The 457,720-nt window shown below is 65.2% G+C and carries 404 protein-coding genes, 11 tRNA genes, 3 rRNA genes, 1 other RNA gene, 15 pseudogenes and 5 riboswitches (2 of these 439 cut by a window edge); of the genes and pseudogenes, 227 read left to right on the top strand and 207 right to left on the bottom strand.

Features of this window, described 5'->3' with window-relative positions; all coding sequences use genetic code 11:
• Positions 1-115, bottom strand: partial view of a hypothetical protein gene (locus tag QF047_RS18170; protein WP_307279913.1) — the beginning only. The gene continues 149 nt to the left of window position 1, outside the view; 115 of the gene's 264 nt are visible here — the first part of the coding sequence; its start codon is at positions 113-115; its stop codon lies off the left edge, out of view.
• A 217-nt stretch (positions 116-332) separates the two neighbouring features.
• Entirely contained in the window at positions 333-722 is a 390-nt protein-coding gene (locus QF047_RS18165) for a helix-turn-helix domain-containing protein (RefSeq protein ID WP_306637817.1), read from the bottom strand.
• Positions 723-819: 97 nt separating this feature from the next.
• On the opposite strand from QF047_RS18165, the gene QF047_RS18160 reads away from it, so the two are divergent.
• Positions 820-1,683 carry an SDR family oxidoreductase gene (locus QF047_RS18160; protein WP_307279910.1) on the top strand — a complete coding sequence of 288 codons (864 nt, stop codon included), beginning with the start codon at positions 820-822 and terminating at the stop codon, positions 1,681-1,683.
• A gap of 81 nt (positions 1,684-1,764) precedes the next feature.
• Here QF047_RS18160 and QF047_RS18155 read toward each other — a convergent pair whose 3' ends face one another.
• Together QF047_RS18155 and QF047_RS18150 are read right to left on the bottom strand one after the other, a co-directional pair.
• Positions 1,765-2,400 (bottom strand): LysE family translocator, encoded by a 636-nt coding sequence (locus tag QF047_RS18155; protein ID WP_307279907.1) that lies wholly within the window; start codon positions 2,398-2,400, stop codon positions 1,765-1,767.
• Positions 2,401-2,426: 26 nt separating this feature from the next.
• Positions 2,427-3,932: an amino acid permease gene (locus tag QF047_RS18150; RefSeq protein WP_307279905.1), complete on the bottom strand. Its 1,506-nt coding sequence runs from the start codon at positions 3,930-3,932 to the stop codon at positions 2,427-2,429.
• 247 nt (positions 3,933-4,179) lie between these two features.
• Here QF047_RS18150 and QF047_RS18145 point away from each other — a divergent pair, with 247 nt between their 5' ends.
• Entirely contained in the window at positions 4,180-5,154 is a 975-nt protein-coding gene (locus QF047_RS18145) for an NAD(P)-dependent alcohol dehydrogenase (protein WP_307279902.1), read from the top strand.
• A 252-nt stretch (positions 5,155-5,406) separates the two neighbouring features.
• On the opposite strand, the gene QF047_RS18140 is transcribed toward QF047_RS18145, so the two are convergent.
• Together QF047_RS18140 and QF047_RS18135 are read right to left on the bottom strand one after the other, a co-directional pair.
• A complete protein-coding gene (locus tag QF047_RS18140; protein WP_306637822.1) occupies positions 5,407-5,721 on the bottom strand; it encodes a transcriptional regulator in 315 nt (104 codons plus the stop codon).
• A complete protein-coding gene (locus QF047_RS18135; protein WP_307279897.1) occupies positions 5,718-6,173 on the bottom strand; it encodes a hypothetical protein in 456 nt (151 codons plus the stop codon). The genes QF047_RS18140 and QF047_RS18135 overlap by 4 nt, the downstream gene beginning before the upstream one ends.
• A 289-nt stretch (positions 6,174-6,462) precedes the next feature.
• Between QF047_RS18135 and QF047_RS18130 the strand changes: the two genes are divergently transcribed.
• The 4 genes from QF047_RS18130 (at position 6,463) to QF047_RS18115 (ending at position 11,179) form a co-directional block, all read left to right on the top strand.
• Positions 6,463-7,296, top strand: a complete 834-nt coding sequence (locus tag QF047_RS18130) for an IclR family transcriptional regulator (protein ID WP_373427048.1) — start codon at positions 6,463-6,465, stop codon at positions 7,294-7,296.
• Positions 7,297-7,432: 136 nt separating this feature from the next.
• A complete protein-coding gene (locus QF047_RS18125; protein ID WP_307279894.1) occupies positions 7,433-9,184 on the top strand; it encodes a urocanate hydratase in 1,752 nt (583 codons plus the stop codon).
• 2 nt (positions 9,185-9,186) lie between these two features.
• Positions 9,187-10,779: a histidine ammonia-lyase gene (gene hutH / locus QF047_RS18120; protein ID WP_307279892.1), complete on the top strand. Its 1,593-nt coding sequence runs from the start codon at positions 9,187-9,189 to the stop codon at positions 10,777-10,779.
• 163 nt (positions 10,780-10,942) lie between these two features.
• Positions 10,943-11,179, top strand: coding sequence for a hypothetical protein (locus QF047_RS18115; RefSeq protein WP_306637826.1), 237 nt, complete (start codon positions 10,943-10,945; stop codon positions 11,177-11,179).
• Positions 11,180-11,270: 91 nt separating this feature from the next.
• Here the strand turns inward: QF047_RS18115 and QF047_RS18110 are convergent, their stop codons facing one another.
• Positions 11,271-11,531 (bottom strand): hypothetical protein, encoded by a 261-nt coding sequence (locus tag QF047_RS18110; RefSeq protein WP_307279889.1) that lies wholly within the window; start codon positions 11,529-11,531, stop codon positions 11,271-11,273.
• 226 nt (positions 11,532-11,757) lie between these two features.
• Between QF047_RS18110 and QF047_RS18105 the strand changes: the two genes are divergently transcribed.
• On the top strand, positions 11,758-12,672 hold the full coding sequence (locus QF047_RS18105; protein ID WP_307279886.1) for a fumarylacetoacetate hydrolase family protein: 915 nt from the start codon (positions 11,758-11,760) through the stop codon (positions 12,670-12,672).
• Here the strand turns inward: QF047_RS18105 and QF047_RS18100 are convergent.
• From QF047_RS18100 to QF047_RS18085, 4 genes are all read right to left on the bottom strand, one after another.
• Positions 12,669-13,061, bottom strand: coding sequence for a universal stress protein (locus QF047_RS18100; protein ID WP_306637829.1), 393 nt, complete (start codon positions 13,059-13,061; stop codon positions 12,669-12,671). The genes QF047_RS18105 and QF047_RS18100 overlap by 4 nt on opposite strands.
• 78 nt (positions 13,062-13,139) lie before the next feature.
• The gene (locus QF047_RS18095; RefSeq protein ID WP_306637830.1) at positions 13,140-14,684 is read right to left on the bottom strand and encodes a tripartite tricarboxylate transporter permease; all 1,545 of its coding nucleotides are present in this window, start codon (positions 14,682-14,684) and stop codon (positions 13,140-13,142) included.
• On the bottom strand, positions 14,684-15,187 hold the full coding sequence (locus tag QF047_RS18090; RefSeq protein WP_306637831.1) for a tripartite tricarboxylate transporter TctB family protein: 504 nt from the start codon (positions 15,185-15,187) through the stop codon (positions 14,684-14,686). Before QF047_RS18090 ends, QF047_RS18095 begins: the two co-directional genes overlap by 1 nt.
• Positions 15,184-16,194, bottom strand: a complete 1,011-nt coding sequence (locus QF047_RS18085) for a tripartite tricarboxylate transporter substrate binding protein (RefSeq protein WP_307279882.1) — start codon at positions 16,192-16,194, stop codon at positions 15,184-15,186. The genes QF047_RS18090 and QF047_RS18085 overlap by 4 nt, the downstream gene beginning before the upstream one ends.
• Positions 16,195-16,493: 299 nt before the next feature.
• On the opposite strand from QF047_RS18085, the gene QF047_RS18080 reads away from it, so the two are divergent.
• Positions 16,494-18,110, top strand: a complete 1,617-nt coding sequence (locus QF047_RS18080) for a sensor histidine kinase (protein WP_306639242.1) — start codon at positions 16,494-16,496, stop codon at positions 18,108-18,110.
• Entirely contained in the window at positions 18,107-18,775 is a 669-nt protein-coding gene (locus tag QF047_RS18075) for a response regulator (protein WP_306637833.1), read from the top strand. The genes QF047_RS18080 and QF047_RS18075 overlap by 4 nt, the downstream gene beginning before the upstream one ends.
• 42 nt (positions 18,776-18,817) lie before the next feature.
• On the opposite strand, the gene hutG is transcribed toward QF047_RS18075, so the two are convergent.
• On the bottom strand, positions 18,818-19,771 hold the full coding sequence (gene hutG, locus QF047_RS18070; RefSeq protein ID WP_307279878.1) for a formimidoylglutamase: 954 nt from the start codon (positions 19,769-19,771) through the stop codon (positions 18,818-18,820).
• Positions 19,772-19,949: 178 nt separating this feature from the next.
• On the opposite strand from hutG, the gene QF047_RS18065 reads away from it, so the two are divergent.
• Complete coding sequence (locus QF047_RS18065; RefSeq protein ID WP_307279875.1) at positions 19,950-21,254, top strand: sodium:proton antiporter; 1,305 nt, start codon at positions 19,950-19,952, stop codon at positions 21,252-21,254.
• Between the two features lie 6 nt (positions 21,255-21,260).
• Here QF047_RS18065 and QF047_RS18060 read toward each other — a convergent pair whose 3' ends face one another.
• On the bottom strand, positions 21,261-22,703 hold the full coding sequence (locus QF047_RS18060; protein WP_306637836.1) for an NCS2 family permease: 1,443 nt from the start codon (positions 22,701-22,703) through the stop codon (positions 21,261-21,263).
• A 113-nt stretch (positions 22,704-22,816) separates the two neighbouring features.
• On the opposite strand from QF047_RS18060, the gene QF047_RS18055 reads away from it, so the two are divergent.
• Entirely contained in the window at positions 22,817-23,440 is a 624-nt protein-coding gene (locus QF047_RS18055; RefSeq protein WP_307279870.1) for a copper resistance CopC family protein, read from the top strand.
• Between the two features lie 6 nt (positions 23,441-23,446).
• Here QF047_RS18055 and QF047_RS18050 read toward each other — a convergent pair whose 3' ends face one another.
• Complete coding sequence (locus QF047_RS18050; protein WP_307282044.1) at positions 23,447-24,073, bottom strand: FAD-dependent monooxygenase; 627 nt, start codon at positions 24,071-24,073, stop codon at positions 23,447-23,449.
• A gap of 491 nt (positions 24,074-24,564) precedes the next feature.
• Here QF047_RS18050 and QF047_RS18045 point away from each other — a divergent pair, with 491 nt between their 5' ends.
• The 6 genes from QF047_RS18045 to QF047_RS18020 all read left to right on the top strand — a co-directional run bounded on the left by QF047_RS18045 (position 24,565) and on the right by QF047_RS18020 (position 31,708).
• Positions 24,565-25,602, top strand: a complete 1,038-nt coding sequence (locus QF047_RS18045; RefSeq protein ID WP_307279867.1) for a universal stress protein — start codon at positions 24,565-24,567, stop codon at positions 25,600-25,602.
• Positions 25,603-25,629: 27 nt separating this feature from the next.
• Positions 25,630-26,625, top strand: coding sequence for a PEP/pyruvate-binding domain-containing protein (locus tag QF047_RS18040; protein ID WP_307279864.1), 996 nt, complete (start codon positions 25,630-25,632; stop codon positions 26,623-26,625).
• Positions 26,529-28,406 (top strand): PEP-utilizing enzyme, encoded by a 1,878-nt coding sequence (locus tag QF047_RS18035; RefSeq protein ID WP_307282042.1) that lies wholly within the window; start codon positions 26,529-26,531, stop codon positions 28,404-28,406. Before QF047_RS18040 ends, QF047_RS18035 begins: the two co-directional genes overlap by 97 nt.
• Before the next feature lie 86 nt (positions 28,407-28,492).
• Positions 28,493-29,794 (top strand): hypothetical protein, encoded by a 1,302-nt coding sequence (locus QF047_RS18030; RefSeq protein WP_307279862.1) that lies wholly within the window; start codon positions 28,493-28,495, stop codon positions 29,792-29,794.
• Positions 29,791-30,834 (top strand): ABC transporter ATP-binding protein, encoded by a 1,044-nt coding sequence (locus QF047_RS18025; protein WP_307279859.1) that lies wholly within the window; start codon positions 29,791-29,793, stop codon positions 30,832-30,834. The genes QF047_RS18030 and QF047_RS18025 overlap by 4 nt, the downstream gene beginning before the upstream one ends.
• A gap of 40 nt (positions 30,835-30,874) precedes the next feature.
• The gene (locus QF047_RS18020; RefSeq protein WP_307279857.1) at positions 30,875-31,708 is read left to right on the top strand and encodes an ABC transporter permease; all 834 of its coding nucleotides are present in this window, start codon (positions 30,875-30,877) and stop codon (positions 31,706-31,708) included.
• Between the two features lie 57 nt (positions 31,709-31,765).
• Here the strand turns inward: QF047_RS18020 and QF047_RS18015 are convergent, their stop codons facing one another.
• The 5 genes from QF047_RS18015 to QF047_RS17995 all read right to left on the bottom strand — a co-directional run bounded on the left by QF047_RS18015 (position 31,766) and on the right by QF047_RS17995 (position 37,162).
• A complete protein-coding gene (locus QF047_RS18015; protein WP_307279854.1) occupies positions 31,766-33,271 on the bottom strand; it encodes a C40 family peptidase in 1,506 nt (501 codons plus the stop codon).
• Between the two features lie 271 nt (positions 33,272-33,542).
• Positions 33,543-34,463 carry a cation diffusion facilitator family transporter gene (locus QF047_RS18010; RefSeq protein WP_307279851.1) on the bottom strand — a complete coding sequence of 307 codons (921 nt, stop codon included), beginning with the start codon at positions 34,461-34,463 and terminating at the stop codon, positions 33,543-33,545.
• Between the two features lie 10 nt (positions 34,464-34,473).
• Positions 34,474-34,938: a metallopeptidase family protein gene (locus QF047_RS18005; protein WP_307279849.1), complete on the bottom strand. Its 465-nt coding sequence runs from the start codon at positions 34,936-34,938 to the stop codon at positions 34,474-34,476.
• A gap of 9 nt (positions 34,939-34,947) precedes the next feature.
• The gene (locus QF047_RS18000; protein ID WP_307279846.1) at positions 34,948-36,027 is read right to left on the bottom strand and encodes a DMT family transporter; all 1,080 of its coding nucleotides are present in this window, start codon (positions 36,025-36,027) and stop codon (positions 34,948-34,950) included.
• Between the two features lie 76 nt (positions 36,028-36,103).
• Positions 36,104-37,162: a PHP domain-containing protein gene (locus QF047_RS17995; RefSeq protein ID WP_307279844.1), complete on the bottom strand. Its 1,059-nt coding sequence runs from the start codon at positions 37,160-37,162 to the stop codon at positions 36,104-36,106.
• A 164-nt stretch (positions 37,163-37,326) separates the two neighbouring features.
• On the opposite strand from QF047_RS17995, the gene QF047_RS17990 reads away from it, so the two are divergent.
• The 8 genes from QF047_RS17990 (at position 37,327) to QF047_RS17955 (ending at position 40,453) form a co-directional block, all read left to right on the top strand.
• Positions 37,327-37,399 (top strand) — tRNA-Glu (locus QF047_RS17990).
• A 91-nt stretch (positions 37,400-37,490) separates the two neighbouring features.
• Positions 37,491-37,564: transfer RNA gene (locus QF047_RS17985), tRNA-Asp, on the top strand.
• Between the two features lie 48 nt (positions 37,565-37,612).
• Positions 37,613-37,688 (top strand) — tRNA-Phe (locus QF047_RS17980).
• 525 nt (positions 37,689-38,213) lie between these two features.
• Positions 38,214-38,675, top strand: a complete 462-nt coding sequence (locus tag QF047_RS17975; RefSeq protein ID WP_307279842.1) for an Asp23/Gls24 family envelope stress response protein — start codon at positions 38,214-38,216, stop codon at positions 38,673-38,675.
• Entirely contained in the window at positions 38,672-38,863 is a 192-nt protein-coding gene (locus tag QF047_RS17970) for a hypothetical protein (protein ID WP_306637848.1), read from the top strand. Before QF047_RS17975 ends, QF047_RS17970 begins: the two co-directional genes overlap by 4 nt.
• Positions 38,860-39,240 carry a hypothetical protein gene (locus tag QF047_RS17965; protein ID WP_307279840.1) on the top strand — a complete coding sequence of 127 codons (381 nt, stop codon included), beginning with the start codon at positions 38,860-38,862 and terminating at the stop codon, positions 39,238-39,240. The genes QF047_RS17970 and QF047_RS17965 overlap by 4 nt, the downstream gene beginning before the upstream one ends.
• Positions 39,237-39,845, top strand: a complete 609-nt coding sequence (locus QF047_RS17960; protein WP_307279838.1) for a DUF6286 domain-containing protein — start codon at positions 39,237-39,239, stop codon at positions 39,843-39,845. The genes QF047_RS17965 and QF047_RS17960 overlap by 4 nt, the downstream gene beginning before the upstream one ends.
• Positions 39,842-40,453 (top strand): hypothetical protein, encoded by a 612-nt coding sequence (locus QF047_RS17955; protein WP_307279837.1) that lies wholly within the window; start codon positions 39,842-39,844, stop codon positions 40,451-40,453. Before QF047_RS17960 ends, QF047_RS17955 begins: the two co-directional genes overlap by 4 nt.
• A gap of 12 nt (positions 40,454-40,465) precedes the next feature.
• Here the strand turns inward: QF047_RS17955 and QF047_RS17950 are convergent, their stop codons facing one another.
• Positions 40,466-42,268 carry a glycoside hydrolase family 13 protein gene (locus QF047_RS17950; protein WP_307279835.1) on the bottom strand — a complete coding sequence of 601 codons (1,803 nt, stop codon included), beginning with the start codon at positions 42,266-42,268 and terminating at the stop codon, positions 40,466-40,468.
• A gap of 140 nt (positions 42,269-42,408) precedes the next feature.
• On the opposite strand from QF047_RS17950, the gene QF047_RS17945 reads away from it, so the two are divergent.
• The 5 genes from QF047_RS17945 to QF047_RS17925 all read left to right on the top strand — a co-directional run bounded on the left by QF047_RS17945 (position 42,409) and on the right by QF047_RS17925 (position 47,073).
• Positions 42,409-43,698: an ABC transporter substrate-binding protein gene (locus QF047_RS17945; RefSeq protein ID WP_306637853.1), complete on the top strand. Its 1,290-nt coding sequence runs from the start codon at positions 42,409-42,411 to the stop codon at positions 43,696-43,698.
• 7 nt (positions 43,699-43,705) lie between these two features.
• Positions 43,706-44,743, top strand: a complete 1,038-nt coding sequence (locus tag QF047_RS17940) for a carbohydrate ABC transporter permease (protein ID WP_091420997.1) — start codon at positions 43,706-43,708, stop codon at positions 44,741-44,743.
• Positions 44,740-45,636 carry a carbohydrate ABC transporter permease gene (locus tag QF047_RS17935; protein ID WP_306637854.1) on the top strand — a complete coding sequence of 299 codons (897 nt, stop codon included), beginning with the start codon at positions 44,740-44,742 and terminating at the stop codon, positions 45,634-45,636. The genes QF047_RS17940 and QF047_RS17935 overlap by 4 nt, the downstream gene beginning before the upstream one ends.
• Positions 45,633-45,881, top strand: a complete 249-nt coding sequence (locus QF047_RS17930; protein WP_307279830.1) for a hypothetical protein — start codon at positions 45,633-45,635, stop codon at positions 45,879-45,881. The genes QF047_RS17935 and QF047_RS17930 overlap by 4 nt, the downstream gene beginning before the upstream one ends.
• Positions 45,882-46,020: 139 nt before the next feature.
• Positions 46,021-47,073, top strand: coding sequence for a LacI family DNA-binding transcriptional regulator (locus QF047_RS17925; RefSeq protein ID WP_306637856.1), 1,053 nt, complete (start codon positions 46,021-46,023; stop codon positions 47,071-47,073).
• 40 nt (positions 47,074-47,113) lie between these two features.
• Here the strand turns inward: QF047_RS17925 and QF047_RS17920 are convergent, their stop codons facing one another.
• Both QF047_RS17920 and QF047_RS17915 read right to left on the bottom strand, forming a co-directional pair.
• Entirely contained in the window at positions 47,114-48,001 is an 888-nt protein-coding gene (locus QF047_RS17920) for a hypothetical protein (RefSeq protein WP_306637857.1), read from the bottom strand.
• A 34-nt stretch (positions 48,002-48,035) separates the two neighbouring features.
• Positions 48,036-48,842 (bottom strand): exodeoxyribonuclease III, encoded by an 807-nt coding sequence (locus QF047_RS17915; RefSeq protein WP_306637858.1) that lies wholly within the window; start codon positions 48,840-48,842, stop codon positions 48,036-48,038.
• A 160-nt stretch (positions 48,843-49,002) separates the two neighbouring features.
• Between QF047_RS17915 and QF047_RS17910 the strand changes: the two genes are divergently transcribed.
• From QF047_RS17910 to QF047_RS17890, 5 genes and pseudogenes are all read left to right on the top strand, one after another.
• Positions 49,003-50,502, top strand: a complete 1,500-nt coding sequence (locus QF047_RS17910) for a CoA-acylating methylmalonate-semialdehyde dehydrogenase (RefSeq protein ID WP_307279825.1) — start codon at positions 49,003-49,005, stop codon at positions 50,500-50,502.
• On the top strand, positions 50,502-51,587 hold the full coding sequence (locus QF047_RS17905) for an enoyl-CoA hydratase/isomerase family protein (RefSeq protein ID WP_307279822.1): 1,086 nt from the start codon (positions 50,502-50,504) through the stop codon (positions 51,585-51,587). Before QF047_RS17910 ends, QF047_RS17905 begins: the two co-directional genes overlap by 1 nt.
• Before the next feature lie 12 nt (positions 51,588-51,599).
• Positions 51,600-52,621 (top strand): annotated as a pseudogene (gene mmsB, locus QF047_RS17900) (3-hydroxyisobutyrate dehydrogenase).
• Positions 52,618-53,394, top strand: coding sequence for an enoyl-CoA hydratase (locus QF047_RS17895; RefSeq protein WP_307279820.1), 777 nt, complete (start codon positions 52,618-52,620; stop codon positions 53,392-53,394). Before mmsB ends, QF047_RS17895 begins: the two are co-directional and overlap by 4 nt.
• A gap of 74 nt (positions 53,395-53,468) precedes the next feature.
• Positions 53,469-54,122 (top strand): DedA family protein, encoded by a 654-nt coding sequence (locus QF047_RS17890; RefSeq protein ID WP_307279818.1) that lies wholly within the window; start codon positions 53,469-53,471, stop codon positions 54,120-54,122.
• A 50-nt stretch (positions 54,123-54,172) separates the two neighbouring features.
• Here the strand turns inward: QF047_RS17890 and QF047_RS17885 are convergent, their stop codons facing one another.
• Positions 54,173-54,682 carry a MarR family winged helix-turn-helix transcriptional regulator gene (locus tag QF047_RS17885; RefSeq protein ID WP_307279816.1) on the bottom strand — a complete coding sequence of 170 codons (510 nt, stop codon included), beginning with the start codon at positions 54,680-54,682 and terminating at the stop codon, positions 54,173-54,175.
• A 106-nt stretch (positions 54,683-54,788) separates the two neighbouring features.
• Between QF047_RS17885 and QF047_RS17880 the strand changes: the two genes are divergently transcribed.
• A complete protein-coding gene (locus tag QF047_RS17880; protein WP_307279814.1) occupies positions 54,789-55,979 on the top strand; it encodes an acyl-CoA dehydrogenase family protein in 1,191 nt (396 codons plus the stop codon).
• Positions 55,980-56,095: 116 nt separating this feature from the next.
• Positions 56,096-57,073, top strand: coding sequence for an SDR family oxidoreductase (locus QF047_RS17875; RefSeq protein WP_307279811.1), 978 nt, complete (start codon positions 56,096-56,098; stop codon positions 57,071-57,073).
• Positions 57,074-57,149: 76 nt separating this feature from the next.
• Here QF047_RS17875 and QF047_RS17870 read toward each other — a convergent pair whose 3' ends face one another.
• From QF047_RS17870 to QF047_RS17850, 5 genes and pseudogenes are all read right to left on the bottom strand, one after another.
• Complete coding sequence (locus QF047_RS17870) at positions 57,150-57,935, bottom strand: TipAS antibiotic-recognition domain-containing protein (protein ID WP_307279808.1); 786 nt, start codon at positions 57,933-57,935, stop codon at positions 57,150-57,152.
• 33 nt (positions 57,936-57,968) lie between these two features.
• Positions 57,969-58,352 carry a hypothetical protein gene (locus QF047_RS17865; RefSeq protein ID WP_307279805.1) on the bottom strand — a complete coding sequence of 128 codons (384 nt, stop codon included), beginning with the start codon at positions 58,350-58,352 and terminating at the stop codon, positions 57,969-57,971.
• Positions 58,353-58,541: 189 nt separating this feature from the next.
• Positions 58,542-58,745: a cold-shock protein gene (locus QF047_RS17860; RefSeq protein WP_013599688.1), complete on the bottom strand. Its 204-nt coding sequence runs from the start codon at positions 58,743-58,745 to the stop codon at positions 58,542-58,544.
• A 130-nt stretch (positions 58,746-58,875) separates the two neighbouring features.
• Entirely contained in the window at positions 58,876-59,502 is a 627-nt protein-coding gene (locus QF047_RS17855; RefSeq protein ID WP_307279803.1) for a response regulator transcription factor, read from the bottom strand.
• A pseudogene (locus QF047_RS17850) lies at positions 59,499-60,619 on the bottom strand (sensor histidine kinase). Before QF047_RS17850 ends, QF047_RS17855 begins: the two are co-directional and overlap by 4 nt.
• A gap of 208 nt (positions 60,620-60,827) precedes the next feature.
• On the opposite strand from QF047_RS17850, the pseudogene QF047_RS17845 reads away from it, so the two are divergent.
• Positions 60,828-61,397 (top strand): annotated as a pseudogene (locus QF047_RS17845) (heme-binding protein).
• 45 nt (positions 61,398-61,442) lie between these two features.
• The gene (locus tag QF047_RS17840) at positions 61,443-62,159 is read left to right on the top strand and encodes an ankyrin repeat domain-containing protein (protein ID WP_307279800.1); all 717 of its coding nucleotides are present in this window, start codon (positions 61,443-61,445) and stop codon (positions 62,157-62,159) included.
• 119 nt (positions 62,160-62,278) lie between these two features.
• Here QF047_RS17840 and QF047_RS17835 read toward each other — a convergent pair whose 3' ends face one another.
• The 3 genes from QF047_RS17835 to QF047_RS17825 are packed head-to-tail and all read right to left on the bottom strand — an operon-like array spanning position 62,279 to position 64,919.
• On the bottom strand, positions 62,279-63,463 hold the full coding sequence (locus QF047_RS17835; RefSeq protein ID WP_307279798.1) for an acetyl-CoA acetyltransferase: 1,185 nt from the start codon (positions 63,461-63,463) through the stop codon (positions 62,279-62,281).
• On the bottom strand, positions 63,460-64,155 hold the full coding sequence (locus QF047_RS17830) for a CoA transferase subunit B (protein ID WP_307279795.1): 696 nt from the start codon (positions 64,153-64,155) through the stop codon (positions 63,460-63,462). Before QF047_RS17830 ends, QF047_RS17835 begins: the two co-directional genes overlap by 4 nt.
• Before the next feature lie 32 nt (positions 64,156-64,187).
• A complete protein-coding gene (locus QF047_RS17825) occupies positions 64,188-64,919 on the bottom strand; it encodes a CoA transferase subunit A (RefSeq protein WP_307279792.1) in 732 nt (243 codons plus the stop codon).
• A gap of 196 nt (positions 64,920-65,115) precedes the next feature.
• On the opposite strand from QF047_RS17825, the gene QF047_RS17820 reads away from it, so the two are divergent.
• Positions 65,116-65,895, top strand: coding sequence for an IclR family transcriptional regulator (locus tag QF047_RS17820; protein ID WP_373427821.1), 780 nt, complete (start codon positions 65,116-65,118; stop codon positions 65,893-65,895).
• 131 nt (positions 65,896-66,026) lie between these two features.
• Here QF047_RS17820 and nadE read toward each other — a convergent pair whose 3' ends face one another.
• Positions 66,027-66,881: an ammonia-dependent NAD(+) synthetase gene (gene nadE, locus QF047_RS17815; protein ID WP_307279787.1), complete on the bottom strand. Its 855-nt coding sequence runs from the start codon at positions 66,879-66,881 to the stop codon at positions 66,027-66,029.
• A 74-nt stretch (positions 66,882-66,955) separates the two neighbouring features.
• On the opposite strand from nadE, the gene pyrE reads away from it, so the two are divergent.
• From pyrE to QF047_RS17795, 4 genes are all read left to right on the top strand, one after another.
• Positions 66,956-67,540, top strand: a complete 585-nt coding sequence (pyrE, locus tag QF047_RS17810; protein ID WP_307279784.1) for an orotate phosphoribosyltransferase — start codon at positions 66,956-66,958, stop codon at positions 67,538-67,540.
• Between the two features lie 131 nt (positions 67,541-67,671).
• A complete protein-coding gene (locus tag QF047_RS17805; RefSeq protein WP_306637879.1) occupies positions 67,672-68,439 on the top strand; it encodes a GAF and ANTAR domain-containing protein in 768 nt (255 codons plus the stop codon).
• Between the two features lie 84 nt (positions 68,440-68,523).
• The gene (locus QF047_RS17800) at positions 68,524-69,177 is read left to right on the top strand and encodes a hypothetical protein (RefSeq protein ID WP_307279779.1); all 654 of its coding nucleotides are present in this window, start codon (positions 68,524-68,526) and stop codon (positions 69,175-69,177) included.
• Between the two features lie 83 nt (positions 69,178-69,260).
• Positions 69,261-70,301: an alpha/beta fold hydrolase gene (locus tag QF047_RS17795; RefSeq protein ID WP_306637881.1), complete on the top strand. Its 1,041-nt coding sequence runs from the start codon at positions 69,261-69,263 to the stop codon at positions 70,299-70,301.
• Between the two features lies 1 nt (position 70,302).
• Here QF047_RS17795 and QF047_RS17790 read toward each other — a convergent pair whose 3' ends face one another.
• Complete coding sequence (locus QF047_RS17790; RefSeq protein ID WP_307279775.1) at positions 70,303-71,133, bottom strand: HAD-IIA family hydrolase; 831 nt, start codon at positions 71,131-71,133, stop codon at positions 70,303-70,305.
• 70 nt (positions 71,134-71,203) lie between these two features.
• Between QF047_RS17790 and QF047_RS17785 the strand changes: the two genes are divergently transcribed.
• The 3 genes from QF047_RS17785 to QF047_RS17775 all read left to right on the top strand — a co-directional run bounded on the left by QF047_RS17785 (position 71,204) and on the right by QF047_RS17775 (position 73,503).
• The gene (locus QF047_RS17785; protein ID WP_306637883.1) at positions 71,204-71,875 is read left to right on the top strand and encodes a TrmH family RNA methyltransferase; all 672 of its coding nucleotides are present in this window, start codon (positions 71,204-71,206) and stop codon (positions 71,873-71,875) included.
• A 183-nt stretch (positions 71,876-72,058) separates the two neighbouring features.
• Positions 72,059-73,078 (top strand): class II fructose-bisphosphate aldolase, encoded by a 1,020-nt coding sequence (gene fbaA, locus QF047_RS17780; protein WP_306637884.1) that lies wholly within the window; start codon positions 72,059-72,061, stop codon positions 73,076-73,078.
• 2 nt (positions 73,079-73,080) lie between these two features.
• The gene (locus tag QF047_RS17775; RefSeq protein ID WP_306637885.1) at positions 73,081-73,503 is read left to right on the top strand and encodes a DUF3151 domain-containing protein; all 423 of its coding nucleotides are present in this window, start codon (positions 73,081-73,083) and stop codon (positions 73,501-73,503) included.
• Positions 73,504-73,660: 157 nt separating this feature from the next.
• Here the strand turns inward: QF047_RS17775 and QF047_RS17770 are convergent, their stop codons facing one another.
• Both QF047_RS17770 and QF047_RS17765 read right to left on the bottom strand, forming a co-directional pair.
• The gene (locus QF047_RS17770; protein ID WP_306637886.1) at positions 73,661-74,290 is read right to left on the bottom strand and encodes a uracil-DNA glycosylase; all 630 of its coding nucleotides are present in this window, start codon (positions 74,288-74,290) and stop codon (positions 73,661-73,663) included.
• Between the two features lie 212 nt (positions 74,291-74,502).
• Positions 74,503-75,711 (bottom strand): annotated as a pseudogene (locus tag QF047_RS17765) (cobalamin-independent methionine synthase II family protein).
• A 9-nt stretch (positions 75,712-75,720) separates the two neighbouring features.
• Positions 75,721-75,826: riboswitch (SAM riboswitch) on the bottom strand.
• A 223-nt stretch (positions 75,827-76,049) separates the two neighbouring features.
• Between QF047_RS17765 and QF047_RS17760 the strand changes: the two are divergent.
• The 5 genes from QF047_RS17760 to QF047_RS17740 all read left to right on the top strand — a co-directional run bounded on the left by QF047_RS17760 (position 76,050) and on the right by QF047_RS17740 (position 80,857).
• Positions 76,050-77,111, top strand: coding sequence for a M14 family zinc carboxypeptidase (locus QF047_RS17760; protein ID WP_307279770.1), 1,062 nt, complete (start codon positions 76,050-76,052; stop codon positions 77,109-77,111).
• 256 nt (positions 77,112-77,367) lie between these two features.
• The gene (locus QF047_RS17755; protein ID WP_307279767.1) at positions 77,368-78,657 is read left to right on the top strand and encodes an adenylosuccinate synthase; all 1,290 of its coding nucleotides are present in this window, start codon (positions 77,368-77,370) and stop codon (positions 78,655-78,657) included.
• A 372-nt stretch (positions 78,658-79,029) separates the two neighbouring features.
• Positions 79,030-79,383 carry a DUF1508 domain-containing protein gene (locus tag QF047_RS17750; protein WP_307279765.1) on the top strand — a complete coding sequence of 118 codons (354 nt, stop codon included), beginning with the start codon at positions 79,030-79,032 and terminating at the stop codon, positions 79,381-79,383.
• A 284-nt stretch (positions 79,384-79,667) separates the two neighbouring features.
• The gene (locus QF047_RS17745) at positions 79,668-80,219 is read left to right on the top strand and encodes an RNA polymerase sigma factor (protein WP_307279763.1); all 552 of its coding nucleotides are present in this window, start codon (positions 79,668-79,670) and stop codon (positions 80,217-80,219) included.
• A complete protein-coding gene (locus tag QF047_RS17740) occupies positions 80,216-80,857 on the top strand; it encodes a hypothetical protein (RefSeq protein ID WP_307279761.1) in 642 nt (213 codons plus the stop codon). Before QF047_RS17745 ends, QF047_RS17740 begins: the two co-directional genes overlap by 4 nt.
• A 13-nt stretch (positions 80,858-80,870) precedes the next feature.
• Here QF047_RS17740 and QF047_RS17735 read toward each other — a convergent pair whose 3' ends face one another.
• The 7 genes from QF047_RS17735 to QF047_RS17705 all read right to left on the bottom strand — a co-directional run bounded on the left by QF047_RS17735 (position 80,871) and on the right by QF047_RS17705 (position 88,819).
• The gene (locus tag QF047_RS17735; RefSeq protein WP_307279757.1) at positions 80,871-81,365 is read right to left on the bottom strand and encodes a CoA-binding protein; all 495 of its coding nucleotides are present in this window, start codon (positions 81,363-81,365) and stop codon (positions 80,871-80,873) included.
• Entirely contained in the window at positions 81,362-82,717 is a 1,356-nt protein-coding gene (locus QF047_RS17730; protein ID WP_307279756.1) for an O-acetylhomoserine aminocarboxypropyltransferase/cysteine synthase family protein, read from the bottom strand. Before QF047_RS17730 ends, QF047_RS17735 begins: the two co-directional genes overlap by 4 nt.
• Positions 82,717-83,925: a dimethylsulfone monooxygenase SfnG gene (gene sfnG / locus QF047_RS17725; RefSeq protein WP_307279754.1), complete on the bottom strand. Its 1,209-nt coding sequence runs from the start codon at positions 83,923-83,925 to the stop codon at positions 82,717-82,719. Before sfnG ends, QF047_RS17730 begins: the two co-directional genes overlap by 1 nt.
• A 10-nt stretch (positions 83,926-83,935) precedes the next feature.
• Positions 83,936-85,930, bottom strand: coding sequence for an acetate--CoA ligase (acs, locus tag QF047_RS17720; protein ID WP_373427820.1), 1,995 nt, complete (start codon positions 85,928-85,930; stop codon positions 83,936-83,938).
• A complete protein-coding gene (locus tag QF047_RS17715; RefSeq protein ID WP_307279750.1) occupies positions 85,921-86,823 on the bottom strand; it encodes an ABC transporter permease in 903 nt (300 codons plus the stop codon). The genes acs and QF047_RS17715 overlap by 10 nt, the downstream gene beginning before the upstream one ends.
• Positions 86,823-87,872 carry an aliphatic sulfonate ABC transporter substrate-binding protein gene (locus tag QF047_RS17710; RefSeq protein ID WP_306637900.1) on the bottom strand — a complete coding sequence of 350 codons (1,050 nt, stop codon included), beginning with the start codon at positions 87,870-87,872 and terminating at the stop codon, positions 86,823-86,825. The genes QF047_RS17715 and QF047_RS17710 overlap by 1 nt, the downstream gene beginning before the upstream one ends.
• Before the next feature lie 131 nt (positions 87,873-88,003).
• A complete protein-coding gene (locus tag QF047_RS17705) occupies positions 88,004-88,819 on the bottom strand; it encodes an ABC transporter ATP-binding protein (RefSeq protein ID WP_306637901.1) in 816 nt (271 codons plus the stop codon).
• Positions 88,820-89,139: 320 nt separating this feature from the next.
• Here QF047_RS17705 and QF047_RS17700 point away from each other — a divergent pair, with 320 nt between their 5' ends.
• A complete protein-coding gene (locus QF047_RS17700; protein ID WP_307279741.1) occupies positions 89,140-89,565 on the top strand; it encodes a CoA-binding protein in 426 nt (141 codons plus the stop codon).
• A gap of 14 nt (positions 89,566-89,579) precedes the next feature.
• Here QF047_RS17700 and QF047_RS17695 read toward each other — a convergent pair whose 3' ends face one another.
• Positions 89,580-90,608 carry an isopenicillin N synthase family oxygenase gene (locus QF047_RS17695; RefSeq protein ID WP_307279739.1) on the bottom strand — a complete coding sequence of 343 codons (1,029 nt, stop codon included), beginning with the start codon at positions 90,606-90,608 and terminating at the stop codon, positions 89,580-89,582.
• Positions 90,609-90,653: 45 nt separating this feature from the next.
• On the opposite strand from QF047_RS17695, the gene QF047_RS17690 reads away from it, so the two are divergent.
• Genes QF047_RS17690 through QF047_RS17675 form a run of 4 tightly spaced genes read left to right on the top strand, consistent with a single transcriptional unit; the run spans position 90,654 to position 92,231 of the window.
• Positions 90,654-91,070 (top strand): MmcQ/YjbR family DNA-binding protein, encoded by a 417-nt coding sequence (locus tag QF047_RS17690; RefSeq protein WP_307279737.1) that lies wholly within the window; start codon positions 90,654-90,656, stop codon positions 91,068-91,070.
• Positions 91,067-91,624: a DUF1990 family protein gene (locus tag QF047_RS17685; RefSeq protein WP_307279735.1), complete on the top strand. Its 558-nt coding sequence runs from the start codon at positions 91,067-91,069 to the stop codon at positions 91,622-91,624. The genes QF047_RS17690 and QF047_RS17685 overlap by 4 nt, the downstream gene beginning before the upstream one ends.
• The gene (locus QF047_RS17680) at positions 91,621-91,938 is read left to right on the top strand and encodes a putative quinol monooxygenase (RefSeq protein ID WP_307279732.1); all 318 of its coding nucleotides are present in this window, start codon (positions 91,621-91,623) and stop codon (positions 91,936-91,938) included. Before QF047_RS17685 ends, QF047_RS17680 begins: the two co-directional genes overlap by 4 nt.
• Positions 91,938-92,231, top strand: coding sequence for a DUF503 domain-containing protein (locus QF047_RS17675; RefSeq protein WP_306637908.1), 294 nt, complete (start codon positions 91,938-91,940; stop codon positions 92,229-92,231). The genes QF047_RS17680 and QF047_RS17675 overlap by 1 nt, the downstream gene beginning before the upstream one ends.
• A gap of 85 nt (positions 92,232-92,316) precedes the next feature.
• On the opposite strand, the pseudogene purL reads toward QF047_RS17675, so the two are convergent.
• The 3 genes and pseudogenes from purL to purS all read right to left on the bottom strand — a co-directional run bounded on the left by purL (position 92,317) and on the right by purS (position 95,725).
• Positions 92,317-94,702: pseudogene (purL, locus tag QF047_RS17670) on the bottom strand (phosphoribosylformylglycinamidine synthase subunit PurL).
• Entirely contained in the window at positions 94,702-95,472 is a 771-nt protein-coding gene (purQ, locus tag QF047_RS17665) for a phosphoribosylformylglycinamidine synthase subunit PurQ (protein WP_306637911.1), read from the bottom strand. Before purQ ends, purL begins: the two are co-directional and overlap by 1 nt.
• A gap of 1 nt (position 95,473) precedes the next feature.
• A complete protein-coding gene (gene purS / locus QF047_RS17660; RefSeq protein WP_003798434.1) occupies positions 95,474-95,725 on the bottom strand; it encodes a phosphoribosylformylglycinamidine synthase subunit PurS in 252 nt (83 codons plus the stop codon).
• A gap of 257 nt (positions 95,726-95,982) precedes the next feature.
• On the opposite strand from purS, the gene QF047_RS17655 reads away from it, so the two are divergent.
• A complete protein-coding gene (locus QF047_RS17655) occupies positions 95,983-96,165 on the top strand; it encodes a hypothetical protein (RefSeq protein ID WP_306637913.1) in 183 nt (60 codons plus the stop codon).
• Positions 96,166-96,448: 283 nt separating this feature from the next.
• Positions 96,449-99,553 carry a S8 family serine peptidase gene (locus tag QF047_RS17650; RefSeq protein WP_307282039.1) on the top strand — a complete coding sequence of 1,035 codons (3,105 nt, stop codon included), beginning with the start codon at positions 96,449-96,451 and terminating at the stop codon, positions 99,551-99,553.
• A 71-nt stretch (positions 99,554-99,624) separates the two neighbouring features.
• Here the strand turns inward: QF047_RS17650 and QF047_RS17645 are convergent, their stop codons facing one another.
• The 4 genes from QF047_RS17645 to QF047_RS17630 are packed head-to-tail and all read right to left on the bottom strand — an operon-like array spanning position 99,625 to position 102,031.
• On the bottom strand, positions 99,625-99,972 hold the full coding sequence (locus QF047_RS17645; protein ID WP_306637916.1) for a serine protease inhibitor: 348 nt from the start codon (positions 99,970-99,972) through the stop codon (positions 99,625-99,627).
• Positions 99,969-100,922: a 3-methyladenine DNA glycosylase gene (locus tag QF047_RS17640; protein WP_373427778.1), complete on the bottom strand. Its 954-nt coding sequence runs from the start codon at positions 100,920-100,922 to the stop codon at positions 99,969-99,971. The genes QF047_RS17645 and QF047_RS17640 overlap by 4 nt, the downstream gene beginning before the upstream one ends.
• A complete protein-coding gene (locus tag QF047_RS17635; protein ID WP_307279724.1) occupies positions 100,879-101,490 on the bottom strand; it encodes an SSI family serine proteinase inhibitor in 612 nt (203 codons plus the stop codon). The genes QF047_RS17640 and QF047_RS17635 overlap by 44 nt, the downstream gene beginning before the upstream one ends.
• A gap of 34 nt (positions 101,491-101,524) precedes the next feature.
• Complete coding sequence (locus tag QF047_RS17630; RefSeq protein ID WP_307279721.1) at positions 101,525-102,031, bottom strand: MarR family winged helix-turn-helix transcriptional regulator; 507 nt, start codon at positions 102,029-102,031, stop codon at positions 101,525-101,527.
• Positions 102,032-102,108: 77 nt separating this feature from the next.
• Between QF047_RS17630 and QF047_RS17625 the strand changes: the two genes are divergently transcribed.
• Entirely contained in the window at positions 102,109-102,351 is a 243-nt protein-coding gene (locus QF047_RS17625; RefSeq protein ID WP_307279717.1) for a hypothetical protein, read from the top strand.
• 175 nt (positions 102,352-102,526) lie between these two features.
• A complete protein-coding gene (locus tag QF047_RS17620) occupies positions 102,527-102,742 on the top strand; it encodes a hypothetical protein (protein ID WP_306637924.1) in 216 nt (71 codons plus the stop codon).
• Between the two features lie 131 nt (positions 102,743-102,873).
• On the opposite strand, the gene QF047_RS17615 is transcribed toward QF047_RS17620, so the two are convergent.
• Positions 102,874-104,232, bottom strand: coding sequence for an aspartate kinase (locus tag QF047_RS17615; protein ID WP_306637927.1), 1,359 nt, complete (start codon positions 104,230-104,232; stop codon positions 102,874-102,876).
• Between the two features lie 244 nt (positions 104,233-104,476).
• Here QF047_RS17615 and QF047_RS17610 point away from each other — a divergent pair, with 244 nt between their 5' ends.
• The 3 genes from QF047_RS17610 (at position 104,477) to QF047_RS17600 (ending at position 107,736) form a co-directional block, all read left to right on the top strand.
• Entirely contained in the window at positions 104,477-105,442 is a 966-nt protein-coding gene (locus QF047_RS17610; RefSeq protein WP_307279710.1) for an ABC transporter ATP-binding protein, read from the top strand.
• The gene (locus QF047_RS17605; protein WP_307279707.1) at positions 105,439-106,569 is read left to right on the top strand and encodes an ABC transporter permease; all 1,131 of its coding nucleotides are present in this window, start codon (positions 105,439-105,441) and stop codon (positions 106,567-106,569) included. Before QF047_RS17610 ends, QF047_RS17605 begins: the two co-directional genes overlap by 4 nt.
• 87 nt (positions 106,570-106,656) lie before the next feature.
• The gene (locus QF047_RS17600) at positions 106,657-107,736 is read left to right on the top strand and encodes a hypothetical protein (protein WP_307279705.1); all 1,080 of its coding nucleotides are present in this window, start codon (positions 106,657-106,659) and stop codon (positions 107,734-107,736) included.
• Here the strand turns inward: QF047_RS17600 and QF047_RS17595 are convergent.
• The 5 genes from QF047_RS17595 to QF047_RS17575 form a co-directional block, all read right to left on the bottom strand.
• The gene (locus tag QF047_RS17595; protein ID WP_306637934.1) at positions 107,725-108,321 is read right to left on the bottom strand and encodes a GNAT family N-acetyltransferase; all 597 of its coding nucleotides are present in this window, start codon (positions 108,319-108,321) and stop codon (positions 107,725-107,727) included. The two genes, QF047_RS17600 and QF047_RS17595, sit on opposite strands and share 12 nt — an antisense overlap.
• A 14-nt stretch (positions 108,322-108,335) precedes the next feature.
• The gene (recR, locus tag QF047_RS17590; protein WP_091421154.1) at positions 108,336-108,935 is read right to left on the bottom strand and encodes a recombination mediator RecR; all 600 of its coding nucleotides are present in this window, start codon (positions 108,933-108,935) and stop codon (positions 108,336-108,338) included.
• 144 nt (positions 108,936-109,079) lie between these two features.
• On the bottom strand, positions 109,080-112,628 hold the full coding sequence (locus QF047_RS17585; RefSeq protein ID WP_307279702.1) for a DNA polymerase III subunit gamma and tau: 3,549 nt from the start codon (positions 112,626-112,628) through the stop codon (positions 109,080-109,082).
• Between the two features lie 51 nt (positions 112,629-112,679).
• Positions 112,680-112,776: signal recognition particle sRNA small type (gene ffs, locus QF047_RS17580), an RNA gene on the bottom strand.
• Positions 112,777-112,794: 18 nt separating this feature from the next.
• Positions 112,795-113,145, bottom strand: a complete 351-nt coding sequence (locus QF047_RS17575; RefSeq protein ID WP_307279700.1) for a hypothetical protein — start codon at positions 113,143-113,145, stop codon at positions 112,795-112,797.
• A 324-nt stretch (positions 113,146-113,469) separates the two neighbouring features.
• On the opposite strand from QF047_RS17575, the gene QF047_RS17570 reads away from it, so the two are divergent.
• Positions 113,470-113,554: transfer RNA gene (locus QF047_RS17570), tRNA-Ser, on the top strand.
• 72 nt (positions 113,555-113,626) lie between these two features.
• Here QF047_RS17570 and QF047_RS17565 read toward each other — a convergent pair.
• Positions 113,627-114,553 (bottom strand): oxygenase MpaB family protein, encoded by a 927-nt coding sequence (locus tag QF047_RS17565; RefSeq protein WP_307279698.1) that lies wholly within the window; start codon positions 114,551-114,553, stop codon positions 113,627-113,629.
• A gap of 397 nt (positions 114,554-114,950) precedes the next feature.
• Here QF047_RS17565 and QF047_RS17560 point away from each other — a divergent pair.
• A pseudogene (locus tag QF047_RS17560) lies at positions 114,951-115,472 on the top strand (M23 family metallopeptidase); the annotation flags it as partial.
• A 110-nt stretch (positions 115,473-115,582) separates the two neighbouring features.
• Here QF047_RS17560 and QF047_RS17555 read toward each other — a convergent pair.
• A complete protein-coding gene (locus QF047_RS17555; RefSeq protein WP_307282142.1) occupies positions 115,583-115,924 on the bottom strand; it encodes a hypothetical protein in 342 nt (113 codons plus the stop codon).
• A gap of 543 nt (positions 115,925-116,467) precedes the next feature.
• Here QF047_RS17555 and QF047_RS17550 point away from each other — a divergent pair.
• Both QF047_RS17550 and QF047_RS17545 read left to right on the top strand, forming a co-directional pair.
• Entirely contained in the window at positions 116,468-116,980 is a 513-nt protein-coding gene (locus QF047_RS17550) for a glutathione peroxidase (RefSeq protein WP_307279696.1), read from the top strand.
• Between the two features lie 160 nt (positions 116,981-117,140).
• Positions 117,141-118,070, top strand: coding sequence for a phosphodiesterase (locus QF047_RS17545; RefSeq protein WP_307279694.1), 930 nt, complete (start codon positions 117,141-117,143; stop codon positions 118,068-118,070).
• 80 nt (positions 118,071-118,150) lie between these two features.
• Here the strand turns inward: QF047_RS17545 and QF047_RS17540 are convergent, their stop codons facing one another.
• Both QF047_RS17540 and QF047_RS17535 read right to left on the bottom strand, forming a co-directional pair.
• The gene (locus QF047_RS17540) at positions 118,151-119,566 is read right to left on the bottom strand and encodes a stealth family protein (protein ID WP_373427819.1); all 1,416 of its coding nucleotides are present in this window, start codon (positions 119,564-119,566) and stop codon (positions 118,151-118,153) included.
• Positions 119,567-119,853: 287 nt separating this feature from the next.
• Complete coding sequence (locus QF047_RS17535) at positions 119,854-120,783, bottom strand: hypothetical protein (RefSeq protein ID WP_307279690.1); 930 nt, start codon at positions 120,781-120,783, stop codon at positions 119,854-119,856.
• A 147-nt stretch (positions 120,784-120,930) separates the two neighbouring features.
• Here QF047_RS17535 and QF047_RS17530 point away from each other — a divergent pair, with 147 nt between their 5' ends.
• Positions 120,931-121,230: a type II toxin-antitoxin system VapB family antitoxin gene (locus QF047_RS17530; protein ID WP_306639248.1), complete on the top strand. Its 300-nt coding sequence runs from the start codon at positions 120,931-120,933 to the stop codon at positions 121,228-121,230.
• On the top strand, positions 121,223-121,897 hold the full coding sequence (locus QF047_RS17525) for a LytR C-terminal domain-containing protein (RefSeq protein ID WP_307279687.1): 675 nt from the start codon (positions 121,223-121,225) through the stop codon (positions 121,895-121,897). The genes QF047_RS17530 and QF047_RS17525 overlap by 8 nt, the downstream gene beginning before the upstream one ends.
• Positions 121,898-121,904: 7 nt before the next feature.
• On the opposite strand, the gene QF047_RS17520 is transcribed toward QF047_RS17525, so the two are convergent.
• Positions 121,905-122,555: a TetR/AcrR family transcriptional regulator gene (locus tag QF047_RS17520; RefSeq protein ID WP_306637944.1), complete on the bottom strand. Its 651-nt coding sequence runs from the start codon at positions 122,553-122,555 to the stop codon at positions 121,905-121,907.
• A gap of 55 nt (positions 122,556-122,610) precedes the next feature.
• The gene (locus QF047_RS17515) at positions 122,611-123,309 is read right to left on the bottom strand and encodes a DsbA family oxidoreductase (RefSeq protein WP_307279683.1); all 699 of its coding nucleotides are present in this window, start codon (positions 123,307-123,309) and stop codon (positions 122,611-122,613) included.
• A 224-nt stretch (positions 123,310-123,533) separates the two neighbouring features.
• Between QF047_RS17515 and QF047_RS17510 the strand changes: the two genes are divergently transcribed.
• Together QF047_RS17510 and QF047_RS17505 are read left to right on the top strand one after the other, a co-directional pair.
• Positions 123,534-124,595 carry a glycosyltransferase family 4 protein gene (locus QF047_RS17510; protein WP_307279680.1) on the top strand — a complete coding sequence of 354 codons (1,062 nt, stop codon included), beginning with the start codon at positions 123,534-123,536 and terminating at the stop codon, positions 124,593-124,595.
• 54 nt (positions 124,596-124,649) lie between these two features.
• Positions 124,650-126,797 carry a glycogen debranching N-terminal domain-containing protein gene (locus QF047_RS17505; RefSeq protein ID WP_307279679.1) on the top strand — a complete coding sequence of 716 codons (2,148 nt, stop codon included), beginning with the start codon at positions 124,650-124,652 and terminating at the stop codon, positions 126,795-126,797.
• A 51-nt stretch (positions 126,798-126,848) separates the two neighbouring features.
• Here the strand turns inward: QF047_RS17505 and QF047_RS17500 are convergent, their stop codons facing one another.
• Genes QF047_RS17500 through QF047_RS17480 form a run of 5 tightly spaced genes read right to left on the bottom strand, consistent with a single transcriptional unit; the run spans position 126,849 to position 131,499 of the window.
• Positions 126,849-127,382, bottom strand: coding sequence for a GNAT family N-acetyltransferase (locus QF047_RS17500; RefSeq protein WP_307279678.1), 534 nt, complete (start codon positions 127,380-127,382; stop codon positions 126,849-126,851).
• A gap of 29 nt (positions 127,383-127,411) precedes the next feature.
• Positions 127,412-128,407, bottom strand: a complete 996-nt coding sequence (locus QF047_RS17495) for a sugar phosphate isomerase/epimerase (RefSeq protein WP_307279676.1) — start codon at positions 128,405-128,407, stop codon at positions 127,412-127,414.
• A gap of 1 nt (position 128,408) precedes the next feature.
• On the bottom strand, positions 128,409-129,584 hold the full coding sequence (locus QF047_RS17490; protein ID WP_307279674.1) for a Gfo/Idh/MocA family protein: 1,176 nt from the start codon (positions 129,582-129,584) through the stop codon (positions 128,409-128,411).
• Positions 129,581-130,756 carry a Gfo/Idh/MocA family protein gene (locus tag QF047_RS17485; protein ID WP_307279670.1) on the bottom strand — a complete coding sequence of 392 codons (1,176 nt, stop codon included), beginning with the start codon at positions 130,754-130,756 and terminating at the stop codon, positions 129,581-129,583. Before QF047_RS17485 ends, QF047_RS17490 begins: the two co-directional genes overlap by 4 nt.
• Positions 130,753-131,499 (bottom strand): sugar phosphate isomerase/epimerase, encoded by a 747-nt coding sequence (locus tag QF047_RS17480; protein WP_307279668.1) that lies wholly within the window; start codon positions 131,497-131,499, stop codon positions 130,753-130,755. Before QF047_RS17480 ends, QF047_RS17485 begins: the two co-directional genes overlap by 4 nt.
• 175 nt (positions 131,500-131,674) lie before the next feature.
• Between QF047_RS17480 and QF047_RS17475 the strand changes: the two genes are divergently transcribed.
• Positions 131,675-132,883 (top strand): ROK family transcriptional regulator, encoded by a 1,209-nt coding sequence (locus QF047_RS17475; RefSeq protein WP_307279666.1) that lies wholly within the window; start codon positions 131,675-131,677, stop codon positions 132,881-132,883.
• Positions 132,884-132,919: 36 nt separating this feature from the next.
• On the opposite strand, the gene QF047_RS17470 is transcribed toward QF047_RS17475, so the two are convergent.
• Entirely contained in the window at positions 132,920-133,879 is a 960-nt protein-coding gene (locus QF047_RS17470; RefSeq protein ID WP_306637962.1) for a D-2-hydroxyacid dehydrogenase family protein, read from the bottom strand.
• A gap of 75 nt (positions 133,880-133,954) precedes the next feature.
• Here QF047_RS17470 and QF047_RS17465 point away from each other — a divergent pair, with 75 nt between their 5' ends.
• The gene (locus QF047_RS17465; protein WP_373427777.1) at positions 133,955-135,214 is read left to right on the top strand and encodes a CynX/NimT family MFS transporter; all 1,260 of its coding nucleotides are present in this window, start codon (positions 133,955-133,957) and stop codon (positions 135,212-135,214) included.
• 252 nt (positions 135,215-135,466) lie between these two features.
• Here QF047_RS17465 and aceB read toward each other — a convergent pair whose 3' ends face one another.
• A complete protein-coding gene (gene aceB / locus QF047_RS17460; protein ID WP_307279662.1) occupies positions 135,467-137,119 on the bottom strand; it encodes a malate synthase A in 1,653 nt (550 codons plus the stop codon).
• A gap of 204 nt (positions 137,120-137,323) precedes the next feature.
• A complete protein-coding gene (gene aceA / locus QF047_RS17455; protein WP_307279660.1) occupies positions 137,324-138,667 on the bottom strand; it encodes an isocitrate lyase in 1,344 nt (447 codons plus the stop codon).
• A gap of 149 nt (positions 138,668-138,816) precedes the next feature.
• Between aceA and QF047_RS17450 the strand changes: the two genes are divergently transcribed.
• The gene (locus QF047_RS17450) at positions 138,817-140,331 is read left to right on the top strand and encodes an XRE family transcriptional regulator (protein WP_307279658.1); all 1,515 of its coding nucleotides are present in this window, start codon (positions 138,817-138,819) and stop codon (positions 140,329-140,331) included.
• Between the two features lies 1 nt (position 140,332).
• On the opposite strand, the gene QF047_RS17445 is transcribed toward QF047_RS17450, so the two are convergent.
• From QF047_RS17445 to QF047_RS17430, 4 genes are all read right to left on the bottom strand, one after another.
• On the bottom strand, positions 140,333-140,839 hold the full coding sequence (locus tag QF047_RS17445; RefSeq protein WP_306637969.1) for a hypothetical protein: 507 nt from the start codon (positions 140,837-140,839) through the stop codon (positions 140,333-140,335).
• 105 nt (positions 140,840-140,944) lie between these two features.
• Positions 140,945-141,973 carry a TAXI family TRAP transporter solute-binding subunit gene (locus QF047_RS17440; RefSeq protein ID WP_307279656.1) on the bottom strand — a complete coding sequence of 343 codons (1,029 nt, stop codon included), beginning with the start codon at positions 141,971-141,973 and terminating at the stop codon, positions 140,945-140,947.
• Positions 141,966-143,420: a HAMP domain-containing sensor histidine kinase gene (locus tag QF047_RS17435; protein ID WP_307279655.1), complete on the bottom strand. Its 1,455-nt coding sequence runs from the start codon at positions 143,418-143,420 to the stop codon at positions 141,966-141,968. Before QF047_RS17435 ends, QF047_RS17440 begins: the two co-directional genes overlap by 8 nt.
• Positions 143,417-144,085, bottom strand: a complete 669-nt coding sequence (locus QF047_RS17430) for a response regulator transcription factor (RefSeq protein ID WP_307279653.1) — start codon at positions 144,083-144,085, stop codon at positions 143,417-143,419. Before QF047_RS17430 ends, QF047_RS17435 begins: the two co-directional genes overlap by 4 nt.
• A 328-nt stretch (positions 144,086-144,413) precedes the next feature.
• Between QF047_RS17430 and QF047_RS17425 the strand changes: the two genes are divergently transcribed.
• Positions 144,414-145,808: an MFS transporter gene (locus QF047_RS17425; RefSeq protein WP_307279651.1), complete on the top strand. Its 1,395-nt coding sequence runs from the start codon at positions 144,414-144,416 to the stop codon at positions 145,806-145,808.
• A gap of 236 nt (positions 145,809-146,044) precedes the next feature.
• On the top strand, positions 146,045-147,286 hold the full coding sequence (locus QF047_RS17420) for a serpin family protein (protein ID WP_307282032.1): 1,242 nt from the start codon (positions 146,045-146,047) through the stop codon (positions 147,284-147,286).
• A gap of 33 nt (positions 147,287-147,319) precedes the next feature.
• Here the strand turns inward: QF047_RS17420 and QF047_RS17415 are convergent, their stop codons facing one another.
• Entirely contained in the window at positions 147,320-147,631 is a 312-nt protein-coding gene (locus QF047_RS17415) for a hypothetical protein (RefSeq protein ID WP_307279649.1), read from the bottom strand.
• A gap of 97 nt (positions 147,632-147,728) precedes the next feature.
• On the opposite strand from QF047_RS17415, the gene QF047_RS17410 reads away from it, so the two are divergent.
• Positions 147,729-148,337, top strand: a complete 609-nt coding sequence (locus QF047_RS17410) for a TetR/AcrR family transcriptional regulator (protein WP_306637977.1) — start codon at positions 147,729-147,731, stop codon at positions 148,335-148,337.
• Positions 148,338-148,355: 18 nt separating this feature from the next.
• Here the strand turns inward: QF047_RS17410 and QF047_RS17405 are convergent, their stop codons facing one another.
• The 7 genes and pseudogenes from QF047_RS17405 to QF047_RS17375 all read right to left on the bottom strand — a co-directional run bounded on the left by QF047_RS17405 (position 148,356) and on the right by QF047_RS17375 (position 154,658).
• The gene (locus QF047_RS17405; RefSeq protein WP_307279645.1) at positions 148,356-149,213 is read right to left on the bottom strand and encodes a hydroxymethylpyrimidine/phosphomethylpyrimidine kinase; all 858 of its coding nucleotides are present in this window, start codon (positions 149,211-149,213) and stop codon (positions 148,356-148,358) included.
• A 111-nt stretch (positions 149,214-149,324) separates the two neighbouring features.
• Positions 149,325-150,074, bottom strand: a complete 750-nt coding sequence (locus tag QF047_RS17400) for a dienelactone hydrolase family protein (RefSeq protein WP_306637980.1) — start codon at positions 150,072-150,074, stop codon at positions 149,325-149,327.
• A 35-nt stretch (positions 150,075-150,109) separates the two neighbouring features.
• A complete protein-coding gene (gene tgt / locus QF047_RS17395) occupies positions 150,110-151,450 on the bottom strand; it encodes a tRNA guanosine(34) transglycosylase Tgt (protein WP_307279641.1) in 1,341 nt (446 codons plus the stop codon).
• 32 nt (positions 151,451-151,482) lie between these two features.
• Positions 151,483-152,208 (bottom strand): SRPBCC domain-containing protein, encoded by a 726-nt coding sequence (locus tag QF047_RS17390; RefSeq protein WP_307279639.1) that lies wholly within the window; start codon positions 152,206-152,208, stop codon positions 151,483-151,485.
• A gap of 60 nt (positions 152,209-152,268) precedes the next feature.
• A pseudogene (locus QF047_RS17385) lies at positions 152,269-153,287 on the bottom strand (DUF6707 family protein).
• Positions 153,288-153,374: 87 nt separating this feature from the next.
• Positions 153,375-153,914, bottom strand: coding sequence for an NUDIX hydrolase family protein (locus tag QF047_RS17380; protein ID WP_306637984.1), 540 nt, complete (start codon positions 153,912-153,914; stop codon positions 153,375-153,377).
• Positions 153,915-153,923: 9 nt separating this feature from the next.
• Positions 153,924-154,658: a VOC family protein gene (locus tag QF047_RS17375; protein ID WP_307279636.1), complete on the bottom strand. Its 735-nt coding sequence runs from the start codon at positions 154,656-154,658 to the stop codon at positions 153,924-153,926.
• A 71-nt stretch (positions 154,659-154,729) separates the two neighbouring features.
• Between QF047_RS17375 and QF047_RS17370 the strand changes: the two genes are divergently transcribed.
• Together QF047_RS17370 and QF047_RS17365 are read left to right on the top strand one after the other, a co-directional pair.
• Positions 154,730-155,329, top strand: coding sequence for a YdeI family protein (locus tag QF047_RS17370; protein WP_307279634.1), 600 nt, complete (start codon positions 154,730-154,732; stop codon positions 155,327-155,329).
• Positions 155,330-155,439: 110 nt separating this feature from the next.
• Positions 155,440-155,709, top strand: coding sequence for a hypothetical protein (locus QF047_RS17365; protein WP_307279631.1), 270 nt, complete (start codon positions 155,440-155,442; stop codon positions 155,707-155,709).
• 15 nt (positions 155,710-155,724) lie between these two features.
• Here QF047_RS17365 and QF047_RS17360 read toward each other — a convergent pair whose 3' ends face one another.
• From QF047_RS17360 to QF047_RS17345, 4 genes are all read right to left on the bottom strand, one after another.
• Positions 155,725-156,831, bottom strand: coding sequence for an ABC transporter ATP-binding protein (locus QF047_RS17360; protein WP_306637989.1), 1,107 nt, complete (start codon positions 156,829-156,831; stop codon positions 155,725-155,727).
• A gap of 152 nt (positions 156,832-156,983) precedes the next feature.
• On the bottom strand, positions 156,984-158,573 hold the full coding sequence (locus QF047_RS17355; RefSeq protein ID WP_307279627.1) for an iron ABC transporter permease: 1,590 nt from the start codon (positions 158,571-158,573) through the stop codon (positions 156,984-156,986).
• A 4-nt stretch (positions 158,574-158,577) separates the two neighbouring features.
• Entirely contained in the window at positions 158,578-159,642 is a 1,065-nt protein-coding gene (locus QF047_RS17350; RefSeq protein ID WP_307279625.1) for an iron ABC transporter substrate-binding protein, read from the bottom strand.
• Positions 159,643-159,807: 165 nt separating this feature from the next.
• Positions 159,808-161,010: a glycoside hydrolase family 76 protein gene (locus tag QF047_RS17345; RefSeq protein ID WP_307279622.1), complete on the bottom strand. Its 1,203-nt coding sequence runs from the start codon at positions 161,008-161,010 to the stop codon at positions 159,808-159,810.
• A gap of 134 nt (positions 161,011-161,144) precedes the next feature.
• On the opposite strand from QF047_RS17345, the gene QF047_RS17340 reads away from it, so the two are divergent.
• Both QF047_RS17340 and QF047_RS17335 read left to right on the top strand, forming a co-directional pair.
• Positions 161,145-161,954 carry a 3-hydroxyacyl-CoA dehydrogenase gene (locus QF047_RS17340; protein WP_307279620.1) on the top strand — a complete coding sequence of 270 codons (810 nt, stop codon included), beginning with the start codon at positions 161,145-161,147 and terminating at the stop codon, positions 161,952-161,954.
• Complete coding sequence (locus tag QF047_RS17335) at positions 161,951-163,156, top strand: acyl-CoA dehydrogenase family protein (RefSeq protein ID WP_307279617.1); 1,206 nt, start codon at positions 161,951-161,953, stop codon at positions 163,154-163,156. Before QF047_RS17340 ends, QF047_RS17335 begins: the two co-directional genes overlap by 4 nt.
• On the opposite strand, the gene QF047_RS17330 is transcribed toward QF047_RS17335, so the two are convergent.
• A complete protein-coding gene (locus QF047_RS17330; protein ID WP_306637999.1) occupies positions 163,153-163,998 on the bottom strand; it encodes a DUF1684 domain-containing protein in 846 nt (281 codons plus the stop codon). The genes QF047_RS17335 and QF047_RS17330 overlap by 4 nt on opposite strands.
• A gap of 113 nt (positions 163,999-164,111) precedes the next feature.
• Here QF047_RS17330 and QF047_RS17325 point away from each other — a divergent pair, with 113 nt between their 5' ends.
• The 3 genes from QF047_RS17325 (at position 164,112) to QF047_RS17315 (ending at position 168,019) form a co-directional block, all read left to right on the top strand.
• Entirely contained in the window at positions 164,112-164,663 is a 552-nt protein-coding gene (locus tag QF047_RS17325) for a hypothetical protein (RefSeq protein WP_307279610.1), read from the top strand.
• 113 nt (positions 164,664-164,776) lie between these two features.
• Positions 164,777-167,599, top strand: a complete 2,823-nt coding sequence (gene ppc / locus QF047_RS17320; protein WP_307279607.1) for a phosphoenolpyruvate carboxylase — start codon at positions 164,777-164,779, stop codon at positions 167,597-167,599.
• A gap of 114 nt (positions 167,600-167,713) precedes the next feature.
• Positions 167,714-168,019 (top strand): hypothetical protein, encoded by a 306-nt coding sequence (locus tag QF047_RS17315; RefSeq protein ID WP_306638005.1) that lies wholly within the window; start codon positions 167,714-167,716, stop codon positions 168,017-168,019.
• 5 nt (positions 168,020-168,024) lie between these two features.
• On the opposite strand, the gene QF047_RS17310 is transcribed toward QF047_RS17315, so the two are convergent.
• Together QF047_RS17310 and QF047_RS17305 are read right to left on the bottom strand one after the other, a co-directional pair.
• A complete protein-coding gene (locus QF047_RS17310) occupies positions 168,025-168,645 on the bottom strand; it encodes a DedA family protein (RefSeq protein ID WP_306638006.1) in 621 nt (206 codons plus the stop codon).
• Between the two features lie 40 nt (positions 168,646-168,685).
• On the bottom strand, positions 168,686-169,663 hold the full coding sequence (locus QF047_RS17305; protein ID WP_307282030.1) for an RluA family pseudouridine synthase: 978 nt from the start codon (positions 169,661-169,663) through the stop codon (positions 168,686-168,688).
• Positions 169,664-169,769: 106 nt separating this feature from the next.
• Between QF047_RS17305 and QF047_RS17300 the strand changes: the two genes are divergently transcribed.
• Both QF047_RS17300 and QF047_RS17295 read left to right on the top strand, forming a co-directional pair.
• Positions 169,770-170,441 carry a helix-turn-helix domain-containing protein gene (locus tag QF047_RS17300; protein WP_307279602.1) on the top strand — a complete coding sequence of 224 codons (672 nt, stop codon included), beginning with the start codon at positions 169,770-169,772 and terminating at the stop codon, positions 170,439-170,441.
• Positions 170,434-171,126 (top strand): SRPBCC domain-containing protein, encoded by a 693-nt coding sequence (locus QF047_RS17295; RefSeq protein WP_307279600.1) that lies wholly within the window; start codon positions 170,434-170,436, stop codon positions 171,124-171,126. Before QF047_RS17300 ends, QF047_RS17295 begins: the two co-directional genes overlap by 8 nt.
• A 127-nt stretch (positions 171,127-171,253) precedes the next feature.
• On the opposite strand, the gene QF047_RS17290 is transcribed toward QF047_RS17295, so the two are convergent.
• Positions 171,254-171,829 carry a TetR/AcrR family transcriptional regulator gene (locus tag QF047_RS17290; protein WP_306638011.1) on the bottom strand — a complete coding sequence of 192 codons (576 nt, stop codon included), beginning with the start codon at positions 171,827-171,829 and terminating at the stop codon, positions 171,254-171,256.
• A gap of 74 nt (positions 171,830-171,903) precedes the next feature.
• On the opposite strand from QF047_RS17290, the gene QF047_RS17285 reads away from it, so the two are divergent.
• On the top strand, positions 171,904-172,464 hold the full coding sequence (locus QF047_RS17285) for a monooxygenase family protein (RefSeq protein ID WP_307279593.1): 561 nt from the start codon (positions 171,904-171,906) through the stop codon (positions 172,462-172,464).
• A 48-nt stretch (positions 172,465-172,512) separates the two neighbouring features.
• Positions 172,513-172,662, top strand: coding sequence for a hypothetical protein (locus QF047_RS17280; protein WP_307282141.1), 150 nt, complete (start codon positions 172,513-172,515; stop codon positions 172,660-172,662).
• A 51-nt stretch (positions 172,663-172,713) separates the two neighbouring features.
• Here QF047_RS17280 and QF047_RS17275 read toward each other — a convergent pair whose 3' ends face one another.
• From QF047_RS17275 to QF047_RS17260, 4 genes are all read right to left on the bottom strand, one after another.
• The gene (locus tag QF047_RS17275) at positions 172,714-173,637 is read right to left on the bottom strand and encodes a hypothetical protein (protein WP_307279591.1); all 924 of its coding nucleotides are present in this window, start codon (positions 173,635-173,637) and stop codon (positions 172,714-172,716) included.
• A 100-nt stretch (positions 173,638-173,737) separates the two neighbouring features.
• Positions 173,738-174,538, bottom strand: a complete 801-nt coding sequence (locus tag QF047_RS17270; protein WP_307279588.1) for a hypothetical protein — start codon at positions 174,536-174,538, stop codon at positions 173,738-173,740.
• Between the two features lie 312 nt (positions 174,539-174,850).
• Complete coding sequence (locus QF047_RS17265; protein WP_307279585.1) at positions 174,851-175,708, bottom strand: hypothetical protein; 858 nt, start codon at positions 175,706-175,708, stop codon at positions 174,851-174,853.
• A gap of 101 nt (positions 175,709-175,809) precedes the next feature.
• A complete protein-coding gene (locus QF047_RS17260) occupies positions 175,810-176,157 on the bottom strand; it encodes a PadR family transcriptional regulator (protein WP_307279584.1) in 348 nt (115 codons plus the stop codon).
• Between the two features lie 927 nt (positions 176,158-177,084).
• On the opposite strand from QF047_RS17260, the gene QF047_RS17255 reads away from it, so the two are divergent.
• A complete protein-coding gene (locus tag QF047_RS17255) occupies positions 177,085-177,696 on the top strand; it encodes an RNA polymerase sigma factor (RefSeq protein WP_307279582.1) in 612 nt (203 codons plus the stop codon).
• 11 nt (positions 177,697-177,707) lie between these two features.
• Positions 177,708-178,358 (top strand): hypothetical protein, encoded by a 651-nt coding sequence (locus tag QF047_RS17250; RefSeq protein WP_307279579.1) that lies wholly within the window; start codon positions 177,708-177,710, stop codon positions 178,356-178,358.
• A 646-nt stretch (positions 178,359-179,004) separates the two neighbouring features.
• On the opposite strand, the gene QF047_RS17245 is transcribed toward QF047_RS17250, so the two are convergent.
• Complete coding sequence (locus QF047_RS17245; RefSeq protein ID WP_307279576.1) at positions 179,005-179,133, bottom strand: hypothetical protein; 129 nt, start codon at positions 179,131-179,133, stop codon at positions 179,005-179,007.
• 1,231 nt (positions 179,134-180,364) lie between these two features.
• Positions 180,365-180,826, bottom strand: a complete 462-nt coding sequence (locus QF047_RS17240; RefSeq protein WP_307279575.1) for a hypothetical protein — start codon at positions 180,824-180,826, stop codon at positions 180,365-180,367.
• Between the two features lie 541 nt (positions 180,827-181,367).
• Here QF047_RS17240 and QF047_RS17235 point away from each other — a divergent pair.
• From QF047_RS17235 to QF047_RS17225, 3 genes and pseudogenes are all read left to right on the top strand, one after another.
• Positions 181,368-181,940: a recombinase family protein gene (locus QF047_RS17235; RefSeq protein ID WP_307279573.1), complete on the top strand. Its 573-nt coding sequence runs from the start codon at positions 181,368-181,370 to the stop codon at positions 181,938-181,940.
• A 15-nt stretch (positions 181,941-181,955) separates the two neighbouring features.
• On the top strand, positions 181,956-183,419 hold the full coding sequence (locus QF047_RS17230) for a Mu transposase C-terminal domain-containing protein (protein ID WP_307279572.1): 1,464 nt from the start codon (positions 181,956-181,958) through the stop codon (positions 183,417-183,419).
• A pseudogene (locus QF047_RS17225) lies at positions 183,319-184,008 on the top strand (AAA family ATPase); the annotation flags it as partial. The gene QF047_RS17230 and the pseudogene QF047_RS17225, both read left to right, overlap by 101 nt.
• A gap of 117 nt (positions 184,009-184,125) precedes the next feature.
• Here QF047_RS17225 and QF047_RS22380 read toward each other — a convergent pair.
• The 4 genes from QF047_RS22380 to QF047_RS17205 all read right to left on the bottom strand — a co-directional run bounded on the left by QF047_RS22380 (position 184,126) and on the right by QF047_RS17205 (position 187,848).
• The gene (locus QF047_RS22380) at positions 184,126-184,866 is read right to left on the bottom strand and encodes a recombinase family protein (RefSeq protein ID WP_373427818.1); all 741 of its coding nucleotides are present in this window, start codon (positions 184,864-184,866) and stop codon (positions 184,126-184,128) included.
• Positions 184,867-185,161: 295 nt separating this feature from the next.
• Complete coding sequence (locus QF047_RS17215; protein ID WP_307279567.1) at positions 185,162-185,977, bottom strand: hypothetical protein; 816 nt, start codon at positions 185,975-185,977, stop codon at positions 185,162-185,164.
• Positions 185,977-186,666 (bottom strand): hypothetical protein, encoded by a 690-nt coding sequence (locus tag QF047_RS17210; RefSeq protein WP_307279566.1) that lies wholly within the window; start codon positions 186,664-186,666, stop codon positions 185,977-185,979. The genes QF047_RS17215 and QF047_RS17210 overlap by 1 nt, the downstream gene beginning before the upstream one ends.
• A 390-nt stretch (positions 186,667-187,056) precedes the next feature.
• Positions 187,057-187,848, bottom strand: coding sequence for a hypothetical protein (locus QF047_RS17205; protein WP_307279563.1), 792 nt, complete (start codon positions 187,846-187,848; stop codon positions 187,057-187,059).
• Positions 187,849-188,360: 512 nt separating this feature from the next.
• Between QF047_RS17205 and QF047_RS17200 the strand changes: the two genes are divergently transcribed.
• On the top strand, positions 188,361-189,245 hold the full coding sequence (locus QF047_RS17200) for a hypothetical protein (RefSeq protein WP_307279561.1): 885 nt from the start codon (positions 188,361-188,363) through the stop codon (positions 189,243-189,245).
• Positions 189,246-190,372: 1,127 nt separating this feature from the next.
• Here QF047_RS17200 and QF047_RS17195 read toward each other — a convergent pair.
• The gene (locus tag QF047_RS17195) at positions 190,373-191,923 is read right to left on the bottom strand and encodes a PLP-dependent aminotransferase family protein (RefSeq protein ID WP_373427776.1); all 1,551 of its coding nucleotides are present in this window, start codon (positions 191,921-191,923) and stop codon (positions 190,373-190,375) included.
• A 61-nt stretch (positions 191,924-191,984) separates the two neighbouring features.
• Here QF047_RS17195 and QF047_RS17190 point away from each other — a divergent pair, with 61 nt between their 5' ends.
• Positions 191,985-192,620 carry a YitT family protein gene (locus tag QF047_RS17190; RefSeq protein WP_307279558.1) on the top strand — a complete coding sequence of 212 codons (636 nt, stop codon included), beginning with the start codon at positions 191,985-191,987 and terminating at the stop codon, positions 192,618-192,620.
• Positions 192,621-192,625: 5 nt separating this feature from the next.
• Here QF047_RS17190 and QF047_RS17185 read toward each other — a convergent pair whose 3' ends face one another.
• The 3 genes from QF047_RS17185 to QF047_RS17175 form a co-directional block, all read right to left on the bottom strand.
• A complete protein-coding gene (locus QF047_RS17185; protein ID WP_306638014.1) occupies positions 192,626-193,456 on the bottom strand; it encodes an Fpg/Nei family DNA glycosylase in 831 nt (276 codons plus the stop codon).
• Complete coding sequence (locus QF047_RS17180) at positions 193,449-198,668, bottom strand: DEAD/DEAH box helicase (protein WP_307279553.1); 5,220 nt, start codon at positions 198,666-198,668, stop codon at positions 193,449-193,451. Before QF047_RS17180 ends, QF047_RS17185 begins: the two co-directional genes overlap by 8 nt.
• A 79-nt stretch (positions 198,669-198,747) precedes the next feature.
• Complete coding sequence (locus QF047_RS17175; protein ID WP_307279550.1) at positions 198,748-200,298, bottom strand: FAD-dependent oxidoreductase; 1,551 nt, start codon at positions 200,296-200,298, stop codon at positions 198,748-198,750.
• A gap of 187 nt (positions 200,299-200,485) precedes the next feature.
• Here QF047_RS17175 and QF047_RS17170 point away from each other — a divergent pair, with 187 nt between their 5' ends.
• Positions 200,486-200,947 carry a DUF4383 domain-containing protein gene (locus QF047_RS17170; RefSeq protein WP_306638017.1) on the top strand — a complete coding sequence of 154 codons (462 nt, stop codon included), beginning with the start codon at positions 200,486-200,488 and terminating at the stop codon, positions 200,945-200,947.
• A gap of 114 nt (positions 200,948-201,061) precedes the next feature.
• Here the strand turns inward: QF047_RS17170 and QF047_RS17165 are convergent, their stop codons facing one another.
• From QF047_RS17165 to QF047_RS17145, 5 genes are all read right to left on the bottom strand, one after another.
• Entirely contained in the window at positions 201,062-201,682 is a 621-nt protein-coding gene (locus QF047_RS17165; protein WP_307279545.1) for a DUF4232 domain-containing protein, read from the bottom strand.
• A gap of 102 nt (positions 201,683-201,784) precedes the next feature.
• Entirely contained in the window at positions 201,785-202,534 is a 750-nt protein-coding gene (locus QF047_RS17160) for a YcnI family protein (protein ID WP_307279541.1), read from the bottom strand.
• A gap of 83 nt (positions 202,535-202,617) precedes the next feature.
• Complete coding sequence (locus QF047_RS17155; protein ID WP_307279539.1) at positions 202,618-203,241, bottom strand: hypothetical protein; 624 nt, start codon at positions 203,239-203,241, stop codon at positions 202,618-202,620.
• 94 nt (positions 203,242-203,335) lie between these two features.
• Positions 203,336-204,403, bottom strand: a complete 1,068-nt coding sequence (locus QF047_RS17150) for a nitronate monooxygenase family protein (RefSeq protein ID WP_307279536.1) — start codon at positions 204,401-204,403, stop codon at positions 203,336-203,338.
• A 71-nt stretch (positions 204,404-204,474) separates the two neighbouring features.
• Positions 204,475-204,684, bottom strand: a complete 210-nt coding sequence (locus QF047_RS17145) for a hypothetical protein (RefSeq protein ID WP_306638022.1) — start codon at positions 204,682-204,684, stop codon at positions 204,475-204,477.
• 233 nt (positions 204,685-204,917) lie between these two features.
• Between QF047_RS17145 and QF047_RS17140 the strand changes: the two genes are divergently transcribed.
• Positions 204,918-205,262, top strand: a complete 345-nt coding sequence (locus tag QF047_RS17140; RefSeq protein ID WP_306638023.1) for a hypothetical protein — start codon at positions 204,918-204,920, stop codon at positions 205,260-205,262.
• A 96-nt stretch (positions 205,263-205,358) separates the two neighbouring features.
• Here the strand turns inward: QF047_RS17140 and QF047_RS17135 are convergent, their stop codons facing one another.
• Entirely contained in the window at positions 205,359-206,438 is a 1,080-nt protein-coding gene (locus tag QF047_RS17135) for a LacI family DNA-binding transcriptional regulator (RefSeq protein ID WP_307279532.1), read from the bottom strand.
• A 206-nt stretch (positions 206,439-206,644) separates the two neighbouring features.
• On the opposite strand from QF047_RS17135, the gene QF047_RS17130 reads away from it, so the two are divergent.
• From QF047_RS17130 to QF047_RS17085, 10 genes are read left to right on the top strand one after another with little or no spacing between them, the layout of a single operon-like run.
• The gene (locus tag QF047_RS17130; RefSeq protein WP_306638025.1) at positions 206,645-208,003 is read left to right on the top strand and encodes an ABC transporter substrate-binding protein; all 1,359 of its coding nucleotides are present in this window, start codon (positions 206,645-206,647) and stop codon (positions 208,001-208,003) included.
• A 6-nt stretch (positions 208,004-208,009) separates the two neighbouring features.
• Positions 208,010-209,023: a carbohydrate ABC transporter permease gene (locus QF047_RS17125; protein ID WP_306638026.1), complete on the top strand. Its 1,014-nt coding sequence runs from the start codon at positions 208,010-208,012 to the stop codon at positions 209,021-209,023.
• Complete coding sequence (locus QF047_RS17120) at positions 209,020-209,943, top strand: carbohydrate ABC transporter permease (protein WP_307279526.1); 924 nt, start codon at positions 209,020-209,022, stop codon at positions 209,941-209,943. The genes QF047_RS17125 and QF047_RS17120 overlap by 4 nt, the downstream gene beginning before the upstream one ends.
• Positions 209,944-209,945: 2 nt before the next feature.
• Positions 209,946-210,794, top strand: a complete 849-nt coding sequence (locus QF047_RS17115) for a sugar phosphate isomerase/epimerase (protein ID WP_307279524.1) — start codon at positions 209,946-209,948, stop codon at positions 210,792-210,794.
• Positions 210,791-211,957 carry a Gfo/Idh/MocA family protein gene (locus tag QF047_RS17110; protein WP_306638031.1) on the top strand — a complete coding sequence of 389 codons (1,167 nt, stop codon included), beginning with the start codon at positions 210,791-210,793 and terminating at the stop codon, positions 211,955-211,957. The genes QF047_RS17115 and QF047_RS17110 overlap by 4 nt, the downstream gene beginning before the upstream one ends.
• A gap of 4 nt (positions 211,958-211,961) precedes the next feature.
• Entirely contained in the window at positions 211,962-212,867 is a 906-nt protein-coding gene (locus QF047_RS17105; RefSeq protein WP_307279520.1) for a sugar phosphate isomerase/epimerase, read from the top strand.
• 4 nt (positions 212,868-212,871) lie between these two features.
• Positions 212,872-214,272, top strand: coding sequence for a glucuronate isomerase (uxaC, locus tag QF047_RS17100; RefSeq protein ID WP_307279518.1), 1,401 nt, complete (start codon positions 212,872-212,874; stop codon positions 214,270-214,272).
• A complete protein-coding gene (locus tag QF047_RS17095) occupies positions 214,269-215,708 on the top strand; it encodes a mannitol dehydrogenase family protein (protein ID WP_307279517.1) in 1,440 nt (479 codons plus the stop codon). The genes uxaC and QF047_RS17095 overlap by 4 nt, the downstream gene beginning before the upstream one ends.
• A 5-nt stretch (positions 215,709-215,713) precedes the next feature.
• The gene (gene manD, locus QF047_RS17090) at positions 215,714-216,943 is read left to right on the top strand and encodes a D-mannonate dehydratase ManD (RefSeq protein WP_307279514.1); all 1,230 of its coding nucleotides are present in this window, start codon (positions 215,714-215,716) and stop codon (positions 216,941-216,943) included.
• A 44-nt stretch (positions 216,944-216,987) separates the two neighbouring features.
• Positions 216,988-219,258, top strand: a complete 2,271-nt coding sequence (locus QF047_RS17085) for a gluconokinase, GntK/IdnK-type (RefSeq protein ID WP_307282026.1) — start codon at positions 216,988-216,990, stop codon at positions 219,256-219,258.
• A gap of 286 nt (positions 219,259-219,544) precedes the next feature.
• Here the strand turns inward: QF047_RS17085 and QF047_RS17080 are convergent, their stop codons facing one another.
• The 4 genes from QF047_RS17080 to QF047_RS17065 all read right to left on the bottom strand — a co-directional run bounded on the left by QF047_RS17080 (position 219,545) and on the right by QF047_RS17065 (position 223,161).
• Entirely contained in the window at positions 219,545-220,312 is a 768-nt protein-coding gene (locus tag QF047_RS17080; protein WP_307279512.1) for a maleylpyruvate isomerase family mycothiol-dependent enzyme, read from the bottom strand.
• Positions 220,312-221,160: a fumarylacetoacetate hydrolase family protein gene (locus tag QF047_RS17075; protein WP_307279511.1), complete on the bottom strand. Its 849-nt coding sequence runs from the start codon at positions 221,158-221,160 to the stop codon at positions 220,312-220,314. The genes QF047_RS17080 and QF047_RS17075 overlap by 1 nt, the downstream gene beginning before the upstream one ends.
• The gene (locus QF047_RS17070; RefSeq protein ID WP_307279508.1) at positions 221,160-222,290 is read right to left on the bottom strand and encodes a cupin domain-containing protein; all 1,131 of its coding nucleotides are present in this window, start codon (positions 222,288-222,290) and stop codon (positions 221,160-221,162) included. The genes QF047_RS17075 and QF047_RS17070 overlap by 1 nt, the downstream gene beginning before the upstream one ends.
• A gap of 112 nt (positions 222,291-222,402) precedes the next feature.
• Positions 222,403-223,161: an IclR family transcriptional regulator gene (locus tag QF047_RS17065; RefSeq protein ID WP_307282023.1), complete on the bottom strand. Its 759-nt coding sequence runs from the start codon at positions 223,159-223,161 to the stop codon at positions 222,403-222,405.
• A gap of 138 nt (positions 223,162-223,299) precedes the next feature.
• Here QF047_RS17065 and QF047_RS17060 point away from each other — a divergent pair, with 138 nt between their 5' ends.
• Together QF047_RS17060 and QF047_RS17055 are read left to right on the top strand one after the other, a co-directional pair.
• The gene (locus tag QF047_RS17060; RefSeq protein ID WP_307279505.1) at positions 223,300-224,652 is read left to right on the top strand and encodes an aromatic acid/H+ symport family MFS transporter; all 1,353 of its coding nucleotides are present in this window, start codon (positions 223,300-223,302) and stop codon (positions 224,650-224,652) included.
• On the top strand, positions 224,645-225,895 hold the full coding sequence (locus QF047_RS17055) for an FAD-dependent oxidoreductase (protein ID WP_307279502.1): 1,251 nt from the start codon (positions 224,645-224,647) through the stop codon (positions 225,893-225,895). The genes QF047_RS17060 and QF047_RS17055 overlap by 8 nt, the downstream gene beginning before the upstream one ends.
• A gap of 109 nt (positions 225,896-226,004) precedes the next feature.
• On the opposite strand, the gene QF047_RS17050 is transcribed toward QF047_RS17055, so the two are convergent.
• From QF047_RS17050 to QF047_RS17030, 5 genes are all read right to left on the bottom strand, one after another.
• Positions 226,005-227,747 carry a thiamine pyrophosphate-dependent enzyme gene (locus tag QF047_RS17050; RefSeq protein WP_307279500.1) on the bottom strand — a complete coding sequence of 581 codons (1,743 nt, stop codon included), beginning with the start codon at positions 227,745-227,747 and terminating at the stop codon, positions 226,005-226,007.
• Positions 227,748-227,792: 45 nt separating this feature from the next.
• A complete protein-coding gene (locus QF047_RS17045; protein ID WP_307279497.1) occupies positions 227,793-229,307 on the bottom strand; it encodes an amino acid permease in 1,515 nt (504 codons plus the stop codon).
• A gap of 73 nt (positions 229,308-229,380) precedes the next feature.
• Positions 229,381-230,313, bottom strand: coding sequence for a glutaminase (locus QF047_RS17040; protein ID WP_307279494.1), 933 nt, complete (start codon positions 230,311-230,313; stop codon positions 229,381-229,383).
• Positions 230,310-231,905 (bottom strand): CdaR family transcriptional regulator, encoded by a 1,596-nt coding sequence (locus QF047_RS17035; RefSeq protein WP_307279493.1) that lies wholly within the window; start codon positions 231,903-231,905, stop codon positions 230,310-230,312. The genes QF047_RS17040 and QF047_RS17035 overlap by 4 nt, the downstream gene beginning before the upstream one ends.
• Before the next feature lie 194 nt (positions 231,906-232,099).
• Entirely contained in the window at positions 232,100-233,095 is a 996-nt protein-coding gene (locus QF047_RS17030; protein ID WP_307279491.1) for a patatin-like phospholipase family protein, read from the bottom strand.
• A 276-nt stretch (positions 233,096-233,371) separates the two neighbouring features.
• Between QF047_RS17030 and QF047_RS17025 the strand changes: the two genes are divergently transcribed.
• Complete coding sequence (locus QF047_RS17025) at positions 233,372-234,415, top strand: pyridoxal phosphate-dependent aminotransferase (RefSeq protein WP_307279488.1); 1,044 nt, start codon at positions 233,372-233,374, stop codon at positions 234,413-234,415.
• A complete protein-coding gene (locus tag QF047_RS17020) occupies positions 234,412-234,543 on the top strand; it encodes a hypothetical protein (RefSeq protein WP_307279485.1) in 132 nt (43 codons plus the stop codon). Before QF047_RS17025 ends, QF047_RS17020 begins: the two co-directional genes overlap by 4 nt.
• A gap of 95 nt (positions 234,544-234,638) precedes the next feature.
• Here the strand turns inward: QF047_RS17020 and QF047_RS17015 are convergent.
• Positions 234,639-234,728: transfer RNA gene (locus tag QF047_RS17015), tRNA-Ser, on the bottom strand.
• 261 nt (positions 234,729-234,989) lie between these two features.
• Between QF047_RS17015 and QF047_RS17010 the strand changes: the two genes are divergently transcribed.
• The 4 genes from QF047_RS17010 to QF047_RS16995 all read left to right on the top strand — a co-directional run bounded on the left by QF047_RS17010 (position 234,990) and on the right by QF047_RS16995 (position 239,478).
• Entirely contained in the window at positions 234,990-236,663 is a 1,674-nt protein-coding gene (locus QF047_RS17010; protein ID WP_307279483.1) for an HNH endonuclease signature motif containing protein, read from the top strand.
• Between the two features lie 240 nt (positions 236,664-236,903).
• Complete coding sequence (locus QF047_RS17005) at positions 236,904-237,962, top strand: zinc-binding alcohol dehydrogenase (protein ID WP_307279480.1); 1,059 nt, start codon at positions 236,904-236,906, stop codon at positions 237,960-237,962.
• Between the two features lie 4 nt (positions 237,963-237,966).
• A complete protein-coding gene (locus QF047_RS17000) occupies positions 237,967-238,365 on the top strand; it encodes a 6-carboxytetrahydropterin synthase (RefSeq protein WP_306638057.1) in 399 nt (132 codons plus the stop codon).
• A gap of 3 nt (positions 238,366-238,368) precedes the next feature.
• On the top strand, positions 238,369-239,478 hold the full coding sequence (locus QF047_RS16995; protein ID WP_307279478.1) for a glycosyltransferase family 4 protein: 1,110 nt from the start codon (positions 238,369-238,371) through the stop codon (positions 239,476-239,478).
• A 93-nt stretch (positions 239,479-239,571) separates the two neighbouring features.
• Here QF047_RS16995 and QF047_RS16990 read toward each other — a convergent pair whose 3' ends face one another.
• Positions 239,572-240,078, bottom strand: a complete 507-nt coding sequence (locus tag QF047_RS16990; protein WP_307279475.1) for a nucleoside deaminase — start codon at positions 240,076-240,078, stop codon at positions 239,572-239,574.
• A 61-nt stretch (positions 240,079-240,139) separates the two neighbouring features.
• Between QF047_RS16990 and QF047_RS16985 the strand changes: the two genes are divergently transcribed.
• From QF047_RS16985 to QF047_RS16970, 4 genes are all read left to right on the top strand, one after another.
• Positions 240,140-240,988 carry a phosphatase PAP2 family protein gene (locus QF047_RS16985; RefSeq protein ID WP_307279472.1) on the top strand — a complete coding sequence of 283 codons (849 nt, stop codon included), beginning with the start codon at positions 240,140-240,142 and terminating at the stop codon, positions 240,986-240,988.
• A 42-nt stretch (positions 240,989-241,030) separates the two neighbouring features.
• Positions 241,031-241,666, top strand: a complete 636-nt coding sequence (gene upp, locus QF047_RS16980; protein ID WP_079598319.1) for a uracil phosphoribosyltransferase — start codon at positions 241,031-241,033, stop codon at positions 241,664-241,666.
• Positions 241,667-241,711: 45 nt separating this feature from the next.
• Positions 241,712-242,086 carry a glyoxalase superfamily protein gene (locus tag QF047_RS16975; RefSeq protein ID WP_306638061.1) on the top strand — a complete coding sequence of 125 codons (375 nt, stop codon included), beginning with the start codon at positions 241,712-241,714 and terminating at the stop codon, positions 242,084-242,086.
• Positions 242,087-242,174: 88 nt separating this feature from the next.
• On the top strand, positions 242,175-242,855 hold the full coding sequence (locus QF047_RS16970; RefSeq protein WP_307279466.1) for an HAD-IA family hydrolase: 681 nt from the start codon (positions 242,175-242,177) through the stop codon (positions 242,853-242,855).
• Here the strand turns inward: QF047_RS16970 and QF047_RS16965 are convergent.
• The 4 genes from QF047_RS16965 to QF047_RS16950 all read right to left on the bottom strand — a co-directional run bounded on the left by QF047_RS16965 (position 242,836) and on the right by QF047_RS16950 (position 246,593).
• Positions 242,836-243,279, bottom strand: coding sequence for a YdeI/OmpD-associated family protein (locus QF047_RS16965; protein ID WP_307279464.1), 444 nt, complete (start codon positions 243,277-243,279; stop codon positions 242,836-242,838). The two genes, QF047_RS16970 and QF047_RS16965, sit on opposite strands and share 20 nt — an antisense overlap.
• Before the next feature lie 48 nt (positions 243,280-243,327).
• Entirely contained in the window at positions 243,328-244,059 is a 732-nt protein-coding gene (locus QF047_RS16960) for a hypothetical protein (RefSeq protein WP_307279462.1), read from the bottom strand.
• Between the two features lie 5 nt (positions 244,060-244,064).
• A riboswitch (cyclic di-AMP (ydaO/yuaA leader) is annotated at positions 244,065-244,215 on the bottom strand.
• A 127-nt stretch (positions 244,216-244,342) separates the two neighbouring features.
• Positions 244,343-245,845, bottom strand: coding sequence for a HAMP domain-containing sensor histidine kinase (locus QF047_RS16955; protein WP_307279460.1), 1,503 nt, complete (start codon positions 245,843-245,845; stop codon positions 244,343-244,345).
• Between the two features lie 7 nt (positions 245,846-245,852).
• A complete protein-coding gene (locus tag QF047_RS16950; protein WP_306638069.1) occupies positions 245,853-246,593 on the bottom strand; it encodes a response regulator transcription factor in 741 nt (246 codons plus the stop codon).
• Between the two features lie 690 nt (positions 246,594-247,283).
• Here QF047_RS16950 and QF047_RS16945 point away from each other — a divergent pair.
• Together QF047_RS16945 and QF047_RS16940 are read left to right on the top strand one after the other, a co-directional pair.
• The gene (locus QF047_RS16945; protein ID WP_306638070.1) at positions 247,284-248,150 is read left to right on the top strand and encodes a winged helix-turn-helix domain-containing protein; all 867 of its coding nucleotides are present in this window, start codon (positions 247,284-247,286) and stop codon (positions 248,148-248,150) included.
• Between the two features lie 376 nt (positions 248,151-248,526).
• Positions 248,527-249,054, top strand: coding sequence for a histidine phosphatase family protein (locus QF047_RS16940; RefSeq protein WP_307279457.1), 528 nt, complete (start codon positions 248,527-248,529; stop codon positions 249,052-249,054).
• A 27-nt stretch (positions 249,055-249,081) separates the two neighbouring features.
• Here the strand turns inward: QF047_RS16940 and QF047_RS16935 are convergent, their stop codons facing one another.
• From QF047_RS16935 to QF047_RS16910, 6 genes are all read right to left on the bottom strand, one after another.
• Positions 249,082-249,789, bottom strand: coding sequence for a hypothetical protein (locus tag QF047_RS16935; RefSeq protein WP_307279455.1), 708 nt, complete (start codon positions 249,787-249,789; stop codon positions 249,082-249,084).
• A gap of 17 nt (positions 249,790-249,806) precedes the next feature.
• The gene (locus QF047_RS16930) at positions 249,807-250,478 is read right to left on the bottom strand and encodes a TetR/AcrR family transcriptional regulator (protein WP_306638074.1); all 672 of its coding nucleotides are present in this window, start codon (positions 250,476-250,478) and stop codon (positions 249,807-249,809) included.
• The gene (locus tag QF047_RS16925) at positions 250,475-252,511 is read right to left on the bottom strand and encodes a YhgE/Pip family protein (RefSeq protein WP_307279450.1); all 2,037 of its coding nucleotides are present in this window, start codon (positions 252,509-252,511) and stop codon (positions 250,475-250,477) included. The genes QF047_RS16930 and QF047_RS16925 overlap by 4 nt, the downstream gene beginning before the upstream one ends.
• On the bottom strand, positions 252,508-253,209 hold the full coding sequence (locus tag QF047_RS16920; RefSeq protein ID WP_307279447.1) for an ABC transporter ATP-binding protein: 702 nt from the start codon (positions 253,207-253,209) through the stop codon (positions 252,508-252,510). Before QF047_RS16920 ends, QF047_RS16925 begins: the two co-directional genes overlap by 4 nt.
• A gap of 66 nt (positions 253,210-253,275) precedes the next feature.
• Entirely contained in the window at positions 253,276-254,730 is a 1,455-nt protein-coding gene (locus QF047_RS16915; RefSeq protein WP_307279445.1) for an NAD(P)/FAD-dependent oxidoreductase, read from the bottom strand.
• A gap of 182 nt (positions 254,731-254,912) precedes the next feature.
• Positions 254,913-254,986, bottom strand: a tRNA-Arg gene (locus tag QF047_RS16910).
• 277 nt (positions 254,987-255,263) lie between these two features.
• Here QF047_RS16910 and QF047_RS16905 point away from each other — a divergent pair.
• Entirely contained in the window at positions 255,264-257,090 is a 1,827-nt protein-coding gene (locus tag QF047_RS16905) for a phosphoenolpyruvate carboxykinase (GTP) (protein ID WP_307279444.1), read from the top strand.
• A gap of 97 nt (positions 257,091-257,187) precedes the next feature.
• Here QF047_RS16905 and QF047_RS16900 read toward each other — a convergent pair whose 3' ends face one another.
• The 4 genes from QF047_RS16900 to QF047_RS16885 all read right to left on the bottom strand — a co-directional run bounded on the left by QF047_RS16900 (position 257,188) and on the right by QF047_RS16885 (position 260,920).
• Positions 257,188-258,348 carry a globin domain-containing protein gene (locus tag QF047_RS16900; RefSeq protein WP_307279441.1) on the bottom strand — a complete coding sequence of 387 codons (1,161 nt, stop codon included), beginning with the start codon at positions 258,346-258,348 and terminating at the stop codon, positions 257,188-257,190.
• A 183-nt stretch (positions 258,349-258,531) separates the two neighbouring features.
• The gene (locus QF047_RS16895) at positions 258,532-258,981 is read right to left on the bottom strand and encodes an Rrf2 family transcriptional regulator (RefSeq protein ID WP_307279439.1); all 450 of its coding nucleotides are present in this window, start codon (positions 258,979-258,981) and stop codon (positions 258,532-258,534) included.
• A gap of 12 nt (positions 258,982-258,993) precedes the next feature.
• Entirely contained in the window at positions 258,994-259,494 is a 501-nt protein-coding gene (locus QF047_RS16890) for a hypothetical protein (protein WP_307279437.1), read from the bottom strand.
• 7 nt (positions 259,495-259,501) lie between these two features.
• Positions 259,502-260,920: a phosphomannomutase/phosphoglucomutase gene (locus QF047_RS16885; RefSeq protein ID WP_307279435.1), complete on the bottom strand. Its 1,419-nt coding sequence runs from the start codon at positions 260,918-260,920 to the stop codon at positions 259,502-259,504.
• 119 nt (positions 260,921-261,039) lie between these two features.
• On the opposite strand from QF047_RS16885, the gene QF047_RS16880 reads away from it, so the two are divergent.
• Entirely contained in the window at positions 261,040-263,268 is a 2,229-nt protein-coding gene (locus QF047_RS16880; protein WP_307279433.1) for a RecQ family ATP-dependent DNA helicase, read from the top strand.
• Between the two features lie 238 nt (positions 263,269-263,506).
• On the opposite strand, the gene QF047_RS16875 is transcribed toward QF047_RS16880, so the two are convergent.
• The 4 genes from QF047_RS16875 to QF047_RS16860 all read right to left on the bottom strand — a co-directional run bounded on the left by QF047_RS16875 (position 263,507) and on the right by QF047_RS16860 (position 268,132).
• Positions 263,507-264,940 (bottom strand): MFS transporter, encoded by a 1,434-nt coding sequence (locus QF047_RS16875; protein ID WP_307279431.1) that lies wholly within the window; start codon positions 264,938-264,940, stop codon positions 263,507-263,509.
• A gap of 208 nt (positions 264,941-265,148) precedes the next feature.
• Positions 265,149-265,236: transfer RNA gene (locus QF047_RS16870), tRNA-Ser, on the bottom strand.
• Between the two features lie 110 nt (positions 265,237-265,346).
• A complete protein-coding gene (locus QF047_RS16865) occupies positions 265,347-265,904 on the bottom strand; it encodes a GNAT family N-acetyltransferase (protein ID WP_307279429.1) in 558 nt (185 codons plus the stop codon).
• Entirely contained in the window at positions 265,874-268,132 is a 2,259-nt protein-coding gene (locus QF047_RS16860) for a prolyl oligopeptidase family protein (RefSeq protein ID WP_307279427.1), read from the bottom strand. The genes QF047_RS16865 and QF047_RS16860 overlap by 31 nt, the downstream gene beginning before the upstream one ends.
• A gap of 85 nt (positions 268,133-268,217) precedes the next feature.
• Here QF047_RS16860 and QF047_RS16855 point away from each other — a divergent pair, with 85 nt between their 5' ends.
• A complete protein-coding gene (locus tag QF047_RS16855; RefSeq protein WP_306638092.1) occupies positions 268,218-270,158 on the top strand; it encodes an FAD/NAD(P)-binding domain-containing protein in 1,941 nt (646 codons plus the stop codon).
• 107 nt (positions 270,159-270,265) lie between these two features.
• Positions 270,266-270,862: pseudogene (locus tag QF047_RS16850) on the top strand (TauD/TfdA dioxygenase family protein); the annotation flags it as partial.
• Between the two features lie 169 nt (positions 270,863-271,031).
• Here the strand turns inward: QF047_RS16850 and QF047_RS16845 are convergent.
• Together QF047_RS16845 and QF047_RS16840 are read right to left on the bottom strand one after the other, a co-directional pair.
• Positions 271,032-271,811, bottom strand: coding sequence for a VOC family protein (locus QF047_RS16845; RefSeq protein WP_307279422.1), 780 nt, complete (start codon positions 271,809-271,811; stop codon positions 271,032-271,034).
• Positions 271,812-272,020: 209 nt separating this feature from the next.
• Positions 272,021-272,108: transfer RNA gene (locus QF047_RS16840), tRNA-Ser, on the bottom strand.
• Positions 272,109-272,215: 107 nt separating this feature from the next.
• Here QF047_RS16840 and QF047_RS16835 point away from each other — a divergent pair.
• From QF047_RS16835 to QF047_RS16795, 9 genes are all read left to right on the top strand, one after another.
• The gene (locus QF047_RS16835; RefSeq protein WP_307279418.1) at positions 272,216-273,199 is read left to right on the top strand and encodes an NAD(P)H-quinone oxidoreductase; all 984 of its coding nucleotides are present in this window, start codon (positions 272,216-272,218) and stop codon (positions 273,197-273,199) included.
• 134 nt (positions 273,200-273,333) lie between these two features.
• Positions 273,334-273,942, top strand: coding sequence for a PadR family transcriptional regulator (locus QF047_RS16830; protein ID WP_307279416.1), 609 nt, complete (start codon positions 273,334-273,336; stop codon positions 273,940-273,942).
• Positions 273,939-274,676 carry an ABC transporter ATP-binding protein gene (locus tag QF047_RS16825; RefSeq protein ID WP_306638096.1) on the top strand — a complete coding sequence of 246 codons (738 nt, stop codon included), beginning with the start codon at positions 273,939-273,941 and terminating at the stop codon, positions 274,674-274,676. The genes QF047_RS16830 and QF047_RS16825 overlap by 4 nt, the downstream gene beginning before the upstream one ends.
• Positions 274,676-277,540 (top strand): FtsX-like permease family protein, encoded by a 2,865-nt coding sequence (locus QF047_RS16820; RefSeq protein ID WP_307279411.1) that lies wholly within the window; start codon positions 274,676-274,678, stop codon positions 277,538-277,540. The genes QF047_RS16825 and QF047_RS16820 overlap by 1 nt, the downstream gene beginning before the upstream one ends.
• A 276-nt stretch (positions 277,541-277,816) precedes the next feature.
• The gene (locus QF047_RS16815) at positions 277,817-280,117 is read left to right on the top strand and encodes a carbon starvation CstA family protein (RefSeq protein WP_307279408.1); all 2,301 of its coding nucleotides are present in this window, start codon (positions 277,817-277,819) and stop codon (positions 280,115-280,117) included.
• Positions 280,117-280,320 (top strand): YbdD/YjiX family protein, encoded by a 204-nt coding sequence (locus QF047_RS16810; RefSeq protein WP_306638100.1) that lies wholly within the window; start codon positions 280,117-280,119, stop codon positions 280,318-280,320. Before QF047_RS16815 ends, QF047_RS16810 begins: the two co-directional genes overlap by 1 nt.
• A gap of 78 nt (positions 280,321-280,398) precedes the next feature.
• A complete protein-coding gene (locus QF047_RS16805; protein WP_307279405.1) occupies positions 280,399-281,028 on the top strand; it encodes a bacterial proteasome activator family protein in 630 nt (209 codons plus the stop codon).
• 5 nt (positions 281,029-281,033) lie between these two features.
• Entirely contained in the window at positions 281,034-281,510 is a 477-nt protein-coding gene (locus QF047_RS16800; RefSeq protein ID WP_306638102.1) for a hypothetical protein, read from the top strand.
• A gap of 63 nt (positions 281,511-281,573) precedes the next feature.
• Positions 281,574-282,419, top strand: a complete 846-nt coding sequence (locus tag QF047_RS16795; protein ID WP_307279402.1) for an aldo/keto reductase — start codon at positions 281,574-281,576, stop codon at positions 282,417-282,419.
• 90 nt (positions 282,420-282,509) lie between these two features.
• Here the strand turns inward: QF047_RS16795 and QF047_RS16790 are convergent, their stop codons facing one another.
• The 5 genes from QF047_RS16790 to QF047_RS16770 all read right to left on the bottom strand — a co-directional run bounded on the left by QF047_RS16790 (position 282,510) and on the right by QF047_RS16770 (position 285,554).
• The gene (locus tag QF047_RS16790) at positions 282,510-282,695 is read right to left on the bottom strand and encodes a hypothetical protein (protein WP_307279399.1); all 186 of its coding nucleotides are present in this window, start codon (positions 282,693-282,695) and stop codon (positions 282,510-282,512) included.
• Positions 282,696-282,733: 38 nt separating this feature from the next.
• Positions 282,734-283,714 (bottom strand): hypothetical protein, encoded by a 981-nt coding sequence (locus tag QF047_RS16785; protein WP_307279397.1) that lies wholly within the window; start codon positions 283,712-283,714, stop codon positions 282,734-282,736.
• Positions 283,715-283,782: 68 nt separating this feature from the next.
• Positions 283,783-284,439 carry a DNA alkylation repair protein gene (locus QF047_RS16780; RefSeq protein ID WP_307282020.1) on the bottom strand — a complete coding sequence of 219 codons (657 nt, stop codon included), beginning with the start codon at positions 284,437-284,439 and terminating at the stop codon, positions 283,783-283,785.
• A gap of 154 nt (positions 284,440-284,593) precedes the next feature.
• Positions 284,594-284,737, bottom strand: coding sequence for a hypothetical protein (locus QF047_RS16775; RefSeq protein WP_306638106.1), 144 nt, complete (start codon positions 284,735-284,737; stop codon positions 284,594-284,596).
• 421 nt (positions 284,738-285,158) lie between these two features.
• Positions 285,159-285,554 carry a hypothetical protein gene (locus QF047_RS16770; protein WP_306638107.1) on the bottom strand — a complete coding sequence of 132 codons (396 nt, stop codon included), beginning with the start codon at positions 285,552-285,554 and terminating at the stop codon, positions 285,159-285,161.
• A 255-nt stretch (positions 285,555-285,809) separates the two neighbouring features.
• Here QF047_RS16770 and QF047_RS16765 point away from each other — a divergent pair, with 255 nt between their 5' ends.
• The gene (locus QF047_RS16765) at positions 285,810-286,634 is read left to right on the top strand and encodes a DUF1206 domain-containing protein (RefSeq protein ID WP_307279389.1); all 825 of its coding nucleotides are present in this window, start codon (positions 285,810-285,812) and stop codon (positions 286,632-286,634) included.
• A gap of 108 nt (positions 286,635-286,742) precedes the next feature.
• Positions 286,743-287,645 (top strand): SDR family oxidoreductase, encoded by a 903-nt coding sequence (locus tag QF047_RS16760; protein ID WP_307279386.1) that lies wholly within the window; start codon positions 286,743-286,745, stop codon positions 287,643-287,645.
• A gap of 245 nt (positions 287,646-287,890) precedes the next feature.
• On the opposite strand, the gene QF047_RS16755 is transcribed toward QF047_RS16760, so the two are convergent.
• Positions 287,891-288,478 carry an alpha/beta hydrolase gene (locus QF047_RS16755; RefSeq protein ID WP_307279383.1) on the bottom strand — a complete coding sequence of 196 codons (588 nt, stop codon included), beginning with the start codon at positions 288,476-288,478 and terminating at the stop codon, positions 287,891-287,893.
• Between the two features lie 267 nt (positions 288,479-288,745).
• Here QF047_RS16755 and QF047_RS16750 point away from each other — a divergent pair, with 267 nt between their 5' ends.
• Positions 288,746-289,282: a GNAT family N-acetyltransferase gene (locus tag QF047_RS16750; protein WP_306638112.1), complete on the top strand. Its 537-nt coding sequence runs from the start codon at positions 288,746-288,748 to the stop codon at positions 289,280-289,282.
• 463 nt (positions 289,283-289,745) lie between these two features.
• Here QF047_RS16750 and QF047_RS16745 read toward each other — a convergent pair whose 3' ends face one another.
• From QF047_RS16745 to tmk, 6 genes are all read right to left on the bottom strand, one after another.
• Positions 289,746-290,444: a hypothetical protein gene (locus QF047_RS16745; protein ID WP_306638113.1), complete on the bottom strand. Its 699-nt coding sequence runs from the start codon at positions 290,442-290,444 to the stop codon at positions 289,746-289,748.
• The gene (locus QF047_RS16740; protein WP_307279378.1) at positions 290,441-291,670 is read right to left on the bottom strand and encodes a hypothetical protein; all 1,230 of its coding nucleotides are present in this window, start codon (positions 291,668-291,670) and stop codon (positions 290,441-290,443) included. The genes QF047_RS16745 and QF047_RS16740 overlap by 4 nt, the downstream gene beginning before the upstream one ends.
• A 463-nt stretch (positions 291,671-292,133) precedes the next feature.
• Positions 292,134-292,206 (bottom strand) — tRNA-Thr (locus QF047_RS16735).
• A 103-nt stretch (positions 292,207-292,309) separates the two neighbouring features.
• Positions 292,310-293,875 (bottom strand): alpha/beta hydrolase, encoded by a 1,566-nt coding sequence (locus QF047_RS16730; protein ID WP_307279376.1) that lies wholly within the window; start codon positions 293,873-293,875, stop codon positions 292,310-292,312.
• A 19-nt stretch (positions 293,876-293,894) separates the two neighbouring features.
• Complete coding sequence (locus tag QF047_RS16725; protein WP_307279375.1) at positions 293,895-295,037, bottom strand: DNA polymerase III subunit delta'; 1,143 nt, start codon at positions 295,035-295,037, stop codon at positions 293,895-293,897.
• The gene (tmk, locus tag QF047_RS16720) at positions 295,034-295,690 is read right to left on the bottom strand and encodes a dTMP kinase (protein ID WP_307279372.1); all 657 of its coding nucleotides are present in this window, start codon (positions 295,688-295,690) and stop codon (positions 295,034-295,036) included. The genes QF047_RS16725 and tmk overlap by 4 nt, the downstream gene beginning before the upstream one ends.
• A 110-nt stretch (positions 295,691-295,800) precedes the next feature.
• Here tmk and QF047_RS16715 point away from each other — a divergent pair, with 110 nt between their 5' ends.
• Positions 295,801-296,991, top strand: coding sequence for a PLP-dependent aspartate aminotransferase family protein (locus QF047_RS16715; protein ID WP_307279369.1), 1,191 nt, complete (start codon positions 295,801-295,803; stop codon positions 296,989-296,991).
• Positions 296,992-297,000: 9 nt separating this feature from the next.
• The gene (locus QF047_RS16710; RefSeq protein WP_306638119.1) at positions 297,001-297,354 is read left to right on the top strand and encodes a DUF2516 family protein; all 354 of its coding nucleotides are present in this window, start codon (positions 297,001-297,003) and stop codon (positions 297,352-297,354) included.
• 144 nt (positions 297,355-297,498) lie between these two features.
• Here the strand turns inward: QF047_RS16710 and QF047_RS16705 are convergent, their stop codons facing one another.
• The gene (locus QF047_RS16705; protein ID WP_373427775.1) at positions 297,499-298,344 is read right to left on the bottom strand and encodes a class I SAM-dependent methyltransferase; all 846 of its coding nucleotides are present in this window, start codon (positions 298,342-298,344) and stop codon (positions 297,499-297,501) included.
• A gap of 113 nt (positions 298,345-298,457) precedes the next feature.
• Here QF047_RS16705 and QF047_RS16700 point away from each other — a divergent pair, with 113 nt between their 5' ends.
• Entirely contained in the window at positions 298,458-299,204 is a 747-nt protein-coding gene (locus QF047_RS16700; protein ID WP_306638121.1) for a phosphoglyceromutase, read from the top strand.
• A gap of 75 nt (positions 299,205-299,279) precedes the next feature.
• On the opposite strand, the gene phoU is transcribed toward QF047_RS16700, so the two are convergent.
• On the bottom strand, positions 299,280-299,942 hold the full coding sequence (gene phoU, locus QF047_RS16695) for a phosphate signaling complex protein PhoU (protein ID WP_307279360.1): 663 nt from the start codon (positions 299,940-299,942) through the stop codon (positions 299,280-299,282).
• A 207-nt stretch (positions 299,943-300,149) separates the two neighbouring features.
• On the opposite strand from phoU, the gene QF047_RS16690 reads away from it, so the two are divergent.
• Together QF047_RS16690 and QF047_RS16685 are read left to right on the top strand one after the other, a co-directional pair.
• Positions 300,150-301,391 (top strand): cell wall metabolism sensor histidine kinase WalK, encoded by a 1,242-nt coding sequence (locus QF047_RS16690; RefSeq protein WP_307282017.1) that lies wholly within the window; start codon positions 300,150-300,152, stop codon positions 301,389-301,391.
• Positions 301,388-302,068 (top strand): response regulator transcription factor, encoded by a 681-nt coding sequence (locus QF047_RS16685; RefSeq protein ID WP_307279357.1) that lies wholly within the window; start codon positions 301,388-301,390, stop codon positions 302,066-302,068. The genes QF047_RS16690 and QF047_RS16685 overlap by 4 nt, the downstream gene beginning before the upstream one ends.
• Positions 302,069-302,155: 87 nt before the next feature.
• On the opposite strand, the gene QF047_RS16680 is transcribed toward QF047_RS16685, so the two are convergent.
• A complete protein-coding gene (locus QF047_RS16680) occupies positions 302,156-302,749 on the bottom strand; it encodes a hypothetical protein (protein ID WP_307282016.1) in 594 nt (197 codons plus the stop codon).
• A 272-nt stretch (positions 302,750-303,021) separates the two neighbouring features.
• Here QF047_RS16680 and QF047_RS16675 point away from each other — a divergent pair, with 272 nt between their 5' ends.
• From QF047_RS16675 to QF047_RS16640, 8 genes are all read left to right on the top strand, one after another.
• Positions 303,022-303,504 (top strand): CarD family transcriptional regulator, encoded by a 483-nt coding sequence (locus QF047_RS16675; RefSeq protein ID WP_011690592.1) that lies wholly within the window; start codon positions 303,022-303,024, stop codon positions 303,502-303,504.
• A gap of 97 nt (positions 303,505-303,601) precedes the next feature.
• On the top strand, positions 303,602-304,384 hold the full coding sequence (gene ispD / locus QF047_RS16670; protein WP_307279352.1) for a 2-C-methyl-D-erythritol 4-phosphate cytidylyltransferase: 783 nt from the start codon (positions 303,602-303,604) through the stop codon (positions 304,382-304,384).
• Between the two features lie 14 nt (positions 304,385-304,398).
• Positions 304,399-304,902: a 2-C-methyl-D-erythritol 2,4-cyclodiphosphate synthase gene (gene ispF, locus QF047_RS16665; RefSeq protein WP_307279349.1), complete on the top strand. Its 504-nt coding sequence runs from the start codon at positions 304,399-304,401 to the stop codon at positions 304,900-304,902.
• A 9-nt stretch (positions 304,903-304,911) separates the two neighbouring features.
• On the top strand, positions 304,912-306,390 hold the full coding sequence (gene cysS, locus QF047_RS16660) for a cysteine--tRNA ligase (RefSeq protein ID WP_307279346.1): 1,479 nt from the start codon (positions 304,912-304,914) through the stop codon (positions 306,388-306,390).
• A 103-nt stretch (positions 306,391-306,493) separates the two neighbouring features.
• Positions 306,494-307,483 (top strand): 23S rRNA (guanosine(2251)-2'-O)-methyltransferase RlmB, encoded by a 990-nt coding sequence (gene rlmB / locus QF047_RS16655; RefSeq protein ID WP_306638127.1) that lies wholly within the window; start codon positions 306,494-306,496, stop codon positions 307,481-307,483.
• 29 nt (positions 307,484-307,512) lie between these two features.
• The gene (gene glgX / locus QF047_RS16650) at positions 307,513-309,642 is read left to right on the top strand and encodes a glycogen debranching protein GlgX (protein WP_307282013.1); all 2,130 of its coding nucleotides are present in this window, start codon (positions 307,513-307,515) and stop codon (positions 309,640-309,642) included.
• Between the two features lie 19 nt (positions 309,643-309,661).
• Positions 309,662-310,168: a ribonuclease domain-containing protein gene (locus QF047_RS16645; RefSeq protein WP_307279342.1), complete on the top strand. Its 507-nt coding sequence runs from the start codon at positions 309,662-309,664 to the stop codon at positions 310,166-310,168.
• A gap of 8 nt (positions 310,169-310,176) precedes the next feature.
• On the top strand, positions 310,177-310,533 hold the full coding sequence (locus QF047_RS16640) for a barstar family protein (RefSeq protein ID WP_306638130.1): 357 nt from the start codon (positions 310,177-310,179) through the stop codon (positions 310,531-310,533).
• A 157-nt stretch (positions 310,534-310,690) separates the two neighbouring features.
• Here the strand turns inward: QF047_RS16640 and QF047_RS16635 are convergent, their stop codons facing one another.
• On the bottom strand, positions 310,691-312,472 hold the full coding sequence (locus tag QF047_RS16635) for a thiamine pyrophosphate-requiring protein (RefSeq protein ID WP_307279339.1): 1,782 nt from the start codon (positions 312,470-312,472) through the stop codon (positions 310,691-310,693).
• Positions 312,473-312,515: 43 nt separating this feature from the next.
• Positions 312,516-315,137 carry an alpha-glucan family phosphorylase gene (glgP, locus tag QF047_RS16630; RefSeq protein WP_307279337.1) on the bottom strand — a complete coding sequence of 874 codons (2,622 nt, stop codon included), beginning with the start codon at positions 315,135-315,137 and terminating at the stop codon, positions 312,516-312,518.
• Between the two features lie 153 nt (positions 315,138-315,290).
• On the opposite strand from glgP, the gene QF047_RS16625 reads away from it, so the two are divergent.
• The 6 genes from QF047_RS16625 to rrf all read left to right on the top strand — a co-directional run bounded on the left by QF047_RS16625 (position 315,291) and on the right by rrf (position 328,882).
• Positions 315,291-317,372: an alpha-1,4-glucan--maltose-1-phosphate maltosyltransferase gene (locus QF047_RS16625; protein ID WP_307279334.1), complete on the top strand. Its 2,082-nt coding sequence runs from the start codon at positions 315,291-315,293 to the stop codon at positions 317,370-317,372.
• On the top strand, positions 317,369-319,165 hold the full coding sequence (gene treS / locus QF047_RS16620) for a maltose alpha-D-glucosyltransferase (RefSeq protein WP_307279331.1): 1,797 nt from the start codon (positions 317,369-317,371) through the stop codon (positions 319,163-319,165). The genes QF047_RS16625 and treS overlap by 4 nt, the downstream gene beginning before the upstream one ends.
• Position 319,166: 1 nt before the next feature.
• Entirely contained in the window at positions 319,167-322,865 is a 3,699-nt protein-coding gene (locus QF047_RS16615) for a 1,4-alpha-glucan branching enzyme (protein ID WP_307279329.1), read from the top strand.
• Positions 322,866-323,335: 470 nt separating this feature from the next.
• A 16S ribosomal RNA gene (locus QF047_RS16610) occupies positions 323,336-324,861 on the top strand.
• Between the two features lie 537 nt (positions 324,862-325,398).
• Positions 325,399-328,523 (top strand): 23S ribosomal RNA (locus QF047_RS16605).
• Between the two features lie 242 nt (positions 328,524-328,765).
• Positions 328,766-328,882: ribosomal RNA gene (gene rrf, locus QF047_RS16600) — 5S ribosomal RNA — on the top strand.
• Together the 16S, 23S and 5S rRNA genes form the textbook arrangement of a ribosomal RNA operon.
• Before the next feature lie 98 nt (positions 328,883-328,980).
• Here rrf and QF047_RS16595 read toward each other — a convergent pair.
• Positions 328,981-330,270 carry an ISL3 family transposase gene (locus QF047_RS16595; protein WP_307279327.1) on the bottom strand — a complete coding sequence of 430 codons (1,290 nt, stop codon included), beginning with the start codon at positions 330,268-330,270 and terminating at the stop codon, positions 328,981-328,983.
• A gap of 552 nt (positions 330,271-330,822) precedes the next feature.
• Between QF047_RS16595 and QF047_RS16590 the strand changes: the two genes are divergently transcribed.
• Entirely contained in the window at positions 330,823-331,338 is a 516-nt protein-coding gene (locus QF047_RS16590; protein ID WP_307279325.1) for a hypothetical protein, read from the top strand.
• Here the strand turns inward: QF047_RS16590 and QF047_RS16585 are convergent.
• Positions 331,335-332,381, bottom strand: coding sequence for a LacI family DNA-binding transcriptional regulator (locus QF047_RS16585; RefSeq protein WP_307279322.1), 1,047 nt, complete (start codon positions 332,379-332,381; stop codon positions 331,335-331,337). The genes QF047_RS16590 and QF047_RS16585 overlap by 4 nt on opposite strands.
• A 2-nt stretch (positions 332,382-332,383) precedes the next feature.
• The gene (locus tag QF047_RS16580) at positions 332,384-334,093 is read right to left on the bottom strand and encodes a glycoside hydrolase family 13 protein (RefSeq protein ID WP_307279319.1); all 1,710 of its coding nucleotides are present in this window, start codon (positions 334,091-334,093) and stop codon (positions 332,384-332,386) included.
• Positions 334,094-334,268: 175 nt separating this feature from the next.
• Here QF047_RS16580 and QF047_RS16575 point away from each other — a divergent pair, with 175 nt between their 5' ends.
• Complete coding sequence (locus QF047_RS16575; protein ID WP_306638139.1) at positions 334,269-335,642, top strand: FAD-binding oxidoreductase; 1,374 nt, start codon at positions 334,269-334,271, stop codon at positions 335,640-335,642.
• Positions 335,643-335,645: 3 nt separating this feature from the next.
• On the opposite strand, the gene QF047_RS16570 is transcribed toward QF047_RS16575, so the two are convergent.
• From QF047_RS16570 to QF047_RS16555, 4 genes are all read right to left on the bottom strand, one after another.
• The gene (locus QF047_RS16570) at positions 335,646-337,064 is read right to left on the bottom strand and encodes a DUF4032 domain-containing protein (RefSeq protein ID WP_306638140.1); all 1,419 of its coding nucleotides are present in this window, start codon (positions 337,062-337,064) and stop codon (positions 335,646-335,648) included.
• 129 nt (positions 337,065-337,193) lie between these two features.
• Positions 337,194-338,276 carry an ABC transporter ATP-binding protein gene (locus tag QF047_RS16565; protein ID WP_306638141.1) on the bottom strand — a complete coding sequence of 361 codons (1,083 nt, stop codon included), beginning with the start codon at positions 338,274-338,276 and terminating at the stop codon, positions 337,194-337,196.
• Positions 338,277-338,493: 217 nt separating this feature from the next.
• A complete protein-coding gene (gene otsB / locus QF047_RS16560) occupies positions 338,494-339,321 on the bottom strand; it encodes a trehalose-phosphatase (protein ID WP_307279313.1) in 828 nt (275 codons plus the stop codon).
• Positions 339,311-340,813, bottom strand: coding sequence for a trehalose-6-phosphate synthase (locus QF047_RS16555; RefSeq protein WP_307279310.1), 1,503 nt, complete (start codon positions 340,811-340,813; stop codon positions 339,311-339,313). The genes otsB and QF047_RS16555 overlap by 11 nt, the downstream gene beginning before the upstream one ends.
• Positions 340,814-340,992: 179 nt before the next feature.
• On the opposite strand from QF047_RS16555, the gene QF047_RS16550 reads away from it, so the two are divergent.
• On the top strand, positions 340,993-341,880 hold the full coding sequence (locus QF047_RS16550) for a thioredoxin domain-containing protein (protein WP_307279307.1): 888 nt from the start codon (positions 340,993-340,995) through the stop codon (positions 341,878-341,880).
• 158 nt (positions 341,881-342,038) lie between these two features.
• Positions 342,039-342,112, top strand: a tRNA-Thr gene (locus tag QF047_RS16545).
• Positions 342,113-342,148: 36 nt separating this feature from the next.
• On the opposite strand, the gene QF047_RS16540 is transcribed toward QF047_RS16545, so the two are convergent.
• Positions 342,149-342,625 (bottom strand): BBE domain-containing protein, encoded by a 477-nt coding sequence (locus QF047_RS16540; protein WP_307279305.1) that lies wholly within the window; start codon positions 342,623-342,625, stop codon positions 342,149-342,151.
• Positions 342,626-342,864: 239 nt separating this feature from the next.
• On the opposite strand from QF047_RS16540, the gene QF047_RS16535 reads away from it, so the two are divergent.
• Positions 342,865-343,155 carry a hypothetical protein gene (locus QF047_RS16535; RefSeq protein WP_307282138.1) on the top strand — a complete coding sequence of 97 codons (291 nt, stop codon included), beginning with the start codon at positions 342,865-342,867 and terminating at the stop codon, positions 343,153-343,155.
• Here QF047_RS16535 and QF047_RS16530 read toward each other — a convergent pair.
• Positions 343,075-343,434: pseudogene (locus QF047_RS16530) on the bottom strand (FAD-binding oxidoreductase); the annotation flags it as partial. The gene QF047_RS16535 and the pseudogene QF047_RS16530 sit on opposite strands and share 81 nt — an antisense overlap.
• Positions 343,435-343,759: 325 nt before the next feature.
• On the opposite strand from QF047_RS16530, the gene QF047_RS16525 reads away from it, so the two are divergent.
• The 3 genes from QF047_RS16525 (at position 343,760) to QF047_RS16515 (ending at position 345,183) form a co-directional block, all read left to right on the top strand.
• On the top strand, positions 343,760-343,963 hold the full coding sequence (locus QF047_RS16525; protein ID WP_307279304.1) for a hypothetical protein: 204 nt from the start codon (positions 343,760-343,762) through the stop codon (positions 343,961-343,963).
• Positions 343,964-344,055: 92 nt separating this feature from the next.
• A complete protein-coding gene (locus tag QF047_RS16520) occupies positions 344,056-344,358 on the top strand; it encodes a DUF4193 domain-containing protein (protein WP_142043716.1) in 303 nt (100 codons plus the stop codon).
• Between the two features lie 276 nt (positions 344,359-344,634).
• Positions 344,635-345,183 carry a hypothetical protein gene (locus QF047_RS16515; RefSeq protein ID WP_307279302.1) on the top strand — a complete coding sequence of 183 codons (549 nt, stop codon included), beginning with the start codon at positions 344,635-344,637 and terminating at the stop codon, positions 345,181-345,183.
• A 107-nt stretch (positions 345,184-345,290) separates the two neighbouring features.
• Here QF047_RS16515 and QF047_RS16510 read toward each other — a convergent pair whose 3' ends face one another.
• Genes QF047_RS16510 through QF047_RS16500 form a run of 3 tightly spaced genes read right to left on the bottom strand, consistent with a single transcriptional unit; the run spans position 345,291 to position 348,936 of the window.
• Positions 345,291-346,844: an APC family permease gene (locus tag QF047_RS16510; RefSeq protein WP_307279300.1), complete on the bottom strand. Its 1,554-nt coding sequence runs from the start codon at positions 346,842-346,844 to the stop codon at positions 345,291-345,293.
• Positions 346,841-347,866: an agmatine/peptidylarginine deiminase gene (locus QF047_RS16505; protein WP_307282012.1), complete on the bottom strand. Its 1,026-nt coding sequence runs from the start codon at positions 347,864-347,866 to the stop codon at positions 346,841-346,843. The genes QF047_RS16510 and QF047_RS16505 overlap by 4 nt, the downstream gene beginning before the upstream one ends.
• A 41-nt stretch (positions 347,867-347,907) precedes the next feature.
• The gene (locus QF047_RS16500; RefSeq protein ID WP_306638149.1) at positions 347,908-348,936 is read right to left on the bottom strand and encodes a nitrilase-related carbon-nitrogen hydrolase; all 1,029 of its coding nucleotides are present in this window, start codon (positions 348,934-348,936) and stop codon (positions 347,908-347,910) included.
• A gap of 214 nt (positions 348,937-349,150) precedes the next feature.
• Here QF047_RS16500 and QF047_RS16495 point away from each other — a divergent pair, with 214 nt between their 5' ends.
• Positions 349,151-349,630 carry a Dps family protein gene (locus tag QF047_RS16495; RefSeq protein WP_307279294.1) on the top strand — a complete coding sequence of 160 codons (480 nt, stop codon included), beginning with the start codon at positions 349,151-349,153 and terminating at the stop codon, positions 349,628-349,630.
• A gap of 100 nt (positions 349,631-349,730) precedes the next feature.
• Here the strand turns inward: QF047_RS16495 and QF047_RS16490 are convergent, their stop codons facing one another.
• Complete coding sequence (locus QF047_RS16490) at positions 349,731-351,311, bottom strand: MFS transporter (RefSeq protein ID WP_307279292.1); 1,581 nt, start codon at positions 351,309-351,311, stop codon at positions 349,731-349,733.
• A 67-nt stretch (positions 351,312-351,378) separates the two neighbouring features.
• Between QF047_RS16490 and QF047_RS16485 the strand changes: the two genes are divergently transcribed.
• The 5 genes from QF047_RS16485 to QF047_RS16465 all read left to right on the top strand — a co-directional run bounded on the left by QF047_RS16485 (position 351,379) and on the right by QF047_RS16465 (position 358,845).
• Complete coding sequence (locus tag QF047_RS16485; protein WP_307279290.1) at positions 351,379-351,918, top strand: TetR/AcrR family transcriptional regulator; 540 nt, start codon at positions 351,379-351,381, stop codon at positions 351,916-351,918.
• 91 nt (positions 351,919-352,009) lie between these two features.
• Positions 352,010-352,108: riboswitch (glycine riboswitch) on the top strand.
• 178 nt (positions 352,109-352,286) lie between these two features.
• Positions 352,287-355,193: an aminomethyl-transferring glycine dehydrogenase gene (gene gcvP, locus QF047_RS16480; protein ID WP_307279288.1), complete on the top strand. Its 2,907-nt coding sequence runs from the start codon at positions 352,287-352,289 to the stop codon at positions 355,191-355,193.
• An 11-nt stretch (positions 355,194-355,204) separates the two neighbouring features.
• The gene (gene gcvT, locus QF047_RS16475) at positions 355,205-356,353 is read left to right on the top strand and encodes a glycine cleavage system aminomethyltransferase GcvT (protein WP_307279286.1); all 1,149 of its coding nucleotides are present in this window, start codon (positions 355,205-355,207) and stop codon (positions 356,351-356,353) included.
• Positions 356,354-356,932: 579 nt separating this feature from the next.
• Entirely contained in the window at positions 356,933-357,316 is a 384-nt protein-coding gene (gcvH, locus tag QF047_RS16470) for a glycine cleavage system protein GcvH (RefSeq protein ID WP_306638155.1), read from the top strand.
• A gap of 101 nt (positions 357,317-357,417) precedes the next feature.
• On the top strand, positions 357,418-358,845 hold the full coding sequence (locus QF047_RS16465) for an L-serine ammonia-lyase (RefSeq protein WP_307279282.1): 1,428 nt from the start codon (positions 357,418-357,420) through the stop codon (positions 358,843-358,845).
• A gap of 35 nt (positions 358,846-358,880) precedes the next feature.
• Here the strand turns inward: QF047_RS16465 and QF047_RS16460 are convergent, their stop codons facing one another.
• A complete protein-coding gene (locus QF047_RS16460) occupies positions 358,881-359,426 on the bottom strand; it encodes a TspO/MBR family protein (protein WP_307279280.1) in 546 nt (181 codons plus the stop codon).
• 128 nt (positions 359,427-359,554) lie between these two features.
• Between QF047_RS16460 and QF047_RS16455 the strand changes: the two genes are divergently transcribed.
• The 3 genes and pseudogenes from QF047_RS16455 to QF047_RS16445 all read left to right on the top strand — a co-directional run bounded on the left by QF047_RS16455 (position 359,555) and on the right by QF047_RS16445 (position 363,678).
• Positions 359,555-360,688, top strand: a complete 1,134-nt coding sequence (locus QF047_RS16455) for a lipid II:glycine glycyltransferase FemX (RefSeq protein WP_373427774.1) — start codon at positions 359,555-359,557, stop codon at positions 360,686-360,688.
• Positions 360,689-360,817: 129 nt separating this feature from the next.
• On the top strand, positions 360,818-362,134 hold the full coding sequence (locus QF047_RS16450; RefSeq protein WP_306638159.1) for a peptidoglycan bridge formation glycyltransferase FemA/FemB family protein: 1,317 nt from the start codon (positions 360,818-360,820) through the stop codon (positions 362,132-362,134).
• A 55-nt stretch (positions 362,135-362,189) separates the two neighbouring features.
• Positions 362,190-363,678 (top strand): annotated as a pseudogene (locus QF047_RS16445) (threonine/serine exporter ThrE family protein).
• A gap of 26 nt (positions 363,679-363,704) precedes the next feature.
• Here the strand turns inward: QF047_RS16445 and QF047_RS16440 are convergent.
• Positions 363,705-364,544 carry a siderophore-interacting protein gene (locus QF047_RS16440; protein WP_307279274.1) on the bottom strand — a complete coding sequence of 280 codons (840 nt, stop codon included), beginning with the start codon at positions 364,542-364,544 and terminating at the stop codon, positions 363,705-363,707.
• Positions 364,545-364,558: 14 nt separating this feature from the next.
• Positions 364,559-365,329, bottom strand: coding sequence for a uracil-DNA glycosylase (locus QF047_RS16435; protein ID WP_307279271.1), 771 nt, complete (start codon positions 365,327-365,329; stop codon positions 364,559-364,561).
• 128 nt (positions 365,330-365,457) lie between these two features.
• Here QF047_RS16435 and QF047_RS16430 point away from each other — a divergent pair, with 128 nt between their 5' ends.
• From QF047_RS16430 to groL, 5 genes are all read left to right on the top strand, one after another.
• The gene (locus QF047_RS16430) at positions 365,458-365,787 is read left to right on the top strand and encodes a DUF3263 domain-containing protein (RefSeq protein WP_306638165.1); all 330 of its coding nucleotides are present in this window, start codon (positions 365,458-365,460) and stop codon (positions 365,785-365,787) included.
• Positions 365,788-365,838: 51 nt separating this feature from the next.
• Positions 365,839-366,456 (top strand): LytR C-terminal domain-containing protein, encoded by a 618-nt coding sequence (locus QF047_RS16425; protein ID WP_307279268.1) that lies wholly within the window; start codon positions 365,839-365,841, stop codon positions 366,454-366,456.
• 202 nt (positions 366,457-366,658) lie between these two features.
• Positions 366,659-366,865, top strand: a complete 207-nt coding sequence (locus tag QF047_RS16420; RefSeq protein ID WP_306638169.1) for a cold-shock protein — start codon at positions 366,659-366,661, stop codon at positions 366,863-366,865.
• The gene (locus QF047_RS16415; RefSeq protein WP_307279265.1) at positions 366,862-368,142 is read left to right on the top strand and encodes an ABC transporter substrate-binding protein; all 1,281 of its coding nucleotides are present in this window, start codon (positions 366,862-366,864) and stop codon (positions 368,140-368,142) included. The genes QF047_RS16420 and QF047_RS16415 overlap by 4 nt, the downstream gene beginning before the upstream one ends.
• Before the next feature lie 328 nt (positions 368,143-368,470).
• Positions 368,471-370,099, top strand: a complete 1,629-nt coding sequence (gene groL, locus QF047_RS16410) for a chaperonin GroEL (RefSeq protein ID WP_091417205.1) — start codon at positions 368,471-368,473, stop codon at positions 370,097-370,099.
• 84 nt (positions 370,100-370,183) lie between these two features.
• Here groL and QF047_RS16405 read toward each other — a convergent pair whose 3' ends face one another.
• A complete protein-coding gene (locus tag QF047_RS16405) occupies positions 370,184-371,494 on the bottom strand; it encodes an ABC transporter substrate-binding protein (RefSeq protein WP_307279261.1) in 1,311 nt (436 codons plus the stop codon).
• 271 nt (positions 371,495-371,765) lie between these two features.
• Between QF047_RS16405 and QF047_RS16400 the strand changes: the two genes are divergently transcribed.
• Entirely contained in the window at positions 371,766-372,929 is a 1,164-nt protein-coding gene (locus QF047_RS16400; RefSeq protein ID WP_307279260.1) for a ribonuclease HI family protein, read from the top strand.
• 35 nt (positions 372,930-372,964) lie between these two features.
• Here the strand turns inward: QF047_RS16400 and QF047_RS16395 are convergent, their stop codons facing one another.
• From QF047_RS16395 to QF047_RS16365, 7 genes are all read right to left on the bottom strand, one after another.
• Entirely contained in the window at positions 372,965-373,252 is a 288-nt protein-coding gene (locus tag QF047_RS16395) for a WXG100 family type VII secretion target (protein ID WP_306638176.1), read from the bottom strand.
• Positions 373,253-373,359: 107 nt separating this feature from the next.
• Complete coding sequence (locus tag QF047_RS16390; RefSeq protein WP_307279258.1) at positions 373,360-374,841, bottom strand: cell wall metabolism sensor histidine kinase WalK; 1,482 nt, start codon at positions 374,839-374,841, stop codon at positions 373,360-373,362.
• A 2-nt stretch (positions 374,842-374,843) separates the two neighbouring features.
• Positions 374,844-375,554 (bottom strand): response regulator transcription factor, encoded by a 711-nt coding sequence (locus QF047_RS16385; protein WP_306638178.1) that lies wholly within the window; start codon positions 375,552-375,554, stop codon positions 374,844-374,846.
• A gap of 98 nt (positions 375,555-375,652) precedes the next feature.
• Entirely contained in the window at positions 375,653-376,153 is a 501-nt protein-coding gene (locus tag QF047_RS16380; RefSeq protein ID WP_307279253.1) for a DUF427 domain-containing protein, read from the bottom strand.
• Positions 376,154-376,220: 67 nt separating this feature from the next.
• Positions 376,221-377,867 carry a DNA repair helicase XPB gene (locus QF047_RS16375; protein WP_307279251.1) on the bottom strand — a complete coding sequence of 549 codons (1,647 nt, stop codon included), beginning with the start codon at positions 377,865-377,867 and terminating at the stop codon, positions 376,221-376,223.
• A gap of 13 nt (positions 377,868-377,880) precedes the next feature.
• Positions 377,881-380,364 (bottom strand): helicase-associated domain-containing protein, encoded by a 2,484-nt coding sequence (locus tag QF047_RS16370; RefSeq protein ID WP_307279248.1) that lies wholly within the window; start codon positions 380,362-380,364, stop codon positions 377,881-377,883.
• A 10-nt stretch (positions 380,365-380,374) separates the two neighbouring features.
• Complete coding sequence (locus tag QF047_RS16365) at positions 380,375-380,608, bottom strand: hypothetical protein (RefSeq protein ID WP_306638185.1); 234 nt, start codon at positions 380,606-380,608, stop codon at positions 380,375-380,377.
• A gap of 284 nt (positions 380,609-380,892) precedes the next feature.
• Between QF047_RS16365 and QF047_RS16360 the strand changes: the two genes are divergently transcribed.
• Both QF047_RS16360 and QF047_RS16355 read left to right on the top strand, forming a co-directional pair.
• A complete protein-coding gene (locus QF047_RS16360; protein ID WP_009358151.1) occupies positions 380,893-381,276 on the top strand; it encodes a cold-shock protein in 384 nt (127 codons plus the stop codon).
• Between the two features lie 5 nt (positions 381,277-381,281).
• Entirely contained in the window at positions 381,282-381,953 is a 672-nt protein-coding gene (locus tag QF047_RS16355) for a DUF3027 domain-containing protein (protein ID WP_307279242.1), read from the top strand.
• 185 nt (positions 381,954-382,138) lie between these two features.
• On the opposite strand, the gene serC is transcribed toward QF047_RS16355, so the two are convergent.
• The gene (gene serC / locus QF047_RS16350) at positions 382,139-383,269 is read right to left on the bottom strand and encodes a phosphoserine transaminase (protein ID WP_307279241.1); all 1,131 of its coding nucleotides are present in this window, start codon (positions 383,267-383,269) and stop codon (positions 382,139-382,141) included.
• A gap of 278 nt (positions 383,270-383,547) precedes the next feature.
• Here serC and QF047_RS16345 point away from each other — a divergent pair, with 278 nt between their 5' ends.
• The 10 genes from QF047_RS16345 (at position 383,548) to QF047_RS16300 (ending at position 394,693) form a co-directional block, all read left to right on the top strand.
• Positions 383,548-384,255, top strand: a complete 708-nt coding sequence (locus QF047_RS16345) for a metal-dependent transcriptional regulator (protein ID WP_306638191.1) — start codon at positions 383,548-383,550, stop codon at positions 384,253-384,255.
• Positions 384,256-384,358: 103 nt separating this feature from the next.
• Positions 384,359-384,601: riboswitch (cyclic di-AMP (ydaO/yuaA leader) on the top strand.
• Positions 384,602-384,611: 10 nt separating this feature from the next.
• On the top strand, positions 384,612-385,433 hold the full coding sequence (locus QF047_RS16340; protein WP_307282008.1) for a M23 family metallopeptidase: 822 nt from the start codon (positions 384,612-384,614) through the stop codon (positions 385,431-385,433).
• 112 nt (positions 385,434-385,545) lie between these two features.
• Positions 385,546-385,742, top strand: a riboswitch (cyclic di-AMP (ydaO/yuaA leader).
• 70 nt (positions 385,743-385,812) lie between these two features.
• On the top strand, positions 385,813-386,493 hold the full coding sequence (locus QF047_RS16335; RefSeq protein ID WP_307279238.1) for a C40 family peptidase: 681 nt from the start codon (positions 385,813-385,815) through the stop codon (positions 386,491-386,493).
• A gap of 164 nt (positions 386,494-386,657) precedes the next feature.
• Positions 386,658-387,419 carry an NlpC/P60 family protein gene (locus QF047_RS16330; protein WP_306638195.1) on the top strand — a complete coding sequence of 254 codons (762 nt, stop codon included), beginning with the start codon at positions 386,658-386,660 and terminating at the stop codon, positions 387,417-387,419.
• 245 nt (positions 387,420-387,664) lie between these two features.
• Positions 387,665-388,165 carry an HNH endonuclease gene (locus QF047_RS16325; RefSeq protein ID WP_306638196.1) on the top strand — a complete coding sequence of 167 codons (501 nt, stop codon included), beginning with the start codon at positions 387,665-387,667 and terminating at the stop codon, positions 388,163-388,165.
• A gap of 46 nt (positions 388,166-388,211) precedes the next feature.
• On the top strand, positions 388,212-388,859 hold the full coding sequence (locus QF047_RS16320) for a molybdenum cofactor guanylyltransferase (protein ID WP_306638197.1): 648 nt from the start codon (positions 388,212-388,214) through the stop codon (positions 388,857-388,859).
• Positions 388,860-388,874: 15 nt separating this feature from the next.
• Positions 388,875-389,168, top strand: a complete 294-nt coding sequence (locus tag QF047_RS16315) for a DUF6457 domain-containing protein (RefSeq protein ID WP_306638198.1) — start codon at positions 388,875-388,877, stop codon at positions 389,166-389,168.
• Positions 389,165-390,544: a molybdopterin molybdotransferase MoeA gene (locus tag QF047_RS16310; RefSeq protein WP_307279232.1), complete on the top strand. Its 1,380-nt coding sequence runs from the start codon at positions 389,165-389,167 to the stop codon at positions 390,542-390,544. Before QF047_RS16315 ends, QF047_RS16310 begins: the two co-directional genes overlap by 4 nt.
• Before the next feature lie 81 nt (positions 390,545-390,625).
• Positions 390,626-391,513, top strand: a complete 888-nt coding sequence (gene fdhD / locus QF047_RS16305; RefSeq protein WP_307279228.1) for a formate dehydrogenase accessory sulfurtransferase FdhD — start codon at positions 390,626-390,628, stop codon at positions 391,511-391,513.
• Positions 391,514-391,657: 144 nt separating this feature from the next.
• Positions 391,658-394,693, top strand: a complete 3,036-nt coding sequence (locus tag QF047_RS16300) for a glycoside hydrolase family 38 C-terminal domain-containing protein (RefSeq protein ID WP_307279225.1) — start codon at positions 391,658-391,660, stop codon at positions 394,691-394,693.
• A 245-nt stretch (positions 394,694-394,938) separates the two neighbouring features.
• Here QF047_RS16300 and QF047_RS16295 read toward each other — a convergent pair whose 3' ends face one another.
• Positions 394,939-395,676: a hypothetical protein gene (locus QF047_RS16295; protein WP_307279222.1), complete on the bottom strand. Its 738-nt coding sequence runs from the start codon at positions 395,674-395,676 to the stop codon at positions 394,939-394,941.
• On the bottom strand, positions 395,673-396,410 hold the full coding sequence (locus tag QF047_RS16290; RefSeq protein ID WP_306638204.1) for a hypothetical protein: 738 nt from the start codon (positions 396,408-396,410) through the stop codon (positions 395,673-395,675). The genes QF047_RS16295 and QF047_RS16290 overlap by 4 nt, the downstream gene beginning before the upstream one ends.
• Positions 396,411-396,659: 249 nt before the next feature.
• Here QF047_RS16290 and QF047_RS16285 point away from each other — a divergent pair, with 249 nt between their 5' ends.
• Both QF047_RS16285 and QF047_RS16280 read left to right on the top strand, forming a co-directional pair.
• Positions 396,660-398,330 carry an ABC-F family ATP-binding cassette domain-containing protein gene (locus tag QF047_RS16285; RefSeq protein ID WP_306638206.1) on the top strand — a complete coding sequence of 557 codons (1,671 nt, stop codon included), beginning with the start codon at positions 396,660-396,662 and terminating at the stop codon, positions 398,328-398,330.
• On the top strand, positions 398,327-400,240 hold the full coding sequence (locus QF047_RS16280) for an ABC transporter ATP-binding protein (protein ID WP_307279218.1): 1,914 nt from the start codon (positions 398,327-398,329) through the stop codon (positions 400,238-400,240). The genes QF047_RS16285 and QF047_RS16280 overlap by 4 nt, the downstream gene beginning before the upstream one ends.
• Positions 400,241-400,283: 43 nt before the next feature.
• Here QF047_RS16280 and QF047_RS16275 read toward each other — a convergent pair whose 3' ends face one another.
• The 3 genes from QF047_RS16275 to QF047_RS16265 all read right to left on the bottom strand — a co-directional run bounded on the left by QF047_RS16275 (position 400,284) and on the right by QF047_RS16265 (position 401,265).
• The gene (locus tag QF047_RS16275; protein WP_306638209.1) at positions 400,284-400,700 is read right to left on the bottom strand and encodes an NUDIX domain-containing protein; all 417 of its coding nucleotides are present in this window, start codon (positions 400,698-400,700) and stop codon (positions 400,284-400,286) included.
• Positions 400,697-401,191 carry a DUF6314 family protein gene (locus tag QF047_RS16270; protein WP_307279214.1) on the bottom strand — a complete coding sequence of 165 codons (495 nt, stop codon included), beginning with the start codon at positions 401,189-401,191 and terminating at the stop codon, positions 400,697-400,699. The genes QF047_RS16275 and QF047_RS16270 overlap by 4 nt, the downstream gene beginning before the upstream one ends.
• 1 nt (position 401,192) lies before the next feature.
• A tRNA-Arg gene (locus tag QF047_RS16265) sits at positions 401,193-401,265 on the bottom strand.
• An 84-nt stretch (positions 401,266-401,349) separates the two neighbouring features.
• Here QF047_RS16265 and QF047_RS16260 point away from each other — a divergent pair.
• Positions 401,350-402,114, top strand: a complete 765-nt coding sequence (locus tag QF047_RS16260) for a DUF998 domain-containing protein (RefSeq protein ID WP_307279212.1) — start codon at positions 401,350-401,352, stop codon at positions 402,112-402,114.
• A 25-nt stretch (positions 402,115-402,139) separates the two neighbouring features.
• Here the strand turns inward: QF047_RS16260 and QF047_RS16255 are convergent, their stop codons facing one another.
• The 4 genes from QF047_RS16255 to QF047_RS16240 all read right to left on the bottom strand — a co-directional run bounded on the left by QF047_RS16255 (position 402,140) and on the right by QF047_RS16240 (position 405,572).
• Positions 402,140-402,550, bottom strand: coding sequence for a hypothetical protein (locus tag QF047_RS16255; RefSeq protein WP_306638215.1), 411 nt, complete (start codon positions 402,548-402,550; stop codon positions 402,140-402,142).
• Positions 402,551-402,552: 2 nt separating this feature from the next.
• A complete protein-coding gene (locus QF047_RS16250; RefSeq protein ID WP_307279208.1) occupies positions 402,553-404,019 on the bottom strand; it encodes a hypothetical protein in 1,467 nt (488 codons plus the stop codon).
• A 2-nt stretch (positions 404,020-404,021) separates the two neighbouring features.
• Entirely contained in the window at positions 404,022-404,846 is an 825-nt protein-coding gene (locus QF047_RS16245; RefSeq protein ID WP_307279206.1) for a hypothetical protein, read from the bottom strand.
• A 90-nt stretch (positions 404,847-404,936) separates the two neighbouring features.
• A complete protein-coding gene (locus tag QF047_RS16240; protein WP_307279204.1) occupies positions 404,937-405,572 on the bottom strand; it encodes a hypothetical protein in 636 nt (211 codons plus the stop codon).
• Positions 405,573-405,604: 32 nt separating this feature from the next.
• On the opposite strand from QF047_RS16240, the gene QF047_RS16235 reads away from it, so the two are divergent.
• The 6 genes from QF047_RS16235 (at position 405,605) to sucD (ending at position 413,456) form a co-directional block, all read left to right on the top strand.
• Positions 405,605-406,435, top strand: a complete 831-nt coding sequence (locus tag QF047_RS16235; RefSeq protein ID WP_307279201.1) for an inositol monophosphatase family protein — start codon at positions 405,605-405,607, stop codon at positions 406,433-406,435.
• A 91-nt stretch (positions 406,436-406,526) separates the two neighbouring features.
• Positions 406,527-409,013: a DNA helicase PcrA gene (gene pcrA / locus QF047_RS16230; RefSeq protein WP_373427817.1), complete on the top strand. Its 2,487-nt coding sequence runs from the start codon at positions 406,527-406,529 to the stop codon at positions 409,011-409,013.
• Between the two features lie 129 nt (positions 409,014-409,142).
• Entirely contained in the window at positions 409,143-410,423 is a 1,281-nt protein-coding gene (locus tag QF047_RS16225) for a glycosyltransferase (protein ID WP_307279195.1), read from the top strand.
• Between the two features lie 19 nt (positions 410,424-410,442).
• A complete protein-coding gene (locus QF047_RS16220; protein WP_307279193.1) occupies positions 410,443-411,150 on the top strand; it encodes a hypothetical protein in 708 nt (235 codons plus the stop codon).
• 222 nt (positions 411,151-411,372) lie between these two features.
• Complete coding sequence (gene sucC, locus QF047_RS16215; RefSeq protein ID WP_306638228.1) at positions 411,373-412,542, top strand: ADP-forming succinate--CoA ligase subunit beta; 1,170 nt, start codon at positions 411,373-411,375, stop codon at positions 412,540-412,542.
• A gap of 11 nt (positions 412,543-412,553) precedes the next feature.
• A complete protein-coding gene (sucD, locus tag QF047_RS16210) occupies positions 412,554-413,456 on the top strand; it encodes a succinate--CoA ligase subunit alpha (RefSeq protein ID WP_307279190.1) in 903 nt (300 codons plus the stop codon).
• Between the two features lie 149 nt (positions 413,457-413,605).
• Here sucD and QF047_RS16205 read toward each other — a convergent pair whose 3' ends face one another.
• Both QF047_RS16205 and QF047_RS16200 read right to left on the bottom strand, forming a co-directional pair.
• Positions 413,606-414,088 (bottom strand): SRPBCC family protein, encoded by a 483-nt coding sequence (locus QF047_RS16205; RefSeq protein WP_307279187.1) that lies wholly within the window; start codon positions 414,086-414,088, stop codon positions 413,606-413,608.
• A 16-nt stretch (positions 414,089-414,104) separates the two neighbouring features.
• Positions 414,105-414,449, bottom strand: a complete 345-nt coding sequence (locus QF047_RS16200) for a helix-turn-helix transcriptional regulator (protein WP_307279185.1) — start codon at positions 414,447-414,449, stop codon at positions 414,105-414,107.
• A gap of 170 nt (positions 414,450-414,619) precedes the next feature.
• Between QF047_RS16200 and QF047_RS16195 the strand changes: the two are divergent.
• From QF047_RS16195 to QF047_RS16155, 9 genes and pseudogenes are all read left to right on the top strand, one after another.
• A pseudogene (locus QF047_RS16195) lies at positions 414,620-415,023 on the top strand (tautomerase family protein).
• Positions 415,024-415,211: 188 nt separating this feature from the next.
• Positions 415,212-416,234, top strand: a complete 1,023-nt coding sequence (iolC, locus tag QF047_RS16190; RefSeq protein WP_306638235.1) for a 5-dehydro-2-deoxygluconokinase — start codon at positions 415,212-415,214, stop codon at positions 416,232-416,234.
• Positions 416,231-417,166 (top strand): deoxyribose-phosphate aldolase, encoded by a 936-nt coding sequence (locus tag QF047_RS16185; RefSeq protein ID WP_306638237.1) that lies wholly within the window; start codon positions 416,231-416,233, stop codon positions 417,164-417,166. The genes iolC and QF047_RS16185 overlap by 4 nt, the downstream gene beginning before the upstream one ends.
• A 33-nt stretch (positions 417,167-417,199) precedes the next feature.
• Complete coding sequence (gene iolD, locus QF047_RS16180; protein WP_373427816.1) at positions 417,200-419,131, top strand: 3D-(3,5/4)-trihydroxycyclohexane-1,2-dione acylhydrolase (decyclizing); 1,932 nt, start codon at positions 417,200-417,202, stop codon at positions 419,129-419,131.
• Positions 419,132-419,179: 48 nt separating this feature from the next.
• Entirely contained in the window at positions 419,180-420,694 is a 1,515-nt protein-coding gene (locus tag QF047_RS16175; protein ID WP_307279178.1) for a CoA-acylating methylmalonate-semialdehyde dehydrogenase, read from the top strand.
• A gap of 28 nt (positions 420,695-420,722) precedes the next feature.
• Complete coding sequence (locus QF047_RS16170) at positions 420,723-421,634, top strand: sugar phosphate isomerase/epimerase (RefSeq protein WP_307279176.1); 912 nt, start codon at positions 420,723-420,725, stop codon at positions 421,632-421,634.
• A gap of 58 nt (positions 421,635-421,692) precedes the next feature.
• On the top strand, positions 421,693-422,706 hold the full coding sequence (locus QF047_RS16165) for a Gfo/Idh/MocA family protein (protein ID WP_307279174.1): 1,014 nt from the start codon (positions 421,693-421,695) through the stop codon (positions 422,704-422,706).
• Between the two features lie 76 nt (positions 422,707-422,782).
• Positions 422,783-423,658, top strand: a complete 876-nt coding sequence (locus tag QF047_RS16160) for a sugar phosphate isomerase/epimerase family protein (protein WP_306638247.1) — start codon at positions 422,783-422,785, stop codon at positions 423,656-423,658.
• Positions 423,655-425,094, top strand: coding sequence for a sugar porter family MFS transporter (locus QF047_RS16155; RefSeq protein ID WP_307279167.1), 1,440 nt, complete (start codon positions 423,655-423,657; stop codon positions 425,092-425,094). Before QF047_RS16160 ends, QF047_RS16155 begins: the two co-directional genes overlap by 4 nt.
• Positions 425,095-425,171: 77 nt before the next feature.
• On the opposite strand, the pseudogene QF047_RS16150 reads toward QF047_RS16155, so the two are convergent.
• Positions 425,172-425,336 (bottom strand): annotated as a pseudogene (locus tag QF047_RS16150) (MarR family transcriptional regulator); the annotation flags it as partial.
• On the opposite strand from QF047_RS16150, the pseudogene QF047_RS16145 reads away from it, so the two are divergent.
• A pseudogene (locus QF047_RS16145) lies at positions 425,319-425,618 on the top strand (MFS transporter); the annotation flags it as partial. The pseudogenes QF047_RS16150 and QF047_RS16145 sit on opposite strands and share 18 nt — an antisense overlap.
• Positions 425,619-425,643: 25 nt before the next feature.
• Here the strand turns inward: QF047_RS16145 and QF047_RS16140 are convergent.
• The 4 genes from QF047_RS16140 to QF047_RS16125 form a co-directional block, all read right to left on the bottom strand.
• Complete coding sequence (locus QF047_RS16140; RefSeq protein WP_307282006.1) at positions 425,644-426,624, bottom strand: sugar phosphate isomerase/epimerase; 981 nt, start codon at positions 426,622-426,624, stop codon at positions 425,644-425,646.
• 113 nt (positions 426,625-426,737) lie between these two features.
• On the bottom strand, positions 426,738-427,760 hold the full coding sequence (locus QF047_RS16135; protein ID WP_307279165.1) for a LacI family DNA-binding transcriptional regulator: 1,023 nt from the start codon (positions 427,758-427,760) through the stop codon (positions 426,738-426,740).
• 32 nt (positions 427,761-427,792) lie between these two features.
• Positions 427,793-428,686, bottom strand: coding sequence for a 5-deoxy-glucuronate isomerase (iolB, locus tag QF047_RS16130; protein ID WP_307279162.1), 894 nt, complete (start codon positions 428,684-428,686; stop codon positions 427,793-427,795).
• Positions 428,687-428,704: 18 nt separating this feature from the next.
• Positions 428,705-429,445 (bottom strand): GntR family transcriptional regulator, encoded by a 741-nt coding sequence (locus tag QF047_RS16125; protein ID WP_306638255.1) that lies wholly within the window; start codon positions 429,443-429,445, stop codon positions 428,705-428,707.
• A gap of 286 nt (positions 429,446-429,731) precedes the next feature.
• Between QF047_RS16125 and QF047_RS16120 the strand changes: the two genes are divergently transcribed.
• Positions 429,732-431,150, top strand: coding sequence for a sugar porter family MFS transporter (locus tag QF047_RS16120; RefSeq protein WP_307279160.1), 1,419 nt, complete (start codon positions 429,732-429,734; stop codon positions 431,148-431,150).
• Between the two features lie 125 nt (positions 431,151-431,275).
• Complete coding sequence (locus tag QF047_RS16115; protein WP_307282003.1) at positions 431,276-432,409, top strand: LOG family protein; 1,134 nt, start codon at positions 431,276-431,278, stop codon at positions 432,407-432,409.
• Between the two features lie 38 nt (positions 432,410-432,447).
• Here the strand turns inward: QF047_RS16115 and QF047_RS16110 are convergent, their stop codons facing one another.
• Positions 432,448-433,362 (bottom strand): matrixin family metalloprotease, encoded by a 915-nt coding sequence (locus QF047_RS16110; protein ID WP_307279157.1) that lies wholly within the window; start codon positions 433,360-433,362, stop codon positions 432,448-432,450.
• Between the two features lie 116 nt (positions 433,363-433,478).
• On the bottom strand, positions 433,479-434,612 hold the full coding sequence (locus QF047_RS16105) for a VIT1/CCC1 transporter family protein (protein ID WP_306638264.1): 1,134 nt from the start codon (positions 434,610-434,612) through the stop codon (positions 433,479-433,481).
• Positions 434,613-434,866: 254 nt separating this feature from the next.
• On the opposite strand from QF047_RS16105, the gene QF047_RS16100 reads away from it, so the two are divergent.
• The gene (locus QF047_RS16100; RefSeq protein WP_306638266.1) at positions 434,867-435,106 is read left to right on the top strand and encodes a hypothetical protein; all 240 of its coding nucleotides are present in this window, start codon (positions 434,867-434,869) and stop codon (positions 435,104-435,106) included.
• A gap of 91 nt (positions 435,107-435,197) precedes the next feature.
• On the opposite strand, the gene QF047_RS16095 is transcribed toward QF047_RS16100, so the two are convergent.
• Complete coding sequence (locus tag QF047_RS16095; protein ID WP_306638268.1) at positions 435,198-436,718, bottom strand: sodium:solute symporter; 1,521 nt, start codon at positions 436,716-436,718, stop codon at positions 435,198-435,200.
• Positions 436,719-436,988: 270 nt separating this feature from the next.
• On the opposite strand from QF047_RS16095, the gene QF047_RS16090 reads away from it, so the two are divergent.
• Complete coding sequence (locus QF047_RS16090) at positions 436,989-437,564, top strand: cupin domain-containing protein (protein ID WP_307279150.1); 576 nt, start codon at positions 436,989-436,991, stop codon at positions 437,562-437,564.
• A gap of 74 nt (positions 437,565-437,638) precedes the next feature.
• Here QF047_RS16090 and QF047_RS16085 read toward each other — a convergent pair whose 3' ends face one another.
• A complete protein-coding gene (locus QF047_RS16085; RefSeq protein ID WP_307279147.1) occupies positions 437,639-438,514 on the bottom strand; it encodes an endonuclease domain-containing protein in 876 nt (291 codons plus the stop codon).
• Between the two features lie 317 nt (positions 438,515-438,831).
• On the opposite strand from QF047_RS16085, the gene speB reads away from it, so the two are divergent.
• From speB to QF047_RS16035, 10 genes and pseudogenes are all read left to right on the top strand, one after another.
• Positions 438,832-439,896: an agmatinase gene (gene speB / locus QF047_RS16080; RefSeq protein ID WP_307279144.1), complete on the top strand. Its 1,065-nt coding sequence runs from the start codon at positions 438,832-438,834 to the stop codon at positions 439,894-439,896.
• Between the two features lie 5 nt (positions 439,897-439,901).
• On the top strand, positions 439,902-441,593 hold the full coding sequence (locus QF047_RS16075) for a thiamine pyrophosphate-binding protein (RefSeq protein ID WP_307279141.1): 1,692 nt from the start codon (positions 439,902-439,904) through the stop codon (positions 441,591-441,593).
• A 152-nt stretch (positions 441,594-441,745) separates the two neighbouring features.
• Positions 441,746-442,243 carry a MarR family winged helix-turn-helix transcriptional regulator gene (locus tag QF047_RS16070; RefSeq protein WP_307279140.1) on the top strand — a complete coding sequence of 166 codons (498 nt, stop codon included), beginning with the start codon at positions 441,746-441,748 and terminating at the stop codon, positions 442,241-442,243.
• Positions 442,236-444,440: an MDR family MFS transporter gene (locus tag QF047_RS16065; RefSeq protein WP_307279137.1), complete on the top strand. Its 2,205-nt coding sequence runs from the start codon at positions 442,236-442,238 to the stop codon at positions 444,438-444,440. The genes QF047_RS16070 and QF047_RS16065 overlap by 8 nt, the downstream gene beginning before the upstream one ends.
• Before the next feature lie 144 nt (positions 444,441-444,584).
• Complete coding sequence (locus tag QF047_RS16060) at positions 444,585-446,318, top strand: ABC transporter ATP-binding protein (protein WP_307279135.1); 1,734 nt, start codon at positions 444,585-444,587, stop codon at positions 446,316-446,318.
• Positions 446,315-448,387, top strand: a complete 2,073-nt coding sequence (locus QF047_RS16055) for an ABC transporter ATP-binding protein (RefSeq protein WP_307279132.1) — start codon at positions 446,315-446,317, stop codon at positions 448,385-448,387. The genes QF047_RS16060 and QF047_RS16055 overlap by 4 nt, the downstream gene beginning before the upstream one ends.
• Before the next feature lie 92 nt (positions 448,388-448,479).
• Positions 448,480-448,896: a thioesterase family protein gene (locus QF047_RS16050; RefSeq protein ID WP_307282001.1), complete on the top strand. Its 417-nt coding sequence runs from the start codon at positions 448,480-448,482 to the stop codon at positions 448,894-448,896.
• Positions 448,897-448,988: 92 nt separating this feature from the next.
• The gene (locus tag QF047_RS16045; protein ID WP_306638282.1) at positions 448,989-449,222 is read left to right on the top strand and encodes a PLDc N-terminal domain-containing protein; all 234 of its coding nucleotides are present in this window, start codon (positions 448,989-448,991) and stop codon (positions 449,220-449,222) included.
• Between the two features lie 70 nt (positions 449,223-449,292).
• Positions 449,293-451,524, top strand: a complete 2,232-nt coding sequence (locus tag QF047_RS16040; RefSeq protein WP_307279128.1) for an McrB family protein — start codon at positions 449,293-449,295, stop codon at positions 451,522-451,524.
• A pseudogene (locus QF047_RS16035) lies at positions 451,511-452,756 on the top strand (restriction endonuclease). Before QF047_RS16040 ends, QF047_RS16035 begins: the two are co-directional and overlap by 14 nt.
• Positions 452,757-452,768: 12 nt before the next feature.
• Here QF047_RS16035 and QF047_RS16030 read toward each other — a convergent pair.
• On the bottom strand, positions 452,769-454,424 hold the full coding sequence (locus tag QF047_RS16030; protein ID WP_307279126.1) for a cell wall metabolism sensor histidine kinase WalK: 1,656 nt from the start codon (positions 454,422-454,424) through the stop codon (positions 452,769-452,771).
• A gap of 94 nt (positions 454,425-454,518) precedes the next feature.
• Here QF047_RS16030 and QF047_RS16025 point away from each other — a divergent pair, with 94 nt between their 5' ends.
• Positions 454,519-455,286 (top strand): response regulator transcription factor, encoded by a 768-nt coding sequence (locus tag QF047_RS16025; RefSeq protein ID WP_306638286.1) that lies wholly within the window; start codon positions 454,519-454,521, stop codon positions 455,284-455,286.
• Here QF047_RS16025 and QF047_RS16020 read toward each other — a convergent pair.
• The 3 genes from QF047_RS16020 to QF047_RS16010 form a co-directional block, all read right to left on the bottom strand.
• Positions 455,259-455,669, bottom strand: a complete 411-nt coding sequence (locus QF047_RS16020) for an Hpt domain-containing protein (RefSeq protein ID WP_307279122.1) — start codon at positions 455,667-455,669, stop codon at positions 455,259-455,261. The genes QF047_RS16025 and QF047_RS16020 overlap by 28 nt on opposite strands.
• A 378-nt stretch (positions 455,670-456,047) precedes the next feature.
• A complete protein-coding gene (locus QF047_RS16015; RefSeq protein WP_307279120.1) occupies positions 456,048-456,512 on the bottom strand; it encodes a very short patch repair endonuclease in 465 nt (154 codons plus the stop codon).
• Between the two features lie 23 nt (positions 456,513-456,535).
• Complete coding sequence (locus QF047_RS16010) at positions 456,536-456,964, bottom strand: pyridoxamine 5'-phosphate oxidase family protein (protein WP_307279118.1); 429 nt, start codon at positions 456,962-456,964, stop codon at positions 456,536-456,538.
• 191 nt (positions 456,965-457,155) lie between these two features.
• Between QF047_RS16010 and QF047_RS16005 the strand changes: the two genes are divergently transcribed.
• On the top strand, positions 457,156-457,720 hold the 5' portion of the coding sequence (locus QF047_RS16005) for a cytosine permease (RefSeq protein WP_307279116.1). Its footprint extends 1,163 nt past the window's final position; the window shows 565 of its 1,728 coding nt (coding positions 1-565); its start codon is at positions 457,156-457,158; its stop codon lies off the right edge, out of view.

Here is a 457,720-nt window from a genome sequence, read left to right as displayed (position 1 = left end):
AAGGGGACCTGGGGGTGAGCGTGGCCCTTGCCCGGTTCCACGCTCTCGCTGCTGCAGTGGCAAGGCTGATGGGCTGGCCCATGCTGGCCGGGTCGGGGACAAAAGTCTTCACCATGCGTACCAACTCCTTGCGGGCGGCAGCGAAGCCACCCACTGGCGGTGCAGGTTAACCGGAACGCTCCCAGCAGAGGGCGGCCCTCCCATTCCGGCTGGCACCTTACGCCAAAGCTATGCGCTATTCACACCAGTCACACCAGTAACATGTACTCGCTTTTTCAAGGGGGTCATACCCGCTTGGGCCGGCTGCGCGGAACTCAAGGGATCCATGCCGGTCAGCGCTGTCCGTTAACGATCTCTTCCGCATTCTCGAAGGCCCAGGCGACCAGCGGAACCAGCAGGCCACTCAGTTCGTAGCCGCGCTCCGTGAGGCTGTAATCCACCCGCGGCGGGATGACCGGCTGGGCCTTGCGGCTGACCAGGCCGTCACGTTCAAGCGTCTTGAGGGTCTGGGCCAGCATCTTCTCGCTGACGCCCTCGGCCCGACGCCGCAGTTCACTCCACCGCTGCTCGCCCTCGGACAACGCGAGCAGGATCAGCACGCCCCATTTGCTCGTGATGTGGTCCAGCACGGTACGGCTGGGGCACCCGGCCGGGAAAACGCCGTCGGCCAGGGCCACGGGAAGGGGTGCGGCATGCGCAGGAGCGGCAGTACTTACTTCCATGCCAGTACCTTACCTTAAAGTGCGTACTCTCTTTCGGGAAGTAATCGGAAAGGAGCGTGGTTGTGCTCTTTGACCAACCCCCAACGAGAAGGAAATCATGAGCATCGTCGTTACAGGCGCAACCGGCCAGCTGGGCCGTCACGTAGTCGAGGCACTGCTGGAGCGCAATGTTCCCGGGCAGGAGATCGTGGCCACCGGGCGCTCCATCGAAAAGCTGGCAGACTTCGCGGCGCGCGGCGTCCAGGTTAAGGCCATGGACTACGCGGATCCCGCTTCGGTGGCCGCCGCCCTCCAAGGCGCTGCCAAGGTCCTCCTCATTTCCGGCAGCGAGGTGGGCCAGCGGGTGGAGCAGCACCGTACCGTGATTGAAGCCGCAAAGGCAGAGGGCGTTGAACTGCTCGCCTACACGAGCATCGCCAATGCGGACACCACCGAAATGTTGCTGGCAGCCGAGCACCAGGCCACGGAGACCATCCTGCGGGAATCCGGCGTTCCTTTCGTCCTCCTGCGCAACGGCTGGTACCTGGAGAACTACACGGACCAGCTGCCCGGCACCCTTGCCCAGGGTGCCATCGCAGGAAGTGCGGGGGACGGCCGGGTCAGCGCCGCTTCCCGGGCCGACTACGCCCACGCGGCTGCCGCTGTCCTGGTTGCCGGCGGCCAGGCCGGCATGACCTACGAGCTGGGTGGGGACGAGCCCTTCACCATGGCAGAGCTTGCCGCCGAGATCAGCGTTGCCGCGGGAAAGCAGATTTCGTACCAGGACCTCCCGGCCGCGGAATACGCCGGACTGCTGACCGGCTTTGGAGTTCCCGAGGCGTTCGCTGAGATCCTCGCCGATTCGGACCTCGGCATTGCCCGCGGCGACCTCCTGGTCAGCACGGGGGACCTGCGCAAGCTGATCGGGCGCCCGGCTACTTCCCTTGGTGAGGCTGTTCGGGCCGCCGCTGTTTCTGCCTGACCAGGTTTCCTGACTGACCCAGGTTCCCTGACTGACCCGTTGCCCTGACTGACTGGCTGCCCGGCCTTGCCGGCCGGGCAGCTAGGACTTGGTACCTGTCAGGGCCAGGGTGCCGCCAAGACCGATCATCAGCGCCCCGCCGGTTGCCTTTATGGCAGAAATTCGGCGGGGCGACCTGGCAAACCAGTGGCGGGCGGAACCGGCTGCGATGGCCCAAAGGCTGTCCGAAACCAGTGCAATCAGCAGGAAGGCCATGCCCAGCAGTGCCAGTTGGAACGGAATGGCCCCCGACGGGTAATCCACAAACTGCGGCAGGACGGCCACGAAGAACACCACCGATTTTGGGTTGGTGGCACCGACCACCAGGCCTTCAGCCACCAGGCGCAGCGGCCGCGGGTCCACCGGTGGGCGCTCGTTGGAGAGATGGTCCCGCCGGCGCCGGATGGCTTTGATCCCCAGGTAGACCAGATAGGCGGCGCCCGCCAGTTTCACCGCGCTGAACAGGATCACCGACTGGGCCACCACTATGCCCACGCCCAACGCTACCGCTGCCACCTGCACCAGCTGCCCGGCCGCGTTGCCCAGCACGGTGAGGACGCCGCCCTTCCAGCCCAGCGCCAGGGAGCGCCCGATCACGAACAGGACGCTCGGCCCCGGCACTGCTATCAGGATCACCGCTGCCAGGGCAAACGCGAGCAGGTTGGAGAGTGGCACCATGCCTGATCCTAACCCCAGCTGCTCCTTCAGTCGTTGCTGCGGGCTACGGTGACCGGAACTGGACCGACCACCGGCAGCGGTGATGTTTCGTCCACCAGCTCGGCCCGCCGTCGTCCGTCACCTGTGATCCACAAACGGTACGCAAGGATGAGAATCCCCAGCCACGCGCCGCCCACGTAGAGGGCGATTCGAGTGTCTTCGAAGGCGCCGAGGACGGCGATCACCAGCGCCATGAAGGCGATGGTCAGGACGGAGGCGGCCGGCCACCAGGGCGAAGGGAATTCCGACGCCGGCAGGCCGCGCCGCTTGATTTCGCGCTTCATGGCCACGTGGGAGGCAAGGATCATCACCCATACCCAGACGGTGGCGAATGTCGCGATGGAGGCGATGAGGATAAAGACGTCCTCGGGGATGACGGCGTTCAGGACCACACCCACCAGGAGGATCGCGGCCATCATCACCACGGTCATCCACGGCACCCCATGCCGGGACACCTTGCCGAAGGCGGCCGGGGCGTGGCCTTGGCGGGAGAGTCCGAAGAGGATGCGTCCGGCGCCGAAGATGTCGCTGTTGATGGCCGAGAGCGCGGCTGTGATGACTACCGCGTTCAGGATGTGCGGGGCGGCGGGGATGCCCAGCCCGCTGAAGATCTGCACGAAGGGGCTGCCGTTGCTGCCGATCTCGTCCCAGGGGAAGAGGCTCATGAGCACCCCCAGGGTGAGGACGTAGAACAGCAGGACGCGCACGGGAACAGTGTTGACTGCCTTGGGGATCACCTTTTTCGGGTCGGCGGCCTCGCCGGCGGTAATGCCGAGGGTCTCGATCCCGCCGAAGGCGAACATCACCACCGCGAAGGAAGCCAGCAGCCCTTCGAAGCCGGACGGGAAGAACCCGCCGTGCTCCACGAGGTTGCCCAGGCCAGGAGCGACAGTTGAACCCTCAGCCTGGAAGCCGAAAACGATAATGGCAGCGCCGCCCGCGATCATGGCGACGATGGCGGCGACCTTGATGAGCGAGAACCAGAACTCCAGCTCGCCGAAGACCTTGACGCTCAGCAGGTTCAGTGCGGCCAGGAAGAAGATGATCGCCAGGATCCAGACCCAGCGCTCCACCTGCGGGAACCAGAAACCCATGTAGATACTGAACGCCGTCACGTCCGCGATCGCAACGATGGCCATTTCGAAGACGTAGGTCCAGCCGGTCACGAAGCCGGCCAGCGGGCCGAGATAGCGGCTGGCGTACTGGCCGAAGGAGCCGGAGACCGGATGCCGTACGGCCATCTCGCCGAGTGCGCGCATCACCATGAATACCGCCGCGCCGCCGATGATGTAGGCCAACAGGACGGCCGGGCCGGCCTTTTGGATTGCCGAGGCTGAACCATAGAAGAGGCCCGTGCCGATTGCAGAGCCCAGGGCCATGAACCGGATGTGGCGCACGTTCAGTCCCCGGTTCAGGACGCTTCCGACGGCGGCTGTTGCGGTCTGTTGTGCGGCCGGACTTTCGTTCCTGGTTGGGGTTGGTGCTGGTTGCATAGAAATACCTTCTCGTCTTTGGGAGGGGAGCCGCTAACCAGCAGACCACTTCCGCGGGTGACGTGATGAGCCTCACGGGGGCTTGGTGTCTTTCATCTCAGACTTGACCCTGAATCGCTGCTTGTCCCGTTCGTGTGCGTACACCCCTTGACTCGATGCGTGCTTTTCCTTACGTTGAGGGGCCGCTGTTGAACTGCGCGGAACTGCTTGAGGTTTGTGCCCGGTAACAGCAGTCCGAAGGAGATCGATGATGAAAGCAATCGTGCAGGACGTTTACGGTTCGGCAGATGTGCTCAAGCTGCGGGACATCGCCCGGCCCGGGCCCGGCGACGGCCAGGTGCTGCTCCGGGTGCGGGCGGCCGGCGTCGACCAGGGCGTGTGGCACCTGATGACCGGACTGCCGTACCTGGTCCGGCTCTTTGGTTACGGGCTAAAGAAGCCGAAGGTTCCCGTTAGGGGCCGGGAAGTGGCTGGCGTAGTGGAAGCGGTTGGGACTGGGGTGACCCGCTTTGCCGCGGGGGACGAGGTGTACGGAACCTGCGACGGGTCCTTTGCCGAATACGTTTGTGCCAAGGAGGACAAGCTGGCCCGAAAGCCCGTGGGCCTCTCGTTCGAAGAAGCGGCGGCGGCGCCCATCTCCGGCGTCACCGCTTTGCAGGCTGTACGCGACGCCGGCCAAGTGACCGTTGGCCAGAAGGTGCTGATTTTGGGAGCCGGCGGGGGAGTAGGGTCCTACGCGGTCCAGCTGGCCAAGGTCTTTGGAGCTGAGGTCACTGGTGTGTGCAGCACCGGCAAGGTTGAGCTGGTGCGTTCTCTGGGCGCCGATGCCGTCATCGACTACACCGCTTCTGATATTGCGGGCGCCGGGAAGCTGTACGACCTCATCATCGACACGGCCGGCAACCGGCCGCTGTCCGTCCTCCGCCGCCTGCTGGTACCCAAGGGCACGCTGGTGATCGTCGGTGGCGAAGGGGGTGGCAGGCTGACCGGCGGATTTGAGCGGTCCCTTAGTGCGCCGCTGATGTCCCTGTTCTCCGGCCAAAAGTTCAAGGGCCTTGCCGCGAAGGAAACGCACCTGGATCTCGAAGCCCTTGCGTCGCTGATCGAGTCCGGCAGCGTGAAACCCGCAGTGGATAAGGTCTTCCCGCTTGCTGAAGCGCCGGCCGCCATCCAGTACCTCCGCGCCGGGCAGGCGCGCGGCAAGGTAGTGGTCAGGGTCTGAGCGGGCTCAAGCCTGCCTCGCCGCAGCTTCGATGGCGGCACGGTGGGCGGCCCATTCCTCCGTGCTGTGCCTGGTGAGGTTCGGATTCCCTGGGCGCTGCCCCGAGCTGCCGTCCATAAGTTCGCGCAGAATGTCTGGTAGCCGGGACTCTACCCAACTGCTGGGTGCTCCGGATGGCCGCTTGTGGCCTCTAGCGGGCGGGGGCAGCTGCGCGCATGCTCACTAAAGGGACGCAAAGCCGTCTCCCGGCGGTCAGAGGCCATCGATGAGTGTGTGCAGGGCTGTCAGGTGCCGGCGCAGGGCCGCGCGCCCCTCGTCAGTCAGGCTCAGCCAGGTGCGGGGCCGCTTGCCGACATAGCCCTTCCGGGTGCTGACGTAGCTGGCACCTTCGAGTATTCCGATCTGTTTACTCAACACGGGGTCGCTGACTTCGATGGCATCACGCACTGCGCCGAACTCGGCGTCGTCCACCCGGGCGAGGGCGGCCACGATGCTGAGCCGGACCGGCAGGCTTAGGTATTCGTCCAGCTTGAGCCGGGGGTGGGCCGGCGCACCGTCGGGGCTCACCGGTCGCTCCGCATCAGGCCGGCCGCCAGGAGCGGCAGCGCCGTCACCGCGGCATAGGGGATCCAGAGCCAGGCCGCGCGCGAGTCGGTCAGGTCCAGCAACACCATTCCCATGCCGAAGATCAGGGCGCTGAGGGCGAAGCCGACCGAATACCGTCTGCTCCAGCCCAAGCCGGAGGCACTCCGCCGACGCCCGTACGTGACACAGGTGCCAACCATTCCGGCGACGAAGACTGCCGTGGCCACGATGTTCAGCCAGAGGATGTCCTGCGGATAGACATAGACGACCACCAACAGGTACAACGCCACGAGGGTGGCCATCGTGGCGGCGTAGCGGGCCCCCGCCAGGCCCGCCGACCGTGCGATCCGCGCACCGCCGCCGTCGCCGGCTTCGGCTGCGCGAAGCTGCTCATCCAGACTCGGGTGGGATCCTTGGAAAGGTGCGTTCGTCATGCGGGTCTCCTCTGCTTTTGCAGGCGTTAGTTCGTCCGGCGGACTGTAGCCAGAGTATGGCAACTACTTTCCATAATGCAAGTAGTTCTCGATACTAATTTTCCTACCGGTCGAAAGCGGCGGTTCAGCCGCGCAGGCTCGCCATTGATCGCAGGATGTCCGGGCAGTTGTCTGGTATAGCAGACACGGAGCGCGTATAGATAGGTCCAAGCGGCTCAGCGAGGACGCAAGCTTAAGTACGGGATCCCGGACTGCGCCGGGATGGACCGCAGAAGCGAAGGAGTGTCCGGTGTTAGCTACCGAAGCAGTGCCACAGGCCGGCAATGAACCAAAAGCGGCCGCAAAAGTGGCATCGAAGGTTCCCGCTGCCGAGAACACGCTCCGTATCCTCAAACTGCTGGCCTCCCGGCGGGGTCCGATGGCGGCGTCGCAAATTGCCTCTTCCTTGGGCCTGCCCCGCTCCAGTGTCTACCACCTGCTGGGCGTGATGGAGGCGAACGGTTTTGTGCTCCACCTGCATGAGGAGCAGCGGTACGGGCTCGGAATCAGTGCGTTCGAGTTGAGTTCCGCCTACTCGCGGCAGGAACCGTTGTCCCGGCTCGGCCGGCCGCTGCTCGCGAGCCTTGTCGATGCCCTCGGGGAGAGCGCCCACCTGGCAGTCCTGCATGGACGCGACGTGCTCTACATCGTGGAGGAGCGGGCCAAGAACCGCCCGTCCCTGGTGACCGACGTCGGCGTCCGGCTGCCAAGCCACCTCACCGCCAGCGGCCGGGCGATCCTGGCCGCGCTGCCCAAATCCCAGGTGCGCGCCCTGTATCCGAATGCCGCCGCCTTCACGGCCCGGCATGAGGTGGAAGGAGCCATCATGAAGTACTCCGCGCTGTCCTCCCACCTCGACCAGGTCCGGCAGCGCGGCTACGCGACGGAACACGGCGAGGTCACCCCTGGCTTCGGTTCCATCGCCGCCGCTGTGACGGACCACCTTGGCTGGCCGACGGCGGCCGTCGCCGTCACCTTCCTGGAGGACAAAGTGCCCGTGCAGGAATGGCCATTGCTGGCCGGCCGGGTCCAAAAGGCCGCCGACGAACTGTCCATCCGGCTGCACGGCCGCCCCGCGAAGTAGCCGGCGCGCAAAGTGGCGGGAGCGTCTGGAATTCCGGACAGCACCGGCCTGAAACCCCTGTAAAGCCCCTTCCCCAAGGGCTTTAGTTGTTACAGAACTTCTTCGAAACCTCAGACACCAACGAAAAGGAGCCATCATGGCACCCGCCGATTTCACCACCGGTGCCCGCCCGGTCAAAGCAGCCCGCGGCACCGGGCTCACCGCCAAGTCCTGGCAGACTGAAGCCCCGCTGCGGATGCTGATGAACAACCTGGATCCCGAAGTTGCCGAGCGTCCGGACGACCTGGTGGTTTACGGCGGCACCGGCCGTGCCGTCAGGTCATGGGCTGCGTTCGACGCCATCACCCGCACCCTGGAAACCATGGAAAAGGACGAGACCCTCCTGGTCCAGTCCGGCAAGCCCGTGGGTGTGTTCCGCACCAACGAGTGGGCCCCGCGCGTGCTGCTGGCCAACTCCAACCTGGTGGGCGACTGGGCCAACTGGCCCGAGTTCCGGCGGCTCGAAGCCGAAGGCCTGATGATGTACGGCCAGATGACCGCCGGGTCCTGGATTTACATCGGCACCCAGGGCATCCTGCAGGGCACCTTCGAAACCTTCGCCGCCATCGCCCGGAAGCTGACCGGCGACGAGGACGGCACCCTGGCCGGCACCCTGACCCTGACCGGCGGCTGCGGCGGCATGGGCGGCGCCCAGCCGCTCGCCGTCACCCTGAACGAGGGCGCCTGCCTGATCGTCGACGTCGACGAGACCCGCCTGCGCCGCCGCGCCGGCAAGCGCTACCTGGACGAAGTGGAAACCGACCTCGACGCCGCCATCGCCAAGGTCCTGAAGGCCAAGGAAGAGCGCCGTGGCTGGTCCGTGGGCTACGTGGGCAACGCGGCCGAGGTGTTCCCCGAGATCCTGCGCCGACACAAAGCCGGCGAACTGACCGTGGACATTGTCACCGACCAGACCAGCGCGCACGATCCGCTGTCCTACCTGCCCGAGGGAATTTCGGTGGAGGAATGGCACCGCGAAGCCGAGGCCGATTCCGAAGGCTTCACCAAGAAGGCGCAGGCTTCGATGGCCCGGCATGTCCAGGCCATGGTCGAGTTCCAGGATGCCGGCGCCGAGGTGTTCGACTACGGCAACTCCATTCGCGACGAAGCCCGCAAGGGCGGCTACACCCGGGCCTTCGAATTCCCCGGCTTCGTTCCGGCCTACATCCGGCCCCTGTTCTGCGAGGGCCTCGGCCCGTTCCGCTGGGTTGCCCTGTCCGGTGACCCCGAGGACATCCGCGTCACCGACGAGGCCATCAAAGAACTGTTCCCGGAGAACAAGCACCTGCACCGCTGGATTGACGCCGCGCAGGAACGGGTCGAGTTCGAAGGCCTGCCGGCTCGGATCTGCTGGCTCGGCTACGGTGAACGCGCCAAGGCCGGGCTGCTGTTCAACCAGCTCGTCAAGGAAGGAAAGGTCAAGGCCCCCATCGTCATCGGCCGCGACCACCTGGACTCGGGATCCGTTGCTTCCCCATACCGTGAGACCGAAGCCATGGCCGACGGTTCCGACGCAATCGCCGACTGGCCCATGCTCAATGCCCTGCTCAACACCGCCTCCGGCGCGACCTGGGTATCTCTGCACCACGGCGGCGGCGTCGGGATCGGCCGGTCCATCCACGCCGGCCAGGTCTCCGTCGCCGACGGCACAGACCTCGCCGCGCAGAAGCTCGAACGCCTGCTCACCAATGACCCCGGCATGGGCGTCATCCGGCACGCCGACGCCGGCTACGAGCGCGCCCTCGAGGTCGCCAAAGAACGCGGCGTCCGCATCCCCATCCCCACACGCCCCCTAACCTCGCAAGCTCGGCCAGGGAACCCTGCGCGCGTGGCCCCAGAAAGCGAGTAACAATGACAACCATTACCCACGAACCGCTGACCGTCACCCTCGGCTCCAGCGGCGTGACGCCCGAGGATGTCGTCGCCGTCGCCCGCCACAACGCCAAGGTGGCACTCTCGGACGAAGCGCTCGAAACGGTGGCCAAGGTCCGTGCGCACATTGACGACCTCGCCTCCAGCGACGTGCCGGCCTACGGTATCTCCACCGGCTTCGGCGCCCTGGCCAACCGCCACATCCCCAATGAACTTCGCACCCAGCTCCAGAAGAGCCTGATCCGAAGCCACGCCGCCGGGATGGGCCCGGCGGTGGAACGCGAAGTGGTGCGATGCATCATGTTCCTGCGCGCCAAGACCCTCGCCTCCGGCCGCACCGGCGTCCGCCCCGTGGTCCTGCAGACCATGGTGGACGTCCTCAACGCCGGCATCACGCCCGTGGTCCGCGAGTTCGGTTCCCTGGGCTGCTCCGGGGACCTCGCGCCGCTGTCCCACTGTGCACTCGTCCTGATGGGTGAAGGCCAGGCGGAAGGCCCCGACGGCGAATTGGTTGGCGCCCCCGGCCAGCGCACCGTCGCCGAACTCCTCGCCGAACACGGCATCGAGCCCGTCACGCTCGCCGAAAAGGAGGGCCTGGCACTGGTCAACGGGACCGAGGGAATGCTGGGCATGCTCCTCATGGCCATCGCCGACCTTCGCCAGCTGCTCACGACGGCGGACATCACCGCCGCGCTCAGCGTCGAGGCCCTGTTGGGCACCGACCAGGTGTTCCTGCCCGGGCTGCACGCCGCGCTGCGTCCCCACCCGGGGCAGGCGGCAAGTGCCGACAACATGCTGCGCGTGCTGTCTGATTCGCCGATTGTGGCGTCGCACAAAGTGGGGGACTCGCGGGTGCAGGACGCCTACTCGCTCCGTTGTGCCCCGCAGGTGGCCGGTGCGGTCCGCGATACCGTGGATCACGCTGCCTTGGTAGCGTCCCGCGAGCTGGCCGCGGCCATCGACAACCCGGTGGTCCTGCCGGACGGGAGGGTGAGCTCGAACGGCAACTTCCATGGTGCCCCGGTGGCGTACGTCCTGGATTTCCTGGCCATCGCCGTCGCGGACCTCAGCTCGATCGCCGAGCGGCGGACGGACCGGATGCTGGACCCGGCCCGCTCCCATGGCCTTCCCGCGTTCCTCGCGGCTGACCCGGGAGTGGATTCCGGCCTGATGATCGCCCAGTACACGCAGGCAGGGCTGGTGTCCGACAACAAACGGCTGGCGGTTCCCGCGTCCGTTGACTCCATCCCCAGTTCGGCTATGCAGGAAGACCACGTCTCCATGGGCTGGCACGCGGCACGCAAGCTGCGCAAGGCTGTGGAGAACCTGCGCCGCGTACTGGCCGTCGAGCTGGTGACCTCTGCCCGGGCCTTGGACATCCGCACGCAGCTCTCCGGCGGAGTGCTGACACCGGGTCCGGCAGGGACGGCCGTCGTCGCTGCCCTCCGCGCCGTGGTGGACGGGCCGGGGACGGACCGGTTCCTCTCGCCGGAACTGGAAGCGGCGGACCAGTTCGTCGCGGCAGGTGGAGTGCGCCGCGCCGCCGAATCGGCCGTCGGTGCACTGGCCTAAAGAAGAAGAATCTTCGGAAAGAAAGCGCTAACCGTCCGCCTGGTGAAATTTCCGCCGACACGGTCATCAGGCGGGCGGGGAGTGTAGTAGAACTGAAGGTGTAGTAAAAGTCACATCAAAGAAGCTGTGGCGGAAGAACATATACAAAGGGGTAGAAGTTCACATGAAAGCACGTGGGGCAGTCTTATCGAGGCGCAATGCCCATTCCGCCGCTGTTTCTGACTGGAGGATTCTCCGGGCCGGGGAACGCGTGGAGATCATCAAGCAGGCGCACGTTGTAGCCACCGGGGAGGTGGAGGAAGTGTCCCAGAGCGGCAACGTTCTGTGGCTTGTGCCGGCTGGTCCGACTGAGAAACAGCTCTTTTTGAAGTCCGACGGCGTGCAGGTGCGACGCGGCTGACAGTTTTTGGCACGGCAAACAAAAGTCCCCGTCCTGCGATGCAGGGCGGGGAACTTTTGTTGATGCGTGGAGAGGCGACCATCGCAAACTGTCAGGCGGCGATGGCCTCGTAGGTCTCGCCGAACGGCACTGATTCATCCAGGGCTACCGTGTAGCGTCCCGGACGGAGCCGGGTGACGAGGATGCCGCATGAGGCGTCCTTGGCGGCGGTCTCGATGAGCCCGGCGACTGCCTCTTCCAGACCGGCGTGCACTTCGCCTGCAGTGGAAAACTCCAGGTCGATGGTCCGGTCCGGCAGCTCTTCCGCAGAGTCGGAGGAGGCCGGAAGGCGTTCCATAGTGGCTGTAGGCATGTACTGAACTTTCTGTGTTTCGTCCCCCAGGGCCAACCCAGTCTACCGGTAGGTCCTCTAAATGTCAGATGACTGTCCTATGTAGCCCGCCTTAGCGGTCCGTCAACGGCCCGAAACCGTGGCTGCAGCCGGCAGTCACAATCGGCGCACTGGCGAACGCCCGCCCGCCTCCGACACCATAGTGCTAAGCCATCGTTAACCGGACTTCAGAGAGAAGGAATCCTGTATGAAGATCATGCGCCTCGGGGATATCGGCAAGGAACAGCCCGCCGTTCTGGCTTCATCCGCTAACGGAAACGAAGAGTACTTCAGCCTGCTGCCCCTGACAGGGGACGTTGACGGCGCTTTCCTCGCCGGCCGAGGGCTTGCGAAGGTGCGGGCCGCCCTCGACGCCGGCGCCCTGCCTGTCCTCGAGGGAGCAGCCGGCCTGCGCATCGGTGCTCCGGTGGCCCGGCCCGGAGCCGTGGTGGGGATTGGCATGAACTACGCCGCGCACGCGGCCGAGTCAGGCTCCGCGCCGCCGGAGATTCCTGTGGTGTTCCTCAAACCGTCGAACACCGTGACGGGGCCTTATGACCTCGCTCCCGTTCCGCCGCACTCCATGAAATACGACTGGGAGGTGGAACTGGGCGTTGTGATCGGTACAGAGGCAACGTACCTTCAGTCCGTTGAAGAGGCCAAGGACTGCATCGCCGGCTACGTCACCGCCAACGACTTCTCCGAGCGTGAATACCAGATTCCCGGCGCGGCCGGCCAATGGACCAAGGGCAAGTCCCTGCCCGGCTCGAGCCCCCTGGGCCCGTGGCTTGTTCCGGCAGAGGAGATCGACGGCGGCAACCTGGCCCTGCGCAGCTGGGTGAACGGCGAGCCGCGGCAGGACTCGTCCACCTCCGGGCTCATCTTCGACGCCGCCACCCTGGTGCACCACTGCAGCCAGTACATGCGCCTGGAGCCCGGTGATGTCATCATCACCGGGACTCCAGAGGGTGTTGCGCTCAGCGGCCGCTTCCCGTACCTGCAGCCGGGAGACGTCGTCGAGGTTGAAGTTGAAGGCCTGGGGCGCCAGCGCCAGGAACTGTACCGCGCATCAGGAGCAGCGCGTGCCGAGCAGGCGCCGCAGGCACAGCTTCAGTCCAGCTAACCGGCCTTCACTGCCAGGACCGGGCAGTCCGCCTCAAGCAGGATCCGCTGGGACACGCTGCCCATGATGAGCTTGCCCACGGGAGTCCGGCGCCGCAGCCCGATCACAATCAGTTCAGCGTTGTTCTCCTCCGCGGCATCCAGGACCTCGGCGGCGGCATCGTGGCCACGGACGGGCTGCTTGATGACGTGGTCGATGCCCTGCGTGGCCAGCCGGTCCTCGATGCTCTGGATGTCCGGCTCCTGGGCATAGCGGTTGTCCACCAGCGCGTCGCCTTTGGACGAGTTGATGACCAACAGCGTGGAGTTGCTCTTCCTGGCTTCGGCAATGGCCTGCGTCAGGGCTGCTTCACCCTCGGGAGTCGGGACGTATCCCACCACGATGGTCATGGTTGTTCTCTTTTCTGTAGGTCTATTGCTTGGGATCGGTGCCAAGGGGTCTGTCCAGGAGGCGGTGTCCGGGACTGGTCAGCCAACATCCGTCGGTTCGGGAGCACCGGAATTTGCGGGAATCAGCGGGCTGCGCGCCGGGCGGTTCCGCCGGACCAGCTTGAAAAGCAGCGGCCACAGCAGGATGAGTCCCACGATGATGTAAATAACGACGGCGATCGGCTCGCTGAGCAGCCCTGCCGGGTCGCCGGCACTGAGCTGCAGCGTCTTCCGGAGCTGGCCTTCGATGCGCGGGCCGAGGATGACACCGAGGATCAGCGGCAGCACGGGCAGCCCGAACCGGCGCATCATGAACCCGAGTGCGCCGAGGACCAGCAGGATCACCAGGTCAAACGCCTGCAGGTTCACCGAGTAGGCGCCCAGCGTGGCGAAGAACAGGATGCCTGCGTACAGGTACGGGCGGGGGAGCTGAAGGAGCTTGGCCCACAGGGGTGCCAGCGGCAGGTTGATGATCAGGAGCAGGAAGTTGCCGATGAAGAGGCTGGCGATCAGTGCCCAGACCAGCGGTCCCTGGCTGGAGAAGAGCTGCGGACCGGGCTGGATGCCGTAGGAGGTGAAAGCCGCCAGCATCACCGCGGCGGTGGCGTTGGTGGGCAGGCCGAGGGCCAGCATCGGGGTCAGCGTGCCGGCGGCTGCGGCGTTGTTGGCTGCTTCCGGACCGGCGACACCCTCAATCGCGCCCTTGCCGAATTCTTCCGGGTGCTTGCTGAGGCGCTTTTCTGTGACGTAGGACAGGAACGTGGGAATCTCCGCGCCACCTGCCGGCAGGGCGCCGAAGGGGAACCCGAACAACGTTCCGCGGAGCCACGGTTTCCATGAGCGTGCCCAGTCCTTCTTGCCCATCCAGGGCTGGCCCACGGGAATGGCGTGCAGGGGAGTGCGGCGCAGGTGCGCGGCAACCCAGAGGGCTTCGCCGACGGCGAAGATGGCAACGGCCACCACTACGATGTCCAGGCCGTCCGCCAGGAGCGGCTGGCCGAAGGTCAGGCGGCGCTGGCCGGTGACGGAGTCGATGCCCACCAGGCCGATGGCGAGGCCGAGCGCCAGCGAGGCGAACCCGCGGAGCCGGGACGAACCCAGGACGGCGGTGACGGCCAGCAGGGCCAGGACCATGATGGCGAAGTAGCTGGGGGCGCCCAGGCTGACGGCGAACTGGACCACGATCGGTGCGCAGACTGCCAGCAGGGCGGTGCCGATGGTGCCGGCAACGAACGAGCCGATGGCCGCCGTCGCAAGCGCCTGTGCCGCCCGGCCGGCCTTGGCCATTTTGTTGCCCTCGATCGCCGTCACCACCGACGACGATTCGCCCGGTGTATTCAGCAGGATGGAGGTGGTGGAGCCGCCGTACATGCCGCCGTAGTAGATTCCGGCGAACATGATGAAAGCGCTGGTGGGTTCGAGGGCATAGGTGACCGGCAGCAGCAGGGCTACCGTCATGGCCGGGCCCAGGCCCGGAAGGACGCCGACGGCGGTGCCCAGGAGTACACCGATCACGGCGTAGAGGAAATTCATGGGGGTGAGGGCGGTGGCGAACCCGTCCATCAGTGAGGACCAGACGTCCATCAGAGGATTCCTTCCAGGAGTCCGGCGGGCAGTGCAATGCCGAGGCCAAGGTAGAAGCCGTAGAAGGTCAGCAGGGACATAGCCACGGAGATCAGCCCGTCACGGATGTAGTGCCTGCTCCCAAGGGCAAGGACGCAGCCCCAGAACAGGACGGTGCCGGAAATAACCCAGCCCGCCCAGTCGATGAGCAGGATATTGAGGATAAACGCGCCGGCAAGGGGCAGGACGGTCTTCCAGTCTGCCGGATGGGTGAGGTCCACGTCTTCGCCGCCTTCAGCCTCGCCCTGGCCGCCGCGCATGACGTTGATGGCCAACAGGACGGCGGTTACCAGCAGCAGGCCGGCAACGACGTAGGGAACCGTTTTAGGCCCGACCGGATCGGATTGGGAGTACGGGGTTACCAGGCGGTTGGCGTCCACGAAGACCAGGACGCCGGCCGCGCCGAGCAGGAGGGCAACCCCCAGCTCGGCGCGGCCTTTAAGGCCTGAGGTCAGGGAGCTCACGCCAACCCAAGCTTGGTGAGCACGTCCGCCACCCGCTTGTCCTGGTCGGCGAGGAAGGACTTGAACTCGTCGCCGGTGATGAAGGCGTCAGTCCAGCCGCGCGTCTTCAGTGTTTCCTTCCAGCCCTCGGTTCCGTGCATCTTCTCAAGGGCGGCGATCAGGGATGCCTTGTCCGCGTCGCTGATGCCGGGAGGGGCCACCATGCCGCGCCAGTTGGTGAATACCAGATCAATGTTGGATTCCTTCAGCGTGGGGGCGTCCACGCCCTCAAGGCGCTTGTCACCGCTGGTCGCCAGGACCCGCACTTCGCCGGACTTGATCTGCTGCAGGAACTCGCCTGCGCCGGAGGCGGCAAAGCCGAGCTTGTTGCCGAGGATTGCGGGGAGCAGGTCGCCGCCGCCGTCGTAGGCGACGTAGTTGACCTTCGTCGCGTCAATTCCTACTGCGCCCGCCAGCTGCATTGGGAGCAGGTGGTCAGGGCCGCCGGGGGAGGAGCCGCCGCCCACGGAGATGGAACCGGGGCTGGCCTTCCAGGCCGTCACCAGGTCATCGATGGTCTTGTAAGGGGAGTCCTTGCCGACCATGATGGCGCCGGGTTCCTCGATGAGCCGGGCCAGCGGAGTGGTTTCGGTGAGCTTCGACTCGGACTTGTTGGTGTAGCTCGCTCCCACCACGCCGAGGCCCATCAGCATGGCGAGGTCCCCGTTGCCCTTTTCATTGACCACGCGGGCCAGGCCAACGGTGCCGCCGGCGCCGGCGAGATTGAAGACCTCGGTGTTGCTGGAGATCTTCTCGTCATCGAGGACCTTCGCTGCTGCGCGGGCGGTAGTGTCATAGCCGCCGCCCGGGGTGTTGGGGACCATGATCTGCAGCCCGGTGATGGGTCCGGCGGCAGCGCCGGAGCTTTCCGAACCGGTGGAGCTCTTTCCGGTGGCACCGCAGCCGGTGGCCATCAGGGCGATGCCGGCAGCGACGGCGGCAATACGCAATGCGCGGATCTGGCGCATGGTGTTCCTTCTCTCATGAAAAATGATCAGCAAGACTGACTTGGTGATTCGATGCTAGGTTGCGCCGTGATGCCGGTCACTCTTGTGTACGCAGAGAAAGTTAAGTTCATTGCGTTCACGTTTCGCAGACCCAACCGCCGCTGTTCGCCCCGGGGTTGAAAAGCCTGCAGGCCCTGGCTCCGGCGCTGGCTGCGGTATAGTTCCCCTACCTCCGCGGCGCGGCCGAAAATGCCCGCGCCTGGCCGGAGATACGTGCTGAACCACCCAAAGGACCAACCACAGTGACTCGACGAAGAGGGATGTCCCTCGCGGGGCAATACCTCGTGCTGCAGTTGCTGATTGTGTTGGCGGTCCTGGTGGCCGTGGTGGCCATCTCCCTCGCGCAGTCCGCCGCCACGTTCGAGCGGGTCGAGGGCCGGCGCGCGCTCTCTGCTGCCGAGGCACTGGGCAACAACCCGGCGGTCCGTGAGCTGCTGCCAACCGCCGAGCCCCGCAACGGGGCGGCACTGCCCGCCGTGGCGGAGGCCGTGCGGACGTTGTCCGGATCCTCCCAAGTGGCGTTGGCGAAGCAGGACCGTACCGTGGTGGCCTCCTCAGACCCCGGGTTGCTGGGCGAGAAGCTGGACATTGGGTCGAGCCGGGTCATGGAGGGCCGCGCCTGGACCGGTGTAGTGGCGGAAAGCAATGCGGCGGTCCTGTCCGCGCACGTTCCGGTGCTGGATGACGCCGGAAAGATGATCGGCATCGCCTCCATCAGCCGGAACTATCCCACCACCCTGGAGCGCTTGGGGGATGCAGTTCCCAATCTGCTCACCTATCTGGGTGTGGCCAGTGTCCTGGGCGTGGCCGGTTCCCTGTTGCTGTCCCGGCGCGTCAAACGCCAGACCCTCGGCATGGAGCCGAGTGAGATTACCGGCCTCGTGGAAAACCGGGAAGCCATGCTGTATGGGCTGAAGGAAGGGGTGGTGGCACTCGACCCGAACGAGCGCATCACGGTGGCCAATGACAGTGCCCGCGAACTGTTGGGCCTGCCGGCAGACTGCGTCGGCAAGAAAGTTGCATCGCTTCGCGTGGACCCGGCACTTAAGACAGTCCTCACGCGCAACCAGCCGGACCCCGACCAGCTGGTGCTGGTGGGGGAGCGGCTGGTGGTGCTGAACCGGGTGCCCATCCGGTCCCGCGGCCGTGAAATAGGCTCCGTAACCACGTTGCGCGACAGGACCGAGATGTCCTCGCTCGAGCGTGAGCTGGGCGCCACCCGCACCGCCACGGATACGCTCCGCGCGCAAGCCCACGAGTTCGCCAACCAGCTCCACGTGATCTCAGGCCTGATCCAGATCGGCGAATATGATTCCGTGGTGCAGTTCGTCAACGGCGCCACCCTGGACCGGACCAGGCTCAACGATGAAGTCACCAGCCGGATCCAGGACCCCGCCCTCGCCGCGTTGCTGATTGCCAAATCCAGCCTCGCGACTGAGCGCGGCGTGGCCCTGCAGCTGGATCCCGAATCCGCCCTGCCGCCGGTCAGCGATGCTTTGTCCCGTGACCTCACCACCGTAGTGGGGAACCTCGTGGACAACGCGTTCGACGCCGTGGCAGGACTTCCGGACGCCGCTGTCCGCGTGCTCGTGGAGGACGTGAGGAATCCGCGCACCGGGGCTGATCAGGTCACTGTCACCGTCCGTGATACCGGTCCGGGCGTCCCGGACGAGGCGGTGGAGGAGATTTTCCGCCAGGGGTTCACCACCAAGGAAGCGGAGCCTGCGGAGGGGCGCGGCTTCGGACTGGCCCTGTCCCGTGTGGTCTGCCGGAGATCCGGAGGCGACCTCACCGTGGCCAATGACAACGGAGCAGTTTTCACGGCACGTTTCACCAGAGGTACAACGCAGCCCAAAGGAGGTGCAACGAAACCATGATCAAGGTGCTGATCGTTGACGACGACTTTATGGTGGCCAAGGTGCACGCCGGCTTCATCCAGCGCACGCCGGGCTTCACCGTGGCGGGAGTGGCCCACACCGGTGCGCAGGCCGTGGTTGAAACCGGGCGGCTGCAGCCGGACCTGGTGCTGCTCGACATCCACCTTCCGGACATCAACGGGCTGGACCTCATGCAGAAGCTGCGGGATGTTGCCCCGGAACTGGACGTGCTGGTGATCAGCGCTGCGCGCGAGGTGGAAACCGTGCGGAAGGCACTGCGGGGCGGGATTGTGCATTACCTGATCAAGCCGTTTTCCCAGTCGGACCTGCAGGAGCGCCTGGAGCATTACCGCAGCGCGTACCAGGGCCTGGACTCAGCCAAGGATGTGGCGGAGCAGTCGGACGTCAACCGGGTGTTCGGCCTGGACCGGACGGAGCGGCCGCTGCCCAAGGGCTGCAGCATCGAGACGCTGAAGCTGGTGGAAGCCGCCCTCAACGCGGCTGAGGGTGACGTGTCCGCGGCCGAGGTGGCCGAGCGGCTGGGCACGTCCCGGGTCAGCGCCCGCCGCTATCTGGAGTACCTGCACGACGAAGGAACGCTGGCGGTGCGGCTCAAATACGGGGTGGGGCGTCCGGAACGGCGCTACGTTTTGAAGGGTCAGTAAGCCTGCCACTCATCCCGGCGGCCCCTAAGGGAGGGAGCAGGCTCAGCGCAGCAGCGTATTGATCAGCCGTGCGGCAACCTTCGCTGTCCTGCCATCAATATCGAATGCGGGGTTCAGTTCCGCGACGTCAAGGTGCAGCAGCTTCCCGGACCGGGCCACCTGCCGGCACACGGCACTGATGGCCGGAAGCGGCACGCCGTACGCCGCAGGTGCGCTGACGCCCGGCGCCACCGCTGCAGGCAGCACATCCAGGTCGATCGTCAGGTAGAGGACGTCGATGTCCGCAAGGAACCCGGCCACGAACTCCTGCACCCGCTCCTCGCCGCAGTCCTCATCCAGCAGGTACCGCACGCCCAGCTCCTGCGCTGTGTGGAACAGGGCGCGGGTGTTGTTGGGTTCGGAGATTCCGACGACGGCGTAGCGGAAGTCGCGTCCGGCGGCCGCTTCCGCGCGGGCCATCTGGAGGAACGGCGTCCCGGAACTGGGTACGGGCTCGTCGCGCAGGTCGAAGTGGGCGTCGAGGTTCAGCACGCCCAGCCGCAGGCCGGCCTGCACAGCGGCGGATCCGGCCACGCCGGAATAGCTGGCATAAGCGGTTTCGTGGCCGCCGCCCAGCACCACGGTGAGCCACCCGGCGTCGAGCATTGCCGATACTGCCCGGCCGGCGCGTTCCTGGCCTGCCTCCAGGCCGGTGCCGGTAACCACCACATCACCGGCGTCTGTTATGGCGCGGTCCAGGTGGAATGCCAGCGGTCCCAGGGCGGCGCGCAGCGCAGCCGGTGCGGCAGCCGCGCCCGTGCGGCCCTTGTTCCGGCGCACCCCCTCGTCGCTGCAAAAGCCCAGCAGCGCGGCAGGTTTCGTTTCCGGGTCAGCTGCCCCTCCGGCGTCGTACGCTTCCACTGCCTGCCACCAGCGGAGGTGCTCCGCGCCGTCGCCATCGAAGCGGCCGGTCCAGGGCTGGGGCGGGACGTCGACGGCAGGCAGGAAGGCAGGCATGGATCAAGCTCACCGCATGCCTGGGGCGAAAACCAGCAACGCCGCCCCCGTGGTGTCTGGAATTCAAGAACCTGCCCGGGGAAACGGGAGGGGTTAGGGTGGAACAACCCCTTTCGGGATCCAGTGCCAACTTGCCGCGCCAGCAGGGCGCAACCGACCCAGGCCGGAGAACAGTATCGTGTTTGAAGCCCCCAGCATCCTGTTTGCCGCTGCCGGACTTGCCGTGTTCATCGCCGCGGTGCTCCCCAAATTGCTGCGCGATGTGCCGTTCTCCATGCCCATGGTGTTCCTCGGGGCGGGCATGGCGGCGTTCGCCCTGATTCCCACGCTTCCGGATCCGGACCCGCTGGTCCACAGCGACTTTGTCCTGCACCTCTCGGAAGTCTGCGTGATCATATCCCTGATGGGCGCGGGGCTGGCCCTGGACCGGCCGGTGGGGCGCCGGCTCTGGTCCACCACCTGGCGGCTGCTGGGAATCGCGATGCCGCTGTGCATCATTGGCCTGACCCTGTTGGGGTTGTGGTTCCTGGGCCTGGGCCTGGGTGCCGCCCTGCTGGTGGCGTCCAGCCTGGCGCCCACGGACCCGGTTCTTGCCTCCGAGGTCCAGGTGGGCGAGCCCGCGGACGACGACGGCGGCACCAACAAGGAGGACGAGGTCCGTTTCGGCCTCACCTCCGAGGCCGGACTCAACGATGGACTGGCCTTCCCGTTCGTCTACCTTGCCATCGCCATCAGCATCGTCGGATCATCCCCGTCCGCCTGGTTTCCTGAATGGTTCGGCGTGGATGTGCTGTGGCGGCTCGCCGTCGGGCTGCTGCTGGGCTTCCTGACCGGGAAGGTCCTGGCCAGGCTCTTCTTCTCTGCCCGGGCCGAAAGCCTGCGGCTGTCCAACCACTCCGAGGGCTTTGTGGCGCTCGCCGCCACCTTCCTGGCCTACGGCGTCACCGAAATGATCGAGGGTTACGGGTTCATCGCAGTGTTTGTCTGCGCTGTGACCATCCGTACCGCCGAACGGACCCACGGCTACCACCGGGTGCTGCACTCCTACGTGGAGCAGCTGGAACGCCTCCTCACCGTGGTGATCCTGGTCCTGCTGGGCGGCGCCATCGGCCGGGGACTGCTGGCGGGGATCGGCTGGGCCGAGGTGCTGGTGGCGCTCGCGTTCCTGCTGGTGGTGCGGCCCCTGGCAGGGTGGCTGGGACTGCTGGGCGGCAAGACCGGCCCGCGGGAAAGAATTGCCCTCTCGTTCTTCGGAATCCGCGGAATCGGCTCGCTGTACTACCTCTCCTATGCGCTGGGCAAGGGCCGGTTTGCCGACCAGGCGGAGTGGTTGTGGGGTTTTGTGGGGCTGGTGGTGGCGCTCTCGATCGTGATCCATGGCGCCACCACCACGCCGCTGATGAACCGGCTGGACAGGCTCCGCCTGAAAAAGGCCCGGGCCGTGTCCGGAGATGAGGGCCTGGCCCCCAACACGCCGGTGTGAGCGGGCCTACATGCCCAGGGCCGCCTCGATGGAACCAATAGCGAAGAACAGCAGGAAAGCCGCGGCCACTGCCCACATCAGCGGGTGGATGTCCTTGACCCGTCCCTGGACAGTCCGGATCAGGACGTACGAGATGAACCCCGCGCCGAGCCCGTTGGCGATGGAGTAGGTGAACGGCATCAGCGTGAAGGTGAGGAAGGCCGGGATGGCGATGCCCCAGTCCTGCCAGTCGATCTTGCCCACCTGGGACACCATCATGAAGCCCACCACCACCAGGGCTGGGGCCACGGCCTCGAACGGGACCAGGTTGATCAGCGGGGTGAAGAACATGGCCACCAGGAACAGCAGGCCCGTGACGATCGAGGCAATACCCGTGCGGGCGCCTTCGCCAATCCCGGCGCCGGCTTCGACGTAGATCTGGTTGGAGGACACGGAGGCGCCGCCGCCGACGATCGCCCCGAGGGCGTCCACCTGGAGGACCCGGTCGACGTCGGGAATGTTGCCGTGCTCGTCCACCGTGCCAGCTTCGTTGGCCAGGCCCACCATGGTGCCCATGGCGTCGAAAAAGATGCTCAGCAGGATGACGAAGGCCAGCAGGGTGGCGGCTACGAAGCCAAGGTGCCCGAAGGCTCCGAACGGGTTGGCCTTGCCGATCAGGGAAAGGTCCGGTGCTGCCCAATCTGAGAAGGCAGGCGCCACCAGTGACCAGCCCTGCGGGTTGAAGGGCTTGCCTGGCTGGACGCTGGGGCCGATATGCAGCGTGAATTCCAGGATCACGGAGATGACAGTGGAGGTGATGATGCCAATCAGGATGGCACCCTTGACCTTGCGCACCACCAGGGCGATGGTAAGGATCAGGCCGAACACAAATACCGCCGTGGGCCAGCCAAGCAGCTTGCCCTCAAAGCCGAGACCAACCGGGACGGTAGTGCCGGCCACGTCCGGGATGCGGCGGACAAATCCGGCGTTGACCAGTCCAATCAGGGCGATGAACAGCCCGATTCCTACCACGATCGCCGTTTTGAGCCCGTCCGGTACCGCCCTGAAAACGGCGGTGCGGAAACCGGTAAGGACCAGGATCAGCATGGTGACGCCGGAAAGGACCACCAGGCCCATCATGTCCGGCCACGTCAGCCCGGGGTTCGTGGCCACGGTGACGGCCACGAAGGCATTGACGCCCAGTCCTGTGGCCAGTGCGAAGGGATGCCTGCCCCAGGCTCCCATCAGGATGGTGAGGATTCCGGCCACGAAGGCGGTGACGGCGGCCACCGCGGGAAAACCGAGCGTGGTGCCGCTGGAGTCCGGGCCGGAAAGGATCAGGGGGTTCAGGACCACGATGTAGCTCATTGCGAAGAAGGTGGCGAAGCCGCCGCGGATCTCGCGGGAGTAGTTGGAGCCGCGCTCGGTGATCATGAAATACCGGTCCAGGGCAGAGCCTTGCTTAAGCATTAGTCCTCCGGGGGAGTCTGTGGGGATACCTGAATCCTATGGGGGCTCCGGCCGGATGCCCGCCAATTTCGCCTAGTCTGTTAGGAAGCCAACACCAAGGGAGCAGTCCAAGCATGGGATCCATCCGCCGCCGTTTACTGAGCCTTGTGCTCGGGTCCTTCGTTTGTGCCGCCGCGGTCCTGGGACTGGCCGGTCCCGCAGCCGCGCACGACGCCGCCGAATCCAGCAGCCCCGCCGAAGGGGCTTCGGTACCCGTTCCGCCGGAGAACGTGTCGGTGACCTTCAGCAACAACCCGCTGGGGATCGGCTCGTCCTTTTCCATCAAGGATGCCTCTGGCGCAGAGTGGGCGGACGGGACTGTGGAGATCGTGGACAACGTGGCCAGCCAGAAGCTCAAGGCCGGCGCGCCGGCCGGGCAATTCACCGTTGCCTGGCGGGTGGTCAGCTCTGACTCGCACCCTATTGAGGGGACCTTCAGGTTCACGGCCGCTGCGGCTGCCGGTGGGGCTGCTCCGGCAGCCAGTTCGACGGCGGGGGCAACAGCTCCCGCCATCGGCACCGCTCCCGCCATCGGAACCGCCCAGCCGGGACAAACAGCGGCACCGGATTCCGCCGGCTCCGGCGAGCCGTTCCAGTGGAGCATCGTCATCTTCGCCGCGGCCGCGGTGGGATTGCTTGCCATCCTCGCCATCGGTGCCCGCCGCAGGCTCACGGCGGGCACCGACGACGAGCGCTGAGTGGCGCTAGCAGGGCAGGATCGCCAGGCTTCCGGTGAACGGGGACGGAGCGCCGTCCGGGTGAACCTTGGCGGAAATGGCGTGGCCCACCGTTTTGGCCTGGCGCAGAACTTCCTTGGGCGAAGGGGTTATCAGTTCGCCTACGCCCACCAGGTAGATGCCGATGGCGCGCATGGCAGCGGCAAGGTTGCGGCCCACCGCGATCCCGAAGTCGCTGATCATCCGCCGCAACTGGCTGTGCGCACAGCGGGTCAGGACAATGTGGTTGGCAATCAGGACGCCGGTGGGGGTATGCACCTCCCACTGCGGAACAGCAGTCCCCCCGGCCGTGCCCTCCACCATGGTCAATTGGACAGCGCGGGTGGTGTTCCGGACATCCACAGCGTGGCTGGCGGCATAGTTGCGGAGGTGGCGCAGTATCTCGTTGCGTTCACGGAGGGTGGCAGGATCCGCTGCGTCGCAGCGCTGGAGGGATGCTGTGTTGGCCGGCTGGGCCGCACCCAGGATGTCCAGTCCGTCCACCACTATCGAATCAACCCCGCGGCGGCACAGTTCGGCGGCCACGGCGAGGCCGGAAAGGCCCGTGCCAATGATCACAGTGGTGGTCTGCTCGGTCCCGGCATTCCCAGGCATGCTTGACACTACAGTTTCCCTCCTTCGAAGATTCGGCAGGTGCAGGCGTCGTCGCCCGCGCGCGTCCCGTTACCCCCAAAGTCCGGCCGCAGTGTATGGCCGGGCAGCACTTACTCGAATGTCTTGGCGTCCCGGACCAACAATGTCCTGAAGACTACAGAACAATTCAGGTGGTGGATAGCCCAATCCCGAAACATTCCCCTGCGGGTGAACACGCTTTCCACGGTGCCGCCGAAAGGCGGGGACTGGTCCTGCCGCAGGGCCTGGGCCGGTGACGTCGAAGGCCTCCGGCCAGTACGGCTGCAGGCCTGTGGATAACCTGCGCTTTCCGGCCCTGAACAGGCTTGCTATGGAACGGTGGACGGAGAATAGTGAGAACTGGAAGCGGGCCTTCCTGCGCAGCGGCTGCTGCGGAAACGGGTGCACGGGGAAAGGTCCGGTTTCTGGCAGAATAGCCGCAACATACGGCAGTATCGCAAGGAGGCGGCCCCATGGGCGCACAAGAGTTGCATCCGGACCCGGCGCGGGACAGCGGTGGCGCTCCTGCCGCTCCCGACGGGATTGTTGTTGGCGTGGACGGATCGGACCATGGCCAGTGCGCTTTGGTCTGGGCGGCCCGGGAGGCCCGCCGCCGCCGCCGCCCCCTGCACATAGTGACCGCCTATTCCGTGCCCATCTTCGCCGCCTCGGGACTGGACGGCGGATACGCCACGGTGGACGATTCGGTGATCCGCGAGGGCGCGGAAGCCGTGGTCAAGCAGGCGTTGGAGAAGGTTTCCGCGTACGACATCGACGTCAGCGCCTCCGTGGAGAACGGGGATGCATCGGGTGTGTTGCTGGAGATATCCCGGACGGCGGAACTCCTGGTCTTCGGCACCAGGGGCAGGGGCGGCTTTGTGGGCAGGCTGCTGGGTTCTGTGAGCAGCGCGCTGCCGGCGCATGCGAAATGCCCTACAGTCACGGTGCCCCTGGTGTGTTCGGACCGCCTTGGCGAAACGACGGAGGACAGGCGCATCAGGGCCGAGCAGGCCAAGGCCGGGCACCAGCGCGTGGACAATGTGGTGGTGGTGGGCGTTGACGGCTCGGAGCAGGCCCGTGTTGCAGTGCTTGAAGCGGCGGACCAGGCCCAGCGGCTGCGCGCCTCGCTCCGCGTGGTGTGCGCCGTGCCGCAATACAGCGGCTCATTGGCCTGGGTCCCCGCCCCGATGGACCGGAAGGCGCTCTTCGCCGACATCCAGGTGACCCTGGACGCCGGCATGGCCTGGCTGAGGAGCCACTACCCCAACCTTTCGGCGGAATGCGAACTGCTGGACGGCTCTCCGGTGGATGTGCTGGTGGACGCCAGCCGCCATGTTGAGCTGGTGGTGGTGGGTACCCGCGGCCGCGGCGGCTTCACGGGCATGCTCCTGGGTTCCACGTCGGATGGCATCCTCCATCATGCGAAGGGCCCTGTGATGGTGGTTCCGGACCGTGAGGATCCCCGGCTGGCCGACCGGGCACGTTTTGGGCCCATCCTCGGCGCAGCCTGATCCGGTCCTGCCACACGGAGCGCCGCCATGGCTGCCTACTATTCAGGAGAGGCGGGGCAGCAGCCCCGCCAACCGGGCGGGGAAAGCGGCCATGCCCTGGTGGTCCGCCTCAGCCATCTCGACCGCAGCATGCTTCCGCTGGTGGGCGGCAAGGCAGCCAATCTTGGTGAACTGATAACAGCGGGGCTGCCCGTGCCCGACGGGTTCTGCCTGACCACGGAGGCGTACAAGGAGGCCACCGCCACGGTCCATGACGGAGTCCTCCGGCAGCTCGGTGACCTTCAAAAAGCACTGCAGGGGAAAGCAAGCCAGGCCACGGAACTTGCCGCGATGGCTGGCCGGGCACGTGAAGCAATCCGCGGCGCACCGGTGCCGCCCAACATCACCGAGGCCGTGGAACAGGCCTACTTGGCGTTGGGGCAGGAGACCCCGGTGGCGGTCCGGTCCTCGGCTACGGCCGAGGACCTGCCCTTCGCCAGCTTCGCCGGCCAGCAGGACACCTACCTGAATATCATCGGAACCGATGCCGTCCTTGAGGCAGTCCGGAACTGCTGGGCGTCCCTCTGGACAGACCGGGCAGTGGCCTACCGCGCCGCCCTGGGGATCGCGCCCCCCGAAGTAGCCCTCGCCGTCGTGATTCAACGGATGGTTGACGCCGCAGCAGCCGGGGTGATGTTCACCGCCAACCCACTGACGGGAAGGCGGCGGGAAGCCGTCATCGATGCCGCTCCGGGACTCGGTGAAGCCGTGGTCTCCGGGGCGGTCAATCCGGATCACTTCGTAGTGGACACGGCAACAAAGCGCGTCCTTGAGCGGAAGCTGGGCGATAAGCGCGTGGCCATTCGGACCAGGCCCGGCGCGGTGGAACGGAAACCCACAGCGTGCAGGGCGGGGCAGACGCCTCCAGCCTTAGCGACGGACAGGCACTGGAGCTCGCAGCCCTGGGCTTGCAGGCCGAGCGGCACTTCGGAGCGCCGCAGGACACGGAGTGGGCCATCGACACCACCGGTGCGCTCTGGCTGACGCAGTCCCGGCCCATCACCACCCTGTACCCGGTCCCCGAAAGCCGTTCGGCCGCCGGCGGGGGAACCAGGGTGTACCTGTGCTTCAGCCTTGCCCAAGGGCTGACCCGTCCCCTCACTCCCATGGGGCTGGCGTCACTGCGGCTCATTGGCTCCTCCGTGGCCAGGGCCGCAGGGTTTGCAGTCCCTGATCCCCGCCGTGGTCCTTCACCATATGCCGAGGCTGCCCAGCGCGCCTACGTCGACGTCACTACACCGGTCCGGAGTACCGCTGGCCGCCGCATCCTGCCGCGCGTGTTCGATGTGATGGAGGCCCGGTCCGCCACGGTGCTGCGCCAGGTTTTCGAGGACCCGCGGTTTTCGGTGACCCGGACGACCCCGTTTGGACTCTTGCGCCATGTCCTGCCGGCCGCGGTACATGCACGGGTCCCGGAAACGGTGCTCCGCGGGCTTTTAATGCCCAAGGCGGTGCTCCGCCGTGTTGACCGTTTCACCCGCCAGTTCGCCGGCCACCTGGAACTGGACGCAGGAGCGGGTCCCCTGGAACGTCTGGACCACGCCGAGCAGCTGCTGGGAAGCCGGCTTTTTACGATCGTTCCGGCAATCCTGCCCCTGCCTGCGCTGGGATTCGCGGCGCTCTGGGCCGCCGGGAAGCTGCTGGGCGGCGCCGGCCGCGGGGAGGAACTGCAGAAGGTTCTCCGCGGCCTGCCGCAGAATGTGACCACCGAAATGGACCTCGAGCTCTGGCGCCTGGCTTCGGCCATGAAGGACGACCGCGAAGCGCGCGAGGCCCTGAAGACGCGGGAACCGTCCCGGCTTGCGGCGGACTTCCGCGGCGGAAGCCTTCCCCCCGTACTGCACGCAGGCCTGGCCCGGTTCCTCGCCCGGTATGGTCACCGTGCCGTGGCCGAGATCGACGTGGGGATGCCGAGGTGGTCAGATGATCCCACATACATCCTCGGTGTCCTGGCCAACTACCTCCGCCTGACAGATCCGGACATGGCCCCGGACGCCCAGTTCAGCCGGGCAGCAGCGGAAGCGGAAGCAGCAGTGGATCGGCTTGCAGCCGAGGCACGCACGCGCGGCAGGTTGCGGGGCCTGCTTGTTCGCGCGGCCCTGGAACGTACCAGGTTGTTCGCCGGCTTGCGGGAACTGCCCAAGTACCAGCTGGTCCTGGGACTTGCGGAAGTACGGAAGCAACTGGCCCTTGTGGGAGCCGGACTGGCGGCCGACGGCCGGCTCGACAGCGGGGAGGACGTCTTCTTCCTCGAATTTGATGAGCTCCGGCAGGCACTGGGCCGCAGCAACGCGGATGGGACCGGCCAGCACCGCAACCTGCGCGAACTCGTGGGGGAGCGGCGCGCCGCATATTCCAGCGAATTGGGCAGGCGGCACATTCCCAGGGTCCTGCTCTCCGATGGCACCGAGCCCGAAGTGCTGTACGCCGCCCGCGCCGGAACGGCCGACGGTGCGCTGAGCGGCAGCCCGGCCTCAGCCGGGTCAGTTACAGCTCCGGCCCGGGTCATCCTGGACCCCGTCGGGGCGCATCTTGAACCCGGGGAGATTCTGGTGGCGCCGTCCACCGACCCCGGCTGGACCCCGCTGTTCCTGACCGCCGGGGGCCTGGTGATGGAGATGGGCGGACCCAACTCGCACGGTGCCGTGGTGGCCAGGGAGTATGGCATCCCAGCCGTAGTGGGAGTTCCCGAGGCCACAATCCGGCTCACCACCGGGCAGCAAATAACGGTCGACGGCGGTGCGGGAACCGTGGCGCCCACGTAGACCTTGGGGACGGCCCGGGCGGGTGTAGGGAGCGATCCTGAGGCGTACCCTTGGACTATGGGCTCCAAGGACGGAGACGACCGGCAATGAACCAGACCATCAACCACCGGACAAACCACGGGACCAGCCACCGGCTCAGGGACCGCGGCGTGAAGCGCGTCATGGGCCGCCCTTGGTTGCGCTGGGTCCCCGCGGTGGCCGTACCATCAATGATCGCCGCCGGGCTGCTGGCGGGAACCATACCCGCACGGGCCGGCGATCCCCTGCCCGCCAAAACCCCGGCAGAAGTCATTGCCCTGCTCGCTGCGCACAAGCCGCACACGTTTTCAGGCACCCTCGAACAGACCTCGGAGCTGGGGCTGCCGGAGCTGCCGGCAACACCCCCCACGTCCGGTCCCGCATCAGCCGACGCCGTGGCGTCACTCATGGAGTTCCTTAGCGGCGGGCACACGGCGCGGGTATTTGTGGACGGCATAACCAAGGCCCGGATCCAAGTGGTGGACCGGCTCGCGGAACGGGACATCATCCGCCACGGCAACGACGTCTGGTTCTACTCGTCCAAGGACAACTCAACCGCGCACCTGACCCTGCCGGACCACGCGCGTGACCTGCCGTTGACGGACCCGTCCCAGACCGACCCTTCCCAAACCGAACCGGCCAGGCCGGCCCCGGACGCGAACGGAACTCCCTCTGCCGACGGGCCCCGGACCGACATGCGGGTTCCGCACACGCCGGAGGAGCTGGCGGAGAAGTTCCTGGCGGCAGCGGACAGCAGTACTGCCGTGACTGTGGGTGCTGACGTTGAAACCGCCGGCCGCCGTGCCTACAACCTGCTGCTTGAACCCCGTACTGAGGGCACGTTGGTGGACAAAGTAGCCGTTGCCGTCGACGCGGAGAACGGCATGCCGCTCTCCGTGAAGGTCACTGCACGCGGCGCTGCCGAGCCGGCCTTCAGTGCCGGATTCACCAGCCTTTCACTGGAAGCGCCGGACGCGGCCCTATTCAACTTCACCCCGCCAACCGGCAGCACGGTGAAGGAACTGCAGTTCCACCACCGCGCTGGCACTCCCGGTTCAGCATCTCCCGAATCCCCGGGAACGTATATAACTCCGGACCTCCTGGCAAAGAGCGCCCAGGACAAGGCCGGGCGCCACCTGTCCGGCTCCGGCTGGGAAACGGTAGTGGAAGTCCCGGCGGAAAGCGGCGCCGGCTCAAACCTCAGTGCTCTGCTCACCCGCAGTCCGCTGCTGGCCCAGGCCGCTGTCGCCGTTCCTGGCGGCCGCCTCATTTCCACCGCACTGTTCAATGTCCTGCTCACCGACGACGGCCGGATCTTCGCGGGCATGGTTCCGCCGGAGAGGCTGCAAGCCGCATCCGCGGCTCCGTGACCGGGGCCGCGAGGGGCCCCGGATCCTGGACGTACGGGCTGACCATCGAGACGCAGGGGCTGACCAAGCGGTTCGGGCAGCAGCTGGCCGTGGACAGCCTTGACCTCGCAGTGCCCCAAGGAGCCGTCTTTGGCTTCCTGGGCCCCAACGGCTCGGGCAAGACCACCACCATCAGGATGCTGCTGGGCCTGGCCGCGGCCTCCGCAGGAACTGTCAGGCTGCTCGGAATGGAAATGCCGGGCCGGTTCCAGGAGGTCCTTCCGCATGTGGGGGCGCTGGTGGAGGGCCCGGCCTTCTATCCGTTCCTCTCTGGAACCGCGAACCTCCACCGCCTCGACGCCGCCACCCGGCATGCGGCGCCCGCCACCCGTTCGTCACGGGTGAACCAGGCCCTGGAAAGGGTGGGGCTCGGGCACGCCGCAGGCAAACGGGTCCACGCGTACTCCCTGGGCATGAAGCAGCGGCTGGGTATCGCTAACGCCCTGCTCTCGCCCCGCGAACTGCTGGTCCTCGACGAGCCCACCAACGGACTGGACCCGCAAGGCACCCGGGAAGTCCGGAACCTGGTCCGGTCCCTCGCGGCAGACGGAACCACCGTTTTTGTGTCCAGCCATCTGCTGGCCGAAGTGGAACAGATCTGCACCCATGCGGCCGTGATGAGTGCGGGCCGGCTGGTGGCCCAGGGGCCGCTGGAGGAGCTGCGTCGGAGCGGAAGTACCCGCATCCGCCTCCTGACGCCTGACGCCGTGGCAGCGATGGCAATACTCGCCCGGCTGGGGCTGGTGCCGGAGGAAGCAGCAGCGCAGTCGGACGGCCAGATGGTCACGGCGGCACTGGATATTGGAAACACAGCCCCTGGAAACACGCCCCCTGGAAACACGGCCCCTGGAAGCACGGCCCATCGAAGCATCGCCCCTGAGGAAATTGTGGCGGGCCTCGTGCAGGCCGATGTCCGGGTCAGGGGATTCGCCGTGGAACGGGAAAGCCTTGAGGACAGGTTCGTTGCCTTGACGGGGGAGGGGTTCGACGTTGCCCAGTAGCGCACATTCACAGAGCACCCGACTAACCCGCGCGCCGGCGATGTCCGCACGGCAGCGCGGAGCGGGCCTTTCCCTCCTGCGCTCGGAACTCCGGCTGCTGATGGTGCGCCGCCGCACCTGGGCGCTGCTGCTGGCGCTCGCCGCCATCCCGGTGCTGATTGCCGTGGCCGTAAGGATCTCGTCGGCGGTTCCGGCCGGGCGCGGGCCGGCATTCCTGGACCGCATCACCCAGAACGGCCTGTTCGTCGCCTTTACCGCCATGCTGGTGTCCGTTCCCTTGTTCCTGCCGCTCACGGTGGGCGTGGTGGCAGGGGACACCATCGCTGGTGAAGCCAACCTCGGAACGCTCAGATACCTGCTGGTTGCCCCGACGGGCCGGGTACGGCTGCTCCTGGTGAAGTACGCGGCAGCGCTGGCATTCTGCCTGGCCGCGCCTTTCACGGTTGGACTGGTCGGTGCCGCAATCGGGGCGGCACTTTTCCCGGTCGGCCCGGTGACGCTGCTGTCCGGGGACCTGATCGAGCCTCCGGAGGCTGCGCTGCGCATCCTGCTGATCGCCGCGTACCTGGCTGTTTCCCTGGCCGGACTTTCCGCGGTGGGGCTGTTCCTGTCCACGCTCACGGTGGTCCCCGTGGGGGCCATGGCTGCCACTGTGGTGGTTTCCGTGGTGTCCCAGGTCCTTGACCAGTTGCCGCAGCTGGAGTGGCTGCATCCGTGGCTCTTCAGCCACTACTGGCTGGGCTTTGGTGACCTGCTCCGCCAGCCCGTGCTCTGGGACTCCTTTGTGGACAACGCCTGGCTCCAGGCGGGCTATGTTGCCGTCTTCGGTGCGCTCGCCTACGGACGGTTTGTCACCAAGGACATCTTGAGCTGATGTTCACCCGATTGCAGGCAGAGCCTCATTGGGGAGAGGGTGCTATGGCAGGCAGGGTCAGTAGCGGGCAGCGTATGAATAGAGCTCCATGCCTGCCATGGCGCTTAGCGGGGTCACTCCGATACCCTCCTGCGGGTTGAGCGCCTGCACCACCTGGCCGTTGCCGAGGTAAATGGCAACGTGGTAGAAGTTCGACGGCGATCCCCACACCAGCAGGTCACCCCGCCGTGCCTGTGAGATGGGAACGTGGACCGGAGCGGCAGCGTACTGCTGGGCGGCGGTGCGCGGAAGGTACTTTCCCGCCGCTGCGAAAGCTGTCTGTACCAGCCCGGAACAGTCGAATCCGTAGGGCCCGGCACCTCCGTATTGGTAGTAGTAAGGAGCGCCCACCTTGCTGAGGGCCACCGAGATGGCGGCCTCATAGGTCCCGCTCCCGCTCGAGGGGGCAGGAGCAGGCGTCGGAGCCGGCGCCGGAGGGGGCGCCGGTGCCGGCGCGGGGGCTGGCGCCGCAGGTGCAGGTGCAGGAGCAGGTGCCGGCGCGGGGGCGGGCGCAGGTGCAGGAGCAGGAGCAGGAGCGGGGGCGGGTGCAGGAGCAGGTGCGGGGGCGGATGCCGGTGCCGGCGCGGGTCCAGCGGGGGCCGGCGCCGGAAGGGGTGCAGCTGGGGCCTGTGGGGGAGCCGCAGCGGCCGGCGCTGGAGCGGCAGGAAGATCACCCGGGGCAGCTGCCTGTTCCCGGGTAGCCTGCTCGGCTGCGGCTGCGAAGGCTGCCGCCGGCGGGGCTTCCTCGCGTTGCCGGTCCAGCGCATCCACGCGCGCGGATTCGAGTGCCACCGTGGTGTTCCGGAGCTCGGCCAACTGGTCCACCAGGAGGCTGCGCTGAGCCTTGGCGTCCGCCACGGCTTTGGCCTGGGCAGCCTTGGCCTCCTCCGCCCGGGTCTTGCGGGCTTCGGCCGTGCGTGCCGCGTCGTCGGCCGCCCTGGTGGCGTCCTTCGCAGCTGCGGTCAGCGACGTTGATACCTGGGCGGCGGCATCGGCGGCCTCAAAGGTGCGGCTCCGGCTGGCAGAAATCGCCTGGAGGGTGGCGGCCTGCTGCAGGGTTTCACCGTCGCCGCTTACGAAGGTGCCCAGGGAGGGGTTCAGCCCGCCGTTGCGGTAGAGGTCGCTGGCAAGCTGTCCCACCTGTTTCCGGGTTTTGTCCTGCTGCTCCCGGGCAGTTGCAGCCTTCGCCGACGCAACTGCCACGGCTGATGAACGCTGCTCCAGCTCCACCAATGCCTCGCTGTAGGCGTTGTTGGCTTGCATTGCTGCAGCGAATGCCGTCTGCTGGGCGCTTGCGGCGGCGTCCAAAATCCGCTCGATTTTAGCCACCTGGTCCGCTGTGGCTGCCTCGCTGGCTTTCGCTGCGGCGATGTCCTCCGGTGAAGGTACTTCGGGAGCGGCAGGAACGGCAATGTGCGGTGCGAGCGGTGCGGCATCAGCACCTGCCGGAGTTGCCAGCGCTGCACTCAGAACGACGGCGGCAGCCAGCACGGCAGCCTTGCGCCTGGATCCAGTCAAAACCATCGGCGGAAACCTCGAAACGGTAGGGCCGGGAGGTCCTGACCGCGGCAGGGCGATGCCCCTGGCCTGCTCCCCAGCAGTCCGAGGCTACGCGACGCTGCTGCACTTTGGCAACAAAAGTCACCTCAGTAACAGTAACCACAAGACACTGTCGGAGTTGGATGCCGAGCGGCGTGTCACAAGATGGGTGCCCCTGGATCTGGAAAAGGCGCTTGCTGAAAGGCTTCAATCCTGCCCGGATCCAAGGAATCCGGGAATGATAGGAACGGCCCGGTCAGGCGTGCTGGTGCGCTTCGTGTTCGGAGTGGGTGGCCGGTTCCAGCTGGAAGGTGCAGTGGTCGGTATCAAAGTGGGAGCCCAGGCAGGTGACCAGTTTGTCCAGCAACTGGTCCGCGCCCCGTGCGGTCAGCACGCCGTCCTCCACCACCACATGTGCTGAAAAGACCGGGACGCCGGACGTGATGGTCCAGATGTGGATATCGTGCACGTCCGAGACGCCCTCGACGGACAGGATGTGTTCCCGGATCATCTGCACTTCCACGCCCTTGGGGCTGGCTTCCAGCAGTACATCCACAACATCACGCAGCAGGCTCCAGGCTCGGGGAAGTATCAGCAGGGCGATCAGCACCGAGGCAATCGTATCCGCGGCCTGGAACCCGGTGACCATGATGACCACGGCAGCGGCAATAACGGCGAAGGAGCCGAGCAAGTCGCCCAGCACTTCAAGGTAGGCGCCGCGGACATTGAGGCTCTCTTTGTGCCCGCCCCGGAGGATCAGCAGTGACACCAGGTTCGCGGCGGCACCCAGAATGGCGGCGTACAGCATGATGTCCGTCTGGACCTCGGGCGCCGCCCCGATCCGGCGGATCGCTTCGCTAAAGATAACCACTGAGATCACAATCAGGATCAAGGCGTTGGCCAGCGCGGCGAGCACTTCGGCGCGCTGGTACCCGTAGGTCCGCTGGTCGCTTGCCGGTTGGCCGGCAATCCAGGCGGCCAACAGCGCAATGGTCACCCCGGCCGCATCCGAGAGCATGTGCCCCGCATCAGCGAGCAGGGACAGCGATCCCGAGAGGGCGGCACCCGCCACCTGGACCAGGACCACGGCCAGTGTAATGGCCAGGACGGCCACCAGCCTGTTGCGGTGCCGGCCCGTTGCGGTAACCCCAGGGGTGTGGCTGTGGTTGTGTCCCATGCCTACAAGGCTAGCCCCAGCCGAGCTCGTGCAGCCGCTCATCGTCTATCCCGAAGTGGTGGGCAATTTCGTGGACCACAGTGACCGCCACCTCGTGGATAACGTCCTCGCGCGACCCGCAGATTTCCAGGATGGGTTCACGGAATATGGTGATGCGGTCCGGCAGCGAGCCGGCGTCCCACCACGAGTCCCGTTCCGTCAGCGGCACCCCCTCATAGAGTCCCAGCAGGACCGTGTCCGGGTCCTCCCCGGGCCGAGGCGCATAGTCGTCGTCAATGAACACCGCCACGTTGTCCATGGCCTGGGCCAGCTTTTCGGGGATGCTATCCAGCGCGTCCTGGACAGCAGTCTCAAACTCATCCGCGGACATCCTGAACGCCTGGGACGGGGCGAAGTGGACGGGCCCGGTGGCATGCAGGGGCTCGCTGGGGCCTTCGGGAATAGTGGGCAGGCCCGGCGGCAGGCTGGCTGGCATACTCCGACTTTAGCGGGAAGTGCTCCGCTTGGCCTCGCGTCCCGGAACTGGTCCTGGGGCTTGCCTCGCCGTTGGTCCTGCAGTTGGCCCAGCAGCCTGCTCCGCCGCTGGTCTTGCAGGCTGTCCTGCAACATCGTGACGGGTCCTCGGCCGGGACCTGCGCCGGGTCAGGCCCACGCCAACCAGGCAAACGAGGCCGCCGACCATTCCGAGCGCGGTGGGGATCTCGCCCAGCAGGAGCCAGGAGATCAGGATGGTGGTGCCGGGCACCAGGTAGGTGGTGGCTGCGAGCTTGCCGGCATCGATCAGCGAGAGCGCGTACGCCCAGGTGGTGAAGGCAATCGCCGTGGGAAAGACTCCGAGATAGACCAGTCCCATCGTCGCCCCAGGCGGTGCGGCCTGCACCTCGGCCACCAGTTGGCCTGTGAACGGCAGGCAGCATAAGGCGCCCACCAGGATCCCGAACCAGGTGGCCTGAGCGGCGGGAAACTTGCGCAGCACAGGCTTCTGGATGATGACGCTGACTGCGGCGAGCACGGCGGCCAAGAGGCAGAGCAGCACACCCGCAACATCCGCCGTCGGACTTTCCCCCGACCGGGACGGCTGGCCGGAACCCCAGGCGATCAGCGCCACGCCGGCGAAGGCAACCAGGCTTCCGATGATGAGCCAGCGGGGGAAGCCTTCCTTGAGGAAGATCCCTGCCATGACGGCCACCAGGATCGGGTTCACGTTGATGAGCAGGGCGCTGGTTCCGGCGTCCAGCACGTGCTCCGCAGCGTTCAGCGCCACGTTGTACCCGCCGAACCACATCGCGCCATAGGCGAGGATGGGCGACCATTCGCGGCCTTTAGGGAGGAGCCGGCTCTTCAGCAGCTGGGGCAGGACCAGCAGGGACAGTGCGACGGCGGCAACCGCCAGCCTGCCGAGTGTCAGGGAACCGGGGGAGAAGTGGGGGCCGATGGCCCGGATGCCCACGAAGGCCGACGCCCACAGCACCACCGTCGTGACCATGGCCGCCACTCCAAGGGCCCTGGTGCGGGATGGAAGAGGCGGAGGAACGCTTGAGCTGACGCGGGTGGTTGATGCCATGCTGCCAATGTAGCTGGGGGCAGGGACACCAGGCTGGCGGAAATCGGCCATGTCTAGCCAAGTTCCTGCCAAAGATTCACGGAAGTTGCGGCAAAGGAGATCCCGCCCACTGCAGCAGCCGTTCCACTGGCCAGGTGGTGATGATGCGTTCGGCCGGGACACCGTTCCGTTCCGCGCGTTCGGCGCCGTACTGCAGGAAGTCCAGCTGGCCGGGCGCGTGGGCGTCACTATCGATCGAGAACAGGCACCCTGCTTCCAGCGCCAGCTGGATCAGCGCATCCGGCGGGTCCTGGCGCTCCGGCCGGGAGTTGATCTCGACGGCCACATTGTGTTCGGCGCACGCGGCGAACACCTCTTTGGCATCGAAGTCCGACGGCGGACGCGTCCCTCGCGATCCCTCCACCAGGCGGCCGGTGCAGTGGCCCAGCACATTCGTGTGGGGATCCTGGATACCGCCAAGCATGCGCCGGGTCATGGTCTTTGAATCGGCACGAAGCTTGGAATGGACGCTTGCCACCACGATGTCCAGGCGGTCCAGCAGTTCCGGAACCTGGTCCAGCTCACCGGACTCGAGGATGTCCACCTCGATGCCGCTCAGCAGTTGTACTTTGTGGTCAGGCTGTCCGTCCATGCCCGGGTGGTCTCCCGCATTGATCGCGTCAACCACATCCAGTTGCTGGAGGAGGCGCTCTGCCGAGAGCCCGTTGGCGATGGTGAGGTTGGGGGAGTGGTCCGTCAGCGCGACATACTCCCTCCCGAGCACCCCGGCGGCCGCCACCATCAGCTCAATGGGGGATCCGCCGTCGGACCATTCACTGTGGCTGTGCAGATCGCCACGCAGCGCCTCCCGGATAGCGGAGCCGCCGGACGCCAGGGGCTGGGCGCCTTTCTCGCGGAGGTCGGCGAGGTAGTCCGGGACCTGGCCCTCCACTGCGTCCCGGATGACCTGGTAGGTCCGGTCGCCGATGCCCTTCATGGATTTCAGCCGGCCGTTCCGGACCCGGGCCGCCACTTCCTCCGGCGGCAGCGGGGCGATCACCGCCGCGGCTTTCCGGAAGGCCTGGACCTTGAAGGTGGCAGCGCGCCCGCGCTCCAGCCAGAAGGCAATCTCATTGAGTGCTGCAACGGCATCCATCAGTCCATCTTCACCTGTGTTTCGGGTTCAGACACGGTGTTTTTGGCCGATTTTGGATATTCCGAACTAAGCCCTATAGTTTTAGAGTCCAGTTCGGAGAAACGCAAAGGACAAAGACGCAAAGCCAAGCTTTACGCCTTTTATTTTGTTCCGAACGGGTTCTGGCCCCCATCGTCTAGCGGCCTAGGACACCGCCCTTTCACGGCGGCGGCACGGGTTCGAATCCCGTTGGGGGTACGCAAGGAACTGGTCAGGCAGGCTAAAAAAGTCTGGTAGGCTGGAAGCCTTGAAAAAAGCGGTAGAGATACTGTGAAAGCAAGAAACGCAAGGCCCTGTAGCGCAGTTGGTTAGCGCGCCGCCCTGTCACGGCGGAGGTCGCGGGTTCAAGTCCCGTCAGGGTCGCTCTGATTGCTGGAAGAAATTCCGGCACTCATGGTGACAAGTCACCTAGGCTCTGTAGCTCAGTTGGTAGAGCGTTCGACTGAAAATCGAAAGGTCACCGGATCGACGCCGGTCGGAGCCACCACTGGGAAGCATCAGTTCTTCGGAACTGGTGCTTTTCTTCTTTAACCCGGGCCGCTAACCCCCAGTCGGGGTTCAGGCTAACCCGAGGTAGGGGTCATTCGGCTGTCTTCTGAAGCTTGTTCGCAAATCCTTGCCTTGAAGATTCTGATCCGCGAAAAAGCTTGGGACCGAGCCGCTCGTCGGGTCGCGTCGAACGCCCACCTCCTGCCGCAGCTCCCAGCCGGCACCGGCCCCACGCTGGACTGGCCATACACCCTCTTCCGGACAAAACACCGTGGCGTGCGCGGTGGAATTGTCCCGAAAAGGGTGTCTTTCGGACGGCATCCATCGGAGACATCCCGAATCGGAGCGCGGTCGAACACATTTGGCCGGTCCCGAAAATTGCGGGCGAACAGTCCCCCAGGAAAAATTGACGGAGCCAGTAGCACTACAGGCAGGAACGTTCCGCGGTGCGGGCGTTCCTGCCTCCTGCCGTTAAGTCACAGCCAGGGGATAGGGTTGGGATCAACAGAAGGGGGAGTGCCTGATGGAATACCAGAACCCACAACCCGGCCAGGGCAGCCACGCTGTGCCGGCTCCGGTACCGGTTCCTGTGCCAGGTCTTGGCCGCACCGTAATCTCCGAAACCGCAGTGGCCAAGGTGGCGGGAATCGCCGCGCGTGCCGTCCCCGGGGTGTACTCGTTGGGTTCCGGACCATCGCGTGCGCTGGGAGCCATCCGCGACGCCGTCGGAAGTTCAGACCATGCCGCCGGTGTCCATGCCGAAGTGGGCGAAACGCAGGTGGCCGTGGACATCAGCCTGGTGGCGAGCTACGGAACGCCGCTGCATTCCCTGGCCAATGCAGTCCGGACCGCAGTCTACCGGGCAGTCGAGGAACTGGTGGGGCTGCAGGTGATCGAGGTCAACGTCGAAGTCACGGACGTCTATGTGCCGCCCCCTGTAAAACCTGCAGTTTCCGGCCCGGCCGAGAGGGAGGCGCTGCTGTGAACCTCACCGTCGCCGGCACTGCCATGGGCGCCTTCGTCGCGTTTATGTCCCTCCAATTTGGTTTGTGGGGCTTCCTGATATCCCTGCTCTTTATGGCCATCGGGGCATTCCTGGGCCGCGCCGCGGAAGGAAAACTGGACCTCCGCGGCGTCCTGGACGCCATCACCGGCCGGCGCTCGTCCTCATGAGCTCCACCGCCCCACTGGTCCGGGCGGGGGAGCTCAGCGGCCATAACCGCATCAGTACCCAGGCGTTGACCAGCCTTGCGAAAGCCGCTGCCGCCCAGTTCCTGGGGGTGGAGGCGGAGGACGTGCGGGCTGACTGGGCGGACGACGACGGCCTGCTGGCGCTGTCCCTTGTCACACCTATCAGCATCCCGCCCTTGACTGCCGTGGCCATCGATGCCTCGCGGGTGGATGCCGCCGGCGGCTCCATCCGGGACCGCACGGTCAGGGCAAAAGCGGGCATCCTGGCAACAGTGGCAGAGCTCAGCGGGGCGCATTTGAGCCGGGTGGACATCAGGATCAGCGGAGCAAGGATCACCGAAGGGGGACGGGTGCGATGAGCCGGCACCAGGAGGACCAATCGCCGGACATGGGCCGGGTCCTGCGCCGCGAAACCCATTCAACGCGTGCAGCGCCGGCCATTGCCGCGGCGGTCTTGGTCATGGTTCTCGCTGCCTACGGGCTCCTCGAGGCGGGCGTGCACGCCATCGGTCAACCGGCATGGCTGATCGAGCCGCAGGTGGCTGCTGAGCGCCTTGTCGCGCTGCCCGCGGGGATCCCGCCGTTGCTTCTGGGCGCCCTCGGTGCGGTGCTGGCGATGTTTGGCCTCGTATTTTTCCTCAACGGGATCCTGCCGGGACGGCGGGCCCGGCATCTCCTGGCCGGCGGCCCGGATCCGGGCGGCCCTGCCGTGGTGGTGGACGACGAAGTCATCGCTTCCTCGCTGGCACGGCGGGCCCGGCTTGCCGCGAATGTCACGCCCGAACAGGTCATGGTGGTTGTCTCGCAGCGCCAGGTGGTGGTCAATGTCCGGCCCACGTCCGGGGTGCCAGTGGAACGGGATTCCGTGCTCGCCGCCGTCGAAAGCGAACTCGCTGCCATGGCGCTGGACCCCTCTCCTGAGGTGCGCGTCAATGTGGCGCCGTCCGGGGTTATTGGCGCATGAACAGCACCCCGACCCTGCTCAACCGGATCCTGATCACCATCCTGGGCCTCAAACTGCTGGCCGTGGGCGTCCTGCTGATGCTGCTGGCCTCCGTCCCGGCCGTCGCTTCCTGGTGGCATTCCTGGTCCGCCGGGGCCTGGGCTGGAGTCAACCAGGCCTTCAACGCCACAAGGTTTCCAGGACGGCCCGAAAGCTGGCTGTGGATCCTGGTGGCACTGGCCCTGCTGGTGCTGATCGGGCTTATGGTGGCCTGGGCAGCCCAGCAAGGAAAAGGCCGGGCCAACCTCCTGGCCATGGAATACGACCCCGGCGAAGTCCCCGGCGATGTGCGGATCGGCGGGGGAGTTGCGGAGCAAGCCCTGAAGCACGCCCTGGCAAACCGACCGGACCTGGCAGGGGCCACCGTGACCACCTATAACGTCAAAGGCTCCCCCGCCTTGAAGGTTCGCCTGCTGCCGCGACAAGGGGTGGCGCCGCACCTGCTGGCAGACGAGGTGTACGCCCTGGTGGCCGCGCTCGAAGCCGTGGTAGGCAAAAGGATCCCAGTGCTGATCCATATCGGAGCCGGTGCGCGGACGCGCTTCAGCAGGGCTGAGCGCGTCCGCTGACCAGTCGTGGACTTAGTCCTTGGTGAGGTAGACGGTACAGTCCACCGGGATCTCGTCCATCCCGCTCCAGTCTGAGGCGGGTCCAGGACCGCTCGAAAGAACCACGGAATACCCCTCCGGAACCGGGGCGGAGGCGAAACCGAGATTGCCCAGGACCAGGACCTCTCCGTTGTGGAAGGCGAGCAGTCCGCTCTCGGGGGCATGGACCTCAGCCCACGCCAGGGAGCCCCTGCCGAGTTGCCGGGCGGACCGGAATGGGAGGGCAGCCCGGTAGAGCTCCAGGGTTGAACCCTCCACGCCTTCCTGCTGGTCGGCAGCGAGGGGGCCGAAGCTGTCCGGCTGGGGAAGCCAGGGAGCTGCTGCCGCACCTCCGCTTATCGCAAACCCATAACCAGGTGCGTCCTGTGCCCACGGCAGCGGGACCCGGCACCCGTCGCGCCCGATCTCGGCGCCGTTGGTCCTGTGGAACGTGGGATCCTGCCGCGCTTCGGCCGGCAGCGTGGTGTGCTCGGGAAGCCCCAGCTCCTCGCCCTGATAGAGGTAAGCGGAGCCAGGCAAGGCCAGCGATATCAATGTGGCGGCACGGGCGCGGGCCAGCCCCAAAGCCGGGTCGGGCTGCTCATCGTCCGCGGCGATGCCCTTCGGAAAGGTGGTGGGATCTTTGAGCCCGAACCTGGTGGTGTGGCGGACGGTGTCGTGGTTGCTCAGCACCCAAGTGCAGGGGGCACCCACCGAAGCGGCTGCCGCCAGGGACGCGTCAATGGCCTCGGCCACGCGCTCGGCATCCCAGCCCGCCAGCAGGAAATCGAAGTTGAACGCCTGCTGCATCTCGTCAGGCCGGGTGTAGCGGGCCAGCCGTTCAGCGGGCTCCACCCACGCCTCGGCAACCATCATGCGGTCCCCGCCGTACTCCGCCAGTACTTGGTGCCAGTCCCGGTAGATGTCATGGACGCCGTCCTGGTCGAAAAACGGCGAGGGCGGATATACGGGAGAGACGGCGCGGTGCGGTTCCTCTGCATCGGTATGGGCGCCAGGGGCGTCACCGGGAGGGGTTGGCTCCCTCCTGACTTCCGGCGTGCCTTCAACCATGGCGGCCACGCCGTCCCAGTCGGGAAGGCCGGCCTCTTTGACCAGGCCGTGGGCAACGTCCACCCGGAAGCCGTCCGCGCCGCGGTCCAGCCAGAAGCGGAGCACCGAGCGCATCTCGTCCCGCACCTCCGGGTTGTCCCAGTTCAGGTCCGGCTGCTTGGTGTCGAAAAGGTGGAGGTACCACTCACCCGGAGACCCGTCCTGCCCGGTGGTCCGGCTCCAGGCAGGTCCGCCGAAGATCGATTTCCAGTTGTTGGGCGCCCGGTTGCCGTCTCCGGAGCCGGGCACGCCATCCTTGCCCGGCCGGAAGATGTAGCGGTCCCGTTCCGGTGAGCCCGGGGATGCTGCCAACGCTTCCTGGAACCACGCGTGCTCGTCCGAAGTGTGGTTGGGAACCAGGTCCACAATGACCTTCAAGCCCCGCTGGTGAGCTTCCTGCAACATCGCATCGAAGTCGGCCAACGAGCCGAACAGGGGGTCAACCTGGCGGTAGTCGGCAACGTCATATCCCGCATCCGCCTGAGGCGATTTGTAGAAGGGTGAGAGCCAGACGGCGTCCACGCCGAGCTGCTGAAGATAAGGTAAGCGTTGCTTGACGCCGCGAAGATCGCCCATGCCATCGCCGTTGCCGTCCGCGAAGGACCGGGGATAAATCTGGTAGACGACGGCGTCCGTCCACCATTGCGTGCCGGTTGGCCGGCCGGCAGGAACGTCCGGGTTGGACATTTGGTTCCTCTCAGATAACTTTTTGATGTAAACGCTTGCATTACCCGCAGCAACCTTACTAGTGTGAGCGTCACCACATCAACCTCACCCAGCAAGCGCACTGTCGACTTACTTGTCACTCAGCGAGGAGCTTCAAGCTAATGAAAACCCGTAGATTCCTACTTCCGGCTGCTACCGCCGGCATCCTGGCCCTGACCTTGTCTGCCTGTGGCGGCGGAGGCGGCGGCACCACCGGAGGTGGCGGTGGCAGTGATGCCGAAGCCAACCTGGACGGCCGGGGTCCCATTACGTATGTACAGGGCAAGGACAACAACAACGTGGTCCGTCCGTTCATCGAGAAGTGGAATGCAGCGCATCCTGATGAAAAGGTCACGTTCAAGGAACAGACAGACAAAGCGGACCAGCAGCACGACGACCTGGTCCAGCACTTCCAGGCTAAGCAGTCCGACTATGACGTGGTCAGCGTAGACGTCATTTGGACTGCTGAGTTCGCTGCCAAGGGTTGGCTGCAGCCGCTCAAGGACAAGATGGCGATCGACACCTCGAAAATGCTTAAGGCTCCGGTTGAGGCTTCCACCTACAAGGGCACCCTGTACGCAGGACCCAAGGATTCCGACGGCGGCATCCTCTACTACCGCAAGGACCTCGTCCCAACGCCACCCAAGACCTGGGACGAAATGATGAGCATGTGCTCGATTGCCAAGGCCAACAACATCGGGTGCTACTCCGGGCAATACAAGCAGTACGAGGGCCTGACGGTTAACGCCTCTGAGGCGATCAACTCGGCTGGTGGATCCGTTTTGGATGACCAAGGCAAGCCGAGCCTGAACACGCCTGAGGCAAAGGCTGGCCTGGAGAACCTGGTTAAGGCGTACGCCGACGGCAACATTCCGCAGGAGGCCATCACCTACCAGGAAGAGGAGAGCCGCCGCGCCTTCCAGTCCGGCAATCTGCTCTTCCACCGCAACTGGCCTTACATCTACAGCCTGATCACGACTGAGGGATCGTCTGCTGTAAAGGACAAGTTCGCAATGGCGCCCCTGCCGGGCAAGGACGGCCCCGGTGCGTCCTCCCTCGGTGGGCATAACGCAGCCATCAGTGTCTACTCCAAGAACAAGGCAACGGCACTGGACTTCATCAAGTACATCGAGACCGAGGAAAACCAGAAGTTCTTTGCAAACCAGGCGTCGTTGGCTCCAATCCTGACCTCGGTATACGAGGACAAGGAGCTGGTGGCTAAACTGCCCTACCTGAGTGTCCTCCAGACGTCTATCCAGAACGCGGTACCGCGCCCCGTGACGCCCTTCTACCCGGCGGTCACGAAGGCAATCCAGGAGAATGCCTACGCAGCTCTTAAGGGCGAGAAGCCCGTAGAGACGGCACTCTCTGACATGCAGAAGTCCATCCAGTCATCAAGCGCAGGATCGTAATTCAGCCATGGCAACAGAATTAGGCCCGACGCCGGTCACCAAGCCGGCGTCGGGCGGGACTCCAGTCCACCAGGCACCCAAAGGCGTAGGTGAGGACAACAGGATCGCGAGCCAGGGTCGCTGGGCATCGTGGCTCCTTGCCCCCACCGTCATCGCCCTGGGCGTAGTCATCGTTTACCCGATCATCAGTGCCATCGTGATGTCCTTCACGAAGGACGCGGGTCTGGATCCGGCCACAGGTCTCTTCACTGAGGGCGGACCGGCCGGCATCCAGAACTATGTGAACTGGCTGGCGCAGCAGTGTGCAGCCCAGGGCGGCGGCACAGTAGCCTGTCCGCCGGGTACCTTGGCCGGCCAATTCTGGACGGCTACCGGCACCACCTTCATTTTTACTGTCATTACGGTCGCCTTCGAAACTGTCCTCGGTTTCTGGATGGCCATGATCATGGCGCGCACGTTCAAGGGCCGCGGCCTGGTCCGCGCGGCTGTCCTCGTCCCTTGGGCTATCCCCACGGCCGTCACCGCACAGCTGTGGCTCTTTATGTTCGACTTCAACGGAATCATTAACAAGCTGTTCAACGTCAGCATCCTCTGGACCGGCAGCGAATGGCCGGCCAAGTGGGCAGTCATCATCGCTGACACCTGGAAGACCACCCCGTTTATGGCCCTCCTGATTCTGGCCGGCCTGCAAATGATTCCCGCCGAAGTCTATGAGGCGGCCAAGGTGGACGGAGCCACTGCCTGGCAGCGGTTCCGGATGATCACCCTTCCGCTGGTCAAGCCGGCTCTGATGGTGGCCATCCTGTTCCGTACCCTGGATGCGCTGCGTATGTTCGACCTGCCGTACATCCTCACGGGCGGTGCCAACAACACCACCACCCTGTCCATCCTGGTGATCAACCAGATCAGGCAAGGGTTCAACGCTGCGGCTGCCTTGTCCACCATCACGTTCATCATCATCTTCCTGGTCGCGTTCATCTTTGTCCGGTTCCTTGGGGCGAACGTTGTGGAGCAAAGCGGAGCCACCGGTAAGGGGAAGAAATGACCACCGCAACAGCAGATTCAGCCCTGCGGGCACGCCAGGACAAAGGACGGCAGGCTGCCCAGAACAGGGAAAAGTGGGCCCAGGCGCGGACCTACATCAGCGCCGCCGTCATCCTGATCTGGTGCCTGGCGCCAGCCTATTGGATGGTGGTTACGGCCTTCCGCGAGGTGGGGTTCACGTACGACACAACGCCTTGGCCAACGCACGTGACACTGGACAACTTCATCACTGCCTTCGATACCTCGTTCGGCAACAAATTCGGTCAAGCGCTGCTCAACAGCGTCTTTATCGGTGTGACCGTCACAGTGATCTCGCTGGTGATCGGCGTCTTCGCCGCCTACGCACTGGCACGCTTGAACTTCCGGTTCAAGTACCTGGTGCTGGGCTTCATCCTGGGTGCTTCCATGTTCCCCGGCGTTGCCCTGATCACCCCGCTGTTCCAGCTCTTCACCAACATCGGCTGGATGGGTACCTACCAGGCCCTGATCATTCCGAACATCTCCTTCGTCCTGCCACTCACCGTCTACACCCTGACCTCCTTCTTCCGCGAAATGCCGTGGGAACTTGAGGAGTCGGCCCGTGTTGACGGCTGTACACAGGGCCAGGCGTTCCGGAAGGTGATCATGCCCCTGGCGGCTCCGGCGATCTTCACGACGGCGATCCTGGCGTTCATCTCCTCCTGGAACGAGTTCCTGATCGCCAGCCAGCTGTCCAGTGAGGCTACGAAGCCCGTCACGGTTGCCATCGCCAGTTTCGCCGGCGCCCAGCCCAACCAGATCCCGTACACGGCCATCATGGCCGCCGGTACCATCGTCACCATTCCCTTGGTGATCCTGGTGCTGGTCTTCCAGCGCAAGATCGTCGCCGGCCTGACGGCAGGTGCGGTCAAGTGACAAACGGCCCTTCCCGCCCCCGGTCCACGGGGGCGGGAAGCGACCGCCGGCGGATGAGGTCCGGGCAGGACTTCGACATCATCATCGGCTTCCTGGCTTTCTGGGCGCTGGTCCTGCTCGTCGTCACGGTCTGGATGGAAGTAACGGCACAGCCGGCCCTGGGCTGGGCACTGGGCCTGCTGGCCGTCCTCCTCGCGATCTACGGGATGGTGCGGCTGCGCCGGAAGCTGCCGGACCGGAGGTAGCGCACACGGCTGATCTTCCGCCGTCGGCCGTCCGGCCCCAAAGGTAACACTGCGATATTCCCAGGCGCCCAAAATACTATGGCGTGGGGGCATCGCACAAAGCATGGCGGAGGCCTGCAGGAAGTATTGAGGGGGCACCGTGGCTCGCACAAGTGAAAGGTCCCAACGGGGCGGCCACAGCGGTGTCAGCATCGAAGATGTGGCGGCGGCGGCGGGAGTTTCCACCGCCACTGTTTCCCGGGCAGTCCGGGGCCTGCCCCGCGTCTCACCGGCCACCCGCGAAAAAATCCTCGAGGTAGCCGGGAACCTGGGCTATGTAGCGTCCAGCTCCGCCTCCGGCCTGGCCACGGGAAGAACCAGGACTATCGGGGTGCTCGCCCCGTTCGTGAGCCGGTGGTTCTTCTCCAAAGCCATCGAAGGCGCGGACCGGGAACTCCACGCCCGGAACTACAACCTTTCGCTGTTCAACCTCGGTGGCCATGGCAGCAACCGGGAGCGGCTGTTCAGCAAGACCATGGTCTACAAGCAGATCGATGCCCTGCTGGTCCTGTGTATGGCGCTGTCCCATGATGAACTCGACCACCTCCAGAAAATCGACATCCCGCTGGTGGTGGTGGGCGGCCACGTGGAAGAGTGCGCCTACATCGGCATCGATGATTACGCCGCCGCGTCCACCGCGGTCCGGCACCTGATCGACCTGGGCCACCGCAACATCGCCCTGCTGCACGGCGACGACGAAACAGACTTGAACTTCGATGTTCCCCGCGTCCGGATCCTGGCTTTCAAGGACGTGATGACCGCCGCGGGCCTCCCCACCCGCCCCGAATGGGATGAGTGGGGGGATTTCACGGTCCGCAGCGGGCAGGAGGCCTTCCGCCGGCTGTGGGCCAAGCCGGGGGACAAGCCAACAGCCATCTTCTGCGCTTCGGACGAGATGGCCATGGGTGTCATCTTTGAAGCCTTGCGGCTCGGCGTCCGGGTGCCGCAGGAACTCTCAGTGGTGGGCATCGACAACCACGATTTCGCCGACGCCATGGGCCTGACCACGGTGGGCCAGCGGCCGGACGAGCAGGCCGAGCTGGCCACCAAGATGCTCCTTGACGAACTGGACGGGGAGACGGGATCGGTCCAGTCCGCTGTCGCGCCCCATGAACTGATTGTCCGAAGGACGACGGCGCCGCCCCGGTCCTAGTGCCTGGGTTCAGTTTCCAGCATCTTCAGGACGCCAGCCGTCAGGACGCGCGGGCCAGTTGCCGGATGGGGATCCAGCGTGACGCCAGACGGCGGTAGGCCGCGGCAGCGCCTGTCATGTCGCCCTCAGCCAGGCATTCAATGCCAAGCCTAATGTCCATGGGCGAATCGTCCGGGTACACTTTGTCCGCCACCGCCCCATAATCCAGTTCCACCATCGACTCCACGTGGAACGTTTCCAGCCACTCCGTGAGCTGGGCGAGGTCATCGAGCATGTCCAGGTCCGGTGCCGCGAGTGCAAGGTTGGCCACCGCGTACCGGGCCCGCTCCAGGGCTTCGGTGATGGGTGCCCACACGCGGACGGTGAGGATCCGGCCGGCAGCCTCCACCACGTCCTTGTGGTCTGCTTCCATGAACAGCGAAAACCAGCTGAAGGGGATGCCCCAGGTGGACGCCCGGGTGTGCACGCGGATGGACCCGTCGCGGGCCTTTACCTGATCGATCCGTTCCTGGTGCTTGTCCCGCTGCTCTTCGGGAATGAGCAGCTCCGCCAGGGGGCCGTGGATTCCCTCCATCAGGGCGTTGGCCGCCAGGCCCGCGCGCAATACCAGCTGGCTGGGACAGTACAGCAGCACGGGGTCGGCGTCAGCGTCGTCGTCGGACTTTCCTGCCGCGGGTGCGGCCGGGGCAGTGGTGACGCGTACCAGATCGGTGCGTCCCGTGGGGAAGGGGTCACCGCCGGAGCGGGTGATGCGTCCCAGCGAGGCCAGCAGTTCGGCGTTTTCGACGGCGGCACGCGAGGCAGAGCGCGCCCCGGCGGCCTGGATCGCGGCGCGCTGCTCCTCCGGAAAGGCATCCAGCGGTTCGTAGACGCGCAGGGTTGACGAGAATGGCAGGCCGGCCTGGCCCCGGTAGAGGTTTCCCGTCATCACGGTCTCCTTGAATGGGTCCAGGATTCTGTCATCAGCCGGCCAGTTCCACCAGCACGGGGGCATGGTCCGAGGCGCCTTTGCCCTTGCGCTCCTCGCGGTCGATCGAGGCGCCGGTGACGCGCGCGGCCAGGGCCGGGGAGGCCAGCACGAAGTCGATCCGCATGCCTTCCTTCTTCGGAAAGCGCAGCTGGGTGTAGTCCCAGTAGGTGTAGACGCCGGGGCCGGGAGTGTAGGGCCGGACCACGTCGGTGTATCCTGCCGACTCGAAGGCGTGGAATGCTGCCCGCTCCGGCGGACTGACGTGGGTGTAGCGGTTGTTGACGAAAAGATCGATGTCCCATACGTCGTCGTCGAAGGGGGCGATGTTCCAGTCGCCCATCAGCGCCACCTGGGCTTCCGGATTCCGGGCTACCAGTTCCTGGGCATGCGTTTTCAGGCTTTCCAGCCACTTGAGCTTGTACGGCATGTGCTCATCGTCCAGGGAGCGGCCGTTGGGGACGTAGAGGCTCCAGATCCGGACGCCGCCGCAGGTAGCGGCCATGGCACGTGCCTCCTGCACGGGATCCGTGCCCGCCTTGCCGAATGAGGGCTGATCCAGGAAGGTCCGCTCCACGTCTTCGAGCCCCACCCGCGAAGCGATGGCCACGCCGTTCCACTGGTTGACTCCGAAGTGGGCCACCTCGTAGCCCATCCGTTCGAAGAGCTCCCAGGGAAAGTTCTCGTCTTTGCACTTGGTTTCCTGGATGGCCAGCACGTCGCAGTCACTGCGCTGAAGCCAGGCTTCCACGCGGTCGGCACGGGCACGGAGCGAATTCACATTCCAGGTAGCAATCTTCACAGTTCCTAACTTACCTTGGCGGTGCGGCCGCAGGTAAAGCATGCTCCGGCAGGGGCGCCAGGGCCTGTGCGGGCATACCGGGCCGGTGGAGTTTAGTTGGAGGTCCGAGTATATTCGCAACCAGAAATGACCTGGGTCACATGCGAAGGAGCGTCTGCTCATGGTGCGCGAGCTTTCCCACTACGTCGGCGGCCAACACGCCGCAGGCTTGTCCGGCCGTTTCGGCGACGTCTTTGATCCCTGCACCGGGACAGTGCAGGCGCGCGTGCCGCTGGCCGGCAGGGACGAGGTGCACAACGCGGTTGCCGCCGGCGCGAAGGCACAGGAGGAATGGGCGGCCATGAACCCGCAGCGCCGGGCGAGGATCCTGCTCCGGTTCGTGGACCTGGCTAACCAGGACCTGGAGGGGCTTGCGCGGCTGCTCTCTTCCGAACACGGCAAGACCCTCGCCGACTCCAAGGGGGACATCCAGCGGGGACTGGAAGTGGTGGAGTTCGCAGCCGGCGCGCCACACCTGCTCAAGGGCGAATTTTCCACCGAAGCCGGATCCGGGATAGACATCCACTCGCTGCGGCAGCCCCTGGGCGTGGTGGCCGGGATTACGCCGTTCAACTTTCCCGCCATGATTCCGCTGTGGAAGTCCGGCCCGGCGCTGGCTGCGGGCAACGCGTTCATCCTGAAGCCCTCGGAACGGGATCCTTCCGTGCCCCTGCGCCTGGCCGAGCTGTACTCCGAGGCGGGCGTCCCGGACGGAGTATTCAATGTGGTCAACGGGGACAAGGAAGCCGTGGACGCGCTGCTTGAAGATCCCCGGGTCCAGGCCATCGGATTTGTGGGTTCCACCCCGATTGCACGGTACATCTACGCCACCGCCGCTGCCCACGGAAAGCGGGCGCAGTGCTTCGGCGGTGCCAAGAACCACATGGTGGTGATGCCGGACGCAGACCTGGACCAGGCGGCGGACGCCTTGATCGGCGCCGGGTACGGCTCCGCGGGGGAGCGCTGCATGGCCGTTTCCGTGGCCGTCCCGGTGGGACAGGAAACAGCTGACCGGCTGGTGGCCAGGCTCCAGGAACGGGTTAAGTCGCTCAAGGTGGGCCACAGCCTGGACCAGCATGCGGACTTTGGCCCGGTCGTCACGGCTGCCGCCAGGGAACGGATCGTGGGCTGCGTCCAGGCGGGAGTGGACGAGGGCGCAACCCTGCTGGCCGACGGCCGCGGCCTCACCGTGGAAGGCTACGACAATGGCTTCTGGGTTGGCCCCACCCTCTTCGACCATGTGACACCGGAGATGGCCATCTACCGGCAGGAGATCTTCGGTCCCGTCCTCAGTGTGGTGCGGGCTACTGATTACGATGAAGCCCTCCGGCTCTGCAGCGGGAACGAGTACGGAAACGGGGTGGCCATCTTCACCCGCGACGGAGACGCCGCGCGGGATTTCGCCACCAGGGTGGACGTAGGCATGGTGGGCATTAATGTGCCCATCCCGGTGCCCCTGGCCTACTACACGTTCGGGGGCTGGAAAGCGTCAGGATTCGGCGACCTGAACCAGCACGGCGCCGATGCCTTCCGTTTTTACACCAAGACGAAGACGGTCACCACCAGGTGGCCCTCAGGGATACGGCACGGGGCCAGCTTCGTGATGCCGGAAGGAAGTTGATGACGGACAGCACGGAAACCGGTGGGGACCCCAATGCCGAGGTACTGTTTGAACGCCGCGGGCGGCTGGGTGTAGCCACCCTCAACCGGCCCCGGGCGGTGAACGCGTTGACAGCGGGCATGGTGGGTGTGCTCCTGGACCAGCTCACCCCATGGGCGGACGACGACGGCGTTGCCACGGTTCTGGTGCGTGGCGCCGGTGAACGGGGATTGTGTGCCGGCGGTGACATTGTGGCCATCTACGAGGACATCCCCGCCGGCGGGGGGAAGACTGCGGACTTCTGGCAGGCGGAGTACCGGCTGAATTCGCTCATTTCCCGCTACCCGAAGCCGTATGTCGCCTTCATGGATGGGCTGGTCCTGGGCGGCGGCGTGGGGATCTCCGCGCACGGCTCGGTGCGGGTGGTTACTGAGCGGACGCGGATGGGCATGCCGGAGACGACTATTGGTTTTGCCCCCGACGTCGGCGGGACCCTTTTGTTGTCCCGCTCGCCGGGGGAGGCGGGCACCCATGCGGCGTTAACCGGAGCACATCTGAGCGCAGCGGACGCCCTGCACCTGGGCCTCGCCGACCACTACGTCCCGTCCGGGCGGCTCGAGGAACTCATGGTGGCGCTGGAAAGCGAAACTGCGGAAGCCGCCGTCGGGCGCTACAGCGAGGCGGCGCCGCCCTCAGCACTTGCGCAGCAGCGGGCGTGGATCGACAGCTGCTACGCCTCCGATGACGCCGTGGAGATTGTCCGGCGCCTCCGGAGCTTCGATGGTGAAGGCGGCGGGGAAGCCGCCAATGCCGCCGACACCATCGAGGCGAAGTCGCCCACGTCCGTGAAGGTCACGCTGGCCTCCCTGCGGCGGGTCCGGGGCCTGACGCTGGATGAAGCGCTGGCGCAGGAGTACCGGGTGGGACTGCGTTTCCTGGCGGCGCCCGATTTCCGCGAGGGCATCCGCGCGCAGGTGGTGGACAAGGACCGTGCACCCCGCTGGCGCCCGCCCACTCTCGTGGAGGTGCTGCCGGATCAGGTGGAGCGCTTTTTCGAGCCGCTGGGCAGCAAAGAACTGGACCTTGGATTGAAAGAGCCGAATTGAAGGAGACTGACCATGCCTGAGAACCACACCATCGCGTTCCTGGGCCTGGGCCACATGGGTGGGCCCATGGCGGTGAACCTGGTCACCGCCGGCCACACGGTGGCAGGTTTCGACGTGGTGCCCGCGGCCCTTGACGCTGCACGGGAGCATGGCGTCCCTGCTGTTGCCAGCGCCGCCGAAGCGGTTTCCGGGGCGGACGTGGTCCTGACGATGTTCCCCAGTGGGCGGCACGTGCTGGACGCCTACCAGGGCAGCGACGGCGGCCCCGGCCTGCTGGCCGCTGCTGCCCCCGGAACCATGTTCCTGGATTGTTCCACCATCAATGTTGACGAAGCCCGTGAAGCAGCCAGGCTGGCCATCGGTGCCGGCCACCGCTCGGTGGACGCGCCGGTGTCCGGGGGTGTGGTGGGTGCCGAGGCCGGGACGCTGACGTTTATGGTGGGCGGAAACCCGGAGGATTTCGAGGCGGTGCGTCCGCTGCTGGAGGTAATGGGCAAGCGGGTGGTGCACTGCGGTGGCCACGGCGCGGGACAGGCCGCAAAGATCTGCAACAACCTGATCCTGGGCGCCTCCATGATTGCCGTGAGCGAGGCCTTTGTGCTGGGGGAGAAGCTGGGCCTTAGCCACCAGGCGCTCTTTGATGTGGCATCGGCGGCCTCGGGGCAATGCTGGGCACTGACCACCAACTGCCCCGTGCCCGGGCCGGTTCCCACCAGCCCGGCCAACCGCGATTACCAGCCCGGTTTCGCCGGAGCCTTGATGGCAAAGGACCTCCAGCTTGCCGTGAATGCACTGCAAAGTACCGGCGTGGCAGCCCGGGTGGGTCCGCTCGCCGCGGAAATCTACGGTACGTTTGCCGCGGAAGGCGGCGCGCCGGCCGTGACTTCTCCGGGATCATCACGGACATCCGGGACAAATCCGATGCCCGGGACGGATCACGGAACATCTTGGGTGACAAAGCCGGCGGCGCTCCACACACGGCATCAAAAAGTGCAGCGTACGGCGCAGCTCAGGACGACGGGAGCCCCGAATGACCGAATACACGAACATCCTGGTGGAACGGCGGGGCCGGGTGGGGCTGGTGACGCTCAACCGGCCACAGGCGCTGAATGCCCTGAACAAAGCCACCATGGAAGAGCTCGTCAAGGCCGTGGGTGTTATGGATGCCGATCCCGCAGTAGGAGCGGTGGTGATAACCGGCTCCAGCAAGGCCTTCGCTGCCGGGGCTGATATCAAGGAGATGGCGGGCCAGGGCTATATTGAGATGTACGCTGCGGACTGGTTCCGCGGCTGGGAGGACTTCACCCGGCTCCGCATTCCCACCATTGCCGCAGTCTCCGGGTTCGCGCTGGGCGGCGGCTGTGAACTGGCCATGATGTGCGATCTCATCATCGCTGGGGACAACGCCAAGTTCGGCCAGCCCGAGATCAACCTGGGGGTGCTGCCCGGCATGGGCGGATCGCAGCGGCTCACCCGTGCCATCGGCAAGGCCAAGGCGATGGACCTCATCCTCACCGGCAGGTTCATCGGCGCGGAGGAAGCTGACCGCTGCGGCCTGGTATCCCGCGTGGTTCCCGCTGAGGACGTGGTGGACGAGGCCGTCAAAGCTGCAGAAGTGATCGCGTCCAAGTCAAAACCGGTGGCCATGGTGGCCAAGGAAGCCGTCAACGCGGCCTTCGAAACCGGCCTCGCCCAGGGAGTGGTGTTCGAGCGCAGGCTCTTCCATTCGCTCTTCGCCACAGAGGACCAAAAGGAAGGCATGGCCGCTTTTATGGAGAAGCGCCAGCCCGGATTTCAGCACCGCTGAGCCGAAGTCAGCCTTCACAATGCTGCGTAAGGTAGACAGGTCAGGGCAGCTGTGGAATCGGACGGGGAGCTTGTATGTGGGGAACGGCGGCGGACGCAGGCGGCTCAGCCGATAACCTGACCGGGTTGGTGGGCGTCGCTGCCCGGGGCATCGAGCAGCTCGGGGAGTGGGGCGTGGGGCTCTTCACCCTGGCCGAAACCGTGGTGCCGCCCATCCCCAGCGAAGTGATCCTGCCGCTGGCCGGTTACCTTTCCAGGCAAGGCTCCCTGAACCTGGTCCTGGTTTTTCTCACGAGCACGTTGGGCGCCTGGCTGGGGGCCCTCTTCCTGTACTGGCTCGGGGCCAAGCTCGGCCTGGAGCGGTCCATCCGCGGGTTGTCGAAGCTCCCGTTGGTGGACCGGGAGGACTTTGAACACGCGGCCGGCTGGTTCCGCCGGCATGGACGGCGGTCCATCTTCTTCGGGAGGTTACTTCCCGGTGTGCGGAGCCTCATTTCCCTTCCGGCCGGAGCTGCAGCCATGCCGCTGGGCACGTTCACCATCTACACGCTTGCCGGCAGCGGGCTGTGGAACGGGCTGCTGCTGGGGCTCGGGTACCTGCTGGGCACCCAATACCGGGTGATCGAGGAGTACTCCCGTTTCCTGAACTATGCCGTCTACGCCGCTTTGGGCGTTACCCTGGTACTCCTCGTTGCCCGGCGGATCAAACGCGCCAAAGAGCCGCGCTGACCCTGTTTCCGCGTTGACCTGCGATCGCATTGACCTCGCATCCGGCCCGGTCAGGAGTCGATGAAGTCGCCGGCATTCCGGCGGAAGTCACCGAGTATCCGGATCAGCTGATCGATATCCTCCGGCCCGAAGCCCGAGGCGCTGAAAACTTCGGCGTTGAGTGCCGCCGTCGAACGTTTCGCAACGGTGCGGCCGTCTGCGGTGAGCTCCACCAGCGTGGTGCGGCCGTCCGTTGGATGCGGTAAACGGCGCACCAGCCCTGCGTCCTGCAGCCGGTCAACCGCGTTGGTAACGGATGTCGGGTGGACCTGGAGGAGCGTGCTCGCTTTCTTCATGGGAAGGGATCCGTTCCTGGCGAAGCCCAGCAGGGCGAGCAGTTCGTAGCGCGCGAAGGTCAGCCCGAAGGGCTTCAGCACGAGTTCGATCCTGGCGAGCAGAATCTGCTGGGTCCGCATGATGGCGGTGATCGCCGCCATGGGAGCGGCCATATCCGCCCAGCCGTGGTCCTCCCAGTTTCGGCGGGCATCGGCGATCGGGTCACGGGAGAGCGGAGTGCCCATAGCCAGCCTTTCGCTATGTGATGCGCCTCACTTGCTTCGGAGGCCTGTGCAATATACTAGGACATCCAACGGTTTGGTAAAGCAGTCCGGCAGAGCGAGGGGACCAATGCCCGTGCAGCCCGCAGGAGATGACGGAACACCACCCTTCCCCGATGCCGACCTGATGTACATCGCTGACCTCCTGGCGCCGCCCGAACGGGACAGATACTTCGGCATCCGCCGGTTCCTCCAGTCCTCGGTCCGGCAGCCCTCCATCGAGTACTGGAACCGCGAAGAGTTCCCCTTTGGGCTGCTCGCGGACATGGGAAAGCATGGCCTCGGAGCCCTCCAGCTGGACGGCAGTTCCACACTGTTCAAGGGCCTGATGTACGTGGAATTGGCCCGAGCGGACGTATCCCTCTCGGCGCTCGCCGGGATCCACAACGAACTCATCCTCGGGATGATCAGCGGGCTGGGGTCTGAGGAGCAGAAGGACCGGTGGCTGCCCGGACTGAAATCCTTCGCCCGCCTCGGAGCTTTTGCACTGACGGAGCCGGACCATGGCTCGGATATCGCCGGGGGGCTGGAAACGTCGGCAAGGCTGGATGGCCGCGAGTGGGTCCTCAACGGTGCCAAGCGCTGGATCGGCGCCGGCACCATCGCGGATTTCGCGCTGGTCTGGGCCAGGGACGCGGCGGACGGCGAAATCAAGGGCTTCATCGTGGAGACGGACAGGCCTGGCTATATGGCCACCAAGATCTCCAACAAGATCGGCCTGCGGATCATGCAGAACGCGGACATCGTGCTGCAGGACGTGCGGATCCCGGCGGGCAACCTGCTGCCCGGGGCCACGAGTTTCTCCCGGGCGAACGAGCTGTTGCGGGACTCCCGGGCCTGGGTGGGCTGCCAAGGTGCGGGAATCCAGCTGGCTGCCTTCGACGTCGCCCGCGCCTATGCCTTAACCCGGCGGCAGTTCGGCAAGGAGCTGGCCGGCTTCCAGCTGGTCCAGCAGCAGCTCGCCGACATTTTGGGGAACGCCTCCGCCTCCTTGGCGTTGATGGCGCAACTGGCGCGCATCCAGCAGGAGGGAAAGCTGGAGATGGTCCAGGCTGCCATGGCCAAGGCCACCATCACCCGGTTGGCCCGGTCCTCGGTGGCCATGGGCCGCTCGCTGCTGGGCGGCAACGGCATCAGCAGCGACTACGAGATGGGCAAGCTGTTCGGCGACGCCGAAATCCTCTACACCTACGAGGGGACCTATGAGATGAACTCGCTCATCGTGGGCAGGGCCGTCACAGGAAAATCCGCTTTCCACTAGGTACCCACCCGTTTAGCCAACTGCCGTTGTCCCGCAGCACCGGCCTCGGTAGCATCAAACACTAAGCCTGCTTAGTTTTATGCCAGGGCAGTCCACGGACGAAAAGGGGATGCCAAATGCGCATCAGGAATTCAGTTGTGGTGATCACCGGCGCATCCAGCGGGATCGGAAGGGCCACGGCCCTGCGCTTCGCCTCCAGGGGGGCGCGGCTGGTCCTGGCTGCGCGGGGAGCTGAATCCCTGGAAGAGGCGGCACGGGAATGCAGGAAACGCGGCGGGAAGGCCATTGCCGTCCCTACCGACATGACCGACGTGGCGAAGGTGGAGGAACTGGGGGCCCGCGCCGTTAAGGAGTTCGGGCGCCTGGACGTGTGGGTCAACAATGCCGCTGTGGGCGCATTCGGCCTGCTGACCGAGATTCCGCCCAAGGACTTCCAGCGGGTACTGGACGTCAACATCTCCGGGTACGTGAACGGTGCCCGGGCGGCACTGCCGCGTCTGCGCGCCCAGGGATCCGGCACCCTGATTAACGTCGCGTCCATCGTGTCGGAAATCCCGTTGCCGTACTCCGCCGCTTATTCCATCTCCAAAGCCGCGGTGCGAGCCCTCAGCGTCAGCCTGCGCTCCGAACTGGCCCGCGAAGGCGCCGACGGGGTGCACGTGTGCACGGTCCTCCCGGCCACCATCGACACGCCTTTCTACCAGAATGCAGCCAACTACACCGGCCGCCGCCCGATGGCCATGCCTCCCGTTTACACTCCCCAGCGGGTTGCGAAAGCCGTGGTAAGGCTCGTCGACCACCCGCGCCGGGAGACGGTCGCGGGAGGGCTGGCCGGGCGCCTCCTGGTACTGCAGCACAAGGCCGCCCCTGGCGCCGTGGAAGCTGCCACCGCCCGCCAAGTGGATACCCGCCAGCTGTCCCGGCGGCAGTCCGCCCCCCTGACCTCCGGAAACCTTTACCGGGCGTCGCAGGCAATCCGGAAGACTTCCACGGGCGGCGGATGGCACGGCCGACGGCGGACGGCGCAGCGGCTCGTCGGAGCCGCTGCGGTGGTCGCCGCCGCCGCGGTCGCCTTGCGGAAGCGGCTGGGCTGACTGCTGCGGGGCTTATCAGGCAGCCACCTGCCCGCCCGGCTCCCAACGCCCGCCTCCGCCGTCGCTCTTTCCCTTTCTAGAGGTTCCTCTCGGCGTAGGCACGCAAAGCGTCCCGCACGAAGCCCGCGCCCGATTCGCCACCGTAGTTGGCGGCGAAACGCGGATCGGCAACGTACATTTCTCCCAGGCCCACCACGTACCCCTTGATGTCACCGCCCGCCTCCGAAGCGGGAGTGCCAGGGATGGAGGTGAGCCACTCAACGTGCCGCTGCGCCAGGTCCTGCGCCTCCGGGCTGTCCGCGGCCAGGCCGGATTCCGAAGCGGCGGTCCAGTCGCTGGCGAGTTTTTCTGCCCTGGACTTCCATTCCTGTTTTTCCGCGGGTCCCATTCCACGCCACCAGGTGTCCCCCTTCGCGTAGGCCTCCTTGCCCCAGCGCTCCTCCACCTCGTCCTTGTACTGGGTGTGGTCGAAGCCGTCAAACATATTCTCGGCCATCAGTTCGCCCCCTCCTTTCACTGTTTCGATTGTTTGCCGGACAGACAGGACCTGCCGGGCCAGCCGCTCCTGCTCCTGCCGGAGCCAGTCCAGGTGGCGGCTGAGCGCTTTGACGGCATCCGTCTCATGGCTGAACACCCCGGCAATGGCCGGCAGGCCCAGGCCGAGATCCCGGAGCAGGAGGATCCGCTGGAGCTGCAGGAGCGCTGCGGCGTCGTAATAGCGGTATCCGTTACTGCCAACCCGGCTGGGCTTCAGCAGCCCGACGTCGTCGTAGTGGCGCAGCGTCCGGCTGGTTGTGCCGGCCATCCTGGCAACGTCCTGGATGGGCCAGTCAACACCTGGGGTGGTTCCGGTTGCTTCCATGCTTCGAGCGTAGGGGTTGACGCAACGTCAAGGTCAAGCAGGTTTCCCCGGGGACCGGCGCCGTGAAGACCGGGTTCGTGGTGAGCGCGTGCGGGCCTGGGCTACGAGCCGGGTGAACGCAAAGATGAAGACCGCCTCGATGAGGAGCATCAGGGCCACGAGCAGCCATTGTTCCTCGGCAACAAAAACAATGCATCCTGCCAGTGCAAGGATGGTTCCGAGGACCAGGGTGTACACGGCAAATCCGACGGCAACCCGGGCGCTTCGGACTCCGGTGCGGAAACCGAAGCCCAGCGGTTCCCCGCCGGGATGCCCCGGGACACGGTCCGGCCCGGCAGGTGGGAGACCGTCGAACTCCTCCCACGGGTCCTTGCCTGCGTCGTTGCCTGGAACGTTGTCCGGGTGCTGTCCGGTCATAACCCAATTATCCCAAATCCCGGCATGCGATAGGGAGCCCGGACGCAGAGGCCGCCACCCAAGAGAGATGTGGAAGGCCGCCGGGGACCAGGCTTGGGGAGGGCAAAAACAGCGGCCCCGCCAACGGGTGTTGGAGGGGCCGCTGCCTGGCGGGATTCCTCCTGCTGGTGCGGGAGGAAAACCGAAGCCTTAGAGCGGGCGGATGTTCTCTGCCTGCGGGCCCTTCGGACCCTGGGTCACATCGAATTCAACCTTCTGGTTCTCATCGAGTGAGCGGTATCCGCTGCTGGCGATTGCGGAGTAGTGGGCGAAAACGTCAGCGGACCCGTCATCGGGGGCAATGAAGCCAAAACCCTTTTCGGCGTTGAACCATTTAACTGTGCCTGTTGCCATGGCTGCATTCCTTCGTGTGACTCTGATTCTCTCCCCGGGCATCAGCCCGAGGTGTGCGGAGAACGTCCCCCGCAGTCCCCAACGTACGGGGCGAAAGCCCAGCTTGCAAGGGTATGGACACTCAGAGTCGTCAGCGCATGCCCTCGCGGCGGATGGCGGTGGCGATGGCAGCGGCCCTGGTGTCCACCCCGAGCTTGGCATAAATGTGCGCAAGGTGGGTCTTGACGGTGGCCTCGGAGATGAAGAGACGTTGGCCTAGTTCACGGTTGCTGAGGCCTTCAGTCAGGAGGCTGAGCAGTTCAGCCTCACGCGGCGTCAGGATCTCGTCAGGGTTCCGCAGCTGCTGGAAAAGCCGGGATGCCACGGGAGCGCTCATCACGCTCTTGCCTTGGACAGCCCCGCGGATGGCTGTGAAAATCTCGTCCGGCGCGGCGTCCTTCAGCAGGTATCCCATGGCGCCGGCATCCACGGCCCGGACAATATCGGCGTCGGAATCGTAAGTGGTGAACACCAGGATGGCCTGCCTCTTGTTGCGCTCCCGGATTCTGCGGATGGCTTCGATCCCGTCCATCCCGTGGCCCATGGCAAGGTCCATCACCACCACCGACACGGCATCCTGTTCCAGGAGCTCCAGCGCTTCCTCGCCGGACGCTGCCTCGGCCACCACTTTGATATCGGGTTGCGTGCCCAACAGGGCCCGGAGCCCGCTTCGCACCACCAGGTGGTCGTCCACCAGCAGCACTGTTATGGCGGTCATGGAGATTCTCCCGGCCCTTCTGCGTCTGCCGGTGCAGGCAGTTGCGCTGCCACAATGGTCCCTTCGCCCGGTGCGCTTTCCACCGAAAAGACGCCGCCCAGTTGTTCCACGCGTTGCCGCATGGCCCGCAGCCCGTACCCTCCGGCGTCCGACGGCGGTGCTGCCGCCGCCGGATCAAAACCGGTGCCGTCGTCGTACACATCCAAGGTGACGGCGTCCGGCAGGAAGCCGAGCGTCACTGTAGCCGCGGAGGCGTCCAGCCCGGGGGTGGCGAGCTCGTGGACCAGGCTGCGGGTCTCGGACAGGTTGCCCCTCAGCAGCGCGGTGGCCTGCCCAAGGTCCGCCCGGGCGGTATCGCCGGGCCACGCCCTGCCGGCCGCTTCCAGCAGGAGGAGGCTGCTGGCCAGGCCCTGCGTTATGGTGTCGTGGATTTCCCGGGACACCCGTTCCCGTTCGGCGCGATGGTTCCGGCCCGGCGCTCGCTGGCTGCGAGCTGTTCCTGTGCGAGTGACACTTGCGTGTGCAGGCGGCGCTGTTCCTCGGCGTCGTGCTGGATCCTGTCATAGACCAGGGTGAGCATCATGCCTACGGCGAGCGGGCCCAGGAGCATGGCCAGGTCGGTGCCATCGCTCAACTTGAACAGGCCTGCCGCAGTGGCAGCGGCCGTCACGCCTGCCGCCACGTACGCGGCTATTCCAGTGAGGGCGCTGCGGCACAGGAAGAACAGCGCGAACGAGCACCAGGCAAAGCTGGGAGCAGCGATAACCAGGACGGCCCAGACGCCCGCCAGGGCAACCATCCATGGCACAGCCGGCCGGCCGCGCCGCGCGTGGACAGCGACGGCGAGATACAGCAGGCAGGCGCCGGCGGCCAGGCCGAGGACCGGGATGTTGTCCGCGGGGCTGTGCCGCATCACGTAGCGGACCAGGGATGCCACCAGGAGGACGGCGAAACCGAAGTGTACCGCCGTGTCAATACTGCCGAGGCGCGGTTGCCCCGGGCGGGTGTTGTTGGATGGGGACGTGCCTCCGGGGCCAGTCCCGGCGGGGCCGGTCCCGCCGGCAGCGCGTGGGTCCGGGGCGGGCGCGTCGTGGGCGGCGGTGGCTCGGGGAGGCATGGACATTCCGGTTCAGGTGGGGGACGGCTACCCACCATGCTAAAGCTCCTGCCTCTGTCCCGTCTCTCAACCTTTTGGCTGATACGGCTGGCCTTTTGGTGCAGGAGGGTTCAGCCAAAGGCCTGATGGCGGGCGCGCGTGGTCCCGAAATGATGGAACTGCACCCAGCACTGAACTGTGGCTGGGGATCCGTTCAAAGGAAAACACCATGAAGAAGTCCTCGAAAGTCTTCGCCGCCGCAGCCGCCGGCGCCCTTGCCCTCACCGCCGCCGCGACGGTCACCGCAAACGCCGGCCCCGGGTCCGCTGCAACGGCCGTCCCCGCCGCCGACATCCAGCCCGTGCCGGAGAACGTAGTCCAGCAGAACCGCATTTCCGCCGGTGCCTCCGCCAAGGCCGTGTCCGCAGCCCTCGCCAAGTGCCAGGCGGATAAGCTCCCGTTTGTCACGGTGGCGCTGGTGGACCGCTTCGGCACAGTGCAGGCGATCCTGCGCGGTGACAACGCGGCCGAGCACACCATCGAAGCGGCCAAGCAGAAGGCCTATATACAGCGGCAGCCTTTGGAACACCCACCAGCGAACTGGCCAAGCGGATCAACGGAAACGGCCCCAGCATCGCGGACCTTCCCGGCACCCTCTTCCTGGCCGGCGGCGTCCCGCTGAAGGTGAACGGCGTTTCCGTGGCGGGAATCGGTGTGGGTGGCGCCCCCGACAGACGGTGCCCTGGATGAAGCCTGCGCCGCTGCAGGTGCTGAAGCCATCGTTGCCGCCGCTCAGTAGGCTTGGGATGCATGGGATGGTGCCGGGCATGATGTGGCACAGCGCATGAAGCGGGTTGGGGTCCTCGGGCTGATTCTCTCCCTCACGGTGTCAGTGACAGCGTGCCTGCCTGGGCCGGGGGAGACGCCGCCGCAGCCTGCTCCGCCGTCGTCCGTTGCCGCCCCGGAAACGGAGGCGAATGCGGCAGCGGCCCCGTCATCTGCGCCGGCAACCGCCACGTCTCCGCCTGCCCCGGCAACCGACCCTCCCGTGCTGTCCGCGCAGGACCAGGCACAGCTCGACCAGGAACTCATCGCCGCTGCCAAAGCCAACAACGTGCCACTGGTGCAGGAGTTGTTGGCACGTGGGGGCAACGTCAACACCAAGGATGCGATCCAGGACTCGGCATTCCTCTACGCGGGCGCCGAAGGGTTCAACGAGGTGCTCCGGTTGACACTGGACGCAGGGGCAGACGTCGCCAGCACCAACCGGTACGGCGGCACTGCCCTGATTCCGGCCAGCGAACACGGCCACGTGGAAACGGTCCAGATCCTGATCGCCGCCGGGGTGCCGGTCAACCACGTCAACAACCTCGGCTGGACCGCGATGCAGGAAGCCATCCTGCTGAACAACGGCGGGCCCAGGCAGCAGGAGGTGGTCAGGCTGCTTCTTGAGGCCGGCGCCGACCCGAACATCCGGGACCCGGAGGGAAGGACAGCCCTGCAGAACGCCGAACGGCTGGGCTTCACGGAGATCTCGGCCCTCATCCGGGCCCGCGGCTAGCCTTCTCCCGGACCCCGCCGCCGGGTTTCCCCACCTTTTCCCGACAAGCACGACGACGCGCCGCACTATTGGTGCGACGCGCCGCCGTCGTGCCCTAAAAGTGGGGAAACCCAGCGGGGCTACACCGCTTCGAGGACGCTGACGTAGTTCGCGATACCCACGCCGCCCATGTTCTGGACCGCCGCCCGGCGTGGGCTGCCAAGCTGCATGGCACCGGCCGTCCCGGTGAGCTGCATCGCGGCGATGACGTGCTGGGATACGCCGGTTGCGCCCACGGGGTGGCCTTTGGCCTTGAGGCCGCCGGAGACGTTGACGGGCAGTTTGCCGCCCTTGTACACCCAACCTTCCTCGATGGCGCGGGCGCCCTGCCCGGGCTCGGTCAGGCCCATTGCCTCGTACATCAGCAGTTCGGCGATTGTGAAGCAGTCGTGGACCTCGGCGAAGTCCAGGTCCTCCAGCCGCGTGCCTGCCATGGCCAGCGCCCGCTCCCAGGACACCCGGGTGGCGTTGAACGCTACCGGATCCCTGCGTGCGGCCGGGAAGAAGTCGTTGGCGTGGCCAAAGCCGGCGAGCCGCACCGGACCGGTGGCGCCGCCGGTCGGGGAAGTGGACAGGACGACGGCGGCAGCACCATCGGATACGGGGGAGCAGTCGGTGCGGCGCAGGGGATCGGCCACCAAGGGGTTCTTGTCCGAGACGGTGCGGCAGAACTCCTCGTCGAGGTCCTTGCGAAGCTGGGCATACGGGTTGTCCACGCCGTTGCGGTGGTTCTTGGCGGCGATGCTGCCCAGGACGTCGGAAACAGTCCCGTACCGCTTTTCGTAGTGCTTGGCCACCTCGGCAAAGAGCCCGGTGAAGCCGGTGGTGGATGCTTTGCCGGCCATGTCGTAGTCGGCGCCGAGCAGGCCGGCCCCCACAACGTCGGCTCCGGCGTGGGTCATCTTTTCCGCGCCGATCACCAGCACGGTCTTCGCGGTGCCGGCCAGCAGGGACTTGGTGCCCTGCTGGAAGGCGGCGGAACCGGAAGCGCAGGCGTTCTCCACCCGGGTGGCGGGTACGTTCGCCAGGTCGGGGGAGACCTGCAGCGCGAGCGAGGACGGGAACGCCAGCGGCATCATTCCGGAGTTGAACTGGCCCAGGTAGACCTCGTCAATCTGGCCCGGCTCGATGCCGGCATTTGCAATGGCTTCGGTGGCCACCTGGACGATCAGGGACTCCAATGTCTCGTCCGTCAGCTTCCCGAACCGGCTGTGTCCCCAGCCGGTCAGCAGGACATCCTTGCCGAACTGTTCCTTCAGACTCATGCCGTGGCTCCTTCCAAGGCGTCGTCGTCCAGGGCAGGGCTGTCCAAGGCAACGGCGAATTCAGCTTCGGTCTTTTCCCGGATCTCCTCAACAGTGACCCCCGGCGCAAGGCGGGCCAGCGTGAGCTGCCGCCCCCCGCCGTCGCGCTTTTTCAGGTCGAAGACCGCGAGGTCGCTGATGATCCGGTCCACCACGCCGAGGCCGGTCAGGGGGAGTGAGCATTCGCGGACAATCTTGGCGCTGCCGTCCTTGGCGTTGTGCTCGGTGAGGACCACGACGCGGGGTGTCCCGGCCACCAGGTCCATGGCGCCGCCCATGCCCTTGACCATCTTGCCGGGGATGGTCCAGTTGGCCAGGTCGCCGCTGCCCGAGACCTGCATGGCTCCCAGGATGGCCACTTTGACGTGGCCGCCGCGGATCATGCCGAACGAGGTTGCGGAATCGAAGATGCTGCCGCCGGGCAGGACCGTGACGGTCTGCTTGCCGGCGTTGATGAGGTCGGCGTCCTCCTCGCCCTCGTAGGGGAACGGGCCCATGCCGAGCAGGCCGTTTTCGCTTTGCAGCACCACCCGGACGCCGTCTGGCAGGTTGTTGGCCACCAGCGTGGGAATGCCGATGCCCAGATTCACGTAGTCGCCGTCGTTCAGTTCCTCGGCCGCGATGGCGGCCATTTCATCCCTGGTCCAGCCCATGGGGCACTCCTCTTCGGTAGGTGTTCGGTTTGTCAGACGGCCAGCGCTTCGGCATCTGCCGAAACAGGGCGCTGCCGGACGGTCCGCTGCTCAATGTCCTTGACCCTGCCGCTGGCCTGGACAAGGCGCTGGACGAAAACGCCCGGGGTGACGATGTGGTTGGGATCCAGTTCGCCCGGTGCCACAATCACCTCGGCCTCCGCGATGGTCAGGAGTCCTGCCGTAGCGACCACCGGGTTGAAGTTCCGGGCGGTGTAGCGGTAGATGAGGTTGCCGTCCGTGTCTGCGGTGTGGGCATGGACCAGCGCGACGTCGGCACGGATGGCGCGCTCCTGGACGTACGTTTCGCCGTCGAATACCTCATGCGGCTTGCCTTCGGCAACCAGGGTGCCAACGCCCGTCTTGGTGTAGAAAGCGGGGATGCCCGCGCCGCCGGCCCGCAAGCGCTCTGCGAGGGTACCCTGCGGAGTGAACTCGACCTCCAGGCGGCCGGCAAGGTACTGCTCCGCGAACAGCTTGTTTTCACCCACGTAGCTGGCAATGACCTTGCGGACCTGGCCCGCTTCGATCAGGATGCCCAGCCCCTTGCCGTCCACTCCCATGTTGTTCGAGACCACCGTCAAGTCCTTTACCCCGGAATCCCTGACGGCTTCGATGAGGTCTGCCGGGATGCCGCTCAGGCCGAACCCGCCTACGGCAAGAGTCATTCCGTCCCGCAGTGCCCCTTCCAGGGCAACGGCGGCAGCTGGCTGAAGTTTGGACATGGCGCCTCCTCGTTGAGCGTCCCGGTCTCTTGTCCACTTTGTGGACATCGGGTCTGGATATGGACACTACGGGTGGGCTGCAAGGGCTGTCAAGGCGCTAAATCGCCCGAGTAGGTCCCGTTTCTACAGTGTGGACGGTATGATGACGAGTGTCCATATTATGGATATCTGAAGGAGAAATGTGAATAATTCCCCAATGCCGGGTGCCCAGGTGGTCAGCCGCATCGCAGGGCTGCTGCGCCTTGTGGGGCGCAGTGCGGACGGGCTGCCGCTGTCCGCCTTGGTGAACGAATCCGGCCTCACCCGGCCCACCGTGCACCGGCTGTTGTCCTCATTGGCCTCCGAGGGGCTGCTGGACCACGATCCCGGCAATGGGAACTGGGTGCTGGGCCCGGAGATCTTCCTGATGGGGTCCGTGGCGTCGGCACGGTTCCCCCTGGAGGACGTTGCCCGCCCCAGCCTCCGCCGGCTTGCCGAGGCAACCGGTGAGAGCGCATTCTTCTCGATCCGGCGCGGCGCCGAGACCGTGTGCCTGCTGCGGGAGGAAGGCAGCTTCCCGGTCCGCTCCTTCGTGCTGCACGAGGGCGTCCGGTTCCCGCTGGGCGTGGCCTCCGCCGGCACCGCGATCCTGGCTTTCCTGCCCGAGGCCGAGCAGGAGGAGCTGCTGCACGACTGGGCCGGACACGCGGGAGCGTTCGCGGCAGGCCATCCGGAGGAGCTCGTGCGGGCCAACCTTGCGGCTACCAGGCAGAAGGGTTACTCCGTAAATCCCGGGCTGGTGCTGGAAGGCAGTTGGGGGATGGGCGCAGCAGTGTTCGATCAGTCCGGCCGACCGGCATGGGCCCTGTCGCTGACTGGCATCGAACCGCGGTTCAAGGGGGAGCGGCAGGAAGAGCTGGGGAGCCTCCTCATGGCCGAGGCGCACCGCATCACCCAGCAGCTGGGCGGAGACGGGAAAGGCGGCCGCGCCCGCTGAGTCTCCCCGGCTTTCCCGGGGAACTTCCGACGGCGCGACGCCCTTTTGGTGCGACGCGCCGTCGAGCCTTCCGAAAGGTGGGGGATTTCAGCGCTTCGGGTCAGGCTCTGCAGTGGGCCAGGCAGGGTGAACTAAAGCCCGGCGCGGGGCTCCTCCGGACCCTGGCCCTGCCACCAGGTGTCAAAAATAGTGACCGGGACGGTGCGCTTGTGCCGGGTCCGCAGGTACTTTTCCTCGATGGATGCAGCCACGGCATCGGGGACGTCCCGGCCCTCCAGGTAGTCGTCGATCTGGTCGTAGCTGAGGCCCAGCTCGTCCTCGTCGGTACGGCCGGGCCTGTCATCCAGCAGGTCCGCGGTGGGCACCTTCTCCCAGATGCGGGCCGGTGCGCCGAGCTCGGCCAGGAGGGCGCGGTTCTGCCGCTTGTTCAGGCCGAACAGCGGCAGGATGTCCGCACCGCCGTCGCCGTATTTGGTGAAGAAACCGGTGACGGATTCGGCACCGTGGTCCGTACCGATGACCAGGTAGTTGTGTTCCCCGGCCAGCGCATACTGGGCGATCATGCGAGTGCGTGCCTTGGTGTTGCCCTTGTGGAAGTCGGAGATTTCCGAGCCCACGGTCTTCTCGAACTCGTCCTCGAAGCCGTCCACGGCCGCGGAAATGTTGAACGTCCATTCGGTCTTGGGCCGAATGAAGTCCAGCGCGGCCTGGGCGTCTTCCTCGTCGTGCTGGACGCCGTACGGCAGCCGCACGGCCACGAAGTTCGCGTCAACGCCCTCTGCCTCGAGTTCCTCGACGGCCAGCTGGGCCAGTTTTCCGGCCAGGGACGAGTCCAGTCCGCCGGAAATTCCCAGGACAAAGCCCTTGGTATGGGTGGCCTTGAGGTATTCCTTCAGGAAAGTGACGCGTTTGCGCACCTCCCCAGCGGGGTCGATCCGGGGCTGTACGCCCATTTCTTCAATGATCCTGGCCTGGAGTTCGCGCATGAGGTCCAGCCTAGCCAGCAGTGTCGTCGGCGCTCAAGCATCCACACCGGCACGCCCACACTAAACTGGAGACCATGACTTCCCCCAGTGACACTGCAGATGACCCTGCAGCCGCCCGCGCCCGCCTGCTGGAACTGATCAAGGAACTTGCCGTAGTCCGCGGCAAGGTGACCCTGTCCAGTGGAGCCGAAGCCGACTACTACATCGACCTGCGCCGCATCACCCTGCACCACGAGGCCTCGAAGCTGGTGGGCCAGGTCATGCTGGCGCTGGCGGACGACGCCGGCATCGACTTTGAGTGCGCGGGCGGGCTCACCATGGGAGCCGACCCCGTAGGTACTGCGGTGATGCACTCCGCCCGCGAGGCCGGCCGGACTGTTGACGCGTTTGTGGTCCGCAAAGCCCAGAAGTCCTACGGCATGGGCCGCCAGGTGGAGGGCCCATCGGTGGAAGGCCGTAAAGTGCTGGTCCTGGAGGACACCTCCACAACCGGCGGGTCGGCCCTGACGGCAGTGGAAGGGGTGCGGAAGGCAGGCGGAAACGTGGTGGCTGTTGCCGTCATCGTGGACCGGGACACCGGAGCCAAGGAAAAGATCGAAGCCGAAACGGGCGTGCCGTACCTGTTCGCGTTCGGCAAGGACGAGCTGGGCCTTTCATAGCGCCGGGCCTTTCATAACAAGTCCCCATTGCTGCCCGGGCCTGCGTGGCCCGGGCAGGCGGTGTTGGATCTGAGGTGGGGGTCCTTTATCATTTGCGTTATCCCCTCTTTCCCGTACGGAGAACGTGCACAATGCTCCCCACCGAACAGCCCTTGAGCGCCACCGAGAAGGTCCAGAACCTGATCCTGGACAGCGCCGACTTCGAGGCCTTCATGAACGAACTCGCCCGGTTTTCGGCACATCAGGTGGCCGGCGACGGCGAGGACGCCCTTTGCGGCATCACCTTGCTCCGCGACCGGAAGGCCGCCACCATCGGCTGGAGCAGTGATTCCGCCCGGGAAGTGGACGAAATTCAGTATTCGCTGTCGCAGGGACCGTGCCTGACTGCCGCAAAAGAGGAACGGGAAGTCCACGTGCCTGACCTGTTCGAAGAGAACCGGTGGGGACCGGACTATGCGTCCGCGGTGGCCTCGCACGGGCTGCGGTCAGTGTTGTCGCTGCCATTTAACCTCCAGGGCGAGGCCAAGGCGGCTTTGAACCTGTATTCCGATGTCCCGCGTAAGTTCGATGAACGGGCCGCCGCCAAGGCGCGGGGCTTCACGCGGGAAATTTCACAGGCGCTCCGGCTGGCGGTGCGGTTCTCGCTTCACTCTGACAGCGCGGCCAATCTCCGGGCGACCCTGCAATCCCGGACCATCATCGACATTGCCATCGGCATCGTCATGGCCCAGAACAGGTGCAGCCAGGAGGCTGCGGTGAGTATCCTCACCGAGGCCGCCAGCAACAGCAATACCAAGCTGCGGGACATCGCCAAATCCCTCGTGGATTCCGTCGGCGGAGTTGGAACGCGCACCCATTTCCAGGAACCCGGACAGCTGCAGGCGGATCAAACGGCGTAGCACAGCGCTTGTGCCGGACTCATACCGGAGGTTACGCTTACCGAGGTTGAGCCGTCGGCCATAGACACCTTTTTTGGAGTACCTATGGACCGCATACTGAATGCCCTCGTCAACCTCGATGTCCCTGCCGACGTTGTCCGCATCGACGTCCAGGGAAAGCTCAACCAGGATTCCCGCCCCGGCCTCGTCCAGATCATCCGCCGTATCCGGCGCATGGGGATCCGCTCCCACATCCGCGTTGAGCTCTCCCGGGCTGCCCTGGTTGAGTCCTCCGCACTCGCGGGCCTTCGCCATGACCTCAACGCCATCGATGCAGGCACGCTGATGGGAATCCACGGTGCCGGGGTATCGCTTGATCTTTCGCCTGCAGACAACGGGTCCCCGGACGGAGAACTGCTGACGGTTATCGATGGTTTTTCCGCTGATGCCACTGCAGTAACTGATTCCATGGCAGAACTGGACGCCATCGAATCCGCGGCAGCGATGCCGGGCCTTGATGACGCGCCGCCCCTGGAACTGCCAGGGCTGCGGGCGTGGGGCGGCCGGGCGCTGCAGGAGTTTTCGGATGAGGAACTGCTGCTGGCCAGCGATACGCTCTTCGCGCTGCTGGACAACCCCGGTGCTTTTGCCGGCTCGGATCTCCTGGCCCGGTACGACGACATCGGCGCGGAGATCACCCGGCGGCAACAGGCTGCCGCCAGCCCTTGTCCCGCAACGGAAGGCCAGGCCGCCAGCTGAACCACTCCTGCTGACCATGCGTCACTGAATGGTTACCGCCGCCTTCTTGCGGCGGCGTCTTCCGTTGTGCCTACGGTAGGGGTGTGCCGTATGAGGGGGACACGAGTCCGCAGGACAGGCAGGGGGCTTCCGGAGCCCGGCTGCTGGGGGAAGCCGCTGCCCTGAAGCAGTTTTCCCGCCGCGCGTTCCTGACCGGCGCCGGCGCATCCGGCGTGCTGGCCGCCGACATGCTGCTCACCCGGGAAGTGCAGTCGCAGCGCCGGTCCAACCGGATCCTCGCCCTGCCCGATGACTTCGCGGACGCCTACTACCCGGACGCCAGCTGGTTCCTGTTCCCCGGCTACAAAACCAGCTGGGAAGAAGCGCAGTGGATCCTGAACTCGCTCCGCGGCACACTGAACAAGCGCGCCCGGCTCGCCGGCGTCGGCTATTCCAACCAGGGACTGGACATCGATGAGCTGGTGATCGCCGTCATCGAGTACGTCCGCGCCGAGAAGCTCACGAAATTGTTCTTTTACGGACACAGCTTCGGCGGGATGGTGGCCACGCAGGTGGCTGCAAGACTGCTGGAAATCCATGGTGTGGAGGTGGAGTTCATAGTCCTGGACTCCAGCCCCTACAGCAAGCATGACGTGCTGGACCAGAGCTGGTTCGACGGCGTGGTGTTCCTTTATGAACGCGGCGTCCGGATCCCTTCCACGCTGCGCGGCGGGTACGAGCTGGGGGAGCGGGTGATCCACAAGGACGAACGGACCTGGCGCCAGATCCTTGACCAGGCGCTCGAACAGCTGTCGCCGATCGCGCCGTCCAACCTGCTCATCCAGTCCGAGTCCGCGTACATTTACCACTTCGACGGCCTGCCGTTAGTGGACAAACTGGGCGGTGCCAAGATGGCCTACATAGGCAATCCCCGGGACCGCACCGTCCGCTACCAGACGGCCGTTGAAGCGTGGGCCGTGGCGTTCAAGGCGAACATGGTTTCCAGTGACCTGCAGACTGACGGGGCTGCCCCTGCCCACGCCAGCCCGGGCTGGAACCCGAACATCTACCGGCCCATCCTGCAGCAGCTGCTGGACGAGAACTTCCCGTTGCCCAGCGGCGGATCCCGGGTGACGGTCTTCTAGCCTAGATCTGGTTCTTCAGGTCCGCCACGGAGTTCAACACCTGGTTGGGGCGGAACGGGTACGAACCGATCTCATCGCGCTGGGTGATGCCGCTCAGGACCAGGACCGTGTGCAGCCCGGCTTCCATGCCGGCGATGATGTCCGTGTCCATCCGGTCACCGATCATAGCGGTGGTCTCCGAATGCGCGTCGATCTGGTTCATGGCGGAGCGGAACATCATCGGGTTGGGCTTGCCCACGATGTAGGGCACCCGGTCCGTGGCCTTGGTGATGAGTGCTGCTATCGCTCCGGTGGCCGGCAGGGGGCCGTCCTTCGAAGGGCCCGTTGCGTCCGGGTTCGTGGCAATGAACCGGGCGCCGGCCAGGATGAGGCGGATCGCCGTGGTGATGGCTTCGAAGGAATAGGTGCGGGTCTCGCCCAGCACCACGAAGTCCGGGTCCTGGTCCGTGAGGATGAAGCCGGCCTCGTGCAGCGCCGTCGTCAGCCCTGCCTCACCGATGGTGTAGGCGCGGTTGCCGGATCCGGAACCTTCCACTTGGTCCTTGAGGAACTGGGCGGTGGCCAACGCGGAGGTCCAGATGTTTTCTTCCGGGACCGCCAGCCCCGAAGCCTTCAGCCTCGCGGCGAGGTCGCGCGGGGTGAAGATGGAATTGTTGGTAAGGACCAGGAAGCGCTTGGACGTGTCCACCCACCGCTGGAGGAGTTCCGCGGCGCCCGGCACCGCCTGGTTCTCGTGGACCAGGACCCCGTCCATGTCCGTCAGCCAGCACTCGATCTCCTGGCCGCTGCGGTATACCGCCGGGTTGCCTACAACCTTGTCCGCTTCTGCCATGCCTACCTCCGCCGGTGATGAAAGCCCGAAAGGTCCAGTCTAGTGTTGAGGGGTGAACCAAACGCCCGGTATGACGTCCGAACCGCTCCCGTTGCCCGGGGAAGCACTGCCGGAGGAGGCCGCCCCCGAAAAGGCGGAGGTCGGCGTCGGGCCCTGGGAAGGCGAACTGCCTGAAGGCGACCACTGGGACCCTGACCTCCTGGCGGACGGCGACCGGCGCAACGTGCTGGACAAGTACCGCTACTGGAAGCACGAGGCGATCGTGGCTGAGCTGGACTCCCGGCGGCATAACTTCCACGTCGCCATCGAAAACTGGCAGCACGACCTCAACATCGGCACGGTGGTGCGCACCGCGAACGCCTTCCTGGCCAAGGAGGTGCACATCATTGGCCGACGGCGGTGGAACCGGCGGGGTGCCATGGTCACCGACCGCTACCAGCACGTCCGCCACCACCCCACCGTTGACGACTTCGTGGCGTGGGCGCAGGGGGAGGGGCTGGCGATCATCGGGATCGACATCTTCCCCGACTCGGTGCCGCTGGAAACCTACGAACTGCCGCGGGACTGCGTGCTGGTGTTCGGCCAGGAAGGCCCCGGTTTGACCCCCGAGGTGCACGAGGCCGCCGTGGCCACCCTGTCCATCGAACAGTTCGGCTCCACCCGGTCCATCAACGCAGCCTCGGCCGCGGCCATCGCCATGCACGCCTGGGTCCGCCGGCACGTCTTCCACCAGCACGTCTAGCCCCGCGGGATGGCATTTGAAGGCACTGCGGGGGCAAATTGCCCTGAAAAGCCATCCCGCGCCAGTATTACCGTCCGGTGACCCGAAACACTCCGCTCGTCCGGAAATGACTAGGATGGTGCTAGCCGTAAGCGGTACTCCAGGGTTACCAGCCCACAGACGAACCTCAGCATAGGAGTCAGCATGCCCATTGCAACCCCAGAGATCTACTCCGAGATGATCGACCGCGCAAAGGCGGGCGGCTTCGCATTCCCGGCCGTGAACGTGACGTCCTCGCAGACGCTGAACGCCGCCCTCCGCGGCTTCGCCGAAGCTGAGTCCGACGGCATCGTCCAGGTCTCCACCGGCGGTGCGGCCTACTGGTCCGGTGCCTCCACCAAGGACATGGTTGCCGGTTCGCTGGGCTTCGCGGCCTTCGCCCGCGAGGTGGCCAAGAACTACAACGTCAACATCGCGCTGCACACGGACCACTGCCCCAAAGACAAGCTGGACGGCTTCGTCCTGCCGCTGCTGGCTGCTTCCGAGGCCGAGGTCAAAGCCGGACGCAACCCGCTGTTCAACTCCCACATGTGGGACGGCTCCGCCGAAACCCTGCAGGAAAACCTGCGCATCGCCCGCGAACTGCTGGAGCGCACCGCTGCTGCCAAGATGATCCTCGAGGTCGAAATCGGCACCGTGGGCGGCGAAGAGGACGGCGTGGAGAACGCCATCAACGACAAGCTGTACACCACCGTTGAGGACGCCCTGGCCACCATCGATGCCCTCGGCTCCGGCGAGAACGGCCGCTACATCACCGCGCTGACCTTCGGCAACGTCCACGGCGTCTACAAGCCCGGCGGCGTGAAGCTCCGCCCGGAGATCCTCAAGGACATCCAGGCCCAGGTTGGCGCCAAGATCGGCAAGGACAGCCCGTTCGACCTCGTGTTCCACGGCGGCTCCGGCTCCTCCGACCAGGAAATCGCGGACGCCGTCTCCTACGGCACCATCAAGATGAACATCGACACCGACACCCAGTACGCCTACACGCGTCCAGTGGCGGATCACATGTTCCGCAACTACGACGGCGTGCTCAAGGTCGACGGCGAAGTGGGCAACAAAAAGACCTACGATCCCCGCGTCTGGGGCGCATCCGCGGAAGCAGGACTGGCTGCCCGGGTGGTCGAGGCCACCAAGCAGCTCGGTTCAGCCGGAAAGACCTTCTAGGAATGTCCGACGAGTTCCGCCGTAACCTGATGGGCCCCGAGCCCACGCTCCTGCCTGCCGAGACCGAGGTCAACCAGCAGCTGGAAGCGGGCCAGGAAGCCCTGGACCTCGTGGCGAAGCACCCGACGTCCTCATTGCTGTGGGCTGTTCTTGCCGAGGAGGCCTGGGCCGAGGGACGCACCATCGATTCCTACGCCTACTCCCGTGTGGGCTATCACCGCGGGCTGGACTCGCTGCGCCGCAACGGCTGGCGCGGCGTGGGGCCCATTCCCTGGGAGCACGAGCCCAACCGCGGCTTCCTGCGGGCGCTGTATTCCCTTGGCCGGGCATCCGCAGCCATCGGTGAGGCCGAGGAGCCGGAGCGGATCGAGAAATTCCTGAACGACTCCGACCCTGCGGCGAAAGCCGCCATCGAAGCAAAGTAGCAAAGAGGACGACGGCGGGCGGTCACCTTTTCGAAAAGGTGACCGCCCGCCGTCGTTCCCTAAGTGGCGTTGGATTGAGTTCTGGTGGTTGGGCTTGTCGAAACCTGGATTTCGACAAGCTCAATCACCGGAGATCGCGAACTCAATCACCCTGTGGCTATGCCTTCTGGAGCCCTGTGCGCGCCATGGCGTCGGCGTAGGCCACACGCATGGCCTCGAGGTATTCCTCCTGGCGGGCGGGTGAACCGGCGAAGGCGCGGCCGCTGAGGGATCGCACTTTGTAGGTCTTCAGGCCGCGGCGCCAGAGCAGCGGAACTTCGGTCTTCAGCAGCAGGTTCGCCAGGCGGTTGGCCTCTGTGCCGTGCGCTACGATCACTGAAGCGCGGGGGACCAGGGCCAGGAATTTGAGCAGCGGCTTCAGGCCGGCGGACACCTGATCCGGGGTGAACTTTCCGTTCGGCTCCCCGGGGATATGCCACGGGTGGACGTTCCACGGCATCACGAACTCCGGCCGAAGCCCCAGCTTCCACTGGATACCGAGCATCCGCGTTGCGGCGTCAGCGTCCCCGGCCGTGATGAAACCGGACTTGTCGGCCTCGCCGATGTTCGAGTACAGGCTGATGATGCGGCACTCGTCGACGTCGTGCATCGGGTCAACGTAGGGTACTGCCGTGCCGGGCTTGGCCTCCTGCAGGGAATCGCACAGTTCGTTGACGGCGGCAACATTGGGTTCGTAGCGGCGGCTCAGAAGCTGCTCATGGAATGATTCGGGTGCCAGGGCGGTCATGTAGGGCTGGGTCTCCTGCGGGGATTGGTGTTGCGCCACCGCGAAAATGGGCGCACTGTGGCGCAACACATCCGAGGTGGTTGAAATGGGGTGGGCCGATTCCTGGTCGGCCTTTCCCAGTTTAGCAAGCCCCGGGAAACGAAACGCCGGTCCCGTGCACCCGGCTGAAAAGGGTGCCCGGGACCGGCGGGGGTCCGACGCGCTGTTATGGCCTACCAGAGGCGCTTGGTGGCCCGGCGGGCACCCTCGCCCAGTGCTTCCAGCTTGGCGAATGCGATCTGCGGGTGCACCCTGCCGCCCAGGCCGCAGTCGGTGGACGCGATGACGTTCTCCCGGCCCACCACCTCTGCGAAGCGGACGATCCGATCCGCCACCAGGTCCGGGTGCTCCACCACATTGGTGGCGTGTGAGACCACGCCGGGAATGATGACCTTGCCCTCAGGGAGCCCGGCGTCTTCCCAGACGCGCCATTCGTGTTCGTGCCGGACATTGGCGGCCTCAAAGGAGTAGCCGCCGGCATTAATCTGCAGTACGGACCCGATGATGTCCGCGAAGGGAATATCCGTGGTGTGCGGGCCGTGCCAGGATCCCCAGCAGACGTGCAGCCGGATCTGTTCCTGGGGCAGGTCACGCAGCGCCCAGTTGGTGGCCTCCACGCGCAGCTGGATGAACTTCAGGTAGTCATCAAGAGCCGGCTCAGGGTTGATCTGGTCCCAGCTTTAGGCGAGTGAAGGATCATCGAGCTGGACCGTGAGTCCGGCATCGATAATGGCCTTGTATTCCTCGCGCATGGCGTCGGCACAGGCGTACAGCAGTTCCTCGTCGGTCTTGTAGTACTCATTGGCAACCCGTGCACAGGACCCGGGGGAGAGCGAGGCCACAAAGCCCTCGGACAGTCCCGCGGCGGCCAGCCCGCTCTTCAGGTTCTTGACGTCGGAGGCCACCAGGCCGTGCCCGGTGTAGGTGAGGGGCCCGGCAATCTTGGGCTGGGAAACGCTCTTGCGGTGGGCCAGGATGCCGGCGGACGGGTCATTGTAGGCATCGTTGAACTTCTGCCGGTCACGACGGTCCGGGAAGGAAGTCAGGACAATGTTCCCGGGGGAGGATCGGCGTATCTGGGTATCAGCCCAACGGTCCACGTCCGTCGCTTCGAGGCCACCAAGCCGGGAGAAGGAGTAGTTCCACCAAGCCCCGTAGTCAACCGAGCTGGACATCGCGTGCCCATATTCGCCGTCATTGGCGATATCGATGCCCAAGTCCTTCTGGCGCTGCACCACGTCCGCCACTGATGCTTCCAGCAGGTCAAGGAACCGAGGGGTGATGCCCTCCTGCTCCTTGGCGGCGTTGGCTGCTATGAGTTCAGGGGTGCGAGGCAAAGACCCTGCATGGGTGACGCGGATGTGGTCTGTGTTCAGGGACACTGGAATTCCTTTCCATCGGTCCTGGCAGTAGCACCTTCGCGGCAGGGGGTACCTGCACTTAGCGGGGTTGCTGCGGCGTCAACGATCCAGGTCTCTCGGCCGCTCCGGATGGTTCACTCTCACTTAATTCCAAGACTTTCCCGGGAGCAAATCCGGTTCGGATTGTTTCGGCGGAAAGCAGGCGTGGCGCCTGCTTTCCAAATCGCTATAACTGCATGCAAGTTCCTGTTATATCCATTGACAGGTCTCGTTTAGCTTGGTTGGCTCTTGTCACAGGCCGCAATGGGGGACATGGCGGCCTGAACGCACCCCAATGCACTCGAAAGAGGTAACGCACCGTGAGAAAAGCCCTGGCAACTTTCAGGACCCTTGCCGTTTCCGGAGCCCTGGCGCTGGCAGCAGTGGCGGCGCCCGCGCCGGCGATGGCCGTAGGCGAAGGCCCCAACTACGACGGCAATGGCCAGATCACCACATCGAAGCTGGCCACCTACGACGAGATGGTCTCCTTCCTCAAAGACCAGGACACCCGCCAGCCGGCCATGGAGCTGGAGGTCATCGGGCAGACGGTGAAGGGCCGCGACATCCACCTGGTCAAGTACATCTCGGACCCGGCCAAACCCACCATCCTTTACCTGACGCAGCAGCACGGCAACGAACAGCTGACTACCGAGGGTGCCCTGGAATTCGTCAAGCACCTTGGCACCGGCAAGTCAGGGGATGTCCTGGACGGCGTCAACATCCTTATCGTTCCCATGCTGAATGCGGACGGGGCCATGGGTGACGTGAACTTCTCCCTGGCGGACTACCAGGCCAAGGGCGGCCGCAACATGACCCGGTACAACGCCGAAGAGGTGGACCTCAACCGTGACCACGTGGACAAAGTCCAGCCGGAAACCCAGGCGCTCCATAACAACGTGATGCGCAAGTACCGGATCGACTACATGATCGACCTGCACCACCAGGGCACCCGCAGCCAACGTGACGGAGAACTCGTCTCCGGCTCCATCCTCTACCCCACCACCCCGTACGCCGATCCTGCAGTTGTGGAGAAGTCCAAGCAGCTGGGCGCGGTGGTGTTCCACAACGTCGACTCCACCGGCTGGGGCCACCTGGGCAAGTACGTGGGCGGCAGCGCCGAAACCATCAGCCGCAACGGCATCGCGGTGGAATACGGCATCGCAACCCTGCTGTTTGAGATGCGGGGCATGTCGGACCACTACCTGGACGGATATGCCCTGGGGCTCCGGAGCAACGGGTACCTGATCAAGCAGACAGTGACCACCCTGACGGCCACGGCCGAAGCCATCGCTGACGGATCAATTGCCGACGCCGACACCTCCTTCTGGGACAGCCTCGCCACCCAGACCTCCCGCCCGGGCGAGGAAGCTGAGGACGAGTAGTAACCGCTGACAGTCCGCCGCGGTCCCCCGGCATGGGTGCTTTACCCTGCAAGAAGGACCGCGGCGGCCCAACGAGTGGACAAAGTCCCTCATCCGCTAAACTTGGGTGGTAAGAGCCCCGGAACTCTTGCATCGCTGTGCTGCCCCGCGGACCAGCGAAGGCCGGTCCATTCGGGGCATTCTCATGAACGGCGCTGAACCAGGCCAGCCACGAAGTAGCCGGCCCGGACAGCCCGAACGAATGGGGGAGGATCCCATGCCAGCAATTGTGATCGTAGGAGCCCAATGGGGCGACGAAGGAAAAGGCAAGGCGACCGACCTGCTGGGCGGCCGCGTTGATTACGTCGTCAAGCCCAACGGCGGCAACAACGCCGGGCACACCGTCGTCGTAGGCGGTGAAAAATACGAACTCAAGCTGCTTCCGGCAGGCATCCTCAGCCCCAATGCGGTACCCATCATCGGCAACGGCTGCGTGGTCAACCTCGAGGCACTCTTCCAGGAGATCGACGGCCTCCAGGCCCGCGGCGCCGACACCTCAAAGCTTCGCGTCTCGGCCAACGCCCACCTCGTGGCGCCTTACCACCAGGTGCTGGACAAGGTGACGGAGCGCTTCCTCGGCAGCCGCGCCATCGGCACCACCGGCCGCGGCATCGGCCCGGCCTACATGGACAAGGTGGCCCGCCTGGGCATCCGCGTCCAGGACGTCTTTGACGAGTCGATCCTGCGCCAGAAGGTGGAAGGCTCGCTGCGGCAGAAGAACGAGCTCCTGGTCAAGATCTACAACCGCCGCGGTGTGGTGGTGGACGAAATCGTGGAGTACTTCCTGTCCTTCGCCGAGCGGCTCCGCCCGCTGGTCATCGACAGCACCCTGGTCCTGAACACCGCCCTGGATGAGGGCAAGGTAGTGCTCATGGAAGGCGGCCAGGCCACGTTCCTGGACGTTGACCACGGCACCTACCCGTTCGTCACCTCCTCCAACCCCACGGCCGGCGGCGCCTCGGTGGGATCCGGCATTGGCCCCACCCGCATTTCCCGCTCCATCGGCATCATCAAGGCGTACACCACGCGCGTCGGTGCCGGCCCGTTCCCCACGGAGCTGTTCGACGAAATGGGCGTGTACCTGCAGAAGACCGGCGGCGAGTTCGGCGTCAACACCGGCCGGCCGCGCCGCTGCGGCTGGTACGACGCCGTCCTGGCCCGCCACGCCTCCCGGGTCAACGGCTTCACGGACTACTTCGTCACCAAGCTGGACGTGCTCACCGGCATCGAGCAGATCCCCGTGTGCGTGGCCTATGACGTGGATGGCGTCCGCCACGACGAGATGCCCATGACGCAGACCGAGTTCCACCACGCAGTGCCCATTTTCGAGTACTTCGAGGGCTGGACCGAGGACATCACCGGCGCGCGCAACCTGGCGGACCTGCCGGAGAACGCCCGCAACTACGTGCTGGCCCTGGAAAAGCTGTCCGGGACCCGCTTCTCCGCCATCGGAGTTGGCCCGGACCGCGACCAGACCATCGTGGTCAACGACCTCATCAACGACTGACATGTGGGCCCACGCCTGCGCCCACGCTACCGAGGGGCCCCGATCGAGCTTGCGAGATTGGGGAGGTAGCAGGGAGGCTTCCCTGGCCGAGCTTGCGAGGCTAGGGAGCGGGTGGGGACGACGCCGGCGGGTCACCTTCACAGGGCGGCCCGCCGTTTGCGTTATCCAGGGAAACTTAAGGCAATTTACACAGCGTTAACGCCGTAGGTCTTGCGGCGCTGCACGCCTACCGGCGAGACTCTTTGTTACACCGGTGACTTGATCACCAAATCGTTCGACCAGACCCGCGGGATTGAGGGGCAGTGATGCGCCCGGACCGGCCGGTGGCAATGGCGCCTCCGGACAAGGACCCGCAGAACGGAAGGATTTGTTATGGCCGGAAAGTTCGAAGCGTTTGTTGACCAGGATTCTTTTTTCAGGTTCCGCCTCCTTGCCCCGGACGGCACCATCATGGCCGTCTCCGGCCCCTTTGACAGCAAATCCTCCCTCGCAGCCGGCATCACCGCCGTCAGGGAGTGCGCAGGAACGGGACTCGTGACCGATCTCTGCCCCGCGGGTACGGCGGCGCGTCAGGCACCTGCTGCAGTTCCGGCGTCGGCCGCTGCAACCGTCCAGGATGACTGTGACGACCGGCGCGTACCCGCCAACACACACACTTCCAGCCTTTCCCCCGGGCCGCGGCGGCAGGGAAGCCGGCCACGCTGGATCACCGCAGCCGCCCGCTGAACCGGGCCGCGAAAATTCCTTAAAAGTTTTTGGGCCTGGGCGTAACCCTTAGGGTGCCCCGGGCGATTACCTTTATGTAGCGCCGGTCTGGAACTTGTCCCCCATCACGTTCCAGGCCGGCTCTTTCACTTTCGGGCGGAAAGGCATGTGCTGCTGCAGCATCGCGTGGCGCATCCGGACAGTGGTTACCGAGGGGTAAAGTGATCCCGGGAAAAGGCACTTCCGAGGTTCGGTTCCTGCCTCTCCCGCCCAACAGCCTCTCTTTGACTGAAAGCACTACGTCTGTGACTGATGCACTGACAGGCCTGGCCCCGGGGGACCAGGCCACCGGGTCTTCCGGTTTCAGCGCGGTGTACCGGACGTATGCATCACAGGTCCTGGGATATCTCACCGCCCGGGGCGTCGAGGATCCGGAGGCGGCAATGCAGGAAGTGTTCCTGTCCGTCCTGCCGCGGCTTGGCACCATCCATGGCGGTTCCGCCGGGCTCCGGACGTTCATCTTCTCCGTGGCCCACGCCCGGATGGTGGATGACCAGCGGCGCCAGAGCCGCACGCCCGCGAAGCTGCCGTTCGAGCCCGGGCTGGGCCAGCGGGAAGATCCGTCGGCCGAGGCGGAAGCGCTGGAACGCATATCCCCGCAGGAGGTCCTGGATCTGCTGGACGGGTTGCCCCGGGACCAGCGCGAGGTCCTGGTGCTGCGCCTCGTGGCCGGACTCACGGTGGAGCAGTCAGCTGATGCCATGGGAAAGAGCTCCGGTGCGGTGAAGCAGTTGCAGCGGCGGGCGCTGGGTAAGCTCCGGGAACTTTCGGCCGTGAAGGAGTACCTGAGCTCATGACACCGCAAACTGATGTGTTGCCGGTCCTCGTGGAGGACATGCTCCTCGACGCCGGATTCGGGCAGGATGCCGTACTCCGGGACACCCTCCTTGCGCTGGGGTCCCTCGCCAACCTGGCTGCCCCGCAGCCCGGCCCTGAGCTGGCGGCTCTGTTGTCCCGGCCGGCAGGCCAGCTGGAACGCCGCCGGCGGGTCCTCCAGCGGAGGACTACGGCCCTGGGCCTCGCCATCATTGCCGGTATGGGACTGGGCGTCACCGGCGTGGCCGCGAGCTCCACCGGACATGGGGATTCCACTGGTCTCTCCGTCCAGCATCTGCTTCAGGACTGGACCCCGTCCTGGAGCATCGCCCCAGCGGCGTCGCCCCCTGTGGCGCAGGAGCCGGCGTCTTCTGCCGGACCGGCGAGGGAACCGGCAGTGGCGTCAGCCGAAGCCGTTGCCGGGCATACTGGCGGCATGGCGGAACTTCCTGCACCCGGCAAAGTGCTTGGGGCCAAGGATGTACCGCGAACCAAGAATGAGGTGCCGAAAGGGAATGCCGGCAGTGGCGGGGAATTTGCGGGCGGCGGCGGCAAGCCGGGACCAACAGGGCCGGCCCTGGGGCCGGCCCCGTCCCGCGCCGGGAAGCCCGGCCGTTAAGAGCGGCCCGGGCTTAGGCCAGGACCTGGCGCTTCGATGAGATGACACCGGTGTCAAAGCCTGCCAGATGGAGTCCGCCATGGAACCTGGCGTGCTCGATCTTGACGCACCGGTCCATCACGACATGGAGCCCGGCAGCTTCGGCCTCCGCGGCCACGCCTTCATGCCAGGACCCCAGCTGCAGCCACAGGGTTTTGGCGCCCGCAGCGATAGCCTCGTCCAGGACGCCGGGGAGGTCGTCGTGCTTGCGGAAGACGTCCACGATGTCCGGGCTTTCCGGCAGGTCTGCGAGCGACGCGTACGTGGGTTGGCCCAGGATCTCCTGGACTACCGGGTTAACGAAGTACACCTTGTAGCGGGAAGAGGACAGCAGGTAGGTGGCCACGAAGTAGCTGGCCCGGGAGGGCTTGTCCGATGCCCCCACGATGGCGATTGTCTTTGCTTCCCGCAGCAGGTCCAGGCGTTCGGGCGCCGAGGGGCCTTCCCAAGTGCGCGCTGTAATGCTCATGCGCGTGCTCCGATCGTGCAGGCGTCCGCGGCGTCATCGTTAAGGAATCCGGCATCATCCGCGGTTGCCTTCCGGGCTTCAGACAGGGCCTGGTCCAGGTCCCACAGGATGTCCTCGATGTCCTCCAGGCCCACGGAAATGCGGACCAGGTCCTCCGGCACGCCGGCTGACTCGAGCTGCGCCGGGCTGAGCTGCTGGTGGGTGGTGCTGCCAGGATGGATCACCAGGGTACGGGAATCGCCCACATTGGCCAGGTGCGAGGCCAGCTGCAGGGATTCGATGAACTTCTGCCCCGCAGCCCTCCCGCCCTTCACGCCAAAGGAGAACACCGAGCCCGGACCCAGGGGAAGGTACTTCCGTGCCCGTTTGAAGTGCGGATGTGACGGCAACCCCGAGAAGTTCACGTAGGCCACGCGCTCGTCGGCCTCGAGCCATTCGGCCACGGCCTGGGCGTTCTTCAGGTGCTCGTCCAGCCGCTGGGGAAGGGTTTCCACGCCCTGCAGCAGCTGGAAGGCGGACTGCGGGGAGAGCGCGGGGCCAATGTCGCGCAGCTGCTCACAGCGGAGTTTGGTGAGGAAGCCGTACTCGCCGAAGTTGCCCCACCAGGAGACGTTGCCGTAGGAGGCTACGGGTTCGGTCATGGTGGGGAACTTGCCGTTGCCCCAGTTGAACCGGCCGCTTTCCACGATCACGCCACCCAGCGTGGTCCCGTGGCCTCCAAGGAACTTGGTGGCCGAGTGGATCACGATGTCCGCGCCGTGTTCGATGGGCCGCACCAGGTACGGCGTGCTCAAGGTGGCGTCGACGACGAGGGGGATGCCGGCGTCGTGCGCCACTTGCGCCAAAGCCGCAAGGTCCTGGACTTCCGACGACGGGTTGGCCACCACCTCAACGAAAATTGCCTTGGTGTTCTCCCGGACCGCCGCCGCGTAGTCCGCAGGATCGGTGCCGGGCACGAACGTGGTGTCCACACCAAAGCGGCGGAGGGTGACGTCCAGCTGGGTGACGGTACCCCCGTAGAGCTGGGAGGCGGCAACGATGTGGTCGCCCGCCTGGGTCAGCGCGGCGAAGGTGATGAACTCCGCGGCCATGCCCGAGGACGTCGCGACCGCTCCGATGCCGCCTTCCAGGGAGGCGATGCGCTCTTCGAACGCCGCCACGGTGGGGTTGCCTATGCGGGAGTAGATGTTGCCGTACTTCTGCAGTGCGAACAGGTTGGCAGCGTCCTGGGTGTCCTTGAACACGAAGGATGTGGTCTGGTAGATGGGGACGGCCCGGGCGCCGTGCTCGGCGTCAGGGGTGCCGCCGGCGTGCAGGGCGCGAGTGCGGAACCCGAAAGTGCGGTCACTCATCAGACAGCCACCAGCCCGGTGGTTGAGCCTGTCGAAACCGCGGGGGTGCTGGAAAGGTCCAGCTCCGTGCCGTTCTTCCGGGCGAGGTCCGCTTCAAGTTCCCGGACGATGGGCAGGATGTCCTGGCCGAACGCCGCCACCTCCTCCTGGAAGTGCAGGTAGCAGGTCAGGAACAGGTTCACGCCGAGCTTTTTGTACTCCACGATGCGTTCGGCGATCTGTTCCGGGGTGCCGATCAGCTGCGTCTTGAAGCCATCGTTGTACTGGATCAGGTCCTCGAAGGTGGAGTCTGCCCACATGCCCTTGCCATCCTTGGTCGAGGCGCCCGCTTCCTGCACGGCGTCCCGGAAACCCTGGACGGCCGGCTTGTGCGCCTTCGCCACGATCTCGCGCAGGGTCTCGCGGGCTTCCTTCTCCGAGTCGCGGGCGATGACGAAACCGTTGAGGCCGAACCGGGGTGCAGCCAAGGCACCTTCGGTGCCGCGGCGGGTTTCGCCGGCGGCGGCCACGACTCCGGCGATGTTGTCCTTGAAGCCTTCCAGGTCCTTGCCGTTGGAGAAGTACCAGTCCGCAACCCGCCCCGCCGTGGCCTGGGCCGCCGTCGAATTTCCACCGAAGAAGATCTCGGGGTGGGCGCGTCCGGGCACGTCCACGGGGGCGGGGTTCAAGGTGAAATCGGTGATGTTGTAGTACTTGCCGGACTGGCTGTACTCCTGCTCGGTCCACAGGCCGCGGAGGACCTTGATGAACTCCTCGGTGCGGACGTAGCGTTCGTCATGCTCCAGCCATTCCAGGCCGAAGTTGGTGAACTCGTTCTTGAGCCAGCCGGAGACGACGTTCACGGCGGCGCGGCCGTTGGAGATGTGATCGGCGGTGATGATGTACTTGGCCAGCACACCGGGGTGCCACATACCCGGGTGGACTGCGGCGATGACCTTCAGCCGCTCGGTAGCGGCCAGCAGAGCCAGGCTGAAGGACGTGGCTTCGTGCTGCTTGTCCGCGCCGTAGGACGCGGCGTAGCGGGTCTGGGTCAGGGCGTACTCGAAACCTGACTCCTCGGCGATCCGGGCGAGCTTCTTGTTGTAGTCGAAGTCCCAGCCGGTCCGCTGTTCGATGGTGGAGACCACCAGTCCGCCGGAGACGTTCGGTACCCAGTACGCGAACTTCAGCGGCTCGGAAAGACGGGCAACGCTGCTGATGTCATTCATGATTGTTCCTTTACTTTTGTCCGTTGAGGTTGGGTGCCGGTACGGCTTTGACGTAGTCGCGCACTGCGCCCTGGATGCCGGCGATCGCCGGCTCGTTTTGGAGCGAGGTAGTGTCGCCGAGGGTGGTTCCCTCGAACAGTTGGGTGAGCAGCCGGCGCATGATCTTGCCGCTGCGGGTCTTGGGTACATCCGGAACCACGACGACGTCGCGCGGCTTGGCGATCGGGCCGATCTCCTTGGCGACGTGGTTGCGTAGGTCCTCGCTGGTTGAGCCCGTCTGGCCGGTGGTTGAGCTTGTCGAAACCCCTGCCTTCAGGACCACAAATGCGACGACGGCGTGCCCGGTCTTCGGGTCGGCCACGGGGCAGACGCCTGCCTCCACCACGTCCGGGTGCGATACCAGCGCGGACTCGATCTCGATGGTGGAGAGCAGGTGGCCGGAGACGTTGAGGGTGTCGTCCACCCGGCCGAGGATCCAGATGTCGCCGTCGGCGTCGTATTTGGCACCGTCCCCGGCCAGGAACCATCCATGCTCCGTGTACTGGCTCCAATAGGAGTCAAAGTAGCGGCGCGGGTTGCCCCAGACCGTGCGGGCGATGGCGGGACCGGGGGAGTCGACCACGATGTTCCCCTGCACCCCCGGGGGAACCGTGTTGCCGGCGTCATCCACAATCCGGGTGCTGACGCCGGGCAGCGGGCGCGCCGCGCAGCCGGGCTTGAAGTCTGTGTCCGTCGGAGCAGGGGAAAGTATGGTCGCACCCGTTTCCGACTGCCACCAGGTGTCCACAATAGGGGCGGTGCCCGCGCCGACGTTATCGCGAAGCCAGCGCCACGCTTCCGGGTTGACTGCCTCTCCAACTGTGCCCAGCAGGCGGATGGAGGAGAGGTCGTAGCTGCCTGGAACGCCGTCGGGGAACCACCCCATCAGGGAACGGACCAGGGTGGGGGCGGTGTAGTACTGGGTGACGCCGTAGCGTTCGATGATTTCGAAGTGCCGGCCCGGGTGCGGAGTGTTGGGGGTGCCTTCAAAGATCACCTGGGTGACCCCGTTCGAGAGCGGACCGTAGATTTCGTAAGTGTGCGCGGTGACCCAGGCGAGGTCCGCGGTGCACCAGTGGACATCGCGGTCCCGCAGGGCCGGGTCCGGGTTACTGAACAGGTGCTCGAAGCTCCAGGACGCCTGGGTGAGGTACCCGCCCGAGGTGTGGACCAGGCCCTTGGGCTTCCCAGTGGTTCCTGAGGTGTACATGATGAACAGGGGAGTCTCGGCGTCGAACGCCTCCGGCTCATGGACATCCGCTGCATTCCCGACGACGTCGTGCCACCACACGTCGCGGCCTTCGGTCATAGCGACTGTTGCCAGGTCCGTTGCCGGAGTGGTGCGGTTGACCACCAGGACGTGCTCGATGGCGTTCTCGCCAGCCACTGCGGCGTCCGCGTTGTCTTTCACGGGAACGGCCACGCCGCGCCGGAACTGGCCGTCGGTGGTGACCAGGAGCTTGGCGCCGGTGTCCTCCACCCGGAACTTCAGTGCTTCGGCGGAGAAGCCGCCGAACACCAGGGAATGGATGGCACCGATGCGTGCGACGGCCAGCGTGATGATGATGGTTTCGGGGATGACCGGGAGGTAGATGACCACGCGGTCGCCCTTGCCGATGCCCAGGGCCAGGAGCGCGTTGGCTGCCTTGGACACCTCGCGCTGGAGTTCGGCGTAGGTGATGGACCGGCGGTCGCCGGGTTCGCCCTCGAAATACAGCGCCACTCTGTCACCGCGGCCCTCAAGCACATGGCGGTCCACGCAGTTGTAGGCGACGTTGAGCCGGCCGCCGTCGAACCAGCTGATCTGCGGCCCGGTGCCGGCCTCAGGGTCCGCGGGCACCCAGCGGTGCGCCGTGTGCCACGGGTTTTCCCAGTGGAGCCGCAAGGCCTGCTGTTCCCAGAAGGCCACGTTATCCGGGTGCACCCCGGCGTTCAGGTCAAAGGTTTCGGTGGTGCTCACGCCCATCGTTTCACCGCCCACTTTTCTGCCAGGCCCAGCAGGGCGTCAGTAATTTTTCCGATCACGGCGAGCATCACGATGGCCAGGAACAGCCGGTCGGTGCGCCCGTTGTTCTGCGAATCCATCAGCAGGAAGCCCAGGCCCATGGACGAGGCGATCAGCTCCGCCGCCACCAGGAACAGCCAGGCCTGGGCCAGCGCCAGCCGCAGTCCGGAAAAGACGGCGGGAACGACGGCGGGCAGCTGCACCGTGGTCAGCAGCCGGACGCCCTTAAGGCCGAAGGCGCGGGCCGCCTCCACCAGGTTGCGGTCCACGTGGCGCAGCGCCAGCGAAACGGTGGTGAACACGGGGAAGAACGCGCCGATGATGATGAGGGTCACCTTGGAATCCTCACCGATTTTCAGCCACAGGATCAGCAGCGGCACCCAGGCCAGGGACGGAACCGCCCGCAGTGCCCCGATGGTGGGGGCCAGCAGGGCGTCCGCTATTTTGGACAGGCCCACGGTTGCGCCGAGGACCAGGCCCAGCAGGGCACCGACCAGGAAACCGATCAGGACCCGTTGGGTGGAGATGGCTATGTGGGTTCCGAGCTCTCCGCGTTCCAGCAGCTCGCCTGCAGCCTCCAGCACCATGGCCGGCGGCGGCAGTTGCACCACCGTGAACAGGTGGCTGGAGGAGGCGATCTGCCAGGCGGCCAGCAGGACTGCCGGGATGATCAAGCCAAGGGGCAGACGCGCCCAGTTCCTGGAGCGGACTCCGGCGGGAGACCATCCCGGTGCCGGAGCGGGTGCCTGACCGGCGCCCGCCCGGGCAGCGTCTGCCGTTGTTGCGGGAGCGGCTGCAGCACGCTCATCCGCAACAGTGTTGCCGGTGATGTGGGGATCTCCGAGAGTGCTCATCAGGAGTCCTTGATGGCTGACGGATCAGCCTTCTTCACCAGCGAGTCGTCGAGAAGGGAGCTAACGGCGTCGTCAATCTGCTGCTGCGTCTTGACGTCACCGGTTTCCACGAAGGTAGGCCCGATCTTCTCCAATACTTTGCGCTGTGCCTCGCCGGGTGCCGGATCAACGTTCAGGTTGCTGCGCTCCAGCACCACGGTCTTGGCCACCGCCGGGTCCAGGCCTGCAACCTTGGCCAGAATGTCGGCCGTCTGGTCCGGGTTTGCGGCAGCCCAGGCACGGGCCTTCTCGTAGGCATTCACCACGGCCTGGGCCAGTTCCGGCTTGTCCTTGAGGAACGATTCGGTGGCGTTGAGGAAGCCGTAGGTGTTGAAGTCGAGGTTCCGGTAGAAAAGTTTGGCGCCCTTCTGCTCGGCACCGGCCATGATCGGATCCAGGCCGGACCAGGCCTGGACGGAACTGTTCTCAAGGGCGGTGCGGCCGTCGGCATGCTGCAGGTTCTGCACCGTCACGTCACCGGGCTTCAGCCCCGCCTCCTCCAGGGCCTGCAGGAGGAAGAAGTAGGGATCGGTGCCCTTGGTGGCGGCCACGGACTTGCCCTTGAGGTCGGCCACGGAGGTGATGTCCGAGCCGGCCGGCGCCACCAGGGCCGCCCATTCGGGCTGTGAGTAGATGTCGATGGTCTTGATGGGTGAGCCGTTGGAGCGGGCCAGGAGGGCAGCGGAGCCAGCGGTGGAACCGACGTCGATAGCACCTGAGCGCAGGGCCTCATTGGCCTTGTTCGAGCCGGCCGACTGGACCCAGTTCACGGTGACGCCCTGGTCCTTGAGGCTCGCTTCCAGCCAGCCCTGGTCCTTGATGACCAGGCTGAGCGGGTTATACGTGGCGAAGTCGATGTTCAGGGTGCCGCCCTTGATGCTGCCGGCGGCAGCAGCGCTGCCGGACGAGCCCTCGCCTGCGACGCATCCGGTCAGTGCCAGGGCCGCTGAGGCGGCCAGGGCGGCCGCGCCCAGGAGTGAACGGCGGGAGATGGGGTGTTCGTACGGCATGGTCATCCTTTGATGCTGGGTCAGGCGGGAAACTAAAAGGGGGAATGCAAAGGGAATTGCAATGGAGCTGCGCTGCCGGCTGCTGAAGTTAATTACGACGTCTGCGGGGGAGCCGCTGCGGCTGCGGGCGGTCAGTGCCCGTCCACGCCCAGCGTTTCCAACAGCGAGCCGCGCATAACGGCGAGTTCAGCGGAGGCGCGATCCCGGGGCCGGCTGCCCGGCACTTCAAGAGTGCGCACGATGGTGGCGCCCTCGCCGTCGCCGTCGGCCCCGAGCACGATGATGCGGTCCGCGAGCTGCAGGGCTTCGTCCACATCGTGGGTTACCAGCAGGACCGTGGTGGGTTCCGCCCGGTGGATGTCCAGGAGGAGGTCCTGCATCCTGATCCTGGTCAACGCGTCCAGGGCGCCGAAAGGTTCATCCAGGAGGAGGACGCCAGGGTTCCGTGCGAGGGCCCTGGCCAGGGAGGCGCGCTGGGCCATGCCGCCGGAGACTTCGCGGGGGCGGTGCCTGGCGAAGTTGTCCAGCCCCACAAGTTCCAGCAGGCGTGCCACTTTGGCCTTGCCCTCTTTTGCACTGCATCCGGTGGGCAGGCCGATAGCCACGTTCGCCTGAAGGGTGTGCCAGGGCAGCAGCCGCGGTTCCTGGAACGCGAAGGCGCAGCGGGAGTCAATGCCGTGCACAGCGGTGCCGTCGATCACTACGGAACCGGCGCTGGGTGCATCAAGTCCCGCCGCGGCGCGCAGGAGCGTGGACTTGCCGCAGCCGGAGGGGCCCAGGATGGCAAGGACTTCCCCGGCGGCGACGTCGAACGTGACGTCGCGAAGGACAGTGTGGGCAGTGGGGCCGGCCCCAAAAGTCCGCCGCAAGCCACTGAAAGCGACGGGCAGGGCGGCTGGGTGGCCGGAGGCAGCCCCGGCAGGGCGGGACGACAGAACTGCAGTCATGAGGATCACTCCATCGGTCCTGGCAGTAGCACCCTACGGATTCAGCCTTTGCCGGAATGGTCGGTTCCGGATGCCTACGGCTGCTTCCTTGCTATCACCGGCGCGTCGGCCGCGCCCAGTGACCAGGGTTGCTGCGGCTTCATCGATCCAGGTCTCTCGGCCGCTCGGGATGGTCAACTATCACTACACCGGAGCCGCATCCTCTGGACCAAATCTGCCTAACTGGGAGCGTAATATTCGTTCACGCCGGCTTCACCTGCGCATGAACAGTCACTTATTCGAGCATTCGCCGTTTGCGGCAGCGGATGTACGCTTGCTGCATGGGCCACGTCAACGATCCGGAAGTCATCGAGCGCCTCATGCGAAACAAAGGGCGGTGGGCCATCGTGGGCCTCACCACCAACGAGTGGCGCGCCGCCTACGATACCTCGCTGTTTATCCGGGACCGGCTCGGTATGGAAATCATCCCCGTGAACCTCCCTGGTGACCCCGTACATGGGGAAGCGGGGTACCGGAGCCTCGGGGACATTCCTCCCGAAAAGCGACCCATCGACGTCGTGGACTGCTTTGTGAACTCGCAGAAGGTGGGGGCCGTGGTGGACCAGGCCATTGCAGTAGGCGCGAAAGCGGTGTGGCTGCAACTGGGCGTCATTGACGAGGAGGCCGCGGAACGGGCCAAGGCCGCCGGGCTGGATGTCGTGATGAACACCTGCCCCGCCCAGCAGGCCTGGAAATACAACCTCTGACGCCGCTTGCAGGTTCAGCGCGTCAGGAGCCCCGGATAGTGCCGTTCCGTGACGTCCGGGTGCGCGCGCATCCTGCCCTTGAGCATGTTCATCCCGTAGGAAGCCAACAGCGGGTTGGCGGGATCGTCAGAGATACCCCGCGCTTCGGCCCGCAGTTCGGGCGGCAACGGGACGGGGTCGATAACGGCGTCCAGACGCGGTGACCAGAAGAACGGGACCGAATACCGGTCCACGCCGGGAGGGGGCGCCTGGACCCGATGGATGGTGGCCACGAGGTAGCCTTCAGTAGCGACTTCGAGCATCTCGCCAAGGTTCACCACCAGGGCACCGGGGATCGGCTCCACGGGCGCCCACTCAGTTGCCCCGGGCGGGAGGACTTCCAGCCCGCCGATGTCGTCCTGCAGCAGGAGGGTGACGAATCCGTAGTCCGCATGGGAGCCCACGCCCTGGTCGCCGGCAGCCTCCACAACGCCGCCCACGTAGTGAACCAGTTTTCCCATCCAGGCGGGAGTGCCACGGAAAGGCTCATCGAAGTAGTCCTCCGGCAGTTTCAGAGAGACCGCGATGGCCCGGAGCAGCTCCATTCCTACCCGGGACATCAGCTCCGCCCACTCCATGGCGGCCGGTTTGAGCTCCGGAAAGGACTCCTCCGGCCAAAGATTAGGGCCTTGAAGCAACCAGTACGGCTTGTCGTCCGGATAGTCCCGGACCGGCTCGCGCTCCGGCGAATAGTCGATCTGCTCCCGGGCGTCCGCGCGTCCCTGGGTCACCTCGGTGCCCATCCGCGTGTAGCCGCGGAAGTGCGGTGAAAGCCGGTTGTCCAGCTTCATCCTTTCCTCCAGCGGCAGTGCGAAGAACCGCCTGATAAGGTCCAGCAGCCGTTCCGGCTGACCGGGGGACGCGCCGTAACCGGTGATTTGGAAGAAACCCACATGGTGCGTCGCGTGGCGCAGCTGTTCAATGAAGTCCGGGCTGAATGAACCGTCGTCCTGCCGTGCCTTGCCCAGGTCCAGAACAGGAATGGCCCCCTGATCGTGTGACATCCTCGCAGACTAGCACCGCGGCAGCCGGCTTTGTAGGCTTCCTGCATGGACCCTGCTGCATTGAGGAAAATCTGCCTCTCGTTTCCCGGCGCGTACGAGGATTATCCGTTCGGACCGGAAACCGCCGTCTTCAAGGTCCGGGCCAATATCGCAGGAGGGGCGCGGCATGAGGCCAAGCTCTTTGCTTTGTCCGGCATGAATCCGCAGGACTGGTACGTGAACCTTAAGTGCGAGCCAAACCTTGCCGTGCAGCTGCGCGCTGCCCACCCGGAAATCACCGGTGCCTGGCACATGAACAAGACGCACTGGAACGGCGTCCGCCTGGACGGGACCCTTGCGGACGACATGATCCGGGACATGGTGGAGGACTCTTACGACCTGGTGGTGGCAGGCCTGACCAGGAAACAGCAGGAGCAGCTTGGATGGGCCCGCCTGGCGGGTTCCCAGGGTGCCAACCAGTGAAGGCCAAACGGTCGGCGCAGGGCAGGCACCTCGATTACCCCGGCATCGGGGGCACGGAACACGGGGTTGCTCCCGATGGATACGCCCCTGTCCTGCAAGAAGCGCAACTGGGCACCGGCTTTGCGGTCTACCGGCGGGTAGCCGCCGGCATCCTTTCCTGGGAGCTCCAGCGGCGTGCCGGACTACGAGTCCGGACGGATTCACCAAGGGTGGTGCCTGGGGCGCGGGTGGTGAGCGGTTTCGGCGTCGGGCCTTTTCGGCTAAGTGCACCCTGTGAAGTGGTTTGGGTCCGTGAACCACTGCAGGCGGGGGTGCCGCAGTCGGCAGGATTTGGTTATGGAGCCCTGCAAGGCCACCCGGCGCGGGGCGAGGAGTCCTTTGAAGTGGAGATCAACGGCGACGCCGATGTGCATTTGAGGATCCGTTCCTTCAGCAAACCCGGCAACTGGTTCTACGCGGCCGGGGGACTGGTGACCCGGGCAGCGCAGCGCCACGTTACTTCCCGGTACATTGAAGGGGCACGCCAACTCGCCGCGGAAGGACTACGCCCGTGATTTTTATCGTCGTCAAGTTCAAGGTCAAGCCGGAGTGGTCGGAGCGCTGGCCCGCTCTGGTGGCCGATTTCACCCAAGCCACACGGCAGGAGCCGGGCAACCTCTGGTTCGACTGGTCCCGCAGCCTTGAGGACCCGAACGAATACGTCCTGGTGGAAGCCTTCAAGGACGATGCTGCGGGCGAGCACGTCAACAGCGCGCACTTCAAGCAGGCCATGGCGGACATGCCCCAGGCCCTGGCCGAAACGCCCCGGATCGTCAGCCGCCAATTCGAGGGCGACGGCTGGGACCGGATGGGGGAGCTGACCATCTGATGTGGATCGGCTGGATCGAATTCGACATCCTCCTGGGTGATGTTCAGAGCCTGAAGGAAAAGCGGTCCGTCGTCAGGCCACTGATAGCTGAAGTCAAGCGCCGTTTCGACGTCTCCGTCGCCGAGGTGGGGGATCACGACCAGTACCGGCGCACCCGGCTGGGCGTTGGCCTCGTGGCAGCAGACCGCGCGCACCTCGTTGAGGTGCTGGCCGCCGTCGAACGCCTGGTGGCCGGGCGCCCGGAAATCGAACTGCTCAGCGCGCGGCAGCGGGATCTGCACAGCGAGGATTAAACCAAGCAACGCGGGGTCACGTGGCGCCCATCCCGTGGGGATTCATGGGCGGCAGGTGACCCCGCGTTGCTTTTAGTGGGAAAGGTCAGCCGAAGTACTTCGGCAGCGTACTTTCGTGGGCTTCGCGGAGGGCGTCAAGCGACAGGCTCTCCACTCCGTTGATGTCCAGCGTTCCGCTGGCCGCGTCCACCACACCGATCCGGGTGTGTACGAAGCCGCGGGCGGTGCACATGTCCGTGAAGCGGACTTCCTCGGAACGGGGAACACCTACAATGGCACGGCCCTGTGACTCGGCGAAGAGCGCCGTGAACAGGTCCACGCCGTCCCGGTCCAGAACGTCCTGCAGCGCGATCCTGGCACCCACGCCGTAGCGCAGCGAGGACTCCACCAGGGCAGCTGCGAGGCCGCCTTCGGAGAGGTCGTGGGCAGAGTCGATCATGCCGTCGCGCGATGCGTTGATCAGGATCTCACCCAGGGCGCGTTCGGCGTCGAGGTCGACCTTGGGAGGCAGGCCGCCCAGGTGGCCGCGCATGTTGGCCCACTCGGAACCGTCAAGTTCCGCAGCCGTGGTGCCCAGCAGGTAGATGGCCTGGCCGTCCTCACGCCAGCCCGACGGCGTGCGGCGGGCTACGTCGTCGAGCTTGCCCAGCACTGCCACCACGGGGGAGGGGTGGATCGGCGTGGTGCCGGTCTGGTTGTACAGCGAGACGTTGCCGCCGGTGACCGGGATGCCCAGCACCATGCAGGCGTCGGACAGGCCGCGGATAGCCTCTGCGAGCTGCCACATAACGTCCGGGTCCTCGGGTGAGCCGAAGTTCAGGCAGTCGCTGACGGCCATGGGAACGGCGCCGGAGGTGGCGACGTTCCGGTAGGCCTCGGCCAGGGCAAGCTGTGCACCGTGGTAGGGGTCGAGGTAGGTGTAGCGGCCGTTGGCATCAGTGGCCAGGGCCACACCCAGGCCCGTTTCCTCGTCCACGCGGACCACGCCTGCATCGTCGGGCATGGCCATGGACGTGTTGCCGCCCACATAGCGGTCGTACTGGTTGGTGATCCAGGACTTGGAGCACATGTTCGGCGATGCCACCAGTTCGGTGACGGCCTTGGCGAGCTCAGCCGGAGCGGAGGGCCGGCCGGCGTCCTGCACGGAGCCGGTGAAGGTGTCTGCCTGCACGGCGTCCTGCCACTCGGGACGGGCGAACGGGCGGTCGTACACCGGACCGTCGTGTGCCACAGTACGGGGATCGACGTCGACGATCACCTCGCCTTCCCAGGTGATGATGAGGCGGCCGGTGTCGGTCACCTCGCCCAGCCAGGCGTACTCAACGGCCCACTTGTCCATCACGGCTTCGAACGCCGCAACGTTCTCCGGGGTGACAACGGCCATCATGCGTTCCTGCGACTCGGACATCAGGATCTCGCCCGGGGTCAGCGTGGGATCGCGCAGCAGCACGGAGGTCAGCTCAACCTGCATGCCGCCGTCGCCGTTGGAAGCCAGCTCGGAGGTGGCGCAGGAGATGCCGGCGGCGCCGAGGTCCTGGATGCCTTCCACCAGGGAGCCCTTGAACAGTTCCAGGCAGCACTCGATGAGGACCTTCTCGGCGAACGGGTCGCCCACCTGCACTGCGGGGCGCTTGGACGGCTTGGTGTCGTCGAAGGACTCGGAGGCCAGTACGGAGGCGCCCCCGATGCCGTCACCACCAGTGCGGGCACCGAACAGGACCACCTTGTTGCCCTTGCCGGACGCGTTGGCGAGGCGGATGTCCTCGTGGCGCATCACGCCAACAGCCAGCGCGTTCACCAGCGGATTGCCCTGGTACACGGAGTCGAACACCATTTCGCCGCCGATGTTCGGCAGGCCCAACGAGTTGCCATAGCCGCCGATGCCGGCAACGGCGCCATGCATGACGCGTGCCGTGTCCGGGTGGTCGATGGCGCCAAAGCGCAGCGGATCCATCACGGCCACCGGGCGGGCGCCCATGGAGATGATGTCGCGGACAATGCCGCCGATGCCGGTCGCGGCGCCCTGGTAAGGCTCAACGAACGACGGCGAGTTGTGCGACTCGATCTTGAAGGTCACGGCCCAGCCGTCCCCGAGGTTGGTCACGCCGGCGTTTTCGCCGATGCCCACCAGCATGTCCTTCTTCATCTCCGGGGTCACCTTTTCGCCGAACTGGCGCAGGTGGTTCTTGGAGGACTTGTAGGAGCAGTGCTCGCTCCACATCACGGAATACACTGGCGAGCTCGGCACCGCTGGGGCGCCGGCCGAGGACCTTGACGATCTCGTCGAACTCGTTCTGCTTCAGTCCCAGTTCAGCCCAGGGCAGCTCCGTGTCCGGAGTCTTCGCCGCATGTTCAACGGTGTCGATATTGAATTTCTTGACCTGGGTGATGGCACCCGGGGCAGCGGTGGGCGAGGCGGCAGTAGACGTGCCTCCGCCGTCGGTGATCGAGCCTGTCGAGATCCCGGTCATTACTTGCCTCCCACAATCTTGGTCAAAACGGAGGTGAAGAAACCCAGCCCGTCGGTGTCGGAACCGCCGATTCCGTCCAGCGATTCGGGGCCGAAGCCGGCCTCAACGGCGTGCTCGGGGTGCGGCATCAGGCCCACTACGTTGCCTGCGGCGTTGGAGATGCCCGCGATGTCACGGCGGGAGCCGTTCGGGTTGAAGCCCACGTAGCGGAACACCACGCGGCCCTCCGCCTCGAGGGCGTCCAGGGTCTTATCGTCCGCGAGGTACTGGCCGTCCTGGTTCTTCAGCGGAACGGTAATCTCCTGGCCCGCCTGGTAGTCCAGCGTCCATGCGGTGTTGCTGTTTTCCACGCGGAGCACCTGGTCGCGGCACATGAACTTCAGGTGGTCGTTCTTGATCATCGAACCGGGCAGCAGGTGCGATTCGGTGAGGATCTGGAAGCCGTTGCAGATGCCGAGCACGGGAAGTTTGGCGTCACTGTTGGCGGCGTCAATGATCCTGGACATCAGCGGTGCGAAGCGGGCGATGGCACCGGCGCGGAGGTAGTCGCCGTAGGAGAAGCCGCCGGGAATCACCACGGCATCCACGTCACCAAGTTCCGTGTCCGCGTGCCAAAGCTCGACGGCGGTGCCGCCTGCGAGGCGTACGGCGCGGGCGGCGTCGCGGTCATCGAGGGTGCCCGGGAAGGTGACGACGCCGATCTTGGCCCCCGCGAGGCGCGGTTCGGCGGCGACGGCGATGGCCTCGCCGATCAGGGGAAGTTCAGTCATGTCAGGCCTCGACGACCTCGACGTTGACGACGTCCTCGATCACGGGGTTGGACAGCAGGGTCTCTGCGGCATCACGCGCCTGGGCCAGGATGTCCTCGGTCACCTCGCCGTCGACGGTCAGTTCGAAACGCTTGCCCTGGCGGACAGAGCTGAAGCTGGTGAAGCCCAGCCGGGGGAGGGCGCCGACGATAGCCTTCCCCTGCGGGTCCAGAATCTCGGGCTTGGGCATGACGTCAACAACGATCCGGGGCATCCGGTAACTCCTGTGCGTGAGCTTGGGTAAGGGCGCAGCTCAGTGGTGCCGTCTCACGCCGTACCGGGGTGTCGGGGGACACACTTGTTAACCTTGTGGACGGGCGCTCCGCGAGCTTGCTAGTCCATTCTACCGGCCGGAGCGTCCCACCCTGTATTCGGCGGATTCCAGTCACAAGCCTTGGCTGGACTCCGTGGTTCATGGGGCAGCAGGCCGTGGCTCTGGAGTTGGGCCGGTGGTGTTATTAGGATTGCTGAATGGCTGAGAAATCGAGATCCGTACTGTTGCCGATGGTTGCCGCCGCAGTGTTCGCCGGCCTGGGGCGGATGGTGCTGCAAAAGGTCAAAGCGGACCGGCTTGCGCGTGAGAATCGGGTTGCCGGACCGGTGGACGAAAAGACCAGGCAATGGATCAGCGACGTGGTCCGAACACCCCGGTAACAGGTTCCGGGCGGCATTTGGTCCGAGCTCATCGGGGCGTCCTGCGGGGCGCCCTTTTTCCTGCCCCTTTGCACCTCCACGCGCTGCATATGACTGGTAAAAAAATCGCTTTTGTGCCCTATGTCATATCGAGCTATCAGTCTGTACCCTGTGAATCGTCTGGTCGTGCGGAATGACAAGGTCTGTAATTCCCCGCGTCAAGACCGTCATTTCGGGCCCGCAACCATGGCTGGGCCGGTACCTCGTGAAAGGGTTGCACGTGAGATCTACTGGAAAGAGCCCCTTGCGGGCCGGGGGATTCCGGAAGGCTGCCGCGCTGGCCGTGGGTTTGCCACTCCTCCTCACCTCGATGGCCGCAAATCCGGCCATCGCGGCGCCCGCCGGCAAGGATGTGGCTATCGGGGCACAAAATGCAGCGTCTGCCGGGTTCGCTGGCGGCCGCTACATTGTTGTCCTCGCAGGTGCAGCAGCCGCGGCCTATGAGGGTGAGACTCCGGGGCTTGCGCCCACCAAGCCCCAGAATGGCCGCAAGCTGGACACTGGAAGCCCCAACTACAAGGCGTACGACGCACACCTGCGCCAGCAGCAGCGGGACCTCGCTGCCAGCCAGGGGGTCACGCCGCAAAAGCAGTTCACCGCTGCCCTCAACGGTTTCAGTGCCCAGTTGACTGCAGCGCAGGCCATGGAGCTGTCCAAGGACAAGAAGGTCCTGGCGGTGGCGCCGGACGTGGAGAATGCCCCGGACTACACCACCACGGACTTCCTCAAGCTGACCGGACCCGACGGTATGTGGGCCAAGCAGTTTGGTGGGGAAGCCAACGCCGGCAAGGGCGTGGTGGTTGGGGTCATCGACTCCGGCTATGCCCCCGACAACCCCTTCCTGCAGGGCGAACCCGTCCAGCCGTTGAGCGGCCAGGCGCAGGTGGGCGTCCCCTACCGCACCGCAGATGGCAAAATCGCCATGCTCAAGGCCGATGGAACTGTCTTCGAGGGTGAATGCCAGAAGGGCGAGGGGACGGGCGCGTCCTTCGACGGCTCGCTGTGCAACTCCAAGGTGATCGGCGCCAGGTACTTCGCTGACTCCTTCCTGCAGTTCGTAGCACCGGAGAACCGGGCCCCTGAAGAACTCATTTCCCCGGTGGACGTCGGCAGCCACGGCACCCACACCGCCACGACGGCAGCCGGGAACGCAAACGTGGAGCAGGTCTTGGACGGCACCAGCTTTGGCAAGAGCTCCGGGGTCGCCCCCGCTGCAAAGGTCTCCGTCTACAAGATCTGCTGGGAGGACACCAACCCTGGCACGGGAGGCTGCTACTCCTCCGCCTCAGTGGAGGCAGTGGACGCCGCCATCAAGGACGGGGTGGATGTCCTGAACTACTCCATTTCAGGCAACAACAACAGCACCACCGATCCTGTGGCACTGGCATTCCTGAATGCTGCCGCCGCAGGGGTCTTCGTCTCCGCTTCGGCCGGCAACTCCGGCCCCACCGAGTCCACCGTCAACCACTCCGCACCCTGGCTGACCACGGTGGCCGCATCCACCTTCCCCAGCGATCTTCTTGGAACCGTCAAGGTCTCCGACGGCTCGTTGTACCGTGGAGCTTCGATCATGAAGTCCGAAGTGGCAGACAAGCCGGTTGTTGTCGCAGCCGCCGCGGCAGCTGCAGGTGCCGCCAATCCAAACCTTTGCGGCCCCGGTTCACTTGATGCTGCGAAGGTGGCGGGCAAGGTGGTGGTCTGTGACCGCGGCGTTGTAGACAGGACGGCCAAGAGCCAGGAGGTCCAGGACAAGGGCGGCGTCGGAATGATCCTGGTGAACCTCACCAGCAGCTCCGAAGATGCGGACAACCACGTGCTGCCCACCGTGCACGTGAATGCCCCGAAGAGCCTGGAACTGAAGTCCAAGCTGGAAGCCAACCCGGCACTGACCGTCAGCCTGGTCAAGGGGGACCTGACCGGTGAACCCCCGGCCGCGGCGCCGCAGGTTGCCGGGTTCTCCTCCCGCGGGCCAAGCCTCGCTTCCGGCGGTGACTTGCTGAAACCCGACATCGCGGCGCCCGGCGTCAACGTCCTGGCCGGCGTCTCCACCATCGGCAACCATGGAGCCCAGTTCGGCTTTATGTCCGGCACCTCGATGGCAGCACCGCACATCGCCGGATTCGGCGCGCTGGTGCTCAGCAAGCAGCCCCAGTGGACCCCCGCCATGGTCAAGTCGGCCATGATGACCACGGCCTACCCGTTGGTCAAGGCTGACGGCTCGCCGAACACGGATCCGTTCCAGGGGGGAGCCGGACACATTGACTCAACCCGTGTCCTGGATCCGGGCCTGGTCTACAACTCCGGCATCAAAGACTGGCTGGGGTTCCTCAACGGCCAGGGCGTGGACACCGGTGCCCCGCAGGCCGGGACCATCGCCGCCCGGGACTTGAACCTGCCCTCGATCGCGCTTGGCAGCCTGGTGGGCGAAGTCCAGGTCAAGCGCCAGCTGACCGCCCTGGTTCCCGGCATGTACCGGCCCGAAGTCAACCTGCCGGGCTTCAACGTCCAGGTGGAACCGCAATCACTGAATTTCGCCAAGTCAGGCCAGACGCGTGAGGTTACCCTGACCATCAGGAACGTCAGCGCCCCGGTGGGCAAGTTCAGCACCGGCAGCCTTACGTGGAAGGGCCCGCGCACCGTGAGCTCGCCGATCGCCATCCGGCCCGTGGACGCACAGATCGCACCGTCGTTCTCCTTCGACGCGGCAACCGGAACCGGCAGCGGGACCATGGAACTGGTCTCCGGGTCGGACAACCCCATCAAGGTAGGGGTGGAAGGCCTTGCTCCGCTGAGCCAGACTGCCATCACCAAGACCCCCGGGGAATACGCGCCGGCCAACGATGCGCACAACGCACTGCTCCGGGTGACAGTGCCGGAAGGAGCATCCTTCGCCCGCCTGGGTGTCCAGGCCCAATCCAACGACGTCGACTGGGACATGGTGGTCTACGCACCGAATGCCGCGGGAGGACTGACGGCAACCCAGGTGGCGACGGCTTCGGCCAGCGAGTTCCTGGATCTGGAGGCGCCGCGTGCCGGCACCTACTACATCGTGGCCAACCTATACTCCACGCCGGACAACGGGGCGGCCACGGCGACGGTTCAGGCCGTGACATTTGCCGGGGATGCGGGCAACCTCACGGTGGACCCCAATCCGATCCTGGCTCCCAACGGCACCGCCACCTCGGCCACACTGTCCTGGACAGGCCTGTCCGAAGGGGCCTACCTGGCGCGCCTGAGCCTGGGCGATAACGGCATCAGGACCTGGGTCAACGTCCAGGTGGGTGCAGCCTCGGCAGCCCCATCGGGAGCTCCACAGGTAGCCTTCGCGGACGGCGTCCCCGCGGCTTAGCAGCAGGCGTTTACAAAAAGCAGGATCCCGGGCGGTTGGACCGTCCGGGATCCTGCTTTTTGCCGGTAAATCTAGGTGCTGCCCCAGGCGCCACCCGTGCTGCCCAACAGGGGTGCCATTGCCTTCCACCGGGAGATTTCGCAGCCGTCCGTCCGCGTGAATACAGAATCGACCGGGCGCCCGTGGAACGTCCCGGTGACCAGGGCAACCTGCGGCCCGCCGTACTGCTGGGTGCACAGCCTGGGCGGCCCGGGCTTCGGGAAGAAGATGTCCTCACCGTGCTCCCGGACTGCTGCCAGCGCAGCTTCCGGATCCGGGAGGTTGCTCTCAGCGGAATGGCCGTCGTCGTCGGCCACCAGCCGAAAGAGGTATTCGGCTGCCTCAGGGGTTTCCCGAAGCCTGATGGTCAGGTCGATCATGACGCAGCATCTCCTGTGAGCGCGGCCAGCTCGAGGGCAAGCTTTTCACGGAGTGCGGCTGCCTCGGCGGCGAAAGAACGCTGGCGTTCCACGTAGGCGGCTTTGCCCTGCTGGGTTTCGATGGGAATGGCCGGGTAGCCCCATTCGGCGAGGTCGTACGGGGACGCCTGCATGTCCATGACCCGGATCCGCCAGGACAGCTCAAAGCAATCCATCACCAGTTCGCTGGGCAGGGCCGGCAGCAGCTTGTAGGCCCACTTGTACAGGTCCATGTTGGCGTGCAGGCACCCCGGCTGCTCCAGCTGCCGCTGGGTTTCACGGCTGGGTGCCAGTTCATTGAGCGGGATGGCATCCGGGGTGTAGAAGCGGAATGCATCGAAGTGGGTGCAACGGATCCGGTTGTCCTCCACTACCTTGTCCGTCCCGGCTGATCCGAGGCGCAGCTGCAGGTACTCGTGCCGCAGGTCGAACCGGTCCTGGTGGTAGACCATAGCCCACTCGTGCAGGCCGAAGCAGCCAAACTGGGCCGGGCGTGCAGCGGTACCGAGCAGGATGATGCCCGCAAAGGAGACCGCATCCTTGCGGTCGGCGAGAAAGCCGGCGCGGTCAAAGGTAACCGCGGTACTTCCAGGCGGCAGGCCCAGGGAGGCCAGCTCGTCGTCGTCGGGCGTCCGGTAGTGTTTCCAGCCGCGGCGGACAGCCGCCTCCTTACCCGTAAGGACGACGCCGGCACCCGGGTGCCAGCGCCGGAGCTGGCCTGGTTTCTGGGTGTAGTACGTGAAGAGGAAGTCCTCCACAGGGTGCTTTTGCCCGGCGGAGCGCCGGGCAAGGTAGGGGTCCGCATAGCGGCCGACGCGCTGCTGGTGGGCTTCCTCCCTGGCCCGCCATTCGTCCGCCGCGAGGACCCTAATATGCGCCACCGGTGGCACCGATGACGTTCTGGGCAGCATCCCAGGCGCTGATTTCGCAACCGTTGGTGCGTTTGAAGACGTCATCGACAGGGACGCCGTCCACCACTCCGGTAACCGTGGCTTCCTGGGGACCGCCGTACTGCTGCGTGCACACCTGGTCAGTCCGGAGGGCCGGGGGAGCCAGCAGGGCCGCGTTTTCCTTCAGGGCTGCACAGCCGGCATCGGCGTTGGGGTGCTTGCTTTCAGAATCGGGCACGCCGCTGACGCAGACCAGGGTGTAATTGACCTCCGGCTCACCGGCCGATGGTTTGACGGTGATCGCCAGTTCGGCATTGCCCTGTCCGGGGCCGGCTGATGGTCCTGTAGCTGGCCCGGGTGAGGGGGCCGGGACAGTTGATTCGGCGTCCGGGGACGTGTTGCCGGAGGGGGTGGCCGATGACGATGCCGAAGAGGGGGCTGCGGGGCTGGCCGAGGCGTCACCGGACGGCGTGCCGCCGCCCTGGCCCGGGGAGCAGGCGGGCAACAGCAGGAGCGACGCCAACAGCAGCACTGTGGAGTGCACCCTGCCTGCCTGCAGATGGTGCCCGCGCCGTGGCCTGTCCGTCATGCTGCCATTCTACTGCCCCAGCCCCGCCCGCAGGCTAAGCCTGCCGGCCCTGGGAGGTAGCTTCGATAAGGCCCATCATGGATGCGTGCAGCTCGCTGACCTGGTCCCGCGTCAGGCCCAGGCGCTCCATCATGGTCCCGGGGACCTTAAGCGCCTCCTGTCGCAGCGCCGCACCCGCGGGGGTCAGGTCAACGGCGAGGGCGCGCTCGTTGCCGTCCACCCGCCGTCGTGAGATCAGGCCCGATGCCTCAAGGCGCCGCAGCAGGGGCGAGATAGTGGCCGGTTCCTGGGCCAGGGCATCACTGATGTTCCGCACTGTCCGGGGACTGGATTCCCAGAGGCACAACATCACGAGGTACTGCGGGTGGGTGAGGTTCAACCTCTCCAGTACGGGCTTGTAGGCTCCCACCACGCTGCGGGCTGCCACTGTCAGGGCGAAGCACAGCTGATGCTCCAGGAGGAGGTCATCATCCTTCGGGGTGACAGTACCGGCAGTGGTGCCAGCCGGGCTGGCGGTGGCAGTGCTGGTTGCAGGGTTCATCGGGACTCCAATTGTTAGTGCACTAACTATTAGCGTACACTGTTGTTGATCAAGAGGTCACTGGAAGGAGTCGGTTCATGGGTAAGGCAAGCCGTGGAGGCAGGGGAAACGCTTCGCAGCGCTTCATGCGGGCAACCGGTAAGCTGCGGGCAGTTTTTGGTCCGGCCAGCCGCACGTCGCTGATCCATGACATGACGGAGGAAAACCGCCGGCTCCTGGCCCAGCGCGAGGCTGAAACCCAGCAGTGGGAGACCGTCACGCGCCCCGACGGCAGCACCTACGTGGTGCCCCGGAACCCGGAAGACAAATCACTTCGCTGACCCTGCTGCGGAAATTGGTGCCGGTTCAGCATCTGTTCTTCGCACCTGCTTCTTCCGCACTGCAGGTCCTTTTCAGGGCGCCGGGCGTAAAATAAGGGCACTGGCTCCGCCAGGAGCACGGGCATTTCTCTTTGGTACGGCTCTTTCCCCGGCATACGGGAAGGGGGTGGAAAATATGGCACATTTCATTGACGGGTTCATGAGCGTGACGGACAGGCTCCGCTTCCTCTTTGGCCCCGCCACGCGGGTGGACTCCAATTTGCCGGTAGTGCACAGGCATGACGAGTTCGAGCAGGCCTCGGAGGAGGAGCTGACGCACTTCATGGTGGAAAGCGACTCGGAAGGCCATCACTACGCGGTACGTCGCGACGACCTCCAGAACGAAGCCTGACCCAGCCGCCCCGGACAGCACTGCTATGGCCTGACTCGAAAAAATGCACTGGTGACGGACTCAGTCCGTCACCAGTGCATTTTTTGTGTGGCAGGCAGCTTTGCAGCGGAACCCTTTGCTGTGCGGAGCGGCTACCGGCCGGTGCCGCCGTACACCGTGGCTTCACTTTCGCTGTCCAGCTCAAAGGCCCGGTGGATTACCCGCACGGCCTCGTCCAGCAGGTCGGCGTGGGTAACAACCGAGATGCGGATCTCCGAGGTGGAGATCATGTTGATGTTGATGCCGGCGCCCGAAAGTGCCTTGAAGAACGTGGCGGAGACGCCGGGGTGGGAGCGCATGCCGGCACCGATCAGGGACAGCTTGCCGATCTGTTCGTTGTACTCGATGGTCTCGAAGCCGATCTGGTCCTGGGCTGCATGCAGCGCTGCCAGGGCGTCGGCGCCTTCAACGATGGGCAGCGTGAAGGAGATGTCCGTCCGGCCGGTGCCGTGGGTGGACACGTTCTGCACAATCATGTCGATGTTCGAGTGCGCATCGGCAATGACCTGGAAGATGGCGGCAGCCTTGCCGGGAATGTCCGGAACACCAACAACGGTGACCTTGGCTTCGGAACGGTCGTGCGCGACGCCGGAGATGATTGGCTGCTCCAAGGCAACTCCCTCTTGTGTGGTGATCTTGTCTTCGGCGCTGGGGATGACCCAGGTGCCTTCATGCTGGCTGAATGACGAGCGGACGTGCAGCGGCACGCCGAACCTGCGCGCGTACTCGACGCAGCGAAGGTGCAGGATCTTGGCTCCTGAGGCTGCGAGTTCAAGCATTTCCTCGCTGGAGATCGTGTCGATCTTCTGGGCCGAGGGCACCACGCGCGGATCCGCGGTGTAGATACCGTCCACGTCGGTGTAGATTTCGCAGACATCGGCCTCGAGGGCCGCTGCCAGCGCCACAGCCGTGGTGTCGGAACCGCCGCGGCCAAGGGTGGTGATCTCGTTCGTGGCGCGGCTCATGCCCTGGAAACCCGCCACGATGGCGATGTTTCCCTTATCGAGCGCGGTGCGGATCCGGTGGGGGTCGACGTCGATGATCCGGGCCTTGCCGTGGATGCCGTCGGTGATCATGCCGGCCTGGGAACCGGTAAAGGACTGGGCAGAGGCGCCCAGCTTGTTGATGGCCATGGCCAGGAGTGCCATGGAGATGCGCTCACCGGCGGACAGCAGCATGTCCATTTCGCGGGCAGGGGCGGAGTCGGTCACCTGGGCGGCGAGGTCCAGGAGTTCGTCAGTGGTGTCGCCCATGGCAGAGACCACAACGACTACTTCATTGCCGGCAGCATGGGCGTCCACAACGCGTGCAGCCACCCGCTTGACGCCATTGGCGTCCGCCACCGAGGACCCGCCAAATTTCTGCACGATGAGCTGTTTGGTCACGGCGCCGCCGGCGGGCAGCCCCTGCGGCTGCGTTGCGTTGTGCACTTCGGTAGTGGGCGTACTCATGCGCGAACCTTCACTGGATCAATTTGGAGTCCGGCCAGGCAGCCGTAATGCTGTGTGGCCCTGACCCGGGGGAACTAGCGCCATTGTTGGCGCGACTTCTTCGCACCAGTTTATCGCCGCCCACGGCCAGGGGTTGAATTGTGACCGAATATCAGCTCGCAGGGCGCCTGCCGGCACGCTCTGCGGGCGTACGCTCAAAACCGTCAGCATGCATCACAAACTGTGGGGGACAGGTGCGCAATACATGGCAATGATTTCTGAGTTACCGGACGGTGTGGCCGGGCGGGAGCCCGGCGGCGGCATCACGGCCCGGGCGGTGAGCCGCAGCTTCGGCGCGGTGCGCGCCGTCGAGCATATGGACTTCCACGCACCGGCGGGCAAAGTGACAGCCCTGATCGGCCCGAACGGGGCCGGCAAAACAACGCTGCTGCTGATGCTGGCTTCGTTGCTGGCACCGGACGAGGGCAGCATCAGTGTGGGCGGTCTCGATCCGCGCCGGGACCGGGCGGCAGTGCGCCGCCGGCTGGGCTGGATGCCGGACACCCTGGGAGTGTGGGAGTCGCTGACGGCACGGGAAGTCCTCACCCAGATGGCCCGCTTCTACCGGCTTCCCGCCCAGGGCATCGGGCAGCGCGTTGCGGAGCTGCTTGAACGGGTCCGGCTGGACGACCTTGCGGACCAGCCGGCGCGGGTGCTCTCGCGCGGGCAGCAGCAGCGGCTTAGCCTTGCGCGGGCCCTCATCCACGACCCTTCCGTCCTTTTGCTCGACGAGCCGGCATCGGGCCTGGACCCCGGCTCCCGGGTGGAGCTTCGGCTGATGCTGCGGCAATTGGCGGCCGAGGGCAAGGCAGTGGTGGTTTCGTCCCACGTGCTCAGCGAACTTGATGAAATTGCCGACGGCGCGGTGTTCGTCAACAGGGGCCGTACCGTCAGGCAGCAGACCACTGAGCAGGCTGCCGCCGCCGGGCGGAGGTATGCCGTTACCGCTTCGGACATGGCGGCACTCGCTGCCAAACTCACCGGACTTGGCCTGGCGTTCCGCCTCGAGGACGGACGCCGTCCGGCTGTCAGCCTGATGCTCGGCGACGACAGCGATGCCGAACGGCTGCTGCGTGAGCTGGTGATGGCCGGCGTCGGGGTTAATTCCTTTGCCCCTGCAACAGGCGCCCTTGAAGAGACGTACATGAGCCTCGAAGGGGAGCAGGAATGAGCCACGTGACAGAGAACCGGCAAGACAGAGCCGGCACGACAACTGGCGGCTACCTGCCCGGTATCCGGGACGTGGTGGTGCTTGAGCTCAAGCAGCGGCTGCGGTCCCGTGGCTGGTACATCATGCTGGCCATCTGGTTTGTCCTGACGGGCCTGGTGACCTGGCTGACGTGGGCCAGCTGGAATGCTTCCCAGGAGGCGCAGCGCGCCTATTCCGGTTACGTGGCGCCTCCGGAGACCGGTCCGGGGTCCATGATCTTTGAGGTGGTCCTGGCCTTTGTCCTGCTCTTTGCCTTGCTGGTTGCCCCGGCGCTGTCCGCAAACGCCGTCAACGGTGACCGGGCCGGCGGCACGCTGGCCATCCTCCAGGTTACGCTGCTGCAGCCCGGCCAGATCCTGTGGGGCAAATTCGTTGCGGCCTGGGCGGCGGCCCTGGCCTTCCTGGTGGCCAGCACGCCGTTCCTGGTGATCGGCGTGGCACTGGGCGGCATGACCCCGGGGCACGTGCTGGTGGCGTTGCTGATGCTGGCGGTTGAGGTGGGGGTTGTCTGCGCCGTCGGTGTTGGCATTTCCGCGCTCGCCGGGCGGCCGCTGTTCTCGATAGTGGTCACGTACCTGGCCGTGGCTGCGCTTGCGGTGGGCACCCTGATCGCCTTTGGGCTGGGAACCGGGCTTACCCAGGGCACCATCATGGCAAACCAGCCGCAATACCGCGCGTATGAGCAGCTCAGCAACGGGCCGGCGGAGCCGCAGTACACGTGTTCTGGACCGCTGCAGGAGCAGAGGGTGATGCGGACCGAACGGGTTGCCTGGCTGCTGGCCATGAACCCTTACGTCGTGGTCGCTGACGCGATCCCCTACCCCGACCGGGCCGGCCAACAGGGGTTCCGCTCTGTAGGAGCAATTGAAAGTATCAGTCAGGGAGCGCGCTATGCACTTGCCGGTCCTGAAGGTACTTATCCGTGTGCCAACGGGGAGGTCAAGCCGCAGTATCTGGCGCAGTCAACACCGATGTGGCCGCTGGGGCTGGGCCTGCAGCTTTTGGTGGCGGCGCTCCTCATGTGGCTGGGTTGGCGGGCCCTCCGCACCCCCGCCCACAGACTGGCGCGCGGAACCCGCATAGCCTAGTTCCTCCTGTGGACAGGCCCGGTGCCGTGGGCCACGATGGACTGATCAGCCCGCCGGGCTGGGCCTGTTTCCGGAGGGGCTTGAACTGTGGCTGGTGACGAACGGCAGGATGGAAGCCGGCGGGGCGAAGAACCCGTGTACGAGGTCATTGGGGCAGGCCGGCTGAATCCTCCTGCAGCTGAGGACGAGGACGGCCTGCCCGGCGGCCCGGGCGCCGCCCGGGTGATCCTTGGCCAGGCCCTGCTGGACATCGCCTGGTCCTTCCGGTCAGGACGGTTCTGGTGGCAGGGGGCCATGATTCTCCTGGCATCCCTGGGCGCTGCGCTGTTGACGGTGGTGTTGGCGACAGGAGGTAACGTACCGCCTGATGCCTTCGGAGGCGCGTACATTCTGACGGCGGCTGTGCTGGTTGTGGTTTCCTGCGTGCTGGCCCTCCGGTGGGGACGCCATCCGGGCATAACGGAGGAAGGACGGAAACGTCCGGGAGCCGGACCGTTCCTGCACTGGACCGTAGCCTGTGGCCGGGGTGCCGCCTTTGCCGCGCTGTCCGCATTCTTCCTGCTTGGCCTGGCCCTGGCAACGAAGTCGTCACCCGCCTTGGCCGGAGTCGCGGCAGGCCTGGCCCTTCTGGAGTTCCTGGTTTTTGGCGCGATCGGGGCGGGCACCTTGTGGTGGTTCAGCAAGAACACGGGACGGGTGGTCGCGTGGAGTGCGTCCCTCCTGCTCCTGGCAGGAAATGTGCTTGCTGTTGCGCTGCTGCTTCCCGCCGTTCGGACCTCCGAGCACGTCCTTGTGGCGGTCAACATCGAACGCGATGACTCCGGGCAGTTGGTGTCGTGGCAATGCCTGCCCGAGCTGCGGGGCTCAGCTGAGGTCTATCACACCGAGCGGATCGCCTGGATCGCTGCAACCAACCCGCTGGTCCTGTTCACCGTCCTTGCCGCTGAATCCGCTTCCCAGGATGACGGGCCGGCGTGGCTTCCGGGGGAGATGCAAAACGCGGCTGACGGCTCCCAGGTTCCCTGTGTGGAGGGCCAGGAACGCGACCGCACAGCAGTGGAATCACCCCTGGCAGCGGTCGGTGTCGCCCTGCAACTGGCCGTAGGCGGGGTGTTCCTCGCCGGCGGTTCCATGGCTGCCAGGCACAAAGCCGCCTCAAGGCGATAAGTTCGGACGGTTTAGCCGAAACGTCAGCAAGGGGAGGCCTTTGCCCGCTCGTTCCCCGTCTGCGGGGAGAACCGGGTCACTCTGGAACCCGAGACTCCGGAGAAGCCGGAGGGACGGAGTGTTCGGTTCATAGACTGCCGCTGCAACCGTGTTGATCCCGCACTGCGTGAAGAGCCACGTCACCAGGGCAGCGGCAGCTTCACGTGCGTAACCGTGGTGGTGGTAATCGGGGTGCAGGACATAGGCCAGGGCAGCATGTCCGGCGGGATGTTTTCCGGGGGCGAGTACCCCCGGACCTGAGACCGCTGCGCTGTTCCAGGTGCGCGCATCCCCGATGACGTTTCCCGATTGCCGCAGGGTGATGGCCCAGCAGTAGTTGAACCAGGTGCCGGTGGATGCTTCGGCCAGGGCCAGGAGCTCCGTCAGCCTTTCCCTGTTGGCATCAACGGAGAGTGGTTCGTGGGAGAGGTACCGGGTGGCAGCGGGATTGCTCCGGTAGCTGTGGATGGCGGCCTCGTCCGAGCCCCTGATCAGCCGCAGGACAAGCCGCTCGGTGAGCAGCGGCATGATCTCGCGCGGAGGCATTCTTTTTACCCAGCTCAGGTGAGGGCGTTGCGGCGGCCCTCGAAGGCCCGCCCCAGCGTGACCTCGTCCGCATACTCCAGATCGCCGCCAACCGGAAGTCCGGACGCGAGCCGGGTCACGGCGATCCCGATGGTCTTCAACATCCTGGCAAGGTAGGTAGCCGTTGCCTCTCCCTCCAGGTTGGGATCGGTGGCGATGATCACTTCCTGGATGGCGCCGTCGTTCAGCCGGGTCAGGAGCTCGCGGATCCGCAGCTGCTCCGGACCGATGCCGGCGATCGGGTTAATGGCTCCGCCCAGTACGTGGTACCGGCCCCGGAACGACCGGGTGCGCTCCACCGCGAGAACATCCTTGGATTCCTCCACCACGCAGATCACTGCGGGATCACGCCGGGGGTCACGGCAGATGTTGCAGAGTTCCTGCTCCGTGACGTTGCCGCAGACGGTGCAGAATTTGACCCGTTCCTTCACGGTGGTGATGGCTTCCACCAGCCGCTTCATGTCCTGCGGGTCCGCTTCAAGGATGTGGAACGCCAGCCGCTGTGCGGATTTGGGGCCCACGCCGGGAAGGCGTCCGAGCTCGTCAATCAGCTCCTGGACAGCACCTTCGTACACGTTTTCCTCTTTAGCTAGGGGCGGATAGTTGATCAGTAGCGCGGCGGCACGGGGCTGCCGTCGAGGGAACGTTCCTCGATCAGCTTCCCGCCGAGGATACGTTCCACCGCGGCACGGCCGAAGACACCGGATGCCTCAATGGTCTCATCGTCGGGGCTCGGGATGTCCTGGACGTAGGTGGCTGCGGCCGGGATGGCCCGCGCCGGGGCTTTTGCCCGGCCTGCCTCGGCCTCGGGGCTGTTGGACAGACGCTGGTAAAGGCTCTGCCGTGTACCTGTTGGGGCAGGGGACGCCACCGGAGCAGGCGAGGCCGCGGGTACAGTCGGCGCCAGCGCGGCAGCGGGAACCGGCCGCGCCGCCGGAACCGGCGCGGCGGCGGGAGCGGCTGAGGCCATGGCGAACTCGCGAGACGGTTCCGGCGCAGATCCGGAAGGACCTGGGCTTGAGAGGCCTGGGTTTGAGCGATCCGGGCTGGAGGGAGCTGAACCGGGGGTAGCCATATTCATGCTGCCAGGAACGGAGGGCACCGGGTTCCATGCGCTGGCCTGCCGCCTGGGCCGTCGAAGGTGCAGGTGCTGCCAGGCCCCACTCGGCGTCTACCGCGGAGGCCGCGCCGGTGACCGGTATCGACGGGGGAATCTGCGCAACAGCCGGTTCGTAGTGGTGGGTTGGAGCGGCGGCAGCAGGTTCCTTGTCCGGAAGGCTGGCAGCCGGCGCTTTGCCCAGGTTGCTGTCCTCACCGACCACCCAGACGCCCGGTGCCTGCTCCACAGCACGGGTCCAAGGGTCGTGCGGTGTATCTCCGGCAGGTGCAGGCTTGGCGGACAAGGGTCCGGTGCTTGCCGGGGTCCCGCTGTTTGCCCGGGTTCCGGGCCGGGTACCCGGCAGGTCTCCAGCGGCTGAGGCGGCAGCTGGACCGGCTGCCCCGGGGTCTTCGCCGCTGCGCTCGCTGGCCCCGCCAGTCCCGCCAGCCCTGGCGGTACGTGCTTCCGGACGCCCCGAAGGGTCCCAGTCCATGGGAGGCTCTTCATCCAGCGGGGGAGCGTCTTCGTCCCGGGGCGGACCCCAGTCGTCATCCGAGTACGAGTAGTCACCGGCAGTGCTGTAAGGATCGGCCTGAGCCGAAGAGACCTGGGCCGAAGGAACCTGGGCCGAAGGGGCGGCGGGAGGGGCTGCCGCAGCGCGTGCTGGCGGGACGGCAGAAGAGGCCGCCGCAGCCTGGGGCGAAGAGGCGGCGGGAGGGGCTGCCGTCGGTTCAGCCGAATCAAGCTGAGCCGACGGGACCGGGGCAGGGGCAGGGGCCGGTTGAGCCTGGGAAGGGCGGTTGACTGGTTCAGGCTGAGCCGGGAACTCACCCGCGGCAGAGGCACGCTGGACCTTGCCCCCTTGGGGTAGTCCGGCTGCTGACGCGGCAGTACGCCCGGCGGGGGCGTCGGCCTCAGCGCTTCCCGAAGTGGACCCCTGGCCTGTCGCCAACGACGCGGGGGATGTTGTGGCCGCCTCGGCTGGCGGGGACGACGGCGCGGGGGCCAGTCCCCAGGCAACGTCAGCTGACGTTGCCGGGGCGGGCCGGCTAGCGGGTGCTTTTGGGTTTGGTTCAGAGCTCGCCCGGTCGCCGCCGGCCACCGCGGTGATCTGGCAGTCGATACCCATAGTCTTGTGGATTGCCTGCCGCAGGTTTTCCGAATGGTCTGCCCGGCCGAAGGCGCCCGCGAGTCCGGACGTGGTGAACGAAAGAGTAAGTGTGTGTCCGTCGAAGGCGCTCACTTGGGCATTGGGCTCAACGAGTGCCCAGGTGCTGCGCTTGATCCTCGTCAGTGTCTGCAGGACGTCCGGCCACGCGCGGCGCAGCACTTCGACGTCGCCCATAGCTGCCGGCGGAGCGCCGGGAACGGAGGCAGCCGGACCTGCAGGCGCCGTCCCGGGTTGAGCAGGCCCAGCGGGAGCTGTTCGGGAATCAGAGTGCGCAGTTGGGGTGGGCTCCGGCCGCACGTCAGGAGCGTTCCGGGCATCGGGTCCTGCAGCCTGCGTAGTGCCGGTTGACCGTGCCCCCTGAGTTTGGCCCCCTGCAGGAGCTGCGGTTCCGGGGTCTGCTGTAGGGGGAACTGCGCTGTTGGACACTGCGGCGGGGGCAGGCTCCGCGTTTGGGCGCGCACCAGCCGGGGCGGGGCGGGTCCCTGCCGGAGCCTCAACGGGCCAGTCGCTGGTGCTAACACGGGGCGGTGTCAGGGGAGCGCGGGTTCCGTCGTCCGTGGGAGCGGAACCGGCGGCAGGCGTGGTTTCCGGGGCTGCTGCAGCAGCAGGCTCGTGCCGTGCAGGACCGGATACAGCAGGTTCGGCAGGCGCGGAGGCTGCGGGTACCGTCCGTGCCGGCTCCGCCCGGACGGAGCCGGGGCCGGATGCAGGGCCAGACACGGAGCCCGATGCTGGGGCCGGTGCGGCATTCCCACCAGCGGCGTCCTGACCTGCCGGTGCAGGCTGGTGCCCCGCCGCCACGGCGGCGGGAGTACCGACGTCGTTTCCGGCGTAATTGAGCCGGCGTTCCACGCGGTCAATCCGCGCTGCCATGCCGCGCTCGTTCTGCTCTGAACTGGGCAGCAGTATCCGGGCACACAGGAGCTCCAGGTGCAGCCGGGGGGAGGTAGCGCCAGTCATTTCGGTCAATGCCGTATTGGTGACGTCTGCGGCGCGGGACAACTCGGCGCCGCCAAGGTTGTGGGCCTGGTTCTTCAGGCGCGCGATCTGGTCGGCAGGCATGCCGCGGAGGATGGTCTGCGCGCTTTCGGGCATGGCCTGGACAATGATGAGGTCGCGGAAGCGTTCCAGCAGGTCCTCGACGAACCGGCGCGGATCATGGCCGGTCTGGATGACCCGGTCCACGGCGCGGAAAACGGTGGCAGCGTCCGATGCGGCAACCGCCTCCACGACGTCATCCAGCAACGAAGCGTGAGTGTAGCCGAGGAGCGCAACGGCAAGTTCGTAGTCCAGGCCGTTGGGCCCGGCACCCGCCATCAGCTGGTCCAGGACAGAAAGAGAATCACGGACAGAACCGCCGCCGGCACGGATCACCAGCGACAGTACTCCGGGCGCCACCGGGACATTCTCCTTGTTGCACAGAAGTTCCAGGTAGGCCATCAGCGGCTCGGGCGGCACCAACCGGAAGGGATAGTGGTGCGTCCGGGAGCGGATGGTGCCGATGACCTTGTCCGGCTCAGTGGTGGCGAAGATGAACTTGATGTGTTCCGGTGGTTCTTCGACGATCTTCAGTAGGGCGTTGAATCCGGCGGACGTCACCATGTGGGCTTCGTCGATGATGAAAATCTTGTAGCGGTCCCGCACGGGAGCGTAAGTGGCCCGCTCGCGCAGGTCCCGCGCGTCGTCCACGCCACCATGGCTGGCGGCGTCGATCTCGATGACGTCCAGCGAACCGGACCCGCCGCGGGCGAGCTCAACGCAGCTGGGGCAGGTGCCGCAAGGGGTATCCGTGGGGCCCTTGGCGCAGTTCAGGCAGCGCGCCAGAATTCGTGCTGAAGTGGTTTTTCCGCAGCCCCTGGGGCCGGAAAACAGGTAAGCATGGTTAACGCGGTTTTTCCGCAAAGCCGTCATCAGCGGCTCGGTGACATGCTCCTGCCCGATAACGTCAGCGAACGAGTCTGGACGGTATCTGCGGTAGAGGGCGGTAGTAACTGTCACAGAGAAAACCCTACCAATCCGGGCTGACAGTCTGCCGCCCTGTGGGGGAATAGTAAAGACCCCCCATGCACCCGCCAGAGCCCATTTACCCTTGCTACCTTCCGGTCCTGGGGGAGTTCAACAGGATGACGCCACATGAGGGGCCGCCAGTTACTTTACCCGAAGTTCAGGCACGACTCGAATCGGCCTCCCGAGAGCGCCAGCCCTCAACCTTCCAGCTCATCAGGGCAGGTTCCTCATAGGGGTGCGCGGCCCGCAACGCCAGGACCACGGCGTCAAGCAGCGGGCGTTCCACGATGCACTCAACCCGGTCCTCGGCCGCTTCCTCCGGAATGCCGACCCGCCCTTGGTATGGGTCGGCGCCGTCGCGTGGAGTGAAACGGCCTGTTCCCCGGGAGGTGAAGGAGCAGTGTGAGTAATTTCCGATCCGGCCCGCGCCGGCATCTCCAATTGCCTTCAGGACCCGTTCTGTGTGCGTGACTGGAACGTAAAACACCAGGTTGTGCAGTTCACTCATGCCTCCCATGGTTCCGCATCTGGCAAGCCAAGGCTGGAAATTCATTGCTTATCCACGTGCCAGCCACGATCATGGGTATGTACACCGATTGGGGCAATCTCAAGATTGTGAGCTGCGAGGCCTGGCTGAACGGGGCCGGACCCGGCAGCTCAACGGGGTTCCGATGGAATGGGCGCGTTGGGGGCGTCCATTTCTGGTTAAGCCCTGTACGGCGCCCTCATGGGAGCGGCCGGGGAAGCCGCCAAAACAGGGCCAGCCGCGGCCAATTGGGCGAAGCGGAAAACATCAGGTAGTCTAGTACCTGCTTTTGATTCAGAAGCAGCTGGAGAATTCGCCTAGCGGCCTATGGCGCACGCCTGGAACGCGTGTTGGGTTAACGCCCTCGGGGGTTCAAATCCCCCATTCTCCGCCGGTTGGAACCCGGTCCCGCACTGTCGGGACCGGGTTCTTTCGTTTCCCCCCGTCCACGGTCCGGCTGTTTTTAACGCCGCGCTTCGACCTCCTCAAGGCCCAGCCGGCGGAGCCGTTCCCTGGCTGCCAGTTCACTGGGGCCCCGCTGGCCCAAAGCAAGGCGGACGACGCCGAGCACCACTTTGGTGGCCAGCTTCACCGGGAGCGGGAATGCGCCCAGCCGTGGCACGGAAAGGCCGAGCATTTGACGGTATTTGGGCTCCAGGCTGTAGACCGCTCCGGCGAACAGAACACGGTATCCGGGCCGAAGCATGGGATTGAGCGGTGGGTTCCGGATGAATTCCACAGTCTCTTCCACTTGGCGGTCCACGCGCAGCTCACCGTTCTGGTACCACCGGTCGAGTTGGGCCCGCATGGCGGCTTCGGTAAGGGGCGGATCCTCGACGCCCATCAGCATCCCGGCTTGCGCCCATTCACGAACGTAGGCATCGGGCCCGCCGGGGATGGGCCCGCCCCATAATTTGTGCGCTGTGAGGAACGCGTCCGTAAACGCTATGTGGATCCAGCTGGCCAGTTCGGGGTCATTGGCACTGTAGTTGCGGGGTGCTCCCTGATTATCCACGAAGCTGCCCTGTACCGGCTCGTGGAGGCGCTGCACGCGCCGGGAAGCTTCCGCGGCGGCGGACTTGGACCCGTAGGTCACGGTGAAGATCCAGCGGATGGTCGATGCCAGGCGGGCGAGGGGGTCCTCGCGGAAGTTGGAGTGCTCATGCACTCCGGCAAGGGCGCCCGGGTGAAGGGACTGCATCAGCAGTGTCCGGATGCCGGCCACTATCGGAGACATGGAGCCGTGGACAGCCCACACTGCTGAGCCCGGGAGGTGGTAGCCGGGGTCGTCCCCTTCCGCCAGCTTCGTCACCCAGTCAGGGACCGAATCAGCCGTGCCGGTAAACGTCTTCTTGAGTTCGTCCTGCCATTTCCGAAGGAAGCTGTGCATATCCCATTGTTGCCGTGGGGGAGAGGCGGGGCTAGGGGTGTCAGGTACCGCAAGGTTTGCTCAATTATTGGCGCCGAGCGGCGTGATGGGGTTCACAGGCTTCCGGCCGTATGGTCCCATGGGACATACCGTCAAGACACCGGGCGGTTGATTATGTTCTGGAGTCAGTCTTTTGGGGAATCATCGGAGACCAGATAAGCACCCTCGGCCGCACCTTCTTTATGGTTCCCTCGTGCGCGCCTTCGCGGCTACGGGTGCCCTTGCCCTCTCCGTCTGGGCTCTGAACCTCTCGGGAAGCGCGGAGGAATGGACTGCCGCGCCCACTGGGCCGGCGAGCCGGGCTGCCTTATCTGCCGGCCCTGATTCCGTTACGGCGCTGTCTGCACGCCAGGGTGAAATGCCCTCCGGCGTTGTTGGTGCCGGTAGTCTGCCGTCTGCGATCGTCACCGATCCACAGGCTCTGGTTCCTTTTCCCCATGCGGCAGTAGGAAGTTACGCGGGGGACGGTTCGCTGCCGCTGACGGTGGGGGCCGCCGGGCTGGGAAGGCCCGCGGCCGGCTTCCTCCGGGCGCCCCTTGAACTGCTCATCGCCAGCTCGCCCTTTGGTCTCCGGGTGAGCCCTCTGTCCGGGGCCGCGGGCGACTTCCACCTCGGCCAGGACTATGCCGCACCGTGCGGAACGAAAGTGTATGCCGCCGATTCGGGAGTGGTCCGCGCCGCCGGATGGCACCCCTGGGGCGGGGGTAACCGGGTGGAGATTGACCACGGCAACGGCTTGATCACCACGTACAACCATTTGGAAGCCATTGCTGTGCGCACGGGCGACAGGATCAACGTTGGACAGTTCATCGCCGAAGTGGGTACTACGGGATGGTCCACAGGATGCCACCTGCACTTCGAAACCATCCTTAATGGGCGCCATGTCAGTCCGCTGACGTGGGAGCTGCTGCCGCTGCGTCCCCTTGCAGACAACGGAGCCGACGAGCTGAAAAACTACGCGCCGGGCAGCGGTTCCCCATTGGGATGGCTTCAGTGGATCATACCTGTCGGCTTTGGTCCGGGCGACCCTGAGGGTGACGGCGGTGCAGAAACGCCTGCGACGCCGGCCTCCCTGTCTTTGGCGGCGAGCGTGCCTGCTCCAGGTGTACCGTCGCCGTCGCCCAGCTGGAGCGTGACGACGTCGCCGACGTCCACATCGCCGACCGGTACGGTGTCGCCGTCGCCGACTTCGACCGCGTCGCCGACGTCCACATCGCCGACCGGTACGGTGTCGCCGTCGCCGACTTCGACCGCGTCACCGACGTCCACATCGCCGACCGGTACGGTGTCGCCGTCGCCGTCGCCGACTTCGACCGCGTCACCGACGTCCACATCACCAACCGGTACGGTATCGCCGTCGCCGAGTGAGCCGTCCCCTACGCCGACTGAGGCGTCGTCTCCGGCACCTTCGCCGATTGAGACGTTCGTGACAACTGCGCCGGTTGAGCCGACGCCGATTCAGACGTTCACCACATCTGCGCCGGTTGAGCCGACGCCGATTGAGACGTTCATGACATCTGCGCCGGTTGAGCCGACGCCGATTCAGACGTTCACGACATCTGCCCCTGTTGAGACGTCCCTGGCCCCTGCGCCGGTTGAGCCGCCGCCGATTGCGCCGACAGCGACACCGACACCGTCACCGACCTCGCTTTCCCCGACCGGGGCTGCTGACCCCACGGATCCGGCACCCACGGCGTCACCCTCCCTTCCTGCCACCGATTAGCCGCCGGCTGAAGCGACGTCCGTCCGGGTTCCTCACTGTCTTCGGCACCGGCGGAGCCCTGGAGCCGGGGCCAGGAAACGTTGCCGCAAAACGGGCCCAGGAAACGTCCAGCCCGGACCAGTACTCTGATCCATTGGCAACGAATCCGACTTATGACCAACTTCCTGAGGACGCAGCCCGTGACACCCTTGTACCCGATCCCGCTGACCCTGAACGACGGGACCGAGACTGATTTCGGCAGGTTCAAAGGGAAGGTGGTGATGGTGGTCAACGTCGCCTCCAACTGCGGCCTGACACCGCAGTACGCCGGGCTTGAGGCGCTGTACGGGAAGTTCCGCGACCGCGGTTTCGACATCCTCGGTGTCCCGTGCAACCAGTTCGCAGGCCAGGAGCCCGGCAGCGACAGCGAAATCGCGGAGTTCTGTGAGCGGAACTATGGTGTGACCTTCCCTCTTACGGTCAAGGCCGACGTCCGCGGCAAGGACCAGCACCCGCTCTACGCTGAGCTGACCAAATTCAGGACGGGGCTGCTGCCGGGACTGGTGAAATGGAACTTCGAGAAGTTCCTGGTGAACCGGGACGGCGAAGTGGTGGCCCGCTTCGCGCCGACCGTCGAGCCCGATTCAGCCGAAGTCATCGACGCCATCGACGACGCCCTGGGCTGAGCCTGCGCTTTCCCGAATTAATCCAAAGAATGCGCAGTTCTTTTATCTTTTTCCACACCGGTTTCGGCGATTCACCCAAAGTTTGCCAAATGTCTGATTGGATAAAGATTACTGAAGGGTACAAGGGAAGAGCAGCTTCCCCCCGACCACAGAGGCAGCAATGGAGCACATCGAGGCCGAACATCCCCGGCCACGCCACTTCCTACTCCACCTGAGCGATCCCCACTTGTTGGGAGGTCCGGATCCCCTCTACGGCGTCGTAGACAGCGAAGAGCGGCTCCTGCAGCTCTTCGAAGAGGTCAAAGCATCCGGCGCGAGGCCGGAAGCGGTCATCTTCACCGGAGACCTCGCGGACAAGGGCGATCCGGAAGCCTATGTAAAGCTCCGGGCCATCGTTGAGCCTGCCTGCCAGGACCTGGGTGCGGAGGTCATCTGGGCCATGGGAAACCACGACAACCGGGCGAACCTCCGGAAGGGCCTGCTGGACCAGCCCGGCAACGACGACCCCCTGGACCACAGCTACTTCATCAACGGCCTGCGCGTCATCACCCTGGACACGTCAGTCCCGGGCTTCCACCATGGCGAACTTGATGACTCCCAGCTCGACTGGCTGGCGCAGGAACTGGAGACCCCGGCCCCTGACGGCACCATCCTGGCGCTCCACCACCCGCCCGTCCCCTCCGTGCTGGACCTTTCGGTCCTGGTGGAGCTGCGCGACCAGGCATCCCTGGCAGCGGTGGTCCGGGACTCGGACGTCCGCACCATCCTGGCCGGCCACCTGCACTACTCCACCACGGCGAGCTTTGCCGGAGTCCCCGTCTCCGTCGCCTCCGCCAGTTGCTACACCCAGGACCTGAACGTTCCTGTGGGTGGTACCCGGGGGCAGGACAGCGGACAGTCTTTCAACCTGGTGCACGTTTATGAGCACACCATCGTGCACTCGGTGGTCCCGCTGGGAAGTTCGACGACGGTAGGAGAGTATGTCCCGCCGGAAGAGACAGAGCGCCGGCTGGCTGCCGCAGGAATACGGATCCCGGAAACGGCGAAGCAGCGGAACAGCGTGAAGCACGGCCTGCCCACAAGCCGCTAGAAGGGTGCCGCCGGAAGGGTGCCGCAACGAAGGAACAGCAGGGTCCGCGCAGTCAGGCGGCGCGGAACCTGCCGTCCGCCCTAGTTCTCCCAGGGTGCCTTGATGGGGAAGTACTTTTCCAGGAAGTCAGTGACCAGCTCGGCCCGCTCGTCCGCTGCGACTTCGGGGAAGCTGCCGTCGTTCAGGCAGAAGAAGTCCATGTTCCGCTTGGACCGCAGTTTGGGCAGGTAGTTCAGCCCCGCCCGCATGGTGGTGTCCACGTACCGGACCTTGGCTGCCGTCTGGGTGACCGCGCGGCCCGTGAGCAGCGCGTAGTAGTGGTAGAACGAGTTGGTGACGGAGATGTTGTCCGCCGCACGGAACCGGCTGGCGGCCGTCTTCCGGAACTCTTCGGGGAACTCCTGCTCCATTTGGGTCACCAGGCTGCGCCGCAGAGGTGCCGCCGTGTGCTCCAGATGGCGGGTGGTGATGCGGCCGAACCGGTTCCACAGCAGTTTCCGGTTGACGCGTGCTGCGTTCTCAAAGCCGCTGCGCTCGGCGGCGTTCTCGCCCAGCCCGATCCGGGTTTCCGCCTCGATGAACTTGGTGATGCCGCCCGGGGTGAAGAACATGTCCGGGCCCACGGGGCGGCCAAAGAACATGTCATCGTTTGAGTACAGGAAGTGTTCAGAGAGCCCATCGATGTGGTGCAGCTGGCACTCCACCGCCTGCGAGTTGTGGGTGGGCAGCACGGCCGGATCCGAGAAGAACTCTTCACTGCGGACAATGGTGACAGCCGGGTGGTCCGCCAGCCAGGCAGGTGCGGGCGAGTCCGTGGCGATGAAGATGCGGCGGATCCACGGCGCGAACATGTAAACGGACCGGAGCGCGTACTTGAGTTCGTCGATCTGGCGGAACCGGGCTTCGTGGTCGTCGCCTTCACCCAGGACCACACCCTGCTGCTGCGAGCGCCGGGCTGCGATGTACTCGGGGGAGCTGCCGTCCACCCAGGAAAACACCAGGTCGATGTCGAAGCTGATGTCGCTGGCATGGTCGGCGAACATGTTCTCGATGGTGGGCCAGGTGTGGCCGTAGCGTTCCACCGTGCCCCGGACGGCGTCCTGCCGCAGGAGTGTCCGGCGGGTCAGCGAGTTCTCGATGGGCAGGATCAGCTGCTCGCCTTCGAAGGCCCATAGCTCGATCTGCACGCCCGCTGAGGCCCCGAACTCGAAACCACCGACAGGTTCAACCCGGGGACGGTACAGCCGGAAGATGCGCGCCTGCCGGTTGGAGGAAAGCTCTCCGTCGGCCACCAGCACGGAAGTCTTCTTCTTTGCATCCACCGTCATGGAGTAGAACGGCTCATCCCGGCAGGCCTCCACCAGGGCAGCCCGGAGCTTCTTCCGGTCCTTCCAGTCCAGGGCGATGACGGGCCGGTCGTTGTTGCCGCGGACCAGGAGGTAGGCGATTCCGGAATTGACCAGGACATTGCGCAGGAACAGCAGGTCCTCGACCATGGCCTGGTACGGCGTCCTGTTGTAGTTGATCAGGGCATAGCGGCCCTTGTGCCTGAGCACATCGGCGCGGTGCCTGAGCCGCTGTTCCGCCGCCGCAGACGTAACCTCTGCATGAAATTGTTCTTCTACGGACGCTTGGCTGCCGTAGTAGACCTCGTCCTGTACCGGTGCTTCTGTAATGGTGTTCTCCGTGCTGGTCAAAGTATGTAAGCCTTTCTACCTGCATGATAGCCGCGGGGTGGAAACGGCAGGTTTCCGGCCGGGGCCGCGCGGGCCCCGGAAGAGGCTTAGGCTCCCAGCGCCTCCAGCCAGCTGCGCAGGAAAGCGCCGCCGGCGTCGTCGTGAATCACGGAGGAATCCAGTCCCAGGTCCACAGCAGTCAGGACGTCGTAGGGCTTGTCCGGAACACCGTCCGCCGGGCGGACGTCCACATGCTTTACCTCGTGGTCGTTGTGGTGGAGCCAGTCGGCCATGGCGTAGTCCGTTCGGGAGTCACCCACCGTCCGCCAAGCCTGCGGCGTGATGCCTTGGGAGGCCAGCAGTTCCACGGCCCGGCTGGCTCCCAGGTCCTTGCCGAGCCGCACTGATTCAATGTCTGTGGAGATGATGGTGGGGTCCACGCGGTAGTCCACTTCGTCGTCGGAATTGGGGGCGTGGTGGTCCAGCCGCACCACGCCCAGGCCGTGCCGGGCCATCAGGTCCATGGCGTCCGCGTCGAAGAGTTTCTGCTCGGCAAGGTATTCGGCGCTCGGCACGTCGATGTGCTGTTCCACGGACACCATGGCCCGCTTCGTTTCGTCGAAGAACATGTGCGCCGAGTAGTCCTCGGCCACCATCCGCCGGACGTCGTCACCGTACGCCGCAGGAACGGCGAGCTCCCGGTCCACATGGATGGGGCCCGGTCCGGTGGCCGTGTAGCTGAACCAGACGGCGCCTTTTTCGCAGATGGCGTGGATGATGGTGCCCGCAGGAATCCCCGCCGCGATCATCGGCTCCATGACCTGCTCACGGATGAAGGCATCCGAGCGGCCGGTATTGAAGATGACTGGAATACCCGCAGCGGCCAGGGCTACAAGATCATTGATGATTTCAGCCTTGACATCGCGCGTGACCGGGCTGGCCACCGGCCCGTCCACATCGAGCAGGAGCGCGAGGGAAGGCGTGGCCGGCAGGTGTACGCCGGGGGTGGTGGCGGCGGGAGAAGCGGAGGCAGTCATGGCTCCATTCTGTCAGCAGGACCCTGAACTCCCGGTGCCGCACTGCCAGGATCACCGCGTGTGACACTTGGTCACTGTTTGGCTACAACCTGCCCCCGGGTGCGTCCGGCACTTTCGCTGGGACCATTGGATGCCTAGGGTGGCATGGTGATATTCAAAGCTGTGGGCGAGGGCCGCCCTTACCCTGACCATGGTTACAACACTCCCAAAGAATGGGCTGCCCTGCCGCCGCGTCCGGTCAGGCTGGACGAGCTGGTGACCACCAAGCGCACCCTGGACCTCGAAGCGCTCCTGGCGGAAGATTCCACGTTCTTTGGCGACCTGTTTCCGCACGTAGTGCAGTACCAGGGGGTCCTGTACCTGGAGGACGGACTGCACCGCGCCGTCCGGACCGCCCTGCACCAGCGAACGGCCATTCACGCCCGTGTCCTGGTTATCGATGGCTAGAAAAAAACAGCAGGACATCAGCGTCCTCCATGGCCACCGTGTTGTCACCGGGTCTGAACTGCGGGCCACCTTCGAAGAACGCAGCGACGCGGACGACACTTCGCAGGTACGCCGCCGGGTGCTTCACGGCGTGGTGCTGGTGCTCCTCATTGGACTGATCATCGCCGCCATTATCACCGCGCTGGCCATCATCAACGGGCGCCTGAAGATCCCCGCCGCGGGGCCGGCAGAGCAAACGGTGTCCTCCTGTCCGGCTGCCGCCTTTGACTACTTGCCCAATGACAAGGTCAACCTCAACGTTTACAACTCCACCAACCGGCCCGGGCTGGCGCGGTCAGTGGCCGACGAGTTCCTGGCCCGGAAGTTCGTGGTGGGTGCGGTGGCCAATGTTGAGGCCGGCTACCGCGGTGTTGCCGCGGTAGTCTCCGGCGCGGCGGGCCAGTCCGCGGCGTTCAGCGTCCAGCGCAACCTGCCGGGTTCGGACTACTTCAAGGACGGCAGGACGGACGGCAGTGTGGACGTGGTCCTGGCCCAGGACTACAAGGCGCTGGTGCCGCCGGACCTCGTTGACCAGACACCGGGGAAGCTGGGCTGCCCCCGCGAAAGCCGCCGCGTTGCCGATGACGACAAGTGGCCGGTCATGCCGTCGGCGGCGCCCACCCGCTGAAGAATCCTCAGCCGGACACGGCGGGAAGCGGTGCCAGGCGGACGGGGCAGCCGGCGTCGTCGAACCTTGCGCCGGCACCCAGCTGGATGAAACGCACAGTCCTGGCAACGCGCGCTTCCAGTTCCGCAGGTTCGTCGCTGCCCCGGGCCGCACTGGAGGAGAGGGTGCCGAGGATCAGCTGTGCCTGCTGGCCCACGTTTGCAACCGGCAGGTAGCCTTGCTCCATCCCGTCGCGGAGGATGCCCTGCAGCAGGACGCTCAGCTCGCCCACATGGTCGGCGAGTTTGGCAAAGGACGACGGCGACAGCACGGCCCCCATCGCAGGTCCCGGCGGGAGGTGGCGGCGGCTGAGGTCCACCACCTGGGCGCGGACGTACAGCGCCAGCCGCTCCACCGGGTTGTCGAGGCGGCCCAATGCCTCCCGGAGCTCGGACAGGAACTTTTCGGTCTCATCCAGCGCATAGGAGATGAGCAGTTCTTCGATGTCCGCGTAGTAGTTGTAGACAGCCGTCCTGCCCACGCCTGCATGCCGGGCCACATCGGTCATGGTCAGCCCGGGCAGGCCGTGTGAAAAAAGGAGTTCGCCGAACGCAGTGAGAATACGGCGCTGTGTGTCCGCGCGCTGCTCGGCGTTGGTGGCCGCTGTAATCCTGGGCATGTAGACACTTTACCGCGATGTGTCAGTAAACGCGGCTGGGCTTGGAAGACGAAGGCTAGACCTGGCAGCCGTCCGGGCCGCAGGCGTCGCCGTCGGTGGAGTTCACGAGTACCAGGGGGTTGGCGGCCTGCCACGCCTGGTTGAGTGCAGCGGTGAACGTTTCGGCCGGTTGGGCGCCGGACAGGCCGAACTTGCGGTCGATGACGAAGAACGGCACGCCGTTGATGCCCAGCGTCCGGCCTTCCTCGAAGTCGAAGCGGACGTCCTCGGCGAACTTGTCCGTAGTGAACAGTTCCTCCACCTCGCCCCTGCTGATGCCCAGGTCCAGTGCGAGGGATGTCAGGTATTCGCGGCTGCCGATGTCCTTGCCGTGCTCGAAGTGGTCGCTGAGCAGGCGTTCCTTGGCTTCATCCTGCTGGCCGTGCACGGCCGCGAGATGGATCAGGCGGTGGGCGGTGAAGCTGTTCGCCACCACCACCGAGTCGAACCGGTAGTCCAGTCCCTCACCCTTGGCCTGCTCGGTGACGTGCTGGAACATCTGCGAGACCTGGTGCTGCGGAATGCCCTTGCGGGTGCTGAGATATTCCAGCTCGGTCCCGTCATAGTGCTCGGGCAGGGTGGGGTCCAACTGGTAGCTGCGCCACTTCACTTCCACCGAATCGCGGTGCTCGAAGTTGGCAAGGGCCGTCTCAAAGCGGCGCTTGCCGATGTAGCACCACGGGCACGCGACGTCAGACCAGATCTCAATCTTCATGCTGGGGCTAACTCCGGATCCCGGCAGGGCATTCCAGGACCCGGGTGTTAGATACCGCACAGTAGGGCTTGCCGCCCGGCTCATCCTGCGCAATAGTCTGAAATGGAGGTAAAAAAGCGTCACCGGCTCACTCCGGATGACACCGCGGTGCACACGTCAGTTCCCGCGGACGGCTGTGCCTGGCGGGCTGGGGAGCCCGGCCTGTATTCTTCGCGAGGCCAGGAATGCGGATAGGACTTGTTGCAGGACCGTGGATTCCGGTTCCGCCCGTGGCATACGGCGGCACTGAAAGAGTCGTGGACAGCCTGGCCAGGGGCTTCGCCGCCGCAGGACACGAAGTGGTGCTGGCGGCCCCGTCGGACAGCACCTGCCCGGTGCCCCTGGTTCCGGGGATGCGGCCTGCCCAACCAGGCGGCCTGGGCTCCACCATCACTGAGTTAAGCCATGTGGCCCGGGCCTACGAGGCAATGGACGGCGTGGATATCATCCACGACCACACCCTGGCCGGTCCCTTATACCTGCAGCGGCCCCAACAGGTTCCGGTGGTGACGACCATCCACGGCCCGCTCAACACTGAAGCCGTGGACATCTACCGTGCGATTGGCCGAAGGGCTGCTGTCATAGCTATCTCCCGGGACCAGTGCTCGCGCGCCCCCGGGGTGCCGGTGACGCGGGTCATCCATCACGGGATGGATGTCGCCTCCGTCCCGATGGGCTCGGGGAGCGGCGGCTACCTGTGCTTCGTTGGGCGGGCCTGCCAGGACAAAGGCCTGCTGGAAGCGATCATGGTTGCCCGTGATGCCGGCATGCCGTTGCGGATCGCGGTGAAGATGCGCGAGCAGGAGGAGTTGCGCTACTTCCATGAGGTCATCGAACCTTTGCTTGGGCCCAATGAGGACTTTGTGGGGGAAGTCGATGACGCAGCCAAGTACCGGCTGATGGGCGAAGCACTGGCCTTCCTGAACCCCATTCAGTGGCCCGAGCCCTTCGGGCTTGTCATGATCGAGGCGCTTGCTACGGGCACCCCTGTGATCGGCACGGCCGTGGGTTCTGCACCCGAAATCATCGACCATGGCCGGACCGGATTTTTGGGGCGCACCGAGCTGCTGGCGGGTTTTGTGCAGGAGGCGGCAGGCCTCAGCCGGGCAGCCTGCCGAAAGATTGCCAAGGATCGGTTCGGCGAGGAACGCATGGTGAATGAGCACCTCTGGCTTTTCGGGAAACTGCTGGCCGGGGAGATGCCTTCAGGGGTTCCGGATACGGTCGGCTTGCACCAGAATCTTTAAGCGACGGTCTTGGCGATCCGCGGCAAGTCTGTCGCCTAGCGAAGGAGTGCGTCCGTGACCGCATGGAACGCTGATACTGAAGCCGGCGCATCTGAGTCAGGTTCGGTCACCATCGTGGAAGGGTCCTCGTTCTGCATCTCGTCCGAAACGGGTGACATCAGTTCCGACGGCGGCACGAACGGGACATTCTTCCAGGACACCCGCATCATCTCCCGCTGGGTCCTCCGGATCAACGGGTCCCTGCGGGAGCCCCTGGTGGCCCAGAAGCCGCAGCCGTTCGGAGCCACCTTTGTTGGCCGGGCCAAATGGCCGGACGGCAGGTTCGACAGCCCGCTGGTGGTACGGCAGATCCGCCACATCGGCCCGGGCCTGCAGGACGACATCATCCTTGAAAACTATTCGGCCGAGCCGGTGGATTGCGATATCGAACTGCTCGTGGACGCCGACCAGGCAGATCTCTTCGACGTCAAGGGCGGCCGGACCACACTCGGTGCTGAGGCCACCCGTGCCGTAGTGGACGGCAGGCTCGTCATCGAAGCTGCCCGCCACGGCCAGCGGCGGGGAACGTCAATCAGGGCGCAGGGTGCCGAGGCAGGCGCCGACGGTCTCCGTTTCAAGGCCACGGTGCCTGCCCGGGGCAAGTGGGCCACCAGCGTGATTGTGGTGCCGCTGGTCAACGGCCAGGCGCCCGCGGATCCCTTCACGGAGGGCCGGCCTCCCCGCCACCGCGAAGGCGTACGCCGGCACCGGGCCTGGGAGGAAAACGTCCCGCGGGTTACCGTGGCGGACAGTAACCTGCAGGAAGTGCTGAACCGGAGCCAGAGCGATCTGGGCTCCCTGCGGATTTTCGACGAGCACCATCCGGGCCGGGTGGCCGTGGCAGCCGGGGCCCCGTGGTTTATGGCCCTGTTCGGCCGGGACTCGCTGCTCTCGTCCTACATGAGCCTGCTGGTGAGCCCGAACCTGGCGGCCGGCACGCTGCAGACCCTGGCCGGGCTGCAGGGAACCAAGGTGGACCCGGACTCCGAGGAAGAACCGGGACGCATTCCCCATGAGGTGAGGCTGGGCGTCACAGCGGGGCTGTCGCTTGGCGGCACAGCCTATTACGGCACGGCCGATGCCACTCCGTTGTTCGTGGGTGTCCTGGGCGAGCTCAGCCGCTGGGGCCTCTCACGGGAGATTATCCACCCGCTGCTTCCGCACGCGGACCGTGCCCTCGACTGGATTGAAAATTACGGTGACCGTGACGGCGACGGATTTGTGGAGTACCAGAGGCCCAACGACCACGGGCTGGTTAACCAGGGCTGGAAAGACTCGTGGGACGGCATCAACTTTGCCGACGGCACCATTGCGGAAGCCCCAATGGCCCTGTGCGAAGTGCAGGCCTATGTCTACTCCGCCTATATCGGCCGGTCGCTGTTGGCGCGCTGGGACGGTGACGTGGCTTTGGAACAGCATTGGGCTGACCAGGCCGCCACCCTGAAGGCTGCCTTCAACGAGAAGTTCTGGTTGCCGGACAAAGGCTATTTCGCGGTTGCCCTGGACAAGGACAAGCGGGCAGTGGACGCCTGTGCCTCGAACATGGGCCATTGCCTCTGGACGGGCATCGTGGACGAGGACAAGGCGCCCGCGGTGGTGGAGCATCTGATGTCGCCGCAGATGTTCACCGGGTGGGGCATCCGCACCCTGGGTTCGGACATGGGCGCCTACAACCCCGTGAGTTACCACAACGGCTCGGTCTGGCCGCACGACTCGGCGCTGGTGGCAACAGGGCTGATGCGCTACGGATTTGTGGAGGAGGCCCGGCGGCTTGCCTCCGGCCTTATTGACGCCGCCGAGCACTTTGACGGCCGGCTGCCGGAACTGTTTTGCGGTTTCGACCGCGGCGAGTTCCCCGGACCCGTGCCCTACCCCACCGCGTGCTCGCCCCAGGCCTGGGCGGCGGCGGCGCCGGTGCAGCTGATGCGTGTGCTCCTCCGTTTCGACCCCGTCTATACCCACGGAGTGGTGCACCTGGCGCCGATCCTCCCCGAGGACATGGGCGACTTCGAGGCCGCGAACGTGCTGATCGACTCCTCCCGCATTACCATCAGGGCCCACGGGACGGGCGGCAGCATCGATGGGCTCCCGCCTGGCCTCAAACTCCTATCAGAGCCACGTCCGCCCCTGGCCTACTCGCCAAAGGCCCATCAGCACGTTTGATGGCACCCCGTCTGCCGGCACCCGTTCGATGTCACGCCGTCTGGTGCCCGGTCAGGGGACGGCGCGTTCCAGTACGAAGTCATGCTCCACGGTGCTGCCCAGCCGGAAAGACTTGGTGCCCACCTTGCGGAACCCCGACTTCTCGTAGAAACGGATGGCCCGGGCATTCTGGCTGTTAACTCCCAGCCAGACGCCCTTCCCGCCGGACCCGGCAGCCGCTGCAAGGCTGGCGTTCATCAGTTCGGCAGCGGCACCGAGCCCGTGGTGTCCGGGGTGCACGTAGCACTTGCTGAGCTCCACCGACGGCAGGAATTCCAGGGCGGAGACAACGTCCGGGTCGGTGGCGGGCCGGTTTACCAGCAGGCTGTACCCGCGGAGGCCGCCCTCGGCGTCAATGACCAGGACCGTCACGTCGGGGTCGGCGAGGTACGCCTGGAAGTGCCGGTCACTGAGCGTGCTCGCAAGGTGGGCGGCAATATCCTGCGGCGAGGCCGACGGCGGGCACGCCAGCGGAAAGGTGACGGCCGCCAGGGCAGCCAGCGCCCCGGCGTCGTCCGTTGTTGCTGTACGGATGGAATGCGGCATGCAGGGATTCTACGTGTGCACTTTCGCAGTTACTGCTTGAACGCGGCGTCGAAGGACGTGTTCGACGGCGGGAAGTCGAACTTTTTGAGGGCTGCCAGGGCTTCGGGAGCGCCGTGGAGGCGGTCCATGCCGGCGTCTTCCCATTCCACCGAAATGGGTCCGTCGTAGCCGATCGCGGTCAGGGCCCGGAAGGACGCTTCCCAGGGCACGTCACCGCGGCCGGCGGAGACGAAGTCCCAGCCCCGGCGGGGGTCGCCCCAGGCGAGGTGGGAGCCCATCACGGTGTTCCGGCCGGTCTGGCGGATCTTGGTGTCCTTGCAGTCAACGTGGTAGATCCGGTCCTTGAAATCCCAAATGAAGGAGACGGGGTCGATGCCCTGCCACATCATGTGGGACGGGTCCCAGTTCAGGCCGAACGCTTCACGGTGGCCGATCGCTTCGAGGGTGCGGACGGTGGTCCAGTAGTCGTAGGCGATTTCGGAGGGGTGGACTTCGTGGGCGAAGCGGACGCCGCATTCGTCGAAGACGTCCAGGATGGGGTTCCAGCGGTCTGCGAAGTCCTGGTAGCCGGCGTCGATGACCTTTTCGGGGACCGGCGGGAACATGGCCACGTACTGCCAGATGGAAGATCCGGTGAAGCCGACGACGGTGTCCACGCCGAGTGCCTTGGCGAGCCTGGCGGTGTGTTTCAGTTCCTCGGCGGCCCTTTGGCGGACACCTTCGGGGTCGCCGTCGCCCCAAACCTTGGCGCCGACGATGGCTTCGTGGCGGAAGTCGATGGGGTTATCGCAGACGGCCTGGCCCTTGAGGTGGTTGGAGATGGCCCAGACCTTGAGGTTGTACTCGTTGAGGATGGCGAGTTTGGACTCGACGTAGCCGGGTTCGTCCCAGCGCCAAGCGTCCAGGTGGTCGCCGGAGACGGCGATTTCCAGGCCGTCGTAGCCCCAGCCGGAGGCCAGGCGGGCCACTTCCTCGAACTGCAGGTCAGCCCACTGGCCGGTGAACAGGGTGTACGGGCGGGGCATGTCAGGCTCCTTCAGTCAGTGCATTGGCAGCGGTGGACAGCTGGATGAGGGCACTTTTAGCGGCAGCGGATTCCTCCACTGCGGCCAGGATGCGCTGGACTTCCAGCCCGTCTTCGAACGACGGCGACGGCTCTGTCCCGCCGTCGATGGCCAGCAGGAAGTCCCGGATTTCGTGCGTGAAGGTGTGCTCCCAGCCGATGATGTGGCCCTGCGGCCACCACGCGTCCAGGTACGGGTGCTCCGGTTCGGTGACCACGATCCGGCGGAAGCCCTGCTCGCGGGCTGGCGCAGTAGCGTCCAGGAACTGAAGTTGGTTGAGGTTCTCAAGGTCGAAGCGGAGGGCGCCCTTGTCGCCGTAGATCTCGATCTGCAGGGAGTTCTTCCGCCCGGTGGCCACCCGGGAGGCTTCCACTGAGGCGATTGCTCCTGAGGCGAGGGTTAGCGTTGCCCAGGCGGCGTCGTCGACCGTGACGTCTTCCAGGCCTTCGGCACCCGGCCGCTGGTCCACGAACGTCTGCAGCCGGGCCGAGACTTCCGTGACCCGGTCACCGAGCAGGAAGAGGACCTGGTCGATGGCGTGGGATGCGATGTCACCCAACGCCCCGGACCCGGCGGTCTCCTTCTTTGACCGCCATGTCATCGGTGCGGACTCGTCGGCCAGCCAGTCCTGCAGGTAGGCGGCGCGGACCTGACGGACAGTCCCGAGCCTGCCCTCGCTGGCCAGTTCCTTCGCGAGGGCCAGCGCCGGGACGCGGCGGTAGTTGAAGCCCACCATCGACTGCACGCCCTTGGCCCGGGCGGCCCGGGCGGCAGCGGTAATGGCTTCAGCTTCGGCCAGGGTGTTGGCGAGCGGCTTTTCCAGCAACACATGCTTGCCGGCTTCGAGGGCGGCGATGGCGATCTCGGCGTGCATCCAGCCTGGCGCGCAGATATCAACAATATGGATGTCGTCGCGGTCCAGGACAGAGCGCCAGTCCGTAGCGGTTTCCTGCCACCCGTACTTAGCGGCGGCCTCCGAAACGGCGGCGGCGTCCCGGCCCACCAGGACCTTCTGCTCAAACGCTGGGACCTCAAAATAGCTGGCAACGTTCCGCCACGCGCTCGAGTGGGCTTTGCCCATAAAGGCATACCCGATCATCGCTACGCCCAGGGGCCGCTGGATTGGTTCGTTGCTCATGCGCCTTCTCCCAGCGTCAAGGCTTCGGGGGCCCAGTCTTCGGGGATGGGCTGCGAAATGGGTGCGTTGCTGGCTACGTCCACGAAGGTCCCGGATTCCATGGACTCGTTGATGGAGACCATGGCGTCCAGAACGTGGTAGGCGAGTTCTCCGGTGGCACGGTGGGGGACGCCGGCGCGGATGGAGCGGGCCATGTCCAGGACTCCCAGGCCCCGGCCGTTGGCAGGGCCGGTGGCGGGGATGGTGGTCCAGTCTTCATCGCCTGCCCGCCACAGCTTGATATCGCCGTCGAAATAGTTGGGGTCCGGCAGCGAGATGGTGGCCTCGGTGCCGGTGATTTCCACGAAGCCCATCCGGGCGCGCGGGGACTCGAAGGAGAAGACGCTGTGGGAGGACGCGCCGGACTCGAACTGGGCCATGGCGGACACGTGGGTGGGGACCTCCACCGTGAACTCTTCACCGGCTTTGGGTCCGGAACCGATCACGCGGACGTCTTTGGACTTGGACCCGACGGCGGCCACCTTGCGGATGGAGCCGAAAGCCTGGATGAGCGTGGTCAGGTAATAGGGGCCCATGTCGAACAGCGGGCCGGCGCCGTGCTGGAAGAGGAACGCCGGGTTGGGGTGCCAGGATTCCGGGCCGGGGGTCTGGAATGTGGTCATGGCCGTCAGCGGAGTGCCGATGTCGCCGCGCCGGATCATCCGCAGGGCCGTCTGCAGGCCTGCGCCGAGGAAGGTGTCCGGTGCGCAGCCCAGGCGGAGCCCTGCGGCGCCGGCGGTTTTGAGCAGACCCAGCCCGGATTCACGGTCCAGGGAGAAGGGCTTTTCGGTCCAGACGTGTTTCCCGGCGTTGACCGCGGCAGTGGCTACTTCAACGTGCGCGGCCGGGATGGTCAGGTTGACGATGATCTCGACGTCGGGGTGGTTCAGTGCCTTGTCCACCCCGCCCCACTCGGGGATGCCATACTCCTGAGCCCGGGCTGCTGCGGCTTCCTCGAACAGGTCCGCGATGACGTGCACTTTGAGGTCCGGGAAGACCGTGAGGTTATCCAGGTATTGCTTGCTGATGTTTCCGGCGCCGATGACCGCAACGCCTACCGGGCCTTTGCCCGTTGCCCCGTGGACGGATGCTGTGCTTGCCGGTGCTGTGTTTGCCTGAGCCGAGGTGCTCATGCCTTGATTCCTTCACCCGATGCGGTCAGGAACGAGAGGCTCTCGTTGATGCCCTCGAAGATGTCGCCGTCGTAGTCGTCAAACTCCACCACGCCCACTTCGAGCGATTTAGCCGCCGCGATAACGTCCAGGACGGCCACCTTGCCCTGGCCTGCAGGCAGCTGGGCTTTGGTGTTGGTGGTGAGGGGCCCGTCCTTGATGTGGATGAACTTTACCCGGGTCCCCAGCTTGCCCAGGATGTCCACAGGATCCTGGCCGCCCACCGCCACCCAGTATGTGTCCACTTCAAGGACCAGTTCGGGGTCCAGCAGGTCTGCAAAGTACTCCAGCGCCGTACGGCCCTCGATGCGGGACTCCAGCTCCCACTGGTGGTTGTGGTATCCCACGCGGATGCCGTATCCGGCGCCCTTCTTTGCCGCCTCGTTTAGCTGGGCGGCGGTGGCCTGCACGTCTTCAGCGCTCTGCCAGCGATCGGCCGGAATGAACGGTTCGATGACGGTAGTGATGCCCAGTTCCCTGGCGGCGGTGAAGATCCGGTCCTGGTCCTGGCTCAGCAGCGGGGCATGGCCGGACGGCGCGGTCATGCCGTTTTCGCGCAGCGCCTCACCAAGTTCCTGTGCCGTGGCAACAAAGTTGTATGGCTCCACCTGGGTGAAGCCAATGTCTGCGACTTTCCGGATGGTTCCGGGCAGGTCTTCCTGGATGGCGTTCCGCAACGTGTAGAGCTGGAGCGAGTAGGACATTGAACTCTCCTGGTTTCTGGAGTCGGTTCCGGACGCGGCTATGTATCCGGATTCGGACGGGGGAGTGGGCTTGGCCACAATTCTCAGGCTACTGCAACGCTAGGATGACTTTTGCTGCACGTCAAGCAAAAGTTGTCGGCGTGACATACAGAAGTGCCCGTGCTATCCATGTCCTATGACCAAGACCGCAGGCATCAGCGCTTCGCCCGACCTTGCCCTGGCCCAGGGCGGAGCCGGCGTGCTGTTCCAGCTGCTCCGGGACGGCAAGGCCCGCACGCGCGCTGAGCTCGCCCTGACCACAGGGCTGGCGCGGTCCACCGTGGCGTCCCGGATCGATGCCCTGATTGCCTCCGGACTGGTGGGCCCCGCGGGGGAGGCCAGCTCAAGCGGCGGAAGGCCGCCGTCGCGCTTTGCCTTCAATCCTGCCGTGCGTGTGGTGCTGGCCGTGGATGTGGGGGCCACGCACGTGATCGTCGCCGTCACTGACCTTAGCGGCGAGGTCCTCGCCGAGCAGCGCCTTGCGCAGGACGTTGCGGACGGGCCCGAAGCCGTGCTGGACCGCGTGGTGAGGGAAGGCCTGCTGCTCCTGGCCAGCGCAGGACGCCCGGTGGACGACGTCGCCGGAGTGGGCATCGGCCTGCCGGGGCCCGTGGAGCACGCCACAGGACGGCCCGTTAAGCCGCCCATCATGCCGGGCTGGGACGGGTTCGACGTCGTCGCTTACGTCCAGCGCTCGCTGCCGGTTCCCGTGCTGGTGGACAACGACGTGAACATCATGGCGCTGGGGGAACGGACCGCGCACTGGCGGGAGCATGAGAATTTCCTGTTTATCAAGGTGGCCACCGGGGTGGGGTCCGGGATCATCAGCAGCGGGATGCTGCAGCGCGGCGCCAACGGCACTGCCGGGGACCTTGGCCATGTGCGGGTCCCGCGCGGCGACGACGTGCTGTGCCGGTGCGGCAACTACGGCTGCCTGGAGGCGTTGGCCTCCGGCCCGGCCCTGGCCGCAGAACTGGACCGGCTGGGAGTACCGGCGGCCAGGGGCAGCGACGTGCTGCGGCTGGTGGCCCAGGGGAACCTGCAGGCCATCCAGGTGTTGCGCCAGGCCGGGCGGGACGTGGGGGACGTCCTGGCCACGGTGGTCAACCTGCTCAACCCGTCGGTCATTGTGATCGGCGGGAGCCTCGGCCAGGCGGGGGAGCACCTGATGGCCGGGGTGCGTGAAGTGGTGTACCGGCGCTCGCTGCCCCTGGCCACAGCCCACCTGAGGATCGTCCTTTCGATGGCCGGCGACCGGGCTGCGATTTTGGGCGCCAGCCAGATGGTGACGCAGCATGTGCTGTCTCCGGCTGCGGTTGAGGCAACCCTTCAGGCAACCGGCTAGCGCCCCGCGACTTCCAGGCTTTGTGAGGCTGGGTTCCTAGGCTGAAATGACCCGCAGCGGCTCGCCGGCCAACCAGGCCTTAACGTCCTCCAGCGCCCCGCCGTAAAACTCCCGGTAGCTCTCCCGCGTCACATAGCCCAGGTGCGGGGACAGCACCGTGTTGGGCGCGGTGAGGAGGGGGTGGCCTGCCGGGAGGGGTTCGTGGTCGAAGACGTCCAGCGCGGCTCCTGCGATCCAGCCTTCTGTCAGCGCCCGCACCAGGGCGTCCTGGTCCACCAGCGGCCCGCGCGCGGTGTTCACCAGAATGCCGTTGGGGCCCAGGAGTTTCAGCTCCGGCTCGCCCACAATGCCCTCCGAACGGGGAGACAGGCGCAGATGGAGGGTGGCGACGTCGGAATTTCGAAAGAGCTCCTCCTTGGACACCTTCCGCACCCCTGCCCCGGCGGCGGCCTCATCGGTCAGGTTCTGGCTCCACGCGAGTACGTCCATGCCGAAGGCCTGGCCGTAGGCGGCCATCCTGCGGCCGATCTTGCCCAGGCCCACCACCCCGAGGGTCTTGCCGGCCAGTTCGAACCCCACCGTGCTCTGCCAGGAACCGGCGCGGAGGGAACTGTCCTCGGCAGGGATGTTGCGGGCGATGGCCAGGAGCAGGGCCCACGAGAGTTCCGGGGCGGCGGTGGGGGACCCCGGCGTGCCGCAGACAGTGATGCCAAGGTCGTCCGCGGCCTCAACATCGATGGAGGCGTTCGCCATTCCGGTGGTGACAAGGAGCCGAAGGGCCGGGAGTTTTTCGAGCACCCCGCGGGGAAAGGCAGTCCGCTCCCGCATGGCAACGATGATCGTCGCATCGGCCAGGGCGGACTCCAGTGCATCGGGCGAACCGAACGGCTCACGGTACGTGGTGACCGTGACGCCGTCGGCCTCCAGGGAGGACCAGTCGGCGAATCCGTGCGCCACGCCCTGGTAGTCATCAAGGATGGCAAGCCGTTGCTGCATGTCTGTGTCCTTTGTCCCGTTCTGCGGCAGTGATGTTCATCGTATGGCAGGACGGCGCGGCATCCCGGGACTGCCATGCATAGAGGCCGTGATAGCAATGAGGGTGATGAAAAAAGATTCAACCCCCTTGCCCTGCTGGTGAGCGGCCGGTTCCCCGCCCGGATTCCGAAGAGCTGGATCCTGCTGGCCTGTATCGGGCTGCTGGCGCTGAACCTGCGGGGCCCGTTCGTGGCCGTAGCCCCCGTGGTGGACGTAATGCAGGCGGACCTCGGGTTTTCGCCGGTGGTGCTGGGCCTGCTCACGAGCATTCCGGTGCTGTGCTTCGCGCTGGCGGCACCCCTTGCCTCGCTGGCGGCCCGGGGCTTCGGTGCCGAATTCGCCGTGACCCTCACTATCCTGGGCGTGCTGGCAGGCGTCATCATCCGGTCCGCCGGCGGCCCGGCCTTGGTTCTCGCCGGCACCGTGATGATCGGCCTGGCCATCACCATCGGCAACATCGCCGTGCCCCTCATTATCCGCCGCGACTTCCCGCCGCTGCGGCAGGGTACCGCGATGGGTGTCTATACGGCTGCCCTGAACGTCGGGTCATTCCTGACCTCGATGATCACGGCGCCGTTGGCCGAGCTCGCAGGGTGGCAGCTCGCGCTCGCGTCCACTGCGCTGCTGGCGGTCGCGGCCATCGTGTGCTGGGTGCTCGCCATCGGACTCCGTGCTGCGTTCGTGCCGTCCGCAGCTCCGGTGCCGGACGGGGAGCGGCCGGCGGCTCCTGCCGGTTCGGCCTGGACCACTGCCGGGCTCACTGCGGCCTTCGCGGGCCAGGCATTCTCCTACTACGCCGTCACGGCATGGCTGCCCAGCTACCTCAACGACGAACTCGGGATGTCCGCTTCGGCGGCGGGGGCCGGCTCCTCGCTGTTCCAGGTGTTCGCGATCGTGGGCGGGCTGGGTGTGCCGTTTGCGGCCAAGTATTTCAGTACGACGGCGGCGGCGGTCACCCTGGGCGTGTTGTGGACGACCGTGCCGGCCGGCCTCCTGCTGGTTCCCGAGCTCTGGTGGCTGTGGTCCGTCTTCGGCGGCGTTGCCCAGGGCGGCGGGATCACGCTGATCTTCATCGCCATCATCAAACTCGCCCGGGACCAGGTTTCCGCCGGCCGGATGTCCGCCACCGTCCAAGGTTTGGGCTATTGCTTCGGCGCCGTGGCACCTCCGCTGGTGGGCTTTGTGCACGATGTTTCGGGTTCCTGGACGCCGGCCCTGCTGGTCATCCTGGCGTCGGTGCTGACGTTCTTCCTCAGCGCCACCCTCTCGGTGCGGCGGGTGCCGAAGGGACGTTAGCCGGACGCTCTCTCACTTAATGCGGCTTAACGACCGACGCTCTCTCACTTTCTTCTGGAAAGTGAGAGAGCGTCCCTGGATTTCTTGTGTTAAGTGAGAGAACGTCCGGGTGCCAAGCCGGTTGAGGTCGTCGGCATCGGACCTCCCCAGAGGGTGCTCCGTCGCCGGGCCGGCCCTCCGGATTTCGGAGGTGCCTGTTGCGTAAGGGCGTGCCGGCCCGGCGGACGGAAGTTTTTTTCTTTTCCTGGCTGATCAGGCCGCGGCCAGTTCCTCCACGGTGGCCTTTTCACGGGCTTCGGTGAGGTAGCGGGCGTAGGCGGGGAGGGTGAGGAAGGAAGGGAAGTCCTGGCTCAGCGTGACTTCTTCGAAGATGTCGCGGGCGTCTTCGAAGCGGTCGCCGTCGAAGCGTTCGAGCCGTGCGAATTCCTCGTCCAGGAGCTCTTCGATCCAGTGGTGGGTGATGATTTCACCGCGGTCGGTGATGGCCTGGGCGTAGATCCACTGCCAGAGCTGGGAGCGGGAGATTTCTGCGGTGGCGGCGTCTTCCATGAGGTTGTGGATCGCTACGGCGCCGTTGCCGCGGAGCCAGGATTCAATGTAGCGGATCCCGACCTCGATGTTGTTCCGGATGCCTCGTTCGGTGATGGTGCCTTCGGTGGCGGCCACGTTGATCAGCGCCCTGTCGTCCGGGGTGACGTCGTCGCGGGTGCGGCCCAGCTGGTTGGGCTTTTCGCCGAGGATGGAGTCGAACACCTCGCGGGCAACGGGCACCAGGTCGGGGTGGGCCACCCAGGAGCCGTCGAACCCGTCGTTGGCTTCGCGGGTCTTGTCGGCGCGGACCTTCTCGAAGGCATTGGCGTTCGCTTCGGGGTCTTTGCGGTTGGGTACTGCTGCTGCCATGCCGCCGATGGCCATGGCGCCGCGCTTGTGGCAGGCCCGGACGAGTTGTTCCGTGTAGGCGCGCATGAACGGAGCGGTCATGGTCACCTGGCCGCGGTCCGGCAGGACGAAGCGGGGGCCGCGGGTTCGGAAGTTCTTGATGAGGGAGAAGATGTAGTCCCAGCGGCCGGCGTTCAGGCCGGCGGCGTGGTCGCGCAGTTCGTAGAGGATTTCTTCCATTTCGAAGGCTGCGGTGATGGCTTCGATCAGCACGGTGGCGCGGATGGTCCCCTGCGGGATGCCGAGCAGGTCCTGGGCGAGGATGAAGATGTCGTTCCAGAGCCGTGCTTCGAGGTGGTTTTCGATCTTGGGCAGGTAGAAGTACGGGCCCTTGCCCTGGGCCAGGAGGCGGCGGGCGTTGTGGAAGAAGTACAGGCCGAAGTCGACGATCCCGCCGGCGATTGGCTGGCCGTCGATCAGCATGTGCTTCTCGGGCAGGTGCCAGCCGCGGGGCCGGACCACGATGGTGGGCAGTTCACCGGCGGGGCGGAGCTTGTATTCCTTGCCCTCGGGGGTGGTGAAGTCGATCCGGCGTTCCAGGGCGTCGGTGAGGTTCAGCTGGCCCTTGATGACGTTGCGCCAGGTGGGGGTGGAGGAGTCTTCCATGTCCGCGAGCCAGACCTTGGCGCCGGAGTTCATGGCGTTGATGGTCATCTTCTTGTCCACCGGGCCGGTGATTTCCACCCGGCGGTCCTCCAGCCCGGGCGCCGGGGGAGCGACCCGCCAGGACGGATCATTGCGGATACCCTCGGTCTCCCGCAGGAATCGGGGATCAGCCCCGGCAGCGATGTCAGCCCGCCGGGCACGCCGGCCCTGCAGCAGCTCCTGCCGCCGGTTAGCAGTAGCCCGATGCAGCCTGGCAATAAAAGCAAGTGCGTCCGGAGTAAGAACCTCGTCCTGCCGGCAAATGGGTTGAGCGTTCAGAGTGATGCCATTGATAGTGAAGCTGTCAGTAAAGCTGTTCATCTCAGTCTCCTTAAAGACGAAAGGGAAGTTCGACGGCGGGTGGTGACGTACCTGAATAGGCGGTGAACTGGACATCCGGCAGCGTGCGTAAAAGGGGCCCCAAAGCCGCCTCGCCGAGCGCTAGCGAGGCAAAGGCGGCTTTGGGGAATAGCACGCAGAGGATCGTCCGGTTTGCCGACGGACGCAAGCGCCGCCGTCGGGAAATTAGTGAAACTGGCCTTCTTCGGTGGATCCCACCAAGGCCAGGGTGGATGCGTTCGGGTTGAGCGCGGTTGCGATGTCGTCGAAGTAGCCGGTGCCGACTTCGCGCTGGTGCTTGGTTGCGGTGTAGCCGCGGGACTCGGATGCGAATTCCTTTTCCTGCAGTTCGACGTAGGCGCTCATGCCTTCCCGGGCGTAGCCGTGGGCGAGGTCGAACATCGAGTAGTTCAGGGCGTGGAAGCCGGCCAGGGTGATGAACTGGAAGGTGAAGCCCATGGCGCCGAGTTCGCGCTGGAACTTGGCGATGGTGGCGTCGTCCAGGTGCTTGCGCCAGTTGAACGACGGTGAGCAGTTGTAGGAGAGCATCTGGTCCGGGAAGTCGGCTTTGACTGCTTCGGCGAACTTGCGGGCCAGCTCGAGGTCCGGGGTGCCGGTTTCCATCCAGATCAGGTCCGAGTAGGGGGCGTAGGCCTTGGCGCGGGCGATGCAGGGTTCGATGCCGTTGCGGACCTTGTAGAAGCCCTCCGCGGTACGGACCGGCTGTCCGCCTTCGCGGAGGATGAATTCCTGGTCCCGCTCGTCGACGTCGGAGGTGATCAGGGTTGCTGCCTCGGCGTCGGTGCGGGCGATGACCACGGTGGGGGTGCCGGCGACGTCGGCCGCGAGGCGGGCGGCGTTCAGGGTGCGCACGTGCTGCTGGGTGGGGATCAGGACCTTGCCGCCGAGGTGCCCGCACTTCTTTTCGGAGGCGAGCTGGTCTTCCCAGTGAACACCGGAGGCACCAGCCTGGATCATGGATTTCATGAGTTCGTAGGCGTTCAGGGGGCCGCCGAATCCTGCCTCGGCGTCGGCGACGATCGGCACCAGCCAGTCCTCGACGGTCTGGACGCCTTCGGAGAATTCGATCTGGTCCGCCCGGAGCAGGGCGTTGTTGATGCGGCGGACCACGGTGGGAACCGAGTTGGCCGGGTAGAGCGACTGGTCCGGGTAGGTGTGGCCCGAGTTGTTGGCGTCCGCGGCCACCTGCCAGCCGGAAAGGTAGATGGCCCGGAGGCCGGCCTTGACCTGCTGCACGGCCTGGTTGCCGGTGAGGGCGCCAAGTGCGTTGGTGTACCCGCCGGTCTTGTGCTCCTCGGTGAGCTGCTTCCACAGCTTCTCCGCGCCGCGGCGGGCCAGGGTCTGTTCTTCGGAGACGCGGCCGCGGAGACGGACGACGTCGGAGGCTGAGTAGTCCCGGGTCACACCTTCCCAGCGGGGGTTGGCGGCCCACTCGAGCTCCAGGGCGGCAGCCTGCGATGTTGTGTCCTGGCCGGACGGCTGCTGGGTGGGCTCAAATGCTGCAGTCATCGTTGATCTCCTTGATTGAGCTCCGGATCGGGTAGGTGGGAACCACGTCGTTGGGGTTCCCACCGGCTCTTCCGGTGCGGTGTTTCTTTCCGTGAACACCACTTTTCTGCATTTGCAACAGGCTTTCTAGACGAAAACTATGGAAAGAAATGCACTTCTTCACGTATTCTTCAAAAATGTCGCCTTCAAGCTGGAACAGGGAAGTTTTGCAGCCGCCGTCGCCGGGGACGGTGGCGGAACTGGATGTCATCTCACTTGGCCGCCGCGTGCGGCACCTCCGCAAGCAGGCGGGGCTTACCCTCGAAGGCCTGAGCGCCGCCGTTGGGACAGCCCCGAGCCAGCTGAGCCTGATTGAAAATGGAAAGCGGGAACCGAAACTCGGCCTGCTGCAGCACTTGGCGTCCGCACTCAACGTGAGCATCGATCAGCTGCTCGGGGCTGAACCTCCCAGCCGCCGCGCCGCCCTGGAAATCGAGCTGGAGCGGTACCAGCGCGGACCCCTCTATGAATCGCTGAACCTGCCGAAAATCCGCATCAGCTCGCGGCTTCCGCTCGATGTGCTCGAGGCCCAGGTGGGGCTGCTGCAGGAGCTCGAGCGCAAGATGAACGAGCAGGTGGCCACCCCCGAAGAGGCCCGCCGGGCCAACGGTGAACTGCGGGCGATGATGCGGGAGCGAGGCAACTATTTTCCGGAGTACGAGGCCGAAGCGCAGAAGGTCCTCAAGGAGGTGGGTTACACCACCGGGCCGCTGAGCCAGCACGTGATCGCGGACATCGCGGAGCACCTCGGTTTCACCCTTCATCACGTGGGCGATCTGCCGCATTCCACCCGCTCCGTCACGGATTTGAAGAACCGCAGAATTTACCTGACCCAGAGCCAGCGGCAGGACCACGATCCCCGCTCGGTGCTGCTGCAGGCTCTGGGTCACTACGTTCTGGGGCATGAGACGCCCCGGAACTACGGCGATTTCCTCGCTCAGCGGGTGGCCACCAATTATTTCGCCGCGGCACTTCTCCTCCCTGAACAGGCGACCGTGGAATTTCTGCAAAAAGCCAAAACCGCCAAGGAAATCGCCGTCGAGGATATCCGCGACGCATTCGCCGTGTCCTACGAAACCGCGGCCCACCGCTTCACCAACCTCGCCACCAAGCACCTGGGCATCACCACGCATTTCCAGAAGACGCACCAGAGCGGGATCATCTACAAGGCGTATGAGAACGACGGCGTGAGCTTTCCGCAGGACCACACCGGAGCCATCGAGGGGCAGCCCTCGTGCAAGGCGTGGACATCGCGGGCGGTCTTCGACGTGCCGGACAAGTTCAGCGCGTACAGCCAGTACACGGATACCCCGTCCGGCACGTACTGGTGCACCGCACGCACCGAGCGGTCCGCGAGCGGCGAGTTTTCATTGAGCATCGGGGTGCCGTACCAGCACGTGAAGTGGTTCCGTGGGCGGGAGACGACGGCGCGGGCTACGTCCAACTGCCCGGATCCCACCTGCTGCAAACGCCCGCCGGAATCCTTGACGTCCCAATGGGCCGGGAACGCCTGGCCGTCCGCCCGCGCCCACTCGCACCTCCTGGCCGCCATGCCCCCCGGAGCATTCCCCGGCGTCGACGAGACCGAGGTGTACACCTTCCTGCAGGCGCACTCGGGGAGTTGATCTATCCAGACTTGCGACTGATACCCGCCGTTGTCGCCTGCGGGTTGCGGAGGGCCCAATTCAGGTCGAGCACGATGATCTCACGCAGGAAGCCATCAAGTCCCCGGTAAGATTCCTGGCTGCCGGTCCAGAGGCCTGAGTCCCGGAGAAACAGCACAAATTCGTGCAGACAGATGGTGGCGATGACGCCCTCGTCGACAGAGCCCAAAATGAGAGTCGCTACCTTCGGCGCAACTTCCGTCGGCTCCAACGCAGTTATTGGCCCAGTTCTGTTGGATTCAGGATAATCATGGAAAAAGCCTGTCAAGTGCTGAAGGACCACCCTCACATCAGTCCTGTATTGTTGCCCGGCGTACCAACGGACAAAGGCGGGCGTCAGCGAATCCAATTCCCGGATGTTGCGGGTTGAGGCCAACGCGACTTCCGGCTTAACGTTCAGGGCAGGGTTCCGGGAACGCTTCCTGACACTGCTTCCATCGCCCGCCTCCCGGTCGCTCTTTCTGGCCACGTTGATCCCCACCTTTGTTGCCGCGATTGACTGTAGCCAAGACGCTACGGAGGGAACCCGGTCGGCCGCTATGACGGCGGACTGTATGTGGACAACGCAAAGACGTTACCCGTGGAGCTCCCGGTATGCCGCGGCTGCTGCGGGGTGCAGCGGCAGGCCTGCGGTGTTGATGAGGGATTCCGGGCTCAGGAACTGGACGCCCAGGCTGGATTGGGGGATGAGCTCCTCCGCGCGGCCGACCAACAGCTCCACGGTTCGCTTTACTGTGGCGTCCGCCAGGTCGCTCCGGCACAGCAGCAGGTTGGTCACACCAACCGTCCACACCGCGGGAAGTCCTTCGTATGCGCCGGCCGGAATCAGTACCCGGTCGTAGAAGGCGCCATATCTTGTGCGGAGGGCAGGAAGCAGTACGGAGAGATCCAGGAAACTGAGTCCCACGTCGTGATGGGCGGCAGCGATGGCGGCAGTGGGAACGCCGCCGGACCAGAACAAGGCATCCACTGACCCGTCGCGAAGTGCTGTCAGGCCGTCGTTCAGTCCCAGATTCAAGACGGTAACCGTCTGCCCGCCAGGGCCGGCGGAAGCCGCGCCGGCGGCCACGGACGTGAGGCGGGCTGCTACGAGCAGGCGCGGTGTGGTCAGGGAAGTACCCGAACCGGGTTCGCCCACAGCCACCGTCCTGCCAGCCAGATCGGAGATTGTGCGAAGACCGCTGGCCTGCCGGACCGCACAGTGTACGTAGTTCTCGTACACCCGCCCGAGGGCTGTGATTCCTGCGTCGGAAGGGCCCTTTCCCGCTGCCCTTTGCACCGCAGCATCAGCGAGGGCGACGGCGAACGTGGCCCGCCCGCTTAGCAGGTGCTCGAGGTTGTCCAGGCTGCCGCCCGTCTGCAGGGCGGTGGCCTGGCGGGCCACCCCATTGCGCTGGAGCGAGGCGGCAAGCAGGGTGGCGAACTCGAGGTAGAAGCCGCCTGGCTCGCCGCCTGCAACAACAAGCGAATCCAGCCGGTCTTCCGGAGTGCAGGCGCCCAGGGCCGGGAGCAGAATCCCGGCCAACCCGGCTGCAACACCGGTCTTGAGGATTCCCCGCCTGGACATGGAGAGTGCACCCAGAGGGTAAGAAAGATCACCCATGCGGGGCCGCCTGCGCGTTGACGTGCCCGGCCCGAACCTCCGCGGCGCGTGGAAACTCCAGGCAAGCGAGCAGGCCGTGGGGCTGCGCCTCAGCCAGTAGAAGATGTCCGCCATTCGCCACGGCCAGCTTGTCCACGATGGTCATGCCCAGGCCGTTGCCGCCCACGGCCTGGTGCTGCTGTGAGCGCCAAAACCGCTGTGTGGCAACGGACCGTTCCTCGGGTGAAAGCCCCGGCCCGTCGTCGGAGACTTCCATCACCACAGTGTTGCCCCGCGTGCGGACAGAAACTGCAATGTTGGCGCGGCCGGCGTATTTGATGGCGTTGTTCAGCAGTTCACCAACCATCTGGGCAAGGTCGTCAGGGCGGCAGACGATGAGCGCAGGCTGTGGGGGCTGGTTTTCGAGGAAAATGGAGGCTCCTGCGAGCCGTGCAGCGGGTTCTGCCCGTTCGGTTTCTCCCTGCAGGATGGGGAACGGGTCAATGGGGGTGCGGTCCTTGTCGGAGATCCTGGCGGGCGGGGCGCCTGCGGAGTCCTCGAAAGCCCGGTGCTCGGCTGCGGCAAGCTTCAGCACGCCGTCCAGGATCTTTTCCAAACGTTCGAGCTCGGTGACAACGGCGGCCGCAGCGGCCCGCTCCTTGGCTGTTTTCAACTCCAGTTGCAGCAGGTCGATCCGCAGCCGCAGCGCTCCCACCGGGTTGCGGAGCTCATGGGACGTGTCAGCAATGAGCTGGCGCTGGGACTCGATGCTGTCGCTGACACTTTGCGCCATGGCGGTGAAGGAGCGGCTCAGCTCCCTCAGCTCAGGCGGGCCTTCCGCGGGCAGCTGGCCGCTCCGGCCGGTGGTTTCGAGTTCGGCAACGGCGGCATTAAGCCGGTGAACCGGGCGCAGCACCCAGCGGGTCACCCGGGCCGCGGCGATGAGGAGTATGGCGGCGAGGGCGGTCGCGGCCATTCCGACGGCGAGCCAGCGTTCGCGCAGTTTCTGCCGTGCAGCGTCCTGGTTGACGTCCAGGACGGCCGCCCCGAGTACCTGGCTGGCACTTCCGAAGGAGCGGGAGATTACAGCCGAGCCTGTGCCGAAGGGTTGGAGCGGCGCCAGGGCAGTGTCATTGAGGTTAAGGCTGGCCCTGGCCAGGGCATCCCGCACATCCGCCCGGTCTTCGCTGAGGCCGCCGGAGCGCAGGGTCCCCTGCTGCAGCCGGATCAGGACCCCTTCCCCGTAGAGCTCGGAATATCTGTCCATTTCAGCCTGCAGCTGGGTGGCGTCGCCGCCGTCGGCCCCGGCGTCGAAGGCAACCTGGGCGAGCCGGTTGAGGGAGGCAGCCCTGTTGATCTGGAGTTCCTGCGTGAGTTCCCTGCCGGCGGAGGCCAGGATGGTGTTGGAAGCAATGAGGACCAGGAGGACGGACAGGACGCTCAGGACCCCGAGGACACGGAGCCTCACGCAGGGTCCGCCTCGATGCGATAGCCGACGCCGCGGACGTTGATGATAAAGCCCGGAAGCCCGAGCTTGGCCCGGAGCCCCGTGAGATGCACATCGAGGGCCCGCGAGGAGGCGACGAACGCATCACCCCACAGGGAGTCCAGGATCTGCTCCCGGGTCACCACCGAGCCGGCATGGCCCGCCAGGAGTGCGAGCAGGTCGAATTCCGTGGCTGTCAGGGGAAGGTCTTCCTTATCGAGGACAGCCACCCGGCGTTCGAGGTCCACTTCCAGTTTCCCGAGCGTGATGACCCGCGGCCTGGTGTCCTGCGACCTGGCGGCCCGGCGGGTCACCGCCTCAATGCGGGCCAGCAGCTCCACCAGCTTTACGGGTTTAACCAGGTAGTCGTCGGCTCCGGAGCGCAGGCCCAGCACCACGCTCCGTTCGTCGTCCCGGGCGGTGAGGATCAGGATGGGGACAGGGGTCACCCGGCGCAGCTTCCGCAGGACCTCGAGGCCGTCAATATCAGGAAGGCCCAGGTCCAGCAGGATGACTTCGAACCGGCGATGCTCGAGGAGGGCGTCGGCGCCGCGGGAAACCCTGCTTGAGGTATGCCCGGCAGAAACTACCGCCGCTTCGAGGGCGGATGCCATGGCGTCGTCGTCCTCGACGATGAGCACATCCATAGCCAGTTCCTGTTCCTTTTCGAGTGGCGTGGTGTCACGGGTCCCCGCACCGCTGTGCCTGCCCTTGGCAGATTACCCCCTTCCCCGAATCTCCGCGTGGCGGGGGACCGGGCAGAACCCCCAATAGAAAAGAAAACCTAAGGAAGTGTTAGGAATTCGGGTTTCGCTTGGGCTGTGCCCTGGCTCACGAATAGCTTGGGTAAGGTCCTCAAGCTTTGCGGGGGGATGAACAACCTCAAGGAGGAACCATGAGCAACGCTGCCATGGACAGCACAAAAATCAGGCCGGAGCGGACAGCGGGGGCCGCGCAGCCAAGGAAGGTTCAGCGATGAGCACCCAGCAAACCGCAGCAGTCAGCGAATCAGCGCAGACGCGCCGGGCAGTCAGCAACATCCTCAAAGGCTCCGCCGGAAACCTGGTGGAGTGGTACGACCTCTACGTCTACACCGTCTTCGCCGCCTACTTCCAGTCGCACTTCTTCAACTCCAAGGATGACCTCCAGGCCGGCCTGGAAGCGATGGCAGTGTTCTCGACGTCGTTCCTGATGCGGCCCATCGGCGCCTGGTTCTTCGGACGGTACGCGGACCGGAAGGGCCGCAAAGCAGCACTGACCCTCAGCGTGACGCTGATGTCTGCCGGTTCCTTCGCGATCGCGGTCCTGCCCACCACCCAGCAGGTGGGCGTCTGGGCCTTGATCCTGCTCATCCTGATCCGCCTCATCCAGGGGTTCTCCGTGGGCGGCGAGTACGGTACCAGCGCCACCTACATGTCAGAGGCCGCAACGTCGAAGCGCCGTGGCTTCTTCTCCAGCTTCCAGTACGTCACCCTGATCGGCGGGCAGATGCTGGCCCTGCTGGTGCTGGTCATCCTGCAGAACGCCCTTGCCAAGGACGCGCTCACCGAGTGGGGCTGGCGCATCCCGTTCGCTATCGGGGGCGTGGCCGCGCTGGTGGTTCTGTGGCTGCGGCGTTCAATGGAAGAGACGGTTTCAGAAGAACAGGTACAGGCGGCGAAAACGCCAGTGGCAGCAGGGGTTGCCCAGCCCGGCACCATGAAGCTGCTGTTTACGCAGTACTGGAAGCCGCTGCTGATCTGCATCGGCGTCACCTTGGGCGGCACGGTGGCGTTCTACACGTACACCAACTTCATCCTGAAGTTCATGAACGATACGTCCGGCATCGCCAAGACCGACACCTCCGTGATCAACTTCTGGGCACTGTTCATCTTTATGCTCCTGCAGCCTGTCTACGGCATCATCTCGGACAAAGTGGGCCGCAAGCCGCTGCTGCTCTGGTTCGGCATCACCGGGGTCCTGTTCACCTGGCCGCTGCTCGCCACCCTGTCCAACACCAAGGATCCGTTCACCGCCTTCCTGCTCATGATGGGCGGACTGCTGATCGTGGGTGGCTACACCTCCATCAACGCCCTGGTGAAGGCTGAACTGTTCCCCGCTTCCATCCGTGCCCTCGGCGTCGGCCTGGGTTACGCAGTCGCCAACTCCCTGTTCGGCGGCACCGTCCCGCTCATCGGTTCCGCCTTCCAGAAGGCCGAACGGGTGGACCTGTTCTTCACGTATGTCACGGTAGCCATTGCCATCTCGCTGCTGGTTCACATCTTCGCGTTGAAGAACAAGAAGGCGACCCACCTGGACCAGGAACAGGGCCACGCCTGGGTGCAGGCGCCCAAGGACGGCGACAAGGAAAAGGACTCCGTGGGCGCTTAGCCTCCACGAGGAGAAACAAAGGAAGTACGACACGGCGGGTGGCCACCCGCCGTCGTACCCTTCCCGGCAAGAACCTCGCTTGGGATCCTGCGCGCCTGGTGCGAGACCCAAATGAATGCAAAGCGTGACCGTCCAGGCATCGCCCCTGGCCGTCGTCGCTGTTTCACTGGATGCAGGCGGGTGTCCGCCTGGTGATGCCGGGGGAGGCAACTGCAGTGATTCGTATCCAGCGGACCATGGTGTTCGGCGCCGTCCTGGCCGTGGCGGGTTGCGCGGCCCCGGCGCCGCCGGAGCTACTCACGGCCGACGGCGTCGAACGGGTTGCCGTGGACAGGGCCGCCTTCCGCGGGGAACTCGCTGCCTTCCGGACTTCCGCCTTCACGCTGGGTGATGCCCTGCTGGCCGGCGGGGGAGAGGGCAACGTGGTTGCGTCGCCGGGCAGCCTGCTGATCGCGCTGGCGATGCTGCGGGCCGGTGCCTCAGGGGAAGCCGCAGCAGAGATGGACGCCGTGCTCGGGCTCTCTGATGCCGGCCGGGACGAGGCCATGAACGCCTTGCTCGCGTCCTTGGAAGAATACGACGGTGACCCGGGCTCCGTTGACGAAGAGAACCCTCCTGCCAAGCCGCTGATGCATACCGCGAACGGGTTGTTTGTGGACAGGAATGTTTCCACGGGTGACGACTTCCTGGAGACGCTGGCGAAGCACTACGGCACCGGCGTGTACCCGGTGGACTTCCGCGACGAGGCAGCCACCAAGCCGGCCATGGACGCCTGGGTCAACAGGAACACCGGCGGCCGGATTGAGAAGGCGCCGGCCCGGTACGACACCAGGAACACCTTCAGCCTCCTCAACACCGTTTATTTTGCCGCGGCCTGGGATGTCCCGTTCAGTGCCGAGGCCACGTCGGATGAACCGTTCGCAACGGCGCAGGGGACTGTCACCGTGCCCATGATGCATGGCCTGCAGCACATGGCGTTCGCCGAGGGCCCCGGCTGGCAGGCGGTGGACCTGCCGTACGGCGAAGGGTTCGTGATGCGGCTGGTGCTTCCAGCCGAGGATTCCGACGGCGCTGCTGCTGCCATCAAGGCGGACCTGTTGGCCGAGGTGTCAGCTGCCTTGGAGGTGGCAGAACCTGAAGTCATCGAACTGGCGCTGCCCACCTGGGACCACAAGAGCAGCTTTGATGTGCGGGCGGTCCTCGAGCAACTGGGCCTCCACAAAACCTTGGAGACGACGACCGGTTTTGATGCCATCCAGCCGGGCCTGATGCTCACCCAGGCCGCGCAGGAAGCCAACATCACGGTGGCCGAGAAGGGAACGGTGGCCGCCGCCGTCACCCAGATCAACGGCATGGTGACCAGTGCCCCGGCCCAGCCCGAAAAGTCCATCACCTTCGACCGGCCGTTCCACTACCAGATTGTGCATGTGGAGAGTGGCCTGCCGCTGTTTATGGGGAAGGTCGCAGACCCGCGCTGATGGATGGCTGCGGGCAGACCCGAGCTGTCAGGGTTAGCGGCTGGACTTTGCAGCAGCGCGCCGGACGATCCCGCCGTAAGCTCCGAACAGGCGCGGCAGCACAACATACACGGCAGCCGGAACCACCACGAGGGTGAGCGCCAGGGCGCGCAGAACCGGATGCCAGCCTTCCGTCAGTGGGGCGCTCAGCAGCATACCCACGGCTACAAGGGGGAAGATGGCCAGCCAGGTGATGACTGCGCGGACGTGGATGGACGGCGCGGGTGGAGCAGGCGGGGCGGACGGAACCGCGGCTGTGGTGGCCGCTGTTGGGAGGGCGGGGGCGGGAACGGTGGTGTTGTTCACGGGAATCTCCAACTATACGGTTGCTTTGTTGGGATCGAGACTAGACCTGCAGCCGGCAAAGTGCAACTACCTAGTTGGAAACGCGTAGAATAGCGTCATGGCCTGGAATACTGAACGAACCAAAGCGCTGCTGCTGGCTGCCGCCACGGAGGAATTCAGTGAAAAGGGCCTGGCCGGCGCGCGCGTGGACCGGATCGCAGCCGCCGCGGGCGTCAACAAGGAGCGCATCTACCAGTACTTCGGCAAGAAGGACGATCTGTTCGACGCCGTCCTGGCCGCGGAACTGGTGCGCGTCATGACCGAGGTCCCCATCGAGGGCAACGGCCCTGCGGCCGTGGGAGATTACGCCGCGAAGCTTTTTGACCGCCACACCAAGGACAGCGCCCTGGCCCGGCTGCTTTTCTGGGAAGGGCTGGAGCGCGGCCGCAACACCGTGGACCGGGCCACCCGGGCAGACCACTGCGCCGCCAAGGTGGACCAGATGCTCCGGGTTCTGCCGGGCATCGACCGCACCGATGCAGCGGACCTGGTCCTCACTATCGTGACGCTCTGCGACGGCTGGACCGTCCTGCCGCAAATCGACGCACTCCTGGCTGGCGCCGCGCCGGACCGGCTGGAACGCCGTCGGGCCTTTATTGCCCGTACCGCCATGCTGACGGCCGAAGCCCTCCTGGCAGAAGCCCCCGCGGCTGCGGCCAGTCAGTAGGCGAATGCGGCTGAGAGGTTAGCGCGGGCCGCCCTGCCACAGGGCATCGAACGGTGCGCCCGAGGCCACGCGGTTCCGGATTCCGGCGGTGACGAAGGCCTTCGCCGCGCGTGCGGCCTCCAGCGGCGCCGCACCCTTGGCAAGCTCGGCGGTCACGGCGGCTGCGAGGGAGCAGCCGGCACCGGACACGGCCACCTCGCCCACCTTCTCCGCGCGCAGCACCTCGAGGGTTTCGCCGTCATAGAAAACGTCGACGGCGTCCGGGCCTTCCAGCCGCACCCCGCCCTTGGCGAGCACCGCCGCACCGCTGATTTCGTGGATGCGGACGGCCGCCGACTTCAGCGACTCCACGTCCGTGATCGTCAGGCCGGACAGGGACTCGGCCTCGAAATGGTTCGGTGTCACAAACGTGGCCAGCGGAAGGATCTGCGCCTTGAGCGCCTGGTCCGTGTCCAGCGCGTGCCCGGGCTCCTGGCCCTTGCAGATCAACACGGGATCCAGGACCACGTTGCGGAACTGGCCGCCGTCGAGGGCGCCCGCCACGGTGCTGATGGTCGCCGGGCTGCCCAGCATGCCGATCTTCACCGTGTCCAGCACGGAGGGCGCGCCGGACGACGGGCCGTACGCCGCCGTGGTCGCCTCCAGCTGGTCGGCAATCACCTGCTGGTCCACCGGCACAAAGCGGTGGTTCCAGCTGTCGTTCGGGTTGAAGGACACGATGCAGGTCAGGTTGGCGATGCCAAAGACCCCCAGCTCCTGGAAGGTCTTCAGGTCTGCCTGCGCGCCGGCACCGCCGGTGGCTTCGGAACCGGCGATCGTCAGGACGACGGCGGGAGCTGCAGCGGGGGACTGGACATCGGCGGTAACGGAAGTCATGGCACCATCCTGCCATCCGGCGCCGGCCGCCCGCCTTGTGTGTCTGAACAGCGCCTTTCCCTGAACCCGTTCAATGCGACAACGGGGCCGGAATTCTTGCCCAAGGAGCCTTCAGGCCTTGAGTGTGGCGTCGAGCAGGGCCCGCAGCTCCCGGAAATGACGCTCCGTAGCCTCCGGATGGAAGGCTGAGGTGTCTGCCATCGAGTAGCCGTGGGATGCGCCGGGGTAGATCTCGTTCGATGCTTCAAGGCCCGCAGCCTGGAGCGCCTCACCCAGCCGGGCGACGGCGTCGGGGGCCATGCTCTGGTCATGGTCCGCGTGGCCGAACACAAACCGGGCGCGGGCGTTGCCCAGGGCCAGGTGGGGGCTGTCCGGGGCGTCCGTCGCCAGGCCGCCGCCATGGAAACCGCCACACGCCGCCACCACGTCTGGCCGTGCGGTGGCGGTACGCACCGCAAGCCTGGCTCCCATGCAGTAGCCGAAGGCACCGATGGGACCCGGCGCTGCGCCGTCGATCGCCCCAAGCGCCTTGACCCACGCATCGATGTCAGCCACGGCTTTGTCCGGAGTGAGGCGGCCCACCCGCGGGAACGCGGCCTTGCCGGCGGCCGCCCTGCCCTCCGCCGTGGCCATGTCCGCCGCAGGAGCGAGCTCGCCGGCCTTGCCTTCCCGGTAAAAGACGTTCGGGGCCAGGACAACGTAGCCCCAGTCGGCCACCCGCTGGGCCATGTCCTGGATGCGGGGGCGCAGGCCGAACGCGTCCATGTAGAGGATTACGCCCGGAAAGGGGCCGGTGCCAGTGGACGGACGGGCCACCAGGGCTTCGGCGGTGCCTGCTGCGGCGGGGATTTCGATGAGCATCCGCTCAGGATATCGGAACCGGCATGGGCGCCTGCTCAGGAGTAATACCGGCCCAGGGTCTCGGCCTTGAACTCGAAGAAGGTGCCGGCTTCGATGGCCAGCCGTGCATCGTCCACCATCTTCACCACGAACCGCTCATTGTGGATGGAGATCAGCGTGGCGGAGACCATCTCCTTGGCCTTGAACAGGTGGTGGATGTACGCCCGCGAGTAATGGGTGCACGCGTAGCAATCGCAGCCCTCCTGGAGCGGGCCGAAATCGCGCTTGTACTTGGCGCCCGAAAGGTTGAAGCGGCCCTGCGGCGTGTAGAACGCGGAGTTCCGGGCCACGCGGGTAGGTGAGACGCAGTCGAAAGTGTCTGCGCCGTTTTCGATGGCCGTGAAGATATCGTCCGGCTCGGAGATGCCCAGCAGATGGCGCGGTTTGTCCTCCGGCAGTTCCTCGTTGCACCACCGGACAATCGTGCCCAGGTTCTCCTTCTCGAGGGCCCCGCCGATGCCGAAACCGTCAAATGGCATGGCGCCCAGATCCCGGCAGGCTTTCCGGCGCAGGTCCTCGTACTGGGCCCCCTGGATCACGCCGAACAGTGCCTGGTACGGCTTGCCCTCACGGGCCGAGGTCAGCCGGAAGTGCTCCTCGATGCAGCGCAGCGCCCACAGCCGCGTTCGCTCCAGCGATTCCTCCTGGTACCCGCGGGAGTTCTGCAGGGTGGTCAGCTCGTCGAAGGCGAACATGATGTCCGCGCCGATCTGGTGCTGGACCTGCATCGAGATCTCGGGGGAGAAGCGGTGCTTGTCGCCGTTCAGGTGGCTCTTGAACCAGACGCCGTCGTCGTCGATATGGGCCAGGCGTTCCTTGCCGGGAGCTACGGCGTCATCCGGTCCGGAAGTATCCACCGATTTCATGTCGATGACCTTCTTGAAGCCCGAGCCCAGGCTCATCACCTGGAATCCGCCGGAGTCCGTGAACGTGGGCCCGGACCAGTTCATGAACGCACCGAGGCCGCCGGCTTCATCGAGGATGTCCGCTCCCGGCTGCAGGTACAGGTGGTAGGCGTTGGCCAGCAGTGCCTGCGCGCCAAGGTCAGCCATCGATTCGGGCAGCACCGCCTTCACCGTGGCCTTCGTGCCGACGGCGATGAACGCGGGCGTCCGGATTTCTCCGTGGGGCGTCGTGATGGTGCCGGTGCGGCCCAGGAATGCACCGCCGTTGGACTCCAGTTGGGCAGCCGACGGTGGGCACGTTTCGGCAAGGCGGGAGCCTACTCGGAAGCCGAACTCGGACTGCCGGGAGAGCGCGCCAGGCAGCGCGGCTTGCCTGGCTGGGGCAGCCGCCGGGGCAGCGGGGGACGGAGCGGAAACAGGGTTGGCTGGCACCGTACCAGTGTGCCAGCAATCGGGCAGGTCCCTCAGCTCACCGGTTCTGATGTGGGGTAGTTCTCAGCCCGCCAGGAGTCCCAGGATGTGCGGATCGCGTCCACCCCGGCGGCACCCAGGCCGTAGGTGGAAACAATCACCAGCGATCCGCCGTCGGGCCGGACGTCCGCGATTTTTGGCTGGTCGGCAACTATCAGCAGGCCGTCGCCGCGATCCGCGTAGCTGTGGACCGTGAGGCCCACCTGGTGATTGCTCCGGTACCAGACTTTCCCGGAGATCTTCTCGCCGGTGGCCAATGTCAGCCCGTAGTCCTCGCCCGGCGCCGGCACATCCGAAAGGCCGAGCTTTTCAATGCCGGAGCCTGGTCCGCCGGGAACTTGCAGGAACAAGGTGTGGCGCTTGCCGTGCGGGTGGTGTTCCAACGCGAAACGGAGTTGCTGCAGGAATGTCAGCCAGCCCTGGGTGATGTCCTCGTCCCACGCAGCCCATTCCGAATTGTGGTCCAGCGCTGCCCGGGTGATGCTAACGCGGGTTCCGTTGGGCTCCGGATGGAGCTCGAAGACGTCGCCGCCGTGGACCGTGAAGCTCGTGTGGTCCGGTGATTCCTCTTCGTCCCCGGAAAAGTAGATCTGATTGATCTCGGCGTCCAGGTCCTCGGCCTGCCAGCCGTGCCATTGGGCCACCCTGGCCGGTTCGCGCAGCATCGTCCAGACCTGCGGCGCGTCAGCATTGATCACAACGCTCAGATTGTTCGTCATAGCCCCGAATGTACAACTCCGGCCCGGCGCCGGATAGGGGTTATTTGTTCACGGCCGAAGTCAGGCCCGGACGGCCTCAAGTTCGTTGCTGATGCGGCGCTCAAGCTCACCCGGACCGATGGTTTCCGAGCCTCCGTGGGCCCGCAGGAACAGCAGGGATTCGAGCCGCAGGAGCCGCCATTCCCGCTCGGCGTCATGATTGGAGTTGTCGATGGACCGGAAGATTTCCTTGTCGTACAGGTTGGGCTCGTTGAGACCGAGCGCTGCCGGACCTTGGCCGCCATCCTGGCCTTGAAGGCGTCCGTTTCCTGGTTTTCCGGGGTGCGGATCAGCTTCTCGTAGACCTCCGCCCGCTCCTCCTGGCCGTTCTGCCGGCAGATGTAGCTGGCCAGGGCCAGGGAAGCTTCCACGGAGGCCCACCGGCCGGGATTCCCGTCATAAGGCAGGACATTGAGCAGGTCCGCGACGGCCAGCGAACCATCGGCGTCCTTGAGCGTGACAAACAGTTCGTGCGCGAGGTCGCTGAGGTCCTTCAGGCAGCTGCCCGACTTGAAGTTGACCCCTTTCGCCAGCCGGTCGGCCAGCAGCAGCACACCCTCCGCATCCGGGTGGGCTTCGGCCGCAGCCTCCACCACTGATTCCGGCGTACCCTTCGGCGCCGGAATCAGTGCTAGCTCCTCCTCGCCGGGGCCGGTTGCCGCCGGGGGAACCGGGGGCAGGGGAGGTACGACGACGGCGGGGGCCGCAGGTGCCGCAGCCGCCTCTTCGCCGGGCTGCCCGGGCGTGGCTTCCCCTGCCGGCCCAACCACCTCGACCGGACCGGCCTGCAGCGGAAGCTGCGTGACGGCGTCGGCCTCTCCGCCCACAACAGTCACCGCAGTGCCCACGGCGATGCGCAGGGTCCCGCCGCCTGACAGGCTGGCGAGTACCAGTGCCGGCGCGCCGAAGTCGTCTGATTCAAGCTCAACCTGGCTGATTTCCGCTGTCCGCTCACCGCCGGGCAGCAGGATGTGGCTGCCGGTGGTCAGAGATCCAGCCTGCTGTTCCCTGTAGTTACGGGCGGCTGGTGTTTCGGTCATGGGAGTCCTTAAGTTCTCTTGCGGTCCGCCCTACAGTCTACAAAGGAGGGCACCGGAAGTCGGGGACGCCGGGTGCGGCCGAGGGTGTCAGAACCCCACGCCCGCGAAGGCCAGCGCCTGCCGGATCAGGCCGCCGCGGCCGCCCGTGAACTCCAGCTGCACGCCGGGGCTCAGCACTTCCTCGGGGGTCATCCAGGTCAGCTCCAGTGCGTCCTGGCGTGGCTCGCATTCGCCCGTCACCGGGATCACGTAGGCCAGGGACACGGCGTGTTGCCGCTCATCGGTGAAACCGGTCTGGGACGGGGCCGGGAAGTACTCCGCCACCGTGAAGGGGACCGGGCTGATGGGCAGCTGCGGGAACGCCAGCGGACCAAGGTCCTTCTCCATGTGCCGGAGCAGGGCTGCCCGGATGGTCTCGCGGTAGATGACCCGCCCGGACACCAGCGAGCGGACCATGGTGCCGTCCTCGTCAGCCTGGAGCAGGGTTCCCACTTCGTTGACGAAACCCAGCGGATCCAGCCGGACAGGCACAGCCTCGACGTACACCATGGGCAACCGCCCGCGCGCCTCAAAAAGGTCTTCTTCGGAGAGCCAGCCGGGATTCGGGTCAGGTGTGCGCACGTTCATGCTTAAGTTCTACCCCATGGGACGGCGCTCGGAGATCCACACCGTGGCCGGCACGTGGGCCGTGCCGGGCCCGGCGTCCGGGCTGGGCACGTGGAGGGTGCTCCCAAAGGCCTCCTCGGTCATGGTTGCCTCAAAGCCCGCGGCGGCGAGGCGGGCCCGCAACGGTTCCAGGCCGCCGTCGTACTCAAAGCCCAACCCGGGGCGTGGCGGGCCCGCTGCCGGACGCACCAGCAGGACCCCTCCGTTCTTGGCCGTGAAGTCGGCGGTTTCGTCAGCGTCAGGCACCGGGCGCGGACGGGCGCCAATATGTTGCAGCGTCCGGGCTGCCGCCGCGGCGTCCTCGGTGAACCAGACCCCGACGACGGCGAGGGCCGGGTCGGCATCAGCGCACTGGGCCATGTGGGCGGCATGGTCAGCCAGGAAAGTGAATCCGTCCGGCGCAGTGATCCTGCAGGTTTCGCCGTGGTCCGCCGTGATGATTTCCGCGGGTGAGGTTCCATCGTCCTGGGCCGAGAGGTTGGTGCGGCGGGCGAACTCGGCGAGATCACCCACCTCCACTGTGAACGCGGTGGTTCCGTCCTCTTCGGCTCCGTGCGGTACTTCATGGAGGGCAAAGCGGCCCGAACCGGAGTCGAAGACGCGGAACCCGCCGTCGCCCTCGGTCAGAACCAGACCCAGTGTGGTGAGGAGCCGGTCCCAGGACTCGATGGCGGAGGTGAAATGCAGTGGGCGCACGCGGAGCATTAGTGGTCCTTCGTTTCGGGAAACCGGGTATGGCCATGTTGCCACGACCGGGACGCAGGCAGAATAGGGCCATGGCTGTTGAACTGGAGGAGCTGCTGGTGCCGGACGCCGCCGCCTGGCGTGGCTGGCTGGAGGAAAACCACAAGGCCAGTCCCGGCGTGTGGCTGGTCCTGCACAAGAAGGGCGGGCAGGTGACGGAGTTGGACTACGCCGCCGCCCTTGACGAGGCCCTGTGCTTCGGGTGGATCGACGGCCAGGGCAAAAGCCGGGATGCAGAAAGTTCCCTCCAGCGGATGACCCCACGCGGACCCAGGAGCGTATGGTCGGCCCGTAACGTCACGCATGTGGCGCGGCTGGAAGCCGCAGGCCGGATGACCGAGGCGGGCCGGGCAGCCGTGAACGCCGCCAAGGAAGACGGCCGCTGGGACAAGGCCTATGAGGGGCAGGCGGCGGCCGAAGTTCCGGCGGACCTGGCCGCCGCCATCGCCGCCGTTCCGGCCGCCCAGGCGATGTTCGATGTCCTTACCAAAACCAACCGCTTTGCCCTGATTTACCGGACCAACTCGGTCAAACAGACTGCCACCCGCGAACGTAAGATTGCGGGGTTTGTGGAGATGCTGGCCCGTGGTGAGGCGCCGTACCCGCAGAAAAAGCGTCCAGCCGGGCTGTAACAGTAATTGGGTCCTTGTGTTCGGACGCGTAGGGTAGAAGGTTCAATTGCGCTGGTGCCGCCTCCTCATCCGGGGGCGGCATTTGTGTGTTCGGCGACGGAACGAAAACCATGATCCGCAACCCCTTCAAAAATCCCAGGCAAACTTTCCCGGGCCGCCCCCTTTGGTGGCCAGCCGGGGCGGCCGTTGCCGCCCTGGTGGTGGTCCTCACCCTGGTCCTGTCCGGCAATGCCGGGAAGGGGCCGGCTGCCACGACGCCGCAGACACTCACCTCGCTCGTTTTCCCGCCGTCAGGCACCAAGGACGTGGGGCTCGCTGCAGCGGGCGTCCCGGTGAACGTCAAGAACGGCACAGTCACGCCGCTCGCGGGTATCCGCTGAGGCTTCTGGGACGCGTCAGGGTTCGATGGGAAAGGCGACGCCTTCGCCGACTACCCGAAGGCACAGCTCCATCCCCGGGCGGGCGATGCTGGCGTTCCAGTGCCGGATAGTGATGATCTCGCCGCCGCCCGGATAACGGTGGTCGCCTCCGCTGGCAAGCTCCGGGGGAACCGCCAGCTTGAGCCGCACGGTGGTTTCCGGACCGAAGTAGTCGGTGTCCACCACCACGCCGCGGATGGGGCCATCCTCGGCGATGCGGATCTGTTCCGGCCGCAGCATCAGCTGGACCCTGCCCTGTGCGGGAGGCCGGCGGACGGGGATGCCGCCGAGTGAACAGGTGGCGAGCGAACCTTCCATCCACGCGTCCAGGATGACGGCGTCGCCCAGGAACTCGGCAGTGGCGCGGTCAGCCGGGCGTGTATAGACCACAAAGGGGTTACCGATCTGCGCAAGCTTCCCGCCGCGCATCACCGCCACCTGGTCGGCGAAGGACAAAGCTTCAGCCTGGTCATGGGTCACGAGGATGGTGGTCACGCCGGCCTTGTTCAGGACCTTGGCCACTGCCCGCCTGGTGGCTACCCGCAGGCCGGCGTCGAGGGCGGAGAACGGCTCGTCGAGGAGCATCAGTTCCGGTTCGCGTGCCAGGGCCCGGGCCAGGGCAACGCGCTGCTGCTGGCCGCCCGACAACTGGTGGGGGCGCCTCTTGGCCATGTCCGGATCCAGCGACACCATCTCCAGCAGCTCGCGAACACGGTCTTCCACTGCCCTTCGGCCGCCGGGCAGTTTTGCCGGGTCAAGTCCGAAGGCAACGTTTTTGCCCACGCTCAGGTGGGGGAACAGGGCGCCGTCCTGGGCCACGTAGCCGATGTGCCGTTTGTGCGCCGGTACCCAGGCGCCGTCCCCGGCGACCTTCGCACCGTTGAGCGAGATGCTGCCGGTTACCGGATGATCAAACCCTGCGATCAGCCGCAGCAGCGTGGTCTTGCCAGAGCCGGACGGGCCAACGATGGCGGTGGTGCCGCCCCGGGCGATGGAAAGATTAACGCCCTTGAGGACAGACTGGCTGCCGAAATTCCGGGTGACGTCCGTGATGACCAGGTGACTGTCCGTGGAGGTAGCCACGGAGGGGGCGACCCGCGGTTCCGGCAGCCGCGAGAGCGCCTGATCGGCCGGTGCTTGATCGGCCGGTTCTTGATGGGCCGGCACTTGTTGGCTGGGTGCCGTTTGCTTCGCTGCTTTTCGGATCGGGGCTTGTTCGATCGGCGCTTGTTCGATCACTGTCCGGCTACTTTCTTGGACTGCTGGAAGAGGAGGTAGGTCATGGGGGCGGAGAGCAGGATCATCAGCAGTGCGTAGGGAGCTGCTCCCGCATAGTCGATCTCGCTGCTCTTGCTCCAAAACTCGGTGGCCAGCGTGCGGGTCCCGTTGGGGGACAGGAGCAGGGTTGCGGTGAGCTCGTTGGCGATGGCCAGGAAAACCAGGGCGGCCCCGCCCGCGGCTGCGGGAGCGCTGAGCCGCAGCGTCACCCGGATGAAGGCGAGCAGCGGTGGCTTGCCCAGTGCCTGCGCGGCCTCATCAAGTTCCTTGGGCGCCTGGGAAAGCCCGGCACGGAGGTTCACGAGCGCCCGGGGGAGGAACAACAGGACATACGCCGCCACCAGTACGCCGGCAGTCTGGTACATCCCCGGCACCACACGGATGCTGACGGTCACGAAGGCCAGGCCCACCACGATGCCCGGCAGCGAGCTGGTGATGTAGTTGGAGAGCTCCAGGGATTTACTGAACCAGCCGGGATGCCGGACGGCGAGATAGGCCATCGGGAACGCCACTGCCGTGGTGGCAACTGCACCCGCCAGGCCGTAACCAAGCGTGGACAGGAGGGCCGGGAGGAACTCGTCGGCAGCCCACGCCTCCGGTCCGCCTGCCACCGTCCAACGCACCACGAAATACAGTGGCAGCCCCACAGCCAGTGCGGTCAGTGCCAGCAGGAAGGCCTGGGCCGGAACCTGGTACCCGCGCAACGGAAGCCGCAGGGCCCTGGCCTGGGCTCCGGATCCGATCCGGGCGTACCTCGCCGTGCCGCGGCTGCGGACCTCGGCCAGGAGCAGGAGGAGGCAGAAGAACACGAGGACGCTGGCCAGCATGTTCCCGGCGGCACCATTGAACGTGGACTGGTACTGGGTCATGATCGCGGTGGTGAATGTATCGAACCGGATCATGGCGAACGCGCCGTATTCGGCGAGCAGGTGCAGCCCCACCAGCAGCGCGCCGCCGGTCATGGCAATCCGGAGCTGGGGGAGCACCACCCGGAAGAACGTGCGCCACGCCCCAAGCCCCAGCGCAGCGGCCGACTGCTCGATGGCCGGGTCCAGCCGGCTCAGGGAGGCGGCGGCCGGGATGTACACCAGCGGGAAGTAGGACAGTGTGGCAATCAGCACGCCCGAGCCCAGGCCGCCCATCGAGGGAACGGCCGAGACCCAGCCGTAGCTGTTGACGAAGGCGGGGATGGCCAGCGGGGCAGCCAGGAGGACAGCCCACATTTTGCGTCCACGCAGCGTGGTCCGTTCAACCAGCCACGCGCCGGCCACGCCCAGCAACAGGCACAGCGGAATGGTGGCCGCCATGAGCAGGATGGTGTTCAGCAACAGCTCGGTAACCCGCGGCCGGAAGATCAGTTCGACGGCGGTGTCCCAGCCGGTTGCCACGGTCATGTACACCACGTACCCCAGCGGGACGAGGGAAAAGAGGGCGATCAGCACCGCCAGCACGGACACTGCAGAAACGCCGAAAGGCGGGCGGGGACTGTTGCCCCGGCCCGCCGTCGTCGTGCTCCTTTGGGGGGGAGCCGATAGATCGGAAGTCACGAAATTACAGGAGTCCTGCCTTGGTCATCAGATCGGTGACCTTTTCGGAGTTGAGCTTGGCGGGGTCCACGGTGGGCGCCTGCAGGTCTGCGATCGGGACCAGCTTCTCGTTGGCCGGAACATCAGAGGCAATGGCGTACTCGAAGGAGGTGCCGGTCTTCAGGACTTCCTGGCCCTTCTTGCCGGTGATGAACTCCAGGAAAGCCTGGGCGGCTGCTTCATTCTTGGACGTCTTCAGCACACCGCCGCCGGAGATGGAGACGAAAGCGCCCGGATCCTGGTTTTTGAAGTAGTACGGCGTGACGTTCTTGGAGTTCTCGCCGGTCTTGGCCTGGTCGCCATAGTAGTAGTAGTGGTAGATCAGGGCGGCGTCCACTTCACCGGCGTTGACTGCCTTCATGGCAGTGCTGTTGCCCTTGTAGGCCTTGAAGTTTTCCTTCATGCCCGTGAGCCACTCCCCGGTGGCGGCTTCGCCCTTGAGCTCGAGCAGTGCCGACACGATGGCCTGGAAGTCCGCGCCGGTGGGCGAAGCGGCCCACTTGCCCTTCCACTCGGGCTTGGCCAGGTCAAGCATGGACTTGGGCAGCTGGTCCTCGGTCAGCTTGGCCTTGTCGTAGACCAGGACGGTGGAGCGGGCCGCAATGCCGGTCCACTTTCCGGTGGAGGGCCGGAACTCTTGGGGAACCTGCTCCGTAGTGGCCTTGTCCACATCCGCAAAGAGACCCGCGTTTTCAACCTGGGTCATGGCCGGGGAGTTCTCGGTGAGGAACACGTCCGCCGGGGAGGCCGCGCCCTCCTGGATGATCTGGTTGGACAGCTCAGTGTCCGAGCCCTGGCGCATGGTGACCTTGACGCCGGTTTCGGCCGTGAAGGCGTCGACCCATTCCTTGGTCAGGCTCTCGTGCTGGGCGTTGTAAACCGTGATTTCGCCGGAGACTGCGCCGCCGGAGGCGGAAGCGGCTGGTGAACCGGTGGAGGCGGGCGTGCCGCTGCCGGCGCAGGCGGTCAGGCCGAGTGCGGCGCTGGCGGCGAGTGCGATGCCGGCCAGTGCGCTGTTGCGAATCTTCATTGAGGGCGCTGCTTTCTGGGAAAGATTTGGGGCGGACCACGGTCCCGGTGAACCCTGGAGAAGGGAACCTCACCTGAGAAACTGTAGGGTAGGCAACCCTAAGACGTAACCCGGAAAGCGCTTAAAGTGAGCAGTGTCACATCAATTACGGAACTGTTGCGTGCCCTAATCCAATGCGGCAATGGATGCGGTGGCCTCGATTGCCATCCACGCCTGCAGTTGGGTGGAGAGCTCGACGCCGGGGCCCGCCGGGGAGGGTGCGCCCCGGTCCTCCGCGTGCAGGGGAAAGACGAGTCTTCCGGGTTGTTCCTTGCGGTTGCCATTGCCGGCGGCGGGCCGCCTTCCTGCCCAGAAAGCCTCCGCGGTGCCGGTGACAAGCCGCGCGGCGGTGACGCGGGCCTGCCGGGGGAGCCGCGGATCTGCTGCGGCGAGCGCAAGGTAACGGCACAAGATCCCGGTGAACAGGCCGCCGTCGCCTGTTCCCTCGCAGCGCAGGACGGTCAGTTGGCCAGCAGCTGCGCCGCCGTCATTGCCCCCTCCTGCCGGAACTGTCAGGTGCCGGTCCACCGCCTCCACCAGCATGGCTGCCCTGGCCAGGTTCGCCTCCCCGCCCAGCTCAAGCAGCGCACCCAGGACCGGGCCCTGGTTGTAGGTGTAGACCGCCCGCTCGATCAGCACGTTCCCGTCGGGGCCAAGCCGGACGCCGTCGAGGTACAGGCCCTGCCCCGGGTCGAAGAGGGTTACGTCCAGCCAGTCCAGCAGTGACTGCGCCTTGGCCCGCTGCCCTGTGCGGGCGTAGAAGAGGGCGACAGGTGCGGTGGCGGGCGTGTTTTTGAAGTCGCGCTTCTTGCTCCAGAAGGAACCGCCGCCCAGGTCATCGGTGCAGGCGGCGTCGAACTGGAGCGTGAGCGTCTTGCGGACCGCCGCGTTGCGCCGCCGCCCGGGCCGGCGCGTTTCCTGGGCCAGTGCGTCGAGCCGGAGGGTGGCGAGGGCAAGCCAGGCCATGTCGTCGTAGTAGTTGTTGACAACTGTGAGGCCGTTGCGCAGCCGGATCCCGGTGACCAGCCGGGAAGCGAGCCTTCCGGCGCTGGGATGTTCCGGGCCGTTGAACCTGGCGGCAGGGGTGGCGCCTTTGCCCAGCTCGCGGCGGCCCGCATCCACCAGGCAGTCAACATAGTGGGCCTGCCACCAGTAGTGCCAGGGCTCGAGCAGCTTGCCCTTCACGTCGTCGCGCCAGTGGGGGGCGGGCCACTGGATGCCGCCAAGATGGGTGCCCGGCAGGAAGAACAACCTCCTGCCGAAGAGTCCGGTGACAGACCGTGCGGCCTCGTTGGCCCTTTTGTGCCAGTCAACGGGAGAGGAAGTCATGGCTTCCACCCTAGCCGGGCGTACGGCAGCGCCGGGAAGGCCGGATAGTGCGTGGACCCGATAATTTCAGTTAACATTCACTAACTAATGCTCCGCGGGCTTCTGCCGGAGCAGGCCCGCATCAAGGAGGATGTATGGACGTCACAGGCAGCGTTGCGTTGATCACGGGAGGCGCCTCGGGCCTGGGGGCAGCTACTGCCCGCAGGCTGTTCGGCGCCGGCGCCTCAGTGGTGCTTGTTGACCTCCCCTCCTCTGCCGGGCAGGCGTTCGCCGAAGAGCTGAATGGGGGGACCGCGAATCCCATCGGAAGCCCCAAAAAGTCCGCCGTGTTTATGCCCGCGGACGTCACCAGCGAACCGGAGGTTCAGGCCGCCGTCGATACCGCCACCCAACTGGGCCCGCTGCGCATCGTGGTGAACTGCGCCGGAATCGCCACCCCCGGCAAGGTGCTGGGCCGGGAGGGCGTGCTTCCGTTGGAGGCGTTCAACCGGGTCATTCAGGTCAATCTGATAGGGACGTTCAACGTGCTGCGGCTGGCAGCGGCCGCCATGGTGGTCAACGAGCCGGCCAGCACCGAGCTGGGCGGACCGGAGCGCGGCGTCATCATCAATACCGCCTCGGTAGCAGCCTTTGAAGGGCAGATCGGGCAGCCTGCCTACGCTGCTTCCAAAGGTGCGGTAGCGGCGATGACGCTGCCCATCGCCCGCGAATTGGCGCGCTCCCTGGTGCGGGTAGTCACCATCGCGCCGGGAATCTTCGAAACGCCCATGATGGCCGGATTGCCGCAGGAAGCGCAGGATTCTTTGGGCGCCCAGGTGCCGCACCCCTCCCGGCTGGGCAAACCCGCCGAGTACGCCAACCTCGTGGCGCACATCGTGGACAATGCCATGCTGAACGGGGAGACCATCCGGCTGGACGGCGCTATCCGGATGGGACCGAAATGACCACCGCCAGAACGGTAACCCTGCCTCCGGCGGATTTCTTCGCCGTCGAATCCCTGCTGAACCAGGCGGAACGGGACAAGCTGGCTGAACTGCGCGATTTCCTGGCAAGGGAGATCGCCCCGTACGCGGGGGACTGGTGGAACAAGGCCGAGTTTCCCGCGCACATCCTGCCCAAACTCGCGGCCCTGCAGCTGAGCACTCCCGCGCAGCGCGGCTACAGCCACCTGTTCGCCGGCCTGGTGATCGCCGAGATGACGCGCGTGGACACGTCCATTGCCACCTTCTTCCTGGTCCATCACGATCTCTTCGTTGAGGCGCTGTACGCCTTCGGCAGTGCCGATCAAAAGCGACGGCTGCTGGACGACGCCTCGAACCTGCGCATCACCGGTGCGTTCGCCCTGACGGAACCGAACCATGGTTCTGATGTGGCCGGCGGCATGGAAACCCGCGCCAGGCGGATATCTTCCACCACCGGCAGGCCCGACGACGCCGGGGACACCTGGGTGCTGAACGGCGCCAAGCGGTGGATCGGCAACGGGACGTTCTGCGACTACATGCTGGTGTGGGCCCGGGACGAGGCGGACGGATCGGTGCGCGGCTTCATCGTTGATGCCACCCTGCCCGGGATCACCCGGACGCGGATCGAAAACAAGATCGCGCTGCGGACGGTGCAGAATGCGGACATCGTCTTCGATGACGTCAGGGTGGCCGAGGCGGACCGCTTCACCGCCATCAGCAGCTTCGATGACACCAATGAGCTGCTGCGCGGCTCGCGCATCATGGTGGCCTGGCAGGCTGTGGGCCAGCAGTTGGCGGCGTTCGACGTCGCCCGGCAGTACGCCGTCGAGCGCCCCCAGTTCGGCCGCCCGCTGGCACAGTTCCAGCTGGTCCAGCAGCAGCTGGTGACCATGCTGGGCAACGCCGTGGCAAGCATGGGCATGATGGCCGGGCTCGCCAGGCTGCAGGAGAACGGCGCTGCGGACATGCCGCAGGTGGCGCTGGCCAAGTCCTACCTGAGCGCGCGGATGCGTGAGACCGTGGCGCTGGGCAGGTCCATCCTGGGCGGCAACGGGATCGTCACCGACTACAGGATGGCGAAGATTTTCTCAGACGCGGAGGCCATCTACACCTACGAAGGATCGTTCGAGATCAACACCCTGATCGTGGGCCGCGCCATCACCGGGCTTTCGGCGATCGTCTAGTCCTCGGTGGTTGAGCCTGTCGAAACCGGATACGGCTGCATCTCGCCTGCCTCCACACGCACGTCCAGGGAGTTGTTCCTCACCGGCATGGGGCAGGTTCCGTACGGCGTAAAGGCGCTGGGATAGTTGATGGCCCGGTTGAAATCGAGCACTACCGACCCGTCCGGGCGGGGCCGCGGCACGGCGAGCTTGCGCCAGTCATCGGTGGTTTCGCCGTTTGTTTCATCATGGAATGTGAGTGTCAGGGCGCCAAGCTTCTCCTCCTCCGCCTGGAGCCGGACTTCGTGCTTACCGCCGGGAACACGGAACACCACCTCGCCCACCGTGCGGTGGACGCCGTCCACCAAGGGGTTGGCGGTGGCGATTGGCACGGCCACAGGCTCCGGATAGGGCTCGAACCTGCCGATGACTTCCCAATCCGGGTTGTACCTGTACGTGGGAACGCCCCGGAACTCCGTGAAAACGGGGGATCCAGCATCCCGGGTGCGGATGGCGTAGCGGCCTCCCCGCATGGCCAGCTCAACAACCACCTGGGCGCCGTCTTCGCCGCCGTACCGGACCCACATCAGGGACGCTTCGTCCGCGAGGGCCGCGGAAATCGTCCCCTCCACCGCTTGTCCTGTCTCCACCAGCGACAACCCGTCGGCGGGCGTTGCGGTGAGTGCCGCCGTCGTACCGTCCGTGGACCAGAGCCCAGGCACCAGTTCGACGGCGGCCGGGGAGTTTTCGAGCCATTGGAAGGAGGTGAGGGTCAACCACCCGTGGCGGGCTGCCAGGGCCTTGTTCCGGTTGTCGCGGAAGCGCTGCCAGCGCTCCACCTGGCTGGCTGGAGTGGTGCTCATGGTTCCTTTCGTACGTCATTTCCGGCTGCAACTGCAACTAACCCTCCTTCATTCCGGAGCGGAGCCGGAGTGGGATTGAACCACAACGTGGTCCGCCCTGTTGAATGGACGCCGTGGACATACTTGCGGGAGTCAGCAGCGACTGGCTCAAAAACCTGACCTGGATCGTGGCACTGGCTTTCGCGGCGGTGGTGCTGCTGTTAAGGCGGTTTCGGCGTCCGGATCAGGCCCTGTTCGCCGGCGTCCACGTATTCATTGCCGCCAGCCTCGCCGCCGGCATCTACGTCCTCAACCATCTGGGCGAAGGCCGCTGGGGCGGTGACAGGGAAGCCAAGCTCGATCCGCCGTCGCTCTCGGAAACGCCCATGGTGGGGCAGTTCCTGGCACCGCTGGACGGGACGCTCAGCGGTGTGGCCGACGTCGTCAACGAGTTCGTGGACTTCCGCGCCGCCTTTCCGGTGGCACTGGACTTTTTTGTTGCGGCCGGCTGGGCCCTTGCTGCCGCCGTTCCGGTGGGGCTGTGCGTCCTGACCGCCAACGCGTGGGAAACCAAACGCCGGAAGGCTGAATTTGCCGCCTCCAAAAAGGAGCTTGCCCAGCTGCGGGCGGAGCTCGAGGGCGTCAAGCAGCACATTGGTTATCGTTCCGGAGCTGACATTATCTGAGACGGATTCCCCCGAGGTGACGGACTGCGGGTAGCATCTTTAGCTAGTAACGTGGCTCACAGTATCCAGCGCAGTGTACGAGCCAAGTCCGAAACCCTCGAAAGATAGCTTCCATGGCTCACACTGCCGCACATCCCGAATCAGACCTTGCCTCCGAACTGAGGGCAGACGTCCGCCGTGTCTCCACCCTCCTCGGCGAATCCCTGGTCCGCCAGCACGGACCTGAACTCCTGGACCTCGTGGAGCAGGTCCGCCTCCTCACCAAGGAATCCAAGGAAGCCGCCCGCGGCGGTGCCGATGCCACCGGCCCCTGGAGCGCGCACGACGTCGTCGCCCAGGTCCGCGAACTCCTCGGCTCCCTGCCCATCGAGCAGGCCACGGACCTGGTGCGTGCCTTCGCCTTCTACTTCCACCTCGCCAACGCCGCCGAGCAGGTCCACCGGGTGCGGGGCCTGCGGACCCGCGCGGAGAAGGACGGCTGGCTGGCCAAAACCGTCAACGAGATTGCCGCCCAGGCAGGGCCCGGCGTCCTCCAGGAGGTAGTCAACGGGCTTGATGTCCGGCCCATTTTCACTGCCCACCCCACTGAGGCCTCCCGCCGCTCCGTCCTGGACAAGATCCGCAAGCTTTCCGATGTGCTGGCCCAGCCCACGGCCGAAGGAACCACGGCCCGCCGCCGCCAGGACCGCCAGCTGGCGGAAATCATCGATCAGATGTGGCAGACGGATGAGCTCCGCCAGGTCCGGCCCACTCCCGTGGACGAGGCCCGCAACGCCATCTACTACCTGGGCGGCATCCTCACTGACGCGATGCCCGAGATGCTGGCGGAGTTCTCCGAACTGCTGGGCGAACACGGCGTCACCCTCGCGTCCAAGGAAGCCCCCATCCGCTTCGGATCCTGGATCGGCGGCGACCGCGATGGCAACCCCAACGTCACCGCGGCCGTGACGCGGGAAATCCTGCAGATCCAGAACCAGCACGCAGTCCGGATCAGCATCGCCATGATCGATGAGCTGATCTCCATCCTCTCCAACTCCACGGCGCTCGCGGGGGCGGACAAGCAACTGCTCGAGTCCATCGACGCGGACCTTGGGAAGCTGCCGGGCCTGGACCGGCGGGTACTGGAGCTGAACGCGCAGGAGCCCTACCGGCTGAAGCTCACCTGCATCAAGGCCAAGCTCATCAACACCGGCAAGCGGGTGGCGGCCAATTCAAACCACGAGCACGGCCGGGACTACAGCGGCACCGACGAACTCCTGGCGGACCTCGAACTGTTGGAACTCTCGCTCCGCAACCACTCGGCGTCGCTGGCTGCGGACGGTGCCCTGGCCCGGGTCCGCCGCGCCATCGCCTCCTTTGGCCTGCACCTGGCCACGCTGGACATCCGCGAACACGCCGACCACCACCACGATGCCGTGGGACAGCTCATGGACCGTATTGGTGGGCCCGGGCTCCGCTACGCCGAACTCAGCCGTGAGGAACGCTTCGAGGTTCTCGGCTCCGAACTCGCCTCACGCCGTCCGCTGTCCGGCCACCCGATCAAGCTCGACGGCGCAGCTGACGGCACGTACGACGTCTTCCGCGAGATCCGCCGCGCCCTGCGCGCCTATGGGCCGGACGTCATCGAGACCTACATCATTTCGATGACCCGCGGCGCGGACGACGTCCTCGCCGCCGCCGTCCTGGCCCGTGAAGCCGGCCTGGTGAACCTCTTCGGCGAAAAGCCCTACGCCAAGATCGGGTTCGCGCCGCTGCTGGAAACAGTCGAGGAACTTCGTGCCTCCGCGGAGATCGTGGACCAGTTGCTGTCCGATCCGTCCTACCGCGAACTGGTGCGGCTGCGCGGGGATGTCCAGGAGATCATGCTGGGCTACTCGGACTCCAACAAGGAATCCGGCGTGATGACCAGCCAGTGGGAAATCCACAAGACCCAGCGCAAGTTGCGGGACGTCGCCGCCAAGCACGGTGTGCGCGTGCGCCTGTTCCATGGGCGCGGCGGGTCCGTGGGACGCGGCGGTGGACCCACCTATGACGCCATCCTTGCCCAGCCCAACGGCGTCCTGGAAGGCGAAATCAAGTTCACCGAGCAGGGTGAAGTCATCTCGGACAAGTACTCGCTGCCCGAACTGGCCCGCGAAAACCTCGAACTGTCCCTCGCCGCGGTGCTCCAGGGTTCCGCCCTGCACCGGGATCCGCGGACCTCCGCAGACCAGCGCGAACGGTACGGGCACGTGATGGAAACCATCTCAGATGCCGCCTTTGACCGGTACCGGAAGCTGATCGATGATCCGGACCTGCCGGCCTACTTCCTGTCCTCCACCCCCGTGGAGCAGCTGGGCTCGCTGAACATCGGCTCCCGCCCCTCAAAGCGCCCGGATTCCGGGGCGGGGCTCGGCGGCCTGCGGGCCATCCCGTGGGTGTTCGGCTGGACCCAGTCCCGCCAGATCGTACCCGGCTGGTTCGGGGTCGGCTCCGGACTCAAGGCAGCCCGCGAGGCCGGCAACTCCGCCCAGCTGGTGGAGATGTGGGAGAACTGGCACTTCTTCCGCTCCGTGCTCTCCAACGTGGAAATGACGCTTGCCAAGACCGATATGGACATCGCCGGCTACTACGTGTCCACCCTGGTTCCGGAAGAGCTGCACCACATCTTCCGGGCCATCCGGGAGGAATACGAGCTGACCGTGGCCGAGGTCCAGAACCTGACGGGCGAGAGGCTGCTCCTGGACGCCCAGCCCACGCTGAAGCGCTCCCTCGAAATCCGCGACCAGTACCTGGACCCCATCAGCTACCTGCAGGTGGAACTCCTCCGCCGTGTGCGTGCGGAAGCTGCGAACAAGGCCGACACCATCAGCGGCGGCGAAATCGACGAGCGCCTCCAGCGGGCCATGCTGATCACCGTCAATGGCGTGGCGGCAGGCCTGCGCAATACCGGGTAACGGCCAACCCTCTCTCACTTGATGCTGGTTTTCCCTTAACGCTCTCTCGCTCACGAGAGAGCGTTAAGGCTTTCCCCGCATTAAGTGAGAGAGCGTTTGGATAGGGTTGAAGGCATGCCATCGTTCCAGACCCGCCTGAAGATCACCGGCCTGCGTCCCGGCAACCCGCCTGAAGCCGTGATGGACGCAGCGGTGGAGGCGTTGGGAACACGCCACCACGTGGAGGCGAACCAGTTGCAGCTGGCGGGCGGCGTGCCGCAGTTGAACCTGCGCTTCCTTGTCGAAGCCACTGAATACAGCGGCGAGAACCGGCAGGCGCTGGACTCGGCGGCCATGATGCGGGACGCCGTCGAACGCGTTGCGCTGACCGGCTCGCTGATGGTGCTGCGGCGCAGCCGCGGCCGCTGGACGCCTCTCTAGGTCCGCTATGCCAGGGGAGGCTCTGGCTCCTCTACCGGGGAGCGGTTGCCCCGGCGGCGCGTGACGATAATTCCGACGACGACGCCGATCACCAGCCCCAGCGCCACCCCGATCAGCGAGCTGGCCCAGAACGGCAGGCGGGTGGCCGAGCCGGTGAAGTAGCCCAGGCCCACCAGCCAGCACGCCCAGAGGAGTGCCCCGAGCCCGGCGCACAGGCTGAAGCCTCGGACCGAAACGTTGGCGATGCCTGCGGCAGCCGAGGTGGCCAGCCGTCCACCGGGGATGAACCTGGCCCCGATGATGGCGCCGTAAGTGGAAGAGCGTCCTGCCTTGGCGAGTGCCGCGTGAATTCCGGTATGGATGCGCCGGCCCCACTGCCAGCGGTCAAGAACGTGGCTCAGCCGCCGCCGGAACAGCTGGAACACCACCATGTCGCCGAGCCAGGAGGCCAGGGCGGACAGGGCGGCCACCAGGAACACGTTGGCGCGGCCGTCCGCGGACAGTGCCCCGCCGGTGATCACCACCATCTCGGACGGGATGGGCGGAAAGATGGCGTCGCCCAGCACGACGGGGATGATCCAGAAATAGATGGCCGTCCCCCAGCTGTCAGCGCTGCCGAAGTCCATTGCCACAAGGTACCGCACATTCGTCGTGCTGGAACCGGGGTCAGGAGCCGGCGGCCTCGCTGAGCTCCAGCCGGCTGCGGTACTCCACCGGTTTTCCGGAGATCGGATCCACAAACCGGATGCTGCGGGCGAGAAGCTGCAGGGGTTTGCTGTAGTCGTCCGGAGCCTTGTCCAGCAGGTCGGGGTAGAAGGCGTCGTTGATGATGCCCAGCCCCAGCGAGGCCATGTGCACCCGCAGTTGGTGCGTCTTGCCGGTGTGCGGTTCCAGCCGGTACAGCGCGCGGCGGGAATTGCTACTCGACACGGCAACGGCGGCGCTTGCGGCACCCGGCGCCGTGCCGCCGTCGAACACTTCCAGCTGCTCAATCCGCGTCTCCGCGTTAGGTTCCCCGTCGATGACTTCGGCCAGCAGGTAGCTGCGAGACTTGGTCATCCGGTTGCGGACCACCACGGGAAATTCGACGGCGGGATACCCCTCGGCGGGCTCGGCCGCGGACACGCACTCGTATTCCTTCCGGACCTGGCGCTTCTCAAAAAGCACCTGGTACCTGCCGCGGGTTGATGGATTGGTGGAGAACAGCAGCACCCCTGCCGTCATGCGGTCCAGCCGGTGCATGGGAATCAGGTCCGGCAGGTTCAACTGGTTCCGGAGGCGCACGAGGGCAGATTCCTGGATGTAGGTCCCGCCGGGGGTGGTGGGCAGGAAGTGCGGCTTGTCCACCACCAGCAGGTGCTCGTCCTGATGCAGGATGCCCAGCTCCACGGGGATCCGGGTCTCCGGCGGCAGGGTCCGGTAGTACCAGATAAAGGTGTGGTCCCTGAGGGGAGTGGCCCGGTCCAGGGGAACGCCGCCCTCGCCGACGATTTCGCCGGCGTCAAACCTGTCCTCGATGCCCTGCGGATCGATGTGGCCCCAGCGGTGCATCATGTAGTCCATTGCGGTGTCCCACGGCCCCTCGCCGGGAAGGCGCAGGCGGGTGGCATTCACGCCGTCGCGGACGGGGAGGGGGGATTGCATCACCGGACAATTCTACGTGGCCCTGTTGCAGGACCGCCGCGACCGCCTCCCAACCGATCACAAAAAAGTTCTTGACAATAAAAGTTGTCGGTAAGAGACTTGAAGCATGTTGGAGATAGCAGTCATCGAGGACCCCGCGGCGGCCGAAGCTTCCCTGGATCCTGTCCGTACGCGCATCCTGCATGAACTGTCCCGCCCGGGGTCGGCCACGCAGGTCGCCGTGAAGGTGGGGCTGCCCCGGCAGAAAGTCAACTACCACCTCAAGGCGCTTGAGCGGCACGGCCTCGTGGAACTGGTGGAGGAGCGGCGCAAGGGCAATGTAACTGAGCGGGTGCTCCAGGCCACTGCGGCGTCCTACCTGATCTCGCCGCAGGCCCTTTCCGCGGTATCGCCGGATCCGCACCGCTTTTCGGACCGTTTCTCGGCCTTCTGGCTGCTGGCACTTGCCGGCCGGATGGTCCAGGAAATGGGCAAGCTGATCGCGGGGGCTGCCGCGGCCCGGCAAAAGCTGGCCACGTTCGCCATCGACGGCGAGATCACCTTCCGGACCGCCGCCGACCGCGCCGCCTTTGCGGAGGAACTGGGCGTGGCGGTCACGCGGCTCGTGGACAAGTATCACGACGGCGGCACCCCGCCCGGCGCCGGAGCCTCCGGCGGCAGGCGGCACCGGCTGGTGGTGGCGCTGCACCCCGTCCTCAAGACAACCGTCCTCAAGACAACCAGGGAGAACCCGGAAAGCCCGGCAATCCCCAAAGCTAAGGAGCAGGACAATGACTGACAAGCGCGAATTCGACATCGCCTACGACACCGAACTGCCCGGCCCGCCGGAGCGGGTGTGGGAGGCAGTGACTGCAGGCACGCCCGCCTGGATGTTCCCCACCGACCAGTGGCCGGCGGTCAGGACGGTCGAGGAATACCCCAACCACCTCGTTTCCAGGATGGACGGCCCGGACGGCTGGTTCAACCAGCTCGAGCACGTCCTGGAGCCGCTCGACGGTGGCCGCGCCCGCCTGCACTACGTACACAGCGGCATCTTCGCGGACAACTGGGACGAGCAGTACGACGGCGCCTCCCGCCACACAGAATTCTATCTCCACACGCTGGGCCAGTACCTGCAGTACTTCGATGGCCGCCCCGTGGTCTTCACGGACATCCAGGCGCCCCCGGCTTCGCAGACTGCCGACGGCTTTGTTCAGCTGCGACGTGCACTGGGCGTTGAGCTCGCCGGACAGGGGTCCCAGGTGAAACTGGAGCTCGACGGCGTGGGCCGGCTCAGCGGGGAAGTGGACTTCTCGAACGAACACTTCCTGGGGATCCGCACCTCCGATGCGCTGTACCGGTTCTTCGGGCGCAACGCCTTTGGTGCGCCGGTGGGAATGACCGTCCACGATTTCAGCGGGGCCGGGGATCCGGAAACCACCGGCAAGGCGTGGGGCAACTTCCTGGAGAAGGTGTACGCCTAAGGGGCCCTGCGCGGGCAGCGACGCACAAAACACAGATCGACCCGCACAATACCTGGCGCGACGGATGTATCAGCCGCGTCAGGTATCTTGCGGGCAGCAGGGGAATAGGCGCGCCGAAGAGGGGGCGTCAGGCAGCCCAGCCGCGCGCCACGGCGTCCAGGGCCGAGGTGTAGGCTGCGGCCCAGTCCGCGTCCGGCGGGCCCACCTCCGCCAGCTCCAGGCTCACCAGGCCGTGCACCTGGCCCCAGATTGCGAAGGCGACCTTTTCCACGGGTTCAGCCCGCAGGGCCCCCGCCGCCTGGGCGGAAGCCACCGCCTCCATCAGCGGTTCCATGGCACCGGCGGCAACTTCGGCACTCGGCTGGCAATCCACGTAAGCGGCCAGTGCACCGCCGAACATCAGCCGGTAGAGAGCGCGGTGCTCCAGCGCCCACGTCCGGTAGGCCACTCCGAGGCCCTGCAGCCCAGCCGGCGCCGCGGCCACCTGCGAGTCCCGGAAAGACCGGAACCCGTCGTCCACCACGGCGGTGAGGAGTTGGGACTTCCCGCCAAACAGTGAATAGACGGCGGTGGTGGACGTCCCCGCGGCCGACGCAACATCCCGCAGCGTCACCCTGGCCGGCCCTTCCCGGTTCACCAGCTCGGCGGTGACCGCCAGCAGTTCCTGCCGCAGGGAATCGTTATGGATCACGGGTCTTGCCATGGGTCCCATTGTTTCATAACCTTGTTTCGTAACCCCGTTATGAAAGCGAATCGCCTGAACCCAAGGAGCTTCCCATGGCGCAGAATGTCTTTCCGGGCCGCTATACCGCCGATCCTGGCCGGGAATCAGTGACGGTCTTCCTGATTGGCATGCGGGCCAACCGGTGGTGGAAGATGGGAGCGGTCGGCAAAGTGGCAAGCTCCATGCCGCGGATGCTCCAACACCTGGCGGGGGACCCGGCGTCGGGAATGCTGGGGTACGAGCAGTGGTTCGGCCGGACCACCATGCTGCTCAGCTACTGGGAAAGCCCGGAGCACCTGCGGAAATTCGCCGCGGACCGGGAGTCCCCTCATCTGGAGCCTTGGCGGCGTTTCATGAAGGAGACTGCCGGCAGCGGTGACGTGGGCGTATGGCATGAGACCTACCAGGTCCCTGAGGCCGGAATTGAAGTCATTTACAACGGGATGCCCCTCTTTGGGCTGGCCCGCCCTGTGACCCTGACGTTGGTAGAGCCTCTGGTGGTCGAAATCTCCGCCGACATCGCCTGGACAGGCAATGCCTTTCGCCATTCCTTCCGCTTTATGCGTCCCCGGCCGGACTTGGACCAAGAAAGCGTCCAGCTGCCGGTCCGCTAGGCCCACAGACTGTTCTAACTAAACCTGCGCGGCAATAGAATCGTGCGGGTGATGCTCACCGGCACAGTCACCAGCGAAGATAACCAGTACAACTGCCTCAGCGCCGAAGGCGATACCTATGAGGAAGCGCGTGCCAACCTGGAAACACTGCTGGCCGACGGTCAGAAACTCATAGTCATTCGCACTGACAGTTATTGAGAACAGGGGAATATTCGGTCCCAACCGCAGTAGTTAAAAAGCCCTTGCGGGCTACTGAACTCGCTGGTCATCTGTGTACGCGCTGAAGTCCGCATACGGGCCGGGAACACCTGTTCTTCGCATAAGCATGATGCGGCGAAAGTGTGTCGCCTTCCGGATCTCGGTTGAGGGAAGCCCTGCGTAGCCCAGAAGGTTCGTCACCAGGGCATCGGAAATATCAAGCAGCGGGAACACCATAGACACCAATATCTGAGCCCACGGCCCAGAAAGCCCATGAGTCAACCAAATGTTCGAGTGCGTGGCGCCAGAGTTAAGGCCCCAAGCGAAGTGCACCAGCGGAGTGTACTTTTGGCTCAGGTCAGTGCTTTTAACATCGACGTTAGCCACCTTGCCCTCGCAACGGACGTTTTGTGCCTGCCCCGTGCTCTCCTTCACCTGAACCTCCAGCCCAATCCTCCTGAACAGGCTTATCGCTCCCGTCCTCGATTCTTCAACTCTTTGCAGATCCTCGCGCCCGTCGTCCATTACCCCCTCCAGCGTATGAAGAACCGGTATTCCGCCCTGAACCTTCGCTAAGAAATCAGCGGCAGACCGGGCAAGCCGCTCCTGGGGAGAGATTGTGGGATCCGTCAGCGAGCAGATTCTGAGCGCAGCATCATGTATGGCCCTAACGCAGCTCATGATTGGGTGGGGCAGCATCTCGCCGGCGGCCAGAAGGGCGAGGATCGCCAGGCGGTATTCCTCCATGGTGTGCAAAAGCGTGGCCACAGACTGAGCAGCACTGGTGTAGCCACCTTGCACCAACTCAGCGTCTTGCGTTTGCTCCGCCCATTGTCGATCCCGCATAGCAGGCGACCCGACTGGCGGAGAAGTGAAGTTCTTAAGAGCATCCCTAGCAGCGTCCTGGATCACCAGCCCCTGCTGGCGGACGATTCGTTGCACAAGTAGGTTCTCGTCCGGGTCCTGTACTGGCATGGTGCCCAACCTACTTCAAGGTGATCCCTCGACCTCTTTGGACATCACGTATCTACCGCATATAAGGGCCATTCTCCCTCACGAAAACCAGCTCGATTCGTTAGTAATGGTCCTTCGGCTGAATTTCGAGTTCGTACCGCTTTCTCATCACTTCCAGGTTCTCGACGGCAGTAATCAGGAATCCACCCAAGAATGTCAGCCGAGAAGTGAGCTGGTACTCTCCCCCTTGGTCGGTCTTACTCACCACTTTGCGTTCCAAAAGTGCCGGCATCACAGAACCGTTTCCGTGGGCGAGACCACTGCAAGACTTCCATACCTGAATTCCCGTGAAGCACCGCCTCTTACCTACAACTTTGTCGGCGTTAACTACTACGTCAGTGGTGGTGACCCGCCCTGAAAGATCATGCTGCTTATAGCGCCGGAGGTCCTGTTGGAGTTCCAACAGCTTCTCGCGCGTCTTAGCCCCACTTTTGTCCTGCGGATCGAATGCCCTTGCCAGGCTGGCCATATCCTCGTTGTGCTCGTAGGACAGCCGAAGGCAGTAAAACGCGCGCTTATCTGCCCTGGTTGCGCTCAGCAACCATAGGCCATAGGAGGTGGACTCCACGGCCGAGCGGATCATGGAGTAGAGGGCCATCATGGGAACATCGTTCGTCTTTTCGATGTACCTAACGGTCGCTCGAAGATTGTCCAGAGCCACCATATTGGAGCTCCTGAGATGGTACGACATGGGTTGAATGGGAGTGAGTTTGTCAGCCTCTGCCATGGGACTCCCTGATACAGGGTCAGCCCACCCGGGCAGATCGATGACCGCCTGAATGCGGTTAGTTGCCTCCTGGATGAGCAGCGTCCCCGCTCGTTCTTCATCTGCTGATTCAGTGGTATCAAGTGAGAACGTCATAGCCTCGCCATCGTAACGTGTTCGTAAACCGGGATCCACGCTTGTCCGCCTAGTAGAGGCGCTATGCGGCTTCGGATAAAACGTTTGGGGCTACCTCCGGCAGGCTTAGGGCCCGAGTCAGTGAGGAGACGCTGACACTGAGAATCTGAGCCGTCTCCTTCAAAGTCTTTCCCTGGCTGCGAAGCTGCCGGGCTGTGAATCGCAGAAATAAATGGCAGCTTTTCCGCAGCGCTATTTGTCACCCTTGGTGCCCGTAATCCGACCTTTAACCGGGCATACAGAGGAGGGTCGGTACGCGCGGGGGTGGCTGCGTTAGGTGGCGGGCGTGTATCCATCTTTAGCGTGAGGAGGGCGCTTGGTTACGTACCAGGCTGCCGCGGCCGCAAGGACGCTCGATCCGATGAAGTAGGGAGCGGGATGGTTTTGCACGGCGAGCCCGGTGAACCAAAGGTAGAGAGGAGAAGCAAATACCACGAGATATGTCACCCACGGCAATGCGGCTCTGTTACTGAGGGTGAGCGCCGTGACGAATGCCAAAGCAAGAACAAACGACATGGTGACCGGGAATTGGTTCCAGGAGAAGTCGCTGTAGTAGGTCGTCCGTGCACCGGCCCCGTGGCGGTATGCAGCGAAGGTGACGCCGGCAGCCAGGACGGGTGCAGACCACATCATCAGTGCTCGGGCACCCTCTGTTCGATTGGGATCGCCGATCAGTGCCAGAGCAGCTGCGACGGCAAAGAATGCCGGGATGTACCAGTCAGGGGTTATCGCCGTTTGCGTCAAGGTTGTCCCGAGAGGAAGCGTAATTGCCGCTCCAATGGTCAGCAGATGAGCTGCCACCCTGGCTTTTGGCAAACGCAGCACGGTTGCCAGTAGAGCGAAAAGGCACAAAAGGTAGACCAAGGATGCTGCAGTGGTGAATGGACCAAAGAGAGCCACGTCCGCCCCGTAGCTGCCATAACGGAACCACCGTCCAACTTCTCCCAGCACCATCTGTGTGGCAGCCGCAGCAGAACCGATGATCGTCGCCCCAACTGCAATACGGGAACGGCGGCGCACTGGGATGCGCCCAACAACGAGCATGATGCGGGCGAGCAGTCCACTGATGCCCAGATTTACGAACTCTCTGGCACTTGGATTTACGCGACGCTCATCTTCGGCCACATCCATTAGGACCCCTAAAAGTTCATCTCCGTGTTCCCGGCGCCAGCTGGCTGGATAGAAGTTCAAAGCCCTCCTGTACCGGCGTTCGAGTGGCGCCGACTCCGTGCTCATGCCAGCCCGCCGGCGAGTCGCGCCGAGCGGATCTTAAGAGAAGCCTTAGCGGCCACCACGTTCGACTCCAGCCTGGCAATTTCTCCGCCCAACTCGCCAGCTCCGACGTCGGTCAGCTCGTAATACCGGCGCAATCGGCTGTCCACTACTTCTTCGCGGGCCACCGAAATCAAGCCCTCTTCCTTGAGCCGATCCAAGGCCGTATAAAGCGTGCCGGGCTGCAGCGCGACCCTGCCTCCCGACAGCTTCTTTGTTTCTGTAATCAACGCGTACCCGTGGGCCGGGCCTTGCGCCAGCACCGACAAAATCAGGAACGTTGGTTCTCGCATAGGTCGCTTAGTCATGTCACGAAGATATTCAGTTAATCGATATATGGAGGGAGGTTAGCGGCGTGTCGTGCCAAGTACTCTGCCTTACAGGTCTGCCCATCTAGGGACGCTCGGTCTCTATGAGGGAACCCTCTACGGGACCCTCAAGCTTCACGACGGTTATGCAGGCGTTAGGGAACCTCGGGCATTGGTTCCGGAGACGCACTTCTCATACGTTCGGGGGTCCACTCTCGCTGCTCTCCCTCTTTCGGCGTCGTGACCAACGAATCTGCCGAGTTCCCTTCGGAATGGGCAGTTGGTTGAAGGGGCATCGGGGCAGGAGTGGCGTTGAGCATTTGTTCCTCGGTGAGCGGGACGAATGTTGTGCCGCAGCTGGATGCTGTCGCCGAACCAGCGGAAGGAGCGCCCGATTCTGTTGAGTTGGTCGGAACCTGGACTATCTTCCGGCACTCGCTTCGGTCGGCTACTTCTGTACCCTCACTAACCTCGGGGGAAGGCTCTGCAGATGGCAGTGGCGGCTGCTGGTGCCATTCTCCCTGCCCGTTATTGCCAGCGCTTCCGCAGGCGGTGACTGTGAGAGAGAAAAACAGGACGCAAGCAGCAGTGAACCCGCAGATTTCTTTCGAACGTCCCATGCCCTGATTGTCCCGATAGGCGGGTCACAAGAATAGGGGTCCAGGCTGAACCTCTAGTTTCGATCTGATCAATTTTGACTTTGACTCAACGGAAAAGCCGGAACTGATGCTCGGCGGCGCTGACGTCCCACTTGGGAACCCTGAACGGGACACCCTGACTACGGGCCGCCAGGTCTGACATGGGCAAATTCCGTAGTTTTGAGAGGGCTAAGCAACGGTAGGTGCTCATGCTGTTTGTATTGGGACGGCGAACTGTTGCCGCCGGGACCCTTTTCAGGTCCTGCGGACACTACAAGGTATGAGGCTAATGGCGGAGAATGACGAAGACCTGTGGCGCAAGTGCATGGCAGGCGACGCTGATGCCTTTGAGGCCCTGTTCGCCAGGCACGCTGATGCCGTTTTTCGGTACTGCCTTTCCCGCTGCGGTTCGTGGCACGATGCAGAAGAGCTCGTCTCGATCACATTTCTCGAGGCGTGGCGGCAGCGGACCAGGCTCAAGCCGGAGAGGGACAGCGTCCTTCCGTGGCTGCTTGGGGTAGCAACGAATGCTGACCGCAACCGGGCCAGGGCATCTCGACGGCACGCCGACTTCCTTGCCCGACTGCCCCACTCGGATCCTCGGCACGGTGAAAACGAAGCAGACCATGCAGAAGCAATCGCTTCCAGACTGGACGCAGAACGCGAGGTCCGCGAGCTGCTGGACACAACCGCTGGGCTGAACGAGGGCGAACGGGACGTCGTGATCCTGTGCCTCATGAACGGAATCCCCCAGGAAGAGGCTGCGAAGACGCTCGGCGTACGGGTCGGAACAGTGAAATCAAGGCTTCACCGGGCAAGGACAAAGTTGGCTGGCCTGAACCGGCCCCTGGAGTCCATCGAACAACTCGACACCACAACTGTTGAAGCGAGGCTGTCATGAACCTATCTGAAGTGACCTACCCTAAAGACACGAAAAACCGCGTCCAGAACCTGCTCGGACAAGAAGCGCGCCGCCGCCCTAAGCCGGCCCGGAAATGGCTCACTCTCCCAGTTGTGATCGCCGTCGCGGGCACCGCGCTGGTTGGCACTACGGCCGCCGGCGTCTATGTCGCGTTGGCTCCTGTGGAAGACAAACGGGATATTCGCTGCTACTTCCGAGCTGACCTCAACACTACTTATCCCGTTCCCGGCGCGCCGGGGGACAGAATGCCCCCGTACATCACTAGCGGGATTTTTATCACCGGGTTCGATGACAAGAACAACCCAAACCCCGACGACAAAAACGCCGGAATGCAACAGGTCACCGACCCCATCAACCAGTGCAGCCGAGTGTGGACCATGGGATTGATGAACCCTGACGGACTCACCAACGACCTCATCCCAGCCGGTTTCGTACCTACACCGCCCGCCGGGCAGGACCATGGCACTGAGATGCCTGACACGGATCAGTACGGCAACCCGCTCAGGCCCGGGCCAAACCCCAACCTCGGCCACTACGTCCCGCCGTTGACCGCATGCGTCGTGGACGACACCGTCGCCGTCATCCCCGGCCCTCCTGAGGTCTGCGCCCAGCTCGGAATCCCAGCTCTCGACGAGGGCTAACCACCGGATCACGCCTGCGGCGTCCTGGCAGCACAGTGGGGGGTGCCAGGACGTCGCCAAGACCCTCCGGCGCGGGCGTGAATAGGGCCTCGCGGCTGTTTACGCGCCTGGGACTCTTCCTGAGGTCCCCGCGACGAGGATATTCTCGTGCACCGGTACGAACCCTTCGTTTTGAAGGGACGAAGCGTCGTAGTTGTCCGGGACCAGGACAACGGAGACAACTCCATTCATGGCCGTCCGAAGAATTTCTTTTCCCGGATCGGACTGGTCGCTGCAGCCAGTGATCCAAAGGTCGGGCCGTTCGTCAGGGAATGCCGTCACACACGTGTACGCAGCATTCGTGGCCTGAGCGACAAAGTACCTGATGCCGTCCCTAGCGGCTAGGAGGCGGGTAGTGTGCTCGGTACGCATCATCTCTGGAACATGCGCCGGCAGGACATCCGCACCGGTTGCTTCACGGTCCAGCGCACTGATCCGCGGGGGCGCTGATGTACAAGCACTCAATGAGAGCGCAATGGAGATCATCGTGATGACTGCAGTTACGCGGCCAAGTCGTTTCACAGCGTTGCCCCCTACAAGCTTTATCTTTCCGACCCTACCGGACTACTCTTCCGCGTCTAGTTTGAGGAACCTCCAATGAGACGGATTAGCCCGCGGCAGGGGCGATGTCCCCAAGCTGCACTTTAACCGGGCAGCCAGCTGCCGCTGAGTACTTGCGCTCGAGTGCGGCAATGTCTGCCGTTGCCCCAATTGATTCGTCGAGCGTGAGTGCCAAGTGGGATCCATCGGGGGATACCGCAGTGATGTTCACGGCGGGGTCTGAGGCCTGCAGTTCGCTGCCAAATTCCCTAAGTCTCCCAGGAGAGCAGGTCGCGGACTCGACCGAAATGTTGACGTTCGGAAACCGGGCTCGTAGGTCACTTTGCATCGAATCTACCGGACCGTGCCAATGAACGATGAGTCGGTTTCCCTCCTTCACTTCGACCGAAGCAAACCGAGAATCCCCTGCCAGCTCCTGACTTAGCGTGTTGGCCGTAAGGGCAATCGCTCCGTCCGCAGGCGAGGTCTCAGGGGCGATTGGTGAGTCCGCGGGGGGTCTCGGCTCTTTGGAGGCATGGACACCTTCACCGCCAGCCCCTGTAGACCCTGAGGCGGCGCAAGACGTAGCAAAGAGAGAGAAAGACAGCAGGACAACCGTCAAGGTCGTACGCAACTCTGAACCTTTAATTTGCGCGGCCACGCCTCATAGTATTGAACGCTCCCGCGATACGACTACCTCGGTCGCAGCTTCTGTTCGTTCCGGAATCCTCAAAGAGGGGTGGCCGAGCCGCAATGCTTCTACGCCGCGTTTGAGGAACCCTCTACGGGACCCTCGAGCTTCACGACGGTTATGCAGGCGTTAGGGAACCTCGGGCATTGGTTCCGGAGACGCACTTCTCATACGTTCGGGGGTCCACTCTCGCTGCTCTCCCTCTTTCGGCGTCGTGACCAACGAATCTGCCGAGTTCCCTTCGGAATGGGCAGTTGGTTGAAGGGGCATCGGGGCAGGAGTGGCGTTGAGCATTTGTTCCTCGGTGAGCGGGACGAATGTTGTGCCGCAGCTGGATGCTGTCGCCGAACCAGCGGAAGGAGCGCCCGATTCTGTTGAGTTGGTCGGAACCTGGACTATCTTCCGGCACTCGCTTCGGTCGGCTACTTCTGTACCCTCACTAACCTCGGGGGAAGGCTCTGCAGATGGCAGTGGCGGCTGCTGGTGCCATTCTCCCTGCCCGTTATTGCCAGCGCTTCCGCAGGCGGTGACTGTGAGAGAGAAAAACAGGACGCAAGCAGCAGTGAACCCGCAGATCTCTTTCGAACGTCCCATGCCCTGATTGTCCCGATAGGCGGGTCACAAGAATAGGGGTCCAGGCTGAACCTCTAGTTTCGATCTGATCAATTTTGACTTTGACTCAACGGAAAAGCCGGAACTGATGCTCGGCGACGCTGACGTCCCACTTGGGAACCTTCTACGAAACGTTTGTCCCAGTTCGCTGCTTGACTACCCAGGTTTGGACAAGATAGCTCTCCACCGCTTCTGTGGCCACCAAATCCCTCATGCGGCTCCGGCCATTCGCCTGCACCCGGAACCTATAGACCGAGGGTTGCTCGATTGTGCCGATGTTGAGCACATCACCCATCGTAGGTCCGTAGAGGTTCACAGTGCCTGGCGGCAGCTCAAAATCAAAATCTTCCCAAGCATCTTCCCAATCAACCGTGGTGTCCTCTGTAGGCTCAGTCGGCAAAACTTCAATCCGTACTTCGACGGGCCCCATACTGACGCCGGTCTCAAAGAGGATTTCGTTGAAGTCCCGTCCCTCGTCAAGCCCACGCGCTGCCATGGCCTCAGCCAGCGTCCTCGGTGGTGGCACAACATCAAGAACCACCGAACCTTCCGCGGCGTATACAACTCCAGTTGTAGATATGAGCATGATCCGATCCTAAGTTTCGAAGAGAAGGCTTGCTCTTATGGGCTCCTGGCTAGAGAATCTTCCTGGCTATTGTCCCGGCCTTTAAACCGCCCCACAGCTCATCGGACTTGGGCGGTCACCGACGCTTGCCCAAGCGACAATTAAGGCAAATCACTATGACCACCAGCAGAAGCGCAGCAATGAAAATCGCGCGAGGTTTCATACCCGCAGCCTAATGGCCATCACAGGTTCTATCGCGCCATCTACGGCTTACCCAACCCGAGCACCATCCGGTAAGGGCGCGCAGTCTCGAAGTTGTCCCATAAGCCGGTCCCTCAGCGCGACAACCCGGCTTTGACGTGCGCTTTTGCAGGGTGAGCATTCAAGGTGTCGCATATACCCCGCCCGTTGAAATTCGCATTGGGGGTAGCTCTTACGGGACGTCTTGTGAACGACCATTCGTGAGACTAGCCTGAAGGCGGATTCAGATTCGGCGTGTCCTGTCTCATGACCCGTGTCCGCTTTCTATGTGTCGGAGGCGGCGTTTGCGTTACATTGAAGCGTGGCTTTAATCGGGTACGCGCGTGTATCAACCAGGGATCAGAACCCTGAAGGACAAACGGACGTTCTTGAAGCTGCCGGATGCGAGAAGATCTTCGTTGAGCATGCCTCTGGTGTCCTCGCCCGGCGGCCGGCTTTGGACCAGGTGCTTGAGTATGTTCGGGACGGCGACACCTTGGTCGTCACTAAGCTGGACCGGCTGGGCCGCTCGGTGCGTAACCTCAAACAGGTCGCAGAGGAACTGCAGCAGCGCGGGATCGGCCTGCGTGCACTGTCGCAGGGAATTGACACGACGACACCCGGCGGCCGCCTGTTTTTCCATATGCTTGCCGCCATTGCTGAGTTCGAGCACGACCTGATCGTCGAGCGCACCCACGATGGCCTCGCGGCCGCCCGTGCACGGGGACGTAAAGGCGGCCCCAAGTTCAAGATGACCACGACCAAGATCTCCCAGGCCCGGGCCATGTACGACTCGAAGGAACACACCGTGCAGGAAATCGCGGACACATTCGGAGTCTCCCGGCCTACGATCTACCGTCACCTGCAGGCGCCGTCCGCCGGGCCAGTGCGGTAAGTAAGGGAACGTGCGGTGCTGCGGGCTAAGTTCACAGCCGAAGACCGCGCCATGCTGCTGCGACGGCATGTCGACGAAGGAATCGCGCTCACCCGCCTGGCTGCCGAGTCGGGTATCCCGATCCGCACCATCCGCCACTGGATGTCCAGGTACCGGGATGGTGGCACAGTCGCGAGCCTGGAGCGTCAGCCTCGGTCCGACCGGGGTCAGCGTGGGATCCCGCAGGAGCTCATCGACGCGGTCGAAGGGCTTGCTTTGCGCCGTCCCGCACCAACGGCTGCATTTATCCACCGCAGGATCGCCGACATTGCCTCGGCCCGCGGTATCTCCGCCCCGAGCTATTCGACAGTCCGGGCACTCGTAGCTGGCATCGATCCGGGCCTCAGAACCCTTGCACAGGAAGGCGACACCGCCTATCGGGATACCTTTGAGCTGGTTTACCGTCGCAACGCCGGCCGCCCGAACGAGCAATGGCAGGCCGACCACACACTCCTCGACATCGAAGTCCTCGACCCGAAGGGCCGCGGTGCGCGGCCTTGGCTCACGATCGTGCTCGATGACTACTCCCGCGCGGTTGCCGGCTACACAGTATTCCTCGGGGCACCCAGCGCGGAGCAAACCGCGTTGGCGCTTCACCAGGCCGTGCGGCGCAAAGAGAACCCGTCGTGGCCAGTGATGGGTCTGCCGGACATGCTCTACAGCGATCATGGCGCTGACTTCACCTCGGCCCGCCTCGACCGGGTCTGCCTCGACACCCACATGGAGCTCATCCATTCCCAGGTGGGAGTACCCCAAGGGCGCGGGAAGATCGAGCGGTTCTATGGGACGGTTACAACCGAGCTCCTGCCGCACCTTCCCGGGTTCATCCCGCACGGCACGCGCGGGCGACCAATCAGTCCACCCGAGCTGACGCTGCAGCAACTCGATGGCATCCTGGAGACATTCATCGTGACCGAGTACAACCAGCGCCGGCACTCTTCTACCAGTGAGTCCCCGGTGCAGCGGTGGGCCGTCTCGGCATTCATTCCTCGAATGCCGGCTCATCCTGAGGACCTGGACCTGCTGCTGTTGACCGTGGCTACAGGACGGAAGGTGCAGCGCGACGGGATCCAATTCGCTTCCACACGCTACGTTTCTCCAGTGCTGGCGGCTTATGTTGGCGAACAGGTGACCGTCCGCTATGACCCACGGGATATTGGAGAGATACGCGTCTATTTCAACGATGCCTTTCTCTGCCGTGCAATCGCCCCGGAGCTGGCGGCCGAAGCGATCTCTCTCGAACAGCTACGCGGTGCCAGAACGGACAGAAGACGCGAGCTCAAACAGCAGCTGCGCGATCGGCGTAGCCTTGCCGATGCGCTGCCAAGCGACACCCGGTATGTCCCGCCAGCGCCAAACATCACCCCTGCCTTATCCGAAGGCACACAGCCGTCCGAACCTCCGCGCCGATACGGGCTGCGTGTGTATGAGACCGATTAACTTCGGCAGGCCGAGCGTTCTCGCCGGAAAAGACGACGGCCGCAGGTTCCTCGTTGGAGCTCTTGGTGAGGTCAACAGCGGGGCCCCACCATTGCCCCCGGACCAGCCCTCATTTCTCGTCACCCGAGAGCACCGGCGATTCACGGAGTTCGCCGACACTGTTCGCGCCCATCGCTATATCGGGCTGTGCTGGGGACCGCCAGGGGTGGGCAAAACGCTCTCCGCTCGACACTACGCAGCGGTGAACGAATGGGAGGCCTGGCAGGCCGCCCTTACCGACAAGCCTGAACCTGTCCCAGACAGGGTTCTCGAAGCGCGGACAGCGTTTTTCACTCCCACCGTCGCCGCAACGGTACGGCAAATCGACCTGGGTCTACCGAGCGCGTGCCAACAAATCTCCTACGCGGTCGACTACGCCGAACATGGAGTCGTTGACCCTTACGTGCATACCGAGTCCCGCTCCAGCGGCCGGACCGAACTGCTAATCATCGATGAGGCTGACCGACTCAAGGCAACCGGACTGGAACAAGTACGGGACTACTACGACCGCCACACCATGGGCCTGATCCTCGTAGGCATCCCGGGCATCGAAAAGCGTCTCGCCCGCTACCCGCAGCTATACAGCCGCATAGGATTCGCCCACCAATACCGACCACTCACTCCAGATGAAGTCACCGCCGTCCTCACCCAACGCCTTCCGGCCAGCTCACACAATCCCGAGGAAAACCTCGCCCACGCAACCGCCGTCGCAACCATCGTGCGAATCACTGCTGGAAACTTCCGTCTCGTCGACAGACTCCTCACACAAGTGCGCCGGATCCAAACGCTCAACCACGTTGAAACACTCACCCCGGAGGTCGTTGACGCAGCAAGGGAAACACTTCTCATCGGCCACTAAGCGCTGCAGATTCAGTGCCAAATAGCTCTGCGATTCACACTGCCGGGCAGCCTCCGTCTTGGACGGAGTCATCGTCCGGGGGCGGCCGCCAAGCCGGCCGCGAGCTTTCGCCGCTGCCAAACCTGCTTTCGTCCGCTCGGACAACCGTGATCGTTCGTACTCGGCAAGAGAAGCGAACATATCGAAGATGAGCTTTCCATGGGCACTAGTGGTGTCTAACCACGGTTCAGCGAGGGAACGGAAACCTATCCCCCGCTGTCCCAGCACCGTGACAATGTCAGCCAGATCAGCAGTACTGCGGCCTAGCCTGGTCAAATCAGTGACTGTCAGAACGTTGCCTGGTTGCAGGTAGTCCAGACATTCCTTCCACCGCGTCCTGGATTGGGTGGCACCGGAGGCATACTCCTGAAAGACACGAACTGCCCCGGCAGTTACGAGTGCGTCCACTTGGGAGTCCAGCGACTGCCCGCGAGTACTTACCCTGGCATACCCAATCACGTTGCCGGACACGTCAAAAATCCTCCATGGTCGGTTTTGACCAGATTTCATTTCGAAAACCAGTTTTGACCAACGATAGGAAGTCTTTTTTGGATTTTTCGGAGGCATGCCGAAGTCCGGTCAGAAACGGTCGTTTTTGCATACAAGCTGCCGCGCCGTTTATGGCACCATCACCGGGCAAATATTCCGGGCGATCTAGTGGGAATCCGGAAGCCCTGAACAGAAGAGCGCCAAAAATCTCCGAAGATCAGACCGGTTATCGCACCGTTTCCCGCGACTGGTTTGACCGACCGCGCGGTTCCGAAGGTTTATTTGAGATGGCGGCCCGTCTCTCCGGGCCCTGGCCTCATTCTGCCTCCGACGATGCGGGGTAGAGGAAGACGTCTACGGAGTCGCCGCGGTAGTGGAACCGGACGACGCTCCCCTTCGGGAGGCCCATCATGGCATCATCACCCGAATGGGTTTGCCCGCCGACGTCTGCAATAAGATCGACCCCGGGCGGCACACAATTGGCGCCGTCTACAAAAGGACCGGAACGATCGATGAGCATGAAGCACCGGTAGCCCCGTCCGTCCACGAAGAACCAGGGTTCGACTCCCCGATACTGTTGATAGCCGCGGAAGCTGGATTGGCCGGCAGCTTCCCCCCAAGGGAATTCCAGCGTTGAGAGGAACGCCAGCATGGTGAGAACGGCGCTGTCTGCCTTGTCTGCAATTTGAGGCAATGTGGCATCGGGACGCGGTCTTACGATCCATGCCACGGTGATCATAGCGGCAACAAAGACTGCCAGCGCGGTGGACATCAAGGTGGCCATAAATGAGTAACGGCGCACTTGTGTCGCGGTGCGACGACGCCAGGCTGAGGACATCAATCCAGTCCCGGGCTCCGCCACGGGTGCGGTGCTGGTTGCTGGTTCCGGCCATTCTTCAATGAATGTGGTCCAGGTGGAGTGAGCACCTGGCCCGGAATCCGGGGCTGCAGCGGGTGCTGTGATCTCGGTACCGGTGGCTGCGCGAAGACTCGCCGTGTGTGCCGCCTCAAGTTCTGCCAGTCTTACCAGTGCTGCGGGGTCGGACTCGATATCCGGATGCGGACCGTATGCCCTCCTGCGGAGCTCGTCCAGCTCGCGCTGAGCATCGGACCGGGGTGAGGATGCGTCCATCAATCCGCCTCAGGAATGAGGTAGACGTAAGCATCCACCGTGTCGTCACGAAGTACGAATCGGATGATGCCGTCGCCGGCGCGCCCTTCGAATCCTTCAAACCCATCCCGGGATGAGGCGACGTCCATCATGAGATCTGCTGGAGCCGGAGCACAGCGAACGTCTGAGAGATTACCGCTCGCCCGGTGCAGTGCCACGAGACACGGCGAGTCGAACGCGTTCACCCCGAAATAGATCTCGAGACCGAGATACGACCCGTATCCGCGGAGGGTTGAAGCCTCGATCTTCAACAGGGGTGCTCCCCTAAGCAGCAGTCCGGGGAGCCGGTTATCGACCGCGGCCCCGCTCGGATGAAGAGTGGCATCAGGACGCGGCGCGGATAACAGCAGGGTCGTCGTAACGATCCCTCCCGCGAGGACCAGTGCGGCACCGGCCCAGTACAGGCGACTCCACCTTGGCACCGGATGTTCCACCGAGGCAGCGTCCGCGGTGGCCTCCGAATCTGCCGCATTCTCGCTCGCGGAGGCAACCGGCAGAGGATTGACGTCAGCGCGGTCCGCCGCCTCAAGTTCGCGCAACCTCGCTAGGCCCGGAGGGTCGACACTTATGTCTGGATCCGGACCGTATGCCCGCCTGCGGAGCTCATAAAACTCACGGTCGGCCTTCGAAGAGTGCCTGAAGCCTTCCACAGCTCAAAGTACACCCGTCTCGCGGAGCGGGTCTATACGCTCAAACATGGCTCGCGGGACGGTCGGTCCCGCAGTCATGGTCCGGGTAGGGGTGTCTGGAGAAGCCAGGACATACAACATGAATGAAGAGGAGCCATTCTGGCGATCCAACGCACCGAGAGGGACCAAGGAAACGTGTCAAAAACGGTATTGGAATCCTAGTGATCAGGAGAAGATGCATGGATTCTCGCGTTATGTGCCCTCATCCTAAGATTGGACCGGCCCGTCCGAAAACGGTCATTATTGACCTTCGTCTCTGCCATTAGAGGGGTGTTTCCAATGACTTCATTCGCGCCCTATGCTCACTCGCCTTCTCGGTGCTAGCCGGCGCCGGCGGTCAGAAGCTGTTGTTTAGGAGACGCCTGGGACTTCTCGCGCATAGGACCCAGCCGGGAGAGGCATCGGAGAAGTAGCGCTGATGATGTCGCGCGCGACACCAAGAGCGGCGCGGTATTCTTCCTCCTCGGGAGTCACCCCTCTATGCGCCGCCATATTCCTGACCTTCGCGAGTTTCTCTTGGATGGCGTTCTTGCTCGGGACTTCTAAGCCAAATCCTCGTACCACGTTGGTAAGGCCGACCAAGCCATTGGCCTGCGTAATGAGCAGCTGGACCACATCATCCGATATGTCGTTGCCTAATTTCTCAGCAAATGCCGTTTGTGCTGCCACTTCAGCGGCGGAAGCAGCCTCAATAACGGACTGCCGACGATCTTTGTTGCGCGACGCATTCATGTAGAGCAACCATTCGAGGGGAGGTGCCTCGCCGGCACTCGCGCGATCGAAACCTGACGTCACGGCATCTGACGTCAGCACCTGGTCGTCGCCGAGGAGTTGGACGGGGCCCAGCGGCCCACGCCATCCAGTGAGCATCTGCACTGCGCCATTTTCATCATCTAGCCACAGCTGACCTTCCGGATGGAGGGACAGCTCGCGGTTAACCAGGTCTTGCGGCGTCCAGAGTTCGAACCACTGTCGCGCAAGGCCGTACCAGGGCTCGAAAAGCTGCCCAAAGCGTACGCCGACCTCCACGGTTTTCATGTCCTGCCCCCAATTGGGACAGTCCGCCCGGAAAGCCAAACCGGCGACGCCGACGGCGCGGATGCGGACACGGCTACCATCCTGGGAAACGAGGCTTATGCTCACTCTTCCCCAAGGGCTCTCACCGTCCTGGTCCCAGGACCTCGTATACTCCCAACGCTGGCTTGGGTAGGGCGGCTCAAGTCGAGCGCCGATATCACCTCCAGGTGCAAGGACCGGGAATGTGATAGTGACCGAGGCCCCCTCGATAAGGCAGTTGTACGATAGACCCAAGACCTCCGGGCTTACCTGCAGGGGCATTGGTAGATGCAAATATCCCGCGAACCGCAGCGTCATTAACGACCACCCGAATACGTTGTTGCCTAAGTCCGCCCAGCGTACCTAGGCCTCTGTTCCTGTGCCAGCCTACGGTCGGCTATAGAGGCAACGGTGATCCTACGGGGCTGCGGGCGAGCTTTCCCTCCTCGACGGACGCAGTACCTTCAAGACCGGATGAAGATCTGGTGGTCGCACCCCAAGCCCCACCAGAAGCGGTCGTTTTTGCATGCTCCACAGCAACTGGCGGAGACCATGTCGTGGCAAATGAGCGTCCAGCCATGGGCTGCCACAATAGGCAAATGGCATCTCAAGAGTTCTTTACCGACAGAGTGAACGGTCCCATCCCCAGGATCAACGACAATCTTCCCGAAGCCACGTCACAGGGACTCTATGAGCTGTTCAAATCGAAAGCCGACAGTAATTGGTTCGCGCACCACTTTCCGGAACAGTGCGAGGACGGCAACGGCGTTGTCGACACAAATCGCGGTGGGCTTTGGAGCAATGTACGAGCTCTGGTCCCTGAGCTGAAGGAAGCGAACAACTGGGGCATAACCCCCACGCAGCCGGACGGCGCGATATTCGACCTGATGGAATATGCGGCGGAGAAAGTGTCAAAGCCGATCCAGGGTACGTATCACAGCTTTTATAAGCATTACGAGCTCTCTTTTGACCAGACCGCCGGCCGGAAGGAGTTCCGCAAAGAGGTTAACCAGATCCTTCGGCGCGGAGGAACCATGTATGAACTGAGTCCGAAATTGCAGATCGAAAGAATCGGCACTCCGGCGGTGCAGCAGGTTATGGAGCAGATGACTCCGGCGAGTGGTGATCCCGATCTGGACGACCTGCTTCTTCGTGCCAAAAAGCTCTATTTGTCACACAAAGAGGATGATCGGGCCTTGGCCTTGGAGAAGCTGTGGGATGGCTTCGAACGTCTCAAGACAATTGACATCGTGGGGAATAAGAAGCAGAGCGCCGACGCGCTGCTGGATCACATCGCTAGTAGCGAGTTTAGGGTCTTCGCCACCACCGAGATGAAGGCTCTAACAGATCTGGGCAACCAGTTCATGATTCGGCATCACGAGACTGGCAAGCATCCAGTGCCCAAGGAAGCGGAGGACCATCTCTTCGCACGCATGGGGTCGCTGATCTTATTCCTCCTCAAAGTAAGCAACCGCTTAGGCTGACTTCATGCCTGGGGCAGAAACCCTGCAGCCGTCCGATGGGTCCAGCGAGTGCTACAGATCCAGTGCACTGAACCGCAAATACCAGGGATTGGATAGATCGTTCGTGTGGGGCCGCCGAACCGCCAGTCCAGAGCAGGAACGGTCGTTCTTGAGTTATCAAATTCCTTGCTGAGGCCACGGCCACTAAAAGTGGCTCAGCCCTGGACAGAGGCAACCCGGCCTCGCTCTAGGCTGTGTTGATGGACTTCCCGAGCAATGGCTACGCCGCCCACTCCCCACATGCTGATTGGCCGTTCGGGAACATGTACCGATCACACTCGGAACTGGCTGGCCACCTCCATCAGGTCGGTCAGCGACACGCCCACCGGGCGCTTCGGCTCTACGCTTCGGAAGACGAATTTGACCAACTCGATGCCGCTGTCAGCATAGGTACTTCAGTCGAACTCTTAGCGAAGTCTTTTGCTTGCTTCGGGCGACCCGATCCTGCTACTACCCCTTTCCCCTGATACCTCTGCACTCTTGAAGTACTCGGGAACAAAAAGAGCAGGAGTGGACCATCCTGATGCATTCCAGGTGAAGTCACTGGAGGCGTCCAAGACGATTGAGCGGCTGCGGCACGTCAAGTTGCTCCCAGCGTGGGGCGCCGCAGACCAATCGGTCTTTAGCGTCAGAAATGCCGCTGCTCATATGGGTGTGGTTCATCAAAATCTGCTTCGCAGTGCCATTCGCCCTATGGTGCGCTTTGCCGAGCACACACGAGTCCACTACGACCAAACCCCCGAGCTTTGGTGGGGTGACGAATTGTCCACAATCGCGCCAGGGATGGTAGAAGCCGATGCATTGGCGTGGGAGCAAATCGTTCAAGCGAAACTGACCACTGCTCGAATGCGAATCACGGAGCTGAAAGCTGGTCTTCCCCCTGCTGCTGCCGACGGAATCCTCGCATCAATGGTGGGTTCATGGCGTACATCCATGGAGCACAACGAGACTACAACTTGCCCCGGCTGTGGCTACTTGAGATGGGCAACCGGTGCCGTCGACCAAGAAGGCCACTGCCCATGTTCCGGTGGGAGCCGGGACCAATACCGCGAAGCAGCGGATGGCCCGCCCCGGCCGGCAGTCTCCCTTCAGGCAATAGCCACGGCAGGTGGGTTCTTGAGGGTCCGCCGGAGCTGAGGGGCTGCATCCAGGCGGTCCTGGGCTGACCTCAGGGCCAGGACGGCCGTTTCCAGTTTTTCCGGCGGCAGCGTGAACGGCACTCGGAGATAGCGCTCGAAGGCGCCGCCAATGCCGAACCGCGGCCCTGCCGCCAGCCTGATCCCAAAGTCGGGAGCGATCACTGTCAGGGCGGTGCTGATGGGAGCCGGAAGCCTGCACCATGCGGACAAACCACCGGAAGGGTAGAGCGTTTCCCACTCCGGCAGGTGCCCGGCGAGGAGATCCAGCAGGGCTTTCCGGTTATCCCTGAGTGCGGCGAGCCTGGCGGGCAGCGGTTCGTCCATGGCCCGGACCAGATGGGCGGCGGCCAGTTGTTCCATCACCGGCCCGCCCAGATCCAGGGAGGTCCGCGCCGCCGCAAACTGCTGGATCAGGTCCTGCGAGGCCCGGATCCACCCCGTGCGCAAGCCGCCCCAATGGGACTTGCTGAGCGAGCCAATGGTGACTACCGCCGAACTGAAGGCCGCCACTGGCGTGGTGCAGACGCCGTCGAGGTTCAGCTCCCGCAGGGTTTCGTCCACCACCAGCGTGGTCCCGGCGGCCTCAGCTGCACGAACGAGCTGGCGGCGTTCAGGGTCCGGCATGAGCTGGCCCGTGGGGTTGTGGAAGTCCGGCACCAGATACGCCAGCCTGGGCCGCTGCTGCGCCAGCGCGGTCTGCAGCCCGTGCATGTCCCAGGTGATCGTGGGGCGGCCGTCTGATTTACCGGCCGGGGCTGAAAAGGCCACAGGGATGGCGCGGCAACCGGCTGCGCGGACGGCGTCCAGAGCGTTCGGGTAGCTGGGGTGTTCCACCAGCACCCGGTCCTGCCGGCCGGTGAGGGCGCGAAGGACGATGTTCAGAGCGTGCTGCGCGCCGGACGTCACCAGGACCTGGTCAACAGTTGTAGGTACACCGGCCGCTGTGTACCGTGCCGCCACCGCTTCGCGCAGGGGGAGCAGGCCCATGGCGTCGTACCCGAAGCCCGGGAGCAGGGCCGGAAGCTCGGTCAGGGCCGCGGCGAACGCCCGGTGCACCAGTTCGCCGCTGGCCGGCAGGGACGAATACGCGAGGTCGATCAGTCCCGCCGGTGCTGCCAATCCGGGTGCGGCGAGTCCAGGCGCCAGGCCTGCCGCCGCGAGTCCCGGACTGCCAGGGCCGGAACCATCAGGCAACGGGCGGCCAAGTGCCGTGGTGCCTGCCGCCGTCGCGCGTGGAATCCTGGTCCGGCTCCTGCTGCCCTGTCCGCTGCTGAGGAATCCCTGGTCGCGGAGCAGGCCGTACGCCGCCGTGACCGTGGTCCGGCTGACGGCCAGGGTATCGGCGAGGGCGCGCTCGCTCGGGAGCGCAGTGTCCAGCGCTACTCTGCCGTCCAGGACGAGCAGGCGCACGACGTCGGCCAGCTCGCGGTAGGCGGGCGAGGCGCCGAGGTTCCACGTGCCCAGGAGGCGGGCAAGGGCTGAGGCGGTAAGGGAAGCCATCAGGCCAGTATTTCAAACTGGCTATATATTTCAAGGCCAGTTCTTCGGCAGACTTGGGAGCATGTTGCCCCGCAGACTCCTCCAGCTCTTTATCGGCCTCGCCATGTACGGCATTTCCCTCGCGATGTTCATCCGCGCCGGGCTCGGCCTGGACCCGTGGGATGTTTTCCACCAGGGCGTGGCCGGCAGGACCGGGCTTAGCATCGGCGTGGTGGTCATCATCGTCAGCTTCCTGGTGCTGCTGCTGTGGATTCCACTGCGCCAGCGGCCCGGGTTCGGCACGCTGTGCAACGCTGTGCTGGTGGGCGTCTTCGCGGACATCGGCCTTGCCCTGATCCCGGTCTTCTCCCACCTGGGTGGCCGGATCGGCATGCTCGCAGGCGCCGTCCTGCTCAACGGGATTGCCTCCGCCTGCTACATCGGCGCCCGGTTCGGTCCCGGCGCCCGCGACGGATTGATGACCGGGCTGGCACGGCGCACCGGCTGGTCCGTCCGTTTGTCCCGGACCTTGATTGAGGTTGTTGTCCTGGCCGTCGGCTGGTTCCTGGGCGGCTCGGTGGGAGTGGGGACGGTTGTCTACGCCCTCGCTATTGGACCCCTGGTCCAGCTGTTGCTGCCGGTGTTTATGGTGCCCGCAGCCCTGCCCGAACCTGATCAGCACGACCATCAGGATGCCGGCACCAGCGTCCGGGGCTGATACTGCTATGACAGAAGTGGCTGGCAGCGCGGGCAGAAGTAGATGTCCCGTTCTTCCTCGCCGTTGGGTTTACCGAGGGCGCCCCGCTGTATTGGGGTTCCGCACTTGAGGCAGGCCCGGTGCTCCCGGCCGTAAACCCAGTAGCCCGGCCGCCCTGCCATCCTCCCGACCGGCATTCCTTTGGGATTGAGGATGGTGACACGGCGGCCGGAACCGAGGTTGACCTCAAGCAGCTGCTTCGCGTCGGTCATCATGGTGCGGACATCCTCCACGGCGGACACGGGTGTGGCCGGATGCACGCCGGACAGGAAACAGGTTTCACAGCGGTAGATGTTGCCGATCCCGGCGAGGTTGCGCTGGTCCAAAAGTGCCACCCCGATGGGGACGTCCGGAGCCGCCCGGACCCGAAGTTCTGCCTCGTCCAGGTCCCAGTCCGGACCCAGCAGGTCCGGGCCCAGAAACCCCACGATGGAGTCCTCCTCTGACGTGGCCACCACTTCCACAACCCCAAGGGAGAAGCCGACGGCGTCCGCCACGGGGGTGCGCAGCACGCACCGGGCCGTGAACCCGGGTTTACGCCACCTGCCACCGGGCGGATAGACCTGCCAGGCGCCCTCCATCTTGAGGTGCGAGTGGATGGTGAGTTTCTTGTCCTCCGGGCTTACCACCCGCATCAGCAGGTGCTTGCCGCGGGGCACCACTTCGGCCACGGTCCATCCCGCCAGGTTCAGCGTGGCGAAGCGGGGAACACGAAAGTCCGAGGCAATCAGCTTCTGCCCTGCCAGTGCCTGGTGCAGCTGGTTGGCTGCGCGCCAGACCGAATCGCCCTCAGGCACGGACCCTCAGCCCCTTGGGGGTGGAGTAGGCGCCGGCCGCGCTGAGGGCGGCAGCAACCGGCGTATCCAGGATCCCGTGCCCGTTCACTTTCTCCATGATCAGCTTGTCCACGGCGCCGCGGGTCACCACACCTACCAGCGCGGAACCGGCCGCGGCCAGGACCGCGTTGTCGTCGCTGAAGGCGAGCAGGGTTTTGCCGCCCCGTTCCACGTAGAGGACCAGCGCACCATCCACCAGCACCACGAGGGCGCCGGCCTTGCGCCCGGGGCGGTGCCCGGTTCCGGCGTCGTCGTGCTGGGCGGGCCAGGGGAGGGCGGCACCGTATGGGTTGGCGGGATCGGTGGCAGCCAGGGCGAGGGCAACGGGTTCTGGCTTGGCGAGCTGGTTGTCCTCCGAATAGGAGCGCAGCCGGTCTACTGTTGCCGGGACGGCGAACTGGGCCGCGCCCAGGTGCTCGATGAAGTAGCCGCGGCGGCAGCGGCCCGCTTCCTCAAGCCGGGCCAGGACTTTGTACATCAGGCCGAATCCGCCGAGGATCTGTTCCGCCATCACTGAACCGCGGGTGACCACGCCGTAGCGGTCCAGCAGGAGCTCTGCGGTGGCGCGCGCGTGGATGGTGGGGTCCAGCTCCGGCTGCGGAAGGGCGGACCAGCGGCCTGCCGCCATGGGCGGTGTGGCCACTGCAGCTAAGGATGAGCCGTAGCGGCCGCTGCCCACGCCTGCCGAACCCATCAGCCCCGTCCCATGGGAGCGGCCCAGCCGGCTCAGGCGAGGGGCCCGGGCGCGCGGTGCGCGGGCAACCTGGCGATGTGCGGTATGTCCACCGGCGATCAGGGCGCGCACCGGCGCAAAGGTGTCACCGGTGATGCGGCCGGCCCATGCCAGGTCCCACAGGGCGGTAACAACTTCCTGGTCGCTAAGGACGGAGTCCATGCCCCCGGCCACGTCCGTCAGCTGCCGGAAGAAGTAGCCGCCGCCATTGTTGCGCAGGTGTTCCAGGAGCCGCAGCTGGGCGTCCCCTGGTTCGTAGTCGATGGCCGGGTTCAGGGTCAGCTCCGCTGAGTCGGCCAAGTGCAGGCTGATCCATCCGTCGTTTCCGGGGAGGGCGCCTGCTCCGGACCAGAGGACCTCGCCGGCGGCCATGAGTTCGTCGAGCATGGCGGGCTGGTAGTTGGTCACCCGGCTGGCCAGGACCAGGGGCTCCCAGGCTGAGGCGGGAACGGGAACTCCAGAGAGCTGGTCGATGGCAGTGACGATGCCGTCCAGTCCGCGGAGCGCTGGCTGCCCGCGGCCGCCGCCGGGGGTCCGAACGTGCTGCCAAGCAGGCAGGAAGCGGCCGTAGGCGGAGCCGTCCACCGGTTCCACCTCGGCGCGCAAGGCCGCCAAAGACCGCCGCCGCAGCTTGCGGAGCACCTCGGCATCACACCACTCACTAATGCTGGTGTGATGGTGTGCTTCGGGGCGTTGTGGATCAGCGCCCTGTATTTCAATGCCCTGTGTGTCAGCGCCGTGTATTTCTGCGCCCGGGGTTTCAGTGCTTTGGGTATCAGCCGTTGGTGCAACAGGCTGACCTGTTTCAGGGGGCGCTTCAGGTGCCGGTGCATGCAGTGCCGGTATTTCGGGTGCCGGTGAATCGCCCGCATGGGGCCGGAACTCGCCTTCCACCACCCGGCCGTCCGCTGCCAGGCGTTTCAGGGCAGTCGTTACCACGGCCACGCCCAGGCCCAAGCGGGCTGCCGCTTCGGCCGCCGTGAAAGGTCCGTGGGTCCGTGCGTAACGGGATACAAGGTCGCCCAAAGGATCCGCCACGGGCTCGATGAACGCGAGCGGAACCCCCATGGGCAGGGGCACCCCGATGGCATCCCGAAGCCGGGCGGCGTCCTCAACCGCGGCGAACCGTTCCACGCCGGCGATGTTGACCTTGATGGCGCGGTTGGCGCGCTGCAGGGCAAGCAAGTGGGCGGTGGCTGATTCAGTACTGGCGTGGGCGGTATCGGCTTGCCGGGGGTCGGCCTCAGGTTCAGCGGGCCAGGTTTCGACGGGCTCAACCACCGAGGGCTGGGTTTGGGCGGGCTCAACCACCGAGGTTTCGACGGGCTCAACCACCGGGGTTTCGACGGGCTCAACCACCGGGGGCTGGGTTTGGGCGGGCTCAACCACGGGTTCCAGCCGGGCGGCTGCTTCCGCCGGCGCCAGTGGGCCAAGGAGGCGCAGCAGGTCGGCGACGCCCTCGAGCCCGCGCGCACGGCGGTCCGGCGCCAGGCGCTGCAACTCCCGCTCAGTGGCCTCGATGACTTTGGCGTCCAACAGCTCCCGCAGCTCGACCCGGCCCAGCAGTTCGTTCAGCAGCGTGGAATCCAGGGCCAGGGCCGCAGCCCGCCGCTCCGCGAGCGGTGAATCACCCTCGTAAAGGAACTGGGCAACATATCCGAACAGGAGCGACTTGGCGAAGGGCGAGGGCTGCGAGGTGGTGGTCTGGACAATCCGCAACTCACGCCGCTCCACGGACGCCGCTATGTCCTTCAGCGCGGGAAGGTCATAGACGTCCTGCAGGCATTCCCGAACTGTTTCCAGCACGATGGGGAACGTGGGGTACTTCCTGGCGACATCGAGCAGCTGGGCGGACCGCTGCCGCTGCTGCCACAACGGCTGCCGCTTGCCAGGGGTCTGCCGCGGCAGCAGCAGGGCCCGCGCCGCGCATTCACGGAAGCGCGAGGCGAAGAGCGCGCTGCCGCCCACTTCCGCGGTGACAATCTGCTCCAGCTCCTCCGGATCAAACAGGAACAGTTCGGCGCCGGGCGGCTCGTCCTCCATCATGGGCACCCGCAGCACGATCCCGTCGTCGGCGGCCATGGCGGAGCCGTCCAGGCCGTACCGCTGGTGCAGCCGCTGGCCCACGGCGAGCGCCCACGGAGCGTGAACGGGCATCCCGAAGGGGCTGTGCAGGATCACCCGCCAGTCGCCCAGTTCGTCGTGGAACCGTTCCACCACCAGGGTGGTGTCGTTGGGGACCACCTCGGTGGCCTGTTTCTGTTCGCTGAGGTATTGGATGAGGTTGTTGGCCGCGAAGTCGTCCAGGCCGCTGGCCTTGCAGCGCTCGGTGGCGGGGCCGACGTCGGACGCTGACAGTTCGCGGACGAACGCGCCCAGGGCGCGGCCCAGGTCCACCGGCCGGCCGAGGGAATCGCCCTTCCAGAAGGGCAGCTTTCCAGGCTGGCCGAACGCGGGGGAAACGAGTACGCGGTCGTGCGTAATGTCCTCGATTTTCCAGCTCGTGGCACCGAGGGCGAAGATGTCGCCGACACGGGATTCGTACACCATCTCCTCGTCCAGCTCGCCCACCCGGCGGCCGCCCTTGGGCGCAGGCGCGGGCTTGCCGTCCGTGGAAGGGGACGAGGTCCCCTCCCCCTCGGTGCCGATAATGTAGACGCCGAAAAGCCCGCGGTCCGGGATGGTGCCGCCGGAAGTGACGGCCAGGCGCTGGGCTCCCGGCCTGCCTTCGATGGTGCCTGCATTGCGGTCCCAGATGATCCTGGGGCGCAGCTCGGCAAACTCGTCAGACGGATAGCGGCCGGCCAGCAGGTCAAGCGTGGCCTCGAACGCCGACCGGGGGAGGGACGCGAACGGGGCTGAACGCCGGATGGTGGCGAACCATTCCTCAACATCTATGCTGCCCAGAGCCGTGGCGGCCACGGTCTGCTGGGCGAGGATGTCCAGGGGATTGGCTGGAATGCTGAGGCGCTCGATTTTTCCCGCCAGCATACGTTCCACAGTGATGGCAGTGTGGACCAGGTCTGCGCGGTGCTTCGGGAAGAGGAAACCTTGGGAAACTTCGCCCACCTGGTGCCCGGCACGGCCCACACGCTGCAGGCCGCTGGCCACCGATGGCGGCGATTCCACCTGCACCACCAGGTCCACCGCACCCATGTCGATGCCGAGTTCCAGTGACGAGGTGGCCACAACGCACCGCAGCCGGCCGGACTTCAGGTCGTCCTCAATCAGGGCCCGCTGGTCCTTGGAGACGGAGCCGTGGTGTGCGCGCGCCAGCACCGGATCCGCCCCGGCCGAGCTTCCCGCCTGCGCCATCATGTGCGCGGGAGTAGCCGTGGACGCGGGAACGCCGGGTGCTGCCTGCTGCGGCGCGGGATCGTCCCAGCCGCCACCCGCCGCCACCAGTTGCCGTTCGGCGTAGATCTCGTTGAGCCGCGCGGTGAGCCGTTCGGACTGGCGGCGGGAGTTGGCAAAAACAATGGTGGACTGGTTGGCCAGCACCAGGTCCACGATTTTTTCCTCCACATGCGGCCAGATGGACGCCTGGGGCTGCAGCCCGGATGCGGGACCGGAATCGAAGGCGCCGGCGGCGCCCTGGAGGTCTGACATATCTTCAACGGGGACGGAGACGGTAAGGTCCCAGTTCTTCTTCGCGGGCGGCGCAACGATTTCCACCGGCGCGGTCCCGGCAAGGAATTGGGCTACCAGTTCCCTGGGTTCAACGGTGGCGGAGAGTCCGATCCGCTGTGCCGGTGCGGGCAGGAGCGCATCCAGCCGCTCCAGCGAGACGGCGAGGTGGGCGCCGCGCTTGGTCCCGGCTACGGCATGGACCTCATCGATGATGATGGTGTCCACCTCGGTCAGGGTTTCGCGGGCCCGGGAGGTGAGCATCAGGAACAGCGATTCCGGTGTTGTGATCAGGATGTCCGGCGGGTTGCTCAGCAGCGCGCGGCGATCTGCTGCGGTGGTGTCACCGGACCGTACGCCCACCGTAATCAAGGGTGCGGGAAGCCCGAGCCGCTTGGCGGTCTGGGTGATGCCGATGAGCGGCGAGCGCAGGTTCCGCTCCACGTCCACGCCCAGTGCTTTCAAGGGGGAGATGTACAGGACGCGGGTTTTCCGTTTGGGGGCCCCGGGACGCCTTCCTTTCGCGGGTGCCTCCGGCTCCGGGACGGCAGGGATGGGGATTTCCGGCGAGGCCGATCCTGCTGCCAGCAGCCGGTCCAAAGCCCAGAGGAACGCCGCCAGGGTTTTGCCCGAGCCGGTGGGGGCAACCACCAGCGCATGCGAGCCCGAAGAGATGGCCTGCCACGCACCGTACTGGGCAGGAGTCGGCTCTGAAAAGGCGCCGAGGAACCACTCGCGGGTGGGCCTGCTGAACTGCCCCATGGGCGTGGAGACTGAGGTCCCGCCCGGCGTCGAGCCCTGTTCCTGCTGCATGCCTCCATCATGCCCTAACCCACTGACAGCCCACCCGGCTTCCGGCCGGCCCTGACACCGGGCTGGCGTGCGCGGCTGCTCAACCCTTCCCTGCGGCGGGGAGGTTCCTGGTGGCCGGCCCCTCAAGGAGCTTTCCTTCGTTGCTGAAGCGGGAGCCGTGGAGCGGGCAGTCCCAGGTCTGTTCGCTGTCGTTCCAGTGCACGATCCCGCCCAGGTGCGTGCAGACGGCGGACAGCTTGCAGGTGGTTCCGTCCACGGTGGAGACGGCAACCGGACGGGTGCCCTCACGGTATACCTGCCCTTGGCCGTCCTCCGGGACCACAGGGGCGGGCGGCGCCGGCAACTGGTCTTTGTCCTTTTTCAGGACCTTGGCACCCTCGGTTTTCAGCCCTTCGGCGGCGAGCTGCCCCCAACCGGAAGCCAGCTTGGCCGCCACCCCGGCGTTGAGGGAAATGGCTGAGAAAGCGCCGGCCGGGGACGTGACACGGTGGTGGATGGTGTCCGCCCACGGCACATGCCCGCCCAGGATATCCGCAGCAATTCCCAAAGAAGCGGCGACGGCGTTGGTCATGCCCCACTTGTTGTAGCCCGTGCCGAAGTAGACGTGGCCCTTGCCCCGGGGCAGCTTGCCAAAGAAGGGCATCAGGTTGACTGCCATGTAATCCTGCGCGGACCAGGTGTGGGTCACCTGTGAGCCGGGGTACTGCTGGCCGGCCCAGTCGAGAAGGCTCCCCAGGTGGTGTTTTTCGGACCTCGCCCGGCCCACGTGGTGGCCGTGGCCGCCCACCAGCAGCAGCCTGCGGCCGTCCGTCTCGTAGTCCCGCAGGGAGTGCGTGGGCTGTTCCACCGAGATGTACATTCCCGGGGGCGGGGCCTGGTCCTCCTGCAGCTGGAGTGCGGCCGCGTAGGAGCGGCTCGGCTTCAGCTTGGCGAAGTACATCCCGCGGTCCAGCACGGGGATGCCGGTGGCCAGCACTACTTCGTTTGCGGTGACGGTGCCGCGGTCCGTGTGGACCGTGGCAGGGCGGCCGCCGGTGACATCCTGCAACCGGACTCCGCCCACCACGGAACCGCCACGGCTGCGGATGTCGGCCACGAGGGTGTCCAGCACGTCGACAGGATGGATCTGCGCCTGGTCCGCGAGGCGTACGGCCCCGTGGACAGGGAACGGCAGGCCGGCGTCGCGCACGTATTCCACGTCCAGCCCGGCGGTGGAGGCGGCGCTGACTTCCTCGCGCAGTTTCTCGGTGCCCTGCGCGGAAGCCGCATACGTATAGGCATCCCGGACCTGGTAGGGGACGTTGTGCTCGTCGAGGTACCGCAGGAGCCAGGCCTGGCCTTCCCGGTTGCCGTCGACGTATGCCTGCACCTGTTTCTGCGAGTACTGGCTGGACAGCCGGGACAGGAAAGTGCCCTGCAGCAGCGTGACTTTGGCGGTGGTGTTCCCGGTGGTCACAGCACCGGGGAACCGTGCCTCCAGCACCAGGACGTTCTGCCCGGAACGGGCCAGCAGGAGCGCGGTCACCAGGCCGGTGAGCCCGGCCCCGGCCACTACGGTGTCGTAAGTGCTTCCGGGCTCGAAGGGGTCAGAAGTGAATGCTTCCCGGCCGTCCAACCAAATCGACGTCATCCCAGTTCAGCCTGCCTTTGGTCCGGGCCCTGGCGGGCCGTTTTGTGATGTGTCTGTTACCGGCGTGATCTATGCCTGGCATATTTGCTAAGTATACTTATGATGTCGGTGTTTAAGTCGATGGTTCAGGCGCAACCCGGCAGCCATGATGTGAACGTAAACGACAACAGGAGTAATCATGACGAGCATGAGTTCGGACGGTCGCACCGCAGGCCGTACCAACATCCAAAAAGCAACCCTTGCAGTGGGCGCAGTGTTCCTCCTGGTGGGCGTCCTCGGGTTCATCCCGGGCATCACCAGCAATTATGAAACCTTGGGATTCGCCGGCCACGATTCTGACGCCTTGCTCCTGGGCATCTTCCAGGTGTCCATACTTCACAACATCGTCCACCTGCTCTTTGGCGTAGCCGGCATCGCCCTGGCCCGCAACGCTGCACAGTCGAGGAACTACCTGGTGGTGGGTGGCGCCATCTACCTCGTCCTCTGGCTCTACGGCCTGCTGATCGGCCATGACACGCCGGCAAACTTCGTCCCGGTGAACACTGCGGACAACTGGCTCCACTTCGTCCTGGGCGTGGGCATGATCGGCCTGGGCCTGGCACTGTCCCGTGGCACCGCACGTGCCGGCCGTGCCACCACGGCTCATTAGTAAGACAGCCCACCAGTTCACCAACCGCCCGAAGGGCGAAATTAAGCTGCAGGCGGCCCGGCACTTGCCGGACCGCCTGCAGCTGTCTTTGCTCACGAACGTTGTTCCGGAACCTTATGCTGGCTGGAAAGCCCCAATGGCCAGCAGCGTAATCTCCGCGTTGCTGCAGGCCTTGGTGGGCTGGGGCAGGAACAGCGACGCCGTGTCCTCCGGCGGGTAAATCCGGTAGCCGGCGGCATCCACCATGGCGCAGTCGGGATAGTTTCCGGCCTGCGTGTAGCGCAGGACGGCCGTGCCCGTCTGGCCGGGTGCCAGCAAAACATCGGCAGGCGCGGTGGTTTCGTCGCGGGTGGCCGGCGCGCCAATGGGGGCCCCGGCATCATCGGCGGCCAGGGATACGCCGGCGAAACCCCGAAGGACACACGGTTCGGAACCGGTGTTGGTGAGGTTGAGCTTCATGTAGACGCTGCCTGCGGCACCGCCGCCGGACGCATCGGTGGCCGCGGAGAGGCTGGCTGCCTTGCAGAGTCCCGGACCTGCCGGGGGAGCAGTTGCCGACGGCGGTGCGGACTGGGCCGGCGACGCGGATGTTGCGCCGGGGCTGGCGGAACTGGTGCCCGGCGGCGTCGTCGTCGATGATTGCGGCTGGCTGGGGCCGCACCCGCTAAGCAGCAGTGCGGCGGCCGCGGCCGTCGTCGTGATGGCAAGCCCGTGTGAAATTCGCTGAGACCTCATGGCACCACCTTCGCGGCAGTGGTGGGCCGCGTCAACGATGCGGCGAGGTGGCGCGCCGATTTGATGCCCGGATCGTGATGATCCGGGCATCAAGGCCCTTCCCTACCGGGCTGCCTCCGCCGAAGGCTTGCGGCGTGCGCTGCTGCGGAAGTACGCCGCACCTCCGAGCGCCAGGCCGCCGATGCCGGCTGCCAGGCCCGCCCAGCTGCGGGCGTCCGCCCCGCTGTCCGTCACCGCAGCCTGTTCGGTGGACGGGGAGGGGTTGGAGTGAGAGGTTGCAGCGGTGTCCCCGTGTCCGGTGCCGGCTGCCCCGGTGACGGTGATCGAGGGCGCCGGAGCTTTCAGGGAGTGGGGGTCCTGGCCGTCCTTGGCGATTTCCGACCAGTCCGTCTGCCCGGTTTCGCAACTCTGGAGGGTGGGGAAGTACAGCGTGCTGCCGGCCGCGTCCGGGAGCTTCACGGAGAGCACCAGGGCATCGCGGAGTTCGTGGGCCAGGGGCGCCTTGGCGGTGTAGACGATCTGGCTGGTCCGTTTTGTGATGGACGTGCCGTCAGCCAGTTTCCTGGGCTCGGCGAGCTGTTCGGTGACCTTCTCCACGGTCCAGTTGGGATTGACGGTGGGCTGGGCATCGTTGAGTTCCTGCGGCAGCGTGATGGCCACTTTGGTGGTGCCTGAGGTGTCGCAGCCGTGCGGAATCGCGAAGGTCAGCAGGGCGTACGAGTTGGCGTCGGTCTTGTCCGGCGTCACGCCGACATGTGCCGAAGCCCCGCCCGCAACGGCGAGCAGCAGGGCTGCAGCGCCTGCCGTGGCGGCGGTTGTTTGCAGGGTACGGCGAAGTGCTGGGTTGTTCATGGCGTTGCCTTTCCGGTGCGCCCCCGGAAGTCGGAACGGGCGCGCAAAAGTATGGGGTGCCGCCGCCGGCGTGCGGGGCGGTTCTAGCGGGAAAATACGACGGCGGACGGCGGGCCTCGACGGCTGTCCTGCCTGAGGTTCCGCCAGGGACGCCGCGGTGCAGCGGTGGCGGGAAAGGACACGAAAGCCGGCGGGACGGCGTCGGGCGCCACGGCGCGGGGGAGGGCAGCCAGCGGCCGCAGCCAGGCGGCAAGTGCCCACAGGGCTGCTTCGCCCTTGGCCAGCAGGAGCGCGCAAGCCAGCGTTGCCAGTGCGTGCGCAGCCACCATCAGGGGCAGGGTTGTGCCTTCCACGGCGTGGACGTGGACCACCGCCGAAGCCAGCACGTCAGCCCCGGCCCGATGTCCGGGATGAAGTACGGCCGCAGCTGGATTTATGGTGCCGGGGGAACCGAAGGCCGTAAACAGCTCGTGCAGCGCCAGCTGCCCGCCTCCCAGCAGGGCGGCCATGGCCGGGAACCCGAGCCGCCGGCGGGTGGCGGCAGTACTGCCAAGGGCGGTCAGTGCCAGGACCGCCAGCAGGATGGCGGGGGCGGGCAGTTCCCCGCCGCCGGCAAGGTGGGCACCGGAGGCGAGCGCCAGGATGCCGGTGGCCACGGCGGACGCACGGAGGAGGTGGAAGGGCGCGCGTGGACGCTGCGTTTGCACGGATCCTCCCTCCCGGTTCCGGTTCCGAATCCGGGCGCGGGCAGGCGGCGCCGGTCAGATATCGTTCAGATTCTACCGGTGATCACCGGTCAGGTCAGGCTCCGGCCAGCAGTTCGGCCAGCACGTCTGCCGCGGTGCCGTGCCGGAGCAGCGGCGCCGACTGGCCGGCCCACAGGGACATCAGGTCCGTGTTCCCCCGGGCGGCAGCCTGCGGACGGAACCGTCCCGTCAGCCAGTTCTGTACCGGAAACGGGGCCGCCATGCCGGCTTCTTCGAGCTCGCCAATGATCCGGTTGGGAATGCCGCGCGCCAGCCGGCCGCTGAGGGTGCGGGTCAGCACTGTGTGGGCAGCAGCGGGGCTGCGGAGCACGTCTCGGTAAGCGGGCACGGCGGCGGATTCTTGCGTCGCAAGGAACGCCGTCCCCACCTGGACGGCATCGGCGCCCAGTGCCCTGGCGGCAGTGAAACCGCGGCGGTCCGCGATTCCGCCGGCGGCGATGACGGGGATGGAAACGGCGTCGGCCACCTGGGGGACAAGCGCGAACGTACCTATCAGCGACTCCTCCGCGGGCTTTAGGAAGGACACCCGGTGGCCGCCGGACTCCAGGCCGCTGGCCACCACCGCGTCAACGCCGCCAGCCTCCAGCGCCACTGCTTCGGCAACGGTGGTGGCGGTGCCGGCTACCTTGATGCCGCGGCTGTGGGCTTCCTCCACAACATCCGCCGCAGGCACACCGAAGACAAAGCTGACGACGGCGGGACGTGCCTCCAGCACCGCTTCCACCTGTTCGCCGTAGTCCGGCATGTACCGGTCCGGCATGTCGGGCAGGGGGATGCCCAGTTCCTCGAAGTACGGTTTCAGGGCGGCGGTGTATCTTTCGAAGTCTTCCTGCGGAACGGCGTTGGTTTCGGTGCCGTTGGGAACCCACAGATTCAGGGCGAACGGCTTACCCGTGGCCGCGCGGAGTTCGGCTGCCGTCTTTCGGATGGCGGCGCCGTCGTACCCGTAGAGACCGAAGGAACCCAGCCCGCCGCCGTCGCTCACTGCCGCGGTGAGTGCCACCGAGGAGACTCCGCCGAACGGGCCGAGGACCACGGGTGCCTCAAGGCCCAGGAGGTTCGTGAGCCGGTTGGAGCTGGCGGAAGGTTGATGTGTTGTCATGGCAGGCTCCTGGAGGTGTTACTGCTGGCGTGGACCCAGTCTTGCAGCCCGCGGCGCTGCGCCCAAGCCGGCTACGACCCTGCAGCCGCGAGGTCATACCCGTCAGAGATGTGGAAGAGGCGCCGGCCTCCCACAGGCGTACTGACCCACACCACCTCCCCGTCCGCAGTGCGGTCATCCACCAGTCCGGCATAGGCGGGCAGGCCGTTCCTGCTCAGTTCCACTGGTTCGCCCACCTGTACGTCTTCCCAGCGGCCCGGGCCTTTGACGCGATTCATCATCGAAGCCACGCTTTCTTTCTTTGGTTGAAGATCCTGGCTGATCCGGCCGGTTGGGCCGGTCCTTCCATCAAACCGGCCCGGAGCAGTCCTGCTCAATGGAGGAGTGGCCACGCCAGTTGCCGGGACTTTGTGCACCGCTCCAACCCTTCGGCGTCCCGGTTGAGGAGGTGTACCCGGCGATCGGGGCGGGGCTAGACTGCTGGCGTAGATGTCGGCGACCCTGAGGAGTAGTTATGGAACACACCCGCAGCCAGCAGGAAAAGGCCGTTACCGCCGGTGACCTTGGCCGCAGCCACATTGGCCAGACCATCAGCTTCCAGCCGAACGAGTTCACCGTTGTCTTTGGCAAGATCGCTGGAATCGCACGGACAGAGGCCATGGTTTACCTGTCCCTGGACGGAGTCGGGAACGGCACCCACTTGAAGGATGAATACGACCTCCCGCTCACGCACGAGGTTTACCTGCCCGTGGATGTCCTCACCAACGCCGAATCCACCATCAAGGATCTGTTCGGCAAGGTCCAGGAGAACCTGCGCGGAACGGGCCACAAGGGCGAGGACCAGACGGACCGGCTCTAGCGGAGCCAGACGAGGGAAGCCCCGGCGGCCGGCGCCGCCGGGGCTTCCCCACGTCCTGCCGATGACGTCTTCGCGATCCACCTCAAGGCGGGGCCATCAAGCCGGATCATGTGTCCGCGGGCGTGATGCAGGCGCGGGCCCTGTGGACGCCCGGATGGTCAGGTGTGTGGGCATGACCGCAAGCTGGCGGCCGGAGCGGCCCGGAACGGGATTCAGCTGGGAAAGCAGCATTGACACAGCCACCCGGCCTGCCTGTTCGATGGGACTGGCGATGGTGGTCAGCGGGGGATTGCAAAAGTCTGCGCCGAAGATGTCATCAGATCCGATGATGCTGATGTCTTCCGGGACGCGGATACCCCGCTCGCGAAGCCGTTGGAGCATCCCGATCGCCAGCAGGTCATTGAACACAATGCACGCGGTGGCCCCGGTTCGCACCGCAGCATCTGCCGCCGCCGCACCGGACGTCGTCTTCGGAGTGAAGGGGCCGATGCGGTGCGTCTCCATGCCTCGATGCGCGGACTCCTCCTCAAAGACGTTCCAACGCATCCGATTGGACCAGGACGTTGGCGGACCACTGACATAGCAGACCCGGTGGTGGCCCAGTGAGGCCAGGTGCTCCAGGGCCTGTACAACGGCCGACGGTGTGTCTATCACCACTGTGGGAGCGCTGGTGGACGCCCGATTGATTGTCACCAGCGGCTGGGTCTCAGACACCTCGGCCAGTTGCTGGTCCGTCAGGCGGGAAGCTGCAAGGATAAAGCCGTCGGCAGAACGTCGCATCTTGTGAAGAGCTTCAAGCTCCATCTCGTTGGACTCTTCCGTATCCACAAGGAGTTGTGTGTATCCCGCAGCCTTGAGCTGGTGCTGGGTGCCGCGGATGATGTCGAAGTAGAACGGGTTGGTGATGTCAGGCACGAGGACGGCGACCGCATTGGTGCGCCCCGAGCTGAGTCCCTGGGCCTGGGAGCTTGGCACGTAATTTAATTGTGCCGCTGCTTCTTCGATCCTTTCCCTGGTATGGCGGTTTACGCGGTCTGGTTTGGACAGTGCCCGGGAAACCGTTGACGTTGCTACCCCTGCGAGCTGGGCAACGTCCCGGATGGTGGGCACCTTTTCCTGGCCGGTGCGTCCAGGTGAATCCCGTGGCGCCCCCGATCCAGCTGTAGCCGAGGCCATGGCCCATTCCTTTCGCCCGGCCAGCGCCGGTCAGGGGTGAGAGGCGTCCCGGAAGCGGAACGTGTCTTCAATAGAACATCTTTTGGCAACTTTTGGCAACCGCTTGCCGCAACCGTTGCCTTGTTCCTAGACTGAGTCCCGAATCGCCTGCAGCGATGTGCGCCACTTGACGTTGTGGCCATGTAGGTGTCCAAGAGGAGAAAACAATGAGGTTTACATCGTCTTCAGGGCTCGCAGCAATCGTTACGGCTGCGGCATTGGCGTTGACAGGCTGCGGTGGCGGCTCAGGAACCACTGGCACTGCCACAAACGCGGATGGGAAAGTGGACGGAACGGGTAAGACCCTGAACGTCCTCGTGAACGTGCTGAGCCAGTATCCCGAACAGCAGAAGCAGTGGCAGAGTGACATTGCCGCCAAGTTCAAGGCTGAAACCGGGGCCGACGTGAAGTTTGAAACCTTCGCGTCCGCCAACGATGAGCTCACCCGCATCCAGACCTCCGTAGTATCGGGCCAAGGCCCGGACGTCTACAGCCTCGGCACCACCTTTACCCCCACCGCCTATGCCACCAAGGCCTTTGTCACCCTTTCCGACGATGACTGGAAGGCTGTCGGCGGCAAAGACCGTTTCAACCCGGCCGCGCTGGGTATCTCCGGACCGGATAAGGATCACCAGGCCGGCATTCCCTTTGTCAGCCGTCCCTTCGTGATGGCCTATAACAAGGACCTGCTGGCAGCGGCCGGCATCGAGAAGCCCGCCACCAGCTGGGACGAGCTTGCCGAACAGGCCAAGAAAATGACCAAGGACGGCACCTTCGGCATCGCCACAGGCTACAAGGACAACTTCGACCCGTGGAAGTTCATCTGGGCCATGTCTGTCCAGGCCGGCAACCCCCTGGTGGACGGAAACAAGTTCAAGCTGGATGACCCCACCGTGAAGAAGGCCTACGAGACCTACTTCGGCTGGCTGACCGAAGACAAGGTGGTGGACCCGGCTTCGGTGGGCTGGAGCAACAGCAATGCCGTAGCAGCCTTCGCAAGCGGTAAGGCCGGCTACCTGATGATGACCACTTCCAGTTCCATTCCCACCCTGGACAAGTCGGAAGTGGCCGGCAAATACGAATACGCCCTGATGCCCACTATCGCCCCGGGTGAGACGAAGTCCAAGTCTGACGGCGATGCCGCAAGCATCCTCTCCGGCGACAACATCGTGGTTGCCGATTACTCAAAGCAAAAGGACCTCGCCTTCGCCTACATCAAGCTGATCACCTCCAAGGACGAGCAGCTGAACTACCAGAAGATTTTCGGCGACCTTCCCGCCAACGCAGAAGCTCTTGCAACTCTGACCGACCCGAAGCTCAAGCCGCTGGCCGAGGCTGCCGGGAAGTCCAAGGCGACGCCTTTCACCGGTGCATGGGGTGACATGCAACTTGGCCTCCTCAACGTCACGGTCCAGTCCGTTCCGGACCTGGCCGCCGGGAAGGTGGACGAAGCGGCCCTCGAGTCAAGGATCAAGGACTCACAGAACAAGGGCCAGGCCTCCCTGGACCGGGCCTCCAAGGGATAAGTTCCCATGTCAACTGACGCCTCCAACGAAGTCCGGCTTGCGGCGGAGTCCGCCGCAAGCCGGGCGGCCCGCTCGGCCGCTGACGTTTCCAGCCAGGAGCCCAACGGGCAGAGCAGCCCGCGCCGCAAAGGCCTGAGCGAACGCAACCGGCCACTCTGGATGCTGATCCCTGGCGGGGTCCTGATGATCATCATCATCGTGGTGCCCCTCCTGCTGGGCATCTTCATGTCCGCCCTCAACCTGGACCAGTACACGTTGCGCAAATGGGTCAGCGCGCCGTTCATCGGAGTTGAAAACTTCGTTGAAGCAATGACCAGTTCTCCGCTCCTGCACTCTGTCTGGCTGAGTGTCAGCTACTCACTGCTCGCTATGGTGGTCACCCTTCCGCTGGGCATCGCTGCGGCTGTAGCAACCCAGAACGCCTTCAAGGGACGGGCCGTCATCAGGTCAATTTTCCTGATTCCGTACGTCCTGCCTTCGTTCGTTGTGGCAACGGTGTGGCGCACCATGTTGCAGCCTGACGGCATCGTGGACAGGGCACTCGGAACGGTGGGGATCGACGTCGGGCTCTGGCTGAACGGGCCACAGACATTCTGGACCCTGGTACTGGTCCAGATCTGGGCATCGTGGCCGTTCATCTACCTGCTGGCGCTCTCAGGACTCCAGGCCGTGGACCATGAGGTGCACGAGGCCTCGGCTCTCGACGGCGCCCTGTGGTGGAACAAGCTCCGGTATGTCGTGTTCCCCTACCTGAAGGGGCCCCTGTCGCTCGCCTTCCTGATTGGAATGCTGCACCACATCAACAACTTCACGCTGCCATTCGTCCTGTTCGGTGTCCCGGCCCCGGCTGACGTGGAAGTCCTGCCCATCCTTACGTATGTCACCAGTTTCCAGAGCTTCCGGTTCGGCCTGAGCGCGGCCATGGCCTTCATCTCCCTGGTACTGATTGCCATCCCGCTGTTCGTCTACCTCCGTGCTGTCAAACTCGACGACGCAGAAACACCAGGAGCCAAGAAATGAGCACCTCGACAGCCACCCGGCGGAGTACGGCAACCGCGGACCTTCCCCGTCCGGGGTCAAGGCGCCAGCACGAAGTCCTGCGGCTGCTCCCGGGACCCTTGCTTGCCATCATCCTGGTCTTCCTGGGCGCCCTGGTCCTGATTCCCGTCCTGTACATTTTCCTGGCGTCGGTGAATTCGGACATCGGGGTCGCCAACGGCGAATTCTGGCCCTCAAGCTTCACCCTGGAGAACTACTCGAAGATCTGGACCAGCGTCGGCCTCGCTACCGGGCTGGCCAACAGCGTTTTGGTGGCAGGTACGACGGCGGTTGTCTCGGCAGCCCTGTCGGTTTCGACCGCGTTCGTCCTGGTCCGCTACAGTTTCCGGGGCCGGCTCACCATCCTGCGCGGGCTCCTTGCACTGCAGTCAGTGCCCGGGACCCTGATGGTCCTTCCCGTTTTCGTGCTGTTCTCGTCGGCGTCGACATATCTGGGCATCCAGGTCATCGGGACGCAGTGGGGACTCTTCGTGACCTACCTGACGTTCGCCATGCCGTTCTCCACCTGGGTGATGGTCACCTACCTGCGCGGGCTTCCCAAGGAACTTGAAGAAGCGGCCAAGATCGACGGCGCCAGCAACCTCGGTGTCCTGTTCAAGATCGTCCTGCCCCTGAGCTGGCCCGGCATCGTGGTCTCCGGCATCTTCGCTTTCCTCCTGGGATGGAACGACGTCCTGTTTGCCTCCGTCATGACCCGGCCGGAAAGCCAGACCGCCGCCGTAGCCCTGCAAATCTTCGGTGCCTCCCAGGAGGGCGGCGCCATCCCGTTCTACGGCCAGATGATGGCGGCAGCACTGGTATGCGCCGCTCCCGTGGTCATTCTTTACCTGATTTTCCAGCGTTATCTAGTTGGCGGGCTCACCGCCGGAGGAGTTAAATAACCATGGTTTCAGCCACCCAAACCTCGTGGGCCCTGTCCGGGTTCGGCGACGAGATCGACGACGACCCTGCCGTGCAGATCGCCGTCCTGCAGGCGCTCGGCGCGAGCTACATTGAGGTGCGCAGCGCGTGGGGCACGAACATCGTGGACCTGTCCGAAGACCAGCTCGCCGCCCTGGCCAAGTTGCTCGACGAGAAAGCCATGCGGGTTTCCGCGATCGCTTCGCCGATCGGGAAGGTGGATGTCAGCCTTCCCGTGGAGCATGAAGTGGAGCGCCTGCGCCGTGCGGTCAAGGCCGCCAAGGTCCTGGATGCAAAATACATCCGCATTTTCTCCTTCTACTACGGCGAATCCGTTCCTGTGGACAGCATCCGCGATGCAGTCATCGAACGTATGCGCGCGCTCGCCGCCGTCGCCGAACAGGAAGGTGTGGTTCTGCTGCACGAAAACGAAAAGGATATCTTCGGGGATGTCCCGGACCGTGTGCTGGACATCATCGAAAGCGTCAATTCGCCGGCCTTGAAGGTGGCATGGGACGCAGCCAACTTCGTGCAGGTGGGCGTCAAGCCGTTTGATGAGGCCTATGAAAAGCTGCGCCCGCACCTGGAGTACCTGCAGGTCAAGGACGCGCTCTTTTCCAATGGGCATGTCGTTCCCGCAGGGGAGGGCGACGGCGATGTCCAGCGGACCGTGGAAGCGCTCAAGGCGGACGGCTTCACCGGCTTCGCCTCCCTGGAGCCGCACCTCGCGGGAGCTCACGGCCTCGGCGGATTCTCCGGCCCCACAGCGTTCGGCATCGCTGCCCGCGCATTTGCAAAAGTCACATCAGAAGCAGGAGTCCAGACAGTATGAGTGAGATATTGAAGGTCGCCATCACGGGTTGCGGCGTCATTGGCCGAACCCATGCGGCCGCCCTGCATGAGTTTCCTGGAGCCACCATCGTCGCGCTCGTGGACGCGATTCCGGATGCCGCTGAATCCCTTGCTGACTTCATCCAAAAGAGCGGCCGCCCGAGGCCCTCGGTGCATGCGTCCCTGCAAGAGGCTTTTGCTGCCACCGACATTGACCTGGTGGCTTTGGCTACCCCCAGCGGATTGCACATCCAGCAGGGCCTTGAAGTCCTTGCGGCCGGCAAGCACGTCGTCATCGAAAAGCCGCTGGATGTAGACCTGAGCCGGGCACAGGAAATTGAGGCTGCCGCAAACGAGGCCGCGAGCCGAGGAATCGTCGCCTCGGTGATCAGCCAGCACCGGTTTGACCAAGCCAGCGTTGCTGTGGCGGATGCTGTAGCCAAAGGACGGTTTGGGAGGCTGACCTCGGCTATAGCCTCGGTCGCGTGGTGGCGCGGCCAGGCGTACTACGATTCCGGTGACTGGCGCGGCACGTGGTCCATGGACGGTGGCGGAGCCCTGATGAACCAGGGCGTCCACACGGTTGACCTGCTGCTGTGGTTCATGGGCCGGCCGGTGGAGATCCACGCCCACACCGCGCGTTTGGCACACGAACGCATCGAGGTGGAAGACACCGCCGTGGCCACCGTAACCTTCGAGAACGGCGGCATGGCCGTGCTGCACGCCACGACAGCCGCCTACCCCGGCCTGACCGTTCGGGTCCAGCTGATGGGGTCGGAAGGCTCAGCAGTGGTGGATAACGATCAGCTGCACTATTTCCACACCAGGGACGCCGGCGGCGTTTCCGCAGACATGGGGCTGCAGGGCGGGGGAAACCAGGCCTCGGAAGAACTGGCAAAGTACCCTGCAGAGGATTACGAGGCCAAAGATCCCACCGTGTATCCCGCGGGCCACATTCGCCAGTACCGCGACATCATCACCGCCATCACCGAAGGCCGCCAGCCGGGAGTTACCGTCAGCGACGCCGTCAATGCCCTCGCCACCGTGCGGGCGGTCTACGTGTCAGCGACGCTCAACCAGGCAGTACTTTTCGACGATGTCCTGGCCGGCAAGTACAACGACCTCGAAGTCCGCACGGGCAACACTGCGGCAGAAAGCGCCTGAAGCCATGAAATTCTCAGTTTTCACAGCCTCCACACCTGACTGGACTCCCGAAGAAGCGGTCAGCCACCTTTCGGCCCAGGGCTGGGACGGAATAGAGTGGCGGATAACGGACCAGGCCGAGGCGGCTGAGCCCGGTTTCTGGGCCGGAAACAAGGCGACCGTCCCCCTGACAGGCCTTGAAGACAACCTTCAGCGGGTAGCCACTATCACCCGCGACGCCGGCCTGGAGTTCTCCGGTCTGGGCGGCTATGCGCGGTGCGACAACCATGCCGACGTCGATCGCATGTTGGCCGCAACGGCAGCACTGGGAGCGGGCCAGGTACGTGTCACCACCCTTCCGCTGGGGACGGCGGAATGGGGAGGCGAAAAGCCCAGCGGGATTGCCTATCCTGTCCTGTTCGAGGCGGCCCGACGTGACTTCGAATGGGTGGCTGAACGCGCCGCCCACCACGGCGTCAAAGCGCTGGTGGAACTGCACCACCGCACCATCACTGCGTCTGCTTCTTCTGCCCGGCGCCTGGTGGAAGGCCTGGACCCCAAGCACGTCGGGGTCATCCACGACCTCGGCAATCTGCTGATCGAGGGCCAGGAAGACTACCTTCCGGCGTTCGAACTTCTGGGGGAGTACCTGGCCCACATCCACGTCAAGAACGCCGTGTGGACACGTCAGGATGCGACTGACGAATCCGGCGCCGCAGTGTTCCGGAACGAGTGGGCGCCGCTGCAATCCGGACAGGGGAGCGTCCTGGAATACTTCAAGGCGCTGGCTGCCCATGGCTACGACGGCTGGGTCACAGTGGAAGACTTTTCCACAGAGCTTCCCTTGGCCGAACGGACAGCCGGCAATCTTGATTACCTGCGGCGTACGGCGGCCCTCGCCGGGCTCACCGCAGGCGCCGGAGCGCGTTGAGACCATGGCGCATTCGATAGCAGCACACCCCGACCGGCTCCTGCCGGCAGAACCTGGCGTGCGGGAGATAGCCCGTTCCCTTTACAACCTCGTAGCCGGCCTGCCCATCATCTCTCCGCATGGCCACGTGGATGCAGGGGTCATCGAAAACAACCTGCCGTTTCCCGACCCGGCCGCGCTCCTGGTCACACCGGACCACTACGTGACCCGGTTGATCCACGCCGGCGGTGTCCCGATGGAGGAGTTGGGGCTCGGCGATTCGCCGGCCGGCTCGCTCCAGGTCTGGCACAACTTTTGTGCCGCATGGCCTGCCTTTGAGGGCACAGCCTCCGGGTACTGGATACGGCAGGAATTCGAGCATGTGTTCGGGCTTCACGAAGAGCCCACGGCGGAGAACGCGGACAGGATCTACGACGCAATCTCGGCCAGGCTCGCCGAGCCCGGCTTCCGGCCACGGCAACTGTTCAAGGAATTCAACATCGAGGTGCTGGCCACCACGGACGATCCGCTGGACGCCCTGGACAGCCACGCAGCGCTGGCGCAGGACCCGGCCTTCGCCGGCCGCGTCCTGCCCACCTTCCGGCCGGACAAGTACCTCGACATTGCCCATCCAGCCTGGCTGGACAATGTGGAACGCCTCATCGCCGCCGGTTCGAGTGGTTCGGGATACGCCGGTTACATCAGTGCCCTGGAGGCCCGGCGGCGCCATTTCGTAGCAAACGGCGCTGTGTCTGCCGACCATGGGGTCCGCTCGCCTGCCACGCTGAAGCTGGATCAGTCCGATGCAGAGCGGCTCTTCGACCGCGCCCGCGCGGGCAAAGCCACTCCGGCGGACCGTGAAGCCTTCGAAGCCCACATGATGTACCAGATGGCCCGGATGTCAGTGGAGGACGGGTTGGTCATGACGATCCACCCCGGTTCGTACCGAAACCATCACCGTCCCACTTTCGAGGCTTTTGGGGCGGATACCGGCCACGACATCCCCTTCGCCGTGAACTACACGGAGGCCATCCGGCCGCTGCTGCAGGACTTCGGCACGGCCAAGGATTTCCACCTGGTGCTGTTCACGCTGGACGAAACGGTATTCTCGCGCGAACTGGCGCCCTTGGCCGGCTTCTACCCGTCGGTCTACATCGGCGCCCCCTGGTGGTTCCTGGATGCGCCGGACGCGATGCTCCGTTTCCGTTCCGCAGTCACGGAAACGGCCGGCTTCTCACGGTCCTCGGGATTCATCGATGACACCCGGGCGTTCTGCTCCATCCCCGCACGGCACGATACGTCGCGCCGGATCGAGTCAGCCTTCCTGGCACGACTGGTAGCAGAACACCGGATCAGCGAAGAACGGGCGCACGAACTGATCGTGGACATAGTGGATTCTTCCCCGAGAAGGGTCTTTAAGCTGTGAGCGCCAACAAGGTACCCGGGCTGAACCGGGCCCAGGTCGGCCTGCCAAAGGCTCCGGTTCGGATCGTCCACCTTGGACTTGGAGCATTCCACCGGTCACACGAAGCCTGGTATACACAACACGCCGGTGACGGCGGGGAGTGGGGAATCGCCGCTTTCACGGGGAGGCGGCCGGATGCAGCCCTGGCGCTGGCCGCCCAGGACGGTCTGTTCACTCTCATTGAGCGCTCCGGCGACGGGGACGCCTTCGAAGTCATTGGAAGCATTGTCGAAGCGGTTGACGGCGCCGACGTCCGGCGCCTGCAGGAACTTGTTTCAGCCCCGGAAACCGTGATGGTCACCCTGACCATCACGGAAGCGGCCTACGGGCTGGACTCCACCGGTTCCTTTGACGCATCAGGCTTTGCCGGCGACCTTGCGGTCCTGGCAAGCGCAGCCGGTGCCGGCGGAACGCTGACGACGCCGCTGGGCCGGCTCGTTTCCGCCCTCGCCGCCCGCAGGGACTCCGCTGCCGGACCGATCGCCGTCGTTAGTTGCGACAACCTGTCCGGTAATGGAGAGGTTGCCCGGCGCGCCATCACAGGACTGGCGGAAGCTTGGGACGCGGGGCTTGCACGATGGATCGAGAAGAACGTCAGCTTCGTCAGCACGTCCGTGGACCGGATCACCCCGCGGACCACCGAAGCCGACATCGCCGAGGTGGAGGAGTCCTGCGGATACCGTGACAGCTCGCCCGTGGTGGCAGAACCCCTCCGTGACTGGGTCATCAGTGGGAATTTCCCGAAGGGCAGGCCCCGCTGGGAGGACGCCGGCGCCGTGGTGGTGGACGACCTCGAACCGTATGAGAACCGCAAGCTGTGGTTGCTCAACGGCGCCCATTCGCTTCTCGCCTACGCGGGCCAGTTGCGGGGACACACCACCGTGGCGCAGGCGTTGGAGGATCCGTCCTGCAGGAATGCTGTGGAGGCCTTCTGGGGCGAAGCCGCGGAGCACCTGCACGGACAGGACCTGCGCATCCCCGAATACCTGGAAGCACTCCGCGCCCGTTTTGCCAACGGACGGATCGCCCACAATCTGTCCCAGATCGCCGCGGATGGTTCCACGAAGCTCCGGATGAGGGCCGTGCCGGTCCTCGCAGCTGAAAGGTCAGAGGGCCGGTCTGGTGCCGGCAGTTCCCTGATGCTTGCCGCGTGGATCGACTACGTGGCCGAACAGAAAGAACTTAAGGATCCGAGGTCCGATTCAATCGCCGCTGCGAATCGGGCACAAGGAGCCGAAAGGATTGCCGCACTCCTCAATCTTGTCAGCGAGGGGCTTGGGGAAGATCCCCAGATCGTCGCCCTCGTCGCCCGCCAAAGCGGTACCTTCGCCAAAGACTCAACCACCGCCGCCGCCACGGCCGGACCCGCCCACTTGGTTCCTGAAAGGAACAGCTGAATTTCATGAAGATTGTCGCAGCAGACGTTTTTGTCACCAGTCCCTCCCGGAATTTCGTGACGCTCCGGATCACTACCGAGGATGGTGTGACCGGTATTGGTGATGCCACGTTGAACGGGCGTGAACTGGCTGTGGCCGCGTATTTGAAGGAGCACGTGGCGCAGTTGCTGATCGGGAAGGATCCGCACCGGATTGAGGACACGTGGCAGTTCCTGTACCGGTCCTCGTACTGGCGGCGTGGCCCGGTGACGATGGCCGCGATCGCCGCGGTGGACATGGCGTTGTGGGATATCAAGGGCAAGATGGCGGGCATGCCGGTGTACCAGCTGTTGGGCGGGGCGTCCCGGAACGGGTTGCGCGCGTACGGCCACGCTTCGGGCGCGGACCTGCCATCGTTGTTTGATTCGGTCCGGGAGCACCTGGAGCTCGGGTACAAGTCGATCCGGATCCAGACCGCCGTCCCCGGCATCAAGGCCGTGTACGGGGTGGCCGCGCAGGCGCAGGCCTCGGGGGAGCGGTATGACTACGAGCCCGCCGGGCGGGGCGCGTTCCCGGTGGAGGAGGACTGGGACACCCGGGCCTACCTGCGTCACTTGCCGACGGTGTTTGAGGCGGTCCGGAACGAGTTCGGCCCCGAAATCCCTTTGCTGCACGACGGGCACCACCGGATGACGCCCATCCAGGCCGCGAAGCTGGGCAAAGCCTTGGAACCGTATGACCTGTTCTGGCTGGAGGACTGCACCCCGGCCGAAAACCAGGAGGGCCTGCGCCTGGTCCGCCAGCACACCACCACCCCGCTGGCCATCGGTGAGATCTTCAACACCGTGTATGACTACCAGACCCTGATCAAGGAACAGCTGATCGACTACGTCCGGGCAGCCTCCACGCACTTCGGCGGGATCAGCCCGTTGAAGAAGGTCATGGACTTCGCGGCGCAGTACCAGATCAAGTCCGGCTTCCACGGCCCCACGGATATTTCCCCGGTGGGTTTCGCCGCGCAGCTGCACGTGGGCCTGGCCATCCACAACTACGGCATCCAGGAATACATGCAGCACTCGGACAAGACCAACGAGGTCTTCCACCAGTCCATGACCTTCGTGGACGGCTACCTGCACCCGGGCGACAAGCCCGGCATCGGCGTCGAATTCAACGAAGAAGCCGCAGCGGCCTACCCGTACCAGCAGGCCTACCTGCCCTACAACCGCCTCATCGACGGAACGGTCCACGACTGGTGAGCACTTCCAAGACAGCAGCAACCGGCAAACTCCGCATCGTCGTGATGGGAGTGTCCGGCTGCGGCAAGACCACCATCGGCGACCTCGTGGCACGGGAGCTCGGCGTCCCGTTCCTCGACGGCGACTCCCTCCACCCGGTAGAAAACGTCGCCAAAATGGCGGCGGGCACACCCCTGACGGATGAAGACCGCTGGCCCTGGCTCGCCACAGTCGGCGCCCAGCTGGCCAACGCGGGCGACGGCGGCATAGTCCTCGCCTGCTCAGCCCTGCGCCGCAGCTACCGCGACGCCATCCGCGCCCAGGCCCCGGACACCATCTTCCTGCACCTGCACGGCACCAGAGAGGTCCTGCGGGCGCGTACTGAAGGGCGCACCGGCCACTTCATGCCGCCTGCCCTCCTCGAATCCCAGCTCGCCACGCTGGAACCGCTGGACGCAAGTGAAACCGGCGTTATCGTCGACATTTCTGCCCCGGTCAGGCAGGTGGTCCGGGAGGCACTCGCCGGGATTGCCGCCGTCGGGGGTCCTGCTGACGTTTCCGGCACTGCCGGTGCCGCCAGCACCCGGCCGCGGCAGTTCGACGTCGACCTTCAGGCCGCGCCGTTCAATCTCGACGGCGACGCTGTCACCTGGGTGGAATCCACCATCGCCGGCATGACCCTCGAGGAAAAGATCGGCCAGCTGTTCATCAACCACAACAACGACTACTCCCCGGAGTACCTCGATGCTGTGCTGGAGGACTTCCACGTGGGCGGCATGCGGTACCGGCCCGGGCCCTCGGCCGCGGTGCAGGAGCATATCCGCTACGCGCAGTCCAAGACCCGGATCCCGCTGCTGGTGGCTTCCAACCCGGAAATGGGGGGAGCCGGAAGCTGCGACGATGGAACGTTTGTGTCCACACACCTGCAGGCCGGCTCGCACCCGGACAAGGCCATCGCCCGGCAGATGGGGCAGGTAGCCGGGGTGGAAACCGCCGCGCTGGGCTGCAACTGGGCCTTCGCCCCGATCGTGGACATCCACTACAACTGGCGGAACACGGTCATCTCCACCCGCGCCTTCGGCAACACCCCGGAAATTGTGGTGGAGCGGGCCAAGGAATACTTCGACGGCATCAGCGAATCACCCACGGTATGCGCCATGAAGCACTTCCCCGGCGACGGCGTGGACGAGCGTGACCAGCACGTGGTCACTTCCTACAACACCTTCACCTATGAGGAATGGAACCGGACCTACGGGCACGTGTACCGCGAGATGATCGGCCACGGCGTGCAGTCCATTATGGTGGGGCACATCGGGGCGCCTGACCTGTCCCGGCACTTCCGGCCCGGCCTGGCGGACAGGGAGATCCTTCCCGCGACGCTGGCGCCCGAACTGCTCCAGGAACTGCTTCGCGGCGAACTCGGCTTCAACGGGCTCGTGCTCACCGACGCGTCGCAGATGGTTGGCCTCGCCCAGGCCAGAAAGCGCAAGGACCTGGTGCCGGCCACCATCGCGGCCGGCTGTGACATGTTCCTGTTCTTCCGCAACCCCGGGGAGGACTTCGGGTACATGCTGGACGGCTACAAGTCCGGCGTCATCACCGAACAGCGCCTGCACGACGCACTGCGCAGGATCCTCGGGCTGAAGGCTGCCCTGGGGCTGCACCGCAAGTCCGCGGACCAGCTGGTTCCGCCTGCTGAGGCGCTTGCCGTGATCGGCAGCGAAGCGCACCGGGCTATTGCGGCGCAGATCGCGGACAAGACCGTCACCTTGGTCAAGGACACTGCGAACAACCTCCCCATCACTCCACAGATGCATCCCCGGATCCGCCTGTACGGGATTTCCGGCGGTTCAGATTTCACCCGTGCCGACCCGCTGGCCTACCTGGAGACTGTCAAGGAAGAGCTCGAAGCCGCCGGCTTTGAAGTACACGTTTTCAAGACGGCGGAGCAGCGCGAAGCGGCGGGCGAGACCGGCATGAACTTCATGCGGGTCCTGTCGGAGGAAGCCACCGGCGACTACGCAGCGAAGTACGACGCCGCGTTTGTGTTCGCCAACGTAAAAGGCTTTGCCCAGGAGGCAGCTATCCGGATCAAGTGGTCCTCGCCCATGGCCGCGGAGATCCCGTGGTACGTCACCGAAGTGCCTACGGTGTTTGTTTCGCTCAACCAGCCCAACCACCTGATTGATGTGCCCATGGTCAAGACGGCGATCCACGCGCACGCCGGGTCCCGGGAAGCCATCCGGGCCACCGTTGCCAAGATCCAGGGCAAGTCTGAGTTCCAGGGCACGTTCAACGACAACGTGTTCTGCGGTTCGTTCGACACCCGGCTCTAGGCGGAACCTTTGGCGGCCAACAACACAACAATGGCGGCCAGCGAGATTCGCTGGCCGCCATTGTTGTGTCCTGTCTGGTTGGCTGCTGCTTAGCCCGCCTGCCCTTGCACCGCGCGGGTGGTGAACGGGAGGACGAGCCGGGAGGGGTGGGCGGCGTCGCGGTAGATCTTGTGGACGAACGCTGACAAACCCGTTTCTGCAACCGCAGGAGACGATGCATTAACAAAGAAGGCCCCTCAGTGAGGGGCCTTCTTGTGGTTCGCCTGCTGCTGTCCACCCTGGTGGACTAGATCCACTTCGGCGGAGCCGGGACCTGGTTCTGTTCTTCGGTGCTTTCTGCTGCGCCGGGTCCGGTAGCCGTGACTCCGTGGGTGCCGCGGCCTGCTGCCCATTGGACGACGGCGGGCAGGGGGCCGGTGATGATCGTCGGGTTGGTGGCGGTGGTGTCGCCGAACGTGAGCTCCGGTCCGTCTACCTTAACGAGCAGCCCGGTGTCGGTGCCGCGGGTGTGCCAGGCGCCGGTGATGTCGGTGAGGAGGCGTTCCAGGACGGGTGTGGGGATGTCACTGAAGGTGGCGCCGTTGTCGAGGTCGACGGCGTGCATCCAGACTTCCCGCGTGCGCATCCACACGGTTTCTTCGGCCGGGACAACGCGGCCTTGGGCGGTTTTGATTTTGTGGTGCCAGGCGTCGGCGGGCAGGTCGCGCCATTCGACGTTCAGGTGCACGGCGGAGTGGTCGAAGAGGTGCCGCAGGGCGATGGGGGAGAGGGTGGCGCCGAATTCGATCTCGTGGGTCCGCGCCTCGGGGGAGGTATACATGGGGGTTTCTATGCCGGTGGCGGCCCATTCGATCAGGCGGGCGATGGCGCGTGCGTTGTAGCCCGCGTGTGCCACTACGTGCCGGCGGGTCCAGCCGGGCAGCAGGGAATTGCTGTCGAGCTCCGCATCGGGGAGTTCGTTGAGTTTGCGGGCGAAGAACGCGGTGCCCCGGCGCGCCTGCAGCAGGGACTGCAGGAGCGCCGGGTCGGTGGTCTGGTCGGTGCGGGCGGCCATCAGGCTTCCTTGGTGACGCGGTTCTTCAGCTGTCCGAGTCCCTCGATGGTGGTGACCAGGACCTGGCCGTCCTGCAGGTAGCGTTTAGGGTCCTGGGCGTGGCCCACGCCGCCGGGGGTGCCGGTGGCGATCACGTCGCCGGGGTTCAGCGTGATGATGGTGGAGATGTAGGAGACCAGGAACTCCGGGGTGAACACCAGGTCCGAGGTGGGGGTGGACTGCTGGACGTCCCCGTCGACCGCGGAGGTCATCAGCGGGCCGGGGGTGAATTCGTCCCGGGTGACCAGGGCCGGTCCGAACGGCGTGGACTTTTCCCAGGTTTTGCCCTGCAGCCACTGGATGGTGCGGAACTGGTAGTCCCGCATGGATACGTCGTTCAGGACGGCGTACCCGGCGATGTGCGCGGGCGCGTCTGTTTCACTGATACGGCGGCCCTGCTTGCCGATCACGACGGCGAGTTCGGCTTCCCAGTCCACGGTGTCTGATTCCTGCGGCAGGGCCAGGTCATCGTTCGGGCCGATCAGTGATTCGGCGTACTTGGCGAACAGGGTGGGGTATCCGGGGACTTCCCGGCCCATTTCCTTGATGTGGTTGCGGTAGTTGTGGCCCACGCAGATGATCTTGCCCGGGGCGGGGACGACGGCGGCAAGGTCCGCGCCGTCCACGGCGTGCGTTGCGCCGCTGGCTGCTTTCGCGGTGGTTTCCCAGGCGGGGTCCTGCAGCAGGGCCCCGACGTCGGCGAACCCGGGGATCTCGGTGAGCGTGTCCCCGTCCTGACGGACCGCCACGGTGCTCTTGCCGTTGCCGTTGCCGGTGCTGTCGTTCAGGCGGAGGGTGAGCAGTTTCATTACTTGGTGCGTCCTTCGGTGTAGGTGCGGTTGAAGTTGAGGCGTTCGAAGATCGGCGCGTCACTGAAACGGAAGAGGTCGAACCCGGTGTCGGCGTGAAGGGACCATCCTGCCCAGGAGGGGACGACGAAGAGGTCGCCCTTGGCCAGGTGCTTGGTTTCGCCGTTCAGGACCACGGTGCCGGTGCCTTCGAAGACCTGCCAGACGCTGGAGCCCACCTCGTGGACGGTGTCCGTGGTGGCGCCGGGGCGGAGGCGGTGGAACTCTGCCCGGATGGTGGGCATCACGTCCCCGCCGGTGGTCGGGTTGGTGAACCGGACAGCGGCGTGGCCCTGGGAGACGGTGGCGGGGTGGCCCTCGTCCTCCAGCAGCAGCTGCTCGGTCAGGGCGGCGTCGGTGTGCTTCCACCGGTACGCGGCGATGGGGGAGCTGCTGGTGTCATCCAGGCCCGAAAGCGGGCGCAGGCCGGGGTGGGCCCAGAGCCGTTCAGAGCGGGAGATGTCCGGGGTCGCTTCGTCGGTGACGCGTTCGGTGCCGAACTCGAAGAACCCGGCGTCGGCGTAGTGGACGAACGGGATGTCCAGCCCGTCGATCCAGGCCATCGGCTCATCGGTGTCGTTGTGGTGGCCGTGGAAGTTCCAGCCCGGGGTCAGCAGGAAATCCCCGCGGGACATCCGCACGGGGTCCCCGTTCACCACGGTCCACACACCCTCGCCTTCGACGACGAACCGGAACGCGTTCTGTGAGTGCCGGTGCTCGGGGGCGGTTTCCCGGCCGCCCAGGTACTGGATCGCGGCCCACAATGTCGGGGTGGCGTACGGGGTGCCGGCCAGGCCGGGGTTCGCCAGGGCGATGGCCCGGCGTTCCCCGCCGCGGCCCACCGGCACCAGGTCCCCGGCACGGGCAGCCAACGGGTACAGGTCATTCCACCGCCACACATGCGGCACGGCCTTCGGGCTTGGGACCATCGGCATCAAATCACCGATTTCTGTCCACAACGGAACCAGGTTCTCCTTGCCGAAATCCTTGTACAGCTGCTCCAGCTGTACAGCCTCCTCCGGTGTGGGCTCCGGCACGGCATGGCTCGCGGCCACAGACTCATGGGTCGCGTTCTCGGCGCTGATGGACACGAAAGGCCTCCTGGATAGGTCCGAACAGTTTTGGCGTAGTTCGACCCTATGGAGGGACTGCATGTGATCGCGAGCATATTCTGCTCTACAGAATTAGCGGGGCTGAAAGTAATCAGTCCGGCTCGGCCGGGTTTGCGGCGATGTCGATCTCCAGCTGCCGGCAGGTCTCGTGCAGGGCGGCCACCAGGCCGCCGTCGAACACTGTGCGGAACCGTGTGGCAGGAGTGGCGACGCTGATCGCCCCCACCACGTTGCCGTGCCGGTTGTGCAGCGCGATGCCGAGGGCGCTCACGCCGTCCTCGGTGCCTTCAAAATTGGCGGCGAAGCCGTTGCTGCGGACGGAATCAAGCTCGCGCAGGAAGGCCGGATAGTCCTCCTCGGCAATGGTGTCGCCGCTGATCTCGGCATTGTTGCTGCGAAAGAGTTGCTGGATCATGGACGGATCCAGCTCGGCGAGGATCGCCTTGCCGCCGGAGGTCCTGCTGGCTGGCAGCACCGTCCCCTGCCGGTCGCCTACCCGCAGCACGTTGTTTCCTTCCACCGTGGCGAGGAAACGCACTTTGGTGCCCACGCGCACCATGAGGTTGACGGTTTCGTTGAGCTGCGCCGAGAGCAGTTCCATGTGGGGCTGGGCCAGCGAACGCAGCAGCCGGGTCCAGCTCAATCCGGCCGGACCCACGCCCATGGCGGGGCCGGGGACGTAGCGCCGGGTTTCATCCTGGACTGCAAAACCCCGGTAGACCAGCATCGCCAGGAGCCGGTGGGCGGTGGAAGGCGCAACCCCCAGTTCCTCCGCCGCGTCCTTCAGCCGCAGCGTCCCGCCGTCGCGCAGCAGCTGGAGGAGTTGCAGCGCGTTGTCCACCGCCTCGATGGAGTACGTGGGCCGCTTCTGTACGGGCTTTTTCTCCGCAGGCTTCCGCCGCGGACTCGTAGCAGGGGTGGGACTGGACTTTTTCTGCACATCAGAATTGTATTGTGGTTCACCTTGGGCGGCCATGACAGTGGTGGGATGAATCACACACTTCCCGCTGCAGCGACGCAACGGTCTTCACCCGGAGCACCTGGCACCCCGTCTGGCGACAGGCAAGGCCGGTTCCCCAAGGCCTCCGCCCTGGCGGTCCTGGTCTGCTGTCTGCTGGTCGTCTTCGACGGCTATGACCTCATCGTCTACGGCACGGTCCAGTCCTCCCTGATTTCAGATACCGGTTGGGGGCTGACCAAGGCCACTGCCGGAACCATTGGGTCGATGGCGTTCCTGGGCATGATGATCGGCGCCATCTTCGCCGGCCGCATGGCCGATTCGTGGGGCCGTCGCCGCACCATCCTCGGTTGTGCCGTCGTCTTCTCCGTCTTCACTGTCCTGTGCGCCTTCGCCCCCAGCGCCGCCATTTTCGGCGTTCTTCGGCTCCTGGCAGGAATCGGGCTCGGCGGCCTGGTTCCCTCCGCGAACGCCCTGGTGGCTGAACTGGTTCCCACGAAGTGGCGGTCCACCATTGCCACCTTGATGATGTCCGGTGTTCCGATCGGCGGCTCCATCGCTGCCCTCGTGGGTATCCAGCTGATCCCGGCCTTCGGCTGGCAGGCAATGTTCCTGGTGGCCGTGCTGGCACTGGTGGTTGTGGTGCCGCTCGGGCTGAAATTCCTGCCGGAGACGCTGGCTTCGGAACAGGACGCCCGGAAGCCGGAACAGGACGCCCGGGATCAGCCCGCTGCCGCTGAACCCAGGGCCCGTGCCGGCTTCTCCTCGCTGCTCCGCGCCCCCTACCTCGGCATCAGTATGCTCTTCGCAGTTGCCACCATCGCCACGCTGTTCGCCTGGTATGGCCTGGGCACCTGGCTGCCCAACCTGATGCAGTTGGCCGGCTACAACCTCGGCTCCGCACTGACCTTCGCGCTGGCACTGAACCTGGGCGCGGTGGCAGGTTCGGTCATCACGGCATGGGCCGGCACCCGCTTTGGGCCCGTACCCACCGCCATCGCCGCGGCCGCCGTCGCCGCTGGTGCACTCGTCGTCCTCGTGACCGGACCGGCCGTGACGGTGGTGTACCTCATGCTGGTGCTCGCCGGCGTCGGAACCCACGGAACGCAGTGCCTCATCATCGCCGCCGTCGCCAACCACTATCCCGCGCACCTGCGCGGCACAGCGCTGGGCTGGGCACTGGGCACGGGACGGATCGGCGCCGTCATGGCACCCCAGGCCGGAGGCCTGCTACTGGCCGCTGGGCTGGGAGTCAGCTCCAATTTCCTGGCCTTCGCCGGGGCCGCCGCCATCGCCGCGGTGCTGCTGGCCGCCGTCGGCCTTCACCTCAAAGCCAAAACCACTTCCCCAACACCAACAACCACAGGAGCACACAATGTCTGAGCACGCCACGTCCACCGATGTCCTGGTGATCGGAGGGGGCATGGCCGGACTGGCCGGAGCCCTCGCACTGCGGGAAAACGGCGCCAACGTGACGCTAGTGGAGCGGGCGCCGGAATTCGGCGAGGTGGGTGCCGGACTGCAGATGGCCCCCAATGCCTCCCGCGTGCTGAAGCGCTGGGGCCTGCTGGAAAAGGCGCTGGAGATCGGGGTGCAGCCCAAGCACCTGGTGTTCCGCGACGCCGTCACCGGCGAGGAGCTCACCCGCCAGACGCTTGGCGGGGAGTTCGCTGAGCGGTACGGCGCGCCCTACGTTGTGATCCACCGCAGCGACCTGCACCGGGTCCTGTTGGAAGGCTGCGAAGCCGCCGGCGTCAAACTCGTCAACGACGTGATGGTCGAGAGCGTGGAAACCGTCAACGGCCGCGGGGTGGCGCACACCGCCGCCGGCGTGGACTACGAGGCCGACGTGGTGATCGGTGCCGACGGACTCAAGTCCACGCTCCGCCCGCTCGTGGCCAAGGACGAGCCCGTTTCCTCCGCCTACGTGGCCTACCGCGGCACCGTCCCCATCACTGAAAACACCCCTAAGGCGGACCTCGAGGACGTCATTGTCTACCTGGGCCCGGACTGCCACCTGGTCCAGTACCCGCTGCGCAAGGGGGAACTGCTCAACACCGTGGCCGTCTTCAAGTCCGCCTCCTTTGAGCGCGGCGAGGAGCAGTACGGGGGAGTGGACGAGCTCCAGGCCGCCTACAAGGACTGTGTCCCCGCGGTTCAGGAAGCGCTCAAGAACCTCGCCACCGGTATCCGCTGGCCCATGTACGACCGCGACCCCATCGAGAACTGGGTCGCCGGCAGGATGGTGCTGATGGGCGACGCCGCACATCCCATGCTGCAGTACCTCGCCCAGGGCGCATGCCAGGCACTTGAGGACGCCGCCGCACTGCAGGACTCTTCGACCGGTACTGTGTTTACCGCCGAGGGAATTAATCCCGAGGCATGGGATGAGGCCATCAGCGAGTTCAACAGCGTCCGCGCCGGCCGGACGGCGCGTGTCCAGCGCACCGCACGTGTCTGGGGTGAATCCTGGCACGTTTCGGGCCTGGCCCGGACGCTGCGGAACCTCCTGTTCAAGAGCCGTAAGGACAACAACTTCCAGTACAACGACTGGCTGTACGGGCAGGATGGCGACGGCGTCCCTGCCGTCACGCCCAAGAAGGTTACGGAGAGCGTGCCGGCGTAGTCAGTCCCCACCCAACTACAGCGGACGACGGCGGGACGTCCCGCCGTCGTCCGCTGCTGTCTGTTATTGCCCTGCTGAGCCCGCGCGGCTGCGGCGCGCCCCTATACCCTTAGTAGGCCTTCACCCGTTGTTCGACGATGAGGTGGATCAGGGCGAAGACGCCATCCTGGTCGATGGCGGCGAACGCGGCATCAAGTGCGGCCGGAATCTCAGTGTCCTCAGTGACAGTGATGCCAAAACCGCCGAAGGCCCTGGCCATCAGGCCGAAGTCGGGATTCTTCAGCTGGGTGCCGGAGACGCGCGACGGATAGTGCCGCTCCTGGTGGGTTCGGATGGTGCCGTATTCCTGGTTGTCCATCACCACCACCAGGGGAGTGGCGCCGTACTGGGCAGCGGTGGCCAGCTCCTGCCCGTTCATCAGGAACTCCCCGTCGCCGGCGATGGTGACCACCCGGCGTGCGGGATCGGCCAGGGAAGCCGCGATGGCCGACGGCACCGAGTACCCCATGGAGCCGTTGCGGGCGCTGATCATGGAAGCGTAGCGGCGGGTGGGGAAGTAGCGGTGGGCCCAGTTGGTGTGTTCGCCTGCACCGAAGGTCACCATGGCATCCTCCGGCAGCCTCGGTACGAGGTTCGCCATCAGGGTATCCATCCTGGCCTGCCCCGCTGCCGGAGCCGCCGGGGGCAGCGCGGCGAACTCCTCCTGCTCACCCCGCATCCGCGCCGTCCACGCCTTCCACTCTTCCTTCACTGGCAGGTCAATGCCGGCCAGGTCCCGCACAAAGGCCTCGGGCTTGGCCAGGATCTGCCGCGACACCGGACCCGACCGGCCGCGAAGCGAGGGGTCCACGGTGACCAGGAAGTTCTTTTTGTTCCAGTCCTGCCGGCAAACGAAGCCGTCTGTGATGACGTCCCCCGGGACTGTTCCCACGAATACCAGCAGGTCGGTTTCTTCAAGCAGGTCGTAGGTGGGCCGGGGCCGGCCGTAGCCAATGGGGCCCACGTAGGACGGTGAATCGAAGGACACCGTTCCCTGCGTCCGCCATTCAGCTGCTGCCGGTATCTGGTGGCGTTCCAGCCAGCCGGTGAGCTGGTCCGCTGCTGCCTGGGTCCAGTCATTGCCCCCGGTGACGAACAGCGGCTTGCTGGATTCTGCCAGTGCCGCCTGGAGTGCGGCTGCGTCCGTGCTGCTCATGCCGCCGGCTGCCACAGGAATGGCGGGATGCAGCGCGGGGTCGATCTGCTGGCGGATGATGTCCTCCGGCAGGCCCACTACCACCGGGCCGGGCCGTCCGCTCATGGCGGCAAATACCGCCTCGGCCACAATTTCGGACGCCCGCTCCGCATGGTCCAGGACCATCACGCGCTTGGCGCCGGTGTCGAACCAGGCTTTGATGTCGAACTCCTGGAATGCCTCGCGGTCCCGGTGGGCGAAGGGGATCAGGCCCACAAACAGCAGCATGGGAGTGGAGTCCTGCCATGCCGTGTGCAGGCCCACGTGGGCGTTGGCGGCACCGGGGCCGCGGGTCACCATGGCCACTCCGGGGCGCTGGTTCATCTTGCCGTCGGCTTCGGCCATGTAGGCGGCACCGCCCTCATGCCTGCAGACAATGGTTTCGATATCAGAGGCGTGCAGGCCATCCAGCACGTCCAGGAAGCTCTCGCCCGGCACCACATACGTGCGTTCCACGCCATGGGCCGCCAGCGAGTCAACAATGACGTGCCCCGCGGACCTGGTTGCTGGTTGGGGCTTCTGCGTATGGTTCGCCTGCGGGTTGTCCTGCTGGGAAAGTTCGACGGCGGCGGGTCGGGTGTGTGATGCGGTCAGGGTTGCTGCGGGTTCCGTTGTCATGGTCTTTCTTTGTTGTTCGGGCGTGCGTGGCGGTTGTTATCGGGATTACCTGATGGGTGTCCGGTTGGCGATGACCGGGGCCTTGCCGGTGTGGCCTTCGCGGGTTTCGGCGATTTCGTGGATGCGTTTGCGGCAGGCGAACCAGCCGATGACCATGAGGACCGAGGCGATGGCGGTGACGAGCATGGTGAGCGGGGATTCAATGAACACCATGATCAGCACGCCCGCCAGGAAGAGGAGGGAGAGGTAGCCGGTGTAGGGGGCGCCGAACATCCGGAAGGACGGGCGGGCGAGCCAGCCTTTGTCGGCCCAGCGTTTGAGCTGGATTTGGCACAGGACGATGGTGGCCCAGGTCATGATGATGCCGACGGAGGCGACGTTGAGGACGATTTCGAAGGCCTCGGCCGGGACGAGGTAGTTCAGCGGGACGCCCAGGAGGGACACGCCGGCGGTGATGGCGATCCCGCCGTAGGGGACGCCGGCTTTGTTCATGCGGGAGGCGAACTTGGGGGCGGAGCCGTTGACGGACATGGAGCGCAGGATCCGGCCGGTGGAGTAGAGCCCTGCGTTCAGCGAGGACAGGGCGGCGGTGAGGACCACGAGGTTCATGATGACGTCCACGCCCTGGATGCCGATGGAGCCGAAGAACGTCACGAAGGGGCTGACGCCTTTGACGTAGGAGGTGTAGGGCAGGAGCAGGGCCAGGAGGATGACGGAGCCGACGTAGAACACGGCGATGCGGAAGACCACGGAGTTGATGGCCTTGGGCATGATCTTCTCGGGGTTTTCGGTCTCGCCGGCGGCGGTGCCGACGAGTTCGATGGAGGCGTAGGCGAACAGGACGCCCTGCATGAGGATGATCATGGGCAGCAGGCCGTTGGGGAAGATCCCGCCGTTGTCGGTCAGGAGGCTGATACCGACTGGTTGGCCGTCCACGGGGGTGCCGAAGATGACGAAGTAGGTGCCGGCGATGAGGAAGATGACCAGGGCGGCGACCTTGATCAGGGCGAACCAGAATTCCATTTCGCCGAAGACCTTTACGGAGACGAGGTTCAGGGCGAGGACGACGACGAGGGCGGTCAGGGCCCAGGCCCACTGCGGGACGTCGGCCATCCAGGGGATGTAGTTGCCGAAGAAGTGCATGTAGAGGGCCGCGGCGGTGATGTCCACGATGGTGGTGGTGGCCCAGTTGATCCAGTAGAACCAGCCGGAGACGAACGCGGCTTTTTCGCCGAAGAATTCGCGGGCGTAGGAGACGAAGGAGCCTGAGGAGGGGCGGTGCAGGACGAGTTCGCCCAGGGCGCGGAGGATCAGGAACGCGAAGAATCCGCAGACGGCGTAGGCGATGACCAGGGACGGTCCGGCGGCGTTGAGCCGGCCGCCGGCGCCCAGGAACAGGCCGGTGCCGATCGCACCGCCGATCGCGATCATCTGGATCTGCCGGGGCTTGAGGTTCTTGTGGTAGCCCTTGTCCTCCGCGTGCAGGGAAGTCTCGGACGCGTGCGCGTGCCCGCCGTCAATTTGGTCTGCTGCAACCTCGTCATTGGGGTTGTTGGGCATGGTTGATCCTTTCGATCCGGGGAAGATCTAACTGGGGTTGGGGGAAGTTGGGGATTCGGGAAATCCGGCAGCTTTAGAAGACGGACCAGCCGGTGCGGTCGGAAAGGTCAGCGAGCGCGGCAGTTCCTGCAACGGAATTACCTTTGGCGTCCAGCCGGGGGCTCCAGACGCAAATGGCGCACTCACCGGGCACAATGACCAGGATGCCGCCGCCCACACCGCTTTTACCGGGAAGGCCCACCCGGTACGCGAACTCTCCGGCGGCGTCATACATGCCGCACGTCAGCATGATTGAACCGACGCGTTTGGCAGCGCTGGGCGACAGGACGGGGCCCAGCCTTCCGTGGCCTTCCCGGGCCAGGAAGAGCCCGGCTTTGGCGAGTTCAACGCAAGTCATCATGATGGAGCATTGGCGGACGTAGTTTTCCACCACTGATTCCGCCGGGCGCTTCAGGTTGCCAAAATCCTTGAGGAAGTGTGCCAGGGCCAGGTTCCGGCTGCTGCCCGAAAGCTCGCTGGACGCTGCCGCCTCATCGACGTACAACCCGCTGCTGCCCGCTTGTTCGGTCAGGAACCGCAAAACCCGAGTGGCGGCGTCGGACGTTTCTTCCATGAGGTGGTCCGTGACCACCAGGGCGCCGGCGTTGATGAAGGGGTTCCGCGGGATCCCGTGTTCCACCTCCAGCTGGACCAGCGAGTTGAACGCGGTCCCGGAGGGTTCACGGAGGACGCGGGTCCACAGTGTTCCCGCGGTGTCGCCTTTGAGCGCCATGGCCAGCGTGAACACCTTGGAAATGCTCTGGATGGAGAAGGGGATGTCGGCGTCACCGGAACTGAAGACCTGGCCTGACGTGGTGGCAACGGCTATCCCGAACTTGTCGAAGGGGACTTTTGCCAGGAACGGGATGTTCGCCGGCACGGACCCGGTTTCCCGCTGCGGCCGGTGGCTGCCGACGAGGTCGTCGAGGAGGGGACCGAGTGGTGGTGCCTCGAGTGTTGTGGTCATTTCCCGTCCGATTGTTGTATGGATGTTCCGGCCCGTTCCTGGATATGGAGCAAGGCCACCAGCGAGTCGCGGGGGTTGCCGAACTCCAGGCCGGTCACCCTGGATGCCTTGCTGATCCGGTAGTAGACCGTGTTCTTGTGCAGCTTCATCCGCTGGGCGCATTCGGCAACGTCAAGGGAAGATTCGAAGTAAATCCGCAGGGTTTCCGCGAGCTCAGCGTCCTCCTGCAGGAGGATCGAGAGGCCGCGGTGCCGGAAGGTCGAGGATGAGAAATTCTGGACTGCCTCGCGGAAGAGGATCTCTCCTTCGAAGTCGTCGACGGTGGCCACGGAGGTTTGCGACGACCTGCCCAGGCAGCTCAGGAGTGCTTCCGTGATGCGGGTGATGGAGTGGATGGACAGCAGGTCCGGGACTACGGGGCCTACGGCCGCAAACGGGGTAATGCCCAGGTGCTTGCGCGCATCCCGGGCGATGGATTCGGCCAGTCCACGGAGTCCCGGCTCTGCTGCTGCGGACTGCAGGCCGGGGACGATCACGGCGGTGTCCCCTTTGAATTGCCCCACGATTGCCGAGGCTTTGTAGGCGGCGGCATGGATGGAAGCCAGGTTGGCAAGCTCGCCATGCTTCAGCGCGGCGTCGTCGGCCTGCGCTTCGACGTCGGAAATTCCGATCAGGATCAGCGCGGCCGGGCGGTCTGCGGGAATCTTTTCGCTGTGCGCGCTGGCTGCGGCCTCGGCCGGGCCGGAGAGGATCCGGGCAATGCGGTCTTCGCGCATGTGCACGGACTGCTGGTTGCGGTAACGGATTAGCTCGGCTGAGGTGCGGGCGGCCGAACCTTTCAGCACGTGGTCAACGTCGGGGCCGAAGCCGTCGCCGGTTTCCTGCAGCCAGATGTAGCCCATGATCCGGTCCCCGGCGAAGAGGGTGATGGCCACCCGTTCCCGCAGCCCGTCCTGGGGCCTGGCCGGTACGCGCACCGGGAGCCGTGTTCCGTGGAGTTCGCGGTAGGCGCCCAGGTCCTTCAACAGCAGCTCGTATTTCCGTGGACCCCGGCGGGCCAGAATGGAGGCTTTCCGAAGCTCGTCAATGTCGTTGGAGACGGTGGAGTAGGCCAGGACCTTGTTGGCAGCGTCCTCGATCACCACATGGCTCGACGTGAGCCGGGCCGTGGTTTGCGCGACGGCAAAGAGGTCTTCTTCCAGTAGGGTGAGGACTTCACTCTGGTAGCTGCGCGGTTGGATCCTGTCCTTGGCGATGGACAACAGGCGGTCCCAGTCGGCGGCCGGGTTCACGAGGAGCAGGCCGGTCCCGGCGCCGCGGAGCAGCTCTTCGGCCTCGGAGAGCTCGTCGCGGCTGCCTTTAACTGCGACCACGGGCGGCGGGTTCTGCAGGAGCCGCCGCAACGCGGGCAAAGCCGACCTCCCGCGGACGCCGATCAACAGGACAAAGGCGCCGTCGCCGTCGGACGTCTCATCCTCAGCATCCGCGATCAGGAAGCGTTCGATCGTGGAACCGTTCGCCGGCCGGAGGATCAGGCTTGCGAACCCCAGGGGGAGATCCGAGAGGATGTCGTCCACCGTCACGGCAGTCATGGGTTCCTTCTGGGTAGATCGGGCCGGACGGCTCTGTCCGGTCAGATCATGGTATCCAGCCTTGATTCCGCAAAATTTGTGAGGGAACCCCAATTCGATGGCGGTTTTTCGGTTATTTGTCCAAGCCGGGAAGCTGGATCATCCCCTATGCCATCGCGCCGGTGGCATAGGGGAGCCGATTGAATGATTGAGCGTCAGCGCCAGAACTCCGCGAGCTGGCCTGCAAGGGCTTTGCCCTGCTCGAAGCCTGCCCGGGCGGCGCGCGGACGCAGCGAAAAATCCATCGCGTTGGCGCCAAACATGTGCTCAGAGCTACTGTCCGGGAAAATCGTCTCCACTTTGCTGCCGTATGCCCGCAACTCGCCGACCTGCGCCGCGAGCTGTACGCCCCAATCCAGCGGCGCCAGTGATCTCCCGCCGAACGGGGACAGCACCAGCACCCTCCCGCAGCCGGCTGCCAGATCCGCATTCTCGGCATTGGAGCGGTAGCCGCCGTCGATATATTTGTTGTTCCCGATCCTGTAGGGGAGTCCGCTTGCGCAGCTGGCGGCTACTGCGTCCGCCAGGTCGATTCCGGTGCAGCGGTCAAATACCGCCGGTTCACCGGTATGGGCATTGACCGCCGTGATGAGCACTGTCCGCTGCGGCCAGTCTTGGTTGGGCAGCCGCGAAGCGACGGTGGCGCGCCACTGTGTTTGCCAGGAACCGTCCGACGCCGCCTCCATTTCAAGCGCCGCTGCGCCCATTCTTCGGCGCATGTCAGCCGCATCCTCGGAGGAGGCGATGATTTTGTTGATCCTTTCCAGATGGTCCACCACCGGCTTGGTGCGCACACCTCCGCGGTCGGATCCAACTGGAACGGGCCGCTGTTGGGGCGCAGCGGCAAGGATGGCGGCCAGCAGCTCCGTTGGTGTTGCGTCGGCTATCTGGGCTGCGGCGGTGGAGCCGGCTGACGTTCCGATGGTGAGGTCGGCTGTGGTGACGTCCAGCCCGGCGTCGTAGAGCCCGGCCACGACGCCGATCAGCCAGGCATTGCCTGTCGAGCCGCCGCCTCCGAGGACCAGCGCCCGTCCGCCCGCGGCGTGCGCCTGCTTTGCGGCGTCCGCCCGCGGCTGATCCTGGCCGGAGCCCGGCGGCTCGGAGGGCGTCGTCGAAATGGAGTGCAGGGGTGAAGAAGATGATGAGTTCATGGGAGTCGCCTTTCGCGAATTGCCTGTCGCGGCGCTCCCGGTCGCGACTAGTTCTGTCGCGCGATCGTGGACTGCAGGGGAGCGCCCATTGCGGGTACTGCGTTCATGGGACTCACCTCCTGCCGATAGGTCACGATCACCCGAAAAGTACCACGCCGACGAAGGGTGCACAACGGCATCCTGCCGGGACCGCCTCACGGCGATAAAATGTGGGCACGTCATGCGCGTCATCACGCAAAGGTCTCGGCGACTTTTCTGCGGTGATCGGAGCAAATCATGAGGACCAGGCCAGCCCGCCTTGAGCATGTGGCGGGATTTAACATTGACGTCGTGGCTGCGGCTGCGGACCGGAACCCTGACATGCTCCGGCTTGAGAACCTCGACACGGACCTTCGGCCGCCCGCACCCGCCATCGCGGCGTCACGCGCCGCCGTCGGCCTCGACTCCGCCAATTCGTACCTGCCGTTCACCGGCCAGCTGGCTGCGAAGAAGGCGATCGCAAGCCGGATTGCTGCACGGAGCGGCATCAACTACGATCCCGAAACGGAGGTCGTGGTCACAGCGAGCGACGGTGACTGCCTCCTGGACGCGCTCCTGGCACTCAGCGATCCCGGCGACGAAGTCATCCTCACGGATCCCACCTATGCAGGCATGCTCAATCGTGTACGAGTGGCCGGTGGCGTGCCGCGGCTGGTCCCCATGGCGGTTCGGGACGGCGAATGGCGCATGGATCTCGATGCCCTGCGGAGGTCCGTCTCACCGCGCACGCGGGCCGTCTTCCTGCAGAACCCGTCTTTCCCTTCCGGCTACGTCCTCAGTCACGAAGAATGGTCCGCTGTCACATCCCTCTGCATCGAGAATGACCTGTGGCTGCTGTACTGGTCGTATATGGAGGGCATCCTGTACGACGGGCGGAAGGTGATCAGCCCGGCGTCGTTTCCGGGGATGCGGGAGCGGACAGTGATCATGGGAACTGCGTCGGTGGAGCAGCGGATGATCGGGTGGCGGCTTGGATGGATCGTGGCGCCTGCCGCCGTCATGCCCGACCTTTCAGTGGTGCATATCTACAACGGCATCACTGCGGGTGGAATTGCGCAGGCAGGACTGATCGCAGCGCTTGAGGCGCCGACGACGGCCTGGCCGAATGCGTCCTTGAATGGCAGCATCGCCGAGACGCCGTCACTGCTGCCCTTGAGGGCTATGCAATGGTCCCGGCGGCCGGTGGCTGGTCCCAGATCGTGGATACGGTGCAGCACGGCGTGGAGCCGGCGGACGTTTCGCGGTCCCTGCTGCAGCACGGCGTCGCGGCGACAGCCATGACGGGCTGGGGCGGGGAAATCGCGAACCGCCACCTCCGTCTGGTTTTCAGCAATGAGCCGGTGGAACGGCTGGAGCTGCTGGGTGACAGGTTCCGCGCCGCAATGACCGACCTCGGCGCCCGCGTCTAAGCAGATCAGGGTCAAAGGTGCCGTCCATGTCTGCTGGGGGACATGGCAGAAGGCCCCGGTTTCCTTGTAAACAAGGGAACAGGGGCCTTCTTATTTGGCGGTGACGGTGGGATTTGAACCCACGTTGGCTTTTACACCAAACAACATTTCGAGTGTTGCACCTTCGGCCGCTCGGACACGTCACCAACCTCAATAGGGTACCGGAGCGAGACGCCCATTCCCAAAACGGGACGGATGGCAGAGGACCCTATCCGATCTTCAGTCTTGCTCATGTTGCCTTTGCTGCTGGATTTTGACGGCTGTGAAGTGCCGCCGGCGCACCCATCACATATGTCTGGTGTGGCTGGCTATGTGGTTGAAAGAGCCTTCAAAAAAAGTTTGAAGAAATTTTGCAAGGGCTGGTCCAGGGGCCCTGTTTTGTCAGACCCCCTCACGATGATGGAGGTATGGAAAAGAACCCGGCGGTGGTGCAGGCGGAGGAGGCGGTTGAGGCTGCTGTCGCTGCGTTCATGGCTGCGCTGGCTGGCAGAAGTACTGCCGGTGCTGCTGGCGGACCGGATGCTGCAGTTGGCCCAGGCGCCGCGGCGGGAAATGATGATGATCCGGTGCAGCGGGTTGCTGATAGTGCGTTGGATGTTCTTGCCATGGTGGCCCGGTCGGAAGCGAAAATGGCGGCGGTGAAGGCGGAGGCGGTGGCGGTGTTTGCTGCGGCTACTGCGGTTTTGAATGGTCCGGCTTCGTCGCCGCAGGAGGCTACTGCGCAGGACCGGTCCCTGGTGGCCGAGGTGGGGTGTGTGCTGGCGATTGGTGACCGGGCGGCGGGGGCGTTGCTGGCTGAATCGCATGCTTTGACCACGTCTTTGCCGCGGTGCTTGGCGGCGCTGCAGTCCGGGACGATGTCCTGGGCGCATGCCCGGACCATGGTGGAGCAGACCGCGAGCCTTGACCGGGCGGCAGCTGCCATCATGGAGGCGCATTTCCTGGACCCGGACGCGCCGGACGCGGCCCGTGGGTGCCCGGTGGGGGAGATGCCGGCGTACCGGTTCAAGGCCAAGGCCCGGGGGTGGCGGGAACGCCACCACCCGGAGAGCCTGGAGAAGCGGCATGCCAAGGGTGTGGCGGACCGGCGGGTGGAGTTCTGGCCGGACAGTGACGGGATGGCCTGGGTTGCCGGGTACCTGCCCGCGGTCCAGGCCTCGGCGATCCGCAACCGGCTCAGCGCGATCGCCCGGGGGATGCAGGGCCCGGACGAGCCCCGCACCATGCCGGAGTTGTGCGCTGACATCTTCTCCGACGGACTCCTGAACAGCGGGGCCGGGATCAACCCTGGAAACAGTTCCGAAAGCGGGGAGGGAACAGTGCCCGGCCCGTCTTCGTCGGTTCGGGCGCAGGTTCTGGTGACCGTGCCCGTTTTTTCACTGATGGGTCTGACGGAGGAGCCGGCGGTGCTGGACGGGTTCGGGCCGATCCCGGCTTCGATGGCACGCAAACTCCTCGCTGAAGGTGCTGATTCGTTTTACCGGGTGCTGGTTGACCCCAGGGACGGGGCGCCGCTGGAAATCGGACGCACCAGCTACCGGGTGGGCAAGGCGATGCGGAACTGGCTCAGGTTGAGGGACGGCAAATGCCCGTTCCCGGGCTGCAACAACAGCTCCCTGGACAACGACGCAGACCACATCCTCGCTTGGCATCAGGGCGGCACCACGGGGGTATCGAACCTGGGACAGCCCTGCCCGAAACACCACAAACTCCGGCACAGCAGCGGCTGGAAACCCACCCCCGCCACCAAAACCGAACCACCAGGCTGGACTTCACCCAGCGGCAGGCACTACAAAAGCGAACACCAGGACTGGGAACCACCACACTGGCCAGACTCCGCCGTGCCGGAGAGCATCCGCGCCTTTGATGATCTCCTGGAACTATGGGAGCCGCCCGATGACCTTTCCGAGGTATGGCTTCCGCCGGACGATTCGCCATTCCCCGCTGATCTTTTTCAAGATGACATTCCGGAAGACACCCTTGCCGATGGGTTCCTGCCGGGATACAGCCCGCCCAAGGACCCGCTACCGGAAGACCTCTTCCGGGAGATGGTGCGTGAGGCAAATACAGGCGTCACGTGAACCATCGCGAGGAGGGCTCCGTGGTGATTGAAGCCGTGGAGATTGAGCGTAGCCGGACTCGAGTGTGCCTCCGGGACCAGAGAAGGCACGTGCGGGTCCTGTGTGCCCGGAGATCGTGGGTACCGCGCGGGTCGGCCCTCCGGTGAGGATCAAGCATGCCGGACGGATGAAGTGCCGCAACGCGCATGAATGCTCCCCAACTTTCGCCAGCGCACTCGGGCCGCTAGATTCATCAGCAAGATGACTAATTCACGTGCGCCAATTCATGCAACGGCTTACTGGACCACAGCCCGGGAGCACGGCGAGCTCCGGCCCGAGGAACTGCCCCTGCCCGGCAAGGGTGAGGCCCTGGTTCGCACCCTGTACTCCGGCATCAGCAAGGGGACCGAGATGGTGGTCCACCACGGCTCGGTTCCGCCCCGGGTTGCCGAAGAGATGCGGGCCCCGCACCAGGAGGGACACTTCCCGGGCCCGGTGAAGTTCGGCTACCTTTCCGTAGGCGTTGTGGAACAGGGACCGGCGGAGTGGCTAGGCCAGCGCGTGTTCTGCCTGAACCCGCATCAGGACCGGTACGTGGTGGAGTTGGCTGGGCTGACCAGAATTCCGGATGACGTACCTTCCCCGCGTGCAGTTCTCACCGGGACCGTGGAAACAGCGGTCAATGCGCTCTGGGAGGCCGGCCCGCGCCTTGGTGATCGAGTCGCCGTTGTTGGTGCTGGCCTCGTTGGCGGCATGGTTGCCACCCTGCTGAGGACCTTCCCGCTGCAGCGCCTTCAACTCGTCGACCTGGATCCGGGACGGAAACAGCTGGCGGACACCGTGGGTGTTGAGTTCAGCCACCCGGATGACGCCCTCGCCGATTGCGACATCGTGTTTCACTGTTCGGCTTCCCAGGAAGGGCTGGAGCGCAGCCTGCAGCTCGTCGGCGATGAGGGAGACGTTATTGAGATGTCGTGGTACGCCAACCGGGAGGTCACGCTGCCGCTGGGAGAGGACTTCCACGCCCGCCGCCTGTCCATCAGGGCCAGTCAGGTAGGGGTAGTGGCGCGGGCGCGGCGGCATCGCAGGACCAACGCCGACCGCCTGGACCTGGCCGTGTCGCTCCTGGCGGATCCGGTGTTCGATGCGTTCCTGACCGGAACCTCACCGTTCTCCGCACTGCCGCACGTGGTGCAGGAACTGGCAGACGGCAGCCTGGACGCACTGTGCCACGTCATCGAGTATCCCCAGGACGAAAACTCCCAGGAATCCAACCCCCAAAACCAGAGCCGCAAAGCAGCCCCCGAAGACCAGAGGTAGCCAAATGTTCAGCCTGACCGTCCGCCGCCATTTTATGATCGCCCACAGCCTTCCCCGGGAGGCTTTCGGCCCGGCCCAGGCCCTGCACGGGGCCACGTTTGTCGCGGAGGTCGCGTTCCGCCGTCGGACCCTCAATGACAACGCGATTGTCCTGGACATCGGCGCCGCGGGAACCATCATCGAGGAGGTGTTGGCCGGCCTGAACTACCGCAACCTGGACGAACACCCGGATTTCGAAGGCAAGCTCAGCACCACCGAGGCGCTGGCGGAGTACATTGCAAGGTCCGTGGCGGAAAAGGTGAAGGATGACCACGACGGCGGCCACTTGGCCGGTATCGACGTCACCTTGCGGGAGAACCCCGACGCCTGGGCAACATACTCGTTGGACCTTACCGCCGCCTGATCCATGCGACACCTTCGGCTGCTTGTGCCCGCCAACATCCGCCATAACTCCGGCGGCAATGCCTACAACGCGCAGCTGGTGGCGGGATTGCGGGCTTTGGGTGCCGAAGTGGAAGTGCTTCCCGTCGAAGGTTCCTGGCCGGAGTCCACTGCAAAAGAACGACGGCGGCTGGGCAGCCTCATCGGCGCCTGGGGACCGGAAGCGGGACCAGAGGCTGCAGTGGCGATCGTGGACGGGCTCGTCGCCGTGGCCGTCCCTGACGAGCTGGAATTTGCGGCAAAGGCGGGGCAGGAAACGTGGGTGCTGGTCCACATGCCCGTGCCTGAAGAGTCGGGTGCCGAATCCTTGGAACGCGAGGCCCGGGCCCTTCACGCGGCAGCGGGAGTGATCTGCACCAGCAGTTGGGCGGCCGACATCCTGGCAGCACGGCACGGGCTGCGGGGGCTTCGCGTCGCCCTGCCCGGGACTGACAGCGCGCGGCTGGCGCAAGGCTCGGCTCCGCCGCACATCCTTACCGTGGCCGCGCTCCTGCCGAACAAGGAGCAGGTGCTGGTGGTCGAAGCTTTGGCCCGCATCCAGGAACTTGCATGGTCTGCATCGCTGGTCGGATCAGACGAGGCGGACCCCGGATATGCAGGGCTTGTGCGCGCAGCTGTGGCCGCCCACGGGCTGGAAGGCCGGGTGCGCATAACGGGTGAACTGAAGGGCCAGGCTCTCGAAGACGAGTGGAACCGCGCAGACCTCAGCGTTCTGGTTTCCAGGGCTGAGGCCTTCGGCATGGTGGTCACGGAAGCGCTGGCACACGGTATTCCGGTGGCGGTGCGGGCAGGGACCGGCGCTGTGGAGGCCCTGAGCTTTGCAGCACCGGACAAAGGCAACAGCGGACGGCTGCCCGGAACGGCAGTGCATTTTGCGGGAAGTGATGACCCGGAAAACCCCGCCTTGCTGGCTGGGGTGCTGCGGGACTGGCTGCAGGACGGCGGCACCAGGGACACGTGGCGGGCGGCAGCCCTGCAAACAAGGAACAGACTGCCGGGGTGGGACCAGACGGCCGCGCTTGTGCTCGACGCAGTATCCAAGCCCGCAAGCTCTGAGGACCCGGCGCAGGAGTGACAACAGGGGGATGCCCGTGCCCGCACAGGAAGACAAGAGCAGCACGCACTCAGTAACAGCGTGCGGAAAGCCAGCCCGACAAACAGCAGAGGCCTAAATCTGCGTGCGGTGCCCCATAAAAAAGTCCCGCAGCAGCGCGCCGCATTCGGCTTCGCGCACCCCGGCGTAAACCTCAACCCAGTGATTGAGCCGCCGCTCACGGAGGACGTCGAACACCGAACCCGCGGCGCCGGCCTTCTCGTCCCAGGCCCCAAAAATTACGCGGGGGATCCTCGCCAGGACTATCGCGCCGGCACACATGGCGCATGGTTCCAGCGTCACCACCAAGGTGCAGTCCGCCAGCCGCCAGCCGTCTCCGCTGCCGCCCTCGGCCATCCGCGTCTCCCGCAGCCGGGCAGCCGCCTCTCGGATGGCAACCACCTCGGCATGGGCGGTAGGGTCGCCCAGTTCCTCGCGCTGGTTCCGCCCCGAACCCAGCACGCCGCCGTCGGGCCCTATGACCACGGCGCCGATCGGCACATCCTCGGTCATCAGGGCACGGCGTGCCTCCGCCAGGGCAAGGCCCATCCACGCATCTTGATCCTTTTCTGCGGAGACCATGGCTCAATGATAGTTTCGAAGGATACCTTGAGCCCGTGACGTACATCCGCCGGGAGGCATAATGAGCTCCGTCCGAGACCGCTTGGACCTGTGGATCAAGCCATATGCCGCACTGTGGCTGACCATGATCATCGGCGGGGCCGTGGTTCTCACCCTGGCCCTGCTGGGCGCCGAGGTATATTCCAACGTGGTGGATGACGAAGGGCTGGCCAACCTGGATATTCCTGCCCTGGAATACTCACAAACCCTGCGGAGTCCGGACGTGGATGCCTTCGTCACGGGGTTCACCAACGTGGGCGGCGGAATCGGAATGCCCATCTTCGCCAGTATCCTCACCGCGTGGCTGACATTCCTGAGCCGGACCTGGCGTCCCATCGTCCTGGTGGGCGGTGCAGCGCTGGTTTCCACCCTCGCCACCACGCTCGGCAAGCGGCTGGTAGGCAGGACCCGTCCCGACCACTCAGAAGCAGTCCCGCCCTACGAGTCAACGCCATCCTTCCCGAGCGGCCACACCCTGAATACCACCGTGGTGATTGGTGTCCTGGTCTACATCACGTGCCTGCAGTTCCAGATCCTCTGGGCCAGGATCACGGCCATCACCGCCGGCGTCATCTTCATCATCGCGATGGGATTGAGCCGCGTCTTCCTGGGGCACCACTGGCTCACGGACGTGATGGCCGGGTGGTTCCTCGGGCTCGCCTGGGTGTGCATGGTGATCCTGGCCCACCGGCTGTTCCATCTCATCCGGAGGCGGGAGCACGCCGGGCCGGCCCCCACGTTCGAGCATCCCGTCATCCGCGAGGACCATACCGGCGAGACCCAGCAGGGCGCGGACACTAGGGCAGGGTCCGACGGCGGCACCTCAGGAAGGAGCGACGGCGGCTCCTCCCGGTCCGGCACAGGCGGTTGACGGGCAGGCAAGTGCCCAACAACCGGGTGATAGTTTTGACCCATGCGCACTCTCGTTGTGGACCACCCCCTGGTCGCCCATAAGCTCACCGTCCTCCGGGACAAAAACACTCCGTCCCCGGTCTTCCGGCAGTTGACGGAAGAGCTGGTCACCCTGCTCGCTTATGAGGCCACCCGCGAGGTCCGCACCGAACCCGTCACCATCGAAACTCCGGTCAGCACCACCGTGGGTACCGCGTTCACCAAGCCCACGCCGCTGGTGGTCCCCATCCTGCGGGCCGGGCTGGGCATGCTCGAGGGCATGACCAAACTCGTTCCCACCGCGGAGGTCGGCTTTCTTGGCATGGCCCGGGACGAGGAGACCCTGGACATCATCACCTACGCCGAACGCCTTCCGGAAAACCTCACGGACCGGCAGATCTTCGTCCTGGACCCGATGCTGGCCACCGGCGGGACCCTGCGCGAAGCCATCAAGTTCCTCTTCAAGCGCGGCGCCTCCGACGTGACCTGCATCTGCCTCCTGGCCGCCCCGGAAGGCCTGGCCAAGCTGGAGGAAGAACTGTCCGGCGCGAACGTCACCATCGTCCTGGCCTCCATCGACGAAAAGCTCAACGAGAAGTCGTACATCGTTCCCGGCCTCGGGGACGCCGGCGACCGGCTTTACGGCATCGCAGGGTAGCGCTCAAGCCTTTTCCATTCCGCGTCCCGCCGCTAGCCTTTGCGGATGGACTGGAAACTGGAACTTGTGTTTGTCCCTGTGTCGGACGTGGACCGCGCCAAGGATTTCTACGTCAACAAGGTGGGATTCAACGCGGACTTCGATGAACGTCCCTCTGACTCCATCCGCTTTGTGCAGTTGACGCCCCGCGGCTCAGCCTGCTCGATCTGCATCGGGGAAGGGCTCACGGACGCGCCTCCCGGCACCGGTTCGAATCTCCAGCTGGTGGTCAGCGACATCCACGCCGCGCACCAGTACCTGAAAAACAACGGGGTGGACGTCAGCGACGTGGACGTGCAGGCCTGGGGCCACTTCGTGTACTTTGCTGATCCCGACGGGAACAGATGGGCGGTCCAGTACATCCCGGGCCGCGAAAGCTGACCCGCAGCGGGCCAGCACGGCTCAGGGGCGGCCTCCGGGATCCACGGCCTAAGCTGGGACCCCCGGAGCCTGGGGCAGAATGTAAACCATGAATGCTTCCACCCCTGCAGCAATCCGGACACTGACTTGCGGGGCCGTCCTCTTTGACATGGACGGCACCCTGGTCGATTCCACTGCAGTGGTGGAGCAGGTGTGGGGTGAGTTCGCGGCGCGCTACGGACTGGACCTCGGGGAAATTCTGCGGACCTCGCACGGCGTCCAGGCTCTCGATACAGTCACCCGGTTTGCGCCGGCCGGTGCCGACGTGACGGCCCTGACGGCGGAACTCGGGGCGATGGAGCGCGTCCGGACTCGAGGCATCGTGCCCTTGCCCGGCGCCGCGAGCCTGCTCGCAGCCCTGCCGCCGGACGCCGTCGCCCTGGTCACGTCCGCTGACCGCATCCTGGCCGACATCCGCATGAACGCCGCCGGCCTGCCGATGCCTGCCATCGCAGTGACAGCTGAACTGGTGACGCGCGGCAAGCCGGATCCCGAGGGATACCTGAAGGCGGCGGCCAACCTTGGCGTGGATCCTGCGGACGCAGTGGTGTTCGAAGACGCTCCGGCGGGAATCGCTGCAGGGGTGGCCGCTGGCATCCGGACGGTGGCCGTGGGGCCGAACACCGGCCCGCTGCCCGCCGGCGTACTGCACATCCAGGACTACAGCGCAGTCGTCGTCGAAACCGGCAAGGACGACGACAGCAGGACGGTTATTTCTTTCCGGCTTTGAGGTCCGCCACTACCTTGGCAATGCGGCGCGACCGGGTTTCGGGCGTCTTGGCATCGCCCAGCGGCTCAACGTACCGGCGCTGGGCGCTGAAGCTCAGCGTCGCGTAGAACTTTTGGGCTGCCGGTTCGGCGGCCATCGCTGTCGCGAGGTCCTCGGGAACTTCCACAATCCGGGGTTGGGTGTCCAGTTCCACGTCCACGTCCACGGTGTCGCCAGCGGCTGCCCCGACGAAGTCCCGGTTGGCTGCGCTCAGCGAGATGAGGTTCTGCCCGCCCATCACCGCAATGCTGCTGCGATAGCTCTTGCCGTTGATGGTCACCACCACAGGCGGCCGCTTGCCCGCATCCAAGGCTGCAAGAACCTCTTCGGGAACTTCGATGCCGGTCTTGTTTCCGCTGCCCTGGATAGTGGTGGTGAACCTCATGGATGACAGTATGCCGGGCAGCCCGCCGCTCCAAAAGGTTTTGTGTGCTTAGTACCAGTTGTTGGACAGGTGGAAGTTCAGGGCGCCACAAGGTGACTGGTAGCGCTCCTGGATGTAATTCAGGCCCCAGTTGATCTGCGTGCGGTAGTTGGTGAGATAGTCCGGGCCGGCGCTCGCCATCTTTTCAGCAGGCAGGGACTGGACGATGCCGTAGGCGCCGCTGCTTGAGTTGGTGGCCGTGGTGGTCCAGTCGGACTCCTTGGTCCACAGGGTCTGCAGGCACTGCATCTGGTCCGGAGCCCAGCCGTAGCTGGCAAGCTGGCCAGCGGCGTAAGCCTGGGCGCCGGCGGGGTCGTTGACCGCGACGACGAGTGCCGGCTCAGGAGCGGCGGCAGGCGCCGGGGCGGGCTCGGGAGCCGGGGCCGGTGCTGCTTCGGGGACGGGGACTGGTGCCGGTTCAGGCGCTGCCGCCGGTGCCGGCTCTGCCGCCTGCGGGGCCACTGCAATCTCCTCGGCCGCCGGGGCAGGCGCCGGGTTGGCCCGGATTTCGCTCTTCTCAATGCTGAGGTTGGACTGCGCTTCAGCGGCCTTGGTTTCAGTGGCGGCAACCCGGATGCTGGATTCGGTAGCCTGTCCGGCCGCTCCCACTCCTACGAGGAGTGCAGCGGATGCGGCAAGTACAGCCGCGCGCTTGCCGATGAAGGGGAGTTTGCCGGCTTCGCGTCCGGCGTGGGGTGCAGGCCCGGATTTCGGGCGCGGTTTAACCAGGAATTTGGACATGATGAATCGCCTCTCACACCTGCGGAGTTAGCTGTCGGGTTCGGATGAGGGCATCCGGCCACACGGAAAGAATCACGTGTTGGCTTAACCCCAAGGGCAATAGTGCCCGGGACGGTGGGTCCCCCGCCTCTGCCTTGGTTCAAGAGAAATCCGGGAAGTGGCAGAGCTTGGCGTCATCCGGATATACGGCCCGAACGGGAACCGTACCTAAACGACGGTACAGGAATTCGGAGCACAAGTCACATTTTGGTAACAGAGATCACGACGGCGGCGCGTCGCCTTGCTACGAGACCTGCGGAAGTGGGAGCTGCAGGGCGAACTGTGTGCGTCCCGGCTGTGACGTCACCGTTACCCTTCCGCCGTGCGCCTCAACAATGGATTCCACGATGGAGAGGCCCAGACCGCTGGTACCTTCGGCAACGGAGGCTCCAGCCTGGTCTCCCGCTCCCTTTCGTGCCGCGTCTGCGCGGGCGAAGCGTGAGAAGACATGGTCCACGAACTCGGCAGGGATGCCGCCGCCGTCGTCCGTTACGGTTACTACCGCCGCCCCTTCAGGTGACTTTCCAACCCCTGTGACCACTGTGGTCCCCGGGGGAGTGTGCTTGCGTGCGTTCGAGAGCAGGTTCATCAGGACCTGGCGCAGCTGGGAGGCGTCGCCGTTGACCACGACGGGCTCGTCCGGAAGCTCCAGCCGCCAGTTATGGCCCGGCGCCATCACCTTTTCGTCGCTGACTCCCTCAATCACCAGTTGCGTAAGGTCCACCTCGGTGAGCTTGAGCGGCTGGCCCTCATCGAGCCGGGCCAGCAGCAGCAGGTCTTCCACCAGGGCGGTCATCCGCTCAGACTGGCTCTGCACGCGGGCCAACGATTTTTCGCCGTCGGGAGTGAAATTCTCCGTCATCCGCATCAGCTCCGTGTAGCCCCGGATGGCGGTCAGGGGAGTGCGCAGCTCGTGCGAGGCGTCGGCCACAAACTGTCGCACCTTGGTTTCGCTCCTCTGCCGCGCCTGCAGCGCGTTGGCCACGTTGTCCAGCATGAGGTTGAGCGCGTGGCCTACGCTGCCCACTTCCGTTCCCGGATTTGAGTTCGACGGCGGCACCCGCACCGCAAGTGCCACTTCACCGGCGTCCAACGGCAGCTGTGAAACGCGGGTTGCCACCTCTGACAGCTGCTCCAGGGGCTTCATGGTGCGGCGAATCAGCACCGTTCCCACCAGCCCGATGAGCAGCAGGCCGCCCAAGGAGACGAACACAAAAGTCCACACCAGGGACGTAAGCGTGCTCTCCTTGGTGGCGAGGGGGAGTCCGGTCACCAGCACATCCCCGTAATTCGTTTTCACGGCTATCAACCGGTAATCACCGTTGGAGAGGGTGCGGTCCACCGGCTGCGCGTCCGTGGCAAGGTCCAGCAGCGCCTGCTTGTCCTCGGCGGACAGCGGCGAGCGGGTGGTGTCCGAGGCGAGGAAGCCGGCGCTGTTGACCTGCCCGTTGAGCACGCGGGCGTTCAGGGTTCCCACGCTCTGGCCACGGGCGTCCAGCGGGTCCCTTCCATTGAAGCCGCCCATGGGCGGGCGGCCCGGATCGTTCGACCTGTCCGCGGCCTGGCTGAGCTGTTCGTCGAGCTGCCGGGTGAGGAAGGCGTCCATTGAGGCATAGCTGACCACGCCCACTGCACCGCAGATGGCGATCAGCAGAGTCATGGCAAGGAGGATGAGGCGGGTGCGCAAATGCCAGGTATTGGGCTTGAGCCAGCTCCGGCGGTGCGGCGCAGCCTGTTGCAAGGCCATGGTGCGCCTACTCGGCAGGCTTGATGACGTACCCGGCCCCGCGCACGGTGTGGATCATGGGCGGGTGCACGGCATCCACCTTCTTGCGCAGGTAGGAGATGTACAACTCCACGATGTTGGCCTGGCCGCCGAAGTCGTAGTCCCAGACGCGGTCCAGGATCTGCGCCTTGCTGATTACCCGCTTGGGGTTCTCCATGAGGTAGCGGAGCAATTCGAACTGGGTAGCCGTGAGCTGGAGTTCCTCGCCCGCCCGGGTCACCTCGCGGGTATCGACGTTCAGGACCAGGTCACCCACCACCAGCTCAGCCGTATCCATGGCGGCCACCCCGGAACGCTGCACCAGGCGGTGCAACCGCAGGAGGACTTCCTCCATGCTGAACGGCTTGGTGACGTAATCGTCGCCGCCGGCCGCCAGGCCCACGATCCGGTCCTGCACAGCGTCCTTGGCTGTCAGGAACAACGCCGGGACCTCGGGCGCGAAGGCGCGGATCCTTCCCAGCAGCTCAACGCCGTCGAACCCGGGCAGCATGACGTCGAGAACCAGGACGTCCGGGCGGAAGTCCTTGGCGAGCTTCACAGCCTCCGGCCCGTCGGCCGCTACGGCGACAGACCAGCCGGCCATCCGCAGGCCCATGCTCATGAGTTCTGAGAGGCTTGGCTCGTCGTCCACCACCAGGGCGCGGATGGGGGATCCGTCCGGGTGGGTGAGCTGGGGAAGGTTGTTTGTCATGGAGTGCGGTGTGGCCATGGAACAACTCTCCGATCACTCGTTTAGCCCGGGCTTTGGGATTCCTGTGTCCCGGCTGTGAATCCCAGCCTAGCCAGCTGGATGCGAAAAGCGGATGTGGCGCAAGGCAGCGGGTGCGGCGGAGGGAAAGCCTAGCGCCCTTCCTGCCCCCGCCGCTGCTCATCGGGTGCAAAACCGGGGCTGAATTCTCGCTGTGACGTCGGCGTGCCGCTGGACAGCGACGCACTCCGGGAAGGGGATTTTGGTATTCCACACGTATTTGAAGAAAAAGACGCAAAGCAAGCCCCTGGCCGAATTAAGTTCCCTTTGCGGGCTTTCTGGGCCCCAGAAGCAGGATAATGAACGCCGTTCTGGCCGCACTCAAGAATCGTGATCTACAACACAAAAGCTGATTTTGTCTCATTATGCGGACTAAATGGTCCATTGTTACTTGCAAGTTAGCATTGTTACGCTGCACACTTCCATTGTGAACAAGAACTCAACAGCACCTGCAGCCGCAGACTATTGGCCCAGCACATCCGCTGCTGCCGACATGCGCTGTTGTCGAATGTACGCCTGATCTTCCCACCCCTCGAAGTTCTCCAGGCATTCGCCCCCAGCCCAGCGTCGGGCGTCCCTCCCCAGTTTTCCATTGCGGGGAACCCAGCATTCGAGCCGCGATGACGGCCATTCACATTGAGGTAACCAAACATGACAGTTGCATCCGGATACGTCCACATTTCGGTCCGTAACGCCGCCAAGGCTGGACAGCCTTCCGGCCTCCGCCCCGGCTTCGCGCCGCGCCCGTCGCTTGCGCCCTCCGCTCCCGGAAGCAGCTTCCCCGCCTCTGGATACGCACCCCAGGGCTACAACCCCAACTCTTACGGCCAGCTCCGTGCCGTCACTCCGGCTGAATCCGCGCCCGTGACTGCTCCCACGCCCGTCGTGGCCGGGCCCAGCACTGTCCGCCCGGTGGCCAACGACAACGTGGCGCGCGGCTTTGTCCTCTACATGGGCATCGATGAGGAAACTGCGGCTGCCGCAGGGACCTCCATCGCCAAGCTCGCCCAGGAGATCCGCGCCTACGCCCAGTCCCTGGTGACGGGCGCCGAGAGCTACGCCGCTGTGGCAGTGGCTCCCGCCGGCACGCCCGGCTCAGCGCTCGACGTCGTCCGGTCCACCTTCGGGGACCCCACCGTCAACACCCGGCAGCGCACTGAGACCCCCCGGCCGCAGCAGCCGCAGGAACCGCGCCCCTCCGGCGTCCTGATCGACCTTGCACGCCGCGAAGTGCACCTCGACGGCGAATCCCTGAACCTGACCTTCAAAGAGTTCGAACTGCTGAACTACCTCGTGGAAAACGGCACCCGCACTGTGGGCCGCGACGAACTGCTCGAAGGCCTGTGGCGCAACGCCGAAGAAGTGCCCAACGAGCGCACCATCGACGTTCACATCCGCCGCCTCCGCTCCAAGCTTGGCCGCCTCGCCAACACCGTGCGCACCGTCCGCGGCCAGGGCTACCGCTTCTACGAGCACCCCGAAGTCGTTGTCTGGGCCGCTCCGGAATACTCGATCTAGGACTCCTCGAAGGCGCCTATCCCACTCGGGGCGGGCGCTTTCGCTTTCGCGGGCCATCCTTCGGCGCCTGCGCTCGTACCTCCCCACCGCCGCCCTCGCCTCGCAAGCTCGGCCAGGGAACCCTGGCGGCGTGGGCCCAGCGATAACGGCGCTTTCGGGATGTGCCGCCTTTGGCGTTTACCCAGCCTCTCCGAGCATTTGCCTCCGCGGCTGGTTGAAGGCCGGGGCTGCGTCACTCGGAGCTTGCTTTTGGAGTCTTGGACTTTGCTGACTCCTGGATTTAGGCGGTTCTTGCTCACCTTCGGTGCCAAAAGCGTGCTCTGCGTGACGTTGTTTGCCGGCGCAGAGTCGGTTTGGCGGGTTATAGGCTTGGGCCATGAGTGAGCACCATCTTCGACGCCTTGTGATCATGCGCCATGCAAAGGCCGATTGGCCGGGCGGGGTGGCTGACCATGATCGTCCGCTGGAAGAACGCGGCCACCGTGAGGCACCGTTGGCCGGGCGGTGGCTCCTCAAACACAAGATCGTGCCCGACTTCATCCTGTGCTCCAGCGCCCTTCGCACCCGGCAGACCTGCACCTGGGTGTGCTCGGAACTGGGGGATAAAGCGCCCACGCCCAAGCTGGAAGACGGCCTTTACGCAGCCTCCGCGCTCCGCATGCTCGCCGTGGTCAACCACGTCCCGGACACGGTCACAACACTCATGCTGATTGCGCACCTGCCCGGCGTGCAGGATCTTGCCATGCACCTGGCCTCACGCGACTCCGACCATGACGCCTACATGGAAGCCGCAACGAGATACCCTACGAGCGCCCTCACCGTCCTCGAAACCGAGAAATCGTGGGCGGAACTGGACGGACAGGATGCGCGGATCACAAAATTCAAGGTCCCGCGGGCGCACTAAGGCCGGTTACTTCTTCGGCGCCGGACCCTACTTCTTCGGGGCCGGACGCCGCGGAGGCTGCCGGGCATTCTGCCCTGCCGCGCTCTGCCGCAAGGAACTCTGGCCTGCCGCGCTCTGCCGCGGGGGAGTCTGCCGGGCGGCACTTTGTGTTTGGGGCACCTGCCGGGCGGACGATGTCGGCTGCCGCACCTGCGCGCGTCCGGCCGAGGAGGTGCGCTGCTGCGAAGTTCCCGCCCCGCCCTGGCGCCGCGCGGGCGCCTCTCCACGCGCACCGTTTCCGCTCCGGGAGGAGGCCCGCGCAAGAGCAGCCCGCCCAGGAGCAGCACGTCCAGGAGCAACCCGCGCGATCGGGCGCTGGCGGCCCGGCCAGGCGGCGCCGAGGAAGAGCGAGGTGAGCGCAGCCAGCAGCGAGAGTGCGGCCAGGAAGAAGTAGTTATCGGGGTCGTCGGTGGGCAGCGGCGTGCCGAAGAGCGACGACTGGTCGGTGAACGCCAGCTCCCAGGTACTCAGGAACGCCAGCGATCCCGCAAGGGCGAGGCTTGTGGAAATGCCGGCGATCGCCAGCATCACATACCGCCGCCGCCGCAGGACCTCCACGATGCAGGCAACATAGGCCAGCGCCAGCACACCCAGGAACGCCACGAATACAGGCTCTGCGAGCGTCATGCCCGTGAGGATCAGGAGCCCCGCAGCCACCATGCCGGTGATGACGGCAAACTTTCCGCTGTTCCCCATATGACGCATGTGCACAATCATCCCCGAGGAGGGGCATCCTTCAGGACGTAGCCGCGCATGATCGCCATGATTGCTGCAACACTTTGGTCACGGGTCCGCTCGGGGTTGTACGTCTGCCGGTCCAGCCCCACCACAAAGCAGGCGCCAAAGATCGCTGTCTCCAGGCTGCCGCGCGCGACGGACTGGTCCACCGGGTAAGCCCTGGCAACCTTTTCAACAGCATCCCCGATGACTTCCAGGAGCTCTGCGCGCAGGAGGGTGAACGTTCCCTGCCATTCGCTGGGCGTCCGCCAGTTCTCGCTCATCCACAGCCGGGCGAAGGAAGGGTATTCCGCCATGAAGTCCATGGCCTGCCCAATCATGCCTTCCATGGCCAGCAAGGGATCAGCGGCAGGGGCTGCAGTGCCGGCCTCATCCGGTGCATCCAGCAGCCGCCCTTTGAGGATATCGACGCCGTGCCGCAGCAGCTGCGCAATCAGGTCCGATTTGCTGCCGAAGTTGTAGTAGACAGTCCCCTTGGATACGCCTGCAGCTGCCGCAATCTCATCAACGGTCACACCGGCCGCGCCCCGCTCACCAATCAGCTCCATGGAAGCGTCGAACAGCTTCTGCCGGGTGGCTGTGGTCCGGGCAGGGCGCAGTTTTTTAGCCTGCTCCGGATCCGCGGGGTCCGGCTGGGTGGAAGTCATACTGCGATCTCCGGCTGCAGCGTCTTCAGCGTCCAGAACTTCCCCTTGCGGACCGCGAGCGTGGACATCGCCAGCCCCAGGGCCGTGTAACCCAGGAGACCGACCACTGTGGGGACGATCATGGACAGGTCCGCGCCATAGATCAGATGCCGCATCCCGGTGACCACGTAGCCCATCGGCAGGATCTCGTGGACTACATGCAAGGGCTGCGGCGTGGTCTGCCAGGGGAACGTGCCGCCGGAGGAAACCAGTTGCAAGACCAGCAGGATCAGCACCACCAGCTTGCCGGGGGAGCCCAGCAGCGCCACGATTCCCTGGATGATGGCGCTGAAGGCCATGGCCGCGGCCAGCATAAAGAGCCACATCAGGACCGGATGGGCGGCATCCAGGCCCAACGCGAGGTTAACCACCAGGGTGAGGAGGGTCGCCTGTGCCACGGAGACCGCGAAGAAGGGCAACCAGCCTCCGGCGGCGATCTTCCAGGACCGGGCATTGGAGGACAGAGCCCGCTGCGTAAGGGGCCGCATGGCCTGGACCAGCATAAAGACGCCGATCCAGAGCGCGAGGGTGAGGAAGAACGGTGCCAGTCCGGCGCCGTAGGAGCCGGCTTTTGCCTGCGAAACGTTGCTGACCGCCACCGGATCGGCCATCACCCGGGACAGGTTGCTCTTCTGGGCGTCGTCCGGGTTCGGAACCTGCCCCGCGCCCTTGCCGATCTCGTCCGCCAGCGTCCGTGAACCTTCGGCAGCCGTGCCCGCACCCTGTTCGAGCTGGGCCGTGCCGTCGTCCACCTGGTGTGCCCCCTGGGCCAGGGCGGCGGCGCCGTCCACGGCTGCCTGCTCGCCGGTGGCCAGCGTTGCCGCACCCGTATGAAGCTGGTCAGCGCCCCCGGAAGCCTGCACAATGGCTTCCTTCAGTGCAGGGGTGCTGGCGGCAAGCTGGGCCGCGCCCACGCTGACGGCCTCGGAGCCGTCCGCCAGTTGCTGGATCTGGGCAGAGTCGGTCTGGATCTTCGTTTTGGCGGCTGCTAAGGGGCTTGAGGCAGCCACTGCGTCGAAGTCAGCCAGGATGCTGTCCGCCTGGGCCTGGGTGAGGACGCCGCTGGCGATGAGCCTGGCGTTTGACTCCACCACGCGCGTGCGGAGGCCCTGGTCGGCTGCCTCCAGTTGGGCGGCCACGTCCTGGACTTTGGTGTTCAGCTGGGCGTTGCCGGCAGCCACCTGCGCGGCGCCTGCTGCCAGGGTCTGCGAATCGCTGGGCAGGGTGGCAGTCTTGTCCTTCAGGACGGACAGCCCGCTGCTCAGCTGGCCCGCGCCGCCGGTCAGCTGGTTGGCGCCGTCCCGCAGCTTCAGTTGCCCGGCGTAGAGCTCGTCGGCGCCGCCGGCCACGCTGGTGGTTCCGACATGCAGGGTGGCTGTCCCGTCCCGAAGCGCGGCCACTCCCTCGGCAACCTTGCCGGCGCCGTCGGCTGCCTTGACCATCTGCGTGTGGACGGTGCCAAAGCCGGTGAGCAGCTGGTTGGCGGTCTCTTCGCCCACGTCTGCGGCGACGGTGCTGTGTACGGCGGTGGTCAGCTTGTCCACAATGGTGCTCAGGAGGTAGTTGTTCGCGTCGTTGGTGGTCACGTTGAGCATCGCCTGGCTGGCGGAGTCAAAGCTGCCGGGGGAGACAAGGTGGGCGGAAAAGTCCTCCGGGATCTTCAATGCGAAGGCGTACTTGCCGCTGCTGACCCCCTCGTCGGCCTCCTGCCCGCTGGCCACCGGGATCCAGTGAAAGACGTTGCCCTCCACCAGGCTGTCGGCAACCTTCGAGCCGGCCTGGAGTCCGGTGCCGTCGCTGGCGGTGGCCCCGGCGTCATCAACCACCAGGGCTGCGTCGATCTGGTCCAGGTTGCCGTAGGGATCCCAGTTGGCGTAGAGGTACACCGCGCCGTACAGCAGGGGGACCATGGCGAGTGCGATGATGGTCAGCTTCGGCAGCAGCCCGCCGGTCATCCGCTTGAGTTCTGAGCGGGCCAGCCGCAGTACAGTCACTTGGCATCCTCGGTCTCGACTTCAAATTCCTGGGCATCCACGGGGCTCTCCGGCACGGCGCGGGCTTCGGTGGCGGCTTCCGCATTGCCAATGTTGGCGAAGGAGCCTGACCACGACGGCGGCAGGGAACCCACGGTGGCCACGACGGCGAGCGGCCTCCCGGCGTCGGACGCAAGCTGCTCCAGAAGGGGCAGCCAATTGGCGGCGTCGGCGCTGTGCCGGTCGGGGGAGTCCACCACCAGCAGGTCCGTGTGCGGGTTGGCCAGCGCCAGGGCCGTCAGGAGCTCCAGCCTGCGCAAGGGGTCCAGCTGCTCGATCCACTGGTCCGCGATGTCCTCGAAGCTGTTCACCTTGAGCCACGGGTTGCTGAGCAGGGCTCCACGGTAACGGCGGGGAATCAGGGCCAGGTCCTCCGTTACCAGATCCCGGACGCTGAGGTGCCGCTCGGGCTCATTGACGCCGGGAGCATCCACGAGGGCACTGGCCATCCGTACCCTCCTGATCCCGCGGTTGCCGTCCCAGCTGACGGATCCGCTGGTGGCCTTCATCCGGCCGCTGAGAACCAGTGCCAGCGCTGTGCGGTGCTCTTGGCGTTCCCCGGCTACCAGCATCAGTTCGCCCCGGCTGAGCTGGAGCGAAGTGACCGGTAGCAGGGGGTCGCGGCGGCCGCGGACATGGAGCTGCTGAGCTAAGAGCAAGAAGGGCCTTTCGCGGAAGATTGCTCCACCCAGTGTATCTAAACTGACCAGTCAGTTCAAATAACCCTACAATCCATACTTCTCGAGGAGGCGGAGCCAGACTTCGCTGATGGTGGGATACGAAGGAACGGCATGCCACAGCCGGTCCAGTGGCACTTCGCCCACCACTGCAATGGTCGCTGCATGCAGCAGTTCTGCCACATCCGGCCCGGCGAAGGTGGCGCCCAGCAGGACTCTGCGGTCCTCATCGATAACCAGCTGAGCCCAGCCCTCGTAATTCTCGGAATGAAGTGAGGACCCCGATACCTGGATAGGCAGTTCCACGGAGGAGGCGTTGTAGCCGTCCTTTTGCGCAGCCTCCAGCGTGCGGCCCACCGCGGCGAGTTCGGGATCTGTGAAGACAACACCCGGCACTGCGTGCTCGTTGGCGGTCTGGGCGAAGCGGCTCCAATCCTGCGCGACGCCGGCCAGTTCCCCCTTGGCGCGGGCGGCGATAGCGTCTCCGGTGGCCCGTGCCTCGTACTTTCCCTGGTGCGTGTACAGGTTCTTGCCGGCAGCATCGCCCACGGCATATAGCCAGGGTTCCTCTCCCCAGGCCCCTTCAACCAGGCCCGAATTATCCGCCGTGAGTTTCAGATGCCCTGCCTCGTCCGGCTCAAAGCCCACCCTCTCCAGCCCGAGTCCTTCCAGGGCGGGATGGCGGCCTGTGGCGACCAGGACTTTGTCCGCTGCCACGCTGGAACCGTCACCAAGCTGCAGGCTGAAGGTGCCGTCGTCGTTCTCGCTGATGCTGTCCGTGACCGTGTGGAGCCGGAGCTCCACGCCGTCCGCGCGCAGGCCTGCCGCGACGAGCCCGGCAGCCTCCGCCGGGAAGCTTCGCAGCAGCCCGCTGCGCGCCACGAGCGTCACGGTGGAACCCAGCCGGGCGAAGGCCTGAGCCAGTTCCGTCCCGGCGACGCCGCCGCCGAGCACCACCAGGCGGTCCGGAACCTTCTTGGCGGAAGTGGCCTCGCGGGTACTCCACACCTGGACGTCCTGAAGTCCCTCAATGGGGGGAGTGTTGGGGGCGGAACCGGTGGCCAGCACCACCGCGTGCCGGGCCTGGAGCTGGTAGGAGTTGCCGTCCAGCCCGGTTACCTCCACTGACTTGGGCGCCGTGAGCCAGGCATGGCCGCGGATGAGTTCGATGCCCGTATCCTCCAGCCACTTCACCTGGCCGTCGTCCTGCCAGTTGGACGTCATGTAGTCCCGGAACTTCAGGACCGCTGCAGCATCGAGGGTACGGGTCACTGCTTCCTTGGCCCCTGGCAACGTCTGCGCCCCATGGAGGGCCGTGCCGGGGCGGAGCAGGGCCTTTGACGGCATGCAGGCCCAGTAGGAGCACTCGCCGCCCACCAGTTCCGCTTCCACCACCACCGCTGTGAGCCCGCCCTGGACCACCCGGTCTGCTACGTTTTCCCCTACGGCGCCTGCGCCGATCACCACAACATCAAATTCACGCAAAACTGCCTCGGGCATCATGGGGAAAGCCTACGCCGGGCGGGCGGCGGGAAACGTGCGGTGAGCAGGGCGGCCGGCAGGCCACGGCAGGGCAAGCTGGCGGCGGGCAAGTCGGGGCTGAACCTAAACCAGGACCGGCGCACCCCGATCCCGTGGTGCAACGCAAAAGGTCCGCACCGGCGAACCGGTGCGGACCTTGTTTGTGCGCCCAAAGGGATTCGAACCCCTGACCTTCTGTTCCGTAGACAGACGCTCTATCCAGCTGAGCTATGGGCGCATCTTGTGTTCCGGGGGAAGAACCGCTCTCCCTGAACCTCGAATTACTTTACGCGAGGGTTGGCGGTGATGCCAAATCGGGAGGCATGTAATCTCCGCAACTAGACCGGTATAGGTGACCTTCGTCACTTATTCACGGATAATTGGAGTGAAATTCCTTGATTTGGCGCGGAAGTGCGTTTCGGCGGCCCTAAAACGTCAGCATACGTCCAAAAAACTCCAGTGGTCCGGACCATAGCATTTAGCACACACCGATGAACCCGAGGAAGGGAACCGAAATGGGCGATCTGGCGCAGAAGCCGCTGCTTGACAACGCACCCACCACACATGCCGGCCTGCTGGCATGGGTCGAAGAGGTTGCTGAGCTTACGCAGCCGGAACGTATCTACTGGGTTGACGGCTCCGAAGAGGAGAACACCCGCCTCACGGACGAACTGGTGGCTGCGGGAACGCTGACCCGGCTCAACCAGGACCTCTTCCCCAACTCCTTTGCCGCGTTCTCCGATCCCGCGGACGTAGCCCGCGTGGAGGAGCAAACCTTCATCTGCTCCGAAAACAAGCACGACGCCGGTTTCACGAACAACTGGATGCCCCCGGCCGAGATGAAGGAGAAGCTGCGCGGGCTGTTCTCCGGTTCCATGCGCGGCCGCACCATGTACGTCATCCCGTTCGTCATGGGCCACCTTGACGCCGAGGACCCCAAGTTCGGCGTCGAGATCACGGACAGCGCCTACGTTGTCGCCTCGATGCGCATCATGGCCCGCATTGGCACCGATGTCCTGAACCGCATCACCGAAACAAACGCCTTCTTCGTTCCCGCCCTGCACTCCCTGGGTGCCCCGCTGGAAGCCGGCCAGGCCGATGTCTCCTGGCCCTGCAACCCGGACAAGTGGATTGTCCACTTCCCCGAAGAGCGGTCCATCTGGTCCTTCGGCTCGGGCTACGGCGGCAACGCCCTGCTGGGCAAGAAGTGCTACGCCCTCCGTATCGCGTCCGTCATGGCGCGCGATGAGGGCTGGCTGGCCGAGCACATGCTCATCCTCAAGCTCACCTCGCCGGAACAGAAGACGTACTACGTCTCCGCCGCCTTCCCGTCCGCCTGCGGCAAGACCAACCTTGCCTTGCTCGATCCCACCATCAAGGGCTGGAAGGTCGAAACCCTTGGCGACGACATCACCTGGATGCGGTTCGGCAAGGAAGGCGAGCTGCGCGCCGTCAACCCGGAAGCAGGCCTCTTCGGCGTCGCTCCCGGCACGGGCTGGGGCACCAACCCCAACGCCATGCGTGCCATCGCCAAGGGCAACAGCATCTTCACCAACGTGGCATTGACCGACGACGGCGGTGTCTGGTGGGAGGGCATGACGGAGGAAACCCCGGGACACCTGACCGACTGGCAGGGCAACTCCTGGACGCCGGATTCGGACAAGCCGGCAGCCCACCCGAACTCCCGCTTCTGCACCCCCATCGACCAGATCGACATGCTGGCCGAGGAGTACCACAGCCCCAACGGCGTTGAACTGTCCGCCATCCTGTTCGGCGGCCGGCGCAAGACCACCATCCCGCTGGTCACCGAGGCCCGCAGCTGGTCCAACGGCATCTTCATGGGCGCCACCCTTTCCTCGGAAACCACTGCCGCCGCAGCGGGTGCCGTGGGTGTGGTCCGCCGTGATCCGATGGCCATGCTGCCGTTCATCGGGTACGACGCCGGCGACTACCTGAACCACTGGGTCAACCTGTCCGCGAAGGCCAACCCGGAGCGGCTGCCCAAGATCTTCCTGGTCAACTGGTTCCGCCGGAACTCCGAGGGCGGCTTCGCGTGGCCCGGATTCGGCGACAACGCCCGCGTCCTGAAGTGGGCCATCGAGCGCCTCGAGGGCAAGGCTGATGCCGTGGAGACCCCTATCGGCTTCGTCCCCACCGGCGACTCCATCGACCTCGAAGGCCTGGACATGACCCCGGCCCAGGTGGAGGAAGCCGTCAAGGTGGACCCCACCGAATGGGCTGCGGAACTCGCCTCCATCGAGGACTGGTTCGCCAACTTCGGCGGCTCGCTGCCAGACGCGCTCCAGTCGGAGCTCGCCACCCTGAAGTCCCGGCTGGGCTAACCCTCTTAGGTACAACGGCGTATTAAGAACAGCCGCGGCCCCGCACCTTTCAATGGAAAGGTGCGGGGCCGCGGTCGTTGTGTCTCCTACTAAATCATCAGGAAGCCAGCCAGATGTCCGGGCCGAATACCTCGTAGTGGATCCGCGTAGCCGGGATGCCGGCGTTGATGGCCTCATTGCGGATGCTCTTCATAAACGGCAACGGGCCGCACAGGTACAGGGACGCATTGGCCGGAAGGTCCACCTCGCGCAGCGACATGAATCCTTCCCGCGCGCCCGCCTCCGGCTGTTCCAGCCAGAGCTGCAGCTCGGCACCGGCCAGGCTTTCGACGTCGTCCGTCATCTGGCTGCGCAGCGCCCAGTTGTCCAGGGTGCTTTCCGCGTGGAGCACCAGCACCTGCCGGTCAGAACCGGCCTCCGCCAGTGCGCGAAGGATCGAGGCCGTGGGAGTGCATCCGATGCCTGCGGAGGCAAGCACCACCGGGCCGTCGCCGTCCTTGAGGGTGATTTCACCGTACGGGTTGGAAATCTCCAGGATGTCGCCCACCTGCACGTCGTTGTGAAGTACAGGCGACACTTCACCGCCGTCGTCCAGTTTGGTGGTGAAGCTGCGGCTGGTCCCGGCCTCCCCGGACAGGGAGTACTGGCGCACCTGGCGCAGGCCCTCGGGCAGGACCACCTTGACGCTGATGTACTGGCCCGGGAGGGCCGGCGTCACCGGGGTCCCGTCCGCCGGCTCAAGGGTGAAGGTCATGGATCCGGCCCCGGCGGCGGTCTTTGCGGCCACGCGCCACGGCATCCACATCTTGTCGTTCGCCTGGCCTGCGTAGAGGGCCTTTTCGAGCTTGATCAAGGCGTCGGCCATGAGCCAGTACACCTCAGTCCACGCTTCGGCGATCTCGGCCGTGATGACCTCCGCCAGGTCTTCGGCGATGGCCGCGAACAGGTGCTCGTACACCACCTGGTACTGCGGCTCCGTGATACCCAGCGAGGCGTGGCGGTGGGCGATGCGCGACAGGACCGTCTCGGGGAGGGTGCCCGGGTTGTTGACGAGGTGCGTGGCGAAGGCCGCGATGCTGCCTGCCAGCGCCTGCTGCTGGTTGCCTGAGCGCTGGTTGGAACGGCTGAAGACACCGTCCAGGAGTTCGGGGTGGGCGGCGAAGAGCCGCTGGTAGAACTTGGGCGTGATGGCGCCGATGCGGGAACCGACGAGCGGCAGCGTGGCCTCGATGACAGCGCGGGATTTGTCCGAGAGCATAGGAACTCCTGAGTAGCGGCCGGGGCCTTCGTCCGGCCTTATTGAATACCTGCATTAGAAATGCGTGTATTCATATCCAATGTTCTACACGTTGTAGAAGTTGCAACCAAATCGCGCGTCGGCGCGGCGACATGCGGGTTCTGTGCAGGGAATTCTGCGGTCAGGAGCCTGTGGGACCAGAGGCTACAGCCCGGGCCGGAGGCCGATCATTTCGAAGACGGGTTCCATTTGCCGGGAGACCGGAAGGTCCGCGATCACCACGCTGTCGAGCTCGCGGTAGAAGGCCTCGCGCGCCCGTGACAGGGCGGAGCGGAGCTTGCATTCATTGATGAGCGGGCAGTTGCCGCCCGGGGCCATGCACTCTGCCGCGTCCGTCCTGGTGTCGAGCTGCCGGAGGATTTGTCCCACGGTGGCAACCCGGCCGGCATGGCTTAGCCGGGAGCCGCCGGTCCGGCCGCGCTCCACCTCAATCAGCCCGAGGTTCCTCAGCTTTGCCATCGCCTTGCTGACGTGGTTGTAAGGGGTTCCCACGGTATCGGCGATGTTTTGTGTGGTGAGCAGCGTGCCGCCGGGAGCGGCGGCCAGCACCATTAGCGCCCTCAGACTCACGTCGGCAAAAGCGTTGATTTTCATGGGCAGTCCGGTCTAGTCCACCCAGATGGTTGGCTCGCTGGCATCAGCCGCAAGCTCGCCGAACTCCCACGCCCGGGTCACCGCGTCCGCTGAGTAGGGCAGCACCGCCGCGAAGACTTGGCCTTCGCGGTGCTCCGTTGCCACATGGATGGCATCCGACTCATCCTCCACAAGGAGGATGTCACAGACCACGGCCGCAGCCCGGAAGTCATTCCGGTTCTGCCGCAGCAGGGCGGTGAGGTCGCTGATCATGCCATCGGCGTCGAAATCGCCGTCCGAGCCTTCTTCCGCATCCGCGGGCGTCACGGCAACCAGGCGGACTTCGCCGTCGTTTTGCACCGTCAGGGCAAAGGGCAGGAAGCCGCCGTTGCGTTGGAGCTGCTCCTGGGCGGCACTGATACCCGTCCCCAGCAGGTTCTCAAGATCGGTGGCAGTGCTTTCCGGGACGGAATCCCGCCAGGACCCCGTCCCGCCGGCAGCTGATCCGGAGTCCAGTCTGTTGTCCTCAGCCATGCGGGGGCTAGGCCCGCACGAGGGACAGGACGCTGTCGCGGACCCGCTCCATGCTCGTACGGTTCGTGGCTTCAACGTTGAGGCGGAGGAATGGTTCGGTGTTTGACGGGCGCAGGTTGAACCAGTAGCTGCCGTCGTTGGCTGTGAAGGTGCTGCCGTCCATCTTGTCAATGGTCAGGTCTTCGCCGGCAAAAGCGACGCGCACGCGCTCCACGGCTGCTGCCTTGTCCTCCACCTCGGAATTGATTTCGCCGGACGATACGTACGGTTCGTACTCGCGGCCCAGCTCCGACAACGGCCCGTCCTGCTCGCCCAAGGCTGCCAGGACGTGCATCGCCGCCAGCATGCCCGTGTCCGCGTTCCAGAAGTCGCGGAAGTAGAAGTGGGCTGAGTGCTCGCCGCCGAACACCGCTCCTTCGTCCGCCATGACTGCCTTGATGAAGGAGTGGCCAACGCGCGTGCGTACGGCCCGGCCGCCGTCGTTCTCCACCAGCTCGGGCACGGCACGCGAAGTGAGGAGGTTGTGGATGATCGTTGGCGTTGCTTCGCCCATCGCCTTGGCGCGGGCAATTTCGCGGCGGGCAACCATGCCGGTGATTGCCGATGGCGAGACGGGCTCGCCCTTCTCGTCAATCACGAAGCAGCGGTCGGCGTCGCCGTCGAAGGCAAGGCCGATGTCTGCACCGTGCTGGAGTACCGCGGCCTGCAGGTCGCGAAGGTTTTCCGGCTCCAGCGGGTTGGCCGGGTGGTTGGGGAACGAGCCGTCCAGCTCGAAATACAGCGGAACGATGTCCAGGGGCAGCTTGGGCAGCAGGGCGTCACCAAGGACTGCCGGGGTGGTCAGGCCGGCCATGCCGTTGCCGGCATCCACCACCACCTTCAACGGGCGTGAGCCGGACAGGTCCACGAGTTTGCGGAGGTACTCGGCGTAATCCTGGAGCACGTCGCGGACGCTGATCTGCCCGCGCTGGCCCACCTCCGGGATGGAGCCCGTGTTGAGATACTGCTCGGCAAGGGCCTGAATATCTTTAAGGCCGGTTTCGGAAGAGATGGGGACGGCGCCGGCTTTGGACATCTTGATGCCGTTGTAACCGGCAGGGTTGTGGCTGGCGGTGAAGGTGGCACCGGCGCGGTTCAGGAAACCGCAGGCGAAGTAGAGCTCGTCGGTGGAGATCAGGTCCAGGAGTTCGACGTTGGCACCGCGGGCTGCCGCACCGCTGGCGAACGCTTTGCTGAACTCGGGGGAGGAGGGGCGCATGTCCCCGCCCACCAGGATCGTCTGGCCCTGGAGCTGCAGGACATCCACGAACGCTGCACCCACGGCTTCGACGATCTCGGCTGTTATCGACTCGCCCACGATGCCGCGGACGTCGTACGCCTTGAAGGAAGCCGAGAGGTCAAAAGTCGTTGTCTTTTCGCTAGTCACGGGCTTTATCTTACGTGGACCGTCGAAATGGCGGTGGATGAGGCGCCTAAGCCCTGTGCGTTTCCACATAGCAGCTGCTCGTGTGGGCGGGTGTCAGGGGCGGCTGGGATACTGAATCAATGGTCGATAACCAGTACGCCACAGCAACTTCTGAGCCTGCCCGTGATTTTGAAGAGCCCTTGCCGGGCGCGGCGCGGTCCGGCGGCCCCGTCTCTGCCACCGCAACCTCCCGGGAGGCACTTGAGGTTCTCCGCGAACTCGTGGGGCATCCGGAGGCTGCCTTCCATGAGGGTCAGTTCGAGGCCATTGAGGCACTGGTCGACGGCGGCCGGCGGGCTTTGGTGGTCCAGCGCACCGGCTGGGGCAAGTCCGCCGTCTATTTTGTGGCCTCCCTGCTGTTGCGCCGCCGGGGTGCCGGGCCCACGCTCATCGTCTCACCCCTCCTGGCATTGATGCGGGACCAGGTGGCTGCCGCTGCCCGTGCGGGGGTCCGTGCCGTTGCCATCAACTCCGCCAACCAGCTGGAGTGGGACACCGTCCGTGAACAGCTCGCCGCGGACCAGGTGGACGTCCTGCTGGTTTCCCCGGAGCGGCTCACCAATCCGTCCTTCCGGGAAACCCAGTTGCCGGAGCTCATCCGGCGGACCGGCCTGCTGGTGATCGACGAAGCGCACTGCATCTCCGACTGGGGCCACGACTTCCGCCCTGATTACCGCCGCATCGCGGACCTGATCACCCAGCTGCCGGATACCGTTCCGGTTCTGGCCACCACGGCCACGGCCAACTCCCGGGTGGTGCATGACATCGAGGAGCAGCTCGGGGACGCGGTGCTCACCATCCGCGGTGCCCTGGGGCGTGATTCCCTGCGGCTGGGCGTCCTGTCTTTGCCCGACTCGAAGCAGCGCCTGGGCTGGCTCCTGACGCATCTGGCCGATCTTCCCGGCAGCGGCATCATCTATACCTTGACCGTGTCTGCTGCCGAGGACACTGCACGGCTCCTCGCGGAAGCCGGCCACCACGTGCTGGCCTATACCGGCCGTACGGACCCGGCGGACAGGGAGCGTGCCGAGCAGCTGCTGAAGGACAACCAGGTCAAGGCCCTGGTGGCCACCTCCGCACTCGGCATGGGCTTCGACAAACCGGACCTGGGCTTTGTGGTCCACCTTGGGGCGCCGTCGTCCCCGGTGGCGTACTACCAGCAGGTGGGCCGTGCCGGCCGAGGCGCAGCCAATGCGGACGTCCTGCTGCTCCCCGGCGCGGAGGACCGGGACATCTGGCAGTACTTTGCCACCGCCTCCATGCCCTCTGAAGAGAAGGCCGCGGCGGTCCTTAATGTCTTGGGTGAGGCCGGAACAGCGCTCTCCACTGTCGCCCTGGAAGCGCGGGTTGACCTGCGCCGCACCCCTCTGGAACTGCTGCTCAAAGTCCTGTCCGTTGACGGCGCCGTGGAACGGGTGGGCGGCGGATGGCGGGCCACCGGGCAGCCATGGATCTATGACGCCGAGCGGTACCGGCGAATCGCCGAGGCACGGGTGGACGAACAGGACTCCATGGTGATCTACCAGGACACCGCGGGCTGCCGGATGGAATACATTACCTCCGTCCTCGATGACGAAACCGCCAGGCCCTGCGGCCGGTGCGACAACTGCGCCGGCCGGTGGTTCCCGTCCGAAATCGCGGATGCTGCCACACAGGCGGCCAGCCAGACGCTCAGCAGGGCCGGCGGTGTCCTGGAGGCCCGCCTGCAGTGGCCCAGCGGCATGGACCGGCTGGGCGTTCCGGTCAAGGGAAAGCTCAAGCCGGGGGAGGGTCTCGCCGAGGGTCGCGTCCTGGCCAGGCTGACCGACCTTGGCTGGGGCGGCGCGCTGCGTGAACTCTTCGCCGCCGGAGCGGAGGACCGGTCCGTGGATCCGGGCATGCTGCAGGCCTGCGTGCAGGTCCTGCGCGAATGGGGTACCGGCGACGCCCGCACGCCGGGCTGGAGCGGAGCCGGGAGGCCGGCTGCCATCGTCAGTATCCCGTCCCGAAGCAAACCGCAACTGGTGGAGTCCCTGGCCCGGGGAATCTCAGAGATCGGGCGAATCCCCTACCTCGGCGGGCTGCAGCTGGCGCACGGCGGCCCCACCGGGAGCCGCGGAGGCAACAGCGCCTACCGGCTGGCGGGAGTCTGGGACCGCCTGGTGGTGGGGCCTGAGCTCGATGCTGCACTGGAAGGCCTCAACGGCCAGTCCGTGATGCTGATTGATGACCTGGCGGACAGCCGGTGGACCCTGACGGTCGCCGGGCGTGCCCTTCGGCAGGCCGGTGCGGGAGCCGTCCTGCCGCTGGTGCTGGCCCAGGCAGGCTGACACGCGGCCGGCTGACATGAGGCCGGCTGACGCAACGGCAGCGGATGCAAGGGCAGCGGACGCGCCGGGCGTGCTGACACGCGGCCGGCTGACGCAACGGCAGCGGATGCAAGGGCAGCGGACGCGCCGGGCGTGCTGACACGAGGCGGCTGACATGACCCGGCTGACGCAGCGGATGCGCCGGGCGTGCTGAAGCGGGAGGGGCGGTGAGGCGGGAGCCCTGCCGATACAGCCTGGCTTAGGCCCGCTGGCCCTTGCGCTGGCTGACTTCGGCCCCGGCGTGGCGCGGCAGGAAGAGGCTGTCCGCCGTGCTGGCGAGCATCAGCACCGCCATCGCGAGGAAAGCCCCGCGGAAAGGTCCGGCAGTGTCGTCAGGAAACGTGCCCAGTCCGTCGAACACCCGGATCAGCAGGGCGCCCACCGCAATGCCGGTGCCCGTGGCGAGCTGAACCAGGGTGGCAGACACTGTATTCGCCGAGGTCATCTGCGGCGGCGCGATGTCGGCGTACTGCACGGAGGCGTAGGCCGAGAATCCGATGGAGCGGAACGCTCCGCTGCAAACCAGCAGGGCAAACGTCAGCGCCTGTGGCGTTTCCGCCGTGAGCAGGGCGCAGACTGCGAAGGTAACTGCCGAAGCAAGCGAAGCGAATACCAGCATCGCCCGGAAGCCGAAGCGCCGGATCAGCGGTGTTGTGGCCGGTTTGATGCCGATGTTGCCGATAAAGACTGCCGCCACCATCGCACCCGCGTGCAGCGGTGACCAGCCGAACCCGGCCTGGAACATCAGCGGCAGCAGGAAGGGAACCGAGCTGATGGTCAACCGGTAAACGAACCCGCCTGTTGCCATGGCCCGGAACGTGCGGGTGCTGAACACCCCGAGGTCAAAAAGCGGTCGGCGGGCCCGGCGCATCCACAGGACGGCGCAGACCAGGAACACCGCACCGGATCCGGCGCTCAGGGCAGCCCAGGGGGCCGCAGGGTGGGTGCTCACCAGTTCGAGTCCCACCACCAAAGCACCCACGCCAAGCGTGGTGAGGGACAGCCCCAGCCAGTCCAGCCGCCGGCCGGGATCACCGGCCGCCGCCGGAACCAGCCGCAGGGCGGCAATGAACGCGGCAGCTCCCAGCGGGAGATTGATCAGGAAGATCCAGTGCCAGGACAAGTAGGTGGTCAGTGCCCCGCCCACCAGAGGGGCCAGGACAGGTGCCAGGAGGCCGGGCCACACCAGGAATGCCGTTGCGCGGAGCAGGTCCGCCTTGGGTGTCCCGCGAAGGACCAAGAGGGTGCCGACGGGCACCATCATGGCGCCGCCGAGCCCCTGGGCCACCCGGCTGAGGGTGAGCGTGGTCAGGTCCTGGCTCAATGAACATGCCAGGGACGCCACGGTGAAAATGGCGATGGCCAGGCAGAAAACGCGGCGGGCGCCGAAGCGCTCCGCCAGCCAGCCGCTGAGCGGGATGCCCATGGCAACGGTCAGAAGGTAGGCAGTCATGGTGATGTTGACGTTCGGGGCCGGGACGCGAAAGTCGGCAGCGATGTTGGGGATTGCCGTGGTGAGGACCGTACCGTCCAGGAACTCCATAAAGAACGTGGCGGCCACCAGCAGCGCCAGGCGCGGACTCCATGCCGGCTTGGTGACTGCCGCTGAATCCACGGTGTTGCTTGCTGCCATCTGTCCATCCTGCCATCGGGCGGCCTGTGGAACTTCAGGTGTCCGTACCCCGGACGGGAGCGGGCCGCAATCCCTGGGACCAAGCGGGCCCCTAACCCCGGGATCACGGGGCAGGCGCTAACCCCGGGATCAAAGGGAAGGGGGTTAGTGGGTTGGTGGCCCTACCTCGGGCACGCAAAAGGCCCCGGTCCAGGACCGGGGCCAAACGCGGAGACGGGGGGATTTGAACCCCCGGTGGAGTTGTGCCCCACACTTCATTAGCAGTGAAGCCCATTCGGCCGCTCTGGCACGTCTCCAATTGCTATTCCTAGCCCACCAAGGATACGCAGAAGCGGGCACGCAGTGCAAAACGGGTCTCCGGGACTGCACGGCACCCGCCGCGGCGCGCCGGCTGAAGGCGTAGGGACTAGCGAAGCGCAGCCTGCACCGGCCGGACCATCCTGATTTCACGCAGGTTTTCCCACTCGGGGATGACGTCCGTGGCGCCGTCCGGGGCAAAACCGAAGTGCCCGTAAAAGCCGATGGCCCGCGCATTGTGCGCTGCCACCCACAGGCTCGCCGCTTCACCACCCAGCGCAGCTTCAAGGAGCCGGCGCCCCAGGCCCAGCCCCTGGTGCGAGGCCAGCAGGTACAGCCCCCACAGCTCCAGGTCGCCGGAGGACGGCTGCTCGAAGCCATGCGAGGCAGCGCCGGGCTGCCTGCGGATGCCGGCAAATCCCACTATCGTGCCGCCGTCGGAGGCTACCCAGGCCTCAGCCGGTTCAGCAGACTCCAGCAAGTGGCGCCAAAGCGGCAGCCGGCTGCCGGGATTCTGCGCCGCGAGGAACTCCTGCGACAGCATTCCCCGGTACGTCTCCTGCCAGCAGCGCACATGCACTTCCGCCAGGGCCTCCACATCGCCCGGCACAGCCCGCCGCACCGTCAGGGCCAAGGCTACGCGGCCCCGCCAGCCAGCGCCTTCCACAGGAAATGTTGGCTCCGGGCCTGAAGCGCCGCGGCCTGACGGTTATCCGATGCCCCTGCGTGGCCGCCCTCAAGCGCCTCGTGGAACCAGACATTGGGAATCCCCATGGCGAGCATCCGGGCAGCCATCTTCCGCGCCTGCACCGGGCCCACCCTGTCATCCGAGGTGGCCGTCCAGATAAACGTCTCGGGGTACTCCACCCCGTCCTTGAGCAGGTGGTACGGAGAAAAGGTGCGGATGTACTCCCACTGCTCCGGCACGTCCGGATCACCGTACTCGGCAATCCAGGAGTGGCCGGCCGAAAGCCTGGTGTAGCGGCGCATGTCCAGCAGCGGCACGCCGCAGGAGACGGCTCCGAACAGTTCCGGGTACTGCGTCAGCATGTTTCCCACCAGCAGGCCGCCGTTGGACCCGCCCACGCAGCCGAGCCGCTCCGGGGAGGTGACTCCGCGGGAGATGAGGTGCCGTGCCACGGCCGCGAAGTCCTGGTACGCCTTGTGCCGGTTTTCCTGCAGCGCCGCCCGGTGCCATGCCGGCCCGTATTCACCACCGCCCCGGATGTTCGCCACCACGTACACTCCGCCCCGGGAATGGGGCGCGTCTCCGTTGGCGCCGGCGGACAGGGACGTGCGGCGTTCCAGCCAGGCCCTGCCCACGGTGCCGCTGTAGGCCGGAGTGCGGGAGACCTCGAAACCGCCGTAGCCGGACAGCTGCGTCGGGTTCTGCCCGTCCAGGGCCAGGTCCCGCGAGGCCACCTGGAAGTAGGGAACCCGGGTGCCGTCGTCGGATACGGCGAAGTGCTGCTGCACTTCATAGTCTTCGTCGGCAAAGAACGACGGCGACGTCTTCACCACCTCGTGCCGGCTCACCACGCCGCCGGTACCGTCAGCCGCGCGCTCCAGAGTGCCCCGCATCAGCGTGCTGGGGGTGGTGAAACCGGTGGCGACGAGCCAGAAGTCGTCGCCGGCACCGCCGCCGGCCTCGTCGTCATCGGCCTCGTCTTCATCGTCCACGGCATAAGCGTTGACGTCGTGCAGCGGCGGGCAGGCGTCCAGGAGGGAAGATGCCCAAGCCGCCTCCCCGGCCCCGCCGGGACGCGAAGGGTCGAGCACCCGGATCTCGGAGGACACGTCCTTCAGGAGGTTCAGGAGCAGGAAGTTCCGGGTCCAGCTCCAGGACTGCAAGGAGGTATGGGCGTCCGGGGTGAACAGCACGGAAACCTTCCGCGAGCCCGCCAGGTAGTCCTCGAACGGCGCGGCAAGGAGTGAGCCCGCCGGATACGTTGACCCGTTGAGTGCCCAGTCCTGCTGGGGCCGGAACAGCAGCCACTCGCGGTGTGCGCTGACGTTGACGTCGGTGGGAACATCGATCCCTGCCCAGGAGCCATCCCGCAGGACGGCGTTGCTGCGGTTGTAGAAATCGATGTAGTCAACGGCGAACGTCCGTTCGAAGCCGGGCGTTGAATCGTGCGCCACCACGGCCATCATGTGGTTCTCGGGCACCTCAAACAGGAGGGGCGCCGCCGGCAGGGACCCGCCCCGCTTGAGGGTGACGGCGGTTCGGGCGTAAGAGGAGGCCGTCCGCGGAAGCCCCTCGGCGGTGGAAGCCACCAACAGGGTGTCCTCATCCAGCCACGAAACGTGACCCTTCGCCGTCGGCAGGTCAAAGCCGCCCTGCGCCGGGTCCACGAAGGTCCGCGTTTCGACGTCGAATTCCCGGTACCGGTTGGCGTCGCCGCCGTCCGGGGACAGTGCCAGCAGCGCGTGCCGGTAAGGCTCGCCGGCGGCCGGGCGGAGGAAAGTTGCGCCGTGGAAGACCCATTCGGCGCCTTCAGCGGCGGACAGGGCGTCGACGTCCAGCAGGACATCCCAGTCCGGCGTCCCGGTGCAGTAGCTCTCCCACGTGGTGCGGCGCCAGAGGCCCTTGGGGTTCTGCTGGTCTTTCCAGAAGTTGTAGTACCACTCGCCGCGCTTGCCCACCATGGCGATCCGGTCCGTGGAGTCGAGCACCTCCAGGATGCTGCCCTCGAGCTGCACGTAATCGGCGTCCTCCAGCAGGTCCTCCGTGCGGGAGTTCTGCTCCTTCACCCAGGCAAGCTGCTCCTCGCCGTAGATGTCCTCAAGCCAGACGTTCTCGTCGGTGGGCTCGGGCGCGATGCCCTGCGGGCCGGTGCCGGGGGTGTTGCCGAAACCGGGGGCGGGGGCTGGATCAGCTGCGGTGGTGGTCATGCGCCCCATCCAAACAACATCCGCGGACGGCTGGCAAGTCAAGCGCCCGGCGCACACTTTGTTTTCAGCCCGTACGCTGGATGCCGTGGAAATAACGCAAAGCATCCGGACCGCCATCATCGGGGCAGGTCCGCGGGGCACCAGCGTCCTGGAACGACTGCTCGCCCGCTGTGCCGCGCAGATCGCTTCCGGTTCCGGCCCGGTGCGTCTCCACATCGATGTGATCGATCCCTATCCCGCCGGCCCCGGCCACGTATGGCAGCCGCAGCAGTCCCGGCTGTTCCTGATGAACACGCAGTCCTTCTATCCCACCCTGATTCCCGAGGACCCTGCCCTGGCGCCGCCAATCGCCGGCAGCACCTTTGACCAGTGGCGGGCCCGGCAGCAGCACAACCCGTCGCCGTCCCTGACCGGGGAGGAACGCGCAGAGCTTGCCGTCCTGGCAGCCACCGATTTCCCCAGCCGTGCCCTGTACGGCCGCTACCTTGGAAACATCGTGGAGGAGCTGACCTGCAATATGCCCGACGGCGTCACGATCGACTTCCACGAAACGTCCGCACTGTCGGTGCGCCCCTCAGGGGACGGAACGTTCGACGTCGGCCTGGCCACCGGAGCGACGCTGCGCACCGGATCCGTGGTGCTGGCGCTGGGCCACATCCCGTCCCGGCTGAACCCCGAACAACGGGAGCTGCAGGCTTCGGCGGAGCAGCTGGACCTGCAATACCTGCCGCCCGCGGTGCCGGCGGACGTGGACTGGTCCCGGATACCGGCCGGGGAACCCGTCCTGGTCCGGGGCATGGGCCTGAACTTCTTCGACACCATGGTCCAGCTGACCGAGGGCCGGGGCGGCAAGTTCATCAGCAACGGCACGGCGTTGCGCTACGAACCGTCGGGCCAGGAACCCCACATCATTGCGGCCTCCCGGCGGGGAACGCCCTACCGCGCCAAAGCGGCGCTGAACGGCTACTATCCGGCGTCGGTCACGCTGCGCTACTTCACCGAGGCTGCGCTGGAACGCTTCCGCACCGCCGGCATCCGGCCGGCGTTCGACCACGACTTCTGGCCGCTCCTGCACCGCGACGCGCTCTGGGCGTACTACTCCACCCTGGTGCGCTCGCAGCCGAACGCCGTACCGGACCCCGCGGCCTTCCTCGCCGCACTGGACGAGGCCCTTCATCCGCACGCCCACAGCGCGGCGAACTGGGAGGACAGCGTGGAAAGCGTGCTCGCCGTCCATGTCGGCCCCCGGCACCGGCTGGACCTGCCGGGGCTGGCGGGGCCGCTGGCCGGGCGCTCCTTTTCCTCGCGCACCGAACTCGACGCCGCCGTCGTGGACTACTTGCTGGATGATGCCCGCCGGTCCGGGCTCGGCGAGGACGATCCCGTGAAGATGGCCATCGGGGCACTCCACCACGGCCGCGCCGTCCTGAAAACAGCAGTGGCCGACGGCGGCATCACCGATGAATCCTGGGTGGCGGGACTGCGTGGCTGGTTCGAATCGTTTGTGGAAGGACTCGCCAGCGGGCCGCCCGCGCTGCGCGCGGAGCAGTTGGCGGCACTGGCCACGGCAGGCGTTGTGAGCTTCGTGGGGCCCGATCCGAAGTTCGCGGTGGACCGCCGCAACCGCGTTTTCACCGCTGCCTCGCCCTGGGTGGATGATGCCCCGGTGACGGCAAGGACCATGGTGGAGGCGTTGGCGCCCGGCAACAGGATCTCCGCCAACGATTCTCCAGTCCTGGGGCAACTGCTGGCGGACGGGTTGGTTCGTCCGCGCCTCATGATGACCGTGGAGGGCGCCCCGGTGCAGTCCACCGGCCTGGATGTGGAGCCGCACCCTTACCGCCCCCTGGCAGCCAACGGTTCCGTGACCGAAGGACTGTACGTGTTGGGACTGCAGCTTTCCTCCGTCCAGTGGGGGACGGCCATCGCAGCGGAGGCCTTACAGCCCGGCGGCCCGAACTACCACAGCGGCCAGCGGACCCTGCGCGACGCCGACGAGATTGCCGGCGCCATCCTGGGAGCCTGACTTTCCCCGGTGATCGGCGGCCGCCCACCGAAATATTCTGACGTTTAGCGCAGAAATATTCGGGCCTTTCGGCAGGGTCGCTGGCGCCACGCTCAACGTGACTTGCGCTGCCGGCGTACGGCGGGGAAACGCTGATCGCATCGTCTGCCGGCCCCTACCAGGACCTGCCCGATGAGCTGCGCAACTTCGCTGACACACTCTGGGCCATCCACACCAACGACTACGACTACTCCGTACCGAAAAACCTGGAGCACACCAACGCCGAGGAGCGGCGCAAGGAGTTCACCCGGATCCACTTCGAAACCGCCCACCCCGTGGTCCGCATACACCCGCTGACGGGGGAGCGTGGGCTCTTCATTGGCGGCTTCGCCCAGCGGCTGAGGATCGTAGGGCTCTCCAACACCGAGTCCAAGGACATCCTCCGCATCCTGCAGGCCTACATCACCCGCCCGGAAAACGTGGTGCGCGTGAACTGGGAGCCGGACCAGCTGGTGCTGTTCGACAACCGCATCAACCAGCACTACGCCCCGGACAACTACGACCGCCAGCCCCGCAAGCTGAACCGGGTGACCATCGCCGGCGACGTCCCGCTGGGTGTGAACGGCCGCAGCAGCACCGCACTCAAGGGCGACTCGTCCACCTACTCGGAAACCGTGGTGCTCCCGGGCGCCCGGGACACGGCAGGAGCACCGCAACCTGCATGACCGGCAAAACAAATGGTTCCCCTTCCCGGCCTGGCCGGGGAGGGTCACCTTTTTGCTGATACTGCATTACCAGCCGCGCAGGCAGTGCTGGTACTGCAGCCAGGCGATGCCGTAGCGGAGCCAGCCGAGGGCGTCGGTTCCACGTGGCCGGCGGCCCGGGAGCGGCGGATCAGGCGGACGGGCTTGAGATCACCTTGAAGACGCCACCCATGGGATCGGCCAGCTGCGCCACCCGGCCGAAGTCGCTGTCCGCCGGTCCGTCAAGGAGGCTGCCACCCATGGTCAGGGCTCCCTCCACTGCGGCATCGGTGTCCTCCACCGCGAAGTACACCTGCCAGTGGGAAGGGACTTCGTTGGGCAGGTAGCCGGAAGCGTCCATGATCCCGGCCTGCGCCGTTTCACCCGAGCCCAGGGTGGTGTACCGGAATTCGGGAGCATCACTCATAACGCTCGTCTGCCAGCCGAAGACCTTTTCGTAGAACGTCACGGCGCCCTGGTAATCCTTGGCGTGCAGCTCGTGCCAGGCGGGTGTTCCCGGTTCTCCCGCGATTTCGTACCCGCGCATCTCGCGGCGCTGCCACGCACCAACGGACGCGCCGCTGGGGTCGCCGAACATGGCCATCACTCCCTGCGCGGGGACGTCCATAGGCTCCATGTAAACCTGGCCGCCATTCGCGGCCACCAAAGCTGCCGTGGCGGCGGCATCGTCGGTGCACAGATAGGTGGACCACATGTCCGGGAATCCGGCCTGGTCCTCCTGCTTCTGCATGATGCCGGCCACCATCTTTCCGTTGCGTGACGCCGTGGTGTAGCCGCCATAGAGCTCCTGGTCGCCGGACTGGAACTGCCAGCCAAAGAGCCCGCCATAGAATTCACGGGCTTTGGCGGCATCCGAGGTGATCAGGTCAATCCAGCAGGGGGAACCGGGCTTGATGTCGGGACTGGGCATAGGAATCTCCTGGTGAGGTGAGTGCTCTTTGCGGCGGCGGGCCGGAGCGGTCGGCGTTCCGGACGGGACACCACGAGGCTATGCGCCGGGTCTGACAGTTTCAACGGTTCCGGCAGTTCCTGGCCGGTGGAGGGCGTTTCGGGCCGTTGCAGGAGGAAAACGAAGGACCCCCGCCCGGCCAGCATGCTGGCGGACAGGGGTCCCAATCGCGGAAGGTAAGAGATTCGAACTCTTGGTACGGGGTTACCGCACACTAGTTTTCAAGACTAGCTCCTTCGGCCGCTCGGACAACCTTCCTCGACTAGTAGTGTTTCATAGGCACTTGCCTGCAACAAAACAGAGACCGGAAGGTGCCCGGTGCACACTGGTTGCAACGAGTATTCAGTCAGAAACGGGAGTGTTCCATGAAAGCCGTCTACATTTCGGAACCGGGCGGCCCGGAGGTGCTGGAGGTCCGCGAGGCGGACGCCCCGGTACCCGGACCGGGGGAGGTGCTGATCGACGTCGTCGCCGCGGGCCTGAACCGGGCGGACGTGCAGCAGCGCAGGGGTTTCTACCCGCCGCCGCCCGGCGCCTCGGAAATCCCCGGGCTGGAAGTGTCCGGCCGGATCGCCGGATTTGGCGCGGGCGTCAGCAAACCTTTCTCCCTTGGTGACAAAGTGGTGGCGCTGCTGGCCGGCGGAGGGTACGCCCAGCAGGTGGCCGTGCCGGCCGAACAGGTCCTCCGGGTGCCCGAGGGCGTGGATCTGGTCACGGCGGCGTCCCTGCCGGAGGTGGCCGCCACGGTGTATTCCAACCTGGTGATGACCGCCCAGCTCCAGCCGGGCGAAACCGTCCTGATCCACGGTGCCACCGGCGGGATCGGCACCATGGCCATCCAGCTGGCCAAGGCCCTGGGCGCGAAAGTGGCCACCACGGCGGGGACGGACGAAAAAGTGGGAACGGCGAAGGCCTTCCTCGGCGCGGATATCGCCATCAACTACACCGAGGAGGATTTCCCCGCGAGCCTTCGCGAGCAGAACGGCGGCCGCGGCGCAGACGTGATCCTCGACGTCGTGGGCGCCAAGTACCTCGCGCAGAACGTGGATGCCCTCGCCGATTACGGCCGGCTGGTGGTGATCGGCCTGCAGGGCGGCACCAAAGGTGAACTGGACCTCGGCCAACTGCTGAGGAAGCGCGCCGCCGTCGTGGCCACGGCATTGCGTCCCAGGCCGGTCGAGGAAAAAGGCGCCATCATGAACGCCGTCCGCGACGCCGTCTGGCCCATGGTCACCGACGGGCGGATCCGCCCGCTCGTGGCGAAAACCTTCCCGCTCGAGCAGGTCCAGGCCGCCCACACCTACTTCGACAGCGGGGACCACGTCGGAAAGATCCTCCTGTTGCTCTAGCCTCGGGCCAGCAAAAGAAGCGGTAGATACTCAGTATTGCCATCCCGGGATGGCTCCATTAGGCTCACTGCTATACGCGGTATGCACGGGCCGTTGGGGGACCGTGCATACCAAGCCCAAGCACAAGGAGCACCATGTCCATCCGCCACAGCCTCCTGGCCCTGCTGCAGGACCAGCCGCGGTACGGCTACCAGCTGCGGGTCGAATTCGAGAGCCGCACCGGGGCCACCTGGCCGCTGAACATCGGGCAGGTGTACACCACCCTGGACCGGCTGGAGCGCGACGCCCTGGTCACCAAGGAAGGCGACGACGGCGACGGCCACGTGGTCTACAGCATCACCGCCGCCGGAAAAACCGAAGTAAAAAACTGGTTCGCGGCCCCGGTGGAACGCAACAACCCGCCCCGGAACGAGCTCGCCATCAAGCTGGCGCTCGCCGTCACGTTGCCGGGCGTGGACGTCCAGGCGATCATCCAGGCCCAGCGTGCAGCGTCGATGCGCGCGCTGCAGGACTACACGAAGGCGCGCCGGGACACTACCGGCAATCAGCGTTCAGGCGATACTGCCTGGCTGCTGGTCCTTGATTCCCTGATCTTCCAGACCGAAGCGGAGGTCCGGTGGCTGGACCTCTGTGAGGCCAGGATGGTCCAGCAGGCGCAGTCCGCCGGCCAGGGCCAGGCACGCAAAACGTCCAACGGGGTCACGGAAGACGCCGCCCCGCTCAACGCGGACAGCCGCCGGTGAGCGTCCAGGGGCCGCAACAGGTCCTCGAACTTTCCAAGGTCAGCAAAACGTTCGGGGAAGGCGCGACGGCGGTCGCCGCCCTCCGTGACATTGACCTCACCGTGGCGGCAGGTGAGTTTGTTGCGGTGATGGGGCCGTCCGGGTCCGGTAAGTCATCCCTCCTGGCGCTGGCCGGGGGACTGGACCGCCCGACGTCCGGCGGTGTCTTTGTGGAATCCACGCCCCTGGCGGGATTGGGGCTGAACGAACTTGCGCGCCTGCGCCGCCGGGCCGTGGGCTACGTCTTCCAGGACTTCAACCTCGTGCCTACACTGACGGCGGCCGAGAATGTGGCGCTGCCGCTTGAACTGGACGGCACAGCGTGGAAAAAGGCCCGCCGGCAGGCGCTGGATGCCCTCCGGCAGGTGGGGATCCCGGAACTCGCGGACCGCTTTATGGACCAGATGTCCGGCGGCCAGCAGCAGCGGGTGGCCATCGCCCGGGCGGTAGTGGGGCAGCGGCGCCTGATCCTCGCCGACGAGCCCACGGGGGCACTTGACTCCACCACCGGCCAAGGGGTGATGGAAGTACTGCGTTCCCGGGCTGATGCCGGCGCCGCCGTGATGCTCGTGACCCACGAGGCGCGGCACGCAGCCTGGGCGGACCGGGTGGTGTTCCTGCGCGACGGCCGGATTGTGGACCAGGCAACTGCCCTGCATGATCCTGCGGTGCTCCTGGCCCAGGCAGGGCTTTGATGCGGCTCGATCTCACTCCGGCCCCCAACGGGCGCCGGAGCAGCTTCCGGGTGGCACTGCGCATGGCCCGCCGCGATATCGGGCGGCACAAAGGCCGCTCGCTGCTCATCGTCCTGCTGATCATGCTTCCGGTTGCCGGCATGACCGGGGCTGCCACCCTGTTCCAGAGCAGCCAAAGGACGCCCGAAGAAATTGTCGAACACGAGCTGGGCGGAACGCAGGCCCGGTTCAGCGTGCTGCCGGCTCCCAACGGCGATTCGGTCCAGGACCCGCTCAATGACGCCATGGTGGCTTCCAGTACGGGCATCCACGATCCTGGCTTTGTTCCTGCCGACCCGCAGGAGCTGCTCCCGCCGGGTTATGAGGTCCTGCCGTTGCGGCAGCTCAACCTGTCCACCGGGATCGGGGCGGCGCTGGTGTCCCTGCAGGGCAGAATCGCGGACGCGCTCCATCCTGCCTTCGCCGGGAAGTTCACCCTCCTTGCGGGAAGGGCTCCACGCTCTCCCGGAGAAGCCCTGGTTTCACCGGGGCTTCTCGAGCGGTTCAGCCTTCGGCTCGGCGACGCAATCACGACGTCGGCCGGCACCTTTGTGCCCGTGGGCACCATGCGGGATGCGGACGCCTCGGACCGGAGCTCCGTCATCTTCCTGCAGCAGGCACAGGTGCCGGAGGCAGTCCTGCATCAAGGACCCCAGTCCCCGCACTCGGTCTCCTACTACCTTGTTGGCCCTGAACCTGTGACGTGGCAGCAGATCCGGGAGGCCAACCGGCAGGGCGTCAGTGTGCTCTCCCGCAGCGTAGTCCTTAATCCGCCGTCCCTGGCGGAGCGCACCTTCGACGGGGTCCCGCCTCAGCAGCCACCGCAGGATGCCCTGGCCCTCTTCGCGACGTTCGGCCTGGTCGCTGCCCTTGCGCTCCTGGAGGTGGGCCTCCTGGCGGGAGCCGCTTTCGCCGTCGGCGCCAAAAGGCAGGTCCGGGAACTGGCGCTGATGGCAGCCTCAGGAGCCGATGTTCCCACTGTCCGCTCGGTGGTGACGTCCGGCGGACTCTGGCTGGGCAGCATTGCTGTCCTCTCGGGCGCAGCCCTGGGCCTCTGCTCGGCGGCAGCGGCGGTCCACTGGGTCCGCTCCAGCGGCTCCGCTCGCTTTCCCGGCATCCACCCGGATGTGCCGCTGACGCTGGTGGCCATGGTCCTGGGCCTGGTGTGCTGCCTGCTCGCAGCCATGGCTCCGGCGAACCAGGTGGCCAGGCAGGCTGCCCTGGGCGCCCTTAAGTCCGGCCGGGCACCTGCGGGCAACGGGAAGCGGACCACCGCGGCCGGTGCTGCGCTGCTGCTGGTGGCCGTGGCGCTGCTGGCCGCGGGCTGGCTGCTGGGGGAGTCGGCTGCCGACCCCGACCGGAAAGCCGGGCAACTGCCGCTGGTTACCTCGTTGCTGATTGCCGGCGCCGTGCTCGCCGTCGTCGCGCTCGTGCTGCTGGCCGGATACTTCGTTAGCCTCCTGACAGCCCGGACGGGGACGCTGCCATTGTCCCTGCGGATGGCTGCGCGGGATTCGGCCAGGAACCGTGGCCGGACGGTCCCGGCGGTGGCAGCCGTTCTCGCTGCCGCTACCCTTGCCAGCGCCGCCCTGGTCCTTTCGGCCAGCCAGCAAGCAGTGATGCGGGAGAACCACCCGTGGAATGCCCTGGAAAACCAGGCCTTCCTGCCGCTGTCCCTGGAACAGCCCCTCCTGCCGGACGGCAGCACCCAGCCGGCGGTCGACGTCGATCCCGCCGAACTCACTTCGGCCTTGGAAGGCGCACTCGGCAATGTTGCCTGGACGCAGGTGGTTACCGCACCGGCGTATGTTCAAAACTGTGCTTTTGGGCCGGGCGTCGACCTGTCAGGGCTGGCGCGCACTGCCACCTCCAACTGCCTCCAGTACTCGCTGGCCAGGGCCGCGGGCAACGAGTGTCCGGTGACACCGGAGCGGAGGGTGGTGGATCCCGAGGACTGGCGTTGCCGGGGTTCGCTGGCCCAGTCGACTGCCTCCCAGCGTGGCATCCTGGTGGGCGGCGCGAACGAGATCAGTGCCGTACTCGGCCGTGAAGCCGGTCCCGAAGCCCTGGCAGTGCTGGAAGCCGGCGGGATGGTGGTGACCAACCCTGTCTTCGTCCGGGACGGGATGGCGGTGCTCGAGGGCCAGGATGTGCGCACGCAGACCCAGGACCCGGCAGAGCCTTTCCGCATGCACGAGACGGTGACCAGCAGCACGCTGCCCGCGGTAGTGGTTGAACCGGCCGAAGCCCTTCCTTACTACGGAGTCATTTCGCCGGACACGGCCCGGCGCCTGGACCTGCGTCCGGAGGCGGCCGAACTCCTGGTGCAGCTCAGCAGGTTCCCCTCGGCGGCTGAGAGGGATGCGGCGTCGGGAGCGATCGCCGCCGTCTACCAGCGGCCCGACGTCGGTTTTTGGGCTGAACCCGGCATCACGCAGGGCGACTCGTGGATGTCCTGGTCCATCGTGGCCGTCAGCGCACTGATCACCTTCAGCGCGGCAGGCATCACCACAGGCCTGTCCCTCGCGGATGCCCGTGCGGACCACGCAACGCTCGCCGGAATTGGCGCATCACCCCGGCTGCGGAAGAGCCTGGCCGGCTCCCAGGCGCTTCTGACCGCCGGGCTGGGGACCGTGCTCGGAAGCCTCGCGGGGACTGTGCCGGCGATGCTCATTGCAGGTTCCACCGAACTGCGCACCGCCGTCGATGTGCCTTGGCTGCACCTCGTGGCACTCCTGGTTGCGGTACCCCTGGCCGGCGCCCTCCTGGCCTGGTTCTTCACCCGCGCCCGGCTTCCGGCCTCCCGCCGCACGCTCGGTACCTGAACCTTCCGCCCCGCACCTTGAGCTGGGCCGTTGAACGTAGCGCGGGGGTCTTTCTGAATGGCGCCGACAGGCTTACCGTGGGGATAAGGAGCTGCCCTCCGGGCAGCCGCGCAAGGGACCCGCAGCACCTTCGACGGCGGCGCGGCCCGACGCTCGTCGACGAGTGCCGGCCGTTCGGCGCAGGCGGGTCCTCCAGGCGGCCAAATCCAGTCCGGTGCCGGTTCCTCATTGGTAGGGTGCCTGTCAGCAGATGCGAAAGACTCTCAAGGAGGAGACATGGCCGGAACGCCTGATCATCGACGAAGCACAGCCCGGGGCGAAGGCGCGGTGGCCTCCGCTACCGAACTCCCGCCGTCGGCCGTGGACCGCAACGTCCGTGAGGCCGAAGAGAAGAAGTGGACGCCCGGAAAAATCGCCCTCTGGGCAGCGATTGCCCTGCTGGGTGGCGTGGCCTGGTTCGTGCTCGCGATCATCCGCGGCGAAACGGTGAATGCGATCTGGTTCGTTTTTGCTTCGGTCTGTACCTATCTCATCGGTTACCGCTTCTACTCCAAGGTCATCGAGCGCTACATCACCAAACCGGATGACCTCCGGGCCACCCCGGCCGAGTACAAAGCGGACGGCAAGGACTACGTGCGGACGGACCGGAATGTCCTGTTCGGCCACCACTTTGCCGCCATCGCCGGCGCGGGCCCGTTGGTGGGCCCGGTCCTTGCCGCCCAGATGGGCTACCTGCCGGGCACTATCTGGATCATCATCGGCGTCGTGCTTGCAGGCGCCGTGCAGGACTACCTGGTGATGTTCTTCTCGATGCGGCGCGGCGGGCGTTCGCTCGGACAGATGGCACGCGAGGAGCTCGGAGTCATCGGCGGCACGGCGGCCCTCGTCGCCACCCTGCTCATCATGGTCATCATCGTGGCAATCCTCGCCCTGGTGGTGGTCAATGCTTTGGCCGAAAGCCCGTGGGGCGTCTTCTCGGTAGGCATGACCATCCCCATCGCGCTGTTCATGGGCATCTACCTCCGGTTCCTGCGGCCCGGCAAGGTCATGGAAGTCTCGGTGATTGGTTTTGTCCTGCTGCTCGCGGCCATCATCGGCGGCGGCATGGTGGCTGACACCCCGTGGGGCACCGACATCTTCACGCTGGACAAGGTGACCATCGCCTGGGGGCTCATCGTTTACGGCTTCATCGCGGCGATCCTGCCGGTCTGGCTGCTCCTGGCACCCCGGGACTACCTCTCCACGTTTATGAAGATCGGCGTGATCGTGATGCTCGCGCTGGCCATCATTGTGGTCCGCCCGGAGATCAGTGTTCCGGCGTTCAGCGAATTCGCCAGCAGGGAGAACGGGCCCGTGTTCCCCGGCGCGCTGTTCCCCTTCCTGTTCGTCACCATCGCGTGCGGCGCCCTGTCCGGCTTCCACGCGCTGATTTCCTCAGGCACCACCCCCAAAATGGTGGAAAAGGAACGGCAAACCCGCTACATCGGCTACGGCGGCATGCTGATGGAGTCCTTCGTGGCCATCATGGCCCTCCTGGCAGCAATCTCGATCGACCGCGGCCTGTACTTCGCCATGAACGCTCCCGCGGCCCTGACCGGCGGAACAGCCGAAACAGCCGCCACCTGGGTCAACAGCCTTGGCCTGTCCGGCGTCAACCTCAGCCCCGGCGTGCTCTCGGAAACTGCGGCGAACGTGGGCGAGGCGAGCATCGTCTCCCGTACCGGCGGCGCGCCTACACTGGCGGTGGGCCTCGCCCACATCATGCAGCAGTTCATCGGCGGCACAGCCATGATGGCCTTCTGGTATCACTTCGCCATCATGTTTGAGGCCCTCTTTATCCTCACGGCCGTTGACGCCGGAACCCGCGTTGCCCGGTTCATGCTGCAGGATTCCATCGGCAACTTCATTCCGAAGTTCAAGGAAGCTTCCTGGCGGCCCGGCGCCTGGCTCTGCACAGCGGTCATGGTGGGAGCCTGGGGCGCGGTGCTGTTGATGGGTGTGACTGATCCGCTGGGCGGCATCAACACGCTGTTCCCGCTGTTCGGCATCGCCAACCAGCTGCTGGCGGCCATAGCCCTGGCTGTCTGCCTGGCCATCGTGGCAAAGCAAGGCACGTTCAAGTACCTCTGGATCGTGGCGCTGCCGCTGGCGTTTGCCGCCGTTGTCACCATCACCGCGAGCTACCAGAAGATCTTCTCGCCCACCCCGGCTGTGGGGTACTTCGCCAACAACGCGGCCTTCAGTAAAGCACTCGCTGACGGGAAGACGGAGTTTGGCACGGCGAAATCCGTGGCAGCAATGGAAGCCGTGGTGCGCAACACCGCCATCCAGGGCTGGCTCTCAGTGATCTTTGTGGTGCTCAGCATCATCGTGATCGCGACGGCGGTGCTCGCCACCGTCAATGCGTTCCGTAACCATGCAGACGGGAAAGCTGTGAAGGACAACGAGGACCCTGCGCGGCCTTCGCGGGTCTTTGCTCCCGCAGGGCTGCTTCCCACTCCCGCCGAGCGGGAGCTGATGGCAGAGTGGGACAAGGTCCCTGCCGAGCTGAGGTTCGAGCGGGCAGGGCATCACTGATGAGCGCCGGACTCGCTGCCGTCACCCGGGGCTTCCGGGGGTTTGCGCGCTACCTGGGAGGTGTCCTGGGAGCCGATGCCTACACGAAGTACCTGGAGCACCACCAGGCCGCGGGCCACAGCACGCCGCCGTTGAGTGAGCGGGAGTTCTGGCGGGACCGGGCGGACCGCCAGGACTCCAATCCGCAGGGCCGGTGCTGCTGATTGAGCCTGTAGCGTACAGGGCGTCAGCTGGGTTCATGGAGTGGACCTCGGGCGGATCGCTCATGAGAGTATGAACCCATGAGCGATCCGAACGACACTCAGGCACCTGAGGACCTCCCGGTAGAGGGCACCACCATCGATGACAGCCAGCCGGCGCCTGCCCAGGCTGGTCCGGGCAACGATGGCAAACCCAAAGGCAGCAAGCTCCAGGACCTGGTGGATGAGCCGGCCAAGGTGATGCGGATCGGCACCATGATCAGGCAGCTCCTCGAGGAGGTGAAGTCTGCCCCGCTGGATGATGCTGCACGGGGGAGGCTCGCCGAAATCCACGAGCGCTCCATCAAAGAGCTGGAGGACGGGCTGGCGCCTGAACTGGTGGAGGAACTGGACAGGATCAGCCTGCCGTTCTCCGATAACGCCACCCCCTCCGATGCTGAGTTGCGCATAGCCCAGGCCCAGCTGGTGGGTTGGCTGGAGGGGCTGTTCCACGGCATCCAGACCGCCATCGCCGCCCAGCACGCCGCCCGCGAGCACGCCGCCGCGCAGATGCAGCTCCGCCAGCTTCCGCCCGGCACCGTCATCGCCCCCGGCGTAGTGATCGGGGAAAACGGCGAGCCGCAACGGGCCCCGGCCGGCCCCCGCCCCGGTGCTCCGGCGCGCCCGGGCCAGCCGAACGACCCGGACCACGGTCCCGGACAGTACCTCTAGGTTCATTGGGCTTTTTCAGCGCCGCCAGGCAGGGGCGCAAAGACGACGCGGAATTGGGGCAGGGGTTGTGGCGCCGCGCCCACGACCGTTTCCACCGGGGGCTGGACCGGTTCCACCAGGTCCTCGAGGGCGTGGAGGACGACCAGCTCTACGGCGAACTGGTGGAGATCGCCAATGAGCTCGCCGGCCTGCTTGAACGCGTCAGGGCCGTCTGCATGGAAGCGCAGCGGCGGTCGCCCAGCGAAGGACTGGACATCCCGGTGGGCCTGGCAGGGGTCCACCGTGCACTGTCCAAAGCGGGCAATTCCCTTGCCACCACCTCGGAAGCCGCGGCCATGCTCCGGCTCGCCGTTGGTCCCGTCCCCGTGGGCGCCGTGTCCGTACGACGGCGCGCCGAGGCGGTATTCCAGCAGGTGGCCGACGCCGAGAGGCACCTCGCGGAGGAACGTACTGGTTCCGGGCGGGAAGATATTCCCGGTTAAGCGTGTGGCTTACCCGCTGGTATTTCTGCCTGCCTGGGCCGGTTCGTTTGGCAGGATAAAAGGATGACTCTTTCACCCGCATTGACTTTCAACGACGGAAACCAGATCCCCCAGCTCGGCTATGGTGTGTGGCAGGTTGAGGACGGAGTGGCGGAAAAGGTTGTCCGCCAGGCCTTCGAAGCGGGCTACCGCCACATCGACACCGCCAAGATCTATGGCAACGAGGCCGGCGTTGGCCGGGCCATCGCCAGCTCCGGGCTGTCCCCTGAGCAGCTTTTTATCACCACGAAGCTGTGGAATGCCGACCAGGGCTACGAGTCCACCCTCGCCGCATTCGAGGAGTCGATGGACCGGCTGGGCCTTGAGACGCTGGACCTGTACCTGATCCACTGGATGCAGCCCAAGCAGGACAAGTACGTGGACACCTGGAAGGCACTGATCGAGCTGCAGAAGCGCGGCCGGGTCAAGTCCATCGGTGTTTCAAACTTCACGGTTGAGGGCCTGCAGCGGCTTATCGACGAAACGGGCGTAGTCCCGGCCATCCACCAGATCGAGCTGCACCCGTACTTCAGCCAGCGGGAACTGCGCGAGTTCGGTGCCTCGAAGGGGATCCTGACCCAGGCCTGGTCCCCGCTGGGCCAGGGCGGCGAGCTCCTCGAGGATCCGGCAGTGGCCGCCATTGCTGCCAAGCACGGCGCTACACCTGCCCAGGTTGTTATCGCCTGGCACCTTGCCATTGGCAACGTGGTGATCCCCAAGTCCGTCACCGAGTCCCGGATCCGCGAGAACTTCGCAGCGCTGGAGGTCTCCCTGGCCGCCGACGACGTCGAGGCCATCAATGCGCTGGACCGCACCGCGAACGGCGAAGGCCGGATCGGGCCGGACCCCGCAGTTTCCGACTTCGCGTAGTTCCGGCGGAGCTTCCAACCCGTGCTGCCAGGGCTTTTGCCCGGGCGGCGCGGGTTGCTGCTTTAAGCCGCTTTGAGCAGCGCCAGAGACTTAGGCGGCGATGCGGACCTGCTGGACCGGAACGGCATCCACAACCGCCCAGCTGTCGTCGCCGTGGCAGTGCCGGCTGGCGAAGCGCTCTGCCTCTGCGAGGGTGTCAAAGACTTCGGCCCGGGCACGGCCGCAGTCAGCGTCGAAGTAGGTGACCTGAAATTCCTGTACGGGCTGATTTTCCATAAATCCAGTGTGCAACCGGGGTCTGACATTCTTTGGAATCAGGACGGCGTGTCTGTGCTGCCCAGCCGGAGGACCCGTTCCTGCGCCAGCCTGGCCGCCCGCTCGGCCTTGTCCGCAGCCCGCACCGCCTGCTTTGCCTCGGCGGTTGTGGCGGCCAGGCTTCTCCGCGAGCGCTCCAGCCGGTCCTCGGCCGCTTTGAGGCGTGCCCGGAGGTCTGCCGTCTCCTCGAGGAGCTCAGTGATCTGGGTGCGTGTCTCATCCGCCTGGTCCTGCAGGTCCCGGGCCAGCCGTGCGGTTTCTGCATGTGCCGCCTCCGCTTCTGCAAAGGCGGCTTTTGCTTTCTCCAGGGCGGGCGGTGACGCTGGCCGGGGGGTCTGCCGGACTGCCTGGAGCCGTGGCCTGTCCGGTTGCGCGCGGGACGTACGCTCCGTCGTCGTACCAGCCCTCTGTGGCTTGTCCGGTGCCGGCTTGGCAGGAGCGGGAGCTGTCCGGGGCGTCGCCGGCAGTGCGGCGGCCACCGCGACTGAGCCGTCCAGGTCGACGGCGTTGACGCCATCCGCCGAGAGCGTCTTGAGCAGGCGGCCGCTTTGGACAGCGGCGCCCGCCCCTGCATCGGCGGTCAAGGCGCGCAGGGTCTCCTCCACGTCGGTGGCCATGGCGTCGCTGATGGACCGGCCCTGTTCCTGCGCCACTGCGCGGGCGGTGTCGACGGCGGCGGCCAGGACGGTGCGGCGCTCCCGCCCCAGTTCACGCAGGGCCGTGGCGTCCAGCGAGGCTTGTGCTTCGCGCATCCGGCCGCCGAGGTCCGCCAGCCCGGCGAGGACCTCAGGCTGGTGGAGGGCCAACATGTTCACAGCCCACGCGGCAACCGACGGCTTGGGCAACCCGCGCACGGCCGCCCCCAGTTCCTTGTCGGACCCGGCGGCTTCCTTCGCCGCGGCCGCGCGGGCGGCGATAAAGTCCTCCAACGGCTTGGCGTAGAGCTCGTTTGCAATCTCCGCCAGCGCCTCGTCATCCATGCACGCCATCTTAGGGGCCGGCGTTGCTCCAGGCTGGCACCGGGCAGCGGGTGGGCGCAGCCCTCTTCCTACGTGTTGTCCTGCCGCCGCACCATTTCCGCGATCCATGTTGGCGCAAAGGGAGACGTACAGCCCGGGGGAGTGGGGTAGTCCTTGAGCACCGCCAGGCGCTCGCCGATGCTGACTGCCCTGCTGCGCTGGTCGGGGTGCCAGATGCCGATGGTGGCCAGGCAGGTATTCATCGCCCACTGCAGCCGCTCCGGAGCGTCCTTCATTTCAGCTTCAACGACGTCCAGGAGTCCTGCGAGGTCCAGTCCTTCGGGCTGCTTCGCCACGCGTTCACTGGTCAGCGCCCAGCCCGCGCTCGCAACCAACGGATCGCGGTCAGCTAACCATGTGGTTCGAAGCTCTTCCGAGTGCGGGCTTTTCTTCACCACGTAACTCACGAGCCAGTCGTGCACCTTGGGTGTGCGGACCTCGCGCAGCATGGCATCCAACTCGTCGGGCGCGAACGCCTTCGGGCGGCAGATCAGGAGCGCCAGCAGCCTCGCCGCCGTGTCACCAGTTGCCCAGAGCTCATTGGCGAGTTCCTGTTGCGTCTTGAGCCGCTTGGCGACAGCGCGGAGTTTGCCGAGGTTTACCCCGTGATCGTCACCGTGCTTTTCGTTAACCTCGCGTGCACGCGGTTCCTCAAGGCCCGCCAGCTCGGCCATCACTCGGGCCATATCCGCCCCGGCCAACGCTGTCTTGTTCAATGCTGCCCCGGCCACCTCGGGCTCCTCTCCGCCGCCTGCGAGGTCCAGCCTACGACGGAAGCCGGCCGGCCGCATGCGGTCGTGCTCCGGCAGGCTTGCACCTATGCTGATCGGTTCCTCCGCCTTACAGCCGGCGCACCAGCCAACTTGCCAGCCACCTGCTCTCACGGTCGCCGTCGTTCGCCCATTCCACCAGGACGTGCGTCACCGTATAGGCAACGGCGTGCCCTATGGCGGAACCGACCCTGACGGGTGCTGGCCGGAGCATCAGGATAGGTCTGCCCGGCGCTTGCCGGAGGGCGTCATCGCGTATGGCTGACTGCGCCATACAGCCCGGCAACTGCTTGGAAAGCCGATCCAGAACTTCGTGCCGATCGGCGGGATCTGGAGATAGCGGCATCGGAGGTCCTGAGAAAAGTGCGATTAGCACCAGTACCGTCGTCATCGGCTGGAGCCAGGTTCACCGGGCAAGCCCCGAGTGCGGCGGCTCCGTGTGAGCGTGCCGCCGTACAACAAGATTAGGAGCGGCCCCCACACTATTCATCGGTAGGAAGTACTCGACTCTCGCGGCGTCCACTACTTGCCGCGCCAGGGCGCCTGCAAGTCACCTGTGGGCGCAGGAGTGACACAAGCAGCGTCACCAGAAGAGTCCCGCGAAGTGCCTCCGCCGGAGTCTTCCCGGTTTTGTTTCAGCGCCCGTGTGCCCGGCCCTGTCCTCCTGTCTCCGTAGACGTGATGTTGAAGTTCTCATCGAAGTGGACGGTTGCACGGGTTCCGTCGGACTTCACGATGTGGGCCTCGTAGGCTGCGCCCTCGGCGTCCGTCTCAACCCGCTGAATGGTGGCACCGGGATTGGCGGCCAGGGCTGCATCCGTGACCTTGGTGGCCGTCCCGCCCGTCAGGAGGCTTTCGGTGATTCCGTTGGCCTGGTGTCCGCCCTTGGACTCATCGCGGGCCTGGGCGGTGGAGGACTGGCTGGAGTCCGGGGAAGGCGGCGCTGTGGCGGCGTTGGCAGCGATCGCCCCGCCTCCCACGACTGTTGCAAGGGCAAGACCGGCGAAAGCTGACTTTTTGCTGGTCTCCATGTCACATCTCCTTACTTCGAACGGACCCCTTTGCTTGAAGGGGATCCCTATATCATGCGCGCCGGTTCCCGCGGTTCCTTAGACAGGGCTGTGAATCTCCTGTGCATCCCGGCGGTCGACCGCGCCCAGTGTTGGTCGTAGTGGATCTGTTGTGACCTGGGCACACGGATCTACACTGGACTATTCCGCAATGGTGCGGGCCGGGCCGGCTGGGGGCACGAGCCAATAAAAGGTAAATATCGGGAAGGGCCGGTCATGGTCAGTGCCTCGGGGAAAGCTAATCGGGCGGTATCCGAAGCTGCATCAGCGAGCCGAAGCCCGGCCTTGCGCGCCTTGGCTCGAGCCGGATACGTCTTCATCGGACTGGTCCACATCCTGATCGGCGTCATCGCCCTTCAGGTTGACCGGGGACAGGGCGGCCAGGCAGATCAATCCGGCGCGATAGCATCTATCGCTTCCAAACCTGGTGGCCCCGCACTGCTTTGGGCGGGGCTCGTGGCGTGCGCGGCGTTGGCGCTCTGGATGTTCAGCGAGGCGTTCTTCAATGCCCGCACCGAAACCGAGTCAAAAGAGAAACTGAAGAAGGCCGGGGCCGCCGTTGGAAAAGCCGTGGTGTTTGCTTTCCTGGCCTTTACCTTTGCGGTCTTCGCCTCCGGCGGAAGCAAGAACTCCAGCCAGTCTGCGAGCGACTTTACGGCCAGGTTAATGGGGGTACCCGCCGGCATGGTGCTGCTGGTCGCGGCCGGTCTGGCGATCATCGCAGCCGGTGCTTTCTATGCCTATCGCGGCGTTTCACGGAAGTTTATGAAGGACCTGCAAGACCCGGGCAACGGTCGGGCGGCTATCAAGTGGATCGGCACCATCGGCTACGCCGCAAAAGGCGTTGTTCTCGCCGTGGTGGGGGTTCTGATCATTGTTGCCGCGGCAACCGCGGACCCCTCGAAGTCCTCAGGCCTGGACGGCGGGCTGAAAACTCTGGGTTCCCAGCCGTACGGCGTGTTCCTGCTGGCCGGCATCGCGGCAGGACTGATCTGCTACGGCGTGTACTCGATGGCCCGTGCGCGGTACGGGAAGTTTTAGGAGTGCTGCCCCTGCAACAGTCAGTGGCGGAGCGTTGACGCCTGCGGTGCCCGGTCCCAGGTTCTACACTCACTACAGCACCTCCACCCAATTTGAAGTGGAGCGGTCATGATTCTCATTGTCGGTGCCACCGGTGATCTCGGCGGCCGTGTTACCAGCCGGCTGCGCCTCGAGGGACGATCCGTCCGCTGCCTGGTAAGGACCAGCACTGACGACGCCGGGTTGCGCGGGATCGGTGCGGAGGTGGTGCGCGGGGACCTCACCATGCCGGCCAGCCTTAGGGCTGCATGCGGGGGCGCCGACGTCCTGATCGCGACCGCCACGGCGATGACCCGGCGCCTGGCAGGGGCCAGAAGTCCAAGCATCCGGGAGGTGGATGAGGAGGGCATGGTCGCATTGGTTGAGGCCGCCGAGGCCGCCGGCGTGCAGCGCTTCGTCTATCTTTCCTTCGCAGGGGTTGAAGCCTCTATCGGTACACCGCTGGAACACGCCAAGCTTGTAGTCGAGAGGCGCCTCAACGGCTCAACTATGCAGACGGTCATCGTGCGCGCGGACGCCTTCCAGGAAGTCCACCTGGCCCCGGTGGCCCGCTTTGACATGGCCACAGGAAAGGCAGCCATCATCGGCAAAGGCAACACCAGGAGGCGGTGGGTGGCCACGGAGGATGTTGCCTCTCTCCTTTGCTCGGTAGCACTCGAGACTGACCCTCCGGCGCTGATCGAGTTCGGAGGCCCGGAGCCCCTGACCAAGAACGAGGCCATCGCGGTTGCTCAGGACCTCACTCATCGCAGGATGAAGGTCCAGCGGATGCCCCGCCCCGTAGCCCGTCTTTTGGTGCGTTTGCTCAAACGCCGTAACGACGCACTGGCCTCCGCCTTCGGCGCGGGGGTACACCAAGACCTGAACGAGGCCACCTGGGACGATGAGCCCCTGCGCCGGCGTGGTATCAAGCCGAAGGCGGCCACGGACTTTCTCCGCGAACAGGCAAGCCGGCTCCCTACCCAAACCTAATGGGGTGGCCAGGCTTAACCAGCGAAAAACCCCGGAAACCGCCGTTTCCAGGGCTGTCCGGGGTTTCCCGAGCTTCCTATCAGAATCGAACTGATGACCTTTTCATTACGAGTGAAGGTATCCCGAACCTTCACGGCCACTCCCGCCACTGCCTTGAGACCCGTCATCTAGCTGTTTTTGCTAGACGAAGCATTCACGAGCGCTCCCGTGAATCACTTTTCAAAGTTGGTGGCCAGCCTTGAGCCCTACCTGGATAGGAGCAGGTCAAGCAGAGCAGGCAGGCTTGTGACGCCGTCTTCCGTCATGAAGTGTCCTGCTCGCGGGTGAATCTGCACCCGGGCGCTTAGGCGCCTGGCGATGTCATCGGATGCTTCCGGCGGCACGAAGGGATCCGTATCGGAGCGAAGGACTGTTCGTTCCCCGATGCTCATTGCCACCCGCTCAACGTCAACGTCAGTGGCGAGGAAACCATCGAGCTCCGGCAATGCTTCCAGGGGTTCAGTGAACCCGGCCACCAACACGAGACCGCCAAGCTCCCATGGCTCCGGCAACGCCGCGAGTACTCGCAGGACTGTGACCACACCGAGGGAATGGGCCACAACCACCGTTGCCGCATCGGGCACTCCGAGTGCCGCACTGACCGCGTTATCCCAAGCTGCCTTGTCAGGATCGTCCGGATCGGGGAGGGAAACGACCGTGACTGCTATGCCTTCAGCTTCGAGGGCACTTTGAAGCCAAGGGAACCAGTTTGCATCCGGAGACGATTCGTACCCGTGGACGATGACGCACTGTTGGACGGGTCGAACCGGGACTCTGCTGCCTTTTACCTTCATAGGTAAAGACTCTAAGGGCCAGCTTGCGGAGCATCAGCTGTCACCGCCCCGCGCGGCCCGCTTCAGCTCGGCGATCCTCAGCCGTAGGAAGATGATGGCCAGGACCAGGGGCGTACACCGCCAGGACGGCCACCGCGATCATGAAGACGGCGTACAGGATGCCCATAATGCCGAATGCTGGACTTGAAAACATTTGCTACCCCCAAATAGTCGCTGGACCTAGGCTACGTGAGGGTGGCAGCTCGAGTTGCTGGATAGGGTGAGCGGATGAACTTCTCGTCCGAACTTTTCGACGGCGTTGTCCTCCGACCGGTCCGGAAGATGGACGCCCGCGCGCTGACGGAAGCGTTTCAGAAGAACCGAACCTATCTCGCGCCGTGGGAGCCGATCCGGCCCGACAGGTTCTACACCGTTCAGGGCCAGCAAGAAGTAATCGCGCGGCAACGGACCGAGCTGGGCGCGGGAACAGCTCTTCCTATGGTGCTGGCGAAAGAAGGAACCATCCTCGGTCTGCTGACCCTCAGCTCGATTGTGCGCGGCGCCTTCCAGAATGCTCATCTTGGCTACTGGATCGACCAGGCCGCCCAAGGTGCGGGACTGATGACCGCAGCCGTCGGCGCTGCCGTGAATATCGCCAAGCATGACTTGGGATTGCACCGTCTGGAAGCGGCAACCCTTGTGCACAACACCGCATCGCAGCTGGTCCTGGAGAAGAACGGGTTCGCGTCATATGGCATGGCTCCCGCTTATCTGCAAATTGCTGGCCAGTGGCAGGACCACCGGATGTTCCAGCGGATTCTCTAACTGCACGGTCCAGTTCCAGGGCAAAGAGGAGCGGGCCCAGTTCGCCGGGCCCGCCTAGTTTGCTGCCAGTCACTGTTCGGCAGGTTCTGCATGCACTTGAGTCTCAACCTCCCGAAGGGTTTTCCTTGGGTGTCCCATCAGGGTCCTCGGTTATAGGACGGTCTTCCTCGGGCTTCGTCTTCGGGCTTTCGGTCTGCGGGTCCTTTGGCTCGCCGACTGGCTGTTCCCTGGTTTCGGAGTCGCTCACAATAGTCCTCCTGTTGAGTAAATTTGAGTGCGAAAAGGGGTGCGCCCCGTTCGCTGAGCGCACCCTTCTCGATTACCCCTCGCACCGGATCCCCATCCGACTGAGAACATAATAAGCATGCTTAGCAATGTGTGCGCAAGCCCATTTCGTATTCATAGCGGAAGCACAACCAGCATGTAGTCGGACCTTGCTGACGGCCAGATGCCCATGCAGAACCTAGACGACTGCTCCGTCGTTGAGCTGCTTCCGCCTGGAACGCCGGGTAAGTCCACTCGCCCAGAAGGCGATCATGAGTCCTGCCGTCGCTGCCCCGCCGGCATGTATCCAGGGCGACGCCCATGCTCCTTCAGGAGTAGGAATTGCCACGGCCACCATCACTGCGGACACTGCCAGGAGTACCTCCACGGCCGCCTGCGCCGGTCTGGCCCGATAATCAGGGCTGGCCAGCCGGGTCAGAGGAATGGCCGGCAAGAGGAACAGGCCGACGCTGAAGATCACGAAGATGGCATTGAAGGTGAAGATCACCAGCCCCAGCACCAGCAGACCGACGAACTTCAGCAGCTGGCCAACCCGAAGCGGGTTATCCGGTGCCCACCGGCTCAGCAACAGCCCCCATGCAGGAAGCCCCAACAGCCAGCCGCCGGCCCAGAACCCAAGATCCAGGAGCGCCAGGGGAGCGAGCAGCGCCCCGGGAAGCAGGAACGCCACGGCCTGCCGAAGCGACGGGAGCTTGCCGGTGGGGCCGAAGATGCAGGCGCCGATCAGCAGGTAGGTCACCTCGTACCAGGGGAGCAGCTGGATTATGGGGTCGGCCAGGCTGAACACAAGGAGGGTCAGAGCGGGAACCATGACGCAGACCGAGGCGAACGTCCACGGCTGGCGGGCAGTCGTCAGTTCATGGTGGTCCGAATTCATGTTCCGACGAAGGAGCGGTTGAACAATTCAGGAGCCGCGACAAGGTCGGCCGGCTCGATGTTGAATTCCCCGGTAGTCACGACATCACTGCCGTCCTCAGTCAAAACCCAGGTCACAGCTACAGCTTCCGCATGAGGATCACGCGTCACGAGGACGTAGTCGTCCTCGTCGCTTGTCCAGGGCACATTGGGACGGAATGATTCTGGCGTGAGGACGACTACGACGTTGTTCCCTCTGTTGTTCCACTGGACCGGGTAGCCACGGACTGCGACGTGCAGGTCTGCGGGATCGAATGCCGGTCCGTATGGACTAATTCGACGCATAACCGGCTCGACTACCTTCGCGAAATTCGCGTCGGCGGTCTCCCGATGATCGAACACCTCACAGTCGTGGAACGTAACTATGAGATGGGGCTTGGCCACAAACCGATCACGGCTCACAACCCGAATGCCGGCGCCCGGAAGTGCAACGCCGAGGAAATGGCGCCGGCCGTTTTGTAGGTGTTCTGGTCTTTCTTGACGCCATGTTGCCAGGCTGCCGGCACGATTTTCATCACTCGCTGGCTCTGTACCGCCGAGGATGGCTGGCATGAAGACTGGGATGGTTGCCGTGGAGGAGGTCGGAGGCTTAGCAAAGCGTTCCTCCTCGCGCTTGTACAGGTACTCCAGTACCTCGTCCACACGAGCGACTCGATTAATGGGTCCAAGGACCTGAACGTCCAGTGTGATTGCTGACCTGCCTGCCGCGCGTGCCCTTTCTACAAGGGCAAGTACTTCTCCTGCCCTTGCAGGGCGCGTGTTGCTGGCACCTCGCAGGTAGATTGCGCCGTCGTCCAAGTTGTCCTGCCTTTTGAATCCCTGGAAAGACTTGTGGCAGGGAAATATAGTCTGGCCGTCTACAGGGGGCGGGGAGATGACGAAGAGAACTTCACTTTCGGCGTCGATAGGGAGTCGGCCTAGTTCGAATGCCGGGAACTGTGGCCCAAGGTAAGGGCGCAACCGATCTTCTAGCTCGTGGGCTTCAGTACCTCGGGGGATGCCACCGGCCTTCCCCTTCTCCACCCCCACAACCAACACCGCATATCCATGGAAGTGCCTAGCCGCGTCATTCGGTCGACGATTTGCAGCTCCCAGGAGAAACTTCGCTACCTTCGCGATTCCTTCGGCTTTGGAAAAGTCGAGTTGGCTCTTCACCTCCAGATACCCTGCTTCTGCTTCATCGCCCACCGAAATTACGTGGTCCAAAATGTTGCGCAGTGCTCGCTCGCCTAGTGGGATCGTCCCTGTATCCACGCGCTACTCTCCAGCCATCTAGTCCTGCCTTAACGGTAGCTGCCGTCTATGGATAGCTTCGGCGATGCTTGTACGGGGCATGTCGGACTCTGAAGCCTTGGATAGCCAAGATCGTGCCCAAGCGTGTTTCCGACGCCGAAACCGACACGAACTCTTTCCGCCTGTTCCACAACAGGTGGAGGATTAGCAGTCGGTGCCCAGATGCAAGTGAGCAGGGGAGCCCTAGCAGGACCGCTTACTGGAGCGGGACTAAAATCGCTTCACACCTACATAAGTGCTGCTGAAGGAGCGCGAAAGTGTGCCATAAATGTGCCCCGAACCTAAAGAGGGCTTCAGGATTAACCAGCGAAAAACCCCGGAAACCCCTAAATTTAGGGGCTGTCCGGGGTTTATCCCGAGCTTCCTATCAGAATCGAACTGATGACCTTTTCATTACGAGTGAAACGCTCTACCGACTGAGCTAAGGAAGCACCGCATTCCTGCCCGGAAGAACCGGGCCCTTCATGCAAGAGTCAACTGTAATAGAGTCCCGGCGCCCGGGTCAAAATGGCCGGGGGTAGGGGGCTGAGGCCTTCAGCACACTGTGTTGTCGGCCGGGACCTGACCGCTCACCAGGTAGCGGTCAACAGGGTCCTCGATGCAGCTGTTGGACCGACCGTAGGCAGTGTGGCCTTCGCCGTTCCAGGTCAGCAGGGAGGCATTGCCCAGCTGCTTCCGGAGCGAGGCGGCCCACTCCACCGGTGTGGCGGGGTCACCCGTAGTACCGATGACCACAATGGGGGTTTCGCCGCTGTACTCCATGGGTGCCGGGGTGCGGAGGTTCTTGTACGGCCAGCCGGCACAGTTGGTGCCGCCGTAGGCGAAAAAGTACCCGAATGTGGGGGACTCCTGCACCAGCTGCTGCTTTTCGGCCCGCATGCTGGCCGTGTCGGACGCCGTGGGATAGTCCAGGCAGTTGATGGCGCTAAATGCGAACGATGAATTGGAGGTGTACGTCCCGTTGGAGGCGCGGTCGGCACTCAGGTCTGCGAGTCGAAGCATCAGGCTCACGTCCCCTGCCATGGCCGCATCGAGGGCCTGCGTGAGCGCAGGCCAGCTCTGATCGTTGTACAGCGGGGTAATCAGGCCGCTGACGAACATGGTGGCGTTAACCATCCGGCCGTCCTTGGCGGTGCGGGGCGTCTGCTGTACAGCGTTGATGAGGTCCCGGATCTGCTGCACGCCGGAATCGACATTTCCGCTCAGCGGGCACTTCTCCTGCTCAAGGCAGCTCTCAACATAAGCCCCGAGGGACTTTTCAAAGGCGCGTGCCTGGCCGCGGGTCAGTTCCTCGCTGCTGATGGAGGGATCAAGGGCACCATCGAGCACCATACGGCCCACATTGTCCGGGAACAGCGAAGCGTAGGTGGACCCCAGGAACGTGCCGTAGGAGTATCCGAGGTAGTTCAGCTTTGCGTCGTTGACCACGGCACGGAGGATGTCCAGGTCCTTCGCGGAGCTCACAGTATCGATATGGGCCAGCACAGGCCCGGTCTGCTCAGAGCACTTGGCGGCGACGGCCTTATTGTCTGTCAGCGCCTCCTGCAGGCCGGCGTCCGTGTCCAGGTTGTAGATCTTGGCACGGGCCGCGTCGCGTTCGGCATCCGTCATGCAGGCAACGGGCGCGGAGCGCTTCACGCCCCGGGGGTCGAAGCCCACCAGGTCGTAGGCGTTCCGCACCGCCTGCGAAAAGTGCGTTCCCGCTGCGTCCTTGACGAAGTCGTACCCGGACGCGCCGGGGCCGCCGGGGTTGACGAGCAGGCTGCCCGTTTTGTTGCCCGTGCTCGGGGCCCGCAACGCCGCCAGATCAATGGTTTCGCCGCCGGGATTACCGTAATCCATGGGCACTTCGACCTTGGCGCACTGGAAGTTGTTTTCGCACGGCTCCCACACCACTTCCTGCGAGTAGAACTGTTCAAGCCCGGCCGGAGCGGACGCCACAATCGAGGGGTCAGCCTTCGCCGTGGCTGCCTCCTGGCTGCGGTCTCCGCCGTTCAGGAGGCTGCAGCTGGCCAGGACCATGGCAAGGGCCATGGCCCCGGCGGCACGTGCCGCAATCACCCAGGATGCGGGGCGTGCAAGCAGGGGGCGGGCAGTCATCGGGTCTCCTTAGAGGGGGCTAGATCAGGCTGGCTGCCATGGACTCAATGGTCAACAGCGGGGCAACGTTGGTGGTGGTGATGCGTTCACGGGCTTTGTTGATGGCGTCCATCCGGGCAAGGGTGGCTTCTGGGGTGGAGCGGCTGGCGAACTCCTCCAATTCACCCCTGAGCTCAACGTTTACGAGCTCCACAGCATTCCCGAGCTGGATAATCATCACATCCCGGTAGAAGGACAGCAGGTCTGTGAGGGTACGGTCCAGGGAATCGGTGACGGACCGTTTGGCACGGCGTTTCTGGTCTTCCTCCAGTTGCTTCACCTGGCTCCGCATGGCCGGCGGAAGCGTGCCCGACTCGGGTGCTCCAAGCGTGGCCAGCAACGCGGCCTTCTCGGCGGCGTCGCGTTCCTCGTTGGAACTCGTGGCCTCGGCGGTGGCAATTTTTACCAGCTTTTCCGCCATCATCACCGCGGCTGTGACCCCGCGCAGGCCCAGCGGGAACCTCACCGTCTCCAGCCGGCGCTCCCGGGCCGCAGGATCCCGCGCGAGCCGCCGGGCGATGCCCACATGGCTTTGTGCCGCCCGGGCCGCGCGCTCCGCCAAGGCCGGCTCCACGCCGTCGCGCTTTACCAGCAAAGCAGCCACATCAGAGGCTGGCGGCAGACGCAGCGCCACGCTGCGGCAGCGCGAGCGGATGGTCACCAGTACATCGGCGGGGGACGGCGCGCACAGCATCCACACCGTCCGCGGGGTTGGCTCCTCGATGGCCTTCAGCAGGACGTTCGTGGTCCGCTCGGCCATCCGGTCCGCGTCCTCCACCACGATGATCCGCCAACGGCCGGCTGATGGCCGGTTCCCTGCTGCGGCCACCAGTTCCCGGGCCTCGTCAATGGTGATGGTCACTTTTTCAGTCCGGACGAACGTGACGTCCGAATGGGTTTCGCCCAGGATAGTCAGGCACGCGGGGCACTGCCCGCAACCGCGCCGGGTGACGTCCTCCTGGTCGCAGTTCAACGCCGCCGCAAAAGCCTTGGCCGCATTCGAACGGCCCGAGCCCGGCGGGCCGGTAAAGAGCCACGCGTGCGTGAGGTTTTCGCCGCTGGCGGCCTGGCGCAATTGTTCGACGACGGCGGCCTGGCCCTGCAGGTCTTCCCATACGCTCATGCGCTGCCCACTTCCGCGGCGGCCAGCAGGGCGTCCACGCGCTGGAGGATGTGCGCTGCCAGCTCATCGACGGGAAGGTGAGCCGGAAGCACCAGGTAGGAACCGGCACGGCTGGCTGCCAGTTCCAGGAAGGCGTCCCGGATCCGCACGTGGAATTCGTCAGCTTCGGATTCCAGCCGGTCTTCGGCAGCATCGCCAGCGGTCCTGCGGCTGCGGCCCACTTCTGGGTCAACGTCCAGCAGCACGGTGAGGTGGGGCTCCAGGCCGGAGGTGGCCCAGGCATTAATGGACCGCACGGCGTCCTTGCCGAGGTCCCGCCCGGCGCCCTGGTAGGCAACTGATGAATCGATGTAGCGGTCCGTCAAAACCACCTCGCCGCGGTCAAGGGCGGGCCGGATGACCTGGGTTGCATGCGCTGCACGCGAGGCAGCAAAGATCAGCGCTTCGGTATGGGCGTCGATGTGCCCCTGGCCGTGGTCCAGGACCAGGGACCGCAGTTTCTCGCCAATCGGGGTACCGCCCGGCTCCCGCGTGCGCAGGACTGTGAGCCCGCGCGATTCGAGGGCGTCCGCGAGCCGGGCCGCCTGGGTGGACTTGCCGGCGCCGTCCCCGCCCTCAAACGCGATGAAAAGGCCCGCCCGTTGTTTGCTCACTGCATAAGCCTACCGATCCGCACCGTCAAGTGCAGTTTGAAGCCGGTGCCATGTGGACAGTGCAGTAACGGCTTTCAGGGCCCTGCACAGCGGACAGTACGCTTTTCACCATGAGTCTTTCCGAACATCAAGCGGTGTCCCTGGCAGCTGAGACGGTAGTGGTGGCCGCCGGACGCCCCCCAAGGGAGAGGGACCAGCCGGTCAACCCGCCCATCGTCCTGTCCTCCACATACTTTGGCACCGGACCGCTTGCTGACGGCGACCGCGGCTATGGCCGGTACTCCAACCCCACCTGGGATCCCTTTGAAGAAGCGCTCGGCCAGCTCGAAGGCTCGGAAATGCCCGGCCTCCTCTATGCATCCGGCCTGGCCGCCGTCAGTTCGGCGCTCTCCCTCATCCCGGCCGGGGGAGTGCTCGTGATGCCGGCGCACAGCTATTCCGGATCCCTGGTGATGGCCGCAGAGCTGGCCCAAAAGGGTTTCATCGAACTCCGGACCGTAGACATTGCGGACACGGACGCCGTCAGGGAAGCACTCTCGCCCAGCGGTCCGGCAGCGCGCTCCGCCGCCATGCTGTGGCTGGAGAGTCCCACGAATCCCATGCTGGGCATTGCCGACGTGCCTGCCCTCGCTGACGCCGCGCACGCCGCCGGAGCCATCGTGGTCACAGACAACACCTTTTCCACTCCCTTGGTCCAGCAGCCCCTGCTGCTGGGATCCGACGTCGTCCTGCACTCGGTGACCAAATACCTGGCGGGCCACTCCGACGTCGTCCTCGGAGCCCTGGTGACGTCCAACCCTGACATCCGTTCGGCACTGCTTCATCACCGGATCATCCACGGCGGGATCGCAGGCCCGTTCGAAGCCTGGCTCGCACTGCGCGGGCTGCGGACACTCGCGCTGAGGATCGAGCGGTCCCAGGCCTCTGCCCTGGTCCTGGCGGACAGGCTAGGGTCCCATCCGCTGGTCGAATCCCTCCGGTTCCCGGGCCTTCCCACGGACCCCGGGCACGAGCGGGCGAAGGCGCAGATGAAGGGCTTCGGCTCGATCATCTGCATCCAGGTGGCACCAGCGGGAGGGCTCAGCGGGGCCGAAACCGCGGACGCGCTGGTGCAGGCGCTGGAACTGTGGCTTCCGGCGACGTCACTGGGCGGGGTTGAATCGTTGATCGAACGCCGCCGCCGGCATACGGCCGAACCGGCCAGTGTTCCCGAAAACCTGGTCCGCCTCAGCGTCGGCATCGAAAACGTCGAGGACCTCTGGGCTGACCTGAAGCAGGCGCTGGACGCGTTGGGCGGCTAGGCTGGGCTTGTGGACGGTGAACTTCTTATTCGGCCTGTAGAACAGGCAATTTTCTTCATTCTTGCCCTGGTGGCGCTGGGACTGGAGCTGTGGGCCGTGGTGGACTGCGCCCGCCACCGCGCAAATGCGTTCGAGGCTACCGGAAAGAGGACCAAGACTTTCTGGCTGGCATTGACCGGCGGCGCCGCCCTGGTAGGCGTCATCTCCTTTTTCGGCAGCGGCGGTGGCTTTTTCGGCACGCTGGGGCTGTTCGGGCTCGCGGCCGTGGTGGCGGCGTCCGTCTACCTCGCCGACGTCCGCCCGGCTGTCAAGGATGCCGGCCGCGGCGGCAGCCGCAACACCGGCCCTTACGGGCCCTGGTAATCCCCACCGGCCCCCTAGCCTCGCAAGCTCGCCCAGGGAACCCTGCCGGCGTGGGCCCACCACCGGCCCCCTAGCCTCGCAAGCTCGCCCAGGGAACCCTGCCGGCGTGGGCCCACCACCGGCCCCCTGCGTCGCAGAGTTGGATTAGCCGCGCGGGGCCACCGCTTCCCAACCCACCGTCAACTCTCCCAGTCGCCACCGCCCCGGCCCGTTCTGCACCGGCCACCCGGCGTCGCGCAAAAGCCGGCACATGGACTGCCAGCGCTGCCGGTTGCCGAACGCTGCCAGCGGGGCAGACTCCAGCCAGAACCGGTCCATGGCCTGCATCAGGGCATGGACCGGTTCGCCGGGGACGTTGCGGTGGATCAGCGCCTTGGGCAGCCGCTCGGCTGCGTCTGAGGGCAGGGTAAAGCTGCCGAACCGCATGGATATGCTGAGCGAGAGCGGCCGCTCGGCGTCCAGTGCCACCCACGTCACCCGCCGCCCGATCTCGTCGGAGGTGCCATCGATGAACAGTCCGTCCCGGGACAGCCGGTCCTGCACCAGCCGCCAGATGCCCGCCACATCCGCTTCCTCGTACTGCCGCAGCACATTAAAGGCGCGCACCAGCACCGGCCTGCCCGGAACAGGAATTTCAAAACCGCCCACATGGAAGCTCAGACCGGGCCGTTGAAGGGGCAGGGCTGCGCGGACGCGGTCAGGCTCGATCTCGATCCCGCACACCTGTACGTCCGGCCGCACAGCAGAGAGCCGCTCAAAAAGTTCGACGGCGGTGGCCGGGGTGGCGCCGTATCCCAGGTCCACCACCAGGGGGCTGGCGGCGGACCGGAGCCGCCAGGCCTGCGGCCCGGTCAACCAGCGGTCCAGCCGTCGCATGCGGTTGGGGTTGGTGGTGCCCCGGGTGACGTTGCCGACCGGCCGCCCCTGCCTGCCGGCCAGGTTCCTGCCGGTGATCTGCGGGGAAGTCACCCGTTCAGCTTTTTGCACCACTGCCCAACCTTATCGCTGCGGCTTGCCGTTGGTGACGGCCCCTTCGTGACGCTGGAGGGGTGCCGGCTGTAACGCTGGGCGGGCGGCAGCGGCGCTCGGCTAGGATGAAAATCATGACTTACAAGCTGATTCTGCTGCGCCACGGCCACAGCGAATGGAACGCCAAGAACCTTTTCACCGGCTGGGTGGACGTAGACCTTAACGACCAGGGCCGTACGGAAGCAGCACGGGGCGGGGAGCTCCTGGTTGAGAACGAAGTTCTCCCGGACATCCTGTACACCTCCTTGTTGAAGCGCGCCATCAACACCGCCAACATCGCGCTGGACAAGGCCGACCGCGGCTGGATCCCGGTCAAGCGGGACTGGCGCCTCAACGAACGCCACTACGGTGCCCTGCAGGGCAAGGACAAGGCCCAGACCCTGGCCGAATACGGCGAAGAGCAGTTCATGGAGTGGCGCCGTTCCTACGACACCCCGCCGCCGCCCCTTGACGACAACTCCGAGTTCTCCCAGGCACGGGACCCCCGCTATGCAGATCTCGGCGACGCCCTTCCGCGCACGGAATGCCTGAAGGATGTCCTGGTCCGCCTGCTGCCGTACTGGGAATCAGATATCAAGGAAGACCTGAAGGCCGGGAAGACCGTCCTGGTTACCGCCCACGGCAACTCGCTGCGCGCACTCGTCAAGCACCTCGACGGCGTCAGCGACGAAGCCATCGCAGGCCTCAACATTCCCACCGGCATCCCGCTGGTCTATGACCTGGACGAAGACTTCCAGCCGATCAAGCCGGGCGGCACGTACCTCGACCCGGAAGCCGCTGCCGAGGCGATCCTGGCAGTTGCCAACCAAGGCAAAAAATAGGCCTTCTTACGTGTACGACGGCGGGCCGGTCACTTTTGGTGACCGGCCCGCCGTCTTTGTTCGCAGCGTTTGCTGTCAGCCGTGCTCGATGCCGTTCGGCTGCCAGGCACCGGTCACCAGGTAGGTGACTTTCTGCGCCACGGAGACGCCGTGGTCCGCAAACCGCTCGAAGTAACGGCTGGCCAGGGCCACGTCCACGGTAGTGGCGGGCGTCTCGTCCCAGTCCGGGGCCGCGATGGCCTTAAAGACGCTCAGGTGCAGATCGTTGATGGCGGTGTTTGCCTTAAGGATGTCCCGGGCCACCTCAAGGTCGCGGGTTTCCAGGAGAACCGTGAGCTTGTCCGCAATTTCCTGGTCCAGGTCCGCCATGCTCTTGAACGTCGCCGTCATTGATTCCGGGATAACGATCGAGGGGAAGCGGAGGCGGGCCAGCTGGGCGATGTGCCGGGCAAGGTCACCCATGCGCTCCAGTGAGGCGCTCATCCGCAGGGACCCCACGATCATCCGGAGGTCGCTGGCAACAGGGCCCTGCAGCACCAGGATGTCGATGGCCCGTTCGTCCAGGCTGTTCTGCAGGAAGTCGATGCGGGCGTCCGCAGCGATCACGTCCTGGGCAAGATCCACGTCCGCCACCTGGAACGAGGTGGTGGCCTTGACCATCGCCTCGCTGACCAGCCGGGAAATCTCCACCAGCTGGTCACCAACCTGGGTGAGCTCTTCCTGAAAAACCTTACGCACGTAGGCGTCCTTTCCTTGGAACTCCCGTGCCGCCCGCACCCGGACAGCAGGAATTCATGTCGCCGTTCGGCAGTCCAACTCGTTACTCTGCCAGTATCCGGTAAACGGTTGAGCCCCTGAAGATGAACGTTAGTTGAACCGTTGGCGCAGCAGGCCCGGACGTGCCGATGGCCGGTTACCAGCACATAAGGTGGAGCTGTGGATCCTATGCTCATCGGTCTCGTCGCCGGCCTCATTGGCCTGGCGCTCGGCACCTTCGGAGTGCTTGCCTCCAGGGTCAGCGAGAAGCAGCGGCAGCTACTGGACATCGACGCCGATGAGCTGGCATTGCCGGCCGGTGCAGCCGAGGTGCTGGCCGTCGTCGGACGCGCCTTTGTGGTGGTGGACGCGGTGGACGGTGTGGTCCGCGCCAGTCCCGCCGCCTACGCTTACGGGCTGGTCCGCGGGCACACGGTGGTCCACAAGGAACTGCTGGCCATGACGGCAGGAGTCCGGCGCGACGGCGTCATCCTCGAGAAGCAGCTGGAGGTGCCGCGGGGACCGTTGGGGCACGGCACCATCATTGTCCAGGTGCGCGCAGCCATGCTCGGTGAGGAATACATCCTCCTGCTGGCAGACGACCGCACGGAGATCACCCGCACCGAGGAAATCCGCAACGACTTTGTGGCCAACGTGTCCCACGAACTGAAGACTCCCGTTGGCGCCATTTCCCTGCTCGCCGAAGCACTGGAGTCCTCGGCCGATGACGAAGAGGCAGTGCGGCGGTTCGCCAAGCGCATGCATAAGGAGTCCGGCCGGCTCGCTGCCCTGGTCCAGGACATCATCGAACTGTCCCGGCTCCAGGGCGCCAGCGTCATGCAGGAGGGCCGCCCCGTTGACGTCAACGCGGTGATTGCGGAGGCGGTGGACCGTTCCCAGCTCCCGGCCGAAAGCAAGAACATCCGCATCGAGGTTGGCGGCCGGACCGAGGGAATGGTCTTCGGCGACCAGGACCTCCTGGTGACCGCGCTGCGCAACCTGATCGACAACGCCATCCGCTACTCCCCGGCGAACACCCGGGTAGGCATCGGCGTCCGCTCCAGGGACGGGCTGGTGTCGATCTCCGTGACGGACCAGGGGGAGGGACTCAGCGCCGAGGACCAGGAGCGCGTTTTCGAGCGTTTCTACCGCGTTGATGCGGCCCGCTCCCGCCACACGGGCGGCACAGGCCTGGGACTGAGCATCGTCAAACATGTCGCTTCCAACCACGGAGGGGAAGTCACCCTCTGGTCCCAGCCCGGCCAGGGTTCCACATTCACCCTCCGCCTTCCCGAGATGGAGGGCCAGGACGGCGAGGAAGTGCTTCCGCTGCCCGCAGTTCACAGTGCCGCAACGCAGGGGCCTGCACAGCCAAATGTCACCCAAGGATCACGCGCCGCAGGCGCAAAAGAACGAGGAGCCAACGCTTGAGCAGGATCTTGATTGTGGAGGACGAGGAATCGTTCAGCGATCCCTTGTCCTATTTGCTGGGTAAGGAAGGGTTCGAGGTGGAAGTGGTGGACAACGGACTGGACGCCATCACCGAATTCGACCGGAACGGAGCCGACCTTGTCCTGCTGGACCTCCAGCTTCCCGGGCTGTCCGGCACGGAGGTCTGCCGCCAGTTGCGCCAGCGCTCCACGGTCCCTGTGATCATGCTGACGGCCAAGGATGCCGAAATCGACAAGGTAGTGGGCCTCGAACTGGGCGCGGACGACTACATCACCAAGCCGTACTCGTCGCGTGAACTGGTGGCCAGGGTCAGGGCCGTACTGCGCCGCCAGGGCGAACCGGAGGAGCTGATCTCCTCCACTGTCCAGGCTGGGCCCGTGCGGATGGACATCGAACGGCACGTTGTGAGCGTGGGCGGCGAGCAGGTGCTGCTCCCGTTGAAGGAGTTCGAACTCCTGGAGATGCTCCTGCGCAACTCGGGCCGGGTGCTCACGCGCGGGCAGCTGATAGACCGCGTCTGGGGTTCGGACTACGTGGGCGACACCAAAACCCTCGATGTCCACGTCAAGCGGCTGCGCGGCAAGATTGAACCCGACCCCTCGGCGCCACGGTACCTGGTGACGGTCCGCGGGCTCGGTTACAAGTTCGAGCCGTAGCGCCTAAGGGCGCAGGCGGGACCGAAGGACAAACAAAAAGGGAGGGGCCGGCAGGCCCCTCCCTTTTCCATGCGTTGCCTGCAGGCGTTAGTGGCCGGTTCCGCTGGCGGAGGGCGAAGACGTTGCGCTTTCGGAAGCGGTCGATGACGTTGCGCTTTCGGAAGCGGTCGAAGACGGAGAAGCTGAGGTGCTGGCCGAAGGGGAGCTGCCGGCCGGCAGGTATTCCTTGTACTCCGGAAGTGTTGCGTCCACCACCGGCACCTTCACGGTGTTGCTGACGTTGGTGCCGTCTTCGGTGACCTTCACGTCAACGAGGGAGCCAGGGGCGCCGCCGCTGGTGCTCAGGATGGCTTCGTCCGAGCTTTCGTTCAGCAGCGTGTACGAGTTCGCCTTGACCGGAACTTCAGTCTGGGAGCCTTCGGCCCCGTTGAGCTTCAGCGTTACATCTTTGGAGGACGAGTTGTAGACAGCACCGATCACCCGTCCGGGCTCATCCTTGCCGGAAGAAACAATGAGGATGTTGCGCAGCTGGAGCGGGCCGAGGTCGGCGCGGATGCCGTCCGAAGCGGAGTACTGCCGGTTTGTCTGCTGGGGTGTGATGTATCCGCAGCCCGCCGTCAGCAGGCCGACGCTAAGGGCGGCCCCCGTCAGTGCCAGTTTGGCGCGTTGGGCCCGGTTCATCGCAGTGAAACGCACGTCACGTACTCCTCGAGAGTTTTGAAAAATTATTCAGCCATAGCCTAGCCGCAATCCCGGGCAAACGAGGATTCGGGAAGCGTCATAACACCCTTGGCAGCGCACCCGCGATGCACTATTATCCGCGTTCGTCAAGGGGTTGAAGGGGGTCGATTGTGCCGTTTTTCCGCGGATTTTCGCGGTTCCGGACCCTTTTGGCGGCCGGTCATATGCCTGAATCGTGATAAACTGGTCTGCGGGAAAGGGGAAATGTCCACATGGTATTTGAGGTCGGCGAGACAGTAGTTTACCCTCACCACGGTGCTGCGAAAATTGAAGAAATCAAGATGCGCACCATCAAGGGCGAAGAGAAGATGTATCTCAAGCTCAAGGTGGCTCAGGGTGATCTGACCATTGAAGTTCCAGCAGAGAATGTTGATCTTGTTGGCGTTCGGGACGTAGTGGGCAAGGAAGGCCTGGAGCACGTGTTTGATGTGCTTCGCGCCGAGTTCACCGAAGAGCCCACCAACTGGTCACGCAGGTACAAGGCAAATCTGGAGAAGCTTGCTTCCGGTGACGTCATCAAGGTAGCAGAGGTCGTCCGCGACCTGTGGCGCCGCGATCACGACCGGGGCCTTTCCGCAGGCGAAAAGCGCATGCTGGCCAAAGCCCGGCAGATTCTGATTTCAGAACTGGCCCTGGCTGAAAAGACCGACGAGGAGAAGGCTGCAAGCGTTCTCGACGAGGTTCTGGCTTCCTAAGAATTGAACCCCGGTGGCGCCCAAGTGCCGCCGGGGCTTCTTTTTGCCCGGATTCAGGTCCGGGCGGGGCAGGCTGCCGGGACGTAGGCTAGTCGGCATGAGTGAATCTCCCACCCGCCTTGTCACCGCCGTGATCCTGGTGGCCGCCGGCTCCGGGCAGCGGCTTGGCTACGGCATGCCCAAAGCTGCGGTTCCGCTGGGCGGCGAACCTATTCTCCTGCACGCCCTCAGGGGCATCGTCGGGTCCGGAGTCGCCAGCCAGGTCTGCATCGCGCTTCCAGCCGGCGATGACGCGCTCCGGCAGCTGTGCGAGGACTTCAGGGAGGAACTGGCCGACGGCGGCCCCCTCCTTTCAATGGTCGACGGCGGCGCCACCCGTGCCGACTCCGTCCGGGCCGGCATTGCTGCCCTGATGGACGGGATTGAGGCCGTGCTGGTCCACGACGCCGCCCGCGCTCTGACCCCCGAATCCGTCTTCCACCGGGTAACGGATGCCCTTGCGGCCGGCGCAGCCGCGGTGATTCCAGCCGTCCCGGTTGTGGATACCGTCAAGACCGTGGCTGCCACCACGGGAGAGGACAGCGCACTGGCGCCGGAGATTGTTACCGGCACCGCGCCCCGGGAGGAGCTGCGCGCGGTGCAGACGCCCCAGGGTTTCCAGCTCGGCACCCTCCTGAAAGCGCACGAGGCCGCCGGGACGCTGGACCGGCAGCAGTCCGCCGCCGTCACCGACGACGCCATGCTCGTGGAAATGCTGGGTACGCCCGTCCACGCCGTCCGCGGCTCCAGCCAGTCGCTGAAGATCACCACCCCGCTGGACCTGATCCTCGCCGAGGGACTGCTGGAAGGGCCCTTGGGCGCCCGCTGGGTGGAGGGCTAGCAGTGGATTTCACAATGGTGATTCTTCCCCGTACCGGAATCGGCCTCGACGTCCATGCCTACGCGGCCACTGACACACCCCGTCCGCTCTGGCTTGGCGGCCTCTATTGGGAGGGGGAGCGCGGCCTCGCCGGGCACTCCGACGGCGACCCTGTGGCCCACGCGGCGGCGGACGCCCTTTTTTCGGCAGCCGGCATCGGCGACCTCGGAACCCATTTTGGAACCAGCCGCCCCGAATTCGCCGGCGCGTCCGGGGTCACGTTGCTCGCGGAAGCGGCCCGGATCGTGCGGGCTGCCGGCTTTGAAATCGGCAATGTCGCAGTCCAGTTCGTAGCCAACCGGCCCAAGTTCGGCCCCCGCCGGGAGGAATCGCAACGGGTTCTCAGCGAGGCCGCCGGCGCGCCCGTCAGCGTCACGGCAACCACCAGCGACGGCCTGGGGTTCGCCGGCCGCGGGGAAGGCATCAGCGCCGTGGCCACCGCACTGGTGTATCCGAGCCAGTCCGGCGCCATCGGCTAATCTGGAGCGGTGACCCTGCGCTTCTATGACACTGCCTCCGCCGAAGTCCGGAACTTCGTCCCCCTCGTCGAGGGCAAGGCCAGCCTCTACTACTGCGGGGCGACGGTGCAGGGGATGCCCCACGTTGGCCACATCCGCTCCGCCATTGCGTTCGACCAGCTCACCCGCTGGCTCCAGTACCGCGGCCTCCGGGTCACCGTGGTCCGCAACGTCACTGACATCGACGACAAGATCCTGGCAAAGTCCGAGGCCTCGTTCGCGCCGGACTTCAGCCCGGAACCCGGCGAAGTGGCGGGGGAAGAATGGTGGGCCCTCGCCTACCGCTACGAGCAGGAATTCCTGAAGGCCTATGACGCCCTGGGCGTTTCCCGGCCCACTTACGAGCCCCGTGCCACGGGGCACATCCCGGAGATGCACGCGCTGATCCAGCAGCTGATCGACCGCGGGCACGCCTACCCGGCCCTGGACGACTCCGGGGACGTGTACTTTGACGTCCGTTCTTGGAGCAAATACGGCGCCCTCACGAGGCAGAACATCGACGACATGCAGGCAGCCCCGGACGCCGACCCGCGGGGGAAGAAGGATCCCCGCGATTTCGCGCTATGGAAGGGGTCGAAAGCCGGCGAACCGGCGACGGCGGGTTGGGCCTCCCCGTGGGGAACGGGACGGCCGGGCTGGCACCTTGAGTGCTCCGCCATGGTTACCAAGTACTTGGGCATCGAGTTTGATATCCATGGTGGCGGCCTGGACCTGCGGTTCCCGCACCATGAAAACGAGCTGGCCCAGTCCCAGGCGGCAGGTCACCCGTTCGCCAACTTCTGGATGCATAACGGCATGGTCACCTATGAGGGCGAAAAGATGTCCAAGTCCATCGGGAACACCGTCAGTCCTGCCGAGATGCTGGAGCTGGCCCCACCCCGGGTAGTCCGCTACTACCTCGGCCAGGCGCATTACCGCTCCGTCCTGGACTACCGCCCCACCTCCCTCCAGGAAGCCGCGGCCGCCGTCGAACGCATTGACGGGTTTATCGCCAAAGCTGCCGCCCGCTCCGGCGATGGCGCCGGGTCCGCGGGCAGCCCGGTGGCGGGGCCCTTTGGTTCGTCCGAGGAGGCAGTGCGTACGTTCTCCGAGGCGATGGACGACGACCTTAACGTTCCGCGCGCACTTGCGGCACTTCACGAGACCGTCCGCGCCGGGAACACGGCCCTCGCCGAAGGTGACGATGTCTCGGCCCGGGATGCGCTGAATGCTGTGACCACCATGACTGAGGTCCTCGGCCTCAATGCCGTGGCTGGTACCGATGCCGGCAACAGCAAGGAAGCAGCCGCCCTGGAGGTCCTGGTGCAGGCGCAGCTGGAAGCACGGGCTGCGGCGCGTGCGGACAAGAACTGGGCGGCATCGGACGCCATCCGGGACACGCTCAACCAGGCCGGCGTCGTGGTGGAGGACGGCCCGGACGGGGCAACCTGGACCCTGAAGCGGGACTAAGCCGCTCCACCGGCCGGGTACGTCAAAACCGTTGACCGCCGATTTTTCTTCGGTCAGTAGACTGGTAGGCAGACTCAGTCAGCACAATCAAGGGTGGAACACAATGGCCAACAATGGTCGCCGATCGGTTAAAGCGAAGAAGGGCCCAACCATCGGGACCGGTGGCCATGGCCGCAAGGCCCTGGAAGGCAAGGGACCCACGCCCAAGGCGGAGGACCGCCCGTACCACAAAGCACACAAGGCCAAGCAGCTCTCCGAGCGCTCCGCGGCCAAGCGCGGCACCGGGGCACGCAGCGCCGGTGCAGCAAAGTCCGGTCCCAAGGGGCGTGCCACCGAAGAAGTGGTCACGGGCCGGAACTCCGTGGTGGAGGCGCTCCGGGCAGGCATTCCCGCCAAAGCCCTGCACGTTGCCATCCGCATCGAAATGGACGACCGAGTTAAGGAATCCCTGAAGCTTGCCGCCGAGCGCGGCATCCCCCTGATGGAGACCGGCAAGCCTGAACTGGACCGGATGACGGACGACGCCGTCCACCAGGGCCTGGTGCTCCAGATTCCGCCCTACGAGTACCAGGACGCCTACGAGCTCGCCGAGGACACTGTGGCGAAGTGGAAGAAGGGCCACGTCGCCAACGCACCGCTCTTCGTCGCCCTGGACGGCATCACGGACCCCCGCAACCTGGGCGCGATCATCCGCTCCGTTTCCGCCTTCAGCGGCCACGGCGTGATCGTGCCGGAGCGCCGCTCAGTGGGCGTCACCGCCTCCGCCTGGAAGACCAGCGCCGGGGCGGCCGTGCGTGTTCCTGTGGCCCGCGCCTCCAACCTCAACAGCGCGTTGAAGCAGTTCAAGAACATGGGCATCTTTGTCCTGGGCCTGGACGGCGACGGCGACGTGTCACTTCCCGACCTGACGCTCGCCACCGAACCGGTGTGCATTGTGGTGGGTTCGGAAGGCAAGGGCCTCAGCCGGCTAGTCCGCGAAAACTGCGACCAGATCGTGTCGATCCCCATTGACTCGGCCATGGAATCCCTGAACGCCTCCATGGCCGTGGGCATCTCACTGTACGAAGTGTCCCGCCAGCGCGCGGCAAAATAGCAGGTCCGGTGGCGGCTAGGATTTAGATGATGGCCATGCCGCTTTTTGACACTGCTGCGTCCACCACGGACGCCTCTATGGCGCTTCCGCTCGGTGTCAGTGTCCCGCGCCCGGATGTGGCCCGGGTTGGTCTAACGAGCAACGGAAAGGCATCCGCGGCGCAGGCCAACGTGGCCTGCTACGCCCCGGGTGTCCGCAACCTGGAAATTGTCTACAAGGCTCCCGGCGGCGATTGGCGTGTCCAAGCACTGCCCAATGTGAGCCAGGGCGTCCATCACGGGTTGGTGGACAACCTGCCGTACGGCTCGCGGTATGGCTTCCGTGAAGCAGCGGCGGGGCATTCCCTGCCGGTGGCTGTGCCCGCGGGTGGCATTGACGACGACGGCCGGCAGCCGCTGCTGCTGGACCCCTATGGCCGTGCGGTGGACCAGTCTGACGGTTTCCTGACGAGCGTACGGATGGCCGGCGACTTCGACTGGGGGCAGGACGCGCGGCTGAAGCTGCCGTGGCGGGACACCATCGTTTATGAGGCGCATGTCCGCGGGCAGAGCATGCTCCACCCGGACGTGCCCGAAGAGCTCCGCGGAACGTACGCCGGCCTGGCACACCCTGCCATCCTGGAGCACCTCAAAAGCCTCGGCATCACGTCCGTCCAGCTGCTGCCCGTGCACTTCCACCTGGATGAGCCGCACCTGCAGGACCTGGGCCTGACCAATTACTGGGGTTACAACACCGCCGCCTTTTTCGCCCCGCACCCCGGCTACGCCACCAAGGCTGCGCAGGAAGCCGGCCCCCAGGCTGTCCAGGATGAGTTCAAGGGCATGGTCAAGGCGCTGCATGGCGCCGGGCTGGAAGTCATCCTCGATGTGGTCTACAACCACACGGCTGAGGGCGGCGCCGATGGCCCGGCGATCAGCTTCCGCGGCCTGGGGGAGGACAAGTACTACCGCACCGACGGGCACGGCAAGTACGTGGACACCACCGGCTGCGGCAACAGCCTGGACTTTTCCCAGCCCCGTGTGGTCCAGCTGGTCCTGGACTCCTTGCGGCACTGGGTGGATGAGTTCCACATCGACGGCTTCCGGTTTGACCTGGCAGTGACGCTCTGCCGGAATGCGGCCAACGAGTTCGATCCGAAGCACCCGTTCCTGGTTGATATCGCAGCGGATCCGGTTTTGGCCGATGTGAAGCTTATTGCCGAACCTTGGGATGTGGGTTACGGCGGCTGGCAGACGGGGCGGTTCCCGGCGGGCTGGGCGGACTGGAATGATCATTTCCGGGACGCCGTGCGCTCCTTCTGGCTGGCCGACCGGGCTGCCCTGGAGTCCGGCGGCCAGGGTGGTTCGGTTTCCAGGCTCGCGGACGTCCTGTCCGGTTCCGCGGCCCTCTTTGCCGCCTCCGGTCGTTCCCGCCTGGCCTCGCTGAATTACATCGCCTCCCACGACGGCTTCACCATGAATGATCTCGTTTCCTATGACCGGAAGCACAACGAGGCCAACGGCGAGCAGAACCGGGACGGGCACGGCGACAACCGCAGCTACAACCACGGTTTCGAAGGCCCCACCGAGGACGGCCTGGTCCTGGCCAGGCGTGCGCAGTCGCGCCGCAACCTCATGGCCTCGCTGATGGTTTCCCTGGGCGTCCCTATGATCACGGCCGGCGACGAACTGGCGCGGACGCAGCAGGGTAACAACAACGCCTATTGCCAGGACAACGCCATCGCCTGGCTGGACTGGACCAGGACGCCGGAATCGCATGAGATGCTCCGGAGCACCAAGCGGTACATCCGCCTGCGCAAGGAGTTCCTGGCCGCACAGCCCAGCGACTTCCCGGTGCGGGACGAACAGTCCTACCTCTACTGGTTCGACCAGGCCGGCCAGCCCATGTCCATGGAACGCTGGCACGATCCGCAGGACCGTGTCATGCAGCTCCTGCTCGGCTCCGACGACGGCACCCTGGCCGGCCTAGTGGTGGTGAACGGCAGTACGTCCGACGTGGAGATCACCCTGCCCCGGATCATTGCGGAGGGCGCTCCGCACCGGATGTTCGAGCTGCGTCTGACCACCTCGCCGCTGTATGAGCTCCGGCAGGGGATCCGGGTTTCGTCGGGGGAGAAGGACCTCGTCGAAGCCAACTCGATGAACATTTACCGCACGTAGTCCACCGGAGAACAACACCATGCGCAACCGCAACACCCTGTCCTTGCTGCTGGGTGCGCTCCTGGTGCTGGTGCTGCTGGCGTTCGGCGGCACCGGCGTCCTGGGCCAGCTGACGCAAAGTACGACGCCGGGGGGCACCTCGAGCGCCGAGGCCCCGCCCTCGACCCTCACGTCTTCTGTGCCGGCGCCGCCTGTGTCCCAAGCGGCGCCACCTGAAGCGTCCGCGCGTGGGAACCCGTCGGACCTGTCGGAGGTGCGTGAGTCAGAGCTTCCTGCCGAAGGCCGCGGCACCCTCGCCCTGATCCGGGCCGGGGGTCCCTTCCGTTACAGTCAGGACGGCCAGCCGTTTGGGAACTTCGAGCGGATCCTGCCGCGGAAGGACCGGGGCTACTACCGGGAGTACACCGTGCCCACGCCGGACGAATCAGACCGTGGAGCCCGGCGCATCGTGGCCGGCAACGGCGGGGAGAAGTACTACACGGATGATCACTACGGGACATTTCGATTCATAGCGGAAGGCAGTTAGGCGAAACCATGAAGATCTATTCCGGTGAGACCTGGACCTTGGAAGAGCTGCAGGAACAGGTGGTGGACGCCGGGCGCCGCAGCCTGGTGGTCCCGGCCGCGGACAGCCGGAAGGCCGTCCTGGAAACCTTCGGGGAGGTCCTCAACTTCCCGGAACACTACGGGGTCAACCTGGATGCGCTGAACGATTCCCTGCACGACTTCGCGGACAGCATCACGGACAACGGCAACCCCCCGGTCACGGTCCTCTGGCAGGTGGCCGCGCCGTTCCGCGGCGACCGGTCCTTCGGGATCATCTGCGAGATCCTCCAGGACGCCGAGCGCTATGCCGGCAAGGACCTGGCCGTTACCGCGGTCCTGCTCTGAACCCAGCCTGCTCTGAACCGGTCCTGCTCTGAACCCAGCCTGCTCTGAACCGGTCCTGCTCTGAACCCAGCCTGCTCTGAACCGGTCCTGCTCTGAACCCAGCCTGCTCTGAACCGGTCCTGCTCTGAACCGGTCCTGCTCTGAACCCTTCCCGCCTTTAGCCGCGTTCCTCTTGCCGGGTGTAGGTTTCCAGCAGATCCAAGGCCCGGCCGCCGCCGTCCTCCCCGGCAAGGGCCTTACGCATGCTCTCCGCCTTCTCCTTGCCGCCCGGGAAGGGCGGCAGCAGCGGGACCTCGGGGTCAGTCAGAACGTCAATCACCACCGGCCGGTCTGCCGCGAAAGCGCGCTCCCAGGCATCCGCAAGCAGCTCAGGATCTTCCACCCGGATCCCGGTAAAGCCCAGCAGTTCGGCGTATCCGGCGAACGGAAAGTCCGGAAGCTCCTGGCTATCCTTGAACCGCGGTTCGCCCTCGGACTCGCGCTGCTCCCACGTGACTTCGGTAAGCTCCCGGTTGTTGAAGACGCAGACGATGAACCGGGGGTCCTGCCACTGCCGCCAGCGGTGGGCCACCGTCACCAGTTCGGCGATCCCCGCCATCTGCATCGCGCCGTCCCCGGCCAGCGCCACCAGCGGCCGGTCCGGGTGCGCAAGCTTCGCCGCGATGCCGTACGGGATGGAGCAGCCCATGCTGGCCAGCGTGCCGGACAGGTGGGCCGGAACACCGGGCGGAAGCACCAGTTGGCGGGCGTACCAGTAAACGCAGCTGCCGACGTCGACACTTATCTGGGCATTGGCCGGCAGCCTGCCATTTAGTTCCCGCACCACCCGCTCCGGGTTCACCGGACTGGCCGGCACGGCGGCGCGTTCCTCCGCCAGGGCGCGCCAGCGGACCACTTCCTGTTCGACGTCGTCCCGCCACTGTCCGCGGGAACGGGCCGTCAGCCGGGAGCTGAGCGCCTGGAGTGCGGCTGCCGCGTCGCCGGCAAGTCCCACTTCAACGGGGTACCGGTTGCCGATCTTCCGTTCGTCGATGTCGATCTGGACTGCGCGGGCGGCGCCAGGCGGGGGATAAAACTCCGTCCAGGGATCGTTCGATCCCACGATCAGCAGGGCGTCGCAGTTGCCCAGCAGGTGCGCGCTGGCCGTGGTGCCCAAATGTCCCATCGTGCCCACGGCGAACGGCAGGGTCTCGTCCACGTACGGCTTGCCCAAGAGGCTGGTGGCAATCCCGGCACCAAGCTGTTCCGCGATGGCCACCACTTCGGCGCCGGCATGCCGGGCGCCCTGGCCAACGAGAAGTGCCACCTTCTCCGCACCGTTAAGGATCGCGGCGGCGGCGTCCAGGTCTTCAGTGCGCGGGGTCTTGGCTGATGTGCTCCAGGACGGGGCGGTGACCACAACGCCGTGTTCCTGCTGCAGCTCCGGCGCGGGTGCGGACTGGATGTCGTGGGGCAGGATCACCACGCACGGGGATGAGGTGGCCTTTGCCGTCCGGAAGGCACGGTCCAGGACCATGGGCAGCTGCTCCGGGGCGTTGACCTGCTGCACGAACTGGGCGGCAACGTCCTTGAAGAGTACGGTGAGCTCGATTTCCTGCATGTAAGCCGAGCCCAGCACCGTCCGGCTTTGTTGCCCCACGATTGCCACCACCGGCACACCGTCGAGCTTTGCGTCGTAGAGGCCGTTCAGCAGGTGGACGGCCCCAGGTCCCTGGGTGGAGGTGACTACTCCCACCCCGCCGGTGTACTTCGCGTGGCCCACCGCCATAAAGGCCGCGGTTTCCTCGTGCCGGGCCTGAACGAATTCCACGCGGCCTCCGGCCCGGCGGAGGGCGCCCATAAAACCGTTGATCCCGTCGCCGCTGTAACCGAAAACACGGCTGACGCCCCATGTTTCCAGCCGTTCCACAACCAGGTCTGCCACGGTGCGGTCGTTCATGGTTCCTCCTGCTGCGTTCAGCCCTGCGGGTCGGGCTTAGGTCTTACGCGTTGACGATCAGTCCCAGTTCGGCCTTGGACGCGAGCGCGTCATGCTGCGGCAGTACACGCACGGTGTAGCCGAAGGACCCTGAGCGGTCGATCACCAGGGAGCCGCTGAACAGGTGCCGGCCGCTGCCAAGGTCTTCCTGGACCTTGAGTTCCATCACGGTGATCTCTGCCAGCGTGTCGCTTTCCTCGGCCCGGCCGTAGGCTACTTCCACGCTCACGTCCTCGGGAGTGAGGCTGTGCAGGGCCACGTAGGCGTTGACCTGGAGCGTGTCGCCGATCTGCGGGTCTTCGGAAACACCCACCGAGTCAACGTGCTCCACATGCACGTGAGGCCAGGCGGAGCGGACGTTTGCCGTCCAGGTTGCGAGGCTGCGCGCCTGCGAGTACGAGTTCGCGCCGGCACTCCGGCCTGCCTCCGCCGCCGGGCGGTAGAGGGTGTTCACATAGTCGCGCAGCATGCGCTCGGCCGAAACCTGCGGCCCAAGGTGCGAAAGCGTGTGCTTGATCATTGATACCCAGTGTGTGGGCACCTTCTCTGTGGCCGACGTCGTGGACGGACCTGCGGCCCCCGCGTCTTCGGACACCGTGTTGCCGTAGAAGCGCGGAGCAACCTGGGTCTCAAGGAGCTCGTAGAGGGCCGCGGCCTCGATATCGTCACGTTCGTCCGGCGACGCGCCGTTGTTGGCGGTGGGAATCGCCCAGCCGTTCTCGCCGTCGTACATCTCATCCCACCAGCCGTCCATGACGGAAAGGTTCAGCGAGCCGTTCAGGGCGGCCTTCATGCCGGACGTTCCGCAGGCCTCAAGCGGCCGGAGCGGGTTGTTCAACCACACGTCGCAGCCCGGGAACAGGGTGCGTGCCATCGCGATGTCGTAATTCGGCAGGAAGGCGATGCGGTGGCGGACCTCAGGATCATCCGTGAAGCGGACCAGGTCCTGGATCATCTTCTTGCCGGCATCGTCAGCGGGGTGGGACTTGCCGGCAATGACCAGCTGGATGGGGTGTTCCTTGTGCAGGAGCAGTGCCTTGAGCCGTTTGGGCTCGCGCAACATCAGGGTGAGGCGCTTGTACGTGGGAACACGGCGGGCGAACCCGATGGTGAGCACGTCCGGGTCCAGCACGTTGTCCGTCCAGCCCAACTCGGCGTCGGCGGCCCCGCGCTTCTTCCAGGCGGCGCGCAGCCGCTTGCGGACGTCCTCCACCAGGGCGGCGCGCATTTCGCGGCGCAGCGCCCAGACATCGGCGTCGCTGACGTTATAGGCGAGGTCCCAGCGGCCGTGGGCTTCCGCTTCGCTGCCGAACTGGTCCCGGGCGAGCTTGGAAATCCGGCTGTCCACCCAGGTGGGCACGTGCACGCCGTTGGTCACGGACGTGATGGGCACCTCGGAGTGGTCGAACCCGGGCCACAGGGCCGAGAACATGCCGCGCGACACTTCACCGTGCAACTTCGCCACGCCGTTCGCCCGCTGGGCCAGCCGGAGGCCCATCACTGCCATGTTGAATACTGATGGGTTGCCGTCGGCGTAGTTTTCCCGGCCCAGTTCCAGGATCCGGTCCACGGGCACGGCCGGTGCCAGGCCAGCCTGGAAGAAATGGTGGATCTGGGCGATTTCGAACCGGTCAATGCCCGCGGGCACCGGCGTATGGGTGGTGAAGACGGTGGAGGCGCGGCCGGCCGCCAGTGCCTCATCAAAGGTGAGCTTCTCGTCCCCGGCCATCAGTTCCTGAATGCGTTCGATGCCCAGGAAACCGGCATGGCCCTCATTGGTGTGGAACACCTCCGGGGCTACAGTCCCCGTCAGCTTCTGGAATGCGCGGAGTGCCTTGACCCCGCCCATGCCCAGCAGGAGTTCCTGCTGCAGCCGGTGGTCCCCGCCGCCGCCGTAGAGGCGGTCGGTGATGCTGCGGGCCGCTTCGTCATTGCCAGGGACGTTGGAATCCAGGAGCAACAGCGGGACACGCCCGACGTCGGCACGCCAGATGTGAGCCAGCAGGCGGCGGTTGTTGGGAAGGGGCAACGAGACCTGCAGCGGCCGGCCGTTGCCGTCCGGGGAAGGCTCGCGGAGGAGGGTCAGCGGCAATCCGTCCGGATCCAGGACCGGGTACGTTTCCTGCTGCCAGGCGTCGCGGGAGAGTGACTGCTTAAAGTATCCGGCCTGGTACAGCAGGCCAACACCGATCAGGGGCACGCCCAGGTCCGACGCCGCCTTCAGATGGTCGCCGGCCAGGATGCCCAGGCCGCCGGAGTACTGCGGAAGGACTTCGGTGATGCCGAACTCGGGGGAGAAGTAGGCAATCGCAGCCGGCGCGTCCGGGCCCAGGCCCTGATACCAGCGCGGCTCCTCAAGGTACCGGTCAAGATCTTCTTCGGCGGCCCGGACGCGTTCCACCACGGACTGGTCCGCGGCAAGCTGCTGCAGCTCTTCGCGGCTGACCAGGCCCAGGAAGCCGACGGGATCCTCGCCGCTTTCGGTCCAGAGGCGGGGGTTCAGCCCGGCAAAGAGATCACGGGTGGGACGGTGCCATGACCAGCGTAAATTGCTGGCCAGCCGGGCCAGCGGGCGGATCGGCTCAGGGAGGACTGTACGGACCGTAAATCTGCGGATTGCCTTCACCTGCGTCACACTAACGGACAACATGCACAGCCGGAACCAGCTTTGGGTTTCTTTTGGGTAAATGACTGTTGGCGTCCAGGAAATGACGCGAACTGCAACAAAATTAGTGAGCAGGCTTAGCAATCTCCGTCATTTCTCGCTAACGTCGAGGCTGTGACGACTAACTCAGGAACCAGGGCCGTATTGGACAATAAGCCGAAGGGCCGCATCACTGACGGCCTGCGGTTTGGACGTTTTCCCATCACCGCCGTAGAGCCGGTGGTCGAGGGAGGAAAGTTCCCCGCGAAGGCCCTGCCCGGCGAGGGAATAGTCGTTGGAGCCACGGCATTCCGGGAAGGGCATGACCAGCTTGGGGTCAGCGCCGTGCTCCTGGATCCGGAAGGCAACGAACGCCAGCGCGTGCGGCTCGCAGCCCCCCGCGGGGAACGCGGCATGGGAACGGACCGCTGGGAAGGCATCCTCACGCCGTCGGACGTTGGCAACTGGTCCTTCGTCATCGAAGCCTGGCACGACCGCTACGGCACCTGGCACCACAACGCCGAGGTGAAGGTGGCCGCCGGAATTGACGTGGAGCTGATGCTCGCCGAGGGTGCGGCCCTGCTGGGTGAAGCGTCCGAGGACGGCTCCCGCAGCGAGGCGGACAGGGCAACGCTGCGCTGGGTCGCCGAGCGGCTGGCCGACGGCTCCCTCAGCCCGGAGGAGCGGCTCGCCGCCGGGTTCAGCCAGGGAGTGGCCGTCATCGTGGGGCGCGAGCCCATCCGCGAACTGGTGACAGTCTCCGAGCAGTTCCCGCTGCTGGTGGAGCGCGACCTCGCCGGCCGCGGCGCCTGGTACGAATTCTTCCCCCGCTCCGAAGGCGCCGTCCGCGACCACGAAACGGGGACGTGGACCTCCGGCAACTTCCGCACCGCCGCCAACCGCCTCGACGCCGTTGCCGCCATGGGCTTCGACGTCCTGTACATGCCGCCCATCCACCCCATCGGCATCCAGCACCGCAAAGGTCCCAATAACACCCTGATCGCCGGTCCCAACGATCCCGGTTCGCCGTGGGCCATTGGCGCCAAGGAGGGCGGCCACGATGCCATCCATCCGGATCTGGGCACGTTCGAGGACTTTGACGCTTTTGTGGCCCGGGCCAACGAACTCGGCCTCGAGGTGGCCCTGGACCTGGCGCTGCAGGCCGCACCGGACCACCCCTGGGTCCAGTCGAACCCGGAATGGTTCACCACCCGCGTGGACGGCAGCATTGCCTATGCCGAAAACCCGCCCAAGAAGTACCAGGATATTTATCCGCTGAATTTCGATAATGATCCGGAAGGCCTCTCCAACGAAATTCTCCGCATTGTCCTGCTGTGGGTCAGCCACGGGGTCAAGATATTCCGCGTGGATAACCCGCATACCAAACCGGTGTGGTTCTGGGAGTGGCTCATCGAACAGGTGAACAAAGAAGTTCAGGGCGTCGTCTTCCTCGCTGAAGCCTTCACCCGCCCGGCCATGATGCACGCGCTGGGCCGCGCGGGCTTCCAGCAGTCCTACACCTACTTCACCTGGCGCAATACCAAGAAGGAGATTACGGAGTACTTCACAGAAGTCAGCCATGAGTCGTCAGCCTTCTTCCGGCCCAACTTCTTTGTGAACACCCCGGACATCCTGACCGAATACCTCCAGTTCGGCGGCCCGGCGGCCTTCAAGATCAGGGCTGCGCTGGCTTCCACGGCAAGCCCGCTGTGGGGCGTGTACGCCGGCTACGAGCTGTACGAGCACGTGGCCCGGCCGGGCGCCGAGGAGTATATCGACAACGAAAAGTTCGAGTACAAAGCCCGCGACTGGGATGCCGCGGACCGTTCCGGGCGTACCCTGGCCCCGTACATCACCAGGCTGAACGCCGTGCGGCACGCGCACCCTGCCCTGCAGGACCTGCAGAACCTGACAGTGCATTACAGCACTGACGATTCCACCGTTGTCTACTCCAAGCACAAGACGCTCCCCGACGGATCCAAGGACACCATCATTGTGGTGGTGAACATCGATCCCCACGTCACCAAGGAGTGCAGCGTCTCGCTGGACCTCGCGGCCCTGGAACTGGACCCGGATGACCTCACGGCGAACGGCGGCTTCTATGTGGACGACCTCATTTCCGGGGAAAGCTGGGAATGGGGCGAGTTCAACTACGTCCGGCTCGACCCGCACATTGAGCCCGCGCACATCCTGAGTGTCAGGAGAGCGCATCAGTGAGTTTTAATCCGCAAAGCTCGGGCCAGCACTTCACGCCGAAGAGCACCTTCGAACTGAATGCGCCAGGCCTGCAGCACGATCCTCTGTGGTACCGGAAGGCCGTTTTCTACGAGGTCCTCGTCAGAGCTTTTGCGGATTCCAACGGTGACGGCTCCGGAGATTTCTCGGGCCTCATCGACAGGCTTGACTACCTGCAGTGGCTGGGCGTCGACTGCCTCTGGCTGCCCCCGTTCTTCCAGTCGCCGCTGCGCGACGGCGGCTACGACATTTCCGACTACAACTCGGTGCTGGACGAGTTTGGCACCATCACCGACTTCAAGCGGCTGGTGGCCGAAGCGCATGCCAGGGGTGTGCGGGTCATCATCGACCTGCCCCTGAACCACACCTCCGACCAGCACCCCTGGTTCCAGGAATCGCGGAAGGACCCGGACGGCCCGTTCGGCGACTTCTACGTCTGGAGCGACACCGACGAGAAGTACCAGGACGCCCGGATCATCTTCGTGGACACCGAGGAATCTAACTGGACCTTCGACCCCATCCGCCGGCAGTTTTTCTGGCACCGGTTCTTCAGCCACCAGCCGGACCTGAATTTTGAGAACCCCAAGGTTATCGAGGCCCTGTTCGACGTGGTGCGTTTCTGGCTGGACCAGGGGATCGACGGATTCCGCGCGGACGCCATCCCGTACCTCTTTGAGGAGGAGGGCACCAACTGCGAGAACCTCCCCGCCACCCACGACTTCCTTCGGAAGCTGCGGACCATGGTGGACGAGAGCTACCCCGGGCGCGTCATCATTGCCGAAGCCAACCAGCCGCCCAACGAGGTGGTGGAGTACTTTGGCACGGAAGAGCAGCCCGAGTGCCATATGGCCTTCCATTTCCCGATCATGCCGCGCCTGTACTACGCCCTCCGGGACCAGAAGGCAGCGCCCATCATCGAGACGATGCAGGACACGCCGGACATTCCCGAGGGCGCACAGTGGGGCACCTTCCTGCGGAACCACGACGAACTGACCCTGGAAATGGTCACCGCCGATGAGCGCGCAGCCATGCTGGGCTGGTATGCGCCGGATCCGCGGATGCGGGCCAACATCGGAATCCGCCGCCGGCTCGCGCCCCTCCTGGACAATTCGCGGGCGGAGATCGAACTGATCAACGCCCTGCTCCTATCGCTTCCCGGCAGCCCGTTCCTGTACTACGGGGACGAAATCGGCATGGGGGACAACATCTGGCTTGAGGACCGCGACGCCGTCCGCACACCCATGCAGTGGAACCCGGACCGGAACGCGGGCTTCTCCAACGCAGACCCCGGCAAGCTGTACCTGCCGGTGATCCAGTCGCTGGTCTATAACTACAACATGGCCAACGTCGAGGCTGAGGCTGCGCACTCGGGCTCCCTGCTCCGCTGGACCCGGCAGATCCTCAGCGTCCGCAGGAACCATCCGGCTTTCGGCCTCGGTACTTTCAAGCACGTCGAGGCCGACCATGACGCCGTCGTGGCATACCTCCGGGAGTTGCCGAACGGCAACTCCGCGGGGGTGGACGGTGAAACAGTCCTGTGTGCCTTCAACCTCTCGCAGCATCCAGTGGCCGCCAGGCTGCGCGTTCCCGACTACGCCGGGCGCGGCCTTCGGGATGTGTTCGGCGGCCAGCCATTTCCTGGCATCAACGAGGACGGGACGCTGACGCTGACCCTGGGCAGCCACGATTTCTTCTGGCTGCGCGTCCGGTCGGCAGCGTCCAATCCTTCGTCCCCCTATACGCAGGCAATGCCGATCCTCTCGATTGAGAACTGACATGAACCAGCCCATCCTTACTCCCGCCCTGACCGCGCTGCTTCAGGAATGGCTTCCGAGGCAACGCTGGTTCCCCGTCAAGACACCCGGCTTCGAGGTGGCCCAGGCGGGCAGCCTGGGGCTGGAGGATCCTTCCGGCCATGCGGCGCTCGCAGTGTTCCTGCTGAAGGTCACCACCAAGGGGGCCGACGGCGGCCGGCGCACCGAAGTGGTGCAGGTCCCCTTGAGTTTCCGGCCGGCACCGGCGGCGGGCATGGAACGGGCGCTCATCGGTGAAGCCGCGGGAACGGATCCTTCCAGGCCCTGGGTCTACGACGCAGTGCACGATCCGGACTTTGTGGGGGCGTGGCTTGAACTGATGCGCGGCGGGGAGAAAGCGCCCAGCAGCACGGCCGCCGGGTTCCGCAGTCCGGGGGACCACAAGCTGCCCACCGCCCGGGGCGTGGTCAAAGTCCTTTCGGGGGAGCAGTCCAACACTTCAGTGATCGTGGACGACGGCGAAGCTGCCACTATCGTGAAGTTCTTCCGCGTCCTGTCAGAAGGGACCAACCCCGAAGTCGAGGTGGGGGCCGCCCTCACCTCTGCGGGTACTGCTGAAGTCCCGGCCACGCTCGGCTGGGTCCGCGGCGAGTGGCTGGCGCAGGGCGTCCCTTCCCCGGATGGCACTGCTACGGGTTCCCGGCACGCGGAGGGGGAGTTGGCCGTAGCGCATGAGTTCCTGGCCGGCGGGCTTGATGCCTGGCGCCTTGCTGTTGATGCGGCGCGGTCCGGAACCGACTTTACGGCGGAGGCGCGCGCCCTCGGCGCCGCCACCGCAACGGTGCACCGCCGGCTGGCCGAAGCACTTGGCCAATCCAAGGAGGCCGAGCCCGGCAAGGTGATCGCGCCGGGAGTAGCCCAGCGGGTCCGGCAGGCCTGGGCGGAAGCCGCCTCCGCCGTCGGGCCTTACGACGCAGCCCTGGACAACCTGCTGGACGGGCTCGACGGCGTCCCTGCAGGTCCGCTGCAGCGGATCCACGGAGACCTCCACCTGGGCCAGATCCTCCAGGTGCCCGGGCAGGCCGGACAACCGCCCCGGTGGGCAATCCTCGACTTTGAAGGCGAACCGCTGCGTCCCATCGCCGAAAGGAATTTCCCCGACGTTCCCCTCCGCGACGTGGTGGGGATGCTGCGGTCCTTCGACTATGCGGCAGGGGCCGCGCAGCGCGAGCAGGAAGGCGCGCAGGTGCCCGCCTCCTGGGTTGACGGTTGCGCCGGCGCGTTCCTTGCCGGCTATGCGGAGGTCACGCCCGGCACCGTGGACAAGGACTCGCCCCTCTTTGTGGCATTGTGGCTGGACAAGGCACTCTACGAAGTAGTTTATGAAATGCGTAACAGGCCCGACTGGCTGGCGATCCCCGTGAACGCCGCCAGGCGGCTCCTCAGCGGTAACGGCGCCGGCGACCAGGCCGGGGCAGCATCGGAAGGTAACGAAATGACAGGCTCAGCACGAACCGACCATCCGGGGGTGCCGCTGCATGTGGATGCAGGCATCCTTGGCAGGATCGCGAACGGCGAACACCACGCCCCCCACTCCGTCCTTGGCGCGCACCTCGACGACTACGGCCACGTCACCATCCGTACCGTGAAGCATCTGGCCGAATCCGTCACCGTGATTACCGCCGCGGGTGAAATCCCGATGGAACATGAGGCCCACGGTGTCTGGGTGGCCGTGATGGAACCCCTGCAGCAGGGCCACGTCCCGGACTACCGCCTGGCCGTCACCTACCCGGCTGCCGAACCCGTCACCGTGGACGAGCCGTACCGGTACCTGCCCACCGTGGGTGAAGTGGACCTTCACCTCATCGGCGAAGGCCGGCACGAGAAGCTGTGGCAGGTGCTGGGCGCGCACGTCCAGCACTACAAGTCCTCACTCGGCGACGTGGACGGCGTGTCCTTTGCCGTCTGGGCGCCCAACGCCCAGGCCGTGCGGATCAAGGGCGATTTCAACGCCTGGGACGGGCGCGAGAATTCGCTCCGCTCCCTCGGCTCCTCCGGGGTCTGGGAAATCTTCATTCCGGGTGTAACAGCGGGGGCGTGCTACAAATTCGAGATCCGCACCAGGTCCGGCTACTGGGTGGAAAAAGCCGATCCTCTCGCCTTCGGAACCGAGGTCCCGCCGCTGACGGCCTCGCGGGTTGTGGAGCCCTCGTACGCCTTCAAGGACGACGAGTGGATGGAGGCCCGGGCCAAGCGGGATCCGCACAACTCGGCCATGAGCGTCTACGAAGTGCACCTCGGTTCCTGGCGCCTGGGGCTGGGCTACAAGGAACTGGCCAAGGAACTGGTGGACTACGTCAAGTGGCTGGGGTTCACCCACGTGGAGTTCATGCCGGTGGCAGAGCACCCCTTCGGCGGCTCGTGGGGCTACCAGGTCACCTCGTACTTCGCACCCACCTCCCGGTTCGGCCACCCGGACGAATTCCGGTTCCTGGTGGACGCACTCCACCAGGCCGGGATCGGTGTCCTGCTGGACTGGGTGCCCGCGCACTTCCCGAAGGACGCCTGGGCCCTGGCCCAGTTCGACGGCGAGCCACTCTATGAGCATGCAGATCCTTCCCTGGGTGAACACCCGGACTGGGGCACGCTGATCTTCGACTTCGGCCGGACCGAGGTCCGCAACTTCCTCGTGGCCAACGCGCTGTACTGGCTGGAGGAGTTCCACATCGACGGCCTGCGCGTGGATGCGGTAGCTTCCATGCTCTACCTGGACTACTCCCGTGAGGAGGGGCAGTGGCGGCCCAACCGCTTCGGCGGCCGGGAGAACCTGGAAGCGATCTCCTTCCTCCAGGAAGTGAACGCCACGGTGTACAAGACGCACCCCGGAGCCGTGATGATCGCGGAAGAATCCACGGCTTTCCCGGGCGTGACTGCTCCCACCGCGCACGGCGGCCTGGGGTTCGGCCTGAAGTGGAACATGGGCTGGATGCACGACTCCCTCAAATACGCCTCCGAGGACCCGGTCAACCGCAAGTGGCACCACGGCACCGTCACGTTCTCCCTGGTCTACGCCTTCACTGAGAACTTCCTGCTGCCCATCAGCCACGATGAGGTAGTCCACGGCAAGGGCTCCATGCTCCGGAAGATGCCCGGCGACCGTTGGCAGCAACTGGCCAACCTGCGCGCCTTCCTGGCATACCAGTGGGCCCACCCCGGCAAGCAGCTCATTTTCATGGGCACGGAATTCGGGCAGGAAGCGGAATGGTCCGAACAGCACGGGCTCGACTGGTGGCTTGCGGATATTCCGGCCCACAAGGGAATCCAGCTGCTGACCAAGGACCTCAACGAGCTCTACGCCTCCACGCCGGCGCTCTACAGCCGCGATAACGAACCGGGCGGCTTCCAGTGGATCAACGGGGGAGACGCAGACCGCAACGTCCTGTCGTTCCTCCGCTGGGACAAGGAGGGCAACCCCCTGGTCTGTGCCATCAACTTCTCCGGCGCACCGCATGCCGGCTACACACTCGGAGTCCCGGAGGCCGGTGCCTGGACTGAGGTGCTTAACACCGATGCCACCACCTACGGCGGATCCGGTGTGCTCAACAACGGTGAACTGAAGGCGACCGGGGAGGGGCAGGACGGACAGCCGGCCACGCTGAGCGTCACCTTGCCGCCGCTGGGTGCTGCGTACTTCAAGCCGGCGGCGCCGACCGCCGGCTGACCCTCGGTTTATTAGTGGCGGGAAGGGCCCGGGATCCTTGTGATTCCGGGCTTTTTCGTGGCCAGATACCCTACCCAGAGGCGCTGCGGGCAGGGCCGGTTGGCCATCCCGGAAGAGTAGTGGTAGAGTTTATTTCCGCGCTGCTCCACGGAGTCAGACGGAAAAACCGACCCTCAAACCTCAAGTTGATGAGGGTCGCGGACGCCGGTTTGACAAGTGAGAAGCCAGCCGGTAAGTTTGAAAAGTTGCTCCGGAGCGATCCTGAATGTTTGGTTTGGGTGGTGTCGGGTGTGTCTGTTGTTTGAGAACTCAATAGTGTGCCAAGTTTGTTGATACCGATTTTTTATTAAATTGGTTGGATTTGCCGGGCTGCCCGCCCCTGTGGGTGGTCTGGTTTTTACAGCTGGTTTCAAATTTTGTGCAGCTTTTGGTCCCGTTTTCCCGGGGCTGGGGGTTGTGTCTGTTTTTCTTCAACGGAGAGTTTGATCCTGGCTCAGGATGAACGCTGGCGGCGTGCTTAACACATGCAAGTCGAACGATGATCTCCAGCTTGCTGGGGGGATTAGTGGCGAACGGGTGAGTAACACGTGAGTAACCTGCCCTTAACTCTGGGATAAGCCTGGGAAACTGGGTCTAATACCGGATATGACTGATCATCGCATGGTGGTTGGTGGAAAGCTTTTTTGTGGTTTTGGATGGACTCGCGGCCTATCAGCTTGTTGGTGAGGTAATGGCTCACCAAGGCGACGACGGGTAGCCGGCCTGAGAGGGTGACCGGCCACACTGGGACTGAGACACGGCCCAGACTCCTACGGGAGGCAGCAGTGGGGAATATTGCACAATGGGCGCAAGCCTGATGCAGCGACGCCGCGTGAGGGATGACGGCCTTCGGGTTGTAAACCTCTTTCAGTAGGGAAGAAGCGAAAGTGACGGTACCTGCAGAAGAAGCGCCGGCTAACTACGTGCCAGCAGCCGCGGTAATACGTAGGGCGCAAGCGTTATCCGGAATTATTGGGCGTAAAGAGCTCGTAGGCGGTTTGTCGCGTCTGCCGTGAAAGTCCGGGGCTCAACTCCGGATCTGCGGTGGGTACGGGCAGACTAGAGTGATGTAGGGGAGACTGGAATTCCTGGTGTAGCGGTGAAATGCGCAGATATCAGGAGGAACACCGATGGCGAAGGCAGGTCTCTGGGCATTAACTGACGCTGAGGAGCGAAAGCATGGGGAGCGAACAGGATTAGATACCCTGGTAGTCCATGCCGTAAACGTTGGGCACTAGGTGTGGGGGACATTCCACGTTTTCCGCGCCGTAGCTAACGCATTAAGTGCCCCGCCTGGGGAGTACGGCCGCAAGGCTAAAACTCAAAGGAATTGACGGGGGCCCGCACAAGCGGCGGAGCATGCGGATTAATTCGATGCAACGCGAAGAACCTTACCAAGGCTTGACATGAACCGGAAACGCCTGGAAACAGGTGCCCCGCTTGCGGTCGGTTTACAGGTGGTGCATGGTTGTCGTCAGCTCGTGTCGTGAGATGTTGGGTTAAGTCCCGCAACGAGCGCAACCCTCGTTCTATGTTGCCAGCACGTGATGGTGGGGACTCATAGGAGACTGCCGGGGTCAACTCGGAGGAAGGTGGGGACGACGTCAAATCATCATGCCCCTTATGTCTTGGGCTTCACGCATGCTACAATGGCCGGTACAAAGGGTTGCGATACTGTGAGGTGGAGCTAATCCCAAAAAGCCGGTCTCAGTTCGGATTGGGGTCTGCAACTCGACCCCATGAAGTCGGAGTCGCTAGTAATCGCAGATCAGCAACGCTGCGGTGAATACGTTCCCGGGCCTTGTACACACCGCCCGTCAAGTCACGAAAGTTGGTAACACCCGAAGCCGGTGGCCTAACCCCTTGTGGGAGGGAGCTGTCGAAGGTGGGACTGGCGATTGGGACTAAGTCGTAACAAGGTAGCCGTACCGGAAGGTGCGGCTGGATCACCTCCTTTCTAAGGAGCACCTACGGATTGTTCATGCCATGTATGTGGTGTGGGGGTTTGTCAGGAGTAAAAGCCCGTTGCGCAGACGCAAGTTCTGCGGCGGGTGCTCATGGGTGGAATATCAACAAATAGCGGCTGCTTGTGTTTCTTTCTTGTCTAGTACGGATGCTTTGGTGTCCTGGAACGGCGGGGTTGGGGTGCGGGTGGTTTAGTGTTTGGCACACTGTTGGGTCCTGAGGCAACAGGGCCGGGGGTTGTTCGTGGCTTTGGCTGTGGTTCCCCTGGGTTTGTTTGTTTCTGGTTTCCTGGCTGCACCGATCATGCGCGGAGGCCCTTTCGGGGGTTGTTGTGTGGGGTGTGTGGTTTGGGGTTGTTGTTTGAGAACTACATAGTGGACGCGAGCATCTTTTATAAGAAGCAATTTCCAAGAATATGAACCTGGATCTGGCTGCGCTTGGTGATGACTGGCCCCTTTTTGGGGGTTGGTGGTTGTTGGGTGTGGTTGGTTTTCGTGGTTCTCTCGTGAATTAGTTTTTTGATCTTTGTGGTCAAGTTTTTAAGAGCACACGGTGGATGCCTTGGCATTAGGAGCCGAAGAAGGACGTAGGAATCTGCGATAAGCCTGGGGGAGTCGATAACCGGACTGTGATCCCAGGGTGTCCGAATGGGGAAACCCCGCCAGGCGCGCGAGTGATCTGGTGACCCGCATCTGAACACATAGGGTGCGTGGAGGGAACGCGGGGAAGTGAAACATCTCAGTACCCGCAGGAAGAGAAAACAATAGTGATTCCGTTAGTAGTGGCGAGCGAACGCGGATCAGGCTAAACCGTTCCATGTGTGATAGCCGGCGGGCGTTGCATGGTCGGGGTTGTGGGACTTTCCGTTCTGTCTCTGCCGGGACAGTGGGGTGTGATGTGCAGGCATAGGTGAACGGTCTTGAAAGGCCGGCCAGAGAGGGTGTGAGCCCCGTAACCGTAATGTTGTGTACCGCCTGGAGAGTATCCCAAGTAGCACGGGGCCCGAGAAATCCCGTGTGAATCTGTCAGGACCACCTGATAAGCCTAAATACTCCCTAATGACCGATAGCGGACCAGTACCGTGAGGGAAAGGTGAAAAGTACCCCGGGAGGGGAGTGAAACAGTACCTGAAACCGTGTGCTTACAATCCGTCGGAGCAGCCTTGTAGTTGTGACGGCGTGCCTTTTGAAGAATGAGCCTGCGAGTTAGTGTTACGTCGCGAGGTTAACCCGTGTGGGGAAGCCGTAGCGAAAGCGAGTCTGAATAGGGCGTTGCAGTGGCGTGATCTAGACCCGAAGCGAAGTGATCTACCCATGGCCAGGTTGAAGCGACGGTAAGACGTCGTGGAGGACCGAACCCACTTCAGTTGAAAATGGAGGGGATGAGCTGTGGGTAGGGGTGAAAGGCCAATCAAACTTCGTGATAGCTGGTTCTCCCCGAAATGCATTTAGGTGCAGCGTTGCGTGTTTCTTGCTGGAGGTAGAGCTACTGGATGGCTAATGGGCCCTACAAGGTTACTGACGTCAGCCAAACTCCGAATGCCGGTAAGTGAGAGCGCAGCAGTGAGACTGTGGGGGATAAGCTTCATAGTCGAGAGGGAAACAGCCCAGACCACCAACTAAGGCCCCTAAGCGTGTGCTAAGTGGGAAAGGATGTGGAGTTGCCCAGACAACCAGGAGGTTGGCTTAGAAGCAGCCATCCTTAAAAGAGTGCGTAATAGCTCACTGGTCAAGTGATTCCGCGCCGACAATGTAGCGGGGCTCAAGTACACCGCCGAAGTTGTGGCATTCAGATTTTTGCTAAGCCCTTGTGGTTCAGGCGTCTGGATGGGTAGGGGAGCGTCGTGTGGGCGGTGAAGTCGCGGTGTAAACCAGCGGTGGAGCCTACACGAGTGAGAATGCAGGCATGAGTAGCGAAAGACGGGTGAGAAACCCGTCCGCCGAATGATCAAGGGTTCCAGGGTCAAGCTAATCTGCCCTGGGTAAGTCGGGACCTAAGGCGAGGCCGACAGGCGTAGTCGATGGACAACGGGTTGATATTCCCGTACCGGCGAAAAACCGCCCATGCTGAACAGGGGATACTAACTGCCCGAGACCTGCCCGATCACCCTTGTGGTGTGAGGGTTTTGGTGGAGCGCAGGACCTGATCCTGGGAGGCAAGCGTATTAACAGGTGTGACGCAGGAAGGTAGCCGAGCCGGGCGATGGTTGTCCCGGTCTAAGGATGTAGGGCGAACGGTAGGCAAATCCGCTGTTCATGATGCCTGAGATCTGATGGGACCCCCGTTTGGGGGGATTTGGTGATCCTATGCTGCCGAGAAAAGCATCGACGCGAGGTTTTAGCCGCCCGTACCCCAAACCGACACAGGTGATCAGGTAGAGAATACTAAGGCGATCGAGAGAATTATGGTTAAGGAACTCGGCAAAATGCCCCCGTAACTTCGGGAGAAGGGGGGCCCCAACCTTGATGGACACAAGCTGTCCGGAGGGGATCGGGGCCGCAGAGACCAGGGGGAAGCGACTGTTTACTAAAAACACAGGTCCGTGCGAAGTCGCAAGACGATGTATACGGACTGACTCCTGCCCGGTGCTGGAAGGTTAAGAGGACCGGTTAGCCTCACGGCGAAGCTGAGAATTTAAGCCCCAGTAAACGGCGGTGGTAACTATAACCATCCTAAGGTAGCGAAATTCCTTGTCGGGTAAGTTCCGACCTGCACGAATGGAGTAACGACTTCCCCGCTGTCTCAACCATAAACTCGGCGAAATTGCAGTACGAGTAAAGATGCTCGTTACGCGCAGCAGGACGGAAAGACCCCGAGACCTTTACTATAGTTTGGTATTGGTGTTCGGAGTGGCTTGTGTAGGATAGGTGGGAGACGTTGAAGCCCGGACGCCAGTTCGGGTGGAGTCATCGTTGAAATACCACTCTGGTCACTTTGGACATCTAACTTCGGCCCGTAATCCGGGTCAGGGACAGTGCCTGATGGGTAGTTTAACTGGGGCGGTTGCCTCCTAAAAAGTAACGGAGGCGCCCAAAGGTTCCCTCAGCCTGGTTGGCAATCAGGTGTCGAGTGTAAGTGCACAAGGGAGCTTGACTGTGAGAGAGACATCTCGAGCAGGGACGAAAGTCGGGACTAGTGATCCGGCGGTACATTGTGGAATGGCCGTCGCTCAACGGATAAAAGGTACCTCGGGGATAACAGGCTGATCTTGCCCAAGAGTCCATATCGACGGCATGGTTTGGCACCTCGATGTCGGCTCGTCGCATCCTGGGGCTGGAGTAGGTCCCAAGGGTTGGGCTGTTCGCCCATTAAAGCGGTACGCGAGCTGGGTTTAGAACGTCGTGAGACAGTTCGGTCCCTATCCGCTGCGCGCGCAGGAAATTTGAGAAGGGCTGTCCTTAGTACGAGAGGACCGGGACGGACGAACCTCTGGTGTGTCAGTTGTACTGCCAAGTGCACCGCTGATTAGCTACGTTCGGATGGGATAACCGCTGAAAGCATCTAAGCGGGAAGCTCGCTTCAAGATGAGATTTCCATACACCTTGTGTGTGAGAGGCCCCCAGCCAGACCACTGGGTTGATAGGCCGGATGTGGAAGCGAGGACTAACGACTCGTGAAGCTGACCGGTACTAATAGGCCGATAACTTACACCACACACCATTCATCGTGAACGGACTCTTCGAAAGACGTTCACACCAGGTGATGGTAAAAAGAAACAAGACTGCTTGCGTCCACTATGTGGTTCCCAAACAACAAACCAAACCAATGGTTTCGTTGCCACAGGAACAAAAACACACAATTGAATAACAACACCACTGCTGCATCACTGCAGAACATGTTGTAACCACAGATTTCCCACACCACCCCGCAAAGGGGTGTGTGACGGGTAGAAGGGTTACGGCGGTCATAGCGTGGGGGAAACGCCCGGTCCCATTCCGAACCCGGAAGCTAAGACCCACAGCGCCGATGGTACTGCACCCGGGAGGGTGTGGGAGAGTAGGTCACCGCCGGACATAAATTAAAGAGTAGGGCCCTGACAAACGACGTCAGGGCCCTACTCTGCTTTAACGGCTCTTCACGGTTCGTGGTGAATGTTCTGCCGCGATGGACGTCATGCCGCTGTTCTGGCGGCACTGCGCAACAGGATACGCGTTTTGTAGTTCCGGGCGTTCGTGAATCCCCGGCCTGTCCTTTTTATGTGCTTGATCGCAGTGTTGTTAGCTTCCACTTTCGCCGTTGTCGCGCCGGTGACAATGAGGACCTCAATCTCTTTCCACCACCGGCAGACAGTTCGCCAGAGCCGGTTCGTTTCCGGCTGAGCAGCACGTTCGACGAGAGCCTGCAGTCGGTCTTTCGCAGCGGCCGCGTCGGCGAGGGATCCGGTGGCGAGCAGAGTCCGGAGCTGCTCCTTGACCAGCCAGGCGGCCTGCAGCTTCCCCGTGGCATCGTCGGTGGCGAACACGGTACTGAGCCTGTCCCGGGCCCGGTCCGAGAGCGTCTCCCCGGCCCGCAGGAGCAGCCGCCGGTTGGCCCAGACCGGGTCGATGGAGCGCCCCCGCCGGCCATGGACCTGCTGCGTGAGGCGTTGCCGGACTTCGGTGAGCATGTCGTTACCGAGCTTGACCAGGTGAAACGCGTCGACCGAAACAGCGGTCCGCGGCAGCCACATCCGCAGGGCCTTGCGGAACGCCGCGGACGGGTCGATCGCGACAACCTGCACGCCCAGACGCCACTCGAGCGGACGGGCGAAGAGCCATTCTCCGACGCCCTCACTGTCGCGGCCGTCCACGATGCCCAGGACCTGCCCGGTGTCCAGATCAACAATGGTGGTCATCCAGGGTTCGTAGCGTTTCCAGGCCTTGGTGTGGGGGTCGCGGAAGAACGGCACCGACCGGTAGCGGTGTTCGTCGATGCCGAGCATCCGGGGTGCCAGGGCATCAACATTGGGCAGCGTCAGCGCCGCGGAATCCAGAGCCCGCTGCACCAGCCACCATGAGACACCGAACGAAGCGGCGGCCTCGGCGGCGGCCCGTCCGGAACCGATGACAGCGCCCACGAGGGCGTCGCGGAGCCGGCGGGTGGACCGTGCCCGGCGCGGAACCTGGGCGGTCTCCTCCGCGAACGTCTGCCGCGTGCACAGATACTCATCGCAGAAGAATCTCCGCTTGGACCAGACCACTTCGACCGGCCCGGCGACAGGGATATCACGCAGGCGTTGTGACCGGCGGGAATGCACGCGGCTGCTGACCACGCCGCACGATGGGCAGCCGGCCTCGGCAGTGGCCACCACGTGGATCCGTCGCTGCCCGAAGGCGAGAACCTGAGTGTCGGTGACGCGGTAGTCGGGCAGGTTGAAAATGGCGGTGGCAGCATCGGGGCGCGGGGAAGTAGGCTCGATCAAGGCTCGTATAGCTCCTGACTCTTGATGAATGCGTAGAGAACATCCATCACAGCAGGGCTACGAGCCCTTCAGCTTTCAAGACACGGAACCTGTTTCACCATCAACCACGGAGAGCCGCTTTAACCCCCAAAACCGCCAACACGCCCCATCACCTCCCGCACCGGTCCGGGGAACGCCCCATCACCTCCCGCACCGGTCCGGGGAACGCCCCATCACCTCCCGCACCGGTCCGGGGAACGCCCCATCACCTCCCGCACCGGTCCGGGGAACGCCCCATCACCTCCCGCACCGGTCCGGGGAACGCCCCATCACCTCCCGCACCGATCCAGGGGACGCTCCATCACGTCCCGTCCCACATCCCGGAACGCCCCATCAGCTTCCGAGCCCACCGGGCGAACGCACTATCACCAGGGGAGCAGCGCCGCCGTCGAACTCCTGGAAGTGATGGGGCGTTGGGTCGAAGCCTGCAGGACGTGATGGCGCGTCGCTTCAAAAGCTGCAGGACGTGATGGAGCGTTGTGGGAAGGGGCTGCACGGGTAGAGTTGGGCACCATGAACAGCCTCTTCAGCCACGGTGCCGAGCCCTTCGGAAGCGACGATCAAGCGCCCGCCGGGCTCCTCGAACCGGTGGTTAACACAGTGGTCGTGCCCGGGTCCGTTGCCCACGCCTTCACCGGGTTTACCGACCATACGCACCTCTGGTGGCCCCTGGAGTCATTTGGCATCTACGGCGCCGGTTCGTATGTTGAGTTTGAGGAAAACCTCATCCTGGAGACGGCGGACGACGGCCGGACCAGCACCTGGGGAACACTCGACGACTGGCAGCCGCCATTGTCGTTCCACGCGACCTGGCACCCGGGCTCCACGGCGCTCTGGTCAACCGAGCTGCTGGTGGCCTTCCGCGCGGTAGGGGAGGGCACGGAGGTGCGTGTCTTCCACGACGGCTGGGAGGGGGCCGAGAACCCCGGCGCGGAGCGTCAACGGTACGTGGAGGCGTGGCCCGATATTCTCGCCAGGTATGCCCGCTTTATGGGCGCGCCGGATGCGGGCGGGAGTGAGGGCCGCTAACGGCCGCGCGGGGCCCGGGGGACGGCTGTACTTGTCCTGATCACAAACTCCGTGGGGAACTCCTGGTCGGCTTCCTGCGGGATGGATCCATCGGCGGCATCCTTCGTGCCGGCCTCGAGCAGCTGCAGCGCAGTGGCAGCCGCCAGAACGCCCTGCCTGCGGGGAGCCTGGTCTACCGTGGTCAAGCCGAACGTCTCGCCTAGCTCGTGCCCGTCCATTCCCACCACCGAGAGATCCTGCGGTACCTGCAGCCCGAAGTCCCGGGCCGCGAGGATGGTGCCAACTGCCATTTCGTCCGAGGCCGCGAAGACAGCGGTTGGCCGTTCTGCGGCGCTGCCCAAAAGGCGGCGAGCCGCAGAGTACGCGCCCTGGACGGTGAAATCCGCAGTGATCTGCCATTCCGGCCGGATCTCCAAACCGGCCGCCGTCATGGCCTTCTGATAACCGCCCTGGCGGATGCCGGGCAGCTTGAAGTCCTGGTTCAGGGCCGCATCACCGGTGACATGGGCTATCTGCGTATGTCCAAGCCGGATCAGGTGGTCAGTGGCCATCCGGGCGAGCCGTTCGTCGTCGATCCTGATGGTGGAAGCCCCCGGCAGGGTGCCGCCGATACCCACGATGGGACGGTGGACAGCCAACAGCTGCTGGATTTCGGCGTCACTCAGCACCAGGGCCACTGCGATGACCGCGTCCAGGCGCTTCCGGAGGAGGAAATCGTTCAGCACGCTGCGGCGGCGCTCGGGCTGGTCGCCTACGTTGTACAGCGTCAGGTCGTAGCCGGCATCCAGCAGCGTCTCAGACGCACCCTCCAGAACGGAGGAGAAGTACCAGCGGTGGATGGACGGTACCACCAGGCCGATGTTGTGGTTCCGGCCGGAAGCAAGGCTGGAGGCATGGTAGGACGGGACGAACCCCAGTTCCCCCGCCGCCTCCAGCGCCAGCTTCTTGCTCTTCGCAGAGACATTGGACTTTCCGCTCAGCGCCCGCGAGACAGTGGCGATGGATAGCCCGGCCCTCTCTGCGACGTCCTTGATGCCCGCCATGCTCACCCTGCGGAAGAGATGCGGATCCAAGCCGTTTCGCCCGACCCCAGCAGGCCTTCCGAATCCGAGGAGGTACTGCGGACGAGGACCTGCCCGGAAGGCATCTCCAGCGGCTCGTGGTTGAGGTTCATAAGCACCAGCGTAGCGCCGTTGACATACGCCAAGGACGAACATGTGCACCAGTCCTCCGCCCACGCCAGGGACCCCCGCCCCAGGTCCAGCTCGCGGCGCACCGCGAGCATGGTCCGGTAAAGAGCAAGGTGCGACGACGGCGAAGTGGCCTGCACGTCCCGCGCCAATTCCCCAAATGAGGCAGGAATGGGCAGCCAGGGGTCGTCACCGTGGCCGAAGCCGAGGTGGGTTTCGGCGGCGCGCCACGGGAGGGGAACCCGGCAGCCGTCCCTGCCCAGACGTTGCCCGCCGGTACGCGCGAACGTAGGATCCTGGCGGAGGTGCCCGGGAATATCAATGCCGTCGGGCAGGCCAAGCTCCTCGCCCTGGTAGAGATACGCCGCACCGGGCAGCCCCAGCATAAACAGCGATGCGGCTGCGGCCCGCTGTCTTCCCAGATCGGTGTCGGGTTGTGGATCTGCCGGGCCGATGCCGTCGCCATCCCGTGGCCCCTGCCCGTTGTAGCCGAAGCGGCTGGCATGCCGGACGACGTCGTGATTGGACAGCACCCAGGTGCTGGGAGCACCCACGCCGTCCAGGATGGTCAAGGAGTCCGTGATGACCGAGCGAAGCCGGTACACGTCCAGTCCCGCGTGCAGGTACGGAAAGTTGAATGCCTGGTGCATTTCGTCCGGCCTGACCCAGTGGGCGAGGCGGGGCAGGTCGACGCTGGCTTCCGCGCAGAGGATCCGGTCAGGGCCGTATTCGTCGAGGATCCCGCGCCAGTTACGGTAGATGTCGTGGATGGCCGGCTGGCCGAACATCGGGGCCTCATGGCCGGGGAAGCCGTCTGAACTTCCGCCGTCGGCCCGCCCGCCCCAGGCGGGGAGTCCGGGCGCCTTCACCAGCGCGTGCGCTACGTCCACGCGGAAGCCGGAGACACCCCGGTCCAGCCAGAACCGGAGGATCCGCTCGAATTCGCTGTGGACGGCCGGGTTGTCCCAATTGAAGTCGGGCTGGGAGGAGTCGAAGAGGTGCAGGTACCACTGGTCCGGCCGGCCGTCCGGGTTGGTCACCCGGGTCCAGGCGGGCCCGCCGAAGTGGGACTGCCAGTTGTTGGGCGGCTCGTTGCCCTCGGGGCCGGTGCCGTCCCGGATAATGAACATGTCCCGTTCAGGGCTGCCGGCAGGTGCGGCGAGGGCCGCCTGGAACAGGGCGTGCTGGTCGGAGCAGTGGTTGGGAACGAGGTCCACGATGACCCGCAGGCCCAGCCGGTGGGATTCGGCCATCATTACGTCGAAGTCCCCGAGCGTGCCGAAGATCGGGTCCACGTCGCAGTAGTCACTGACGTCGTATCCGGCATCCCGCTGGGGGGAACGGTAGAAGGGGGACAGCCACACGGCGTCCACCCCGAGGTCCGCCAGATGGGGCAACTCTTCCGTGATGCCCGCAAGGTCTCCCACGCCGTCGCCATTCAGGTCACGGAACGAGCGGGGGTACACCTGGTAGATCACGGCAGATCGCCACCAGCCCGGCAGGTTGTCGGCAGGGTGGATCAGGGTCAGCAGACCCGCGGCGGGTGTCAGGGTTTCAACAGACATGAGCCCAAGCTTAGGTCGCGTTACCGCCTTTATGGAAACGCTTCCACGATTGCTTCGAGCCGCCTTCGCGTCCATATCACTGTTTCTGCTGGTCAGGACTGGAAGCGCTTGCATGAGTGTTACAGGCTCCGGCCAATAGACTGATGGAAAACGTGCGACGGCGGATGGAGGCCTTGTGGGAAGCGTGGCAATCGAGGAGCTGGAGACCATCCTGTCGGCTGGCCAGGTGGACCGGGAAGAGATCACCCTTCGCCGGTATGCGGTGGACCAGGCACCCGTCCTTGATTATCAGCTCCCCTTGGCGGTGGTGTTTCCCGAGTCCGTGCCAGACGTGCAGGCAGTGGTACGGATCTGTGCGGCCCGCAAGGTGACGATTGTGCCCCGTGGAGCGGGAACGGGAGTGTCGGGCGGCGCCCATGCCACAAAAGACTGCATCATCCTGTCCCTCGAGCGGATGGACCGGGTCCTGTCGCTGAGCCCGGACGATGAAACAGCAGTGGTGGAGCCGGGCGTCATCAACGCCGTGCTCAATGAGGCTGCCGCGGAACATGGGCTGATGTACGCGCCGGACCCCGCCAGCTTTCGCAGCTCAACCATCGGCGGAAACGTAGCGACGAATGCCGGCGGTCTGCGCTGCGCCAAGTACGGCGTCACCCGGGACTCCGTCCTGGCGCTGGACGTCGTCCTCGCGGACGGCTCGCTCCTGCACACCGGCCATCAGACCTTCAAGGGCGTTGCGGGGTACGACCTCACCGGGCTCTTTGTGGGGTCGGAAGGGACGTTGGGCATCGTGGTGGGCGTGACCGTGCGCCTGAAGTACCTACCCCGGGACGTGCACACTGTCGCCGCCTTCTACCCGGACTTCCGCCAAGCCGCAACCGGGGTCCTGGCCGTGGGCAGGGCACGGGTCCAGCCGGCCATTATGGAACTGCTCGACGGCGGCACGCTGGCCCAGCTGGACAGCATCCACGGCTCGGACCTGACCGCCCGCGGAAGCTCCCTGCTGCTGATCCAGACGGACGGCTTCGGCGCCGCGGCCGAGGCCCGGATGGTCCGGGAAGTCCTGGCAGCCGGCGGGGCAACTGTTACCACTGAAGCCAGTGCGGAAGCGGAACGGCTCGTGGAACTGAGGCGCCACAGCCGGGGCGTGGAAGTGGACGACGAGTTCCGGGTGGGGGAGGACGTTGCCGTTCCCCGCTCGCGCCTGGTTGACTACGTGGCCGCCCTGGAGGTCATGGCCGTGAAACACGACGTGCACCTCAAAGTGGTGGCACACGCCGGCGACGGGAACCTGCACCCGACTTTCTGGATCGACCGCAAGGACAACGCGGTGGACGGCGAGGCGCTGGGGAGGCTCCATCGGGTACTGGACGAATCCATTACGGCAGCCCTGGGCATGGGTGGCACCATCACCGGCGAACACGGCGTGGGCCAGTACAAACTGCGGTGGCTGGGCCAGGAACAGCCCGAACCGCTCCGGGAACTCCAGCGCCGGATCAAGGACCTGTTCGATCCGGCAGGGATCCTGAACCCCGGAAAGGCGATCTAGCGTCTAGTCGTCAGAGTCCGGGTATTCGTCGACGTCCTCGTCGTCGCCGTACCGCGACTCCTCAGTCTCCACTTCGAGGATCTTCAGCAGCCCGGTGGGCGGGTCCAGCATGATGGCCGCTTCATCCCGGCGGTGCCGCAGGATGGAGTCGATGTAGGACTGGACGGCCTCCGCCAAGGGAATGTGCCGCTCCTGCTTTTCGGACATGTACCAGCGGTGCTCCAGGACCTCGTGCACCGCTTCGGCCGGCTCCAGCTTTCCGGAGAGGTCGCGCGGAATGGACCGGACGATCGGCTCGAAAATCTGGCTGACCCACAGGTGGGCGCTGTATTCCTCGTCCATGTCCGGGTTGTTGTCCGCCCGGAAGGAATCCATGTCATTGAGCAGCCGCCGCGCCTGGTTCTCCTGGGCGTCCAGGCCGGTCAGCCGCAGCAGGCGCCGCATGTGGTGCCCGGCGTCCACCACCTTGGGCTGGAGCTGGATGGTGGTCCCGTTCTGGGTAGTCTTGATGGCGTACTCCTCGACGTCGAAGCCGAGTTCGTTGAGCCGCCGGATGCGCGCTCCCACCCGCCAGCGTTCGCCGAGTTCGAAGGATTCCTTCTCCGTCAGTTCCGCCCACAGGCGGCGGTAGCTGTCCATAATGAGCTCGCTGGTGGCTACGGGGTCCACCTTTTCCTCGATCAGCCCGCCGTCCAGCAGGTCCATCAGCTCTCCGGCGATGTTCACGCGGGCAATTTCCAGATCGTACTCGCGCTGGCCCATGGAAAGGTCCGGATACAGCTCACCGGTTTCGGCGTCCACGAGGTAGGCGGCAAAGGCGCCGGCGTCGCGGCGGAACAACGTGTTGGACAAGGAGACGTCGCCCCAGTAGAAGCCGATCAAGTGCAGCCGCACCAGCAGCAGCGCCTGCGCGTCGATGAGCCTGGTGAGGGTGTCCTTCCGGAGCATCTGGGAGAAGAGGGCGCGGTAGGGCATGGAGAACTTCAGGTGCCGGGTGACCAGCACTGGGTTCAGCGGCCTTCCATCCAACGTGGTGCGGCCTGTGATGACGGCAACCGGCTCCACGCACGGAACGTCCAGCCGGGCCAGCTTGCGGAGCATGTGGTACTCATGCCGGGCGACGTGCTCGGAGGTTTCCTTGATGGCGATGACGGACCCGCCGAGGTGGGCAAAGCGGACGATGTGCCGGGAGATGCCGCGGGGGAGGGCGGCCAGGTTTTCTGCCGGCCAGTCCTCCAGCGCGATGTGCCAGGGCAGGTCAAGCAGTTCAGGGTCAGCCGCTGCTGCCGTGATGTTCAGTGAGCTGGAGACCGAGGCGATCTTGCCGTCATCGGCACTCGCCGCAACGAACCGGGGCAGTTTGCCCACCTGCGCATAGTCGGTGGGTTCGTCGTGCCACTGGGCGCTGTATTCCTCGGTCATATGTCAATTCTTCCGTACATGGGCGCGGCCAGCTAATTCTTCTGCAGGCACGGTTAAAAGGCCGACGGCGGCCGTCCAATAAGGAGGCCGCCGTCGGTAATTCAGCGCCGGTGGTTAGGGTGCCGGGGACTAGTCGCCCAGGCGCAGGCCGGTCTTGGTGTCGAACAGGTGCACGTGGCCCGACTGCGGACGGACGTAGATGGACTCGCCCTTCATCGGAGGGCGGCGGCCGTCGACGCGTGCCACGATGTCGTGGTCCTTGCCGTCAAGCGTGGTGTGGCCGTACACGTAAGCGTCGGCACCCAGCTCTTCGACGACGTCGACCTCTACCTTCAGGCCCTCGCCGTGGGGAGCGGTCTCGAGGTCTTCGGGACGGCTTCCGAGGGTAACGGTGGAGCCGTGTGCTTCTTCGAGGACGTCGCGCGGTACAGGGTAAACCGTGCCGCCGAACTGGACGCCGCCGTCGACGACGGGCAGTTCCAGCAGGTTCATGGCAGGGGAGCCGATGAAGCCGGCAACGAAGACGTTCTTGGGCTTGTCGTAGAGGTTGCGCGGGGTGTCAACCTGCATCAGGAGGCCGTCCTTCAGCACAGCGACGCGGTCACCCATGGTCATGGCCTCGACCTGGTCGTGGGTCACGTAGACCGTGGTGACGCCGAGGCGGCGGGTCAGGGATGCGATCTGCGTACGGGTCTGTACGCGGAGCTTGGCGTCCAGGTTGGACAGCGGCTCATCCATGAGGAAGACCTGCGGGTTACGGACGATGGCGCGGCCCATGGCAACACGCTGGCGCTGACCGCCGGAGAGTGCCTTCGGCTTACGGTCCAGGTAGGGCTCAAGGTCAAGGAGCTTTGCGGCTTCACGGACGCGCTCGGCGCGCTCTTCCTTGGAAACGCCTGCGATCTTCAGGGCGAAGCCCATGTTGTCGGCCACAGTCATGTGCGGGTACAACGCGTAGTTCTGGAAAACCATCGCGATGTCGCGGTCCTTCGGCGGAACGTCGGTGACATCGCGGTCGCCAATGAGGATACGGCCTGCGTTGACGTCCTCGAGGCCTGCGAGCATGCGCAGGGAGGTGGACTTACCGCAACCGGAGGGTCCAACGAGGACCAGGAATTCGCCATCGGCGATGTCGATGTTGAGCTTATCGACGGCGGGCTTTTCTGTGCCCGGGTACAGACGCGTAGCGTTATCAAAAGTAACTGTAGCCACAGTTATCAATCCCTTCACCGGCAGGTACGTGCCGGACGATCCGTTGTGAATGGTTCATGTTTGTTCAGTTTTGTGCTGCAGATGCTCCCCGGCCAAGGCCAGAGAGCATCATGTGACGCCGCACGGTACTTGTGCGCCACATCACAAAGAAGAGTATGTCAGATACTGTTCGAATTGGTGCAAATGTTACGAACGTCACAAGTGAGCTTCGTAACTGTCACCCCTGCGGGTCTTCCTCTGCGACGGCGAGGCTCCGTTCCTGGAGCAGGACTTCGAGCATCTCCGCCACATGGACAGGAGCTTCCACCCGGTACTGCGCCTGGGTGAAATCAAGGCCCACTTTGATGCCCACGTCGCCGGGCTCCAGCCGGGCAAGCGCATCCTCATCAGTGGTGTCGTCGCCGGCGAACAGGACGGCGCTGGCACCGCTGATCTGCCGCAGGAACGTGACGCCCTCGCCCTTGGACGCGTTCACCACAGAGGTTTCCAGGACCCGCTTTCCGTCCTTGAGGAAAACGCCTTTGCGGTCCTGCAGCAGCGAGCGTGCTGCTGCCACCGCATCCTCGCCCACGTCGTCTGCGGCCTGGCGGGTGTGCAGCACCACGCCCGCCGGCTTGTCCTCCAGCATGGTGCCCGGCGCTTCCGCAACAATGTCGGCGAGGATGCTGCGCACTTCGGCGAGGAGTGCTTTCTGCTCATCTTCCAGCGTCAGCCCGGCCGACCCGGGGCCGAGCCACGCTTCTGCCCCGTGGCTGCCGATCAGGAGTGTGTCCACCGGTGGCGAAGCGACCTGGCGCAGGCTGGCGAGGGCGCGTCCGGAGATGAGTGCCGTCGTCGTGCGCGGCAGCACGGCGAGCCCGGCGAAAGCTGTGGCCGCCCGGGGAAGCGGCCGCGCGTCGTCGGCATGCCCCACGATGGGCGCCATGGTTCCGTCAAAGTCCATCGCCACCAGCAGGTGGTCTGTCCGGGCGATGCTCCGGATGGCTTGGCGGAGCTCCGGCGTCAGCGCCAGCTTGCCGTTTCCGGTCCGGTTCTCACGTGTCATCGCGGACCACTTTCTCCTTCAACGCCTGCAGGAAGTCCGCGGACCAGTGGTCCACGTCGTGCTCCAGGATCTGTTTCCGCATGGCCCGCATCCGCCGCGAGGCATCCCGGGGGGACATCTCGACGGCGCGCATGATGGCATTTTTCAGGCCGTCGATGTCGTGCGGGTTCATCAGCAGGGCCTGCTTGAGCTGGTCCGCTGCGCCGGCGAACTCGCTGAGCACCAGCGCGCCGTCGTTGTTGGTGCGCGCCGTGACGTATTCCTTGGCCACCAGGTTCATGCCGTCCCGCAGTGCGGTGACCAGCATGACGTCGGCCGCCAGGTACAGGGCCACCATTTCCTCCACCGGGTAGCTGTGGTGCAGGTAGCGGACGGCCGTGTTCTCCAGGGTGTCATAGGTGCCGTTGATGTGGCCCACCGTGCCCTCCACCTCTTCACGCAGGAGCCGGTACTGCTCAACGCGCTCACGGCTGGGGCTGGCCACCTGGATCAGGGTGGCGTCGCTGACGGACAGCTTGCCGTCGGCCAGGAGTTCCTCGAACGCCTTCAGCCGGTGCCGGATGCCCTTGGTGTAGTCCAGGCGGTCCACACCCAACAGGATGGTTTTCGGATTTCCGAGGTCCTGGCGGATCTGCCGTGCCCGCTCAATGATTTCCGGTTTGGCGGCCAGCTCGCTGATCTGCCGCACGTCTATGGAAATGGGGAACGCCTGGGCCCTGGCGATGTGGGTGATTTCCCCGTCCTGGCCCTTGACGTGCACCTGCTGCTGCTTGACGCTGGCGCCCAGGAAGCGGCGGGCCGAGCGCATGAAGTTGCCTGCGTCGCTGGGCCGCTGGAAGCCCACCAGGTCAGCGCCGAGGAGGCCATCGATGATGGCCTGGCGCCAGGGCAGCTGGGCGAAGATCTCGGGCGGGGGGAAGGGGATGTGGTTGAAGAAGCCGATCTTGAGGTCGGGCCGCGCTTCCCGGAGCATCCGCGGCACCAGCTGCAGCTGGTAGTCCTGGATCCATACCGTCGCGCCGTCGTCGGCATGGCGCACGACGGCGTCGGCGAACCTTTTGTTCACCATGCGGTAGGCGTCCCACCAGGTGCGGTGGAACTCCGGCGGGGCGATCACGTCATGGTAAAGCGGCCAAAGGGTGGCGTTGGAGAAGCCTTCGTAGTAAAGCTCGACGTCGTCCGCGCTGAGCTGGACGGGCACCAGGTCCATGCCGCCGTGGCTGAAGGGTTCCACGGTCTCGTCGGGGGCGCCGTGCCAGCCCACCCAGGCGCCGTCGGTCTTTGTCATCATGGGTGCCAGCGCCGTCACCAGTCCGCCGGGGGAGCGCCGCCACCCGGAGCCGTCGTCGCCGTTTTCGCCGGGAGCGACGCGGTCCACGGGCAGCCTGTTCGAGACCACCATGAAGTCATACTTGGTCTCTGCGCTTTCGCCCGCGCCGGCGGCGCCTGGTGCGGCTGCGGCGGCGGATTTTTCCTGGACAGGTGTTTGCATTGCGGCCCCCTGGGGTTGCTTGTGCCTCTTAGCCCACCCTAACGGGAGGGAATCTTCGGTGCTATTCGTCTTTTGGCCGGCCCGGAAGAATACTTGAACCAGCAAGCTCTCAGATTTCTCCCCTAAAATGAGGGGGTTGCCACGAAATGGTCCCCCTCGTCGATCGACCCAAGGAACACATGAGCCCCGCAAACGAAGTACGTAAGTCCAAGGCTGAGCGCACCGCGGACGCCCGCGAGAAAGCGCGGCTCATCCGCGAAGAGCAGCTGAAAAAGGACAAGCGCAACAAGCTGCTGATCGGGTGGGGGATTGTGGCTGCCGTGGTGGCCATCCTGGTGGTGGTGGCACTGGTTGTCACCACGTCGATGAAGCAGAACGGACCGGTTGCCGACCAAGGCCCGACGCCGGCCAACGGCAACGCCCACGGCGGCGTTACGCTGCTGGCGAACACGGAAGTTGCCAAGCTGGACCCTGCCACGGTTGACGCAGCCGCTGTTGGCGAACCCCCGCAGGCTGCGCCGGCCGAAGTGGTGGCTCCGGGCGCCGAGGCCGAAGCAGGCAAACCGGTGAAGGTTGTCCTCTACATCGACTTCATCTGCCCGGTCTGCAAGAATTTCGAGGCCCAGTACAACGAACAGCTCACGTCCCTGCGCAACGAAGGCAAGATTACGGTCGAATACCGCGCGCTCGGATTCCTCGACAGCCGCTCCACCACGAACTACTCGTCGCGGGCAGCCAACGCCGCCGCCTGTGTTGTGGACGAATCGCCGGAGAAGTACGCGGAGTTTGTGGACGCACTCTTCGCCAACCAGCCTGCAGAAGGCGGCGCAGGGCTCTCAGACGACAAGCTCAAGAGCATGGCCTCGGACATCGGCGTTGACATCAACAGCTGTGTGGACGAAAAGACCTACCGGCCCTTCGTAAAGTTCACCACCAAGGAGGCCTCAGCGATCGGAGTCACCGGCACGCCGAGCGTCTTTGTGGAAGGCAAGCAGTGGGGCAAGGGCGCCAGCGCCCAGACCCCGTTCCCCGAGTTCCTCCAGGCCGCGATCGACGCCAAGGCCTAAGGGTTCTGTACAGGGCCCGCCTCCGGATCAATTCCGGAGGCGGGCTCTTTCCTTTGGCCCCCCCTGTCTTGACCGCCAACGAGGCCGGCGTTTTTACCACCGGGAGGACTTGGGCTAACCTTATCTAGCGCCGTTCAGGCGCCCGCCCGCAAGGGCACGCCTCCTTAGCTCAGTTGGCCAGAGCACCGCTCTTGTAAAGCGGGGGTCGTCGGTTCGAATCCGACAGGGGGCTCTATTTTTTTGCCCGATCCCGGCCCTGCCCGGCCTGCTAACCGCCCGACGGCGCTATGTTGTGGTTCAGGCGCAGGAGATTCTGCGGATCGTAGCGGTCCTTAAGGGCCACGAGGCGCTGGTACTTTTCCTGTCCGTAGGCGCTGCGCGCGGCGTCCGGCGCCTGCACTCCCAGCTCCGCCCCCAGGAAGTTGACGTATTCGCCCTGCTCCGCGAACGGCTGCATCACCGCATGGGCTTTGCGGGCGAATGCTGTGAGCCGTTCGTCTTCGGCGGGATCACGCCAGAATCCGTAGACGTTGAGCCAGTACCGCGCGGACCTGTTCGGGAACGCCGTGGCGTCTTCCGGCACCCGCCCGAACACACCCTCCAGGTGATGGATATCGATGCCCGTTCCCTCCCATGCCAGCCCGGAAGCGAAGCCAACCACAACATCCACCACCTCCTCGTCCAGGCGGGAGAACGAAAGGTTCTTCCAGTAGCCGCGTGAACCCTTGGGGAACACGGCGTCCATAACGCTTTGCCAGTCCGGCCACGACGTCGGTCCCACCTCCTCGCCGTCCGGCGAGCAGCGGCGCGGAGCTGGTCCACGAGCCGCAGACCTGCCTGGTGGTCTTCGGCAACCCACGCAAATCCAATGCTCATCCAGGGCTCGCTGCCCATGCCGAACTCTGGTGGGAGTACCACGAACGAGATGATGGAGTTCATCTCGTCGGGCAGATCCCTGGTCCACGCATCGAAAGCAAGAAGGGCATGGCGCCAGTTGTCCGGGCGGTAGAAGAGATTCCCACCCAACGGCGCGGCCGGCAACGCGAGGGCGCGGAAGGCAAAGGAGGACACCACGCCGAAGTTTCCGCCGCCGCCGCGCACTCCCCAGAACAACTCCGGGTTCTCCTGGGCGCTGGCGCGGACATGCTCCCCGGCGGGAGTGACCACCTCCACAGCGTCCAGGTTGTCCAGGCTCAAGCCTCCGCTCCGGGTCAGCCAGCCCACCCCGCCGCCCAAGGTGAGTCCTGCCACTCCCGTTCCACTGATGACCCCTAGGGGTACTGCCAGGCCATGCGCGGCGGTGGCCCGGTCCACGTCCGCAAGGGTCGCTCCGGGTTCGACGGCAACAAGCCGGCTTTCGGCGTCGACGCTAACGCCCCGGAGCGATCCCAGGTCCAGGACCAGGCCGCCTTCCACAGTGCCGTGGCCGGCGATGTTGTGCCCGCCGCCGCGGACGGCCAGGGCGAGGCCTGTGCGCCGCGCGCTGCCCAGGACGACGTCGATGTCCGCTACGGCCCCTGCCCTTGCGATGGCACGTGGACGCAGGTCGATCATGCCGTTCCATACCGCACGGGCTTCCTCATACTGGGCATCTTGCGGCTCGATCAACGATCCCTGCAGCCGCCCGCGCAACTCGTGCAGGGACTGCTGGAGCTCAGGTTCCGCCTGGTGTTCATGAACAGTGGCCATCGCTGATACTTCCAGATCAAAGGGTGAAAAGAATCCACCGGGAATACCGATGCCTGAGTTTAGGAGTGGCCCTTGAACGGGTCAACAACTTCTTTTTGCAGGAGCCCACCCGGGTATTAACGCACCGGATTAATCTGGGTGAGACCAGGACGAAACGCACCCACAACAATGGCTGCGTAGCCTCGCAGGCATGACAACCCGATTTCCCGCCCGAGTCCGGACCTGGCTGGCGGATGCCTTCTACTACGAGACCTCCGGACAGGCGGCCGACGCTATGGCCGATGCCACCCGTTGGGGGTGGCTGCCGGCGCTCAGCGGAGTGGCGGCGGGGGCGGATCAGGCCCGCGGAAAGCACTCGGAAACCGCATCACAAGAGACTGGATTGTCCGGTTGAGCACACTATTGCGCGGGTAAGGGCCTTATGACCTAAACTGCTTCACTGAGGTGCCTGAAATGGCGCTGTGCAGCAACGAAAGTGAACACGCTATGGCTACCGATTACGATGCTCCACGCAAGCAAGAAGAAGAGTCTCCCGGTGACTCACTCGAAGCCCTCCAGGCCTCCCGCGGCGGCAACGCCCAGACCGCGGTTATCGACGTTGACGAAAACGACACGGCCGAGGGCATTGACCTGCCCGGCGCCGATCTTTCCAACGAGGAACTGACGGTCATCGTTGTTCCCGAGCAGTCAGACGAATTCACCTGCTCATCGTGCTTCCTGGTCCGACACCGCTCGCAAGTGGCCCGCGAGAAGAACGGCATGAAGTACTGCCGCGAGTGCGAAGGCTGAAACTTCAAGGGCAAAACAGCGCCGGCCACCCCCTCGGGTGACCGGCGCTGTTTCATCTTTCCGCCGCGCCGTTATCCGGCATAACGGCCGGGTCCAGAAACGGCACCGGAACGGTTAAGGACAGCCGCAAACAGCCCCTGGATTTACAGGCGCGTGATACGGATCCGGTGTTCCTTACGGTTGCGCGCCGAAGCGGCTACAACCCTCGTTTCGGGCACCTGACACTCCTACGCTTGAGCTATCCAACCGCACCACTTCCTCTGGATGGCACCCACAATGAAAAAGCTCCTCCTCTGGCTCACGGCGCTCCTCGCGGCCGTCGGGCTGGGAATCCTGGCACCGGGGCCCGCCTCGGCAGCCACATCGTATTGCGGTCTCACATGGGGATCCCTGGCCAAAACCGGGCCGGATCTGAGCACCGCCTCCGTCACCAACGTCCGCACGGGGCAGCATTACTGCTTCGATCGGATGGTGGTTGACCTCAACGGCCCCGTCAGGGGCTACACCGTCCGCTACGTCCCGGACATCGTCCAGGACGGCTCCGGCTTCACCATTCCGGTGCAGGGCAATGCTCGCCTGCAGGTCACCGTGAACGCACCCTCCTATGACCAGAAGGGCAACGTCACCTTCAACCCGGCCGCGAAGGCTGAGCTGTCCAACGTGGCGGGCTACCAGACCTTCCGGCAGGTGGTCTACGCCGGAAGCTTCGAGGGTTACACCAGTATCGGTATGGGCGTCCGCGCCCGGCTGCCGTTCCGGGTCCTGACACTGGACGGCCCGGGTTCGGGGTCCCGGCTGATAGTGGACGTGGCCCACTTCTGGTGACGATCACTGCACGGCGACAACCGTGCAGCGGTAACCGCAAAAAAGGGTGCCGCACCCCGCTGATCCGGGATGCGGCACCTTTTTGCGTGCTGGAACGAAGCTGGGCCCTATTCCGGGACCACCAGGGCCGGGGTGTCCTGCTTCAGGGTCTCGCCGCGGAAAAAGCCGGGGTGCGTGCGGGACATGACGAGCATGACGACGGCGCCCAAGGCCAGGATGCCGACGCCCAGGATGAACACCAGGCCCACGCCGAAGACCTCGGAACCACTGCCGAACTCCGGCGCCAGGCTGTCCACGGCGGTCTGGACGAACACCACGAACAGGCCCACGCCGCCCACCACCGGGCAAACCAGCCGGAGCACGAAGTGGCGCACGCTGTTGAACAGGCTGTGGCGGAAGTACCAGGTGCAGGCCAGTGCGGTGAGGCCGTAGTAGAAGCAGATCATCAGGCCCAGGGCCAGGATGGTGTCGTTCAGGACGTTTTCGCTGAGCACGTGCATCACCGCGTAGAACCCCGCGGACAGGATGCCGGCCGCGATGGTGGCGTAGCCCGGTGTCGCAAAGCGCTTGCTCACGCGGCTGAACGGTTCCGGCAGCGCCCCGTAGTGGGCCATGGCCAGCAGGCTCCTCGATGGCGACATGAACGTGGACTGCAGGGAAGCCGCGGAGCTGGAGAGCACGGCGAGGGACATCAGGATGGCGAACGGTCCCATGATGGGCGAGGCCAGTGCCGTGAAGATGTTCTCGTGGTTTTCGACGTTGTTCAGGCCGTTGCCGGTATCACCCACACCGGCGAACATCATGGTGGCGATGCTGACCAGGAGGTAGATGGCCAGGACGATGACAGCCGTCAGGGTGCCGGCCACGCCGGCGGTCTTCTTGCCGTTGGCCGTTTCCTCGTTGACCGTCAGGCAGACGTCCCAGCCCCAGTACACAAAGATGGACAGGGAGATGCCGGCGGCGATGTGGCCGAAGGTTTCGATCTTGGTGACGTCGAACCAGTCCCAGCTGAACGGGATCGCCGTTTCAGACGCGGACCAGTTGGCGAACGCCATGCCCACGAACAGGCCCAGCACCAGCAGCTGGAACCCCACCAGGCCGTACTGCACCACTTTGGTGGTGTGCAGGCCGCGGTAGCTGACCCACACTGCAAGGGCCACGAACACGAAGCAGGTGAGCACGTTCAGCGGCTTGTTGGCTGCGAGGTCAGCCAGTTCGGGTGAACCGGTGAGCTGGGAGAGGAAGAGGTAGAAGAAGTCGACGGCGACCCCGGCCAGGTTGGACAGGACGATGATGTTGGCTGCGAGGAGGCCCCATCCGCCCATCCAGCCCACCCATGGGCCGAACGCTTTGGTGACCCATGTGAAGGTGGTGCCGCTGTCCGGGGAGTCGGCGTTGAGCTCCCGGTAGGCCAGGGACACCAGGATCATCGGGATGAACCCAATGAGGAAGATGACGGGCAGTTGCAGCCCTGCTTCGTTGACGGTGGGGCCCAGCGCGCTGGTGAGCGTGTAGGCCGGGGCGATGGTGGAAATACCAAGGACGACGACGGCGAGGAGTCCCAGCTGCCCGCCCTTCAGGCCCTTGGGGCTAATGCCGTGGGCGGTGCCGGAGGCATGCCCGCCTGCGGCGGGGGTACCGGTGCGGATGGTTTCTGTCATGACACCACTTTCTGGGAGGCAGCGGGCTGCTGTTGGGTGATGCAGTGGATCCCCCCGCCGCGGGCAAAAAGCTCGCGCGCGTCGATGGCGACAATACGCCGTCCGGGGTAGGCCTCCGCCAGGATCTGCAGGGCCTTGTCGTCCTGGGGGTCGTTGAAGCTGCAGGCGATGACGCCGCCGTTGACCACCACGTGATTGATGTAGCTGTAGTCCACAAAGCCCTCATCGTCCCGCAGGGTTTCGGGGGCGGGGACCTCGATGATCTTCCACTGCCGGCCGGCGGCGTCGGTGGTGCCCCGGAGGAAGTCGATGATTTCCCGGGAGACCTCGAAATCGGGGTGTTCCGGGTTTTCCTGGGAGTGGACCAGGAGCGTGCCGGGCGAGGGGATCGCGGCCACAATATCCACGTGGCCGCGGGTGCCGAACCGCTCCGAGTCCCGGGTCAGGCCGCGCGGCAGCCACACCACATGGGTGGCGCCGATGGTGCGGGCAAGTTCCCGCTCGACGTCGGCCCGGCTGAGGTCCGGATTGCGTCCGGGATCCAGCTGCACGGTTTCCGTCACCAGCACCGTTCCCTGGCCGTCCACCTGGATGCCGCCGCCCTCGTTGACCAGTGCTGACACGATGTGCCGGGCTGCGGAGCGGCCGGCCACCTCGCCGGCGATCAGCGCGTCCTTGTCCCACTGCGCCCAGTCCTGGCCGCCCCAGCCGTTGAACACCCAGTCCACGGCACCGAGCCGGCCGTCGCCGTCCAGGACGAACGTGGGCCCGATGTCGCGCATCCACGCATCATTCAGCGGGGCGGCGAGCACCTCAACGTCAGGGTGCAGGTAGGCGGCGGCCGTGCCGACGTCGTCGGGATCCACCACCATGGTGACCGGCTGGAACTCGACGGCGGCGTTCGCCACGGCAGCCCAGGTGGACCTGGCAGCATGGGCGGCCTCCGCGGATTCACCGAGCGTGTAGCCGCCAGCCGGGAAGGCCATCCACAGCCGCTCCTGGCGGGCAGTTTCGGCAGGCATCCGCCACTGCCCGGTGCCGGCTGCGGCCTGCTGCGGGGCGGTCATGAGCAGGCCTCTGCGAAGCCGCGCTCGCCGCCCAGGAGTTCGTTCGGGCGGACGGGTTCGGTGAGGCGGGCGTAGGTGTCCGGGCGGCGGGTGGCCAGGAACGGGAACAGGGTCAGCCAGTCCTTCCGCTGGTCCAGGTCGAGGTCGGCCACGAGGACCGCGGACTCGTCCCGCGGCGCTTGGGCAAGGATCCGGCCGTAGGGATCGGAGATGAAGGACGAGCCGTAGAAGTTCAGGGTCCCTTCGCTGCCCCACCGGTTCGGGGCGATCATGAACAGGCCGTTGGCAATGCCGTTGCCCACGATGACCTGCTGCCACAGCGGCTGGGTGTCGAAGTCCGGGTGGTCCGGTTCGGAGCCGATCGCGGTGGGGTAGACCAGGATTTCCGCCCCGCCCAGGGAGTACAGCCGTGCGACCTCGGGGAACCATTCGTCCCAGCAGGTGGGCATTCCCAGCCGGGCGCCGCCAAGTTCCGCGGGAGCGTGGACTTCATAGGCGTCGGCGGCGGCCGGTCCCTGGCGGAAGAACTTGTCCTCGTAGTATCCGGCGGTGACGGGGATGTGGAGCTTGTGCGTCCGGGCCAGGAGCTCTCCTTCAGGGGAGACCAGGATGGCGGTGTTCAAGCCCAGGCCGTCGTCCGTACCGTCCGGGTCTCCCGCGCGCTGGTACAGGGACGCATGCACGGATACTCCGTGGCGGCGGGCAGCATCGGCGGCGAAACGGAAGGTGGGGCCGGTGAGCAGGTCTTCGGCGGTGTCCGAGGGCCGGGTTCGGGTGGGGCCTTCGGACGGGTCGTTGTGCGGGCGGGTGTCTGCCGGGTAGCGCGAAAGCGTCAACTCCGGCAGGAAGACCACGGAGGCTCCCAGCCGGGCGGCCCGGCCGATGCCCTCGTCCAGTTCGGCCTCGACGGCGGCGCTGTCCGCTTGCCACCGGTGCTGGACCACGCCGACGCGCAGGGAGGGCCGGGCGGACGGCGTTGTCCGGGCCAGGGAAGCGGGTGCGCCGAGGCAGGAAATTTCAATCATGTTTGCTACTCCAGTGAGACGACGGTCACTAAATGAATGACGTTCATTTAGTATGAGGTGCGACGGGCGCGGATGCAAGGGGAAATATGAATCACGTTCTTTTATGTCGGCTGATGGGGAGTTAGTAAGCTCACTGAGAAATTGCCGTACGCCCCTCTGTTGCTCGATGAAGGGCTGGTAGCGTCGGGATTACTGGACCAATCGAGGAGGATGCATGAAAGCTTCACCGACACTGACCAACAACCTGCAGGCTGTGCTCGCGGACCTGATCGAACTGCACATCCAGGGCAAGCAGGCCCACTGGAACATCGTGGGAACCAACTTCCGTGACCTTCACCTGCAGTTGGATGAGATCGTGGACGCCGCCCGCCAGTTTGCCGATGATGCTGCCGAGCGGATGCGGGCACTGCACGCCCTGCCGGACGGGCGCAGTTCCACCGTGGCTGAATCCACCAGCCTCGCGCCTTTTCCCGAGGGCCTCATCAGTACCAAGGACGCCATCGAGCGCATTGTTGCCGCCCTTGAGGCTGCGGTAGGCACCATGCGCAAGGTCCATGACGAGGTGGACGAGGAGGATCCCACGACGGCGGACCTCCTGCACGAGTTCATTGCCAAACTCGAGCAGTTCGCATGGATGGTCAATGCCGAGACCATGAAGGCCACCGCGAGCGTCACCGCCCCGGACGCGAAGTAGCCCGTTCCGGCGCACGTAGCTATCCAGCGCCCGGCTCCGGACTTCCTGTCCGGACCCGGGCGCTGCGTTTTGCCGGGAAGTATTCAGGCTGCGTGCTGCCTTATCCGGCCTTGGGCACTTGCCGCAGGACGACGGCGGCAAGTACTGCCGCCGTCGCCATCAGCACCAGCCCGATCGCCGCAGTGACGTGCACACCCGAGTCGAAGGCTGAGCCGGCGGCCTGCCGGACGGCATCCGCCAGGGGAGCAGGCAGTCCCGCTGCCAGGTCCATGGCTCCGGCCAGAGTCTCGCCGGCATGGGCGGTGCCCGGGCCGCCGGCAGCTTCCGCGACGCCGGCCGGCAGATGCAGGTTGTGCTGGTAGGAGGCCGTGAGGATCGAGCCCAGCACCGCGGTGCCCAGCAGGGCGCCCACCTCGTACCCCGTCTCAGAGATAGCCGATGACGCACCGGATTTTTCCGCCGGCACGCTGCCCAGGATGAGGTCATTGGAGATGGTCTCCGCCGTCCCCACGCCCAGCGCCAGGACCAGCAGCGCTGCGAGCAGGAGCGCCGGCCCGTTGGAATGGCTCCCGAAAGTCACCAGGCTGTACCCGCCGGCGCTCATGCCGAGTCCGGCTGCCACCACAAAGCCGGGACGGACCTTGCGGACCAGGGGCACCACCGCCAGGCCTGCCGCCACGGTAGCCAGCAGCGCCGGAATCATGGCCATTCCTGCGGCCGAAGGGGACATGCCTTCGAGGAGTTGCAGGTGCTGGGCCAGGAAGAGGATAAAGCCGTTGAAGGAGAACAGGGCAAGGACGTTCGCCGTGATGGCCATGCTGAACACCCGGTTTTGGAACAGGGACATGTCCAGCAAGGGGCTGTCCAGCCGCTGTTGCCGGCGGACGAACGCGGCGCCCATGGCCAGTCCGAAGGCTATGCTTCCGAGCGCCAGGGGTGCCGGTCCCTTGGTGGCGTATTCCTTGATGCCGTAGACCACCGGCACCATGGTCAGCAGCGAGAGCAGGATACTCGGCGCGTCCACCCTGCCCGGCGAGGGGTCCCGGGATTCCGGAATGAACGCCGGGCCGAAAGCCAGCAGCGGCAACATGATGGGTACCGCCACCAGGAGCACCGCTCCCCACCAAAATTGTTCCACGAGCCACCCGCCGAAGATCGGCCCGAGGGCCGCGCCGCCGGAAAACCCGGCCGCCCAGATGGCGATTGCCAGCCGGCGGCGGTTGGGGTCCGGGAAGATGTTGCGGATCAGGGACAGTGTGGAGGGCATCAGCATCGCGCCGAAGAAACCCAGGGCGGCCCGGCCCGCTATCAGCCAGCCGGCAGTGGGGGCGAATGCCGTTGCGGCTGACACTGCCGCGAAGCCGATGCTGCCGATGATCAGGAGCCGGCGCCGTCCGATCCGGTCGCCCAGGCTCCCCATGGCAACGAGCAGTCCCGCCAGCACCAGCGGGTAGGCGTCCACGATCCACAGAAGTTCCACGCCGGAGGTGCGTAGGGCCCGGGCAATCGCCGGCAGGGCAAACGTCAGGGCTGTGTTGTCGACGGCGACGAGCAGGACCGGGAGCATCAGCAGTCCCAGGGCAAGCCAGTCGCGCCAGGTGCCCCGGGTCAAATCAGGGTGGCGGGCTTCCGGGGCCTTGAGTGTGGTTCGGTCCTGCTGCGGGGTGGAGAAATCGGTCATCCAACTAACTGTACCGTCCAGACGGTATAGTTAAGAAACGGAATCCGGACAATGCATGATTGGAACCATGGCCAGAAAACCCGTTGCGCGAGATGCAGTCCTCGATGCCTTTGAAGAACTCCTGATCGACGTGGGGGAGCGCGCCGCCACCCTGGACGCAGTGGCGAAACGGGCAGGTGTCTCCAAAGGCGGGCTGCTGTACCACTTCCCCAACAAGGAGGCGCTGATCGCGGCGACCCTTGAGCGGCTGGACCGCCTGGCGGGGGAGGATCTGGGCGTCATGGAATCCGCGCCCGAAGGCGCGGCGGCCTATTTCATCCGGTCATCGCTCTGGTCCGACACCCCCATGGACAGGTCCTTCGTGGCCGCCACGCGCCTCGCTGAAGTGGCCCACGAGGAGGCGCGCCGCCGCTTCGCCGCCATCCAGCAGCAATGGCTGGAGCTCATCGGCAGGGATGTGGGCCCGGCAATGGCAAAGGCCGTGCTGTACATGGGGGACGGGCTGTACTTCAACGCCATGTGGGAGAGCGGGCCGTCCGGAAAGGCCGGCAACCGGCAGGCCGAGGTGGACGAACTCCTGGCCGCCGTCGAGCGGCTCAGGGGCTAGCTGCCATTTGCTCCACGGCTGGCGGCATAGGAGAATTGGTCAATGTACGGGCCGCCTCCGGGCTCCCGTGACAACCCAAATGAATAGCCTTTGATCTGCGGCGGGAGAGTTCTGCCAGAAGGTACAAGCAGGCGCCGTAGGAGCAATACCTCCCCAGGAATCTCACAGGCCCATGTACCGCCGCGGCGAGGCACCTCTGGAAAGCAGCACGCTGTCCGCCCCGGTATCCGGTCCCGGATACTTGGACTGCCGTGCTCACCGACGGTGCAAGCGGGGCCGGCGAAAGCAGGCACCGCGGAAACTCTCAGGTCCAGTTACAGAGCGGGGAGGACCCGAATCGATGTGGCGTACCCTTCGCCGCCTTAGTTATGGAGTTCCTCGTGACTGTTTCTCCGGCCTCCGCCTCCCCGGCCCCCGCCACAACCGCTCCGGCCGCCACTGCGCCGGCTGCCACCTTTGTTGATCGGCACATTGGCGCCCGCCGCCAGGCCGACGTCGACACCATGCTCAAGGCCGTGGGCTACGACACCGTGGACGCACTGGTTGACACCGCGGTGCCCAAGGACATCCGCCAGGATTCGGAACTGGAACTGGCTGGCGCCCTGAGCGAGGTGGAGGCGCTCGCCGAACTTCGCAGGTTGGCGGCGAAGAACAAGACCGCGGTGCAGATGATTGGCCAGGGCTATTACGACACGGTGACGCCGCCGGTGATCCGCCGCAACATCCTTGAGGGTCCGGCCTGGTACACCGCCTACACGCCCTACCAGCCCGAGATCTCCCAGGGCCGCCTCGAGGCGCTGCTGAACTTCCAGACCATGGTCCAGGACCTCGTTGGCCTGCCCATCGCCAACGCCTCCCTGCTGGACGAAGCCACGGCAGTGGCCGAGGCCGTGCTGATGATGCGCCGGGCGAACAAGAACAAAGAGGCGCACGACGGCAAGACGGTGCTGGATGCCGACTGCCTGCCGCAGACCATTGCCATCGTCAAGGGCCGCGCCGAGGCGCTGGGCTTCGAAGTTGAGGTGGCGGACCTCTCCAAGGGCCTTCCCGACGGCGTCATCAACGGCGTGGTCCTGCAGCAGCCCGGCGCCTCCGGCCGGGTCTTTGACCACAGCGCCGTGATCGCCGACGCCAAGGAACGCGGCGCCCTTGTCACCGTCGCCGCGGACCTCCTCGCGCTGACCCTCATCACTCCTCCGGGCGAGCAGGGCGCGGACATCGCCGTCGGATCGGCGCAGCGCTTCGGCGTCCCGCTGTTCTACGGCGGCCCGCACGCAGCCTACATGGCCGTGCAGAAAGGCCTGGAACGCTCCATGCCCGGCCGCCTGGTGGGTGTCTCCAAGGACTCCGCGGGCGTCCCGGCCTACCGCCTGGCCCTCCAGACCCGCGAGCAGCACATCCGCCGCGAGAAGGCCACTTCCAACATCTGCACGGCCCAGGCGCTCCTGGCCATCGTGGCCTCAATGTACGCCGTGTACCACGGCCCCGAGGGCCTGAAGGCTATCGCCCGGTCCGCCCACGCCCACGCTGCGACGCTCGCCGCCTCCCTGAAGGCCGCCGGCTTCGACGTCCTGCACACCAGCTTCTTCGACACCGTCACGGTCTCCGTTCCGGGCAAGGCCGCAGGCATCGTCGCAGCCGCTGAGGCCCGGGGCATCAACCTGCGCAGCATCGACGCGGACACGGTGGGCTTCTCCACCGATGAAACCACGACGCCGGCCATTGTCGGCGCCGTCCTTGAAGCCTTTGGTGCCCGGCTGGCCGAGGTTACGGACGTTTTTGGCCTGGACGCCGCCGTCGAGCGTTCCTCCGACTTCCTGCAGCACCCGGTGTTCAACACCCACCGGTCCGAAACGCAGCTGCTGCGCTACATCCGGAAGCTCAGCGACCGGGACCTGGCGCTGGACCGTACCATGATCCCGCTGGGTTCCTGCACCATGAAGCTGAACGCCACGGCCGAAATGGAAGCCATCTCCTGGCCCGAGTTCGCGTCCATCCACCCGTTCGCCCCGGATTCCCAGACCGAAGGCTGGCGCGAGCTGATTGCGGACCTGGAAGCCCAGCTGACCGAGATCACCGGGTACGACCAGGTGTCCATCCAGCCCAACGCCGGCTCACAGGGCGAACTCGCCGGCCTGCTGGCCATCCGCGGCTACCACCACTCCCGGGGAGACCAGCAGCGCAACGTCTGCCTGATCCCGGCTTCGGCCCACGGCACCAATGCTGCCTCGGCTGTCCTTGCGGGCATGAAGGTTGTTGTGGTGGCCACGGCTGCTGACGGCACCATCGACCACGCCGACCTCTACGCCAAGATCGAGGCCAACAAGGATGCCCTGTCCTGCATTATGATCACTTACCCGTCCACGCACGGCGTGTACGACGCCGACGTGCGCGAAGTCTGCGACGCGATCCATGCCGCAGGCGGACAGGTTTACATTGACGGCGCCAACCTCAACGCCCTCGTTGGCCTGGCCCAGCCGGGCAAGTTCGGCGGCGACGTGTCCCACCTGAACCTCCACAAGACGTTCTGCATCCCCCACGGCGGCGGGGGACCCGGCGTCGGACCGGTTGCTGCGAAGGCGCACCTGGCCCCCTTTATGCCCGGCAACGCCGCCACGTGGACCGAAGGCAACGACGTCCCGATTTCTGCGTCGAAGTACGGCTCCGCCGGTGTGCTGCCCATCTCCTGGGCCTATGTGAAGCTGATGGGTGGCCAGGGACTTACCGAAGCAACCAAGTCTGCGCTGCTCGCCGCTAACTACATCGCCGCCCGCCTGAACGACTTCTTCCCGGTCCTGTACACGGGAGAAGGGGGCCTGGTGGCACACGAGTGCATCCTGGACCTGCGCGAGCTGACCGCCAAGACCGGCGTCACCGCCGAGGACGTGGCCAAGCGCCTCATCGACTACGGCTTCCACGCTCCCACCCTGGCGTTCCCCGTTGCGGGCACCCTGATGGTGGAGCCCACCGAGTCCGAGGACCTCGGCGAGATGGACCGCTTCATCGAGGCCATGATCTCCATTCGCGCCGAAATCGACCAGGTGGCGCACGGTGACTTCTCCGTGACTGACAGCCCGCTGCGCAATGCCCCACACACCGCGGCGGCCGCCATCAGCAGCGACTGGGACCGCGCCTACCCGCGCGAGCAGGCCGTATTCCCCGTGAAGTCCCTCAAGCAGGACAAGTACTTCCCGCCGGTGGGCCGCATCGACGGCGCGGCCGGGGACCGGAACCTGATCTGCTCCTGCCCGCCGCTTTCCGAGTTCGAGAACTGAGGGCCCGGGCCATGACTGAGAAGTACACCGCTCTTTACGAGGAGCACAAGAAGCTGGGAGCCTCCTTTACCGACTTCGGCGGCTGGCAGATGCCCCTGAAGTACAGCTCCGAGCTCGCCGAGCACCACGCCGTCCGCAAGAGCGCCGGGCTGTTCGACCTGTCCCACATGGGCGAGGTCTGGGTGACCGGCCCGGATGCGGCGGCGTTCCTGGATTATGCCCTCGTGGGAAAGATTTCCGCCATGCCGGTGGGCAAGGCAAAATACTCCCTCATCTGCAACGAGGCCGGTGGCATCATCGACGACCTCATCACGTACCGCCGGCCCGCAGCTGCCGACGGCACCGACGTTTTCCTTGTGGTTCCTAACGCGGGCAATGCCGGAGTGGTGGCTGCTGCCCTGGCCAGGCGGGCTGCAGGATTTGATGCCCAGGTCGATGACGCCTCCGCGGCCACCTCCCTGATCGCGGTCCAGGGCCCGAAGGCGCAGGAGCTGCTGCTCCGCCTGGTCCCGGCCGCCCAGCACGGCCTGGTGACCGAGCTGAAGTACTACGCCGCGGTGGAGGTTCCGATCCTCGTCGGCGGTACCGGACTGGACCTGGTGCTAGCCCGCACCGGCTACACCGGCGAGGACGGGTTTGAGATCTTTGTGTCCAACGACGACGCTTCCGGCCTGTGGCAGGCGCTCGTCGCCATCGTGGACGACGGGGAGCTGACGCCCGCGGGCCTCGCCTCCCGCGACTCCCTCCGGCTCGAAGCGGGGATGCCCCTCTACGGGAACGAGCTGTCCCTGGAGGGTGACCCGTTCGCAGCAGGCCTGGGACCCGTCGTCGCACTGTCCAAGGAAGGCGACTTCGTGGGCAAGGCCGCACTGGCCGCCAAAAAGGAAGCAGGCGCCGGCAGCACCGCCGGGCGCAGGCTCGTGGGGCTCAAGGGATTGGGCCGCCGCGCCGGCCGCGCCCACTACCCGGTCCTCAAGGACGGCAACGTCGTCGGCGAAGTCACTTCCGGCCAGCCCTCGCCCACCCTTGGCTACCCTGTGGCCATGGCCTACGTCGACGTTGAGTTCACCGGACCCGGCACGGCACTGGACATCGACCTCCGCGGCAAAGCAGAGCCCTTCGAAGTCATCGACCTCCCGTTCTACAAGCGCACCAGGTAGTTTCCGGTTTTTGGTTGCGTCCGGTCCCAGCGGACCGGACTTTTCACGCGTGCTGCTCCTTCGTCGCTTTGACGCACGCTTTCGAAAAGCCCGGCTCCGCCGGGCCCTCGAGGTCACGTCACCACCTCGGTGGTTGAGCCTGTCGAAACCCGAGGGGTGCGTCCGGGCCCGTCGGGTTCGGCCTCCTCTGCGTGCTCGGTCGCGAAGACGCCCGCTGCGGGGACGTGGCGCTCCCTTAGACGCACGCTGCCGGAGGCCGCACCCGAAGGGGCCCGCAAAGCTCACCACCCCCCGGTGGTTGAGCCTGTCGAGACCCGAGGGGTGCGTCCGGGCCCGCCGGACCGGACTTTTCACGCGTGCTGCTCCTTCGTCGCTTTGACGCACGCTTTCGAAAAGCCCGGCTCCGCCGGGCCCTCGAGGTCAGGTCACCTGCGAGCATGGGGCCACGCCGTCCGGGTTCCCTGGCCGAGCTTGCGAGGTCAGGGAGACGGTGGGGAGTACGCGGAGGAATTCGGCCACCCACCACCAACCCAGCCACAAAGATTTGCACCACAGTTTCAAGAAGCAAAGGAAAAACACATGGCTAAAGTCGCCGCTGAATTGCAGTACTCCGACGAGCACGAGTGGGTGGCCCGGGAGGATGGAAACCTGGTTTCGATCGGGATTTCCGCTGTCGCAACGGATGCGTTGGGCGACATTGTGTACGTGGACCTGCCCGAGGTGGGCTCTGCTGTGACGGCGGGGGAGACCTGTGGCGAGGTGGAATCCACGAAGTCTGTTTCTGATTTGTATTCGCCCGTGACGGGTGAGGTGGTGGAGATCAATACTGGAGTTGTGGATGATCCCGCCCTGATCAACAACGATCCGTACGGAGCCGGCTGGCTCTTCAAGGTAGCTGCCGAATCCGAAGGGCCCCTGCTGTCCGCTCAGGACTACGCGTCCAAAAACGGCGGGGACCTGTAGAACCTTTGCTGCCGGTTCTACAGGTTCAACCACCGGTGATTGAGACTGTCGAAACTCTCGGCAAGCCCAACCACCGACCCCCTTTTAGTTAGGAACTGACCATGGCTGTTGGTGTCTTTGATCTCTTTTCCATCGGGATCGGGCCTTCGAGCTCGCATACGGTGGGGCCGATGCGGGCTGCCGCTGTCTTCGCCGAGGAGCTGAAGTCCACCGGAGCCCTGGACCGGGTGGCGTCGCTGCGGGTGGACCTGTACGGCTCGCTCGCGGCGACCGGCCACGGGCACGGCACCATGACCGCCATCCTGCTGGGGCTGGAGGGCTTCCATCCGGAGCTGATCCTGCCGGAGGAGGTGGAGGAGCGGCTGGCGACCATTGCCGAAACCGGGATCCTGCAGCTGGCCGGTGCCGTGCCGCTGCCGTATGGGGTGAAGGACATGGTGCTGCGGCCGCTGACCATCCTGCGGCGGCACACCAACGGCATGACCTTCACTATCTTTGATGCCGAGGACGAGATCCTTCACACAGCAACGTTCTTTTCGGTGGGCGGCGGGTTTATCGTGCGGGAGGGCGAGGAGGACGCGGCCCAGCAGCAGTTGGAGGAATCCAAGAAGGAACTGCCGTTGCCCTTCCGCACCGCCGCGGAACTCCTGGGCCGCTGCCAGTCCAAGGGCCTCTCGATCGCCGACATCATGCTGGTCAACGAGAAGGCCTCCCGCTCGGAGGAGGACATCCGCGAAGGCCTGCTGCACATCTACTCGGTGATGGAGGGCTGCGTGCAGACCAGCCTGAAGCGCGAAGGCGTGCTGCCCGGCGGGCTGAAGGTCCGCCGTCGGGCGCCGGACTGGTACGACCGGCTGAAAAAGGAAAGTTCACGGCCGGACGCTGAAGGCCAGGACCAGGAGTTCCACGACCCGAAGTATTGGCAGGAGTGGGTTAACTTGATCGCCCTGGCGGTCAATGAGGAGAACGCCTCGGGCGGCCGCGTGGTCACCGCACCCACGAACGGGGCCGCTGGGATCATTCCGGCGGTGCTGTACTACGCGCTGCACTTTGCGCCGGGGATGGAGAATGCCAGCCAGGAGGACCGCGACGACGTGGTGGTCAGGTTCCTGCTCGCTGCCGGCGCCGTCGGGGTGCTGTACAAGGAGCAGGCGTCCATTTCCGGTGCCGAGGTGGGCTGCCAGGGCGAGGTGGGCTCGGCGTCGTCCATGGCAGCGGCCGGACTGGCCGAGGTGATGGGCGGAACCCCTGCCCAGGTGGAGAACGCCGCGGAGATCGCGATGGAGCACAACCTGGGCCTGACGTGCGATCCGATCGGCGGGCTGGTGCAGGTGCCCTGCATCGAACGGAACGCGATCGCTGCGGCGAAGGCGATCAACGCGGCGAAGATGGCCCTCTGGGGCGACGGCTCCCACCGGGTCTCGCTCGATGAGGTCATCGTGACCATGCGCGAAACCGGCAAGGACATGAGCTCCAAATACAAGGAAACGGCCATGGGCGGCCTCGCCGTCAACGTGGCTGTGTGCTAGCGGCGGCCTTAGCCAGGCCGCGGTGACGGGCCCGGTCAGTTGTTGAGGGCAGCCCACCAGTTCAGCGTGCCGGCGAACACCAGCCAGGACACGTACGGCAGCAGAAGCAGGCCTGCCGTGCGGCTGATGGGGCCGGAGGACAGTACCGCCACCGCGACGGCGGCGATCAAGGCAACGATGATGGCCAGCGCCAACCACAGGGCAGCTCCGCCGATAGCGGGATAAAGCCCGAAGAATACCGGGGTCCAGGCAAGGTTCAGAGCCAATTGGATTCCGTAAACCTTCAAAGCGCGCGGGGTCCCCGGGGCATGCTTCCGCCAGACCAGCCAGGCGGAGACGGCCATCGCCGTGTACAGAAATGTCCAGACCGGGCCGAAGATCCAGTTGGGCGGCGACCAGGGAGCCTTGTCCGCAGTGGCATACCAGCCGTTCACGCTGTTGAACGTGGCCAGTGACCCGAGACCCGCAACGAGGAACGACGCTGCCAGGAAGCCAGCCAACACCAGGACCTGCCTGCCGGTGCCCGGCCGTTCCGCATCCTTGGTCCGGGCTGGTTTCACTCCTCCGGGATTCGGCTGCATGCCTCAACCCTCGCCAGGACCCTTGCTGGAGTCAAGGCAACAGGCCCGTCCGCAGCAGCGGCAAAAGGGCGCCGGCCCCCACCCCGCTGAAAAGCCCCGGCGCCGCCAGGCTTTAGACTTGAGGCTGCATGTCCGCACGCAGCCACGAGTACAGAACCGCGCACAACCCCCGATTGGACACGGCCCCCTTGCGAGAATTCACTGCACGTTTTGCCACCGACGAGGAAATTGAAAACTGGGACAAGCACGTCACGGCCAATCCCAACGGCGGCAACATGCTGCAGTCCGCCGCCTACGCGTCGGTGAAGAACGGCACTGGCTGGAGGGTCCGGTTCCTGGTACTGGAAAGCCCCGGCTCAGCCAGCTACAACCTGGTGCTGGAGAAGACGTTCCCGCTCCTGGGCCGGCTCTGGTACCTCATCAAGGGCCCTGACCTCGCAGCAGCCGGAGACCTCAGCGGGGCACTCGAAGCCTGCGCAGCGTTCGCCCGGGACAGGAAGCTCAACGTCTTCACCATCAAGATCGAACCGGACATCGTGGACTCCGTCGATGCCCAGGCCCAGCTGTCCGCCGCCGGCCTGGTGAAGGCGCCCAACATCCAGTCCAACGACTCCACCGCGCTGCTGGATATCTCCGGCCCGGAAGAAGCGGTCTTCAAAGCAATCTCCTCCCGGGCCCGCAACGCCATCCGCCGCGCCGAGCGGGAAGGCTGCGAGGTGCTCCGGAAAGAACCCGGCCCCGAAACCTACCGTGCGTTGTATGACCTCATGGCGGACACAGTGAACGCCAAAGGTTCCATGCCCCTGCGCAGCTACGAGTACTACGCTGCGTTCTGGGACGAGTTCTGCAACCGCGGCCAGGGCAATTTCTTCTTCGTCTACGAGGAAGGAAAACCCAGCGTGGGCGCGTTCGTGATCAACTACGGCGCCAAGGCAACCTACAAGGACGGCGGTTCCACCCAGAACCGCAAACAGTACGGCGATTCGCATCTGGTCCAGTGGGCCTCCATCCGGCGGATGCAGGAACTGGGCTGCACCGAATACGACTTCTGCGGCACCCCGCCCGCCTCCCTGATCAAGGACAAGAGCCACAACCTGTACGGCATGGGGATGTTCAAAACTAGCTTCACCAAAACAGTCACAGATTTTGTGGGCTGCCACGACTACATCCTTGCCCCGCTCCGCCACCGTCTCTGGGTCGGCGGCGCAGAAAAAGTCTTCCGCCGAATCGAAACAGCGCGGACCGGCCAGCAGTTCTACTGACCGCCGCCCCGGCGCAGGCTGAACCACAACAGGCTGACCCTCAACAGGCCGAAGTGGAGCCGCGCCACAACACCCGTCCCTGACCCTGCGCCTGACCCCTAGGCCGAATACCGTGAATAAGGAAATCCCTTGAATCCAGTCACCACCGGCACCGATCTTGAATTTGCCATCCTCAGCGACTCAGAGTTCGAGGCCTTTGCAGTTAAGCACCCGCAAAACAGCTTCCTCCAGTCCGTTGACTTCTCCCGGTTCCAGCGCGCCCGCGGGCAGCAGGTGGAGCTCTTCGGCATCCGGCGAGGCGGCGAACTGGTGGCCGCCGGGAAACTGAACTACACCACCACCCGCTTGGGGTACACGGTGTGCGAATGTGCCAAGGGCCCCCTGATGGACTATGCGGACCTCGAACTGGTGCGCGACGTCGTCGCACTCCTCCGCGGGCGTGCCGCCGAACGCAAAGCGGCGGAGCTGCGGATTTCCCCCAACCTCAAATACATCGCACGCGACGAGGACGGCGCCGAACACCCGGAGAATGAGGACAACCGCCCGCTGGTGGCACAGCTTTCCGGGCTCGGGTTCCAGCACCAGGGACTGGACATGAACTTCGTCAACGTGAACTGGATGTTCATTAAGAGCCTGGAAGGCATCAAAGACGCAGAAGAACTCATCATGGGCACCAGCTACCGGACCCGCAAGGCCATCCGGAAAGCAGAGAAAAACGGTGTCTTCCTGGAACAGGCCACGCTGGAAACCCTCGACGACTTCTACAGTGCCCTGAGCAAGGCCGGGGACGAAAAGGGGTTCGTTTACCGCGAACGCGCTTACTACGAGCATCTGCTCCGCACCACGTCCCCGGAGTTCACCAAACTCATGATGGCCAAGATCGACATTCCGGCCTACCGGAAATCCATCACGGAGCGGCTGGCCGCGGAATCGGCCACTGCGGCCGGGCTCCGCCGCGAAGTGGAAGAGACCGGCAGCAAGAAAAAGGCCAACCGGCTCAAAGTGGTCCAGGACCTCGTGGACAGCTACGAGCGGAGCCTCAAGGACATCGAACGCTTCCCCGACTCCGTAGGTGTTGCCACTGTGGCCGCCATCCACTTCGTCTGCTACGGGGACGAGGTGGTATGCGTGATCGGCGGCACCGTGCAGGACTACATCTACTTCAACGGCGCCACCTCCCTGTACTGGGGAATGATGCTGCACGCGCTGGAAAAGGGCTACGCCCGCTACAACTTCTACGGAACGTTCGGCATCTCCGGGCAGGACGAGGAGGGCCACGGCGGCTACGAGTTCAAGAAGGGCTTCGGCGGCGAAGTGGTCCAGCTGATGGGTGACTTCGTGATGCCGGTCCGGCCGGCCGTCTTCCAGGCGAACCGCCTGGCCCGGACCGCGGTGGCCGCCGCCCGCACAGTGCTGGGCAGGCTGCCTTTGAGGCGTTCGGCCTGAAAGACTGTCCACAGCACCGTACCGGTTCACAGCACCGCACTGGGAGGAGGCAACCATGACTAACCGGCCGGAACACCCCGGGCGCAGGCCGCACACGGACGGACTGCCCAAGACCGAGCCCCTGACCCCGTCCCAGGCGCGGCAGAACGCCGCCGCAAAAAGAATGCTGCGGCGGCTGGTGCAGGGCGAAAACCCGCCCACCGCCCCCTTGAGCATCGTGGACCGCCTTACCGGCAGCCCGTATGCCAACCCGATGATCCAGGTGGGCGGCGTTGACACCTCCGCCCGGAAGACCCTCGACTTCGCCCTGCACCTGGCTGAAACCATGTTCCGCTACGGCGCCGGTGCTCTCGAGGTTGAAACCAGCATCATCGCCGTCACCGCGGCGCTGGGCCTGAAAAACATTGAAGTGGACATCACCAACCAGTCCGTGGGCATCAACTACGCCCCGAAGGACCAGACGCCCATCTCCCTGCTGCGGGTGGTGCGTTCCTGGACGAACAACTACGCGGGTCTGGCCAAGGTCCACCAGCTGGTGACGGATATCGTGGCCGGCGGCGTAGGCCGTGACGAGGCGATCCGCCGCCTTGACGAGGCCATCACCAGCCCCAAGCCCTTCCCCCGGTGGCTGGTCACGGTGGCGTTCGGCACGTTCGCGGCGGCTTTTGTGGGCGTCCTGGGCGGCGGCCCGGTATCGTCTGTCATCGCCTTCGTCGTCAACATCGGCATCAGCCTGCTGGCCCGCCAGCTGGGCAGGTGGCGGGTGCCGGACTTCTTCATCACTGCCAGCTGTTCGTTTGTTGTGACCCAGCTGGCGCTGGTGCTCTGTGCAGTTCGGGCTGACAACGTCTCCCGCCATCGTGGTGGTGGGCGGCATCCTCCTGCTCCTGCCCACGGGACGCCTCGTCTCCTCCGTGCAGGATGCGATCAACGGCTTCCCGGTCACGGCAGCTGGACGTTTCCTGTCCACACTGCTGACGTTCGGTGCCATCGTGGCGGGCATCGCCGTCGCATTTGTGGTGGGGGAGCTGACGGGGATGCAGCGCATCGACGTCACGCAGACATTCCCGCCCGCCTACGACCTCTGGGTCCTGGTGCTCTTCGTGGCGGTGGCCGTGATGGCCATCGGAATCACGGAACAGACCAGCTGGAAGCTATTGCTGCCCACGGCAGGCGTGGGAGTGGCGGGCTACTTCGTCCTGCTCGCTGCCGGCCAGCTGGGAGTCGGGGACCGCTTCTCACCCGCCCTCGCTGCGGTGGTCATCGGCCTGCTGGCCCGGGTGGTTGCCCTCCGGATGGGGGCACCGCAGCTTGTGGTGGCCGTGCCGGCAGCATTGATCCTGTTGCCGGGCCTGACGATCTTCCGGTCCATGTATGTGCTCACTATCGAGGAAGCCGAGATCCTACTCGGCGCCGGGGGAATGCTCAACGCCGGCGCGATCGTCCTGGGAACGGCGGGCGGGATCGTCCTGGGTGACACCCTCGCGAGGCCGCTGACCCGGAGCCTGGCGAGCAATGAGCGGCGCCGAGCCCGGCGCCGTTGACTGGATCTGCCGCTGATGGGTACCGCCTAAATCTGGCCGACCGGCAGCTTCTTTTCCGCCTGGAACACGTCCTCCACGCGGCCCTTGGCCCAGTAGCCCGAGAGCGAAACCTGCTTGCGGTCCAGGCCGCGCTGCTTGAACAAAACGTCGCGCAGGGCCTTCATGTAGCCACGCTCGCCATGGGCGAAGACGTCCACGCGGCCGTCGGGCCATTCCGCGTCCGCCACCGCCTGGACCAGGAGGTTGCTCTCGCCGGCGGGGATTCCGTTGCGCCTGAGCCAGTGGAGTTCCACTCCGGCGGGGGCCGCGATGTGCTGGATGTCGGCGTCGGAATCGACTTCAAGGAACGCCAGGCCTGTCGCCTCGGCGGGCAATGATTCCACGCATGCCGCGATGGCCGGGAGCGCGGCCTCGTCGCCGGCAAAGAGGTACCAGTCCGCCTCGGGCGCGGGGTTGTAGGCGCCACCCGGGCCGGTGAACGTCACGGTGTCGCCGGGCTGCGCCGTGGCCGCCCAGGGACCTGCCAGGCCTTCGTCGCCGTGCACCACAAAGTCGATGGCCAGTTCGCGCGCGGCAGCATCCACCCAGCGGACGGTGTAGGTGCGGGTGAAGGGCCACTGCTCCCGCGGCATGGTTTCGCGGATGCTCCACAGATCCAGCGGGGAGGAGTATTCGACGCCGGGCTGCGGGAAGACCAGCTTGATGTACCGGTCCACAAAGTCATTGTTGGTGAAGTCCGCAAAGCCGTCCCCGCCGGCAACAATCCGAACCATATGCGGGGACAGTTCTTCCCGGCGGATCACGGTGAGGTTGACCTGCGGACGGCTTTTTTTGGTGGCGCTGGTAGCGGCGGGCATGGTGCTCATAAGGCAAGCCTAAGCTAGGGGATTGGCGGGAGCTCCCAGGTTACGTCCAGCGCACCCTGGGCGCGCAGGAGTTCGTTGACGCGGCTGAAGGGGCGGGAGCCGAAGAAGCCGCGGGACGCGGACAGCGGGCTGGGATGCGCGCTTGCCACCACGGGGGCCCCGTCCAGGAGCGGCCGGAGGCCTTCCGCGTCCTTTCCCCACAGCACGGCAACGAGGGGCATCGGTGACCCGTCCGTACGGTGCCTGCGTGCCACCGCGGTGACGGCCGCCGTCGTGATTTTCTCCCAGCCTTTGCCGCGGTGGGAACCCGCTGAGCCCGCCCGCACCGTCATGACCCGGTTCAGGAGCAGCACGCCCTGGTCAGCCCACGCGGAAAGGTCCCCGTGCACCCGGGCCGGAACTCCGAGGTCCGCTTCCAGCTCGCGGTAGATATTTGCGAGGCTCCGCGGGATGGGCCGCGTGTGCGGATCAACGGAAAAGGACAGCCCCACCGCGTGGCCCGGCGTGGGGTAGGGATCCTGGCCAACGATGAGGACCCTGACGTCCGCCAGCGGCTGCCGGAAGGCCCGCAGGACGTTCGACGGCGCCGGCAGGACATGGTGCCCCGCTGCCACTTCGCCGGCAAGGAAGGTGAGCACGTGGCGAAGTTCCCCCTCGACGCCCGCCAGCGCTTCTGCCCAATCGGGTGCCATCAGCTCGTCCAGGGGGAGCCGCGCGAGCTCGGCGAAACCCGGCGCGTCTGCCGGTTCCTGCGCCAGTTCGAACAAGGCATCTGATTCAAACACCGTCCCATTCTTGCAGGGGCGCCCTTGGCAAGGGGCCGGCAGCCCTTCCTGCCTGCAAATGACATGGGTGTTCTTCGCCCGTTAGCATGGGGGTCAGACATTTTCGCAAACAGCAAAAGGAGCGTGCAGTGGCGGAACCAGCTCGGGAGCACCTGCCGGAGCAGGAACCACGGCATTCGCTCCTGGCCGACTTTACGCTCCGTGACTCGCCGCTGAGCGAGCGGGACCAGCAGATGCTTGCCCTGGAGCGGCAATGGTGGAAGTACGCCGGGGCCAAGGAACAGGCCATCCGGGAGCTCTTTGACCTGTCTGCGACGCACTATTACCAGCTGCTGAATGCCCTCATCGATACCGAGGACGCACTGGCCCACGATCCCATGCTGGTCAAGCGATTGCGTAGACTACGTACGTCGCGTCACCGTGCCCGTACCGCACGGCGCCTGGGGTCCGACGCGTAAGACGCTCCCGCTGTGCCCTCCAGCAGCAAACCAACAAGGATGTCATCCACCATGACCAGATACGCCCGCGATGAATTCGACAAGGTCCCGGAGACTGCTTCGCGACAAGGTGTCCACCGCACGGCTTCCGCCCCTTCCCGGGTACGGTTGTGGCCGATCCTTGCGGTGGGCGTAGCCGCACTGGCGATCGGACTGGTGTCCTTCCTGATCCTCCCGAAGCTCGGTTTCAGCACCGCCGGCGACCAGGCATCCGTCAGCCAGGAGGCATCGCCACTGGCCGGCACCGGTTCCACGCCTTCGGCGACTCCGGACACGTCCCCCTCTTCGGTTGAACCCGAACCGAGTGCCGAGGCCGAACCGGAGCCGAGCGCATCTGCCACGGCCCCGGCCTTGATCAACAAGGCGCAAGGCGTTGCCATTTACAACGCCACGGGAACAGCAGGACTGGCCAGCCGGGTTGGCGGCACGGTCCAGGCTGATGGCTGGACGCTGGGGCAGGTGGGCAACTGGTCCGGCTCGCCGCAGCGAACCTCCATCATTTTCTACTCGGGAGCAGGCCAGCTCGCCGGCGCCCAGGCCCTGGCGGACCTCCTGGGTATTCCCACGCTGGTGAACAGTACCGAATTCCAGGTACCCCTGGTTGTGGTGCTCGGCCCCGGTTACCGATAAACAGCAATTGTCTTTTTGGGCAAACAGCACGGCGATGTCCCTGCCTGGTACCGGCTGTTACGCCTGAATAACTATTGCCGGTTGTCCCGGAGCCGTCCCGCCCCGGCCGCCATTGAGTTGGCTAGAGTGATTTTCAGGTTCGGTCCGGGCCAGCCGGCACAGCGGCGGGGACGCCCGGACACAATTGAAAGAGTGGTCGGACATGGCACTGGGAACCGTCAAATGGTTCAACGCGGAAAAGGGCTACGGCTTCATTACCGTTGACGGCACGGGCGATGACGTCTTTGTCCACTGGTCCGCAATCCAGGGCGAAGGCTACCGGGCCCTCGACGAAGGCCAGCGCGTGGAGCTCGAGGTGGGCGAAGGCGAGAAGGGCCCGCAGGCCGAAAGCGTCCGGCCGGCCGAGTGAACACCGCTTTCCTGCGTCCCGCGGACATCCGCCGGACGGTCCTGGCCGCGGCGGCCTGTTCTATCCTGGCCCTGGCAGCCTGTTCCGGCGCCACAGGCAATGCGCGGGTGGAACCTGTGGAGGCGTCCGGAGACGGCACTTTGAGGGTGGGGCTGATCCTGGACAGCACCGGCGACAACGCCTTCCTGAACGCACCGCAGCTGGCGGCCGCCAAGCTCGCAGTGCAGGAGATCAATGCCGCCGGCGGCCATAAAGGCAAGCCGGTGGAGCTCCTTCCCACCGGATCCGGGCAGGATGCGGCCGGGCAGGCCCAGGCCCTCGTTGCCGCTAAGGCTGACGTTGTCATCGGCCCCACCGATTCCAGCCACGCCGCCGCCGCCCTCGACATCCTCTCCCGCGCCCGGACTCCGCTGATCTCGCCCGCCAACACGGCCGCCGGGCTGAGCACCGCCAACAGCGGCGGCTATTACTTCCGGACCGCAGCTGCCGACGTGGCGCAAGGCCCCGTCCTCGTGAAGCTCGCCAAGGACGCCGGCGCCAACACTGTGGCGGTGATGTACCAGGAAGGCTCCTACGGCAAGGACTTGTCTGCCGCCGTCGCCGCCTCTGCCGGGGAGGCCGGCCTGGCAGTGGCCGCCACTGCCGGCTTCAAGCCGGGCGAGGCGGGCAGTGCCGCTGCTGCCGTGGACAGGGCCAGTGCGGACGCGGTAATAGTCATCGCCCGGGATGGTGCGCAGGGCGCCCTGGCCGAACTGGGCAATGCCGGCGTGGACGGGAAACGGATCATCCTCAGCGACGGCGCCTTCGCGCGCTACGGCTCCCGCCTGCCGGCCAAGTCACTCGACGGCGCCCGCTCGGTGGTTGCCGGGCAGCTCCCCGAGGCGGACTTCCAGGCCAGGCTGCTCACGGTGGATCCGGGCCTGAAGGATGTATCCTTTGCGGCCGAGGCCTATGACGCCGTGACCGTTGCTGCCTTGGCTGCCGCCCGGGCGCAGGACGACGCGGGCCGCTCCATCGCCGCCAACCTGATCGCTGCTTCCGGAGGAACGGTGGAAGGATCCACCGGGAAACCGGCGGCCGAAGCCTGCCTCACCTACAAGGACTGCCGGGCAGGGCTGATGTCCGGCCCGGATATTAATTACGACGGCGTGTCGGGCCCGGTTGCCTTCGACGCCAATGGGGACATCACCACCGCCACCTTCACCGTCTACACCTATGGGGCGGACAACAATCCTGCGCCCAGCGGCCGGGAGACTGCCGGGCGGGCTGCAGGCTGACCCGCCCGGGCCCGGCCTCACTGTTGGCCCGGCTTCGCTGTCGGCCCGGCTTCGCCGTGGGCTAAACAGGGAGACTGTCCGGCTTCTTTCGCTTGCACTCTCACGTGGGGAGTGCTAATTATTGAGTTAGCACTCTGACGTACCGACTGCTAAGCAAAGCTGGTTCCGGCCTGCGGCGCGCTGCACCGGTCGAGGAGCGAAGAAACACCTAACTGGAGTGAGATCCGCACCCGGAGGCATACAGAGGCCAATGGCGAAGGATCGTCCGTCGCGGGCACTGCAGCGAAGGTTCATTCTTAACGACTGTCCCGAAAGGACTATTGCCGTTATGGCCAAGATCATTGCATTTGATGAAGAGGCACGCCGCGGCCTTGAGCGGGGACTGAACATCCTCGCCGACGCCGTTAAGGTCACCCTCGGCCCGCGTGGACGCAACGTCGTCCTCGAGAAGAAGTGGGGCGCCCCCACGATCACCAACGATGGTGTTTCCATCGCCAAGGAGATCGAGCTGGACGATCCTTACGAGAAGATCGGCGCCGAGCTGGTCAAGGAAGTTGCCAAGAAGACCGATGACGTCGCTGGCGACGGTACCACCACCGCTACTGTGCTGGCACAGGCACTGGTGAAGGAAGGCCTGCGCAACGTTGCTGCCGGCGCCGACCCGCTGTCCCTCAAGCGCGGCATCGAGAAGGCTGTTGAAGCCGTCACCGCCGAGCTGCTGAACTCCGCCAAGGAAATCGAAACCAAGGAAGAGATCGCCGCTACGGCATCCATCTCCGCCGGCGACGAAGAAATTGGTGCCCTCATTGCCGAAGCCCTGGACAAGGTTGGCAAGGAAGGCGTCATCACCGTCGAGGAGTCCAACACCTTCGGCCTGGAGCTTGAGCTCACCGAAGGCATGCGCTTCGACAAGGGCTACATCTCCGCCTACTTCGTCACTGACGCCGAGCGCCAGGAAACGGTCCTCGAGGATCCGTACATCCTGATCGTCAACTCGAAGATCTCCAACGTCAAGGAACTGGTTGCTGTCCTCGAGAAGGTCATGCAGTCCAACAAGCCGCTGCTGATCATCGCAGAGGACATCGAGGGCGAGGCCCTGGCCACCCTGATCGTCAACAAGATCCGCGGCACCTTCAAGTCCGTTGCCGTCAAGGCTCCGGGCTTCGGTGACCGCCGCAAGGCGCAGCTGGCCGACATCGCCGTCCTCACCGGCGGCCAGGTCATCTCCGAAGAAGTTGGCCTCAAGCTGGAGAACGCCGGCCTGGAGCTCCTGGGCAAGGCACGCAAGGTTGTTGTCACCAAGGACGAGACCACCATCGTCGAAGGTGCAGGCGACGCCGACCAGATCGCCGGCCGCGTGGCACAGATCCGCGCCGAGATCGAGAACTCCGATTCGGATTACGACCGCGAGAAGCTGCAGGAGCGCCTGGCCAAGCTGGCCGGCGGCGTTGCAGTCATCAAGGCCGGTGCCGCAACGGAGGTTGAGCTCAAGGAGCGCAAGCACCGCATCGAAGACGCAGTGCGCAACGCCAAGGCTGCAGTTGAAGAAGGCATCGTCGCCGGTGGCGGCGTGGCCCTCATCCAGGCCGGTGCCAAGGCATTCGCCAACCTGCAGCTCTCCGGCGACGAAGCAACCGGTGCGAACATCGTCCGCGTTGCGATCGACGCCCCGCTGAAGCAGATCGCCTTCAACGCCGGCCTGGAGCCGGGCGTTGTGGTTGACAAGGTCCGCGGCCTGCCCGCTGGCCACGGCCTGAACGCTGCAACCGGCGAATACGTCGACCTGCTGGCTGCCGGTGTGAACGACCCCGTCAAGGTAACCCGCTCTGCCCTGCAGAACGCGGCCTCCATTGCCGGCCTGTTCCTCACCACCGAGGCAGTCGTGGCTGACAAGCCCGAGAAGAACGCTGCCCCGGTTGGCGGCGGCGACGACATGGGCGGCATGGGCGGCTTCTAAGCCTTCCCTGCCGGGCCTGGTCCCGCGAGAACATAAATGCGGCCCCCTTGAAAGAGGGGGCCGCATTTTGCGTCCGAAGCCTTTTTACTTCCTGGCGCTGGCCAGCATTCCTTCAACTTCCTTTTTGAAGGCGTCAGCAGCTGCCTGCGGCGTGAGCCTGTCGTAGAGGACTTCATCGGTGTACCGCTTGACCACGTTCTGCACGCTGCCGGCCCCTACAGGGGGAACTGGGGGAGCCCCCTTGATATCCGGGCCGAGATCCTTCAGGAAGCTGACCACCGTGGTGTCCGCCGGCTTGAGAGTGGGCTTGATGCCTTCGACGATCTCTGAATTGGTTGGGACGCCGCGGTCCGTCATCAGGATCGCTCCGGCTTCGGGGCTGTTGGCCAAAAAGTTGATGAACGTCGAGGCTTCCTTGGGGTGCTTTGACCGTGAGGAGGCGGACCAGAACATACTGGGCTTGTAGTACATGCCGTTCTGAGCGGCAGAACCGTCAACGCTGGGTGCCCGGAGCATCTTAATGCTGCTGCCGGTAGTAGCCTCGAGCGATCCGAGCTGGTTGGTCCACCACCAGGCCATGCCAACCCTGTTGGTGCCGAAGAGGCTTTCTTCCAGTCCGGCACCGGCGTCCTCGGTGGCGACGGTGGCCGGCGGACTGGCCTTCGAATTACGCTGTTCCTTCAGGCGCTCCCAGAACGAGGCAGCAGTGGACGTTTCGAAGGCCAGCTTCCCGTCCTCTGAATAAAGATTCTCGCCGTGCTGCCGCAGCCAGATGATCAGGTCGGCTTCATTGGTGCCGTAGGCCGCACCGTAGTTCTTGCCGTCGCCTGCGGCACTGATCTTGGCGGCCGTGGCCATAAAGTCATCCCAGGTCCACTTGGTGTCATCCGGGAGGGGAACGCCGGCTGCGTCGAAGACTTTGGAATTGGCCATGATGACGTAGGCATTCTGGCCGGTGCTGATCCCGTACTGGGCGTCGTCGTACTGGCCGGAAGCCAAGCCTTCTTTGTCCAGCTTGGAGGTATCGATATCGTCCTGCTTGGACAGATCAAGGAGGGCTCCGCGTCCGCCGTATTCGGCGATGTACTTCTGGTCCATCTGGATGACGTCCGGCGCGTCGTTCGCCGCAGTCTTGGTGGCGAGCTTGTCCCAGTAGCTGGCCCACTCGCCGGGCTCGGATTCGATCTTGATATTCGGGTGTTCCGCTTCAAAAGCGTCAATGACCTTTTCGGTCTGGGAATTGAGGTACTCGTTGCCCCACCAGGCAAACCGCAGGGTGACTTCCTGGTTGTTGCCGGAACCGCCGGACGTGCCACAGCCCGTTGCGAGGAGGGAAAGGGCAATGGCCACTGCGCCGAGCCGGATCTTTCCCCGCCTGCCGGTTGGAATCGTCATTGATGTGCCTCTCGTTCTGTTGACCACACACATTCTCCTGGCCCGCAAAGGGCAACTTCGCCTGCCTCGCCCGGATCGGAGAAAGCGTTTTCTCGTATGACATCCGATTGTGCCGGTGTCCCGATGCCTTCGTCAAGCACTTTCGGTAAACGCTTTCCCTCGCGCGCGCCCGCCCGAGCGGCCACAGCTGTCGGCCGGCGCACGTCGCGGCGGGGAGGTGTGGGTGGGCCGGGACCAGCGCATTTCCGGCGTCTTCTGGCAGGATGGACCGGTGACGATTACTGCAGCGGCCGACGGTTCGGCTTTGGGAAACCCCGGCCCGGCGGGCTGGGCCTGGTACGTGAACGACGACTGCTGGCGCGCCGGCGGGTGGCCTCACGGTACCAATAACCAGGGTGAGCTGATGGCTGTCCTTGATCTTCTGCGGGCTACTGCCCACCTGCCCCAGGAGGACCTGCACATCCTCTGTGACAGCCAGTACGTCATCAACTCGATCACCAAGTGGATGCCGGGCTGGAAACGTAAGGGCTGGCGGAAGGCCGATGGCAAGCCAGTGCTGAACGTGGACCTGCTCAAGGAACTGGACCGGGAACTGGCGGGGCGGAAATACAGGTTCGAGTGGGTCAAGGGGCACGCAGGGCATGACCTGAACGAAGCCGCGGACGAGCGGGCGCGAGCCGCGGCCACGGCCTACCAGCAGGGGGTGGCTGCCCGCTCCGGGCCAGGATTTCCCGGCACCCACCACCTTTCCGCATCGGGAGCCCATGCAGCCGGTGCCGTTTCAGCCACTGCCCAGACTTTGGCAGCACCACCCCGTGAACCCGACCTCTTCAGCCAGCAGGAGCTGGCGCAGCAGGCCGCCTCAGGGCGGAAGACTCAGGAGCCGGCCCTTCCCCGTCAGAGCATCAGCCCGGAATCCACCAGCCGGCAGGACGCTGGACGGAATACGAGCCGGCAGGACGCTGGACGGAATACGAGCCGGCAGGACATTGGCCACCAGCGCCCCAGCCAGCAGGACTTCGCGCAGCTGGACTTTGCCCAGCTGGACGGCGGGGCCTTTGACCTGGCTGGGGCATCTGGCCAGGCCCAAACGGCACCGCCTGAAGCGCTGGTGGAGGAGCTGGAGCGGGAACTGCTGGGCCCCCTGGTGCGCGGTGATATCGGCAGGACAGCTGTCCTCCTGCACCCCGACTTCCTGGAGATCGGCAGCTCGGGCCGGGTCTGGACCAGGGATGCCATGATGATGGCCCTGGAAGAAGATCCCGGCGAGCGGACCGACATTGAGATCCTTGGCGCGGACCGCATCGGCCCCGCCGCGGTCCTGTTGACCTACCGGAGCTTCGCGCGCTCAGGCACAACGCTCCGAAGCTCGCTGTGGGTGCTGGACGGCGACCGCTGGCGGCTTCGGTTCCATCAGGGCACCCCCGAAGCCTGACACGCGCACTCCGGGCGCCTCGCCGCCAGGTTGGCTCAGCTAAACCGCTGGGTGTTTCCCTGCTCCGCCTGGGCGTAGGTGGCGGCCGCCGACGCCAGGGCCATATTGATCGACGCGAGGGAAGCTTCCACCCTGCCCTGCGTAAGGGTCCATTCCGTGACGAGGGCCTGGAAGTTGGTGGCCGCGGAGCCGCGCCAGGACCCCTGGAGCTCATCCAGTCCGCGTTTCATGGCCTGGACGTCGGCGCTGATCCGGTCCACCGTGGCCTGGACATTGGCAGACTTGAGCTGCAGGAGTTCGGTGTCGACGGAGATGATGCTCATGGCAATGCCTTTCGCAGTAACGGGCAGCGTTTGCTCCCATGCCCGGCTGGTCCGGGCAACTGCAACAAGCCTATGGATGCGCATCTTCCCGCGGCCACGACCGGAGCCTATATGTGGATAACCTCGCCGTCGACGCCCTCGGCTTTGGCCTGCACCGGCGCGTCCTCGCGCTGCGGAAGGCTGACCACCAGTGTGGCCCCGCCGCCGTCGGTATTCTCCACCCGGACAGATCCGCCGTGGGAGCCCACAATGGCTGCCACAATGGCCAGGCCCAGGCCGCTGCCGCCCGTCTCCCGCGTGCGCGACGTGTCTGCACGGTAGAAACGCTCGAAGACCTTCGACGCATCTTCCTCGGAGATACCCGGTCCGTGGTCCCGGACTTCAATGACGGACCTCTGGCGCCCGTCCTCTGACGCGCGGACGCCAACAGCCAGCTCAATGGGGGTGTCATCGGGGGTGTAACGCAAGGCATTGCCCACAAGGTTGCCCACCACCTGGCGGAGTTTGGCCTCGTCGCCCAACACGGGTGCGGGAGCTGCCTTGCCGCCGTCGAGCCCGACCAGGGAGATGACCCGGGCACGGGAGCTGGCCTGTGTGTCCACCACGGCATCGTGGGCAATCAGCTGGAGGTCGACAGGCTTTTGCTGCAAGGGCCGCTGCTCATCGAGGCGGGCGAGCAGCAGCAGGTCCTCCACCATGGAGCCCATGCGCTTGGCTTCGCTTTCGATCCTGCCCATGGCGGTGGCAACGTCTTCGTCGGTGGCCAGGGCGCCATGCCGGTAGAGCTCGGAGAAGCCGCGGATGGTCACCAGCGGGGTCCGCAGTTCGTGCGAGGCGTCGGCAGCGAACCGGCGCATCCTCGCCTCCGACGCGGTGCGTGCGGCAAAGGCCGATTCGATGTGGGCGAGCATGGCGTTCAGGGAACTGCCCAGCCGGCCCAATTCCGTGTGCGGGTTGTCCACATCGACCCGGCGCGACAGGTCACCGGCGGCAATGGCCGCGGCAGTCTTCTCCACCCGTGCCAGCGGCCTGAAGGACCGGCTGACCGTCCAGCTGCCGATCAGCGATGCCAGCAGCAGCGTCAGCAGGCCCACTCCGGCCACCACCAGGTTGGCGTGCTTAACGACATCATCCACGTTTCGCAGGGGCAGCCCGATCACCACCACGGCGGGCTCGTCATTGCTCAGGACGTTAACCGCCACCACGCGCCAGTTTTCCCCGTCGGTGCCGCGCACCTGGAAGGGGACCCGGCCCTGGGACTCTGCCTGCGCCACGGACATGTTCGCGATGTCCGGATGGTTCTGCTTGTCGCCGCCGAAGGGGTAGGGCTCCTGCTGGTCCCGGTACAGGATCAGGGAATAGTCGGTGGGGATGATCGGGTTCGTCGGCGCCTGCAGCTGACTGAACGACTGCTGCTTTGCCGCCAGGGCGACGGCGGCGTACAGCTTGTCATCCACCTGCTCCTGAAGGTAGCTGTGCAGCAGCGTCAGGGTGACGCCGCCGGTTGCCGTCAGTGCCACCACCAGCAGGCCCATGATCATTGCTACCAGCTGGGACCGCAGGGAGGCTGTTTTCCACCGCTTCAACAAGGTCAGCGCTTTTCGGCCGTCCGCAGCACGTAGCCCACGCCGCGCTTGGTCTGGATCAGCGCCGGAGCCTCCGGATCGAGGTCAACCTTCCGGCGCAGGTAGGAGATATACGACTCAACGATGGACGCGTCACCGTTGAAGTTGTACTCCCACACGTGATCCAGGATCTGCGACTTGGACAGCACCCGGTTGGGGTTGAGCATGAGGTAGCGGAGCAACTTGAACTCGGTGGGGGAGAGTTCGATGACAGTGCCGCCACGGCGCACTTCGTGGGCATCGTCGTCGAGTTCCAAGTCATCCACGCGGATGACGGCGTCGTCGTCGAGCATGGGCTGGGTCCGCCGCAGGACGGCGCGGATTCTCGCCACTACCTCGTCCAGGCTGAAGGGTTTGGTGACGTAATCGTCGCCGCCCACAGTGAGGCCGGTGACTTTGTCCTCGGTATCGTCCTTGGCGGTCAGGAACAGGACAGGGAAGTGCTTGCCTGATGCGCGCAGTCGGCGGGTGACGGTGAACCCGTCCATGTCCGGAAGCATCACGTCCAGGACGGCAAGGTCCGGTGCGTGCAGGTCCGCAGCGGCAAGGGCGTCGCGTCCGTTGGCTGCGGAAACGACGTCGAATCCGGCGAACCGCAGGGAGGTTGAGAGCAGTTCGCGGATGTTGGGCTCGTCGTCCACCACGAGGAGCTTCGCTTCAGGGCCGTTCTTGTTCATGCTCCCATCATGCTCCCAGACTCTGGGAGTTGTCTGGATATTCGTTGGGAGCCTGTTGTGAAGAGCAAACGCGAAGATTAAGTGGAAAGAGGAGCGGTTCACCAAAACATCGTTCCCGGCTCGCCCTTGAATGGCCCAACCACCCTGCTGGTGATCCACCCGCCATAGAAAGCGCCAGCTTGGGGACGGACGCACTCACCGTCCACCTCGCAATAGTCCATCTTGCCCGGGTACAGTGCCACATGCCCGGTCAACGTTATGTAGGGCGGCGCAGGCTGCGGATAGAACCATCCTGCCGCAGCAGCCAACAGGCCACCGCCGCGGATGTTCAGGTACTGTGCTGTCCCCTTGAACTCGCAATAGCTGGTCCCTGAGGCAAGCTCCAGTGTTGCGGGCCTGAAGGCTTCCCGGGGGAAGTAATAGACCGGCGGGTGGCTGGTCTCCAGAACGCGCACTGACTCCGTGACGTCGAGGATGAGCTCTCCGCCAAGGACGACCCGGATCCGTTCCTGGCTCGGCTCAACGCGTGGGGGACGGGGGTAGCCCCAGACAGATTCCTGGCCAGGCTGCGGTACAACGGGTTCCACAGGGTGTCGCATGCTTCCAGTATGCAATGGCCGAGCAGAACTGCGGCGGGTGGTCCGGGTGCGACAACCGGGGATACGGCTACTCCGCCGTTTCCACGTCCTTGGCGTCCATGATCCGGTAGGCATAGCCCTGCTCGGCGAGGAAACGCTGGCGTTTGGCGGCGAAGTCCTGGTCCAGGGTGTCCCGCGCCACCAGCGAGTAGAACCGGGCTGCCCGGCCGTCCTTCTTGGGACGGAGAAGCCGGCCCAGGCGCTGCGCTTCCTCCTGCCGCGACCCGAAGGAACCCGATACCTGGATCGCCACCGACGCTTCCGGGAGGTCGATGGAAAAGTTGGCCACCTTGGAAACCACGAGCGTCTGGATCTCACCGGCACGGAATGCATCGAAGAGCTTCTGGCGCACCTTCACGGAGGTGTCGCCTTTGATGACCGGCGCCTGGAGGCGCTCGCCGAGCTCGTCCAGCTGGTCGATGTACTGGCCGATGACCAGCAGCTGCTCCCCGGTGTGCCGGGCCACGAGCTGCTCCACCACCTGCGTCTTGGACTCCGACGTGGCGCAGAGCCGGTACTTGTCGGCGTCGTCTGCCATGGCGTAGGCGACGCGCTCATCCCGCGGCAGGTCCACCCGGACCTCCACGCAGTCCGCGGGGGCGATGTAGCCCTGGGACTCGATGTCTTTCCACGGCGCGTCGTAGCGCTTGGGTCCAATCAGGCTGAAGACCTCGCCCTCGCGGCCGTCTTCGCGCACCAGTGTTGCGGTGAGGCCCAGGCGGCGCCGGGCCTGCAGGTCCGCCGTCATCCGGAAAATCGGGGCAGGAAGCAGGTGGACCTCGTCGTAGATGATCAGGCCCCAGTCATGCCCGTCCACCAGTTCAAGGTGCGGATACAGGCCGCCGCGCTTGGTGGTGAGCACCTGGTAGGTGGCAATGGTCACTGGCCGCACTTCCTTGACGGCGCCTGAGTACTCGCCGATTTCTTCCTCGGTGAGGGAGGTGCGCCTGAGCAGCTCATCCTTCCACTGCCGGGCGGCCACGGTGTTCGTGACAAGGATCAGGGTGGTGGTGGAGCCGGTTGCCATCGCCGCCGCGCCCACGAGGGTTTTGCCCGCCCCGCAGGGAAGCACCACGACGCCGCTGCCGCCGGCCCAGAAATTGTCACTGGCCATCTGCTGGTAGGGCCGCAGTTTCCAGCCGTCCTCGTTCAGCGCGATCAGGTGCGGGGTGCCGTCCACATAGCCGGCCAAATCCTCGGCGGGCCAGCCGATCTTGAGCAGAAGCTGCTTGAGCTGGCCTCGCTGGGACGCGTGCACCACCACTGTTTCGCCGTCAATCCGCGGGCCCAGGAGCGGCTGGATCTTCTTGGACCGGATCACTTCCTCAAGCACCGGGTAGTCGTCCGTCCGCATCACCAGACCGTGCTGCGGGTCCTTTTCCAGGCGCAGCCGGCCATAGCGCGACATCGTCTCCTCGACGTCGATCAGCAGCGAATGCGGCACCGGGAAGCGCGAATACTTCAGCAGTGTGTCCAGGACTCTTTCGGCGTCCAGGCCGGCGGCCCGGGCATTCCACAGGCCCAAGGGCGTCAACCGGTAGCTGTGGACATGCTCGGGCGCACGTTCCAGTTCGGCGAACGGCGCTATGGCGTGCCGGGCTTCGGTGGCGAGCTCATGGTCCACCTCAAGGAGGATGGTCTTGTCGCTCTGGACAATCAGGGGTCCGTCGTTCACTCGGGGGAGTCCTTCACTGGCGCAGTTCCTCTGCGGCCTCAATATCGATAATGCGGTGGATGGACAGCACCCGTTCGGTGTCCTTCGCGGGGTCGAAGACCCGGACGCGTCCGCCGCTCACTGAGAGGGGAACAACAATTTCGAGGTTGGCATTCCCCATGCCGTCCACCACGTTCATGCTGATCCGCTGCTTCAGCCGGATGGCGCGCTGCAGGGCTTCCAGCCCCAGCTGGGTGGCTGCTTCGGAGCCAATGTCCGCCTGCCCCGGGTGGTGGCTTACGACGGCGGCAGGGCGATGGCGGAGCACGTCCAGTTGAGCTTGCACTTCCTCCGCTTCCGGCGCGGTCCGTGGGGCGGTGTACACGGGCCGGGAAGGGCTGTGCGGCGCAGGGACACGCCGGAGCCGGAGTACAGGCTGTTCGGATTCGTCAAGCGATGGCGAGAGACCCAGGCTGCGCAGCACCTGCGCTGTTTCGCGTGGGGCAGCGGAGGAGATGAGGACGGTCGGAGCAATCCGTACCAGGCCGAGCCCCTCGGTTTTGGGCCCTTGCAGCAGGTCAAGCAGCGCCCCTTCGTCTTCGCTTTGGATAAAGCTCCCGGCGGCGCCCACCCGCAGCCGGCCGTGCCGGGCGGCCGTGTCCTCCACGAGGTACTGCAGCGGCTGCGGGACGGCCGTGGCTGAGTGTTCCCGCAGGAACTCCAGCAGGGCCTGGGCATTATGTCCGGCGTCCAGGGCCCGGCGGATGGAACCGGGCGAGAACCGGTAGATGGTGGCCGGCCCCTGTCCTTCCGCGTCCGCCATCAGCAGCAGTTTCTCCGTCAGGGCCGGCGCAAGGTATCCGGGGGCCACAGCAGTCAGGTCCGCCTGGAGCAGCACGTGGTTCAGCTCGGCCGGCAGGTGCTCGCCCAGGATGGCGAGTGCGGCGTCCGGATCATCGGCGGCGATGGCGCTCCCCAGCTGGCTCAGCGCTCCAGAGCCCAGCAGACCGAGGATTTCGGCTTCGGCCAGCACTCCGCGGATCAGGGAACTGAAGCGCCGGGCCATCCGCGGCTGGGCCCACTCGGCGCGCTGCAGGACCGCGGCTGCGTCCAGCACCGGCGCAGTTCCGTCCGGTGCCGCCGCTTCCTGGGTGAGTTCGTTGAGAATCTCCAGGATCCGCTTGCGCACCACCGGGGCGTCAGGCCGCTGCGCCTCCGCCGACAACGCAATAACGGTGCTCCCCGATGCGGCGCGGTGCCCCGCCGCTGCTCCGGGCGTTCCGCTGATGGGCTGCCCCACCATGGACGGTACGCGCTCGCTGGCCAGCCAGGCGTTCACCAGCCAGAGCCATTGTTCCTGCCGGGGCAGGACGAGCCACTCCAACTCGGGCGGCTGGATCCAGGACGAGGAGTCAACGTCCAGCCGGATCAGGCCCGCGAGCCCGCAGAGCTCCAGGAGCAGCCCGACGCGTAGCTGGTCGATCCGGAGCACATCAGCGAGCCGCCTCATCTCGCGGACGCCCACACCTCCGCTGCGGAGGGTGGCCAGCGGTTGTTCCTTCACGGCATGGAGCATTTCGCCCACGAGCCGCAGGGTTTCTGCGATGGCGCCGAGCGCCGCATTCCGGCGCAGGGCGGCGCTGGTGCGGCCGAGCTCGGGGACCGGCGGTGACAGTGCGAAGTCATTGATGATGGCGCCGCCGCGCAGTGACAGTCCCACGCTGTGCGGCAGTTCCACGTGGGCGGCGTCCAACGGCACCAGCAGGCCCCGGGCCAGGAGCCAGTCAACGGGGCCGACGTCGGATCCCTCGGTGGTGATGGATGCCTTGCGTTGCGCCTGGGGGACGGCACCCATGGCCCAGTTCCGGAATTTGGCGAGCAGCGCCGTCGTGCGTTCCGGAGCGGTGGACAAGATATCCTGCAACGCCTCAGGGGAGGACGTCCAGTGCTGCAGCGCCAGCGCTGCCTCCATGGGCGTGGTGGCGCCATGGATGGCGACGCCCCTCCGGTGCAGTTCGGAAACAAGCTGAACCGCCCGTTGCGCGAACGCGGGCTGGAGGCGCACCAGCTCCGTGTAGCTCCGCCCCAGTCCGGCGGGATATATCCCCACCACGTCCTTCAGGCTGCCCACGGGGAGGTAGTAGCGCTGCTTGCCGGCGGGAGTTCCGTGCGGGGGTTCGGCGCGGTGTACCAGCGCGAGGTCCTGGAGTGACGCCAGGATCCGCTCCACGGCTGCGAGGGTGGATCCTGAAATCAGGTGGCGGAGGCCCGCGGCTGAAGCGCTGTGCTTCGTGTCGGTGTTCGTACACAGATGGAGGGTTTCCAGGACCTGCATCTGGGGCCGGTTGAGGCGCTCCAGGGCGCGCTGGACGCTGACCCTCCCGCTGGCCCTGGCGGCCAGGGCGGCGAAATCCGGCACGGCGGGGGAGATGAGGTCCGGCCGCGCGTCAAACAGCGACCGCAACGAGTCGTCGCTGCGGGCCTCCAGGTCCTTGCTGAGCGCGCGAATAAGGGACATCAGTCCAACGTTACCGCCCGTCAGGTTTTCCTGCCCGGCGGCGCCCGGCGACGCTGTCCAGGACAAGGAACAGCATCAGGAGGAACGCCAGCGGCAGGCCGTACAGCGCGGCATAGGTGACCCAGGCCGGAGCCACCGAACCTGCGAAGGCAAAGGCCATGACGGCTGCCACCGCTGCCAGCGAGAGCACGGCAATAACCGCGGCGAAGATCGTCAGGGGCCGCCGGTAACGCGAGGGTGTCATGGACGTAACGCTAACAGCCCCGTCCGTCAGGGCCGGCATGCGTTCCGGGAGGCCAGGGCGCGGTTGGGGGGCCCACGCCCGTAGGGTTCCCTGGCCGAGCTTGCGAGGCTAGGGCGCGGGTGGGGAGGTGCCGCCGAAAGCAGGATTAGGGGATGGGGCAGGATAACCTTGAGGGATACAGACCAACACGGTCTCCAGCCGTCATACCCTGAACCCGCACAACAATGCGGATGCGGTGACAGCTGGCCGTGTCTCAAGACGTCAGAACGAAGAAGGTTGATTACGTGCCTACCGGCAAGGTCAAGTGGTATGACAAGGACAAAGGCTTCGGTTTCCTCGCGGGCGAAGACGGCCAGGAAGTGTTCCTGCCTAAATCCTCGCTGCCAGAGGGTGTAACGGAGCTTAAGGCCGGCACCCGCGTTGAATTTGGTGTCGCAGACGGCCGCAAGGGTGCACAGGCCCTGGGGCTGCGCGTGCTCGATAAGACGCCGTCCATCGCCAAGGCGAAACGGCCCAGTGCCCGGGACCTTGCCCCGCTGGTCCAGGACTTGGTGAGCGTGCTGGACAACCTGTCCGGAACCCTCTCCAAAGGCAAATACCCGGAAGGCAACAAGGGTAAGGCCATCGCCGCCGCCCTGCGTAAGGTTGCCGACGAGCTGGACGTTTAGCCCTGATGAGTTCGGAAGCTGATCAGCAGGAGCCGGCAGTGGAGTCGCAGGAGTTGGTGTCCCGGGATCCGGTGTCCCCGGAACCGGAGCCGGAGGGGACCGTTTCGGCCGCCGCGTCACCGGCCCCTGCTGCCGTGAGGACTGCGAGGCCGCGCGCCGGTGTGCCGGCATGGCGCACCGGAAAGCCCGACGCCTTCCTTGCCGCCGCCGTGGAAACTGCCCGAAGCGCGATCGAAGGCATTACGGCGCCGGCGGACATCGGGCGCCACCTGGGAGCCAAGAGCGAGGGCGACCGCCTGGTGACGCACCTCTTTGAATCCCGGTTGCCCGGCTACGGCGGCTGGCAATGGTTCGCGGTCCTGACGCGGAACTCACGCTCCAAGGTTGTGACCGTCAATGAGCTGGGCCTGCTGCCGTCCGAGGACTCCATCCTGGCCCCGGAATGGGTTCCCTGGGCGGAACGTGTCCGGCCTGAAGATGAGCAGGAACCTGAGCGGGAACAGGAACCGGAAACAGAAACAGAAACAGCCGAGGCTGGGCCGGCGGAATCCGATGCTGCGGAAGATGCTGTTGCAGGGCCTGAAGGCCAGGAATCTGAGGCAGGCGCACCTGAAGCGGGTGCCTCTGCAGCCGCTGAGCCGGACCAGTCCGCCGAGGGCGACGCCGGCACTTCCTGACCGGGACGCTCTTATGGAGCGCTCCTCCGAAGACAGACAAAAGGCGCCGCCCGGGGAAAACCCGGGCGGCGCCGTCGTTCTTTAATGCCTCAGCGCCCTGGTGGCTTGGGGAGGGGCAACTGACCCGGGCTGGCGGAGTGCGCGAGCAGCCCCCAGCCCGCGCCGGTTCGGTTGCTTGTGCAGTCCTACTTGCGCAGCTCGTCCACCACGTAATCGATGCTTGCGAGCAGGGCGGAAACGTCGGCGGGCTCAATGGCCACGAACGTTGCGATGCGCAGCTGGTTACGGCCCAGCTTCCGGTAAGGCTCGGTGTCCACCACGCCATTGGCGCGCAGTACCTTGGCAACCACGGCCGCGTCCACGGACTCATCGAAGTCGATGGTGGCGATGACGTTGGAGCGCTCGTCCGGGTTGGTGACAAAGGGAGTGGCGAACCCGGAGGCGTCGGCCCAGCTGTAGATGCGGCCGGCGGAGTCAGCCGTGCGGGCGGACGCGAAGTCCAGGCCGCCGTTGGAGTTCAACCACTGCACCTGCGCGTCCAGAGTCACCAGGGTGGACAGCGACGGGGTGTTGTAGGTCTGGTTCAGGCGCGAGTTGTCGATGGCCGTCTGCAGATCCAGGAAGTCCGGAATCCAGCGGTCGCTGGCCTTGATCCTCGCTGCCCGTTCCAGGGCGGCCGGGGAGAAGAGCCCAAGCCAAAGTCCGCCGTCGGAGGCAAAGTTTTTCTGCGGCGCGAAGTAGTAAACGTCACTCTGGGCAACATCGACATCCAGGCCGCCTGCGGCAGAGGTGGCGTCCACCAGGACCAATGCACCTTCGTCCGCGCCGGCAACGCGCTGCACAGGGGCCGAAACGCCTGTGCTGGTCTCGTTCTGCGGCCAGGCGTAAACATCCGCGCCTGCTTCTGCCTGCGCCGAGGGGCGGGTACCGGGTTCGGACTTGATGATGGAGGACGCGTCCAGGAAGGGGGCTTTGTTGGTGGCTGCGGCGAATTTGGAGCCGAATTCACCAAAGGACAGGTGCTGTGCCTTCTTCTCCACCAGGCCAAAGCTTGCAATATCCCAGAAGGCGGTGGAACCGCCCACGCCGAGCACCACCTCATACCCTTCGGGTGCGCGGAAGAACTGGCTCAGGCCTTCCCGGACAGAGCCCACCAGGTTCTTGACAGGGGCCTGGCGGTGGGACGTGCCGAGGATCTTCTTTGACGCGGCTGACAGCGCATCGATCTGTTCCTGCCGGACTTTGGAGGGCCCGGCGCCGAACCGTCCGTCCTTCGGCAGGAGGTCGGCGGGAATAGTGATGCTGGTTTCGCTCACAGGTGCTCCAATTTCGGCGTGGACGTAACTTTGGTCCGGACGGGTGTTGGCGGCCGGCAGTCGGCGGTGACTGCAACCAGGGCCTTCCTCATTCTGCCTGAAGCGCTGTTTCGGCGGGAACCCGGGCCGTCATAGTCCAGCCAATGAGACGCCTGCGTAGCACAGGCGCGAACTATTCGGACAAAGTCAAAATAGGCTAAGCTTTTCCACGGACTACGTCGCAGTCAAGGCGATACGGTGGGACAACGCAAGGTACTGCGCTCGAGGAGCTGAGCTGGATGACGGATCTGATCGACACTACGGAAATGTACCTTCGGACCATTCTGGAGCTTGAAGAAGAGAACATCGTGGCTCTTCGTGCGCGCATCGCCGAGCGGCTCCGCCACTCCGGGCCCACCGTCTCCCAGACCATCGGCCGGATGGAGCGGGACGGCCTGGTGGTCGTCTCCGGAGACCGGCACCTTGAGCTCACCGAAACGGGGCGGAAGCGCGCCACGGAGGTCATGCGCAAGCACCGCCTTGCCGAGCGCCTGCTCGCCGACGTCATCGGTCTCGACTGGGCCTACGTCCACGACGAAGCCTGCCGCTGGGAGCATGTCATGAGCGAACGCGTGGAGCGGCGCATCTACGAGCTGCTCAACCATCCCACGGAGTCTCCGTACGGGAATCCGATTCCAGGCCTGGCAGCCTTGGGCGGTTCTCCGTCACTGGGCCTTGCCGACGGTGCCATCAGCCTCCTGGAAGCGATGAAATCCTATGGTCCGGCATCAGAGGTGACCGTGAGCCGGCTCGCGGAGCCCATCCAGGTGGAGCCGGAGCTGCTGTCCCAGCTTGACGAGGGCGGTATCCGTCCGGGCGCCGCCGTTTCACTGGAGCGGGTGGGTGATTACATTTCGGTGCGCGTTCCCGGCATTGAAGGGGCCCTGGAGCTGCCGCCGGAGGTTGCTGCGCACGTGTTCGTGGCCATCCGCCAGCCCGCGGGTTAGGGACGGGATACCCCATAACGGGGTGTTTAGCCAAAGATAACGGAATTGTTACTAAGGGGCTTAAGCCTCTATAGTTGAACCAAGCGTTGATATTAAAGCGTTACCTGATCTGGAGCCGAGCTCTGCCAGCGGATCAGGAGCACGAGTCGTAACTGGCAGAGGCGGGGGAACCACAACCGGCAGCGGGGGACTGTCTTGGGGTGAAGTCCGTCAGCAGCAAGCCTCTTCCAGCGAAGGATCCTTAATGGGATATCTCTGTGCCGAAGCTTGCTTACGGCGGACCGGGTCTTTGAACTCTCTGACCTGAATCCGACAGCTAACTTCGCAGGCTTTCCAGAGAGGAACCGTTCTTGACCATGCAGAATTCCAGGGGACGCCGCCGCGCGGCGGGCCCTGCTTCGACACCGCGCGTTGTCGAAGTCATCACCTCGGAGCGTCCCCGCGATCCGCACCGTGATGCTCGCCGGCGTCGGGGTCCCCTCCGCCAGGTGACCGAATTCGCAGCCGCCAGCGGCATCGGCCAGAAGGCCGGCATCGCGCTTGCTGCCACCGGCCTGGTCCTCACCGTGACAGTCCCGGCCACCAGTCCTGTTATGGCCACTGACGCCTCGGGCGCCGCCCCCGTTGCCGCCTCCTCCGTGACGCCCCAGCCTCAGATCTCCGCGGAAGCCGGGGCCCAAATCGACTTCAGCCGCTCCGCCGTGGTGACCCAGGCTGATCCGGACGGGAAACTGAAGCAGCTGCTCAGCGCGCAGTCGGCCGGCGCCATCAGCCGGGCCGCCTCGGCCGGAAGCCTCGGCGCCCCGCTGGCCGTGATGACCACCGCATCGCCATTCGGCTACCGGGTCAGCCCCATCACCGGCGGCACCGGGGACTTCCACCGCGGACAGGACTATGTGGCCCAATGCGGGACGTCCGTCATGGCTGCGGCCACCGGTACCGTCACCTTTGTGGGCTGGCATCAGTTCGGCGGCGGGAACCGCGTCGTGATCGACCACGGCAACGGCCTGGAAACCACCTACAACCACCTGTCGTCCTTCAACGTCAAGGAAGGCCAGACGGTCTCCCGCGGGGAAGTTGTGGCGCTCAGCGGCACTACGGGGGCGTCCACAGGCTGCCACCTCCACTTCGAAGTCCAGGTCAACGGCGAGGTCGTTGACCCCACCGTCTGGCTGTAGTCAAGTGACGGTGAACTATCAGATGATCTTGACTTGCCGTGACCTGAATGTGACATTCAGTCAAAACTGCTGTACCGTCTAACTCGCGTCAACTTTTCCGAAGTTGACGCTCTTGTGCGGATTGCCTAACTCTGCCACCGCTCAAGGTCCGTTCGCATGACATCGTCTGGCAGGGGCGGGGGAACCAATTTTGGCCTTTCCAGCGGGAAGGCCTTGGGGTTAAGTCACAAAGCTTCCTTGGAAGCCGCGTGGCCGGGTGACTCCCATCCGAATCCGACAGCTCACCTCGCAGGCATTGGGAGAGGCTACCTTCGTGTCTTCACGCCATAATTCTGCGCGCCACCGTGCGCAAACGGTTCGTACCAGCCCCTTGGACGCGGTGTCCAAGGCTGTTAGTGCCAATGCCGGGACAGTTGGTCGCCAGGCTGCCGTTATCGCAGCTGCTTCCGGCCTCATCCTGACCATGGGCTTGCCGGCCACCGCGGCAGACACCAACGCTGGTGTGTCTGCCTCAACGGAGTCCGGGTCGGCGCAGACCGCCCTTGCCGTTACTGCGGCCCCCACGGCCACTGTCTCTTTCGAGCGCCCCGTGGTCAAGACCACAGCCGCTCCCAAGGTGCAGGCCGTACGCACCCAGTCCACAGACTCGGGTAATGGAACCGCTGCCACCGGAACCGCTTCCTCCGCCAAGGAGAAGCTGGCCGAAACCGTCTCCTCCGCCTCCACCTCAGGCATCGCCGCCATCGCGTACACCGGCATCGGTCACTCGTACGTGTGGGGCGGCACCAGCCCCGTCACCGGCTGGGACTGCTCGGGCTTCACCCAGTGGGTCTACGCGCAGGCCGGCATCAGCATCCCCCGCACCAATGCATGGACTGCCATGACGCCCACATCCACTCCTCAGGCGGGCGACCTGGTGATGCAGAATGGCGGCGCACACGTTGGCATCTACGTCGGCAACGGCATGATGATCAGCGCCCTGAACCCCTCCCAGGGAACGCTGCTGCACGCCGTGGCCGCAACCGGCTCCTCCGCGTTCTTCACTGTCTCCAAGGGCTAGTTCTTCGACCTTCGGGTCCAAGGGCTTTTTCTTTGCCCAAACACACTCTTCGCTAAATCACCACATCCCCGTTCGGGACGTGCCGGCGTACCCCCAAGATGCCGGCACGTCCAAAACCCCCTGTCTGCCTACAAGGCGACTGGGGAAAACGAAAGAGAGAACTGATGACTACTCGTGCAACCGCACGGCATCGCGCCGAGGTCACCAAAACCAATTCGCTGGCCATCATTGCCAAAGCTGTGGGCGAGAACGCCGGCGGCGTCGGACGCCAGGCGGCAGTGATCGCTGCCGCGTCCGGCCTGGTCCTCACCAGCGGCCTGGCCGCCAACGCTGCCGACGCCAACGTCCAGCGTGACTCTGCCCCGGCCTCCAACCTGGAAGTTGAATCAACGGTTGAGGCTCCGATTTCGGCTGAGTCCACCATTGCCATTTCCTACGAGAAGCCCGCAGTGACCACCACTCCGGCTCCCGTTGTGGAAGCGCCGGAGCCCGAGGTTCAGGTTGAGGTCCAGGAAGCAGCCGCTCCGGCTGCCAAGCCCGTCGTTGCCGCCAAGGTGACCGCATCCGCTCCTGCCGCAGCCCCCGCCGCTTCGGCGAGCGGCAAGGGTGCAGCTATCCTCTCCGCCGCCTACGCCCAGCTCGGTGTGATGCAGGACTGCACCATGCTGGTCACCAACTCCCTGGCCGCCGTCGGCATCAACTTCCACGACTGGCCCGCCGGTTACCTCTCCCTGGGCCGCACCGTGAGCGCCGCCGAAGCGCAGGCGGGCGACCTGATCTACTACGCCGACGGCGGCGCCGGAATGGCACACATCGCTGTCTACGCCGGAAACGGCCAGGCAGTGCACGGCGGCTACAACGGCAACCAGACCGTTGTTTTCAGCGCCAACGTTGGTTCCGGCCCGGTCTTCATCCGCGTCAACTGACATCCCCGGCCCGTTGATTCGGGCTGACGGAATTGAACACAACCCCTGCCCAACGGCAGGGGTTGTTTCGTTTAAGCGGCATGTCCCGCCGGTCACCGCGGCCGGACACGGCGGGGGCTGTACGCCGCAATTAGCCGATAGTGCACTTCTTTGTTTACTCTTGTGGTGTCGATCCATAGCCCGGATATGCCGGGGGCAGCCGGCCCTCGTGCCCCTGACGGGTGCGGCCGTGAAGAGGTACGTGCATGCGCACTCTCGTTCTGAATGCTGGATATGAACCGCTGGCGGTTATTACCTTCCGCCGGGCGCTGGTGCTTGTGCTTACGGGCAAGGCGAGCGTCGTGGCCGAAGGGGACGATCCTGTCGTGGGACCCCAGGAGATTCTGGGCCGCCCGTCCGTGATCCTCCTGAACCGCTACATCCGTCCCAGATACAACCAGTCCACGGCTGTCAGCAGACGCGGCGTGCTCCGGCGTGACGGGCACAAGTGCGCCTATTGCGGAAAAGCTGCGCACACTATCGACCATGTCCACCCCAAGTCCCGCGGCGGAGCGGATTCCTGGGAGAACCTCGTGGCCGCATGCCTTCGGTGCAACAACGTCAAAGGTGATCACACCCCGGCGGAGATGGGCTGGAAGCTGCGGTTCGTGCCCGAGCCTCCGCACGGCACCATCTGGCAGATCAAGGAACTCGAGAAGCCAACCCCTGCCTGGGATCCGTTCCTGCTGCCGGAGCGCGCTGCCTGAAAGACCTCGGGCTTGGCTCGGGTGCGCTCCCGATTAGGCTGGGGGAGTGGAGCAGAACAGGTTGGACTTCGACGCCCTGGTCCTTGCCGGCGGCAGGTCTTCCCGCCTGGGCGGGGTACCTAAGCAGGGGCTGGTCTTTGAAGGCGCCACCCTGCTGCAGCGGTCTCTTGCGGCATGCTCCGCCGCGTCCCTGACAGCAGTGGTGGGCCCGGATCCGGGGCCGTTGCCTGCGGGGGTGGTCGCCTGCCGCGAGGAGCCGGAGTTCGCAGGACCGGCTGCTGCTGTCGCGGCCGGGCTCGAAGCGCTCGGCCGGGCCGGCGGCGGACGGGATTTCACGTTGGTGCTGGCCTGCGACATGCCCCGGGTTACCGGCGCCGTGCAGGCATTGGCGGAGTCCCTCGCCTTGGCGGGGTATGCCGGCGACGGCGTGATGGCCTGTTCCGAAGACGGTACTGCCCAAATGCTGGTGGGTTTTTACCGCACGGACGGGTTAAAAAGAGCCGTGCAGGAGTTGGCCTCGCGCGGCAGGTTAATCGACGGCTCCATGCGCTCCCTCCTTGCTAGTCTTGATCTGCAGCTTGTCACCGTCCCCGCCGGTACCACAGCCGATGTGGATACCTGGGATGATGCCGCCGCATTAGGAGTTGACGCCGGGAAGCCGGACGTGCGCCAGGACCGGCGCGGCAGCAGTTGAATTGGGAGGCAAAGAGTGAAAAGCCAGGATGAAACGCTGGAGGAGTGGTGCAGGTCCCTCCTTCAGGCCTATGAGCTTGAGGACGTCCAGGTGGACGTCAATGCCATCCTTGCCCTGGCGGGCGTTGCTGCGCACTCCGTGGTGCGGCCGGCAGCGCCCCTGACCACCTTCATTGCCGGCTACGCCGCCGGCCTGGCCTCGGGCTCCGGACAAAGCACGGAGGCTTCATCCATGGAAGAGGCCCTGGCCGTGGCACGTTCCCTGGCTGCAGATTACGATGCCGAAGCCGCCGGGGCTCCCGGCGAATGACTGAAGAACCCGGGGACGAACGGAGTTCAGCAGACCCGCCAGAGGCGACGCACCACCTCGCCCATACCTGGGAGGAAGCCCGGCAGGCTGCCTTCGCGGCAGCAACGCCGATTCCTGCCGGACCGGTTCCCCTGCATCTGGCCCTTGGCCGCACCCTGCACCAGGACATCGTGGCACTGCAGGACATGCCTCACTACGCGTCCTCGGCCATGGACGGCTGGGCGGTCAACGGTACCGGCCCGTGGATCCTCGTGGAGCCCGGCACGCGGCTGGCGCCGCACCAGGCAAGCCCCATTGTGACCGGCGGGCTCATTCCTCCCGGCGGAAAAGCCGTGCTTCGCAGCGAGAGTGCTCTGCTGGGCAAGGACGAGGACGGACTGCCGGTCCTGACTACCGGCGGAAGCGCCCGGCCGGGTGAGCCGCGCACCGGCCAGCACATCCGGAAAGCCGGTGAGGAAGCCCTGGAAGGGGACATCCTGGTGAAAGCGGGAGTGTTGCTTAACCCTGCGCATCTTGCACTGGCCGCCCTGGCCGGCTACGACGAAGTGCCCGTCCAGGGCAAACCCATGGTCCGGCTTTTGCTGACCGGTTCCGAAGTGATTGGCGAGGGTATGCCGCTTCCGGGCCAGGTGCGGGACACTTTTGGTCCGCAACTGCCGGCAGTGGTGAACATGCTTGGAGGAATAGCAGGCGAACAGCAGCGGATCGGCGACTCTTACGCCGAGTGGCTTGCCGCCCTCGAAGACGTGGTGCCTGAGGTGCCGGGCGCGCCGGACCTGCCGGCCGACGTCGTCATCACCACGGGCGGGACAGGAAAGTCTGGCACCGATCATCTCCGCCAGGCCGTGGCCGAGCTGGGCGGCCGGCTGGTCATCGACGGGATAGCGATGCGGCCGGGGCACCCGGCGGTCCTCGCGGAGCTGCCGGACGGGCGGTTTGTGCTGGGACTGCCGGGGAATCCCCTCGCCGCGATGATGGCGCTGTGTACTGTGGGGGCCCCGCTGCTCGCCGCGCTGGGCCACGGCACCCTGCCGGAGATCCAAGAGGTGCCGTGCGGAGGCATCATCGAACCCGATCCGGGGCGCACGCGCCTGATGCCGTTCCGCCTCCTGTACGGGATGGCTTCGCCGGCACAGCACACCGGTCCCGGCATGATGCGCGGGCTGGCGTCGGCCGACGGCGTTATGGTGGTGCCGCCGCATGGGGTCCAGCTCGGTGAACTGGTACCGGCTTTCGCCCTGCCCTGGGGCCCGCCCATTCCGGCAGCTGCGGATCCCGGTTCGAAAGCAAAGACCAGGAACGCGGGGCGGCCTGCCCGAACGGCCGCCAAGCCGGCAGCCGCGGGCCCCGTGGACTGGAGCGCGCTCCTTGGCTGAGCATCGCTGCGTGTGTGCGTCCCGGCTGGTATCCGGCTCCGGCAGTTGCCATGATGGAGCTATGAACAAGCAGGGGTGGCCGTGGGCCGCGTGACCCAGCGCCGCAAGGTGCACAAATATGTCCTCGATGGTTCTCCGAAGGCCCTCGAATTTCCGGTGCGGCACCGCGAGGATGTCCTCGCGGTGGAGGAGCCGCTGGAGATCCGGCTGGGCCAGCTGTCCTTCTCGGTGACCATGCGCACCCCGGGTGACGACTTTGACCTGGTGGCCGGGTTCCTGGTGTCGGAGGGCATCATCTGGAGCGCCGAGCAACTCGTGTCGCTGCGTTTCTGCGCCGGCGAGGACGAGAACGGCATGCAGACCTTCAACGTGGTGGAGGTCCAGCTGCGGCCGGACGTCACCATTCCCTCCATCGGCCGCCACATCTACACATCCAGCTCCTGTGGCATTTGCGGGACGGATTCGATTGAATCCGTCCGGAAGTCCTCGCGCTACAACCTCGCCGAGGACCCCCTGGGCATCGACGCGGAACTCCTGGCATCGCTGCCGGGGCTGCTGCGGAAATCCCAGCGCGTTTTTGAGGATACCGGGGGAGTGCACGCTGCCGGGCTGTTCAAGATAGGGGACGACGGCGGCGCGGAACTTTTGTGCCTCCGTGAGGACGTGGGCCGCCACAACGCCGTGGACAAGGTAGTGGGCTGGGCCCTGCGTGAAGGACTGCTCCCGCTGCGCGGGACCATCCTCCAGGTGTCCGGCCGGGCCTCCTTCGAGCTGGTGCAGAAAGCGGCGCTGGCAGGAATCCCGGTGCTGGCTGCCGTCAGCGCGCCCTCCAGCCTTGCCGTGGAGCTTGCGGAGGCAAGCGGCATGACACTGGCCGGATTCAGCCGGGGCACCAGCCTTAACATCTACACAGGGGACCAGCGGATCGTCAGGCCCGCTGTACACGTTCCGGCCCGCGCGCTGCCCTGATCCAGGGGACCATATTGTAGGTCTGTCCACAAACCGCTTTGGGGTTGTTCCCCCCTGAGCAGTTGGCTAGTAGGCTACCGGTGGGTAGTTAATCTACCGAATGGACACCTTGGTCCACATTTCCAGCGTTTAAGAGGGCCAACATTGCATGACGACCGACGGATCACGGAAGTCCGCCTCGAAAGGTTCGTCCGCGAACGCATCACCCCTGCCGTCTACAGCCGGAGCCTGCCTCTGGCCCTGAGCAGCTGGGATGTTCCCGACGAGCCGGTCCCGGCCCTCGAAGCCATGCGGCAGGACTTCCAGCCGCAGGAACATGGCGCTCCGTGGGGGAAACCGTGGGGCACCAAGTGGCTGCGCCTCCAGGGCGAGGTGCCGGAATTCTGGGGTGCCGGGCCGGACACCACGGTGGAAGTGGTGGTGGACCTTGGCTTCACCATCGAGGTCCCGGGTTTCCAATGCGAAGGCATCGCCTGGCGCGCCGACGGCACCATCATCAAGGCGGTCTCTCCCCGCAACCAGTACATCCCGCTGAAGCTGCTTGGCGGCGGCATGGCCGTGGACTTTTACGTGGAGGCAGCCGCCAATCCGGACGTTGCCCAGGGCTGGACTTTTGCCCCCACGCCATACGGGGATAAGTCGACGGCGGGAACGGCGCCGCAGTACCGGTTGGGAACCATTGCCATCGCGGAGCTGAACCAGACCGTGTGGGAACTCCAGCAGGACATCTGGACGCTGTCCGGGCTGATGGCTGAGCTGCCCTGGGAACAGCCACGGCGGCACGAGATCCTGCGTGCCCTCGAGCGCATGATGGACGTGATGGACCCCGATGACGTGGCCGGCACTGCAGCAGCCGGACGTGAAGCGCTTGCCGAAGTCCTGGCAAGGCCCGCCTACGCGTCCGCACACCAGCTGGTGGCCACCGGCCACGCCCATATTGACTCCGCCTGGTTGTGGCCGGTCCGGGAAACCATCCGTAAATGCGCCCGCACGTTCTCCAACGTCGTGGCCCTGATGGATGAATACCCGGACTTCGTCTTCTCGTGCTCCTCCGCCCAGCAGCTCGCCTGGATCAAGGAGTTCTACCCCGAACTTTTCGGCCGGATCCGGGAGAAAGTGCGGGCCGGCCAGTTCGTTCCCGTCGGCGGCATGTGGGTGGAATCCGATACGAACATGCCCGGCGGGGAGGCCATGGCCCGCCAGTTCGTTGAGGGCAAGAGCTTTTTCCTAGCCGAATTCGGGGTGGACTGCCAGGAAGCCTGGCTGCCTGACTCCTTTGGCTATTCCGCAGCCCTGCCGCAGATCGTCAAATCCGCCGGCAGCAGATGGTTCCTCACCCAAAAGATCTCCTGGAACCAGACCAACAGGATGCCGCACCACACCTTCAACTGGGAGGGCATCGACGGCACCCGGCTCTTCACCCACTTCCCGCCGGTGGACACCTACAATTCGGAGCTCAGCGGACGCGAACTGGCCCACGCCGAGCGCAACTACCGCGACCATGGCCGCGGCACAGTGTCCCTCGTGCCCTTCGGCTATGGCGACGGCGGCGGCGGACCTACCAGGGAAATGCTTGCCGCTGCTGCCAGGACGGCGGACCTGGAAGGCTCACCGAAGGTGCGGATCGGATCGGCGGCGAGCTTCTTCGAACAGGCCGAGACAGAGTATCCGTCCCTCCCGGTCTGGGCGGGCGAGATGTACCTCGAACTGCACCGCGGCACGTACACCAGCCAGGCCCGGACCAAGAAGGGCAACCGGCGCAGCGAGCATCTTCTGCGCGAGGCGGAACTGTGGTGTGCTACCGCCGCGGTACGCACGGATTCGTTCGTTTATCCGGCGGCCGAGCTCAAGCGGTTGTGGCGGCTGGTGCTGCTGCACCAGTTCCATGACATCCTCCCGGGCAGCTCCATCGCCTGGGTGCACCAGGATGCCGAACGCAATTACCAGGCCATTGGCGTTGCCCTCGAAGCGCTCGTCGCCGACGCCGCTGCCGCCATGCTTGGCAGCGGTGAACGGACCTTCCTGCTCAATGCCGCCCCGCATCCGCGGGCCGGAGTGTCCGCGTTCGCGGCGGGGGAGCCGGCCGCGCCGGCGCTGCCGGCACGGGCCACCGCGCAGGACGGCGGCTACGTCCTGGACAATGGCATCATTCGTGCGGTGGTGGATGCCGAGGGGCTGATCACCTCGCTCAAGGACTACGCCAGCGGCCGCGAGGCGATTGCCCCGGGGGAGCGCGGCAACCTGCTTGAGCTGCACCGTGACACGCCCAACGAGTGGGATGCCTGGGACATTGACGAGTTTTACCGGCGTAACGTCACGCCTTTGACAAGCGCGCAGTGCGTGCGGCTGGCGGAGGATGAAGGCGGCGTTGCTGTTGTGGTGGAACGGCTGGCAGGGTCCTCTGCCATCACCCAACGCATCAGCCTTGCCGCTGGAAGCCCATCGCTGTCCATCACCACGTCTGCTGACTGGCAGGAGCGGGAAAAGCTGTTGAAGCTCGGCTTTGCCCTGGATGTGCGGGCTGACCGGTCAGCCGCCGAGACCCAGTTCGGGCACGTCTTCCGCGCCACCCACACCAACACGTCCTGGGAAGCCGCCAAGTTCGAAATCTGCGCGCACCGCTGGATCCACGTGGCGGAGCCGGGCTACGGCGTAGCAGTCTCCAACTCGTCCACCTACGGGCACGATGTCACCAGGAGCATCAGGGAGGCCGACGGCGGCACCACCACCACAGTGCGCTTGTCACTGCTGCGTGCCCCGAAGTTTCCGGACCCGGACGCGGACCGCGGGCAGCACGAGCTCACCGTGACCATCCGGCCTGGCGCTGGCATTGCCGATGCTGTCCAGGAGGGGTATCGCACCAATTTGGCACCGCGCCTGGTCAGCGGAGGATCGCCGGTGGAGCCGCTGTTCACCTTATCCAACCCGGCCGTTGTTGTTGAGGCGGTGAAGCTTGCCGAGGACGGCTCCGGGGACGTGATCGCCAGGCTGTACGAATCGTTGGGCCAGCGCTCGGCCGGAAGGCTCACCGCCAATTTCCCGGTCCGGCGCGTCACTGCCGTGGACCTGCTGGAGCGGGCAGCCGAGGCGGTTGGAGTGGAGGCCGGCCCCGATGGCGCCGAACTGCTGCTCCGGCCGTTCCAGCTGGTGACCTTGCGTTTTGAGCGCGCGGACGGCTGAAAGCCAGGCCAGGGAAGACCTAATCAGGCGGAAGAAGCCCCGGAAGAATTTGCTATAAGGCCTTAAATGGCTGAGTGGGGGCGGTCCCCAACGGCCGCCACCACTCATCCCCCCAAAGCGTGCAAAGGCCCCCGGAGGCTGCATTCGTTCAAGAAAGTATCCCCGTTCGTAAACTCCCGGCAACCCCCGCCTTCACACATCCATGATTATTGCACGTTCTAATGATTGTGTGAAAGCCCCCAGGGTTACGTTTCGGTAGATGACCTCGGCGCACGGGGTGGCCTCCGGCTTCTGACCCTGGCAGCCCAGATAAGCGCCAGGCCCACAACGAAGCAGAGCACGGCGGTGTAGTTGATGATGAATTCGACCCCGCCCCATTCCGGTGGCACCACAGGGAACAGCAAAGTGAGGGCAATAGCCACTCCGCCTACGGCCAACAGCCCGGCGGCCAGCCGGACCAGCACAGGCAGCCTGCTGCCGACAGCACGCACCATGGCTGGCAGCAGAACCAGGGAAACGTAGGACGGATAGGCGCGCCCGGCTGCCCCGTAGTACTCCACCAGCACAAAATTGCGTTCGCTCTTGCGTGATATTGCCAGCAGTCCTGCAGATGATCCTGAAGTGTCAATCAGGAAGAACACGCCTACCATCACCAGGGATATCACCAGCAGGACTGTCATCCCGGTTCTGCCCGTGATGAGCCGGTAGGCGTGGTCCGCACCGAAACCGCGGGTCACGCGGATGCCCACAAAGTAGATCGCGGCGAAGATGATGAAGCGCAACAGCAGGTTGGCGAGGTTGATCCCGCCCAGGGCTGCGTCCACAACAAGGTACGGTGCCTCGATGCTCAACAGGATGGCTGCGGTCATCAGGGCGAAGATGTAGAAAAGTGACCTGTTCTCACCGCGGATCGCGCTGGGGACGCGGGCCGCCGCGATAAGGCCGCAGGTGGCCAGTGTTGACCACTGGAGTATTTCGATCATCCCAGGTTCTCCCAAATCTTTTCCGTTTGCGCCTGGTCCTGCTCCTGGCGTCGCAACACCTTGCCCAAGGCCTGCAGCCGGTCGCCGGCCAAAACGGCGAGGTCGCCGTCCGACAGGCTGGCCAGTGCGGCCCGGCGTGCACCGGGGGCCCAGCCCGCTTCCTCTTCGGTAACGAGGCCGGTGGCCACCAGGCCGCCGGTCAGTCCAACCCCGGCCGCCCGGGCCGTGGCAACTGCCAGCTCAGCCGTCAGCCGGTTGGCCGTCAGCTGCGCCGAATAATTCTGGGGCGCAATCCCGGTCGCGGCAGAGACGCGGTGCCGCACCTCGCCGTCGTCAATTGCCTCAACCCAGTTCTTGACTGAGGTGGCGTGCGGCGCCGGCGAGAGGACGGGCGGTTCATCGCCGGCCTCCCTGCCGGGGTCCAGGGCCGGACGCGCCAGCACGGCGCCCAACAGGTCGGCGGTGGAGATCTGGCTGACCAGTTCCCAGCGCGTGGGCGGCGGCTGGGGATCGGCCAACTGCCGGTAGGCCTCAAAATCGGCCAGGGCGGCCACCGGGTTGATGCCATAGGCGCGGCTGATGCTGACGACTGTGGTGACCGATACTTTTCCGCGGACCAGTTGCTGGGCGAGGGTGGTCCGCTTGATCCCGGAGATCCTGCAGACGTCAGCCGTGCTGGCCTCCGGCGCAACGCCTTGCAGCCAGCGCTGGAACGCCTTGGCGGGGAGGGTCATAAAGGGCTCTCTGCAGAACGGATGGTGTGTTGAGTTTAGCTTCCGGTATCCCGGCCGGTTTTACCCGGGCTCCGGTTTCGACTATGCTTGATGGTCGAGCCCGTTGGTCCGTACACCCCCCAAGTCCGGACCAGCGGGTTCTTTTATGTCCGCCGCCTCCGGCGCCCTCCCTCCTGCGGATCAGCAAGGCTGATGCGCGCCGGAAAGTGGACAAACCGGCTGCGGATGCTCCGGTGAAAGGAAGGATCAATGACTGCGACCCTTGTGGCCAAGGAGGTTTCCGGCGGTCACGACCACCGGCAGCTTTTCTCCCGGCTCTCCCTGACCGTTGCCCCCGGTGACGTTGTAGGCGTTGTGGGTGCCAACGGCGCCGGAAAGTCCACCTTGCTGCGGCTCCTGGCCGGTGTCGACCAGCCGCAGGAAGGAACGGTCAGCCTTGCCCCGGCAGACGCTTTCGTGGGCTGGCTTCCCCAGGAACACGAACGGATCCATGGTGAAACCGTGGCCGGCTACATCGCCCGGCGGACAGGCTGCGCCGAGGCCACAGTCGAGATGGAATCCACCGCCGAGGCGCTTGGCTCCGGCGCGCCCGGTGCCGATGATGCCTATTCCCGGGCCTTTGACCGCTGGATGGCCTCAGGTGCCGCGGACCTCGATGAGCGCATCCCCGCTGTCCTGGCAGAGCTGGGCCTCGAAACCGGTGCTGATGCCGAAATGACCGGCTTGTCCGGCGGCCAGGCGGCGCGGGTGGCGCTAGCGGCCCTGCTGCTGAGCCGGTTCGACGTTGTCCTCCTGGACGAACCCACGAATGATCTGGACCTTGCCGGCCTGGCAAAACTGGAGGATTTTGTCCGGGGCCTGCGCGGCGGCGTAGTGCTGGTCAGCCACGACCGGGAATTCCTGGCCCGCTGCGTCACCACGGTGGTGGAGTTGGACCTGGCGCAGAATTCGGTAGCGGTTTACGACGGCGGCTACGACGCCTTCCTGGAGGAACGCGCCGTTTCACGGCGGCACGCACGCGAGAAGTATGAGGAGTTCGCCGCCACCAAAGCGGACCTGGTGTCCCGGGCGCGGACCCAGCGCGAGTGGAGTTCCCAGGGTGTGCGGAACGCCATGAAGAAGAGCCCGGACAACGACAAGATCCGCCGGGCGGCCAGCACTGAGTCTTCGGAGAAGCAGGCCCAGAAGGTGCGGCAGATGGAATCGCGGATCGCCCGGCTGGACGTGGTGGAAGAGCCGCGGAAGGAATGGCAGCTGCAGTTCTCCATTGGCCAGGCGCCCCGCTCCAGCTCGGTAGTAGCCACCCTCCGTGACGCCGTGGTGAGCCAGGGCAGTTTCACCCTGGGCCCGGTAAATCTCCAGCTCAACGCGGGGGAGCGGATCGGCATTACCGGCCCTAACGGTGCCGGCAAGTCCACCCTGCTCCGCCTGCTGCTGGGCGGCCTCGCGCCGGAGTCCGGCAGCGCAGCCATGGGCGCTTCCGTGGCGATCGGCGAGATTGACCAGGCGCGCGGGCTGCTTGCCGGCCACCTTCCCCTGGCTGACGCTGTAGAGGCTGTCCTGGTGGACCTCACTCCGGCGGAGGTCCGCACGCTGCTGGCCAAGTTCGGCCTCAAGGCGGACCACACTGCCAGGACCATTGATTCGCTGTCGCCCGGTGAGCGCACCAGGGCGGCCTTGGCCCTGCTGCAGGCGCGGGGTGTGAACCTCCTTGTCCTGGACGAGCCAACGAACCATCTCGACCTGCCCGCCATCGAGCAGCTTGAGGAGGCGCTGGAAAGCTACGACGGCGCCCTGCTGCTGGTGACGCACGACCGCAGGCTGCTGGAAAACGTGCGGCTGGATGTACGTTGGAATGTGGAGAACGGAACCGTCACTGAAGTGCTGGCCGACAGCGCCTTGAAAGGCAACCAAAAATGAGTATGGACAGGGTTGCCTGGAGCTCCCTCTACAACATCACCCGCGCCTCCAACGGCTCCAAGCCGTTCTCCAGGGAGCTCCTCAAGCGTGTGTTTGGTTTCGCGCGGCCGCACCGCGGCCGGCTGATCGCCTTCGTGCTGCTGTCCATCGTGATGGCCGTCCTGGCTGTGGCAACACCGGTGCTCGCCGGCCAGGTGGTGGACGCGATCATCGCGAAGACGGACGCCGGAACCGTGGTCTGGCTCGCAATACTGATTGCGATCGTGGCTGTGGCCGAGGCCGGGCTGGGACTCGTGACGCGTTGGTTGTCCGCTTCCATCGGCGAGGGCGTGATCCTGGACCTGCGCACCAGGGTGTTTGACCACGTGCAGAAGATGCCTATCGCCTTCTTTACCCGGACCCGCACCGGTGCCCTGGTGAGCCGTCTTAACAATGATGTGATCGGGGCGCAGTCGGCCTTCGCCGGCACGCTTTCCGGTGTGGTCAGCAATGCGGTGGCGCTGGCCCTCACCCTTGTGGTGATGCTGAATAAATCCTGGCTGGTGACTGTGCTTGCCATGATCCTGCTCCCGATCTTCCTCATCCCCGCCCGTCGTATGGGTTCCAGGCTGGCCGAGCTGCGCCGCGAAGCCGCCGAGCACAATGCCACCATGGGCACGCAGATGACTGAGCGCTTTTCCGCCCCTGGCGCCACCTTGGTGAAGCTCTTCGGGCGGCCGGACGAGGAATCCCGCGAGTTCGCCGTCCGCGCAGGCCGCGTCCGCGACATCGGGGTCCGTACTGCCATGCTGCAGTTCACCTTCGTGACCGCCCTGACGCTGGTCTCGGCGCTCGCCCTCGCTTTGGTGTACGGGCTGGGCGGCTGGCTGGCGCTGGGAGGGCAGCTGGCCGCGGGCGACGTCGTTGTATTGGCTCTGCTGCTCACGCGCCTCTACGCTCCGCTCACCGCCCTCTCCAACGCACGTGTGGAAATCATGAGTGCCCTGGTCAGCTTCGAGCGCGTCTTCGAAATCCTGGACCTCAAGCCGCTCATCCGCCAGAAGCCGGATGCTGTGGAATCGCCGCGCGGCCCGCTCTCCGTGGAGTTTGACGACGTCCAGTTCTCCTACCCCTCTGCGGACAAGGTGTCCCTGGCCTCCCTCGAAGACGTCTCCACCCTGGACACCCGCGGCGGCGAGGAAGTCCTGCACGGGGTCAGCTTCCGGGTTGAGCCTGGGCAGACGGTGGCGCTGGTGGGCTCTTCGGGCGCCGGCAAGTCAACCATCGCCCAGCTGCTGGCCCGACTTTATGACGTCGATTCCGGCGCCATCCGTTTTGGTGGCGTGAGGCCCGGAACAGGGGTGGATGTCCGCGACCTGACCTTCGATTCCCTCCGGGAGACCCTGGGAATGGTCACCCAGGACGGCCACCTCTTCCACGAAACCATTGCCTCCAACCTCCGGCTGGCCAAGCCGGACGCCACGGACGAGGACATGTGGTCGGTCATCCGCCAGGCCCGGCTCGAGACCATGATCCGGTCCCTGCCGGACGGGCTGGACACGGTAGTGGGTGAACGCGGCTACCGGCTCTCCGGCGGGGAACGGCAGCGGCTCACCATCGCGCGGCTACTCATCGCGCAGCCTCGCGTCGTCATCCTCGATGAGGCGACTGCCGCGCTGGATTCAACCAATGAAGCCGCCGTGCAGGCGGCCCTGGGCGCCGCGCTCGAGGGACGGACCGCCGTCGTGATTGCCCACCGGCTCTCCACCGTCCGTGCCGCCGACGCGATCCTGGTGGTGGAGGACGGCCGGATTGTGGAGCGCGGCACCCACACCGAACTGCTGGCCGCCGAAGGCCGTTATGCCGAGCTGTACCGGACGCAGTTCGCCGAAGCCACCGCAGTGGTCCAGGAAGCAGTTCCGGAGTTCTAGTTGCCCCGCGGCTTCGGGGACGGCGGCTTTAGGGCTGGCGGCTTCAGGGCTGGCGGGCCAGCACGGGCAGGATATGGTCCGTCAGGAGCGGGGCGAGGTCGCCGGGTAGTTCGGCGACCCCGTCCAGGGCTGGCAGGTCCAGCCACCGGATCTCCGCAATCTCCGCGGAGGGGCGGGCCTCCCACGTGCCCGGAGCCATAAACACCGTTGCCTCGATGTCAGTGGCAGCCTCGTTGGCGGCGTCGGCAATCCAGACCCCCATCAGCCTCAGTTCGCCTGGATCGAGGACGATCCCTACTTCCTCAGCCAGCTCCCGGGCAGCGGCCTGGACGGCGCTTTCGCCTGCTTCGGGCTTCCCGCCGGGGTGCATAAACATGGACGTGCCGCGCTTCCTGACGGTCAGAAGCCGGCCGGCGTTGTCGAAGACGCAGACGGCCGAGACCACGATGCGGTTTTTCATGCTTCCCGTTCCGGCCGCCGGACCAGCCGCGACGTGAGGAGCAGGTTTTTCCGCGGCCCTAGGACGTCCCAGCTGTAGCTGAAGCTGTTGGCATCCGTGTAGTTGTAGGCCACGCGGTACGTGTCGGGATCGCACCAGTGCTGGTCCAGGTTGGCTTCCGGCGTGAAGCTCATGCTGTGGAAGGGGCGGCCGTCCGGGAAGAAGAAGTCCAGCGCGTCGGGACGGGCAGTGGTTTTCAGCACGTAGTCGCGGGTGGCGGGGCCGGTAAAAGTAGGCCATCGCATGGTGCCTTCCTCGCGGAGGGCCAGGCCGCCGTCGTCCGCGGGAACAAAATGTACGACGCCGGAGAAGGTTCCGCGGGTGCCAGCGGCGCGGTCCAGCAGGTCACGTTGGACCTTCCACAGTCCGGCCCCGGCAGGTTCGTGCCCTGTGGCCGCAGTTGGGCCGAGCAGGTAGGCGCGGAGGTCGAACTCCGGGGGAGGAACGTTCAAGTGCCCTCGATTGGAATCGAACCAACGACACCGGCTTTAGGAGAGCCGTGCTCTATCCACTGAGCTACGAGGGCGCGCATCCGTTGGATCGGCAGGGCCGGGCCGTGGCGGACACGGATACAAGCATACAAGGTGCGGAGCCGTACTACGCTCAAGGCATGAGTTCAGCGCCGTCCACATCGTCAGCCGCTGCCGTTATTCCGGACACCGCCTCCACCCGGCAGTACATCGGGGCGTGGTCGGTGCTCAGCGTGCTGCAGTATTTCGCGGCGGAAGCTGCGGTGATCCTGGCCTGGGCAGGCCCACGGCCCTACGACCTCCGCACGGGCTACATCAGCGACCTTGGTGCCTTGCACTGCGGTGTCTTTGACGGCCGTGCGGTGTGTTCGCCGTTGAACTGGCTGATGAACGCCTCGTTTGTGGTCCAGGGACTCGGGATGCTTTTGGGTGCGCTGCTGCTGAGCTCGGGGCTGCTGTGCGTGGCTGCCCTTGCCGGCGCCCGGGTGCAAGCGGGACGGCCGAGACCGTGGGTCGCTGCAGTCTGCGTGCGCCTGCTGATCGGAACGGCGGGGGCCGGCACGGTGATCGTGGGGCTGGTTCCAGAGGACGCCGGTTCCGGCTGGCACTATTCCGGCGCCGTAATTTACTTCATTACAGGAGCGGCGGCCCTGCTGGTTCTGGGGTTTCTTTGGCTCCGGAAAACAGCCATGGCGTGGTTCATCCTGGCCTGCGGTGTCGTGTCCGCTGCTGCCTTGGTGACGGGCGGGCTGACCGGCATGCACGTGCCCGAACCCGGCACCTTGGAGCGGCTCATGGGTTACCCCGTTACGGTGGGGATGGCGACCGCGGGTCTGGTCATTGCGCAGCGGGTGCGCCGGCACCGGAAGCAACGTGCCCAGCTGCGCGCCCGCGCAGCCCGCTGATGCCACTTCGGCTGACCAGAATCGCTTACTTGACGAAGAACTCGCGGAACCTGCTCAGCGATTTCCCCCCCGAGTAGCCGAGTGTGCCGGCCCCGGCAGACACGGCGTCGTCCGGCGAGAAGATACCGACGGCGAAGGAACCCGACTCAAGCTCTTCAGTCGTCGCGAGAATCGGCGGGAGCGCATCGCCGAGAATTTTTGTGAGGCCGGCCTCGTCATAGCTGGACCCAACCAACTTCACGGTGATGAACTTTCCCGAGGTGTTAAGAATTACGTCAACCTCCGCCGACTCGATTCCAGCAACTGACATCGCGGCTTCGTGCATGTCGCCTTCCAGCCGGTCAGCAGTGGAAGGACCCTTCGCCATGCACGCTGAGAGCCCTAAGGCCACCAACGCTAAGGCCAGCACCCTGGCAACGGTATAGAGTCGGCGCATTATTACTGCTTTCGGGAGACGTTGGTCACGGTTGAGGTTACCTGGCTGGCATCCATGGTTAGGAATCGTTGGGTTGATTGCTGTTCGCTGTAATGGGCAATCGGTCCGCCGGCCTCGTACTGGCTGACTGAATCCACGTAACGATTGGCGTCGTGGTAATTGATGCCCGCGATCCCAGCGTCGATGTCAGGATTTGGCAGCTCCACGATGGTGGCCCCGTTGTCCCGGGTGGCGGTGACGATCCCTCCCGGCCACGCCGTGGAGTCGGCCAGGTCCACCTTCGGTACCGGATCTCCGGCATGCTGCAGCGCCAGGACATCGATGGACGGCGGGATGGGCGTGGAATCCACGGGTGAACCGAACGTGACGAGATTGGTGACATTGAAGCGGTCAGTGAAGCTGCCGTCGGAAGCAAGTGCCGCAGCAATCATTCCACCCTGGGAGTGCCCCGAGAGCATCACCGGCGCACCTTCGGGAATGGCGGCCTGCTCCATGGCCAGCCGGACTGCCTCCGCCGCGGTGGACAGGTTGCCGCCGGCCAGTTCAAGGTTTCCTGTGAGGTCGGTCGAATTTGCCGCACCATCGGGCAACCACCGCGTGGTGCCGGGGATACTGACGATATAGGCAGGCGGCTCGCCCGGCTTCTCAACCGTAGTGATACGGACGCCCGTGTCCGGAACCCCGGACTTTCCGGCGTCGGAATAGGCGGTATCAGTGGCGTCGAGGAGTGCGCTGATAGTGGATGGGACCGGTGTTACTAACCGACGGTTGCTGTCTATGTCGTTGGGAGTGCCAACGCCAACAGGGATGGGCTCCCCGGCAACTGGCCGGCCGTCGTCCAACAGGTGGGGGTTGAACAAACCCAGGGTGAGCGCGGTTGCCTGCAGGTTTTCCATGGTGGCCGCCATCAGCAGGCCGTTCGAGACAAGCTCTGTCACCGATGGCGGCTCACCGGATGTCAGCCACCGCCAGCCCATGTCCATCGCGTCGCGGGCTTGGCTGGCGACATTTCCCTGCGCGTCCATGAGGTTGCGGATGGGAAGCGGAGCCGAGTCCTGCACAGAGTTCCACAGGTTACCCGCGGTGTCCTGAACAGCAGTGGTGACGTTCCCGCCCGTGTCCCACAGGTCCCCTGCGGTGCCGGCGACGGAGCCAACCAGCGAGTCGAAGAACGATGGAGCCTGTGCAGCCGACGGTCGGCCCGTCCCCTTGCTGCTGGCGGCCACCTGCTCCTCGACATTTCGCTTGACAGCATTGGAGGCGGCAGCGAGCGCATCGGCTGTGCTGATCAGCTTGGTCCTCTGGCCGGTCCATTCGTCGGTAAACTTCTGCGCGTCTGCGCCCTTCCAGGGCGAGCCCTGGATCAGGGGTGTGAGGCTGCGGCTCAGGGCAGCCAGCCGGTCACTGGCGCGGGCCAACTCTTCGCTGAGGCGCCGCCCGCTTTCCACGTCCATTCCGTAGAAGGTCATCTTCAGGCCGCCTGTTCCGCGGCGCTGGCCAGGTATTCCCTGGCGCCCAACAGGCGCCACGCGAATCCGAGGCGAATGGCATCCGAGGGAACAGGAGTCAGGGCGGAACCCTCGCCGGATGGACCGGTACTGACTGAATAGAGACGCTCCCCAAGCGCCCAGACGTCCCAGCTGACGTGGTCCGGACCTGGGGCCGGGGCAGACGGCCGCACTGTGCGTGATCCCGCAGGATGAGCCGACACTTGGAGATGGATGGTGTACCTGGCATTGGCGGCGATTTCGCCGAGCGCGGCGCCCGGTGCCTTCGGGAGTTCCGTGGCCTCGGGGACTTCCCTAATGTCCGGGAGGTGGCGATTGAGGGCGGCCCAGGCATTTTCCTCAGCGAAGAAGGATATTTCGACGGCGTTCCGGACCTCCGTCACGTCGACGCCCCCGTCACCGTGCCTGATGCGCCGGGCATAGGTGACTCCGATACCCCGGCCGCGTGCCAGGGCGAGTTCGGTGTGGACGGATGATTCGCCGGACTGGACCACTGCAGTGGCCTTCAGCGGGCCGAGTGCTGCAATCGAGACTGCCAGCACCCACTGCCGGGTAATGGCACCGCTCGCGTCAACTATTCCCGCCCGACGCAGTTCGGCCCCGGCCGCCTCTACTTCTTGCGAATCCAGCGCCTCCAACGCTTCGGCATGGATGGAATCCCGGTAAGCGGACAGGTCCGCCTCGGGCTCATGCGCGAGTACCTCAGCCGCCTTGTGGACCGTCAAAGCCCAGGCCACCCCGCTGATCTCAAAGACGTTGAGAGCAACGTCTGTCCGTGATTCCCCCAAAGATCCCCCCGATATTAAGCCCGCAGCATGCAGCCAGTGCCTGTATTCAACACCCTATCCGGCCCCTCTGAGGAGCGGGAATGGGGAGTTCTATCGGGCCTCCTGCCGCTCCTGCGGCTTTTTCCGCAGGAGCACTGCTGCTGCGCCGGCGAGCAGGCTTAGGACCAGGAGGACCCAGCCGGCAACGGTGAGGCCGGACGCGAGGGCCACTTGGCTGGCGTCGGGCGCTTCCGATGCCAGCACGCCGTCGATGGCTGCGTTGGCCCAGAGCCGGACCACCACAAAGAGCAGCGGAAGGGCCCACAGCGCCCAACGCAATGTTTTCCTGGCAACGTTTGTGCCGATCAGCAGCAGCCAGGTGAACCCGAAGATCAGCGGGAACAGGGTGCCGGCCGTTTTGTGGACATAGTTGAGCTGGCCGCGGGCGTCGTCGTTCATGACCGCATGCAGCTGGCCGATGTAGGCCGGATCGAATCCGCCGATGAGCGAGTCCGGCATGGGCAGGCCCTGGGAGAGCTGCCTCAGCTGGTCCAGCGTGAGCAGGTGCAGGTACCAGAACAGGAAGATGCAGGCCACCACACCGGCGATCAGGATCAGGCTGCCGTTGTTCTCTGCCTTCTGCGGGGTGCGGGCGGTGGTGGGGTTGACCACGGGCGGAAGATGGTGCTGGGGTACAGCCGCCTTGGAGCCGTGCTTCTTGATCCGCTGCGCAGGGGTTTTGGCCATGGCACCATTATCCCGCCCCATAAACTGAAGCCATGACCATTGGCCGGCACAGCGCCGTTGAACTAGACCCCTCCCTGGACGATTACGAACTGGCAGCGGCCCTGGTCCGCGAAGCCGGGCAGCTGGCATTGTTGATGCGGATGGCGGGCCTGCAGTCCGAACAGAAGACGTCGGTTTCCGATGTGGTGACAGCTGCCGACCATGCCGCCGAGGCCTACGTGCTGGAGCAACTGCGGCGCTGCCGGCCGGACGACGGCATCCTGGGGGAGGAGGGGGCGTCGGTCCAGGGGACCAGCGGCCGGACCTGGGTCATTGATCCGGTGGACGGCACCTATAACTTCCTGCACGGCTCCACCTATTGGTGCTCCGCGATTGCCCTGAAGGACGCCTCCGACGTTGTGCTCGGAGCCATCTTCCAGCCGGACGAGGACAAGCTCTGGGCCGGCGGCAGGGCACGTCCGGCAACCTTGAATGGTGAACCCCTCACGGTTTTCCACGACGACAGGGGAGCACGCAACAGCACAGCCGTTGCGGAGTTGGGTGCCGCCACCTACATCCACCCGAGCTGGCTGATGGATCCCCTGTGCGCAATGCCGTGGCACGCGGCCGCCACGTCGGCCGCCGCGCTGCGGATGCTGGGCTCGGGTTCCTGCGACCTGGGCCGGGTGGCGGACGGTCAGCTGGGCTGCTGGTTCCAGCACAGCTGCCCCGAGTGGGACTGGCTGCCGGGCAAGGCGATCGTCCGGGCTGCCGGCGGTGCCGTGGACACCGTCCGTGTGAACGGCCTGGAGTGGTTCATGGCCGGCGGAACGATGGCGGTACGCGAGCTGCGTGCTGCCCTCGAATCGGGCTCGGTGGCGTAAGAGCCCATCAGCCTATGTGGATAACGCCCCGTCATCCACAGGCTGGAGCTGGCTGTCAGTCCCACCGCCTAGACTTGTAGGCACCATGGATATGTTGTTTGACCCGTACTCTGACGGACCCTTCAAAGCCGCTCCCACCGCCGCTGCCCGCACCAAGTCGCCTTCCGATGGCGCAGCTGCGGCTCCGGGGACGGGCGGCGTCCGCGTGGACCGGGCACCGGAGGGGCAGGCCCATCGAGGCCACCGGATGGACCCGGCCAAGCTCCTGGAGGGGCTCAACCCCCAGCAGGAGGAGGCCGTCAAGCACGCAGGTTCGGCGCTGCTCATCGTGGCCGGTGCGGGTTCGGGAAAGACCCGCGTGCTCAGCAACCGGATCGCCTACCTGATCGCTACCGGGCGGGCCCACCACGGCGAAATCCTGGCCATCACCTTCACGAACAAGGCCGCCGCGGAGATGCGCGAACGCATAGAAAAGCTTGTGGGCGGACGAGCCAAGATCATGTGGATCTCCACCTTCCACTCGTCCTGCGTCCGCATCCTGCGGCAGGAGGCGGCCAACGTGGGCCTGAAATCGAACTTCTCCATCTACGACTCCGCTGACTCCCTGCGGCTGGTCACCCAGGTCTCCAAGGCCCTGGACCTGGATCCCAAGAAGTTTGCGCCCAAAGCAATCCAGCACAAGATCTCAGCGTTGAAGAACGAGCTCATTGATGCCGATTCGTACGCCTCTGCAGCAAAGCACAACGATCCATTCGAGCAGGCTGTAGCTGATGTCTTCAAGGGCTACACCCAGCGCCTACGGCAGGCGAACGCCATGGACTTTGACGACCTCATCGCGGAAACCGTCTACATGTTCCGGGCCTTCCCTGCCCTCGCGGAATCCTACCGCCGGCGGTTCAGGCACGTGCTGGTGGACGAATACCAGGACACCAACCATGCCCAATACTCCTTGGTGCGCGAGATCGTGGGGGAAGGCCCGGGAGCATCCGAGCTAACGGTCGTGGGCGACTCGGACCAGTCCATCTACGCCTTTCGCGGAGCTGATATCCGCAACATCGTTGAGTTCGAGAAGGATTACCCCGAGGCGCGGACCATCAAGCTGGAGCAGAACTACCGGTCCACGCAGAACATCCTCAGCGCGGCCAACTCGGTGATCTCCCGGAACCCCAACCGCCCGGAAAAGCGGTTGTGGACCGCAGAGGGCGAAGGCCACAAGATCATCGGCTACGTGGGCGAGAACGAGCACGACGAAGCCCAGTTCATCGCCAAGGAAATTGACCGGCTCCAGGACGAGGACAACCTCCGCCCCGGGGACGTCGCCATCTTCTACCGGACCAACGCCCAGTCGCGCTCCATCGAAGACGTGCTGGTCCGGGTCGGCCTGCCCTACAAAGTGGTGGGCGGTACGCGCTTCTACGAGCGCAAGGAGATCAAGGACGCCCTCGCCTACCTGCGCGTCCTGGTTAACCCGGACGACGACGTCAACCTGCGCCGGGTGCTCAACGAACCAAAGCGCGGCATCGGTGACCGCGCCGAAGGCGCCGTGGCCGCCCTGGCGCAGCGCGAACGTACGTCGTTCATGGCGGCCGCCCGCCACGCCGAACAGGCCCCGGGCATGGCAACCCGCTCCGTGAACGCCGTACTCGGGTTCGTGAAACTCTTGGATGACCTGGCGGAAGTGGCCACCGGTTCTGGCGCGGCGGCAGCACTTGAAGCCGTCCTGGAGCAGACCGGCTACCTGGCCGCGCTGCGCGCCAGCACTGATCCGCAGGACGAGTCCAGGGTGGAAAACCTGGCGGAACTCGTCGCCGTCGTGCGCGAATACGAACAGGAGAACCCGGAAGGGTCACTGGCTGCCTTCCTGGAGCAGGTATCCCTGGTGGCTGATGCCGACCAAATTCCCGATGCTCCGGGAGCGGACATCGACGCCGCCGTCGCCGAGGCAAAACGGCTCGGCGTGGTCACGCTCATGACGCTGCACACTGCCAAGGGGCTCGAATTCCCGGTGGTGTTCCTGACCGGGATGGAACACGGGCTGTTCCCGCACCAGCGTTCCGCTACGGATCCGAAGGAACTCGCGGAAGAACGCCGGCTTGCCTACGTAGGGCTCACCCGCGCCCGGAAGCGCCTCTATGTCACCCGTTCCGAGGTCCGCAGCATGTGGGGGCAGAGCCAGTACAACCCTGCCAGCCAGTTCCTGGAGGAGATTCCCGCCGAGCTCCTGGAATGGAAGCGCGAAGGAACCAGCAAGCAGTCCAACTGGGGCGGCGGCTCCATCAGTTCGGGCCGCTACAGCGGATCCTTCTGGGGCGCCGGGACCTCCCGCGGTGCTGCCGCCGACCCTTCAGCCGGCTTCAACGCTGATGTCCCCGCTGTCATTGCCCGCAACCGGGTGCAGCCGCAGAAGGAGATCGTCGCCGTCAGCGTGGGGGACAAGGTCAACCACACGAGTTTCGGCAATGGAACCGTCCTGGCACTCGAAGGAGCCGGGGACAAGACGGTGGCAAAGGTGAAGTTCGACGTCGGCGAAAAACGGCTGCTGCTGCGGTATGCGCCCCTTACCAAGCTCGACGCCTAAGAGCAGCTGACCCGGACAGGCCCAGCCCCTTGTCCGCCCCGGCAGGTGGGTCTACAGTTCAGGAACGCGCAGGCAGCCCGGCAAGGTGGGGCCCAGGCGGATCCAGTACGGCAGATTCGGGGCACTACCGTGAAAATTCTGTTCGCCAGCCAGGCAATCGACGGCCACTTCAACCCCATGACCGGGGTGGCCATGGAGCTCAAGGAACGCGGCCATGATGTCCGCTGGTACACGGGTCCGGTCCTTGCGGACAAGCTCAACGGGCTCGGGATTCCGCTGTTCCCTTTCCAGCGGGCCATTGAGCACCGCGCCGACAACCTCACGGAGCTGTATCCGGAACGCGCCAGGCTCAAGGGGCCCAGGGCCATGGGCTTCGACGGCGAAAAAATCTTCGCCAGCAACATCAGCAACTTTTTTGAGGACATCCGGGATCTCGACCGCGACTTTTCCTTCGACGTCCTGGTGGCAGACGCCAGCATGTTCATCCACCGGCTTGTCACACACCTGATGGCAAAACCGGTGGTGAATTTTGTCGCCGTTCCCAATATGGAAAGCGATCCGCTGGTGCCTCCGCTGTTTTTCGGCTTCCGCCCGGCGCGCAACCCCGCGGAAAAAGCCCTGCAGGCCGCGGCCGGCTTTCTTTCGGACAAGGTCATCCTCCGCCCCGCCAGCCAGAGCTACCGGCGGCAGCACACCTTCTATGGGCAGGAGGTGCCCAAAGGGGGCCGGCTCACCGACGAGCCCTACAGGTGCTCGGAGGCCATCATCCAGACCGGCACGGAATCGCTGGACTTTCCGCGGCGGAAGGACAACCCCAAAGTCCACTACGTCGGGGCGCTCCTGCCCTACCGGCTCCCCGGAGCAGCCGCCCCGGACATTGCCCCGGAGGGTTTCGCCAGGACAGTTGTGGTCACCCAGGGCACCGTAGACAACCTGGACCAGAACAAACTCATCATTCCCGCCGTGGAGGCCCTGAAAGGCACGGACACCCTGGTCATGGTGGCCACCGCTGGCCATGGAACGGCGGAACTCCGGGCCCGCTATCCACAGCGGAACATCCATGTCCACGACTACATCGACTTCGCGGCCGTGTTCGAATTCACCGACGTCTTCGTGACCAACGGCGGATTCGGCGGCGTGCAGCTGGCCCTTTCCAAGGGTGTGCCCCTCGTGGTGTCCGGCATCAACGAAGGCAAGAGCGACGTCAATGCCAGGGTGGAGTATGCCGGTGTGGGCATCAACCTGCGGACAGACGCCCCCTCGGCGGAAAACATCAGCAAGGCCGTGAACAGCATCCTGGCCGACCCCGTGTGGAAGGAACGGGCGCAGCAGATGGCCCAGGACTTCGGCTCCCACAACCCTGCAGAGGCCGCGGCCAAGGTGGTGGAAGGGGTATTCAGCAACAGGTAGGGCGCCGCCATGAAGCATAATGGGGCCCATGCGACGGACTGTTCTGGGGATCTTCGCCGCCCTGATCCTGGCGGCGGCCACGGCATGTACCATCACCACCAAGGACCCCGGCTACGTCCCGCCGGCGCCGCTGCCGCCTATGGAACAGCTGGAACAGGCCGCTGTGGTGGACGCCAAAAACTTTGCCAACGGTGATGGTGTCATCTCCTTCATCACCGAAGACCGCACCGTTGCCTGTTCCCTGACGGCGGCCAGGGGGGAGCACGTGAACCTGCCCTACGAGCAGAACAACTTTGCTGATACCGCCAACAACAAACTGGCAATTGTCCCCGTGGCCCACTGTGAGCTGGCCAAGTACCCGCAGCCAAAAAGCGAAGATGCCAAGGACGATTGCGCCGGAACCAATCTCGGCTACCTGGGCGGCGTTGCCCTGCTCACCCCGGACAGCGCCCGGTACGGGGAATGCCGGTCCGGCGTCACACAAATGGAAGCAACGTACGGTCCCAAGGGAAGCAAAGCCGGTGCCTTGGCCCAACTGCAGGTACTCGGGGACGGGCAGAACCTCGAAGGGAACGGGTTGCGCTGTTCGGCCTATAACGGCGGGGTGGCATGCGGAAACGTCTCCGCCGGCGTCGGATTCTTTGTTTCCCCGGAGCATTACGAGCTAATTTCCAGGCCGGTTGAAACTGCCTCGCCGGTACCGGGCAACCCCTCAAAAACCCCGTGATTCCGCGGTTTTTCTACGCTCCATAGAATAGTGTCGTTACTCACATAAGCGGTAGTCTGGAACGGGCCGGTCCCTCCAAAGGACTAGAGTTCCCAGTGGAGCATCACGCCGCGTGGCTCGTTTCCAACAGGCCGCCGGTGCATGCAATTCCGCAGTCCGGTCATCGTCTTCGATGGTGTCCGACTGTACAGAAACTACTTCGACGTAGAAGGACACTAAACCGTGGACCTGTTTGAATACCAGGCGCGCGATATGTTCGAGGCGCACGGTGTACCCGTGCTTGCCGGCATCGTGGCGCACACCCCAGAAGAAGCAAAGGCAGCTGCCGAGAAGATCGGCGGCGTAACTGTCGTCAAAGCACAGGTCAAGGCCGGCGGCCGTGGCAAGGCCGGCGGCGTCAAGGTCGCAAAGTCCGCCGACGAGGCACTCGAGTACGCCACCAACATCCTGGGCATGGACATCAAGGGCCACACCGTCAACAAGGTGATGATCGCCCAGGGTGCGGATATCGCCGAGGAATACTACTTCTCCGTCCTGCTGGACCGGGCCAACCGCAACTACCTGGCCATGTGCTCGGTTGAAGGCGGCATGGAAATCGAACAGCTCGCCGTCGAACGCCCCGAGGCGCTGGCCAAGGTTGCCATCGACCCCGCCGTCGGCATCGACCAGGCAAAGGCCGACGAAATCGTCGCAGCTGCAGGCTTCGCTGAGGAACTCCGCGGCAAGGTCGCCGACGTGATCCTCAAGCTGTGGGACGTCTTCAAGAAGGAAGACGCCACCCTCGTTGAGGTCAACCCCCTCGTCAAGACCGGCGCCGGCGAAATCGTTGCGCTGGACGGCAAGGTCTCCCTGGACGAAAATGCGGACTTCCGCCACGCGAAGCACGCGCTCCTTGAGGACAAGGACGCAGCTGACCCGCTTGAGGCCAAGGCAAAGGCGCAGGACCTCAACTACGTCAAGCTGGACGGCGAAGTGGGCATCATCGGCAACGGTGCAGGCCTGGTCATGTCCACCCTCGACGTCGTTGCCTACGCCGGCGAGAACCACGGCAACGTCAAGCCCGCCAACTTCCTGGACATCGGCGGTGGAGCATCCGCAGAGGTCATGGCAGCCGGCCTGGACGTCATCCTCGGCGATGAGCAGGTCAAGTCCGTGTTCGTCAACGTTTTCGGTGGCATCACCGCCTGTGACGCCGTTGCCAAGGGCATCGTCGGCGCGCTGGCTGAACTCGGCCACACTGCAAACAAGCCGCTGGTAGTCCGCCTCGACGGCAACAACGTCGAAGAAGGCCGCCGCATCCTGAACGAGGCCAACCACCCGCTGGTTACCCTGGCCGCCACCATGGACGAGGGCGCCGACAAGGCCGCCGAGCTCGCCAACGCAGCGAAGTAAAGGGACGCACCATGTCTATCTACCTCAACAAAGACTCCAAGGTCATCGTCCAGGGCATCACCGGCGGCGAAGGCACCAAGCACACCGCCCTGATGCTGAAGGCCGGCACCAACATCGTGGGCGGCGTCAACGCCCGCAAGGCCGGCACCACCGTCTTGCACGGTGACAACGAAATCAATGTCTACGGCACCGTCAAGGAAGCCATCGCGGAAACCGGCGCTGACGTCTCCATCGTCTTCGTCCCGCCGGCATTCACCAAGAACGCTGTTGTTGAAGCCATCGAGGCAGGCATCGGCCTCGTCGTCGTCATCACCGAAGGCGTACCGGTCCAGGACTCCGCCGAGTTCTGGGCACTGGCCCAGTCCAAGCTCGACGCCGACGGCAACCAGGTCACCCGCATCATCGGCCCGAACTGCCCCGGCATCATCACCCCAGGCGAAGCACTGGTGGGCATTACCCCGGCCAACATCACGGGCAAGGGCCCCATCGGACTGGTCTCCAAGTCCGGCACCCTGACCTACCAGATGATGTACGAACTGCGCGACCTGGGCTTCTCCACCGCCATCGGCATCGGCGGCGACCCCGTCATCGGCACCACGCACATCGACGCCCTGGCCGCGTTCGAGGCTGACCCCGAGACCAAGGCGATCGTGATGATCGGCGAAATCGGTGGCGACGCCGAAGAGCGCGCAGCCGATTTCATCAAGGCCAACGTCACCAAGCCGGTTGTCGGCTACGTGGCCGGTTTCACGGCGCCCGAAGGCAAGACCATGGGCCACGCCGGCGCCATCGTCTCCGGTTCCGCCGGAACCGCCCAGGCCAAGAAGGAAGCCCTCGAAGCTGCAGGTGTCAAGGTCGGCAAGACGCCGTCCGAGACCGCCAAGCTGCTGCGCGAAGTTTTCGCAGCACTCTAGAGGTTCTGTACGAACAACGCGGGGTTGCTTCCCGCCCATTCCGCACGATCGGATGGGCAGGGAGTGACCCCGCGTTGCTTGTTTAAGCAGGACGACGACGGCAGGTCACCTTTCCGGGAAAGGTGACCTGCCGTCGTCGTACTTTTTTCCTAGACCTTGGCGCCGCTGAGCAGCTCGTCCAGGCGCTCGTAGCCTTCGCTCATGCCGCCCTCCATTCCGGACTGCGCCATCCCGTCGCGCGCCTCCTGGCTGGGGTAGACGGAGTGGCCGCGCAGCCGGGTCCGGCCGTTGCCGAGGTCCTCGAACGTCATGAACTCCAGGCTGACCACATCCGGGTAGCCGCCGAACTCGAAGGTCTGGATGGCGAATTCGTTTTCGCGGACTGTGTGGAAGATGCCCTTGAACTCGTAGGGGACCCCTTCCGGCCCGGTGTGCAGGTAGCTGTAACTGCCGCCGGTGTGGAAATCGTAATGGTCGATGTCCATCTTGTAGCCCCGCGGGCCCAGCCACTGGACGATCAGGTCGGGTTCCTTGTGCGCACGGAACACGTCCGCGACGGGAAAATCGAACTCCCGCTCGTAATCGATAAAGGGGACGCCCTCAGGAACGCTGAGTTTCAGGGAATTGCTCATGATGACTCCTTGGAGGTTAGCCGCCGCTGGCCGCAGCGTTTGATCTGAGTACGGCGTCGAGGCTCCGGAACTGCCCTTCCCGGACCAGCCTGTACTGGTCGATCCAGGCGGTGAGCGCCTCAAGCCGTGCCGGGTTCAGGTGTACGGGCCGGCGCTGTGCATCCCTGGTCCGGGTGACCAGTTCAGCCTGCTCGAGCACCTGGATATGTTTCGAGACCGCCTGCTTGGAAATCTCGAAGGGTTCTGCCAATTCATTAACAGTGGCCGGGCCCCGGCTGAGCCGGGCGATGATGCTCCGCCGCACGGGGTCGGCCAGGGCCATAAAAGCCAAGTCCAGTGCCGCGTTGTTGTCGGAATTCATCACGAGGCCTTCACTTATTCAACCGTTCGTTTTTCAACCTGTAGCTTTATCAACCTTACGGTTGATTAATGGTACGGCCGATAGTTGACCCTTTCAAGAGGAAGGGCTTGTCTCGTGCCAAGTCGCTTTGTTAGTATGTCAGCACAAATCGCTTCCGAAGGAGAAGGCCCTTGCCTCTTGTCCGTATTGACGTCAATGAAGGCCGCAGCGCCGATGAACTGCAGCAGCTAGCCGTGGCATTCACGATGCCATCCTCGCCGAATATGGCATCCCGGAGCGCGACTACTTCCATATCCTCACTGAGCACCCGCAGGGGCAGATCTTCGCCCAGGATGCAGGGCTGGGATTCGAGCGGACCGGCGGAGTGGTGATGATCCAGGTCTTCACTCAGGGGGGCCGCTCCCAGGAGGCCAAGCAGCGACTTTTTGCGGCAGTTGCCGAAAAGCTTTCCGAGGCAGGGGTTGCCGGCGAGGACGTATTCATCGGCTACGTGGAAAACACGGCAGGCGACTGGTCGTTCGGCTTTGGCCGCGCCCAGTATGTGACGGGAGAACTGGCGGTCCCCAAGAAGTAATCTGGGCCCGAGCCGCAGGAGTAATCCATGTAGTGAAGCCATGTTGTAAGTATGTCATTACAAACCTTTGACAGGACATTCAATCTAGGGCAAAGTAGTGCCTGTGGCCCACACCACGGCCTGCCAGTTCCGGAGCTCCTGCAGATTCAGAGGTTCAGAGTTCCACACCAGAAAGGTCCACGATCACCGTGACCCACGAGCTTCTTACGATCGGGCGCATCAGCGTTGATATCTACCCGAACGACATCGGGGTTGGCTTGGAGGATGTTAATTCCTTCGGCAAATACCTTGGTGGTTCCCCCTCCAACGTAGCCGTTGCCGCGGCCCGGCATGGCCGCCGGACCGGCGTGATCACCCGCACCGGGGATGATGCCTTCGGTAAGTACCTCCACCGTGAGCTGAGCAAGTTCAACGTCGATGACAGCTTCGTGACCCCGGTCAGCGAGTGGCCGACGGCGGTCACGTTCTGCGCGATCAAGCCGCCGGAGGACTTCCCGCTCTACTTCTACGGCCGTTTTCCCACCGCCCCGGACCTGCAGATTAAGGCCGGCGAGCTGGACCTGGACGCCATCCGCAATGCGGGGATCTTCTGGTCCACAGTGACGGGCCTGTGCCAGGAACCCAGCCGAAGCGCACACATCGCCGCTCATGAGGCACGTCCCCGGACCGGCCTGGCCGAGGGACAGTTCACCATCCTGGACCTGGACTACCGGCCAATGTTCTGGGCCTCGGAAGAGGAGGCCCGCGCCGAGGTCGCCAAGATTCTGCCCCACGTCACGGTCGCGATTGGCAATGACAAGGAATGCGCCGTGGCCGTCGGGGAGGGGAGTCCCGATGAGCAGGCTGACCGGCTGCTGGCCGCCGGTGTCGAGATCGCCGTCGTCAAGCTCGGTCCCGAAGGCGTAATGGCCAAGACCCGCACGGAGCGTGTCGTCTCGGCCCCTGTGCCGGTGGAAACCCTCAACGGCCTGGGTGCCGGAGATTCCTTCGGCGGGGCCTTCTGCCACGGACTGCTCTCAGGCTGGCCGCTGGCCCAGGTCCTGGACTACGCCAACGCCGCCGGCGCCATCGTTGCGTCCCGCCTGTCCTGTGCCGATGCCATGCCGACGCCGGAGGAGGTCACCTCGCTGCTGGCCGAACGCGGGCGCCCTGTACCCGGCACCGTTTCCGGCGCCGACCCGCAGCTTGCCACCGAAGGAGCAGCACTGTGACCCTCACGCCTCTTACCTCCAGCAACGCTGTGGACGATGATCCCCGCCGCTACGAGCACCTGAGCACTATCCGGCTCGAAGATCCCGAAGCTGTGGCCCGCGCAGCCAAAGCCCGGCGCCGCCACCCCGGCGTGAAAGCGGGAAAGCAGAACTTCATCGTCGCGGCCGACCACCCGGCGCGCGGCGCCCTGGCTGTCGGCTCGGATCCGGTAGCCATGGCTGATCGCCGCCAGCTGTTGGACCGTTTGCAGATCGCGTTGGCCAATCCGGCCGTTGACGGTGTCCTGGCCTCGCCGGACATCATGGATGACCTGCTGCTGCTGGGCGCCCTGGACGGCAAGCTGGTGTTCGGTTCGATGAACCGCGGCGGCCTGTCCGGCCTGGTCAACGAGTTCGATGACCGCTTCACCGGCCACACGGCCGCGGCGCTGGAAGCCCTCGGTGCGGACGGTGGCAAGATGCTGACCCGCATCTGCCTGGGCGACCCCGACACCGTTGCCACGCTGGAGGCCACGGCGAAGGCCATTGATTCGCTGGCCGAGCGTAAGCTGATCGCGATGGTGGAACCGTTCCTGTCCCTCCGCGAGAACGGCCGGGTCCGGAACGACCTGTCCACCAACGCGGTGATCAAGTCCGTTGCGATCGCCGAAGGACTGGGCTCCACCAGCGCCTACACATGGATGAAGCTCCCTGTCGTGGCGGACATGGAACGCGTCATGGCCGCGACCACCATGCCCACGGTTCTGCTGGGCGGGGACCCGGACGGGTCCCAGGATGAAGTCTTCGCCACCTGGAAAGCCGCCCTCGCCTTGCCTGGTGTTCAAGGCCTCACCGTGGGCCGGACGCTTTTGTACCCAGCTGACGGGGATGTGGCAGGCGCCGTCGCCATGGCCGCTTCCCTTCTCAACCACACCGCAGAAGTATCGGAGTAGCCTCCCATGGGAACCACAACAGGAACGCGCAGAATGACGGTGGCCCAGGCCGTCGTCGAGTACCTCTCCCGCCAGTACACCGTTGATTCGATCGGTGGTGTCCAGTACCGTGAGCGGCTGATCCCGGGCACGTTCGGGATTTTCGGGCACGGGAATGTGGCCGGGGTGGGCCAGGCCCTGAAGCAGTACCAGCAGCTGGACCCGGCCATCATGCCGTACTACCAGGGCCGGAACGAACAGGCCCAGGTCCATCAGGCCGTGGGGTACGCCCGGCACACCCGGCGCCGCCAAACCTTCGCCATCAGCACCTCGATCGGCCCCGGCTCCTCCAACCTGCTGACCGGCGCGGCGCTGGCCACCACGAACCGCCTGCCGGTGCTGCTGCTGCCCAGTGACACGTTTGCCACCCGCGCCGCGGACCCGGTCCTGCAGCAGCTGGAACAGCCCTACGCCTACGACCTCACTGTCAATGACGCGTTCCGGCCGCTGTCCAAGTTTTTCGACCGGGTCACCCGGCCGGAGCAGCTGTTTTCCGCGTTCCACCACGGCCTGCGCGTCCTGACCGACCCGGCCGAGACCGGCGCCGTAACCATCTCGCTGCCGCAGGACGTCCAGGCCGAGGCCTTCGACGTTCCTGAGGAGTTCCTGGCTGAGCGTGAGTGGCGGATCCGCCGTCCGGACGCGGACGACGACGACATCGCCCGGGCTGCCGACGCCATCCGGGCCGCCAAGCGGCCGCTGATCATCGCCGGCGGCGGCGTGCTCTACGCCTACGCCAACGCCGAACTCGCCAAATTCGCGGAGCTGACCGGGATCCCGGTGGGCAACACCCAGGCGGGCGTCGGCGTCCTGCCGTGGGACCACCAGTTCTCCCTTGGAGCCATTGGCTCGACCGGCACGACGGCGGCGAACGCCATTGCGGCGGAGGCGGACCTGATCATCGGTATCGGCACCCGCTACGAGGACTTCACCACCGCGTCCCGCACGGCGTTCCAGAATCCGGACGTGCGCTTCATCAACATCAACGTCGCCCCGATCGACGCGTACAAGCACGGCACAGCCCTGCCCATCGTCGCCGATGCCCGCAAGGCACTGGTGAAGCTCAACCAGGCGCTGGGCGGCTACCGCGTCGGTGCGGACCTCGAGCAGAAGATCGCGGCTGAGAAAAAGCGCTGGGACGCCACTGTCGACGAGGCGTTCGACACCCGCTTCACGCCGCTGCCGGCGCAGAACGAGATCATTGGCGCCACGTCCCGGGCCATGGAAGCCCGCGACGTGGTGATCTGCGCCGCCGGGTCCCTGCCTGGTGACCTGCACAAGATGTGGCGCGTCCGCGACCCGTTCGGCTACCACGTCGAATACGCGTACTCCTGCATGGGCTACGAAATCCCCGGCGGCCTGGGCGTCAAGCGCGCCGCCCTGGCCGAAGCCGCAAGCGGACAGACGGAGGTGCGGGACGTCGTCGTGATGGTGGGGGACGGTTCCTACCTGATGATGCACACCGAACTGGTCACCGCCGTCGCCGAACGCATCAAGCTGATCGTGGTCCTGATCCAGAACCACGGCTACGCCTCCATCGGTTCGCTCTCCGAGTCCCTCGGCTCACAGCGGTTCGGCACCCAGTACCGGGCGCTGAATGAGGAACAGCACAGCTTCGATGAAGGCGAGACCCTGCCCGTGGACCTGGCCCTGAACGCCGAGTCCCTGGGCGTGAAGGTCATCCGGATCGAGCCGGGGGAGAAGGTCATCGCCGAACTCGAACAGGCCATCCGTGACGCGAAGGCCGCACCCGAACGCGGCGGACCCATCCTGATCCACGTCGAATCCGACCCCCTCCTGGACGCCCCCTCCTCCGAGTCATGGTGGGACGTTCCCGTCTCCCAGGTCTCCGGGCTGGACTCCACGAAGCAGGCCTTCCAGACCTACACCGACCACAAGAACCGCCAGCGCAAACTGCTCGGCTGACAGCACTCCACCCCCCACTCTCTTTTCACTACTCAAGGAAGAGTCCCCATGACTGCCACCACCACTGACACCACTGTCATCAACCACTTCATCAACGGCGCCGAAACCGCCGGCGAAGGTGACCGCACCACGTCCGTCTATAACCCGGCTACCGGTAAGGTCTCGGCAGAACTGCGCTTAGCGAACCGCACGGACCTTGACGCCACTGTCGCCGCCGCCCGCAAGGCCGCCGACACCTGGGGCGACATCTCCCTGGCCAAGCGCACCGCCGTGCTCTTCAAATTCCGCGAACTCGTCGCCGCCCACGTGGACGACCTCGCCGCCCTGATCACCGCAGAGCACGGCAAGGTCCTTTCCGACGCCAAGGGTGAGATCGGCCGCGGCCTGGAGGTTATCGAGTACGCCTGCGGCATCCCCACCCTGGTCAAGGGCGACTACTCGGACCAGGTTTCCACCGGCATCGATGTTTTCTCCTTCCGCGAACCGCTCGGCGTTGTCGCGGGCATCACCCCGTTCAACTTCCCCGTGATGGTCCCTTTGTGGATGGCGCCGATGGCCATCGCCACCGGCAACGCCTTCATCCTCAAGCCCTCCGAGCGGGACCCGTCGGCGTCCATGCTGCTGGCGAAGCTGTGGAAGCAGGCCGGCCTGCCGGACGGCGTGTTCCAGGTCCTGCACGGCGATAAGGAGACCGTGGACGGCCTGCTGACCCACCCGGACGTGGACGGCATCTCCTTCGTCGGCTCCACCCCGATCGCCCAGTACGTCCACGAAACGGCCACGAAGCACGGCAAGCGCGTCCAGGCCCTGGGCGGGGCGAAGAACCACGCCATCATCATGCCCGACGCCGACCTGGACAACACCGCCGACCACCTCGCCGCCGCAGCCTTCGGCTCCGCCGGAGAGCGCTGCATGGCCATCTCCGTTGCCGTCGCCGTCGGCGACGCCGCCGACCTCATCGTCAAAAAGGTCGAAGAGCGCGCCCTGGCCGTGAAGGTCAACAACGGGACCGCGCCCGACGCCGAAATGGGGCCGGTTATCACCCCGGCCTCGAAGGAACGCATCGTCAAGATTGTCACCGAAGCCGAAGCCGCCGGCGCGGCCATGGTGGTGGACGGCCGCGACCTCGTGGTCCCCGGCCACGAAGACGGCTTCTGGGTAGGCCCCACCGTCATCGACCACGTCAAGACGGAAATGACCGCCTACACCGAGGAAATCTTCGGACCCGTCCTCGTCGTGGTCCGCGTCGACACCCTCGAAGACGGGATTGCCCTAATCAACGCCAACCCCTACGGCAACGGCACCGCCATCTTCACCTCCTCCGGCGCCGCAGCCCGCAAGTTCCAGCGCTCCGTCACCGTGGGCATGATTGGTGTGAACGTGCCGCTCCCGGTCCCGGTGGCCTACCACTCCTTCGGCGGCTGGAAAGCTTCCCTCTTCGGCGACAAGCACATCTACGGCCCCGAAGGCGTCTCCTTCTACACCCGCGGCAAAGTCATCACCTCCCGCTGGCCCGAAACCCACCACGCCTCCGGCGCCTCCTACAACTTCCCGTCCAACTAACCGGGTCCAGAAGAAAGACAATGCAGTCATGACTGAGAACAAGCTGATTATCGGCACGGCACCGGATTCCTGGGGCGTCTGGTTCGCGGACGATCCGAAGCAGACCCCGTGGGAACGTTTCCTCGACGAAGTGGCCGAGTCCGGCTACAAGTGGATTGAACTTGGCCCCTATGGCTACCTGCCCAACGATCCCGCCCGGCTTGCCGATGAACTGAACCAACGCGACCTCAAGGTCACCGCCGGCACTGTGTTCACAGCTTTCCACCGCGGCTTGGACCAGTGGGAGACCGCCTGGGAACCGGCCCGCAGGGTTGCCGAACTCACCGCGGCCATGGGCGGCGAGCACATCGTGGTCATCCCGGCGATGTGGAGGGACGACGTCACCGGCGAAGCAGTGGAAAGCGGCACACTGAGCGACAAGGCTTGGAGCGACCTGTTCGCCGGGCACAACCGCCTGGGCAAAACCCTGCTGGAGGACTTCGGCCTGAAGCAGCAGTTCCACTCTCATGCCGACTCCCACGTGGGCGCACAGGAGGACATCGAAACATTGCTGGGCGCCAGCGACCCGCAGTACCTGAACCTCTGCCTGGACACCGGCCACGCGGAATACTGCGGTGCCTCCAGCCTCGAACTCATCAAGAACTACCCCGACCGGATCGGCTACCTGCACCTGAAGCAGATCAACCCGGAGATCCTCAAGAAGGTCAACGAGGAAAACATGACGTGGGCCGCCGCCAACCTCGCCGGCGTCATGACCGAGCCGCCGAACGGCCTGCCGGACCTGCGCGCCGTCATCGAAGCTGTTGAGGCCCTGAACCGCCCCATCTTCGGAATCGTGGAGCAGGACATGTACCCGGTGGCCTTCGATGTGCCCATGCCCATCGCCAAGCGCACCCGCAACTACCTGCTGTCCTGCGGCTCCCGCACCGCCGTCAGTTGACGGACGAGCACAGACAGACAACCACCCGCTCTCATCCAGATACCTAGAGGACAGAACAATGACTGAAAACCTCCGCGTCGCCGTCATCGGCGCCGGCCGCATGGGTGCCGATCACATTAAGCGCCTGAACACCCGCATCCATGGAGCCGAAGTTGCCGCCGTCGTGGACGTCGACCTGGCCCGTGCCCAGGCCGCCATCGAAGGAATCCCCGGCGCCGTGGCCCTTGCCGATGCCGAGGAAGCCCTCAACAACGGCGACGTCAACGCCGTCCTCATCGCCACGCCTGGCTTCCTGCACGAGGACATCCTGCTCAAGGCGATCGCCAAGGACATCCCGATCCTTTGCGAAAAGCCCCTCACCCCCGACGCCGAATCCTCCTGGAAGGTCGTCGAAGCCGAGGTGGCGCTGGGCCACAAGCGGATCCAGGTGGGCTTCATGCGCCGCTTCGATGCCGAATACGCCGCGCTTGGCTCGGTCATCCGGAACAACGAACTTGGCGAACTGCTGATGCTGCACCACCAGCACCGTAACCCCAGCACACCCGAGGGCTTCACCAACGAGATGCTGATCAATGACTCCGTGGTGCACGAATTCGACGCCATCCGGTTCTTCACGGGCGAGGAAATCACCAGCATCCAGGTCCGCCTGGGCAAGGCCACCAAAAACGCCCCGAACGGACAGCACGATCCCCAGCACGTCCTGCTGGAGACCGAATCCGGTGTACTGGCCGACGTCGAAATCTACGTCAACGCCAAGTATGGCTACGAGGTTGGAACCCAGGCGTCGTTCGAAGAAGGTGTTGTCAGCATTGGGGGCGACAAAGGCCCTTACACCCGCAGCGCCGGCCGCTGGGGCGGGAACGTCACTCCGGGATTCGAGGAGCGCTTCGGTGCGGCGTACGACGTCGAAATCCAGTCCTGGGTGGACGCGGCGCTTAGTGGCGAAATCGGCGGCCCCACCGCTTGGGACGGTTACGCCACCGCTGCCTGCTGCGAAGCCGGCGTTGAGGCGCAGAAGAACGGCGAAAAGGTGGCCGTGAAGCTGGCCGCCAAGCCGGACCTCTACAAGTAGGACCTTAGGAAGGGGACGGGCTTTCCGTCCCCTTCCCCGGCTCCGTCCATAACTGATCCACAATGGAGTGTTTTTCGTGAAAATCGCCCTTGACCCCACCCCGTTCCACCACTCGCACAGCCTGCTGGAGTTCCCCAGGGTGGCGGCGGACCTCGGCTACAAGTACATGCAGATGACCCCGCACGCGGACTTTATTCCCTTCTACAACCACCCCAAAGCGGACGACGAACTGGTGGGCCAGCTCAGCAAGGCCTGCAAGGACGCCGGCATTGAAATCGCGTCCGTGCTTCCGGTGCTCCGCTGGTCCGGTCCGGACGAGGACGCGCGCGAGGCGGCGGTCCGCTACTGGAAGCGCGCCATCCAGATCACCGTGGACCTCGGAGTCGGGACCATGAACACTGAATTCTCCGGCCGGCCGGAGAAGGCGGAGGAGTCCGAGCGGGCCTTCTACCGCTCCATGGAGGAACTGCTTCCCATCATCGAACGGGAGGGCATCGACCTGTTGATTGACCCGCACCCGGACGACTTCGTGGAGGAAGGGCTGGCCGCGATCCGCGTCATCCGTGGCCTGAATTCGAAGAACGTGGGCATGGTGTATGTGGCCTCGCATAGCTTCCACATGAAGGATCCGGCGCTGGAGATCATGCGGGCGGCGGGGGACAGGCTGCGCCTGGTCCACGTTGCGGACACCATGGACCACCACGCCTCGCACGGGCTCCGCTACATCACCAACCCCCCGGGGAACCCGGTCCGGGTCCACCAGCACCTGAAAATCGGCGACGGCGACGTCAACTGGGATGAGTTCTTCGGCGGCCTGAAGGAGATCGGCTTCCTGGACCGGGACGACACCGTGATGGTGTCCAGCGTGTTTGCCGAGGACGATAACGCCGAAGACGTCTCCCGCTACCAGTTGGAGACGATGAAGCAGTACGTCCAAAAGGTGAGCGTATGAGTTCGCCGGCTTCCGCTGAACCAACCGCCAGGCCAGCCGCCAACCATCGGCGGGCCCTGCGCACCGCCACCATTATCTCCACGTTCGGCGGCCTGCTCTTCGGCTACGACACCGGCGTGATCAACGGCGCCTTGCCGTACATGCAGGAGGACCTGGGTCTGACACCGCTGACCGAGGGCCTGGTCACGTCCTCGCTCCTGTTCGGCGCCGCCTTCGGCGCGCTGTTCGGCGGCCGCCTGGCGGACCGCAACGGCCGTCGCAAGATGATCATGGTCCTCGCAGTCGTCTTCCTGGCGGGCACGCTGGCCTGCACCTTCGCACCGAGTACCGAGGTAATGATCGCGGCCCGTTTCGTGCTGGGACTCGCCGTCGGTGGTGCGTCCGTGACTGTTCCCGTGTACCTCGCGGAGGTGTCGCCGAGCGCGCGGCGCGGGCGGATCGTCACCCAGAACGAACTCATGATCGTCACCGGGCAGTTGCTGGCCTTCATCTTCAACGCCTACCTCGGCAACTCGTTCGGGGAGTCCCACGGCATTTGGCGCTGGATGCTGGTGATCGCCACACTGCCGGCCATCGCGCTGTGGATCGGGATGAACTTCATGCCGGAAAGCCCCCGCTGGCTCGCTTCTATCGGCAGCTTCGGCGAAACGCTCAGTGTGCTGCAGCGGATCCGGTCGCAGGAGGAGGCGCGCGCCGAGTTCGAAGAGGTCAAGGCGATGGCCGTTGAGGACTACAAGTCCAAGATGGGCTCGTGGAAAGACCTGGGCATTCCGTGGCTCCGCCGGATCTTCTTCGTGGGCCTGGGCCTGGCGGTGATCCAGCAGATCACGGGCGTGAACTCCATCATGTATTACGGAACCCAGATCCTGGCCCAGTCCGGCTTTGGCCGGGAGGCAGCCCTGACCGCCAACATCGCCAACGGTGCCATCTCCGTACTGGCCACGTTTGTGGGCATCTGGCTGTTGGGCAAGGTGGGGCGCCGCAGGATGCTGATTACCGGGCAGGCAGGTACCACGACGGCGCTGCTGCTGATTGGCCTGTTCTCACTGATCCTGCCGGAGGGATCCACCCGCGGCTTCGTTATCCTGTCATTGACGGTGACTTTCCTGGCCTTCCAGCAGGGCGCGATCTCGCCCGTGACATGGCTGATGCTCTCGGAAATCTTCCCGTTGAAGATGCGCGGCCTGGGTATGGGTGCTTCCGCTTTCCTGCTGTGGATCGTGAACTTCCTGGTGGGCTTTGGCTTCCCGCAACTGCTGGCGGCCATCGGGCTCTCCAACACGTTCTTCGTTTTTGCCGTGCTCGGGCTTGGAGCCATTGCCTTCGCCGCTAAGTATGTTCCGGAAACCAAGGACAAGAGCCTGGAGGACCTCGAGCACTACTTCAAGAACGTGGCGGGAGAAAAATCCGAACCGGCCGAAAGCACAAGCCAGTAGCGGGGCGGGCCCCGCAATTTTCTTGTACAGATAATGCCCCTTGAGCGTCTCAAGGGGCATTATCTGTACCAAGAGCACTAGGCGCTTGCGTGCAGCTGCGGCAGGGCATCGACGAGCGGTGCCAGCTCAGGGATGTCAAGAGCCTCGCCCAGGGCGCCTTCCAAGGTTGCGTCGTGAACCGGCCGGGCTTCCTCCAGTAGCCTGCTTCCGCTGGCGGTCAACCCGGTGTAGGTTCCGCGGCGGTACCCGGCCTCCTGATGCGGGTCATGGAATACGCCAGCAGCGCGCCCACACTGGCGTCCGGTGCCAGCATCGGTGCTTTCAATGTAGGCAACGCCCTGGGTGCCTGGCTGGGCGGCGTCACCATTACCGCTCGCCTCAGCTACACCTCACCAATCTGGGCGGGTGCGGGCATCACCCTCCTGGGCCGCGTGGCTATGGCATTGGCAGCGGCAAAGGCGCGGCGGTCAGGCGTGATAGCTGGCCGGCCAGTCGGCGCTGCAGGTTCCCTGGCAAACCCGTAGCGCCGGAGGCTCTCCACGCGCCCCTCTAGAGTGCTGCCTTGAGGGTTGCGGCGGCGACCTGGAGACCCTCAAGGCGGCCCAGTTCCATATCTTCGTGTTCGATATTTACCGCCATACCCGGGTCTACGGCTGCGAGGGCGGCCAGGAAATTCCGCCAGAATTCGACGTCGTGTCCGCGCCCGACAGCCACGAAATCCCAGCTGGAGTTCTTTGGCCACTCATTGACGAAGTAGCGGCCGCCGATATTGAGGCGCTCCTCGCCGGGCGTCAGCCGGCGGAAGCGGTCGTCCAGGACGCCGTTAATCTTGCAGGCCTCATTGATCCGGGTGTCCTTGGCGGCCGCATGGTAAACGAGGGGGCCCAGGTGCTTGATGGCGGCAACCGGATCGATGCCCTGCCAGAACAGGTGGCTTGGGTCCATTTCAGCACCGACGTGGGTGGCTCCGGTTCGCTCAACGAGGCGGATCATCGTGGCCGGATTGAAGACAAGGTTCTGGGGATGCATCTCAATGGCCATCTTGACGTCATGGCTTGCAGCGCGTGCGTTGATGTCCTTCCAGTACTCAACGGCGATGTCCCACTGGTAGTCCAGGATGTCCAAGTAGGCGCTGTCCCAAGGATTCACGGCCCAGTTCGGGGCGGTTGCGCCAAGGTGACCGCCCGGGAGGCCTGACATGGCAACGATTCGCTTCACGCCGAGGCGGGCAGCGACTTCGATGGATCGTTGCAGGTCTGCGCTGTGCTTTTCGCGGACCTCAGCGTCCGGATGGAGCGGGTTGCCATTGACGTTCAGCCCGGTGAGGGTAATGCCCGCATCGGCGAAGGCCCCCAGGGAGTCCTCGACGGCGGCATCCGAAGTCAGGATGTCGGCGACAGGCAGATGTGGGGTGCCGATGAAGCCGCCGGCATTGATCTCCGCGCCGTCGAGCCCGAGATCCTTGATGGTCTTGAGGGCCTCAGGCAGCTCGTACTGGTGCAGGACGGCGGTGTAGACGCCTAGTTTGATGTTGTTTTCAGGCATGGGGGTGGCTGGGCTTTCTGGAGTGCGGGAGGGTGGTACCTCAGATTAGAGCGCTCTAATTCCAGGTGTCAATGGGCGGCGGCGGTTATCAGGTCCAGTTATTGCTTTTTGTCCGTGGCCGTCGACTTGCGGACCATCAGGGCCGGTGGGAGCTTGCGGGTTATGGCGGCCCCGCCAGGGTTGGCAATCCGGGCCAGAATGACTTCTGCGGCCGCGCGGCCGAGTTCCCCGGCATGTTGATCGATGGAGGTAAGCCCGATCAGCGGTGAAGCCGCCACCTCGATGTTGTCGCAGCCGACAACGGCCACGTCGTCCGGAACGGCCACTCCGTGGGCGTGCAACGCCTCCATGACACCAATTGCGGTGAGGTCATTGTGGGTGAAGATTGCTGTGGGGAGCGCACTGCCGCTGGCCAGGAAATTCTCCATCACCTGCCGTCCGCCGCGCTCGGTCATGTCACTGTGGACCAGCATCGGCTCCAGGCCGAACTGCTCCATAGCGTGAAGGTAGCCTTCCCTTCGGGCTGTGTAGGGGAGCCAGTCGGAGATGTCCACGTGGGCGATGCGCCGGTGCCCCAATTCGTGGAGGTGCTGCACGGCCAGTACTCCGGACTGGAAGTCGTCGGTGAGGACGGAATCGACGCCATCGGCTTCTAACTCCCGGGTGATGACGACCGCGGGCGTCCCCCGCAGGGCAGCCGCCAATTCACCGGACGTGCCGGTGTAGCCCGCCAGCAGCACACCGTCGGCCCGCAGGTCCACGAAGGACCGGACCGCTTCAAGTTCCGTCCCAGGATCAGCGGAGCCGACCGCGACCATCAGCTGGTTGCCGCTGCCCGCCAGTCCTTCGGTGATGCCGTCATAAATGTCGGCGAAGACGGAGTTGTGCAGGTCAAGGAAGAGAACGCCCAGCGTCTTGGTGTGGTGGCTGGCCAGGCGGCTGGCCAACCGGTTGGGCGAATAGCCCAGCGCGGCGGCGGCTTCCAGGACGGCCGCGCGCTTGGCGGGCGAAACCTTGGGCGACTCGCGCATGACCAGCGACACAAGTGCCCGGCTTACGCCTGCTTCACGGGCTACGTCCTCCATGGTGACGGAACGGTTGGCGACGGGACTCTGCTTCACAGGAGTCCACTATGCCATCGGCGGAAGCGGGGTTACGCCCGGAACGGCAGCCTTGGATCGATGTCCTGGCCGTCCCAGCTCTGACGCACCCAGCCGTGGTGGGGGTCATCGCTGATGAGCCATTCGCGGACGGGGCCAGGGCCGGCCATTACGTTGAGGTAGTAAAGGTCGTAGCCCGGGGCAGCCATGGCGGGGCCGTGCCAGCCGTAGGGAACCAGGACGACGTCGCCGGTGCGGACCTCGGCGGACACGTCGATCGGGCGCTCGTCGGAGGCGTAGACGCGCTGGTAGCCGATGGCGTCGGCGTCGGCTGGGGCGGGGGAGCCGGATCCCACCTGGGTTTCGAAGTAGTAGATCTCCTCGAGGTGGGTCTCGCCGTCTTTCTCTTCGTCGTGTTTGTGCGGGGGGTAGGAGGACCAGTTGCCGGCGGGGGTGAGGACTTCGCAGACGATGAACCGGTCGGCTTCCAGCGCGGCGGGAGTGCCGAAGTTGTGGACCTGGCGGGAGCAGTTCCCCGCTCCGCGCAGCTCCACGGGCGTCTCGGCGGCGGTTACCAGGCGGGTCGGGTAGGAGGCATTGGCGGGGGCCGTGGCAACAGCAACCCGGCCGCCGTCGGCAGAGCTGATGGTTACGGCACGGCCGGTTCCCGAGTAGAGGACGTCGCTGGGGCCTTGGAACACCGAGGCGCGGCCCTTCAGTGGGTAGCCGGTTCCGTCCACCGTCACGGTGAAGGATCCGTTGAGCGGCACCACGATGCGTTCCTCATCGGCGGCGGGAAGGACGACGTCGGCCCCTGCGGCGAGCGTGGCCACCTTCAGTCCGGTGTGTACCCACCCCTCCACGGTGAGGGAGGAATCGGAGGTTCCGATCGAGACGTCCCATTTGCCGTCGGTGGCGGTTCCCAGCGGGTAGACCCAGTTGGTCATAAGCTTTCGCTCCTTGCGTTAGCGCTGTACGAGTGTCATTTCAAAGCTGTAGGAGTCCGCACGGTAGACGTGGTGGCCCGTTTCCACGCGCCGGCCGGTATCGTCCACGGCCGTACGCTCCATGGTGACCAGGGCAGACCCTTCGCCGGCGTCCAGCATGGACGCCTGGTATTCGTTGGCCGTCATGGCACCGATGCGCTGGGTAGCGAGCCGGAAGTTGACGCCACCGCGCCGCAGGATCGAATACAGGCCTTCGGCGGCCAGCATGGCTTCATCCATGGCCGCGATGTCATCACGCACCCAGTTCTCCATGAGTGCCAGCGGCTTGCCGCCCACCTTCCGCAGCCGCGTGAAGTGGTAAACCTTCGATCCGGCCGGTAATTGAAGGGTGGCCAGGGTTGCCTCGTCCGCCTCCACATGGGCGAAGCTCAAAACGTCCGTGGTGGGCTTTTTGCCGTTATTGGTGAGGTCGTCATAGAGGCTGGAAAGCTCCAGCGGGCGGCGCACCTGGCTGGAGACCACCTGCGTGCCCACCCCGCGTTTGCGGACAAGCAGTCCCGACCGGACCAGCTCGTCCATGGCCTTGCGCATGGTGGGGCGGGACAGGTTCAGCTGGGCGGCGAGGTCGATCTCGTTGTCCAGCCGGCTGCCCGGTTCCAGCACTCCGCTGTGGATCGCCGCTTCGATACCCTGCACCACCTGGTGGTAGAGGGGAACCGGGGAGGATCGGTCAATGCTGAGACCCAGGTTGTTCGCCACGTTTCGTTCCTGTTCCAGGCTGCAGCTTCGGCCCGCCTCGTGAGGCACGAACAGCAGCTTTGCCACTATATGTTCTCTTGATAGGACATACCTTCGTATCGATCGTAGCAGGCGGGCAGGGTAGGTCAAGGTTCCTTCTTCGGCCTCGGGTGGGCAGGGCTGGCGAATTTAATGTGCTGACATTAAGACTTTTGCTTGACGACGAGGATTAGAGCGCTCTAAAGTCAGTGGCACGCATCACATTCTGATCGGGTCATTCCGGTCCCAACGAATCTGAGAGGCAACAATGCTGTTGCAAAAACCATCCCCGAGCGCCGCCGGGAGCCAACGCCGCGGCTACCTTGCCCGGCTGACCGTCATCTCCACCTTGGGCGGCCTGCTCTTCGGGTACGACACCGGCGTGATTTCCGGCGCCCTGCTGTACATGAACGATTCCCTGAACATGAACGCCGTCGAGGAAGCAACAGTAGTCAGCGCACTGCTGTTTCCCGGTGCCGCAATGGGCGCGCTGACGGGCGGCCGCATGGCGGACAAGCTGGGACGCCGCGGCTCCCTGCTGGTCTGCTCGCTGCTGTTCCTCTTCGGCGCCATTGGCTGCGCCATTGCCCCCAACGTTTCCTTCATGATCGGCGCGCGGATTCTACTGGGCCTGGGCGTTGGCGCTGCCGCCGTCACCTGCCCGCTGTATCTGGCGGAGATGGCGCCGGCCCATCTCCGGGGCCGCATGGTGACCATCAACGAGCTCATGATCGTTACCGGCCAGATGCTGGCCTTCGCCATTAATGCCCTGCTGGACGCCCTGATCCACGACACCGAGGTCTGGCGCACCATGCTGGCAATCGCTTCGCTTCCTGCCCTCGCGTTGCTCGCCGGCATGTTGCTGCTGCCGGAGTCTCCGCGCTGGTACGCCGTCCGGGGCCGGCTGGATGACACCCGCCGCGTCCTGAACCTGAGCCGCAGTCCCGAAGAGGCAGCCACTGAATTCGAAGAAATCGCCCAAGCTGCCGTGACGGCCAAGGAGGAACGCGGCCACGCCTGGCGGGATCTCCGCGACAACCCGTGGATGCGCCGGCTCCTCTGGATTGGCATCGGCCTTGCCACCGTACAGCAGGCAACAGGCATCAACACCGTGAACTACTACGCGCCCACCATCCTCGAAAAGAGCGGGCTGGGAGTGAGCGCCTCGCTGGTTGCCACCATCGGCGTGGGCGTCACCTCAGTGATGATGACCATCCTCGGCATCTGGCTGCTGGGCTTCATCGGCCGCCGCAAGATGCTGATCATCGGTTTCTCCGGCGTGGTCGGCTCGCAGGCCCTGCTGGCAGTTGTCTTCCTGCTGCCCCAGTCCGACCTGGCCAGTTACACGATCCTCGCCGCCATGATGCTCTTCGTCGCCTTCGTCCAGTGCTTTATCGGCACCTGCGTCTGGCTGCTCCTTTCGGAGATGTTCCCGCTGTCCATTCGCGGTTTCGCCATGGGAATCGCAGTGTTCGCACTCTGGACGGTCAACGCCGCCATTTCCTTCCTGTTCCCGATCGTGGTCGAGGCACTGGGGTCCACCGGTACGTTCGGACTGTTCGTCCTGGTCAACGTTGGGTCCCTGGCCTTCGTCATCAAGTGCGTACCGGAAACTAAGGGCCGGTCGCTGGAACAGCTTGAGGCGCACTTCCGTGGCGGTGAAGTCCCCGCCCGGCTGCCGGCCTAGCCAGCGTTTCCCTCAGCAGCGCGGGGTCAGACACGGCCCTGTCCGGGACTCCGGATGGGCCGTGTCTGACCCCGCGCTGCTTGGTTCCCCTACGCTGGGTGGATGAGCACCATGAAGGCGCGGCCGTGAATCTCTCCGGAAAACTGGGGCCCGGCCCGCGCATCCTCGATGTGGAGGACCTGGCCAGCTTCGACCGGCTGGTCAGCGCCGGAGCCGAGCAGATGGACGGCTGGCATGCCCAGTCCCTTGACCTCCGCGGGCGGTCTGCCGCGCTGAGCCAAATCCGCGTTGAGGGTGCCATCTTCCTGGGCTGCACTTTTGACGAAGGGATGGAGGACGCGCTCCGCCGCCGGGGCGCACTCATTTTTCCGCGCCTCGAGGGCGTGCCCTTCAACCCCTACCGGGCCGGGCTGTACTCGCCCCAGGAACTGTATGCGGGACTCGCGGACTCGCCGTATGAGGAACTGCCGGACGCGCGGATCTACCAGTGGAGCATCCAGCCCGGGCTGCGGCACCGGCTGGACGCCACCCTGGCCTCGGCGCTTCACGACCACGCCATCGGCGATGCTTTGGAGGAGCTTCACGGCTCGGACGCCTGGCTGGGCAGGAAAATGGTGGGCGTGATGGGCGGGCACGCCGCCCAGCGGGGGAGCGCCGACTACGCCCAGGCGGCACTGCTGGGCAGGCTGCTGGCGCGGGACGGCCACGCGGTGGCCACAGGCGGCGGGCCCGGCGCCATGGAGGCTGCCAACCTTGGCGCCTACCTCAGCCAGGCCGACGACGGCGCGCTGCAGGGCGCGCTGGAGATGCTCGCCTCCGTCCCGGGCTTTCGTCCCTCGGTGTCCGCGTGGGCGCGCGCCGCGGCTGCCGTCGTCGAACGCTATCCCCGCGGAACGCAGTCGCTGGGGATCCCCACCTGGTTCTACGGCCACGAGCCGCCCAACTACTTCGCCACGCACATCGCCAAGTACTTCGCCAACGCCATCCGGGAAGCCATCCTGCTGGAGCTCTGCCATGGCGGCATTGTGTTCCTGCCCGGGGCGGCCGGAACCGTCCAGGAGATCTTCCAGGATGCGTGCGAGAACTACTATGCTGCGGACGCGAAAGTTACCCCGATGGTGCTGGTGGGCAAGAATCACTGGGAGCATCAATACCCGGCCTGGCCCATGCTCCGCAGCCTGGCGGCGGGACGGTCCATGGAAGGCCGGATCTTCCTCGTTGACTCAGTGGAGGACGCAGCGGCAGTCCTGCGCGGCTGACCTCACCGGCCGGCCGCACGCAGCCGGTCCGGAACGGGTTACAGGTCCTTGCGGCACTGCGCCTTGCTCAGCTCGTACAGCCCGTTGAGGTCCCCGGCGGACAGCCCCTCGGGAGTGCCAATCTCCGGATACATCAGCTGGGTGGGATCCTCCACGTGGTCCAGCCCCATCACGTGGCTGAGCTCGTGCAGGATCACCGCGGTGGCGTAGAGGTGGCCGTCGGGGTTCATGAGTTCATCGGCGATCTGCGGCGCGTCCAGGTCAAGGCCGCCGGACACAAAGGTTTGGGGACCGCCGTCGTAGCTGTAATGTGTGCTGCCGCCGGTGCCGATCACCTTGCCCTTGAGTTGCGGTGCAACCTCCGGGGTTGTCCACGCGATGAGCAGCGGCGCCCAGCGTTCGCCGTAGGCTTCAGGCTGGTACGAGGGCCGCTGCGGTGAAGGCTGTTCCCTCGTGGTGCCGTCGTACACAAAGGGGATGCCGGTGGCAGCCGAAATAGTGGTGATCGCATCGGAGACCAGTTGCTGCGCGCCGGCCGGGGCCAGGTCATCGTTGACCACATAGTGCAGCGGCCGGCAGGGGGAGTAGCCCACGGGACTGCCGTCGCCGTTGACAGCGAGGAACTTGTAGGAGTCGCTCCCTACCGCCGGCGGCTCAGGCTCGCCCAAGGGCGTTTCCGCTTCTTCGAATCCCACCGGTGGAGCTCCGGTCCGTGCCTCGGCCGGTGCATGCGGTACAGCGTCGCCGGTTGAGTGTGCCGGTGGCCCCTCCTGTTGCCCGCCCGGGCCGAGGCGGATATCAAGGAGATCCCTGAACCGGGGATTGTCCAGCACCAGTGCGGCGCCGAAGAGCACGGCCGAGAAGACGGCCCCCGTGAGCACGAACCCCAGGGCGCCCCGGGTGCTTCCGGTGCTTGCCCGTCGTCCGGCATGGCGCGGCGGCTCGCCCTCCATCACTGCACCCCCATTTTGTCCCTCAGATCCACTGCTGGCAGTGAATCCTGCTACCAATGGAGCCTACTGCCAAAGGCCGCTGGGTTAACCAACCGGTGTGCTGACCAGCGGGTGTGCTAACCAACAACAGTGCCGAAGACGAGCCCCAGCAGGTAGGTGACCGCAGCGGCGCCCAGCCCGATCGCGAGCTGGCGCAGGCCGCGGGTCAGGGGTGAAGTTCCGGAGAGCAGGCCGACAATGCCGCCGGTGGCCAGCAGGGCCACGCCCACGAGCACGCCCGCCACTACGAGCGCGGGTACTCCGGTCAGCCCGAACAGGAACGGCAGGATGGGCACGATGGCGCCGGAGGCAAAGAAGCAGAAGCTGGACAGGGCCGCGCCCCAGGCCGTGCCCACGGCCTCGTGCTGGTCCTCGTCGTCCGGGAGCTCCGGATGAAGGGAAAGGCTGGGGTCGCAGTCGCAGGACAGCAGTCCCATGCGTTCGGCCACCCGGTGCTGCGCCGCTTCCTGGGACATGCCCCTGGCCAGGTAAACGAGCAGCAGTTCGTTGTGCTCGAGATCCAGCTTTGGGGCCGCAGCCAGGGTGACTTGGGTGGGGCGGGTGGCTGCGAGGAGCTCGCGCTGGGAGCGGACGGAGATGAACTCACCGGCACCCATGGACATCGCCCCGGCCAGCAGCCCGGCAATGCCGCTGAGCAGCACCACGCTGCTGGCCACACCGGACGCCGCCATACCCATCACCAGGGAGAGGTTGCTGACCAGGCCGTCGTTCGCGCCGAAGACGGCGGCGCGGAACGTGCCTGCCAGGCGGTTGCGGCCGCGCGTGGCAAGCCCGCGGACCACTTCCTCGTGAATCTGCTCGTCCGCAGCCATCGCCTCGGTGGCGTTGGGGTCCTTGGCGTAGGGGGAGCGGCCTTCGGCGCGCTGGGCCAGGGCGAGGACGAAGACCGAACCGAAGTGCCGGGCCAGGAAACCCAGCAGCTGGCTGCGGAGGGAGGCCGGACGCGGTTTGCCTGCGTGCTCGCCGAGAAGGCGGAGCCAGTGTTCCTCGTGCCGGCCCTCTGCTTCTGCGAGTGCAAGCAGGATGTCCCGCTCTTCGCCCTGCCGGTTTTGCGCGAGGTCCCTGTAGACAGCGGCCTCGGCTCGTTCGTCGGCCAGGTACTGGCGCCAGCGGCGGATATCCGACGGCGTGGGCTGGGCCTCATCCAGGGCTGGGGTGTGGTGATGGCTGGGATGGGCGTGCTGAGACACGAAAACTCCTGGGCTGGACGGGCATGATGCGGCCCCATTGCCAAGCCAGCTTACCGCGGAATTCCGCGGTTTTTCGGCTGGCTTCCCTTACTCCTGAGTTTCGGTAACCCTCAAAATCCAGCTGATTTTGGGGGCTGCTGCAGCTGGCCGCCCACCCTTGACCGGGGCATCCTGCAGTGCTGTGATGAAAGTGTGGCGCCCGCCAGCGCCCACAGGAAAGAGCACGTCACCGGCGAACAAACGGAGGTTGCACAATGAACACCACCGGACAGCACCCGGACATGCCCCACCTTGATTCCGTAGAGGCCGATCCTGCCTACGATTACGCCGAAGACATACCCGTCAGCGAAGAGGACTGGGACACCGAGGATGAATTCCTGGACGCGGAAGAGCCTGTGGTCCAGTCGCCCCCGGTAGTGATTGATGCCGAGGACCGGGTGGTCCCGCTGGACCCTGACGAGGTCCGCGAACCTGAACAGAACGGCACCGAGTAGAACCGCGCTGAGCCAGACGGACGACGACGGCACCTTCCTTCGCTGGGAAGCGAAAGGAGGTGCCGCCGTCGTGAGTTTCCTTGAAGCTGCCCTAGGCGGCGGGGACTGCTTCCGGGGAAGCCTCCGGTGCTTCCTGACCGGAGACGCGGCGCTGCCAGTTCCGCATTACCTCGGGATCGGTGGGCTTCGTCAGCAGGGAAACTGCCACGTAGACCACGGCCGAGGCGAGCAGGCCGTAGTAGATGGGCTCGTTGGCGTAGATGCCGTCCAAGGGCGCTTTGGCGTTGATTTCCAGGATGATCATGGTGCCCAGCGTCACCACGGAGCCTACAGCCATGGAAGCTGCGGCCGCGGCGCCCGTGCCGCGCTTCCACACCAGGCCGCCGAGGATGGCCACGAGGAGTCCGCCCACCAGGATGTCGTAGGCGATGGTCAGGGCCGCGACCACGTCCTTGGTGATGATGGCGATGACAATGGCAATGATGCCCAGGACCAGGACCCAGATGCGGTTGGCTTTGACGTCATGCTCGGGGTTGTCGCTGTCCTCCGTGTTGATGTCCTTGCCGAACCAGCTGGCCACGAACGGCAGGACGTCGGCCCGGGCCACCGTTGCGGCGGCGATCAGCGCGCCCGAGGCGGTGGACATCATTGCGGCCACTGCTGCCGCGAGCACCAGTCCGCCGATGCCCAGGGGCAGCAGGTTCTGGGCCACCTCGGCGTAGACGTCGTCCTTGGCGGCGATCTTGATATCGGACAGGGCCACGCTCGCGGCCATGCCGATCAGGGCGCCCGCAACACCGTAGAGGATGCAGTAGATGCCGGCAGTGGCGCCGCCCCACCGGGCCACCGCGGGAGTCTTGGCCGTGAAGACCCGCTGCCAGATGTCCTGGCCGATAAGCAGGCCCAGGGTGTACACCACGAAGTAGGTGATGATGGTCTGCAGGCCGATCCCGTCGATCTGGAAGAAGCTCTCATCCACGCGGCTGCGGATGCCGTCGAAGCCGCCCGCGGCGTTCAGGGTGAAGGGGAGCATCAGGAAGAAGATGCCCACGGTCTTGATGACGAACTGCACCTGGTCCGCCAGGGTGATGGACCACATGCCGCCGACGGTTGAGTAAACCAGCACGATTGCGCCGCCGACTGCGATGGCGATCGCCCGGTCCCAGCCGAACAGCACCACGAAAATGGTGGCGTACGCGCCGGTGGACGTGGCGCACAGCATGAGCGTATAAGCGAGCATCACAATCCCCGACGCCTCCGTGGCCCTGCTGCCGTAACGCAGGGTGAGCATTTGCGAGACGGTATAGATCTTCAGCTTCTGGATGGTTCCGGCGAAGAGCAGGCTCAGCAGCAGGACGCCCGAGCCGATGGCCACCACCAGCCACATGCCGGAGATGCCGAACTTGTAGCCGAGGCCAACCCCGCCAACGGTGGAGGCTCCGCCGAGGACGACGGCGGCCATGGTGCCGGTGTAGAGGAAGGGGCCGAGGCGGCGGCCGGCTACCAGGAAGTCACTGTTGTTCCGGGTGCGGGACTTGCCCCACCAGCCGAAGGCCAGCATTGCGAGAAGGTACACCACCACAATGGCGATGTTGATGACACTTGCATCCACGTTGGACTCCTTGGAGCTGTGTGGCAGCCGGGGTGGCATCCGGGATGACGGGAATCCGGAAACCGCTGCGCAGGGTGGGGTGAGAGTGGGTTCTCGATTATTGCCTGATAGGCAACAGATGTTTTCCAAAGAGTAGGCTGTGACCGTGGTAACAGTCAAGGGGAAACCGGTGCCGGAAACCACGCCCGCCATGGACGCGTCACAGAAGCGGCTGGCCATTAGTATTGCTCCAGAGTCGGGGCCGGGCTGCCGGCCATGAAAGGTACGCAGATGAAGGCACTGCCAGTTGAGCCAAGCAACGTGCCCGTTGCCATCGGTTCCAGGATCCGGGCCGCACGGCAGTCCCAGAGGCTAACCATCGAGCAGGTTGCTGATGCCACAGGGCTCACCAAGGGCTTCCTCAGCCGGGTGGAACGCGACCTGACGTCGCCGTCGGTCGCGTCGCTAGTGACGCTGTGCCAGGTCCTGTCGATTTCCATCGGAGACCTGTTTGCCGCGCCGGAAACCCACCTCACCAAGCGTAACGACGGGCCGCGGATCTCCCTCGGCGGGCAGGGCATTGTCGAGCGGTTGCTCACAGCCCGTTCAGAGCGGCGGATCCAGATCATCCAGGCCTGCATCGAGCCGCGCGGCCGCGGCGAGTCTGAGCTCTACGCCGTGGACTGCGACGTTGACGTGCTCCATGTGATCAAGGGCAATATCCGGCTGATCCTCACCAATGAGCAGTACGACCTCAGCGCCGGGGACACCGTCACCTTCCCTGGCCGCGAGCCGCACACCTGGGTCAACCCCACAGACAAACCCGTCGAGGTTCTCTGGGTCCTGGTCCCCGCCGCCAGCCGGTAGCCCCCGCTGTGCGTTCCTCCCCGGTTCGTGCGGCCACCCTGGTTCGCTCTGCCCGAAACTGCGCGCCGCCGCCGTTATCCCGCACGGACCAATCGAGGCAACCGGGCAGGAGCGTCCGCTTTCAGCTGGGCAGGGGCGCTTCTGAGAGCGAGTGCCGCCCGGATTTCGGCCAAGACTTGCTGCTGGTTGAACCAGATGTGCTCGGGCATATAGCGAAGGACGGCGTACCCCTTGACGGTTGATGTGTTGTTCCGGTCCCTGTCCCTGAGCATGTCAGCCCGTTTCGAGTGGAACGCGAATCCGTCAATCTCAACGATGAGGTAGCCGTCCAGGAGGAAATCAACCCGCCCGATGCCCGGCAGGAACACCTGCGGTTCAAAGCCGATGCCGTTGGTCCGGAACAGGTGCTGCGCATCGACCTCCACAATCGACTCGGCGCGCAGGTCAAGCTCGCGAAGCGTTCGCAGAGCCGGCGCTGACCGGTCTCCACGGAGCTGGTCCTTCAGGAGGTTCACCGGCACACCGTGAAGCCGGATGGCCGACGTGGCAAGCGCGGTGGACGCGGGCGGCGGCAGGCAGCCCAGACCGTGCAGTACGACGTCCTCCACTGCGGCGAAGGGCTGCAGCTGGTCTGAGAGGAAGCGTGTGGTGCGGTGCCGAATGAACCCTGCGCCGTGACCGTGGTTGCAGGCCAAGTGCAGCTGGGCTGGCGGATTCCGGATCCAAAGTCCGTAGTGAGCGGCCGCGCTGGCGCACGTCAGCCTGCCGTTGTGGTGGAGGGCTGCAGCCAGTTGTTCGTTGCAGCCCGGAGCAAGGAAGATCCCGCGCCGCGGTTGCCTGACCCCCAGCTCCAGCAGCCCGGCGATATCCCTTCGTGAATAGCCCGCAGCGAGAAGTCGGCCAGTTCGGGCTGCTCCGCCGGCGTGAACGAGGTACTCCAAGATGTCCATCAACACATTGCAGAGGTTTTGCGAGCTCCCGGACAGGGGTTTTACTCCTATGTGGGTATCCCGTACGCCTTGCCCGTACCTTCCTGCCCGGTTACTCTTCCCGGAACTGGATGGGTTGAGGAGCGTGACCGCGCCGTTTCGCGGGTGGCGGGGACTCAGTTGAAACGGACGGAGGGAGTAACTGGGCGAGAGCGTACACACTTAAGACCCTTAGCCAGGGCACGGGCATCTTTAGTAAACATGTGGTGCACATATGAAAACAAGCTGTATGATGGCAGTCACATCAGTCCCTCAACTCCGCGAAGGAGAGGCCTCCATTGGAAGAGCTGCGCATCGAAGCCAACGGCAACCTTGGCCCCATCGATTCATCCCGTATTCCCCGCTACGCCGGGGCTGCCACCTACGCGCGCCTTCCGCGCCTTGACCAGGTGGATAAGGCTGACGTCACCGTGGTGGGCGTGCCCTTCGACTCCGGCGTTTCCTACCGGCCGGGGGCCCGCTTTGGCGCAAACCACGTCCGCGAAGCCAGCCGCCTGCTGCGTCCCTACAATCCTGCCTGGGATGTGAGCCCGTTCGAGAACATCCAGGTGGCCGACGCCGGGGACATGGCGGTCAACCCGTTCAATATCAACGAAGCCATCGAAACCATCCAGCAGAACGCCCTGGACCTGACGGCGGCGGGCAGCAAGCTGGTGACCCTCGGCGGTGACCACACCATCGCCTTGCCCCTCCTCCGGGCTGCCGCCGAGCGGGCCGGCGAACCGGTCGCCATGCTCCACTTCGACGCGCACCTGGACACCTGGGACACCTACTTCGGCGCCGAGTACACCCACGGCACCCCGTTCCGTCGAGCCGTCGAGGAAGGCATCCTCGATACCGAAGCCATCAGCCACATCGGTACCCGCGGCCCGCTGTACGGCAAAAAGGATCTCGACGACGACCACCGCTTTGGATTCGGCATCGTCACGTCGGCGGACGTCTACTACCAGGGCGTCCTGGAAACCGTGGCCAAGGTCCGCGACCGGATCGGCAACCGGCCGCTGTACATCTCGGTGGACATCGACGTGCTGGACCCGGCCCACGCTCCCGGTACCGGCACCCCGGAAGCTGGCGGCATTACCAGCCGCGAACTGCTCGAAATCATCCGGGGCTTCCGCGGCATGAACCTGGTGGGCGCCGACGTCGTGGAGGTGGCTCCCGCGTACGACCACGCTGAAATCACCGGCGTCGCTGCCAGCCACGTCGCCTACGAACTGGTGACCCTGATCGCGGACAATGCCGTTCCTGGTGACCGCTTCGGCGCCGAAACCGGCTACGCCGCCCAGGCCCTCGGCCAGGAGGCCCGCCGCCCGGCAGGCTTCGCGGCTGCCGGCAAGGAGTAGCCAAGGTGATCGATTTCGATCCCGGGACCGCAGCCCCCACAAAAGCAACGGGTGCCCGCAACGGCGGGGACCTCGTCGTCGAGACCCTCGAAGCCCTGGGCGCCAAGACCGTCTTTGGCATTCCCGGGCAGCACGCCCTGGGACTTTTCGACGCGATGGGCCGGGGAAACCTGCAGTTCGTCTCGTCTCGAGTGGAGAACAATTCCGCCTTCGCCGCGGACGGCTACTCACGCGCCACCGGAGAGGTGGGCGTCCTGTTCCTCTCTACCGGCCCCGGGGCCCTGACGTCCCTGGCCGGGCTGCAGGAAGCCTATGCCACCGGCGTGCCGATGGTGGTGGTGGCCAGCCAGATCCCGCTGGATGGCCTCGGTGCCCGGCGCAGGGGCATGCTGCACCAGCTCGATGACCAAAAAGCGTCGGCCGCCAATGTCACCAAGAGCCAGCGGCTGATCCAGCATGCGTCCGGCATTCCGTCTGCCATCCAGGACGCCTGGACCGAAGCGATCTCCTCGCCCCAGGGGCCGGTGTGGATCGAAATTCCGCAGAATGTCCTGCTCGATCCGATCATGGTTCCGCCGGTGGAGGATGCGCTCGCGGAAGCGGCGGACAACCCGCCGCGCGTGGAGCTCGTCCGCGAAGCGGCGAAATGGCTGCAGGCGGCCGAGCGGCCGGCGATCATCGCCGGCGGCGGAACCCGCCGGGGCAGGGCGGAGAAGTCCCTGCTGTCCGTCGCGGAGAAGCTTCGCGCCCCGGTCATCTGCACCCCGGGCGGCAATGGCGCCTTTCCGTGGAGCCACGAGCTGTCGCTGCAGTCCTGGATCGAGGACCGCCACATGACCGATGTGCTGGAGGATGCCGACGTCCTGGTGGTCATCGGTTCATCCTTGGGCGAGGTCACCTCCAACTACTTCACCTTCGAACCGCGCGGGCGCATCATTCAGATTGACGCCGAGCCCCGAGTGCTGGAATCCAACCGGCCCGGGTTGGGCATCCGCGCCGACGCCGGGCAGGCCCTGGCAGCCCTGGACCAAGCCCTGGAGCCTTCACATCCCGGGCCCAACTGGCACGGAGTGTCCCCGGAGCACCTGGTGCAGGAATCGCTGGCCAAGGTCCGGGCACGCCTGGAATCACAGGACCTGGCCAAAGAACTGAAGTTCATGGCAGATATCCGCGAAGCGGTGCCGGCGGACATGCAGACCTTCTGGGACATGACAATCTCCGCCTACTGGGGCTGGAGCTGCTGGGACGCCCGCGAGGGGCAGTTCCATTCGGCACAGGGTGCCGGCGGCCTCGGCTACGGCTTCCCGGCAGCGATCGGCGCGGCAGTAGGTCTGGAAACCCTGGGCAAGTCCGGCCGGGTGCTCGCCGTCTCCGGCGACGGCTCGTCGATGTACTCCATCTCCGAACTTGCCACCGCCAGGCAGCACAACGTGCCGGTCAGCTGGCTCATTGTGGACGACGGCGGCTACGGCATCCTGCGCGAATACATGGTGGGCGCCTTCGGCAGGGCGACTGCCACCGAGCTGGCCCGGCCCGACTTCGTCAAGCTTGCCGAAGCCTTCGGTGTGCCGGCCACAAAAGTGGCGCCCGAGGACGTGGGGGAGGCGCTCAAGGCGGGATTCACCGCGGAAGGGCCCAACGTCGTCGTGGTGGAAACGCTCCTGAAAATGTTCGCGCCCACGCACCTGCCTGAATAAAGCACGACCTTAACTCAATATCGAAGAAGGGTCCCGGCTCCCACTGTGGAGCAGGGACCCTTCGGCGTTCCCGCTTCCCCTCCTTTAGTTTCCCAAAGCAACCAAGTTAAGATATAGTTGCTTCAGGCAAACAAGTAAGGAGTGCCGAAGCAGTGGCAGTAGCACCGGATACAGCAGCGGACCTTGTCTACCAAATCTTCGATCTCCAGCGCGCGGTGCGGTGCATCTCCAGCGCCAGCATGCGCGGGCAGGACACCGGAGTGGCCCTTCAAGGGGTGCTGCGATTCGTGGGGGAGGGGGAAACCCGTGCCACCCGGCTTGCTGAGCGGCTGGGAGTCAGCGCGCCCGTCCTCAGCCGCCACATCGCAGACCTGGAGGAGCATGGCCTGGTGGTCCGCCGGCAGGATCCCGACGACGGCCGGGCCCAGCTGGTTGCCCTCACGCCGCTTGGAGCCGAGAAACTCCGGAACATCGAGGAGCACCGGACCGCGGTCCTGCAGGACTACCTGCTGGACTGGAGCGAGGAGGACGCCGGAGACACGGCGAAATCCCTCCGCAGGCTCATCGAATCACTCAAGAAATCAGCCCGGGCAACGGCGGCCGGCGCCACCAATGAAGTCAAAACCTTGGAGGAGTCCCTTAATGGCTAACGTCACCGCCACCGCGCCGCACGAGCGCGGTCGAGCCGGGAAGCAGGAATCGCGGCAGTCCAAACGCCACGAACCCGGCGCCCCGATGAACCACCGGCAGATCATGGAGGCCCTAACCGGGCTGCTGGCTGCCTTCTTCACCGCGATCCTCAGCAGCACCATCGTGGCGAACGCCCTGCCCACCATCATGTCCGAGCTTAAGGGCACCCAGACGGACTTCGCCTGGGTCATCACGGCGGCGCTGCTTGCGAACGCAGCCACCACCCCCATCTGGGGCAAGCTCGCCGACCTTTTCGATAAGAAGCTGTTGGTCCAGCTCAGCATCGTGATCTTTGTGGCCGGCTCCGTCATGGCCGGTTTCTCCGAGAACATCCCGTTCCTGCTGACTGCCCGCGTGATCCAGGGCGTTGCGATGGGCGGCCTCACCGCCCTGGCCCAGGCCATCATCGGTTCCATCATCCCGCCCCGCGAACGCGGCAAGTACTCCGGCTACATGGGTGCCGTCATGGCAGTGGGCACCGCCGGCGGCCCTCTGCTGGGCGGCTTCATCGTGGATAGTGCCCTGGGCTGGCGCTGGACGTTCTTCGTCTGTGTCCCGCTCGCCGTCGTGGCGCTGATCCTGCTCCAGGTCACGCTGAAGGTGCCGCACATCAAGCGGCCAGCCAAGATCGACTGGGTCGGCGCCGTCCTGCTGACCAGCGGCGTGAGCCTGCTCCTGGTCTGGGTTTCCTTCGCCGGTAAGGCCGACTACTACGACTGGTGGTCCTGGCAGTCCGCAGTGATGGTGGGCGGCGGCGTCCTCCTGCTCGCGCTGCTGGTACTGGTTGAATCCAAGGTCTCCCAGCCGATCATTCCGCTGAAGATCATCTCCGAGCGCACCACGGCCCTGGCCATCGTCGCTTCCGTAGCCGTCGGCGTCGCCATGTTCGGGTCCTCCACCTTCCTGGGCCAGTACTACCAGGTGGCCCGCGGCGCCACGCCCACCGAAGCCGGCCTGCTGACCCTCCCCATGATCGCCGGCAACCTGGTCGGTTCGGTGGTATCCGGCCAGCTCATCAGCCGCTACGGCAAGTGGAAGCGCTTCCTGATCGGCGGCACCGTCCTGCTGATCGGCGGCCTGGCGCTCGCCGGGACCATGGACCACACCACTGAACTCTGGCTGACCGGCCTTTACACCGCGATCTTCGGCATCGGCCTTGGCATGCTGATGCAGAACCTGGTCCTGGCCGTACAAAACACTGTCCAGGCTTCAGACATCGGTTCCGCCAGTGCCTCCGTTGCCTTCTTCCGCTCCGTCGGCGGCGCCATCGGCGTGTCCGTCCTCGGTGCCGTCATGGCCAACCACGTCAAGGACCTGGCCACCGAAGGCCTCACCAAGCTGGGCATCCAGGCCTCCGGGAACAGCGGTGCAACGCTGGACCTGAAGGACCTGCCCGCCCCGGTGGCCGACGTCATGCGCGCCGCCTACGGTGACGCCACTGCCGGAATCTTTATGATCTCCGCCGCAGTGAGCGTGGTTGCACTGCTCGCCGTCCTGTTCATCAAGGAAAAGCCGCTGCGCCGGACGGTGGACCTGACCCCCGAAGCGAACCTGCAGGCGAACGCTGCCGGCGAAGCTGGCATGACCGCCATGACCGGGCAGCTGCCGCTGGTATCGGCTGCCGTGTCCGGCAGGGGAGCAGGCCCTGCTGCCGGCAACGGTGCAGGCAGTGCTGGCAGCAAGGCGTACGACGGCGGCACCTCCAGTGTGCCGGCGGCAGGTTCCACAATGCTCGCCACGGACGATCTTGAAGAGGCCTTTGCCCTTAGCCTTCGAGCGGACCCGGTCCGGGGCAGTGGGGCCGGACGCGTCGAATCCCCGTCCCCGGACAGTGCCGGCGGAGCCGGAGGCTTTGCGGCCAGGGCCGCAGCCACTGCCGCCGCGGCAACGGCTGCGGCGACCGCCGCCGAAACAGTGCAGAAGCTTCAGGACACCCAGCACCTGCTGGCCCGGCAGCAGGTGGAGCTGGGGAAGCTGGTGCTGGACATCCAGGAACAACTGCGGTCCCAGCGTGACGTCGCAGCCCAGCAGGCCGCGACGGCGGCCGAGCTCAGCCGGCTGAAGCGCAGGCTCCTCAAGGAACGGAAGTCCCAGGCCGCCGCCGCGCTCTACATTGCCAGCCACGGCAAGCACAGCGCCACAGCACCGCAGGACTAAGGGTTACTTAAACCGCCGTCGGGCACCGGAACCAACCGGTGCCCGGCGGCGGTTTGCGTTGCCCGGAGCTGAATTAATCAATTCCACAGGAAAATGTGCTTCCCGGTCGGCGCGTTGTCGGTGGCCAACACTAGAGTTGGAACCATGCTCCTCACCCTCATCCGGCGCTATTCAAAACCGTATGCGCCGTACATTCTGGCTGTCATTTTCTTCCAGCTGGCCTCCACCATCGCAGCCCTTTACCTTCCCAGCCTGAACGCCCGGATCATCGACGAGGGCGTATCCCGCGGGGATACCGACTTCATCTGGCGCACGGGTGCTGTGATGCTGCTCGTGGCTTTTGTCCAGGTGGGTACGGCGATTGCTGGCGTCTACTTCGGCTCCAAGGCTGCGATGGCGCTCGGCAGGGACCTGCGGCGGGCGGTATTCCGCAAAGTCACCAGCTTCTCGGCCAAGGACGTCAACGCGTTTGGTGCCCCCACGCTGATCACCCGCGGCACCAACGACGTCCAGCAGGTGCAGATGCTCATGCTGATGGGACTGAACTTCATGGTGGCCACGCCCATCATGTGCGTCGGCGGCATCATCATGGCGTTGCGCGAGGACATCAACCTGTCATGGCTTGTGTGGGTTTCGGTGCCCCTCCTGACCGTTGTGGTGGGATACCTCGTGGTCCGGCTCATGCCGCTGTTCCGGTCCATGCAGAAAAAGATCGACCGGATCAACGGGGTGCTGCGCGAGCAGATTATCGGTATCCGGGTGGTGCGGGCCTTCGTCCGCGAACCCTACGAAACCGAACGGTTCGGCGGGGCCAACAAGGAACTGACGGATGTCTCGCTGAAGATCGGCTCCCTGTTTGTGCTGATGTTCCCCGCCATCAGCATGATCCTGCACCTTTCCACCGCCGCGGTTTTGTGGTTCGGCGGCAAGCGTGTGGACTCGGGAGACATGCAGGTGGGCGCCCTCACGGCGTTCCTTCAATACCTGCTGCAGATCCTGGTGGCAGTCATGATGGGCACCTTTATGGCCATGATGATTCCCCGGGCGTCCGTGTGCGCGGACCGCATCGGCGAGGTGCTCGACGTCGAACCCTCCATCCATGATCCCGAGGGGCCCGAAGCCCCCGCGTCGCTCAAAGGTGTCGTCGAATACCGGAATGTCACCTTTAACTACCCGGGCGCCGAAGCGCCGGTGCTGAGCAACGTCAGCTTCACCGCCCGCCCCGGGCAGACCATCGCCATCATCGGTTCCACGGGTGCCGGCAAAACGTCCTTGCTGTCGCTCCTGCCGCGCCTGTACGACACCGCTGAAGGGGAGGTGCTGCTGGACGGTGTGCCCGTCAGGAGGCTGGACCGTGCCGAGATCACCAGGCGGGTGGCACTGGTGCCCCAGCGGCCCTACCTCTTCTCCGGGACCATCGAGCACAACCTGCGCTTCGGGAAGACCGAGGCAACGGACCAGGAACTCTGGAACGCCCTTGAGGTGGCGCAGGGAGCCGACTTTGTCCGGGAGAAGAAGAACGGGCTGGACTCCCGCATCTCGCAGGGCGGCACCAACGTTTCCGGCGGGCAGAGGCAGCGCCTCTGCATCGCCCGGGCCCTGGTGACCAAACCGCGGGTCTACCTCTTTGACGACTCCTTCTCCGCCCTGGACGTCGCCACGGACGCCCGGCTCCGGGCGGCACTCAAGCACACCACCGCCGATGCCACCGTCATCATTGTGGCCCAGCGGATTTCCACCATCACAGAAGCGGACCAGATCCTGGTGCTGGACAACGGCCGGATCGTGGACCGTGGAACACACGAGGAACTCCTGGAAACCTCGCCCACCTACCAGGAAATTGTTGAATCCCAGCTGAGCGTGGAGGAAATGGCATGAGCGCCCGCAAGAAGGACGCCGCCGAGGCGAAAGGTACAGCCGCTGAGGAGCAGCCCAACGCCGGATCAACGGAAGACGTGCTGGAGGACGAGGAGTTCTTCGAGGAGGAGTTCAAGCCCTCTGAAGCCGACGGCGACATGTTTGGCGGCATGCCGGCCAAAAAAGCCGAACACTTCTGGCCTTCCGCCAAGCGGCTGATCGGGCTGCTGAAGCCCGAGGCGCTGGGGATCTACGTCGTGGTGGGCCTGGTGCTCATCTCCGTGGTCCTGAACGTCATTGCTCCCAGGATCCTGGGCCAGGCCATGGACGTAATCTTCGCCGGGGTGGTGGGCAAGCAGCTTCCCGCCGGGGCGGGCAAGGAACTGTTTGTGGACGGCCTGCGCCAGCAAGGCCAGGACAACTTCGCGGACATGGTGTCCCGGATGGAGCTGGTGCCGGGCACCGGGATCAACTTCCAGAAGCTCACGGTCCTCATTTCCATCGTGCTGCTGATGTACTTCGTGGCGAACATCTTCCTGTGGCTGCAAGGCTACGTCCTGAACCGCATCGTAATGAAGGTGATCCGCCGGCTCCGGGACGATACCGAAAAGAAGCTGAACCGGCTGCCCCTGAACTACTTCGACACCCGCCAGCGCGGGGACGTCCTGTCCCGGGTCACCAACGATGTTGACAATGTCCAGCAGGCCCTCCAGCAGGCGTTCGCGCAGCTGATCAACTCGCTTCTGACAGTCATCGGCATCGTGGTCATGATGTTCATCGTCTCCTGGCAGCTGGCCCTGATTGCCCTGATCGCGCTGCCGCTGTCCGGCGTGGCAGCGGGCATGATCGGCGCGCGCAGCCAGAAGCTTTTCGCCGCCCAGTGGAAGAACACCGGTTCCCTCAACGGGCAGATCGAGGAATCCTTCTCCGGGCACGACCTCGTGCGGGTCTTCGGCCGGGACGCCGACATGCTGGAACGGTTCGAGGAACGCAACGAGGCCCTCTACAAGGCCAGCTTCGGGGCCCAGTTCGTCTCCGGCATCATCTTCCCGGTGATGCAGTTCGTGTCCTACCTCAGCTATGTCGGCATCGCCGTGGTGGGCGGGCTCCGGGTCGCTTCCGGCTCCATGTCCCTGGGCGACGCGACGGCGTTCATCCAGTACTCCCGGGAGTTCACCCAGCCGCTGGGCCAGATGGCGGGCATGGCCAACATGCTCCAGTCCGGCGTCGCGTCCTCCGAGCGCGTGTTCGAGTTCCTGGACGCCGATGAACAGGACGTGGAGACGGCCACCGAGCACCTTCCGGCGAAGACCGACGGGCACGTGGACTTCAAGGACGTCACCTTCAGCTACACCGAGGACAAGAAGCTGATCGAGAACCTGTCCTTCACCGCCGAGCCGGGAAACACCGTGGCCATCGTAGGGCCCACCGGCGCAGGCAAGACCACCCTGGTCAACCTGGTGATGCGTTTCTACGAGCTCAACTCCGGGTCCATCACCCTGGACGGGGTGGAGATCACCCACCTGAGCCGGTCCGAACTCCGCTCCAAGGTGGGCATGGTGCTGCAGGACGCCTGGCTGTTCGGGGGGTCGATCTACGACAACATCCGGTACGGCAACCTCGACGCCACTGAGGAACAGGTGATGGCCGCGGCCAAGGCCACGTTCGTGGACCGGTTCGTCCGTGCCCTGCCGGAGGGCTACGACACGGTGATCGACGAGGAAGGCAACAACGTCAGTGCCGGCGAAAAACAGCTCATCACCATCGCCCGCGCGTTCGTGGCCAACCCGTCCCTGCTGATCCTCGATGAAGCCACCAGCTCCGTTGACACCCGCACTGAGCTGTTGGTCCAGAAGGCCATGGCCGCACTGCGGACAGACCGCACCAGCTTCGTGATCGCCCACCGGCTCTCCACCATCCGCGACGCCGACACCATCCTGGTGATGGAAAACGGCAGAATCGTGGAGCAGGGCAACCACAAAGTCCTCCTCGCCGCGCAGGGCGCCTACTACCGGCTGTACATGTCCCAGTTCGCTGGCGCGGACGCCGGGGAAGCGTCGGTGGATGACTCGACGGCGGTGCACAGCTGAGCGCGCACGAGGCCCCGGTGCAGGAGGACGCCGCAGCGCAGTTGGGGCTCCAGCACGCAGTCGGCGGCAGCCGGATCGAGGTGCTGGTCCCCATGCGCTGGGGCGACATGGACGCCTACGGACACATCAACAACGTCCAGATCGTGCGGATGCTGGAGGAAGCCCGGATCGCGGCCTTCGGGCCGCCGCGCGGTGCGGGCCTGCCCGGCGTGGAACCGCACGTCTCCCTGTTCAATGACGTCCCCGAGGGCACCATGGCGCTGGTAGTGGACCACAAAATCCGCTACGTCAGGACGTTGGAGTACCGGAACGTTCCGGCCGTGGTCCAGGTGTGGATCGGCGCGGTGAAAGGCGCCAGTTTCGATATCCACTACGTGCTCCAGGACCCCGTGACACGGGAAGACTGCGTGAAGGCCAGCAGCCACCTTGCTTTTGTGGACGAAGCCACGGGGCGGGTGCAGCGCCTTACGGCCGAACAGAAGGAACGGATGGCCCCGTTCACGATTTGAGCACACGCCCGCAGCCAGCGCCCGGCAGAAATGCGTTGCACAGGAAAGCCCAGCATCGGAAACTGATAACCCCGACGAAGGAGCAGATCATCATGGCTAAGAAAAAGACCTGGAAGGAAATGTCCCCCACCGCGAAGGCGGGCATCATTCTGACGGGGATCGTCAACCTCTCCCTGCTCGTGGCAGCGCAGCGGGACATCTCAAGGCGCCCTGCGGCAATGATCAATGGTCCCAAGGCGGCCTGGCGGGCGGCGTCCTTCATCAACTTCATCGGCCCGGTGGGCTACTTCACCTTCGGCCGGAAGAGGCCAACACCGGTGATGTAGCCATCCGCAACCGGACTGGCGCCCCGCCGCTCTGAGCGCCCGTCCAGTTTCACCCTGTAAATTTGAATCCATGACCCCCGCTTCCACGACTGCCATCGCCCGTGCCCACGGTATCTCGAAGGAAATTGAGGATGCGGCGTGGTTCGTCCTTGGCCCGGGGCTCCTCGGCAAACCGTCCGCCCTGGATGGGCGCACCGTGACCTGGACTTCGGAGGCCGCGGCCGAGCTGCTGGAAAGGCTGGAGCTGGGCACGCCGGACCCGAAGGCCCCCATGATGACCAACCTTCGGCAGAACCTCGAGGGCGCATCCAGGGAAGCCAAGCAGTTGGCGGTTGAGCTGCTGTTCCTGCAGTCGCTGCCGCTGGCCCACGAAGTGAAGTCCCTGAAAGTTAAGCGTGCCCGGGTGGCCGAGGCTGCCTCCTGGCTGGAGCCTCCGCTGGAGCTGCCGGAGGAGCTCTACCAGGGGCTGACGGACCACGGCGTGATCCGCGACCGGACGGCAGAATTCAACTGGACCATTTGGGACCACCTGAAGTGGCTGTGCCGATTTGTCCAGCACGTGGACCAGCAGCCCACCGCAGATATTGCCGCGGCGCTGCAGGACCCGCTGGATTTCCACCGGCTCGCCGCAGCTACGCCGGGGGACCAGCCCGCCATCCGCCGCAGCATCGAGTTCCTCACCTGGCCCAGCTACTTCGAACCTGTGGTGGCTGACGTGGAACGCCAGGAGATCCGCGACGCGTTCGCCTCGCTGGTGGGCGGCGCCAAGGGCGACGCCGAGGAGGACATCACCGCAGACATCCACCGCATTCGCCTCCACCTGGATGAACAGGCCGGGCAACGCATCGACTGGTACGCCCGGCAGCTGGTGAGCCAGTGGCGCAAGGTGGGCGACCCCGGCCGGCGCGCATGGCTGCTCCGGACGCACAGCGACAACACCGAACTGCTCACAGCCTGGCGGGACGAGGAGAAGGTGACGCTCGACGTCGAACATCTCCGCCTGCTGGGCCCGGGCGTCACCGCCGGTGTGGTCCAGCACGCGGTGGACGAGGACTACAAGCACCTCGGCTACGTGGAACGAGAAGACACCAAGACGGCTGTCTTTGCCTTCCTGACAGTGATGAAACCCGGGGACCTGGTGCTTTACCAGCACGCCGGAACGGTGCGGCTGGGCGGGGTGCTCGGCGAGCCCGAACACAATGAGGACAACCGGCGGCTCCGCCGGAAAGTCCGCTGGTTCGACGAAGGCCACACCACCACCAGCCTTCCCCGGCACGTCCAGCGGCAGCTGGCCACCCCGGGCATTGTCGTCGACGTGACCCGGGTGGTCCAGGCCCTGCAGGGCCTGCTGCCCGCCGAAGCGGAAACCGAGCCCGACGGCGACGCTGAAGCGGCCGCCGTCGTCCCTCCCGTCCAGGAAGGCTTCCGTCCGCTCACCCGCGACTTCGCCGACTCCCTGCACATGGAACTCGAGCCGCTCCAGGAGATTGCAGAGCTGCTGGAGGAGAACCGGCAGCTGGTCCTGTACGGCCCGCCCGGCACCGGCAAGACCTACCTGGCCAAGCACCTCGCCGCCGAGCTCGCCGACGACACCACCGACGAGCGGGTCAAGCTGGTCCAGTTCCACCCGTCCTACGCCTACGAGGACTTCTTCGAGGGCTACCGGCCGGACAAAACGGACGAGGGCCAAGTGTCCTTCAAACTCGTCGCCGGCCCGCTGCGCCGCCTGGCGGAGGAAGCCGCCAAGCCCGGCAACGAGAAGAAGCCATACTTCCTCATCATCGACGAGATGAACCGCGCCAACCTGGCCAAGGTGTTCGGCGAGCTGTACTTCCTGCTGGAGTACCGCGATGACCGGATCTACCTGCAGTACAGCCCCAACGAGCCGTTTACGCTGCCGGACAACCTGTACATCATTGGCACCATGAACACGGCAGACCGGTCTATTGCCATGATGGACGCAGCCATCCGCCGCCGTTTTGCCTTCATTGAACTGCACCCGCAGACCGAACCGGTGAAGGGTTCCCTCCTGCGGTTCCTTGAAGCCCGCCAGCTGGATACCACCCCGGCGCTGCTGCTGGATGCCCTGAACAGCGCCATTGACGAGTGGGACCGGGACCTCATGATCGGCCCGTCCTACTTCATGAAACCGGCGGCCCAGACCCCGGCCGGACTGCGCCGGATCTGGAAGTACGAGCTGATGCCCCTGCTCGAGGAGCACTACCACGGCCAGCTGACCCGGGCGCAGCTCGAAGAGCGCTTCGGGCTGGACAGGCTGCTGGAACGCCTTGCAGGCCGCTGACCCGCGTGCTTCCGTCCGGCACCTGGTGCTGGACGAACTGTCCCGGGGCATCGTGGAACGGCTGGACCCTGCCAGCGCTTCCTTCCTGAACTCCAGCGGCCTGGCCAAAGCGTCGCCGATGGGCATGGGGCTCTACCGGATTGAGCCGGTGGGCAAGGTGGGCTCGGTGCGGACTCCCACGGTACAGCTGGACGTCCGGCCCAAGGACCGGCTGGGGCTCAGCCGGCTCCTGTTCCTGCTCAGCTATGCGGGTGAGCAGGGTTTCCGCCCCGACTCCGTGGCGGCCGTCGAGGAGCGCGAGCTGTGGAGCGCGCTGGCTGAGTCCCTGGCCCAACTGGCCGAGCGGGCGCTGGGGCGCGGTGTCCTCCAGGGCTACCGCACCGTGGACGAGTCGCTCCGGACGGTCAAGGGCCGGATCCGGATTTCGGACCAGATTTCCCCGCCGGCCCGGCATGCTGGTGCCGCTGGAGGTGTCCTACGACGAGTTCAGCGAGGACATTGCCGAGAACCGGATCCTGCGCGCCGCATTGGAGCGGATGGGCCAGGTGCCGCGGGTCCGGCCCGAGGTGCTGAGCCGGCTGCGCCAGCTCAAGGGAAAGCTCGACGCCGTCACCCGCCTTCCAGCGGGCGCTCCGCTGCCGCCGTGGACGGCCAGCCGGATGAACGTCCGCTACCACTCGGTCCTCCGCCTCGCAGAGCTCGTCCTGCGGAACGCCTCCGCGGAAGCCGGCGAAGGCAAGCAGCAGACCGCCTCGTTCGTGGTGGACATGGCGCAGGTGTTTGAGGACTTCGTTGGCAAAGCCCTGCGGGAGGCGATGGCGGCGTACCCGGGGGAGCTCCGGCTCCAGTACAACGCGCTCCTGAGCGAGGCCGTGCGGGACACTGACCGGTTGTCCGTGCGGCCGGACGCCGTGCACCTGCTGGGCGGGCGGCCGGTGGTGGTGTACAACGCCAAGTACAAGGCCGCCTCGGACCTTGGGGCCTCCCTGACCGCGGACCACTACCAGATGCTGGCGCACTGCACCGCGTTGGCCGTCCCTACCGCCTGGCTGGTTTACGCGGGTGCGGGGGAGGTCAAACTGCGTCGCATCCTGAATACCGATATCGACATTGTGGAGTTCCCGCTGGACCTGTCCCGGCCGCCGTCGGAAATCCTCGCCGCTATCCGGGAACTCGCCCGGCAGTCATGGGGTGAAGTGGTCCGGCAGGCCAGGAACCAGCCTGGTGATTGAGCCTGTCGAAATCTAGACCGGAACGTGGAACGTAAACGTCGTTCCCTCGCCCAGGCTGCTTTCAACACCAATGGTTCCGCCGTGCGCTTCCACAATGGCCTTACTGATGGGCAGGCCCAGGCCGACCCCGGGGATGGCGGTCCTGCGGACGTTGCTGGTGCGGAAGAACTTGGCGAAAACCTCTGACGCGTCTTCGGCGGTCATGCCCATGCCGGTGTCGCTGACCCGGCAGGCCAGCTGGCCGTCCTTCTGCGCCAGCGAGACCAGCACGTTCCCGCCGTCGGGGGAGTACTTGATGGCGTTGGATACCAGGTTGTCCAGGACCTGGGAGATCCGGGGCCCGTCCACGTGTGCCTCCAGCCGGTCCGGAGTCTCAGCGGACAGCACCACACCGGATGCAGCCGCCCTGGGAATGGCCGAGGAAACACTCGCCCGCACAAGCTCGGCCACGTCCACAGCGTGGGGTGTAACGATCAGTTGGCCGTTGCGGCTGGAGAGCAGGTCGGACACCAGGGTCAACAGCCGCTCCGAGTTCCTGCGGACGATCTCCAGCATGCCCCGCTGCGATTCCTCGGGTTCGTCGCCCAGGAGGATCTCCACATACCCGAGGATCGACGTCAGCGGTGTCCGGAATTCGTGCGAGACGCTGGAGACGAAGTCATCCTTGGCGGTCAGTGCGTTGACGAGGTCGGTCACGTCGCTGAAGGCGATCACGGAGCCGGCAAATTTCCCGTCGGTGTCCTTCATGGCGCGGGCGGTTGTCACGAAAGCGCGCTGGTCGCTTCCGGAGCCCAGCCAGACCAGGTAGTCGGTGAAGGTTTCGCCCAGTACGGCACGGCGGACCGGGCGGTCCTCCACTGGAACAAGTGTCTTGCGGTCCGGGCCGAAAACCAGGAGCTGGGACTCGTTCGGGTCCGCTATGTCCTTGGGCCGGGCCAGCTCGTGGTTGGTCCGCTGCTTCCGGTTCATCAGCACGTCATGCCCGTCGGCGTCCACAGCGAGGACGCCCAGGTGCACAGTGTCCAGGACGGTGTTGAGCAGCGACTCCTGGCGCTGGCTGATCCGCAGGTTGTCCTGCAGCTGGGCGTCCTTTTCCTCCAGCTCCCGCTGCTGCCGCATCATGCTGAGTGTCAGGACACTCACGGAAACGCCGATGCCGAGCATCATCACCGGCAGGAGCAGTGACCGGGCCAGGTCCTGCCCGGTGAGGGCGCCCCTGACCAGCAGGGGGACCCAGATGATTGCCAGCGGCCCAAGGAAGGACAGCCACAAGGCGGCCCGGGGATAGTAGCCGGAGGCGCATAGCCAGATCACCGGGAAGACGGCAAGGAGGCTGATGCCGGTCAGGCTTTCCTGCCCGCCCTCCCGGCCCAGCGCAATGGAGACGAAGTCCAGCAGCGGGATAACCAGGAAGCTCGTGTACGGCAGCCGGTTCCAGGGAACCAGGTAGCACAGGGCCATAATGGCGATCTGTGACACCAGGAAGGTCACGAACAACGGGTTGCCCATGGTTGTGGGGAAGAAAGCCCAGATGAGGAACGCCGTCAGCAGGGTGGTCACGAACAGTGGCATCTGGCTCAATGCCACGCGCTCGGTCAGCGTGTACTCATGGAAGGGGCGCCGGAAAAACCTCAGCTTCCCCGTGGACCATGCGATGGGGTTAGTCATTGCGCGGTGATTCACGGGGCAGGGTGTGCAGAGCCATAGCAGCAGGATATCCGCAGGCAGCTATACTTCTGACGTCGGCTGCTGAGGGGGCGCTATGAGTGATGCACGTGTGGGACTGGTCATCGAGGATGACCACGACATCCGCGAACTGGTCCGTACTGTCCTGACCCAGGCCGGCTTTGAGGTGACGGTGGCCAGCAGCGGCGCCGAGGGTGTCCTGACTGCAAAGACCCTGAATCCGGACGTCATTACCTTGGATCTTGGCCTGCCGGACATCGACGGCTTTGAGGTGTCCCGGCAAATCCGCGAGTTCTCGGATGCCTACATCGTGATGCTCACGGCCCGTACCGAGGAACTGGACACCCTGATCGGGCTCGAGTCCGGCGCCGATGATTACCTCACCAAGCCGTTCCGTCCGCGGGAGCTCCGCGCCCGGATCGCCGCCATGATGCGCCGCCCGCGTTCTGTTCCGGACACCGCAGAAGCATCAGGCGTGGAGGCCTCGGCGGATGCCGCCCCGCATCCCGAACGGGGGAACTACAGCCACAACGGGTTGGAGCTGAGCTACGCGTCCCGCACCGTCACAGTGGACGGCGCGGAAATGAACCTGACACGCACGGAGTTCGAACTCCTGCACGCCCTCCTGGAAGCAGGTCGGACGGTCCGGACCAAAGCGGACCTGGTGCGTCGGTTGCGGGACGAGGATTACGACGTCGGGGGCTACATCAGCGAGGCGGACGAACGGTCCGTCGAGGTCCACATGGGCAACCTGCGCAAAAAGCTTGGTGACTCACCGCAGAAGCCGCGGTGGCTGCAGACGGTCCGCGGCGTCGGTTACCGGCTGGCTCCGGCCGAACACTGAGCCTGCAGCCGGTGCATGGTCTGCCGGCTGCACTCGTTGATGGGCGGCAAAAAGGACGCCGCAAGCCGGGGCAGAACCACGGTGACGTCGGCGGCGTAAGCTTCGGAGCGGATTTCGTCCTCCAGCGCCATGGCCAGGCCCGCCAGCCGTTCGGCACCCACCATCTGGCTGGAGGTCTTCAGGCTCAACACTGCGTCCACTGACCCATCGAGGTCCCCGATGGTCAATGTCCGCCGCAGCCGCGCGATCCGGTGGGGGAGACAGTCGATGAAATTCCCCACGAAGGCCCTGCAGTAACCCTCAGCCTCCCCGAGTTCCCCGCGCAGCCGGTCCAGGACTGACTCGTCCACGAGCGGTCTCCCGGCACCATCAGACGGCATCATTACGGTCCTTTCGGCTGGACTTTTCCACCTCGGGAAAGGGGCGGTCATCGGGGGAATTTCTTCTTCTTCAGATTAGGTGTGTTCCTTTTGCGCAAAAGAGCTTAGGACGAGAATTGCGGATTTCTTGATGGGACTGCGGGTTTATGCTGCGGCTGCGTTTTAAGGCAGGGCTGGCTGCGTTCCGAACCCTGGGAAAACTAGCCGCCGCGCTTTTCCTTGCCACGGCTAAGAGGCCATTGTTGGCGACCTAACATTTACCTGGTGGTAGGGAATGGCGTTGCTTCGGAAGTGTAGGGTTTGCAGCCCCTAACCGGGGGCAATGCATCCATCCTGCAGGAACCGCATCAAGAACGGCTAGGACAAAGCCCAAAGATTGCCTCAAGAATGCCTTTCCGGAGGAATGGGTTTCTGCGGTTGGCTGGTGGCCTCAAGGAACAGCACCAGCTGGGATTCGAGTGCTGAACTATTCTTGAGCTCGCATTCCCAGACCGTCAGTACCTCCCAGCCGGCCTCCTCCAGCTGGCGGCGCTGGCCGGCATCGCGTTCCTTGGTGCGCTCGCGCTTCGCGGCCCAAAACTCGGCATTCGCCTTCGGAGCGTGTTGGCCGACGCGGCAGTCATGGAAGTGCCAGAAGCAGCCGTTGACAAAGATGACTTTCCGCCGGCCGGCAAACACCAGGTCAGGGTTGCCCGGCAGCCGGGTACCGCCTGCCTGCCCGTGCAGGCGGTACCGGTACCCCTTGGCATGAAGGAGGCGGCGGACCAGCAGTTCAGGTTTGGTGTGCTTGCCCCGGATCCGGGACATGTTCCAGCTGCGCCGCTCCGGGGTGAGCTTGTCCGCCATGCTTCCAGTCTAGAATCCTGGACTCAGCGCTCTGGTTGCTCCCCAAGCTGGAAATGACGACCGCTGATGGCAGTGGGTCCAATCTCGACGTAGAAATCCTTCAGCGTCGGCACCCAGGATTTGAGACCCAGCTCCTCCACCTCCGCCAGCTCGGCCGCGGTGTTGAGCACGCGGGCCTTTCCCCGAATGACCACCGACCATGCCTCGTCCGAGAGGATGCCGTCAGCCTCGAAAAGCACTGCCGAGTTGATGGTCAGCTGGGCCAGCTTGTTGCCCGGCGCGGTCCGTAAGTACAGCCTCCCGCTGGAGCTGACGTAATTGACCGGAAAGATATCGGGTTCGCCTGCCACGGAAACCACCAACCTCCCGTGCTTGGTTCCTTCCAAAAGGCGCCAGGACTGCTCGTCATTGAGTTCCAGGACAGGGTTCCCATCGGCATGTTCAAACATCATGAGGCCATTCTTCTGAGTCGGTGGGGAACGCGCCAGAGGGCGGTTCTTTGCGCGCGGGAATTCGACGAGGAACCTGCTCTTGACAGGGCTGTCAAGACTTAACCGCGCCGAAACAATCCCGTGACCAAGCCGTCGCTCTGGCTGGATAGCGTCGCACCAGACAAGTTCCAGAAACGAAAGCGGCGCAATCGATGAGCAATGACCAAGAAACAACGCAATTACTGGAGCCGACGGCGAAACCAGGTTCCGCCGTCGTCGGCGGTGCCCGGACAGCCGAAACGGCGGGCAACGCTGCAGCGGTTAACGCCACTAAGGAAAGCCTGGAGGATTACACTCTGCGCTTCGCGCCGCGGTCCTACCGGAAATGGAGTGCGGGGGTGGTGGCCACCAGTGCGCTGGGCGGCATCGCGTACCTCGCGGACTTCTCCATTGGCGCGAACATCGGGATCGCTTACGGAACCGTGAACGCGATCTTCGGCATCCTTGTGGCGGCCGTGATCATCTTTGCCACAGGGTTCCCGCTGGCTTACTACGCTGCCCGCTACAACATCGACCTGGATCTGATTACCCGAGGCTCCGGCTTCGGTTACTACGGGTCTGTGGTCACCAACGTCATCTTCGCCACCTTCACGTTCATCTTCTTCGCGCTGGAAGGATCAATCATGGCGCAGGGGCTGGAGCTGGGCCTGGGCGTTCCACAGTGGCTGGGATATGCCGCCTCCACGGTGATCATCATTCCGCTGGTGATTTACGGGA

Origin of the sequence: Arthrobacter sp. W4I7 (assembly GCF_030816215.1) — a bacterium.
GTDB lineage: Bacteria > Actinomycetota > Actinomycetes > Actinomycetales > Micrococcaceae > Arthrobacter > Arthrobacter siccitolerans_A.
The sequence above is the reverse complement of the archived record's forward strand: the minus strand, read 5'-3'. Positions and strand labels throughout refer to the sequence as shown.

Bases quoted from the DNA above. Each gene is read 5' to 3' on its own strand.
- QF047_RS18165 (WP_306637817.1), bottom strand. From the start codon at position 722: ATGGAAGTAAGTACTGCCGCTCCTGCGCATGCCGCACCCCTTCCCGTG.
- QF047_RS18160 (WP_307279910.1), top strand. From the start codon at position 820: ATGAGCATCGTCGTTACAGGCGCAACCGGCCAGCTGGGCCGTCACGTA.
- QF047_RS18155 (WP_307279907.1), bottom strand. From the start codon at position 2,400: ATGGTGCCACTCTCCAACCTGCTCGCGTTTGCCCTGGCAGCGGTGATC.
- QF047_RS18150 (WP_307279905.1), bottom strand. From the start codon at position 3,932: ATGCAACCAGCACCAACCCCAACCAGGAACGAAAGTCCGGCCGCACAA.
- QF047_RS18145 (WP_307279902.1), top strand. From the start codon at position 4,180: ATGATGAAAGCAATCGTGCAGGACGTTTACGGTTCGGCAGATGTGCTC.
- QF047_RS18135 (WP_307279897.1), bottom strand. From the start codon at position 6,173: ATGACGAACGCACCTTTCCAAGGATCCCACCCGAGTCTGGATGAGCAG.
- QF047_RS18125 (WP_307279894.1), top strand. From the start codon at position 7,433: ATGGCACCCGCCGATTTCACCACCGGTGCCCGCCCGGTCAAAGCAGCC.
- hutH (WP_307279892.1), top strand. From the start codon at position 9,187: ATGACAACCATTACCCACGAACCGCTGACCGTCACCCTCGGCTCCAGC.
- QF047_RS18115 (WP_306637826.1), top strand. From the start codon at position 10,943: ATGAAAGCACGTGGGGCAGTCTTATCGAGGCGCAATGCCCATTCCGCC.
- QF047_RS18110 (WP_307279889.1), bottom strand. From the start codon at position 11,531: ATGCCTACAGCCACTATGGAACGCCTTCCGGCCTCCTCCGACTCTGCG.
- QF047_RS18105 (WP_307279886.1), top strand. From the start codon at position 11,758: ATGAAGATCATGCGCCTCGGGGATATCGGCAAGGAACAGCCCGCCGTT.
- QF047_RS18100 (WP_306637829.1), bottom strand. From the start codon at position 13,061: ATGACCATCGTGGTGGGATACGTCCCGACTCCCGAGGGTGAAGCAGCC.
- QF047_RS18095 (WP_306637830.1), bottom strand. From the start codon at position 14,684: ATGGACGTCTGGTCCTCACTGATGGACGGGTTCGCCACCGCCCTCACC.
- QF047_RS18085 (WP_307279882.1), bottom strand. From the start codon at position 16,194: ATGCGCCAGATCCGCGCATTGCGTATTGCCGCCGTCGCTGCCGGCATC.
- QF047_RS18080 (WP_306639242.1), top strand. From the start codon at position 16,494: ATGTCCCTCGCGGGGCAATACCTCGTGCTGCAGTTGCTGATTGTGTTG.
- QF047_RS18075 (WP_306637833.1), top strand. From the start codon at position 18,107: ATGATCAAGGTGCTGATCGTTGACGACGACTTTATGGTGGCCAAGGTG.
- hutG (WP_307279878.1), bottom strand. From the start codon at position 19,771: ATGCCTGCCTTCCTGCCTGCCGTCGACGTCCCGCCCCAGCCCTGGACC.
- QF047_RS18060 (WP_306637836.1), bottom strand. From the start codon at position 22,703: ATGCTTAAGCAAGGCTCTGCCCTGGACCGGTATTTCATGATCACCGAG.
- QF047_RS18055 (WP_307279870.1), top strand. From the start codon at position 22,817: ATGGGATCCATCCGCCGCCGTTTACTGAGCCTTGTGCTCGGGTCCTTC.
- QF047_RS18050 (WP_307282044.1), bottom strand. From the start codon at position 24,073: ATGCCTGGGAATGCCGGGACCGAGCAGACCACCACTGTGATCATTGGC.
- QF047_RS18045 (WP_307279867.1), top strand. From the start codon at position 24,565: ATGGGCGCACAAGAGTTGCATCCGGACCCGGCGCGGGACAGCGGTGGC.
- QF047_RS18040 (WP_307279864.1), top strand. From the start codon at position 25,630: ATGGCTGCCTACTATTCAGGAGAGGCGGGGCAGCAGCCCCGCCAACCG.
- QF047_RS18030 (WP_307279862.1), top strand. From the start codon at position 28,493: ATGAACCAGACCATCAACCACCGGACAAACCACGGGACCAGCCACCGG.
- QF047_RS18020 (WP_307279857.1), top strand. From the start codon at position 30,875: ATGTCCGCACGGCAGCGCGGAGCGGGCCTTTCCCTCCTGCGCTCGGAA.
- QF047_RS18015 (WP_307279854.1), bottom strand. From the start codon at position 33,271: ATGGTTTTGACTGGATCCAGGCGCAAGGCTGCCGTGCTGGCTGCCGCC.
- QF047_RS18010 (WP_307279851.1), bottom strand. From the start codon at position 34,463: ATGGGACACAACCACAGCCACACCCCTGGGGTTACCGCAACGGGCCGG.
- QF047_RS18005 (WP_307279849.1), bottom strand. From the start codon at position 34,938: ATGCCAGCCAGCCTGCCGCCGGGCCTGCCCACTATTCCCGAAGGCCCC.
- QF047_RS18000 (WP_307279846.1), bottom strand. From the start codon at position 36,027: ATGGCATCAACCACCCGCGTCAGCTCAAGCGTTCCTCCGCCTCTTCCA.
- QF047_RS17995 (WP_307279844.1), bottom strand. From the start codon at position 37,162: ATGGATGCCGTTGCAGCACTCAATGAGATTGCCTTCTGGCTGGAGCGC.
- QF047_RS17975 (WP_307279842.1), top strand. From the start codon at position 38,214: ATGGAATACCAGAACCCACAACCCGGCCAGGGCAGCCACGCTGTGCCG.
- QF047_RS17965 (WP_307279840.1), top strand. From the start codon at position 38,860: ATGAGCTCCACCGCCCCACTGGTCCGGGCGGGGGAGCTCAGCGGCCAT.
- QF047_RS17960 (WP_307279838.1), top strand. From the start codon at position 39,237: ATGAGCCGGCACCAGGAGGACCAATCGCCGGACATGGGCCGGGTCCTG.
- QF047_RS17955 (WP_307279837.1), top strand. From the start codon at position 39,842: ATGAACAGCACCCCGACCCTGCTCAACCGGATCCTGATCACCATCCTG.
- QF047_RS17950 (WP_307279835.1), bottom strand. From the start codon at position 42,268: ATGTCCAACCCGGACGTTCCTGCCGGCCGGCCAACCGGCACGCAATGG.
- QF047_RS17945 (WP_306637853.1), top strand. From the start codon at position 42,409: ATGAAAACCCGTAGATTCCTACTTCCGGCTGCTACCGCCGGCATCCTG.
- QF047_RS17940 (WP_091420997.1), top strand. From the start codon at position 43,706: ATGGCAACAGAATTAGGCCCGACGCCGGTCACCAAGCCGGCGTCGGGC.
- QF047_RS17935 (WP_306637854.1), top strand. From the start codon at position 44,740: ATGACCACCGCAACAGCAGATTCAGCCCTGCGGGCACGCCAGGACAAA.
- QF047_RS17920 (WP_306637857.1), bottom strand. From the start codon at position 48,001: ATGACGGGAAACCTCTACCGGGGCCAGGCCGGCCTGCCATTCTCGTCA.
- QF047_RS17910 (WP_307279825.1), top strand. From the start codon at position 49,003: ATGGTGCGCGAGCTTTCCCACTACGTCGGCGGCCAACACGCCGCAGGC.
- QF047_RS17905 (WP_307279822.1), top strand. From the start codon at position 50,502: ATGACGGACAGCACGGAAACCGGTGGGGACCCCAATGCCGAGGTACTG.
- QF047_RS17895 (WP_307279820.1), top strand. From the start codon at position 52,618: ATGACCGAATACACGAACATCCTGGTGGAACGGCGGGGCCGGGTGGGG.
- QF047_RS17890 (WP_307279818.1), top strand. From the start codon at position 53,469: ATGTGGGGAACGGCGGCGGACGCAGGCGGCTCAGCCGATAACCTGACC.
- QF047_RS17885 (WP_307279816.1), bottom strand. From the start codon at position 54,682: ATGGGCACTCCGCTCTCCCGTGACCCGATCGCCGATGCCCGCCGAAAC.
- QF047_RS17880 (WP_307279814.1), top strand. From the start codon at position 54,789: ATGCCCGTGCAGCCCGCAGGAGATGACGGAACACCACCCTTCCCCGAT.
- QF047_RS17875 (WP_307279811.1), top strand. From the start codon at position 56,096: ATGCGCATCAGGAATTCAGTTGTGGTGATCACCGGCGCATCCAGCGGG.
- QF047_RS17870 (WP_307279808.1), bottom strand. From the start codon at position 57,935: ATGGAAGCAACCGGAACCACCCCAGGTGTTGACTGGCCCATCCAGGAC.
- QF047_RS17865 (WP_307279805.1), bottom strand. From the start codon at position 58,352: ATGACCGGACAGCACCCGGACAACGTTCCAGGCAACGACGCAGGCAAG.
- QF047_RS17860 (WP_013599688.1), bottom strand. From the start codon at position 58,745: ATGGCAACAGGCACAGTTAAATGGTTCAACGCCGAAAAGGGTTTTGGC.
- QF047_RS17855 (WP_307279803.1), bottom strand. From the start codon at position 59,502: ATGACCGCCATAACAGTGCTGCTGGTGGACGACCACCTGGTGGTGCGA.
- QF047_RS17840 (WP_307279800.1), top strand. From the start codon at position 61,443: ATGAAGCGGGTTGGGGTCCTCGGGCTGATTCTCTCCCTCACGGTGTCA.
- QF047_RS17835 (WP_307279798.1), bottom strand. From the start codon at position 63,463: ATGAGTCTGAAGGAACAGTTCGGCAAGGATGTCCTGCTGACCGGCTGG.
- QF047_RS17830 (WP_307279795.1), bottom strand. From the start codon at position 64,155: ATGGGCTGGACCAGGGATGAAATGGCCGCCATCGCGGCCGAGGAACTG.
- QF047_RS17825 (WP_307279792.1), bottom strand. From the start codon at position 64,919: ATGTCCAAACTTCAGCCAGCTGCCGCCGTTGCCCTGGAAGGGGCACTG.
- QF047_RS17820 (WP_373427821.1), top strand. From the start codon at position 65,116: ATGCCGGGTGCCCAGGTGGTCAGCCGCATCGCAGGGCTGCTGCGCCTT.
- nadE (WP_307279787.1), bottom strand. From the start codon at position 66,881: ATGCGCGAACTCCAGGCCAGGATCATTGAAGAAATGGGCGTACAGCCC.
- pyrE (WP_307279784.1), top strand. From the start codon at position 66,956: ATGACTTCCCCCAGTGACACTGCAGATGACCCTGCAGCCGCCCGCGCC.
- QF047_RS17805 (WP_306637879.1), top strand. From the start codon at position 67,672: ATGCTCCCCACCGAACAGCCCTTGAGCGCCACCGAGAAGGTCCAGAAC.
- QF047_RS17800 (WP_307279779.1), top strand. From the start codon at position 68,524: ATGGACCGCATACTGAATGCCCTCGTCAACCTCGATGTCCCTGCCGAC.
- QF047_RS17790 (WP_307279775.1), bottom strand. From the start codon at position 71,133: ATGGCAGAAGCGGACAAGGTTGTAGGCAACCCGGCGGTATACCGCAGC.
- QF047_RS17785 (WP_306637883.1), top strand. From the start codon at position 71,204: ATGACGTCCGAACCGCTCCCGTTGCCCGGGGAAGCACTGCCGGAGGAG.
- fbaA (WP_306637884.1), top strand. From the start codon at position 72,059: ATGCCCATTGCAACCCCAGAGATCTACTCCGAGATGATCGACCGCGCA.
- QF047_RS17775 (WP_306637885.1), top strand. From the start codon at position 73,081: ATGTCCGACGAGTTCCGCCGTAACCTGATGGGCCCCGAGCCCACGCTC.
- QF047_RS17770 (WP_306637886.1), bottom strand. From the start codon at position 74,290: ATGACCGCCCTGGCACCCGAATCATTCCATGAGCAGCTTCTGAGCCGC.
- QF047_RS17755 (WP_307279767.1), top strand. From the start codon at position 77,368: ATGCCAGCAATTGTGATCGTAGGAGCCCAATGGGGCGACGAAGGAAAA.
- QF047_RS17750 (WP_307279765.1), top strand. From the start codon at position 79,030: ATGGCCGGAAAGTTCGAAGCGTTTGTTGACCAGGATTCTTTTTTCAGG.
- QF047_RS17740 (WP_307279761.1), top strand. From the start codon at position 80,216: ATGACACCGCAAACTGATGTGTTGCCGGTCCTCGTGGAGGACATGCTC.
- QF047_RS17735 (WP_307279757.1), bottom strand. From the start codon at position 81,365: ATGAGCATTACAGCGCGCACTTGGGAAGGCCCCTCGGCGCCCGAACGC.
- QF047_RS17730 (WP_307279756.1), bottom strand. From the start codon at position 82,717: ATGAGTGACCGCACTTTCGGGTTCCGCACTCGCGCCCTGCACGCCGGC.
- sfnG (WP_307279754.1), bottom strand. From the start codon at position 83,925: ATGAATGACATCAGCAGCGTTGCCCGTCTTTCCGAGCCGCTGAAGTTC.
- acs (WP_373427820.1), bottom strand. From the start codon at position 85,930: ATGGGCGTGAGCACCACCGAAACCTTTGACCTGAACGCCGGGGTGCAC.
- QF047_RS17715 (WP_307279750.1), bottom strand. From the start codon at position 86,823: ATGAGCACTCTCGGAGATCCCCACATCACCGGCAACACTGTTGCGGAT.
- QF047_RS17710 (WP_306637900.1), bottom strand. From the start codon at position 87,872: ATGCCGTACGAACACCCCATCTCCCGCCGTTCACTCCTGGGCGCGGCC.
- QF047_RS17705 (WP_306637901.1), bottom strand. From the start codon at position 88,819: ATGACTGCAGTTCTGTCGTCCCGCCCTGCCGGGGCTGCCTCCGGCCAC.
- QF047_RS17700 (WP_307279741.1), top strand. From the start codon at position 89,140: ATGGGCCACGTCAACGATCCGGAAGTCATCGAGCGCCTCATGCGAAAC.
- QF047_RS17695 (WP_307279739.1), bottom strand. From the start codon at position 90,608: ATGTCACACGATCAGGGGGCCATTCCTGTTCTGGACCTGGGCAAGGCA.
- QF047_RS17690 (WP_307279737.1), top strand. From the start codon at position 90,654: ATGGACCCTGCTGCATTGAGGAAAATCTGCCTCTCGTTTCCCGGCGCG.
- QF047_RS17675 (WP_306637908.1), top strand. From the start codon at position 91,938: ATGTGGATCGGCTGGATCGAATTCGACATCCTCCTGGGTGATGTTCAG.
- purQ (WP_306637911.1), bottom strand. From the start codon at position 95,472: ATGACTGAACTTCCCCTGATCGGCGAGGCCATCGCCGTCGCCGCCGAA.
- purS (WP_003798434.1), bottom strand. From the start codon at position 95,725: ATGCCCCGGATCGTTGTTGACGTCATGCCCAAGCCCGAGATTCTGGAC.
- QF047_RS17655 (WP_306637913.1), top strand. From the start codon at position 95,983: ATGGCTGAGAAATCGAGATCCGTACTGTTGCCGATGGTTGCCGCCGCA.
- QF047_RS17645 (WP_306637916.1), bottom strand. From the start codon at position 99,972: ATGATCGACCTGACCATCAGGCTTCGGGAAACCCCTGAGGCAGCCGAA.
- QF047_RS17640 (WP_373427778.1), bottom strand. From the start codon at position 100,922: ATGCTGCCCAGAACGTCATCGGTGCCACCGGTGGCGCATATTAGGGTC.
- QF047_RS17635 (WP_307279724.1), bottom strand. From the start codon at position 101,490: ATGACGGACAGGCCACGGCGCGGGCACCATCTGCAGGCAGGCAGGGTG.
- QF047_RS17630 (WP_307279721.1), bottom strand. From the start codon at position 102,031: ATGAACCCTGCAACCAGCACTGCCACCGCCAGCCCGGCTGGCACCACT.
- QF047_RS17625 (WP_307279717.1), top strand. From the start codon at position 102,109: ATGGGTAAGGCAAGCCGTGGAGGCAGGGGAAACGCTTCGCAGCGCTTC.
- QF047_RS17620 (WP_306637924.1), top strand. From the start codon at position 102,527: ATGGCACATTTCATTGACGGGTTCATGAGCGTGACGGACAGGCTCCGC.
- QF047_RS17615 (WP_306637927.1), bottom strand. From the start codon at position 104,232: ATGAGTACGCCCACTACCGAAGTGCACAACGCAACGCAGCCGCAGGGG.
- QF047_RS17610 (WP_307279710.1), top strand. From the start codon at position 104,477: ATGGCAATGATTTCTGAGTTACCGGACGGTGTGGCCGGGCGGGAGCCC.
- QF047_RS17605 (WP_307279707.1), top strand. From the start codon at position 105,439: ATGAGCCACGTGACAGAGAACCGGCAAGACAGAGCCGGCACGACAACT.
- QF047_RS17595 (WP_306637934.1), bottom strand. From the start codon at position 108,321: ATGCCTCCGCGCGAGATCATGCCGCTGCTCACCGAGCGGCTTGTCCTG.
- QF047_RS17575 (WP_307279700.1), bottom strand. From the start codon at position 113,145: ATGAGTGAACTGCACAACCTGGTGTTTTACGTTCCAGTCACGCACACA.
- QF047_RS17565 (WP_307279698.1), bottom strand. From the start codon at position 114,553: ATGCACAGCTTCCTTCGGAAATGGCAGGACGAACTCAAGAAGACGTTT.
- QF047_RS17550 (WP_307279696.1), top strand. From the start codon at position 116,468: ATGACCAACTTCCTGAGGACGCAGCCCGTGACACCCTTGTACCCGATC.
- QF047_RS17545 (WP_307279694.1), top strand. From the start codon at position 117,141: ATGGAGCACATCGAGGCCGAACATCCCCGGCCACGCCACTTCCTACTC.
- QF047_RS17540 (WP_373427819.1), bottom strand. From the start codon at position 119,566: ATGGTCGAGGACCTGCTGTTCCTGCGCAATGTCCTGGTCAATTCCGGA.
- QF047_RS17535 (WP_307279690.1), bottom strand. From the start codon at position 120,783: ATGACTGCCTCCGCTTCTCCCGCCGCCACCACCCCCGGCGTACACCTG.
- QF047_RS17525 (WP_307279687.1), top strand. From the start codon at position 121,223: ATGGCTAGAAAAAAACAGCAGGACATCAGCGTCCTCCATGGCCACCGT.
- QF047_RS17520 (WP_306637944.1), bottom strand. From the start codon at position 122,555: ATGCCCAGGATTACAGCGGCCACCAACGCCGAGCAGCGCGCGGACACA.
- QF047_RS17515 (WP_307279683.1), bottom strand. From the start codon at position 123,309: ATGAAGATTGAGATCTGGTCTGACGTCGCGTGCCCGTGGTGCTACATC.
- QF047_RS17510 (WP_307279680.1), top strand. From the start codon at position 123,534: ATGCGGATAGGACTTGTTGCAGGACCGTGGATTCCGGTTCCGCCCGTG.
- QF047_RS17500 (WP_307279678.1), bottom strand. From the start codon at position 127,382: ATGCCGCATTCCATCCGTACAGCAACAACGGACGACGCCGGGGCGCTG.
- QF047_RS17495 (WP_307279676.1), bottom strand. From the start codon at position 128,407: ATGCCCCGCCCGTACACCCTGTTCACCGGCCAGTGGGCTGACCTGCAG.
- QF047_RS17490 (WP_307279674.1), bottom strand. From the start codon at position 129,584: ATGAGCAACGAACCAATCCAGCGGCCCCTGGGCGTAGCGATGATCGGG.
- QF047_RS17485 (WP_307279670.1), bottom strand. From the start codon at position 130,756: ATGAGCACCTCGGCTCAGGCAAACACAGCACCGGCAAGCACAGCATCC.
- QF047_RS17480 (WP_307279668.1), bottom strand. From the start codon at position 131,499: ATGTCCTACTCGCTCCAGCTCTACACGTTGCGGAACGCCATCCAGGAA.
- QF047_RS17475 (WP_307279666.1), top strand. From the start codon at position 131,675: ATGACCAAGACCGCAGGCATCAGCGCTTCGCCCGACCTTGCCCTGGCC.
- QF047_RS17470 (WP_306637962.1), bottom strand. From the start codon at position 133,879: ATGCAGCAACGGCTTGCCATCCTTGATGACTACCAGGGCGTGGCGCAC.
- QF047_RS17465 (WP_373427777.1), top strand. From the start codon at position 133,955: ATGCATAGAGGCCGTGATAGCAATGAGGGTGATGAAAAAAGATTCAAC.
- aceB (WP_307279662.1), bottom strand. From the start codon at position 137,119: ATGAACAGCTTTACTGACAGCTTCACTATCAATGGCATCACTCTGAAC.
- aceA (WP_307279660.1), bottom strand. From the start codon at position 138,667: ATGACTGCAGCATTTGAGCCCACCCAGCAGCCGTCCGGCCAGGACACA.
- QF047_RS17450 (WP_307279658.1), top strand. From the start codon at position 138,817: ATGCACTTCTTCACGTATTCTTCAAAAATGTCGCCTTCAAGCTGGAAC.
- QF047_RS17440 (WP_307279656.1), bottom strand. From the start codon at position 141,973: ATGGGTGATCTTTCTTACCCTCTGGGTGCACTCTCCATGTCCAGGCGG.
- QF047_RS17430 (WP_307279653.1), bottom strand. From the start codon at position 144,085: ATGGATGTGCTCATCGTCGAGGACGACGACGCCATGGCATCCGCCCTC.
- QF047_RS17425 (WP_307279651.1), top strand. From the start codon at position 144,414: ATGAGCACCCAGCAAACCGCAGCAGTCAGCGAATCAGCGCAGACGCGC.
- QF047_RS17420 (WP_307282032.1), top strand. From the start codon at position 146,045: ATGGTGTTCGGCGCCGTCCTGGCCGTGGCGGGTTGCGCGGCCCCGGCG.
- QF047_RS17410 (WP_306637977.1), top strand. From the start codon at position 147,729: ATGGCCTGGAATACTGAACGAACCAAAGCGCTGCTGCTGGCTGCCGCC.
- QF047_RS17405 (WP_307279645.1), bottom strand. From the start codon at position 149,213: ATGACTTCCGTTACCGCCGATGTCCAGTCCCCCGCTGCAGCTCCCGCC.
- QF047_RS17400 (WP_306637980.1), bottom strand. From the start codon at position 150,074: ATGCTCATCGAAATCCCCGCCGCAGCAGGCACCGCCGAAGCCCTGGTG.
- QF047_RS17390 (WP_307279639.1), bottom strand. From the start codon at position 152,208: ATGACGAACAATCTGAGCGTTGTGATCAATGCTGACGCGCCGCAGGTC.
- QF047_RS17380 (WP_306637984.1), bottom strand. From the start codon at position 153,914: ATGAACGTGCGCACACCTGACCCGAATCCCGGCTGGCTCTCCGAAGAA.
- QF047_RS17375 (WP_307279636.1), bottom strand. From the start codon at position 154,658: ATGCTCCGCGTGCGCCCACTGCATTTCACCTCCGCCATCGAGTCCTGG.
- QF047_RS17370 (WP_307279634.1), top strand. From the start codon at position 154,730: ATGGCTGTTGAACTGGAGGAGCTGCTGGTGCCGGACGCCGCCGCCTGG.
- QF047_RS17365 (WP_307279631.1), top strand. From the start codon at position 155,440: ATGATCCGCAACCCCTTCAAAAATCCCAGGCAAACTTTCCCGGGCCGC.
- QF047_RS17350 (WP_307279625.1), bottom strand. From the start codon at position 159,642: ATGAAGATTCGCAACAGCGCACTGGCCGGCATCGCACTCGCCGCCAGC.
- QF047_RS17345 (WP_307279622.1), bottom strand. From the start codon at position 161,010: ATGACTTCCTCTCCCGTTGACTGGCACAAAAGGGCCAACGAGGCCGCA.
- QF047_RS17340 (WP_307279620.1), top strand. From the start codon at position 161,145: ATGGACGTCACAGGCAGCGTTGCGTTGATCACGGGAGGCGCCTCGGGC.
- QF047_RS17335 (WP_307279617.1), top strand. From the start codon at position 161,951: ATGACCACCGCCAGAACGGTAACCCTGCCTCCGGCGGATTTCTTCGCC.
- QF047_RS17330 (WP_306637999.1), bottom strand. From the start codon at position 163,998: ATGAGCACCACTCCAGCCAGCCAGGTGGAGCGCTGGCAGCGCTTCCGC.
- ppc (WP_307279607.1), top strand. From the start codon at position 164,777: ATGGCTCACACTGCCGCACATCCCGAATCAGACCTTGCCTCCGAACTG.
- QF047_RS17315 (WP_306638005.1), top strand. From the start codon at position 167,714: ATGCCATCGTTCCAGACCCGCCTGAAGATCACCGGCCTGCGTCCCGGC.
- QF047_RS17310 (WP_306638006.1), bottom strand. From the start codon at position 168,645: ATGGACTTCGGCAGCGCTGACAGCTGGGGGACGGCCATCTATTTCTGG.
- QF047_RS17305 (WP_307282030.1), bottom strand. From the start codon at position 169,663: ATGCAATCCCCCCTCCCCGTCCGCGACGGCGTGAATGCCACCCGCCTG.
- QF047_RS17300 (WP_307279602.1), top strand. From the start codon at position 169,770: ATGTTGGAGATAGCAGTCATCGAGGACCCCGCGGCGGCCGAAGCTTCC.
- QF047_RS17295 (WP_307279600.1), top strand. From the start codon at position 170,434: ATGACTGACAAGCGCGAATTCGACATCGCCTACGACACCGAACTGCCC.
- QF047_RS17290 (WP_306638011.1), bottom strand. From the start codon at position 171,829: ATGGCAAGACCCGTGATCCATAACGATTCCCTGCGGCAGGAACTGCTG.
- QF047_RS17285 (WP_307279593.1), top strand. From the start codon at position 171,904: ATGGCGCAGAATGTCTTTCCGGGCCGCTATACCGCCGATCCTGGCCGG.
- QF047_RS17275 (WP_307279591.1), bottom strand. From the start codon at position 173,637: ATGCCAGTACAGGACCCGGACGAGAACCTACTTGTGCAACGAATCGTC.
- QF047_RS17270 (WP_307279588.1), bottom strand. From the start codon at position 174,538: ATGACGTTCTCACTTGATACCACTGAATCAGCAGATGAAGAACGAGCG.
- QF047_RS17265 (WP_307279585.1), bottom strand. From the start codon at position 175,708: ATGGATGTGGCCGAAGATGAGCGTCGCGTAAATCCAAGTGCCAGAGAG.
- QF047_RS17260 (WP_307279584.1), bottom strand. From the start codon at position 176,157: ATGACTAAGCGACCTATGCGAGAACCAACGTTCCTGATTTTGTCGGTG.
- QF047_RS17255 (WP_307279582.1), top strand. From the start codon at position 177,085: ATGGCGGAGAATGACGAAGACCTGTGGCGCAAGTGCATGGCAGGCGAC.
- QF047_RS17240 (WP_307279575.1), bottom strand. From the start codon at position 180,826: ATGCTCATATCTACAACTGGAGTTGTATACGCCGCGGAAGGTTCGGTG.
- QF047_RS22380 (WP_373427818.1), bottom strand. From the start codon at position 184,866: ATGAAATCTGGTCAAAACCGACCATGGAGGATTTTTGACGTGTCCGGC.
- QF047_RS17215 (WP_307279567.1), bottom strand. From the start codon at position 185,977: ATGGACGCATCCTCACCCCGGTCCGATGCTCAGCGCGAGCTGGACGAG.
- QF047_RS17200 (WP_307279561.1), top strand. From the start codon at position 188,361: ATGGCATCTCAAGAGTTCTTTACCGACAGAGTGAACGGTCCCATCCCC.
- QF047_RS17195 (WP_373427776.1), bottom strand. From the start codon at position 191,923: ATGGCTTCCCTTACCGCCTCAGCCCTTGCCCGCCTCCTGGGCACGTGG.
- QF047_RS17190 (WP_307279558.1), top strand. From the start codon at position 191,985: ATGTTGCCCCGCAGACTCCTCCAGCTCTTTATCGGCCTCGCCATGTAC.
- QF047_RS17180 (WP_307279553.1), bottom strand. From the start codon at position 198,668: ATGCAGCAGGAACAGGGCTCGACGCCGGGCGGGACCTCAGTCTCCACG.
- QF047_RS17175 (WP_307279550.1), bottom strand. From the start codon at position 200,298: ATGACGTCGATTTGGTTGGACGGCCGGGAAGCATTCACTTCTGACCCC.
- QF047_RS17170 (WP_306638017.1), top strand. From the start codon at position 200,486: ATGAGTTCGGACGGTCGCACCGCAGGCCGTACCAACATCCAAAAAGCA.
- QF047_RS17165 (WP_307279545.1), bottom strand. From the start codon at position 201,682: ATGAGGTCTCAGCGAATTTCACACGGGCTTGCCATCACGACGACGGCC.
- QF047_RS17160 (WP_307279541.1), bottom strand. From the start codon at position 202,534: ATGAACAACCCAGCACTTCGCCGTACCCTGCAAACAACCGCCGCCACG.
- QF047_RS17150 (WP_307279536.1), bottom strand. From the start codon at position 204,403: ATGACAACACATCAACCTTCCGCCAGCTCCAACCGGCTCACGAACCTC.
- QF047_RS17145 (WP_306638022.1), bottom strand. From the start codon at position 204,684: ATGATGAATCGCGTCAAAGGCCCGGGCCGCTGGGAAGACGTACAGGTG.
- QF047_RS17140 (WP_306638023.1), top strand. From the start codon at position 204,918: ATGGAACACACCCGCAGCCAGCAGGAAAAGGCCGTTACCGCCGGTGAC.
- QF047_RS17135 (WP_307279532.1), bottom strand. From the start codon at position 206,438: ATGGCCTCGGCTACAGCTGGATCGGGGGCGCCACGGGATTCACCTGGA.
- QF047_RS17130 (WP_306638025.1), top strand. From the start codon at position 206,645: ATGAGGTTTACATCGTCTTCAGGGCTCGCAGCAATCGTTACGGCTGCG.
- QF047_RS17125 (WP_306638026.1), top strand. From the start codon at position 208,010: ATGTCAACTGACGCCTCCAACGAAGTCCGGCTTGCGGCGGAGTCCGCC.
- QF047_RS17120 (WP_307279526.1), top strand. From the start codon at position 209,020: ATGAGCACCTCGACAGCCACCCGGCGGAGTACGGCAACCGCGGACCTT.
- QF047_RS17115 (WP_307279524.1), top strand. From the start codon at position 209,946: ATGGTTTCAGCCACCCAAACCTCGTGGGCCCTGTCCGGGTTCGGCGAC.
- QF047_RS17110 (WP_306638031.1), top strand. From the start codon at position 210,791: ATGAGTGAGATATTGAAGGTCGCCATCACGGGTTGCGGCGTCATTGGC.
- QF047_RS17105 (WP_307279520.1), top strand. From the start codon at position 211,962: ATGAAATTCTCAGTTTTCACAGCCTCCACACCTGACTGGACTCCCGAA.
- uxaC (WP_307279518.1), top strand. From the start codon at position 212,872: ATGGCGCATTCGATAGCAGCACACCCCGACCGGCTCCTGCCGGCAGAA.
- manD (WP_307279514.1), top strand. From the start codon at position 215,714: ATGAAGATTGTCGCAGCAGACGTTTTTGTCACCAGTCCCTCCCGGAAT.
- QF047_RS17085 (WP_307282026.1), top strand. From the start codon at position 216,988: ATGGGAGTGTCCGGCTGCGGCAAGACCACCATCGGCGACCTCGTGGCA.
- QF047_RS17080 (WP_307279512.1), bottom strand. From the start codon at position 220,312: ATGGCCGCCCGCACCGACCAGACCACCGACCCGGCGCTCCTGCAGTCC.
- QF047_RS17075 (WP_307279511.1), bottom strand. From the start codon at position 221,160: ATGAAACTGCTCACCCTCCGCCTGAACGACAGCACCGGCAACGGCAAC.
- QF047_RS17060 (WP_307279505.1), top strand. From the start codon at position 223,300: ATGAATCACACACTTCCCGCTGCAGCGACGCAACGGTCTTCACCCGGA.
- QF047_RS17055 (WP_307279502.1), top strand. From the start codon at position 224,645: ATGTCTGAGCACGCCACGTCCACCGATGTCCTGGTGATCGGAGGGGGC.
- QF047_RS17050 (WP_307279500.1), bottom strand. From the start codon at position 227,747: ATGACAACGGAACCCGCAGCAACCCTGACCGCATCACACACCCGACCC.
- QF047_RS17045 (WP_307279497.1), bottom strand. From the start codon at position 229,307: ATGCCCAACAACCCCAATGACGAGGTTGCAGCAGACCAAATTGACGGC.
- QF047_RS17040 (WP_307279494.1), bottom strand. From the start codon at position 230,313: ATGACCACAACACTCGAGGCACCACCACTCGGTCCCCTCCTCGACGAC.
- QF047_RS17035 (WP_307279493.1), bottom strand. From the start codon at position 231,905: ATGACTGCCGTGACGGTGGACGACATCCTCTCGGATCTCCCCCTGGGG.
- QF047_RS17030 (WP_307279491.1), bottom strand. From the start codon at position 233,095: ATGAACTCATCATCTTCTTCACCCCTGCACTCCATTTCGACGACGCCC.
- QF047_RS17025 (WP_307279488.1), top strand. From the start codon at position 233,372: ATGAGGACCAGGCCAGCCCGCCTTGAGCATGTGGCGGGATTTAACATT.
- QF047_RS17020 (WP_307279485.1), top strand. From the start codon at position 234,412: ATGACGGGCTGGGGCGGGGAAATCGCGAACCGCCACCTCCGTCTGGTT.
- QF047_RS17010 (WP_307279483.1), top strand. From the start codon at position 234,990: ATGGAAAAGAACCCGGCGGTGGTGCAGGCGGAGGAGGCGGTTGAGGCT.
- QF047_RS17005 (WP_307279480.1), top strand. From the start codon at position 236,904: ATGACTAATTCACGTGCGCCAATTCATGCAACGGCTTACTGGACCACA.
- QF047_RS17000 (WP_306638057.1), top strand. From the start codon at position 237,967: ATGTTCAGCCTGACCGTCCGCCGCCATTTTATGATCGCCCACAGCCTT.
- QF047_RS16995 (WP_307279478.1), top strand. From the start codon at position 238,369: ATGCGACACCTTCGGCTGCTTGTGCCCGCCAACATCCGCCATAACTCC.
- QF047_RS16990 (WP_307279475.1), bottom strand. From the start codon at position 240,078: ATGGTCTCCGCAGAAAAGGATCAAGATGCGTGGATGGGCCTTGCCCTG.
- QF047_RS16985 (WP_307279472.1), top strand. From the start codon at position 240,140: ATGAGCTCCGTCCGAGACCGCTTGGACCTGTGGATCAAGCCATATGCC.
- upp (WP_079598319.1), top strand. From the start codon at position 241,031: ATGCGCACTCTCGTTGTGGACCACCCCCTGGTCGCCCATAAGCTCACC.
- QF047_RS16975 (WP_306638061.1), top strand. From the start codon at position 241,712: ATGGACTGGAAACTGGAACTTGTGTTTGTCCCTGTGTCGGACGTGGAC.
- QF047_RS16970 (WP_307279466.1), top strand. From the start codon at position 242,175: ATGAATGCTTCCACCCCTGCAGCAATCCGGACACTGACTTGCGGGGCC.
- QF047_RS16965 (WP_307279464.1), bottom strand. From the start codon at position 243,279: ATGAGGTTCACCACCACTATCCAGGGCAGCGGAAACAAGACCGGCATC.
- QF047_RS16960 (WP_307279462.1), bottom strand. From the start codon at position 244,059: ATGTCCAAATTCCTGGTTAAACCGCGCCCGAAATCCGGGCCTGCACCC.
- QF047_RS16955 (WP_307279460.1), bottom strand. From the start codon at position 245,845: ATGGCCTTGCAACAGGCTGCGCCGCACCGCCGGAGCTGGCTCAAGCCC.
- QF047_RS16950 (WP_306638069.1), bottom strand. From the start codon at position 246,593: ATGGCCACACCGCACTCCATGACAAACAACCTTCCCCAGCTCACCCAC.
- QF047_RS16945 (WP_306638070.1), top strand. From the start codon at position 247,284: ATGACAGTTGCATCCGGATACGTCCACATTTCGGTCCGTAACGCCGCC.
- QF047_RS16940 (WP_307279457.1), top strand. From the start codon at position 248,527: ATGAGTGAGCACCATCTTCGACGCCTTGTGATCATGCGCCATGCAAAG.
- QF047_RS16935 (WP_307279455.1), bottom strand. From the start codon at position 249,789: ATGGGGAACAGCGGAAAGTTTGCCGTCATCACCGGCATGGTGGCTGCG.
- QF047_RS16930 (WP_306638074.1), bottom strand. From the start codon at position 250,478: ATGACTTCCACCCAGCCGGACCCCGCGGATCCGGAGCAGGCTAAAAAA.
- QF047_RS16915 (WP_307279445.1), bottom strand. From the start codon at position 254,730: ATGATGCCCGAGGCAGTTTTGCGTGAATTTGATGTTGTGGTGATCGGC.
- QF047_RS16905 (WP_307279444.1), top strand. From the start codon at position 255,264: ATGGGCGATCTGGCGCAGAAGCCGCTGCTTGACAACGCACCCACCACA.
- QF047_RS16900 (WP_307279441.1), bottom strand. From the start codon at position 258,348: ATGCTCTCGGACAAATCCCGCGCTGTCATCGAGGCCACGCTGCCGCTC.
- QF047_RS16895 (WP_307279439.1), bottom strand. From the start codon at position 258,981: ATGAAAATCAACGCTTTTGCCGACGTGAGTCTGAGGGCGCTAATGGTG.
- QF047_RS16890 (WP_307279437.1), bottom strand. From the start codon at position 259,494: ATGGCTGAGGACAACAGACTGGACTCCGGATCAGCTGCCGGCGGGACG.
- QF047_RS16880 (WP_307279433.1), top strand. From the start codon at position 261,040: ATGGTCGATAACCAGTACGCCACAGCAACTTCTGAGCCTGCCCGTGAT.
- QF047_RS16875 (WP_307279431.1), bottom strand. From the start codon at position 264,940: ATGGCAGCAAGCAACACCGTGGATTCAGCGGCAGTCACCAAGCCGGCA.
- QF047_RS16860 (WP_307279427.1), bottom strand. From the start codon at position 268,132: ATGACCACCACCGCAGCTGATCCAGCCCCCGCCCCCGGTTTCGGCAAC.
- QF047_RS16845 (WP_307279422.1), bottom strand. From the start codon at position 271,811: ATGCCCAGTCCCGACATCAAGCCCGGTTCCCCCTGCTGGATTGACCTG.
- QF047_RS16835 (WP_307279418.1), top strand. From the start codon at position 272,216: ATGAAAGCCGTCTACATTTCGGAACCGGGCGGCCCGGAGGTGCTGGAG.
- QF047_RS16830 (WP_307279416.1), top strand. From the start codon at position 273,334: ATGTCCATCCGCCACAGCCTCCTGGCCCTGCTGCAGGACCAGCCGCGG.
- QF047_RS16820 (WP_307279411.1), top strand. From the start codon at position 274,676: ATGCGGCTCGATCTCACTCCGGCCCCCAACGGGCGCCGGAGCAGCTTC.
- QF047_RS16815 (WP_307279408.1), top strand. From the start codon at position 277,817: ATGGCCGGAACGCCTGATCATCGACGAAGCACAGCCCGGGGCGAAGGC.
- QF047_RS16810 (WP_306638100.1), top strand. From the start codon at position 280,117: ATGAGCGCCGGACTCGCTGCCGTCACCCGGGGCTTCCGGGGGTTTGCG.
- QF047_RS16805 (WP_307279405.1), top strand. From the start codon at position 280,399: ATGAGCGATCCGAACGACACTCAGGCACCTGAGGACCTCCCGGTAGAG.
- QF047_RS16795 (WP_307279402.1), top strand. From the start codon at position 281,574: ATGACTCTTTCACCCGCATTGACTTTCAACGACGGAAACCAGATCCCC.
- QF047_RS16790 (WP_307279399.1), bottom strand. From the start codon at position 282,695: ATGGAAAATCAGCCCGTACAGGAATTTCAGGTCACCTACTTCGACGCT.
- QF047_RS16785 (WP_307279397.1), bottom strand. From the start codon at position 283,714: ATGGATGACGAGGCGCTGGCGGAGATTGCAAACGAGCTCTACGCCAAG.
- QF047_RS16780 (WP_307282020.1), bottom strand. From the start codon at position 284,439: ATGGCCCGAGTGATGGCCGAGCTGGCGGGCCTTGAGGAACCGCGTGCA.
- QF047_RS16775 (WP_306638106.1), bottom strand. From the start codon at position 284,737: ATGCTCCGGCCAGCACCCGTCAGGGTCGGTTCCGCCATAGGGCACGCC.
- QF047_RS16770 (WP_306638107.1), bottom strand. From the start codon at position 285,554: ATGGAGACCAGCAAAAAGTCAGCTTTCGCCGGTCTTGCCCTTGCAACA.
- QF047_RS16765 (WP_307279389.1), top strand. From the start codon at position 285,810: ATGGTCAGTGCCTCGGGGAAAGCTAATCGGGCGGTATCCGAAGCTGCA.
- QF047_RS16760 (WP_307279386.1), top strand. From the start codon at position 286,743: ATGATTCTCATTGTCGGTGCCACCGGTGATCTCGGCGGCCGTGTTACC.
- QF047_RS16755 (WP_307279383.1), bottom strand. From the start codon at position 288,478: ATGAAGGTAAAAGGCAGCAGAGTCCCGGTTCGACCCGTCCAACAGTGC.
- QF047_RS16750 (WP_306638112.1), top strand. From the start codon at position 288,746: ATGAACTTCTCGTCCGAACTTTTCGACGGCGTTGTCCTCCGACCGGTC.
- QF047_RS16745 (WP_306638113.1), bottom strand. From the start codon at position 290,444: ATGAATTCGGACCACCATGAACTGACGACTGCCCGCCAGCCGTGGACG.
- QF047_RS16730 (WP_307279376.1), bottom strand. From the start codon at position 293,875: ATGACTGCCCGCCCCCTGCTTGCACGCCCCGCATCCTGGGTGATTGCG.
- QF047_RS16725 (WP_307279375.1), bottom strand. From the start codon at position 295,037: ATGAGCGTATGGGAAGACCTGCAGGGCCAGGCCGCCGTCGTCGAACAA.
- QF047_RS16715 (WP_307279369.1), top strand. From the start codon at position 295,801: ATGAGTCTTTCCGAACATCAAGCGGTGTCCCTGGCAGCTGAGACGGTA.
- QF047_RS16700 (WP_306638121.1), top strand. From the start codon at position 298,458: ATGACTTACAAGCTGATTCTGCTGCGCCACGGCCACAGCGAATGGAAC.
- QF047_RS16690 (WP_307282017.1), top strand. From the start codon at position 300,150: ATGCTCATCGGTCTCGTCGCCGGCCTCATTGGCCTGGCGCTCGGCACC.
- QF047_RS16680 (WP_307282016.1), bottom strand. From the start codon at position 302,749: ATGAACCGGGCCCAACGCGCCAAACTGGCACTGACGGGGGCCGCCCTT.
- QF047_RS16675 (WP_011690592.1), top strand. From the start codon at position 303,022: ATGGTATTTGAGGTCGGCGAGACAGTAGTTTACCCTCACCACGGTGCT.
- ispD (WP_307279352.1), top strand. From the start codon at position 303,602: ATGAGTGAATCTCCCACCCGCCTTGTCACCGCCGTGATCCTGGTGGCC.
- ispF (WP_307279349.1), top strand. From the start codon at position 304,399: ATGGTGATTCTTCCCCGTACCGGAATCGGCCTCGACGTCCATGCCTAC.
- rlmB (WP_306638127.1), top strand. From the start codon at position 306,494: ATGGCCAACAATGGTCGCCGATCGGTTAAAGCGAAGAAGGGCCCAACC.
- glgX (WP_307282013.1), top strand. From the start codon at position 307,513: ATGGCCATGCCGCTTTTTGACACTGCTGCGTCCACCACGGACGCCTCT.
- QF047_RS16645 (WP_307279342.1), top strand. From the start codon at position 309,662: ATGCGCAACCGCAACACCCTGTCCTTGCTGCTGGGTGCGCTCCTGGTG.
- QF047_RS16640 (WP_306638130.1), top strand. From the start codon at position 310,177: ATGAAGATCTATTCCGGTGAGACCTGGACCTTGGAAGAGCTGCAGGAA.
- QF047_RS16635 (WP_307279339.1), bottom strand. From the start codon at position 312,472: ATGAACGACCGCACCGTGGCAGACCTGGTTGTGGAACGGCTGGAAACA.
- QF047_RS16615 (WP_307279329.1), top strand. From the start codon at position 319,167: ATGAACCAGCCCATCCTTACTCCCGCCCTGACCGCGCTGCTTCAGGAA.
- QF047_RS16590 (WP_307279325.1), top strand. From the start codon at position 330,823: ATGAACAGCCTCTTCAGCCACGGTGCCGAGCCCTTCGGAAGCGACGAT.
- QF047_RS16585 (WP_307279322.1), bottom strand. From the start codon at position 332,381: ATGGCGGGCATCAAGGACGTCGCAGAGAGGGCCGGGCTATCCATCGCC.
- QF047_RS16580 (WP_307279319.1), bottom strand. From the start codon at position 334,093: ATGTCTGTTGAAACCCTGACACCCGCCGCGGGTCTGCTGACCCTGATC.
- QF047_RS16570 (WP_306638140.1), bottom strand. From the start codon at position 337,064: ATGACCGAGGAATACAGCGCCCAGTGGCACGACGAACCCACCGACTAT.
- otsB (WP_307279313.1), bottom strand. From the start codon at position 339,321: ATGACACGTGAGAACCGGACCGGAAACGGCAAGCTGGCGCTGACGCCG.
- QF047_RS16555 (WP_307279310.1), bottom strand. From the start codon at position 340,813: ATGCAAACACCTGTCCAGGAAAAATCCGCCGCCGCAGCCGCACCAGGC.
- QF047_RS16550 (WP_307279307.1), top strand. From the start codon at position 340,993: ATGAGCCCCGCAAACGAAGTACGTAAGTCCAAGGCTGAGCGCACCGCG.
- QF047_RS16540 (WP_307279305.1), bottom strand. From the start codon at position 342,625: ATGGACGCCGTGTTCCCCAAGGGTTCACGCGGCTACTGGAAGAACCTT.
- QF047_RS16535 (WP_307282138.1), top strand. From the start codon at position 342,865: ATGGCGCCAGTTGTCCGGGCGGTAGAAGAGATTCCCACCCAACGGCGC.
- QF047_RS16525 (WP_307279304.1), top strand. From the start codon at position 343,760: ATGACAACCCGATTTCCCGCCCGAGTCCGGACCTGGCTGGCGGATGCC.
- QF047_RS16520 (WP_142043716.1), top strand. From the start codon at position 344,056: ATGGCTACCGATTACGATGCTCCACGCAAGCAAGAAGAAGAGTCTCCC.
- QF047_RS16515 (WP_307279302.1), top strand. From the start codon at position 344,635: ATGAAAAAGCTCCTCCTCTGGCTCACGGCGCTCCTCGCGGCCGTCGGG.
- QF047_RS16510 (WP_307279300.1), bottom strand. From the start codon at position 346,844: ATGACAGAAACCATCCGCACCGGTACCCCCGCCGCAGGCGGGCATGCC.
- QF047_RS16505 (WP_307282012.1), bottom strand. From the start codon at position 347,866: ATGCCTGCCGAAACTGCCCGCCAGGAGCGGCTGTGGATGGCCTTCCCG.
- QF047_RS16500 (WP_306638149.1), bottom strand. From the start codon at position 348,936: ATGATTGAAATTTCCTGCCTCGGCGCACCCGCTTCCCTGGCCCGGACA.
- QF047_RS16495 (WP_307279294.1), top strand. From the start codon at position 349,151: ATGAAAGCTTCACCGACACTGACCAACAACCTGCAGGCTGTGCTCGCG.
- QF047_RS16490 (WP_307279292.1), bottom strand. From the start codon at position 351,311: ATGACCGATTTCTCCACCCCGCAGCAGGACCGAACCACACTCAAGGCC.
- QF047_RS16485 (WP_307279290.1), top strand. From the start codon at position 351,379: ATGGCCAGAAAACCCGTTGCGCGAGATGCAGTCCTCGATGCCTTTGAA.
- gcvP (WP_307279288.1), top strand. From the start codon at position 352,287: ATGGAGTTCCTCGTGACTGTTTCTCCGGCCTCCGCCTCCCCGGCCCCC.
- gcvT (WP_307279286.1), top strand. From the start codon at position 355,205: ATGACTGAGAAGTACACCGCTCTTTACGAGGAGCACAAGAAGCTGGGA.
- gcvH (WP_306638155.1), top strand. From the start codon at position 356,933: ATGGCTAAAGTCGCCGCTGAATTGCAGTACTCCGACGAGCACGAGTGG.
- QF047_RS16465 (WP_307279282.1), top strand. From the start codon at position 357,418: ATGGCTGTTGGTGTCTTTGATCTCTTTTCCATCGGGATCGGGCCTTCG.
- QF047_RS16460 (WP_307279280.1), bottom strand. From the start codon at position 359,426: ATGCAGCCGAATCCCGGAGGAGTGAAACCAGCCCGGACCAAGGATGCG.
- QF047_RS16455 (WP_373427774.1), top strand. From the start codon at position 359,555: ATGTCCGCACGCAGCCACGAGTACAGAACCGCGCACAACCCCCGATTG.
- QF047_RS16440 (WP_307279274.1), bottom strand. From the start codon at position 364,544: ATGAGCACCATGCCCGCCGCTACCAGCGCCACCAAAAAAAGCCGTCCG.
- QF047_RS16425 (WP_307279268.1), top strand. From the start codon at position 365,839: ATGACCAGATACGCCCGCGATGAATTCGACAAGGTCCCGGAGACTGCT.
- QF047_RS16420 (WP_306638169.1), top strand. From the start codon at position 366,659: ATGGCACTGGGAACCGTCAAATGGTTCAACGCGGAAAAGGGCTACGGC.
- groL (WP_091417205.1), top strand. From the start codon at position 368,471: ATGGCCAAGATCATTGCATTTGATGAAGAGGCACGCCGCGGCCTTGAG.
- QF047_RS16405 (WP_307279261.1), bottom strand. From the start codon at position 371,494: ATGACGATTCCAACCGGCAGGCGGGGAAAGATCCGGCTCGGCGCAGTG.
- QF047_RS16395 (WP_306638176.1), bottom strand. From the start codon at position 373,252: ATGAGCATCATCTCCGTCGACACCGAACTCCTGCAGCTCAAGTCTGCC.
- QF047_RS16385 (WP_306638178.1), bottom strand. From the start codon at position 375,554: ATGAACAAGAACGGCCCTGAAGCGAAGCTCCTCGTGGTGGACGACGAG.
- QF047_RS16380 (WP_307279253.1), bottom strand. From the start codon at position 376,153: ATGCGACACCCTGTGGAACCCGTTGTACCGCAGCCTGGCCAGGAATCT.
- QF047_RS16370 (WP_307279248.1), bottom strand. From the start codon at position 380,364: ATGTCCCTTATTCGCGCGCTCAGCAAGGACCTGGAGGCCCGCAGCGAC.
- QF047_RS16365 (WP_306638185.1), bottom strand. From the start codon at position 380,608: ATGACACCCTCGCGTTACCGGCGGCCCCTGACGATCTTCGCCGCGGTT.
- QF047_RS16355 (WP_307279242.1), top strand. From the start codon at position 381,282: ATGAGTTCGGAAGCTGATCAGCAGGAGCCGGCAGTGGAGTCGCAGGAG.
- QF047_RS16345 (WP_306638191.1), top strand. From the start codon at position 383,548: ATGACGGATCTGATCGACACTACGGAAATGTACCTTCGGACCATTCTG.
- QF047_RS16340 (WP_307282008.1), top strand. From the start codon at position 384,612: ATGCAGAATTCCAGGGGACGCCGCCGCGCGGCGGGCCCTGCTTCGACA.
- QF047_RS16330 (WP_306638195.1), top strand. From the start codon at position 386,658: ATGACTACTCGTGCAACCGCACGGCATCGCGCCGAGGTCACCAAAACC.
- QF047_RS16325 (WP_306638196.1), top strand. From the start codon at position 387,665: ATGCGCACTCTCGTTCTGAATGCTGGATATGAACCGCTGGCGGTTATT.
- QF047_RS16310 (WP_307279232.1), top strand. From the start codon at position 389,165: ATGACTGAAGAACCCGGGGACGAACGGAGTTCAGCAGACCCGCCAGAG.
- QF047_RS16295 (WP_307279222.1), bottom strand. From the start codon at position 395,676: ATGATCGAAATACTCCAGTGGTCAACACTGGCCACCTGCGGCCTTATC.
- QF047_RS16290 (WP_306638204.1), bottom strand. From the start codon at position 396,410: ATGACCCTCCCCGCCAAGGCGTTCCAGCGCTGGCTGCAAGGCGTTGCG.
- QF047_RS16285 (WP_306638206.1), top strand. From the start codon at position 396,660: ATGACTGCGACCCTTGTGGCCAAGGAGGTTTCCGGCGGTCACGACCAC.
- QF047_RS16280 (WP_307279218.1), top strand. From the start codon at position 398,327: ATGAGTATGGACAGGGTTGCCTGGAGCTCCCTCTACAACATCACCCGC.
- QF047_RS16275 (WP_306638209.1), bottom strand. From the start codon at position 400,700: ATGAAAAACCGCATCGTGGTCTCGGCCGTCTGCGTCTTCGACAACGCC.
- QF047_RS16260 (WP_307279212.1), top strand. From the start codon at position 401,350: ATGAGTTCAGCGCCGTCCACATCGTCAGCCGCTGCCGTTATTCCGGAC.
- QF047_RS16255 (WP_306638215.1), bottom strand. From the start codon at position 402,550: ATGCGCCGACTCTATACCGTTGCCAGGGTGCTGGCCTTAGCGTTGGTG.
- QF047_RS16250 (WP_307279208.1), bottom strand. From the start codon at position 404,019: ATGACCTTCTACGGAATGGACGTGGAAAGCGGGCGGCGCCTCAGCGAA.
- QF047_RS16240 (WP_307279204.1), bottom strand. From the start codon at position 405,572: ATGGCCAAAACCCCTGCGCAGCGGATCAAGAAGCACGGCTCCAAGGCG.
- QF047_RS16235 (WP_307279201.1), top strand. From the start codon at position 405,605: ATGACCATTGGCCGGCACAGCGCCGTTGAACTAGACCCCTCCCTGGAC.
- pcrA (WP_373427817.1), top strand. From the start codon at position 406,527: ATGTTGTTTGACCCGTACTCTGACGGACCCTTCAAAGCCGCTCCCACC.
- QF047_RS16220 (WP_307279193.1), top strand. From the start codon at position 410,443: ATGGGGCCCATGCGACGGACTGTTCTGGGGATCTTCGCCGCCCTGATC.
- sucD (WP_307279190.1), top strand. From the start codon at position 412,554: ATGTCTATCTACCTCAACAAAGACTCCAAGGTCATCGTCCAGGGCATC.
- QF047_RS16205 (WP_307279187.1), bottom strand. From the start codon at position 414,088: ATGAGCAATTCCCTGAAACTCAGCGTTCCTGAGGGCGTCCCCTTTATC.
- QF047_RS16200 (WP_307279185.1), bottom strand. From the start codon at position 414,449: ATGAATTCCGACAACAACGCGGCACTGGACTTGGCTTTTATGGCCCTG.
- iolD (WP_373427816.1), top strand. From the start codon at position 417,200: ATGACGGTGGCCCAGGCCGTCGTCGAGTACCTCTCCCGCCAGTACACC.
- QF047_RS16175 (WP_307279178.1), top strand. From the start codon at position 419,180: ATGACTGCCACCACCACTGACACCACTGTCATCAACCACTTCATCAAC.
- QF047_RS16170 (WP_307279176.1), top strand. From the start codon at position 420,723: ATGACTGAGAACAAGCTGATTATCGGCACGGCACCGGATTCCTGGGGC.
- QF047_RS16165 (WP_307279174.1), top strand. From the start codon at position 421,693: ATGACTGAAAACCTCCGCGTCGCCGTCATCGGCGCCGGCCGCATGGGT.
- QF047_RS16155 (WP_307279167.1), top strand. From the start codon at position 423,655: ATGAGTTCGCCGGCTTCCGCTGAACCAACCGCCAGGCCAGCCGCCAAC.
- iolB (WP_307279162.1), bottom strand. From the start codon at position 428,686: ATGACCAACTGGGTCTACCCGCTGGGAACCGCCACCGACGGCAAATGG.
- QF047_RS16120 (WP_307279160.1), top strand. From the start codon at position 429,732: ATGCTGTTGCAAAAACCATCCCCGAGCGCCGCCGGGAGCCAACGCCGC.
- QF047_RS16110 (WP_307279157.1), bottom strand. From the start codon at position 433,362: ATGGAGGGCGAGCCGCCGCGCCATGCCGGACGACGGGCAAGCACCGGA.
- QF047_RS16100 (WP_306638266.1), top strand. From the start codon at position 434,867: ATGAACACCACCGGACAGCACCCGGACATGCCCCACCTTGATTCCGTA.
- QF047_RS16090 (WP_307279150.1), top strand. From the start codon at position 436,989: ATGAAGGCACTGCCAGTTGAGCCAAGCAACGTGCCCGTTGCCATCGGT.
- QF047_RS16085 (WP_307279147.1), bottom strand. From the start codon at position 438,514: ATGGACATCTTGGAGTACCTCGTTCACGCCGGCGGAGCAGCCCGAACT.
- QF047_RS16065 (WP_307279137.1), top strand. From the start codon at position 442,236: ATGGCTAACGTCACCGCCACCGCGCCGCACGAGCGCGGTCGAGCCGGG.
- QF047_RS16060 (WP_307279135.1), top strand. From the start codon at position 444,585: ATGCTCCTCACCCTCATCCGGCGCTATTCAAAACCGTATGCGCCGTAC.
- QF047_RS16055 (WP_307279132.1), top strand. From the start codon at position 446,315: ATGAGCGCCCGCAAGAAGGACGCCGCCGAGGCGAAAGGTACAGCCGCT.
- QF047_RS16050 (WP_307282001.1), top strand. From the start codon at position 448,480: ATGCGCTGGGGCGACATGGACGCCTACGGACACATCAACAACGTCCAG.
- QF047_RS16045 (WP_306638282.1), top strand. From the start codon at position 448,989: ATGGCTAAGAAAAAGACCTGGAAGGAAATGTCCCCCACCGCGAAGGCG.
- QF047_RS16040 (WP_307279128.1), top strand. From the start codon at position 449,293: ATGACCCCCGCTTCCACGACTGCCATCGCCCGTGCCCACGGTATCTCG.
- QF047_RS16030 (WP_307279126.1), bottom strand. From the start codon at position 454,424: ATGACTAACCCCATCGCATGGTCCACGGGGAAGCTGAGGTTTTTCCGG.
- QF047_RS16025 (WP_306638286.1), top strand. From the start codon at position 454,519: ATGAGTGATGCACGTGTGGGACTGGTCATCGAGGATGACCACGACATC.
- QF047_RS16020 (WP_307279122.1), bottom strand. From the start codon at position 455,669: ATGATGCCGTCTGATGGTGCCGGGAGACCGCTCGTGGACGAGTCAGTC.
- QF047_RS16015 (WP_307279120.1), bottom strand. From the start codon at position 456,512: ATGGCGGACAAGCTCACCCCGGAGCGGCGCAGCTGGAACATGTCCCGG.
- QF047_RS16010 (WP_307279118.1), bottom strand. From the start codon at position 456,964: ATGATGTTTGAACATGCCGATGGGAACCCTGTCCTGGAACTCAATGAC.